378 protein-coding genes, 4 tRNA genes, 31 pseudogenes and 2 riboswitches (1 of these 415 only partly in view) are annotated in these 459,510 nt (G+C 66.5%); of the genes and pseudogenes, 185 read left to right on the top strand and 228 right to left on the bottom strand.

The genetic code is table 11. From position 1 onward, the window contains the following. Positions 1-538: 538 nt before the first annotated feature. Positions 539-1,513 carry an MBL fold metallo-hydrolase gene (locus ROV95_RS00005; RefSeq protein ID WP_312542043.1) on the top strand — a complete coding sequence of 325 codons (975 nt, stop codon included), beginning with the start codon at positions 539-541 and terminating at the stop codon, positions 1,511-1,513. 98 nt (positions 1,514-1,611) lie between these two features. Here ROV95_RS00005 and yihA read toward each other — a convergent pair whose 3' ends face one another. Beyond that, positions 1,612-2,214 (bottom strand): ribosome biogenesis GTP-binding protein YihA/YsxC, encoded by a 603-nt coding sequence (gene yihA / locus ROV95_RS00010; protein WP_005411022.1) that lies wholly within the window; start codon positions 2,212-2,214, stop codon positions 1,612-1,614. A 156-nt stretch (positions 2,215-2,370) separates the two neighbouring features. Here yihA and ROV95_RS00015 point away from each other — a divergent pair, with 156 nt between their 5' ends. The 4 genes from ROV95_RS00015 (at position 2,371) to ROV95_RS00030 (ending at position 5,656) form a co-directional block, all read left to right on the top strand. Further along, the gene (locus tag ROV95_RS00015; RefSeq protein ID WP_019660638.1) at positions 2,371-3,171 is read left to right on the top strand and encodes a c-type cytochrome; all 801 of its coding nucleotides are present in this window, start codon (positions 2,371-2,373) and stop codon (positions 3,169-3,171) included. Between the two features lie 105 nt (positions 3,172-3,276). After that, the gene (locus ROV95_RS00020) at positions 3,277-3,927 is read left to right on the top strand and encodes a thiol:disulfide interchange protein DsbA/DsbL (RefSeq protein WP_019660639.1); all 651 of its coding nucleotides are present in this window, start codon (positions 3,277-3,279) and stop codon (positions 3,925-3,927) included. Between the two features lie 107 nt (positions 3,928-4,034). Beyond that, positions 4,035-4,865, top strand: a complete 831-nt coding sequence (locus ROV95_RS00025; RefSeq protein ID WP_134735977.1) for a thiol:disulfide interchange protein DsbA/DsbL — start codon at positions 4,035-4,037, stop codon at positions 4,863-4,865. Between the two features lie 53 nt (positions 4,866-4,918). Beyond that, positions 4,919-5,656, top strand: a complete 738-nt coding sequence (locus ROV95_RS00030) for an endonuclease/exonuclease/phosphatase family protein (RefSeq protein ID WP_005411026.1) — start codon at positions 4,919-4,921, stop codon at positions 5,654-5,656. 48 nt (positions 5,657-5,704) lie between these two features. Here the strand turns inward: ROV95_RS00030 and ROV95_RS00035 are convergent, their stop codons facing one another. Beyond that, on the bottom strand, positions 5,705-6,580 hold the full coding sequence (locus ROV95_RS00035; protein WP_312542052.1) for an EamA family transporter: 876 nt from the start codon (positions 6,578-6,580) through the stop codon (positions 5,705-5,707). Positions 6,581-6,652: 72 nt separating this feature from the next. On the opposite strand from ROV95_RS00035, the gene ROV95_RS00040 reads away from it, so the two are divergent. From ROV95_RS00040 to fhuE, 3 genes are all read left to right on the top strand, one after another. Continuing rightward, on the top strand, positions 6,653-7,135 hold the full coding sequence (locus ROV95_RS00040; protein WP_312543771.1) for an Lrp/AsnC family transcriptional regulator: 483 nt from the start codon (positions 6,653-6,655) through the stop codon (positions 7,133-7,135). Between the two features lie 77 nt (positions 7,136-7,212). Beyond that, a complete protein-coding gene (locus tag ROV95_RS00045; RefSeq protein WP_312542054.1) occupies positions 7,213-7,764 on the top strand; it encodes a M23 family metallopeptidase in 552 nt (183 codons plus the stop codon). A 185-nt stretch (positions 7,765-7,949) separates the two neighbouring features. Further along, positions 7,950-10,115: a ferric-rhodotorulic acid/ferric-coprogen receptor FhuE gene (fhuE, locus tag ROV95_RS00050; protein ID WP_312542057.1), complete on the top strand. Its 2,166-nt coding sequence runs from the start codon at positions 7,950-7,952 to the stop codon at positions 10,113-10,115. A 132-nt stretch (positions 10,116-10,247) separates the two neighbouring features. On the opposite strand, the pseudogene ROV95_RS00055 reads toward fhuE, so the two are convergent. Beyond that, positions 10,248-13,108 (bottom strand): annotated as a pseudogene (locus ROV95_RS00055) (TonB-dependent receptor). Positions 13,109-13,503: 395 nt separating this feature from the next. Here ROV95_RS00055 and ROV95_RS00060 point away from each other — a divergent pair. Continuing rightward, positions 13,504-13,812 (top strand): hypothetical protein, encoded by a 309-nt coding sequence (locus ROV95_RS00060; protein WP_312542060.1) that lies wholly within the window; start codon positions 13,504-13,506, stop codon positions 13,810-13,812. 9 nt (positions 13,813-13,821) lie between these two features. Here the strand turns inward: ROV95_RS00060 and ROV95_RS00065 are convergent, their stop codons facing one another. Next, a complete protein-coding gene (locus ROV95_RS00065) occupies positions 13,822-14,229 on the bottom strand; it encodes a biopolymer transporter ExbD (protein ID WP_021204654.1) in 408 nt (135 codons plus the stop codon). A gap of 151 nt (positions 14,230-14,380) precedes the next feature. On the opposite strand from ROV95_RS00065, the gene ROV95_RS00070 reads away from it, so the two are divergent. Further along, positions 14,381-16,366 carry a transglycosylase SLT domain-containing protein gene (locus tag ROV95_RS00070; RefSeq protein WP_134731644.1) on the top strand — a complete coding sequence of 662 codons (1,986 nt, stop codon included), beginning with the start codon at positions 14,381-14,383 and terminating at the stop codon, positions 16,364-16,366. Positions 16,367-16,492: 126 nt separating this feature from the next. After that, entirely contained in the window at positions 16,493-17,713 is a 1,221-nt protein-coding gene (locus tag ROV95_RS00075) for a multifunctional CCA addition/repair protein (RefSeq protein ID WP_197618467.1), read from the top strand. A gap of 342 nt (positions 17,714-18,055) precedes the next feature. Here the strand turns inward: ROV95_RS00075 and ROV95_RS00080 are convergent, their stop codons facing one another. The 3 genes from ROV95_RS00080 to ROV95_RS00090 are packed head-to-tail and all read right to left on the bottom strand — an operon-like array spanning position 18,056 to position 19,915. Next, entirely contained in the window at positions 18,056-18,490 is a 435-nt protein-coding gene (locus ROV95_RS00080) for an SseB family protein (protein ID WP_005411035.1), read from the bottom strand. 49 nt (positions 18,491-18,539) lie between these two features. Continuing rightward, positions 18,540-18,875 (bottom strand): hypothetical protein, encoded by a 336-nt coding sequence (locus ROV95_RS00085; RefSeq protein ID WP_049481531.1) that lies wholly within the window; start codon positions 18,873-18,875, stop codon positions 18,540-18,542. Then, positions 18,872-19,915 carry a S41 family peptidase gene (locus tag ROV95_RS00090; protein WP_010480930.1) on the bottom strand — a complete coding sequence of 348 codons (1,044 nt, stop codon included), beginning with the start codon at positions 19,913-19,915 and terminating at the stop codon, positions 18,872-18,874. The genes ROV95_RS00085 and ROV95_RS00090 overlap by 4 nt, the downstream gene beginning before the upstream one ends. A gap of 411 nt (positions 19,916-20,326) precedes the next feature. Between ROV95_RS00090 and ROV95_RS00095 the strand changes: the two genes are divergently transcribed. Then, positions 20,327-20,761: a hypothetical protein gene (locus tag ROV95_RS00095; RefSeq protein ID WP_312542072.1), complete on the top strand. Its 435-nt coding sequence runs from the start codon at positions 20,327-20,329 to the stop codon at positions 20,759-20,761. 88 nt (positions 20,762-20,849) lie between these two features. Here the strand turns inward: ROV95_RS00095 and ROV95_RS00100 are convergent, their stop codons facing one another. The 6 genes from ROV95_RS00100 to ROV95_RS00125 all read right to left on the bottom strand — a co-directional run bounded on the left by ROV95_RS00100 (position 20,850) and on the right by ROV95_RS00125 (position 29,750). Further along, positions 20,850-23,876 carry an autotransporter outer membrane beta-barrel domain-containing protein gene (locus ROV95_RS00100; RefSeq protein WP_312542074.1) on the bottom strand — a complete coding sequence of 1,009 codons (3,027 nt, stop codon included), beginning with the start codon at positions 23,874-23,876 and terminating at the stop codon, positions 20,850-20,852. Positions 23,877-24,102: 226 nt separating this feature from the next. After that, positions 24,103-25,170 (bottom strand): heparan-alpha-glucosaminide N-acetyltransferase domain-containing protein, encoded by a 1,068-nt coding sequence (locus tag ROV95_RS00105; protein WP_312542076.1) that lies wholly within the window; start codon positions 25,168-25,170, stop codon positions 24,103-24,105. Further along, the gene (gene nagA, locus ROV95_RS00110) at positions 25,170-26,318 is read right to left on the bottom strand and encodes an N-acetylglucosamine-6-phosphate deacetylase (protein ID WP_312542078.1); all 1,149 of its coding nucleotides are present in this window, start codon (positions 26,316-26,318) and stop codon (positions 25,170-25,172) included. Before nagA (ROV95_RS00110) ends, ROV95_RS00105 begins: the two co-directional genes overlap by 1 nt. Continuing rightward, positions 26,318-27,346 carry an SIS domain-containing protein gene (locus tag ROV95_RS00115; protein ID WP_155030131.1) on the bottom strand — a complete coding sequence of 343 codons (1,029 nt, stop codon included), beginning with the start codon at positions 27,344-27,346 and terminating at the stop codon, positions 26,318-26,320. The genes nagA (ROV95_RS00110) and ROV95_RS00115 overlap by 1 nt, the downstream gene beginning before the upstream one ends. 7 nt (positions 27,347-27,353) lie before the next feature. Next, a complete protein-coding gene (locus tag ROV95_RS00120; protein ID WP_006391719.1) occupies positions 27,354-28,421 on the bottom strand; it encodes a LacI family DNA-binding transcriptional regulator in 1,068 nt (355 codons plus the stop codon). Between the two features lie 39 nt (positions 28,422-28,460). Then, complete coding sequence (locus tag ROV95_RS00125; RefSeq protein ID WP_108762900.1) at positions 28,461-29,750, bottom strand: sugar MFS transporter; 1,290 nt, start codon at positions 29,748-29,750, stop codon at positions 28,461-28,463. A gap of 376 nt (positions 29,751-30,126) precedes the next feature. On the opposite strand from ROV95_RS00125, the gene ROV95_RS00130 reads away from it, so the two are divergent. The 3 genes from ROV95_RS00130 (at position 30,127) to ROV95_RS00140 (ending at position 36,448) form a co-directional block, all read left to right on the top strand. Further along, positions 30,127-31,143, top strand: a complete 1,017-nt coding sequence (locus ROV95_RS00130) for a glucokinase family protein (protein ID WP_111098690.1) — start codon at positions 30,127-30,129, stop codon at positions 31,141-31,143. A gap of 143 nt (positions 31,144-31,286) precedes the next feature. Further along, positions 31,287-33,986 carry a TonB-dependent receptor gene (locus ROV95_RS00135; protein WP_312542090.1) on the top strand — a complete coding sequence of 900 codons (2,700 nt, stop codon included), beginning with the start codon at positions 31,287-31,289 and terminating at the stop codon, positions 33,984-33,986. A gap of 110 nt (positions 33,987-34,096) precedes the next feature. Further along, positions 34,097-36,448 carry a family 20 glycosylhydrolase gene (locus ROV95_RS00140; RefSeq protein WP_312542092.1) on the top strand — a complete coding sequence of 784 codons (2,352 nt, stop codon included), beginning with the start codon at positions 34,097-34,099 and terminating at the stop codon, positions 36,446-36,448. A 125-nt stretch (positions 36,449-36,573) separates the two neighbouring features. Here the strand turns inward: ROV95_RS00140 and ROV95_RS00145 are convergent, their stop codons facing one another. Then, positions 36,574-36,966, bottom strand: a complete 393-nt coding sequence (locus ROV95_RS00145) for a VanZ family protein (RefSeq protein ID WP_312542095.1) — start codon at positions 36,964-36,966, stop codon at positions 36,574-36,576. After that, positions 36,963-38,147 (bottom strand): SAM-dependent methyltransferase, encoded by a 1,185-nt coding sequence (locus ROV95_RS00150; RefSeq protein WP_058981625.1) that lies wholly within the window; start codon positions 38,145-38,147, stop codon positions 36,963-36,965. The genes ROV95_RS00145 and ROV95_RS00150 overlap by 4 nt, the downstream gene beginning before the upstream one ends. A 58-nt stretch (positions 38,148-38,205) precedes the next feature. On the opposite strand from ROV95_RS00150, the gene ROV95_RS00155 reads away from it, so the two are divergent. Continuing rightward, positions 38,206-38,943 carry a pteridine reductase gene (locus ROV95_RS00155; protein WP_019660663.1) on the top strand — a complete coding sequence of 246 codons (738 nt, stop codon included), beginning with the start codon at positions 38,206-38,208 and terminating at the stop codon, positions 38,941-38,943. Positions 38,944-38,998: 55 nt separating this feature from the next. Here the strand turns inward: ROV95_RS00155 and folK are convergent, their stop codons facing one another. Further along, positions 38,999-39,484, bottom strand: coding sequence for a 2-amino-4-hydroxy-6-hydroxymethyldihydropteridine diphosphokinase (gene folK / locus ROV95_RS00160; RefSeq protein WP_012481279.1), 486 nt, complete (start codon positions 39,482-39,484; stop codon positions 38,999-39,001). Positions 39,485-39,573: 89 nt separating this feature from the next. Between folK and ROV95_RS00165 the strand changes: the two genes are divergently transcribed. Then, positions 39,574-40,317: a 20S proteasome subunit A/B gene (locus ROV95_RS00165; protein WP_058981588.1), complete on the top strand. Its 744-nt coding sequence runs from the start codon at positions 39,574-39,576 to the stop codon at positions 40,315-40,317. A gap of 75 nt (positions 40,318-40,392) precedes the next feature. On the opposite strand, the gene ROV95_RS00170 is transcribed toward ROV95_RS00165, so the two are convergent. The 4 genes from ROV95_RS00170 to ROV95_RS00185 form a co-directional block, all read right to left on the bottom strand. Then, the gene (locus ROV95_RS00170; RefSeq protein ID WP_019660666.1) at positions 40,393-41,904 is read right to left on the bottom strand and encodes an ATP-binding protein; all 1,512 of its coding nucleotides are present in this window, start codon (positions 41,902-41,904) and stop codon (positions 40,393-40,395) included. A 4-nt stretch (positions 41,905-41,908) separates the two neighbouring features. Continuing rightward, positions 41,909-42,349, bottom strand: a complete 441-nt coding sequence (locus ROV95_RS00175; protein WP_005411057.1) for a response regulator — start codon at positions 42,347-42,349, stop codon at positions 41,909-41,911. Then, positions 42,346-44,163 carry an ATP-binding protein gene (locus tag ROV95_RS00180; protein WP_019660667.1) on the bottom strand — a complete coding sequence of 606 codons (1,818 nt, stop codon included), beginning with the start codon at positions 44,161-44,163 and terminating at the stop codon, positions 42,346-42,348. Before ROV95_RS00180 ends, ROV95_RS00175 begins: the two co-directional genes overlap by 4 nt. 236 nt (positions 44,164-44,399) lie before the next feature. Then, the gene (locus tag ROV95_RS00185; RefSeq protein WP_019660668.1) at positions 44,400-44,783 is read right to left on the bottom strand and encodes a BON domain-containing protein; all 384 of its coding nucleotides are present in this window, start codon (positions 44,781-44,783) and stop codon (positions 44,400-44,402) included. Between the two features lie 169 nt (positions 44,784-44,952). Here ROV95_RS00185 and ROV95_RS00190 point away from each other — a divergent pair, with 169 nt between their 5' ends. Both ROV95_RS00190 and ROV95_RS00195 read left to right on the top strand, forming a co-directional pair. Further along, positions 44,953-45,996 carry an oxidoreductase gene (locus tag ROV95_RS00190; protein ID WP_312542108.1) on the top strand — a complete coding sequence of 348 codons (1,044 nt, stop codon included), beginning with the start codon at positions 44,953-44,955 and terminating at the stop codon, positions 45,994-45,996. A 180-nt stretch (positions 45,997-46,176) separates the two neighbouring features. After that, positions 46,177-47,537 (top strand): IS3 family transposase gene (locus ROV95_RS00195; protein ID WP_312542110.1). Its coding sequence is split into 2 segments (ribosomal slippage): positions 46,177-46,644 and positions 46,647-47,537, totalling 1,359 coding nucleotides; the frame shifts between segments, so codons are not numbered across the junction. Between the two features lie 250 nt (positions 47,538-47,787). On the opposite strand, the gene gnd is transcribed toward ROV95_RS00195, so the two are convergent. The 7 genes from gnd to ROV95_RS00230 all read right to left on the bottom strand — a co-directional run bounded on the left by gnd (position 47,788) and on the right by ROV95_RS00230 (position 55,175). After that, positions 47,788-48,693, bottom strand: a complete 906-nt coding sequence (gene gnd / locus ROV95_RS00200) for a phosphogluconate dehydrogenase (NAD(+)-dependent, decarboxylating) (protein ID WP_111098686.1) — start codon at positions 48,691-48,693, stop codon at positions 47,788-47,790. A gap of 10 nt (positions 48,694-48,703) precedes the next feature. Continuing rightward, on the bottom strand, positions 48,704-49,942 hold the full coding sequence (locus ROV95_RS00205; protein ID WP_312543773.1) for a hypothetical protein: 1,239 nt from the start codon (positions 49,940-49,942) through the stop codon (positions 48,704-48,706). 17 nt (positions 49,943-49,959) lie between these two features. Then, positions 49,960-50,553 carry a DUF2242 domain-containing protein gene (locus tag ROV95_RS00210; protein ID WP_019660672.1) on the bottom strand — a complete coding sequence of 198 codons (594 nt, stop codon included), beginning with the start codon at positions 50,551-50,553 and terminating at the stop codon, positions 49,960-49,962. A 161-nt stretch (positions 50,554-50,714) separates the two neighbouring features. Further along, positions 50,715-52,892 (bottom strand): carboxy terminal-processing peptidase, encoded by a 2,178-nt coding sequence (locus tag ROV95_RS00215; RefSeq protein ID WP_019660673.1) that lies wholly within the window; start codon positions 52,890-52,892, stop codon positions 50,715-50,717. 278 nt (positions 52,893-53,170) lie between these two features. Then, positions 53,171-54,181: a lipoyl synthase gene (gene lipA, locus ROV95_RS00220; protein ID WP_019660674.1), complete on the bottom strand. Its 1,011-nt coding sequence runs from the start codon at positions 54,179-54,181 to the stop codon at positions 53,171-53,173. Between the two features lie 17 nt (positions 54,182-54,198). Further along, positions 54,199-54,909 carry a lipoyl(octanoyl) transferase LipB gene (gene lipB / locus ROV95_RS00225; RefSeq protein ID WP_019660675.1) on the bottom strand — a complete coding sequence of 237 codons (711 nt, stop codon included), beginning with the start codon at positions 54,907-54,909 and terminating at the stop codon, positions 54,199-54,201. Then, entirely contained in the window at positions 54,897-55,175 is a 279-nt protein-coding gene (locus ROV95_RS00230; RefSeq protein WP_005411067.1) for a YbeD family protein, read from the bottom strand. Before ROV95_RS00230 ends, lipB begins: the two co-directional genes overlap by 13 nt. 263 nt (positions 55,176-55,438) lie before the next feature. Here ROV95_RS00230 and ROV95_RS00235 point away from each other — a divergent pair, with 263 nt between their 5' ends. Beyond that, positions 55,439-56,512 carry a lipid A deacylase LpxR family protein gene (locus ROV95_RS00235; RefSeq protein WP_021203734.1) on the top strand — a complete coding sequence of 358 codons (1,074 nt, stop codon included), beginning with the start codon at positions 55,439-55,441 and terminating at the stop codon, positions 56,510-56,512. 238 nt (positions 56,513-56,750) lie between these two features. Here the strand turns inward: ROV95_RS00235 and ROV95_RS00240 are convergent, their stop codons facing one another. The 9 genes from ROV95_RS00240 to ROV95_RS00280 form a co-directional block, all read right to left on the bottom strand. Continuing rightward, a complete protein-coding gene (locus ROV95_RS00240; protein ID WP_312542115.1) occupies positions 56,751-57,968 on the bottom strand; it encodes a D-alanyl-D-alanine carboxypeptidase family protein in 1,218 nt (405 codons plus the stop codon). 100 nt (positions 57,969-58,068) lie between these two features. Continuing rightward, on the bottom strand, positions 58,069-59,340 hold the full coding sequence (locus ROV95_RS00245) for a septal ring lytic transglycosylase RlpA family protein (RefSeq protein ID WP_019660679.1): 1,272 nt from the start codon (positions 59,338-59,340) through the stop codon (positions 58,069-58,071). Further along, the gene (gene mltB / locus ROV95_RS00250; RefSeq protein WP_312542118.1) at positions 59,337-60,482 is read right to left on the bottom strand and encodes a lytic murein transglycosylase B; all 1,146 of its coding nucleotides are present in this window, start codon (positions 60,480-60,482) and stop codon (positions 59,337-59,339) included. The genes ROV95_RS00245 and mltB overlap by 4 nt, the downstream gene beginning before the upstream one ends. Positions 60,483-61,421: 939 nt before the next feature. Further along, the gene (gene rodA, locus ROV95_RS00255; protein WP_312542121.1) at positions 61,422-62,516 is read right to left on the bottom strand and encodes a rod shape-determining protein RodA; all 1,095 of its coding nucleotides are present in this window, start codon (positions 62,514-62,516) and stop codon (positions 61,422-61,424) included. 148 nt (positions 62,517-62,664) lie between these two features. After that, a complete protein-coding gene (gene rodA, locus ROV95_RS00260) occupies positions 62,665-63,777 on the bottom strand; it encodes a rod shape-determining protein RodA (protein WP_019660682.1) in 1,113 nt (370 codons plus the stop codon). Beyond that, positions 63,774-65,846: a penicillin-binding protein 2 gene (mrdA, locus tag ROV95_RS00265; protein ID WP_155030138.1), complete on the bottom strand. Its 2,073-nt coding sequence runs from the start codon at positions 65,844-65,846 to the stop codon at positions 63,774-63,776. The genes rodA (ROV95_RS00260) and mrdA overlap by 4 nt, the downstream gene beginning before the upstream one ends. 3 nt (positions 65,847-65,849) lie before the next feature. Further along, complete coding sequence (gene mreD, locus ROV95_RS00270) at positions 65,850-66,335, bottom strand: rod shape-determining protein MreD (RefSeq protein ID WP_019660684.1); 486 nt, start codon at positions 66,333-66,335, stop codon at positions 65,850-65,852. After that, a complete protein-coding gene (mreC, locus tag ROV95_RS00275) occupies positions 66,332-67,345 on the bottom strand; it encodes a rod shape-determining protein MreC (RefSeq protein ID WP_312542127.1) in 1,014 nt (337 codons plus the stop codon). Before mreC ends, mreD begins: the two co-directional genes overlap by 4 nt. Positions 67,346-67,466: 121 nt before the next feature. Further along, a complete protein-coding gene (locus ROV95_RS00280) occupies positions 67,467-68,513 on the bottom strand; it encodes a rod shape-determining protein (RefSeq protein WP_005419402.1) in 1,047 nt (348 codons plus the stop codon). A 283-nt stretch (positions 68,514-68,796) separates the two neighbouring features. Between ROV95_RS00280 and ROV95_RS00285 the strand changes: the two genes are divergently transcribed. Continuing rightward, positions 68,797-69,735 (top strand): carbohydrate kinase family protein, encoded by a 939-nt coding sequence (locus ROV95_RS00285; protein ID WP_019660686.1) that lies wholly within the window; start codon positions 68,797-68,799, stop codon positions 69,733-69,735. A gap of 219 nt (positions 69,736-69,954) precedes the next feature. Here the strand turns inward: ROV95_RS00285 and ROV95_RS00290 are convergent, their stop codons facing one another. The 4 genes from ROV95_RS00290 to ubiE all read right to left on the bottom strand — a co-directional run bounded on the left by ROV95_RS00290 (position 69,955) and on the right by ubiE (position 74,307). Then, positions 69,955-70,575, bottom strand: coding sequence for an HAD family hydrolase (locus ROV95_RS00290; RefSeq protein WP_134730128.1), 621 nt, complete (start codon positions 70,573-70,575; stop codon positions 69,955-69,957). Next, positions 70,575-71,306, bottom strand: coding sequence for a hypothetical protein (locus ROV95_RS00295; protein ID WP_164119388.1), 732 nt, complete (start codon positions 71,304-71,306; stop codon positions 70,575-70,577). The genes ROV95_RS00290 and ROV95_RS00295 overlap by 1 nt, the downstream gene beginning before the upstream one ends. Before the next feature lie 127 nt (positions 71,307-71,433). Continuing rightward, the gene (locus ROV95_RS00300) at positions 71,434-73,362 is read right to left on the bottom strand and encodes a M1 family metallopeptidase (RefSeq protein WP_111098682.1); all 1,929 of its coding nucleotides are present in this window, start codon (positions 73,360-73,362) and stop codon (positions 71,434-71,436) included. 183 nt (positions 73,363-73,545) lie between these two features. Further along, positions 73,546-74,307, bottom strand: coding sequence for a bifunctional demethylmenaquinone methyltransferase/2-methoxy-6-polyprenyl-1,4-benzoquinol methylase UbiE (ubiE, locus tag ROV95_RS00305; protein ID WP_312542137.1), 762 nt, complete (start codon positions 74,305-74,307; stop codon positions 73,546-73,548). Positions 74,308-74,387: 80 nt separating this feature from the next. Here ubiE and ROV95_RS00310 point away from each other — a divergent pair, with 80 nt between their 5' ends. The 4 genes from ROV95_RS00310 (at position 74,388) to ROV95_RS00325 (ending at position 76,200) form a co-directional block, all read left to right on the top strand. Further along, a complete protein-coding gene (locus ROV95_RS00310) occupies positions 74,388-74,840 on the top strand; it encodes a nucleoside deaminase (RefSeq protein ID WP_005419409.1) in 453 nt (150 codons plus the stop codon). Positions 74,841-75,038: 198 nt separating this feature from the next. Then, positions 75,039-75,299, top strand: coding sequence for a hypothetical protein (locus tag ROV95_RS00315; protein WP_021203905.1), 261 nt, complete (start codon positions 75,039-75,041; stop codon positions 75,297-75,299). Positions 75,300-75,374: 75 nt separating this feature from the next. Beyond that, the gene (locus ROV95_RS00320; protein WP_021203904.1) at positions 75,375-75,710 is read left to right on the top strand and encodes a hypothetical protein; all 336 of its coding nucleotides are present in this window, start codon (positions 75,375-75,377) and stop codon (positions 75,708-75,710) included. A gap of 67 nt (positions 75,711-75,777) precedes the next feature. After that, positions 75,778-76,200 (top strand): low affinity iron permease family protein, encoded by a 423-nt coding sequence (locus ROV95_RS00325; RefSeq protein ID WP_032961193.1) that lies wholly within the window; start codon positions 75,778-75,780, stop codon positions 76,198-76,200. 83 nt (positions 76,201-76,283) lie between these two features. Here ROV95_RS00325 and smeF read toward each other — a convergent pair whose 3' ends face one another. The 3 genes from smeF to smeD all read right to left on the bottom strand — a co-directional run bounded on the left by smeF (position 76,284) and on the right by smeD (position 82,139). Then, positions 76,284-77,669 carry a multidrug efflux RND transporter outer membrane subunit SmeF gene (gene smeF, locus ROV95_RS00330; protein WP_312542142.1) on the bottom strand — a complete coding sequence of 462 codons (1,386 nt, stop codon included), beginning with the start codon at positions 77,667-77,669 and terminating at the stop codon, positions 76,284-76,286. 150 nt (positions 77,670-77,819) lie between these two features. Continuing rightward, a complete protein-coding gene (gene smeE / locus ROV95_RS00335) occupies positions 77,820-80,942 on the bottom strand; it encodes a multidrug efflux RND transporter permease subunit SmeE (protein ID WP_312542144.1) in 3,123 nt (1,040 codons plus the stop codon). A 12-nt stretch (positions 80,943-80,954) separates the two neighbouring features. Beyond that, positions 80,955-82,139 (bottom strand): multidrug efflux RND transporter periplasmic adaptor subunit SmeD, encoded by a 1,185-nt coding sequence (gene smeD, locus ROV95_RS00340; protein ID WP_312542145.1) that lies wholly within the window; start codon positions 82,137-82,139, stop codon positions 80,955-80,957. 207 nt (positions 82,140-82,346) lie between these two features. Here smeD and smeT point away from each other — a divergent pair, with 207 nt between their 5' ends. Together smeT and ROV95_RS00350 are read left to right on the top strand one after the other, a co-directional pair. Next, complete coding sequence (gene smeT, locus ROV95_RS00345; protein WP_312542147.1) at positions 82,347-83,006, top strand: efflux transporter SmeDEF transcriptional repressor SmeT; 660 nt, start codon at positions 82,347-82,349, stop codon at positions 83,004-83,006. A gap of 46 nt (positions 83,007-83,052) precedes the next feature. After that, a complete protein-coding gene (locus tag ROV95_RS00350; protein WP_164144577.1) occupies positions 83,053-84,045 on the top strand; it encodes a Gfo/Idh/MocA family oxidoreductase in 993 nt (330 codons plus the stop codon). Between the two features lie 96 nt (positions 84,046-84,141). On the opposite strand, the gene hslU is transcribed toward ROV95_RS00350, so the two are convergent. From hslU to ROV95_RS00390, 8 genes are all read right to left on the bottom strand, one after another. Beyond that, positions 84,142-85,515, bottom strand: coding sequence for an ATP-dependent protease ATPase subunit HslU (gene hslU, locus ROV95_RS00355; protein WP_026347094.1), 1,374 nt, complete (start codon positions 85,513-85,515; stop codon positions 84,142-84,144). A gap of 106 nt (positions 85,516-85,621) precedes the next feature. Continuing rightward, positions 85,622-86,173: an ATP-dependent protease subunit HslV gene (gene hslV, locus ROV95_RS00360; protein ID WP_005411093.1), complete on the bottom strand. Its 552-nt coding sequence runs from the start codon at positions 86,171-86,173 to the stop codon at positions 85,622-85,624. An 85-nt stretch (positions 86,174-86,258) separates the two neighbouring features. After that, the gene (gene xerC / locus ROV95_RS00365) at positions 86,259-87,155 is read right to left on the bottom strand and encodes a tyrosine recombinase XerC (RefSeq protein ID WP_312542156.1); all 897 of its coding nucleotides are present in this window, start codon (positions 87,153-87,155) and stop codon (positions 86,259-86,261) included. A 16-nt stretch (positions 87,156-87,171) separates the two neighbouring features. After that, positions 87,172-87,846, bottom strand: coding sequence for a DUF484 family protein (locus ROV95_RS00370; RefSeq protein WP_019660702.1), 675 nt, complete (start codon positions 87,844-87,846; stop codon positions 87,172-87,174). Beyond that, positions 87,843-88,694, bottom strand: coding sequence for a diaminopimelate epimerase (gene dapF / locus ROV95_RS00375; protein ID WP_312542159.1), 852 nt, complete (start codon positions 88,692-88,694; stop codon positions 87,843-87,845). The genes ROV95_RS00370 and dapF overlap by 4 nt, the downstream gene beginning before the upstream one ends. Continuing rightward, the gene (locus ROV95_RS00380) at positions 88,687-88,959 is read right to left on the bottom strand and encodes a lipoprotein (protein WP_207049363.1); all 273 of its coding nucleotides are present in this window, start codon (positions 88,957-88,959) and stop codon (positions 88,687-88,689) included. The genes dapF and ROV95_RS00380 overlap by 8 nt, the downstream gene beginning before the upstream one ends. A gap of 127 nt (positions 88,960-89,086) precedes the next feature. Continuing rightward, positions 89,087-89,509, bottom strand: a complete 423-nt coding sequence (locus ROV95_RS00385) for a YbaN family protein (protein ID WP_021203896.1) — start codon at positions 89,507-89,509, stop codon at positions 89,087-89,089. Positions 89,510-89,563: 54 nt separating this feature from the next. Further along, a complete protein-coding gene (locus ROV95_RS00390; RefSeq protein ID WP_171952609.1) occupies positions 89,564-91,675 on the bottom strand; it encodes a S9 family peptidase in 2,112 nt (703 codons plus the stop codon). Between the two features lie 205 nt (positions 91,676-91,880). On the opposite strand from ROV95_RS00390, the gene ROV95_RS00395 reads away from it, so the two are divergent. Next, positions 91,881-93,068 carry a pyridoxal phosphate-dependent aminotransferase gene (locus ROV95_RS00395; RefSeq protein WP_312542166.1) on the top strand — a complete coding sequence of 396 codons (1,188 nt, stop codon included), beginning with the start codon at positions 91,881-91,883 and terminating at the stop codon, positions 93,066-93,068. A 110-nt stretch (positions 93,069-93,178) separates the two neighbouring features. On the opposite strand, the gene ROV95_RS00400 is transcribed toward ROV95_RS00395, so the two are convergent. Together ROV95_RS00400 and ROV95_RS00405 are read right to left on the bottom strand one after the other, a co-directional pair. Further along, positions 93,179-95,275, bottom strand: coding sequence for a prolyl oligopeptidase family serine peptidase (locus ROV95_RS00400; RefSeq protein WP_021203894.1), 2,097 nt, complete (start codon positions 95,273-95,275; stop codon positions 93,179-93,181). A gap of 69 nt (positions 95,276-95,344) precedes the next feature. After that, positions 95,345-95,671, bottom strand: a complete 327-nt coding sequence (locus tag ROV95_RS00405) for a hypothetical protein (RefSeq protein WP_021203893.1) — start codon at positions 95,669-95,671, stop codon at positions 95,345-95,347. 128 nt (positions 95,672-95,799) lie between these two features. Here ROV95_RS00405 and ROV95_RS00410 point away from each other — a divergent pair, with 128 nt between their 5' ends. After that, positions 95,800-96,402 (top strand): lipocalin family protein, encoded by a 603-nt coding sequence (locus ROV95_RS00410; protein ID WP_019660709.1) that lies wholly within the window; start codon positions 95,800-95,802, stop codon positions 96,400-96,402. 104 nt (positions 96,403-96,506) lie between these two features. Here ROV95_RS00410 and ROV95_RS00415 read toward each other — a convergent pair whose 3' ends face one another. The 3 genes from ROV95_RS00415 to ROV95_RS00425 all read right to left on the bottom strand — a co-directional run bounded on the left by ROV95_RS00415 (position 96,507) and on the right by ROV95_RS00425 (position 99,296). Then, the gene (locus ROV95_RS00415; protein WP_019660710.1) at positions 96,507-97,196 is read right to left on the bottom strand and encodes a methionine ABC transporter permease; all 690 of its coding nucleotides are present in this window, start codon (positions 97,194-97,196) and stop codon (positions 96,507-96,509) included. Then, positions 97,193-98,200, bottom strand: coding sequence for a methionine ABC transporter ATP-binding protein (locus tag ROV95_RS00420; RefSeq protein ID WP_021203891.1), 1,008 nt, complete (start codon positions 98,198-98,200; stop codon positions 97,193-97,195). The genes ROV95_RS00415 and ROV95_RS00420 overlap by 4 nt, the downstream gene beginning before the upstream one ends. Before the next feature lie 199 nt (positions 98,201-98,399). Further along, positions 98,400-99,296 (bottom strand): DMT family transporter, encoded by an 897-nt coding sequence (locus ROV95_RS00425; RefSeq protein ID WP_019660712.1) that lies wholly within the window; start codon positions 99,294-99,296, stop codon positions 98,400-98,402. Between the two features lie 153 nt (positions 99,297-99,449). On the opposite strand from ROV95_RS00425, the gene ROV95_RS00430 reads away from it, so the two are divergent. The 3 genes from ROV95_RS00430 (at position 99,450) to ROV95_RS00440 (ending at position 101,399) form a co-directional block, all read left to right on the top strand. After that, entirely contained in the window at positions 99,450-99,932 is a 483-nt protein-coding gene (locus ROV95_RS00430; protein WP_049411069.1) for a YajQ family cyclic di-GMP-binding protein, read from the top strand. Positions 99,933-100,032: 100 nt separating this feature from the next. Further along, positions 100,033-100,599 (top strand): DUF1415 domain-containing protein, encoded by a 567-nt coding sequence (locus ROV95_RS00435; RefSeq protein WP_026347096.1) that lies wholly within the window; start codon positions 100,033-100,035, stop codon positions 100,597-100,599. Beyond that, positions 100,596-101,399 carry an SDR family oxidoreductase gene (locus tag ROV95_RS00440; RefSeq protein WP_019660715.1) on the top strand — a complete coding sequence of 268 codons (804 nt, stop codon included), beginning with the start codon at positions 100,596-100,598 and terminating at the stop codon, positions 101,397-101,399. The genes ROV95_RS00435 and ROV95_RS00440 overlap by 4 nt, the downstream gene beginning before the upstream one ends. Positions 101,400-101,502: 103 nt before the next feature. Here ROV95_RS00440 and ROV95_RS00445 read toward each other — a convergent pair whose 3' ends face one another. Continuing rightward, complete coding sequence (locus tag ROV95_RS00445; protein WP_312542172.1) at positions 101,503-103,533, bottom strand: M3 family metallopeptidase; 2,031 nt, start codon at positions 103,531-103,533, stop codon at positions 101,503-101,505. A 165-nt stretch (positions 103,534-103,698) separates the two neighbouring features. Between ROV95_RS00445 and ROV95_RS00450 the strand changes: the two genes are divergently transcribed. After that, a complete protein-coding gene (locus ROV95_RS00450; RefSeq protein ID WP_005419475.1) occupies positions 103,699-104,103 on the top strand; it encodes a hypothetical protein in 405 nt (134 codons plus the stop codon). A 47-nt stretch (positions 104,104-104,150) separates the two neighbouring features. Here ROV95_RS00450 and ROV95_RS00455 read toward each other — a convergent pair whose 3' ends face one another. Beyond that, positions 104,151-105,263, bottom strand: a complete 1,113-nt coding sequence (locus ROV95_RS00455) for a PLP-dependent cysteine synthase family protein (RefSeq protein ID WP_019660717.1) — start codon at positions 105,261-105,263, stop codon at positions 104,151-104,153. 125 nt (positions 105,264-105,388) lie between these two features. On the opposite strand from ROV95_RS00455, the gene gloA reads away from it, so the two are divergent. Both gloA and ROV95_RS00465 read left to right on the top strand, forming a co-directional pair. Continuing rightward, a complete protein-coding gene (gene gloA / locus ROV95_RS00460) occupies positions 105,389-105,907 on the top strand; it encodes a lactoylglutathione lyase (RefSeq protein ID WP_312542174.1) in 519 nt (172 codons plus the stop codon). Between the two features lie 124 nt (positions 105,908-106,031). Further along, a complete protein-coding gene (locus tag ROV95_RS00465; protein WP_019660719.1) occupies positions 106,032-106,460 on the top strand; it encodes a VOC family protein in 429 nt (142 codons plus the stop codon). A 67-nt stretch (positions 106,461-106,527) separates the two neighbouring features. On the opposite strand, the gene ROV95_RS00470 is transcribed toward ROV95_RS00465, so the two are convergent. After that, complete coding sequence (locus ROV95_RS00470) at positions 106,528-106,959, bottom strand: CBS domain-containing protein (protein WP_134735353.1); 432 nt, start codon at positions 106,957-106,959, stop codon at positions 106,528-106,530. Between the two features lie 445 nt (positions 106,960-107,404). Beyond that, positions 107,405-109,243: a glutamine--fructose-6-phosphate transaminase (isomerizing) gene (glmS, locus tag ROV95_RS00475; RefSeq protein ID WP_312542176.1), complete on the bottom strand. Its 1,839-nt coding sequence runs from the start codon at positions 109,241-109,243 to the stop codon at positions 107,405-107,407. Positions 109,244-109,446: 203 nt separating this feature from the next. Here glmS and ROV95_RS00480 point away from each other — a divergent pair, with 203 nt between their 5' ends. The 7 genes from ROV95_RS00480 to ROV95_RS00510 all read left to right on the top strand — a co-directional run bounded on the left by ROV95_RS00480 (position 109,447) and on the right by ROV95_RS00510 (position 117,236). Further along, entirely contained in the window at positions 109,447-110,724 is a 1,278-nt protein-coding gene (locus ROV95_RS00480) for an efflux RND transporter periplasmic adaptor subunit (RefSeq protein WP_312542178.1), read from the top strand. A gap of 35 nt (positions 110,725-110,759) precedes the next feature. Beyond that, on the top strand, positions 110,760-111,485 hold the full coding sequence (locus ROV95_RS00485) for an ABC transporter ATP-binding protein (RefSeq protein WP_014648484.1): 726 nt from the start codon (positions 110,760-110,762) through the stop codon (positions 111,483-111,485). 10 nt (positions 111,486-111,495) lie between these two features. Continuing rightward, a complete protein-coding gene (locus ROV95_RS00490) occupies positions 111,496-112,794 on the top strand; it encodes an ABC transporter permease (RefSeq protein WP_312542180.1) in 1,299 nt (432 codons plus the stop codon). Between the two features lie 20 nt (positions 112,795-112,814). Beyond that, positions 112,815-114,032 carry an FtsX-like permease family protein gene (locus ROV95_RS00495; RefSeq protein WP_019660723.1) on the top strand — a complete coding sequence of 406 codons (1,218 nt, stop codon included), beginning with the start codon at positions 112,815-112,817 and terminating at the stop codon, positions 114,030-114,032. Between the two features lie 16 nt (positions 114,033-114,048). Continuing rightward, positions 114,049-114,417 carry a PDZ domain-containing protein gene (locus ROV95_RS00500; protein ID WP_031270494.1) on the top strand — a complete coding sequence of 123 codons (369 nt, stop codon included), beginning with the start codon at positions 114,049-114,051 and terminating at the stop codon, positions 114,415-114,417. Positions 114,418-114,540: 123 nt separating this feature from the next. Next, the gene (locus tag ROV95_RS00505; protein WP_312542184.1) at positions 114,541-115,887 is read left to right on the top strand and encodes a sigma-54 dependent transcriptional regulator; all 1,347 of its coding nucleotides are present in this window, start codon (positions 114,541-114,543) and stop codon (positions 115,885-115,887) included. Continuing rightward, positions 115,884-117,236 (top strand): HAMP domain-containing sensor histidine kinase, encoded by a 1,353-nt coding sequence (locus tag ROV95_RS00510; protein ID WP_019660726.1) that lies wholly within the window; start codon positions 115,884-115,886, stop codon positions 117,234-117,236. Before ROV95_RS00505 ends, ROV95_RS00510 begins: the two co-directional genes overlap by 4 nt. A gap of 68 nt (positions 117,237-117,304) precedes the next feature. On the opposite strand, the gene ROV95_RS00515 is transcribed toward ROV95_RS00510, so the two are convergent. Continuing rightward, positions 117,305-117,838, bottom strand: a complete 534-nt coding sequence (locus ROV95_RS00515; protein WP_312542189.1) for a GNAT family N-acetyltransferase — start codon at positions 117,836-117,838, stop codon at positions 117,305-117,307. Continuing rightward, the gene (gene glmU, locus ROV95_RS00520; protein WP_312542191.1) at positions 117,807-119,174 is read right to left on the bottom strand and encodes a bifunctional UDP-N-acetylglucosamine diphosphorylase/glucosamine-1-phosphate N-acetyltransferase GlmU; all 1,368 of its coding nucleotides are present in this window, start codon (positions 119,172-119,174) and stop codon (positions 117,807-117,809) included. The genes ROV95_RS00515 and glmU overlap by 32 nt, the downstream gene beginning before the upstream one ends. A gap of 83 nt (positions 119,175-119,257) precedes the next feature. Between glmU and ROV95_RS00525 the strand changes: the two genes are divergently transcribed. Continuing rightward, the gene (locus ROV95_RS00525) at positions 119,258-119,641 is read left to right on the top strand and encodes a GtrA family protein (protein WP_021203877.1); all 384 of its coding nucleotides are present in this window, start codon (positions 119,258-119,260) and stop codon (positions 119,639-119,641) included. 246 nt (positions 119,642-119,887) lie between these two features. Here ROV95_RS00525 and ROV95_RS00530 read toward each other — a convergent pair whose 3' ends face one another. From ROV95_RS00530 to ROV95_RS00570, 9 genes are all read right to left on the bottom strand, one after another. Continuing rightward, complete coding sequence (locus tag ROV95_RS00530; protein WP_005419509.1) at positions 119,888-120,310, bottom strand: F0F1 ATP synthase subunit epsilon; 423 nt, start codon at positions 120,308-120,310, stop codon at positions 119,888-119,890. 113 nt (positions 120,311-120,423) lie between these two features. After that, positions 120,424-121,830: a F0F1 ATP synthase subunit beta gene (atpD, locus tag ROV95_RS00535; protein ID WP_005419510.1), complete on the bottom strand. Its 1,407-nt coding sequence runs from the start codon at positions 121,828-121,830 to the stop codon at positions 120,424-120,426. Positions 121,831-121,867: 37 nt separating this feature from the next. Beyond that, entirely contained in the window at positions 121,868-122,731 is an 864-nt protein-coding gene (gene atpG / locus ROV95_RS00540; RefSeq protein WP_005411129.1) for a F0F1 ATP synthase subunit gamma, read from the bottom strand. A 97-nt stretch (positions 122,732-122,828) separates the two neighbouring features. Beyond that, the gene (gene atpA, locus ROV95_RS00545; RefSeq protein WP_005419511.1) at positions 122,829-124,376 is read right to left on the bottom strand and encodes a F0F1 ATP synthase subunit alpha; all 1,548 of its coding nucleotides are present in this window, start codon (positions 124,374-124,376) and stop codon (positions 122,829-122,831) included. A 44-nt stretch (positions 124,377-124,420) separates the two neighbouring features. Next, on the bottom strand, positions 124,421-124,948 hold the full coding sequence (locus ROV95_RS00550) for a F0F1 ATP synthase subunit delta (protein ID WP_019660730.1): 528 nt from the start codon (positions 124,946-124,948) through the stop codon (positions 124,421-124,423). A gap of 2 nt (positions 124,949-124,950) precedes the next feature. Then, positions 124,951-125,421, bottom strand: a complete 471-nt coding sequence (locus tag ROV95_RS00555; RefSeq protein ID WP_005419512.1) for a F0F1 ATP synthase subunit B — start codon at positions 125,419-125,421, stop codon at positions 124,951-124,953. Between the two features lie 106 nt (positions 125,422-125,527). Next, a complete protein-coding gene (atpE, locus tag ROV95_RS00560; RefSeq protein ID WP_005411133.1) occupies positions 125,528-125,833 on the bottom strand; it encodes a F0F1 ATP synthase subunit C in 306 nt (101 codons plus the stop codon). A 73-nt stretch (positions 125,834-125,906) separates the two neighbouring features. Then, the gene (atpB, locus tag ROV95_RS00565) at positions 125,907-126,707 is read right to left on the bottom strand and encodes a F0F1 ATP synthase subunit A (protein ID WP_312542195.1); all 801 of its coding nucleotides are present in this window, start codon (positions 126,705-126,707) and stop codon (positions 125,907-125,909) included. Positions 126,708-126,738: 31 nt separating this feature from the next. Continuing rightward, complete coding sequence (locus tag ROV95_RS00570; protein WP_014648497.1) at positions 126,739-127,104, bottom strand: hypothetical protein; 366 nt, start codon at positions 127,102-127,104, stop codon at positions 126,739-126,741. Positions 127,105-127,564: 460 nt separating this feature from the next. Here ROV95_RS00570 and ROV95_RS00575 point away from each other — a divergent pair, with 460 nt between their 5' ends. After that, positions 127,565-128,383 carry a hypothetical protein gene (locus ROV95_RS00575; protein ID WP_019660733.1) on the top strand — a complete coding sequence of 273 codons (819 nt, stop codon included), beginning with the start codon at positions 127,565-127,567 and terminating at the stop codon, positions 128,381-128,383. A 455-nt stretch (positions 128,384-128,838) separates the two neighbouring features. Here ROV95_RS00575 and lpdA read toward each other — a convergent pair whose 3' ends face one another. From lpdA to ROV95_RS00590, 3 genes are all read right to left on the bottom strand, one after another. Further along, the gene (gene lpdA / locus ROV95_RS00580) at positions 128,839-130,647 is read right to left on the bottom strand and encodes a dihydrolipoyl dehydrogenase (protein WP_019660734.1); all 1,809 of its coding nucleotides are present in this window, start codon (positions 130,645-130,647) and stop codon (positions 128,839-128,841) included. Between the two features lie 107 nt (positions 130,648-130,754). Beyond that, positions 130,755-132,464, bottom strand: a complete 1,710-nt coding sequence (aceF, locus tag ROV95_RS00585) for a dihydrolipoyllysine-residue acetyltransferase (RefSeq protein ID WP_111102934.1) — start codon at positions 132,462-132,464, stop codon at positions 130,755-130,757. Positions 132,465-132,631: 167 nt separating this feature from the next. Next, entirely contained in the window at positions 132,632-133,147 is a 516-nt protein-coding gene (locus tag ROV95_RS00590) for a DNA-deoxyinosine glycosylase (protein ID WP_058978691.1), read from the bottom strand. A gap of 186 nt (positions 133,148-133,333) precedes the next feature. Between ROV95_RS00590 and ROV95_RS00595 the strand changes: the two genes are divergently transcribed. From ROV95_RS00595 to glpK, 3 genes are all read left to right on the top strand, one after another. After that, complete coding sequence (locus ROV95_RS00595; RefSeq protein WP_019660737.1) at positions 133,334-133,969, top strand: OmpW family outer membrane protein; 636 nt, start codon at positions 133,334-133,336, stop codon at positions 133,967-133,969. Positions 133,970-134,159: 190 nt separating this feature from the next. After that, entirely contained in the window at positions 134,160-135,647 is a 1,488-nt protein-coding gene (gene glpD, locus ROV95_RS00600) for a glycerol-3-phosphate dehydrogenase (protein ID WP_312542206.1), read from the top strand. 103 nt (positions 135,648-135,750) lie between these two features. Further along, positions 135,751-137,250, top strand: a complete 1,500-nt coding sequence (glpK, locus tag ROV95_RS00605; protein ID WP_312542208.1) for a glycerol kinase GlpK — start codon at positions 135,751-135,753, stop codon at positions 137,248-137,250. A gap of 106 nt (positions 137,251-137,356) precedes the next feature. On the opposite strand, the gene ROV95_RS00610 is transcribed toward glpK, so the two are convergent. Both ROV95_RS00610 and ROV95_RS00615 read right to left on the bottom strand, forming a co-directional pair. After that, positions 137,357-138,151, bottom strand: coding sequence for a MetQ/NlpA family ABC transporter substrate-binding protein (locus tag ROV95_RS00610; protein ID WP_312542210.1), 795 nt, complete (start codon positions 138,149-138,151; stop codon positions 137,357-137,359). Positions 138,152-138,177: 26 nt separating this feature from the next. After that, the gene (locus ROV95_RS00615) at positions 138,178-139,149 is read right to left on the bottom strand and encodes a YafY family protein (protein ID WP_019660741.1); all 972 of its coding nucleotides are present in this window, start codon (positions 139,147-139,149) and stop codon (positions 138,178-138,180) included. An 80-nt stretch (positions 139,150-139,229) separates the two neighbouring features. Here ROV95_RS00615 and ROV95_RS00620 point away from each other — a divergent pair, with 80 nt between their 5' ends. Both ROV95_RS00620 and ROV95_RS00625 read left to right on the top strand, forming a co-directional pair. Further along, entirely contained in the window at positions 139,230-139,832 is a 603-nt protein-coding gene (locus tag ROV95_RS00620) for a hypothetical protein (RefSeq protein ID WP_069139700.1), read from the top strand. 107 nt (positions 139,833-139,939) lie between these two features. Further along, positions 139,940-140,716, top strand: a complete 777-nt coding sequence (locus ROV95_RS00625) for a DUF481 domain-containing protein (RefSeq protein WP_019660743.1) — start codon at positions 139,940-139,942, stop codon at positions 140,714-140,716. Positions 140,717-140,833: 117 nt separating this feature from the next. On the opposite strand, the gene hemC is transcribed toward ROV95_RS00625, so the two are convergent. The 6 genes from hemC to mdoH form a co-directional block, all read right to left on the bottom strand. Beyond that, positions 140,834-141,745, bottom strand: a complete 912-nt coding sequence (gene hemC, locus ROV95_RS00630) for a hydroxymethylbilane synthase (RefSeq protein WP_019660744.1) — start codon at positions 141,743-141,745, stop codon at positions 140,834-140,836. Between the two features lie 445 nt (positions 141,746-142,190). Next, positions 142,191-143,551 (bottom strand): IS3 family transposase gene (locus ROV95_RS00635; protein WP_312542217.1). Its coding sequence is split into 2 segments (ribosomal slippage): positions 142,191-143,104 and positions 143,104-143,551, totalling 1,362 coding nucleotides; the frame shifts between segments, so codons are not numbered across the junction. A gap of 180 nt (positions 143,552-143,731) precedes the next feature. Continuing rightward, the gene (locus ROV95_RS00640) at positions 143,732-144,463 is read right to left on the bottom strand and encodes a LytTR family DNA-binding domain-containing protein (RefSeq protein WP_019660745.1); all 732 of its coding nucleotides are present in this window, start codon (positions 144,461-144,463) and stop codon (positions 143,732-143,734) included. 10 nt (positions 144,464-144,473) lie between these two features. Next, positions 144,474-145,517 carry a sensor histidine kinase gene (locus ROV95_RS00645; protein ID WP_312542220.1) on the bottom strand — a complete coding sequence of 348 codons (1,044 nt, stop codon included), beginning with the start codon at positions 145,515-145,517 and terminating at the stop codon, positions 144,474-144,476. A gap of 3 nt (positions 145,518-145,520) precedes the next feature. Next, complete coding sequence (locus ROV95_RS00650) at positions 145,521-146,180, bottom strand: alpha/beta hydrolase (protein ID WP_019660747.1); 660 nt, start codon at positions 146,178-146,180, stop codon at positions 145,521-145,523. Positions 146,181-146,230: 50 nt separating this feature from the next. After that, complete coding sequence (gene mdoH, locus ROV95_RS00655; RefSeq protein ID WP_019660748.1) at positions 146,231-148,156, bottom strand: glucans biosynthesis glucosyltransferase MdoH; 1,926 nt, start codon at positions 148,154-148,156, stop codon at positions 146,231-146,233. A gap of 494 nt (positions 148,157-148,650) precedes the next feature. On the opposite strand from mdoH, the gene ROV95_RS00660 reads away from it, so the two are divergent. Beyond that, positions 148,651-150,693, top strand: coding sequence for a TonB-dependent receptor (locus tag ROV95_RS00660; RefSeq protein ID WP_312542224.1), 2,043 nt, complete (start codon positions 148,651-148,653; stop codon positions 150,691-150,693). A 57-nt stretch (positions 150,694-150,750) separates the two neighbouring features. Here ROV95_RS00660 and ROV95_RS00665 read toward each other — a convergent pair whose 3' ends face one another. Continuing rightward, complete coding sequence (locus tag ROV95_RS00665; RefSeq protein WP_021204097.1) at positions 150,751-150,921, bottom strand: hypothetical protein; 171 nt, start codon at positions 150,919-150,921, stop codon at positions 150,751-150,753. Positions 150,922-151,135: 214 nt separating this feature from the next. Here ROV95_RS00665 and ROV95_RS00670 point away from each other — a divergent pair, with 214 nt between their 5' ends. Beyond that, positions 151,136-151,522, top strand: coding sequence for a DUF2628 domain-containing protein (locus tag ROV95_RS00670; RefSeq protein WP_019660750.1), 387 nt, complete (start codon positions 151,136-151,138; stop codon positions 151,520-151,522). A 78-nt stretch (positions 151,523-151,600) separates the two neighbouring features. On the opposite strand, the gene ROV95_RS00675 is transcribed toward ROV95_RS00670, so the two are convergent. From ROV95_RS00675 to ROV95_RS00685, 3 genes are all read right to left on the bottom strand, one after another. Next, a complete protein-coding gene (locus ROV95_RS00675) occupies positions 151,601-154,132 on the bottom strand; it encodes a methyl-accepting chemotaxis protein (protein ID WP_312542229.1) in 2,532 nt (843 codons plus the stop codon). A gap of 213 nt (positions 154,133-154,345) precedes the next feature. Further along, positions 154,346-155,239, bottom strand: coding sequence for an NAD(P)-dependent oxidoreductase (locus ROV95_RS00680; protein ID WP_019660752.1), 894 nt, complete (start codon positions 155,237-155,239; stop codon positions 154,346-154,348). A gap of 98 nt (positions 155,240-155,337) precedes the next feature. Next, positions 155,338-156,249 (bottom strand): S41 family peptidase, encoded by a 912-nt coding sequence (locus ROV95_RS00685; RefSeq protein WP_021204099.1) that lies wholly within the window; start codon positions 156,247-156,249, stop codon positions 155,338-155,340. A gap of 52 nt (positions 156,250-156,301) precedes the next feature. Here ROV95_RS00685 and ROV95_RS00690 point away from each other — a divergent pair, with 52 nt between their 5' ends. Continuing rightward, positions 156,302-156,766 carry a MarR family transcriptional regulator gene (locus ROV95_RS00690; RefSeq protein WP_019660754.1) on the top strand — a complete coding sequence of 155 codons (465 nt, stop codon included), beginning with the start codon at positions 156,302-156,304 and terminating at the stop codon, positions 156,764-156,766. 196 nt (positions 156,767-156,962) lie between these two features. Further along, entirely contained in the window at positions 156,963-157,271 is a 309-nt protein-coding gene (locus ROV95_RS00695) for a KGG domain-containing protein (protein WP_288041336.1), read from the top strand. 258 nt (positions 157,272-157,529) lie between these two features. On the opposite strand, the gene ROV95_RS00700 is transcribed toward ROV95_RS00695, so the two are convergent. Both ROV95_RS00700 and ROV95_RS00705 read right to left on the bottom strand, forming a co-directional pair. Continuing rightward, complete coding sequence (locus ROV95_RS00700; protein WP_019660756.1) at positions 157,530-157,880, bottom strand: VOC family protein; 351 nt, start codon at positions 157,878-157,880, stop codon at positions 157,530-157,532. Between the two features lie 104 nt (positions 157,881-157,984). Next, positions 157,985-158,185, bottom strand: a complete 201-nt coding sequence (locus tag ROV95_RS00705) for a hypothetical protein (RefSeq protein ID WP_031270690.1) — start codon at positions 158,183-158,185, stop codon at positions 157,985-157,987. A 189-nt stretch (positions 158,186-158,374) separates the two neighbouring features. Here ROV95_RS00705 and ROV95_RS00710 point away from each other — a divergent pair, with 189 nt between their 5' ends. Then, positions 158,375-161,767 (top strand): autotransporter serine protease, encoded by a 3,393-nt coding sequence (locus tag ROV95_RS00710; RefSeq protein ID WP_312542248.1) that lies wholly within the window; start codon positions 158,375-158,377, stop codon positions 161,765-161,767. Positions 161,768-161,831: 64 nt separating this feature from the next. Here ROV95_RS00710 and cml read toward each other — a convergent pair whose 3' ends face one another. Next, positions 161,832-163,019 (bottom strand): CmlA/FloR family chloramphenicol efflux MFS transporter, encoded by a 1,188-nt coding sequence (cml, locus tag ROV95_RS00715; RefSeq protein ID WP_312542250.1) that lies wholly within the window; start codon positions 163,017-163,019, stop codon positions 161,832-161,834. 252 nt (positions 163,020-163,271) lie between these two features. Then, entirely contained in the window at positions 163,272-163,724 is a 453-nt protein-coding gene (locus tag ROV95_RS00720) for a PA2169 family four-helix-bundle protein (protein ID WP_005419568.1), read from the bottom strand. 472 nt (positions 163,725-164,196) lie between these two features. Here ROV95_RS00720 and ROV95_RS00725 point away from each other — a divergent pair, with 472 nt between their 5' ends. Next, a complete protein-coding gene (locus tag ROV95_RS00725) occupies positions 164,197-164,838 on the top strand; it encodes a glutathione S-transferase family protein (RefSeq protein ID WP_312542252.1) in 642 nt (213 codons plus the stop codon). A gap of 23 nt (positions 164,839-164,861) precedes the next feature. On the opposite strand, the gene ROV95_RS00730 is transcribed toward ROV95_RS00725, so the two are convergent. Next, positions 164,862-165,269: a hypothetical protein gene (locus ROV95_RS00730; RefSeq protein WP_312542254.1), complete on the bottom strand. Its 408-nt coding sequence runs from the start codon at positions 165,267-165,269 to the stop codon at positions 164,862-164,864. A 49-nt stretch (positions 165,270-165,318) separates the two neighbouring features. Continuing rightward, positions 165,319-165,738, bottom strand: a complete 420-nt coding sequence (locus ROV95_RS00735) for an H-NS histone family protein (RefSeq protein WP_019660762.1) — start codon at positions 165,736-165,738, stop codon at positions 165,319-165,321. Between the two features lie 118 nt (positions 165,739-165,856). Here ROV95_RS00735 and ROV95_RS00740 point away from each other — a divergent pair, with 118 nt between their 5' ends. Beyond that, complete coding sequence (locus ROV95_RS00740; RefSeq protein WP_019660763.1) at positions 165,857-166,249, top strand: DoxX family protein; 393 nt, start codon at positions 165,857-165,859, stop codon at positions 166,247-166,249. An 18-nt stretch (positions 166,250-166,267) separates the two neighbouring features. On the opposite strand, the gene ROV95_RS00745 is transcribed toward ROV95_RS00740, so the two are convergent. Beyond that, entirely contained in the window at positions 166,268-168,043 is a 1,776-nt protein-coding gene (locus tag ROV95_RS00745) for a serine hydrolase domain-containing protein (RefSeq protein WP_312542256.1), read from the bottom strand. A 684-nt stretch (positions 168,044-168,727) separates the two neighbouring features. On the opposite strand from ROV95_RS00745, the gene ROV95_RS00750 reads away from it, so the two are divergent. Beyond that, complete coding sequence (locus ROV95_RS00750; RefSeq protein ID WP_019660765.1) at positions 168,728-169,255, top strand: hypothetical protein; 528 nt, start codon at positions 168,728-168,730, stop codon at positions 169,253-169,255. After that, entirely contained in the window at positions 169,252-169,764 is a 513-nt protein-coding gene (locus ROV95_RS00755; protein WP_155030172.1) for a hypothetical protein, read from the top strand. The genes ROV95_RS00750 and ROV95_RS00755 overlap by 4 nt, the downstream gene beginning before the upstream one ends. 108 nt (positions 169,765-169,872) lie before the next feature. Here ROV95_RS00755 and ROV95_RS00760 read toward each other — a convergent pair. From ROV95_RS00760 to dtd, 4 genes are all read right to left on the bottom strand, one after another. Then, positions 169,873-169,948, bottom strand: a tRNA-Ile gene (locus ROV95_RS00760). A gap of 124 nt (positions 169,949-170,072) precedes the next feature. After that, on the bottom strand, positions 170,073-171,446 hold the full coding sequence (yjjJ, locus tag ROV95_RS00765) for a type II toxin-antitoxin system HipA family toxin YjjJ (RefSeq protein ID WP_242542585.1): 1,374 nt from the start codon (positions 171,444-171,446) through the stop codon (positions 170,073-170,075). Between the two features lie 284 nt (positions 171,447-171,730). Further along, positions 171,731-173,584: an RNA polymerase sigma factor RpoD gene (gene rpoD / locus ROV95_RS00770; RefSeq protein WP_019660768.1), complete on the bottom strand. Its 1,854-nt coding sequence runs from the start codon at positions 173,582-173,584 to the stop codon at positions 171,731-171,733. Positions 173,585-173,675: 91 nt separating this feature from the next. After that, positions 173,676-174,116: a D-aminoacyl-tRNA deacylase gene (gene dtd / locus ROV95_RS00775; RefSeq protein WP_312542265.1), complete on the bottom strand. Its 441-nt coding sequence runs from the start codon at positions 174,114-174,116 to the stop codon at positions 173,676-173,678. 60 nt (positions 174,117-174,176) lie between these two features. Here dtd and ROV95_RS00780 point away from each other — a divergent pair, with 60 nt between their 5' ends. The 4 genes from ROV95_RS00780 (at position 174,177) to ROV95_RS00795 (ending at position 178,410) form a co-directional block, all read left to right on the top strand. Continuing rightward, a complete protein-coding gene (locus ROV95_RS00780; protein ID WP_312542266.1) occupies positions 174,177-175,097 on the top strand; it encodes a lauroyl acyltransferase in 921 nt (306 codons plus the stop codon). A gap of 65 nt (positions 175,098-175,162) precedes the next feature. After that, complete coding sequence (gene ribA / locus ROV95_RS00785; protein WP_019660771.1) at positions 175,163-176,299, top strand: GTP cyclohydrolase II RibA; 1,137 nt, start codon at positions 175,163-175,165, stop codon at positions 176,297-176,299. Between the two features lie 75 nt (positions 176,300-176,374). Then, the gene (locus ROV95_RS00790) at positions 176,375-176,875 is read left to right on the top strand and encodes a PH domain-containing protein (RefSeq protein ID WP_021203244.1); all 501 of its coding nucleotides are present in this window, start codon (positions 176,375-176,377) and stop codon (positions 176,873-176,875) included. After that, positions 176,872-178,410 carry a PH domain-containing protein gene (locus tag ROV95_RS00795; RefSeq protein ID WP_155030187.1) on the top strand — a complete coding sequence of 513 codons (1,539 nt, stop codon included), beginning with the start codon at positions 176,872-176,874 and terminating at the stop codon, positions 178,408-178,410. The genes ROV95_RS00790 and ROV95_RS00795 overlap by 4 nt, the downstream gene beginning before the upstream one ends. A gap of 130 nt (positions 178,411-178,540) precedes the next feature. Here the strand turns inward: ROV95_RS00795 and ROV95_RS00800 are convergent, their stop codons facing one another. Further along, on the bottom strand, positions 178,541-179,599 hold the full coding sequence (locus tag ROV95_RS00800) for a CDP-glycerol glycerophosphotransferase family protein (RefSeq protein WP_134730038.1): 1,059 nt from the start codon (positions 179,597-179,599) through the stop codon (positions 178,541-178,543). Between ROV95_RS00800 and ROV95_RS00805 the strand changes: the two genes are divergently transcribed. Then, positions 179,598-180,404 carry a glycosyltransferase family 2 protein gene (locus ROV95_RS00805; protein ID WP_021203241.1) on the top strand — a complete coding sequence of 269 codons (807 nt, stop codon included), beginning with the start codon at positions 179,598-179,600 and terminating at the stop codon, positions 180,402-180,404. The genes ROV95_RS00800 and ROV95_RS00805 overlap by 2 nt on opposite strands. A gap of 30 nt (positions 180,405-180,434) precedes the next feature. On the opposite strand, the gene ROV95_RS00810 is transcribed toward ROV95_RS00805, so the two are convergent. From ROV95_RS00810 to def, 5 genes are all read right to left on the bottom strand, one after another. Next, on the bottom strand, positions 180,435-181,691 hold the full coding sequence (locus ROV95_RS00810; protein WP_312543779.1) for an O-antigen ligase: 1,257 nt from the start codon (positions 181,689-181,691) through the stop codon (positions 180,435-180,437). A gap of 152 nt (positions 181,692-181,843) precedes the next feature. After that, positions 181,844-183,553 carry a glycosyltransferase family 39 protein gene (locus ROV95_RS00815; protein WP_312542278.1) on the bottom strand — a complete coding sequence of 570 codons (1,710 nt, stop codon included), beginning with the start codon at positions 183,551-183,553 and terminating at the stop codon, positions 181,844-181,846. A 23-nt stretch (positions 183,554-183,576) separates the two neighbouring features. Then, complete coding sequence (gene rsmB, locus ROV95_RS00820; protein WP_312542281.1) at positions 183,577-184,908, bottom strand: 16S rRNA (cytosine(967)-C(5))-methyltransferase RsmB; 1,332 nt, start codon at positions 184,906-184,908, stop codon at positions 183,577-183,579. 3 nt (positions 184,909-184,911) lie between these two features. Then, positions 184,912-185,835, bottom strand: a complete 924-nt coding sequence (gene fmt, locus ROV95_RS00825; protein ID WP_312542283.1) for a methionyl-tRNA formyltransferase — start codon at positions 185,833-185,835, stop codon at positions 184,912-184,914. A 120-nt stretch (positions 185,836-185,955) separates the two neighbouring features. Beyond that, entirely contained in the window at positions 185,956-186,468 is a 513-nt protein-coding gene (def, locus tag ROV95_RS00830) for a peptide deformylase (protein WP_312542285.1), read from the bottom strand. A 126-nt stretch (positions 186,469-186,594) separates the two neighbouring features. Between def and ROV95_RS00835 the strand changes: the two genes are divergently transcribed. From ROV95_RS00835 to ROV95_RS00875, 9 genes are all read left to right on the top strand, one after another. Beyond that, positions 186,595-187,728 carry a LysM peptidoglycan-binding domain-containing protein gene (locus ROV95_RS00835; protein ID WP_058978742.1) on the top strand — a complete coding sequence of 378 codons (1,134 nt, stop codon included), beginning with the start codon at positions 186,595-186,597 and terminating at the stop codon, positions 187,726-187,728. A gap of 166 nt (positions 187,729-187,894) precedes the next feature. After that, the gene (gene dprA / locus ROV95_RS00840; RefSeq protein ID WP_134735064.1) at positions 187,895-189,022 is read left to right on the top strand and encodes a DNA-processing protein DprA; all 1,128 of its coding nucleotides are present in this window, start codon (positions 187,895-187,897) and stop codon (positions 189,020-189,022) included. Between the two features lie 43 nt (positions 189,023-189,065). Continuing rightward, positions 189,066-189,539, top strand: coding sequence for a DUF494 family protein (locus tag ROV95_RS00845; protein ID WP_005411195.1), 474 nt, complete (start codon positions 189,066-189,068; stop codon positions 189,537-189,539). Positions 189,540-189,578: 39 nt separating this feature from the next. Continuing rightward, positions 189,579-190,331 (top strand): pilin, encoded by a 753-nt coding sequence (locus ROV95_RS00850; protein ID WP_021203235.1) that lies wholly within the window; start codon positions 189,579-189,581, stop codon positions 190,329-190,331. Between the two features lie 49 nt (positions 190,332-190,380). Continuing rightward, the gene (locus ROV95_RS00855) at positions 190,381-191,313 is read left to right on the top strand and encodes an RDD family protein (protein WP_312542288.1); all 933 of its coding nucleotides are present in this window, start codon (positions 190,381-190,383) and stop codon (positions 191,311-191,313) included. A gap of 192 nt (positions 191,314-191,505) precedes the next feature. After that, entirely contained in the window at positions 191,506-193,989 is a 2,484-nt protein-coding gene (locus ROV95_RS00860) for a DNA topoisomerase I (RefSeq protein ID WP_312542290.1), read from the top strand. A 97-nt stretch (positions 193,990-194,086) separates the two neighbouring features. Continuing rightward, entirely contained in the window at positions 194,087-194,677 is a 591-nt protein-coding gene (locus tag ROV95_RS00865) for a Sua5/YciO/YrdC/YwlC family protein (RefSeq protein ID WP_019660786.1), read from the top strand. Positions 194,678-194,720: 43 nt separating this feature from the next. Continuing rightward, entirely contained in the window at positions 194,721-195,398 is a 678-nt protein-coding gene (locus tag ROV95_RS00870; protein ID WP_312542294.1) for a DUF4124 domain-containing protein, read from the top strand. A gap of 35 nt (positions 195,399-195,433) precedes the next feature. Continuing rightward, a complete protein-coding gene (locus ROV95_RS00875) occupies positions 195,434-196,180 on the top strand; it encodes a hypothetical protein (protein ID WP_058978746.1) in 747 nt (248 codons plus the stop codon). Between the two features lie 94 nt (positions 196,181-196,274). On the opposite strand, the gene ROV95_RS00880 is transcribed toward ROV95_RS00875, so the two are convergent. Then, positions 196,275-197,051, bottom strand: a complete 777-nt coding sequence (locus ROV95_RS00880; protein WP_019660789.1) for an SDR family oxidoreductase — start codon at positions 197,049-197,051, stop codon at positions 196,275-196,277. A gap of 111 nt (positions 197,052-197,162) precedes the next feature. On the opposite strand from ROV95_RS00880, the gene ROV95_RS00885 reads away from it, so the two are divergent. Further along, positions 197,163-197,375 carry a hypothetical protein gene (locus tag ROV95_RS00885; protein WP_058978748.1) on the top strand — a complete coding sequence of 71 codons (213 nt, stop codon included), beginning with the start codon at positions 197,163-197,165 and terminating at the stop codon, positions 197,373-197,375. A gap of 96 nt (positions 197,376-197,471) precedes the next feature. Here ROV95_RS00885 and sppA read toward each other — a convergent pair whose 3' ends face one another. From sppA to ROV95_RS00905, 4 genes are all read right to left on the bottom strand, one after another. Further along, on the bottom strand, positions 197,472-199,394 hold the full coding sequence (gene sppA / locus ROV95_RS00890) for a signal peptide peptidase SppA (RefSeq protein WP_312542299.1): 1,923 nt from the start codon (positions 199,392-199,394) through the stop codon (positions 197,472-197,474). Positions 199,395-199,509: 115 nt separating this feature from the next. Beyond that, positions 199,510-200,874 (bottom strand): MATE family efflux transporter, encoded by a 1,365-nt coding sequence (locus tag ROV95_RS00895; RefSeq protein ID WP_155030195.1) that lies wholly within the window; start codon positions 200,872-200,874, stop codon positions 199,510-199,512. Between the two features lie 206 nt (positions 200,875-201,080). Beyond that, positions 201,081-201,656, bottom strand: a complete 576-nt coding sequence (locus ROV95_RS00900; RefSeq protein ID WP_019660793.1) for a DUF3106 domain-containing protein — start codon at positions 201,654-201,656, stop codon at positions 201,081-201,083. Then, positions 201,649-202,653 (bottom strand): hypothetical protein, encoded by a 1,005-nt coding sequence (locus ROV95_RS00905; protein WP_312542301.1) that lies wholly within the window; start codon positions 202,651-202,653, stop codon positions 201,649-201,651. Before ROV95_RS00905 ends, ROV95_RS00900 begins: the two co-directional genes overlap by 8 nt. A 412-nt stretch (positions 202,654-203,065) precedes the next feature. Between ROV95_RS00905 and ROV95_RS00910 the strand changes: the two genes are divergently transcribed. Further along, positions 203,066-205,243, top strand: a complete 2,178-nt coding sequence (locus ROV95_RS00910; protein ID WP_312542303.1) for a primosomal protein N' — start codon at positions 203,066-203,068, stop codon at positions 205,241-205,243. Between the two features lie 82 nt (positions 205,244-205,325). Here ROV95_RS00910 and ROV95_RS00915 read toward each other — a convergent pair whose 3' ends face one another. Further along, positions 205,326-205,946: a glutathione S-transferase gene (locus ROV95_RS00915; protein WP_312542305.1), complete on the bottom strand. Its 621-nt coding sequence runs from the start codon at positions 205,944-205,946 to the stop codon at positions 205,326-205,328. Between the two features lie 112 nt (positions 205,947-206,058). Further along, a complete protein-coding gene (locus tag ROV95_RS00920) occupies positions 206,059-206,838 on the bottom strand; it encodes an NYN domain-containing protein (protein ID WP_010481148.1) in 780 nt (259 codons plus the stop codon). Between the two features lie 123 nt (positions 206,839-206,961). Here ROV95_RS00920 and ROV95_RS00925 point away from each other — a divergent pair, with 123 nt between their 5' ends. Next, positions 206,962-208,242: an NAD(P)/FAD-dependent oxidoreductase gene (locus ROV95_RS00925; RefSeq protein WP_312542307.1), complete on the top strand. Its 1,281-nt coding sequence runs from the start codon at positions 206,962-206,964 to the stop codon at positions 208,240-208,242. Positions 208,243-208,324: 82 nt separating this feature from the next. Here ROV95_RS00925 and ROV95_RS00930 read toward each other — a convergent pair whose 3' ends face one another. Both ROV95_RS00930 and ROV95_RS00935 read right to left on the bottom strand, forming a co-directional pair. After that, entirely contained in the window at positions 208,325-208,756 is a 432-nt protein-coding gene (locus ROV95_RS00930; protein WP_312542308.1) for a nuclear transport factor 2 family protein, read from the bottom strand. A gap of 141 nt (positions 208,757-208,897) precedes the next feature. Further along, positions 208,898-209,173, bottom strand: coding sequence for a GIY-YIG nuclease family protein (locus tag ROV95_RS00935; RefSeq protein ID WP_012481382.1), 276 nt, complete (start codon positions 209,171-209,173; stop codon positions 208,898-208,900). 40 nt (positions 209,174-209,213) lie between these two features. Then, positions 209,214-209,303: riboswitch (glycine riboswitch) on the top strand. A gap of 13 nt (positions 209,304-209,316) precedes the next feature. Continuing rightward, positions 209,317-209,420: riboswitch (glycine riboswitch) on the top strand. Positions 209,421-209,504: 84 nt separating this feature from the next. On the opposite strand from ROV95_RS00935, the gene ROV95_RS00940 reads away from it, so the two are divergent. Then, entirely contained in the window at positions 209,505-210,122 is a 618-nt protein-coding gene (locus ROV95_RS00940) for a trimeric intracellular cation channel family protein (RefSeq protein ID WP_019338935.1), read from the top strand. A gap of 182 nt (positions 210,123-210,304) precedes the next feature. On the opposite strand, the gene ROV95_RS00945 is transcribed toward ROV95_RS00940, so the two are convergent. The 7 genes from ROV95_RS00945 to ROV95_RS00975 form a co-directional block, all read right to left on the bottom strand. Beyond that, positions 210,305-211,378, bottom strand: coding sequence for a 3-deoxy-7-phosphoheptulonate synthase (locus tag ROV95_RS00945; protein WP_312542310.1), 1,074 nt, complete (start codon positions 211,376-211,378; stop codon positions 210,305-210,307). 269 nt (positions 211,379-211,647) lie between these two features. Then, a complete protein-coding gene (locus tag ROV95_RS00950; protein WP_111097643.1) occupies positions 211,648-211,905 on the bottom strand; it encodes a hypothetical protein in 258 nt (85 codons plus the stop codon). A gap of 105 nt (positions 211,906-212,010) precedes the next feature. Further along, a complete protein-coding gene (locus ROV95_RS00955) occupies positions 212,011-212,349 on the bottom strand; it encodes a DUF6616 family protein (protein ID WP_312542317.1) in 339 nt (112 codons plus the stop codon). Between the two features lie 47 nt (positions 212,350-212,396). Beyond that, positions 212,397-213,137 (bottom strand): DNA alkylation repair protein, encoded by a 741-nt coding sequence (locus ROV95_RS00960; RefSeq protein ID WP_312542319.1) that lies wholly within the window; start codon positions 213,135-213,137, stop codon positions 212,397-212,399. Then, positions 213,134-213,634, bottom strand: a complete 501-nt coding sequence (locus tag ROV95_RS00965; RefSeq protein ID WP_312542323.1) for a MarR family transcriptional regulator — start codon at positions 213,632-213,634, stop codon at positions 213,134-213,136. Before ROV95_RS00965 ends, ROV95_RS00960 begins: the two co-directional genes overlap by 4 nt. 199 nt (positions 213,635-213,833) lie before the next feature. Then, positions 213,834-215,483 carry a chaperonin GroEL gene (gene groL / locus ROV95_RS00970; protein WP_065198986.1) on the bottom strand — a complete coding sequence of 550 codons (1,650 nt, stop codon included), beginning with the start codon at positions 215,481-215,483 and terminating at the stop codon, positions 213,834-213,836. Positions 215,484-215,567: 84 nt separating this feature from the next. Beyond that, positions 215,568-215,855: a co-chaperone GroES gene (locus tag ROV95_RS00975; RefSeq protein ID WP_005411227.1), complete on the bottom strand. Its 288-nt coding sequence runs from the start codon at positions 215,853-215,855 to the stop codon at positions 215,568-215,570. 312 nt (positions 215,856-216,167) lie between these two features. On the opposite strand from ROV95_RS00975, the gene ROV95_RS00980 reads away from it, so the two are divergent. The 5 genes from ROV95_RS00980 (at position 216,168) to ROV95_RS01000 (ending at position 224,527) form a co-directional block, all read left to right on the top strand. After that, positions 216,168-217,958, top strand: coding sequence for an endonuclease (locus ROV95_RS00980; RefSeq protein WP_312542329.1), 1,791 nt, complete (start codon positions 216,168-216,170; stop codon positions 217,956-217,958). Between the two features lie 68 nt (positions 217,959-218,026). Beyond that, complete coding sequence (gene cutA, locus ROV95_RS00985) at positions 218,027-218,365, top strand: divalent-cation tolerance protein CutA (protein WP_019660807.1); 339 nt, start codon at positions 218,027-218,029, stop codon at positions 218,363-218,365. Further along, positions 218,362-220,746 carry a protein-disulfide reductase DsbD gene (locus ROV95_RS00990; protein WP_021203212.1) on the top strand — a complete coding sequence of 795 codons (2,385 nt, stop codon included), beginning with the start codon at positions 218,362-218,364 and terminating at the stop codon, positions 220,744-220,746. Before cutA ends, ROV95_RS00990 begins: the two co-directional genes overlap by 4 nt. Further along, positions 220,743-221,306: a TlpA disulfide reductase family protein gene (locus ROV95_RS00995; protein WP_312542332.1), complete on the top strand. Its 564-nt coding sequence runs from the start codon at positions 220,743-220,745 to the stop codon at positions 221,304-221,306. Before ROV95_RS00990 ends, ROV95_RS00995 begins: the two co-directional genes overlap by 4 nt. 698 nt (positions 221,307-222,004) lie before the next feature. Then, positions 222,005-224,527 (top strand): sulfite reductase flavoprotein subunit alpha, encoded by a 2,523-nt coding sequence (locus tag ROV95_RS01000; RefSeq protein WP_312542334.1) that lies wholly within the window; start codon positions 222,005-222,007, stop codon positions 224,525-224,527. 76 nt (positions 224,528-224,603) lie between these two features. On the opposite strand, the gene ROV95_RS01005 is transcribed toward ROV95_RS01000, so the two are convergent. Beyond that, a complete protein-coding gene (locus ROV95_RS01005) occupies positions 224,604-227,141 on the bottom strand; it encodes a methyl-accepting chemotaxis protein (protein WP_312542336.1) in 2,538 nt (845 codons plus the stop codon). Between the two features lie 203 nt (positions 227,142-227,344). Between ROV95_RS01005 and ROV95_RS01010 the strand changes: the two genes are divergently transcribed. Then, entirely contained in the window at positions 227,345-228,184 is an 840-nt protein-coding gene (locus ROV95_RS01010; RefSeq protein WP_312542338.1) for an arylamine N-acetyltransferase, read from the top strand. A 65-nt stretch (positions 228,185-228,249) separates the two neighbouring features. Here the strand turns inward: ROV95_RS01010 and ROV95_RS01015 are convergent, their stop codons facing one another. Next, positions 228,250-228,621: a VOC family protein gene (locus tag ROV95_RS01015; RefSeq protein ID WP_312542340.1), complete on the bottom strand. Its 372-nt coding sequence runs from the start codon at positions 228,619-228,621 to the stop codon at positions 228,250-228,252. 81 nt (positions 228,622-228,702) lie between these two features. Here ROV95_RS01015 and ROV95_RS01020 point away from each other — a divergent pair, with 81 nt between their 5' ends. After that, positions 228,703-229,419: a transporter substrate-binding domain-containing protein gene (locus ROV95_RS01020; protein WP_312542342.1), complete on the top strand. Its 717-nt coding sequence runs from the start codon at positions 228,703-228,705 to the stop codon at positions 229,417-229,419. A gap of 34 nt (positions 229,420-229,453) precedes the next feature. Here ROV95_RS01020 and ROV95_RS01025 read toward each other — a convergent pair whose 3' ends face one another. After that, positions 229,454-230,353, bottom strand: a complete 900-nt coding sequence (locus tag ROV95_RS01025) for a LysR substrate-binding domain-containing protein (protein ID WP_312542344.1) — start codon at positions 230,351-230,353, stop codon at positions 229,454-229,456. A 98-nt stretch (positions 230,354-230,451) separates the two neighbouring features. On the opposite strand from ROV95_RS01025, the gene ROV95_RS01030 reads away from it, so the two are divergent. Next, positions 230,452-230,595 carry a hypothetical protein gene (locus tag ROV95_RS01030; RefSeq protein WP_019660816.1) on the top strand — a complete coding sequence of 48 codons (144 nt, stop codon included), beginning with the start codon at positions 230,452-230,454 and terminating at the stop codon, positions 230,593-230,595. Between the two features lie 7 nt (positions 230,596-230,602). Here ROV95_RS01030 and ROV95_RS01035 read toward each other — a convergent pair whose 3' ends face one another. After that, positions 230,603-231,169 carry a GIY-YIG nuclease family protein gene (locus tag ROV95_RS01035; protein ID WP_021203266.1) on the bottom strand — a complete coding sequence of 189 codons (567 nt, stop codon included), beginning with the start codon at positions 231,167-231,169 and terminating at the stop codon, positions 230,603-230,605. A gap of 129 nt (positions 231,170-231,298) precedes the next feature. On the opposite strand from ROV95_RS01035, the gene ROV95_RS01040 reads away from it, so the two are divergent. Beyond that, positions 231,299-232,081 (top strand): D-alanyl-D-alanine carboxypeptidase family protein, encoded by a 783-nt coding sequence (locus tag ROV95_RS01040; protein ID WP_155030471.1) that lies wholly within the window; start codon positions 231,299-231,301, stop codon positions 232,079-232,081. Positions 232,082-232,094: 13 nt separating this feature from the next. On the opposite strand, the gene ROV95_RS01045 is transcribed toward ROV95_RS01040, so the two are convergent. Continuing rightward, a complete protein-coding gene (locus ROV95_RS01045) occupies positions 232,095-232,688 on the bottom strand; it encodes a TetR/AcrR family transcriptional regulator (protein WP_021203264.1) in 594 nt (197 codons plus the stop codon). A 16-nt stretch (positions 232,689-232,704) separates the two neighbouring features. Continuing rightward, on the bottom strand, positions 232,705-233,301 hold the full coding sequence (locus ROV95_RS01050) for an NAD(P)H-dependent oxidoreductase (RefSeq protein ID WP_312542351.1): 597 nt from the start codon (positions 233,299-233,301) through the stop codon (positions 232,705-232,707). A 125-nt stretch (positions 233,302-233,426) separates the two neighbouring features. On the opposite strand from ROV95_RS01050, the gene ROV95_RS01055 reads away from it, so the two are divergent. Continuing rightward, positions 233,427-233,960: a hypothetical protein gene (locus ROV95_RS01055; RefSeq protein WP_206621893.1), complete on the top strand. Its 534-nt coding sequence runs from the start codon at positions 233,427-233,429 to the stop codon at positions 233,958-233,960. Between the two features lie 32 nt (positions 233,961-233,992). On the opposite strand, the gene ROV95_RS01060 is transcribed toward ROV95_RS01055, so the two are convergent. Then, complete coding sequence (locus tag ROV95_RS01060) at positions 233,993-234,820, bottom strand: isocitrate lyase/phosphoenolpyruvate mutase family protein (RefSeq protein ID WP_312542356.1); 828 nt, start codon at positions 234,818-234,820, stop codon at positions 233,993-233,995. Positions 234,821-234,986: 166 nt separating this feature from the next. On the opposite strand from ROV95_RS01060, the gene ROV95_RS01065 reads away from it, so the two are divergent. The 4 genes from ROV95_RS01065 (at position 234,987) to accC (ending at position 238,393) form a co-directional block, all read left to right on the top strand. Then, positions 234,987-235,715: a DOPA 4,5-dioxygenase family protein gene (locus ROV95_RS01065; protein WP_164144688.1), complete on the top strand. Its 729-nt coding sequence runs from the start codon at positions 234,987-234,989 to the stop codon at positions 235,713-235,715. A gap of 318 nt (positions 235,716-236,033) precedes the next feature. Further along, a complete protein-coding gene (gene aroQ, locus ROV95_RS01070; RefSeq protein WP_019660823.1) occupies positions 236,034-236,477 on the top strand; it encodes a type II 3-dehydroquinate dehydratase in 444 nt (147 codons plus the stop codon). 58 nt (positions 236,478-236,535) lie between these two features. Further along, positions 236,536-237,015, top strand: coding sequence for an acetyl-CoA carboxylase biotin carboxyl carrier protein (gene accB, locus ROV95_RS01075; protein ID WP_019660824.1), 480 nt, complete (start codon positions 236,536-236,538; stop codon positions 237,013-237,015). A 10-nt stretch (positions 237,016-237,025) separates the two neighbouring features. Continuing rightward, positions 237,026-238,393: an acetyl-CoA carboxylase biotin carboxylase subunit gene (accC, locus tag ROV95_RS01080; protein ID WP_019660825.1), complete on the top strand. Its 1,368-nt coding sequence runs from the start codon at positions 237,026-237,028 to the stop codon at positions 238,391-238,393. Positions 238,394-238,490: 97 nt separating this feature from the next. Here the strand turns inward: accC and ROV95_RS01085 are convergent, their stop codons facing one another. Beyond that, a complete protein-coding gene (locus ROV95_RS01085) occupies positions 238,491-238,865 on the bottom strand; it encodes a hypothetical protein (protein WP_010481078.1) in 375 nt (124 codons plus the stop codon). Further along, positions 238,862-239,827: a hypothetical protein gene (locus ROV95_RS01090; protein WP_312543782.1), complete on the bottom strand. Its 966-nt coding sequence runs from the start codon at positions 239,825-239,827 to the stop codon at positions 238,862-238,864. Before ROV95_RS01090 ends, ROV95_RS01085 begins: the two co-directional genes overlap by 4 nt. Before the next feature lie 163 nt (positions 239,828-239,990). Between ROV95_RS01090 and prmA the strand changes: the two genes are divergently transcribed. From prmA to fis, 3 genes are all read left to right on the top strand, one after another. Continuing rightward, entirely contained in the window at positions 239,991-240,911 is a 921-nt protein-coding gene (prmA, locus tag ROV95_RS01095; protein WP_026347109.1) for a 50S ribosomal protein L11 methyltransferase, read from the top strand. Between the two features lie 42 nt (positions 240,912-240,953). After that, positions 240,954-241,724, top strand: coding sequence for a DUF3426 domain-containing protein (locus ROV95_RS01100; RefSeq protein WP_019660828.1), 771 nt, complete (start codon positions 240,954-240,956; stop codon positions 241,722-241,724). Between the two features lie 114 nt (positions 241,725-241,838). Then, a complete protein-coding gene (gene fis, locus ROV95_RS01105) occupies positions 241,839-242,114 on the top strand; it encodes a DNA-binding transcriptional regulator Fis (protein ID WP_005419706.1) in 276 nt (91 codons plus the stop codon). A 146-nt stretch (positions 242,115-242,260) separates the two neighbouring features. On the opposite strand, the gene ROV95_RS01110 is transcribed toward fis, so the two are convergent. From ROV95_RS01110 to ROV95_RS01135, 6 genes are read right to left on the bottom strand one after another with little or no spacing between them, the layout of a single operon-like run. Beyond that, a complete protein-coding gene (locus ROV95_RS01110) occupies positions 242,261-243,256 on the bottom strand; it encodes a phosphatidate cytidylyltransferase (RefSeq protein WP_312542368.1) in 996 nt (331 codons plus the stop codon). Next, positions 243,253-243,882, bottom strand: a complete 630-nt coding sequence (locus ROV95_RS01115) for a lysophospholipid acyltransferase family protein (protein ID WP_021203255.1) — start codon at positions 243,880-243,882, stop codon at positions 243,253-243,255. Before ROV95_RS01115 ends, ROV95_RS01110 begins: the two co-directional genes overlap by 4 nt. 13 nt (positions 243,883-243,895) lie before the next feature. Next, positions 243,896-244,333: a hypothetical protein gene (locus ROV95_RS01120; protein WP_021203254.1), complete on the bottom strand. Its 438-nt coding sequence runs from the start codon at positions 244,331-244,333 to the stop codon at positions 243,896-243,898. Beyond that, a complete protein-coding gene (locus ROV95_RS01125; RefSeq protein WP_312543786.1) occupies positions 244,330-245,634 on the bottom strand; it encodes a phosphatase PAP2/dual specificity phosphatase family protein in 1,305 nt (434 codons plus the stop codon). Before ROV95_RS01125 ends, ROV95_RS01120 begins: the two co-directional genes overlap by 4 nt. Positions 245,635-245,657: 23 nt before the next feature. Further along, complete coding sequence (locus ROV95_RS01130) at positions 245,658-247,409, bottom strand: bifunctional alpha/beta hydrolase/class I SAM-dependent methyltransferase (protein WP_312542371.1); 1,752 nt, start codon at positions 247,407-247,409, stop codon at positions 245,658-245,660. Between the two features lie 34 nt (positions 247,410-247,443). Continuing rightward, the gene (locus ROV95_RS01135) at positions 247,444-248,061 is read right to left on the bottom strand and encodes a CDP-alcohol phosphatidyltransferase family protein (protein ID WP_207049533.1); all 618 of its coding nucleotides are present in this window, start codon (positions 248,059-248,061) and stop codon (positions 247,444-247,446) included. A gap of 224 nt (positions 248,062-248,285) precedes the next feature. On the opposite strand from ROV95_RS01135, the gene purH reads away from it, so the two are divergent. Continuing rightward, positions 248,286-249,869, top strand: coding sequence for a bifunctional phosphoribosylaminoimidazolecarboxamide formyltransferase/IMP cyclohydrolase (gene purH, locus ROV95_RS01140; protein ID WP_312542376.1), 1,584 nt, complete (start codon positions 248,286-248,288; stop codon positions 249,867-249,869). A 61-nt stretch (positions 249,870-249,930) separates the two neighbouring features. Then, the gene (purD, locus tag ROV95_RS01145; protein ID WP_312542378.1) at positions 249,931-251,214 is read left to right on the top strand and encodes a phosphoribosylamine--glycine ligase; all 1,284 of its coding nucleotides are present in this window, start codon (positions 249,931-249,933) and stop codon (positions 251,212-251,214) included. 135 nt (positions 251,215-251,349) lie between these two features. Here purD and rpoH read toward each other — a convergent pair whose 3' ends face one another. The 6 genes from rpoH to rhlB all read right to left on the bottom strand — a co-directional run bounded on the left by rpoH (position 251,350) and on the right by rhlB (position 257,569). Next, positions 251,350-252,225 carry an RNA polymerase sigma factor RpoH gene (gene rpoH, locus ROV95_RS01150; protein WP_005411269.1) on the bottom strand — a complete coding sequence of 292 codons (876 nt, stop codon included), beginning with the start codon at positions 252,223-252,225 and terminating at the stop codon, positions 251,350-251,352. A 278-nt stretch (positions 252,226-252,503) separates the two neighbouring features. Beyond that, positions 252,504-253,217, bottom strand: coding sequence for a uracil-DNA glycosylase (gene ung, locus ROV95_RS01155; RefSeq protein ID WP_312542380.1), 714 nt, complete (start codon positions 253,215-253,217; stop codon positions 252,504-252,506). Next, positions 253,214-254,056 carry a response regulator gene (locus tag ROV95_RS01160; RefSeq protein ID WP_019660837.1) on the bottom strand — a complete coding sequence of 281 codons (843 nt, stop codon included), beginning with the start codon at positions 254,054-254,056 and terminating at the stop codon, positions 253,214-253,216. Before ROV95_RS01160 ends, ung begins: the two co-directional genes overlap by 4 nt. Positions 254,057-254,063: 7 nt before the next feature. Next, on the bottom strand, positions 254,064-255,011 hold the full coding sequence (gene ftsX, locus ROV95_RS01165) for a permease-like cell division protein FtsX (protein ID WP_019660838.1): 948 nt from the start codon (positions 255,009-255,011) through the stop codon (positions 254,064-254,066). A 2-nt stretch (positions 255,012-255,013) separates the two neighbouring features. Then, the gene (gene ftsE, locus ROV95_RS01170) at positions 255,014-255,700 is read right to left on the bottom strand and encodes a cell division ATP-binding protein FtsE (RefSeq protein ID WP_032129538.1); all 687 of its coding nucleotides are present in this window, start codon (positions 255,698-255,700) and stop codon (positions 255,014-255,016) included. Between the two features lie 144 nt (positions 255,701-255,844). Next, the gene (gene rhlB / locus ROV95_RS01175; protein WP_019660839.1) at positions 255,845-257,569 is read right to left on the bottom strand and encodes an ATP-dependent RNA helicase RhlB; all 1,725 of its coding nucleotides are present in this window, start codon (positions 257,567-257,569) and stop codon (positions 255,845-255,847) included. Between the two features lie 509 nt (positions 257,570-258,078). Here rhlB and trxA point away from each other — a divergent pair. The 3 genes from trxA (at position 258,079) to ROV95_RS01190 (ending at position 262,167) form a co-directional block, all read left to right on the top strand. Further along, entirely contained in the window at positions 258,079-258,408 is a 330-nt protein-coding gene (gene trxA / locus ROV95_RS01180; protein ID WP_005411275.1) for a thioredoxin, read from the top strand. Positions 258,409-258,636: 228 nt separating this feature from the next. Continuing rightward, positions 258,637-260,388: a transcription termination factor Rho gene (rho, locus tag ROV95_RS01185; RefSeq protein ID WP_019660840.1), complete on the top strand. Its 1,752-nt coding sequence runs from the start codon at positions 258,637-258,639 to the stop codon at positions 260,386-260,388. A 204-nt stretch (positions 260,389-260,592) separates the two neighbouring features. After that, the gene (locus ROV95_RS01190) at positions 260,593-262,167 is read left to right on the top strand and encodes a sensor domain-containing diguanylate cyclase (protein WP_134730114.1); all 1,575 of its coding nucleotides are present in this window, start codon (positions 260,593-260,595) and stop codon (positions 262,165-262,167) included. 34 nt (positions 262,168-262,201) lie between these two features. Here ROV95_RS01190 and ROV95_RS01195 read toward each other — a convergent pair whose 3' ends face one another. The 8 genes and pseudogenes from ROV95_RS01195 to ROV95_RS01230 all read right to left on the bottom strand — a co-directional run bounded on the left by ROV95_RS01195 (position 262,202) and on the right by ROV95_RS01230 (position 271,761). After that, entirely contained in the window at positions 262,202-263,092 is an 891-nt protein-coding gene (locus ROV95_RS01195) for an energy transducer TonB (protein ID WP_134730138.1), read from the bottom strand. Between the two features lie 61 nt (positions 263,093-263,153). Then, positions 263,154-264,884, bottom strand: a complete 1,731-nt coding sequence (aceK, locus tag ROV95_RS01200; protein ID WP_312542388.1) for a bifunctional isocitrate dehydrogenase kinase/phosphatase — start codon at positions 264,882-264,884, stop codon at positions 263,154-263,156. A gap of 163 nt (positions 264,885-265,047) precedes the next feature. Then, positions 265,048-265,269 (bottom strand): annotated as a pseudogene (locus tag ROV95_RS01205) (hypothetical protein); the annotation flags it as partial. A gap of 152 nt (positions 265,270-265,421) precedes the next feature. Next, entirely contained in the window at positions 265,422-267,644 is a 2,223-nt protein-coding gene (locus ROV95_RS01210; RefSeq protein WP_312542391.1) for an NADP-dependent isocitrate dehydrogenase, read from the bottom strand. Between the two features lie 359 nt (positions 267,645-268,003). Further along, the gene (locus tag ROV95_RS01215; RefSeq protein ID WP_061478184.1) at positions 268,004-268,516 is read right to left on the bottom strand and encodes a hypothetical protein; all 513 of its coding nucleotides are present in this window, start codon (positions 268,514-268,516) and stop codon (positions 268,004-268,006) included. Between the two features lie 43 nt (positions 268,517-268,559). Next, positions 268,560-268,853, bottom strand: coding sequence for a LysM peptidoglycan-binding domain-containing protein (locus tag ROV95_RS01220; protein ID WP_005419771.1), 294 nt, complete (start codon positions 268,851-268,853; stop codon positions 268,560-268,562). A 214-nt stretch (positions 268,854-269,067) separates the two neighbouring features. Then, positions 269,068-269,886, bottom strand: a complete 819-nt coding sequence (queF, locus tag ROV95_RS01225) for an NADPH-dependent 7-cyano-7-deazaguanine reductase QueF (RefSeq protein WP_019660849.1) — start codon at positions 269,884-269,886, stop codon at positions 269,068-269,070. Between the two features lie 555 nt (positions 269,887-270,441). Then, positions 270,442-271,761: a M20 family metallopeptidase gene (locus ROV95_RS01230; RefSeq protein ID WP_164145377.1), complete on the bottom strand. Its 1,320-nt coding sequence runs from the start codon at positions 271,759-271,761 to the stop codon at positions 270,442-270,444. Between the two features lie 185 nt (positions 271,762-271,946). On the opposite strand from ROV95_RS01230, the gene ROV95_RS01235 reads away from it, so the two are divergent. The 10 genes from ROV95_RS01235 (at position 271,947) to ROV95_RS01280 (ending at position 288,574) form a co-directional block, all read left to right on the top strand. Then, positions 271,947-273,191, top strand: coding sequence for an efflux RND transporter periplasmic adaptor subunit (locus ROV95_RS01235; RefSeq protein WP_019661485.1), 1,245 nt, complete (start codon positions 271,947-271,949; stop codon positions 273,189-273,191). Between the two features lie 74 nt (positions 273,192-273,265). Then, the gene (locus ROV95_RS01240; protein WP_019661486.1) at positions 273,266-276,499 is read left to right on the top strand and encodes an efflux RND transporter permease subunit; all 3,234 of its coding nucleotides are present in this window, start codon (positions 273,266-273,268) and stop codon (positions 276,497-276,499) included. A 31-nt stretch (positions 276,500-276,530) separates the two neighbouring features. Then, the gene (locus ROV95_RS01245) at positions 276,531-279,653 is read left to right on the top strand and encodes an efflux RND transporter permease subunit (RefSeq protein ID WP_019661487.1); all 3,123 of its coding nucleotides are present in this window, start codon (positions 276,531-276,533) and stop codon (positions 279,651-279,653) included. Between the two features lie 326 nt (positions 279,654-279,979). Then, entirely contained in the window at positions 279,980-282,037 is a 2,058-nt protein-coding gene (locus tag ROV95_RS01250) for a TonB-dependent receptor (protein WP_019661488.1), read from the top strand. A gap of 182 nt (positions 282,038-282,219) precedes the next feature. Next, complete coding sequence (gene yccS, locus ROV95_RS01255; RefSeq protein WP_021202133.1) at positions 282,220-284,397, top strand: YccS family putative transporter; 2,178 nt, start codon at positions 282,220-282,222, stop codon at positions 284,395-284,397. Between the two features lie 141 nt (positions 284,398-284,538). After that, entirely contained in the window at positions 284,539-285,333 is a 795-nt protein-coding gene (locus tag ROV95_RS01260) for an SDR family oxidoreductase (RefSeq protein ID WP_111098931.1), read from the top strand. Positions 285,334-285,432: 99 nt separating this feature from the next. Beyond that, positions 285,433-287,322 (top strand): MFS transporter, encoded by a 1,890-nt coding sequence (locus ROV95_RS01265; RefSeq protein ID WP_019661491.1) that lies wholly within the window; start codon positions 285,433-285,435, stop codon positions 287,320-287,322. Positions 287,323-287,504: 182 nt separating this feature from the next. Further along, positions 287,505-287,792 carry a CD225/dispanin family protein gene (locus tag ROV95_RS01270; RefSeq protein ID WP_005419784.1) on the top strand — a complete coding sequence of 96 codons (288 nt, stop codon included), beginning with the start codon at positions 287,505-287,507 and terminating at the stop codon, positions 287,790-287,792. A 34-nt stretch (positions 287,793-287,826) separates the two neighbouring features. After that, positions 287,827-288,105, top strand: a complete 279-nt coding sequence (locus ROV95_RS01275) for a CD225/dispanin family protein (RefSeq protein ID WP_005419785.1) — start codon at positions 287,827-287,829, stop codon at positions 288,103-288,105. Positions 288,106-288,148: 43 nt separating this feature from the next. Next, positions 288,149-288,574, top strand: a complete 426-nt coding sequence (locus ROV95_RS01280; protein ID WP_312542411.1) for a DUF2752 domain-containing protein — start codon at positions 288,149-288,151, stop codon at positions 288,572-288,574. A gap of 668 nt (positions 288,575-289,242) precedes the next feature. Here ROV95_RS01280 and ampE read toward each other — a convergent pair. From ampE to ROV95_RS01305, 5 genes and pseudogenes are all read right to left on the bottom strand, one after another. Continuing rightward, positions 289,243-290,130, bottom strand: coding sequence for a regulatory signaling modulator protein AmpE (ampE, locus tag ROV95_RS01285; protein ID WP_227845010.1), 888 nt, complete (start codon positions 290,128-290,130; stop codon positions 289,243-289,245). Positions 290,131-290,277: 147 nt separating this feature from the next. Then, positions 290,278-291,182 (bottom strand): annotated as a pseudogene (gene nudC / locus ROV95_RS01290) (NAD(+) diphosphatase). 160 nt (positions 291,183-291,342) lie between these two features. Next, a pseudogene (erpA, locus tag ROV95_RS01295) lies at positions 291,343-291,734 on the bottom strand (iron-sulfur cluster insertion protein ErpA). 31 nt (positions 291,735-291,765) lie between these two features. Further along, entirely contained in the window at positions 291,766-292,230 is a 465-nt protein-coding gene (locus tag ROV95_RS01300; protein WP_312542416.1) for a polymer-forming cytoskeletal protein, read from the bottom strand. A gap of 4 nt (positions 292,231-292,234) precedes the next feature. Beyond that, positions 292,235-292,977 (bottom strand): annotated as a pseudogene (locus tag ROV95_RS01305) (DUF6776 family protein). Positions 292,978-293,156: 179 nt separating this feature from the next. Between ROV95_RS01305 and ROV95_RS01310 the strand changes: the two are divergent. The 3 genes and pseudogenes from ROV95_RS01310 (at position 293,157) to ROV95_RS01320 (ending at position 297,936) form a co-directional block, all read left to right on the top strand. After that, positions 293,157-293,771: pseudogene (locus ROV95_RS01310) on the top strand (DUF4126 domain-containing protein). A gap of 46 nt (positions 293,772-293,817) precedes the next feature. Then, entirely contained in the window at positions 293,818-295,707 is a 1,890-nt protein-coding gene (locus ROV95_RS01315; protein WP_312542418.1) for an EAL domain-containing protein, read from the top strand. Position 295,708: 1 nt separating this feature from the next. Next, a pseudogene (locus ROV95_RS01320) lies at positions 295,709-297,936 on the top strand (ATP-binding protein). Between the two features lies 1 nt (position 297,937). Here ROV95_RS01320 and bfr read toward each other — a convergent pair. From bfr to ROV95_RS01335, 3 genes and pseudogenes are all read right to left on the bottom strand, one after another. Further along, positions 297,938-298,408 carry a bacterioferritin gene (gene bfr / locus ROV95_RS01325; protein ID WP_005414691.1) on the bottom strand — a complete coding sequence of 157 codons (471 nt, stop codon included), beginning with the start codon at positions 298,406-298,408 and terminating at the stop codon, positions 297,938-297,940. Positions 298,409-298,549: 141 nt separating this feature from the next. Beyond that, positions 298,550-298,759, bottom strand: a complete 210-nt coding sequence (locus ROV95_RS01330) for a bacterioferritin-associated ferredoxin (RefSeq protein WP_019661500.1) — start codon at positions 298,757-298,759, stop codon at positions 298,550-298,552. A gap of 108 nt (positions 298,760-298,867) precedes the next feature. Then, positions 298,868-299,490 (bottom strand): annotated as a pseudogene (locus ROV95_RS01335) (RNA pyrophosphohydrolase). 121 nt (positions 299,491-299,611) lie between these two features. On the opposite strand from ROV95_RS01335, the gene ROV95_RS01340 reads away from it, so the two are divergent. Together ROV95_RS01340 and ROV95_RS01345 are read left to right on the top strand one after the other, a co-directional pair. Beyond that, a tRNA-Met gene (locus ROV95_RS01340) sits at positions 299,612-299,688 on the top strand. Positions 299,689-299,743: 55 nt separating this feature from the next. Then, positions 299,744-299,818, top strand: a tRNA-Gln gene (locus tag ROV95_RS01345). Positions 299,819-300,099: 281 nt separating this feature from the next. Here ROV95_RS01345 and rpsI read toward each other — a convergent pair. Next, a pseudogene (gene rpsI / locus ROV95_RS01350) lies at positions 300,100-300,491 on the bottom strand (30S ribosomal protein S9). A 2-nt stretch (positions 300,492-300,493) separates the two neighbouring features. Then, positions 300,494-300,921 (bottom strand): annotated as a pseudogene (rplM, locus tag ROV95_RS01355) (50S ribosomal protein L13). 196 nt (positions 300,922-301,117) lie between these two features. Here rplM and coq7 point away from each other — a divergent pair. After that, positions 301,118-301,760, top strand: a pseudogene (gene coq7, locus ROV95_RS01360) (2-polyprenyl-3-methyl-6-methoxy-1,4-benzoquinone monooxygenase). Between the two features lie 79 nt (positions 301,761-301,839). Here the strand turns inward: coq7 and sugE are convergent. Together sugE and speD are read right to left on the bottom strand one after the other, a co-directional pair. Next, positions 301,840-302,160: a quaternary ammonium compound efflux SMR transporter SugE gene (gene sugE, locus ROV95_RS01365; RefSeq protein WP_005419816.1), complete on the bottom strand. Its 321-nt coding sequence runs from the start codon at positions 302,158-302,160 to the stop codon at positions 301,840-301,842. A 166-nt stretch (positions 302,161-302,326) separates the two neighbouring features. Then, positions 302,327-303,121: an adenosylmethionine decarboxylase gene (gene speD, locus ROV95_RS01370; protein ID WP_019661504.1), complete on the bottom strand. Its 795-nt coding sequence runs from the start codon at positions 303,119-303,121 to the stop codon at positions 302,327-302,329. Positions 303,122-303,270: 149 nt separating this feature from the next. Between speD and crp the strand changes: the two genes are divergently transcribed. Together crp and ROV95_RS01380 are read left to right on the top strand one after the other, a co-directional pair. Continuing rightward, the gene (crp, locus tag ROV95_RS01375; protein WP_010482649.1) at positions 303,271-303,960 is read left to right on the top strand and encodes a cAMP-activated global transcriptional regulator CRP; all 690 of its coding nucleotides are present in this window, start codon (positions 303,271-303,273) and stop codon (positions 303,958-303,960) included. Between the two features lie 61 nt (positions 303,961-304,021). After that, positions 304,022-304,782, top strand: a pseudogene (locus tag ROV95_RS01380) (sulfite exporter TauE/SafE family protein). A 115-nt stretch (positions 304,783-304,897) separates the two neighbouring features. Here ROV95_RS01380 and ROV95_RS01385 read toward each other — a convergent pair. The 10 genes from ROV95_RS01385 to ROV95_RS01430 form a co-directional block, all read right to left on the bottom strand. Then, positions 304,898-305,614: a haloacid dehalogenase-like hydrolase gene (locus tag ROV95_RS01385; RefSeq protein ID WP_019661506.1), complete on the bottom strand. Its 717-nt coding sequence runs from the start codon at positions 305,612-305,614 to the stop codon at positions 304,898-304,900. Further along, a complete protein-coding gene (gene trpC, locus ROV95_RS01390; RefSeq protein ID WP_019661507.1) occupies positions 305,611-306,405 on the bottom strand; it encodes an indole-3-glycerol phosphate synthase TrpC in 795 nt (264 codons plus the stop codon). The genes ROV95_RS01385 and trpC overlap by 4 nt, the downstream gene beginning before the upstream one ends. Before the next feature lie 75 nt (positions 306,406-306,480). Then, positions 306,481-307,512, bottom strand: coding sequence for an anthranilate phosphoribosyltransferase (gene trpD / locus ROV95_RS01395; RefSeq protein ID WP_111113252.1), 1,032 nt, complete (start codon positions 307,510-307,512; stop codon positions 306,481-306,483). Positions 307,513-307,528: 16 nt separating this feature from the next. Next, positions 307,529-308,116, bottom strand: a complete 588-nt coding sequence (locus ROV95_RS01400) for an aminodeoxychorismate/anthranilate synthase component II (RefSeq protein ID WP_312542428.1) — start codon at positions 308,114-308,116, stop codon at positions 307,529-307,531. Positions 308,117-308,118: 2 nt separating this feature from the next. Further along, positions 308,119-308,898 (bottom strand): SIMPL domain-containing protein, encoded by a 780-nt coding sequence (locus ROV95_RS01405; protein WP_021202668.1) that lies wholly within the window; start codon positions 308,896-308,898, stop codon positions 308,119-308,121. 67 nt (positions 308,899-308,965) lie between these two features. Further along, entirely contained in the window at positions 308,966-310,441 is a 1,476-nt protein-coding gene (gene trpE / locus ROV95_RS01410) for an anthranilate synthase component I (RefSeq protein WP_014648670.1), read from the bottom strand. Positions 310,442-310,750: 309 nt separating this feature from the next. Continuing rightward, positions 310,751-311,680 (bottom strand): lipid kinase YegS, encoded by a 930-nt coding sequence (gene yegS / locus ROV95_RS01415; protein ID WP_312542435.1) that lies wholly within the window; start codon positions 311,678-311,680, stop codon positions 310,751-310,753. A 224-nt stretch (positions 311,681-311,904) separates the two neighbouring features. Beyond that, entirely contained in the window at positions 311,905-312,387 is a 483-nt protein-coding gene (locus ROV95_RS01420) for a GNAT family N-acetyltransferase (protein ID WP_026347198.1), read from the bottom strand. Between the two features lie 12 nt (positions 312,388-312,399). Next, positions 312,400-313,077 carry a ribulose-phosphate 3-epimerase gene (rpe, locus tag ROV95_RS01425; protein WP_019661514.1) on the bottom strand — a complete coding sequence of 226 codons (678 nt, stop codon included), beginning with the start codon at positions 313,075-313,077 and terminating at the stop codon, positions 312,400-312,402. Between the two features lie 57 nt (positions 313,078-313,134). After that, positions 313,135-313,464, bottom strand: a complete 330-nt coding sequence (locus ROV95_RS01430; protein WP_312543788.1) for a DnaJ domain-containing protein — start codon at positions 313,462-313,464, stop codon at positions 313,135-313,137. A gap of 141 nt (positions 313,465-313,605) precedes the next feature. Here ROV95_RS01430 and ROV95_RS01435 point away from each other — a divergent pair, with 141 nt between their 5' ends. From ROV95_RS01435 to ROV95_RS01470, 8 genes are all read left to right on the top strand, one after another. Beyond that, entirely contained in the window at positions 313,606-314,532 is a 927-nt protein-coding gene (locus tag ROV95_RS01435) for a phosphoribosylaminoimidazolesuccinocarboxamide synthase (RefSeq protein ID WP_312542438.1), read from the top strand. A 201-nt stretch (positions 314,533-314,733) separates the two neighbouring features. Next, positions 314,734-315,219 carry an Mpo1-like protein gene (locus tag ROV95_RS01440; RefSeq protein ID WP_010482667.1) on the top strand — a complete coding sequence of 162 codons (486 nt, stop codon included), beginning with the start codon at positions 314,734-314,736 and terminating at the stop codon, positions 315,217-315,219. A 333-nt stretch (positions 315,220-315,552) separates the two neighbouring features. After that, positions 315,553-318,381: a monovalent cation/H+ antiporter subunit A gene (locus tag ROV95_RS01445; RefSeq protein ID WP_312542439.1), complete on the top strand. Its 2,829-nt coding sequence runs from the start codon at positions 315,553-315,555 to the stop codon at positions 318,379-318,381. Further along, entirely contained in the window at positions 318,381-318,773 is a 393-nt protein-coding gene (locus ROV95_RS01450) for a Na+/H+ antiporter subunit C (protein ID WP_005419863.1), read from the top strand. Before ROV95_RS01445 ends, ROV95_RS01450 begins: the two co-directional genes overlap by 1 nt. After that, entirely contained in the window at positions 318,770-320,305 is a 1,536-nt protein-coding gene (locus ROV95_RS01455; protein ID WP_021202663.1) for a monovalent cation/H+ antiporter subunit D, read from the top strand. Before ROV95_RS01450 ends, ROV95_RS01455 begins: the two co-directional genes overlap by 4 nt. Continuing rightward, entirely contained in the window at positions 320,302-320,808 is a 507-nt protein-coding gene (locus tag ROV95_RS01460; RefSeq protein ID WP_164144962.1) for a Na+/H+ antiporter subunit E, read from the top strand. Before ROV95_RS01455 ends, ROV95_RS01460 begins: the two co-directional genes overlap by 4 nt. After that, positions 320,805-321,089: a K+/H+ antiporter subunit F gene (locus tag ROV95_RS01465; RefSeq protein WP_005411334.1), complete on the top strand. Its 285-nt coding sequence runs from the start codon at positions 320,805-320,807 to the stop codon at positions 321,087-321,089. The genes ROV95_RS01460 and ROV95_RS01465 overlap by 4 nt, the downstream gene beginning before the upstream one ends. Then, entirely contained in the window at positions 321,086-321,475 is a 390-nt protein-coding gene (locus ROV95_RS01470; protein WP_012481450.1) for a Na+/H+ antiporter subunit G, read from the top strand. Before ROV95_RS01465 ends, ROV95_RS01470 begins: the two co-directional genes overlap by 4 nt. Before the next feature lie 83 nt (positions 321,476-321,558). On the opposite strand, the gene ROV95_RS01475 is transcribed toward ROV95_RS01470, so the two are convergent. Together ROV95_RS01475 and ROV95_RS01480 are read right to left on the bottom strand one after the other, a co-directional pair. Beyond that, positions 321,559-322,524, bottom strand: a complete 966-nt coding sequence (locus ROV95_RS01475) for a sodium:calcium antiporter (protein WP_058978894.1) — start codon at positions 322,522-322,524, stop codon at positions 321,559-321,561. Between the two features lie 73 nt (positions 322,525-322,597). Next, on the bottom strand, positions 322,598-323,254 hold the full coding sequence (locus ROV95_RS01480) for a hypothetical protein (protein ID WP_312542445.1): 657 nt from the start codon (positions 323,252-323,254) through the stop codon (positions 322,598-322,600). A 125-nt stretch (positions 323,255-323,379) separates the two neighbouring features. On the opposite strand from ROV95_RS01480, the gene ROV95_RS01485 reads away from it, so the two are divergent. Then, positions 323,380-323,919, top strand: a complete 540-nt coding sequence (locus tag ROV95_RS01485) for a hypothetical protein (RefSeq protein WP_312542447.1) — start codon at positions 323,380-323,382, stop codon at positions 323,917-323,919. 48 nt (positions 323,920-323,967) lie between these two features. Here the strand turns inward: ROV95_RS01485 and hmgA are convergent, their stop codons facing one another. Together hmgA and hppD are read right to left on the bottom strand one after the other, a co-directional pair. Next, positions 323,968-325,275, bottom strand: a complete 1,308-nt coding sequence (gene hmgA / locus ROV95_RS01490; protein ID WP_312542450.1) for a homogentisate 1,2-dioxygenase — start codon at positions 325,273-325,275, stop codon at positions 323,968-323,970. 85 nt (positions 325,276-325,360) lie between these two features. After that, positions 325,361-326,473 (bottom strand): 4-hydroxyphenylpyruvate dioxygenase, encoded by a 1,113-nt coding sequence (gene hppD / locus ROV95_RS01495; protein WP_021202657.1) that lies wholly within the window; start codon positions 326,471-326,473, stop codon positions 325,361-325,363. 129 nt (positions 326,474-326,602) lie between these two features. On the opposite strand from hppD, the gene ROV95_RS01500 reads away from it, so the two are divergent. After that, positions 326,603-327,094, top strand: coding sequence for a MarR family winged helix-turn-helix transcriptional regulator (locus ROV95_RS01500; protein ID WP_026347199.1), 492 nt, complete (start codon positions 326,603-326,605; stop codon positions 327,092-327,094). Positions 327,095-327,175: 81 nt separating this feature from the next. Here the strand turns inward: ROV95_RS01500 and ROV95_RS01505 are convergent, their stop codons facing one another. The 4 genes from ROV95_RS01505 to ROV95_RS01520 all read right to left on the bottom strand — a co-directional run bounded on the left by ROV95_RS01505 (position 327,176) and on the right by ROV95_RS01520 (position 331,753). Beyond that, positions 327,176-328,315: a hypothetical protein gene (locus ROV95_RS01505; protein WP_312542452.1), complete on the bottom strand. Its 1,140-nt coding sequence runs from the start codon at positions 328,313-328,315 to the stop codon at positions 327,176-327,178. 256 nt (positions 328,316-328,571) lie between these two features. After that, positions 328,572-329,177 (bottom strand): thioredoxin family protein, encoded by a 606-nt coding sequence (locus tag ROV95_RS01510; protein ID WP_312542454.1) that lies wholly within the window; start codon positions 329,175-329,177, stop codon positions 328,572-328,574. A gap of 19 nt (positions 329,178-329,196) precedes the next feature. Continuing rightward, positions 329,197-330,696 carry an oligopeptide:H+ symporter gene (locus tag ROV95_RS01515; protein ID WP_312542456.1) on the bottom strand — a complete coding sequence of 500 codons (1,500 nt, stop codon included), beginning with the start codon at positions 330,694-330,696 and terminating at the stop codon, positions 329,197-329,199. Positions 330,697-330,877: 181 nt separating this feature from the next. After that, positions 330,878-331,753, bottom strand: coding sequence for a tryptophan 2,3-dioxygenase family protein (locus tag ROV95_RS01520; protein WP_312542458.1), 876 nt, complete (start codon positions 331,751-331,753; stop codon positions 330,878-330,880). Positions 331,754-332,088: 335 nt separating this feature from the next. Between ROV95_RS01520 and pdhA the strand changes: the two genes are divergently transcribed. From pdhA to ROV95_RS01540, 4 genes are read left to right on the top strand one after another with little or no spacing between them, the layout of a single operon-like run. Further along, on the top strand, positions 332,089-333,171 hold the full coding sequence (gene pdhA / locus ROV95_RS01525; RefSeq protein WP_021202655.1) for a pyruvate dehydrogenase (acetyl-transferring) E1 component subunit alpha: 1,083 nt from the start codon (positions 332,089-332,091) through the stop codon (positions 333,169-333,171). After that, complete coding sequence (locus ROV95_RS01530; RefSeq protein WP_005414714.1) at positions 333,164-334,231, top strand: alpha-ketoacid dehydrogenase subunit beta; 1,068 nt, start codon at positions 333,164-333,166, stop codon at positions 334,229-334,231. The genes pdhA and ROV95_RS01530 overlap by 8 nt, the downstream gene beginning before the upstream one ends. Position 334,232: 1 nt before the next feature. Next, entirely contained in the window at positions 334,233-334,586 is a 354-nt protein-coding gene (locus ROV95_RS01535) for an SH3 domain-containing protein (protein WP_005411349.1), read from the top strand. Continuing rightward, on the top strand, positions 334,583-335,977 hold the full coding sequence (locus ROV95_RS01540) for a dihydrolipoamide acetyltransferase family protein (RefSeq protein ID WP_312542461.1): 1,395 nt from the start codon (positions 334,583-334,585) through the stop codon (positions 335,975-335,977). The genes ROV95_RS01535 and ROV95_RS01540 overlap by 4 nt, the downstream gene beginning before the upstream one ends. A 135-nt stretch (positions 335,978-336,112) precedes the next feature. Here ROV95_RS01540 and ROV95_RS01545 read toward each other — a convergent pair whose 3' ends face one another. From ROV95_RS01545 to ROV95_RS01555, 3 genes are all read right to left on the bottom strand, one after another. Next, positions 336,113-336,499, bottom strand: coding sequence for a VOC family protein (locus tag ROV95_RS01545; RefSeq protein ID WP_312542464.1), 387 nt, complete (start codon positions 336,497-336,499; stop codon positions 336,113-336,115). A gap of 210 nt (positions 336,500-336,709) precedes the next feature. After that, positions 336,710-337,417, bottom strand: coding sequence for a YafY family protein (locus ROV95_RS01550; RefSeq protein ID WP_312542466.1), 708 nt, complete (start codon positions 337,415-337,417; stop codon positions 336,710-336,712). After that, positions 337,417-338,052, bottom strand: coding sequence for an NAD-dependent dehydratase (locus ROV95_RS01555; protein ID WP_312542468.1), 636 nt, complete (start codon positions 338,050-338,052; stop codon positions 337,417-337,419). The genes ROV95_RS01550 and ROV95_RS01555 overlap by 1 nt, the downstream gene beginning before the upstream one ends. A 105-nt stretch (positions 338,053-338,157) precedes the next feature. On the opposite strand from ROV95_RS01555, the gene ROV95_RS01560 reads away from it, so the two are divergent. Continuing rightward, positions 338,158-339,696 carry a GGDEF domain-containing protein gene (locus ROV95_RS01560; protein WP_005419936.1) on the top strand — a complete coding sequence of 513 codons (1,539 nt, stop codon included), beginning with the start codon at positions 338,158-338,160 and terminating at the stop codon, positions 339,694-339,696. A gap of 95 nt (positions 339,697-339,791) precedes the next feature. On the opposite strand, the gene ROV95_RS01565 is transcribed toward ROV95_RS01560, so the two are convergent. Beyond that, a complete protein-coding gene (locus ROV95_RS01565; protein WP_312542469.1) occupies positions 339,792-340,718 on the bottom strand; it encodes a DUF808 domain-containing protein in 927 nt (308 codons plus the stop codon). Between the two features lie 234 nt (positions 340,719-340,952). On the opposite strand from ROV95_RS01565, the pseudogene ROV95_RS01570 reads away from it, so the two are divergent. Then, a pseudogene (locus ROV95_RS01570) lies at positions 340,953-342,608 on the top strand (AarF/UbiB family protein); the annotation flags it as partial. Between the two features lie 244 nt (positions 342,609-342,852). Further along, positions 342,853-344,958 (top strand): phosphoglycerol transferase I, encoded by a 2,106-nt coding sequence (locus tag ROV95_RS01575; protein ID WP_312542470.1) that lies wholly within the window; start codon positions 342,853-342,855, stop codon positions 344,956-344,958. Between the two features lie 530 nt (positions 344,959-345,488). On the opposite strand, the gene ROV95_RS01580 is transcribed toward ROV95_RS01575, so the two are convergent. Continuing rightward, positions 345,489-347,918 (bottom strand): DUF3772 domain-containing protein, encoded by a 2,430-nt coding sequence (locus ROV95_RS01580; protein ID WP_312542472.1) that lies wholly within the window; start codon positions 347,916-347,918, stop codon positions 345,489-345,491. An 87-nt stretch (positions 347,919-348,005) separates the two neighbouring features. Beyond that, positions 348,006-348,254 (bottom strand): hypothetical protein, encoded by a 249-nt coding sequence (locus ROV95_RS01585; protein WP_021201923.1) that lies wholly within the window; start codon positions 348,252-348,254, stop codon positions 348,006-348,008. 182 nt (positions 348,255-348,436) lie between these two features. On the opposite strand from ROV95_RS01585, the gene ROV95_RS01590 reads away from it, so the two are divergent. The 7 genes from ROV95_RS01590 to ROV95_RS01620 all read left to right on the top strand — a co-directional run bounded on the left by ROV95_RS01590 (position 348,437) and on the right by ROV95_RS01620 (position 357,596). Further along, the gene (locus ROV95_RS01590; RefSeq protein ID WP_134735157.1) at positions 348,437-348,931 is read left to right on the top strand and encodes a lipocalin family protein; all 495 of its coding nucleotides are present in this window, start codon (positions 348,437-348,439) and stop codon (positions 348,929-348,931) included. A gap of 12 nt (positions 348,932-348,943) precedes the next feature. Then, positions 348,944-350,152 carry an FAD-dependent oxidoreductase gene (locus ROV95_RS01595; RefSeq protein WP_312542475.1) on the top strand — a complete coding sequence of 403 codons (1,209 nt, stop codon included), beginning with the start codon at positions 348,944-348,946 and terminating at the stop codon, positions 350,150-350,152. Between the two features lie 126 nt (positions 350,153-350,278). Next, a complete protein-coding gene (locus ROV95_RS01600; protein ID WP_005411364.1) occupies positions 350,279-350,761 on the top strand; it encodes a hypothetical protein in 483 nt (160 codons plus the stop codon). Between the two features lie 590 nt (positions 350,762-351,351). Then, positions 351,352-352,407: a WYL domain-containing protein gene (locus ROV95_RS01605; protein WP_107432606.1), complete on the top strand. Its 1,056-nt coding sequence runs from the start codon at positions 351,352-351,354 to the stop codon at positions 352,405-352,407. A 48-nt stretch (positions 352,408-352,455) separates the two neighbouring features. Next, positions 352,456-353,871 (top strand): hypothetical protein, encoded by a 1,416-nt coding sequence (locus ROV95_RS01610; protein WP_312542478.1) that lies wholly within the window; start codon positions 352,456-352,458, stop codon positions 353,869-353,871. Positions 353,872-353,879: 8 nt separating this feature from the next. After that, positions 353,880-357,083 (top strand): hypothetical protein, encoded by a 3,204-nt coding sequence (locus ROV95_RS01615; RefSeq protein ID WP_312542481.1) that lies wholly within the window; start codon positions 353,880-353,882, stop codon positions 357,081-357,083. 144 nt (positions 357,084-357,227) lie between these two features. Continuing rightward, positions 357,228-357,596, top strand: coding sequence for a hypothetical protein (locus ROV95_RS01620; RefSeq protein WP_312542483.1), 369 nt, complete (start codon positions 357,228-357,230; stop codon positions 357,594-357,596). A gap of 141 nt (positions 357,597-357,737) precedes the next feature. On the opposite strand, the gene ROV95_RS01625 is transcribed toward ROV95_RS01620, so the two are convergent. Next, the gene (locus ROV95_RS01625) at positions 357,738-358,172 is read right to left on the bottom strand and encodes a PepSY domain-containing protein (protein WP_312542485.1); all 435 of its coding nucleotides are present in this window, start codon (positions 358,170-358,172) and stop codon (positions 357,738-357,740) included. A gap of 151 nt (positions 358,173-358,323) precedes the next feature. Here ROV95_RS01625 and ROV95_RS01630 point away from each other — a divergent pair, with 151 nt between their 5' ends. Genes ROV95_RS01630 through ROV95_RS01640 form a run of 3 tightly spaced genes read left to right on the top strand, consistent with a single transcriptional unit; the run spans position 358,324 to position 360,589 of the window. Beyond that, the gene (locus ROV95_RS01630) at positions 358,324-358,614 is read left to right on the top strand and encodes a PepSY domain-containing protein (RefSeq protein WP_010482069.1); all 291 of its coding nucleotides are present in this window, start codon (positions 358,324-358,326) and stop codon (positions 358,612-358,614) included. Then, entirely contained in the window at positions 358,614-359,273 is a 660-nt protein-coding gene (locus ROV95_RS01635) for a response regulator transcription factor (RefSeq protein ID WP_312542487.1), read from the top strand. Before ROV95_RS01630 ends, ROV95_RS01635 begins: the two co-directional genes overlap by 1 nt. Next, on the top strand, positions 359,270-360,589 hold the full coding sequence (locus ROV95_RS01640) for a HAMP domain-containing sensor histidine kinase (protein ID WP_312542489.1): 1,320 nt from the start codon (positions 359,270-359,272) through the stop codon (positions 360,587-360,589). The genes ROV95_RS01635 and ROV95_RS01640 overlap by 4 nt, the downstream gene beginning before the upstream one ends. A gap of 142 nt (positions 360,590-360,731) precedes the next feature. Here ROV95_RS01640 and ROV95_RS01645 read toward each other — a convergent pair whose 3' ends face one another. Continuing rightward, complete coding sequence (locus ROV95_RS01645; RefSeq protein ID WP_021201930.1) at positions 360,732-361,052, bottom strand: DUF6122 family protein; 321 nt, start codon at positions 361,050-361,052, stop codon at positions 360,732-360,734. Between the two features lie 37 nt (positions 361,053-361,089). Then, a complete protein-coding gene (speA, locus tag ROV95_RS01650; RefSeq protein WP_111098667.1) occupies positions 361,090-362,979 on the bottom strand; it encodes an arginine decarboxylase in 1,890 nt (629 codons plus the stop codon). 191 nt (positions 362,980-363,170) lie between these two features. Here speA and speE point away from each other — a divergent pair, with 191 nt between their 5' ends. Then, positions 363,171-364,025, top strand: coding sequence for a polyamine aminopropyltransferase (gene speE, locus ROV95_RS01655; protein ID WP_235650934.1), 855 nt, complete (start codon positions 363,171-363,173; stop codon positions 364,023-364,025). A 124-nt stretch (positions 364,026-364,149) separates the two neighbouring features. Here speE and ROV95_RS01660 read toward each other — a convergent pair whose 3' ends face one another. Beyond that, positions 364,150-365,055 carry an aspartyl/asparaginyl beta-hydroxylase domain-containing protein gene (locus ROV95_RS01660; protein ID WP_312543789.1) on the bottom strand — a complete coding sequence of 302 codons (906 nt, stop codon included), beginning with the start codon at positions 365,053-365,055 and terminating at the stop codon, positions 364,150-364,152. Between the two features lie 436 nt (positions 365,056-365,491). Here ROV95_RS01660 and ROV95_RS01665 point away from each other — a divergent pair, with 436 nt between their 5' ends. The 3 genes from ROV95_RS01665 (at position 365,492) to ROV95_RS01675 (ending at position 367,820) form a co-directional block, all read left to right on the top strand. Continuing rightward, positions 365,492-366,151, top strand: coding sequence for an RIO1 family regulatory kinase/ATPase (locus tag ROV95_RS01665; RefSeq protein ID WP_312542496.1), 660 nt, complete (start codon positions 365,492-365,494; stop codon positions 366,149-366,151). A gap of 117 nt (positions 366,152-366,268) precedes the next feature. Next, entirely contained in the window at positions 366,269-366,916 is a 648-nt protein-coding gene (locus tag ROV95_RS01670) for a hypothetical protein (RefSeq protein ID WP_312542498.1), read from the top strand. Positions 366,917-367,010: 94 nt separating this feature from the next. Next, on the top strand, positions 367,011-367,820 hold the full coding sequence (locus ROV95_RS01675) for a trypsin-like serine protease (RefSeq protein ID WP_312542501.1): 810 nt from the start codon (positions 367,011-367,013) through the stop codon (positions 367,818-367,820). Between the two features lie 216 nt (positions 367,821-368,036). Here ROV95_RS01675 and ROV95_RS01680 read toward each other — a convergent pair whose 3' ends face one another. Continuing rightward, positions 368,037-368,375, bottom strand: a complete 339-nt coding sequence (locus ROV95_RS01680; protein WP_005411374.1) for a P-II family nitrogen regulator — start codon at positions 368,373-368,375, stop codon at positions 368,037-368,039. Positions 368,376-368,530: 155 nt separating this feature from the next. On the opposite strand from ROV95_RS01680, the gene ROV95_RS01685 reads away from it, so the two are divergent. From ROV95_RS01685 to ROV95_RS01695, 3 genes are all read left to right on the top strand, one after another. Then, on the top strand, positions 368,531-368,782 hold the full coding sequence (locus tag ROV95_RS01685; RefSeq protein WP_005411375.1) for an accessory factor UbiK family protein: 252 nt from the start codon (positions 368,531-368,533) through the stop codon (positions 368,780-368,782). Between the two features lie 125 nt (positions 368,783-368,907). Continuing rightward, positions 368,908-369,342, top strand: coding sequence for an NAD(+)--rifampin ADP-ribosyltransferase (gene arr, locus ROV95_RS01690; protein ID WP_065178851.1), 435 nt, complete (start codon positions 368,908-368,910; stop codon positions 369,340-369,342). 263 nt (positions 369,343-369,605) lie between these two features. Continuing rightward, positions 369,606-370,976, top strand: a complete 1,371-nt coding sequence (locus tag ROV95_RS01695) for a hypothetical protein (RefSeq protein WP_312542504.1) — start codon at positions 369,606-369,608, stop codon at positions 370,974-370,976. Between the two features lie 331 nt (positions 370,977-371,307). Here ROV95_RS01695 and ROV95_RS01700 read toward each other — a convergent pair whose 3' ends face one another. From ROV95_RS01700 to ROV95_RS01710, 3 genes are all read right to left on the bottom strand, one after another. Beyond that, positions 371,308-372,093 carry a hypothetical protein gene (locus tag ROV95_RS01700; RefSeq protein ID WP_312542507.1) on the bottom strand — a complete coding sequence of 262 codons (786 nt, stop codon included), beginning with the start codon at positions 372,091-372,093 and terminating at the stop codon, positions 371,308-371,310. Between the two features lie 749 nt (positions 372,094-372,842). Further along, positions 372,843-373,208, bottom strand: a complete 366-nt coding sequence (locus ROV95_RS01705) for a hypothetical protein (RefSeq protein WP_312542510.1) — start codon at positions 373,206-373,208, stop codon at positions 372,843-372,845. 54 nt (positions 373,209-373,262) lie between these two features. Further along, entirely contained in the window at positions 373,263-373,865 is a 603-nt protein-coding gene (locus ROV95_RS01710; protein WP_312542513.1) for a DUF998 domain-containing protein, read from the bottom strand. A 643-nt stretch (positions 373,866-374,508) separates the two neighbouring features. Between ROV95_RS01710 and ROV95_RS01715 the strand changes: the two genes are divergently transcribed. Together ROV95_RS01715 and ROV95_RS01720 are read left to right on the top strand one after the other, a co-directional pair. Further along, positions 374,509-374,865 (top strand): hypothetical protein, encoded by a 357-nt coding sequence (locus tag ROV95_RS01715; protein ID WP_154331316.1) that lies wholly within the window; start codon positions 374,509-374,511, stop codon positions 374,863-374,865. Between the two features lie 45 nt (positions 374,866-374,910). Continuing rightward, positions 374,911-375,399 carry a cold-shock protein gene (locus tag ROV95_RS01720; protein WP_312542517.1) on the top strand — a complete coding sequence of 163 codons (489 nt, stop codon included), beginning with the start codon at positions 374,911-374,913 and terminating at the stop codon, positions 375,397-375,399. Positions 375,400-375,459: 60 nt separating this feature from the next. Here the strand turns inward: ROV95_RS01720 and ROV95_RS01725 are convergent, their stop codons facing one another. Then, positions 375,460-376,365: an Abi family protein gene (locus ROV95_RS01725; RefSeq protein ID WP_312542519.1), complete on the bottom strand. Its 906-nt coding sequence runs from the start codon at positions 376,363-376,365 to the stop codon at positions 375,460-375,462. A gap of 446 nt (positions 376,366-376,811) precedes the next feature. Here ROV95_RS01725 and ROV95_RS01730 point away from each other — a divergent pair, with 446 nt between their 5' ends. Next, on the top strand, positions 376,812-378,311 hold the full coding sequence (locus ROV95_RS01730) for a YifB family Mg chelatase-like AAA ATPase (RefSeq protein ID WP_312542521.1): 1,500 nt from the start codon (positions 376,812-376,814) through the stop codon (positions 378,309-378,311). A 163-nt stretch (positions 378,312-378,474) separates the two neighbouring features. After that, positions 378,475-379,140, top strand: coding sequence for an Abi family protein (locus ROV95_RS01735; RefSeq protein ID WP_312542523.1), 666 nt, complete (start codon positions 378,475-378,477; stop codon positions 379,138-379,140). A gap of 70 nt (positions 379,141-379,210) precedes the next feature. On the opposite strand, the gene ROV95_RS01740 is transcribed toward ROV95_RS01735, so the two are convergent. From ROV95_RS01740 to yidA, 3 genes are all read right to left on the bottom strand, one after another. Next, on the bottom strand, positions 379,211-379,597 hold the full coding sequence (locus ROV95_RS01740) for a hypothetical protein (protein ID WP_312542526.1): 387 nt from the start codon (positions 379,595-379,597) through the stop codon (positions 379,211-379,213). 105 nt (positions 379,598-379,702) lie between these two features. Then, entirely contained in the window at positions 379,703-382,021 is a 2,319-nt protein-coding gene (locus ROV95_RS01745; RefSeq protein ID WP_312542528.1) for a TonB-dependent receptor, read from the bottom strand. 378 nt (positions 382,022-382,399) lie between these two features. Beyond that, positions 382,400-383,233, bottom strand: coding sequence for a sugar-phosphatase (gene yidA / locus ROV95_RS01750; protein WP_312542529.1), 834 nt, complete (start codon positions 383,231-383,233; stop codon positions 382,400-382,402). A 149-nt stretch (positions 383,234-383,382) separates the two neighbouring features. On the opposite strand from yidA, the gene ROV95_RS01755 reads away from it, so the two are divergent. After that, positions 383,383-384,045, top strand: coding sequence for an exopolysaccharide biosynthesis protein (locus ROV95_RS01755; protein ID WP_312542531.1), 663 nt, complete (start codon positions 383,383-383,385; stop codon positions 384,043-384,045). 131 nt (positions 384,046-384,176) lie between these two features. On the opposite strand, the gene ROV95_RS01760 is transcribed toward ROV95_RS01755, so the two are convergent. Both ROV95_RS01760 and ROV95_RS01765 read right to left on the bottom strand, forming a co-directional pair. Continuing rightward, a complete protein-coding gene (locus ROV95_RS01760) occupies positions 384,177-385,487 on the bottom strand; it encodes a sorbosone dehydrogenase family protein (protein WP_188249700.1) in 1,311 nt (436 codons plus the stop codon). Beyond that, complete coding sequence (locus ROV95_RS01765) at positions 385,480-385,920, bottom strand: DUF2231 domain-containing protein (RefSeq protein ID WP_021201954.1); 441 nt, start codon at positions 385,918-385,920, stop codon at positions 385,480-385,482. Before ROV95_RS01765 ends, ROV95_RS01760 begins: the two co-directional genes overlap by 8 nt. A 309-nt stretch (positions 385,921-386,229) precedes the next feature. On the opposite strand from ROV95_RS01765, the gene ROV95_RS01770 reads away from it, so the two are divergent. After that, positions 386,230-387,996, top strand: coding sequence for a S8 family serine peptidase (locus ROV95_RS01770; protein WP_049441989.1), 1,767 nt, complete (start codon positions 386,230-386,232; stop codon positions 387,994-387,996). Continuing rightward, on the top strand, positions 387,996-388,574 hold the full coding sequence (locus ROV95_RS01775; RefSeq protein ID WP_197576016.1) for a DNA breaking-rejoining protein: 579 nt from the start codon (positions 387,996-387,998) through the stop codon (positions 388,572-388,574). The genes ROV95_RS01770 and ROV95_RS01775 overlap by 1 nt, the downstream gene beginning before the upstream one ends. A 144-nt stretch (positions 388,575-388,718) precedes the next feature. Here ROV95_RS01775 and ROV95_RS01780 read toward each other — a convergent pair whose 3' ends face one another. The 5 genes from ROV95_RS01780 to cyoA form a co-directional block, all read right to left on the bottom strand. Beyond that, positions 388,719-389,390, bottom strand: a complete 672-nt coding sequence (locus ROV95_RS01780) for an SCO family protein (RefSeq protein WP_312543790.1) — start codon at positions 389,388-389,390, stop codon at positions 388,719-388,721. A gap of 143 nt (positions 389,391-389,533) precedes the next feature. Then, positions 389,534-389,866: a cytochrome o ubiquinol oxidase subunit IV gene (gene cyoD / locus ROV95_RS01785; RefSeq protein ID WP_227844535.1), complete on the bottom strand. Its 333-nt coding sequence runs from the start codon at positions 389,864-389,866 to the stop codon at positions 389,534-389,536. A 1-nt stretch (position 389,867) separates the two neighbouring features. Next, positions 389,868-390,503, bottom strand: a complete 636-nt coding sequence (cyoC, locus tag ROV95_RS01790) for a cytochrome o ubiquinol oxidase subunit III (RefSeq protein ID WP_005414759.1) — start codon at positions 390,501-390,503, stop codon at positions 389,868-389,870. Next, complete coding sequence (gene cyoB / locus ROV95_RS01795; RefSeq protein ID WP_308305699.1) at positions 390,500-392,476, bottom strand: cytochrome o ubiquinol oxidase subunit I; 1,977 nt, start codon at positions 392,474-392,476, stop codon at positions 390,500-390,502. The genes cyoC and cyoB overlap by 4 nt, the downstream gene beginning before the upstream one ends. Before the next feature lie 5 nt (positions 392,477-392,481). Further along, positions 392,482-393,387, bottom strand: coding sequence for a ubiquinol oxidase subunit II (cyoA, locus tag ROV95_RS01800; protein ID WP_312542554.1), 906 nt, complete (start codon positions 393,385-393,387; stop codon positions 392,482-392,484). A gap of 183 nt (positions 393,388-393,570) precedes the next feature. Between cyoA and ROV95_RS01805 the strand changes: the two genes are divergently transcribed. The 4 genes from ROV95_RS01805 (at position 393,571) to ROV95_RS01820 (ending at position 397,455) form a co-directional block, all read left to right on the top strand. Next, positions 393,571-394,986: a PLP-dependent aminotransferase family protein gene (locus ROV95_RS01805; RefSeq protein WP_312542556.1), complete on the top strand. Its 1,416-nt coding sequence runs from the start codon at positions 393,571-393,573 to the stop codon at positions 394,984-394,986. Between the two features lie 67 nt (positions 394,987-395,053). Then, entirely contained in the window at positions 395,054-395,332 is a 279-nt protein-coding gene (locus ROV95_RS01810) for a hypothetical protein (RefSeq protein WP_005414763.1), read from the top strand. Then, positions 395,332-395,931 (top strand): DUF6436 domain-containing protein, encoded by a 600-nt coding sequence (locus tag ROV95_RS01815; protein WP_312542558.1) that lies wholly within the window; start codon positions 395,332-395,334, stop codon positions 395,929-395,931. The genes ROV95_RS01810 and ROV95_RS01815 overlap by 1 nt, the downstream gene beginning before the upstream one ends. A 9-nt stretch (positions 395,932-395,940) precedes the next feature. Beyond that, positions 395,941-397,455: a PLP-dependent aminotransferase family protein gene (locus tag ROV95_RS01820; protein WP_312542560.1), complete on the top strand. Its 1,515-nt coding sequence runs from the start codon at positions 395,941-395,943 to the stop codon at positions 397,453-397,455. 128 nt (positions 397,456-397,583) lie between these two features. Here the strand turns inward: ROV95_RS01820 and ROV95_RS01825 are convergent, their stop codons facing one another. After that, positions 397,584-398,885: an aminotransferase class V-fold PLP-dependent enzyme gene (locus ROV95_RS01825; protein ID WP_312542562.1), complete on the bottom strand. Its 1,302-nt coding sequence runs from the start codon at positions 398,883-398,885 to the stop codon at positions 397,584-397,586. After that, entirely contained in the window at positions 398,885-401,287 is a 2,403-nt protein-coding gene (locus ROV95_RS01830) for a TonB-dependent receptor (RefSeq protein WP_312542564.1), read from the bottom strand. The genes ROV95_RS01825 and ROV95_RS01830 overlap by 1 nt, the downstream gene beginning before the upstream one ends. Positions 401,288-401,488: 201 nt before the next feature. On the opposite strand from ROV95_RS01830, the gene ROV95_RS01835 reads away from it, so the two are divergent. Genes ROV95_RS01835 through ROV95_RS01845 form a run of 3 tightly spaced genes read left to right on the top strand, consistent with a single transcriptional unit; the run spans position 401,489 to position 404,135 of the window. Beyond that, complete coding sequence (locus ROV95_RS01835; protein WP_021201967.1) at positions 401,489-402,316, top strand: AraC family transcriptional regulator; 828 nt, start codon at positions 401,489-401,491, stop codon at positions 402,314-402,316. Between the two features lie 13 nt (positions 402,317-402,329). Then, positions 402,330-403,409, top strand: a complete 1,080-nt coding sequence (locus ROV95_RS01840; RefSeq protein WP_312542566.1) for an alpha/beta fold hydrolase — start codon at positions 402,330-402,332, stop codon at positions 403,407-403,409. Between the two features lie 54 nt (positions 403,410-403,463). Further along, a complete protein-coding gene (locus ROV95_RS01845; protein ID WP_312542569.1) occupies positions 403,464-404,135 on the top strand; it encodes a VOC family protein in 672 nt (223 codons plus the stop codon). Position 404,136: 1 nt separating this feature from the next. Here ROV95_RS01845 and ROV95_RS01850 read toward each other — a convergent pair whose 3' ends face one another. The 4 genes from ROV95_RS01850 to ROV95_RS01865 all read right to left on the bottom strand — a co-directional run bounded on the left by ROV95_RS01850 (position 404,137) and on the right by ROV95_RS01865 (position 408,690). Next, entirely contained in the window at positions 404,137-405,549 is a 1,413-nt protein-coding gene (locus ROV95_RS01850) for a TPM domain-containing protein (RefSeq protein ID WP_312542571.1), read from the bottom strand. Positions 405,550-405,690: 141 nt separating this feature from the next. Then, positions 405,691-407,415: a peptidoglycan-binding protein gene (locus tag ROV95_RS01855; RefSeq protein WP_111104538.1), complete on the bottom strand. Its 1,725-nt coding sequence runs from the start codon at positions 407,413-407,415 to the stop codon at positions 405,691-405,693. Between the two features lie 122 nt (positions 407,416-407,537). Continuing rightward, positions 407,538-408,113 carry a hypothetical protein gene (locus tag ROV95_RS01860; protein WP_229301578.1) on the bottom strand — a complete coding sequence of 192 codons (576 nt, stop codon included), beginning with the start codon at positions 408,111-408,113 and terminating at the stop codon, positions 407,538-407,540. Positions 408,114-408,165: 52 nt separating this feature from the next. Then, positions 408,166-408,690 (bottom strand): hypothetical protein, encoded by a 525-nt coding sequence (locus ROV95_RS01865; protein WP_019661618.1) that lies wholly within the window; start codon positions 408,688-408,690, stop codon positions 408,166-408,168. Positions 408,691-408,896: 206 nt separating this feature from the next. Between ROV95_RS01865 and ROV95_RS01870 the strand changes: the two genes are divergently transcribed. Beyond that, positions 408,897-409,523 (top strand): YiiX/YebB-like N1pC/P60 family cysteine hydrolase, encoded by a 627-nt coding sequence (locus tag ROV95_RS01870; RefSeq protein ID WP_019661619.1) that lies wholly within the window; start codon positions 408,897-408,899, stop codon positions 409,521-409,523. 55 nt (positions 409,524-409,578) lie between these two features. On the opposite strand, the gene ROV95_RS01875 is transcribed toward ROV95_RS01870, so the two are convergent. From ROV95_RS01875 to ubiA, 3 genes are all read right to left on the bottom strand, one after another. After that, positions 409,579-409,743 (bottom strand): hypothetical protein, encoded by a 165-nt coding sequence (locus ROV95_RS01875; protein ID WP_005414774.1) that lies wholly within the window; start codon positions 409,741-409,743, stop codon positions 409,579-409,581. 274 nt (positions 409,744-410,017) lie between these two features. Then, positions 410,018-411,442 (bottom strand): TIGR00366 family protein, encoded by a 1,425-nt coding sequence (locus ROV95_RS01880; RefSeq protein ID WP_312542583.1) that lies wholly within the window; start codon positions 411,440-411,442, stop codon positions 410,018-410,020. Positions 411,443-411,618: 176 nt separating this feature from the next. Beyond that, positions 411,619-412,512, bottom strand: a complete 894-nt coding sequence (ubiA, locus tag ROV95_RS01885; RefSeq protein ID WP_019336794.1) for a 4-hydroxybenzoate octaprenyltransferase — start codon at positions 412,510-412,512, stop codon at positions 411,619-411,621. Positions 412,513-412,661: 149 nt separating this feature from the next. On the opposite strand from ubiA, the gene ROV95_RS01890 reads away from it, so the two are divergent. Next, positions 412,662-412,738 (top strand) — tRNA-Arg (locus ROV95_RS01890). 1,319 nt (positions 412,739-414,057) lie between these two features. On the opposite strand, the gene ROV95_RS01895 is transcribed toward ROV95_RS01890, so the two are convergent. The 9 genes and pseudogenes from ROV95_RS01895 to ROV95_RS01935 form a co-directional block, all read right to left on the bottom strand. Next, entirely contained in the window at positions 414,058-414,525 is a 468-nt protein-coding gene (locus tag ROV95_RS01895; RefSeq protein WP_312542586.1) for a hypothetical protein, read from the bottom strand. 466 nt (positions 414,526-414,991) lie between these two features. Next, positions 414,992-415,798, bottom strand: a pseudogene (locus tag ROV95_RS01900) (RHS repeat-associated core domain-containing protein); the annotation flags it as partial. An 832-nt stretch (positions 415,799-416,630) separates the two neighbouring features. Continuing rightward, positions 416,631-417,178: pseudogene (locus tag ROV95_RS01905) on the bottom strand (RHS repeat-associated core domain-containing protein); the annotation flags it as partial. Positions 417,179-418,075: 897 nt separating this feature from the next. Next, a pseudogene (locus ROV95_RS01910) lies at positions 418,076-418,759 on the bottom strand (RHS repeat-associated core domain-containing protein); the annotation flags it as partial. Between the two features lie 44 nt (positions 418,760-418,803). Then, the gene (locus tag ROV95_RS01915; RefSeq protein ID WP_134972838.1) at positions 418,804-419,073 is read right to left on the bottom strand and encodes a hypothetical protein; all 270 of its coding nucleotides are present in this window, start codon (positions 419,071-419,073) and stop codon (positions 418,804-418,806) included. A 4-nt stretch (positions 419,074-419,077) separates the two neighbouring features. Next, a complete protein-coding gene (locus ROV95_RS01920) occupies positions 419,078-423,763 on the bottom strand; it encodes an RHS repeat-associated core domain-containing protein (protein WP_312542590.1) in 4,686 nt (1,561 codons plus the stop codon). A 319-nt stretch (positions 423,764-424,082) separates the two neighbouring features. Continuing rightward, positions 424,083-425,438 carry a Gfo/Idh/MocA family oxidoreductase gene (locus ROV95_RS01925; protein WP_206621093.1) on the bottom strand — a complete coding sequence of 452 codons (1,356 nt, stop codon included), beginning with the start codon at positions 425,436-425,438 and terminating at the stop codon, positions 424,083-424,085. An 80-nt stretch (positions 425,439-425,518) separates the two neighbouring features. Continuing rightward, positions 425,519-428,490: pseudogene (locus tag ROV95_RS01930) on the bottom strand (TonB-dependent receptor). 131 nt (positions 428,491-428,621) lie between these two features. Next, positions 428,622-431,990: pseudogene (locus tag ROV95_RS01935) on the bottom strand (TIM-barrel domain-containing protein). 322 nt (positions 431,991-432,312) lie between these two features. On the opposite strand from ROV95_RS01935, the gene ROV95_RS01940 reads away from it, so the two are divergent. From ROV95_RS01940 to ROV95_RS01965, 6 genes and pseudogenes are all read left to right on the top strand, one after another. Beyond that, positions 432,313-433,467, top strand: a complete 1,155-nt coding sequence (locus ROV95_RS01940) for an SIS domain-containing protein (protein WP_155030281.1) — start codon at positions 432,313-432,315, stop codon at positions 433,465-433,467. Next, complete coding sequence (locus tag ROV95_RS01945; RefSeq protein WP_312542598.1) at positions 433,460-434,410, top strand: ROK family protein; 951 nt, start codon at positions 433,460-433,462, stop codon at positions 434,408-434,410. Before ROV95_RS01940 ends, ROV95_RS01945 begins: the two co-directional genes overlap by 8 nt. 16 nt (positions 434,411-434,426) lie before the next feature. After that, positions 434,427-435,759, top strand: a pseudogene (locus ROV95_RS01950) (D-tagatose-bisphosphate aldolase, class II, non-catalytic subunit). Between the two features lie 33 nt (positions 435,760-435,792). Next, positions 435,793-436,566, top strand: a pseudogene (locus ROV95_RS01955) (DeoR family transcriptional regulator). Then, positions 436,563-437,677, top strand: a pseudogene (nagA, locus tag ROV95_RS01960) (N-acetylglucosamine-6-phosphate deacetylase). Before ROV95_RS01955 ends, nagA (ROV95_RS01960) begins: the two co-directional pseudogenes overlap by 4 nt. Positions 437,678-437,869: 192 nt before the next feature. Beyond that, positions 437,870-439,648 (top strand): annotated as a pseudogene (locus ROV95_RS01965) (MFS transporter). A 51-nt stretch (positions 439,649-439,699) separates the two neighbouring features. Here ROV95_RS01965 and ROV95_RS01970 read toward each other — a convergent pair. The 5 genes and pseudogenes from ROV95_RS01970 to ROV95_RS01990 form a co-directional block, all read right to left on the bottom strand. Then, entirely contained in the window at positions 439,700-440,173 is a 474-nt protein-coding gene (locus ROV95_RS01970) for a hypothetical protein (RefSeq protein ID WP_312542601.1), read from the bottom strand. Continuing rightward, positions 440,170-440,720: pseudogene (locus tag ROV95_RS01975) on the bottom strand (HdeD family acid-resistance protein). The gene ROV95_RS01970 and the pseudogene ROV95_RS01975 overlap by 4 nt, the downstream one beginning before the upstream one ends. Before the next feature lie 58 nt (positions 440,721-440,778). Beyond that, positions 440,779-441,476 (bottom strand): annotated as a pseudogene (locus ROV95_RS01980) (ComF family protein). Positions 441,477-441,572: 96 nt separating this feature from the next. Next, positions 441,573-442,901, bottom strand: a pseudogene (locus tag ROV95_RS01985) (chloride channel protein). A gap of 142 nt (positions 442,902-443,043) precedes the next feature. Next, positions 443,044-443,361: a hypothetical protein gene (locus ROV95_RS01990; RefSeq protein WP_111098629.1), complete on the bottom strand. Its 318-nt coding sequence runs from the start codon at positions 443,359-443,361 to the stop codon at positions 443,044-443,046. Positions 443,362-443,658: 297 nt separating this feature from the next. On the opposite strand from ROV95_RS01990, the gene bioB reads away from it, so the two are divergent. The 5 genes and pseudogenes from bioB to bioC all read left to right on the top strand — a co-directional run bounded on the left by bioB (position 443,659) and on the right by bioC (position 448,496). Continuing rightward, complete coding sequence (gene bioB, locus ROV95_RS01995) at positions 443,659-444,702, top strand: biotin synthase BioB (protein WP_312542605.1); 1,044 nt, start codon at positions 443,659-443,661, stop codon at positions 444,700-444,702. A gap of 64 nt (positions 444,703-444,766) precedes the next feature. Further along, positions 444,767-445,975, top strand: a pseudogene (bioF, locus tag ROV95_RS02000) (8-amino-7-oxononanoate synthase); the annotation flags it as partial. A 36-nt stretch (positions 445,976-446,011) separates the two neighbouring features. Beyond that, a complete protein-coding gene (gene bioH / locus ROV95_RS02005) occupies positions 446,012-446,791 on the top strand; it encodes a pimeloyl-ACP methyl ester esterase BioH (protein ID WP_019661643.1) in 780 nt (259 codons plus the stop codon). Positions 446,792-446,820: 29 nt separating this feature from the next. Continuing rightward, entirely contained in the window at positions 446,821-447,600 is a 780-nt protein-coding gene (locus ROV95_RS02010) for an SDR family oxidoreductase (RefSeq protein WP_312542606.1), read from the top strand. An 11-nt stretch (positions 447,601-447,611) separates the two neighbouring features. Then, a complete protein-coding gene (bioC, locus tag ROV95_RS02015; RefSeq protein WP_312542608.1) occupies positions 447,612-448,496 on the top strand; it encodes a malonyl-ACP O-methyltransferase BioC in 885 nt (294 codons plus the stop codon). Positions 448,497-448,610: 114 nt separating this feature from the next. On the opposite strand, the gene ROV95_RS02020 is transcribed toward bioC, so the two are convergent. Then, entirely contained in the window at positions 448,611-449,255 is a 645-nt protein-coding gene (locus ROV95_RS02020; protein WP_026347214.1) for a YdcF family protein, read from the bottom strand. After that, positions 449,240-450,202, bottom strand: a complete 963-nt coding sequence (locus ROV95_RS02025) for a pyridoxal-phosphate dependent enzyme (protein WP_058979056.1) — start codon at positions 450,200-450,202, stop codon at positions 449,240-449,242. Before ROV95_RS02025 ends, ROV95_RS02020 begins: the two co-directional genes overlap by 16 nt. 159 nt (positions 450,203-450,361) lie before the next feature. On the opposite strand from ROV95_RS02025, the gene ROV95_RS02030 reads away from it, so the two are divergent. From ROV95_RS02030 to ROV95_RS02065, 8 genes and pseudogenes are all read left to right on the top strand, one after another. Further along, a complete protein-coding gene (locus ROV95_RS02030; RefSeq protein WP_019661648.1) occupies positions 450,362-450,841 on the top strand; it encodes a hypothetical protein in 480 nt (159 codons plus the stop codon). A gap of 543 nt (positions 450,842-451,384) precedes the next feature. Next, positions 451,385-453,272: pseudogene (mnmG, locus tag ROV95_RS02035) on the top strand (tRNA uridine-5-carboxymethylaminomethyl(34) synthesis enzyme MnmG). A 168-nt stretch (positions 453,273-453,440) separates the two neighbouring features. Beyond that, positions 453,441-453,969: pseudogene (locus tag ROV95_RS02040) on the top strand (gamma carbonic anhydrase family protein). 122 nt (positions 453,970-454,091) lie between these two features. Then, a pseudogene (locus ROV95_RS02045) lies at positions 454,092-454,779 on the top strand (RDD family protein). Next, a pseudogene (locus tag ROV95_RS02050) lies at positions 454,776-455,769 on the top strand (stage II sporulation protein M). Before ROV95_RS02045 ends, ROV95_RS02050 begins: the two co-directional pseudogenes overlap by 4 nt. Beyond that, positions 455,759-457,382: pseudogene (locus ROV95_RS02055) on the top strand (DUF4129 domain-containing protein). The pseudogenes ROV95_RS02050 and ROV95_RS02055 overlap by 11 nt, the downstream one beginning before the upstream one ends. Further along, the gene (locus ROV95_RS02060) at positions 457,379-458,563 is read left to right on the top strand and encodes a DUF4350 domain-containing protein (protein ID WP_312542614.1); all 1,185 of its coding nucleotides are present in this window, start codon (positions 457,379-457,381) and stop codon (positions 458,561-458,563) included. The pseudogene ROV95_RS02055 and the gene ROV95_RS02060 overlap by 4 nt, the downstream one beginning before the upstream one ends. Then, on the top strand, positions 458,560-459,510 hold the 5' portion of the coding sequence (locus tag ROV95_RS02065; RefSeq protein WP_014648782.1) for a MoxR family ATPase. The gene runs 36 nt beyond the window's last position; 951 of the gene's 987 nt are visible here — the first part of the coding sequence; it begins with the start codon at positions 458,560-458,562; the stop codon falls past the right edge of the window. The genes ROV95_RS02060 and ROV95_RS02065 overlap by 4 nt, the downstream gene beginning before the upstream one ends.

Here is a 459,510-nt window from a genome sequence, read left to right on the forward strand (position 1 = left end):
GGGTGGGCAGGACACGCCGTAAACCCATCCATGGGGGCTCGATGGCGCCATCCATGGCGCCAACGGTCCTGCCCACCCACACCGCCCCACCTCTGACAGATCTTCGCGACTGTTGGTAGGTGTCGACCTTGGTCGACACATCTGTCAGATATCGAAATCGATCTGGAGTCAGATCCGTTTTCCTCCGGAAAACGGATCTGACCCAAAGAGAATTTCCAACAGATCGCGGAAAACTGTCGAAGGCGGGGTGGGTCCGGTTGCGGGAGTGTCCGCGGCATGGATGCCGCGGCCAAGCCCCCAGGGATGGGTTTACGGCGTCTCCCGCAACCGGACCCACCCCGCCATCCCACGGATAGCCCGCTGTTGCTGTTGCTGTTGCTGTTGCTGTTGCTTCGGCTGCGGCCGTTGCCTCTGCGGGTGCAGGGCGCAGCCCTGCAGCCCCCCCCTGAGCATTCCACGCAGTGGTTTGAGCGCCGCGCACACGCCAGCCACGGCACGCTAGGCCAACAGAACCGCCCGTCATCCACCGAGACCCCTCATGACCCTGCGCCACCTTCCCCTTCGCTCCGCCCTGCTGCTGGCCCTCTCCTCCCTGCCGCTGGCCGCGCTGGCCGAAGCCACCTCGCCCGCCCCCACCCGACAGGTACCGGGCGTCTACCACCAGCGCGTCGGCGCCTTGCAGGTCACCGCCCTGTTCGACGGCGTGGTCGCGCTGGGTCGGCAGGAAGTGGTGGACGTGCCGCCGACGCTGGTCAGCCGCCTGCTGGAAGGCCGTTACGTGCCGGAAGACAAGAAGGGCCTGCAGACCGCGATCAATGCGTTCCTGATCCGCCAGGGCAACCACCTGACCCTGGTCGACACCGGCACCGCGCAGTGCTTCGGCCCCGGCCTGGGCCAGGTGCTGGGCAATCTGCGCGCCTCCGGCGTGGACCCGGCCGAGGTGGATGAGGTGCTGTTGACGCACGCCCATTCGGACCATCTGTGCGGCGTACTCGACGCGCAGGGTACGCCGGCCTACCCCAATGCCACGGTGTGGCTGTCCAGGGCCGATGCCGATTACTGGCTCAACCCGGCCAGCGAGGCCACCGCGCCGAAGGGTGTGCGCTTCGCCTTCCCGCTGGCGCGCAATGCGGTAGCCCCGTACCAGGCCAGCGGCCACCTGCGCACCTTCAACCCCGGCGATGCCCTGCCCGGCGGCGCGGTGGCGATGGACACCCATGGCCACACCCCCGGCCATGTCTCCTACCGGTTCGACAGCCAGGGCCAGTCGCTGCTGGTATGGGGTGATGTGCTGCACTTCCATGCGGTGCAGTTCGCGCACCCGGAAGCGGCATTCGAGGCCGATTCGGACCGCAATGCGGCCATCGCCAGCCGGCGGGCGCTGTTGCAGCAGGCCACCGCCAATGGTTGGTGGGTGGCCGGTGCGCACCTGCCGTTCCCCGGCCTGGGCCATGTGCGTGGCGAGGGCAAGGCCTATGCGTGGGTGCCGGCGGAGTATTCGCCGTTGAAATGACCCGTGTAGAGCCGAGCCCATGCTCGGCTACCGCGCTCAGCGTGCCGGGATTCCACAGCCGAGCGTAGGCTCGGCTCTACAGGAAGGCAGGGGATGCCTTACTCCAGCCCCAGCCAGCCGCCGATCACGCCGCGGGCTTCGTCCACGCCGGTACGGTCTTCGCCGGAGAACACCTGCACGCTGACGCTGTCACCGTAGGCCGATTGCAGCTCCTTGCGCACCTTCTGCAGGGACTGCATCTGCTGGCTGCGGCTGAGCTTGTCGGCCTTGGTCAGCAACGCGTGCGCCGGCAGGCCGCGCTGCACGGCGTAGGACAGCATCTGCCGGTCGTAGTCCTTCAGCGGATGGCGGATGTCCATCACCACCACCAGCCCCTTCAGGGCTTCGCGGGTGCGGAAGTACTTGTCGATGAAGGCCTGCCAGTGCGCCTGCAGGTCCAGCGGCACCTTGGCGTAGCCGTAACCTGGCAGGTCGACCAGATGCGCTTCCGGGGTGACCTGGAAGAACACCAGCTGCTGGGTGCGGCCAGGGGTCTTGGAGACACGGGCCAGCGCGTTCTGGCGGGTCAGCGCGTTGAGCGCACTGGACTTGCCGGCGTTGGAGCGGCCGGCGAAGGCCACTTCGGCGCCTTCGTCGGGCGGCAGCTGCCGCACGTTGTGGGCCGAAAGGTGGTAACGGGCGCGTTCGATGAGCAATGACATGTGCCTAGGATCGCATGTTGCGGCGCCGCGCGCCCGTGCCGGCGGCCGCTGCGGCCATTTTGCTGCACTGCTGCGTTGACCGTGTGCTGAAACGGCGTTGATAATCCGGGCGATGCCGGCGGCCGCCGCCCGGCCCGGTCCATACGGAGCTTCAGCATGCGCCACGCTCGCGTTCTTGCCGTATCCGCCCTTGCCACTGCTGTAGTCGTTGCCGCTGCTGCGTTCGCGCAGACCACGTTGACCCCGCTGCCCGACAACGGGCCGATCAATACCGCCTCGCTGGAGGTGGATTTCAGCAAGACCCACTGGGGCGATGCCAAGGCCGGCCAGGCCAAGGCCTCGGCCTGCGCGGCCTGTCATGGCGTCGACGGCAATTCCACGGTGGAGATGTATCCGTCCATTGCCGGCCAGAGCGAACGCTACGTGGCCCAGCAGATGGCGCTGATCGCCAATGGCCAGCGCAGTTCCGGCGCAGCAGTGGCGATGGTGCCGTTCGTGCAGAACCTCACCCCGCAGGACATGCGTGATATCGGCGCCTACTTCGCCACGCAGAAAGCCAACGCCGGCATCGCCGATGACACGGCGGTCACCGAGGGCCCCTACAAGGGCATGAAGTTCTACGAGATCGGCCAGCAGCTGTACCGCGGCGGCGATGCCAAGCGCGGCCTGCCGGCCTGCATGGCCTGCCATGGCCCCAGCGGTGCCGGCAATCCCGGCCCGGCCTATCCGCATCTCGGTGGCCAGCACGCCAGCTATGTCGCGCGCCGCCTGCAGGAGTACCAGGCCGGCCAGACCAACGAGACCGACAAGGCACACTTCCAGATCATGGCCACGGTCGCGCAGAAGCTGAGCGAGCAGGAGGTGCAGGCGCTGTCGAGCTACCTGCAGGGCCTGCACAACAAGGCCGACGACGTGGCCGCTGCAGCTACGCCGACGCAACCGGCTGCCGCCCCCTGACCACCACTGGTCGGCCTGGGCCGCCACGTCGGCCCACGGCTGCGGTATGTTCCTTCACGCCGGCGGCTGCGCCGGCGTTGCTTTTTTCAACGGAGATGCGTGTCGATGAGGTTGATTTCCCGCCTGCTGTTGTCCGTGCTGGTACTGCTGCCGCTGGCAGCCTGCGCCGCCACCCCCGCCAATGCCCCGCTGGTCGAGGGCAAAGACTACGAGCGCATCGCGCAGCCGGGCCCGTTCCAGCCGTTGGCCGGCAAGATCGAGGTGGTCGAGGTCTTCGGCTACACCTGCCCGCATTGCGCCCACTTTGAACCGCAACTGGAAGCCTGGGCGGCCAAGCTGCCGGCCGACGTGCGCTTCACCCCGGTACCGGCCGCCTTCGGTGGCGCCTGGGATGCATGGGCCCTGGCCTACTACGCCGCCGACGAAGTCGGCGTGGCCAAGCGCAGCCACGCGGCGGTCTTCAAGGCCCTGCACCAGGATGGCTCGCTGCCGATGCAGAACGTTTCGGCCGATGAGCTTGCCACCTTCTACAAGGCCTACGGGGTGACCCCGGACCGTTATCTGCAGGCCCTGCGCGGCGATGCCGTACAGAAGAAGGTCGATGCCGCCCGTGCGTTCGCCCAGCGCACCAGGATCCCGGGTACCCCGGCGCTGATCATCAATGGCCAGTATCTGGTGCGCGGCAACAGCTTCGACGACCAGCTGCGCATCGCCTCGGCCCTGATCGCCCAGGCCCGCGCCGCCCGCGGCCGCTGAACCAACACACACCATCGACACGGCGCTGTCGCCGCCGCATGTCATCATTTCCCCCTGGCTGGCGCCTGGCGCCGGCCCCCACCTTTCCAGATGCTGGAGACGTTCCCATGAAGATCCGTTACGCCCTCGCCCTCGCAGCGCTGCTGCCGATCCTGGCGGCCTGCAAGGCCGACGACGGCAGCACCAACACCACCGCGGCGCCGGCCGAACCGGCTGCAGCTCCGGCGGCCACCGAGCCGGCCGCTCCGGCCGCGGGCAGCGAAGGCACCGCTCCGGCGGCCGCCGAAGGCGAAAAGGCCCCGGCCGAAGCCGCCCCCGCCGCGGCGCCGGCCCCGACCACCGCCGCGCTGACCGGCCCGGCCCCGGTGGAAGGCGCCGATTACCAGGTGATCCCGAACGGCCAGCCGTTCCAGCCGGCTGCCGGCAAGATCGAAGTGACCGAGATCTTCGGCTACGTCTGCCCGGCCTGCGCCGCGTTCCAGCCGCTGGTCGGCCCGTGGAAGGCCGGCCTGCCCAGCGACGTGAACTTCGTCTACGTGCCGGCCATGTTCGGCGGCACCTGGGATGACTACGCCCGTGCCTTCTACGCCGCGCAGACCCTGGGCGTGCAGGAAAAGACCCACGAAGCGCTGTACGCCGCCATCCACTCGCAGAAGACCCTGAAGGGCGAGCGCGGCCGTGACTCGGTGGAAGACATCGCCAAGTTCTACGCCGCCTACGGCGTCGATCCGAAGCAGTTCGCCGCCACCATGGGCAGCTTCGCGGTGAATGCCAAGACCAACTCGGCCAAGCAGTTCGCCCAGCGCAGCCAGATCAGCGGCACCCCGTCGATCATCGTCAACGGCAAGTACCTGGTGAAGGGCAAGAGCTTCCCGGACATGCTGCGCATTGCCGACCACCTGATCGCCCGCGAACGCGGTGCGGCCCAGGCTCACTGATCCAAAGGACGTTGTTCCCGGCCGTGAATTCCCCCCGCACACGGACCCTGCGTTTGCTGACGGCCAACATCCAGGCCGGCTCAAGTACCCGCCGCTACAGCGACTATGTGACCCGCAGCTGGTCACATGCGCTGCCGGCGGGTCGCAAGCGCAGCAGCCTGGACGCGATCGCCACGCTGGCGCGCGACCATGACATCGTCGGCCTGCAGGAGGCCGACCCGGGCAGCCTGCGTTCGGGCTTCACCAACCAGACCCACTACCTGGCCCAACGCGCCGGCTTCAACTACTGGAGTCACCAGCCGAACCGGCGCATGGGCGGGGTCGCATCCAGCGCCAATGGCCTGCTGAGCAAGCTGGAACCGGTTGAAGTGCAGGATCACGCCCTGCCCGGCCGCATCGGCGGGCGCGGCGTGCTGCTGGCCAAGTTCGGCGACGGCGCCGATGGCCTGGCGGTGGCAGTGGCGCATCTGTCGCTGGGCGCGGGCTCGCGGATGTCGCAGCTGGGCTTCATCGCCGAGCTGTTGTCCGACCACCCCAACGCGGTGTTGATGGGTGACTTCAACTGCCTGGCCGAACGCCCGGAAATGCAGGTGCTGTACCAGAAGACCCGGCTGCAGCCCCCGGGCTGCATCGTGCCCACCTTCCCCAGCTGGCGCCCGGACCGCGCCATCGACCACATCCTGGTCAGCAGCGGCCTGCAGACCCGCACCGTGGAAGCCGTACCGGCCGCGTTCTCCGATCACCTCGCCCTGGCGATGCAGATCGACGTCCCGGCCGACGCCCTGCGCTGACTCGCCGTTACGGTAGGTGCGGACCGTTGGTCCGCACGCTCTCTGCCGCTACCCGGCCTGCACCACCGGCACCTTGAACCGCCGCGCGGTCATCGTGCTGCCCACCGAGGCCAACACCGTGCAGCCGATCGCCAGCCACTGCAGCCCGTGCAGGTGCTCGTGCAGCAGCAGCATCGCCCACAGCGCGGCCACCGCCGGCTCCATGCTGATCAGGATGCCAAAGGTCTCCTTCGGCAGGCGCTTGAGCGCCATCATTTCCAGCGACATCGGGATCGCGCTGGACACCAGCGCCACCAGCAGCCCGGCTGCCAGGATCTTCGGGTCGAGCAGCGCGGCACCGGCATGCACCACGCCCACCGGCACCACCACCAGCGAAGCCGCCAGCAGCCCCAGCGACACCGAATGCCCGGCGTGCAGGTGGCCGGCACGCTTGCCGAACACGATGTACAGGCCCCAGCACGCCGCAGCACCCATCGCATACAGCACGCCGGCCGGATCCAGCCCCGGGCCGCCGCCGATCGGCAGCAGCAACAGCAGCCCCACGGCCGCGCAGCCCACCCAGAGGAAATCGATGGGCCGACGTGATGACAGCATCGCCACCGTCAGCGGCCCGGTGAACTCGATGGCCACCGCGATGCCGAAGGGAATCGTGCGCAGGGCCATGTAGAACAGCAGGTTCATCAGCCCCAGGGTGAGCCCGTAGCGCAGGAGGGTGATCGCGTCCGCGCGGCCGGTCTTCCAGCGCCACGGCCGCCAGAACAGCAGCAGCAACAGCGCCGAGAAGCCCACGCGCAGCGCGCTGGTGCCCTGGGCGCCGATCAGCGGGAACAGGTGTTTTGCGTAGGAAGTGCCAATGGCCAGCGAGGTGACCGAGCCGAGCACCGCCAGCGCCGGCAACATCGGCGCAAATCGTGAGGTCTGCATGGGCAAAGTCTATTGCGCCCGCGCCGAGCACTTGGCTCAATTGACAGCCTGTTCGTGCAACTTCTGCTCGCCATGGCCATCGCCCCCGTGCTCGACAGCTTCGACCGCGCCATCCTCGACCTGCTGCAGCGGGACAACACCCTGCCGCAGCGCGAGATCGCCGAGACCGTGCACCTGTCCACCCCGGCCGTGCAACGCCGCATCAAACGCCTGCAGGACAGCGGTGTGATCTCGGCCAACGTGGCGGTAGTCGCCGCAGCCAAGGTCGGGCGACCGCTGACCATCATCGTCGAAGTGCGCGTGGTCAGCGAGCAACGTGATCACGTGGCGCCGTTCAAGCGCCGCGTGCAGGACGACCCGGCGGTGCAGCAGTGCTACTCGATCACCGGCGACGGCGATTTCCTGCTGCTGGTGTCGGCCGCGTCGATGGAGGAGTACGAGGCGATCACCGAGCGGTTGTTCGGCGGCGATGACAACATCGAGCGCTTCCGCACCTCGGTGGCACTGGGAACGTTGAAGCGCAGTTTCAAAGTGCCGCTGGCCCCGGTTCTGTAGCGCTGAGCCATGCTCGACTGCGCTTTGACCGCAAAGCAACAGCCGCCGAGCATGGCTCGGCGCTACAGTCGGAGACCATGAACACACCTCCCTCCCCCGCCCGTCGCCTGCGCCGCTGGCTGCTGCGCGGCCTGTGGCTGGTCATCGCGATCGTTGCTGCGATGGCGCTGTGGAACAGCCCATGGGCCGCTGCACCGAAACTGCTGTGGACACTCTCGCGGATGCCTCCGGCCACCGAGCTTCCGGTGCCGGTGGAAGGCGTGCGGCCCCGCCAGATCGCCGATACCTTCGGCGCGCCGCGCGGCCGTGACCGCTCCCACGCCGGCATCGACATCTTCGCCAGGCGCGGCACCCCGGTGCGCAGTGCCACCGCCGGCGTCGTCGTGGATGTCAGCGAGCGCGGCCTCGGTGGCCGCCAGGTCTGGGTGATCGGGCCCGGGCGTGAACGTTACTACTACGCCCATCTGGACGACTGGGCCGAGGGCCTGGCGCGCGGCCAGGTGGTCCAGGCCGGCGACCTGCTCGGGCATGTAGGCGACAGCGGCAATGCCCAGGGCACGCCGCCCCACCTGCACTGGGGCATCTACGGCGCCGATGGCGCGCGCGATCCGCTGCCGCTGCTGCGCTGAACCCAATGCGCTGCGTCGCGGCCCGCGTGAGTGCCTACCTCGTTCATGATTTGTAAATAGGAATAGTTCGTATTACCATTTCTTACGTTTCCGGTGGTGCCAGGACGGCCTGCCCGCCCGTTTCCCCCCCGTAGCGCCTCGCCTTCTGGATGCCGGCCGAGCGCGCGTGCTCGTCCAGGACCCCCATGACCTGTTCCGCCTTCCGTATCCCGCAGCCGCAGCGGCTGTCCGTTGCCGTACTCGTTGCACTCTGCGCCCTGGCCCCGGCCCCGGCCGCCTTCGCCGACACCGCCGCCGACCCGACCACATTGGACAAGGTGGTGGTCAAGGGCGAACGCGCCGAAGGCTATTCGGTGCGCCGCACCTCGGCCGGTACCCGCTTCGACCTGGCACCGCGCGAGATCCCGCAGTCGCTCAGCATCATCAGCCACCAGCGCATCGAAGATCAGAACCTGGACGACATCATCGACGTGCTGGCCAACACCACCGGCGTGACCAGTACCCAGTCCGACAGCGAGCGCACCGAGTTCTACGCACGTGGGTTCTACATCGACGCCTACCAGTTCGATGGCCTGCCCACGCAGATGGTGCAGAACTGGAGCTACGGTGATTCCGGCCTGGACCTTGCACTGTACGACCGCGTGGAAGTGGTGCGTGGCGCCACCGGCCTGCTCAGTGGTGCCGGCAATCCGTCCGCGTCGGTGAACCTGATCCGCAAGCATGCCGACAGTGCCGAGCTGGCCGGCAGCGTGTCGGTGAACGTCGGCAGCTGGGGCCGCACCCGCACCACCGTGGACGTAGGCAGCGCGCTCAACGCCAGTGGCACGGTGCGCGGCCGCGTAATCGGCAGCTACCTGGACACCGATGGCCAGATGGACCGCTACAACCAGCGCAAGACGCTGGGCTATGCCGTCATCGACGCCGACCTGACTCCGGACACCCAGTTGAGCGTGGGCTACGACTACCAGCAGAAACGCGCCAACGGCGCGACCTGGGGCGGTTTCCCGATGCTGTATTCGGATGGCTCGCGCACCGGCTACGACGAATCGTTCAACGCCAGCCCGGACTGGACCTACTGGGACACCACCAGCAAGCGCGCCTTCGCCACCCTGCAGCACGCCTTCAGCAATGGTTGGAAGTTCAAGGTTGGCGCCACGCACGATGAGACCAAGGCCGACGACAAACTGTTCTACCCGGCCTACAACGACTGGACCACGGGCGAATCGAACTTCGACAGGACCACCGGCGCGGGCATCTCGCCATCCGCAGGCTTCTACAACACTGAGCGCAAGGTCACCGGCGTTGATGGCTACATTGACGGCCCGTTCCAGCTGTTCGGCCGCGAGCACCAGCTGATGGCCGGCCTCAGCTACAACAGGCGCGAGTACGCCAACTACGGCGACTACCAGGTCGGTGGCCCGGGCCAGACCTGGGATCCGTTCGCCAGCTATCTGAACTGGACGGGCAAGATCGGTGAGCCGAACTGGAACCCGCTGGCCCTGGCCAGCGAGGGCACCATCACGCAGAAGGCCGGTTACGCGGCCGCGCGCCTGTCGCTGGCCGATCCGCTGAAGCTGATCATTGGCGCACGCTACACTGACTGGAAGAGCGAGGGTGAAGGCGCCGACCGCGCGCACAAGGTGACCACGCCGTACGCTGGCCTGGTCTTCGACATCAACGGGACGTACTCGACCTACGCCAGCTACACCGAAATTTTCCAGCCGCAGACGCTGAAGGACCGCAATGGCGGCTACCTCGATCCGGTCGATGGCAAGAGCTACGAAGTTGGCGTCAAGGGCGCGTGGTTCGACAACCGCCTGAACGCCTCGCTGGCCGTGTTCCGCATCGAACAGGACAACGTCGGCCAGGCGACCGGTGAGCCGGTGCTGGGCAGCCAGAACGAGTTCGCCTATCGCGCTGCACGCGGCACCGTCAGCCGCGGCTTCGAGTTCGAGGTGAACGGCGAACTCGCCCCGGGCTGGAATGCGACCTTCGGTGCGTCGCGCTACGTGGCCAAGGACATCAACGACGCCGACATCAACACCAACCTGCCGCAGACCGCACTGAAGCTGTTCACCAGCTACACCCCGCAGTCGCTGCAGGCACTGACCGTCGGTGGCGGTGCCAACTGGCAGAACCGCATCTACTACCCGGTGCCGGCCTACGGCCGCATCGAGCAGAGCGGCTACGCACTGGTCAGCGCCTTCGTGCGCTACCGCATCTCGTCGGAGTTCAGCGTGCAGGCCAACCTCAACAACCTGCTGGACAAGAAGTACCTGTCGCAGATCAACGGCTACGGTGCCTACGGCGATGGCCGCAACGGCTCGCTGACGTTCACCTGGGCGTTCTGATCAGACGCGGGGTACGACCGCGCCGCACCTGTAGAGCCGAGCCCATGCTCGGCTCAGAGAATCAGCCGAGCGCGGGCTCGGCGCTACATCCGCAAGGCAGCGCCGGAACTGTCCGGCGCTGCCACCCTCACATCAGAAGCGCAGGTCCGCGCGCAGGTACCAGTAACGGCCTCGCGGGATGTCGTAGGTCGAGGCGTCGTAGCCGTTCAACGAGCACGACAGGCAGATCGGCGGATCCTTGTCGAACACGTTGTTCAGGCCGGCGGTCAGCTGCAACCCCTTCATCCAGTCGATCTTGTAGCCCACCTGCATGTCGTGGAAGGTGGTGGCCGACAGCGTGTTGGTACCCGCAGCCTGGTTGCTGCACACCGGGAAGGCCGCGGCATCGCCACAGTTCTCGGTCAGCTCGGAGATGTGCCGCACCGTCCAGTTGGCGCTCCAGCGGTCCAGCGTCCAGCCGATGCTGGCGTTGCTGGTCCATTCGGGAATCGAACTGTCAGCCACTTCCACGCCGGGCTTCTGCGGCTGCTTCTGCCCGGCCGCGCCGGTGGCCTCGTAGCGGCCGACAAAGGTGTTCTTCCAGCCCAGCTTGAACTGGCCGATGGACGTCTGCGGCAGCGTCCAGAACAGATCCACGTCCCAGCCGTCGGTCTTGATTGACCCCAGGTTGGTCAGGCGGTTGTTGAAGCTGCTGACCGCACCGGTGCTTGCACGGGTAATGCCGTCACAGTAGATCGGGTCCAGCGTCTCCACGCACAGGTCCAGCTGGGTCTGCGCGTTGATTGCCTGGATCGCACCGTCGATGGCATGGCGGTAGAAGGTCACCTCCACATCGAAGCGCTCCGACCACGAGGCATTGTTGCCGAACCACGGGCTCCACACGAAGCCGGCACTGAAGCTGCGTGAACGTTCCGGGTCCAGCTCGCGGTTGCCGCCGGTGGTCACCGAGATCTGCGAGTTGGCCTGCTGGAAGCCGGCCGGCACGCCCAGCGCGGCACAGTTGGCGGCGCTGCCACGCGGCGGCGTGCCGCCCAGGCCCACCGAGCACGGATCGAACAGCTGCAGGTCGGCACGCGCCGCCGAGCCGTACAGTTCACCGATCGACGGCGCGCGGAAGCCCTCGGCGTAGGTGGTGCGCAGCACGAAATCATCGGTCACCTGCCAGCGCAGGCCGTACTTGGGCGTGAACTCGCCACCGAAGGTGGAGTAGTCCGAATAACGGCCGGCCAGGCTCAGGTCCAGCTTCTTGCCGAACGAGGAATCGGCGAAGATCGGCACGCTCAACTCCAGGTAAGCCTCGTTGACATCGTAGGAACCGGAGGTCGGCTGCGACGGCACGCCGTTGTAGTGACCAATCACCGTCAGCGGATCGGGCTGATAGGAGCCCTTGTACTTGCGGTACTCGAAACCGGTGGCGAAGGAGACCGGACCTGCCGGCAGCGAGAACAGCTCGCTGGACAGGTTGGCGGTGAACAGGCTCAGCTCGTTCTGACTGCGGTCGCGCACCACCGGCTGGATCCACTTCAGCATGTCCGGGGTGATCGAACCGACGCCACCAAAGATGTTCAGCGGCACGCAGCCTGGCGTGGCCGCGCACACCGCCGGATCGCCCAGCGCCATGTTCACCTTGTAGATGTCATAGCTGCCGTAGTTGGTCTGTTCGGCCTTGTTCTTGCTGTACATGCCGTTGACGTCCCAGTACCAGCTGCGGTCGGCGGCATGGAAGTCACCGACCAGGCCGGTGGCGAAGTAGGTGGTGTCCACTTTCTGCTTGAACACGCGCGCACCGCCCTCCACCGGGCGACGACCGATCAGGCTCATGTTGTCGCCGGAGACGAGATCGAAGCCGAACGGGTTGTACGGGTTGAGTCCGGACACGGTGATGTTGTCGGCCAGCGGATTGCCGGTGGCGCCATCGGGGCCGAAGAACAGCGGCTCGGGGCCGGCCTGGTTGGTCGACTCGCGACGGTTGCCCAGTGCCTTGACGTACCACTGCACGTTGTCGGTGATGTCGAAGCGGAACTGGCCGAACAGGCCTTTGCGCTCCGACGGTGTCAGCACCATGTTGTATTCGGCGAAGTTGAAGCGGTCGGCGGTAGCGAAGCAGTGGTAGTCATCCGTGCGGCTGCAGCCGGCACTGCCGTCGTAGCGCGGATTGCTCACGCCGGAATTGGGCACGATGTTCTGCACCGCACCGGTGTTCGGGTCGGTGAACATGAAACGGCCCTGCGGAATGCCGCCGCTGCCGAAGGCCAGACCGGTGCCGGGAATCGGGAAGCGCGACTGTTCGCGGTCCTTGGCAAACACCGGATCCTGCTTGGTCCAGCTGGCGCCCAGGAACAGGCTGAAGCGGTCGCCGCTCTTGCCCCAAGCCAGGTCCACGCCCTTCTGGGTGCCGTCGCCCTTGCTGTACTCGCCGTAGTTCAGCGTCACCTGGCCACCATCGAAATCGCGGCGGGTGATGATGTTGACCACGCCTGCAATGGCATCGGAGCCGTACAGTGACGACGCGCCATCTTCCAGCACCTCGATGCGCTCGACGATGGCCAACGGAATGGTATTGAGATCGGTGGCCGAGCCGACGCCGGAGGCGGACGACTCATTGACCCAGCGGATGCCATCGACCAGCACCAGCACGCGCTTGGCCCCCAGGTGGCGCAGGTCGCCCGGCCCGAGCCGGCACCCACGCCACTGCCATCGGGCGGGAAACCGAAGTTGCCGGACGAGTTGAACTTGGCGTTGAGCGCCGAACCGGAACCGGTGAGCTGCTGCAGCACTTCGCCGATCGAGGTCAGGCCGGTGCGTTCGATGTCACCGCGCGTCAATGTCTGGATCGGCACCTGGCCTTCGACTTCAGCGCGCTTGATGCGGGTGCCGGTCACTTCCACCGCATCGAGGTTGGTGGTGGATTGTGCAGCGGCACCCAGCGGTGCCAGGGCCATCACGCACAGCGCGACGGCAACCGCCAACGGGCGGTGGTGCAGGTAATTCATTCGCTCTCTCTCCAAAGGAATGTCGGGACATGAACTGCCGCGCTCCCCCCTGCATGGCGGCAGCGTCTCCTTTGTAAACAAGTGGTAAAAGGCCCGGCGTGACGGTCGACACTCTTTCACGTGGAATTGACGCAATTACAGGCGCTTTGCGTCAGATAGCTGCAGTTATGACCTTGCGATGGTGTTCACGGCACGCGGCCTTGATGCCGGCCGCGACATCGCGCGCCGGGAGTTGCCGCATTTATCGAACAGGTCTTTGCCGAACCGTTTCAGAAGTAGTCTGAAATTGCTTGATTCAGAAGGCCCCGCTGATCGGTCCGGTGCAGACTCGAACCTCCAGCCAATCGCAGGAGGATCGATCATGAAACCAGCAAAGTGGCGCGCCGGGCGTTACGATGGTGATGACGCTGCTTCTTTTCCTGGCAGGCGAATCGAGAGCGGGCGGCGTGATCGAGTGCAACGACTACCCCTCTCCCAGCAATGCGGCCTTGGCCTCGGGAGAGGGACTGACGGTTGTGGTGAATTTCGAGAGAGCCGAGTTGACTGCTTTCGACGTTGAACATGACCCTGAGAGCGGAAAGTGGCGAGCAAATCCGACCCCGGTTCCAGCGCAGATTGAAATGGCTTTTCTGCGGATCCTGGATGCGACGCTGTCAGCGGGGCAAGCGCCGCTCATGCAGCAATCACCGCATGAGCGGCAGTGAGACAACGCTCTATCGCACGAAGGCAATCCGCTCCATACCGGTCGCCTCGGCCGCGGCCAGAATCCTCGCCATGCCTTCGTACTCGGCCGCCGGATCGGTGGCGATGCGCAGCTCCGGCAGGTTGCCGGCATGTTCGCCCACCTGTGCCTGCAGGCGCGCCTGAAGCTCGCTGATCGTCATGGGCTGGCCATTCCAGCTGAGCTGGTTGGCAGCATCCAGGCGCAGCTCGATAGGCGGCGGCGGTTCGGGGCGATCGATCGTGCGATCGGTGGCCTGTGGTAACTGCACGGCAATCGGCCGGGCCACGATCGGCGCGGTCACGATGAAGATGATCAACAGCACCAGCATCACATCCACCAGTGGCGTGACATTGATGTCCGCCAGCGGACCGCTTCTTCCTGCGCTACTGAACGCCATGTGCCGCTCCCTGCAGCCGGGCCGTTCGCCCAAGGCCGACGTTACGACGCCTCCCGTCCCCTGCGGCAGTGGCCTGCGCGGGGTCATTCAGCTGTCGTTGCCGACGCTCGGCGTGCACGCAATGCGAAACTGAATTCAGCCATCGCCCGCTATGCTGGTCGCCATGACCCGACGCACTTCAACTGCCCTGTCCCTGCTGCCCTTGGCCACCACGCTGCTGATCGGCTGCGCCAACGCCCAGTCCCTCGACGCCCAGAACGCGCAGCTGAAGGCCGCGATCGCAGCCGCCGAACGCGGCCAGTTCGATCCCGGCCAGGCCGCTGCACTCAGCCGCCATCCGGCTTACGGATGGCTGGAGTACGCCAACCTGCGCCGTAACATCGACACCGTCGATACCGCGCAGGCACAGGCCTTCCTCAAGCGCTATGACGGCCAGGCCGTGGCCAACACGTTCCGCAGCGTGTGGCTGCCCTCGGTCGCACGCCGCCAGGACTGGCCCACCCTGCTCGCCAACTGGGTGCCCACCGACAACGCCGGCCTGCGCTGTGCGCAACTGACCGCGCGTCAGGTGACGGGCAAGGTCGATCCGCAGTGGATCAGCGAGGCGCAGGACCTGTGGCGCAAGAACGGCAAGTCGCTGCCGGACGGCTGTGATGCCGTTTTCGCCGTGCTGCAGGCGCAAGGTGGCCTGAGCGACGCCCTGCGCTGGGAACGGATCGATGCCGCCGCCGACGCGCAGCAGCCCGCCGTGATGCGCAGCGCTGCGCGTGGCCTGCCTGCCACCGACCTGGCGCTGGCGAACAATTACGCTGCCTTTGTCGACAAGCCCAATGCCAGCGCGTTGAACTGGCCGCGCAACGAACGCAGCCGGCGCATCGCCACCGATGGCCTGGCCAAGCTGGCCAAGGCCGACCCGGCCGCCACCGAACAGCAGCTGCCGCAGTACGCCCAGGCGCTGGGCCTGAGTGCCGCGCAGCAGGGCCAGGTGCTATACCAGATCGCACTGTGGACGGTGGCGTCCTACCTGCCCGATTCGGCGCGCCGCCTCAACGCGGTGCCGGAATCGGCGTATGACGAACGCCTGCACGAATGGCGCGTGCGCGAAGCGATGTCGCGCGGCGACTGGCCGGCGGCGCTGACCGCCATCCGCAAGATGGGCAGCAAGCAGCGCAGCGACCCGCGCTGGCGCTACTTCGAAGGCCGGATGCTGGAGAAGACCGGCCAGGCCCAGCAGGCGCAGCCGCTGTTCCGCGAAGCCGCACGCGCACCGACCTTCCACGGTTTCCTGGCCGCCGACAAGCTGCAGCAGGGCTACACGCTGTGCCCGTGGAAGCCGAATGACAGCGCGCAGGCACAGGCAGCGGTCGCGCGCGACCCGGCCATCCAGCGCGCGATGGCGCTGTACCAGATCGACCGCGCCAGCTGGGCCGTGGCCGAATGGAACAGCGCGCTGTCGCGCTTCGATGACACCCAGCGCCGCCTGGCGGTACGTGTCGCGCAGGACAACGGCTGGTTCGACCGCGCCGTGTTCGCGCTCGGCAAGCAGCCGCAGGAACAGCGCCTGTACGACCTGCGTTTCCCGCTGCACCACGACGCCACCATCCGCCGCGAGTCGGCACGCAATGCCATCGACCCGGCCTGGGTGGCTGCGGAGATCCGAGCCGAAAGCACCTTCACTCCGCGTGCGCGCTCGCCTGCCAACGCCATGGGCCTGATGCAGGTGCTGCCGGCCACCGGTGCCAGCGTGGCCAAGTCCATCGGCCTGACCGGCTACGGCGGCGCCGACAGCCTGTACGACCCGGACACCAACATCGCGATCGGCACCGCCTATCTGCGCCAGCTGATGAACAAGTACGATGGCCTGCCGTACGTGACCATCGCCGCCTACAACGCGGGGCCGACGCCGACAGCACGCTGGCAGAGCCAACGCCCGGGCTTCGATCCGGATCTGTGGATCGAGACCATCAGCTACAAGGAAACCCGCGAGTACGTGGCCCGCGTGCTGGCCTTCAGCGTGATCTACGACTGGCGCCTCAATGGTGATGCGCTGCCGCTGAGCGACCGCCTGATGGGCCGCCTGGTGGACAAGCGCAAGCGCTTCAGCTGCGCGGCCGACGCCGAGCAGGGCGGCGATTGATCGCACAGCGGTCGTGCCGGCGGCTGGCCTCGATCGGAATATGCACCGCCTGGGTGCTGCTTCGGGCTGGCGCGGCCTGCCGTGATGCCTCTGTATTGGTAGTGCCGGCCGTGCGATCATTCCCCCATGAAGATCTATCTTGTCGGCGGCGCCGTACGCGACCGCCTGCTGCAGCGCCCTGCCGGCGACCGCGACTGGGTGGTGGTCGGCGCCACGCCCGCGCAGATGGAAGCACAGGGCTACACCGCCGTCGGCCGTGATTTCCCGGTGTTCCTGCATCCGAAGACCGGTGAGGAATACGCGCTGGCGCGCACCGAGCGCAAATCCGGCCGCGGCTATCGCGGCTTCGTGGTCGATGCCGATCCGGCGGTGACGCTGGAAGAAGACCTGCAGCGCCGCGACTTCACCATCAACGCGATTGCCTGTGACGAAGATACCGGCACGCTGGTGGATCCCTATGGCGGTGTGCGTGACCTGGAACAGCGCGTGCTGCGCCATGTCGGGCCGGCCTTCGTTGAGGATCCGCTGCGCGTGCTGCGCGCGGCGCGCTTCATGGCCCGTTTTGCACCACTGGGCTTCAGCGTCGCCGAAGAGACCATGGCACTGATGCGCGAGGTCGCCGCCAGCGGTGAACTGGACGCGCTGGTGCCGGAACGCGTCTGGCAGGAACTGCGCAAGGCGCTGGTCAGTGAACGGCCCTCCGCCTTCCTGCGCACGCTGCACGATGCGCAGGCACTGGGCCCAATCCTGCCCGAACTGGAAGCACTGTACGGCGTACCGCAGCGTGCCGAATTCCACCCGGAAGTCGACACCGGCATCCACCAGGAAATGGTCAGCGACATGGCCGCGAAGCTCGCCCCCGGCGATGACCTGGTCGGCTTCGCGGCCCTCACCCACGATCTCGGCAAGGGCCTGACCCCGCCGGAGGAATGGCCGCGCCACATCATGCACGAGCAGCGCGGCATCAAGCCGTTGAAGGCACTGTGTGCGCGGTTGAAGATTCCCACCGAACACCAGCAGCTGGCCGAAGCGGTGTGCCGCGAGCACTTGAACGTGCACCGCATCGACGAACTGCGCGATGCCACCGTGCTGGAACTGCTGGGCCGCTGTGATGCGCTGCGCCGGCCGGAACGCGTGGCCCGCATCGCACTGTGCTGCGAGGCCGACAAGCGCGGCCGGCTCGGCTTCGAGGACGCCGACTACCCGCAGGGCGAAACACTCAAGCGCCTGCACCAGGCGGCGCTGTCAGTGCAGGCACGGGATCTGGATACGACACACCTGAAGGGGCCGGCCATCGGCGAAGCGCTGGCCAAGGCGCGGGTGAAAGCCATCGCCGCCGCCCGCTGAAGCACCTGGTGATGCCGGCTGCTGGCCGGCACCGATCGCCCGTCTATCGACGACGCTTACGCGAGAAGTGGTCGACAGCATGAGCACCCAACAAGATGGGTTGCATCAAGAGGAACAGCCATCCACCCAGCCGGAGTGTCTCCACCGGATTGAACCGGGTGATGAACGCAGCTACCAGTGCCAAACCCGCAACAAGGCCGACCTCATAGACCCACAGCGATCGGTTAGAACGCCTGCCCACGATGCTCCTCTCCATTGAACAGGACGCACTTGCAAGCCATCGCCGCCGTCCGGCACCACGGGTAGTGCCGGACGCTGGCCGGCAACCAGACACTCGCGGGATCAGTGCGCCATCCCACGGGTGATCGCCGCAGCCCGCTGCTTCAGCTGCGCCACCGCATCGGGAATCATCTCCATGCCCACGTCCAGGCCCGGGTTCAGCACCAGGCCGACGCCGTCGCCGATACCGGCCAGCAGCGCGTGCACCGCGATCGGCATGGCATGCGCAAACTGCGGCAGCTGCTCGTGCCACAGGCCCGCGCGCTCGGGGGCGGTGAACACCGCGAACATCGGCTCGCCGCTCTCGCTGGTCAGCACCAGCGGCGAGATGCTCTCGTCCCAGGCGCCATCTTCACCGATGGCCTTGTCCAGCAGCACGAACGCCGTCGAGGTCAGCAGGCCGTCGAGGAACTGCGACGCGGTCAGCGTGCCGTCCTGTGCCTGCAACAGGCGCACCTCGAGGTCGTTGAGGGGTTCGAACGGGGTGTCGTGGTCCATGGTCGGTTCCGGTACGTGATTGCAGGGCAGACTTTAGCAGGCCCGCTCCTCAACCGAGGAATCCATGCCGCCACAGCCAGCCCAACGCCGCCAGACCGGCCACCACCACCAGCATCAGCGGCAGGCCGAAGCGATGCCGCCACGGGATCGGCACCCCACCCAGCTGCTGGTCCATGGTGTCGGTGTCCAGCACCCAGCCGTGCCCGCACCGGGTGCAGGCCAGCTCATAACGGCGATGGTAGGTGAGGCCGAACAGCAGGTCGATGCGCGCCATTTTGTAGCGCAGCTGCGGGGCGAATTCGGTTTCCGTCTGGCAGCGCAGGCAGTGGTGGGCTTCGGTGGGGCCGACGATCAGCACCCGTTCCTGTTGGCCGATCAGGATCATGACCGGGTGCCCTGGCAGGCGGGCTGGGCCAGCAGCCAGGCTTGGGCGGCGGCCACGGTGGCGGCGTCACCCTCGACGCGCTGGTCGGGCTCGATCTTCAAGCCGTCGCCACGATCATTGCGGTCCCGCATCACGCTGGTGGTCAGCAGCAGGCGGCTGCCATCGGCGAGCGTGTGCACGACATTGCCAGTGGAGACACCCGCAGTGGGCTGACCGAAACTCCGCGTCTGCGGACGACCACGCCACGCCAGCGCCGAGGCCTCGCCCGAACTGCCGGTGCGCGGTCCGAACAGCACTGCCACCGGCGCGCCGGGCTGCCGCAGCACATACCCGGACTGGCCGAAGTCCAGCACCGACTTGCCTGCACGCTGCACGGCGGTCGCGGTCAACGTCCAGCGCTCCGGCCCCTGTGCGGTTTCGAACGCCCCCACATCTTCGTTGTTCACCACCGAGGTGCGCAGCAGCGGTGCCATGCCCAGCAGCATCGGCCACATGTTGCCACCGCTGTTGTCACGCAGGTCGACGATCCAGCCACAGCGCATGCCGTCGTCCTTGCTACGGATGACCTGCTGCCACCGCGCGGCGCGCTGGATGTTCTGGCGGAACGCTTCCTGTGGCGTCGCGCCGGGCGTGGAGGCATATCCCTCGATGACCAGCCAGCCGATGCGCGCATCCACCGCATCGGCGGCCTTGGCCCTTTCCACGGCGGCGGCGCCGACCTGCTGCGCGCGCGCAAGGGATTCGCTCTGGCGCTGGGTCGTCGTCCATACGCCATGATTGCCCGTGCTGACCGCAATGGCTTCGCGCAGTAACGCCAGCCGCTTCACGGGGTCGCCCTGCACCGATTGCAGTCGTGTGCGGGTTCCAGGCCAGTCCACCCGGTCGCGATACAGCGCCTGCCGTTCAAGCAGGTTGAGGATCTCGGCCTCCGCCTCCGGTGAGGGCACTTCGATTGCCTTGGGCGTATCGGCCATGGCGTTGGCAGCCACCAGCGCGATCACCAGCGCACCAATGCGACGCACTCCCTTGCGAACCTGCATGTGACGTTTCCTTGTCGTTGAGGCAGGCGCACAGCATAGCCCGCAGGTGATGGCTTTCGCCATGCGCGAACTGTCGTATCTGGCCCCGCCGCGGGTTGCAGCAAGACAGCGTGCACGCGATCAGTAAATTGCAACTTTGCCCATGTCATTGCCATGTAGAACGCGAGAAGGTTGCCTCCGTCGGCGCCTCCTGCGCTGGCCGGGATTGGCGTCCTGAATCAAACATCAAAGAGAACGGGTTGCCGTCGTTGCGGCAATCACGACAATGCACCGGCTCGCCTATGGCGGGCGGTGCGTGGGGATCCACGTGATCCGTCGGCTTTTTTTCTCTTTGATTTTGACCGGCACGCCAACCCGCACCGCCCGCCACCTTGCATGCCGCAGGTGGCCTTGCTCCGTGAGGTTGCCGCCATGAACAAACCCTTCCCCACCTATCCACGCCTGCAGGCACTGCTCGGCGCCGCGTTGCCCGGCCTGCAGCTCTCCAATGCCGTAGCCGAGGCATTGGAAGATGCGCTCGCCGAAGCCAACGAACAGGCGCCGCCGTCGGCGTTCTTCGCCCGGTTGCGCGGCATCGCACACAGCCACGGAGCCGACGGCCAGGCGTGGCGCGAGCGGCAACTCAGCGAGGCACGCGGTCGGGAACTGGCCGAGGCGACGCGCTGCCTTGCCGCATTGTCCGCCTGCGGCGGCGTGTTGCTGGCTGCACAGTCGGCGCGCGAGACGGACGATGCGCAGGCGCAGTGTCCGCCGCAGGTGGAGGAAGGGTTGCTGCATGCGGTGGTGGTGTTGGCCGATCATGCCGGGGCGCTGGTGGAACCGGATGCGTGCGCACCGCTGCTATAGAGCTGCGCCTATGCCCGGCTGCGCAGAGGTCATGGCGTGGGTGGGATTCGTGGCGACCAAGGTCGGCACCTACCCAAGGTTGCGGTTGTCACCAGTCCGCGCGCAGGCCGATGTTGCCTTCGATGATGCGGCGCTTCTCATTGCGGTCACCGCCCAGCTCGCGCGTGTAGTCGGCCACCGCGTACGCGCTGATGGTGCGGTTGAAGCGCCCTACCACGCCGACACCGGCTTCGAGCGCGCGTGAGCGCTGCGAATTGATGATCGTGTCGTCGTCGAAGCGGATGCGGTCCTCGCCGGAACGACCATGCCAGTAATTCAGCTTGAAATACGGCTGCCAGCCGTTGTCGGCCAGCTGGTAGTCGCCGGCCAGACGCAGGCCGATGCGGCCGGTCCAGGCGTTGTCGTTGTCGAAGCGCACGCTCGATACCTCATCGCGGCGGTCGTCCAGCGAGGTGCGCTGCCAGATCACCTGTACCTGTGGCTCCAACCACCACGCCGACTGCCCAAACCGCAGCAGCGGCTTGCCCGCCTCCACCGACACGCTGGTGCCATCGCCCTTAATGCCGAAGCCGAGCCCACGCGAGGAACGCACGCGGCCGTCGTAGCGGCTCTGCATCGCCACAGCATCGATGTAGCCGCCACTGCTGCCGGTGAAGGTCCAGTACAGGCCCACGTGCTTGTCGTCCAGGCGGTTCTGGCCCACCTGCACGTTCTCCCAGCCCAGTGCCAGACCCGTGGTCTTGCCCTGCGCGCGGGTGCGGCCGACGAACACGCCGATCTGGTTGCGGTGGTTGTCGGAGGCCGCAGCCCACACGTCGAGGCCGGCCTGCAGGCCCATCACATCGCCATCGAAGCCGGGCTGCACATCCCCCTTCCAGTGGATCTCGCTGCTCTGCCCCACCAACCGGCCCCAGGCGGTGCGGAATGCGCCCTGGTTGTACAGCAGGCGCTGCTCGCCCTGGCGCTCGTGGAAGGTACCCAGGCTGGCCAGCGAGGTCTCGCGCAGCAGCGGCGGCACCACGGCATAGGTGGCAGTCTCCACGCGGTACAGCGGCACCACTGCGCCCTCGGCGGGGCGTGCACCCGGCGTCGGCGGGGCACCGGTTCCGGGCAGCGCACCGCCGGCCACCGGCACGTCCGGCACGGCCGGATCGCTGGGCGGCGCCACCGGCGCCGGTTCCGGTGGCGGCGGTGGCGGCGCGGTCTCGCCCGCGGTCAGATCCGGATCGGTGGCGCCTTCGGGCGGCGGCGGCGGTGCCGGGGTGATCGGCGGCGGTGGTGCCACCGGCGGCGTCAATGGTGGTGGTACGGCAGTACCGCCGCCATTGGGTGCCGGCGTCGGGCCGGTCACCAGCGTCGAGCGCAGGTACCAGTTCTCGCTGGTGCCAGCGCTGACACCGCCCTTGAACAGGAAGTACTCGTAGGCACCGGCGGCGACCGGTGCGAACAGCGAGAACGCGCCCGGCGCGGTGCGGCCGCCATTCAAGGCCTGCACCACCAGGATGCCATCGGCCAGCGTGGCGGCGCCGCTGCCGCCGGCATTGAGCACGCCGATGCCGGTGGTCCCGGTGGCAGTACCGCCGTCGATCACCAGACGGTCGCTGGTGGAGTTGTCCGCGCCCAGCACGGTACGCAGGTACAGGCCACCACCGTCTCCGCGGTAGTTGCCACGCACGGTGAACACGTCGCCCGCGCCGGTACCGGTCAGGTCGATGCGCCCGGCATTGACCATCTCGACCAGTGCACCACTTTTGAATGGGCGGATGGCATGCCCCCCACTGCCCGCATACACGGCACTGGTGTCATCCACGGTGAGCGTGCCGGTGCCGGTTGCGCTGTCGCCCAGCACCAGGTCGCCATCGAAGCTCAGCTCGGTGCTGTTGGTCAGGCTGATCGTCTCCCAGTTCTGGAAGCGGCCCACGCCCGTGGTCTTGACGTTGCTGAGGTTGAGCTGGTCGATGCCACTGCCGCCGTCGAACAGCGGCACCGCACCGAGGTTGCCCTGGTTGAGGTTGCTGAGGTTGGCCACGTCGTTGTCCGGGCCCATGTCGATCGCGCCGTAGACGATGCCGCCGCCATTCCAGTTGAAGGTGTCATCGCCGGTACTGAGCAGTACCTGCCCGCGCACGGTGCCGTCGGTAATGGTCACGCTGTCGTTGCCGCCGCTGACGCTTATGTTGCCGCCGATGTAGGCGGTACCCGAGATGATGATGGTATCGGTGTCGAAACCGGTCACCACATTGCCATCCACGGTGCCGCCGGACTGGTCCCACAGGTTCTTGTCCAGCTTCATGTTGACGCGGCCGATGCGGCCACCGGTCATCCACGCCTGGTCGCCATCCTCGAACGCGCCGATGATGCGGCCACCGCTCATGCGGAAGGTATCGATGTTGTCGCCCTGCTGCAGCGCGCCGACCGTGCCGCCACTCATGACGAAATCATCGCGGCCACTGCCCTGCGCTACCAGGCCGGTGACGGTGCCGCCGGTGACGGTCATCTGGTCATCGCCGTTGCCCTGGTCGACGCTGTCGATGGTGCCATTGCCCAGCAGCAGCACATCGTTGCCATCCCCTTGCAGGACGCCGCCGCTGATGCTGCCGGCCTGCATGTCCAGGCGGTCGTTGCCCGCACCGAACTGCACACCCGTGCGGCCGCTGATCGTACCGCGGTTGACCAGCACGCTGTCGCCCGCACCGACGAACTGCAGGGCGGTGTTGTTGCCGGTGCTGATGCTGCCCGCATTTTCGACACGGCTGCCGCCACCGAGCTGGACCGCCACACCGCCCACCGAACTGATCGTGCCCAGGTTGGACAACAGGTGCCCACCGGCACCAACAAGCGAAATCGCGCTGCTGCCACCGCTCTGCTGCAGTTGTGCCGTGTTGGCGATATTGATGGTGATGCCGGCCGCGCCATTGGCCGTGATGGGAACAGTCTGCGGGTTCGGCGCATTGGCATCGCAGGTGACCGTCTGGCCGGCGACGGGGGCGGCGCTGCCACAGCCGGCCCAGGCGACGCTGGCACTCAACAGCATGACGGACGGGACAGCCAGGGCCTGCAGCACGGAAACGGTGAGGCGGCGCGGACGGAAAGCGCGCGGAACGGCACGGGACATACAGCACTCCTGGACAAGGGATCAGGAACTGCGGATATGCGGTACTGCGCAGGCAGTCTGCCGTGTGGTGAACGGTTTCGATAGGTGAAATTGCGTGGCGGCCATCACAGTTCAGTTGCGAACTTGATCGGCCATCACGCCACCTCCACGTGGCTGAAATTATTCATCTTTGCAGCGGTCACAGGCCGCGCGGAGAGCATCCACGCATGGCGTGGATGAGGTGCCATCAGATCTTCAGATAGATCTTCCGCCGGTCCAGCCACCATGCCACGCCCCACCACAGCGCGACAAACACCAGCGCCTGCAGCATGGACGCCAGCTCCAGCGCCTGCGGCATTGCGGTGGCCAGCTGCTGCCAGACCCACTCCCAAACCCCGGTATCCATCAGCACCACCGACATCACCGATGCGCCCAGATACGCCGTGATCGCATTGACGCCGAAGCGCCGGCCCAGCGCCGGCCAGCCCTTCTGGTCGATCAACAGGTGGCCCAGCCACAGCGCCAGCGCGGCAAGGCCGCCGGTCCACAGCACGTAGCTGGGCGTCCACAGCTGTTTGTTCAACGGCAGCACCACCGCCAGCAGCAGGCCCAATACCGCAGTCGCCACACCCAGCCCAGCCAGCGCCGCGGCACGTCCGCTGCGCAGCAGGCCTCCGGCCAACAGCCCGAGCACGGTACTGGCCAGCGCGCCCAGCGTGCTCAGCAATCCTTCCGGGTCATGGCCCAGCCCGGCATCGGCGTGCCATTGATAGATCCACGGCGCGAACAACGCGGTATCCAGGCGGCTGGCCGGGTTGGTCCATGGCGCCAGGTCACCGATGCCCAGCAGCAACACGGTGTACCCCACCAGCAGCGCGATCAGAGCGCCCACCTGCACGCGCGGCCGCGCGTAGACCGCCAGCACGCCCACCAACGCCGCACACACCGCGATGCGTTGCAGCACGCCCCAGATGCGGAAGTGGTGTGTATCCAGCGCCCACCAGATCAGCAGATGCAGCAGCGCACCGGCCACCAGGATGCGCAGCGCACGCTCCAGCACACCGCGCGCCAGTGCAGGACGCGCAGCGGCATCCAGCGCGCGCGGTGCCACGCTGAAGGCCATCGACACGCCCACCAGGAACAGGAAGAACGGAAACACCAGATCGGTGGGCGTGCAGCCATGCCATTCCGAATGACGCAGCGGCGCGAACACTGCACTCCAGTCGCCTGGATTGTTGACCAGCAGCATCGCCGCCACGGTGATGCCGCGCAGGGCATCGATCGAGCCCAGCCGGCGTGGCGGCGTACTGTTCATCAGGCGGCCTCGTACTGTCCGGCAATCCAGGTGCCACGTACCTGCAGGGCGTCATCCAGCAGCACCAGGTCGGCCTGGTAGCCCTCGGCGATGTGGCCCAGGCGATCATCGACGTTGAGGAACTGCGCCGGGTAGGTCGAGGCCATGCGCGCGGCTTCGGCCAGCGGCTGGCCGAGCAGCTGCACGGTGTTGCGCACCGCCGTGGCCATGTCCAGCGCCGAGCCCGCCAGCGAACCGGCGGCATTGCGCACCACGCCGTCGATGGCGGTGATGGTTTCGCCGTACAGCACGTAGCTGGGATCGTCGGCACCGACCGGCGGCATCGCATCGGTCACCAGCAGCAGGCGACCGCGCGGCTTGGCCGCCAGCGCCACCCGCAGGCTGGCCGGATGCACATGCACGCCATCGACGATGATGCCGATCCAGCTGTCGCGGTCTTCCAGCGCAGCGCCCACCGCGCCCGGCTCGCGGCCCTGCAGCGGCGACATCGCGTTGTACAGATGGGTGAAGCCACGCACCCCAGCATCCAGGCCGGCGCGGATCTCCTCGTAGGTGCCTGCAGTGTGGCCAGCGGCAACGATCACGCCACGCTCGACCAGCGCGCGGATCGTCTCCAGCGGCACGCGTTCCGGCGCCAGCGTCAGCAGGGTCACGCCGTTGTCGAGCGATGCCGCCAGCGCGATCTCGTCTTCATCCGGCACGCGGAACTTGCTGGCATCGTGGGTGCCCTTGCGCGCCGGCGCGATGTACGGGCCTTCCAGGTGGATGCCGATCACGCCGGGCACGCCCTGAGCGATTGCTTCGCGCATCGCAGCGATTGCTTCGCGCATCACGTCCACATCGTCGCTGATCAGCGTCGGCAGCATCGCGGTGGTGCCGAAGCGCCGGTGCGCACGCGCGATGGTGCGCAGCGAGGCGACATCGGGCGTGTTGTTGAACAGCGCGCCGCCGCCGCCATTGACCTGCACATCGATGAAGCCGGGCAGCAGCCAGCCGCCGTCCAGATCGATCTGCTCGGCCGCCTGGCCCAGCTGCGGTGCAGCGTCAGGCAGCAGCGCGCTGATGCGACCGTCCTCGATCACCACCGCCAGATCGTCGCGGAACTCCTCGCCAGCCAGGATGCGGGCGTTGCGCAGGACCGTGGCCATCACACCGTCTCCGTAACCTTGTTCAGATGCGGCGGCAGATCCGGGTTGAAACCACGGCGCAGCGCCAGCGCGTTGATCGCGCGATAGAAGCTCTGCACGGTCAACAACGGTGCGCACAACGGATGCGGCGCTGCAGCCACCGGCAGGTTGCCGCCGGCCCCGGCCAGCCACACCTGCGCGCCCCGGGCAGAAAATTCCTCGACCACCGCGCGGGTGCCGGCGCCGGTTTCATCGGGCTGCGCGAAGGCCAGCACGGGGAATCCACGGTCAACCAGCGCCATCGGGCCGTGCTTGACCTCGGCCGAGCTGTAGGCTTCGGCATGCAGGCTGCAGGTTTCCTTGAACTTCAGCGCCGCTTCCTGGGCCGCGCCCAGGCCCAGGCCACGGCCGAGCACGAACAGGTTGGTGGCCTCGACCAGGCCTTCGGTCACCGCGCTCCAGTCGCACTGCCACGCCTCACGCAGCGCGTCGGGCAGCAGGTCCAGCGCCGCACGCAGGCTGCTGTCCTGCTTCCAGTACGCGGCCAGCTGCAGCAGCGCGGCCAGCGACGCCAGGTAGCTCTTGGTCGCCGCCACGCTCTTTTCGGCACCCGCGTGCAGCGGAATGACCGTGTCGGCCAGCTGCGCCAGCGGTGAATCCTCGACGTTGACCAGCGCGATCACGCGCGCACCGGCCGCCTTGGCGGCCTCGGCGTTGCGCAGCAGGTCCGGGCTCTTGCCCGACTGCGAGATGACGATGAACAGTGCGCCGCGCAGCTGCAATGGTGCGGCGTAGACCGACCCCACCGATGGCGAGGCCGACGCGACCACCAGGCCCAGCTGGGTTTCCAGCAGATACTTGCCATAGGTGGCGGCGTGGTCGGAGCTGCCGCGTGCACAGGTGACCACGAACGGCGGCGGTGCAGCACGCAGGCTGGCGGCCAGGGTTTCCAGGGTGGCGTGGTTGCGCGAGAACTGGCGCGCGACCACGTCGGCCGCTTCAGCGGCCTCGGCGAACATCAGGGTGGACGTGGGGTCTGACAGCGACATGGCAGGCTCAGGCAGGATCGGAAGGAAGGGGGCGTGCGCCGGCGGGGCGCATCGGCGCGGTCGAACCACGCACTACCAGCTGCGGCACGAAGCCCTGGTTGTGCAGCGGCGCCGGCGCGTCGTCGTAGGCATCGCTGCGCAGCTGCGCGATCAGCAGGCGCGCGGCGTGGCGGGCGATGTCTTCGGTGGCCTGCTTGGCGGTGGTCAGCGGCGGCCACGACTGGCGCGAGAACGGGCTGTCCTCGAAGCCGGCAATGGACAGGTCGTAGGGCACGTTCATGCCGGCCGACTTGGCGGCGGCCAGCACGCCGGCAGCGATTTCGTCGTTGGAACCGAAGATGGCGGTGGGCGGCTCGCGCAGCGCCAGCAGGCGGCGCGCGCCGCGGAAACCATCGTCGAAGGTGTAGTCGCCCTGCACCACCAGATGCTTGTCCACGGTCATGCCGTAGTCCTTCAGCGCGGCTTCGTAACCGGCATAGCGTTCGCCCGAGGAGCGGTGAGAGATGCCGCCCCAGAGGAAGCCGATGCGCTGGTGGCCCAGCTGGATCAGGTGCTCGGTGATTTCGTAGGCCGCCTCGCGGTCGTCGACGAACACGCAGGCACCGTCGGCGGGGTCTTCGGTGGCGGCGATGATCCGCACCAGCTTGATGCCGCGCGCAGTCAGCGCCTGGATCAGGTCGCGGCGCTCGGACATCGGCGCGGTCAGCACCAGCCCGGCCAGCCGCGAACGCTGCACCCAGTCGGCCAGCTCATCGGCCAATAGCGGCGAGCTGGAATCGCAGGGGTGGATCTGGAGGCCGAAACCGGTCTCGCGGCAGGCCGCCAGCACACCGTTCTGCACGCCGATGATGTGGTACGGGTTGGGGTTGTCATACACCAGCCCGATCACGAAGGTGGTGCCGCTGCGCAGGTTGCGCGCGGACGGATCGGGCTCGTAGTCCAGCTCGGCGATGGCACGCAGCACCCGCGCCCGGGTGGCCTGCATCACCGAGGGCTCGTTGTTGATCACCCGCGACACCGTCTTCAGCGAGACCTTGGCCTTCTCGGCAACGTCCTTGATGGTCGCTCTGCGCATCGGTTTTTCCTGGGGTTGGCTGCCGTCCATCATCGCCGATCAGCCCCGGTCCTGCGGCAGGCCCACGCGGTGGCCCACCACCGAATAGAACAGGATGTACAGGTAGCAGGGCACCATCAGCAGCACGAAGGTGAGCTGGAAATCGATGTGCTGCTTCAGCAGGGCGAACAGCTGCGGAATGATCGCGCCACCGGCAATACCCATCACCAGCAGGGCCGAACCGGTTTCGGTGAAGCGCCCCAGGCCGCGGATGGCCAGCGGGAAGATGGCCGGCCACATCATCGCGTTGGCAAAGCCCAGCAGGGCCACGAAGGCCACCGACACATAGCCGTGCGTTGCCCACGCGCCCAGGCAGAACACCACGCCCAGCACCGCCGACAGGGTCAGGTAGCGCGACTGCGACACCACCCGCGGAATGACCAGCAGGCCGACCACGTAACCGACCAGCATCGCGCCCAGGGTGAAGGCGGTGAACATCTTGGTCTCGTCCAGCGGCAGGTTGAAGCCATGGCCGTAGGTGCCGATGGCATCACCGGCCATCACTTCCACGCCCACGTACACGAACAGGCACAGCACGCCCAGCCACAGGTGCGGGAACTGGAAGATGCTGCGGCGCTCGACCGCACCGGCCGCCACCGGCGTGGCGTTGGCTTCGGACGATTTGATTTCCGGCAGCGGCGAGAACAGGATCGCCACCGCCAGCACCACCAGCAGCGCCGCCATGGCCAGGTACGGGGCGTGGATCTTGGCGGCGAACTGGTTCAGCAGCACGGCCTTGGTCGCGGCATCGGCCGCCTGCACCTGCACGTCCAGATCGCCAATGCCATGCAGCACCACCGTGCCGATCAGGATCGGCGCCAGGATGCCGGCGATCTTGTTGCAGATGCCCATCAGCGCGATGCGACGCGCTGCGGTCTCGATCGGGCCGAGGATGGAGATGTAGGGATTGATCGCCGTCTGCAGCAGGGCCAGCCCGCTGCCGATCACGAACAGCCCGCCCAGCGCGCCGGGGTACCAGCGCTGCGTCGCGAATTCACCGAAGAGTGCCGCGCCGCCGGCCATCACCAGCAGGCTCAGGCTCAGACCCTTCTTCATGCCGGTGCGGCGCAGGATCCACGACGAGGGCAGCGCCAGGAAGAAGTAGGACAGGTAGAACACCATCAGCACCAGGAAGGCGCCGACCTCGCTGAGCTCGAAGGCGAGCTTGACGAAGGTGATCAACGGGCCGTTGAGCCAGGTGAAGAAGCCGATCAGGAAGAACAACACGCCGACGATGGCGATGGAGGTGGCCACGTTCGGGCGCGCGCTTGCAGCGGGGACGGCGGACATCAGGAGGGCTCCTGCGGCGACGGCCGCAGAACGCGGCGTCGGAGAGTGGCTGGGAACAACGTTGTCACATTCTTTCGATGGACAGCTGCGGTTTGTCAACTTCCACGCGCAGCCCTGTGAACCTCGTGCTGCACTGCGCAACCTGATCGCAACGCATCGTGCTGAATGCGCCGGAGGCCTTGGCCCATGTGCGGCAACGGTTCCAACGTGAAACCCGCACTCACGCCATGTAAACGTTTACTGCATGTCGCATTCGTTGCGATGCAGCAACGAAAGTGTCACGAACTCGTTGACATCGTTGTCAGCGGGGTTACAGACTCCGCCCCAATCGCCGCCCCCGATCCCGGGGCCGGCCCCACCTGCAGCAGGAGCCCGCGTGACCGCCAGCCACCCCGCCCCGGCCCATGTCCTGTCCCGAGTCGCGCCCTCGTTCCTGGCCGCCGACGTCGGTGGCACCCATGTGCGCGTGGCCCGGGTCCAGGCCAGCGGTGACGCCGCCCACCCGGTGCAGGTGTTGGAGTACCGCAAGTACCGCAATGCCGACCATGCCGGCCTCAGCGCGATCCTGTCCGACTTCCTCGGCGAAGGCCCGCGGCCCACGCACTGCGTGGTCGCCAGCGCCGGCTACGCCCGCGAGGACGGCACCGTGATCACCGCCAACCTGCCGTGGCCGCTGTCGGCGCGCCAGGTGGAAGCCGACGTCGGCCTGCAGCGGGTCTACATCGTCAACGACTTCGAAGCAGTGGCCTACGCCGCCGCGCAGGTGGACGCCAGTGGCGTGCTGCACCTGTGCGGGCCGGAAAGCGCCGCACGCGGTCCGACCCTGGTGGTCGGCCCCGGTACCGGTCTGGGCGCCGCGCTGTGGATCCCCACCGCGCACGGCCCGGTTGTTCTGCCCACCGAGGCCGGCCAGCCGACCCTGGCGGCCAGCACCGAACTGGAAATGGCCATCGTCCGCCACATGCAGCGCGACCGCGCGCACGTGTCGATCGAGCATGCGATCTCCGGCCCCGGCCTGATGAACCTGTACCGAGCCGTGTGTGCACTGCAGGGGCAGGCGCCGACCCTGGCAAGCCCCGACGCAGTCACCGCCGCCGCCATGGCCGATACCGATGCGCATGCGCGCCAGGCGCTGGACGTGTTCTGTGGCCTGCTCGGCAGCACCATCGGCGACATGGCGCTGTTCTACGGCGCCCACGGTGGCGTCTACCTGGCCGGCGGCATCCTGCCGCAGATCCGCGAATACCTGCACGCCAGCACCTTCGTCGAACGCTACCTGCAGAAGGGGCCGATGGGCGAAGCGCTGGCACGCATTCCGGTGAAGGTCGTCGAACACGGCCAGCTGGGCGTGGTCGGCGCTGCCAGCTGGTACCTGCAGCAATCGGCCGCCTGACACCGCAACAGGCTTCAACGCAATCGCAGCACGCAGTACGTGGCACGCCAACGCACGGGACTTCGCCGCCGCCCCGCGCATGTCATCGCAACCGTAACCGAACACCGCCGCCGGCACCCAATCGAGTGATGAGGAGAGACATCATGAACACCCGCAAGACCCTGCTTTCGGCCGCCATCGTCAGCTGCATCGCCTTCAGTGCGCACGCGCAGCAGGCGGCCCCGACCGCCACCGATCTGGACACCGTGACCGTTACCGGCATCCGTGGCTCGATGGAAAAGTCGCTGGACACCAAGCGCGAAGCCAATGCGCGCGTGGAAGTGGTCACTGCCGAAGACGTGGGCAAGCTGCCCGCGCATAACGTGGCCGACACCCTGCAGCGCCTGCCGGGCGTGAACATCAGCTCGTCCAGCGCCGATGAAGGCGGTTTCGACGAAGCCGACCGTGTCAGCCTGCGCGGCACCAGCCCGAGCCTGACCCAGACCCTGATCAACGGCCACAGCGTCGGCTCGGCCGACTGGTTCGTGCTCAGCCAAGGTAGCAATGTCGGCCGCAGCGTCAGCTACACCCTGCTGCCGTCGGAACTGGTGCGCTCGGTGGGGGTGAACAAGTCCTCGCAGGCCAAGCTGCAGGACGGCGGCACCACCGGCACCGTCAACATCCTCACCCGCAAGCCGCTGGAATTTTCCAAGCAGATCACCGCTGAAGCCTCGATCGGCGCGGTGCGCTCGGACCAGGCCAAGTCGACCGACCCGCAGCTGTCGGGCCTGTTCAACTACAAGAACGACGACGGCACCTTCGGCGTGATGGTGCAGGGGTTCAGCCAGAAGCGTGAACTGCGTCGTGAAGCGCAGGAAATCCCGTCGGGCTTCTTCAAGATCGACCCGAACGGCACCGTAGCCAAGTCCAACCCGGACCTGGCCGGTGTCTATGCGCCCGCCCTGCTCGGCTCGACCCTGTTCGAGCAGACCCGCGAGCGCAAGGGTGGCCTGATCTCACTGCAGTTCAAGCCGGCCGACAATCTGACGCTGGGCCTGGAAGGCTTCAGTTCCAAGATGGAAGCCAACAACTACAACCGCAACTTCATGTTGTGGGGTAGCAAGATCATGGGCGACGACAAGGACGACGCCGGCGTGATCACCCGCCCGGGCCAGGCCCCGCTGCCAGGCTATGTGGTCAAGGATGGCGTGCTGACCAACGCCAACTTCGCAGGCGTCGCCGGTACGCCGTACGCGGTGTACGACATGATCTACCGCGAGGCCACCGCCAAGAGCAACTACATCACCCTCGATGCCGACTGGCAGATCAACGACAGCCTCAACGCCAAGTTCCAGGCCGGCAGCACCAAGGGCACCGGCACCACGCCGCGCCAGTTCATCGCGGAAGTGACCGTGGCTGACGGCGGCGGCGCCAACTGGACCACCCACGGCAACGGTTCGCCGGTGGACTGGAACGTCGGCGGCGACATCAGCCCGAACGGCGTGACCAGCTTCGGCACCTGGGGCAACCAGGAAGTCACTGCCGAAGACAAGGAAAAGTGGTTCACGGCGGACTTCAATCAGTACTTCAACGATGGCGGCGTGCTGAACTCGCTCGACTTCGGCGTGCGCTATGCCGACCACAAGCGCGAGGCGCTGTCGCCGGAAGGGGCAACGCCGGGCGCGATCTGGGACGCACTGAAGGGCGCCCCCACCGGCAGCTTCCCGGGTGGCTTCGCCGGCGGCATCGGCGGCAATTTCCCGCGCAACATCTGGTACTACACCCCCGGTGCGCTGAAGGACGCAGTGCTCAACAACTCCACCTGGCTGGCCGGCAATGACGGCCCGACCGGTCGCCACAACTATGGCGCCGAGTGGAAGGTGGCCGAAAAGAACTTCGCCGGCTATGTCCAGGCCAACTTCAGCGGCGACCGTTGGAGCGGCAACGTCGGCCTGCGCTACGTCAACATCAAGCAGGACATCGACACCTACCAGGCGGTCAGCGATATCGCCAACGCCGACGTCAGCAGCCTGTTCGGCAAATGGAAGGCGCTGTCGTTCGAAAACAAGCACGACCGCATCCTGCCCAGCGCGAACCTGAAGTTCGATCTGGCCGATGACCTGGTGTTCCGCTTCGCCGCGTCGCAGACCCAGACCCTGCCGGACTTCTCGGCACTGGGCGCATCGTCCTGGGGTTCGGACCTGACCAAGGTCGGCGGTGGCGGCAATCCGAAGCTGAAGCCGGTGCTGTCGACCAACTTCGACGCCAACCTGGAGTGGTACTTCATGCCGCGCGGCCTGGTGTCGCTGGGCGCGTACTCGATGAACCTGAAGGACTACGTGGCCTTCGGCACCCAGACCCAGATGCTGTACAGCGAGCTGAGCAACCAGCTGGAGGCCTACCAGGTCGCCGTGCCGGTCAACGCCGACGGCAAGGTCTACGGCATGGAGTTCGCCTACGAACAGCCGCTGGGTGAGAACTTCGGCCTGAACGCCAACTACACCTACGCCGACGGCAGCACCTCCCACACCTGGGAAGACGGCAGCAACAACCTGCTGGGTACCTCGAAGAACACCTACAACGTGGGTGCCTACTTCGAGAATGATACCTTCGGTGCGCGCGTCAGCTACACCTACCGGTCCTCGTTCCTGATCGGTCTGAAGGGCGCGAGCCCGTACTACCAGGATGATTTCGGCACACTGTCGCTGTCGCTCAGCTACAAGGCGACCGACTGGATGAGCGTGAGCTTCGATGCGCTGAACCTCAACAACCCGACCCTGAAGTACTACCAGAGCGCCTCGATCCCGAGCGCGTTCTATGAGAACGGTCGCCAGTACTACCTCAACTTCCGCTTCAAGTACTGATCCAGCGGCGGCAACATCGCCGAGTCGTGCACGCACGCCGGGCCTGGTCATTCCGGGCCCGGCGTTTTTCATGTATAGCGTTCATCGCACCGTTCCAAGGAGTCGTTCCGATGGTCAAGCCTTCCCGCGCCCGGATGCGCAGCGCGCTGCTGGGCAGCCTGATTGCCCTGCTGCCGGCACTGCCGGCGCTGGCCGCCGATCCCACGCCGGCCGCCGAAGCACCCGGCCCGCAGCTACGCACCGGCAGCCTGATGCTGATTCCCGCGCCAGCCACCGTGCAGCGCGGCCAGGGCAGCGGCATCACCGTACGCGCCGATACCGCGCTGCACGCCGAAGGCGAAGCCGCGCAGCGCGTCGCCACCCAGTTCACCGACCTGCTGGCGCGCAGTGGCGGTCCGCGCCTTACGCCGGCCAAGGGCAAGACGGCAGCCGCCCCGGGCGGCATCCGCTTCCAGATCGTGCCCACCTTCCGTGACAGCGGCGAGAGCTACACGCTGGAAAGCACCGCGCAGGGCGTGGTGATCCAGGCCGGCAACGAAACCGGCCTGTTCTACGGCGCAACCACGCTTGCCCAGCTGGCCACGGGCGGAAGCAACGGCGTGCTTCCCGCAGTGCAGATCCAGGACGCGCCGCGCTTCAGCTGGCGCGGTTTCATGCTCGACTCGGCACGGCATTTCCAGAGCCTGGACGAGATCAAGCGCGTGCTCGATGCGATGGCCGCGCACAAGCTCAATACCTTCCACTGGCACCTGACCGATGACCAGGGCTGGCGCATGGAGATCAAGCGCTACCCCAAGCTGACCGAGGTGGGAAGCTGCCGCCTGCCGGCGGGTGATGGCGGCGTCGATCCGGCCAATGGCCAGGAGCATCCGTACTGCGGCTTCTACACGCAGGAGCAGATCCGCGAAGTGATCGCCTATGCCGCCAAGCTGCATATCCAGGTGATTCCGGAAATCGATGTACCGGGCCACGCGACGGCTGCGATTGCCGCGTATCCGGAGCTGGGCACCATCGATACGCCGCTGAAGCCGATCAGCGAATGGGGCGTGTTCCCGAACCTGTTCAACGTGGAAGACAGCACCGTCACCTTCCTCGAGAACGTGCTGGAAGAAGTGATCGAACTGTTCCCTGCGAAGTACGTGCACGTGGGCGGCGACGAGGCAGTCAAGGACCAGTGGGAAGCCTCGAAGCAGGTGCAGCAGCGCATGCGTGCACTGGGCATCAAGGATGAAATGGCCATGCAGAGCCACATCATCAAGCGACTGGAGACCTTCCTGGAGAAGCACGACCGGCGCCTGATCGGGTGGGACGAAATCCTCGAAGGCGGCCTGCCACCGCAGGCCACGGTGATGTCGTGGCAGGGCACCGAAGGTGGCCTGGCCGCGGCCAGTGCTGGTCATGACGTGGTCATGTCGCCGGTGGGCTACCTCTATCTGGATTACCTGCAGACGGCCTCGCCGAACGAACCGCCGGGCCGCCCGGCCCAGGTCAACCTCGGCAAGCTGTACAACTACGAGCCGGTGCCGGCCGAGCTGGCGGCCGACAAGCGCCAGCACATTCTCGGTCTGCAGGCCAACATGTTCACCGAGCACACGCGCACCTACGCACGCCTGCAGCACAACCTGTTCCCGCGCCTGGCGGCAGTGGCCGAGACCGGCTGGAGCACGACGGAACATCGCGACTTCCGCGATTTCCTCGCGCGCCTGCCCGCGCAGCTGCAGCGCTACCGCGCTTGGGGCCTTGCCTACGCGCAGACCCCGTTCGAAGTGGGCGTGGACTACACCAACAACCGCGCCGCCAACACGGTGACCGTGTCGCTGGCCAATCCGCTGGGCTATGAAGTGCGCTACAGCACCGATGGCCAGCCGGTGACGGCGCAGTCGCCGCTGTACCAGCAGCCGCTGACCGCGCAGCTGCCCGCTACCGTGCAGGCCGCCGCGTTCTACCAGGGCCAGATGCTGGCGGCGAAGCCGACGATCGCGGCGTTCAGCGCACAATCGCTGCTCAGCCGCCGCAGCGATGAGCTGCTCAGCTGCGTGGGCAAGAAGGGGCTGGTGCTGCGCCTGGAGGACGATGGCCCGCGCGAAGGAAACCGCGCGGTGTTCAACGTGGATATCTTCCAGCCCTGCTGGCGCTGGCCGCAGGCGCAGCTGGACGGCGTCGGCAGCGTGGAAGTCCGTGCCGGGCGCATCCCCTATTACTTCCAGCTGGCCCACGACGAGCCGAAGCGTCGCTTCGAAAAAGCGAGGCGCGCGCATGGCGAGATGCAGGTGCGTCGCGGAGATTGCAGCGGCAAGGTGCTGGCCGAAGTACCGCTGCCGGCCACGCCCGATGCCGATGGCTTCGTGACGCTGCGTGCGGCGCTGCCGAAGGGCACCGCTGGCAACGGCGATCTGTGCATCAACTTCACCGGCGACACGCGCCCGGCGATGTGGGTGCTGGATGAGGTCACGCTCAGGTAGGTGCCAACCTTGGTTGGCGCTTTGCGGCCGGATCCACGCATGGCGTGGATCTACTGTAGAGCCGAGCCCATGCTCGGCTTTCCGGTTGAAAGGCAGCCGAGCATGGGCTCGGCTCTACAGGAACCTCACCCTCGCCAGCGCAGCAGCAGGTCGCGCAGCGGGGTCAGGGCCGTGACCATGCCGACCAGCACGCCCACCGTGTTGGCGATGGCGTCCATCGGGTCGGCCATGCGGTTGCTGGTCAGTGCGCCCTGGGCGAACTCGATGCCGATGCCCATCAACACCAGGGCCACGCCCACCCACAGCAGCGGCCTGCCGCGGCGGAACAGCTGCACGGCGCTGCCGGCCAGGATGAAGTAGGCGACGAAGTGCTCGCCCTTGTCGCTGTTTTCCGGCAACGGAATCGGCGGTGGCGGGATCAGGCAGACCACAATCACCAGCAGCACGGCCAGACCCCACAGCCCGGCCCACAACCGCGGCCGCCGCAGCGGCTTGATCGCCGGCAACACCTCGCTCACAGGCGCCAGCTCAGGTCACCCAGTTCGAAGGCCGGTTCGAAATCGACGCCACGCTGCAGGCCGATGGCCTGGAAGCGCTCGCCCATCTCGGTCGGCAGGGTCAGCTTCTTCACCTGGTCGCGCAACTGGATGCGGCCGACCTCGTCGGTGCGTTCCTCGGCCAGCAGCAGCACCTGGTCCAGGCCATTACCGAGCAGGAAGCTGGCCTGGCTGCAGTAGCCGGCCAGCTCGAAACCGCCGTGCATGCCGGCCTCGGCCATCGCGGTGAAATCCACCGACGCGGTGATGTCCTGCAGGCCCGGCCAGCGGTGCACGTCGTTGTGCACGTGATGGCGGTAGAACGCACGCACGGTGCCCTCGTCGCGGTCGTGCTGGTAGAACTCGCTGCGACTGTAGCCGTAGTCGACGAACAGCATCGCACCACGCTGCATGCCACCAGCCACCGCCTGCAGCCAGTACGGCAGCTGCGGCAACACTTCGGAACGGTAGCCCTCGGCGAAAGGCTTTTCCAGGTAGCGCTCGATATGGCGCACCGCACCGTTGAGCAGGATATCGGCCGGCTGCGCACCACGGATGAAGTTGCCTTCGGCATCCAGCTCGACGGTTTCCTCATAGACCTCGCCATCGCGGATCAGGAAGCGCGGGGTCGGCAGCGCGTCGATCACCTCGTTGGCGAACACCACGCCTTCCCAGTCCTCGTCGAACGGGCGGTCGACCCAGTCCACGCGCGCGGCCAGCTCGGCCGGCAGGTTCTGCTGCAGACGCTGCTGCTGGCGCTCGCGCAGATCGGCACTGGGTTCGAGGATGGCGTAGCGCGACGGCAGCGCATCCAGCTCGGCCAGGCGCAGCAGCACTGCCTCGGCGAAGGCGCCGGTGCCGCCGCCCAGCTCCAGCATCCGCGCCTGCGCGCCGAGCTGGGCGAACACCGGTGCAAGCGCATTGGCCACGCTGCCGGCAAACAGGCTGCCGAGCTCCGGCGCGGTGGTGAAGTCACCGCTGCCACCGAACTTGCTGGCGCCGGCGCTGTAATAGCCCCAGCCCGGGGTGTACAGGCACAGCTCCATGAAGCGCGAGAAGGGCATGGCCCCGCCCTGGGCAAGGATCTCGGCGCGCAGGGCGGCCGCTAGCTGGTCGCTGTGGGCCAGGGCATCGGCTTCGGGCAGGGGGAAGGTGGGCTGCATGGCGTGTTCGAATGCGGTGACAATGTGCACAGGATAGCTGAGCCTTGGAGGACCCTCGATGAGCGATACCCACCCCGTGGTCCTGATCACCGGCAGCGCGCGCCGGATCGGCGCGGCCATCGCCCGCCAGTTCCACGCCTGTGGCTGGTCGGTGGTACTGCATGCCAACACCTCCAGCGCCGAACTGCAGCAGGCCGCGTTCGATTTCGACAATGTGCGGCCGGGCAGCGTGCTGGCCCTGCAGGCCGACCTGCGTGACGCCGACGCCCTGCCCGACCTGGTGGAACAGGCCGTTACCCACTTCGGCCGCCTGGACGCGCTGGTCAACAACGCCTCCAACTTCTTCCCCACCCCGCTCGGCCAGGTCACCGCCGAGGCGATGGACGCACTGTATGCAGTCAATGCACGTGCGCCGCTGCTGCTGTCACAAGCGGCGGCGCCCTACCTGCGCCGCCAGCAGGGCTGCATCGTCAACCTGACCGACCTGCACGGCACCGATCCGATGCGCGACCACATCGCCTACACCATGGCCAAGGCCGCGCTGGAGATGGCCACCCGCGCACTGGCACTGGAGCTGGCGCCGAAGGTGCGGGTCAACGCGGTGGCGCCGGGTGCGATCCTCTGGCCGGAACAGGGCAAGGACGATTTCGCCCGCGAGGCGCTGCTGGCGCGCACGCCGCTGGCGCGGATCGGCACGGTCGAGGAGATCGCCGAAGCGGTCTACTGGCTGGTGGCCGAAGCCAGCTTCGTCACCGGCCACACCCTGCGCGTGGATGGTGGGCGCACCGTCAGCTGAGAGGTTGCCGGCCAGCGGCACTACAGGTAGTGCCGGCCGCTGGCCGGCAACCCCATCATTCCAGGTCCACCACCTCGAACGCCTCGCCAAACTGCGCGTGCGCCCGCCACAGCGTGGCCAGGTCCTGCCCGCTGACCGGGTCGATGAAGCCCGGCGCGATGTCCGCCAGCGGCTTCAGCACGAAGGCATGCTTCAGTTCCGGGCGCGGAATGCGCAGGTGGCCGGGGCCTTCCACCACCAGGTCGCCGTAGAACACCACGTCGATGTCCAGGGTCCGGTCGGAGAAGCGCGGCCCGCTGCGATCGCGGCCGTGCGCGTCTTCCAGCGCATGCAGCCAGTCGTCCAGTTCCTGCAGCGGCAGATCGGTCTCGATCGCCACCGCATTGTTGAGGAAGGCCGGGCCATCGAAGCCGACCGCGGCAGTACGGTAGGCCGGCGAGACCTGCAGCGCGCCGAAGCGCTCGCGCAGGGCCGTCACCGCGGCGTGGAGGTAGCGGCGGGGCTGGACGTTGCTGCCCAGGCTCAGGAGCACGGTGGTCATGCGGTTCAGGTGGCAGCGATGGGGGCGTGGACATGCCGTCGTCACGGCGGCCTGCCTACAATCCGGGACGCACATGATAGGGCACCGACATGACCTATTGCGTTGGAATCGAGGTGGACGAGGGCCTGGTCTTCGCTGCCGACACCCGGACCAATGCCTCGCTGGACGATGTGCGCGTGCATCGCAAGCTGCACGTGTTCGAATATCCCGGCCAGGCAGCCTACGTGCTGATGGCGGCTGGCAACCTGGCCACCACCCAGCTGCTGGTGTCGCGCCTGGGCCGCGACGCCGCAGAGCGGCGCGTGCCCAACCTGCGCGACATGACCCACCTGTTCGAAGCCGCCGCGTATGTGGGTCAGCTGCTGGTGGACAGCCAGGTGCACAGCAGCCATAGCGAACACGGCCATGACGGGGTCAACACCCAGGCCACGCTGATCTTCGGCGGCCAGATCGCCGGCGAGCGGCCCGGGCTGTACATGATCTACCCGCTCGGCAACGCCATTGCCGCCTCGCCGGAGACGCCCTACCTGCAGATCGGTGAATCCAAGTACGGCAAGCCGATCCTGGATCGCATCCTCAGCCCGGCCACGCGGCTGGAGGACGCCGCGCGCACGGCCATCGTCTCGCTGGACTCCACCATCCGGTCCAACCTGTCGGTGGGCCTGCCGATCGACCTGGCGCTGCTGCGCGACGGTGAACTGCGTATCGGTCGGCAACTGCGGCTGGGCGCGGATTCAGCGCTGTATGCCGATATCCACCAGAACTGGTCACGGCGCCTGGAACAGGCGGTGGACGCCCTGCCGCGGTTCCCCTGGGAAACCGACGAACGGTAGTGCCGGCCGCTGGCCGGCGACCGCGTTGATACCAGCACACAGGGACGCCGGCCAGCGGCCGGCGCTACCGGGGCATCAGCCCAGCGCTTCTGCCACGGCGCGGAATACCTGCTGCATCTGCAGCGGCTTGTGCAGTACATGCACCTCCACTCCGGCCGGGAAGGCGTCGGCCGAGACCGGCACCGCAGGGTCTTCCAGCACCAGCGCCGGGCCGCGGTAACCGAGCGCAGCCATCTCGCCCAGCAGCTGGCTGGCCGGCAGCAGCTTGGAGCCGGCATCGGCAATCACCAGCGCCGGCATTGCCTCCTGCTGCATCCAGCGCAGCGCCGCCGGGCCATCGGAGGCCAACTGCAGCTGGTAGCCCTGGCTGGACAGCGCGTTGCCGAGCAGCGACAGGCGCGTGGCTTCCCCATCGACCACCAGGATCGACTGGCCGCTGCCCAAGGCCACCAGCTGTTCGATCGGCTCGCTGCCGTCGATGATCTCGTGCATCGGCAGGCGCAGTTCGAAGCAGGTGCCCTGTCCCGGCTGGCTGCTGACATGGATGCTGCCACCAGCGCCCTCAACAATGCGCTTGCAGGAGATCAGGCCCAGGCCAGTGCCATCTGCCTTGGTGGTGAAGAATGGATTGAACAGGTGCGACAGCGTGTCCGCATCCATGCCAATGCCTTCATCGGCAACGCAGATACGCATCCAGTCCACGCCATCGCGCTGGCCGGCATGGCTGGCGGTCAGGCTCAGTCGGCCGCCGTTGGGCATCGCCTGGATCGCATTGAGTGCCAGGTTCAGCATGACCTGCTGCAGTTCGGTGTAGTTCGCATCCACTACCAGGCCTTCGTCCTGCACCTGCAGTTCCAGGCGCACGGCATCGGGCACGTTGCTGCGCAACAGCAGGGCCACCGCATCGAACAGGCCCTTGATCTCGATACGCTCGCTCGGCTTGCGCGAACCGCGCACGAACGACAGCATCGATTCGGCCATCTCGTGGCCGCGGCGGCCACACTCGGCGATGACGTCGGCCAGGTGGTGCAACTGCGGATCGTCGGTACGGGCCTTCAACAGGTCCGGCATGATCAGCAGCGGCTGCAGGATGTTGCGCAGGTCATGGCTGAGGCCGGCGGCGAGCAGCGACAGGCTTTCCAGGCGCTGCGCGCGCATCAGTTCGGTCTCCACCCGTGCGCGCTCTACGGCGCTGCGGGCATCGCGGATCGCACGCGCCACCGCCGACGGCAGGCGCGCCGGCTGGTGCTTGATGATGTAATCGTTGGCGCCTTTCTGCAGCGCCGCCACCGCGTTCTCCTCACCCATGGTGCCGGAGACGAAGATGAAAGGGACTTCCGGCGCCGTCTCGCGCACGATGCGCAGCGCATCATCACCGGAAAACCCCGGCATGCTCAGGTCGGACAGCACGATGTCCGGCTGGAACGCGGCCAGTGCCTGGCGCAGCTCCGCCTCGCTCTCGACGCGCTCGAAACGAGCGTCCAGGCCCGCATCGAGCATCTGTTCGGACATCAGCTCGGCATCTTCCGGTGAGTCCTCCACCAGCAGGATGCGCAGCGCCCCCAGGGCAGGACCGGTCAGGGGCATGGGCTCACTCGAGTTCCGGTGCCTGGTTGATCAACGCCCAGAACTTGCCCAGGGTCTGCACCGCACCGAAGAACTGGTCCACGTCCACCGGCTTGACCACGTAGGCATTGACCCCCATGTCCCAGCTGCGGGCCAAATCACTTTCCTCGCGCGAGGACGACAGGATCACCACCGGCAGGCGCTTGAGTTCTTCGTGCTCGCGGATCTGCCGCAGCACTTCCAGGCCGTCCATGCGCGGCATCTTGATGTCCAGCAGCAGCACCGCCGGCAGGCCTTCCTCGCGGTTGGCGAAGGCGCCGCGGCGCAGCAGGTAGTCCATCACTTCCACGCCATCCTCGACGTGCACGATGGGATTGGCCAGACGCGCCTCTTCCAGGGCGTCGATCGCCATTTCGGCATCGGCGGGGCTGTCTTCGGCGAGAAGAATGGTGCGCAGAGTCGTCATGCAGAGGGACCTTGTTTGTCCGCGTCGGTCGCGGGGGGCAGGTAGAAGTGGAAGGTGGCGCCGACGTCCGGTTCGGCCTCGGCCCAGATACGGCCGCCATGGCGGGTGAGCACGCGACGGACGCTGGCCAGGCCGATACCGGTTCCGGGGTAGTCGCTGGCCTTGTGCAGGCGCTGGAACACACCGAACAGCTTTCCGGCATAGGCCATGTCAAAGCCTGCACCATTGTCGCTGACCGTGAACTGATGGCCGCCGTCGGGCTGGGGCTGGTAATCCACGCGGATCTTCGCCGGTTCGCGGTTGCCCGAGTACTTCACCGCGTTGCCAAGCAGGTTCAGCCAGACCTGGCGGATCATGTTCTCGTCACCCACCACGATCGGCAGCGGCGCGATGTTCCACTCCACCTGGTGCACGTGGCCGCTGGCCTCAGCCTCGGCCTGCAGATTGGAATCGAGCATGGCGCGGGTATCGGCCACCAGCGACTGCATGTCCACCGCCTGGTGCCGCATTGCCGCCCGGCCCAGCCGCGAATAGACCAGCAGGTCGTCGATCAGCGCAGCCATGCGCCGCGCCGAACTGGAGATCACTTCCAGGTAATGGCGGCTCTTGTCATCGGCCGCATCGCCGAGATGGCGCGACAGCTTGTCGGAGAATCCAGCCACGTGGCGCAGCGGCGCCCGCAGATCGTGCGAGACCGAGTAACTGAAGGCTTCCAGTTCCCTGTTGACCTCGGACACCTGTGCAACCTTGCCTTCCAGCTGGCGGTTCAGTTCCTCCACACGCAGCTGCACCGCACGCTGCACGGTGACGTCGCTGACCGTGAGCAACACCACTTCGTCATCGGTGTCCGGCAGCGGCATGCGCCGCGCGTTGAGCAGCATGTAGCGCACCAAGCCATCGGCGGTGCGCTGTTCATGCTCGAAGTCCCAGAGTTCCCGGCCGCGCAGCAGCACATCGGACAGTCGCTGGCGCATCACCGGGTCTTGCCACGCACCGTTGCCGACGTTATCCAGCACCAGGCCCTCGGCGCGCTCATCCTGCAGACCATACAGCTCGGCGAAAGCAGGATTGTGCAGCTGCACGCGCAGATCGCGGTCGAGCAGCACGATCGGCTCGCGCACCGTCTGCAGCACCGACGCTGCACGCGCGGCCGAACGCAATGACTGCCGCTCGGCGTGCAGGCGGCGGCCGATCTGCCGCTGCAGCAGCCACAGCACTAGGCCGAGCAACGCCAGCTGGACTACCAGCGAACTCCACGACACCAACTCGGTCTGCTTGCGCTGGCGGGCGGCCTGCTCGGCGCGCTGTGCCAGCAGCTTCTGCTCGCTGGCCTGCAGTTCCTCCACCAGCCCGCGGATCGGATAACGCGTGCTCAGGTCCTGCACCAGCTCGCGCTGGTCACTGTTGGGCTCTGACTTTGCCAGTTCGCGGGCAAGCGCCATGCGCCCTTCCAGCATCGACTCGATGCGGCCGATGCGGATCAGCTGCTCAGGATTGTCGCGGGTCATCCGGCCCAGTTCAGCCAGGCGACCGGGAAGTTCATTGGCTTTGGCCATGCGCTCGCGCAGGCCAGGCGCGTCCACGCCCTTGGACAGGGTCAGCGCGGCCGATTCGACATCGCGTACATCGGCCTGCAGCTGCTGCAAGGCCACGCCGACAGCCTGGGTATGATTGACCCAGGCCATCGCATCTTCGCTGTCCTGCTGCAGGTGGCGCAGTGTCAACCACGGCACCACGATGATCGCTGCGGCGGCCAGCGCCAGGGCGGGCATCCGCCAGCGGTCCCAGATGTCATCACTGAAAACCAGCGCCATAGTTCCTCATCAACACGGCCGCAAAGCATGGGCCGTACCCGGCCCCAGTGCGGCGGAACCGGCAATATAGCGCAGGCGGGTCAAAACTCTGGAGTTTCCAGCGCCGCTGGCTGAACGGCTGGTACTTCGGCGCTGTACGGCCGAGCCCACGGTCGGCTGGAACCCAACGGCAGCCGAGCACGGCTCGGCGTCACGCGGGAGTGGGCGCCCCATACCGGGGCGCCCACTCCGCCAGGTCAGCGCTTGGCAGCAGTGCTGACCTTCAGTGCAGCGGCATCGACGCGGGTCACGCCCTTGATGCCCTTGGCAGTGGCAACCGCCTTGTCCTTCTCGGCCTGGGAGGCCACCGCGCCGCTCAGGCTGACAACGCCGTTCACGGTTTCCACCTTGATCTCCGTGCCCGGAACGTTGCTGCTGGCCAGCAGGTCGGCCTTCACCTTGGTGGTGATCCAGGTATCGGTCACAGGCTCATTGGAGTCATGGCGATCAGCATGCGTGGCCGGATGGCTGCTGGTCGGCGGGCTCTTGGCAGCGGGATCCTTGGCAAATGCAGCCGAGGAGGACAGCGCCAGGCCCAGCGTCAAGGCAGAAGCAATCAGTGTGCGGGAGGTATTGCTCATCGTGTCGTACTCCTTCGGGATGTGCTGCCAGTCTGGACAAGCCGCCGTAGAGCAGGCGTGGCGCTGCGGTCATGCCGCCGTGAATCGGACTGTTTCCTGGGGCAACGGTTCAGTTTGGCCTGCCACCACCCGTCGTATACCCTGCCCTTCCCACAGCCGGAGCTCTGCCATGCGCCCCGACCTGCAACTGGCCCTGATCGGCTACGGCCTCGCCGGCCGCGTCTTCCATGCGCCGCTGATCCAGCACACACCCGGGTTGGCGCTGCACAGCATCGTCAGTTCGCAGCGCGACACATTGCTGCGTGCGTTCAGCGACGTGCACGTGCGTGCGATGCCGCAGGACGTGTTCGACGATCCGGCCGTGGACGCGGTGGTGATTGCCACACCGAACGCGCAGCACGGGCCGCTTGCAATCGCGGCGCTGGCCGCGGGCAAGCACGTGCTGGTCGACAAGCCGTTTGCGCTGGATGTCGCTGAAGCCGAAGCGGTACTGGCTGCGGCACGCAGCGCCGGCCGCATCGCCACCGTGTTCCAGAACCGGCGCTTCGATGCGGATTTCCTCACCCTGCAGGCGCTGCTGGCCGAAGGCGCACTGGGCGACGTGGCCGAGTGCCATGCGCATTTCGACCGTTACCGGCCGCAGGTGCGCGATCGCTGGCGCGAGCAGGACGGGCCCGGTAGTGGCCTGTGGTACGACCTGGGTCCGCATCTGCTGGACCAGATGCTGGTGCTGTTCGGCTGGCCCGAGGCGATCGATGCGGATCTTGCCGTGCTGCGCCAAAGCGGCAGCGGCATCGATTACTTCCACGCCGTGCTGCACTACCCGCGGCATCGCGCGATCCTCCATTCCGGTTCATTGGTCGCGGCACAGACCCCGCACTTCAGCGTGCATGGCAGCAAGGCAAGCTGGATCAAGCACGGCCTGGACGTGCAGGAGGCGCAGCTGCGCCGCGGTGTAGCACCCGGTGCGCCAGGCTGGGGTATCGATCCGCGGCATGGTGAGCTGGTGCGCTGCGATGCCGAAGACAACGTGCAGCGCACGACGGTGGACAACCTGCCTGGCGACTACCGGCGGCTGTATGCGCAGTTCGCCGCGGCGATGCACGGCGACGGAGAAGCCACGGTCAGCCCGGTGCAGGCATTGCAGTTGATGCGGCTGCTGCAGGCCGGCATGGACAGTGCGCGCGAAGGGCGGCGAATCGCGTTGGGGTGATCGGCAGGGCTGCGCCCTGCACCCGCAGAAGCGGTAGTGCCGGCCGCTGGCCGGCAACCTCAACAGCAAAAGCCGGCTATCCGTGGGATGGCGGGGTGGGTCGGGTTGCGGGGGACGCCGTAAACCCTTCCCTGAAGTGACCCCCGGGAGTTGGACGCCAGATCCAACCCCGAGGGATACATGAACAGATACGACGCTCGTTTCAAACTGCAGGTCGCCAAAGAGGCCTGCAAGACCTCCACATCAGTCAAAGCCGTTGCTCGTCGCCACAGCCTGGAGGCCTCCACGGTCAGGCGCTGGGTGGCGACCTATCGGCTGCATGGTTGGCGCGGATTTCATCGCCAGGCCCGGTTCTATGACCTCCCGTTCAAGTTGGCTGTCCTGGAAAAAATGAGCCAGGACGGCATGTCCGGGCGGGAGGCCACCACCTACTTCCAGATCGGTGATGCCGGCGCGGTGGGGCGATGGCGGCGCCTGTATGCTCAAGGCGGTGCCCAAGCGTTGGCACCGCCTCCGCCGCTGCCCCGAAAGCCGATGAAAAAGACCCGTTCGTCCAAGCCACCTGAGGAAATGAGCCGCGATGAGCTGCTCAAGGAAGTCGCCTATCTGCGTGCGGAGACCGACTACCTAAAAAAACTCGATGCCTTGATCCGGGAAGAGCAGGCGGCGCAAGACGCAAAGCGCAAGCCATCCAAGGATTGAGGCAGGTTCATACGCTGTCGCTTCTGCTCGAAGCGGCGGAGCTGTCACGCAGTACGTTCTATTACCAGAACCATGTCCTGGCCCATCCGGATCAGGACGAGGCAGCCCTGTGCGAGCGCATCCGTGCAATCTACGATCAAAGCCAAGGGCGCTATGGCTATCGCACGGTGACGCTGGAATTGGCCAATCAGGGTCATCGGACCAATCACAAGCGGGTACAGCGCCTGATGGGGGAGATGGGCCTGAAATCACGGGTACGGGTGAAGCGCTACCGGTCCTTCAAGGGGGCCGCCAATGTTGTGGTTGGCAATGACCTCAATCGCCAATTCCACGCCGAGCGCCCCAACCAGAAGTGGGTGACCGACGTGACCGAGTTCAAGGTACAAGGCATGAAGCTGTATCTGTCGCCGATCATGGACCTCTACAACGGCGAAATCGTGGCTTATCAGATCAAGCGCCAGCCCGTGTTCGATCTGGTAGGTCAGATGCTGGAGGAGGCCATCAAGAAGCTTTCGCCGGATGAGCGACCGATGATCCACTCCGACCAGGGCTGGCAGTACCAGCATGAAAACTACCGGCACATACTGGAGAAGCACTCTTTGAAACAAAGCATGTCCCGGCGTGGCAACTGCCTGGACAATGCAGCGATGGAGAGCTTCTTTGGGACGCTGAAGTCGGAGTTCTTTTACCTGAACAGCTTTGACAGCATCGAGAGTCTGGAGGCGGGGCTGGTGGAATACATCCAGTACTACAACCAAGAGCGAATCAAATTGAAATTGAAGGGCCTGAGCCCGGTACAGTACCGGGAGCAGGCCCAACAGGCCCAATCGGCCGCCTGACCCCTGTCCAAGTCTCGGGGGTCACTTCATCCTGGGGGCTTGGCCGCGGCATCCATGCCGCAGACACCCCCGCAACCGCCCCCACCTGGCCTTCGGCACTTTCCCGCGATCTGCCAGTAGATCCACGCCATGCGTGGATGACGTGCAAACAATCGGAAAATGCTTTTGCAGAGTCGAGCCATGCTCGACTGCCCCTGGCGCCATGGGGGTCAGCGCCCTTTCCTGCGGAAAGGGGTCCGACCCCGATTGCTTACGACTTCTTGATGGCGTGCCCACCGAACTCGTTGCGCATCGCCGACAGCAGGCGGTCGGTGAACGAGTTGGATTCGCGCGAACGCAGGCGTTCCAGCAGCGACAAGGTGATCACCGGGGCCGGCACGTCCAGCGCGATGGCTTCGGCGACGGTCCAGCGGCCTTCACCGGAATCCTCCACATACGGCGCGATGCCATCCAGCGACGGATTGCGCTTGAGTGCTTCGGTACTCAGGTCCAGCAGCCACGAACGCACCACGCTGCCGTGCCGCCAGACTTCGGCCACCTGGGCAAGGTCCAGCTCCATCTCCTGCTTGCGCTCCATCAGCGCGAAGCCTTCGGCGTAAGCCTGCATCATTCCGTACTCGATACCGTTGTGCACCATCTTGGTGAAGTGGCCAGCGCCGGATGGGCCGACACGCGCCCAGCCGCGGTCCTCGGCCGGTGCCAGCGTACGCAGCAGCGGCGCGATCTGCTCCACCACCGGCGCTTCGCCACCGACCATCAGGCTGTAGCCTTCCTGCAGGCCCCACACGCCTCCGCTGGTGCCGCAGTCGACGTAGCCCAGGCCGTCCTCGGCCAGCGCCTTGGCGCGGCGGATCGAGTCCTGGTAGTTGGAGTTGCCGCCGTCGATGACGATGTCACCCTCGGCCAGGTGCGGGGTCAGCTGGCCCAGCGTCTGGTCGACGGTTTCGCCGGCCGGTACCATCAGCCACACCACGCGCGGCACCGGCAGCGCGGCCACCGCGGCGGCCAGCGAATCAACCACCTCCAGGCCGGCCTCGGCGGCGCGCTGGCGGGCGCCTTCGCCCGGGTCGTAGCCGACCACGCGGTGGCCGCCGCGATGCAGGCGCTGGGCCATGTTGGCGCCCATGCGGCCGAGGCCGATCATTGCAATATCCATTGTTTCACCTTCAGTTGGGGTCTAGGGTCAGGCTGCCTGGCCTGCCGGTAGCCGCGCAGTGGCGCAGCTGCGCCTCGCGCCAACGCCGGTAGAGCGTGGTATGCAGATTGTGCACCGCCAGGTCGATCAAAAAGGGGGTTCGCGGGTTGCGGTCAAGCAGGCGGGCGATGTGGTAGCCGATGGGACGTATACCGCGCGGATGCACATAGATCACGAACTGCTGGTAGAACGGATCGTCCAGCAGGCGGTCCATGCGTGCCAGCGTGGCGTGGTAGCGCGGCGCAAGCGCCGCGCGCACCTCAGGGTCGCGCTCGAACAGCAGGCGTTCGAAGTAGCGCTGGCCGGTGCGCGGGATGTCCTGCGCGAGTTTCCATAGTTCGACGTTGCGCTGGTCGTACCAGGCCAGGCCGCCATGCGTGGCCAGCGCCCGCGCAGCGTCCTCGCCCACCTCGACCACCACGAAGTTCTCGGCCTGGTTGCTCAGGTCGTCCAGCGTGGCCTTGTCGTATGCATGCTCGATGAAACCAGGCACACCGACGAACGCCTGGCGCCCCATCGCCGAGGTACGCACTGCCTTGCCATCGGCGAAGAAATCGCCGGCATGCGCGCCAAGCAGGATGCTGTCGGTCCCATGCAGGGCGAGAAAGGTGCCGATCGACAGATCATCCGCAGAGAACTCGGTATCGAAGGCAGCATCGCCATACAGCTCGCGCTGGGTGGCCAGCTGCGCGACCTGGCGGCCGACACCGCATTCGGCACGCACGGCACCGTTGTAGAACGCCTGCAGCGCCTTGCTGTTGCCCGCGCTGGGAACGAAACCGCGGCCAAGACTGTGCGTACGCTGCCAGCCTTGAGCGCGCGGGCCCTGCAGGCCGAAACCGATCCAGCCCATCTGCAGGCCGGAGAAGCGGAAGCGGGTGTTGGCCTGCAAGGCCGAGGCGGCGCGTTGCGTGGCCGCCCCCAGCTGGAACGCATAGGCGCAGATCGTGGCCGGATCGTCCAGCAACTGCTGCAGCAGCGCCTGGCGTGCAGCAGCGGACATGTGCGCCGGCCAGCGCACGTGCAGATCGCCTGCTGCCTGCGCCTCGGCCAGCGACGCACGGGTGCACACCGCGCCACCATGCACCTGCGGCTCCTTCAGCGCGGCCTCGTCGAAGCGCCAGCCCAGCCGCAGCAGCAGCCCCTGGGCGCAGTCGCCGGCTGTGGCCGCCACGCCCATCACAGGCGCGAGCAACAGGGCCGCGCCCATCAGCCAGCCGTGCACGTTCACCCTTGGTCCGTGCGGACCGGCGCGGGCTCAGGAACTGCTGCGGGTGGTGGCGGCGGTGGCGTGCCCGCAGCCTGTGGCAGGTACTGCTGCAGGCGCTGGAAGAAACGGCGATAGAAATCGGCGTCGGTAACCGTGCTGCTCGCCACTTTCACCAGCGAATCGTCATTGCTGCCGAACGGCAGTGATACCGAGCCCAGTGCACCGACGCCGACACTGGCGGACGTCGGGCTCTTCTTCAACGCATAACGGTCCTGCACGGCGCTTACGAACACCAACGCCTGATCGCCCCGGGGCGCACAGGAGATGCGCAGCACCAGCTGCTCATGGTCGTCTTCGCGCGGCTGGAAGTTCTTGTTGCCTTCCACCTGTGCGTCATCGGCACGGGCGATGGCGTACCCCTGGCTGAGCAGGGTGCGCCGCGCCGCTTCACAGGCATCGCCGGGGCGGCCATCGACGGTACGCGAGAACGTGTCGCCGGAATCGAAGGATTCGCGCAGCAGCGTGCTGTCGGCGGCACGGCCACCACAGGCCGACAGGATCAGGGCGCTGCCAAGCGCCACAACAGCACTGGAAACGAGGGAGGACCGCATGGGTGCTCCTGCGAGGACGGTACCGGCAAGGGTAGCCCCGTTGCTGTGTGCGGCAGGTCGAAAGCACCCGCGTCAGGCGGCCCCGTTTGCAGCCGGTTCATGCACGAAAAAAGCAGAAGGCCGGCAATGCCGGCCCTCGGGTATCACATACCGTGTCCGGCTCAGTCCGCCCAGCGACCGGCGCCGGTCGACTGCGGCAGCACCTGTGCCGACAGCGGGCGGTCGTTGGCCAGCAGGTTCACCGCATCGGCCAGGATGGACGCCGACTCGCGCAGCAGCGGGTCCGGGCGCTTCTCGGCCGCCTTCTCGCGCGCGGCGTCCTTGACGATGTCGCGCTCGTTGCCCGTCAGGCCGTCATCGCTGCTGTCATCGGCCAGCGGGTCCAGGGCCAGGCCCAGCTCCTTGCGCTGCAGCTGGCGTTCCTTGCGCTGGGCATCCTGGCGCTCACGCTCGGCGCGGCGCGTGGCCTCGTTGAGCGAGATGTACTTCTTGGCCGCCTCGGTGCGGAACTGTTCCACGTCCTCGTTCCACCACTGGAACTCCTTGTCGGTGGCGATGCGTGCGTCGTGGCGGGTTTCCAGCTTCGGCAGCAGCGGCGCGAAGTTGCCGTACTGGGTGTGCGGCACGGCGGCGATGCGGGTCCACGGCAGGGCGTTGTCGTAGGTGCTCTCGCCGAACTCGGTGGCGTCGACACTGGCCGGGAAGGCCAGGTCGGGCACCACGCCCTTGTGCTGGGTGCTGCTGCCGCTGATGCGGAAGAACTGGGCGATGGTCAGCTTGACCTGGCCAAAGCGCTGGGTCTCGCCGCTCGGCCAACGGTCGAGGTCGACGATGTTCTGAACGGTGCCCTTGCCGAAGCTGGTTTCACCGATCACCAGGCCACGACCGTAGTCCTGGATGGCACCAGCAAAAATTTCCGAGGCCGAGGCCGAACCGCGGTTGATCAGCACCGCCAGCGGGCCATCCCATGCCACGCCCTGGTTGCGGTCGCTGTTGACGGTGACGCGGCCACCAGACTCGCGCACCTGCACCACCGGGCCCTGCTCGATGAACAGGCCGGTCAGTTCGATGGCTTCATCCAGCGAACCGCCGCCGTTGTTGCGCAGGTCCAGCACCACGCCGTCCAGCTTGTCGTTCTTGAAGCCGGCCAGCAGCTTGGCCACGTCGCGGGTGGCCGAGGCGTAGTCGGCCGCATTGCGGCGACGGCCTTCGAAGTCCTGGTAGAAGGTCGGCAGCTTGATCACGCCGATCCTGCGTGCCGGCTCGCCATTGGCGGCCGGGATGGTCATGGTCTCTCCCTTCGCGGCCTGTTCGGCCAGGCGCACCTTCTGGCGGGTCAGCACCAGGGTGTGGTGCTTGCCGTCGGCACCCTCGGCGGCCGGAATGAATTCCAGCTTCACCTGGGTATCCTTGGCACCGCGGATCTTGGCCACGACGTCGTCGATGCGCCAGCCGATCACGTCCTCGACCAGGCCGGACTTGCCCTGGCCGACGCCGACGATGCGGTCACCCGGCTTCAGCGTGCCATCCACTGCAGCCGGGCCACCGGCGATGATCTCGCGGATCACCACCATGTCGTCCTGCCGCTGCAGCTGCGCACCGATGCCTTCCAGCGAAAGCGACATCGCCTGGTTGAAGTTCTCGGCGGTGCGCGGGGTGAAGTAGTCGGTGTGCGGATCGACAGCGCTGGTGTAGGCGTTCATGAAGAACTGGAAGACATCCTCGCCCTTCAGCTCGTTGACCGACTTTTCAAGCGTGGCATAGCGCTTGTCCAGCGTCTTGCGGATGTCATCGGGCTTCTTGCCGGCCAGCTTAAGGCGCAGCCAGTCATTCTTCACCGACTTGCGCCACAGCTCATCCAGCTCGGCGCTGCTGGCGGCCCACGGCACCTTCTTGCGGTCGTACTCGAAGCGCTCGTCGGTGGTGAAGTCCGGTTCCTGCTTGAGCAGCTTGCGCGCGTAGGCCACGCGCTCGCCGACGCGCTGCTTGTAGACCGCAAAGACCTGGAATGCCGGCTCCAGCTCGCCGCCGCGAATGGCCGAGGAAATGTTGGCTTCGAACGGCGCAAAGCGCGCCACGTCGGCCTGCGTGAAGTACTGCTTGCCGCCGTCAAGCGTCTCCAGGTAGCGCTTGAACACGTCCTTGGACGTGGCCTCGTCCAGCGCGCGCGGGCGGTAGGCGTAGCGGCTGTCGGACAGCAGGCCGTACACCAGCTTGGAGGTGGTCACCTGATCGGCGGTTACCGCAGCGGGCAATGCCGGCGAGTCGGCCTTGGCCGCCAGCGCCAGCGGCGCCACCAGCGCCAGGGCCATCAGGAATGCGGGGGCTTTGAATTTCATTGACGTGCTCGAAGGCGCCTTGCCAAGGGGGAGACTGCGGGGTGTTAAGACACCACGACAGTGCCGAAAGTTGCCGGGTTTGTCACCCGGCCGCGCTCGGTGGAAAACCAGCCTAGCCGGGCCGGTGTAGCAAATTGTGAATGCATGTAGAGCCGAGCCCATGCTCGGCTGGCCGGCAGCAAGCAGCCGAGCATGGGCTCGGCTCTACGGCAGGCAGAGGTGTGCGGACCAAGGGTCCGCACCCACAGGAGAAGTAGCTCCCACCCACCGGCAGGGTGTCAGGAAATGCCGGCGCCCTTGGCCTGGACGTCGGCGTGGTACGACGAGCGCACCATCGGGCCGGAGGCCACGTGGCTGAATCCCAGCTCGTAGCCGTAGTCCTCCAGCGCCTTGTAGTCCTCGGGAGTCCAGTACTTCAGTACCGGGTGGTGATGCGCGGTCGGCTGCAGGTACTGGCCGATGGTGATCATGTCCACATCGTGCGCGCGCAGGTCGCGCATGGTGGCCTTGATCTGTTCGAAGTCTTCGCCCAGACCCAGCATGATGCCGCTCTTGGTCGGCACGCCCGGGTGCTGCGCCTTGAAGTTCTTCAGCAGGTTCAGCGACCACTGGTAGTCCGCACCCGGGCGCACATTGCGGTACAGGTCCGGTACGGTTTCGATGTTGTGGTTGAACACATCCGGCGGGTTCTGCGCCAGGATCTCCAGCGCGCGCTCCATGCGGCCCTTGCCACGGAAGTCCGGCGTCAGCACTTCGATGCGGGTACCCGGCGACTTTTCGCGGATGGCGGTGATGCAGTCGACGAAGTGCTGGGCACCGCCGTCACGCAGGTCATCGCGGTCGACGCTGGTCACCACCACGTACTTCAGGCCCATGTCGGCCACGGTCTGGCCGAGGCTGGCCGGTTCGTTGGCATCCGGCGGCTTCGGGCGGCCATGGGCCACGTCGCAGAACGAGCAGCGGCGGGTGCAGACCTCGCCGAGGATCATGAAGGTGGCGGTGCCATGGCCGAAGCATTCGTGGATGTTCGGGCAGCTGGCTTCCTCGCATACGGTCACCAGGCGGTTTTCGCGCAGCTTGGCCTTCAGGTTCTGCACGGCATTTCCCGAGGGAATGCGCACGCGGATCCATGACGGCTTGCGCAGCACCGGCGCGTCGGCGAACTGCACCGGCGAGCGGTTGATCTTGTCACCGCCCAGCTGCTTGACCCCGGCCTGCAACGGCGCGGCGGATGGGGAGTCGCCCTGCACGATCTGCAGGGGAATGGAACGGGCGGTGGTTTCAGTCATGGCAGTTCCGGGAGCGGTCAGGCGGCCGCAGAAAGATCGGGCAGTTCGTGCGTGGGCTGGAGCAGCAGGCCGAACTGGCGGGCCAGGTGCTCCAGCAGTACCGGCTTGACGGCCTCCATGCCGGAGGGCCCGCCCAAGTCTACTACCGAGGTCACCTGCAACCCCTGATAGCCACAGGGATTGATGCGGTGGAAGGGTTCCAGGTCCATGGCCACGTTGAAGGCCAGCCCATGGAAGGTGCAGCCGCGCCGCACACGGATGCCGAGCGCAGCGATCTTGGCACCACCGACGTAGACGCCCGGGGCGCCCTCGCGGCGTTCGGCACCGATGTTCCACTCGGCCAGCGTATCGATGAGGGCCTGCTCGATGCGGCACACGTAGTCGCGGACCCCGATCCCCAGCCGCGGCAGGCGCAGCAGCGGATAGACCACGATCTGGCCGGGACCGTGGTAGGTCACCTGGCCACCTCGGTCCACGTGCAGCACCGGGATCTCACCCGGTGCCAGCACGTGCTCGTCCTTGCCGGCCTGGCCCAGGGTGAACACCGGGTCGTGCTCGACCACCCACAGCTCGTCGGCATCGTTGTCGCTGCGCTGGTCGGTGAAGCGCTGCATGGCGCGCCATACCGGCTCGTAGGCTTGGCGGCCGAGGTCACGGACCACCGCCGGACGCGGCGCACGGTGTTCCGGGGCGGCTTCGGCCGGGCAGCTGTCGGCTACAGCGTCCACTTCACTTCCGGGTGGTCGCGCAGCGCCTGGTGCGCCAGGTCGTACTGCTCGCGGCTTTCGGCCTTGAACACGATGCGGACGGAGACGTACTTGCCGTTGGAGGAGTGCTTCCAGCTGATGCGTTCGTTGACCACATCGATGCCGGCAGCCAGCAGCAGGCGGGGGAGCTCATGTTCCAGGCCGCGGTTGGCCGGGCCCATGGCGCTGAGCTCGAACTGGCCGGGGAACTGGAAGCCGTGGTCGGGGTTGTCGGACTTGATTTCCATGGAGCCATTATCGGGCCGCAGGGCAACAAACCCAAGAGTATTCATCAACGTCAAACGGCGCACTGGTGAGTCGCTGCGTTGCAGCTGAACAGACGTTCAGCATTGGTCATTGCCCCAAAGCCCGCTACAGGAGGGTTCAGGATTGTCCTCACGAGACAATGTCGTTTTCGGAACAGACAAGTGATTCGAACGCGCTCGTTCCGTCACGTCCCCGCGAGTACCGTGTCGCGGCATACAACGACAGACAGAACAAAGCCCTCCCAATGAGTCCCCCTTCCCACCGCCGCCTTGCGGCCCTCGGCCTGTACGGCCTGCTGGCTGCTGCCCTCCCGCTTGCCGCCCAGGCGGCCGAACAATGTGGCCCGGACGCGATGCGCGACCATCCGCCGCAGGTCAATTTCCGCGTCGACAACGACCTGTTCGGCGGCCGCCACCAGGATCAGGGCTATACCAACGGTGCGCTGTTGACCCTGGTCTCCCCCAATCTGGTCGATTACACCGACGACCCCTGCCTGCCGCGCATGGCGCGCTGGGTGAACCGGTACCTGGAAGGGCTGCATCCGGGCAGGTTCGAACAGCAGAACATGATCTTCAGCATCGGCCAGGGGATTTTCACCCCAACCGATTTCAGCCGCAGGGACCTGATCGAGGACGACCGCCCTTACGCCGGCGTGCTGATCGCAAACTTCGGTTTCAATGCGCGCAGCGGCGACCGCCTGCAGACCACCCAGCTGACACTGGGCGTGGTCGGCCCGTGGGCGCAGGGCAAGCAGGTGCAGAATGCCGTGCATGAAGTGTTGGGCGACGAGAAATTCAAGGGTTGGGACAACCAGCTGCACAACGAACCACTGTTCATGCTGACCCATGAGCGCATGCGCCGCTGGCCGGGCGATGCCAGCGTCAATGCCGACGGTTGGGGTTGGGACGCGATCAGCCACTACGGCGGGTCGATCGGCAACCTGGAAACCAAGGCCAATTTGGGCGGTGAAGTGCGCTTCGGCTGGAAGCTGCCGGATGACTTCGGCAGCACGCCGTTGCGCCCGGCAGGTGAGAACACGGCGCCGACCCGCGGCGGCCGCCCAAGCGGGTGGTCCTGGCACCTGTTCGCGACCTCCGACGCTGCCTGGGTGATCCGCGACATCACGCTGGATGGCAACACCTTCCGCAACAGCCACAGCGTGGACAAGCGCCATGTGGTGGCCTACGGCGGGTACGGCGTGGCGGTGATGTACGGCCGCTGGAAGTTCGCTGCCGCGCGGTACCACAGCACGCGCGAATTCAACGGCCAGCGCCAATCGCCGGTGTTCGGCAGCTTCACCATCAGCCGCTCGCTGTAGGCGAGGGGCTGAGGGTGAAGCGGGTAGGTGCCGACCGTTGGTCGGCACACCGGTTACTGCATCGCTCGCTGCAAGTGAGGCGCTGCCGGTAGTGCCGGCCGCTGGCCGGCTCTCGCATTTCCGGATTGATTCATGGGGAGCCGGCCAGCGGCCGGCACTCCCCCCATCCGCATCCGACATCCCGGAACGAAAAGGCCGGCATACGCCGGCCTTTTCATTCACCACGCCGGGGCGTGGATCATTCCGATTCCCACCACATCCAGAAGCTGTCCCACAGGCGCTTGAAGAAGCCGGCCTGTTCGACGGCAGCCACGGCAACCAGCGGCGCTTCGGCGACGACCTTGCCGTCCAGCGTGACCTTCACGGTGCCGATCTGCTGGCCGGCAGTGAACGGTGCCTCCAGGGTCTTGGGCACGTCGATGCTCGGCTTCAGGTCGTTGTAGCGGCCGCGCGGCACGCTGACCAGCATCGGCTGCGCCACGCCCAGCTGCACCTTGTCGGCCGTGCCCTTCCAGACCTTGTGCTCGGCCACAGGCTTGCCCGGCTCGTACAGGCGGTGGGTCTCGAAGAAGCGGAAACCCCAGTTCAGCAGGGCCAGGCTGTCATCAGCGCGCTGCTTTTCCGACGCACCACCCAATACCACGGCGATCAGGCGCTGGTCGCCGCGCTGCGCCGAACTCATCAGGCAGTAACCGGCTTCGGAGGTGTGGCCGGTCTTGATGCCGTCGACGCTGCCATCTCGCCACAGCAGCAGGTTGCGGTTCGGCTGCTTGATGTTGCCGACCTGGAATTCCTTGATCTTGTTGTACGCGTAGGTTTCCGGGTAATCACGCACCATCGCGCGGCCCAGCAGTGCCAGGTCATAGGCGGTGCTGTGGTGGCCTTCGGCGGTCAGGCCGTGGGCGTTGACGAAGTGCGAGTTCTTCATGCCGATCTTGGCGGCGTAGCTGTTCATCAGCGACGCGAAGGCTTCTTCGCTGCCGGCCACATGCTCGGCCAGGGCGATCGCGGCGTCATTGCCGGACTGGATCACCATGCCCTTTTCCATGTCTTCCAGGCGTGCGGTCTGATTGACCGGGAAGCCGCTGTAGCTGCCATCGGTGCCGGCGCCGCCTTCGCGCCATGCGTGCTCGCTCATCATCACCTGGTCATCCGCACGGACCTTGCCGTTCTTGACCTCGGCGGCAACCACGTAGGACGTCATCACCTTGGTGATGCTGGCCGGGGCCAGCTGCTCGTGGATGTTTTCGCCAGCCAGCACCTGGCCGGTGGCGTAGTCCATCAGCACCCAGGCCTTGGATACGCTCGGCACCGGCGCCGGGGGGGTGGCAACGGTGGCCGGGGCAGCGGCGGCGGCAGGCGCAGGCGTGGCCGGGGTCGGCAGCGGCGTCTGGGCGGAAGCCAGGCCCACCACCAGGGTGGCGGCCAGGGCGGTGGCGGCGGAACGGAAATTCATTGGACAGCAGGCTCCAGGGGACGGCCAGGAATGGAGGGTGGAACGAAGCGGCCATTGTAAGGCCGGGCGAGCCTGGGCCGGCAGCACCAGCCCAGGCGGGTCAATCCTTGACGATCTGCGGCGAACCCAGGCCCAGACCGGCGATGCGGCCGACAAGTTCCGCGGCACTGGCATGGTCGCTGGCGGGAACGCGCAGCCGGAACAGGGTGCGGCCACCGGCGGCGATGTCGCTGATGGTCGCGCCGACAATGCCGGCCGCGTTGAGCTGGCCCATCGCGCGGTTGGCATTGTCGCGGCTGGAGAAGCTGGCGACCTGCACCATCACCGCGCCGACCACCTGCTGCGACAGGCTTGGGGCTGCTGCGGTGGCGGGCACCGTACGCACTGCGGCCGGCGCGACCGTGCGCGGCGCGGCGCTGGCGACTGCAACCGGCGCCATTGTGGGGCTGCGCACCGGCGGTGCGCTCGGCGGCAGGCTGCTGACCGCCACGTCCGGCACCGCGCTGGCCACGCCCTGTGTGGTGGCCGGCTGGCCACGCGCAGGCGTGGCGTCGGCCGGAAGGCGCTTGACCAGGCGATCAATGTCGCTGTCGGCGGTGGCACGCGCAGCCGTTACCGGGCGCGTACTGGCCGCCGCGACAGCCGTTTCGGCGGCACGGCGCTCGCGGCGCGACGGCTTCTGCGCCAGCAGGTTGCCCTCGCCCGGCTGCAACGCGCGCACCTCCACATTGCCGGTACCGCGCTGGGTGATGCCCAGCCGCACTGCGGCGGCATAACTGAGGTCGACCACACGGCCATCATGGAACGGGCCACGGTCGTTGACGCGCACGATCACCGACTCGCCGTTGTCCAGGTTGGTCACACGGGCGAAGCTGGGCAGCGGCAGCGTCTTGTGCGCGGCGGTGAACTGGTACATGTCGTAGACCTCGCGGTTGGAGGTCAGGCGGCCGTGGAACTTGGCGCCGTAGTACGACGCGGTACCGCGCTCGACATAGTTGCGGGTGTCGTCGAGCACCTTGTACGACTTGCCCAGCACCACGTACGGCGACTTGTTGCCGATGGCCGAACGCTCTTCGGCGGTCACTTCCGGCTCGGGAATGCAGGCGACGTTGGGAATGTAGTCCGGGGTGCTGTCGCGCACGCCGGGCTTGTACAGCCCCCCGGCGGTGTAGTTGCCGCGCGTGTTCGGGTCTTCCTTGGCCGCGGCATAGGGCGAGCCCTCCGGGCAATGCGCCGGGCGCGAGCCCCGACCCTGCACCACCGTGCCGCTGGGCTTGCCACCGTGGCCGGCCGTGGCCGGCTTCTTCGGCGCACTGCTGCAGGCAGCCAGCGCGAGGACGATCAAGCTCGGGACCAGCCATCTGATGTTCATGCCGGGGGCAGCTCCTGTCCGGCGATGGCCTGCGACAACTGGAACACGGCCATCGCGTACATCTTCGAGAGGTTGTAGCGGGTGATCGCGTAGTAGTTCTGGAAGCCCAGCCAGTACTGCTTGCCGGTGCTGCCCTCAAGCGTGATCGGCGTTGCGGTGGCGCCCGGCTGCACCGCAGCGCTGGGCTGGTAGCCGCGCTGGGCCAGGTCGGCCAGCGACCAGGTCGGCATCCATTCGGTCGGGTTGAACTCCTCGCGACCCGGCGCCAGCGTGGCCGGTACGGCCACCTGGCCACCACGGACCCAGCCGCCCTTCTTCACGAAGTAATTGGCGATGGACGAGAACACATCGTCGTAGCTGGTGAACAGGTCGCGACGGCCATCGCCATTACCGTCCACGGCGTAATCGAGATAGCTGGACGGCATGAACTGGCCCATGCCCATCGCACCGGCATAGCTGCCCTTGAGCGTGGTGATGTCCAGCTTTTCCTCACGGCCCAGCTCGAACAGCTTGGCCAGCTCATCGCGGAAGAACAGCTCGCGGCGCACTTCGCGTTCCAGCTTGGCCGGGTCGCCACTGCGCGGGTAGTAGAACGCCAGCGTGTACAGCGCATCGAGCACGCGGTGGTTGCCGGCATTTTTCCCGTAACTGGTCTCCACGCCGATGATCGCCACGATCACCTCGGCCGGCACGCCGGTGCGCTGCTGCACGCGATCCAGTTCGGCACGATGCTGGGCCAGGAACGCGCGGCCGCCATCGATGCGTGCCTTGCTGATGAACATCGGCCGGTATTCGTTCCACGGTTTGACCCGTTCGGCCGGACGCGACATGGCGGCGATGATCGGCTGGCGCACCTGCGCCTGGTCGAGCACGCTGCTGATCTGCTCCGGCCTCAGGCCATAGCGCTTGGCGGTATCGGCAATGAAGCGGGCCCGTGCAACCTCGAACGGCACCGGGGTGAGATCGACCGGCGGTGCGGTGGCGGCAGCGGCTTCAGGCGCGGCCTCGGCCGGACCATGGGCCTTGGCGGACGGCTGGCGCGGCGTGCTGCTGGCCTGCGGCGAAGACGGTGGGGACTTCGGCTGGGTCGCGCAGTCGACCAGGCCGAGGGTGAGCATGCAGGCCAGAGTGCGTCGAATCATCGTCGCAGGTTAGCAGGTCATGGATGAATTAAAACCCCTAACACCATGAATCACAACGATTTGCGCCCGTTCAGCGGGAAATGTGAAGACGTCGTGATCGGGCTTCCCCATTCAGATAGAGGTGGCCGGTTGCGTCCCCATCCCCGCAGACGCAACCGGCGACCGGATCCGGTCGATACCTGCGCGGCTGCCGCTCCCCAGTGGCAGTGCCCCGCGCTCCCTGTATCCGTTGGATCAGTACTGCTCCCGCCCGACGCCCCCTCGCGCTGCATCGATTGACGGCGCGCCGTGCCGAACGGGCCGCCATTGTGCAGGCCGATTACGACAAGTCTATTGATCAAGATCAACGCGGCGTAAAAGTGTGAACCAGATAACGTTTTTTGCGGACTTTGGTCAGCGAGTGTGCTGTCCTGCATCGTTGTGAGAACGCTTCCACAGCGAGCGTTGCGCAGAGTCAGGAAGTTTCCAGCCAACGGCGCAGCCCCTCGTGGGTGGTGTCTGGGGTGGTCGCGGAAAGCAGAAGCCGCGGGTGGGCCGGTCAGGTTGGGTACGCGGGGGACGCCGTGAATCCGTCCCTGGAGGCTTGGCAGCCGCTTCCATGCGGCTGACACCCCCGCGTACCCAACCCGACCGGCCTCTGACAGATTTCGGAGGTCTGCCACCCACGGAGAAGAAAAAGAAGATCAAAAGATCGCGACGCTGCGCTTGCTCGTGACCCGAGCATGGATCGGCTCTACACAAGGCAATGAAGCGACCCGCCAGGCCGACCTGTCCGTGGCCGGGTAGATGGGCTGCGCAGGGGCGTGAGCCGCATGGATGCGGCGACCGAGCTTACATGGATGTACTTGCAGCGTCCCCTGCGCGGCCCATCTACCCGGCCCCACCCATGAACTGCTTTGCGCGGTCATCCACAAGGGGCTGCGCCGTTGGCTGGAAACCCTATCCCCCGTGCACGGGTCGGTGCCCGCGCACCGCCATCACCAGCCCGATACCCGCCAGCAGCGACACCGCCGAGGTACCGCCATAACTGATCAACGGCATCGGAATGCCCACCACCGGCAGCAGGCCGGAAATCATCCCGCCGTTCACCAGTACGTACACGAAGAACGCCAAGCCCAGGCTGCCGGCCAGCAACCGTGCGTGCGTATCGCGGGCGTGCACCGCGATCCACAGGCAGCGGCCGACCACGAACAGGTACAGCGCGAACAGCGTCGCCACGCCGATCCAGCCGAACTCTTCGGCCAGTACCGAAAACGCGAAGTCGGTGGTGTATTCGGGCAGGAAATCCAGCGTGGCCTGGGTGCCCTGCCCCCAGCCACGACCCTGCCAGCCACCGGAACCAATCGCGATGCGTGACTGCAGGATGTTCCAGCCGGTGCCGAGCGGGTCTGCCGCCGGATCGAGGAAGGTCAGCACGCGATCCTTCTGGTACTGACGCAACAGACCGAACCATGCCAGGGGTGCGGCCACCGCAAGCCCTGTTGCCCCGGTCGCCACCCATCCCCAGTGCAGGCCCGCCAGCAACAAGGCGAACACGCCGCTGGCGGTGACCAGCGTTGCGGTACCGAGGTTGGGCTGCATCAGGATCAGTACTGCAGGCATGCCGATCAGCACCGCAGCCGTCAGTACCGTGCGTGGCGACGGCGGCAGCGGTTGGCGATGCAGGTACCAAGCCATCATCAGCGGCAGGCTGAGCTTGAGCAGTTCGGACGGTTGCAGGTAGAACACGCCGAGGTTGAGCCAGCGCTGCCCGTATTTGCCGGTGCCGACCACGTAGACCGCCATCAGCGGCAGCATCGACAACGCATACAACGCTGGTGTCCACGCCCGCAGGCGCAGCAGCGAAACACGCGACAGCAGCCACATCGCCACCAGGCCACCGGCAAAGCGCGCCGCCTGCCCGGCCACGGGGCCGGACACGCTGTGCAGCACCGCCAGGCCGACGCCCATCAGGATCAACAACGCAACCAGCAACGGCAGATCGATCGTGCGCACCGCCTCACGGCAGCCGCCAAGCAGTCGTTTCCATTCCACACGGCCACGGTAGCAATGCGTGCTTGCGTGAAGCTGTCAGCGCGGCGCCGCATTTGTAGAGTCGAGCCATGCTCGACTACCTTTCGTACAGCAGAAGCAGCCGAGCATGGCTCGGCTCTACAAGAATCAGGAGCAGGAAGCGCGGCGGCTAGCCGTAGCCGCCGTGCACCGGGTTGTGGCTGCGCACCGCCATCACCAGGCCGAAGCCGGCCAGCAGTGACACCGCCGAGGTACCGCCGTAACTGATCAGCGGCATCGGCACGCCCACCACCGGCAGCAGGCCGGAAATCATCCCGCCGTTGACCAGTACGTAGACGAAGAACGCCAGTCCGGTGGCCCCGGCAAGCAGGCGCGAATAGGAATCGCGCGATTGGCTGGCAATCCACAGGCAACGCCCGATCACCAGCAGGTACAGCGCCAGCACGGTGGCCACGCCGATCCAGCCGAATTCCTCGCTCAGCACCGAGAACGCGAAGTCGGTGGTCTGCTCGGGAATGAAGTTCAGGTGCGACTGCGAGCCCTCGCCCCAGCCCTTGCCATCGAAGCCCCCGGAACCGATCGCGATCTTCGACTGGATGATGTTCCAGCCGGCGCCAAGCGCGTCCATTTCCGGGTCCAGGAACATCATGATGCGGTCCTTCTGGTACGGCCGCAGCAGCCAGAACCAGGCCACCGGCGCGACCGCGGCCACGCCGCCTACGCCCAGCCCGACCCACCACCACGGCAGGCCTGCCAGCAGCAGCACGAACACGCCACTGGCGGCGATCAGCACACCGGTGCCGAAGTCCGGCTGCAGCATCACCAGGCCGGTCGGTACGCCGATGATGACCAAGGCCACGAGCACGGTATTGAAGCGCGGTGGCAGCGGCATCCTGTGCAGGTACCAGGCCACCATCATCGGCAGGCTCACCTTCAGCAGCTCGGCCGGCTGCAGGTAGAAGAACTTCAGGTCCAGCCACTGCCGGCCATACTTGCCGGTGCCGAGCACGAACACCGCCAGCAACGGAATCATCGAGATTGCATAGATCATCGGCGTGGCCGAGCGGATGCGCAGGATAGGCACGCGCGAGATGCCCCACAGCGCCGCCATGCCCACCGCGAAGCGCGCGCCCTGGGCCATCACCAGGCTGTCGCCTCCGGCACTCTTCAGGGTCGCCAGGCCGATCACCATCAGCGCGCCGAGGGCCAGGCACAGCACCCAGTCCAGCGTACTGAAGAAGCGGCGCAGCATGTCGCCGGCCCAACGCAGGAACACTCTCATCGTGCGGGCTCCGCAGGGGTCGGCCGTGGCGTGGCCGGCAACGCGGCGGCCTGCGCATCCGGCTGCGGCGCGGGTGCAGGCGCCGGTGCAGGCACGCCGATCAGCACCGGATGTTCTCCCACCTGTGCAGCGGCAAGGTCGCCGGCCTGGCGCGCGCTCGCGTCTTCGTTGTCGAACGCGGTGGCGCCGATGGCAGTGGTGCCGCGCTCGCTGTCCAGCGGCTGCATGCCTTCGGGCATCTTGCCCAGCAGGTAGGCATCGAACACCTTGCGGGCGATCGGCGCCGCGGCTGAACCACCGTAGCCACCGCCTTCCACCGCCACCGCAATCGCGATCACCGGGTTTTCGACCGGCGCGAAGCCAACGAACAGCGCGCGGTGGCGCAGGTGCATCGGCAGGCTCTTCGGGTTCACTGCAGCAGTGCCCTTGCGGCTGATGACCTGTGCGGTACCGGTCTTGCCGGCCATCACATACGGCGCACCCACCGCCACGCGCCAGCCGCTGCCGCCGGGCCGCATGGTCGCCATCATGCCCTCGCGCACGGCCTGCACGTTGTTGGGGTTGGGGCTGATCGGCTTGCTTTCGCCGGCCGGCATTGCCGTCCAGTCGCTGTCGAATCCTTCGCGCTGCTGGATCACCAGGTGCGGGGTGCGCAGCTGGCCGTCGGCCAGCGCGCTGACGCCGCGCGCCAGCTGCAGCGGGGTGACCTTCCAGTCGCCCTGGCCGATGCTGATGTTGACCGTGTCGCCCGGGAACCAGGCTTCCTTGCGGGTCTTCCGCTTGTAGGCCGGCGACGGCAGGATGCCGCCGATTTCGCCGGTGAGGTCGATGCCGGTCGGCTGGCCGAAGCCGTAGTACTCCATGTAATGGTCGAAGCGCTCGATGCCCAGGTCCAGCGCCAGCTTGTAGTAATAGGTATTGACCGATTCGGCGATCGACTTGCGCAGGTCGGTCCAGCCGTGGCCGCCGCGATGCGCATCACCCCAGCCACGTGAAGTGCCGGGCAGGTAGAACATGCCGGTGGACAGCACCTTGTCTTCCGGGCGGCGCACGCCCGAATCCAGGCCGGCCAGGCCGATCAGGGGTTTCAGCGTGGAACCGGGGGCGACGCCACCGAGCACCAGGCGGTTGAACTGCGGCCGCGACGGGTTTTCGTTCAATGCCTTGAAGTCGGCATGGGAAATGCCGTTGACGAACAGGTTGGGGTCGTAGGACGGCAGGCTGACCATCGCCAGCACTTCGCCGGTACGCGGGTCCATCGCCACCGCCGAGCCTTCCTGGTCGCCGAAGGCAGCCACCATCGCGCGCTGCAGGTCGGCGTCGATCGACAGCCGCAGGTCCGCACCGGACTGCGCGGCCACCCGGCCGATGGTGCGGATCGCGCGGCCCTGCACGTTGGTCTCGACCTGTTCATAGCCGACCCGGCCACGCAGCTGCTGCTCGTAATAGCGCTCCAGGCCGGATTTGCCGATGTGGGTCAGCGCGGCATTACCTTCGCCGAGGATTTCCAGATCCTTGTCATCGACGCGACCGACGTAGCCGATGATGTGCGCGAACAGATCGCCATACGGGTAGCGCCGGGTCAGGTAGGGTTCCAGCTCGACCCCCGGGAAACGCCAGCGGTCGACGGCAAAGCGCGCCATCTCCTCGTCGCTCATGCGCAGCTTCAGCGTGACCGGCAGGAACTTGCGGCGCGCCTTGCGCGACTTGTTGAACGCTTCCAGCTCTTCCGGGCTGATGTTGATGATCTTCGCCAGCCCTTCCAGGGTGGCGTCCATGTCCTTGACCTTGTCCGGGGTCACGTCCAGGCGGAACGCCGGCACGTTCTCGGCCAGCAGGCGGCCATTGCGGTCGTAGATCATGCCGCGCCCGGGCACCACCGGCCGCGGCTTGATGCGGTTGGCTTCCGAGCGCGTGGCATAGACGTCGTGGTCCAGCACCTGCAGCTTGAAGTACCAGCCGCCCAGCCCCAGCAGGCAGACCAGCACGCCCAGGAAACCGAGCGCCGCGCGACGGCGGAACTGCTCGGCTTCGGCGTGTGGATTCTTGACCTGGCGGCGCGGAATCATGGCTCAGCGCCCGCGCTTGCCGAAGCGCACCGCGTCCAGCAGCACGAACACCAGCGGCCACAGGCCCATGCCCAGCAGCGGGGCCCACCAGTACGACCACGGCAGGGTCGGTTCGCCCACCAGGATGTGCACCAGTGCGCTGACGATGCGGTCGTTGAACAGCAGGCCGCCGATGGCCAGCATCTGCTGCGACATCGGGAAGAAGCGGATGCGCGCGCGGAAGCGCTGCAGGATGAAAGCCAGCATCACCAGCCGCAGTGCCTGCTCGCCGAGGACGCCGCCGTACAGCAGGTCGGCGATGACGCCGCTGGCGAAGGCGATGCCCAGGCCGACGCGCTCGGGCGCTTCGATGACCCAGTACGCCAGCACCAGCGCCAGCCAGTACGGGCGCAGCGGCTGCAGCAGCGCCGGCAACGGCAGCAGGCCCAGCAGCAGCGCCACCACCAGGCTGGCCGGCAGCACCCATGGCTTGTCGCGCAGGCGGCTCATCGCTGCGCCTCCGGCGTGGTCGGTTGCCGGCCAGCGGCCGGCACTACCGGGGCGCTGACCGGAGCTGGCGTCGTTGCCGCTGGCGCGGTTCCCACGGGCACGGTGGCGCCGGTGGCCGGGCCACCCGGGGCGGTTTCTTCCAGCTGCAGGCGCAGCTCCGGCGGAATGCGGATCGCCGCGCCCGGGCGCAGCAGCAGCACGTCGCGGCCGCGGTCGAGCTGCGCCGCCGGCTTCAGTTCGCCTACCAGGAACGCATGGGTGTCGTCCGGTCGCAGGCCGGTAATGGTGCCGACCGGGAAGCCGGCCGGGAAACGACCGCCAAGACCGGAGGTGACGATCTCATCGCCCACTTCCACCCCGGCGCTGAGCGGAATATCGCGCAGTTCCAGCGTGTCGCCGCGGCCATAGACGATCAGGCGAACGCCGTTGCGGGCCACGGTAACCGGCACGGCATGGTCAGGGTCGGTCAGCAGCAGCACGGTAGAGGTGCCGCCGGTGACGCTGATCACCTGGCCCATCAGGCCGCCGGCGTCGATCACCGCCTGGCCGACATGCACGCCCTCGCGGCTGCCGGCATCGAGTACCAGGCGCTGTTTGACCGGGTCCAGGTCGATGTCCAGGATCGGCGCCAGCTGCACGTCCAGGCCACTGCGCTCGGCCACGTTCAGCAGTTCGCGCAGCTGGGCATTGTCCAGTGCGGCGGTCTGCAGGCGGGTCAGGCGCGCGTTGGCCAGCAGCAGCTGGTTGCGCAGTTCGCGGTTCTCGGCGACCAGCTGGCTGTGGCTGGCGGCAGAATCCTTGACCTGGTTGCCGAGCTTGCCGGGCAGGCCGGCCAGTGCCCAGACCGGCTGCACCAGGCTGTTGGCCTGCTCGCGCAGGCGCGCCAGCCAGCCGGCCTGGTCATCGAGCACGATCAGCGTGATGGCCAACGCGAGATAGGCCAGCAACCGCAGGGGGCTGGCGGCATCACCGGATCGGGAGGCGACGGGAGGACCGGCGTAGGGCGGCACGGCAACGATTCAACTGGCAGAAGGCGGAAGGGAAACACGCGGGCGCCCCGCCGGTGCCGGCCCGCCATCACGGCGGGCCGCACCCCGGAAGGGCGCGGCGGGCAGGAACGGCCGGGACGGCTTATTCCGGCGCAAAGAACTCGTTGCCGTGCATGTCCACCAGCTCCAGCGCACGACCGCCGCCGCGGGCCACGCAGGTCAGCGGATCGTCGGCCACCTGCACGTGCAGGCCGGTTTCCTCGGAGATCAGGCGGTCCAGGTCGCGCAGCAGGGCGCCGCCACCGGTCAGCACGATGCCGCGCTCGGCGACGTCGGCGCACAGTTCCGGCGGGGTCTGCTCCAGCGCCAGCTTCACCGCGCTGACGATGCCCGACAGCGGTTCGTGCAGGGCCTCGAGCACCTCGTTGGAGCTGATCTTGATCATCTTCGGCACGCCCTCGGCGAGGTTGCGGCCGGAGATTTCCATCTCGATCACTTCCGCCTGCGGGTAGGCGCAGCCCAGCTCGACCTTGATGCGCTCGGCGGTGGCTTCACCGATCAGCATGCCGTGGTTGCGGCGCACGTAGTTGGTGATGGACTCGTCGAAGCGGTCGCCGCCGATGCGGACCGAGGCCGAATAGACGATGCCGTTGAGCGAGATCACCGCCACTTCGGTGGTGCCGCCGCCGATGTCGATGACCATCGAGCCACGGGCTTCGGTGACCGGCATGCCGGCGCCGATCGCGGCGGCCATCGGCTCTTCGATCAGGAACACGTCACGGGCACCGGCTTCCTCGGCCGATTCCTTGATCGCGCGGCGCTCGACCTGGGTCGAACCGGCCGGCACGCAGACCAGCACGCGCGGGCTCGGGCGCAGCACGCGCGACTTGTGCACCTTCTTGATGAAGTGCTTGAGCATCGCCTCGGTGTAGGTGAAGTCGGCGATGACGCCGTCCTTCATCGGGCGGATGGTGGTGATGTGGCCCGGGGTACGGCCCAGCATCTGCTTGGCTTCGGCGCCCACGGCTGCCACCGAGCGGGTGCCACCGATGGCACGGTCCTGGCGCACGGCCACGACCGATGGCTCGTTCAGTACGATCCCCTGCCCGCGCACGTAGATGAGGGTGTTGGCCGTGCCCAGGTCGATGGACAGGTCGTTGGAGAACATGCCACGGAGTTTCTTGAACATCTGAGGAAGGAGTCCTGAGGGGTGTCGTGCCCGCCGCGGGATGGCGAAAAAATGGGCAGAAATCGAGGCCGACAAGCCTAGCAACCCGCCTGCCGCCGAGCAAGGAAAAAACTAGCTGAACCCGCGTCTTCACAGGCTTTCGGCCTGATCAGGTCTCACCCGGTTCTGGCCCTGAGCGGCACCAGCGGGTAACCTTTGCGCCGTCGGGCGCCCAAGGGCGCCGTTTGCTTGCCCGCTGAACCGGGCCGGCCCACCCCAAAATTCACCGCATAGGCTTACATCGATGTCCGCTCTGATCTGTGGTTCTCTTGCCTTCGACACCATCATGGTGTTCCCGGACCAGTTCAAGAATCACATCCTGCCGGACAAGGTGCACATCCTGAACGTGTCGTTCCTGGTCCCACGCATGCGCCGCGAGTTCGGCGGCTGCGCCGGCAACATCGCCTACAACCTGCACCTGCTGGGTGGCCAGCCGATCCCGATGGGCACGGTGGGATCGGACTTCGGCCCGTACCGCGAGTACTTCGAAGGCCTGGGCATCGACCTGTCGCGCGTGCGCGTGATCGATGAGCTGTTCACCCCGCAGGCGTTCATCACCACCGATCACGACAACAACCAGATCACCGCCTTCCACCCGGGCGCGATGATGCGTTCCTACGAGAACCACGTGCGTGGCGTGCCGGGCGTGACCCTGGGCCTGGTCGGCCCGGACGGCCGCGAAGGCATGATCCAGAACGCGCAGGAATTCCACGAGGACGGCATCCCGTTCATCTTCGACCCGGGCCAGGCCATGCCGCTGTTCAACGGCCCGGAGCTGCGCGCGTTCATCGATCAGGCCGACTACGTGGTGGTCAACGACTACGAGTCGAACCTGCTGCAGGAGCGCACCGGCTGGGACGAAAAGGAGATCGTCAGCCGGGTCAAGGCCTACATCACCACCCGTGGCCCGAAGGGTGCGGTCATCCACACCCCGGAAAAGAGCTACGACATCCCGCCGGCGCACGAGCGCCGCGTGGTCGACCCGACCGGCTGTGGCGACGCCTTCCGCGCCGGCCTGATCTACGGCATCCAGAAGGGCTACGACTGGCTGACCATCGGCCGCATGGGCAACCTGATGGGCGCGCTGAAGGTCGAACACCCGGGCACGCAGAACCAGCGCTTCACTTTCGATGAGTTCAACGAGCAGTTCAAGCAGCAATTTGGCTACGCGCTTAGCGCGTAACCAAATTGCTCGCGCATTCCACCTTATCCCCGCGCCTTCGGCGCGCCCCTTGAACAACAAGGGGGCTTTCCACCCGATGCGCTGCTGGGAATGCTGTTGGTAGGTGTCGACCTTGGTCGACACACTGTTTGATTCCTGTAGAGCCGAGCCATGCTCGGCTTGCGCGCGCCAGCGCGATCTGACCGGACAGCAGCCGAGCGTGGGCTCGGCTCTACATCATCAGGCGCCCTGCCAGGCAGCCAACAAGGCGCGGCAATCGGCGAAATGCCAGTCGGCACGGCCCGGCCACGGATTTTCCGGCAGATTGACCAGCACGGTGTGCGTGCCTGCGGCACGGCCGCACTCCAGGTCGTAGGCGTGGTCACCGACCATCACTGCCTCCGCAGCCCCGATCCCCCAACGCCGCAGATGCTGCTGCAGGCCATCCGGTGAGGGTTTGGGCACCGCTTCATCGCGGCCGATGATGTCGGCATCGTCGAACAACGCCCCGACCCCGATCGCGTCCAAAGTCAGCTTCGCCAGCGCATGATCATTGCGGGTCAGGATGCCGAGCCGGCAGCCTGCCGCCGACAACGCGCGCAGCAGCTTCAGCGCACCCGGTGCCGGCAGTGCGTCCTCGGCCAGCGCGCGCTCATGATCCAGCAGCCACGCGCGCTTGGCCTGCGCCGGTGCGTCCGGCAAGGCCGCAATATGGTCAAGGATGTCTTCCTCGGCCGCGATCTCCAGCGCGCGGCGGATCGCGGCGAAATCATGCACGGCGACGGTCAGCGTGCCATCCATGTCGAACACCCAGTGCCGGATCGCGGACAACGCGTGCACGGCGCTGCCCGCCGCAACGATCACTGCCACCACTGCGGCATGCGGCTGGCGTCGACGCCACCGGTTTCGAACACAGCGGTGCGGGTGCCACCGGCCTTGACCGGGAACTCGATGCTGATCGATTTGCCCTTGCGCGCCAGCTTCCACAGCGCCTTCTGGTCGGTGATGAACAGGGCAATGGCTTCATCGGTCTTCGGACGCCACGCCGCCATGGAAATCGGCTTGCCGTCGTCCACGGTTACTTTCACCGTGCACTGCGGGCAACGGAAATCGCCGGCCTGCAGCACCAGATACGCATGCCGCTTCCACTCCGGATGATCGCGGAACACCAGCTGCACCGGCTTGGCGCCGCTGCCATCCACGTCCACCCGTTCCTTGCTGTAGATCTGCGCCGAAACCTGGTTGCCCTTGCTGCCCACCGGGATCTGGTTGTACTGCCACAGCGCCTGCATGCGGCGCAGGTCGCGCGCGGCATCGCCCTTGGCCTTGACCTCGTCGAAGCCTGCGGCGATGCGCTCGGCGGCCGCGGTGTCCTTGTACTGGTCCAGCAGCGAGGCGCCGTGCAGGCGCGCGCGCTCCCAGTCCTGCGCGGCCACGGCCATGTCGTACTGCTTGGCCACGTCTTCGGCCTTGGCCTCCTTCTGCGCCTGCACGGCGGCTGCGGCGGCTTCCTGCGCCTTGCGTTCTTCCTCGGGGTTGCTGCAGGCGGCCAGCGCCAGCGTGCAGGCGGTGAGCAGGATCAGTCGTTTCATGGCGGAGGTCCTTTGCGAGTGCATCCCGATTCTATCGGCAGCGAAAAGCGGATACACCAACGGCGGGTTTCCCCGCCGTTGGTGGTGAAGCAGTGACCGGTTGCCGGCCAGCGGCCGGCACTACCGCTTACTTGGCTTCAGCCTTGGCCAGCATGTCCTGGACCGAGGCGGTGGTGATCGGGTGGTAGCCCGGCTTGGCCTTTTCGAAGGCCTGCTTGGCCAGCTCCAGCCCCTTCGGGGTCTTCACCAGTTCGGCGTAGATCGGCAGGATCAGCTTGCGACGGCCGACGCGCTCGATGAATGCCGCCGCGCCTTCATTGGCCTGCTCGTAGCCGCTGCGGATCGCCAGCGGGTACCAGCGCATGGCGATTTCGCCATTCGGGGTGCCGGTGAAGTGGAAGGCCTTGTCCAGCGTGGCCAGCTTGTCCAGCGGCTGGGTCGCGCCCAGGCCGTCGATGAAGCGCACCCATTCCTGGGTGCTCCAGTCGGCGATGACCTGGCTGCTGGGCACGGTGCCGGCGCTGGCAAAGGCGATGCGTGCGGTATCGACGCTGCTGAAGTTGCGCGACTGCGCCTTGGCCGCGAACGCCGGGATACCCGGCTCGTCCAGCCATGCCTTCAGTTCGGCCTCGGTCACTGCCGACGGATTCTTCGGCAGCAGGTTCTTCTTCATGTAGTCGACGAACTGGTCGGTGTTCGCGCTCTGGAAAGCATGGTCATCGAACCAGCCGCGCAGGAACGGATCGAAGGTCTCGCGGCCGAAGCGCTGCTCCAGGAACTCCAGGAACCATGCACCCTTGACGTAGGCGACCTGGCTGAGCGCTTCGTCGGGGTCGCGCTCGTTCAGCGGCGGCAGCGCCAGCGCCTGGTCGGCCGGGCTCATGTCCTTCACTTCGGCCAGCAGGTCGGTCTGGTCGATCTGCTTCTCCATCTCGGCCATCTCCTTGCCGTACAGGGCTTCGGTGATGCGGCCCTGGACGTAGGTAGTGAAGCCTTCATTGAGCCAGATGTCCTTCCAGCTGGCGTTGGTCACCAGGTTGCCCGACCAGCTGTGCGCCAGTTCATGGGCGACCAGCGAGACCAGCGACTTGTCGCCGACGATCACGGTCGGGGTGGCGAAGGTCAGGCGCGGGTTCTCCATGCCGCCGAACGGGAACGACGGCGGCAGCACCAGCATGTCGTAGCGGCCCCAGCGGTATTCGCCGTACAGCTTCTCGGCGGCACCGATCATCTTCTCGGTGTCCTCGAATTCCTTGGCGGCCTTGTTGACCATGGTCGGCTCGGCCCAGACGCCGGAGCGGCCGGAGATCGGCTCGAACACCAGGTCGCCGGCCGCGATGGCCAGCAGGTAGGACGGAATCGGCTGCGGCATCTTGAAGGTGTAGTCACCGTCACGCGCGGCCTTCGGATCGTTGTCGGCGCTCATCAGCACCATCACGTCCGGGCGCGAGACCACGTGCGCGCTGTAGGTGAAACGCACGCTCGGGGTGTCCTGCAGCGGCACCCACGAACGGGCGTGGATGGCCTGCGACTGGCTGAACATGAAGGGCAGCTTCTTGCCCTCGGTCATCGACGGCGCCAGCCACTGCAGGCCCGAGGCGGTCGGTGCGGTGTGGTAGGTCACTTCCACCTTGGCCGGCTGCTCCGCAGCCTCGATGGTCAGCTTGCTGCCGAACACCTTGTCGGCCGGGGCCAGTTCGAACTTCAGCGGGCTGCGCGCGCCGTCGGCGGCAACGGCCTCGACCTTGGACACGGTCAGCTCGCGGGTGTCGAGCACCAGTTGCCTGGCGTCCTTCTGTTTCCATTCCAGGGTGTAGGTGGCGGTACCGCCGATCTGCTTCTGGTCGAAGTCCAGCTTCAGATCCAGCGCGATGTCCTTGATGACGACCTTGTCCGGCTCGGCGTACGAGCTTTCGTCGTGGCTGCGGTTCTCGGCGTTCACGGGGGCGGCAGGGGCCTTTGCGGCAGTCGGGGCGGCGGCGGGCGCGGCCGCCTCCTGGGAGCAGCCGGCGGCCAGGGCCACGGCCAGCGGAAGGAGCATCAGCGGATTACGCATGAATCGGGACCGTTACGGGGATCAAACCCCAATGGTAACTCCCTCCGGCCGCGCAGGCGTTGCGCGGTGCGGGGTAATGGCGGCCCACAGCACCGGTAGTGCCGGCCGCTGGCCGGCATCCGCACGGACGATGACCGGGCACGGGGATGCCGGCCAGCGGCCGGCACTACCCGGACACCGGGCTTACAGCTTGTAGCCGGAGTGGATCGAGACGATGCCGCCGGTCAGGTTCTTGTAGTGGCAGCGCTCGAAGCCGGCCTGCGCCATCATCGCCTTCAGTTCGTCCTGCGGCGGGTGCTTGCGGATGCTCTCGGCCAGGTACTGGTAGCTGTCCGAGTCATTGGCGAACAGCTTGCCCAGCTTCGGCAGGATCTTGAACGAGTGGAAGTCGTAGATCGGCTTGAACCAGTCCGCGGTGACTTCGGAGAACTCCAGCACGCGGGCCTGGCCGCCCACCTTCAGCACGCGGTGCATCTCGCGCAGGCCAGCGTCCTTGTCGGTCACGTTGCGCAGGCCGAAGGCGATGGTGACCAGGTCGAAGCTGTTGTCCGGGAACGGCAGGGCCTCGGCGTTGCACTGCACGTAGTCCAGGCCCAGCACCAGGCCGCGGTTGGTCAGGCGGTCACGGCCGACCGACAGCATGCCGGCGTTGATGTCGCCCAGCACCACCGAGCCCTCGGCGCCGACGCGCTCCTTCAGCAGGGCGGCGATGTCGCCGGTGCCGCCCGCCAGATCGAGCACGCGGTCGCCCGGCTTCACCTGCGCGGTGGCCACGTAGTAGCGCTTCCACGCCCGGTGCACGCCCAGGCTCATCAGGTCGTTCATCAGGTCGTAGTTGCGCGCGACCGAGGTGAACACCTGGCCGACCAGCTTCTGCTTGTCCTTGGCGGCGACGTCGCGGAACCCGAAATGGGTGGTACCGGCTTTGTAGGGGGATTCGCTCATGGCCCCGATTATCGCACCGCCGGGGGCCAGCGGCACCCCCTGCCCGTATCATGGCGGGCCACGACTTACCGGAGCCCCGCATGATCACCACGCCCGACTACCAGGCCCTGCTGCAGACCGCCATCGCCGAAGCCCGCCAGGGCCTGGCCGAGGGCGGCGTGCCGATCGGCGCGGCCCTGTACCACAACGACGGCCGCCTGCTTGGCTGCGGCCACAACCGCCGCGTGCAGGAAGGCGACCCGTCGGTGCACGGCGAGACCGATGCGTTCCGCAAGGCCGGCCGCCAGCGCCGTTACCAGGACACGATCATGGTCACCACCCTGGCACCGTGCTGGTACTGCTCTGGCCTGGTGCGCCAGTTCAACATCGGCACCGTGGTGGTGGGCGAATCGCGCACCTTCCAGGGCGGCATCGACTGGTTGCGGGAAAACGGCGTCAACGTGATCGACCTCGACAACCAGGAATGCGTCGACCTGCTCGGCGATTTCATCAGCCGCCATCCGGACATCTGGAACGAAGACATCGGTGAATGAGCCACACACCGTCATCCGTTGAACCCGTTTGATGAACGCTTCAGTGCCGCCACCTCTTAGTGCGGACAGCGTTTGCGGCCATTGCCGTGACCGCGCGCACAGTCAGCTGGACTGCGTGCACACACTGCGGTAACACCCCACCCGGCTGACACGCCTAGGGTGGGGTTACCGGGGCTCGTTTCCCCGGCGGAGCCAGCCATGTGCGCGCACGCCGTACGACCTACGCCCGACCCGATCCTCGAATCCATCCGCGAACGCCTGCAGCAGCACTTCGCGCTGCACCGGCGCAGTGCGTCGTTCTGGAGTGCCTACCAGGGCCTGCAGCTGGAACTGGTGCGCGGCCAGCCACGCGATCACGAGCGACTGTGCAACGCGATGGCCACCATGGCCGAGCAGATGGGGGCGGTCGAGCACGCGCAACTGATCAGCAATCGCCACACCGGCTCCACATCCCGCTGACGCGGCATGCACCGGCAGATACGCCACACTCCGATGAACCCCCACTCCCTTTCCACTCAACCGAACTGGATTGTCATGCACGCTGAAGTCCCCACCATTCCTCCGGTCATCAACGTAGACGCCGAGCTTGACCACTGGCGCCGCCAGCATGCCGAGGGCGCACTGCCGCACAACTCGTTCGGCTCCTACGTGCCGTGGATCAAGTTCGCCTGTGATTCGCTGATCACCCAGCCGCGCGCCAGCGAGGCCGAACGTGACGAAATGTTCCAGACCCAGTACGCCCTGCAGATCATGCCGCGGCTGAGCGAAGCACAGGCCCGCGAGTTCGTCGACCTCTGCTGGCAGCACGTCTATCAGAGCAGCCCGGTGCGCAGCCTGCAGGCGCCACGACTGCAACGCATGCGCGCCTGACGGCCGCTGCACGGCGCCTCCACGCGCCACTGCCGATCATCCTCGTCACCTGAGTGGGACGACGACGATGAAAGCACGAAACCTGTTCAATACGATCGCCAAGAAGGCCGCGGCCGCCACGGGCTCGCCGTGGACCTTCCTGGCTGCAGTGGCGATCGTGGTGATCTGGGGCATCAGTGGCCCGGTGTTCGGCTTCAACGACACCTGGCAGCTGGTGATCAACACCGGCACCACCATCATCACCTTCCTGATGGTGTTCCTGATCCAGCACACGCAGAACGCGGACACCGCCGCGATGCAGATCAAGCTGGACGAGCTGATCCGGGCAACCGCCGAGGCCAACAACGAGCTGCTCGATCTGGAAGAACTGGACGAGGCACGCCTGGAAGAGATCCGCGCCGAGTACGAGCAGATGGCGCGCGAAGCCGGCGATGCGCTCGCGCGGGTGCGCGCCTGCCATGCAGCGCGGCGCGACGATGAAGCGGTGTAGCAGGTCCTGAAATGACAATGCCGGCCAGCGGCCGGCACTACCATCGATCATCAAGGTAGAGCCGGCCGCTGGCCGGCTGTCCTTCAGCTGCGCTCGTGCCAGCCACCGCCAAGCACCTTGTACAGCGTGATGCGGTTGGCCTGCTGCGCCAGCTGCGCCTGCAGCTGGGTCTGTTGTGCGTTGTAGGCGGTACGTCGCGCATCCAGCAGGGTCACGAAGCTGTCCAGGCCCGCGTCGTAGCGCGCCTGCGACAGGCGGTTGGCCTGTTCGGCCGCTTCCACCAGGCGCTGCTGTGAACTCACCTGCTCGTCCAGGCTGACATTCAACGCCAGCGCATCGGCGGTTTCGCGGAAGCCCACCTGGATCGACTTCTCGTACTGCGCCAGAGCGATATCACGATCGACGTTGGCGATGGCCAGGTTGGCGCGCAGCTTGCCGCCCTGGAAGATCGGCAGCGTGATCTTCGGCAGGAAGCTCCACACGCGCGTACCGCTGTCGAACAGGTTGGACAGTTCGCTCGAACCACTGCCGACGCTGCCGGTCAGCGAGATGCTCGGGAAGAACGCCGCGCGTGCCGCACCGATATTGGCGTTGGCCGCCAGCAGCTGGTGTTCGGCGGCCATGATGTCCGGGCGCTGCAGCAGCACGTCGCTGGGCAGGCCGGCCGGCGGCGGTGCCAATGCAAGCAGCTGCGGCTCGATGCTGTCCGGCAGCAGCGCCGGATCCAGCTGGCCACCGGCCAGCAGCGCCAGCGCGTTACGGTCCTGGGCCAGCTGGCCACGCAGGCGTGCTGCGTCCGTACGCGCGGTCTCGACCAGCGTGCGGGTCTGGGTCAGTTCCAGTGCCGAACTGCCGCCACGCTCGTGGCGGGCCTCGGCCAGGCGCAACGAATCTTCGTAGGTCTTCAGCGTGGCCTCGGCGATCTTCAGCTGCTGCGCATCGGCACCATACGTCAGCCACGCAGTTGCGGTCTCGGCAATCAGGCTCAGCTGCGCGTTGCGGCGGTTGGCGGCCACCGCGAAGTACTGTTGCAGTGCCGCTTCACTGAGGTTGCGCACGCGGCCGAACAGGTCCAGCTCGAACTCGGCCACGCCAACGCCGGCGGTGAACTGCTCGCTGACACCGGCATCGGTACCGCGACGGTCCATCTGGCCGGTGACGGCCACGCCAGGCACGCGATCAGCGCGCTGCACGCGGTACTGGCCGCGCGCGCGTTCAACGTTGAGCACGGCCACGCGCAGGTCGCGATTGTTCTGCAGCGACTGCTCGATCACCTGCTGCAGGCGCGCATCGGTGAAGAAGTCGCGCCAGCCGACGGCGGCGGCATCGGCCACCTCGCCCTGCGCGGCCTCGGCCGGCCACTGCGCCGGGATCGCCGGGGCGACAGCGGTGTTCTTCGGCACCAGGGTGGAGCAACCTGCCAGCGCGAGCGCGGCGGCCAGGGATACAGCAAGAGAAGAGAATTTCATGGCGACACCTTGGGGGTCACGGTGGTAGCGGGGGGGGGGGGGGGGGGGGGGGGGGGGGGGGGGGGGGGCGCCCGCCGGGGGGGGGGGGGGCGCCCGGGGGGGGGGGGGGGGGGGGGGGGGACAGGGGGTGGGGGGGGCTACCGGATTTCATCACTCGGCGGTCTTGCGCTTGAACACGCGCTGCACCACCACGAAGAACAGCGGCACGAAGAACACGCCGAGCACGGTGCCGACGATCATGCCGCCGAGCACGCCGGTGCCGATCGCCTGCTTGGCACCGGAGCCGGCGCCGGTGGAGATCGCCAGCGGTACCACGCCCATGCCGAAGGCGAGCGAGGTCATCACGATCGGGCGCAGGCGGTCGCGCACGGCGTGCATGATCGACTCGATCAGGCTGGCGCCCTTTTCCAGGTTTTCCTTGGCGAACTCGACGATCAGGATCGCGTTCTTGCTGGTCAGGCCCACCGTGGTCAGCATCGCCACCTGGAAATAGATGTCGCGCTCCAGGCCCTTGAAGGTGTTGGCCAGCACCGCGCCGAGAATACCCAGCGGGGCCGCCAGCAGCACCGCGGTCGGTACGCTCCAGCTTTCATACATCGCGGCCAGGCACAGGAACACGATCATCAGCGACAGCGTGTACAGCAGTGGCGTCTGCGAGCCGGCCTGGCGTTCCTGGTAGGACATCGCCGTCCACTCAATGCCGAAGCCCGCCGGAAGCTGCTTGGCCAGCTGCTCGATCTCGGCCATGGCATCGCCGGAGGCGACACCCGGGGCCGGTTCGCCCTGGATCTCCATCGCCGACACGCCGTTGTAGCGCTCCAGGCGCGGCGAACCGTAATCCCAGTGCTTGGTGGCGAATGCACTGAACGGCACCATCTCGCCCTTGTCGTTCTTCACGGACCAGAGGTCGAAGTCCTCCGGGACCATGCGGAACGGCTGGTCGGCCTGCACGAACACGCGCTTGACGCGGCCACGATCGACGAAGTCATCGATGTACGAGCTGCCCCACGCAGCGGCCAGCGTGCCGTTGATCTGGTCGATCGACAGCCCCAGCGAGGTCGCCTTGGCCGCGTCGATGTCGATGCGGAACTGCGGCGTGTCCTCCTGGCCGTTCGGGCGCACGTTGGCCAGCTTCTTGCTGCCGGCGGCCAGGCCGAGCAGCTGGTTGCGTGCGGCCACCAGTGCCTCGTGGCCCTGGCCGCTGTTGTCCTTCAGGAAGAAGGTATAGCCCGAGGCAGTACCCAGTTCCGGAATGGCCGGCGGCGGGAAGGCAAAGATGAAGGCATCCTTGATCTGGCCCAGGGCCGCCATCGCACGACCGGTGATCGGCATCACGCCATTGTCGGCGTCACGCTCGCTCCAGTCCTTCAGCTTGACGAACGCCATGCCGGCGTTCTGGCCCATGCCGGCGAAGCTGAAGCCCTGCACGGAGAACACCGAATCCACCGCATCCTTCTCGTTCTGCAGGAAGTGGTTCTCCAATGCCGCGATCGATTCCAGCGTGCGCTCCTGCGTGGCGCCGACCGGGGCCTGCACCAGCGCCATCAGCACGCCCTGGTCTTCGTTGGGCAGGAACGAGCTGGGCAGGCGCACGAACAGCACGCCCATCAGCACGAACAGCGCCGCCACGATGCCCATGAAGCGCCACGGACGATGGATGATGCCGCGCACACCACGCTGGTAACTTTCGCTGGTGCGGTCGAAGCCACGATTGAAACCGTTGAAGAAGCGACCGGCCAGGCCGCGGTGGGCAACATGATGCTCGCCCTTCTTCAGCGGCTTGAGCATGGTCGCGCACAGTGCCGGCGTCAGCACGATCGCCACCAGCACCGACAACGCCATTGCAGAGACAATCGTGGCCGAGAACTGCCGGTAGATCACGCCGGTGGATCCGCTCATGAAGGCCATCGGCACGAACACCGCCGACAGCACCAGGCCGATACCCACCAGCGCACCGGTGATCTGGCCCATCGACTTGCGGGTCGCTTCAAGCGGCGACAGTCCTTCCTCGGACATGATGCGCTCGACGTTCTCCACCACCACGATGGCATCGTCCACCAGCAGACCGATCGCCAGCACCATCGCGAACATGGTCAGCATGTTCACCGAGAAGCCCAGCATCGCCAGCACGCCGAAGGTACCCAACAGCACCACCGGCACGGCGATGGTCGGGATCAGGGTGGCGCGGAAGTTCTGCAGGAACAGGTACATCACCACGAACACCAGCACGATCGCTTCGAGCAGGGTCTGCACCACGCCCTTGATCGACACGCGCACGAACGGGGTGGTGTCGTACGGGATCTCGGCCTTCAGCCCGGCCGGGAAGAAGCTCTTCATGTCTTCCAGCGCAGCGTGCACGCCGGCCGCAGTATCCAGCGCGTTGGCGCCGGTGGCCAGGGTGACCGCCAGGCCGCTGGCCGGCTGGCCGTTGTAGCGGGTGACGAAGTCGTAGGACTCGGCACCCAGTTCGACGCGGGCGACATCACCCAGGCGCAGCTCGGCACCGTCCTGCGCGCCGCGCACGATGATGTTGCGGAACTGTTCCGGGGTCTGCAGGCGCGACTGTGCGTTGATGGTGGCGTTGAGCTGCTGGCCCTTCACCGACGGCGCACCGCCGAGCTGGCCGATCGCGACCTGGGCATTCTGTGCCTTGATCGCCGCAGTCACTTCCGCGACGGACAGGCCATAGGTATGCAGCTTGTTCGGGTCCAGCCAGATGCGCATGGCGTACTTGCCACCGAATACCTGGATGTTGCCCACGCCTGGCACGCGGCTCAGGCGATCGACGACATTGGAACCGACGTAGTCGGCGATGTCGTTGGCGTCCATGCTGCCGTTCTCGGACACGAACGCGATGACGTTCAGGAAGCCCGAGCTGGACTTGGCCACGTTGATGCCCTGCCGCTGCACTTCCTGCGGCAGCAGCGGCATGGCCAGCTGCAGCTTGTTCTGCACCTGCACCTGGGCGATGTCCGGGTTGGTGCCGCTCTCGAAGGTCAGGGTGATGGTGGCCTGGCCGTTGGACGAGCTGTTGGAGGAGAAGTAGATCAGGCCATCGAGGCCCTTCATGTTCTGCTCGATGATCTGCGTCACCGAGTCCTCGACCACCTTGGCCGATGCCCCCGGGTAGGTGGCGCTGATTTCCACCGCCGGCGGTGCGACGTTGGGGTACATCGAGACCGGCAGCTTGAACAGGGCCAGGCCGCCGGCGAGCATGATGATGATGGCGATCACCCACGCAAAGATGGGTCGATCGATGAAAAAGCGTGCCATGGAGTTCTCCGCTTACTTCGCGTCGCCGGCCGGGGCGGCAGGCTGGGCGGCTGCCGCCGGCTTGGCCGGAGCAGCGCCCTTCTCGGTGGCCTTGACCGGCATGCCGGGGCCGATCTTCTGCAGGCCTTCGACGATGACCTTGTCACCGGCCTTCAGGCCGTCCTCGACCAGCCACTTGTCGCCGACCGTGCGGCTGACCTTGACCGGGCGCGCTTCGACCTTGTTGTCCTTGCCGACCACCATCGCCGTGGTGTCGCCCTTCGGATCGCGGGCGATGCCCTGCATCGGCACCAGCACCGCATCGCTGCGCACGCCGCCGCCGATCACCGCACGCACGTACATGCCCGGCATCAGCAGGCCGTCCGGGTTGTCCACCTTCACGCGCAAGCCGAAGCTGCCGGTGGTCGGATCGACGCTGACTTCGGAGAACTCCAGCGTGCCCTTGTGCTCGAAGGTGCTGCCGTCTTCCATCAGGATGCTGACCGGCAGGGTCTGGTTGTCCTGCAGGCGGCCGGCAGCCAGTTCGCGGCGCAGCTGCAGCAGTTCGGCGGAGGACTGGGTCAGGTCGACATAGATCGGATCCAGCTGCTGCACGGTCGCCAGTGCATTGGCCTGGCCGGCGCTGACCAGCGCACCTTGGGTAACGCTGGACTTGCCGATGCGGCCGCTGATCGGCGCGGTGATGCGGGCATAGCCGAGGGTGACGTTGGCCGCGTCCAGCGAGGCCCTGGCGGCACCGACATCGGCCTCGGCCTGCTTCTGCGCGGCGACGGCGTTTTCCAGGTCCTGCTGGCTGACCGCGTCGACCTTGGCCAGCTCGGTGATGCGCTTGGCGCTCAGGCGCGCGGCGTTGGCCGTGGCTTCGGCGCGGGCCAGCTGGGCGCGGGCGCTGTTGGCCTGGGCGCGGTAGCTGGCGTCCTCGATCTGGTACAGCGGCTCGCCGGCCTTGACCATGCCGCCTTCGGTGAACAGGCGCTTGGCAACGATGCCGTTGACCTGCGGGCGCACTTCGGCGACCAGGAAGGCGTTGGTACGGCCCGGCAGTTCGCGGGTCAGGCCCACGGTTTCGGACTTCAGCGTGACCACGGTGACGTCACCCGGGCCTTGCTCGGGGGCCTGGGGTTGGCCGCCGCAGGCAGCCACGGCTGCGGCGATGGCCAGCGACAGTGCAAAGGGTCGGATTCGGCTCAGCAACATGACGGAAAGGCTCTTAGGGGAAGGAATCTCAAATCGCGCTGATACAGGCCGAAAGCGCCAGCAGGCAACGCGCACCAGCGGGGAGTGGGAGCCGGACCGGCCTGCCACGCACACGACGGGAATGATGGGAGCGAAATATACATACATGCTTGTTTGTTTGTAAACCGGTACAATTCAGCCACGTTTCACCCGCACTCGTACCTACCCATGGCCCGCAAGACCAAAGAGGACACCCAGGCAACCCGGGAAGGCATCCTTGACGCCGCCGAAGCCTGCTTCCATGAACACGGCGTGGCCCGTACCACGCTGGAGATGATCGGCGCCCGCGCCGGCTATACCCGCGGCGCGGTGTACTGGCACTTCAAGAACAAGAGCGAGGTGCTGGCCGCGATCGTCGAGCGGGTGCACCTGCCCTTCATGCAGGAACTGGAGCGCACCTCCACCGACCAGCGCGACACCCCGGTGCACGACCTGCGCGCGGTGATGATCCACTCGTTCATCGAGCTGTCCGAGGACGAACGCCTGCGCAAGACCATGGAGATCATGCTGCGCAGCGATGCGTCGGCCGACACCAGGGTCCTGACCGAAATGCAGCAGGCCGGCTTCCGCGATGCGCTGGACCGGATGGAGCGCGCCCTGCGCCGCGTCAAGGACCTGGGCCAGCTGCGCGAGGGCGCCGACCCGAAGATCGCCGCACGCATGCTGCACGCCACCGTGCTGGGCGTGCTGCACGGCGCGATGGTCGAACCGGAACTGATGGACCTCAAGCGCGATGGCATGCTCGCGCTGGACATGACCCTGGCCGCCTACGTGAAGGATGGTGTGTTCGTTCCCGGCACCGTCCCCGAGCCGCTGCCCGAGGCGTGAACGAGGCTGCTCCCATCACTGCGGCACCCCCTGCAAGGGCAGATCGATGATCCTGGACAACGTGGTGTGGGGCTTCATCGGGTGTGGCAGCGTCACCGAGAAGAAGAGCGGGCCGGCCCTGGCCAACACGCCAGGCTCACGGGTAGTGGCGGTCATGCGCCGCAATGCCGCATTGGCCGAAGACTATGCACGCCGCCACGCGATTCCGCGCTGGTACGCGGACGCCGATGCACTCATCGCCGATCCGGAGGTGAACGCGGTCTACGTTGCAACACCGCCCTCCACGCACATGCACTACGCATTGCAGGCGATTGCTGCAGGCAAGCCGGTCTACATCGAAAAGCCGATGGCCATGAACCACGACGAGTGCCAGCGCATCATCGCGGCCAGCGCCCGCAGCGGCGTGCCCGTGTTCGTGGCCTACTACCGCCGTGCCCTGCCCCGCTTCGCACAGGTGAAGCAGCTGCTGGACAGCGGCGCGATCGGTACGCCGCGCAGCGTGCGCGCCACCCTGCATCGGCCACATTCGGCGGCTGCCGCATCGCCGGACTTCTGGCGAACCAACTCCGCCATCGCCGGCGGCGGGCTGTTCGTCGACCTGGGCTCACACACGCTGGACCTGCTCGACCATCTGCTGGGGCCCCTGAGCGACGTGCGCGGCCTGGCCAGTTCGTTGACCGGCGCCTACGCCGCCGAAGACAGCGTCTCGATGTGCTTCCGCACCGGGGTGGGGGCGCACGGCATCGCGCAATGGAGCTTCTGCGCGTTCCGCCGACAGGACGAGGTCGAGATCACCGGCGACCTGGGGCAGCTGCGCTTTGCCACCTTCGAGGACGTTCCGGTGGTGCTGGAGACCGAAGCGGGCGTGCAGGCATTCGATATCCCGAACCCGCCATCGGTCCAGCAGCCGTTGATCGCCTCCGTCGTGGACGAACTGCGCGGCCACGGGCACTCGCCCTCGAACGGCATCAGCGCCGCCCGCACCAGTGCAGTGATCGACCAGGTACTGCAGGCCTACCGCGCCCGGCAATCGCGCTGAGCGCTAACGCAAAAGGCCGCCCTGCGGCGGCCTTTTCTGTTGCAGCGGATGGAGTCAGGGCCCTCGCCACGGCGAAGGATCCGACCTCGATGCGCATTACAGGATGTAGCGGCTCAGGTCCGGGTCCTGCACCAGCTCGCCCAGGTGTGCATCGACATAAGCACTGTCGATGGCCAGGGTTTCGCCGTCGCGGTCCGGTGCCTCGTAGCTGAGCGAATCCAGCAGGCGCTCCAGCACCGTATGCAGGCGGCGCGCGCCGATGTTTTCCTGGCGCTCGTTCACCTGGAACGCGATCTCGGCCAGGCGCTCGATGGCATCGGCAGTGAAACTGACCTTGACGCCTTCGGTGGCCAGCAGTGCTTCGTACTGCTTGGTCAGCGCCGCCTTCGGTTCGGTCAGGATGCGCACGAAGTCGCCCTTGCTCAACGCGCCCAGCTCAACGCGGATCGGGAAACGGCCCTGCAGCTCCGGAATCAGGTCGCTGGGCTTGGCCAAGTGGAACGCGCCCGACGCGATGAACAGGATGTGGTCGGTCTTGATCGTGCCGTACTTGGTGGACACGTTGGAGCCTTCCACCAGCGGCAGCAGGTCGCGCTGCACGCCTTCGCGGGAGACATCGCCACCGCCCACGTTGTCGCCGCGCTTGGCAACCTTGTCGATCTCGTCGATGAAGACGATGCCGTGCTGCTCGCAGGCCTCGATTGCCGCAGTGCGGATATCGTCCTCGTTGACCAGCTTGCCGGCCTCTTCCTCGATCAGCAGCGGACGCGCGGCCTTGATGGTCAGCGTGCGCTTGTGCGCCTTCGCGCCGCCACCCAGGTTGGCGAACATCGACTTCAGCTGCTGGCCCATTTCCTCCATGCCCGGCGGGGTCATGATGTCCATGCTGACATTGGCCGCCAGGTCGAGCTCGATCTCACGCTCGTCCAGCTCACCGTTGCGCAGCATCTTGCGGAACTTGATGCGGGTCTCGTTGTCCTGCGCCGACGGTTCGTTGCGGGCGACTTCAGGATCGAAACCGATGCCGCCGCTACGACGCGGCAGCAGCGCATCGAGGATGCGGTCTTCGGCGCGTTCTTCGGCCTGGGTACGCACGCGCACCTTGGCCTGTTCGCGATAGAGCTTGACCGCGGTGTCGGCCAGGTCGCGGATGATCTGCTCGACGTCCTTGCCGACGTAGCCCACTTCGGTGAAGCGCGTGGCTTCGACCTTCACGAACGGCGCGTTGGCCAACGTAGCCAGGCGGCGCGCGATCTCGGTCTTGCCGACGCCGGTCGGGCCGATCATCAGGATGTTCTTGGGCATCACTTCATTGCGAAGCTCCGGCGCCAGCTGCATGCGGCGCCAGCGGTTGCGCAGGGCGATGGCCACGGCACGCTTGGCGTCGTGCTGGCCCACGATATGCCGGTCCAGTTCCTGCACGATCTCGCGCGGGGTCATGGTGGCGGAGGAAACTTCGATCTTCGACATGGATGTGCTCACGAATTCGTTGTCTACGATGCCGGAACCGAACGGCCCCGGACGGTAGCGCCGGGCCATGCCCGGCGAATCTGGAATGTCTGTGACGGGTTCCCCGTCACAGCTCCTCGACCACCACGTTGCGGTTGGTGTAGATGCAGATGTCGCCGGCGATGCCGATCGCTTCACTGGCAATCGTGCGCGCATCCAGTTCGGTATGTGCCATCAGCGCGCGCGCGGCCGAAAGTGCATACGAGCCACCGGAGCCGATGGCGATGATGCCGTCCTCCGGTTCGATCACATCGCCGGTGCCGCTGATGATCAGCGAGGTTTCCTTGTCAGCCACGGCCAACAGGGCTTCAAGCTTTCCGAGGCGGCGCTCGGTGCGCCAATCCTTGGCCAGCTCGACCGCAGCGCGCTGCAGCTGGCCGTGCTTTTCCAGCTTGGCCTCGAACAGCTCGAACAGGGTGAAGGCATCGGCGGCGGCACCGGCGAAACCGGCCAGCACCTGGCCGTCGCGGCCAAGGCGGCGCACCTTGCGTGCATTGCCCTTCATCACGGTGTGGCCCAGCGTGACCTGGCCGTCGCCGGCAATGGCCACGTGCTCGCCGCGACGGACGCAGACGATGGTGGTGGCGTGGAAAACGTTGGGGTTCTGACTGGGGTCCATGATGCCTCCGGGGTGACAGAACCAGAGGTGGGGACTGCGCTGCGCCCTTCAAGCCACCCGCGACCGGCCACCGCAGGGGCAACGTTCAGCTTTCTCCGCTGCCCTCGCTGCTGCGTCGGCGCTTCGCGCGCGGGTGCGCGGCGTCGTAGACCTTGGCCAGGTGCTGGAAATCGAGGTGGGTGTAGATCTGCGTGGTAGCGATGTCGGCGTGGCCGAGCAGTTCCTGCACGCCGCGCAGGTCACCGGACGACTCCAGGATGTGGCTGGCAAAACTGTGCCGCAGCATGTGCGGGTGCACCTGCTTGAACAGGCCCTGGCGCTGCGCCAGCTGGCGGATGCGGATCTGTACCGCACGCGGGCTGATCGGCCCGTTGCGGCCGGGGAATACCGGCGAAGACGGGCCGCCACCACTTTCCGCGCGCCACGCCTGCAGCGCTTCGCGTGCGGGCCTGCCGAACGGCACCCGGCGCTGGCGGTTGCCCTTGCCCAGCACGTTGACCAGGCCGCTGGCGAAATCCAGGTCGCGCCAGGTCAGTGCGCAGACTTCGCTCAGGCGCAGGCCCGAGGAGTAGAACAGCTCCAGCAGCGCGCGATCACGTCGGCCGAGTTCACCTTCCGGTTCACGCTCGACCAGCTGTACGGCTTCGTCGGCATCGAGCACCTGCGGCAACCGGCGCGGTGCGCGCGGTGCCTTCAGCGTCGCTGCAGGGCTGACCTCGATGCGGCCGTGCTTGAGCAGCCAGGCATAGAAGCTGCGGCAGGCCGACAGGCGGCGCTGCAGGCTCTTGGCCGACAGGCCGCGGCGATGCTCGTCGGCCACGAACTGGCGCAACGCATCGGCATCGAGTGCCTCCACGGCTACGCCACGCGGCTCGGCCCACGCCGACAGTGCGTCCAGGTCGCGGCGGTAGGCGTCGAGTGTGTGCGCCGACATCCGCCGCTCCACCTGCAGATGCTGCAGGAACGCCTGTACCGCGCTCATCGCCGTCGTGCCCTGCTCAGCTCGGGAAGCGCTTCAGGCCAGTGGCCAGGGCGTCGCCCATCATGCGCAGGAACAACGTGCCCATGCCCGGGTAGAAACGGTTCGGATCATGGCTGCCGACCGCGATCAGGCCAACCCCCGGCAGCGGCAGCAGCGCGGTGGTCTGCACCTCCTCGCTGCGCGCGCCGTACAGCACGGCGTTCTTCTCCGGCTGCAGGCGGCCGCAGATCGGCTCGCCGTCCTTCAGGCAATCGCGGAACGGGCCCAGTTGCGGATCATCGGCGGCGATCACCTGCAGCCAGTCGGCCTGTTCCAGCCCGGCCACCGGCGCATGCACCACCAGCCGCACCAGGTCGCCGGCGAAGTCTTCCTGCAACGAAGCGGCCATCGCACGCAGAGTGTCGGCCGCATTGTCCTGCTTCATCAGTGCCAGGGTCAGCTGATGCGTGCGCACCGCCAGCCGCTCGTTGACCTGGGCGGTCGCGCCCAGGTCGGCCAACCGTCGCGCCAGCTCGCGGTTCTTCTCGCGCAGCACTTCCAGCTGGTAGCTGGCCAGCGATGCGGTCGGGCCGTCATCGCGCGGCACCACCAGGGTCAGGGCCAGGTCCGGGAACTGCTTGAGGAAGCCGGGATGACGCCGCAACCAGGCAGCGACTTCGTGGGCCCCGAGCTTGTCGACGGTTTCGCTCATGCCATCCACTCCCCTTCGAAGACGAATGCGGTCGGGCCGGCCATCACCACAGGCTGGCCATCGCCCGGCCACTGGATGCGCAGGTCACCACCGGGCAGGCTGATGCGGGCATCGCGCTGCAGGCGGCCGCGCTGCATCAGGGTCACCGCAGCGGCGCAGGCGCCACTGCCACAGGCCAGGGTTTCGCCGACGCCGCGCTCGAACACGCGCAGGCGGGCGTGCGCCGGGCCCATCACCTGGGCGAAGCCCACGTTCACCGAGCGCGGGAACGAGGCATGCTGCCGCAGCAGCGCACCGACGCGCTCGACCGGCGCAGCATCGATCAGGCCGACTTCGATCACCGCATGCGGGTTGCCCATCGACACTGCGGCGAAGCGCACGCTTTCGCCCTGCAGCGGCAGCAGGTATTCCTCGCGCGGATGGGCGAAGCCCATCAGCGGCACGTTGGCCGGCTCGAAGGCAGGCACGCCCATGGTTACGGCGAACTGTCCGTCACCGAGCACCTTCACTTCATGGCTGGCCAGCGGGCTGTCGATGACGAACGCATCGCCCTGCGCACTCCCTTGGCGCACCAGCCAGGCCGCGATGCAGCGTGCGCCATTGCCGCACTGCTCGGAATTGGAACCGTCGGCATTCCAGATGCGGTACGAGGCCACCGAGCCTTCCACACGCGGCGCTTCGATGGTCAGGATCTGGTCGCAGCCGACGCCGGTGTGGCGGTCGGCAAGGCGCGCGGCCAGTTCGGGCGTAGGCGGCGCGGTGCCGTCACGCAGGTCGATCACTACAAAATCATTGCCCGCGCCGTGCATCTTGCTGAAGCGCAGCGCCGTGGAACTGGCCTTACTCATCCCCGCTGCCCGCCTTCTTCGCTGGCGCGGTTGCCGGCTGAGTGGTCGTTGCAGCCGGGTCGACGGTCGTGGCGGGGGCAACGGCGCCCTGGGCCTCCGCCGGGGTCGCCTCGGTGGCGGGCTCGGCAGCGGGTTCGACGGTTTCTTCCACCGGCACCGGCTTCTGCGGCAGTACCAGCGGGCCCTTGTTGCCGCAGGCGGCGAGGAGCAGCAGCGAGGCCGCTGCCAGCGGAATCAGGATGGCGTTTCGATGGGGGATCTTCATGCCCCGAGTATAGCCATTGGCGGCTGAGCGGTTGGTGCAGGGCGGCACGCCACGCATCCGCCGGGCATGGCCCGGCGCTACCGTAACCGGGCGCCGCAGGTAGCGCCGGGCCATGCCCGGCGGGCAATCATTGCTTTGGCGGCAGCGGCCGCGTCCACAGCCAGATCGCCACCACGGTCATGCTGCCGATCGAGAACCACTTCACCCAGGCAATCGGTACGCACCACAGCATGATGGCGGCGCATACCGCCATGGTGATCGTGGCCATCCACTTGCCGTAGCGGCTGACCGCCCCGTGTGCCTGCCAGTTGGCGATGGCCGGGCCGAAGCGTGGATGCTGCAGCAGCCAGTTGTGCAGGCGCTCGGAGCCACGCGAGGCGGCCCAGGCCGAAATCAGGATGAATACGGTGGTCGGCAGGCCCGGCACGAAGATGCCGACGATGCCGGTGCCGAGGCTGACATAGGCCAGCAGCCACCACGCCCAGCGGAAACGCACCACGCGCGGAGGCGTGGCGGCATCGCGAGGGGCGGAAGGATCTGGCGCGCTCATGGCCGCAAGGATACCGGTTCAGGGTGCCAGGCAGCGCCCGGCACCCTGTCGCGATCACGGCTGGGCGATGCCCAGCTGCTGCAGCACGAACGCGTACGACTCGGACAGCTCGCGGTAGCGCTGGAAGCGCCCCGACTTGCCGCCGTGGCCGGCTTCCATGTTGGTGCGGAACAGGATCGGGTAGTGGCCGGTGTTGTCGTCACGCAGCTTGGCCACCCACTTGGCCGGCTCCCAGTACTGCACCTGCGAATCCCACAGGCCGGTACCCACGAACAGCGCCGGGTACGCCTGCCGCTTCACGTTGTCGTAGGGCGAGTAGGACAGCATGTAGTCGTAATACTGCTTCTGTTCCGGGTTGCCCCACTCGTCGTACTCATTGGTGGTCAGCGGAATGGTCGGGTCGAGCATGGTGGTGACCACGTCGACGAACGGGACCTGCGCCACCATCACCCGGTAATCCTGCGGGGCCTGGTTGGCCACCGCGCCCATCAGCAGGCCACCGGCGCTGCCACCGGACGCAGCGACGCGATCCTTCGCCGCCCAGCCCTGTGCGACCAGGCCGCGGGTGACGTCGATGAAGTCGTTGAAGGTGTTCTGCTTGTGCAGCAGCTTGCCGTTCTCGTACCAGTCGCGGCCCATTTCCTGGCCGCCGCGGATGTGGGCGATGGCATAGACCACGCCGCGGTCGAGCAGGCTCACCGCGGTCTGGTTGAAGTACGGATCCATCGACATGCCATAGCTGCCATAGGCGTACTGGAACAGCGCGCCCTTGCCGTCCTTCTGGTAGCCCTTGCGGTAGACCAGCGACACCGGCACCTTCACGCCATCACGTGCGGTGATCCAGACGCGGTCGGTTTCGTACTTCGACGCGTCATAGCCGATCACCGGCTGCACCTTCAGCTGGCGGCGTTCGCCGGTGGCGGTGTTCAGCTCGAACACCGTGGTCGGGGTGGTCATCGAGGTGTATACGTAGCGCAGCCAGGGCGTATCGGCCTCGGTGTTGTCGCCCAGGCCCATCGAGTACGCTGGCTCATCAGCCTTCACGTAGTCGCTGCGGCCATCCTTGAACAGCAGGCGGATGCGTTCCAGGCCCTCGGAGCGTTCGGCGATGGCGGTGTAGCCATCGAACAGTTCGAAGCCTTCGATGAACACCGCATCGTCGTGCGCGATCCAGTCCTTCCATTGCGCACGCGAAGTGGCATCGGTCGGCGCAGTGACCAGCTTGAAGTTCTTCGCGCCGTCGTTGGTGCGGATCACCCAGCGGCCGTCGTAGTGGTCGGCATCGTACTCGACGTCACGCTGGCGAGGGGCCAGCACGGTGAACGTGGTCGGGTCGCCGGCCGGTGCGTAGCGCTCTTCCGAGGACACGGTGCTGTGCACGCCGATGGTGATGAAGCGATCATCGCGGGTGCGGCCGATGCCCATGTAGAAGCTGTCGTCCTTCTCTTCGTAGACGACGGTGTCGGCGCTGGCTGGAGTGCCCAGCACGTGCTTCTTCACGCGCACGGTCAGCAGCGTTTCCGGATCGTTCTCGACATACAGCACGGTGCGGTTGTCGTCGGCCCAGACCAGGTCGCCGGAGCTGCCGGTGATCACATCGGGCAGCACCTTGCCGGTGGCCAGATCCTTGAAGCGGATCGTGTACTGGCGGCGGCCCACATCATCCTCGGCCCAGGCCAGCAGCTGGTTGTCCTGGCTCACTTCCATCGAGCCGACGCTGAAATAGCCCTTGCCGGCGGCCATGGCGTTGACGTCCAGCAGGATCTCCTCGGCGGCCTCCATGCTGCCCTTGCGGCGCGCGTGGATCGGATAGTCCTGGCCGGTCTCGAAGCGGCTGTAGTACCAATAGCCGCGCTCACGCGCCGGCACGCTGGAATCATCCTGCTTGATGCGGCCGACGATCTCCTTGTACAGGGTGTCTTCGAGCGGCTTGAGCGGCGCCAGCACCTGGTCCGCGTAGGCATTCTCGGCCTGCAGGTAGGCCAGCATGTCCTTGTTCTCGCGCTTGTCGTCGCGCAGCCAGTAATAGTCATCGTTGCGGGTCGCGCCGAACGGCGCCTTGACCACATGCGGATGCTTGGCGGCATCCGGCGGAACAGGCGGAGTGGCGGCGGTGGCAGTAGTGGTCATCAGGCTGGCGAGCAACAGGCAGAGAGTGGATTTCATGTAGTGGGGTTCCTTGAACTGCAATGCAATGGCGTCCTTGTGCCCGAGTCTGGGTTGCAGGAGGGCTGCGGGCAACCCTGCGGATCGTCATGGGGAGTGCCGGCCGCTGGCCAGCAACCTCACGAACCCGGAGACGGTCGGAATGCCGGCCGGCGGCCGGCACTACCACAACGCATGACCCAGACGCGCGGCGTACCATGGGCACATGAGCACCCTGCCCCACACGCCGGGCTACAGCCGGCGCAGCCATGAAATCGCTCCATTCCACGTGATGTCCCTGCTGGCCCGCGCACAGGCGCTGGAGCAGGCCGGCCACGATGTGATCCACCTGGAAATCGGCGAACCGGACTTCACCACCGCCGAACCTGTCGTGCGCGCCGGCCAGGCCGCATTGGCCGCCGGTCATACCCGCTACACCGCCGCACGTGGCCTGCCGGCTCTGCGTGAGGCCATCAGCGGCTTCTATCGCAGCCATTACGGGCTGGATATCGACCCTGAACGCATCCTGGTCACACCGGGTGGGTCCGGTGCGCTGCTGCTGGCCAGCAGCCTGCTGGTCGATCCCGGCCGCCACTGGCTGCTGGCGGACCCCGGCTATCCGTGCAACCGCCACTTCCTGCGCCTGGTGGAAGGCGGTGCGCAACTGGTACCGGTCGGGCCGGAGACCGCCTACCAGCTGACCCCGTCACTGGTGGAACGGCACTGGAATGCCGACAGCGTCGGCGCGCTGGTCGCCTCACCGGCCAACCCGACCGGCACCGTGCTTTCCGCCGACGATCTGGCCGCACTGTCGCAGGCCCTGCACGCGCGGGGCGGCCACCTGGTGGTGGACGAGATCTACCACGGCCTCACCTATGGCCTGGATGCGCCCAGCGTGCTGCAGGTGGATGACAGCGCGTTCGTGCTGAACAGCTTCTCCAAGTATTTCGGCATGACCGGCTGGCGGCTGGGCTGGCTGGTGGCACCGCCGGCCGCGGTACCGGACCTGGAGAAGCTGGCGCAGAACCTGTACATCAGCGCCTCGAGCATCGCCCAGCATGCCGCCCTCGCCTGTTTCAGCGAGGAATCGATGGCGATCTTCGAACAGCGCCGCGAAGCGTTCCGCCAGCGTCGCGACTTCCTGCTGCCCGCACTGCGTGAGCTGGGCTTCCGTATCGAGGTCGAGCCGCAGGGCGCGTTCTACCTGTACGCAGACGTCAGCGCGTTCACCGACGATGCGCAGGCGTTCTGCGCCCACTTCCTGGAAACCGAGCATGTGGCATTCACGCCCGGGCTGGATTTCGGCTTCCATCGTGCCAACCAGCACGTGCGCCTGGCCTATACCCAGGAAGTGCCGCGATTGCAGGAGGCGGTGGAGCGGATCGCGCGTGGGTTGAAGAGCTGGGGCACCTGATCGCCCTGCGCGAACAGCATCCACGCATGGCGTGGATCTACTGGCTCCACGCCACGTGGATACGCGGACCCAACGAAAAACGCCGCCCGAAGGCGGCGTTTTTCATTCCGTCACTTACCGCCGAGGCGTTCCCACAGGAAGCTGTAGGCCAGCGCCGACATGTGTGCGGCCTGCGCGTTGTTGGCTGCACCGCCGTGGCCACCTTCGATGTTCTCGTAGTAGGTCACGTCCTTGCCGGCGTCGATCATCTTCGCCGCCATCTTGCGGGCATGGCCCGGATGCACGCGGTCATCGCGGGTGGAGGTGGTGAACAGCACCGGCGGGTACTTCTTCTTCGCATCGAACAGGTGGTACGGCGAGAAGGTCTTGATGAACTCCCAGTCGCTGGTATCCGGGTTGCCGTACTCGGCCATCCACGATGCGCCTGCCAGCAGGTGGTTGTAGCGCTTCATGTCCAGCAGCGGCACCTGCACCACCACCGCACCGAACAGCTCCGGGTACTGGGTCAGCATGTTGCCGGTCAGCAGGCCACCATTGCTGCCGCCCTGCACGCCCAGGTGCCTGGCGCTGGTGATCTTGCGCTTGACCAGATCGCGCGCCACCGCGGCCATGTCTTCATAGGCCTTGTGGCGGTTCTGCTTCAGTGCCGCCTGGTGCCAGCGCGGCCCATACTCGCCACCGCCACGGATGTTGGCGACCACGTACACGCCGCCCTTTTCCAGCCAGGCGCGGCCCATGCCACCGGAATAGCTCGGGGTCAGCGAGATCTCGAAGCCACCGTAGCCGTACAGCAGGGTCGGATTGGAACCGTCCAGCTTCATCGCCCGATCGTGCACAACGAAGTACGGCACGCGGGTGCCATCCTTGCTGGTGGCGAAGTGCTGCTCGATCACCTTGCCCTTGGCATCGAAGAAGGCCGGCATGGTCTTCAGCGTTTCCGGGGCCTGGCCGATCTCGGCCAGCGCCAGCGTGGTCGGGGTCAGATAGTCGGTGGCCGTCAGCCACACCGCGTCGCTGTCATTGCTGTCGACCGCAGCCACGCCCAGCGTGCCGAAAGCCGGTGCACCAACGAAGCGGCTGGTCTGCCAGCCATTGGCGCCCGGCGTCAGCACCGACAGGCGGTTCTTGACGTCGTCCAGCACGTTCAGCACCAGATGGTTCCTGGTCCAGGTGGCGCTGGCCAGCGAGGTGGTCGCGGTCGGGGTGAACAGCACGTCGAACTCGCGCTTGCCGGCCAGGAAGTCATCCAGCTTGGTGGCCAGCAACGAACCGGACGCATAGGTCTTGCCCCCGACAGTCCACGGATCACGCAGCTCCAGGGTCAGCCATTGCTTGTGCAGGCCCTTCTCGGCCGAATTCGGCGCGTCGATCTTGGTCAGCGTGCCATCGTCACCGCGCAGGTAGATCTCGTTGTTGTAGAAGGCGAGCGTGCGGCTGACCAGGTTGCGTTCGAAGCCCGGAGTGTCATCGTGCGTCGCCGCGATGTACATGTCTTCCGGCTTGCCTTCGTACACCGTCGTGGCCGAGGCCATCGGAGTGCCACGCTTCCACAGCTTGGCCACGCGCGGGTAGCCGGAGGTGGTCATCGAGCCGGCACCGAAGTCGGTGTAGACGAACACGGTATCGCGGTCGATCCAGTTGAGGCCGCCCTTCGACTCCGGACGGAAGAAGCCATCCTTGATCCAGGTCTTGTTGGCCAGGTCGAATTCGCGGGTGACGTCGGCATCGGCGCCGCCGCGCGACAACGCGATCAGGCAACGGCTGTAGTCCGGGCGCAGGCAATCGGCGCCGTGCCAGACCCAGTTCTCACCCTCGGCCTTGTTCAGTGCATCCAGGTCGAGCACGGTTTCCCACTGCGGCGAGGCCTTGCGGTATTCGGCCAGGGTGGTGCGTCGCCACAGGCCACGCTCGTGCTGCTGGTCCTTCCAGAAGTTGTAGTAGTAGTCGCCGATCTTCTGCACGGCGGGAATCTTGGCATCGGAGTCGAGCACCTCGCGGATGCTGGCTTCCATCTGCTTGAATGCCGGGGTCTGCGCAAGGCGCGCCTCGGACTTGGCGTTCTGTTCCTTGACCCAGGCCAGCGGCTTGTCGCCGGTTACGTCTTCGAGCCAGGCGTAACGGTCGGTGTCTTCAGCGGCCACGGCGGTCCCCACCGAGGCAGCGGTCATCATGCCAGCCAACAGGCAGGCGGAAGCGAATCGTGACATTGCAGCTCCAGGCAGTCATAAGCCTTGGAACGCTAGCATGGATCACCGCTGTCGCCCCCGTGTCGAAGGTCAGGCCGCGGCGGTGGCGCCGCGACGGCGGCGGGCCGCACCGCCACCGCGTCGGTCCGCCTGTCCACCGGTGTGACGCGCCCGCCGCAGCCACGACAGGCGAGGCAACGGGAAGCGCAGCAGCGCCCACCAGGCCACCAGCGGCATGCCCACCAGCCACATCGGCAACCAGCCCAGCCACGCGCTGCTACCACGCGCGGCCGGCCAGACCAGGACCAGTGCCACACCGGCCAGGGCCAACTGCCGCACGCTGCGCAGCAGGCGCGGGTCGGCACGTTCAAGGCTGACGCGTTCAGCTGCAGGGCGACGGACGGAACGTGCGTTCATGGGGCTTCTCCGGTAGACAGTGCAACACAGCTTGGTCAATGCCCTTCTCAAAGGCTGCGACACCATTGACGGATCGCGCACGCTCAGTCGACCATGCTCACGCAAAGCCCTCCTGAGCCCGCTCCCGCATGACTTCGATCCGCCCGCTCTGCGCCATGCTCTTGGCCCTGTCCCTGGCGGGCCCCGCCGTGGCCGCCAGCGAGCCGCCATCGCCCCGTGCCAGCGCCCCACGCGTCGCCGACCCGGATGCGCCGATCGACCTGAAGCGCTTCATGGGTACCTGGTACGTGATTGGCCGCGTGCCGAACTTCGTCGAGCGCGGCCATGTGGCCAGCGTCAACGAGTACGAACTGCGCGACGCGCACAAGGTCGGCATCACCTACCGCTATCGTGATGGCTTCGGCGAACCCCTGCAGGAGATCCGCGCACGCGCCAGTGTCGACCCGGACAGCGGCAATCACGGCTGGCGCACCTGGTTCTATCGCGTGGTGCCCACCCATTCACGGGTGCTGGAAGTAGCACCGGATTATTCCTGGGCACTGATCGGCTACCCGGGCCGCGAGATGGCCTGGATCTTCTCGCGCACACCGGACATGGACAAGGGCCTCTACAAGGAACTGGCCGAGCGCCTGCGTGACGAATACGGGGTGAACACCGACAAGCTCAAGCGTGTGCCACAGCGCCCGGAGCAGGTCGGCAAGCTGGGTTACGAAGTACCCAACGTGCGTTGAGAGAGCGCCGGGCGCAGATGTAGTGCCGGCCGCTGGCCGGCAGCTCCGGCACACCTGGAGCAGCGCATCGTTGCCGGCCAGCGGCCGGCACTATCTGAGGCGGGCTACTTGCGGGTGTAGTGCGCGACCAGGCGGTCGCCGAGCATCTGCAGCAGCTGCACCAGGATCAGCAGCACCACCACGGTAACCAGGGCCACGTCGGTGCGGTTGCGCTGGTAGCCTTCGCGCAGCGCCAGGTCGCCCAGGCCGCCGGAACCGATCGCGCCGCCCATGGCAGTGAAGCCAACCAGAGCAACGGTAGTGACCGTGGCGGCGGCAATCAGGCCCGGCCGCGCCTCGGGAAGCAGCACCCGGGTGACCAGTTGCCAGGTGGTGGCACCCATCGACTGCGCGGCCTCGACCACGCCGCGGTCCACTTCGCGCAGCGCGGTTTCCACCAGGCGCGCGTAGAACGGCGCCGCACCGATGACCAGCGCCGGCAACGTGCCGAGCACGCCGATCGACTGGCCCATCAACCACAGCGACACCGGGATCAACACCACCATCAGGATGATGAAGGGTACCGAACGCAGCAGGTTCACCACGATCGCCAGCGCGCCATAGACCAGTGGCCGGCGTTTCATCTGCGGCGCGCCGAACACGTACAGCAGCACGCCCATCGGCAGGCCGATGGCCAGGGTAAGCGGCAGCGAGCCGGCCATCATCAGCAGCGTCTCGAGGGTGGCCTTGCCGATATCCACCCACTTGTCCGCATCCAGGTGGCGGAAGAAGCCGCCGGCAGTAGCGATGATCATCGACGCAGTTCCTCAACGTGCACGCCGGCGGCCACGAATGCGGCCTGCGCGGCGGACTGGTCACCGCCCACCAGGGCGACGACCAGCTGGCCATACGGGGTGTCCTTGATCCGGTCGATACGGCCGGACAGGATGTTGTAGTCGACCCCGGTCTGCCGCGCCACGCTGCCGAGCAGGGGTTCATAGGTGTCGCCACCGAGGAACGTCAGCCGCACGATGCGGCCACCGACGGCATCGAAATCGCGATGCAGCGCACCTTCGTCCATGTGCTCCGATTCGCTGACGAAACGGCGCGTGGTCGGATGCTGTGGATGCAGGAACACCCGGGTGACCGGCCCGGTCTCGACCATCTGGCCGGCGTCGAGCACGGCGACGCGGTCGCAGACGCGGCGGATCACGTCCATCTCGTGGGTGATCAGCACGATGGTCAGGCCCAGCTCGCGATTGATCTTCGACAGCAGCGACAGCACCGATGCCGTGGTCTGCGGATCGAGCGCACTGGTGGCCTCGTCGCACAACAGGATCTGCGGACGCGTTGCAAGTGCGCGGGCAATGCCGACGCGCTGCTTCTGGCCACCGGACAGCTGCGCCGGATACTTCTGCGCATGCGCTTCCAGGCCAACGGTCTGCAGCAGCTCGACCACGCGTGCGTCGATCTCCGCCTTCGGCGTGCCGGCCAGCTCCAGCGGGAAGGCGACGTTGCCGGCCACCGTGCGCGAAGACAGCAGGTTGAAGTGCTGGAAGATCATGCCGATGCGCCGGCGCAGCGCGCGCAGGCCGTCCGCGTCCAGTGCGGTGACATCCTCGCCACCGATCAGCAGACGCCCACCACTGGGTTCTTCCAGGCGGTTGATCATGCGGATCAGCGTCGACTTGCCGGCGCCGGAATGGCCGATGATGCCGAATACCTCACCGGCCTCGATGGTCAGGTCCAGCGGCTGCAGCGCGCTCACTGCGCGGCCGGCAACGGCATAGGATTTGTGCAGGCGCTGGAACTCGATCACGGGCGTGGCTCACCGGCTGGGTGACGGAAGGGGGCGTGCAGCCTACCAGCGCAGGCGGTCGCGCGCCCGCGCCATGGGCCAGAATGTTATTCCTTTTGGTTCTAAGCCGCTGCCCACGGTAGCGCCGGCCGCTGGCCGGCACCTGCAGCGGTCCCTCCGGCGCGAGGGGTTGCCGGCCGCCGGCCGGCCCTACCCCGGCTCAGGGGTGGTCCAACGGCTTCGGCGGCTCCTGCCGGTTCACCCGCTCGCGATGCAGCAGGTACAGGCCGGACGCAACGATGATCGCCGCCCCCACCCAGGTATAGCCATCGGGCAGCTGGCCCCAGAACGCCAGGTCCCAGCCGATCACCCAGACCAGCCCGCTGTACTCCAGCGGCGCGATCATCGAGGCCTCGCCCAGCTGGAAGGCCCTGGTCAGGGCGATCTGGCCCAGCGCTCCGGCCAGGCCCATGCCGCCGATCAGCGGCGCATGTGCCAGTTGCAGTGGCACCCAGCCGGGTAGGGCCAGCAGGCCGGCACCGATGGCCATGATCACCAGGAACCAGACCACCATCGACTGCGAGGTATCGGTGCGGGTCAGCAGGCTGACCGTGATCGCGGCTACGGCATAGGCGGTGGCCGCGGCCAGCACCATCAGCCCAGGCACCGAAATGAAGCCGTCCACGCCCGGCCGCAGCACGACCAGCACGCCGACCAGGCCGATGCCGATGGCTACCCAGCGCCGCGGCCCGACCCGTTCGCCCAGCAGCGGCACCGACAGCGCAGCGATCAGCAGCGGGGCGACGAAATAGATGGTGTAGGCAGTGGACAGCGGCAGGTCGCGCAGGGCGAACACGAAGCAGCCGATCATCGCCATGCCCAGCGCACCACGCAGCAGGTGCAGCCCCCAGCGGCGCGGCACCAGTGAACGCGGCCCGGCGCTGGCCAGCACCCAGACCAGCACGAACGGCAACGAGGCCGCGCCGCGCAGGAAGGTCACTTCCAGGGTGGGGTAGCTGGCCGACAGCTGCTTCATGCCGGCGTCCATCAGCGAGAAGCAGGCGACCGCAGCGACCATCCAGGCCACTGCGCGCGAAGGGGAGCGTTGCACGTTCATGGCCCATTATCGCCCGGTCGTCGCTTTCTGTAGAGCCGAGCCCACGCTCGGCTGCTCTTCACAAAGCAGCCGAACGTGGGCTCGGCGCTACAAAGGGCGGGCATAGGGCCCTCGCGATAGAATGGCTGCCACTGAATCCTGCGGAGCATCGCCATGCCTTCCTTCGACGTCGTGTCCGAAGTCGACACCCACGAACTGACCAACGCCATCGACCAGGCCAACCGCGAACTGGCCACCCGCTTCGATTTCAAGGGCGTGGATGCCAAGTTCGAGCGCGATGGCGATGTGATCAACCAGTTCGCGCCGACCGAGTTCCAGCTCAAGCAGATGAACGACATCCTGCGTGCACGCCTGGCCGCGCGCGGCATCGATGTGCTCAGCCTCGAATTCGGCGACATCGAGACCAACCTGGCCCAGGCCCGGCAGAAAATCACCGTCAAGCAGGGCATCGAGCAGAAGGTCGCCAAGAAGATCGCCGCTGCGCTGAAGGAGGCCAAGCTGAAGGTTGAAAGCCAGATCAATGGCGACAAGCTGCGCGTGCAGGGCAAGAAGCGCGATGACCTGCAGGACGCCATCGCCGTGCTCAAGGCCGGCAAGTTCGAGCTGCCGCTGCAGTTCAACAATTTCCGCGATTGATCTGGCCGCCGGGCATGGCCCGGCGCCGGCACCTGCGGTACGACGGCGCGTTGCAAGCGACGCGCCTACAATGTCCGCCCCGCCAGCCGACGTGCCCGCCATGACCGACGCCCAACTGCCCACCGAGGACCCGATCGCCGCCACCCGCCTGTGGCTGGAACGCATCGTCATCGGCCTGAACCTGTGCCCGTTCGCCAAGGCGGTGTATGTGAAGGACCAGGTCCGCATCGTGCTCAGCGATGCGACCACGACGGAAGCCCTGGTTGAGCAGCTGGCCGAGGAACTGGTCCTGCTGCGCGATACGCCGGCCGAGCAGATCGATACCACGCTGATCGTGCATCCGCAGGTGCTGACCGATTTCCTCGACTACAACGACTTCCTCGACAACGCCGATGCGGCGATCGAGGCGCTGGACCTGCAGGGCATCCTGCAGGTGGCCAGCTTCCATCCGGACTACCAGTTCGAAGGCGTGGCGCCGGGCGATGCCAGCAACTATACCAACCGTGCGCCCTTCCCCACCCTGCACCTGCTGCGCGAAGACAGCGTGGCGCGCGCGGTGGACGCGTTCCCTGATCCGGACGTGATCGTCGAGCGCAACATCCAGACCTTGGACCGTATCGGCGTGGACGGCTGGCATCGCCGCCTGCGTGGCGAAGACCTGTCGTGAGCACGGTGCCGCCGATTGCCGCTTGGCCGGCCGCGCCGCTGTCGGGCAAGGTGGTGCTGGTCACCGGCGGCGCCAACGGCATCGGCCGTGGCATCGCCCAGTGCGTGCTCGGTGCAGGTGGCCGCGTGTTGATCGGCGACCTGGACGTGGAAGCCGGCCAGGCCTGCCTGCGCGAGTGGCAACGCGGTGAGGACGCCGCATTCCAGCACCTGGACATTACCGACGAAGCCAGTGTGCGCGACTTCATTGCCACGGCCCTGCAGCGTTTTGGTCGCATCGACGGGCTGGTCAACAACGCGGGCATCGCCGGTGCGCACGGCTCGCGGCTGCAGGACATGGACTGGGATGAATGGCAGCGCCGCCTGTCGTCGCTGCACGGCGCTTTCCTGTGCAGCAAGCACGCGTTGCCGGCGCTGACAGCCAGCGCCGCCGGCGCCATCATCAACATCGCCTCGACCCGCGCCTGGCAATCCGAAGCGCACAGCGAGGCCTATGCGGCGGCCAAGGGTGGCCTGGTGGCCTTCACCCATGCGCTGGCGATCAGCGCCGGCCCGGCGGTGCGGGTGAACAGCATCAGCCCGGGCTGGATCGGCACCAGCGAGTGGCAGGCACCCTCACGGCGACACGAGCCGGAGTACTCGGCCATCGACCACGCACAGCATCCGGTCGGCCGGGTCGGCCACCCCGAGGACATCGGCGCGCTCGCGGTATACCTGCTGTCGTCGCTGTCCGGCTTCAGCACCGGCCAGGATTTCATCGTCGACGGCGGCATGACCCGGAAGATGATCTACGCCGAATGACCCGCCACCGGTAGTGCCGGCCGCTGGCCGGCATTCCGGTAGATCCACGCCATGCGTGGATGGCGGTGAAGTGCCAACCAAGGTTGGCACCCACCACCATGGATTACGCCATGCCCGAGTGGCGAAGCAGCGCATCGATCTGCGGAGCACGGCCGCGGAAGGCCTTGAAGTTGTCCGCCGCCGGGCGGCTGCCACCGCGCGACAGGATCTCATCACGGAAGCGTGCACCGGTTTCAGCCAGTGCCTGCGGCGCCTCCTCGAACGCGGCATAGGCGTCGGCGCTGAGTACCTCGGCCCACTTGTAGCTGTAGTAACCCGCGGCGTAACCGCCCGCAAAGATGTGGCTGAACTGGTGCGGGAAGCGGTTCCAGGCCGGCGGGTGGTTCACCGCCACTTCCGCGCGCACGCGGTCCAACAGTGCCAGCACGCTGTCCTGCGCTGGTTCGAACTGGCTGTGCAGCAGCATGTCGAACAGGCCGAACTCCAGCTGGCGGACGGTGGCCATGCCGCTGTGGAAGTTGCGCGCGGCCAGCATGCGCTCGTACAGCGCGCGCGGCAGCGGCTCGCCGCTGTCCACGTGCGCGGTCATCGCCTGCAGGTGGTCCCATTCCCAGCAGAAGTTCTCCATGAACTGGCTGGGCAGCTCAACCGCATCCCATTCCACGCCGTTGATGCCGGCCACGCCCAGTTCGCCGATGCGGGTCAGCAGCTGGTGCAGTCCGTGGCCCATCTCATGGAACAGCGTGGTCACTTCGTTGTGGCTGAAGGTGGCCGGTTTGCCGTTGGCACCCCGGCCGAAGTTGCACACCAGGTAGACCAGCGGCGTCTGCACGCTGCCGTCGGCGCGCACGCGACGGTTGCGGCAATCATCCATCCACGCCCCGCCTCGCTTGCCCTCGCGTGCGTACAGGTCCAGGTAGAACTGGCCGACCAGCGCGCCCTGCGCATCGACCAGGCGGAAGAAGCGCACGTCTTCGTGCCAGACCGGCGCGCTGTCCTCCTGCACATGCAGGCCATACAGCTGCTCGATCACCGAGAACAGGCCGTCCAGCACCTTCGGCTCGGTGAAATACTGCTTCACCTCCTGCTCGGAATAGCTGTAACGCGCCTGCTTCAGGCGATCGGCGGCGAACGCCAGGTCCCAGGCCTGCAGCTGCTCGATACCCAGTTGCTCGCGCGCGAACTGCTCCAGCTCGGCACGGTCCTTGGCCGCGAACGGTTTGGCGCGCGAGGCCAGGTCACGCAGGAAACCGAGCACTTCGGCCGGGTCCTGCGCCATCTTGGTCGCCACCGAGTAATGGCCGTACGAATCGAAGCCGAGCAACGCAGCCAGTTCGGCGCGCAGGGCCAGGATGCGGTCGATGTTGCCGCTGTTGTCCAGTGCGTCATCGCCGAATTCGGACGCACGCTGGGCGCTGGCGCGGTACAGGATCTCGCGCAGGTCGCGGTCCTCGCCCCAGGTCTGCACTGGCAGGTAGCACGGCATCTGCAGGGTCAGTTTCCAGCCAGCCTTGCCGTCCTTTCGTGCTGCGGCATGCGCGGTGGCCTTCACGTCTTCCGGCAGGCCCTTCAGCCGCGCTTCGTCTTCGATGATCAGCGACCAGGCATCGGTAGCGTCGAGCACGTTCTGCGAGAATTTCGCCGACAGCGCCGACAGTTCTTCCTTGATCGCAGCAAAACGCTGCTGGGCCTCGGGCGCCAGCTCGGCGCCGCCCAGGCGGAAGTCGCGCAGGGTGTTGTCCAGCACCTTGCGCTGGGCTTCATCGAAATGCGCCGCCTCCGGGCTGGCGGCCAGCGCCTGGTACTGCCGATACAGCGCCAGGTTCTGCCCCAGCGCACTGGCGAAGCGGGTCACCCGCGGCAGGTTGCTGTTGTAGGCCTCGCGCAGTTCCGGGGTGTTGACCACGCCCTGCAGGTGGCCGACCAGGCCCCAGGCGCGCCACAGTCGCTCGGTCGCGTCGTCCAACGGGGTGACGAAGGTCTCCCAACGCACCGGCTGCACCTGCTCGGCCGCGCTGACGGCGGCTTCGGCCTCGGCCAGCAGCACATCCAGCGCCGGCGCGACGTGCTCGGGGCGGATCGCCTCGAAGCGCGGCAGGCCGGAAAAATCGAGCAGGGGGTTGGCAACGGTCACGGCAGATCTCCAGGATACGGGCCCGGCACCCGGGCAGCCCTCCAGATATGGCGCTGCCGGGCGCGGCTGACAAGGGGGCACGGCATTCACATCGGCCTTACGCGCGCCCCCCGAAGCTCTGGATGCGGGGGAGTCCGCAGCGGCACGTACCGAACGAGGCCCCACATGGAAGGTCTGGCTGCAGTTGCATCCGCCTCACCGGCGCGGTCGCTGGCACTGTCTGCCAGCGCGGCCGAACTGGCCTGGATCGCCGCGCTGTGCGATGCCGGCGACGACGCCCCGCGCCACCTGCAGCAGTTGCAGGCGGTGCTGCAGCAGGGCGGCACGTTCAATGAAAGCCAGGAGTGGTACCCGTTCGAAGTGGTCGAGCGCGGCGCCAGCCAGCTGCAGCTGGGCCATGAGCGCGAGTTCGTGATCTGCGTGCTGCTGTGGTTGCAGGCATTGGCCCAGGGCCGCGCCAGCATCCTGGATCCCACCCTGCACCTGGATGACCGCGCGATGGACATCGAGGCCTTGCCCGATGCACTGCGCGACGCGGTGCTCGACGCCTTCACCGCAGCGGGTTACTGAGACACCGTCGCGGACGCCGACATGGCCCGGCGACAACGTCGGCCGTCCTACAACGCTTCCAGGCTGCACCACGGCAATTCGGGCAGTCCCTGCCCGGCCACCGCAGCGGCCAGCTGTGCGTCGGCGCCGTCGACATCAATGCCCTGGCGCGCGTACCACGCCGGATCGTAGTAGCTCTGCGCATAACGCTCGCCGCTGTCGCACAGGATGCTGACGATGCTGCCCTGGTGGCCCGCCTCGCGCATCCACTGCGCCGCCTGGAGCACGCCGATGAAGTTGGTGCCGGTGGAGCCACCGACGCGTCGGCCGAGCTGGCGGCTGACATGGCGCATCGCAGCCAGGCTCAGCGCGTCGGGTACCTTGACCATCGCATCGACGCTGGTCGGGATGAAGCTCGGCTCCACCCTTGGCCGGCCGATGCCTTCCACGCGCGAACCACCACTGCAGGTCAGGTCGCGCCAGTCCTGTTCACCGGCCACGGCGGCCCGGTAGCCGTCGAAGAACACCGACACTTCCGGGTCCGCGCACAGGATGCGGGTGTCGTGGCGGCGGTAGCTGACATAGCGGCCCAGGGTGGCGGCGGTGCCGCCGGTGCCGGGGCTGCACACGATCCATTCCGGAACCGGGCTGGGCTCTTCGGCCATCTGCTTGAAGATGGACTCGGCGATGTTGTTGTTGGCACGCCAGTCGGTCGCGCGCTCAGCGTAGGTGAACTGGTCCATGAAGTGGCCACCGGTTTCACGGGCCAGCTTTTCCGAATCACAGTTGAGGTCGCAGGCGCGTTCGACCAGGTGGCAGCGGCCGCCTTGGAACTCGATCGCGGCGATCTTTTCAGGCGAGGTGGTGGCCGGGATCACTGCAATGAACGGCAGGCCGAGCAGGCGCGCGAAATAGGCTTCGGACACCGCCGTCGAGCCGCTGGACGCTTCGATCACCGGTCGCCCTTCGCGCAGCCAGCCATTGGCCAGCGCATACAGGAACAGCGAGCGCGCCAGCCGGTGCTTGAGGCTGCCGGTGGGATGGCTCGACTCATCCTTCAGGTACACATCGATGCCCTCGAACCCGGGCAGCGCCAGCGGGATCAGGTGGGTATCGGCGGAGCGGTTGAAATCGGCTTCAATCTTGCGGATGGCGGCGGCCACCCATTCACGCTGCGACATGGCGGGCAATCGTTGTCAGGACGGAACAGTGCGATCCGGCCATTGTACGTCGCGGTACCGTCAGGTGCTGGCCGGTAGAATGCCCCCATCCGGCCGGCAACGGCCCTGTCTGAAGGACCTCCCCCATGACCATTCCCGCCCTGCGCGATGTCCCCGGCGTCGCCGCCCAGGCCCCGGCCGAAACCACCGGCTTCGTGTTCAACCACACCATGCTGCGTGTGAAGGACATCACCGCCTCGCTGGACTTCTACACCCGCGTGCTCGGCTACCAGCTGATCGACAAGCGCGACTTCCCGGAGGCCCAGTTCAGCCTGTACTTCCTGGCCTACCTCCCGGCCGGCGTGGTGGTACCGGAAGACGACAGCCAGCGCCGCGTGTGGATGGCCGGCCTGCCGGGCGTGCTGGAACTGACCCACAACCACGGCACCGAAACCCAGGACCGCGCGGTCTACCACGACGGCAACAGCGACCCGCGCGGCTTCGGCCACATCTGCGTGTCGGTGCCGGACATCGAGGCGGCCTGCCAGCGCTTCGAGGACCTCGGGGTAACCTTCCAGAAGCGGCTGACCGACGGTCGCATGAAGAACCTGGCCTTCATCAAGGACCCGGACGGCTACTGGGTCGAGATCATCGCCAACGTCTGACCCGGAAAGGGGCACAATTCCGGTAGCGCCGGGCCATGCCCGGCGGCCTTGAGCAGGCCGCGCTGCGCGCTCGCCGGGCACGGCCCGGCGCTACCGACTCCGTCCCCTTTTTGAAGAGGTTCGTATGGAAACGATGGAACTGCACCGTGGCCGCCTGATCGACCACATCCAGCTGGTGGTGCGCGACCTGGCCGCCAGCCGCCGCTTCTACCAGGCAGTGTTCGATACGATCGGCATCCCACTCGGCGGCGAAGGGCCGGACTTCTTCTGGGCCGACGAGCTGTTCATTTCCAGCGCCAGCAGCCGTGCCGCCGCCGGCCAGCTGACCGGCCGCCATCATCTAGCCTTCCAGGCCCGCGACAGCGCCACGGTCGATGCCTTCCACACCGCTGCCATCGCCGCCGGTGGCACAGACAACGGCGCACCGGGCGAGCGCCCCTACCACCCGGGCTACTACGGCGCCTTCGTGCTCGACCCCGATGGCAACAACATCGAAGTGGTCTACCACGGCCCGGCGAACTACAGTGCCGACTCGGTGAAGGTGACGTTCTGACTTCACCGACGCCGTGAACGAAGAAGCCGGGCAATGCCCGGCTTCTCTGTTTCCAGCGCTGCAGCCCTCAGTGGGCGGCCATGTAGATGTCCTGCAGCACGGCCTTTTCCAGTTCCAGCTCGCCCAGCAGGTTCTTCACGATATCGCCCAGGCTGAGGATGCCGACCAGCTGGTTGCCGTCGGTCACCATCAGGTGACGGCGACGCGAGTATGTCATCAGCGACATGGCCTGCTTCAGCGTGGCGTCCGGCGTAATGCCCTCCAGGCCCGTGGACGGCAGGCTGGAAATCACCCGGCGGCCGGCCTGCGGGCCATCGTCGGCCAGGGTGCGCACGATGTCCTTCTCGGAGATGATGCCGACCGGGGCATCGTCCTTCATCACCACCAGCGCAGCGATCCTGTTCGCGCTCATCTTGTGGGCGGCGGCACCGATGGTGTCTTCGGCATCGATGGTGATGACAGCTTCTTTCTTGGATTGCAGGAGTTCGCGGACGTTCATTCTTGTTTCCTGGTGCAGGTCACTGAAGTCAAAAAAGTGTGCTCTTCCGATACGCCCCCTCCCCGGGAACAGACCTTTCAGCGCACGTCTGGCGCACCCGTCTGCCGCATGGGAGGCATCGGCAGACGACGTGCTGCAACGCGAACGAGGTGGGGGTTCAACCGCTCAACCCGGACCTCGGTCAAATCGATTCTACGACTGCGACCATCGGTCACTACCGGCATCGATAGGACAGTTCGTCGTGGGAACCAGCTGACGATCCAGAGAATGGCACCGCGGCTGAAACCGCCGCTGAATACAAGCGCAGTTGCGCATTAAAGATTGATTGCCCGCTGCCGACAGCGGACAGAACACCCGGCGGCAATCCCACTTCGCACTGTCCGGCCAAACGAAAGGGCCCACGCGGGGCCCCTTCGCTTGCAGCATCCAACCGGAGCGATGGGTATTACTCCACCGTCACGCTCTTGGCCAGGTTGCGCGGCTTGTCCACGTCGGTGCCGCGTGCCAGCGCAGTGTGGTAGGCCAGCAGCTGCACCGGGATGGTGTGCACGATCGGGCTGAGCACGCCGGCGTGGCGCGGGGTGCGAATCACGTGCACGCCTTCGGACGCGTTGAAGTTGCTGTCCTGGTCGGCGAACACGAACAGCTCGCCGCCACGCGCGCGCACTTCCTGCATGTTCGACTTCACCTTTTCCAGCAGGCTGTCGTTGGGGGCGATCACCACCACCGGCATGTCCTCGTCCACCAGCGCCAGCGGACCATGCTTCAGCTCACCTGCCGGGTAGGCCTCGGCGTGGATGTAGGAAATCTCCTTGAGCTTGAGCGCGCCCTCCAGCGCGATCGGGTAATGCAGGCCACGGCCCAGGAACAACGCGCTGCTCTTGCGTGCGAACCGCTCGGCCCAGGCAGCGATCTGCGGCTCCATGTTCAGTGCGTGCTGCACGCTGCCCGGCAGGAAGCGCAGCTGCTCCAGATAATCCGCTTCCTGTGCGGCGTCGATGCGGCCATGCAGCTTGCCCAGCACCACGGTCAGCTGGAACAGCGCGGCCAGCTGGGTGGTGAAGGCCTTGGTCGAGGCCACGCCGATCTCGGCGCCGGCGCGGGTATAGCAGACCAGTTCGCTGGCGCGCGGGATCGCGCTTTCCGGCACGTTGCAGATCGACAGCGTGTGCTTGTGGCCAAGCGCCTTGGCGTACTTCAGTGCCTCCATCGTATCCAGCGTTTCGCCGGACTGGGAAATGGTCACGACCAGATGCTTCGGGTTCGCATAAGCGGCGCGGTAGCGGTACTCGCTGGCAATCTCCACGCTGCACGGCAGGCCGGCGATGGCCTCGATCCAGTAGCGCGCGGTCAGGCCTGCGTAGTAGCTGGTGCCGCAGGCAATGATCTGCACGCCCTCGATGCCCGACAGCACCGCCTCGGCGTTCTTGCCGAACAGCTCGGCCGGGAAGCCACCGGCGTCGATCGCCGCTTCGATGGTGTCGCCCAGCGCACGCGGCTGTTCGTGGATTTCCTTCTGCATGAAGTGGCGGTACGGACCCAGCTCCAGCGAGGCCAGCGACACATCGGACAGATGCACGTCGCGCTCGACCGGCTGGTCATGCTCGTCGAAGATGCGCACGCCATCGCGACGGATCTCGGCGGTGTCGCCCTCTTCCAGGAAGATCACCTTGCGGGTGGCCGAGATCACCGCCGAGACGTCGGAGGCGACGAAATTCTCGCCCTCGCCCAGGCCGATCAGCAGCGGGCAGCCCATGCGCGCGCAGACGAAGCGCTCCGGCTCGGCGCGGCTGACCACGGCCAGCGCATAGGCACCGGTCAGCTCTTTCACCGTGTGCTGCAGCGCCACCAGCAGGTCATCGCCGTCCTTCAGGTGGTGGTGGATGAGGTGGGCGATGACTTCGGTATCGGTCTGCGACTCGAAGGTGTAGCCCAGCGCACGCAGCTTCTCGCGCTGCTCCTCATGGTTCTCGATGATGCCGTTGTGCACCAGCGCCACGCCATGGCTGATATGCGGATGCGCGTTGGCCTCGGTGACACCACCGTGGGTGGCCCAGCGGGTGTGGCCGATGCCCAGCACCGCATTGAAGCCCTCTGCCTCGGCCGCGGTGGCCATTTCCGACACACGACCGGTACGACGCACGCGGCGTACATCGCGGCGCTCACCCTGGTCGACTACCGCAATACCCGAGGAATCGTAACCACGGTATTCAAGACGCTTCAGCCCCTCGATCAGTACCGGCACCACGTCGCGATCAGCGATCGCACCCACGATTCCACACATGTCACGCGTTTCCTTGAAGACGATCGGCGCATTCTAGCCCGCGCGTCCGGCGTCGCCCTCCTGTCCGCTTAATGAAAGTGTCCGGAAAGGTGTCCGCGGACACCCGGACACTTCGCCTCCTCATCCAACCTGTTGAACCAAAAGGAAATAAAGTTGGCACGCAACCTGCTTGGTACTGGTTACCACCGTCAGGCACGCATCCGATGATCCGCGACACCTCCGCACAGGACCAGATCGTTTCCACCGCCCCGGCCGGCACCTCCCGCGCGGCCTGGCACCGCTATCGCTGGCCGGCGCTGGGTGCCATCGCGCTGCTGGCCGGCATCGGCTGGGCGGTACATGCCTGGTCCAATGCCAGCCGCTCCTTCGACAGCAGCCGCGTGCGCATCGCCGAAGTGAAGCGCGGCGACCTGGTGCGCGACATCGCCGCCGACGGCCGCGTGATCGCCGCCAACAGCCCGATCCTGTATGCCATCTCGGCCGGTACCGTGGACCTGAAGGTGGTCGCCGGTGACGTGGTCAAGAAGGGCCAGGAGCTGGCGATCATCGACAGCCCGGAACTGCGCAGCAAGCTGGCCCAGGAACAGGCAACGCTGGCCGGGCTGGAAGCCGAGGCCAGCCGCGCCGCGCTGGACGCGACCCTGGCCCGCGCCAAGTCCCGCAAGGAAACCGACCAGGCCACCATCGAGCGTCAGGCCGCCGACCGTGACCTGCAGCGCTACCAGCGCGGTTACGACGGCGGCGCGGTACCGCAGATCGACCTGGCCAAGGCCAAGGATTCGCTGAAGAAAGCCGACATCGCCCTGGCCAACGCCACCACCGATGCGCGCCTGCAGAGCCAGGGCGCCGACCTGGATGCCCGCAACAAGCGCCTGCTGGCCGACCGCCAGAAAGCGGTGGTGGCCGAAGTGCAGCGCCAGGTCGATGCGCTGACGCTGCGCGCGCCCTTCGATGGCCAGATTGGCCAGGTGCAGGCCGTGCAGTCCACCAACCTGGCCGCCAACGCGCCGGTGCTGGGCGTAGTCGACCTGTCCAAGTTCGAGGTCGAGATCAAGGTGCCGGAGAGCTTCGCCCGCGACCTGGCGATCGGCATGCCGGCCCAGCTGACCGGTGGCAACGGCCAGCCGTTCCCGGGCGAGATCAGCGCAGTATCGCCGGAAGTGGTCAACGGCGAGGTCAACGCCCGCGTGCGCTTTGCCAGCGCGCAGCCGGAAGGCCTGCGCCAGAGCCAGCGGATGTCGGTGCGCGTGCTGCTCGATACCCGCAAGGACGTGCTGAAGGTCGAGCGCGGCCCGTTCGTCGAACAGGGCAACGGCATGGCCTACGTGATGGATGGCCGCACCGCCGTGCGCCGTCCGGTGGAACTGGGCGTCAGCAGCCTGGGCGAAGTGGAAATCAAGTCCGGTGTGCAGCCAGGCGACCGCATCGTGGTCTCCGGCAGCGACCTGTTCAAGGACGCCGAACGCGTCTCCGTCAACTGACACCTGATACCTGAATCCTGGAGAGAGGACACCCCATGTACATGCTCGAAATGCGTTCGGTCGCCAAGGTCTTCCGTACCGAACAGGTGGAGACCCACGCTCTGCGCTCGCTGGAACTGCAGGTCAAGGAAGGCGAGTTCGTCGCCGTCACCGGCCCGTCCGGTTCCGGCAAGACCACGTTCCTCAACATCGCCGGCCTGCTGGAAACCTTCACCAGCGGTACCTACCTGCTGGACGGCCAGGATGTGAGCACGCTGGGCGACGACGCACGCAGCCGCCTGCGCAACCAGAAGATCGGCTTCATCTTCCAGGGCTTCAACCTGATTCCCGATCTGAATCTGTTCGACAACGTCGACGTACCGTTGCGCTATCGGAAGATGAGCGCCAACGAGCGCCGCGAGCGCATCGAGAAGGCGCTGACCCAGGTCGGCCTGGGTTCGCGCATGAAGCACTACCCGAATGAGCTGTCCGGCGGCCAGCAGCAGCGCGCGGCCATCGCACGCGCCCTGGCCGGCAGCCCGCGCCTGCTGCTGGCCGACGAACCGACCGGCAACCTGGATACGCAGATGGCGCGCGGCGTGATGGAACTGCTGGAGGAGATCAACGCCGCCGGCACCACCATCGTGATGGTCACCCATGATCCGGAACTGGCCGCGCGTGCGCAGCGCAACGTGCACATCGTCGATGGCCAGGTCACCGACCTGGTGCGCGAACCGGTGCTGGCCACCCCGCCGCGCCACATCGTCGCCGTCAACGAGTGAGGGGCCGGCCATGTTCGCCTACTACGCCCGACTGGCGGTGCGCAGCTTCCGCCGCAACAAGGTCCTGACCGCGCTGATGGTGGTGGCCATCGCCCTCGGCATCGGTGCCTCGATGACCACCCTGACCGTGTTCCATGTGCTGTCCGGTGACCCGATTCCCGGCAAGAGCGACCGGCTGTTCTACGTGCAGCTCGATGCCGCGACCGGCGCCTATGTCGCCGGGGAGGAACCGGAAACCCAGCTGACCCGCTTCGACGGTGAAGCGCTGCTGCGCGAAGCCAAGGGCGAGCGCCAGGCGCTGATGAGCGGCGGCGGCGGCACCATCGAACCGGACAACAGCACCCTCAAGCCCTTCAGCATCGACACCCGCTGGACCTCGGCCGATTTCTTCCCGATGTTCGAGGTGCCGATGCAGTACGGCCGCCCCTGGACGCGCGAGGACGATGAAGGCCGCGCACGCGTGGTGGTCATCTCCAAGGCGCTCAACGACAAGCTGTACCAGGGCGCCAACAGCGTGGGCCGCGACCTGCGCATGGAAGGCCAGAGTTACCGCATCGTCGGCGTGATGAAGGAATGGAGCCCGGAGCCGCACTTCTACGACCTGACCACCGGCAGCTACGGCAAGAACGAAGACCTGCTGCTGCCGATCTCCACCTCGTTCGACCTGAAGCTGGGCAGCAACGGCAACATGAACTGCTTCGGCGAGAATCCCGATGGCAACAGCTACTCGCTCAACGCACCCTGCGCGTGGCTGCAGTACTGGGTGGAGATGGACCCGGCCAAGGCCGCCGACTACCGCCGCTACCTGGAGAACTATTCGAGCCAGCAGCGCCAGGCCGGCCGCTTCAAGCACCCGCCGAACGTGCGCCTGCGCACCGTGATGGAATGGCTGGACTTCAACGGCGCGGTGCCCAGCGACGTGCGCCTGCAGCTGTGGCTGGCACTGGGTTTCCTGGGTGTCTGCCTGGTCAACACGGTGGGCCTGCTGCTGGCCAAGTTCCTGCGCCGCAGTGGAGAGATCGGCGTGCGCCGCGCACTCGGTGCCAGCCGTGGCCAGATCTTCCTGCAGTGCCTGGTGGAAGCCGGCGCGGTCGGCGTGGTCGGGGGCGTGCTGGGCATCGGCCTGGCCCTGCTCGGCCTGTTCGCGGTGCGCCAGCAATCGGTGGAGTACGCAAAGCTGGCCCACTTGGACGGCAACATGCTGCTGCTCGCGCTGGGCCTGACCCTGTTCGCCAGCCTTGCCGCCGGTTTCCTGCCTGCCTGGCGCGCCATGCAGGTCACTCCGGCCATCCAGCTCAAGTCGCAGTAAGCAATCGAACGAGGACTCCCATGGACATCCGCCCCATCCTCAGCACGCTGCGCCGGCACAAGACTGCCGCTGCCCTGATCGTGCTGGAAGTCGCACTGACCTGCGCCATCGTCTGCAACGCGCTGTTCCTGGTCAGCCAGCGCGTGGAGAAGATCAGCATGCCCAGCGGCATCGCCGAGAACGAACTGGTGATGCTCCGCGTCAGCGGCATCGGCAAGCAGACCGATGCCATGGCCCGCACCCGTGAGGACCTGGCGTCATTGCGTGCGCTTCCCGGCGTCAGCAACGTCACCATCATCAACCAGGTGCCTTTCCGCAACGGCTCGTCCAGCAGCAGCATCTCGCGGGAGATCGACCAGGAACGGCCGACCACCAACGCTTCGATGTACACCCTGTCCGAGAACGGGCTGGCCACGATGGGCATCAACCTGATCGCCGGCCGCGATTTCCTGCCCGGCGAGTACCAGAACTTCGAAGACGCCAGCAAGGGGGGCGCCAAGGAAAACGCCATCCCGGTCATCCTCACCCAGGCCACCGCCGCCAAGATGGAACCCAACGGCAGCGCGCTGGGCAAGACCTACTACATGGGCAAGCAGCCGCTGCACGTGGTCGGCATCGTCGACACGCTGAGCACGCCCAACGGCTGGAATGACAACTGGACGAACTCCATGCTGCTGCCCATGCGGCGCACCTTCGACGAGGGTGGCACCTATGTGCTGCGCACTTCGCCGGAACGCCGCCAGGAGGTGCTTGATGCGGGGGCTGCTGTACTGGAGCGCAACGACCCCAACCGGCTGATGCGCGACAAGCTGACCTATGAAGACCAGCGCAAGGACTTCTTCAAGAACGACCGCGCGATGGTTGGCCTGCTGATCACCGTCAGCGTCTCGCTGCTGGTGGTCACCGCACTGGGCATCATCGGCCTGGCCAGCTTCTGGGTGCAGCAGCGCAGCAAGCAGATCGGCATTCGCCGCGCACTCGGTGCCACCCGCGGGCAGATCCTGCGCTACTTCCAGACCGAGAACTTCCTGCTGGCCTCGCTGGGCATCGTGCTGGGCATGCTGGCGGCCTACGCGATCAATCTGGCACTGATGAACCTGTACGAGCTGCCACGCATGCCCCTGTACTACCTGCCGCTGGGCGCGCTGCTGCTGTGGGTGCTGGGCCAGGTCGCGGTGTTCGGGCCGGCCCGGCGCGCGGCAGCGGTCCCGCCCGCAGTTGCCACGCGGGGCGCGTGAGATGCGTGCCTGCCGGATGCTGTTGATGGCACTGCTGCCACTGCCGGCGCTGGCCGGCGGTGGCAGCTCGCAGACGCTGGAATGGCGCCAGGATGATGCCCGCTTGGCGCTGCGCTCGACCGAGGGCCAGGTACGGGTGGAAGCCGCGCGTCCGGAAGCCCGCTTCGGCGTGCGCAGCGGCGACCGCATCCTGCGCCTGGACGATACGGCTGTGCGGCGCATCGAGCATCTTGCCGATGCGCTGCGGCATTCCAGTGCCCCGACTGCGTACCTGTTGCTGCGCCGCGACAAACGCGAGCTCACCGTCCCGGTGGACGCCACCTCGTGGCGGCTGGCGCTGGTCGCTCCGCCACCGCCGCCACCGCCGCCACCAGCGCGGCGCTGAAACCAGCCCGCCCTCGTCGCCGCGGCTTTGGCTATGCTTGATGGGTGGCGCCGGGCTCTCCCGGCGTATGGATACGAACACGGCTCCATCGGCGCCGCCCATCCCTTTCTGCAGAACTGCTTGATGCCTTCGATCCTGATCATCGACGACAACGCCAGCGTGGGCACCGCGCTGGACGTGCTGTTCTCCCTGCATGACATCGACACCCTGCAGGCGCAGAGCCCGGCCGAAGGGCTGGCCCTGCTCGAGTCGCAGCCGGTTGATCTGGTGATCCAGGACATGAATTTCAGCGAGGACACCACCTCCGGCGAGGAGGGCGAAGCGCTGTTCGCACAGATCCGCGCGCGCCACCCGGACCTGCCGGTGATCCTGCTCACCGCCTGGACCCACCTGAGCAGCGCGGTGGACCTGGTCAAGGCCGGTGCCGCCGACTACCTGGCCAAGCCCTGGGACGACCGCAAGCTGCTGACCACGGTGAACAACCTGCTCGAGCTGTCCGAGGCACGCCGCGAGCTGGACCGGCGGCGCGCGCGTGAGCTGCGGCAGCGCAACGCGCTGGAAGAGAAGTACAAGCTGTGTGGCGCGGTCTTTGCAGATCCGGCCAGCGAGCGCGTCATCGCGCTCGCCTGCCAGGTCGCGCGCTCCGAACTGCCGGTGCTGATCACCGGTCCCAACGGCGCTGGCAAGGAGAAGATCGCGCAGATCATCCAGGCCAACTCGCTGGTGGCCAAGGGCCCGTTCATCACGGTCAACTGCGGCGCCCTGCCCTCGGAACTGATCGAGGCCGAACTGTTCGGTGCCGAGGCCGGCGCATATACCGGCGCCAACAAGGCACGCGAGGGCAAGTTCGAAGCCGCCGACGGCGGAACGCTGTTCCTGGATGAGATCGGCAACCTGTCGCTGGGCGGCCAGATGAAGCTCCTGCGTGTGCTGGAAACAGGGCGCTTCGAGCGTCTTGGCTCCAATCGCGAGCGCCAGGTCAAAGTCCGCGTGGTCAGTGCGACCAATGCCGACCTGCCGGCGATGATCCGCGACGGCACCTTCCGCGAAGACCTGTACTACCGCCTCAATACGGTGGAACTGGTACTGCCACCATTGGCCGAACGCCCGGGCGACATCGTGCCGCTGGCCGAGCGCTTCCTGACCGCCGGCAAGCCGCTGTCCAGCGCCGCCACCGCGGCCCTGCAACGGCATCCCTGGCCCGGCAACGTGCGCGAACTGCGCAACGTGATCCAGCGCGCCGAGCTGCTGGCGACCGGCAACCGCATCGAAGTGGCCGACCTGAACCTGCCGCGTGCCGCACCAGCTTCGCGACCGGCACACAGTGCCGGCAATGATCCTGACCGTGCGCGCATCGAGGATGTGCTCGCGCGCAACCACGGCGTCATCGCCCAGGCCGCCGCCGAACTCGGCCTGAGCCGCCAGGCGCTGTACCGGCGCATGGACCGGCACGGCATCCCACGCGAATGAAGCGGCGTTCGTTCACCTTCCGCCTGTTCCTGCGCCTGCTGCCGGTGCTGGCGCTGGCCGCCGCGTTGCCGTGGCTGCTGGCGTACTGGATGGACCATGGCTGGGTTGTGACCACCGTGTCGGCACTGATCCTGCTGTCGCTGATGTGGTGGACGCTGCGCCGTGCCACCGCCCCCGTGCGGTCACTGATGCGGGCCCTGGCGGGCACCACCAGCAGCTATCGCGACGGCGAATACAACTTCGGCGTGCACTGGCCCGGCAATGACGAGCTCGGCGACCTGGTGCAGGCACACCGCGAACTGGGTGATGTACTGCGTGCACAGCGGCAGGGCCTGGTGCAACGCGAGCTGCTGCTGGACACAATGGTGCAGAACACGCCGGTGGCGATGCTGCTGATCGCCTCCGGCGGCGATGGCATCGCCCGCGTGGTGTTCTCCAACTTGGCCGCGCGCAAGTTGCTGCATGGCGGCTGGAAGCTGGAAGGACAGCGCCTGGAGGACGTGCTGGAACAGGTGCCGGTGGAACTGCGCGATGCCATCGCCCGCGGCGGCGACAGCCTGTTCGCGGTGCATGCGGAAGGCGAAGACAGCGACGAGGATGACGAACAGGTCTATCACCTCTCACGTCGTTCTTTCCACCTCAATGGCCGTCCGCACGACCTGTTGCTGGTACGCCTGCTCACCGCCGAGCTGCGCCGCCAGGAAGTGCAGACGTGGAAGAAGGTGATCCGGGTGATCAGCCATGAGCTGAACAACTCGCTGGCACCGATCGCTTCGCTGGCACACTCCGGCGGCGTGCTGGTGCAGCGCGAGCGCTTCGATCGGCTGCCGGAGATCTTCACCACCATCGAAGACCGGGCGCGCCATCTGGAAGGTTTCATTCGCGGCTATGCGCGTTTTGCCAAGCTGCCGCAGCCGCAGTTGCAGACCGTGCACTGGGCCCCCTTCCTGTCCAGCCTGCGCCAGCAGATTCCGTTCACCATGGAGCGCGAGCCGGACGAGGAACTGAGCAGCCGCATCGACATCGCGCAGTTCGGGCAGGCGTTGTTGAACCTGTTGAAGAACGCGCATGAGGCCGGCGCCGAAGCCGATCCGCCCAATGATGACGTGCAGGTGCAGCTGACGCGGTTGCCGCAATGGCTGCGCCTGGATGTGCTGGACCGTGGCAAGGGCATGAACGAGCAGGTGCTGCAGAACGCGCTGATGCCGTTCTATTCGACCAAGCGCAACGGTACCGGGTTGGGACTGGCACTGACCCGCGAGATCGTGGAGGCGCACGGTGGGCGGGTGTCGCTGCAGAACCGCGGTGATGGCGGGCTGTGCGTGTCGATCCTGTTGCCGGTGGGGTGAGTTGCCGACTTGGCTCGGTCTGCCAGTAGATCCACGCCATGCGTGGATGTACCGACCAGGGTCGGCACCTACCAGACCCGCCGCATCGCCACCCGCAGGTGCATCGGAAACCCGAGCGCAGCCTCTTCCGCCATCACCGACTGCAGCCCGGCATCCCACTCCGCCTCCGGCACTTCAACGAATCCTTCGCTGGCATAGAAAGGCGCATTCCACGGTACGTCGATCAACGTTGTCAGCACCGCTGAGGCGTAGCCGTCGGCCCTGGCCTGTGCCAACGCATGGCGCAACAACGCGCGGCCATGGCCTTGCCGCCCGTGTGCAGGATCCACATCCATCTGCAGCACATGGAACTCACCTGCCAATTCTCCCGCCAGCACGTAGCCGGCAATGCCGCCGCCGGCCGCATCCACCACCCACAACTGCCCGCGCTCAAGGCCGTACTGCAGTGTCGCCAGGTCCAGGCCGTGGCCGGTGAACACCCGATAGGCTTCGTGGTCCTTGAGCAGTTCGCCAGCGCGCTGTTCAATGCCCGGCAGCAGGCCGAGCTCGTCGGCGTGCGGAATGCGTGCCTCAGGCCTTCTTGAGCGGGCGCTTCCAGCCATCGATGGTTTCCTGCCGTGCACGTGCCAGTGTCAACTTGCCATCAGGCGCGTTGCGGGTAATGACCGAGCCGGCGGCGATGGTCGCGCCTTCGCCGATCAGTACCGGCGCGACCAGCGAACTGTTGGAGCCAATGAATGCGTTGTCGCCGATGGTGGTGGTCGACTTGTTTACGCCGTCATAGTTGCAGGTGATGGTTCCTGCACCGATGTTGACCTTGCTGCCGATCACCGCGTCGCCCAGATAGGTGAGGTGGTTGGCCTTGCTGCCCACACCGAGGGTGACCTTCTTGGTCTCGACGAAGTTGCCGACGTGCACGCCATCGGCCAGCACGGTGCCCGGGCGCAGCCGTGCGAACGGGCCAATCTGCGCAGCGCCTTCGGTGACCACGCCGTCCAGATCACAGTGCGCACGCACTTCGGTGCCTGGCCCCAGGTTGACGTCCTTCAGCCTGTTGAACGGGCCTACGGTGACGCCGTCACCGAGCACGATGTTGCCTTCAAGGACAACGTCGACATCGATCAGCACATCGCTGCCCACGGTGACGGTGCCACGGATATCCAGGCGTGCCGGGTCGCGCACGCGCGCGCCCTGTGCGCACAGTGCACGCACCGCACGGCGCTGCCAAGCGCGTTCCAGCTGCGACAGCTGCCACGGATCATTCGCGCCCTCAGCCTCCTGTGCATCGGCGACCAGGGCCATCTCGGCCGGGGTGTACTCATGCGCGGCGAACGCGAACACATCGGTAAGGTAGTACTCGCCCTGCGCATTGCTGTTGGACAGCTGCGACAGCCAGCGGCGCAGCGCGGTCGACTCGGCGGCGATGATGCCGGTATTGATCGTGCGCACGCGCAGCTGGTCGTCAGTGGCGTCCTTCTGCTCGACGATGGAGCCGACCTTGCCCTCCGCATCGCGCAGCACGCGGCCGTAACCGGTCGGGTCATCGAGCTCGGCCACCAGCACCGCCAGGCGCCCCGGCTCCGACAGCAGGTGGCGCAGGGTCTGCGCACGGATCAGCGGCACATCGCCGTACAGCACCAGCACCTGCGCCGCATCGGGCACCTGCGGCATCGCCTGCGCCACGGCGTGGCCGGTGCCGAGCTGCTGCGCCTGTTCGGCCCACTGCAGGTCGGGCTGGTCGGCGAAATACTGCCGCACCGCCTCGCCACCATGGCCATGGACCACGTGGATCGCCGTAGGCTGCAACTCGCGGGCCACATCGATCACATGCGCCAGCATCGGCTGGCCGGCGATCGGCTGCAGCACTTTCGGCAGCACCGACTTCATGCGCTTGCCCGCGCCAGCGGCGAGGATGATGACGTGCAGGGGGTGGGTCATGGAAAAGGCGGTCCGTGGTTCGTTGCAGATGATTCTAGAGCGTGGGCCGTTAACATGGGCACCCCGCCTCCTTCACCACGCTGATGGGCCTCGTCCGCCAGGGAAGCACCTATCTCGTCATCGGGCTCGTGCAGCTGCTGGTCGATTGGCTGGTGTTCGTGGCCGCCAGCGCGCTGGGCATGCCGGTCGCGCCGGCCAATATCACCGGCCGCTTGGCCGGCATGCTGCTGGGCTTCTGGCTCAACGGCCGCTACACCTTTGCCGAGGCCGGCACCCGCAAGCTGGGATGGAAGCGCTTTGCACGCTTCTTCGGGCTGTGGCTGCTGCTGACCGCAGCGAGCACGCTGCTGGTCAGCCTGGTCGACCAGGCGCTGGGCCTGCAGTACACGTGGCTGGCCAAGCCGCTGGTGGAAGGCGGGCTGGCCTGCGTGTCGTTCCTGTTGATGCGCTACGTGGTGTATCGCTGAGACGGGGCGGGATCCGGGATGCCGGATCGGGATCGGGATCGGGATCGGGATCGGCATCGGCATCGGCATCGGCATCGGCATCGGTAGAGTCGACTGTCAGTCGACTGCTCTTCCATCAGGCCGCGAAAATCCCGCGCTGCGCGCGGTAGTCGATTAACAGTCGACTCTACCCAGTCGGCGCTGCCCCGCCAGCACAAACAAAAACGCCGGCACAGGGCCGGCGTTCTCGTGGGTGCAGCGCGAACCTCAGTGCTTGAGATTCTTGCGCAGGCGTTCCAGTGCCTGCAGCTGGACGACGGCCTCGGCCAGCTTCTGCTGGGCTTCAGCTACTTCCATCGCTTCGCCGCGGTTGGCCAGGATGCGTTCGGCTTCTTCCTTGGCCTTGCGAACCGAGGCTTCGTCGATGTCCTGCGCGCGGATCGCGGTGTCGGCCAGCACGGTCACCACCTGCGGCTGCACTTCCAGGATGCCGCCGGAAATGGCGAAATCCAGCTGCTCGCCATTCGGCGTGGTCACCACCACCTTGCCCGGCTTCAGGCGGGTGATCAGCGGCGCGTGCTTGGGCGCGATGCCCAGTTCGCCCAGCTCACCGGTGGCCACGACCAGGGTCGCTTCGCCACGGAAGATTTCCTGCTCGGCGCTGACGATGTCGCAACGGATCGTGCTCATGCAAATCTCTTCGCTGTTCGCGGCGGCGCAATGCCACCGTGGGGGTCCACCGGCGCAGGCGGTTGCCCGGCGCCGGCGTCAGGTCGGGCAGGATCGCTCCCGCCCGTCCCGGATCAGGCCTTCTCGGCCATCTTCTTGGCCTTCTCGACCGCTTCTTCGATGCCGCCGACCATGTAGAACGCCTGCTCCGGCAGGTGGTCGTACTCGCCATCGACGATGGCCTTGAAGCCACGGATGGTGTCCTTCAGCGGCACGTACTTGCCCGGCGAACCGGTGAACACTTCGGCCACGTGGAACGGCTGGCTGAAGAAGCGCTCGATCTTACGGGCGCGCGACACGGCCTGCTTGTCCTCTTCGGACAGTTCGTCCATGCCCAGGATCGCGATGATGTCCTTCAGTTCCTTGTACTTCTGCAGGGTCTGCTGGACGCGCTGGGCGGTGTCGTAGTGCTCGTGGCCGATGACCAGCGGGTCCATCTGGCGGCTGGTGGAGTCCAGCGGATCGACGGCCGGGTAGATACCCAGCGAGGCGATCGAACGCGACAGGGTGACGGTCGAGTCCAGGTGGGCGAAGGTGGTCGCCGGCGACGGGTCGGTCAGGTCGTCCGCGGGAACGTAGACGGCCTGGATCGAGGTGATCGAGCCGTTCTTGGTCGAGGTGATGCGCTCCTGCAGGACGCCCATTTCCTCGGCCAGGGTCGGCTGGTAACCCACCGCGGACGGCATACGGCCCAGCAGTGCCGACACTTCGGTACCGGCCAGGGTGTAGCGGTAGATGTTGTCGACGAACAGTAGGACGTCCTTGCCCTTGCCGTTTTCGTCCTTCTCGTCGCGGAAGTACTCGGCCATGGTCAGGCCGGTCAGCGCGACGCGCAGACGGTTGCCCGGCGGCTCGTTCATCTGGCCGTACACCATCGCCACCTTGTCCAGGACGTTGGAGTCCTTCATTTCGTGGTAGAAGTCGTTGCCCTCACGGGTACGCTCACCCACGCCGGCGAACACGGACAGGCCGCTGTGCGCCTTGGCGATGTTGTTGATCAGCTCCATCATGTTGACGGTCTTGCCGACGCCGGCGCCGCCGAACAGGCCGACCTTGCCGCCCTTGGCGAACGGGCACATCAGGTCGATGACCTTGATGCCGGTTTCCAGCAGCTCGGTGGCCGGGGACTGGTCTTCATACGACGGCGCAGCGCGGTGGATTTCCCAGTTGTCGCTGGCAGCGACCGGGCCGGCTTCGTCGATCGGACGGCCCAGCACGTCCATGATGCGGCCCAAGGTGCCGGCGCCGACCGGCACCGAGATGCCACGGCCGGTGTTGACGGCAACCAGGTTGCGCTTCAGGCCGTCGGTGGAACCGAGGGCGATGGTACGCACCACGCCGTCACCCAGCTGCTGCTGGACTTCGAGGGTGATCTCGGTGTTTTCCACCTTCAGTGCGTCGTACACCTTCGGCACCGATTCACGCGGGAATTCGACGTCGACGACCGCGCCGATGATCTGAACGATCTTGCCCTGACTCATTGCTGCATCCTCTAATGTGTGCTTTGAACGAACGCGGTCAGACTGCTGCCGCGCCGCCGACGATTTCGGAGATTTCCTGGGTGATCGCTGCCTGGCGCGCCTTGTTGTAGACGAGCTGCAGGGTGCCGATCAGCTTGTTGGCGTTGTCGCTCGCCGCCTTCATCGCAACCATGCGTGCGGCATGCTCGGAGGCGACGTTTTCCAGCAGTGCCTGGTACACCAGCGACTCGATGTAACGCGTCATCACGTGCTCCAGCACGGTCGCGGCATCGGGTTCGTACAGGTAATCCCAGTCGTGGTGAGCGACCTGCTTCTCAGCCGGCGGCAGCGGCAGCAGCTGATCGAAGCTGGCCTTCTGCACCATGGTGTTCACGAAGCGGTTGTACACCAGGTACACGCGGTCGATCTTGCCTTCGGTGAAGGCGTCGAGCATGACCTTGATCACACCGATCAGCGATTCCAGCTTCGGCACGTCGCCGATGTGGGTCACGCTGCCGACCATGTTGACCTTCACGCGGCGGAAGAAGGTCGAAGCCTTCTGGCCGATGGTCACCAGGTCCACTTCGGCACCCTTGTCCTGCCATGCCTTGGCTTCGCCCAGCATCTTGCGGAACAGGTTGTTGTTCAGGCCGCCGGCCAGGCCGCGATCGGAGGAGATCACGATGAAACCGACCCGCTTGACCTGCTCGCGCTCGACCAGGAACGGATGCTGGTAGTCGGTGCTGGCCTGGGCCAGATGACCGATCACCTGCTTCATCGCCTGCGCGTACGGACGCGAGGTCTTCATCCGATCCTGCGCCTTGCGGATCTTGGAGGCCGAGACCATTTCCAGGGCGCGCGTCACCTTGCGGGTGTTCTGCACGCTCTTGATCTTGGTTTTGATTTCGCGTCCGCTTGCCATCTCTTGTTTCCCGTGGCGCGGGGCTGATGCCCCGCGTTGTTCAACCGTTTGTCATCTGGTCCAGCGGAGCCGGAGGCTCCGCTGTACAGGACCGCGATTACCAGCTGCCGGTGGTCTTGAACTCGGCGATGCCCTTCTTGAAGGCACCTTCGATGTCGTTGTCCCAACCGCCGGTGGCGTTGACCTTGCTGATCAGCTCGCCCTGGGTATTGGCGAAGTGGGCGTGCAGGCCTTCTTCGAACGCCAGCAGCTTGTTGACCGGCACGTCATCGAGGTAGCCCTCGTTGACGGCGTAGATCGACAGCGCCTGGTTGGCGATCGACATCGGCGCGTACTGCTTCTGCTTCATCAGCTCGGTGACGCGCTGGCCACGCTCCAGCTGCTTGCGGGTCGCTTCGTCCAGGTCCGAGGCGAACTGCGCGAACGCAGCCAGCTCACGGTACTGGGCCAGCGAGATACGGATACCGCCCGACAGCTTCTTGATGATCTTGGTCTGGGCCGAGCCACCGACGCGCGACACCGAGATACCGGCGTTCACGGCCGGGCGGATGCCGGCGTTGAACAGGTCGGTTTCCAGGAAGATCTGGCCGTCGGTGATCGAGATCACGTTGGTCGGAACGAAGGCGGACACGTCGCCTGCCTGGGTTTCGATGATCGGCAGCGCGGTCAGCGAGCCGGTCTTGCCGGTGACCTTGCCTTCGGTGAACTTCTCGACGTATTCCTCGGACACGCGGGCAGCGCGTTCCAGCAGGCGCGAGTGCAGGTAGAACACGTCACCCGGGTAGGCTTCGCGGCCCGGCGGGCGCTTCAGCAGCAGGGAGATCTGGCGGTAGGCGACGGCCTGCTTGGACAGATCGTCGTACACGATCAGCGCGTCTTCACCGCGGTCCATGAAGTACTCACCCATGGTGCAGCCCGAGTAGGCGCTGATGTACTGCATGGCAGCCGATTCGGAAGCGGTCGCGGCCACCACGATGGTGTGGGCCAGCGCGCCGTTCTCTTCCAGCTTGCGCACGATGTTGGCGATGGTCGACGCCTTCTGGCCGATCGCAACGTACACGCACTTGATGCCGGTGCCCTTCTGGTTGATCACCGCATCGATCGCCATGGCGGTCTTGCCGGTCTGGCGGTCACCGATGATCAGCTCGCGCTGGCCACGGCCGATCGGGATCATCGAGTCGACCGACTTGTAACCGGTCTGCACCGGCTGGTCGACCGACTTGCGCCAGATCACGCCCGGAGCAACGCGCTCCACCGGAGCGGTCAGGTCGGTGCCCAGCGGGCCCTTGCCGTCGATCGGCTCGCCCAGCGCGTTCACGACGCGGCCCAGCAGTTCCGGACCGACCGGCACTTCCAGGATGCGACCGGTGGTCTTGGCGACGTCGCCTTCGCGCAGGTGCTCGTAGTCACCCAGGACCACGGCGCCGACCGAGTCGCGCTCCAGGTTCAGGGCCAGTGCGAAGGTGTTGTTCGGCAGTTCGATCATTTCGCCCTGCATCACGTCGGCCAGACCGAAGATGCGCACGATGCCGTCGGACACGCTGGTCACGGTGCCTTCGTTGCGCGATTCCGCGGCCAGCTTGACCTTCTCGATGCGGTTCTTGATCAGTTCGCTGATTTCGGAGGGGTTGAGCGTGGTTGCCATCGTCAAGTCCTAGTGCCGGCAGCGGGGCCGGACGTTAAATGAATTCAGTTAGCGAGCGCGGTCTGCAGACGGGCCAGCTTGCCCTTCAGCGAACCATCGATGACCACGTCGCCGGCGTCGATCACGGCGCCGCCGATCAGCGAGGCATCGACCGCGGTGGTCACGTCGACCTCGCGGTTGAAGCGCTTGCGCAGCGCGACCTTGATCGCATCCAGCTCAGCGGCCGACAGTTCGGCGGCCGAGGTGACGGTGGCCTTGACCACGTGCTCGGCTTCGGCGCGCAGGGCGTCGAACATGCCGGCGATTTCCGGCAGCAGCGGCAGACGGTGCGACTCGGCCAGGACGGCCAGGAAGCGCGAGTAGGTCTCGCCGTGCGACACCGGCGCCAGCAGGGCGACGGCGTCGTCACGACCCAGCTCCGGGTTGGCGAGCAGGGCCGCCACGCGCGGGTCGGCGGCGACGTGGGCGGAGAACGCCAGGGCGTCCGACCACGGCGCGAACGCGCCTTCGTCGCGCGCGGTCGCGAACGCGGCGCGGGCGTACGGGCGGGCAAGCGTGAGGGCCTGGCTCATCCTTAGATCTCCGAGGCCAGCTCGTCGAGCAGCGCCTTGTGGGCGTTGGCGTCGATTTCGCGCTTGAGCAGCTTTTCGGCACCGGTCACGGCCAGCGCGGACACCTGCTTGCGCAGATCTTCACGGGCACGGTTGGCGGCGGCGTCGATTTCAGCCTGGGCCAGTTCCTTCTGACGGGTGGCTTCGGTGATCGCTTCGTTACGGGCAGCATCAACGATCTGGTTGGCACGCGCGTGGGCCTGATCGATGATCTCGTTGGCCTTGGTGCGGGCTTCCTTCAGCGCTTCGTTGACCTTCTCCTGCGCCTGGGCCAGATCTTTCTGGCTGCGGTCGGCAGCAGCGAGGCCCTCAGCAATCTTCTGCTGGCGCTCCTCGATCGCGTTCATCAGCGGCGGCCAGATCTTGGTCGCGATGATCCAGATCAGACCAGCGAAGGCCAGCGCCTGCGCAAGAAGGGTGAAATTGATATTCATGGTTAGCTCGATCGCTGGTTTCGGGGTGGACGCGCCGCCGTAGCGGCACATCCGGCCTTCATCCGAAACCGGGTGCATCAGCACCCGGTCGTCTCAAACCGCTGTATCAGCCGGCCAGAGCCTTGGTGACGGCGCCAGCGAAGGCAGCCGACAGCGGGTTGGCGAAGGCCAGCAGCAGGCCAACGGCGACCGAGATGATGAACGCGGCGTCGATCAGGCCGGCGGTGATGAACATGCGGACCTGCAGGACCGGGATCAGTTCCGGCTGGCGGGCGGCCGACTCCAGGAACTTACCAGCCATGATGGCCAGACCCAGACCGGCGCCCAGCGCGGCCAGGCCGATCATGATGCCGACGGCAAGGGCGGTGGAGCTCTGAATCTGCGCGAAGTTGGTCAGGACGGCGAAGTACATGGTTATCTCCAGGAACTTAAGTTGCTAAGGGTGATGAAACGGATGAAGGTTGAAACGCGTTGAAGCTTGAAACTCAGTGAGCGTCTTCCGACAGGCTCAGGTACACGATCGACAGCATCATGAAGATGAAGGCCTGCAGCGGGATCACCAGCAGGTGGAACAGCATCCAGCCGAGGCCGAACACACCACCGGCAATGGCACCGAAGAAACCGGCACCACCCAGCACCCAGATCAGCAGGAACACGATTTCGCCGCCGAACATGTTGCCGAACAGTCGCATCGCCAGCGAGATCGGCTTGCTCAGCCACTCGACGATGTTGAGGATCAGGTTGAACGGCATCATCCACTTGCCGAACGGCGCCGTCAGGAATTCCTTGATGAAGCCGCCCAGGCCCTTGGACTTGAGCGCGAAGAACAGCATCAGGAAGAACACGCTGATGGCCATGCCCAGGGTGGCGTTGACGTCAGCGGTCGGGACCGGCTTCCAGTAGTGCACGCCCGCCCATTCCAGCGGCTTGGCGATGAAATCGGCCGGGATCATCTTCAGCAGATTCATCAGCAGAATCCAGAAGAAGATCGTGATGGCGATCGGCGTGACCAGCTTGCTCTTGCCGTGGTAGGTGTCCTTGGCCTGGCGGTCGACGAGCTCCAGGCAGATCTCGACGAAGGCCTGCCACTTGCCCGGCACGCCGGCGGTGGCCTTGCGGGTCCCCAGCCAGAACGCGACCACGATCACCAGGCCCATCAGGACGGCGGTGAGGAAGGTATCGACGTGGATATGCCAGAACATACCCTCACCCTTGCCGACCGGCGCGGTCAGGTTGTGCAGGTGATGCTGGATGTAGCTGGTAGGGGTTAGAGCCTCGCCCGCCATGTGTCCGGAACCTTCAGTTAATTGAATTCTGTCAACGCCTGGCCATGGCCAGGACCTGGAACATCAAGCCGACGGCGATACCGGCCAACAGCGCCAACGCAGGCAGCTTGAAGACCAGGAACCCCACCAGCAGGACGCCGAAAACCACGACCCACTTGGCCACGATCGCAATGATCAGGCGAGCCATCGCCGATCCTGCGGCCACCGCACCTCCGCCCAGCGCCATCCGTGCTGCAACCCAGCCACCGGCCGAAATGGCCACACCAGACGCCAGCGCGCCGAGGGCATATTTCGGACCCACCAGCAGGAAGGCCAGGGCCAGGACAGCGACCGCGGCCAGCGGGTAGACCGCGGCGCGCAGCATCAGTCGCCGACCCGCGTCAACGGAGTTCAGCACAGGACGTCCCGCGTGGTTGCATGTGGAGGGTTGAGGCGGCTACAGCAGGGGGGGGGCCTCATCGAGCCGCCAGATTATAGCAATGGGACAATTTGCGAGACAACCGCTGCCTGTTCATCCCGGGAAGGCGCAAGTTGCGGTAACGGTTACATTTTTGCGTACCACCGGGGGGACAATGACGTCCGCACGATGTTGCACCGCAGTATTGAACTTTGGTCGCAGTCGACGGAACTTTCACCGGATGCGCCGGTCCGATTACTCGACCTGCCTGCAGCATCCTCGTCGGCTCCACCCCGCAGGTCCCACGATGGCCCCGAAGCCCGTCTCCGGGGCCATCTTTTTGCATCGTCGTGACAGCGCTGAACCGTGCACACGCCGTGGACCATACGTTCACGGATGGTGGACGGGCCTGTCCCGCACAGTGGTCTTCACTCTGATGAACCACTGCAAGGACTCTTCGATGCGCCCCGTACCCACCCTGCTCGCCCTCTCCCTGCTCGCTGCCGGCGCCTCGTTCGCCAATGCCGCCCACGCCGCCGAAGGCGACGACCGTTTTGCCCTGCGCCTGGGTGCGATGAACATCGACTCGGACAACACGCTCCGCGGCAACACCAACGTGGCCGGCCAGGACATCGGTTTCTCCGAGGACTTCAAGCTGGGTGGCAAGGAGTGGGAACCGCGCATTGACGGCATGTTCCGCATCAGCAACCGCCAGCGCCTGCTGTTCAACTACTTCAAGTACGACAAGGACCGCCGCGAGACCCTCGGCCAGGACATCTCCTTCGGTGACGTCAGCGTGCCGTCCGGCAGCTTCGTCAAGGGCGAACTGAAGTACCAGGTGGCCAGCCTGGTCTATGACTACTCGGTGGTGGACACCGACACCTTCGACCTCGGCCTGCAGCTGGGTGCCGAGTACGCCAAGGTCAGCACCAAGGCCTACGCCGATCTGGGCACTGTCTATGAAGGCCAGTTCCTCAACGAGAAAACCGACGGCGTGGCGCCGGTGGTCGGTGCACGCTTGAGCTTCACCCCATCCGAGAAGTGGATGATCACCCTGCAGGGCCAGTACCTCAACACGCGCTGGGGCAGCTTCGATGACTACAAGGGCGACCTGAGCCGCGCCAACGCCATCGTCGACTACCGCTTCACCAGGAACTTCGGCGTGTTCGCCGGCTACGACTGGTTCAAGCTTGATGCGGACAAGAAGGGCAGCGATGGCACCATCGGCCTGAAGCAGGAATTCAAGGGCCCGGTGGCCGGTATCAGCTTCGTGTTCTGACACCCGCCCCTTCCACGGCACTCTCTCTCCTGGCGCGGCCTCCGGAACATCGGGGCCGCGCTTTTTTGTGCTGTTTTTTCCTGCGTGCAGGAGCAAGAGCAGCTGGGTCGAGCGCTTGAGGGAGCGGGGGCTGGGTGCGAATGTCCCCCGGCGCCGGCCTGCGGCCGACGCCTCCTCCTTTACTTCGCACACAGCCCCCGCTCCCTCCGCGTGTCAGGCATCCCGGCGGCCTGAGCACCGGCTCTCGACTATCCGCAAGCCGAGCCGCTGTGCGGGTGGCAGGCGTTTGGACAAAGTAAAGGAGGAGGCGACCGCCGCAGGCGGGTGACGGGAACATTTGCCCAAATGCCTGCCACCCGCGCGGCAGCCCGAACGCTCGCAATGAGAGTGATCGAGGCTCAACAAAAAAACCCCGGCAAACGCCGGGGCTTTTCATTTGGAACGGCGCGGGCGCCTTACTTCTTCTTCGGCATGTACAGATCGGTGATCGTGCCGTCGTAGATTTCCGACGCCATCGCCACCGACTCGCTCAGCGTCGGGTGGGCGTGGATGGTGTGGCCGATGTCTTCGGCTTCCGCACCCATCTCGATGGCCAGGCCGATCTCGGCCAGCAGGTCACCGGCATGCACGCCAACGATCGCACCACCGATGATGCGGTGGGTCTCTTCGTCGAAGATCAGCTTGGTGAAGCCCTCGGTACGGCCGATGCCGATCGCGCGGCCACTGGCAGCCCACGGGAACTTGGCCACGCCGACCTTCAGGCCCTTGGCCTTGGCTTCGGTCTCGGTCACGCCGACCCAGGCGATTTCCGGGTTGGTGTAGGCCACCGACGGAATCACACGGGCCACCCACTCCTTCTTGTGGCCGGCAGCCACTTCGGCGGCCAGCTTGCCTTCGTGCGTGGCCTTGTGGGCCAGCATCGGGTTGCCGACGATGTCGCCGATGGCAAAGATGTGCGGCACGTTGGTGCGCATCTGGCGATCCACCGGGATGAAGCCACGCTCGGTGACCTGCACGCCGGCCTTCTCGGCATCGATCTTCTTGCCGTTCGGCGAACGCCCGACGGCCACCAGCACACGGTCGAAGGTGCCCTGCGCCAGCGCAGGCGCCTGGCCTTCCTCGGCAGCTTCAAAGGTCACGGTGATGCCCTTGGCATCGGCGGTGACGCCCGAGGCCTTGGTCTTCAGGTGGACTTCGATGCCCTGCTTCTTCAGGCGATCGGCCAGCGGCTTGACCAGGTCCTTGTCGGCGCCCGGCATCAGCTGGTCCATGAACTCGACCACAGTGACCTTGCTGCCCAGCGCGCTGTACACGGTGGCCATTTCCAGGCCGATGATGCCGCCGCCGACGACCAGCAGCGAGCCCGGCACTTCGGCCAGCTCCAGCGCATCGGTGGAGTCCATCACGCGCGCGTCGTCCCACGGGAAGTTCGGCAGCTTCACCGCCTGCGAACCGGCAGCGATGATGCACTTCTGGAAGCGCAGCAGCTGGGTGCTGCCGTCAGCGGCGGTGATCTCCATCTCGTTGGCCGAGATGAACCTGCCGACGCCCTGCACGTTGCGGACCTTGCGCTGCTTGGCCATGCCGGCCAGGCCCTTGGTCAGCTGGTTGACGACCTTTTCCTTGTACTGGCGCAGCTTGTCCAGGGTGATGGTCGGCTTGCCGAACTCGACGCCGAAATCACCGGCATGGGCCACTTCGTCGATTACCGCGGCGGCGTGCAGCAGCGCCTTGGACGGAATGCAACCGACGTTGAGGCAGACGCCGCCGAGGCTGGCGTAGCGCTCGACCAGCACCGTATCCAGGCCGACGTCGGCGGCGCGGAAGGCGGCGGTGTAGCCGCCCGGGCCGGAGCCCAGCACGACCATTTCGCATTCGATGTCGGCCGGCTTGCCGCTGGACAGCGCCGGCTTCGGCGCAGCCGGTTCAGCCGGGGCGCGGTGCGATGGGGTCACCGGCGGCTTGCTGGCCGGAGCGGCCGCAGCCGGAGTCGGCGCAGCGGCCTTGGCCGGGGCTTCGGCGGCGCCTTCAGCGTCCAGCACCACGACCACGGCGCCTTCGGACAGGGTGTCGCCCAGCTTGACCTTGATTTCCTTGACCACGCCGGCAGCCGAGGACGGCACTTCCAGGGTGGCCTTGTCCGATTCCAGGGTCACCAGACCCTGATCCTTCTTCACCGTGTCGCCGACGGCGACCAACACTTCGATCACCGGCACATCGCTGTAATCGCCGATGTCGGGAACCTTGACTTCAATCGTGGCCATGGTGGGTTTTCCTCGTGCCCGACCGGCATGGCCGGTGGGCTGTCACTGCATCTGTTCACGCGGCCGCGCCAGGGGCTGCGGCCGCACGGTGGGGGCGAAGCGGTGCTTTACAGCAGCACGCGGCGCATGTCGGCCAGTACCTGCGACAGGTACGTGGTGAAGCGTGCGGCCAGGGCGCCGTCGATGACGCGGTGGTCGTAGCTCAGCGACAGCGGCAGCATCAGCTTCGGTGCGAATTCCTTGCCGTTCCAGACCGGCTGGATGGACGACTTGGAGACACCGAGGATGGCCACTTCCGGTGCATTGACGATCGGGGTGAACGCGGTGCCACCGATGCCGCCCAGCGAGCTGATCGAGAAGCAGCCGCCGCTCATGTCGGCCGGGCCGAGCTTGCCGTCGCGCGCCTTCTTGGCCAGTTCGCCGGTTTCCTGCGCGATCTGCACCACGCCCTTCTTGTCCACGTCGCGGATCACCGGCACGACCAGGCCGTTCGGCGTGTCGGCGGCGAAGCCGATGTGGAAGTACTTCTTCAGGGTCAGGTTTTCGCCGCTGGCATCGAGCGAGGCGTTGAATTCCGGGAACTTCTTCAGCGCCGCGGCGCTGGCCTTGATCAGGAAAGCAAGCATGGTCAGCTTGATGCCGGCCTTCTCGTTCTCCTTGTTCAGCGCCACGCGCAGCGCTTCCAGGTCGGTGATGTCGGCCTGGTCGAACTGGGTGACGTGCGGGATCATCGCCCAGTTGCGGGCCAGGTTCGCGCCGGAGATCTTCTTGATGCGCGACAGCGGCTGGACTTCGGTCTCGCCGAACTTGCTGAAGTCGACCTTCGGCCAGGGCAGCAGGTTCAGGCCACCACCGGCAGCGACGGCAGCACCGCCGGCAGCCGGCACGCCACCGCTGAGCGCGGCCTTGACGAACTTCTGCACGTCAGCCTTGGTGATGCGGCCGCCCTTCTCGGTGCCGTTGATCTGCAGCAGGTCCACGCCCAGTTCGCGGGCGAACACACGCACCGCCGGGGTGGCATACGGCACCTTGGCCGGCAGCACGCCATCAGCGTTGAACTGCACCGGCGGGCTGGACGGGGTACCGGCCGAGGCGATCTCGCGGGCCGCCAGCTTGTCCGGCTGCGCCGGAACGGCGACCGGCTCGACCTTGGTGGCTGTCTCAGCGGCTGCAGGCGCGGCGGCAGCGGCGGCCTTGGTCGGTGCCGGCGCGGCAGCGCCCTCGGCCTCGATGATCGCAACCACATCGCCCTGCGACAGGTTGTCGCCGACCTTGACCTTGATCTCCTTGACCACACCGGCCACCGAGGACGGCACTTCCATGGTGGCCTTGTCGCTTTCCAGCGTGACCAGGCCCTGGTCCTTCTTGACCGTGTCGCCAACGGCGACCAGGACTTCGATGACCGGAATGCCGGCGTAGTCGCCGATGTCCGGCACCAGCGCTTCAACGGCACCACCGCTGGCAGCCGGGGCAGCTGCGGCCGGGGCCGGCGCGCTCTGGGTAGCGGCAGCCGGGGCAGCGGCCTTGGCCGGCGCCGGCGCGGCAGCCGCCGGCTTGGCGGCTTCCGCTTCGCCTTCAGCCACTTCGATCAGGGCCACGACCTTGCCTTCGGACAGGCTGTCGCCCACCTTGACCTTCAGCTCCTTGACCACGCCAGCCACCGAGGACGGCACTTCCATGGTCGCCTTGTCGCTTTCCAGCGTCACCAGCCCCTGGTCCTTCTTGACCGTGTCGCCGACGGCGACAAGCACCTCGATTACCGGGATATCGCTGTAGTCACCGATATCGGGGACAAGTGCTTCCTTGATTTCGGCCATGGGGATAACTCCGGCAATCTGGTGTAGGGAAACGTCTATTGTGCGGCCAGCGGGGTCCAGCGCCAACCGTTACAGGTGTTTTCAGTACGCACGCAGCCGGGACACGCTGTTGCCCATGGGTTGCGCCTGCCACCAGTCGGTAGCGTATTGTCCCTACGATGTCCGCTTCATGTCGCCAGTGCGTCTGCCACCGGCTGCCAGGCCTGGCGCAGGCGCGGCAGCGACCAGGCCGCATTGGCCGGGCTGGTCGACGGCAGTACCACCCGTTTCGGCGGGGCCTCCAACCGTGGCAGCACCCAACGCTGGAATGCCTGCGCTGACGCGGCGCCATTGCAGCCGACCAGCTTCAGCTCGGGCAACGCGGCGATCAGTTCCGGCAGTGCATTGGGCACTTCCGTGCCACGCACGATGTCCGCATCCAGACTGCCCCGGCGCTCACAACGGCCGATCACATCCCACAGGCCGATGCCTGCGGCGTTCAACGCCTGCAGCCGCGCTGCATAGGGCAGATCCGCACTGAAGCCACAGATATCGGCCATCAACGGCCAGAAACGGTTGCGCGGATGCGCGTAGTAGCGCTGCTCCTGCAGCGACGCCACGCCTGGCATCGAGCCCAGCAGCAGCACGCGGCACTGCACGTTCACCTGCGCTTGCAGGCCAATGCACAACGTTGCTTCGCTCACATCTTCTCCAACTGCATGAATGTCAGCGAGGGCCGAAAACCCCATGAATGCAGGCATTCCGCACCCGTCGCTGAACAAGGAAAACTATTTTTTAACGTGCGTCGGATTCGATTCATGTTGGGGCGACTACGGTGTGCTCGCCCCGCAACCGGGGGCCCAAAACAAGAAACATTAGGAGATACCCCCATGCGCTCCATCCGTATCCTGAGTCTCGCCCTGCTGACCTCCGCCGCCTTTGCACCGGCCGCTTTCGCCCAGGACAGCAGCAGCACCGACACTGCCTCGGGCAAGCATTTTGCCGTGGTTGGCGGCATCTCGCTGCTGGAACCGAAGAACGACCCGATCACCGGCGTGAAGAAGACCGATGGCGGCCCGGCGCCGACCGTCAGCTTCAGCTACTACATCAACGATAACTGGGCCGTTGAACTGTGGGGCGCTGCCGACAAGTTCGAAAACAAGTTCAAGGGCCCGAACAACGCCCGCCTGGGCTCGGTCGAGCAGCAGCCGGTCGCGCTGAGCGGCCAGTACCACTTCGGCCAGGCTGACAACGTGTTCCGCCCGTTCGTGGGCGTGGGCTACTACCAGTCGAGCTTCAGCAACGAGAAGCTGGGCAACGGCGCTGACACCGACATCCGCTTCAAGGATGCCAAGGGCGTGATCGGTACCGTCGGCGTGGACATGAACATCAACTCCACCTGGTTCGCCCGTGCCGACGCCCGCTACATGCGCGCCCGCCCGGACGTGAAGGTTGGCGGCGAAAAGATCGGCGAAGCCAAGATGGATCCGTGGACCGTCGGCTTCGGCATCGGCGCCCGCTTCTGATCCAGGCTGCACCTGCTTCACTGATGTAACGCGACGGGCCCTTCGGGGCCCGTCGTCGTTTCCGTCACCCGCGTTCTGTAGAGTCGAGCCCATGCTCGACTGCCTTTTTGTAGAGTCGAGCCCATGCTCGACTATCGGGAAAGCAGCCGAGCATGGGCTCGGCTCTAGACAAACAGGGTGCGAAGGCGCGATGGAGGAAGTCGACCTGCTGGTGATCGGTGGCGGCATCAACGGCGCCGGCATCGCCCGTGATGCCAGCGGACGCGGACTGCGCGTCCTGCTGTGCGAACAGCATGACCTGGCCGCGCATACCTCCAGTGCCAGCAGCAAACTGGTCCACGGCGGCCTTCGCTACCTCGAACAGGGCGAATTCGGCCTGGTGCGCAAAGCGCTGGGTGAGCGTGAGACGGTACGCCGGCAAGCCCCTCACCTGGTCCATCCTCTGCGTTTCGTCCTGCCCTGGGAACCGCACCTGCGCCCGCGCTGGATGCTGCGCGCGGGACTGTGGCTGTACGACCATCTGGGCCGGCGCAGCCCTGCGTTTCCCGCATCGCACGCACTGGACCTGCAACGCGATCCGCTGGGTCGCTGGCTCTCCCCCTCGCTGCGCATCGGCTTCAGCTACGCCGATGCGCAGGTCGATGACGCGCGGCTGGTGCTGCTCAACGCCCTGGATGCCGCGCAGCGCGGCGCACAGGTGCGGGTCCGCAGCCGCTGCATCGACCTGCGCCCCGTTCACGGCCGATGGCAGGCCGTTCTGGAATCCGCCGATGGCCAGCCGCACCCGGTGACTGCGCGCGCCGTTGCCAATGCGGCTGGTCCGTGGGCCGGCGGCCTGCTGGAACAGATGCAGGGGCGCGGCGATGGCCCCGCGCTGCGCCTGGTGCAGGGCAGCCACATCGTGCTGCGCCGCCCCTGGCCCAGCGACAGCGCCTGCCTGCTGCAGCAGCCCGATGGGCGCGTGGTGTTCCTTCTGCCCTTCGCCCACGACCACCTGCTGGTCGGCACCACCGACACCGACTATCGCGGTGACCCGGCGCGCTGCAGCGTGCTCCCTGCGGAGGTGACGTACCTGTGTGATGCGGCCAATCGCTACCTGCGTGATCCCATCGCAGCGGAGGAGGTGGCCTGGCGGTTCGCTGGCGTACGCCCGTTGCTGGCCGATCCCGATCCGCGTGCGGCACGACTCAGCCGTGATTACCGCCTGCAGTTGCAGTCCCACCCGGCACCGCCGCTGCACGTGCTGGGAGGCAAGCTCACCACCTACCGGGTGCTGGCCGAGGAAGCGCTGGAGCTGCTGCGGCCGGCGCTGCCGCAGATGGGCCCGGCGTGGACGGCAGGCGGAGACCCGCTGCCTGGCAGCGACTGGGGCGACGCCACGCAGGCGTGCTCGCGCCTGCAGTTGCTGGCACCGTGGTTGCCCGAGGAAATCGCACGCCGCTGGGCCGACGCCTACGGCAGCCGCAGCGCGGAGCTGCTGCATGGCCTGCAGGGTGTGAACGATCTTGGCGAAGACTTTGGCGGCGGCCTGCACGCGCGGGAAGTCGCTTTCCTGCGTGAGCGCGAATGGGCCTCGAATGCCGAGGACGTGCTGTGGCGGCGGAGCAAGCTGGGGTTGCGGCTGGACGCGGCGCAGGTGGCACGGCTGCAGGCGTGGATGGAGCAAGCCAGCGTGTAGAGCCGGGCCATGCTCGGTTGCATCCGCACAACGCAGCCGAGCATGGCCCGGCTCTGCAGAAAGCTGAGGTACCTTACCCCGACCGCTCTACCGGAGACGCTGCATGACGCCCCGCTACGTGCTGGCCATCGACCAGGGCACCACCAGTTCGCGCGCGATCCTGTTCGACCGTGCCGGCGACATCGTCGGCAGTGCACAGCGCGAATTCGCACAGATCTTCCCCCAGCCCGGCTGGGTCGAGCATGACCCGCGCGAGATCCTTACCAGCGTCTACGCCACGCTGACCGAACTGCTCAGCCGCGAACAGATCGATCCGCGCCATATCGCTGCGCTGGGCATCACCAACCAGCGCGAAACCACCGTGGTCTGGGACCGCGCCAGCGGCCAGCCCATCCACAACGCGATCGTCTGGCAATCGCGGCAGAGCCACGCCATCTGCGAGCGGCTGAAGTCCGACGGGCATGAAGCGCTGGTCCGCGAGCGGACCGGCCTGCTGATCGACGCCTATTTCTCCGCGACCAAGGTGCGCTGGATCCTCGACCACGTGGAAGGTGCGCAGCAGCGCGCCGAGCGTGGCGAGCTCCTGTTCGGCACCATCGACAGCTGGCTGGTGTGGAACCTCAGCGGTGGCCAGGCGCACGTGACCGATTACAGCAATGCCGCGCGCACCCTGCTGTTCAACATCCACACGCTGGACTGGGATGAAGACCTGCTGGCGCTGCTGGACATCCCGCGCGCGATGCTGCCGCAGGTGCGCGACTCCAGCGCGGTGTACGCACACACCCGGCCGCAGTTCTTCTTCGACCACCCGATCCCGATCGCCGGCATCGCCGGTGACCAGCAGGCGGCGCTGTTCGGCCAGGCCTGGTTCCAGCCGGGCATGGTCAAGAACACCTACGGCACCGGCTGCTTCATGCTGATGCACACCGGCACGCAGGCGGTACGCTCGCGCAACGGCCTGCTGACCACCATCGCCTGGGGCCTGGACGGGCGCGTGGAGTATGCGCTGGAGGGGTCGATCTTCATCGCCGGCTCGGTGGTGCAGTGGCTGCGCGACGGGCTGCGCATGATCGAACGCGCCAGCGACAGCCAGGCGCTGGCCGCACAGGTACCCGACAGTGGCGGCGCCTACCTGGTGCCGGCGTTTGTCGGCCTCGGCGCGCCCTATTGGCGCAGCGATGTGCGCGGCGCGATGTTCGGCCTGACCCGCGGTACCCGCAAGGCGCATTTCGTGCGCGCCGCGCTGGAAGCGATGGCCTACCAGACCCGCGACGTGCTCGATGCAATGCAATCCGATGCCGGTATCGCGCTGACCGAACTGCGCGCCGATGGCGGTGCGATCGGCAACGACTTCCTGGCCAGCTTCCAGGCAGACATCCTCGGTGTGCCGCTGCTGCGGCCGCGGTTGACCGAAACCACCGCGCTCGGTGCGGCCTATCTGGCCGGCCTGGCCGTCGGGTTCTGGTCCAGCCGCGAACAGATCACCGCGCAATGGGGCCTGGACCGGCGCTTCGAGCCACAGATGGAGGTGTCCCGGCGCGAGAAGCTGTATGCAGGATGGCAGCAGGCGGTTGCCGCCACCCTCGCCTTCCACGTCGATTGAGGGTGGTGCCGGCCGCTGGCCGGCACCCCCATGATCTTTGGCGGCGTTTGCAGATTGCCGGCCAGCGGCCGGCACCACCGCATGGCCACAACGCCCGTAGCGCCGGTCAGAACGCCGGCAGCACCGCGCCCTTGTACTTGGTTTCGATGAAGGCCTTCACCTGCGGACTGGTCAGGGCCTGGGCCAGTTTCTGCACACGGGCGTCGTCCTTGTTGTCCGGGCGCGCGACCAGGAAGTTCACGTAAGGCGAATCCTTGCTCTCGATCGCCAGAGCGTCCTTGGTCGGTTTGAGGCCGGCATCCAGCGCGTAGTTGGTGTTGATCAGTGCCAGGTCCACCTGGTCCAGCACGCGCGGCAGCATCGCCGAGTCGAGTTCGCGGAACTTCAGGTTCTTCGGGTTGGCGGTGATGTCACGCAGGGTCGACAGCGCGTTGGCCGGATCCTTCAGCTCGATCACGCCGGCCTTGTGCAGCAGGATCAGCGCACGGCTGTTGTTGCTCGGGTCGTTCGGGATCACCACGTCGGCACCGTCGCGCAGCTCGGCCAGCGACTTGACCTTGCGCGAATAGGCACCGAACGGCTCGATGTGCACGCCGATCACCTTCACCAGATCGGTCTTGCGATCGCGGTTGTAGGCATCCAGGTACGGCTCGGTCTGGAAGTAGTTGGCGTCCACCTGCTTCTGCACCAGCTGGTCGTTGGGCTGCACGTAGTCGTTGAACACGCGCACGTCCAGGTCCACGCCTTCCTGCTTGAGGATCGGCTTGACCACTTCAAGGATCTCGGCATGCGGCACGGCCGTGGCGGCCACCACCAGCTTCTGCGAGGGCTCGCCGGACGTGCCGCAGGCGGTCAGGGCCAGCGCAGCGGCGAGCAGGGGCAGCAACAGGGTCTTCTTCATGGGCGGAAGGGTTCTCGGGGGGAGTGTCAGGATTTTTCGTAGTTGCTCAGGGCCAGCTCGAGCAGCGCCTTGGCCTGCTCGCGCAGCATCACCGGCTCGATGATCTCGGCATCCGAACCATAGTGCAGCACGTCCATCAGCAGCTCGCGCGAGACGCTGTACGGCACCTTCAGTTCGTAGCGGCCATCGGCCAGGAAGCGGCCCTGCTGCTTGGAATGCCAGTGCTCGTCGGCCACCCAGCGCGCGGCCTTGGCGCTGAACAGGATGGTCGCCCAGCCCTTCGGCGCACCAGAAAAAATGCCATAGCTGGCGCCGAGCTGCTCGTCCAGCTCGCTGTCGGCGACATCGCGGGCGGTGCTGTCGATCACCCGTGCCTTGTGGATGCGGTCCACGGCGAAACTGCGCAGCGCCTCGCGGTCATGGTCCCAGGCATCCAGGTACCAGTTGTCGCGATAATGGGTCAGGCGCTGCGGCGAGACGGTACGCTTGGTCGGCTCGTCGGTGGAACGGGCACGGTACTCGAACGCCAGCTGGCGGCGCTCCAGCACGGCCGATGCGACGCTGCGGAAGCTGCCTTCGTCAAACTTGCGGCCACGGTGCGGAATCACCCGCACGCGGTCCACCGGCCAGCTGGACACGCCCGCCTGGGCCGCCAGCAGGCTCTCGATGCGCTGCTGCAGCGGCGCCAGCACCGACGACAGCACGCCACCGCCGGTGCGCGCCAGCAGGTGTTGCGAAGCCAGCAGGGCATGCAGCTCCTCCGAGCTGAGCCATAGGCCAGGCAGTTCGAAGCGGTCGCTCTCGTCGGCCTGGTAACGGAAGCCTGCCTCGCCGTCGCCCTCGATCGGTGCCATCAGCGCATCGCGCAGGAAGGCCAGGTCGCGGTAGACGGTGGCACGGGAACAACCGAGCTTGTCCTGCAGGGTCGCCACCGTCACCGGATAGCGCGCGGACTTGAGCAGACGATGCAGGGCGGTGATGCGTTCGTATCGGTCCATACCCCCGATTATGTCCGAGTCGCGGGTCTTGTGTGGGACGTTTGGGCTATCGTGGTCGCCCCCACCCCATGGAATGCCCGATGCGCCGGTTGCCTGCCCTGTCCCTGCTGGCCTGCCTGCTGCTGGCCGCCTGCGATCGCGCGCCGGCGCCCGCGGGCACCGAGGCCCCGGTACCCGCCGCCGATCCGGCACAGGCGGTGCTGGGCGCCAGCCAGCGTTTCGCCGCCCTGCGCAGCTTCCACGCCGAACTGGAAGTGCTGGGCGCGCCGCAGCGGGTACGCAGCGCCATGGACTTCGTTGCACCCGACCGTTTCCGGGTGGAGACCCCGGCCGGGCCGCAGACCATCATCGGCGACACCCTGTTCCTGCAGGCCGACGGTGCGATCCGCCAGGTGCCGGCCCCGCCCGGCCTGCTCGAGCAGTGGCGCAACCCGCTGCCGGCCGACGCCCTGCCCGCCGACCTGAAGGCCGAAGATCTCGGCAGCCAGGCGCTGGACGGGGTCGAGACCCGTCACTACCGGCTGCGCGGAAACCAGCCCGGCGAACGCCTGGAGTACTGGGTGGATGCCCAGGGCCTGCCACGCCAGATCGTGCGCAGCGGCAGCAGCAATGGCCGCAGTTTCCAGCTGCGGCTGCGCTATTCGCGCTTCAACGACCCGGCGTTGCGCGTCGATCTGCCCTGAATGGGCGGTCGCGGCAACGTCTGCTGAAGCGGGCGTTTGGATCGATTCGGACCGCCATCACGCTTCCAGTATCATCACCGGCTGTCAACCGCTTCGGAGTAGTCCCGATGTTCCTGCGCGTGTCCCTGCTGATCCCCCTGCTGCTGTGCGCGCCGCTCGCGTACGCACAGGATGCCTCCGAACTGGCGGCGATGTCCTCGCCGTGGAGCGGCAGTGGCGGCGAGCTCGGCTTCGCTTCGGCACGCGGCAACAGCAGCACCGAGAGCTTCAACGGCCGCCTGCGCCTTCGCTACACCGACGGCGACTGGGTTCACAGCATGGACCTGGCCGGCCTGCGCTCCAGCTCCAAGGTGACCGAGACCCGCGATGACGGCACCACCACCCGCCGCAACAACACCACGGCCAATCGCTACACCGGCAGTGCCGGCAGCGCGCTGCAGCTGGGCGAGCACCGCCAGCTGACCGCCACGGTGCGTACCGAGCGCGATGACTTCGCCACCTACGACCGCCAGAGCTCGTTCGGCCTGGGTTACGGCACCCGCCTGTGGAACACCGAGCGCTTCTCGTTCGACGCGCAGATCGGTCCCGGTGTGCGCCGCACCCACAGCACCGAGGACGACCGCACCCGCACCGGCATGATCGGCCGTGGCCTGTTCGACATGAAGTACTCGCTGACCGACAACACCGATCTGGTGAACACGCTGCTGGTCGAGTCCGGTTCGTACAACACCTTCGGCCAGAACGACTTCGGTGTCTCGGTGAGCATGAACGAGCACCTGGCGCTGAAGGCCGGTTGGCAGGCGCGTTACAACAGCGACGTCGCTGTCGACAAGCGCAAGACCGATACGCTGACCACGATGAACGTGGTCTACAAGTTCAAATAAGCAGAACGGGCGCCGAGGGCGCCCGTTCTGCTTTCGGCAGTACCGGCCGCTGGCCGGCAACTGCATTCAATCGGGGCAAGAGGTTGCCGGCCAGCGGCCGGCACTACCTGCGATGGTTCAGACGTTCAGCAGTTCGCCGGCGCCATCGTCCAGCAGCATGTTCGCCACGCGCTGGCCCAGCGCTTCCGGGGCATTGGCCGGGCCCACCGCCTCGGCACGCACCGCACGGCCATCGCTGGCGCTGCCAACCAGCCCCTGCAGGTGCAGGTCGTCGCCCTGCCACTGCGCGATGGCCGCCACCGGCACATGGCAGCTGCCATGCAGCGCACGGTTCATTGCCCGCTCGGCTTCCACGCAGGCACGGGTAGCCGCGTCATCAAGCTGGCCGAACAGCGCCCTCAGGTGCGCATTGCCGCCATCGCACTCCACCGCCACCGCGCCCTGCGCCGGGGCCGGCAACCACTGCGGCGGTTGCAGGCGCGCGACGATGCGCTCACCCAGGCCCAGGCGCTCCAGGCCGGCCACGGCCAGCACGATGGCGTCGTAGCCGCCGTTGTCGAGCTTGGCCAGGCGGGTGTTGACGTTACCGCGCAGGTCGAGCAGCTCCAGGTCCGGGCGCAGCGCGCGCAGCTGGGCCTGGCGGCGCAGCGACGAGGTACCGACCCGCGCGCCGATCGGCAGCGCGTCCAGCGAGGCGTACAGGTTGGAGACGAAGCCATCGGCCGGATCGTGTCGGGGCAGGATTGCCGGCAGCGCGAACGGCTCGTCCAGTTCCATCGGCACGTCCTTCAAAGAATGCACGGCGCAGTCGGCCTCACCGCGCAGCATGGCCAGCTCCAGTTCCTTCAGGAACAGGCCCTTGCCACCGATCGCGGCCAGCGAGCGGTCGAGCACCTCGTCACCGCGGGTGCTCATCGGCACCAGTTCCACATGCAGGCCGGGATGGGCCTGGCGCAGGCGGTCAGCGACGTGTTCGCTCTGCCAGAGGGCGAGCGGGCTCTTGCGGGTGGCGATGCGGACGGTTTCCATCCGGTCATTATCGCGCCTTCGGCGCGGATACGGCCAACGGCGGAGCCCCTCGTGGCTGGCTGGGGGTATGGTTGAAGCAACAGCCGTGCTGGGCCGGGCGGGATGGACTGCGCAGGGGCCGCTGCAAGTACGTCCATGTAAGCTCGGTCGCCGCATCCATGCGGCTCACGCCCCTGCGCAGCCCACCCCGCCCGGCCTCTGACAGTTTCCGTGTGCGCCAGCCACGGAAGATCAAAGAAAAGCAGAGCAACAGCGGGTCGCTTCGCTCTAAGTCGAGCATGGCTCGACTCTACATTTCTCTACCCCTCCGATAACAACAATACCTTTGCCGTCCGACGCTGAAATCTGTCGAAGGCGGAACGGTGTGGGCATGCAGGGGTGTGAGCCGCATGGATGCGGCGACCAAGCCCCCATGGTGAAGTGACCCCCGAGACTTGGACAGGGGTCAGGCGGCCGATTGGGCCTGTTGGGTCTGCTCCCGGTACTGTACCGGGCTCAGGCCCTTCAATTTCAATTTTATTCGCTCTTGGTTGTAGTACTGGATGTATTCCACCAGCCCCGCCTCCAGACTCTCGATGCTGTCAAAGCTGTTCAGGTAAAAGAACTCCGACTTCAGCGTCCCAAAGAAGCTCTCCATCGCTGCATTGTCCAGGCAGTTGCCACGCCGGGACATGCTTTGTTTCAAAGAGTGCTTCTCCAGTATGTGCCGGTAGTTTTCATGCTGGTACTGCCAGCCCTGGTCGGAGTGGATCATCGGTCGCTCATCCGGCGAAAGCTTCTTGATGGCCTCCTCCAGCATCTGACCTACCAGATCGAACACGGGCTGGCGCTTGATCTGATAAGCCACGATTTCGCCGTTGTAGAGGTCCATGATCGGCGACAGATACAGCTTCATGCCTTGTACCTTGAACTCGGTCACGTCGGTCACCCACTTCTGGTTGGGGCGCTCGGCGTGGAATTGGCGATTGAGGTCATTGCCAACCACAACATTGGCGGCCCCCTTGAAGGACCGGTAGCGCTTCACCCGTACCCGTGATTTCAGGCCCATCTCCCCCATCAGGCGCTGTACCCGCTTGTGATTGGTCCGATGACCCTGATTGGCCAATTCCAGCGTCACCGTGCGATAGCCATAGCGCCCTTGGCTTTGATCGTAGATTGCACGGATGCGCTCGCACAGGGCTGCCTCGTCCTGATCCGGATGGGCCAGGACATGGTTCTGGTAATAGAACGTACTGCGTGACAGCTCCGCCGCTTCGAGCAGAAGCGACAGCGTATGAACCTGCCTCAATCCTTGGATGGCTTGCGCTTTGCGTCTTGCGCCGCCTGCTCTTCCCGGATCAAGGCATCGAGTTTTTTTAGGTAGTCGGTCTCCGCACGCAGATAGGCGACTTCCTTGAGCAGCTCATCGCGGCTCATTTCCTCAGGTGGCTTGGACGAACGGGTCTTTTTCATCGGCTTTCGGGGCAGCGGCGGAGGCGGTGCCAACGCTTGGGCACCGCCTTGAGCATACAGGCGCCGCCATCGCCCCACCGCGCCGGCATCACCGATCTGGAAGTAGGTGGTGGCCTCCCGCCCGGACATGCCGTCTTGGCTCATTTTTTTCAGGACAGCCAGCTTGAACGGGAGGTCATAGAACCGGGCCTGGCGATGAAATCCGCGCCAACCATGCAGCCGATAGGTCGCCACCCAGCGCCTGACCGTGGAGGCCTCCAGGCTGTGGCGACGAGCAACGGCTTTGACTGATGTGGAGGTCTTGCAGGCCTCTTTGGCGACCTGCAGTTTGAAACGAGCGTCATATCTGTTCATGTATCCCTCGGGGTTGGATCTGGCGTCCAACTCCCGGGGGTCACTTCATGGATGGGTTCACGGCGTCCCCTGCATGTCCACACCGTTCCGCCACACCCGCCGCAATACAGAGCCGACCAAGTTGCTGTTGCTGTTGCTGTTGACCTGAAAGCAGTCGCGGCCGCAGGCCGCGCGGACCACTCACAGATGCCGCAGTTCCTGCTTCAGCGTCGCCACGCAGCGGCGGCTGACTTCCAGCGGTTGCTTGCCATGGCGCAGCATCGCCTGCACCTGGCCGCCCGTGCCACGACGCAGCTCCACCAGCTCATGGCGTGCCACCAGGCAGTTGCGATGGATGCGGATGAAGCGGCTGGCGAACTCCTCTTCCAGCGACTTCAGTGACTCTTCGATCAAGTCTTCTCCACGTGCGTGGTGCACCACCACGTACTTCTCTTCGGCCTGCAGGTAGTGGATGTCGTCCAGCGGGATCAGCCGAAGGCTGCCACGCAGGCGTGCGCACAGCATGCTCCGTGCCTGTTGCCCACGATGGTCCTGCGGCTGGCCATCACGGCCGGCCAGGAACGTGCGTGCGCGTGCAATCGCCGCCGCCAGGCGTTCGGCGCGCACTGGTTTCATCAGATAGTCGATCGCCGCAGCCTCGAACGCCGACAGCGCATGCGCATCGTAGGCGGTGCAGAACACCACCGCCGGCCGGGGTTCGAAGCTGGCCAGATGACGGGCCGCTTCCAGGCCATCCAGCCCGGGCATGGCGATATCCAGAAGGACCAGGTCCGGCTGCAGCTCCGCGCACGCGTGCAGGGCCTGCTCGCCGTTACCGGCCTCGGCCACCACGACCACGCCGTCCTGCGCGGACAACAGGCTGCGCAGGCGCTCGCGCGCCAGCGGTTCGTCATCGGCGATGACTACCCTCACGATCGCTCCCTCACTGGATCGGCACTGTCACCTGGCAGGCATAGTAGCCCTCGCTCCAGCCAGCCGTCATCCGCGCGGCGCTGCCGAAACGCCAGGCCAGCCGATGGCCGATGCTGTGCTGGGCATGGCCGGCACCGCGCGCCAGGGCCAGTCCGGGCGCCTGCGGGTCGGGCGCCGGGTTGCGCACGCGGATCTGCAGCTCGTTGCCCTCGCGCACCAGCTGCAGCTCGATGGTGCCGCCCTCGGGCAGCCGCGAGATGCCATGCAGCACGGCGTTCTCCACCAGCGGCTGCAGTACCAGGCGAGGCAGGGGAAGATTCCAGGGCAGCGGCTCATCGCGCTGCCAGCGCACCTGCAGACGCTCGCCCAGGCGCAGTGATTCAATCGACAGGTAGCGCTCGGCCAGCTCGCATTCGTCACGCAGGGTGGAATCGCCCTCGCCCGCCCCCAGCGCCGCACGGAACAGATCGGACAGGTCCAGCACCGCACGCTCGGCCACCGCCGGATCGCGATGCAGCAGGCTGGCGATCAGGTTCATGCTGTTGAACAGGAAATGGGGGCGGATCCGCGCCTGCAGCGCATCGGCCTGTGCGCGTGCGTTGGCCTGCACCTGCGCGGCCCAGCGGTCACTCACGTAGAAATAGCGCAGGGCCAGCGCGGTGATCAGCGCGGTGGTGGCCGCGCTGCCCAGCGTGAAGCGCCAGAAGCTGATGCCGCGGGCGAAGTTGTCGCCCAGCACCGCGTACAGCGCATGCACGATGCCGGCGCAGATCACCGCGATCAGTGTCGCCAGTGCGATGGCCGCCACAGCCCCCAGCACCTGCGGCAGCCTCGACAGCGCCTGCCGCAGCAGGCACAGGCTGGCGGTCACCGCCAGCGCAAGCCACAACGCGAAGCCGCTGGCCGACAGCAGTTCGCCGAAGGTCCAGTGACGGCTACCGTCGGGCGCCAGCGCCAGTACCACCACCACCAGCTCGGCCAGGCCGAGCATCGCCACCAGCCGCGGCAGGCGGCACAGTTCCGGCATCCACGGCGGGGCGCTGGCCGGTGACATGGCTCAGGCAGCGCCCAGGCGTTCCTGCAACCAGTCACCCAGCGCCTGGATTTCTTCGGCGCAGACCTGGTGGGCCATCGGATAGCTGTGCCACTCCACCTCCAGGCCCATCGCCTGCAGGGCCTGCGCGCTGTGTACGGCCACCGCCTGCGGGATCACCGGGTCGCTGCTGCCATGGGCCATGAACACCGGCACCTGCACCGCACCGTCAGCGCGCTTGGCGCTCTCGGCCTCGGGCAGGTAGGTGGACAGTGCAATCAGGCCGGCCAGTGGCGCCGTGCGTGACAGTGCGGCGGTCAGGATGATCGCGCCACCCTGCGAGAAACCGGCCAGGAAGATCTTCTCCGGAGCGATGCCGCGCTCGATCTCACGCGCGATCAGCGCATCCAGCTGCAGTACCGAGTCCTGCACGCCGGCCATGTCGGCGCGCGAGCGGAAATCCATGCCGACGATGTCGTACCAGCCGCGCATCGGCACGCCGTTGTTGATCGTGATCGGCCGCACCGGCGCATGCGGGAACACGAAGCGCAGCGCTGGCCAGTGCGGACGCACCAGCTCCGGCACGATCGGCGCGAAGTCGTGACCGTCGGCGCCAAGGCCGTGCAGCCAGATCACCGACCACTGCGGCGAGGCGCCGGTTTCCTGTTCCACCGTTTGCAGCATGATGTGGCTCCTTCAAGTTCGAGCCGCATTATGCCGCTGCCGCAGGGCGATCAGTACAGCGGCGGTTGTTCGGCCGCTTCCCGGCGCAGCTGTGCAGCGCGTACCAGCACCGGCGGCGGGATGTTCTCTTCGGGGATATCGAGCAGGCCAAGCCGATGCAGGAAGGTACCCGGCCCGCGCGATGACGTCAGCGCCACCACCGGGACCGCCAGCACCATGCCGATCACCACCGGCGCCATCCACGCGGCCAGCGACGGCGATACGGCCCAGGCCAGCACGCCCATGAAGGCACCGAATACGCCGAGGCCGCCATAGCCGCGGATCAGCGCCAGCCACGAGATACCACCGTCGTCACGCTGCTGCGCGTCCCAGCCGGAATCGCGCCCGGACAGCACTTCGGCGACGCCGCGCGACTGCACGTACATCACCACCGGCGCCATCAGGGCGGCCAGTACGGTTTCCACCAGCATCGAAACGAACGCGCGGATCGCGCCACCACAGCCACGACGGTCGACCGGCTCCAGAAGCATTGCCAGGTACCCCAGCACCTTGGGCAGCAGCAGCACGGCCATGGTGGCAGCGAACAGGCGAACCACCTGTTCTTCGTCCTGTGCGCGCCAGTAAACGCTGGGCGACAGGTGCAGCAGGGCGTTGAAATCAATGCCTTCCTGGAACAATGGAATGGCGATGCCGATCAGCATCAGCATCGCCCACATCGGCGCGGTGAAGTAATGGCCGATGCCGATCAGCATGTGCGTGCGGCTGATCCAGTGCAGGCCACGGCTGCCGACCACCTTGCCGTGTTGCAGGTTGCCCTGGCACCAGCGGCGGTCGCGCACCAGCAGGTCAGTCAGTGTCGGAGGGCCTTCCTCGTAGCTGCCACCCAGGTAGGGCACCATGTGCGCGGCCCAGCCACCACGCCGCATCAGCGCCGCTTCGACGAAGTCATGGCTGAGCACATGGCCGCCGAACGGCTTGCGTCCTGGTAGCGCTGGCAGGCCGGCGTGGTCTGCGAAGGCGCGGGTGCGGATGATGGCATTGTGGCCCCAATAGTTGCTCTCGGCGCCATGCCACCAGGCCACGCCACGCGCAATCACCGGCCCGTACACGCGGCCACCGAACTGCTGCATGCGCGCGAACAGGGTACGGCCACCGATCACCGACGGCAGGGTCTGGATCAGGCCGACGTCGGCGTTGTGTTCCATGCCGGCCACCAGGCGCACGATGCTGTCGCCGGTCATCAGGCTGTCGGCGTCCAGGATCAGCATCTGCGGGTAGGCGCCGCCGAAGCGGCGCACCCAGTCGGCGATGTTGCCGGCCTTGCGCCCGCTGTTGTCGCCACGGCGGCGGTAGAACAGCCGCACCCGGCCATCAGGTACACGCTCGCGCAGTTCGGCAAACACCTGTTCCTCGGCACCGGCGATGTCCTCGCGGCGGGTGTCGCTGAGCACGAAGAAGTCGAAGCGGTCGAGCTGGCCGGTGGCCGCCACCGACTCGTAGATCGCCTGCAGGCCCGCCAGCAGGCGGCGCGGGTCTTCGTTGTAGGTTGGCATCAGCAGCGCGGTGCGGCTGTGTACCGTAGGCAGCGGCTTGTCCGGATCGATGCCCAGCCGGTAACCCCGGTCGAACACCGCCGTCAGGAAGCCGGCCACGGCACTGGCGAACGACAGCGCAATCCAGGCGAACAGGCCGACGAACAGCACCAGCAGGCAGGCCTCAAGCACGCTGATGCCGTTGGCCGACAGCACCCGCCACATCATCCGGGTAGCGATGGCGGTCATCGCCAGCGTGCCGCCGAAGATGTAGAACCGGCGCAGGCCGATCAGCCGCGGCGAGGTGCGGTGGCGTCGAACCTTCAGATGGCCCTCGCGCAGGGTCTGCTCGGGCATCTGCAACGGCGATTCCACCGGCAGCAGCGCCCAGCCGGCATCAAGCCGGGGCGTATCCGCTTCCGCATGGATGGTCTGCACCCCCATTGCCGCCTACTCCGCGCGGTCGGCACGGCCGGCCATCCCGACCGGGCTGCATGCACCAAGGTTCCCGGCGCGCTTTCCCGGCGCCCGCACTTGTCCTGGCTGCGTCGGCCTCACGCCGCGCAGTCGCTGTCTGTCACTACCGGAACCCACACGATCTCCAACAGGGCGGAATCGAAAATGCGGCCCAGTCTAGGGCGCCGGATGTAAGCCGGGTGCGAAGGCCTACGCCGGGATTTATCCCCATTCAGCAAACAGCAGGCGAGTCTGGCAGCCAGGTATCGGATGTCACCTCGTCGCCTCCTGTGCTGGATCGTAACAAATGCGAACGGTTATCATTTCATGAACCAGGCAGGTTGCCGTCGTCCGCACGGTCAAAACCCACCCAGCTGCGCCGGTTCCAGCCCCGGCGCCGTATGACCCATGGAAGGGAGCTGCCCGCTGTCTGCGTGCGCCTGCTGCCTCCATCGGGTCTCCCTCCTCCGATGGAAGCCATCATGCCCCTGTCCCGTTCCCGTCCCGCGCGCCCGCCGCGCACCCGCTTGGCCAGCGCCCTGGCCGCCGCCTGCCTGCTTGGCCTGCCCGGCATGGCTGCCGCAGAGGCCAGCGCCGATGCCTCCACCACGAATCTGGATACCGTGGTGGTTACCGCCTCGGGCAACCAGCAATGGATCAAGGATGCCCCGGCCAGCATCAGCGTAATCAGCCGCGAGGACATCGAACGTCAGCCGGTGCACGACCTGGCCACCCTGCTCAGCCGTGTGCCGGGCGTGACCGGTGGCCTCAGCGCGGTCGGCGAGCAGTCCAAGATCAAGCTGCGCGGCATGCCGTCGAACTACACGCTGGTGCTGGTGGACGGCAAGCGCATGGGCAGCTCGGCGTCGACCAACTACCGCCCCGACCTCGGCCGTCAGGATCTGAACTGGATCTCGCCGGAGCAGATCGAACGCATCGAAGTGGTGCGCGGGCCGATGTCGTCGCTGTATGGCTCCGATGCCATGGGCGGGGTGATCAACATCATCACCAAGCGCATCGGTGATGACTGGAGCGGCAGCGCCACCCACAGCTACACCCGCCCCGCTGACGGCAAGCGCGGCGATACCCAGCAGATCGGCGCAACGTTCTCCGGCCCGCTCGGCGAGCGCTTTGGCCTGCGCATCGGCGCCAACAGCATGCGCCGCGATTCGGACCGCTCCAACGGCGGTGTCTACGGCAATGCCTATGCGGGCGAGAAGGACCGCAATGTCGACGCGCTGCTGCAGTGGAACCTGAGCGACGCACAGGCGCTGTCGCTGGAAGCCGGCCATGGCGTGCAGCAGGCCTTCATCGATGCGTCGCTGGAAAAGCAGGATGAAAGCGCGTGGGGTGCCAGTGAGCTCAAGCGCAGCTCGCTGGCGCTCAACCACGATGGCAAGTGGAGCTTCGGCAATTCGAAGATCAGTGCGTACTGGACCGAGTACAGGAACAACATCGGTGCTACCGGCCGTTCCGAAGCAACAGATACGATCATCGAGGGCAACCTGACCACGCCGTTCACCCTCGGCGTTGAACACCAGTTTGCCGTGGGCGGCCAGTGGAAGCGCCAGGAACTGACCAACACCGATACCATCGGCCGCGCGCCGATCGACTATGCCGGCAATGCCGTCAGCGGTTCCGATCTGGAAGTGGATACCTGGGCCCTGTTCGTAGAAGACGAACTGAAGCTGCACCGCACCCTGGCACTGACCCTGGGCGCGCGCCTGGACCACCATGAGAAGTTCGGTGGCCACGTCAGCCCGCGCGCCTACCTGGTCTGGCATCCGGCCGAGCAATGGACCATCCGCGGTGGCGTTTCCAAGGGCTTCCGCGCGCCCAGCCTGACCGAGAACTCGCCCAGCGCCGCCACCCAGTCCGGGGGCCGTGGCTGCACCTCGCTGATCCCGCTGGGCTATACCCGCGGCGGCTGCTACATGGCCGGAAACCCGGACCTGGACCCGGAAACCAGCACCAACCGCGAGATCGGCATCAGCTTTGGCAACGACCTGGTCGATGCCGGCCTGACCTACTTCCACACCGACTTCAGGAACAAGATCGAGTACGCACCGCTGGGCAGGTTCAACGGCATCTGGTGGACACGGATGAGCAACGTGCAGCGCGCACGCACCAGCGGCATGGAAGGCAACCTCAATTTCCGCTTCGGCGAGCACTGGCGCTGGCGCACCTCGGCAACCTGGATGAAGGAAGCCAGGAACCTGACTACCGGCCGCAACCTGATCGATACGCCGGAATTTTCCGGCTATTCGTCGCTGGACTGGACGCCCAACACGGTGTTATCCAGCAGCCTGTCGGCGCAGTACACCGGCAGGCAGACCGGCACGGCGACGACCTTCCTCAAGGCCTACACGCTGTATGACCTGACCGCAGCGCTTAACGTCAACGAGGTGCTGACCCTGCGCGGTGGCATCAGCAACCTGGCCGACAAGACGCTGTATGCCGAAGGCTCCACCGACTACTTCGTCGCTGGGCGCAGCTACTTCCTCAGCATGACCGCACGGTTCTGAGCCGCGCGCGCGCCGTGATCGCGCTGGCGTGATGCCCGCGCGATCAACGGTGGCGGATTACTCGCTTTCCAGCGCGGCCGGCGCCGCGTCCCGCGTGGCGGCCGTGCGCGCACGGTCCATCGCCACCGCCAGTTGCTGGCGCGCGAGCAGTTGTTGTGCCTGCACCACTTCAGGTGTCGGCAGGAGCACCGGCCCCGGTGCGTTTTCCGGTGTAGCAGCTGTGGTCATGCAACCTCCATGGACATCCCGCCGCCGCCGGGGTCAACCGCGGCGGCAGCGGAACTGCGCACCCTAACCTAAAAACAAGGCGGGCGGGTGACGGTGCGGCGCCGGGCCGCAGCCGTCGGAACAAGGCAGGCGTCACATTTTTGACGGCAGCGCTTGGATCCTGAATAGGACTTGTCCTATCATGAAAACGTTTTCTCACAGGGATGTTTCCCCAATGAATACCACTGACCTGTCCCAGTTCAGCCCGAAGTGGCAGTTCCGCTTCAACTTCTTCCGCCAGCACGGCGCCCCCAAGAACCCCGGCTTCAAGCAGGCCTGGAAGGCGCTGTCCTTTGGTGACCGCCTGAAGATCAACCTGAACTTCTTCGCGCTGTTCTTCGGCGCCATCTACCTGCTGATCCTTGGCATGTGGCGCAAGGCACTGGTGGTGATCGGCATCAACATCGTACTGGCCATCATCACCATGTTCCTTCCCGACGTTGTCGGGCGCATGCTGTTCATCGCCATGAACCTGCTGGTCGCCTCCAGCACCAACTACAGCTACTACCTGGAGAAGGTGGAAGGGCGCACCAGCTGGAACCCGTTTGAAGGCATGTTCTGAGCCATCAGACCTGCGCAGGGATGCGCGGCAAGGATGCAAGCGACGCCCGGCCCCCGCCGGGCGTCTTCGTTTTCTGGCTCAGGCCGCGCGGCGTGCCGTGGCCATCGGCCCGGCCTGCAGGCGGAAGCGCGACACCGCCACCGCCAGCTGCTCGGCCTGCTCCTCCATCGCGCGGGCTGCTGCACTGGCTTCCTCCACCAGTGCAGCATTCTGCTGGGTGGTTTCGTCCATCTGCACCACGGTCTGGTTGACCTGCTCGATGCCGGCTGACTGTTCGCGCGAGGCGGCCGAGATCTCGGCCATGATCTCATTCACGCGGCCGACCTGACCGACGATGTCCTGCATGGTGCGTCCGGCACCGTGCACCAGCTGCGCACCGGCTCCGACCTGTGCCACCGAAGCGTCGATCAGCTCCTTGATCTCCTTGGCGGCACCCGCTGAGCGCTGCGCCAGCGCTCGGACTTCGCTGGCGACCACGGCGAAGCCACGGCCCTGCTCGCCGGCGCGCGCGGCTTCCACCGCCGCGTTCAATGCCAGGATGTTGGTCTGGAACGCAATGCCATCGATCACCGAGATGATCTCGGCGATGCGCTGCGACGAGGCTTCGATCTGCTGCATCGTCTGCACCACCTGGCTGACCACCTCGCCCCCTTCGCTGGCCACGCCCGCTGCGGAACCGGCCAGCATGTTGGCCTGCAGCGCGTGGTCGGCGTTCTGGCGCACGGTGGAGGTCAGTTCCTCCATCGACGCGGCGGTTTCTTCCAGGTTGGCGGCCTGCTGTTCGGTGCGGCGCGACAGGTCGCTGTTGCCGGCCGCGATCTCGCCAGCGGCCAGGCGGATGCTGGCCGCCGACTGCTGGATCTGTCCGACGATCTGAGTCAGCTGCTGCACGGTGCTGTTGGCATCGTCGCGCATCACCGCGAACACCCCGTGGAACTCACCCTGCATGCGCGCAGTGAGGTCGCCGGCGGCGATCGCGCGCAGCAGCGTAGACAGTGCAGCCAGGTTGTGGTCGCTGACCTGCATCATTGTGTTCAAGGTCTCCACCATGCGGCGGAAATCATGCTCGAAGCGCAGCGCATCACCGCGCACGGCGAAATCACCGGCAGCGGCGGCGGCGGCCAGCTGCTGGATCTGCTCGTTGATCGCAGCCAGGTTGCCCTTGGTGGTTGCCATCGCGGCGGTGAATGCCGCCTTCTCGCCCGGCAGCGCTTCCATGTCCACGCTGAGGTCGCCCACGGCGTAGCGCTGCATCACCTCGACCAGGCGCTGGGTGACCGCATTGCTGGAGGCCACCAGCTGGTTGCTGTCGGCCACCATGCGGCCGTACTCGCCCGGGAACGCCGCAGCATCCATGCGGTAGCTGAGTTCCCCGGCATCGTGGCGGCGCGCCATTTCGGCCTGCGCAGCCATCACTGACTGCAACTGCCCACGCATGCCCTGCATCGCGTCCAGCAGGCGCCCCACTTCGTCGTTGCTGCGCGCCGGCAGCGTGCTGTCCAGCTTGCCGGCGGCGACATCACCGGCCACGCGCACCGCTTCGGCCAACGGGCGGATCGCCAGGCGGCGCAGCAGTACATGGACACCGGCGCTGAGGCTCAGCGCGGCGATCACGCCGACCAGCAGGGTCAGCCACAGCAGCTGGCGTGCCTCAGCCATGATCACCGCGTGCGGCATCACCACGCCCAGGGCAAAACGCTGCGGCGCATCGCCGACCCGCAGCGGTACATACACCCGCACGTTGCCGGCCGCATCCGGAGTGAAGGCCTCGAACGGACGGTCGGCGGCAATGTCGGCCAGCATGCTGCGGGTCTGCGCGTCGCTGCGCGGCTTGCCGATCTCGGCGGCATTGGCCGAGGCCAGCACCACACCCTTCGGCGACAGCAGTTCGACACGACCGGCCCCCATCGGCTTCAGCGTGGCCAGGTGCTTCTGCAACGCCGCCAGCGAGAAGTCCACGGTGAACACGCCCAGGAATCTGCCGTTCTCGATGATCGGCGTGCTCAGGGTGCTCATGAGCACCTTCTGGCCGGCGATGTCATAGGCGTAGGGTTCGCTGACCTTGGGCAGCTTGTCGCGGCTGGGCCCCATGTACCAGTCGCCCGATCCGCTGGCGGTCTCGGTGTAATCGGTCATCACCGACTGCTGCGGCTTGCCGTCCTGCCAGGCCCAGTAGCTCATGTAACGGCCGGTGGCATCGTGTGCTTCGGTATTGACGAACTCCGCATCCTTGCCGTCGAAGGCATCGGCCTCCCACATGGTGCTCTTGCCGAGCCATTGCGGATGAGCACGCAGCTGTTCGCCGAGCACCGCCGCCAGGCTGGCGCGGTCGGGCACGTCGCCACGGGCACGCTGGGCCAGCACGCTTTCAACCATGGCATCGTTGCTGGCAAAGGCGGTGCCCAGGTCAGCCGCCACCTGGCGCGCCTCGGCGTTGGCCTCGCTGGTCATGGTCTGGCGCGAGGCGCTGATCAGACTGGCGCTGGCCTGCCGGTAGATCAGGAACGCGGTCAGGCCGAAGCACAGCAGCGCGATCACAGCGGTGCCCAGCATCAGCTTGTGGGCGATGCTGCCCGGGCGGTGGGCAGTGGCGGAGCGGGAAGAAGGCATGGGAGGGTCCGCAAGGCAATTCAGGACGACCGGCGTCACGAGGACACCGCGCAGGCGCGCGATCCGTCGCGCAGGCCACCGGCCGCCGGGCCGCGCCCGGTGCACGAGGCACACCGGGTTTAGCGGCCGGCCGCCATCGAGATTGAGGCCAGCGGCCTGCACATTCCTGAACCTGCTCAGGGTGGGCTCAGTGCCCCGCCCCCTGCGACCATCTCATTCGGCGACCCGATCCTTGATCCACTCCGCCCTTGGCAGCACCTCAATGCTGCCGGCGGCGTACTGCTGCAGCACGTCGTCCGGGCCGAAGCGCGGCTGCCAGCCCAGCACGCTGCGCAGGCGGGCACTGTCGTAGACGCGATCGATGCTCAACGGCAGCGGCCAGCCCCGTCGTTCGAACTCGGCCAGCAGCTGTGGCGCGCGGCGTGCCAGCACGCTGCGCGGGTGGGTGGCCAGCTCCAGGCAATCCTCACGCCGGAACGGCGTCGGAGCGCACGCGATGTAACGCGCGAAAGCGGCGCCTTCGTCCAGCAGCAGTGCAGCATGCGCGCTGGCTACATCACGTGCGTCGATACCGCGGTGCAGGCGGAACATCGCCATGCGCTCGGGCGGCTCGGGGAAGCAGCGGGCCATGCGCAGCACGCGCACGCTGAAGGCCGGCGCCGCAGCGGCTTCGGCCAGTGCTTCGGCCTGCAGCTTGGTGCGGTGGTAGATCGTGCGCGGCAACGGCTCGGTGTCTTCATCGATCCAACGGCAGCCACCGGCGACCACGGCGTGGCCGTACAGCGCGGTTGTACTGGTCAGCACGAATCGCCGCGCCCCGGCTTCGCGTGCGGCCTGCAGCAGGTGCGCGGTCGCCTCCACGTTGATCTGGTGGAACACCCCGTCCGGCACCAGGCCGACATGGGGTGCGTGCAGGGCGGCGGTATGGATCACGGCGTCAACGCCCTGCACCGCCCGTGCGACAGCCTGGTGATCGGTGACATCGGCAATGATGCGGGTGGTGGCGAATGGGCTGCGATCCAGCCCCACCACTTCGTGGGAGGCCGCCAATGCACCGAAGATCGCGCGCCCGATCCGCCCGGAACTGCCGGTCAGCAGAATCTTCATTGAGTCCATTCACTCGAAGCGCCCGGGAACTACCGGGATGCTTCGATTCTAGGCACGCTGCATGTCGTCTGCGATAGGGCGCAATTGCAATTGTGCGTTCATTCCCGCGAGGCCGATCGGGCCAGCAGCTGCCGCGCGACGAACAGCGGATCGTCACCGCCTGCCGCGTCGGGCGTGACACCGGTGCGTTCCCAGTTGGTTCCGGTATGTAGATTGATCGGCTGCCGATCGGGAATGCTGATCTGATAGCCATCCGGCAGCAGCACAGGATCATCGACCATGTGTGCAGCGCCGCCGCTGCGCGTGCCGACAATGCGTGCACGGCCCAGCGCCTGCAGCGAGTAGGCGACGAACTCGGCAGCCGACGCGGTGCGGCGATCGATCAGCACGACCAGCGGCTTCAGGTAAGTGGGCAGGCTTGCCGGCGGCAGTGGTACCGGCGTGCGCCGCCCGCGCTGGTCCAACTGCTGCACCGCGTCGATCTTCGCGTCCAACAGCGTGCGCACCAGCAGGTCGGCACTGCCGTCATCCCCGCCGCCGTTCTGGCGCAGATCCAGCACCAGGCCATCGGTGTCGGCCAGCAGCTCGAGGGCGGCGGCGAGTTTCGGCCGGGCCAGATCCAGCGGATAGAATGTACTCAGCCGCAGGTAACCGATGTTGCCCTCCAGCACCCGTACCTCGCGCACGCCAGCGCCATTGCTGCGCGCATCCGCGCGCCATGCCATCAGCCAGTCGTCCTGGCCGGCCGTTGCGTCCACGCGCTCTACATGGAAGTGGCCATCGAACGTGTCCAGGTCCTGGTTCAGGCGTGCGCTGAAAGCCTTCGGATCCGAGCAGCTGTCCACATAGCGCTGCTGGGTGGACCAGCCGCGCACGGCTTCGGCAATGCGTGCGCCTTCGGCCGCATCCAGGTACTGCGCCTCTATCGCCGTGGCCGCTGCCTGCAGCACGGCGTCCTGCGCCGGGCAGGCGGCCGCCAGCAACGCGCCAAGCATCCACGAAACCGTCATGATCGCCTCCGTCGCCTTGATGATATATAAGTGCTTATATATCATTGTTATCATGGATCTCCAACGTGCAACTCTGGGAACGCTGCTACGTGCCCTGCTCGACCAGCTCGACCCGGCGGTCGAGCAGGCCTACCGGGATCTGCAACTGGACTACCGGCCGCGCTACACCCCGGTGCTGCGCACGCTGATGGTGCAGGGCCCCTGCCGCATCAAGGATCTGGCACTGGCCTGCGGGCTCAGCCACTCCGCGCTCAGCCAGACGGTTTCAGCGATGGTGCGCGACGGCTGGCTGCACGCTGCGGTGGGCGAGGACAGCCGCGAACGCATCCTGCAGTTGAGCCCGCACGCCCTGCAGGCATTGCCGGCGCTGCAGGCGCAGTGGCAGGCTACGGCGCTAGCGGCCCGCAGTCTCGACGCCGATCTTGGACAGTCGTTGGAACAGGTGCTGCGTGAGGCATTGAAGGTGCTGGAGCAACGACCGTTCGCGCAACGCCTGCGCGACGCCCGCCTGCGCTGATGCAGTGCGTCGGCGACACCCCGCGTGTTCGCCGGTGGTGGTGGTCCTGGCATTCGCCTGAATGGCGGACTCATCAACCACGTGCGCATGCCGGGTGAAGACCACGGCGGGGATGGCGACCTCGGCTTAGCACGCACTGGCCAAGCATTGGCGCTGTCGCCGACCACGGCGCCGCCCATGCAGAAGGATACTTCCCATGACTGAGCAGAATCACCGCTCCAACCGGGGCTTCGCCTCGATGGACCAGGCCAAGCAGCGCGCGATCGCTGCCAAAGGCGGACGTGCGGCGCATGCCTCCGGCAATGCGCATGAGTTCAGCCGCGATGAGGCACGTGCGGCAGGCCGCAAGGGCGGCGAGGCGATCAGCCGTGATCGGCAGCACATGGCCGCGATCGGGCGCGAGGGTGGGCACGCGCGCCACGCCAACGCGCGCCAGCAGCAGCAGCAGCAGCAGCAGCAGCAGATCGAGCATGGTGGAGAGGCTCCGCACCGCCAGCAGAAGTGATCATCACGCGGCCAGGCCGTTTCCCGTCGGCGGTGCCATCCTGCAGCCACAAGCTGGGCCAGGTACCGGCCGATGCCATCGCCCAGCCGACGCCGACGGCCGTGCCACTGCGGTACCACGTAAGCATCCGCGGCGCGGCGTGCATTGCGCCCGGTTGCGCGATGAGCGCACGCGCGTGTCCTGCCAGCCCCTGTGATGTCGATTGCCACGCAGGGTCGGCCTGTCACGGGGTAGCAGGCGGCGTTGGAACCGTCCTGCTCAGGTGTGCACGAGGATGTTCAACAGCCGCCCGAATGGATCGCGGACAAAGAAGCGGCGCACGCCCCAGGGTTCATCGACCGGCCCATACTCCAGCGCGATGCCGGCCTTACGCATGCGCTCCAGCACCTGCTGCAGGTCGTCCACCTCGATCGACAGGTCCGGCACCGCAGTGCCGGAACCGCCTTCACTGGCAAAGCTGACCTGCGCCAGCGCACTGCCCTGCCCGCCATGGGTGACGATCCAGCCATGGTCCATCACCACGGGCATGCCAAGCAGCTCGCCATAGAAGGCAGCGGCCCGTTCCGGCTCAGCCGTGGCGATATTGGCGACGACGCGTTTGACGGCCATGGCATGCTTCCGTTGGACAGGGCCCATCCAGACTGCCCGACCTTCCACGGAAACAGAAGAGCCCCGTCAGTGACGGGGCTCCCACACGGCTCAATCGGCGCGACTCACACGCCCATGCACAGATCGACCACGCAGGTATTGTACGCCTGCTGGCATTCCCCAGCGTCGGCCCCACTGGCCAGGCACATCTGGTAGGCCCGCCAGCAGGGCGCGTCGCAAGGCTCGACAGGGCCCGCCACCGCCACCGAACCGGTACACGCCAGCGCGAACAGCGCCGCCACGATCACTTTCCTGACAGTACGCATCACCATCACTCCCTGATAAGCCTGGTGAGCCCAGGCCGGCTCACGGTAGCGGGGGAGCCGCGAGGCAACGTGAACACCGGCGTCACGCCACCTTAACGCGTTCATAAAAATTCCTTCACACTACTGGGGGTGATTGGCGCGCTGCGGGGTTAACGGCGTTGTTGTCCGTCAACCAAGGAATGTTGTCCGATGAATCACCCCCAGCACGGCTGTTCGTCCCACTCCCGCTTCCCGCTGCACAGCCGCCTGGCGTTGGCCGTGGCCAGTTCGCTGTTGCTGGCTGCAGCGCTTCCCGCCATGGCCAGCGAGTCACTCGACGCTTGGCAGCAGCAGCGCCAACTGCAGGCGGCATGGGCGCAGCCCACGTCGATGGCGAGCGCGTCGGCCGGCGCCAACGCAGCGGCCGCAACACCCACGGCAGCAGCCAGCAGCACGTCGCTCCTCGGTAACGCAGGTGATCCGGCCAGTTGGCACACGGAGGAATTCAACGCCGACTGGGGCCTGGCGGCGACCCACGCCGACGACGCCTATGCGCGTGGCCTGACGGGCACCGGCATCCGCCTTGGCGTGTTCGACAGTGGCACCGGCCTGGACCATCCGGAATTCGCTGGCAAGAACCATCGCAGCATCCACATCGCCGACGTGCTCGCCGATGGCACGCGCTGCACCAACACTGCACAGCTCACTGGCCCCGGCGCCTGCTTCTCAAGTGACGGCGACGACGTGCAGGTCAGCTACGTCGGGTTCAACGCAAACGTCCCGCAGAACATCCGCGATCTGATCCTGGCGGGGCCCTATGTACAGCCCGGTATCGGCTACGAAGTGCACGGCACCCATGTTGCCGGCACCATCGCTGCCAACCGTGATGGCAACGGCATGCATGGCGTGGCCTTCGGCGCCGATCTCAGTGTGGCCCGCCTGTTCTTCAACAGCGCCAGCGAATGGCAGCGTACGGCGACCGGGTATTCCGTAGTCTCGCTGGGCAGCGTCGGGCCGGATTCGTCCGCCGTGGTCGACATGTATGCGCAGATGAATGCCCAGGGCGTGCGCGCGGTCAACCACAGCTGGGGCCTGAGCAAGGAACCCGATGCGGTGCTGATGGACCGGATCTACAACGATCCCGATTATCGCGACTACCTTGCCACTTATGCAGACGGATCACGCGCCAAGGGAATGATCCAGGTCTGGGCGGCAGGCAATTCGCCGGCGCGCGGTGCTGCGGCTCCTGTATCGGCCAGCCCGATCGCCGGCATGTACGCCACCCTGCCGCGTGCCTTCGCCGACATCGAAAAATACTGGCTCAGCGTCGTCAACGTTGGACAGGATTTCACCCTCAGCCTGACCTCCAACAAGTGCGGGCTCAGCGCCAACTGGTGCCTGGCGGCCCCGGGTTCCAACATCAACTCCACGGTCTACGGCGATGACTCCGCCGTTGCGGCGTCGTTGGGCGTTGATGCCAACGGCAACCTGTCGCTCGACGTCACCCAGCGCGTGCCAACCTACAGCTACGGGCTGCTCAGCGGCACGTCGATGGCTGCACCGCACGTCACCGGTGCGCTGGGCCTGTTGTTCGAACGCTTCCCCTATCTGGACAGCGCGCAGGTCCGCGACGTGCTGCTGACCACCGCGCGTGATCTTGGCGCACCCGGCATCGACGAGATCTACGGCTGGGGACTGATGGACCTGCGCAAGGCCATCGAAGGCTACGGCTCGCTGCGCGTGGACACCAACGTGGTGATGAACCAGAAGGCCGGTGGCCTGAAGGTGTGGGAAGGCGATGCCTGGGATGACTGGACCAATGACATCGGCGGCCCCGGCAAGCTGACCAAGTCCGGCATCGGCTGGTTGCGCCTGAGCGGTGACAACAGCTTCAACGGCGCGGTACTGAAGGACGGTACGCTGGAACTGAACGGCGCCAACGCGCTTACCGCGGCGGTCGAAGTGCAGGGCGGCCAGTTCCTGCTCAACGGCAGCCTGTTCTCCACCGCACTGACCACTACCGGTGGCGTGAGTACGGTCAGCGCCAGCGCCGTGCTGAAGGACAGCAACCTGAGCGTCAACGGCGGCGTGGTGTCCTTCAACGGCACGCAGACCGGCGGCACCACCACGGTCGGTGCCAACGGCCTGCTGAAGGGTGTCGGTACGCTCGGCACCACCCAAGTCGACGGCATCATCGCGCCCGGCAATTCAATCGGCACGCTGACCATCAACGGCAACTACGTGCAGGGCGCAACCGGCGTCTATGCCGCCGAACTTGCTCCAGGCGGGCGCAGTGACCAGTTGCACGTGACCGGCACCGCCACCCTGGGCGGTACCCTGCTCGCGCTGCCGGAGCCGGGCACCTATTACCTCGGCGAGCAGTTCAATTTCATCCGCGCCGACGGCGGTCTCAACGGGCAGTTCGCGAAGACCGACTTCAGCGCGTTCTCGCCGTTCCTGCAGTTCAGCCTGGCGTACGGTGCCAACGGAGCACGCATCGACGTGGCCCGTGGTGCATCGCTGGCCAGTGCGGCCACTACGCCCAACCAGCATGCGGTTGCGGCGGCGGCCGATGGCCTGGCGATCAACCAGGGCCTGCCCAAGCCGCTGACACAGCTGTTCCCGCAGCAGGTCGGTGCCGTACTCGATGGCCTCAGCGGCGAGCTGCACGCAGCCACCTCGCTGGCGCTGGTGGAAGGCAGCCGTCATGTCCGTGACGCTGCGTTGTCACGCCGTGCCGGCGCAACCGCACCGGGATCCGATACGGGTGACGCCACCGGTGCCTGGGTGCAGGCACTGGGCGGCAACAGCAGGCTGGATGGCAACAGCAACACCGCGCGCACCGATGCCAACAGCAATGGCCTGCTGGTGGGCATCGACCGCGAGTTCGATGGCTGGCAGGTCGGCGTGCTGGCCGGTACCGGCCGCACCGACGTGAAGCAGCTGGAGCGCCGTGCCAAGTCGAAGATCGACAACACGCACGTCGGCGCCTATGCCAGCCACGCCTGGGGCGGCTTCGGCCTGCGCGGTGGCGTGGCATGGAGCAAGCACAAGGTGAAGAGCACGCGCGATGTCGGCTTCGCCGGCTTCAGTGACAGCCTGAGCGCGCGCTACAACGCGCATGCGCGCCAAGCGTTCATCGAAGCGGGCTATCGCTTCGGCAACGCGGAAGGCGGGTTGGAGCCCTACCTGCAGGTGGCTCGCGTGGAAGTGGACCTCAAGCAGATCAACGAGCGCGGTGGCGCGGCGGCGCTGCACGGCAAGGTGGACGACACCGGCACCACCACCGCTACCGCAGGGCTGCGCTTCGACAAGGGCCTGAAGGCATCATTCCAGCAGGACAGCTGGCTGCATCTGCGCGGTGGTCTGGGCTATCGCCGCGCCTTCGGAGACCGCAGCCAGGTGGCCAACCTGGCCTTTGCCAACAGCAGCACGCCCTTTGCAGTCGAAGGCGCACCGATTGCCGAGAACGCTGTCGTGGCCGAGCTGGGCCTGTCGGCGTGGCTGACGCCGCGGCAGCAGCTGGAGCTGGGCTACAGCGGCCAGTTCGGCAGTGAAAGCCGCGACCATGGGGCCAGTGCTCGCTGGTCCATCCGCTTCTAAACACGTGTTCTCTTGACGGGTTGGGGCGGCCTTGCGGCCGCCCCTTTTTTGCCCCCCCCCAGCGCTATGCGCGACGGCGCAGGGCGGCGGCACCTGCCAGGCTGGCAAGTGGCAGCAGCAACCCATAGGCCACCAGCGGCCACACGGTATCGCCGGGTAGCACAAGGATCACCAGCGTGCCGATGCCTGCCACGATAAGGCTCTGCACTGCGTAGTACAGGGCCACCGCCGCACCCGACGCATCGGCGAAATCACGCAGCGCACCGTTGGCAGCCACTGAAACCACCATCACCAGCCCCACCGCGATGCCCCACATGGGCAGCACCACGCCGATCAACGAGGGACGCCACGCGGCGGCCGACGCCATCAGCAGCGCCCCGGCCACCATCACCCACAGGCCGCGCAGGAAGGTACCGCGCACGTTCCAGCGCCTAATGCACGCGTTCGCCATCCGCGCCGTGACGATCATCACAAGTGCCACCGTCGCGAAGGCCAGGCTGAACGACAGCGGCGAGTACTGCATGCGCCCGACCAGCAACCGGGGCGCGACTGAGAAGAACACGAAGAATGTGCCCATGCCCGCGCTGAAGCCCAGCGTGTAGACCCAGAACGCGCCGCTGCCGAGGATGCGTCGTGCCGCCGGTCGCGCCCCGTCATGGCACTGCGGGCGGGTTTCGTGCCAATGCCGCACCGCGCGCAGGCCGGCGATCGTGCCCAGTACACCGAGCAGAACGAAGATCGCGCGCCAGCCGACGGCACCAGCCAGCAGTGCGCCCAGAACAGGCCCCAGCGCCGGCACGAAGGCCAGCATCGAAGCGAACAACCCATACAGCGAGGCGCCTTCGGGTGTATCGGCATAGACGTCACGGACCGTGGCGAAGGTCGCCACCAATGCCGCCGACGCTCCCACCGCCTGTACGGTTCGCCAGGCCAGAAAAGCGGCGCCGCTGCCGGACAAGGCCAGCGCAAACGACGAAAGCGCGAACAGCAACGCCCCCAGCAACAGGACCGGGCGTCGCCCGATGCGGTCGGACAATGGGCCAAACAGCAACTGGCCCAGCCCGAGCGCCAGCAGGTAACTGCTCAACGTGAGCTGCACCAGCGTCGGGGATGTCTGCAGTGCCTGCGGCATCACCGGCACCACAGGAAGATAGATATCCATGGCCAGCGAGGCCAGGAGGTCGAACGGCGCCATCAGCACAATGGCCGACGGCAACGGGTGGGCCCAACGCGGGGCCTTTCGATGGAACATGGGGAGTCTCCGCCCGGAGTGATCCGGCGGCGATCCATCCACTTCGCGTGCATCGCAGGGATGATCACCGCAACAACGTCTGCATCGTTGTTGCGGCTCAGCGAACTGTCTGCGGACCGTTCCCGTTGCTCATGGTGTTGATCGTTGGCGGTGCGGAACCGGTGCAAGTGTAGCAGCGACCGGTTCAGGGTGGCCGGGGCAGCGGTGCCGCCCCGGCCGCGGCGACCCTGGGGAGTGGGCCGCCGCTGATCGTCAGGCCGCCTTCATCGCATGCTTGCGCGCGCGCATCACGTTGTGGCACTCCTGCACTTCGGGCAACAGCTGAGTGACTTCCTGGCGCACCGCCGGCGGCAGTTCATTGTCCTTCAGCACATCCTTGAACGCGCCCAGCAGGCGATCCTCGGACTCTTCCAGCTCGGCCACGTAGCCATAGTTGGTATCTCCGAACGCGGCGCGGACCTTGCCGTAGAACTGCTGCATCGAACCCACGACGGTGCCATGCTCGGCCGGCTTGCCGCCGCTGGCAGCCACCGAACCGCTCAGCGCCGCGACGATGCGGCCCTTGACGCCGGCGATACGGGTGAACAAGGCCGACAGCTCGGCATCCTTCACCTTGGTTGCGGCCTCTTCGTAGAACGACTTGCCGTCGCGGGCGATCTCGATCAGGTCGTTGAGGCGGTGTTCGATGGTGGACTGGGTGCTCATGGCCTTGCTCCTGTATCTTCGTTTCAGGGGGAGAAAAGCAGCCTCGACTGCGCTGCCTGCGGATCCACTGTGGACATGCTCGTGTGGTTCGCGGGTGAGCAGCGATTGATATGCACATCACTTCACCCAACCCGCACTGACTGCTTCACGCCACAGTGGCGCGTGGCTCACATCGAGCGGTGCTGGCCAGCCTCACCAGGGAACGAACAGGATGATCAGCACGATCACCACGACCGCGGCGAGCGCTCCCATCAGTACGTTTCTCTGGCGCCAACTGGGCTTCGGTTTTCCGGGGGTATTCATGCCTGCTACCTGTCTCTGCGGATGACCCCGGCAGACTGATGGATCGGCGGCGGTACGTGCGTGCAGGACGCGTGCAGGTGACGTGCAGGGCGCCGCCATCGATGTCGATTTCCGGGACGCCCGCTCGTCAGATCATCAAAGCCCTTCCCTCACCACGCGGACTGCTGCCATGACCGCCATCCTCACCGCCTTCGCCACCTCTCCCGACCGCGGCCAGGGCCTGGCCCGTGACATGCGCGTTCGCTGGGCGCTGGAAGAGCTGGACGTGCCCTATGACGTGCAGCTGCTCAGCTTTGCCGAGCTGAAGCACCCCGCGCACCTGGCACGCAATCCGTTCGGGCAGATTCCCACCTGGCAGGAGGGCCACCAGGTCCTGTTTGAATCCGGCGCGATCGTCCTGCACCTGGCCGAACAACATTCCGGCCTGCTCCCGGTTGATCCGGATGCCCGCATGCGCGCGGTCATGTGGCTGTTTGCCGCACTGAACACGGTAGAGCCGCCGATCGTCGAGCGCTCCATGGCCTGGGTGCTGGAGCGCGAGCAGCCGTGGTACGCACAGCGGCTGCCGATGCTGGATGAGCGGGTTCGGGCGCGATTGGCGCAACTGTCAACATGGCTGGCCAACGCGCCGTGGCTGGACGGCGATTTCAGCGTGGGCGACCTGATGATGGTTTCGGTGCTGCTGCGTCTGAAGAGCAGCGGGCTGCTTGACGAGTATCCGCTGCTGGTGGCCTATGTGGCACGGGCAACGCAGCGTCCCGCCTATCAGCGCGCGTTTGCTGCGCAGCTGGCGGTATTCCAGAACGGGTAGTTCCGCGCCATGCGTGGAAATACTCAGCGCAAGCTGCGCCGGCAGGCGGCCTGCACCAGCATCAGCTGCGCCACCAGGATCAGCATCGCGCAGCCGGACAGCAGCCACGGATCGATGTACCACTGCGCGTTGAAACTGAAATCACCGGCGGAAATGCGCTTCCAGCCGTTGAAGTGCTGCATCGCTGCGACCACGAACGCGAAGCCACCGGCTGTGTACGACAACCAGGGCACGATGAGGCTCACCGGGCGCGCGAACAGCGTGAGCAGGCCGAGCACGCCGATGACCGTGCGCTGCACGCGGCAGTACGGGCAGACATAGGCCATCCCGCTCCATTCCACCGCCCAGGCCAGCAGGCTGACCAGCACGGCCGCGCCTGCCGCGGCGTGCAGGACTTTCGGCGTGATCATCATGCCACTCTCGTGTGCCATCCCGTGCTCCTTGGTTGAAAGACCTAGGCAGGGTAGCAGTGCTGCAGCCTCATCCCTTCTTGATGACGGTCCGCTTGCCGATGGTGCTGGTCTTGCCAGCGGTCGGCCTGGCCAAGCCAGGAATCAGGAAATCGGTGACCTTGTGGCCCATCGACACCTTGGACGCCAACCAGCGCGGCATGCGCCCGCGACCGGTCCAGGTCAGGCGCTTGTATTCCGGGTCGCGATACTTGGGCGCGACTTTGCCGGATTTACGGCGGGCGGGTTTGCGGGCGGGCGCAGGTGTTTCCGAGGCTTGGCCGCCAAAGAGTTCTTCGATGGTGTATCCGGCTTCGGCGGCGGCGGCCTTCAGCATCCGGCGCACCGCACTGGCCGGACGGCGGCTGGAAATCAGCTGTTTCCGCCGTTCAGCGGCAACCACCAGGGCACCCAGCTCGCGAAGGCTGAGCGATTCAATATCGATCGTCATGCGGGAAAGGTCTACTGCAGCGCGGCAGCTGTCAAGGCGCCCTGCCCGGCGCGTAGACACGGGCTTCACCGCCGGTGGGCTCCGATCGCCTGCGTCGGCCATCTCCGAGGACCTCGACGTGAGCACTTCATCGCATTCGCTCGCCTACCTGCTTGCACGCATCCTGCTGATGGCCCTGTTCCTGGTCTCCGGGCTGGGCAAGCTCGGTGATCTCAGTGGTACCCAGGGCTACATGGAGGCAATGGGAGTTCCCGGCATCCTGCTCTGGCCGACCATCGCTTTCGAAATCGGCAGCGGCCTGTGCATCCTGCTCGGCTTCCAGACCCGGCTGGTGGCGGTCGTACTGGCAGGTTTCAGCCTGGTCACCGCTTTCATCTTCCACCACAACTTCGCCGATCAGACCCAGCAGATCATGTTCCTGAAGAACCTGGGCCTGGCCGGTGGCTTCCTGCTGCTGGCCTGCACCGGAGCCGGGCGCTACAGCATTGATGGGCGTGGGCGGCGCGGATAAGCAGGCGGCATGCCGCCATCACCCCTGGCCCACGGGCGGGACGCGCTGCAGACGCAGGTTTCGCCATGTCGGCTGGGAGCTGCGGAAATCCACCGCTTCGCCATCGCTGGTGAACAACAAGCCTGGCTCCACTTCGGTGACCAGGCGGATGCCATCGATGTACAGCCAGCCCTGTCGCTGCTCCAGCACAACGGACATCGACGGTTTTCCCCACTGGTCGATGCGATAGCGCCCCAGCCAGGGTTGCCAATGGGGCGCCTGCGGCCCGGTGGGCCCATCGATGGGATCGTTCTGGTCCAGGCCGTCCTCGCCGTTGCTGCATTCCAGGTGCGCCGGCAGCATGTCCGTCGCCGCATGGTAGCGGTACGTCGCAACTTCTCCATCGGTGTCCACGGTGAACAGTTGGTCGCCGTCGATGGCCGCAAAACGGCCGCCCACAGCTTGCGCCCCACGATGCAGTTGCAGTTCACCGCTTCCGGCAACCACGATCTTCGCCTTGCCGCTGCGCCCGATCCAGCTTCCCGCCATCCGCTGCACCTGGTCCTGGTTCAACCTGATCGGCGCCAGGGAAGACAGGGGCACACGCGGCTGACGAGGCCCGAAACGCGCCGACAACAGCTGATCGAGCAGACGCTCGCCAATGCCGTACCCCGCAGACGTCGCGCGATTGAACATCGCGGCAAATCCAGCGTTTGCCTGCCTGCAGTAGGTGAACACGCACCCGAACCCGAAGCCCCCGCCGCGGTGGTGCAGCAGCCTCACCGATGTACTGCCGTAGAGGCGTTCGCTGCGCATGACACCGAGCCCGTAGTCACCGCCCAGGCCGAAACCATGCATCTCGTCCCAAAGGTGAGGCTCGAGCAGTTGCTGCGCACCGGATCGACCGCCACCGAGCAGGAAGCCAAGATACTTCGCCATGTCGGCGGCACTGGTCCAGACGCCTCCCGACACCACCAGCGGCGTCACCGGCGGTACCTGCGCATGGCCTTCCTGGGTTCCCAGTGCCCGCCCCTTGCTTGCCAGGTAGATCGAGGCATCGGCCGTACTGTCGTGCATTCCCAGCGGCTCGAAGATCCGGCGCTGCAGCCAGGCCGGATAGCTGATGCCCGCAACCTGCTCAATGACATGACCGGCAAGGTCGAAGCCCAGGTTGGAGTAGCGATAGCGCGTACCCACTGGAAAGCGCAGCCATGTCTGCGAGATGCTGCGGACGTGCGCATCAAATCCCGGCGACGCCGGTCCGTAGTTGTTGCCCAGTGGCGCCTCGTGCGTGAATCCCGCGCGATTGGCAAGCAGCAGGCGCAGGCTGATGCGCTCCTGTGGAGCATGCTCGAAGCGGCTGCGCACCGTGAACGACGGCAGATAGCGGGTAATGGGCACGTCCAGATCAAGGATGCCGTCCTGCACGGCCAACAGCACCGCCACCGCAGCGAAATTCTTCGAGGTGGACTGGATGCTGAACATCGTGCTGGCGTCTACGGCCGCGCTGCCCTGGCCTGATACGTGACCGAAGCCTTCAGTCCAGCGCACCTGTCCGCCTTCGACCAGGCAGACGGCGGCGGCACCGATGCCGCTGCCGTCCATGGCCGAGCGGATCACGCCGCGTTCCGCGTCGATCAGGCTCCCGGTGGTGACGGTTGGCTGCGCCACCGCAGCAACGCCGGTGGGCATGAGCGTGGCCGCCGGAACGGCAGCAGCGTTGGCCAGGAAGGCGCGACGACTGAGCGTACCAGGCATCAGATCACTCCACTTCGGGATGCCGCCATCTTCCCGCCAGCAGAAATGGCGGGGCATGTGTCATTCGGCACAGAGTGCGGTGATCGACAGTGCTGCACCTTCGCCGGCTGCGCAGGCCTCAGCCCGGAGAGAGCGGCAAGCGGATTCCCTGCGCCGCAACAAAGGCGCGGCACTCGCTCCAATAGGCCTGTGGCGGTGCCCGGAGCTCTGGTCGTGACCAGTAGTCGGTGATGTGCAACGGGTCGACCGGCACCGGGTCCGAAGCGCGTGACGGACCAGAACGTAAACAAGGACTGAATACGAACCAAGGCGGACCGGGGGAGGCTGCACCACTTTTCCGTTCTCTGCGGGCGATGCAGATGTGCACAAGACGATCGAGTCCATCTCTGGGGACTTGCATGCACTCCGTTTCAGTTGCGCGAGCAGCTCCAACGTTGTTGCGTCGCCTACCCGACCCAGTGTTAATCGCAAGGAAACTGCACCACCCTCATGGAATACAGAAGTTCATCGCAGAAATTCGCTGCAGCACTCGTCGTTGCCGTACTCGCCACGGGAGCGGTGGCGGCCCTTCTCCTCCTTCGCCCCACGCCACAGTCTTCGCAAACGGCACCGAATGTTGAACAGGCGGGCGGGCAGCGCAAGGATCCTTCTGCGCCGACACCCTCGGCTGCGTCACCCGCGTTACGGCCTGCCAACAGCACGAGCATGCTGTTTCCTGGTGTTCCGCAGAATCGCGATGGAATGGAACCCAAGGACGATGATCCATTTGATGGGCGTAGCCGCGAGGAGCAACGCTGGCTGGATGAACACGGCTATCCGAATACCGCGCAGTGGGCTTCCTATTCCAGCGCGCCCGATGCGTTGCTGGAACAAGCCGCCCACGGCGGCGACAAGCTTGCGCGCACCATGCTGGACTCGCGAAAGCTGCCCGATCGAACCGCCTTGGACCGGATGATGTCGTCCGCAGTGGACGGCAACTACTTTGCACTGCAACTGCTTGCGACTCATTTCGCATCCACCGGTCGAGCGGGAAACATCAACGCATACGCGGTTTCGCGCGTCCTGGAGATGCGCGCAGACCCTTCCGCCGCGCTTGGCAGGGAAATCATGTTCTCTGCACCGCTCACTATCGAAGAGCGGATGCAGGGGGAGGCCGAAGCGCTTCGTCTGAATGCCACATTCAACCAGCTCTACCAGGAACGAACCGGCGTCCCGTTCGTTCCCGATTACCGCCCGTTCCCCGTTGACAACTCGCAAGGATGGCAATGAAACCTGCAAGTAAATTCGTGCTGGCCACCGCTGCTTTCACCGTTACCGGTGTTGCTCTGGCCTGCACCGTTCTTCCAATGCTCCCGTTCTCGATATCGGTCGACCTGAAGGATATCGCGGCGGCCAAGCAAGCCGGTGCTTCATCCGCAGATGCGCCCAACCGGGCATTCCTGAAGAAGCTGGATGAGACCGCTGAAAGGACGTTCGGTGCGGATGCATGGCGCAACACGTCCTTCGTCGGCAACGTCATGTACAAAACAAAAATCATGATGATGACCGGCTCAAGCATGATCACCGTCAGCAAGCCGTGCGGGAAGTCGGCAGAAGAGTCAGGCGGCACCGAGGACAGCTTCGCCTCGACGCCCCCGTCTGGCGGTGGTGGTGGTGGCAGCACTGGCGGTGGTGGCGGGATCGGCGGCTGGTTCCCCGGTGGTGGCGGGTGCTTCGGCAACTGTCAGCCGCCGCCGCCCGGTCGCGTTGGTCCTATCGAGAATCTGCCACGATCCTGAGGGCACCACAATGAAAGGGCATCGCCGCAAGGTGCTGCCCTTGACGCCCCTGACGCACCAGCCAGACGCCATCGGGGCGTCGTCTCTGGACTTCGCTGGACGTCAATGTGGTGGGCCCACCAGGATTCGAACCTGGAACCAAGGGATTATGAGTCCCCTGCTCTAACCGTTGAGCTATAGGCCCGGCGCAGCGCCACAGTGTAGTGGAGCCTGCGCTCAACCGGCTACCCGCCGGCGCCAAGACACACTGAAAAACCCTCAGCCATCGCTACGCAACGCCGCGCGCCCAGGCTTGCGCAACAGCTGGCTCACCCAAACCGCGCGCCCATCTCCCGCACCCGCTCGGCGTTCGCCCCCGCCAATGACCGCATTGCTGGCGACTGGATCCGCCCGTCAACAGCCACGCACTGCCAGAATGCTTCAGCCACCGGTGCCGCCCAGCGCAGATGCTGCAGATCACCACTGCCCAGCGGTGCGACCGGCGACAGCGGCTCGTCCGCGCGCAACACGCCCAGCTTTGACGGCGCCAGCGACATCGGCAGCATGTCGTAGACCGGCGCCAACGGCAGCGGGCCGCGATCAACGAAGTGGAAGGCGATGTTGCCGTGGTGCATGTCGCTGTTGCCGATCAGCCGCCCGAACGCGTGGCGCCGGCCCATCGCCTGCACGGTGTCGGCCGTCAGCCAGCCTTGATCACGCAGTTCGGCGCCTGCAACCGGCCACGCTGGGGTGACCTCGCCGGTGAACGCGGACGATAGCGACAGCAGCGAGACCAGGCCTCGCCGCCCCAGCAGATCGGGCGTGCGGTCGAAGCGCTCGATTTCCAGGAAGGTGTGCGTGGGCGACTGCAGCAGTTCACTGGACGCCGCGGCTTGTCCGGACTGGCGCAGGGCCTCAAGCGCCAGATGTTCGCAGACCAGCAGATCGCTCCAGCGCTGGGCGGCGGCGCCTTCATCGGGCTGCGCGAACTTGACCAGCACCGAGCGGCGCCTGCCGTGGACCTCCACGGTGGCGGTGAACTTGGGTTGCTCGCCACCCGGCGAGAAGCCCACATCCTCTCCGTCCAGCGCAGCACGCGCACGCTCGCGATACTGTGCAAGACGATCGTCGGCCGCAACCCGATCGATCGGCGCCTGCAACGTCTCCATCGCCGCCTCCACAGCAGCCATACCGAGCAGCAGATCGCCCGCTTCAGTCCCGCCAGCGGTTACCAGGGACATCAACACATCGTCCGGTTGCCAGCCCTTGAGGTCCTTCGGCAGGCCGAGCGCCTGCCCACGGCCATGGGCGAAGCTGCGACCAAGAAATCCCTGCGGTCGCAGGTCATCCAGGTACCACGGTAAGTCAGGAAAGAAGGCAGCAACGTCACCTTCGGGCGCGCGTCGCAGGTTCGGGCAGTCAGGCCCGGCGTCGACATGGAAGCCGCCTCCTACCAGCGCAATTACCCGCCCCAGCTCCTCCAGCGTCGCATCTTCACGCAGCCGGTACAGCGGCCATTCGCTGCCTGCCCGGGTGGGCCGCCGCAGCGCATAGGCGGTTGCCCGCGTTCTGCCCATCCGCACCACCTGCGGGCCACTGGCGGCCACCAGCCGGCTGAGCGCCATCCGGTCCACCCCCAGACGCTCGGCCAGCGCCGCGGCTGGTAGCGGCTGGCCGGGGGCCAGCTGAGCGATCAGATCCAATACCTGTGGGCGTTGAGCGCGTGGCATGTGCATTACGTAATACGAAACTTGTTACGTAATTATCATCAAAAAAAACGGGACTGCAAGCACGATCTTGCATCTATGAGCCTGAAAATAATGGACATATTCACGAAGCGCCAGCTTCGATGCGGATTTTTGTTACATTATTTGTTACGTAATTATATGGCCCTGCCAAGCACTGGCGGGGCGTTACAGGGATGTGGTGGCAAAGAAAAACCCCGCCGAAGCGGGGTTTCTCTCAACACATCAGCCATCGCCGGATATCAATCGATATCCAGGAAGCTGCGCAACTGCTCCGAGCGGCTCGGGTGACGCAGCTTGCGCAGGGCCTTCGCTTCGATCTGGCGGATGCGCTCGCGGGTCACGTCGAACTGCTTGCCGACCTCTTCCAGCGTGTGGTCGGTGTTCATGTCGATGCCGAAGCGCATGCGCAGCACCTTGGCTTCCCTCGGGGTGAGGCCGGCCAGCACGTCGCGCACGGTTTCAGACAAGTTGATGTTGGTGGTGTTCTCGATCGGGGACTCCACGTTGGTGTCCTCGATGAAGTCGCCCAGATGGGAATCCTCGTCGTCACCGATCGGGGTTTCCATCGAGATCGGCTCCTTGGCGATCTTCATCACCTTGCGGATCTTGTCTTCCGGCATGTCCATTTCCTTGGCCAGCTCCTCCGGCGTGGCCTCGCGGCCGTACTGCTGGAGCATCTGGCGGGAAATGCGGTTCAACTTGTTGATCGTCTCGATCATGTGCACCGGGATACGGATGGTGCGCGCCTGGTCGGCGATCGAGCGGGTGATCGCCTGGCGGATCCACCAGGTGGCGTAGGTCGAGAACTTGTAGCCGCGGCGGTATTCGAACTTGTCCACCGCCTTCATCAGGCCGATGTTGCCTTCCTGGATCAGGTCCAGGAACTGCAGGCCGCGGTTGGTGTACTTCTTGGCAATCGAGATCACCAGGCGCAGGTTGGCCTCGACCATTTCCTTCTTGGCCTTGCGCGCCTTGGCTTCACCGTAGGCCATGGCACGGCTGATTTCCTTCAGCTCTTCCAGGTCCAGCTGGGTCAGCTTCTCGATGTCGATCGTCGCCTGCTGTTCGGCAATGATCTGGTCCTTCACTTCGCGCAGGGCCGACGACCACTTCTGCTTGCGCTTCAGTGCGTCTTCCACCCATTCCAGGTTGGTCTGGTTGCCTTCCCAGGAACGGATGAAGTCCTTGCGCGGCATGCGCGCGGTGACGGTGGCCAGGTTCAGCACACGGCGCTCATGCGACTTGATGTCGGCCATGGTGTCGCGCAGCTGCTTGGTCAGCACGTCGGTCAGCGGCAGCGGCAGCTTCAGGGTGACGAACACCGCCGACATCTCTTCGCGCAGGCGCGGCAGGTTCTTCTTGTCGCCCTTGGTCGCGGCCTTCTTGAACGCATTGAAGGCATCGCTCAGCGCCTGCATGCGCGCGGCGACTTCCTCCGGGTCCGGACCGGTCGGTGCGGCTTCTTCCTCGCCACCCTCGACATCATCGTCCTCGTCCTCGTCGCCTTCGGCGTCGGCATCGCTGCTGTCATCGGCAGCGACCGCCGGCGGCGCCGGCTCTTCGTCGACCAGATCATTGAACCCGACGATCACTTCGGCCAGGCGCTTCTTGCCTTCCTTGTGGGCTTCGTAGTCGTTCAGCAGCGACTCGACCGACACCGGGAACTGGCCGAGCGCGGCCTGGACCTGGGAGAGGCCTTCCTCGATGCGCTTGGCAATGGCGATTTCGCCTTCGCGGGTCAGCAGCTCGACGGTGCCCATTTCGCGCATGTACATGCGCACCGGGTCGGTGGTACGGCCACCTTCGGTGTCGAGCGCGCTCAGCGCGGCGGCAGCTTCTTCGGCCGCGGTGTCATCGACTTCGCGGTTGCCGGTGTTGCCGTCGTTGAGAAGCAGGGTTTCCACATCCGGCGCAACTTCATGGACATCGATGCCCATGCCGTTGATCATGCCGATGATGTCTTCGATCTGTTCCGGGTCGACCATGTCGTCCGGCAGATGGTCATTGACTTCGGCGTAGGTCAGGTAGCCCTGTTCCAGGCCCTTGCTGATCAGTTGCTTGATTTCGGATTGGGCAGGACGTTCGTTGGCCATGTAGTGCTCGCGCCACCGGCTGGGTAGGAAATAGGGAACGTAGCATTATACCAGCCCGGGGCCCCGCCTGCCGGGCGGTGGTCCCGCAGGCTCAGGGCCGGAGAAGGAAGGTCACAGGACCGTCATTGACCAGGCTGACGACCATATGGGCACCAAACCGGCCTGTTTCCACCCCTGGCGCGTGATTTTCACGGCAGATCTCGACAAATTGATTGAACCCGCGTTCAGCCTCCTCCGGCGCTGCGGCGCTGGTGAAGCTCGGCCGCATGCCCGAACGGGTGTCAGCGGCCAGGGTGAACTGGCTGACCAGCAACAGGCCGCCGTCGGTGTCACGCAGCGACCGGTTCATTTTCCCGGCCTCGTCGGCGAACACCCGGTAGCCCAGCAGGCGCTCGGCCATCCGTCGCAGCTGGGCCTCGGTATCGCCCGGCTCCATGCCCACCAGCGCCAGCAGGCCTGGTCCGATCTGGCCCACGGTTTCATCATCTACATGGACAGCAGCCTGGCTGACACGCTGGATCAGGACGAGCATCTGGGCTTCCAATGAACAGGGCCGGCCACGATAGCAGTGCCCTTGGCTAAACTGGCGCCAATGAATCCGCAACGCAAAGCCCGGCTGGTCCACCGCGCCACCACCCTGTTCGCCCGCCTGCCCTGGCCGCTGCTGCGGGCGTTCGCGCGCACCCTGGCGTGGGCCTGGATCCGTCTCAATGCCCGTGAGAGCCGTGTCACCCGGCGCAACCTCGAACTGGCCTACCCCGACCTGGACAGTGCCGCGCGGGACCGCCTGCACCGCGAACTGCTGCGCTCAACCGCCCTGCAGGCCATCGAGACCCTGCGCCTGTGGAGCCAGGCGCCGGCCGACAATCTGCGCCTGCACCTGCAGCAGCGCCATGGCGAAGCGCTGTACGACGCCGCTCTGGCCAGCGGCAAGGGCGTGATCGTGGCCGCCCCGCACTTCGGCAACTGGGAGCTGCTGAACCAGTGGCTGGCCTCGCGCGGGCACATCGCCATCGTCTACAAGCCGCCGGAGGACGAGGCCAGCGACGCCTTCCTGCAGCTGGTGCGCGGCGGCCAGAACGTGCAGCAGGTGCGCGCCGAGGGCCCGGCCGTACGCCAGCTGTTCAAGGTGCTCAAGGACGGCGGTGCCACCGGCATCCTGCCCGACCAGCAGCCCAAGGCCGGCGACGGCGTGTTCGTGCCGTTCTTCGGCGTGCAGGCACTGACCATGACCCTGGTCAACCGACTGGCCGAGCGCACCGGCGCCACCGTGCTGTACGGCTGGTGCGAGCGCATCGGGCCGGACATGCAATTCGCCCTGCACATCGAACCGACCGACCCGGCCGTGGCCGACCCGGACCCGCAGGTGGCCGCCACCGCGCTCAACGCCGGCATCGAGCGCATCGCCCGCCGCGACCCGGCGCAGTACCAGTGGACCTACAAGCGCTATACGTTGCGGCCGCCGGGCAGCGGCGAGGAAGACCCGTACGCAACTGAGGAACACCCCCACTGACGGCCGCCTGCGACCACTGGCCGCACCACGTTGAATACGACGCCGTCGCCCCCATAGAGACTGCGATGTCCGCCTCCCCAGGTCCTGCCATGCCTGCTGCTTCTTCCCTGTTCGGCGATCCGGCCGCGATCCGCTGTGAGCGCGCGGTGGCCGAACTGCGCGCCGGTCGCCCGGTGCTGCTCCACGATGGCCACGGCCAGCGCCTGGCGGTGATCGCGCTGGACAGCGCCACGGCCAGCAGCTTCGCTGCCTTCGCCAATGCCGCCCGCGAGCGGCATTACCTGTTCCTGACCGCCACCCGCGCCCGCGTGCTCGGCGTGGAGGCCCCGCAAGGCGCACGCCTGCCGCTGGCCGGCGTTGCCTTCGATGCCCTCCCCTCGCTGGGCTACCTGCGCGAGCCGGGCCCGATGCCCGACGGCTGGACGGCGGGCGATGCCTTCGATGCCGGCGCGGTGGAGCTGGCCCGCCTGGGCCTGTTGCTGCCGGCGATGGTGGCGGTACGCCTGGACGTTGATGACCGCACCTTCGAGGGCGCCGCCGAGGTGGCCCTGTGCGACCTGGCCGAAGGCGCAGCACATGCGGCCCACGACTACGAACTGGTGGCGCGTTCGCCGGTGCCGCTGCGCGATGTCGGCATGACCACCTTCGCGGTGTTCCGCGGCGGCGTGGCCCAGCGCGACCAGGTCGCGATCATCGTCGGCGAACCGGACCTGTCGGCGGTGGTGCCGGTGCGCGTGCACTCTTCATGCCTGACCGGCGACCTGTTCGGTTCGCTCAAGTGCGACTGTGGTGACCAGCTGCGGCGCGGCCTGCGCAAGCTGAAGGAGCTGGGCGGCGGCGTGTTGCTGTACCTGGACCAGGAAGGCCGTGGCACCGGCATCGCAGCCAAGATGCGTGCCTACGGCTACCAGCACGACGGCCTGGACACCATCGACGCCGATGCGCAGCTCGGCTTCGGCGCCGACGAGCGCCGCTACGGCAGTGCGGTGGCCATGCTGCACGGCCTTGGCATTTCGCGCGTGGCGCTGCTCAGCAACAACCCGACCAAGGCACAGCGCCTGCGCAATGCCGGCATCGAGGTACTGGACTGCATTCCGGTCACCGGCGAGATCACCGCCGAGAACGAGCACTACCTGCGCACCAAGGCCGATCGCGCAGGACATCTGCTGGACGTGGATGCGCTGATCCAGGCTGCCCAGTAACGCAGCCGACCTGCTACCGTCTGCGCGGTGCGGCTACCGCCGCCACCGCTCGCCCTGCCACCTGACGGAGCCCGCGTGACCGACATCTCCCTGACCGCTCCGCCCGCCGACGCGTGGCAGTCGCTGCCGCGCCGCGCCGCGCGGCTGGCGGCATTGGAAGGCGCTTTCGGCGGCCTGTTTGTGCCAGGCCTGCCGCTGGCGGCTGCATGGTGGTTCTTCGATCTACCCGGCGGCGCGTGGGTCGCCGCCCTCGGGCTGCTGGCAGGGGCTGCATGTGGCGCATGGCTCAGCCACCGCCGCCTGGTCCGCACCCGTTGGCGGCTGGACGCACAGGGCCTGGGGCTGCGGCGAGACCTGATGTGGCAGCTGGAAACCCGTATTCCCATTTCGCGCGTACAACACCTGGACCTGCGCAGGGGCCCGCTGGAACGCCGTGCAGGACTTGCCACGCTGATCGTGCATACCGCCGGCACCCGCATGAGCGCGGTGACCGTGAGCGGCCTGGATGAAACCGACGCCGAGCGCCTGCGCGACACCCTTTCGCACCAGCTCGACCAGGACGCTGACGCCCTGTGAGCCTGCCACCGCCTCTGCCTGCAGCACTGCGCGCCGGTGGCGAGGACCACCGCCTGCACCCGTGGTCATGGCTGTTCGTGCTGCTGATGCAGCTGCGCCACTACTTCCTGCCGCTGGTCGCACTGCTGGTATTCGGTCAGCGCGGCGACCACGATCCGATGTGGGCGCAGTTGATCCCACTGTCGGCGATCGCCGCGCTGGTCCTGGTCTCGGTGCTGCAGTACCTCAGCTACCGTTACCGCATCGGCAGCGATGCGATCACCGTGCGCAGCGGTCTGCTTGCGCGCAACCGGCGCGAGATTCCGTTCGCCCGCATCCACAACGTGGAAGTGCGGCAGAATCCGCTGCACCGGCTGTTCGGCGTGGCCGAGCTGCGCCTGGAGTCGGCCGGCGGCGTGCGCCCGGAAGCGGAAATGCGAGTGCTGAAGCTGGACCAGGCGCTGGCGCTGGAACGTCTCGTGCGCCAGCGCGGGCAGGCACCGCAGGCCGCCGACGCTGTCCCCGCGCCTGCGGTCACCGTGGCCGACACCGAACACGTCCTGCTGCGCCTGTCCAGCTGGGACGTGATGCGCATGGGCCTGCTCTCCAATCGGGGCTGGGCACTGGCGGTTGCCGCCTTCGGCGTGCTGTTCCAGACCGTGCCGCGGCCGGTGATGGACGAAGCCATCCAACGTGGAGGCCGCGAGGCTTTCGGTTACGCCAGCCACCTGCACCCCGGCGTAGCAGGCGCTTTCCTGCTGCTGGCCGCCGCACTGCTGCTGGGCTGGCTGGCGCTGCGTGCGCTGTCGGTGGTGCTGACCCTGCTGCGCTATCACGGCTTCACCCTCAGCGAGCAGGATCGCCGCCTGACCGTCTCGGCCGGCCTGCTCAGCCGCACCCGCAGCAGTGTCGCGCGTCGCCGCATCCAGGCCTGGACGCTGCGCGAAACCACCCTGCATCGGTGGTTCGGCCTGCGCCAGCTGCGCATCGACAGCGCTGCCGGTGGCCCTGCGCGCGATGAGGACCGCGCCCTGCGCGAGCTGGCACCACTGGCCCAGGCGACGCGCTGCGAGCAGCTGGTGCAGCACCTGTTGCCTCAGCTGCAGTGGCCGCCGACGCAATGGCACTCCATTCCGCAGCGTGGCTGGTGGCGGCTGTGTCTGGGAACGCTGCTGCTGGTACCCCTGTTGGCCGCAGCCGCGTACTGGCGCTGGGGGCCATGGGGCCTGCTGGTGCTGGCGTGGCTGCCGGTGGCGCTGCTGGTCGCTCATCGGCAGATGGCACGCATGGCCTGGCACCTGGACGAGCACTACGTGGCAGTGCGTGGCGGTTGGTGGAAGCGCTGGTGGCGCTGGGCCGAACTGGACAAGGTGCAGGGCCTGCGCCTGCTGCGCTCGCCGCTGGACAAGCTGTTGGGCACCAGCAGCCTGCAGCTGGATACTGCCGGCGCGCATGGCGATGTGGCATTGACCCTGCACCATCTGCCGCAGGCACAGGCGCAGCAGGTGATGGATCAGCTGGCTGCGGCGCTGGCGCGGCGCAAGCTGCGCTGGTAGGTAGTGCCGGCCGCTGGCTGGCAACCGCAGACATCCCCGAGCTTGCCGGCCAGCGGCCGGCACTACCGCGAGCGGGGGCGCGCATCCACGCATGGCATGGATCTACTCTAGAGCCGAGCCAATGCTCGGCTTACCGCTGCGACGGGCCCCAATAGCCCAGGTCCCTGCGGATCTGCAGATCACGCATCCAGCTGCCGAACGGCTTGCGCCGCAGCGCGCCCATTTCACCAGACAGGAAATCCTCGGTCGCCGTGATCACGCGCTCACTGGACAAGCCATCGCGGTACGGGTGGATGGCGTCGGCATAGCGCACGATCTCCGCCTGCAGCGCCGCGTCCGGGTGCAGCGCACGCGTCAGCATCGCCTGCAGCTGCGCAGGATCATTGAAGTCGATCATGTGTGGCTTGGGCACGCGGTTGCGGAAGGTCACCACCGGCTTGTGCTGCACGATGAACTCCGAAACGATCGACGAGGTATCCGACACCAGCACGTCGGCGGCGCGCTGCGCGGCCATCACCTGCTCCGGCTCGATGAAGCGGGCATTGGCACCGGCCAGCGCGCGGTAGCGTTCGAACAGGTCCTGCGGGCACTTCGGGTGCAGGGTGAGAAGCCAGTAATGGTCACCGGCGGCGATATCGGCGGCGATCTGCGGGTGCAGGTGCGGCGCTGCGCTCAGGCGCTCGGTGAAGGTCGAACCGAACAGGATCACCGGGCGTCCTCCAGCGGCGGCGCGCAGCGCGGCGCTCTCGCCACCATCGTCGCGGAACAGCGGATCCAGCTTCGGCCAGCCCGTCTCGGCCACCGCGAAGTGGCCCTGCAGGGCCGCGATCTCACGAAACGGCGCGGTGGTGGCCGGCCCCTGCGTGCAGTACAGGTCGAACATGCCGCGCACCCGGAAGTGGCCGCGCGCGCTGTCCCGCTTCTCCACGTTGAAGCCATGGAACAGCTGCACCTTGGCGCCCGAAAGGAACGTCGGCACCCAGTTGGCCGCGCTGAACACCGCCCGCGGACGCAGGGCCAGGGCCTGCTTCAGGCCCACGTTGGGCACCCCCGGCAGGCTGCTGCCGGCCGCGCCGTCCTCGAACCAGGCCGCCACCTCCTGCCCGGATGCGTGCAAGGCCTGCGCCAACGGGGCGAGAATAGGCAGCGCATAGCGCTCCGTCGCAAACAACAGGTACCCGGCCATCATGTCCTCCACGACCGCTCCCATCGAACGGCCTCGCATCTCGGCGTGCATTATCGCGTTCAACGAGGCCGGGCGCATCGGCGACTGCCTGGCCTCGCTGGCGTTCTGCGATGAGATCGTGGTGGTGGACTCGTACTCCACCGATGCCACCGTCGCCATCGCCGAAGCTGCCGGCGCCCGTGTTCTGCAGCGCCGGTTCGACGGTTTCCGCAGCCAGAAGGCATTCTGCGTCGAGCAGGCCCGCCACGACTGGGTACTGTGCCTGGATGCCGACGAACGGATCAGTCCGGAACTGCGCGCGGCCATCGAACAGGCCCGCGACAGTGGCTTCAGCGGCCATGCCGGCTACCGTTTCGCCCGCCTGTCGGAGTATTTCGGCAGGTTCCTGCGCCATGGCAACGCCTACCCGGACCGAGTGTTGCGCCTGTTCGACCGCCGCCAGGGCGGCTGGCGCGGCAAGCGAGAGATCCACGAGGCTGCCAGCGTCGACGGCAGCGTCGGTACCCTGCGCGGCGACCTGGTCCACTATCCCTACCGCTCATTGCAGCAGCAGCTGGCCAAGACCGAGAAATACGCGCGGATGATGGCCGAGCACGAGTTCGCACGCGGCAAGCGGGCCACGCTGGGCAAGCTGGTGCTGGCGCCGGCCTGGCGGTTCTGGCGCGGCTTCCTGTTCCGTGGCGGCTTCCGCGACGGCTGGCATGGACTGGTCTATGCCTACGTACGCGCCAACTACGTGCGGCAGAAAACCATCATGCTGTGGATGCTGGGCAACGGCCAGGCCGTGGCTGACCCGCCGAACCCCTGATCGCCCGGCCCTGTCCGGGGCGCCGCTGGATCACGCCCCGGTGATTGCCCGGTGGCGCGCGCCCTCGACGATCGACAGGCCGGTCAGCAGGCCGACCAGGGTCACGTAGAAACTGGCTGTCATCTGGTGCGCGAACATCGACTGGGTCAGGCCGCACAGTGCGTAGGTGATCACCAGCATGATGCCGGCTGCGGCCGGCCCCCGGAAGGTCGACCGTCCGCTGCGGCGATGCAGGCGCACGAACAACCAGAGCGGGATGCCATACACCGCCAGCAACAGCAGCAGGCCCGGTACGCCCTGGGTCGCTGCCCATTCGGCAACATCGTTGTGCGCATGCCCCAGGTGGCAACGCAACTCTTCCGGGTTCTCACGGCAGACCGGCACGCGCAGCATCGCGCTGTCGAAATGACCGATGCCAACACCCACCAGCGGGTGGTCGAGGAAGGTCTCCCAGGCCACCTGCAGGCGTTCCACGCGGGCACCGGCGGAAGAATCACTGTCGCCCAACTCCATCCGCTGCACGTCACTGTGCAGCTCGCTCAGGCGGACCTGGTGGCGCAGTTCCGGTACCGACAGCAGCAGGGTCGCACCGATCGCCAGCATGCCTGCCAGCACCGACAGGCGCGCCGCGCCGGTGCGCCAGCGCAGGCTCAACGTCAGCACCACCAGCAGCGCCAGCAAGGCGGCGAACACACCGCGGCTGCCGGTCAGCACGATGGTGCCGCAGCCGGCCGCCATGCCGAGGATCACCAGCGACCAGCGCCGCGACGGGCGACAGAACACCAGCAGCACCATCAAAACCATCACGATGTCGGCCAGCACGATGGCGTTGGTGAACAACTCTGCGCGCGGGGCGCCACCCAGCACCTGCCACAGTGACATCGAGAAGGCGGCGAGCAGGCCGGTCAATGATCCGTACCAGAGCCACCGCACGTCGGGACGCAGCGCGCAGACCCACAGCGCGATCCACGGGATCACCACGAACCGCGACCGGTTGTCGACGTCACGCAGGCCCTGCTCGAACAACACTACCGACATTAGGCCGAGCGCCAGCACCGCCAGCATCAGCCAGGCCAGCAATTTCACCGGCTGGCCGGCCATCCCGCGCGCGCGCCACAGCAGCTCCGGCGCCAGCAGCGTGCTCAGCAGTAGCAGCAGGCCATACGGCAACAGGTTGATGGGCAAGGTCAGCACCAGTGCCGGCAGGCAGAACAGGCCCAGTTGGGCCAGCCCATGCGCCACCCGCTGACGTCCGCCGGCGGGAACGCCCAGCGGATCGCCGGCCATGAGGTTCAGGTTGTCCGGTGAAGCTGGCACGTCGGGAAGTATCGCTGCAATCGGCTGGAAAGAACGGGAAGGGGCGGTGCAGGCCATCCCGGCCTGCTGTTTTACTGCCTTTGGCCCCGCTTGGACAGACTGGACAAGCAGGAAGGGGGAGACTAGTCATGTTCCTGCAGACGCCGTTCACGTTCCCGCTCCGCTGCGGTGCCCACGCAGGGCACCTTCACCGCCGCCGCCGGCACCAGCCACCAGCGCCGCCGGTTGGCTACGCCGGCCAGTTCAGAGCGGCTGCGGTCGACGCACGACAGCATTGCGTACTCGTGGACCAGCAACCAACGGCGTTCGGGCGCAAGCCGCTGCCAGCGCGTGGCCGCAATCAGCTGCTCGTCCCAGTCCGACTCGAAACCGAAGGTCGCTGCGGGGCGGTCGGCCAACAGCAGATGCTGCTCCTTCCAGGCCACCAGCCCAAGCTCGGCATCCGGGCCCAGCCGTGTACCAACCGTGCGCATCAGGCCGCGGGCGGAACTGGAATCGTTCAGCAGCGGGTAGCCGACCAGGCTGTACAGCACCCAGACCATCGCCAGGGTCGACACCAGCGCCAGATGCCGGCGACGACCGCAGGCCAGCAGGCTCAATGCGCCCCACACGCCCATCGCCAGGATCGTCCAGGCCAGCGCGTCGACGGCGCCGGGCGCCAGTCCGCGGCTGTGGGTCAGGCGCAGCTCGAAGGCCGGGTCGCCCAGCACCGCCATCGCGCCAGCCAGGACCAGGCCCAGTGACAGCAGGCCGGTGAACACTCCCACCACGGCCTGCACATCGCGCCGCTTCAGCAGCCCCGGCAGCAACGGCGCCAGCGCCAGGCAGAACATCGGCAGCGCCGGCAGGATGTAGACATCGCGCTTGCCGTCGGGGATCGAGAAGAACAGCACCACCATCAACCACCAGGACAGCGGCAGCAGATAGCGCGGATCGCGCCGGCGCAGCCGCCGCAACCAAGCCGGAAGCGCCCACGGCAGCAGCAGGAACGCGGGGATCCACATCGACGGCATGATCGCCAGGAAGTACCACCAGGGCTGGTGGTGGTCCCACGAGTGCGTATAGCGACGCGCCGTCTGCTGGAACAGGATGTCGTCCATGTACGCGCGGTACTCGTCCGAACCGGTGGCAAAACCGGCCAGCAGCATCGGCGCCAGCCACAACGACACCGCCAGCAGGAAGGCCAGCGGCGCCAGCCAGAAGCGGGCATCGCGCGCGTGCAGTGCCACCCGTGGCCATTGCAGTACCGCAGCGGTCACCGCCGGCACGATCATCAGCAGCGCCAGCATGCCCACGCCCTTGGTGATCACGCCGATGCCAGCGAAGAACCAGCCCAGCCACCACCAGCGCCAGCCTGGTCCCAGCAACAGGTGGCGCAGCAGGCCGTAGTTGGCCAGGGTGATGAACAGCAGCAGCAGTGGATCGATCTGCGCCTTCTTCGCCTGGAAGGTGAACTGCAGCGCGAACAGCAGCGCCCAGCCGGCGTAAAGCCCCACCCGCCGTGTCCACAGCCGCCGCCCGAGGTCGACCACGCACCACAGCGTACCCAGTGCCGCCAGCAGCGACGGCAGCAGGAAGGCCACGCGCCACTGCCCGACCAGGCCGTACAGCGTAGCCTGCCACCACATCAGCATCGGCGGCTTGTCCGAATACAACTCGGTACCGCGGTGCGGGAACAGCCAGTGGCCGCTGTCGACCATCTGCTTGGCCACCAGCGCAAAGCGCGGCTCGTCCGATGGCCACGGATCACGAAGGCCCAGCCCGGCCCCCAGCAGCAGCAGGGCCATCGCCACGAACAACCACGTCTCGCGCGACGCGCGGGAATTCAGCATGGGACTCGGAACGTCAGCGGGGGTCAGGCTGTTTTTAGCAGACGCGCGTAAAAGAATCCGTCAGCATCGCTGTCACCCGGCAGTCGCTGGCGCGCGATTCCCTCGCAGTCCAGGCCGAATCGGTCATCCAGCGGCTCTGCCACCGCGTCCGGGTGCCATTTCAGGAACGCCCGCACCTGGTCGATGTTCTCCGCACGCAGGATCGAGCAGGTGGCATACAGCAGCACGCCGCCCGGACGCAGCATCGACCAGCAGGCCTCCAGCAGGCGGGCCTGCACACCGACCAGCGCATCGATATCCTCGGCACGTCGGTGGAACATCACATCCGGCTGCCGCCGGATCACGCCGGTAGCCGAGCACGGGGCATCGAGCAGGATCGCGTCGAACGGCACGCCATCCCACCAGGCACCCGGATCACTGGCATCGGCAGCCAGGGTCTGCGCATGCTCGCCCACGCCAGTGCGAACGTAGGTGTCACGTGCACGGGCCAGGCGGCGCACGTCGATATCCAGCGCCAGCAGGCGCAGGCCGGGGTCGCGCTCCAGCAGGTGCGCCGACTTGCCACCGGGGGCCGCACAGGCGTCCAGAACGCGGGCACCGGCCGCCGGGGCCAGCGCGTCGGCCGCACACTGCGCCGACAGGTCCTGCACCGAGATGGCGCCTTCGGCGAAGCCGGGCAGCTGATTCACGGCAACCGGCGAGGCCAGGCGCAACGCGTCGGCGCTGAGCGGACTGGCTTGCGCGGTAATGCCAGCTTCGGCCAGCGTCGCCAGTGCCTTGTCGCGGCCGCCCTGCTGGCGGTTGGCGCGCAACCACAACGGCGCCGGCTGCAGGCTGGCGGCAAAGATCGCCTCGGCCTGGGCCGGCCAGTCGCGCTCGACGGCATCGGCCAGCCACGCCGGGAAGGCATCGCGCGCAGGCTGTTCCGGGAAACCTTCGCGCTGCGCGCGGCGCAGGATCGCATTGACCAGGCCCGCCTGGCGCTCACGACCCAGGGCACGCGCGGCATCGACCGTGGCCGACAGCGCCGCGTGCGCCGGCAGCTCGAGCACGTCCAGCTGGGCGAACCCGACCATCAGCAGCGTGCGCAGGTCTGCATCACGCGCCGACAGCGGCTTCTGCATCCACGACTGCAGCGCCGCGTCATAGGTGCTGCGACGACGCAGGACGGCGAAGCACAGCGCTTCCAGCAGCGCGCGGTCGCGGCTGTCGGCCAGCTTCGGCAGCGCCCAGGCCAGTTCGGCCTTCAGCGACCGGCCACGGGTGAACACCTGTGCCAGCACGCGTGCGGCCAGCATGCGCGTGGCCGCTCCCGGCGCCGCCTTGGCGACGGAGAAATCGTTCTGCTTCGACACCGCTTATGCTCCCACGCGCAGATCGCGGCGGGCGTTGAGGTAGTCGGCCGCAGTAATCGCCTTGCCACCTTCCCGCTGCAGTACACGCAGGCGCAGTGCGCCCTGGGCACAGGCGATGTCGATGCCATCACGGCCGGCGGCCAGCACCGTGCCCGGCGCCTGGCCGTGGTCTGCCTCCAGTGCCACCGCGCCATGGATGCGCACGCGTTCGCCGGCCAGCGTTGCCTCGGCGATCGGCCACGGATTGAACGCGCGCACGGTACGCGCCAGCGCGCCGGCGTCCTGCGCCCAGTCCAGCCTGGCTTCGGCCTTGTCCAGCTTGTGCGCATACGTCACGCCCTGTTCCGGCTGCGGCCGCGCGATCGGCTTGATGCCCGCGCGCAGCAGGCCCAGGCCATCGGACAGCACCTGTGCGCCCAGCTCGGCCAGCTTGTCATGCAGCTGGCCACCGGTATCGGTGGCCGCGATCGGCAGTTCCTGGTGCAGCAGCACCGGGCCGGTGTCCAGGCCGGCCTCCATCTGCATCAGGCAGACGCCGGTCTTGGCGTCGCCGGCCTGGATCGCGCGCTGGATCGGCGCGGCACCGCGCCAGCGCGGCAGCAGCGAGGCATGCACGTTCCAGCAGCCGTGGGTCGGAATGGCCAGCACCGCCTTGGGCAGGATCAGGCCATAGGCCACTACCACCATCAGATCCGGCTGCAGGTCGCGCAGCTGCTGCTGGGCGGCCGCGTCCTTCAGCGACTCCGGCTGGTAGACCGGAATGCCACGGGCCACGGCTTCCAGCTTGACCGGCGACGGCGCCAGGCCACGGCCACGGCCGGCCGGACGATCAGGCTGGGTGTAGACGGCCACGACCTCATGATGGCGCGCAGCCGCGCGCAGCGATGACACCGCGAATTCCGGCGTACCGGCAAAGACAATCCTCATGGCTACCCCACTTGCAGGATGGATTCGTGCAGGAAAGAAAACGGCGCCGTCGGCCGGCGCCGTACAGCCCGCGCGTGCCGCGCAGGCGCGGGCCACCCGAAGGGTGGCCCGGATTGGCGATCACGCCACGTGCTTGCGCTGCTTGGCCAGCTTCTTGCGCACCATCTCGCGCTTGAGCGGCGACAGATAGTCGATGAACAGCTTGCCGTCCAGGTGATCCATCTCATGCTGGATGCAGGTGGCCAGCAATTCGCCGGCTTCCATCTGCTGTTCCTGGCCGTTGCGGTCCAGGTATTTCACGGTGATGGTATCGGCACGGGTGACGTCAGCGAAGATGCCCGGAACCGACAGGCAGCCTTCCTGGTACACCCGGCCCCCGTCCTTGGCGACGATCTCCGGGTTGATGAACACATGCGGTTCATTCTTTTCTTCGCTGACGTCGATGACCATGAAGCGCTTGTGCACGTCCACCTGGGTGGCGGCCAGGCCGATGCCCGGGGCGTCGTACATGGTCTGGAACATGTTGTCGATCAGTTCCTGGAAGGCCGGCGTGGTGACTTCGGCGGCTTCGATCAACGCAGCCTTGGTACGCAGGCGCGGATCGGGGAACTCGAGAATGGGGAGAAGGGCCATGGCTGTTTCCGGATAGGGGGCCGGCACGCCGGCATACGTCGCAGATTCTAGCTCCAACGCTTGCCTTGCGCCCCGGTTTCTGGACTATAGTGCGCGAACCTGTTGGGGAATCAGGGCTTCACACCTATGTTGCTTCGTTTTCGTACGGTCGTCGCCGCGGCGATGCTGACCGTGGCTGCCTATGCTACCGCCGTGGAAGTGAATGGCGGGCACCCGGACACCTATGTGGTCCGAAAAGGGGATACGTTGTGGGATATCGCCGCACGTTTCCTGCAGAAGCCGTGGCTGTGGCCGGAGATCTGGCAGGCCAATCCGCAGATCGCCAATCCGCACCTGATCTATCCCGGTGACGTGCTCAGCCTGGCCTATCTGGACCGGGTGACCGTCGCTGCCAAGCCCGGCCCGCGCCAGGAAGCCCCGATCGATGCCATTCCGCTGGCCCAGGTCGAGCCGTTCCTGAAGCAGCTGAGCGTGGTCGACAGCATCGAGCAACTGCCCTACGTGGCCGGCCTGGAGGAAGAACGCCTGCGCGTCACCAGCGGCAGCGCGGTGTACGTACGCCTGGCCGACGCCCAGCTGGGCCAGCGCTGGGCCGTGGTCCGCCCGACCGTGCGCTATGCCCAGCCCAAGCCGACCGAGGACCTGACCGCCAACGGCGACGTCACCCCGGGCAGCGGCAACCTGTGGCGGGCCTACAACGCCCCCAACCACCGCCGCGGCGTGCTCGGCTATGAGCTGGCCCAGGTCGCCACCGGCACCATCACCCATGTCGCCGGCGGCAAGGTCGAGGCGTCCACCCTGGTGCTGGACAAGAACGAGGGCGGCCGCGAGGTACGTGCGGGCGACCGCCTGGTCCCCGTCGAGGCCAGGCCCTACGACCTGCAGTTCATCCCCCATGTCCCGGCCGCCGGTGTCGAGGGCGTCGACGTGCGCGTGCTGGCCGTTGCCGACATGTTCACCGCTGGTGGGCCGCGCGACGTGATCGCGATCTCCGCAGGCCGCGCGCAGGGCGTGGACAACGGCACCGTGTTCTCGCTGTGGCGCCCGGGCCGCCACGTGGCGCACCGCATGAAGTACCCGAACTCCTCGCGCATGGATGATTCGCTCAGCACCGGCGCCGGCCGCGTCTCGCTGCCGGACGAATACGCCGCACACGCCATGGTGTTCCGTACCTTCGACAACGTCAGCTACGCACTGGTGATGCAGGGCGTGAAGCCGGTGCGCGTGGGATACAACGCACTGCACCCGGATGCGCGGTAGAGTCGACTGTTAGTCGACTGCTCTTCACCGCCCCCCGAAAGCGCCCGCGCTGCGCGCGGTAGTCGACTGACAGTCGACTCTACAGGGGCGGTCTCCGGCAAAGTCTGACAGCCACATGCGAAGGCGCCCTAGGGCGCCTTTGTTGCATGCGCTCGATAGTGGGGGGATGACCAACCAAGCTGACGAGGCGCTGCTGCGCCTGTTGATGGCAGGCGGCGCGCTGGCACCACGGCGGGCCCTGCTGCAGGCCGCAGGCAGGGCGGAAATCGCGATCGCGCAGGGTGCCGCGAACTGGCGCGCGCACGGTTGCACGCCAGAGCAGTGCGCCGCACTGGACCGCCCCGACGCCCGGGCCTTGGCCGTGGCACGGCGCTGGCTGGAAGACGACAACCAGCACCTGCTGGCCTTCACCGATCCGACCTTCCCCCCGCCCCTGCTGGATGTCCCCAATCCCCCCCTTGCGCTGTTCATCGCCGGCGACCCCAGCCGGGCCTGGCGCCCATCGGTTGCGCTGGTCGGCAGCCGCTCGCCAACGCCGGGCGGACGCGCGCTGGCAGCCCGGTTTGCCGGCTGCTTCGTCGACGCCGGGCTGGCGGTGACCAGCGGCCTGGCGGCGGGCATCGATGCCGCCGCCCACCAGGCCACGCTGGACGCGGGGGGCTGCACCGTGGCGGTGATCGGCACCGGACCGGACCGCGCCTATCCGGACAGCCACGCCCGGCTGCAGGCGCGCATCGCCGCCGAAGGCGTGGTGCTCAGCGAGTACCTGCCCGGCACGCCCGCACGCCCCGGCCACTTTCCTGCCCGCAACCGGCTGGTAGCCGGGCTGGCCCTGGCCACGGTGGTGGTCGAGGCCGCCCAACGCTCGGGTGCCCTGATCACCGCACGCCTGGCCGCCGAGGCCGGCCGCGAGGTCTGCGCCCTGCCCGGCTCGGTGCTCAATCCGCGCGCTGCGGGCTGCCACAGGCTGATCCGCGAGGGTGCCGCACTGGTCGAGCGCCCGGAGGAGGTCCTCGAACTGCTGGCCCCCGCCCTCCGCCAGCAGCTGCCGGGCTTGCAATCACGGCTGGCCACCCCCACTGAACAGGCACCGCCCGCACGCCTGCCGGCGCACTGGGCCGACGACCCTGACTACCAGTGCTTGTGGCGGGCGCTGGAGCACAACCCAAGCAGTATGGATTCACTGATCACACGCTGTGGATTGACGGCGCCCCAGGTGTCCTCCATGCTGCTGGCCATGGAACTGGCGGGAATCGTGGTGTGCGTACACGGCCGCTACTGTCGAACTCCCTAGTTTCTTCACCTCCACAGCGTCGCGCGACGCAGGCCGAGGGGCAATGAAAGAGAGCATCCTGGATGTACTGCTGTACCTGTTTGAACACTATTTCAGCGAAGATGCGGACCTGATCCGTGACCGCGATTCGCTCCAGAACGGCCTGATCCAGGCCGGTTTCAGCCCAACCGAGATCAACAAGGCGTTCGACTGGCTCGATGCCCTGGCCGCGCAGCGGCCGAGCGTGGCCCAGGCTCGGGTCGATGGCCCCGTGCGCGTGTACCACGGCCCCGAGCTGGACAAGCTGGACGTGGAATGCCGCGGGTTCCTGCTGTACCTGGAACAGCACGGCATCCTCGATGCCGACCAGCGCGAGCTGGTGCTGGACCGGGCAATGGCCCTGGACCAGGACGAACTGGACCTGGACGACCTGAAGTGGGTTGTGCTGATGGTGCTGTTCAACCAGCCCGGCTCCGAGGCGGCGTATGCCTGGATGGAGACGCAGATGTTCATGGACGAGCCAGAACCCCTGCACTGACCGTACACTTGGGGGCATAGCGCATTCAGGAGCGTCCCCGTGAGCGAGTGGTTCCATGCAGAAGGCAACCGGCAGCAAGGCCCGCTGCCGGCGGAACAGTTGGTCGAGTTGTTCCGCAACAACCAGATCTCCCTGGACACCCTGGTCTGGCGCGACGGCCTGCCGCAATGGCAGCCGTTGCGCACCGTGGTCGACGAGCTCGGCCTGATCGTGCCGGCGCTGGACGCCGCTGCACCGCCCGTGGAACCCGAACCGGAGCCGGCAGCACCGCCTCCGCCGCAGCCACCGGTGCTGCCACCGTCCACGCCCTACGCCACCAGCGCAGCGGCCAGCGCCCTGCCGACGCCGAAGAAGAAGCTGTCCGGCTGCGCCCTGACCGCCATCATCGGCGGCGGCCTGCTGCTGGTGCTGGTACCGATCGTGGCCATCCTGGCCGCCATCGCGCTGCCCGCCTACAACGACTACACCCTTCGCGCCAAGGTCGCCGGCGCAGTGACCGCACTGCAGCCGCTGAAGGACCAGGTGCAGCATTTCGCCGATGACGAAGGCCGCTGCCCGGGTGGCAACGACGCCGGCTTCCCGGCCCCGGGTGATTTCGCCCATGCAGGGCTGTCAGCGGTGAACATCGGTCGCTTCAACAACGGCCACTGCGGCATCGAAGCCACCCTGGCGCTGCCCGGCAAGAGCCTCGATGGCGATCTGCTGTGGCTGGAATACGATCGCGACAGCGGCCGCTGGGAATGCAGCGGCGAGAGCAACGACAAGTACCTGCCGCCGTCGTGCCGCGGCTGAACCGCGCGCACGCCAGCACCTCCAAGGATGATTCAACAGGGAACATGCAATGACTGAGTGGTACTACGCCGAAGGACAGCAACGCCAGGGCCCGCTGCCGGTCCAGGAGATCCGCCAGCGCTTCCAGCGCGGCCAGCTCAACCTGGACACCCTGGTCTGGCGGGAGGGCATGGCCCAGTGGGCTGCGCTGCGGCAGATGGTCGACGAGCTCGGCCTGCAGACGCTGGCCGATGCCAGCGCTGCCAGCAGCAGCGGCGGGTTCGACCTGCGCAGCGACTACGCCGCCATCGACAGCGGCACCGCACCGCTGCCCGGCACCGGCGCGCTCAGCAGCTCGCCTTACAGCGCTCCAGCGGCCACCAGCAGCGGTGGCCACGCGCAGCCGGTGGTTGGCGGTGAAGTGGTCTACGCAGGCTTCTGGAAGCGTGTGGCGGCCTACATGATCGATTACTTCGTGCTGGTCGTCCCCGGCAGCATCATCGGTGCCATTCTTGGTGCGATACTCGGCGCCAGCATGGGCGCGGTGGGCAGCGGCGAATCGGCCATCGAGATCGTTGCCCAGCTGGCCAGTGCCCTGATCAACCTCGGCATCGGCATGGCCTACTACACCTGGTTCCATGCCTCGCAGGGCGGCGCCACGCTGGGCAAGATGGCAGTCGGTATCAAGGTGGTGCACGGCAACGGCGAACGCCTGACCAAGGCCCGCGCATTTGGTCGCTACTGGGCCATGCTGCTGAGCAGCTTCACGCTCGGCATCGGTTTCCTGATGGCCGCCTTCACCGAACGCAAGCAGGGCCTGCACGACATGGTCTGCGACACCCTCGTGGTCGACCGCTGGGCCTACACCGACCAGCCGCAGCTGCAGCGCCGGGAGCTGGGCACGGTAACCGTACTGGTGCTCGTGCTGACCGGCCTGCTGTCTCTGGTCGGCCTGGCCCTGCTGGTGTTCGCGGTAGGCTTCATCGCCAAGATGGCCTCGTGAACGGCCATCCTCACGCCTGGCTGCTTGACACGGGCCGGCCGGGCGTGATTCCTCTAATAAGGTGAAACCTGAACGCCCGGCACATTACCGGGCGTTCAGTTTATGGATTTGCCCGTGGCCGCTTCACTAATGCGGCCGTTTGCTCCACCCTAGCGGCCCCTTCTCCCGGTCCGCCCACAGACCTCTCCCGACATGCCCAAGCACCTGCTCATCGTCGAATCGCCAGCCAAGGCCAAGACGATCAACAAATACCTCGGCAAGGACTACACCGTCCTGGCCTCGTATGGGCATGTGCGTGACCTGATCCCGAAGGAAGGCGCGGTCGACCCGGACAACGGGTTCGCCATGCACTACGACGTGATCGACAAGAACGAAAAGCATGTCGATGCGATCGCCAAGGCCGCCAAGGGTGCCGACGACATCCTGCTGGCAACCGACCCGGATCGCGAAGGTGAAGCGATCAGCTGGCACATCGCCGAGATCCTGAAGGAACGCGGGCTGGTCAAGGACAAGCCGATGCAGCGCGTGGTGTTCACCGAGATCACCCCGCGCGCCATCAAGGAAGCGATCAGCCAGCCGCGCGCGATCGCCAGCGACCTGGTCGATGCCCAGCAGGCGCGCCGCGCGCTGGACTACCTGGTCGGCTTCAACCTGTCGCCGGTGCTGTGGCGCAAGGTCCAGCGCGGCCTGTCCGCAGGCCGCGTGCAGAGCCCGGCGCTGCGCATGATCGTCGAGCGCGAGGAAGAGATCGAAGCCTTCGTCGCCCGCGAATACTGGTCGATCGCGGCCGAATGCGCGCACCCGTCGCAGCACTTCAACGCCAAGCTGGTCAAGCTGGACGGGCAGAAGTTCGAGCAGTTCACCATCACCGACGGTGACACCGCCGAAGCCGCCCGCCTGCGTATCCAGCAGGCCGCGCAGGGCTCGTTGCATGTCACCGACGTGGCCAGCAAGGAGCGCAAGCGCCGTCCCGCGCCACCGTTCACCACCTCCACCCTGCAGCAGGAAGCCTCGCGCAAGCTCGGCTTCACTACCCGCAAGACCATGCAGGTTGCGCAGAAGCTGTATGAGGGCGTGGCCATCGGCGACGAAGGCACCGTCGGCCTGATTTCGTACATGCGTACCGACTCGGTGAACCTGTCGCAGGACGCGCTGGCGGAAATCCGCGACGTGATCGCCCGCGACTACGGCATCGCCTCGCTGCCGGACCAGCCCAACACCTACCAGACCAAGTCGAAGAACGCCCAGGAAGCGCACGAAGCGGTGCGCCCGACCTCGGTCCTGCGCACCCCGGCCCAGGTCGCACGCTTCCTCACCGACGACGAGCGCCGCCTGTACGAACTGATCTGGAAGCGCGCCGTCGCCTGCCAGATGATCCCGGCCACGCTCAATACCGTCAGCGTCGACCTGTCGGCCGGCAGCGAGCACGTGTTCCGTGCCAGCGGCACCACGGTGGTGATGCCCGGCTTCCTGGCCGTGTACGAGGAAGGCAAGGACAGCAAGAGCGCCGAGGACGAGGACGAAGGCCGCAAGCTGCCGGCGATGAAGCCGGGCGACCGCGTGCCGCTGGAACGCATCCAGGCCGAACAGCATTTCACCCAGCCGCCGCCGCGCTACACCGAAGCGGCGCTGGTGAAGGCGCTGGAAGAGTACGGCATCGGTCGTCCCTCGACCTACGCCTCGATCATCCAGACCCTGCTGTTCCGCAAGTACGTGGAAATGGAAGGCCGCAGCTTCCGCCCGTCCGACGTCGGCCGCGCGGTGTCCAAGTTCCTGTCCAGCCACTTCACCCAGTACGTGGACTACGACTTCACGGCCAAGCTCGAAGACGAGCTTGATGCCGTTTCGCGTGGCGAAGAAGAGTGGATTCCGCTGATGGCTCGCTTCTGGGAGCCGTTCAAGGAACTGGTGGAAGACAAGAAGGAATCGGTCGACCGCGCCGAGGCCAGTGGCGCGCGCGAGCTTGGCACCGATCCGAAGACAGGCAAGCCGGTCAGCGTGCGTCTGGGCCGCTTCGGGCCGTATGCCGCCATCGGCAGCACCGCCGAGGACGCCGAGGAGAAGCCGAAGTTCGCCTCGCTGCGCCCTGGCCAGTCGATGCACACCATCTCCTTGGAAGACGCGCTGGAGCTGTTCCTGATGCCGCGCGCGCTGGGTGAGGACAAGGGCGAGCCGGTCAGCGTCGGGATTGGCCGCTTCGGGCCGTTCGCCAAGCGTGGCAGCACCTACGCCTCGCTGAAGAAGGAAGACGACCCGTACACCATCGACCTGGCCCGTGCCGTGTTCCTGATCGAAGAGAAGGAAGAGATCGCGCGCAACCGGATCATCAAGGAATTCGAGGGCAGCGACATCCAGGTGCTGAACGGCCGCTTCGGCCCGTATATCAGCGACGGCAAGATGAACGGCAAGATCCCCAAGGACCGCGAGCCGGCATCGCTGACCCTGGCCGAAGTGCAGCAGCTGATGGAAGAAACCGGCAAGCCGGTGCGCAAGGGCTTCGGCGCCAAGAAGGCGGCAGCGAAAAAGGCACCGGCCAAGAAGGCGGCAGTGAAGAAGGAAGCGGCGCCGAAGAAGGCTGCTGCCAAGAAGGCGCCGGCAAAGAAGGCGGTGAAGAAGGCCGCCGCAAAGAAGGCCCCGGCGAGGAAAGCCGTCAAGAAGGCCGCTGCGAAGAAGTAGATCCACGCCATGCGTGGATGAGGGGCAAGGTGTGCGGACCAACGGTCCGCACCTACCGTCCGCGCCGACCACCCCTTCTGCACGCAGCAGGGGGATAATGGAGGCCCACGCCGGGCCGGTCGCCGCCATGAAAGAACTCACCCTGGACTCTGCTGTCGCCACGCTCCGCGCCGGCGGCGTGATCGCCTACCCGACCGAAGCGGTCTGGGGCCTGGGCTGTGATCCCTCGCAGGAAGCGGCAGTGCACATGGTGCTGCGGCTGAAGCAGCGACCGATCGAGAAAGGCATGATCCTGGTCGCGGCCGAGCTGGCGCAGCTGGAAGGCTGGGTGCGCCTGCAGGCGCTGCCCGACGCCCGCCAGCGCGCGGTACTGGCCAGCTGGCCCGGCGCCAACACCTGGATCCTGCCCGCTGGCCCGCGCGCGCAGCCCTGGGTCACCGGCGAACACAGCGGCATTGCGGTGCGCATCAGCGCGCACCCGCTGGTGGCCGAACTCTGCCGCGCCTGGGGCGGCCCGCTGGTCTCCACCAGCGCCAATCTGGCCGGCGAACCACCGGCGCGCAGCCGCGAAGAGCTGGATCCGCGCCTGCTGCGCCTGCTCGACGGCATCCTTGACGGACAGACCGGTGGCCTGGCCCAACCCACCCCCATACGCGACGCGCTCAGCGGCAACGTGCTGCGCTCCTGAGCCACCGATTGCACTGCCGCGGACAATCACGCACGCTGCCGCCATGAGCCTGCTGCGCGCCACCTTCAGCCTGTGCCTGCTGCTGCCGTGGACGGCGTCCGCAGCCGAAGACGTGCGGGTGTACCGCTGCGTTTCCAGCAACGGGGCCGTGGCCCTGCAGGACACGCCCTGCAACAGCGGCCGCCAGCAGGTTCGCGACCTGCAGCGCCCGCGCGATCCCGCTCCACGGGTGGTGCGCAGTGATGCCCCGCCTGCGCCGCCCGGCGAAACCCCGGTCATCCGCGAGCGCGAAGTCCGCCACGTCTACATCCAGCCGCCGCAGCCGATGTACGAATGCGTGAGCGATGATGGCCGACGCTATACCAGCGACAACAACGAAGGCAATCCGCGCTGGGTGCCGTTGTGGACCAGTGTCTGGCTGCCACACGCCCATCACGGCCCGGCCTACCCCGGACCGCGCCCGGCCACCGGCACGCCGATCGGCGAAGGCGCGGGTTATCGTCCCCCCTCGATCGGCGTGGGCGTGCAGGTTCCGGCCGGCAGCGTGCTGGTCCGCGACAGCTGCCATGCGTTGCCGCCGCAGGAAGTCTGTGCGCGACTGCGTGATCGCCGCTGGGAACTGGATCGCCGGTACAACAGTGCGCTGCAGAGTGAACGCACAGCCATCAGCAACGAACAGCGCGGCATCGATGCGCGCCTGTCGCGCGATTGCGAACGCTGACCGCAGCAAGCCGCCGCAGCCTGTACGCTGTACGCATGAACCGAGTGATCTGGCTGCTCCTGGTGCTGCTGCCTGGAAGCGCATTGGCCGAAGAGGGCGTGATCTACCGCTGTACCTCCAGCAGCAGTGACATCCCTACCCTGCAGCGCACGCCGTGTCCCACTGGCAGCAAGCAGCAGGTGCTGCGCATACCCGGCAAGGGCAACGCGCAGCCGGCCGCCGCTGCCCCTGTGGTCGCTGAACCTGCCCCCACCCCGGTGGAAACACCCGCGCCGCTGCCGGCCAACCCGGGTGTTGCGCCTGCGGCCCCAGCGAAGGCACGACGCGCGGACGAAGGACGCACGATCATGGAAGCAGGCATGGTCGAACACGAAGGAGACGACCAGATCCTTGACAGCGCGACGCTGCGTCGCGATGCCGAGGCCCGTGCTGCTGGAAGTGACGGTTCACCGAAGCCGCCGCTTCCTCCTATCTTCCAGTGCACCGACAGCCAGGGCGGCGGCTACCTGTACGAGTACGAGGCTGCGCCAGGTCGCTGCGAGCTGATGACAGTACAGGGCCTTGGCGGAGTGACGCCGGTGAATGCCGCCAGCTGTGAAGTGGTGCGCGATCAGTGCGAAGCGCTTCCCGAAGCGCAGCGCTGCGGTGCCTGGCAGCAGCGCTTCCGCGATGCCCGCGGCCGGGAGCGCTTCGCCGCGCCCGAGAACCGCGACAGCGCGCGCAAGGACCGCGAGCGGTTGCAGGGTGTGCTGGAGGCCAGCAACTGCCCGGTGCCGGGGTGACCGCCATCCGGTAGTGCCGGCCGCTGGCCGGCAACTGCAATCAACTGAATATCCTGTGGTTGCCGGCCAGCGGCCGGCACTACCCTTCCGAAGATCAGAACCCGTAGCGCAGGAAGCCGCCGTCCACCGCGATGCACTCGCCGGTAACGTAGCTGGCTGCCGGCAGGCACAGGAAGCCCACGGCCGCAGCCACTTCCTCCGGCTCGCCGATACGACGCATCGGCGTGCGATTGATGACTTCTTCGTAGTAGTCCGGGTCCGACAACGGGCCGGACGTGCGCCGGGTACGGATGTACCACGGTGCCACTGCGTTGACGCGGATGCCATCTTCGGCCCACTCGACGGCCAGGTTGCGGGTCATCTGGTGCATCGCCGCCTTGGTCATGCCGTAGACCACGCCACTGCGCACATGGGTCAGGCCGGACACGCTGCCGACGTTGACGATGGACGACGACGCGTGGCGTGCCAGCAGCGGATGTGCGTAGCGCGACAGCTCGAACGCCGAGAACAGGTTGGTCTCGAAGATCTTGCGCCACTCGTCTTCGGAGTACTCGGTGGCCGCCTTGGTGACGTTGCCGCCGGCGTTGTTTACCAGGATATGCAGGCCATCGCTGTGGTCCTCCACCCAGTCCAGGATCTGGCGGCGGTCTTCGTCGTCGGAAACATCGGCGGCCAGCGCATGCACCTGCATCTGCGGATACACATCCAGCAACTCGTCGCGCGCGGTCTCCAGCATATCGATATCGCGGCCGACGATCATCAGGTCGGCACCGAACCCGGCCAGTTCATGCGCGATGGCCAGGCCGATGCCGGCACTGGCGCCGGTGATCAGGGCAGTCTGGCCGTCCAGCCGCCACCGTTGCTGGGTCATGAGTCCTCCGGGGCCGCGCCCGCTGTGTTTCGATGCAACAAGGATACGCGCTCACGGCCGCCCCCTGCCGAGGATGCGACACTGCCCGCACGCCCATCACGGAGTGCCGCCATGCGCATCCTGGTCCTGTCCACGTCCCTGCTGGCCACCGTGCTGCTGTCCGCCTGCCAGCGCCCGCCAACGCCGAACCCGGAGAAGCCACCGGTGCCCAAGGCGATGGCGCGCGCGATGCAGGAGCCGCTGGACCGCGCCAAGGGCGCGCAGAAATCCGTCGATGACGCCGCTGCGGGCGAGCGCAAGGCCGAGGCCGACGCGACGCAGTGACCTGTGGGGTCAGAACCCTTTGCGGGCAAAGGGATCCGACCCCATGAACGAAACGCCCGGCCTGAGCCGGGCGTTTTCATTCGATAGCGTTGCCGGTCAGAACCCGCAGAAGCAGTACGCCAGCGCCTTCACCGGTGCGCCGTTGCCCTTTTCGCGGGCCGCGTTCTCGACGAAGCGCAACTGAGTGTCCACTTCCGGCATCGTGCGTGCCAGCATCATCCGCGCCATGCCCGAATCGGACAGCATCCAGGCACCGGCACGACTGCCAGCGAAACCGCTGACGAACTGCGCGAACGGCGTGGCTGCCTTCTCGATGTAGCGCACGCGATAGGCATCGGACTTGCCCAGCTTGGCGCGGCTGGCCGCATCGGCCACCGCATCCTTCAGGCCACCGAAGGCATCGACCAGGCCGCGTTCCTTGGCCTGTGCACCGCTCCACACGCGGCCGCGGGCCACCTCGTCGACGGCCTCGACCGGCTTCTTGCGCGCGTCGGCGACGCGACCGGTGAAGTCGGCGTAGCCTTTGTTGATCACCGACTGGATGACCTGGCCCACGGCCGGATCCATCGGCCGGGTGACATCGAACGCACCGGCGAAGCGGGTGGTGCCGACGCCATCGGTGTGCACGCCGATCTTGTCCAGCGCGCGGCTGAAGTTCGGCACCATGCCGAAGATGCCGATCGAACCGGTGATCGTCGACGGATCGGCGTAGATGCGATCGGCGTTCATGCTGATCCAGTAGCCACCGGAGGCGGCCAGGTCGCCCATCGATACCACCACCGGCTTGCCGGCGGCCTGCAGGGCGACCACTTCACGGCGGATCTGCTCGGAAGCGAACACTTCTCCGCCCGGCGAATCCACGCGCAGCACGACCGCCTTGACATCGTCGTCGTCGCGCGCGGCACGCAGCAGCGCCGACGTCGATTCGCCACCGATGCGGCCGGCCGGCAGGTCACCGCCGCTGATCTCGCCGGACGCCACCACCACTGCCACCTGCGGACGGTTGTCGACCGGGTTGCGGCGCGCATCAAGCTGGCCCAGGTAGGTGCCGAAGTCGACGTTGCGGAAGCCACCGTCGGCATCTTCGTCGGCCACGCCGCGCTCGATCATCAGGTCCTCGAACTCCTCGCGGGTCTTCAGCGCGGTCACCAGCTTCTGCTGCAGGGCGAACTTGGCCAGATCACCACCAGCAGCAGCGATGCCTTCCGGCAGCGTATCGATGCCGGCAGCCAGCTGTGCCGGATCCAGGCGACGGGCCTTGGCGATGTCGCCCAGGTAGCGCTGCCATACGTCGTTCATCCAGAACAGGTCGGCTTCCTTGGAGGCCGGCGACGCCGCGTCGAGCACGTACGGCTCGGCTGCGGACTTGTACTCACCCACCTTGAACAGGTGCACGTCCACGCCCAGCTTGTCCTGCAGGCCGGTGCGGAAGTACTGGCGGTAGCGGCCCAGGCCCTCAAGCACCACCGAACCCATCGGGTCCAGGTAGACCTCGTCGGCCTGTGCGGCCAGCAGGTACTGCGACTGGCCCATGCTCTCGCTGTAGGCCACCAGCTGCTTGCCGGAGGCACGCAGGTCCTGCAGTGCCGCAGCCACTTCACGCAGCGAGGCGAAGCCCGAGGGCTGCAGCTTGTCCAGCTCCAGCACCACGCGCTCGATCTTCTTGTCTTCCTTGGCCGACTCGATCACCCGCAGCAGGTCGCGCAGCTGGATCTCTTCGGCACCGTTGTCGCCCACCGCCTTGGCCAGTGCGCGGCTGACCGGATCGGCGCTGAACTGCTCGACCAGCCGGCCTTCCGGCGCGATCACCAGGGTGGTGCGGTCCTGCAGCGACTTGCTGGCACCGGCGCCCATGCCTGCGGCGATGACGAACATCACCAGCAGCAGGAACAGCAGGCCGAAGAACACCAGGTTGAGGATCAACCGGCGGGTGAAGTTCATGACGTCCCACAGCCCGATGAAGAAACTGGCGACGGGGTTGCGACGCGCCGGGGGCAGCGGGGGCACGGGGTGATTCATGGAACGCTCCGGATGGCTTCTTGCCGTGGTGCCAGCATAGCCGGTGCCGCGTGATGCGGCATCGGACACAAGTCAGGGGATCGCCCGCCACGGGTGGCCGGGGCGGGGCGGAAGTTCAGGACAGCATCGACTGGCCGATGCGCAGGCTGCTGCGCCGCAGGCGCCAGCCCATCAGGATGGCAGCGGCGGTGAGGCCCACGATCAGGCCGATCCACATACCCTGCGGGCCCATGCCCAGCCCCAGGCCGAGCCCGGCGCCCAGCGGCATGCCCAGGCCCCAGTACGCGAACATGGCGATGAACATCGGCACACGGGTGTCCTTCAGGCCGCGCAGCGCGCCGGCCGACAGCACCTGGATGCCATCCGGGAACTGGAAGGTGGCCGCGTACAGCAGCAGCGTCGAGGCCAGGCCGGCCACCGCCAGGTCGTTGGTGTAGACACCGACGATGGCATCGTGGCCGAACAGCAGTACCGCCGCCGACAATGTCTGCGTACCCATGATGATCGCGTAGCCGGCCCAGGCCGCGCGCCGCACGCCGAAGCCATCGCCGCGGCCGACCGCATGGCCGACACGCACGGTAGTGGCCTCGGCCACGCCCATCGGAATCATGAAGCACAGCTGGGCGACGTTGATCGCGATCTGGTGCGCAGCCGCTTCATTGGCACCGAGGCGGCCGATCAGCAGCGCGGTGACGATGAACAGGCCGCCTTCCATCAGCACGGTGATGCCGATCGGCAGGCCGGTGCGCAGCAGGTCCCAGATCGCCTTCCAGCGCGGCCCTTCGAAGTGCGAGAACAGCTGCAGATGGGCAAAGCGCCTGGTCCGCCACAGATACAGGGCGAATGCGGTTGCCTGCAGCCACATCATCACCGCCGAGGCGATCCCCAGGCCTTCGGCGCCCAGTTCCGGGAAACCGAGCTTGCCATTGGCCAGCACATAGCCCAGCGGCGCCAGCACCAGCAGGCCACCGAAGCCAAGCAGCATGGTGGGCAGTGTCCAGTGCATGCCTTCGCTGAGGTAGCGCATGCAGAAGTACAGGGTCAGCGCCGGGCCGCCCCAGCGCACCGCATGCAGGAACGCAGTCGCCCCCGGCACGATGTCCGGTGCGATGCCGAAGGCCGGCAGCAGCGGCGGCACCACCGTAAGGAAGGTGAACATGATCAGGCCCAGGCCCAACGCCAGCCACAGCGCCTGTCGGAACAGCGGGCCGATCTCGCGCTCGCGGCCAGCGCCGTGCAGCTGCGACACCGAGGCGGTGAGCGAGATCAGGGTGCCGATCGGGATCAGCATCGGCAGCCACAGCAGGGCGGTACCGATGGTCACCGCAGCCAGCGTCGCGGTGGCGTGGTGACCGGCAATCACGTTGTCGACGAAGGAGATCAGACCGGTGGACACATGGCCCAGCACAAGCGGCAGGGCGAGCAGACCGGTAGCGCCGACTTCCTTGCTGAAGCGCGGCGTGGAGGTTGCAGTAGACATAAGGTGCTTGACGCGAACTACGGTTGCGCGCGAAGGGCACAGGCACCGGGTTGCGGCCGGTCATCTTACGCGCCCGGCGCGCGCATTCCCATGACATGGGGTGAATGCTGGGTTCCGGCTGCCCCAAGCAAAAAGGGGACGGAGGGGATTAAGTCGTATCTGGCCAGTCAGTGCCGAATGCGACTTAATCCCCTCCGTCCCCTTTTTTACTGGCCCGCTTGGCGCTTGAGCCAGCTGTCGCGTTCGGCGGCCGGCACCGCAAGGAAGGCGCTGCGCACGGCGTCGCGCTCCTGCGGCGGCGTACGCTGCGCGACCAGGGCCAGCTGGGCCAGCTGCGCCGGGCTGAGCTGACGCAGCACGGCCAGCGCGGTCTCGCGCTGCTCCGGAGGCACGAAGCCGAACAAGCCATGCAGCTTTGGGAATTCCAGGCCCAGTTGCGGGCCCAGCCGCCACCCGTCGCGGAACGCCTGGTCCTGATCGCCGAACTGCTGTCGCAGACGCTGCTGCTGGTCTGCGGGCAGCGCATTGAATCGCGCAGCGGCCTGGCGGATGCGCTCGCGCTCTCCTTCCGGCAACGCGCGCCAGGCGGCGTAGTCGGCACGGCGCTGGCGCTGCTGCTGCGGATCGAGCTGGGCAAAGCCAGCCGGTGCCGCGGTCGAAGCCGGCGGCACGGCCGGGGTGGCCGGCGATGGCGGCGGCAATGGCACGTTCAACGATTGCGGCGCCGCAGACAGGGACAGCGGCAAGGCCAGCAACAGGCTGGCGAACACGGACTTATTCATCGGCGGCGGCGGTTTCCAGCGTGGCACTGGCCGGCTCCGGTCGGCTCGGCTTGGCTTGCGATTCGTCCACCGGCAGCGGACCGCCCGCGGCGGTCCATGCGTACAGGTCAGCATCGGCAACCAGCGGGTAGTCGCGATCGGCCAGCATCGCTGCGTCGTCATTGGCTTGGGCCTGCGTTGCATCCGGCGTGGCGTCGACCTTGCTCGGTGGCAGGGCTTCCACCGTCACCGGACCGGCCTCGCCCACGACGCCTTCCGGCAGCGGCGCATCGTTGCCGAAGGAACGTCCCTGCAGGTGGCGCCAACCCAGCGCAGCGGCCAGCAGCACCGCCACGGTTACCAGCAGGATCAGCGGACCACGCCAGCGCGGCTTGGCGCCCGTACGACGGCGCTTGCCATGGGCGGCCGCGCGCTCGTCCCGCTGCGGTGCTCGCCAGCTGGAGGTCGGCGCTTCATTGTGGGCGGCGGGTGCCGCCGGCTGCTGAAGCTGCTGCAGGCGCCTGGCCGGCAGTTCACGGATACGCGCCTGTACCTGTTCGGCCAACTGGCGCCAGGCCGCGGCATCGGGCTGGCCCTGGGCATCGCGCGGGCAGGCATCGGCCAGCAGGTGCTGGTAGCCGGCCTCGTCCTGGTCGAGCACGCGCGTGGCGATGCTCTCGTCCAGGCTGCCGCCTACCCGCAGCAGCAGCGCCAGGCGCGGCAGCGGCGACATCGCAGCCAGCGCGGCCAACGGTGGCGCCCATTGGCCACCCACCGGCTCGCGCAGGGCCTGGCGCTGGCCCAGCAGGGTCCAGAAGCGGGTCGGCCACTGCGCCATCGGCAGGTCGCTGGCAACGGCCGCGAACGCGCGCATCACTGCCACCAGGGTCTGTTCGGCGCGCGCGGCATCGCCGCACTGCAGCTCAGCCACCACCAGGGCGCGGCGCTCGACGCCACGCAGGAACGCCGACAGCGCGCCGGCCGCGGTCGAGGAAACAGGGGCGGGCACAGCCGTCATCGGTCACTCCAAAGGTCTGGGGGAATGATAGCGGCAGGCAATCGACGCCCGTAGGACTTGCGCCCACGGATACTTCGTGCTGCAGGTTGTGCACAGCACCACGCTCCCGGCGCGGGAAACTGCGGCAAGCAGCTGAATTCACTCTGTTTCAGCAATGTTTCACACTTAAACTGTTGATTTTGAATAGTTTTTAAGTGTGGCTATTTTTTGACCAACCCAAGCGTGAGCTCGTCGCCATCGGCCTCCTGCGTTCCCGTCGACCGGTAACGCACAACGTTATCCACAGAACATGTGGATAAGCCTGAATCTCCAATGGACACCGATATTTAGGTGACATTTATGATTCAACGGGCGCCGCTCCGCCGTCTCCCACCCCGCCATTCGCGCGCGCATGGCCCGGTACACTGGCCCGATGCCTTCACCGATTCCGACCCTGCAGGTCGCCCTGCCCGTCCCCCTGCCCCGTCTGTTCGACTACCTGTCGCCGGAGGGCGATGGCCCCACGGTTGCGGTCGGCTGCCGCCTGAAGGTGCCGTTCGGCAACCGCGAGCTGGTCGGGGTGGTGGTGGGGCACGGCCAGACCGACGACGGCCAGGGACTGCGCCAGGCGTTGGCCTGGTGCGACCCGCAGCCGCTGCTGCAGGGGGAGCTGTGGCAGAGCCTGCAATGGCTGGCGCGTTACACCCACGCACCGCTGGGCGAGGTACTGAGCACCGCCCTGCCAGGACCGCTGCGTCATGGCGAAGCCCTGCCCGACACCCACCACTGGGGCTGGCAGTTGACCCCCGAAGGCCATGCCCAGCGCGGGAAGCTGCGCGCCGGCAGCCGCCCGCGGCAGTTGGCCGAACTGCTGGCCGGGGCCGTGGTGGATGAGGATGTACTGGGCGAACGCATGGAGGACTGGCGCACCGCCGCGCGCAGCCTGGCCAAGCGTGCGCTGGCCGAGCGCGTGGCGATGACGGTGGCACCGCAGCATGCGCAGCCGCTGCCCGGCCCCACCCTCAACCCGGACCAGGCCGAAGCGGTGGCCGCCATCAACGCCGCCGAAGGCTTCCAGCCCTTCCTGCTGGATGGCGTGACCGGCAGCGGCAAGACCGAGGTGTACCTGCAGGCCATCATCCACTGCCTGGCGCAGGGCAGGCAGGCGCTGGTGCTGGTGCCGGAAATCGGCCTGACCCCGCAGACCCTGGCACGCTTCCGCGGCCGCCTTGGCATCGCCGTGCACGCATTGCATTCGGGGTTGAACGACAACGAGCGCGCGCGCGTCTGGGCTGCGGCTTCGCGCGGCGAGGCACGGGTCATCGTCGGCACCCGCTCGGCGGTGTTCACGCCATTGCCGCAGGCCGGGCTGCTGATCATCGACGAGGAACACGACGGCAGCTACAAGCAGCAGGACGGCATCCGCTATCACGCGCGCGATTTCGCTCTGGTGCGCGCCAAGGCGCTCGGCATTCCGGTGCTGCTCGGCAGTGCCACCCCTTCGCTGGAAACGCTGCATAACGCCTACGCCGGGCGCTACACCCACCTGCGCCTGAAGCAGCGTGCCGGTGATGCGCGGCCACCGCGCGTGCGCATCCTCGATGTGCGCAAGCGGCCGCTCCACGATGGCCTCTCGGCTGATGTGCTGGCCGGCATCGGCGAGCACCTGCAGCGCGGCCAACAGGTGCTGGTGTTCAAGAACCGGCGTGGCTACGCGCCGGTACTGCTGTGCCACGACTGCGGCTGGACCGCACCGTGCAACCGCTGCGATGCACCGATGACCGTGCATGGCGGCGGCCGCCGCCTGCAGTGCCATCACTGCGGCGCGCGACAACCGGCACCACTGGCATGCCCGGCCTGCGGCAGCCTGGCGCTGCAACCGCAGGGCATCGGCACCGAACGCCTGGAAGAGCATCTCACCGCGGCCTTCGCCGACTTCCCTGTGGTGCGCATCGACCGCGGCACCACGTCACGTCGCGATGCACTGGAACAGCAGCTGGCGAGACTGGGCGACCAGCCCGGTATCCTGGTCGGCACGCAGATACTGGCCAAGGGCCACGACCTGCCGAAGCTGACCCTGGTGGTGGTGGTGGGCATCGACGAAGGCCTGTTCTCCGCTGACTTCCGCGCCAGCGAGAAACTCGCGCAACAGCTGATCCAGGTGGCCGGTCGCGCCGGGCGCGCACGTGACCCCGGCGAGGTCTGGCTGCAGACCCATCACCCCGGGCATCCGTTGCTGGAAACCCTGGTCAGCGGTGGTTACCACCCGTTCGCACAGGCGGAGTTGAACCAGCGGCAAGCCGCAGGATTCCCGCCATTCGCGCACCTGGCGCTGATTCGCGCCGAAGCGCAGCAGGTGGAGCATGCCAATGCGTTCCTGCTCGCCGCACGACAGTTGCTGGGCGAGCAGGACGTGGTCGAGGCCTACGGGCCGATGCCAGCACCGATGCCACGCCGCGCTGGCTACCAGCGTACGCAGCTGCTGCTGTCTGCCATGCAGCGGCCGCCACTGCATGGCGTGCTTTCGCAGCTGGTGCCACAGCTGTACGCGCTGCCGGAAGCACGCAAGGTGCGCTGGTCGCTGGATGTGGATCCAACGGACCTGTATTGATCCCGTAGAGCACTGCCGAGCATGGCTCGGCACTACCGTAGAGCCGAGCCATGCTCGGCTGCGTTTCAGCACCGGGCAGTGCTTACGTCAGCGGCGACATCACGCCGCGCTGGTAGGCCGGCCGCTCGCGCAGGCGGGCGTACCACTCGGCCAGGTGCGGCAGTTCCGGCCGCTGGATCGGCAGCTCGTACCAGGCGTAGATCAGCGAGCCCAGCGGAATGTCACCCATCGCGAACTTGTCGCCCGACAGCCACGGCTGTTTGGCCAGCGTGGCATCGGCCATCGCCAGGTAATCGCCGGCGCGCACGATCGCGGCATTGATCCGCGATTCGTCCCGGTCGGCCGGGGCGGTGCGCATGATGCCCCAGATCAGGTCGCTGTACAGCGGCGCCATCCGCGAGGTGCTCCAGTCCATCCACTTCTCGGCCTGGGCACGCTCCATCGGGTCTTCGGCGTACAGCGTGCCCAATGCGTAGCGTGCGCTCAGATAGCGCACGATGGCGTTCGATTCCCACAGCGGCAGGCCATGGTCTTCGATCACCGGTACCAGGCCATTGGGATTCATCGCCTGGTACTCCGGTGTCTGCGTGCCGCCGTGGCTGCCACCGACTTCGATGGATTCATACGGCAGGCCGATCTCCTCGGCGCACCACAGCACCTTGCGGACGTTACTGGAATTGCGGCGGCCCCAGATCTTCAACATGCGGGTTTCCTTTGCTGGCAATGCGAGCGGCAACGATACGCCTGATCGATACAGGTGTGTGCGTGCCGGATGCGGGACCTGGCATCCGGGCATTGCCGGCCAGCGGCCGGCACTACCGGTTCTTCTTCGGCAGCGCGCGCACGTAGGACGACTTGCCGTCCTTCTTCAGTTCGAACAGGCCGATCGCCGCCAACAGGTCACTCAACTTCCCGTAACCATAGTTGCGCGGATCGAACGAGGCCTGGTTGCCGATCTGGCTGCCAACCGGCCCCAGATGCGACCAGCCGTCCTCGCCCTCGGCCGAGGACACCGCGCGGCGCAGCATCTTCACCAGCCGGGTATCGCTGCGCATTTCCGCACCGCTCTTGCGTGGCCGGGCATCGTCGTTGGCCACAGGCTCGTTCGATGCCTGTTCGCTGGAAGCCTGTTCGGTATCCGGCACGCTGGCATGGGTCTGGCCCAGTGCTTCCAGGTAGGTGAATTTCGAGCACGCGTTGACGAACGGCTCGGGCGTTTTCTTCTCGCCGAAGCCGTACACCTTCACGCCATCGGTCAGCAGGCGCATCACCATCGGAGTGAAATCGGCATCGCTGGAGACGATGGCGAAGCCATCAAGGTTGCGTGCGTAGAGCAGGTCCATGGCATCGATCACCATCGCCATGTCCGAGGCATTCTTGCCCTTGCTGTAGGCAAACTGCTGGATCGGGCGGATCGCATATTCGTGCAGCACCGCTTCCCAGCCCTTCAACCGCGGGCTCTTCCAGTTGCCATAGGCGCGGCGCACGTTGGCCACGCCGTAGCGGGCGACTTCAGCCAGGACCTCGTCGATCTTCGAGGCCGGCGCATTGTCGGCGTCGATCAACAGGGCGATGCGCTTTTCCGGTTCGCTCATGGGCTCCTCACGGGCCGTTGCCTGAACCCGAGTATCGCCGATCCGGGCAGGCGCTGACGTGACAGGTGGCCGCCGTGCGAAGATGCCAGGCGCTTCCCCCGATGCCCCCACTGGAGTGAGTCGATGAGTCGCGAGCGCGTTCCCCACCTGGTCGTTGTCGGCGGCGGTTTTGCCGGTCTCTGGGCCGCCCGTGCCCTGGCCCGCGAGCGCATACGCATCACCCTGGTCGACCGCCGCAACCATCACCTGTTCCAGCCGCTGCTGTACCAGGTGGCCACCGCCGGCCTGTCCGCACCGGATATCGCCGCACCGCTGCGCCACATCCTTGGCCACCAGCGCAATGTGGAAGTCCGCCTCGGCGAAGTGGTGGCCATCGACAAGCAGGCGCGGCAGATCCGCATGGCCGATGGCAGCACGCTGGACTACGACAGCCTGCTGCTGGCCACCGGTGCCACCCACGCCTACTTCGGCAACGACCAATGGGCCGATGATGCGCCCGGCCTGAAGACGCTGGACGATGCCATCGCGCTGCGCCGCAAGCTGCTGCTGGCGTTCGAGCGTGCCGAGGCCGAACCGGACCCGGCAAAGAAGGCGGCGTGGCTGAGTTTCGCCGTCGTCGGTGGTGGTCCCACCGGCGTCGAACTGGCCGGCACGCTGGCCGAGATCGCGCGCCACACGCTGCGCAACGAGTTCCGCCACATTGATCCGGCCAGTGCGAAAGTGCGGCTGATCGAGGCCGGGCCGCGCGTGCTGTCCTCGTTCCCGGAAGTGCTTTCGCTGAAGGCGCGTCGGCAGCTGGAGAAGCTGGGCGTGGAAGTGCTGACCGGTACCCCGGTGAGCGACATCGACAGCCAGGGCTTCACGCTCGGTGACCAGTTCGTGCCAGCACGCACCGTGGTCTGGGCCGCCGGCGTGGCCGCTTCACCGCTGGCGCGCACGCTGGACGTGCCGCTGGACCGCGCGGGCCGCGTGCCGGTGCAACCGGACCTGACCCTGCCCGATCACCCGGAGCTGTTCGTGGCCGGCGACCTGGCCGCACTGAGCCAGGCCGACGGCAAGCCGGTACCCGGCGTGGCACCCGCTGCCAAGCAGATGGGCAAGTACGTGGCCGAGGTGATCCGCGCGCGCCTGCACGGCACGCCCGAACCCGGCCCGTTCAAGTACGCGGACTACGGCAACCTGGCCACCATCGGCCGCATGGCCGCGATCGTGCACCTGGGCCGGCTGCAGCTGTCGGGCGTGCTGGCGTGGTGGTTCTGGCTGGCCGCGCACGTGTTCTTCCTGATCGGCTTCCGCAACCGCATCGTGGTGCTGCTGAACTGGGCCGTGGCGTACTGGAGCTACCAGCGCAGCGCGCGCATCATCTTCGGTGATGACCAGGACGACCGGCGACCGAAGCGCTAGGGCCGCACGCATGCTCCTGTAGCGCCGAGCCATGCTCGGCTGCACTTCGCGCGGTTTGCAGAAGCCGAGCATGGGCTCGGCTCTACGGCGCCTTCGGTTTCGGGTACCACAGTGCGTTGACGATTACCCAGCGCTGGTCGAAGCGCCCCATGTGGAAGTAGTCGACGAACCACGGGGTTTCCAGCCGCACCGAGGCCGCGTTGCCGGTCACGTCCAGCACCCTGCAGCGGTGGTCCCATTGATCCTTCGGGGTCTTCAACGCGCCCTGCTTCGTCAGCGAGACCAGTTCTTCCTTCGACATACGGCGCAGGCCCAGGCGTTCGTCGGGCGTATCGCCGAGGACCGCGCGCTTGGCCAGGTCCGGATGCAGGGAGCGGGCGACGCGCTGCGGGTCGGCCTCCAGCTGGCCGTCGACGTAATCGTTGCAGGTGGCTTCGATGGCCGCGAGGGTGGCCGGGTCGGCGGCGGGGCTCGTTGCTGCGGAAAGAGCGAACAGCAGGGCGATCGTGGACATCCGGGTCTCCAGCGCTGAGGGCTGGGCGATCATGGCATGTGCAAGCCGCATCCACGCATGGCGTGGATCTACTGTAGAGCCGGGCCCATGCTCGGCTTGACCATCAGGCAGCAGCAACAACAGCCGAGCGTGGGCTCGGCCCTACAGAAGCGCGGGATCCGGCGCCTGCAGCCAGGCCAGCTTGCGTTCGCGCGGCTGCTGCTTGAGCTGCCATTCGGCCCGTGACGCGGCGGCCCGGTCCGGGTACTCGCGCACGGCCAGCACGCGCAGCGGTGGCCGCGCCCGGGTGTAGCGCGCGCCCTTGCCGGCCTGGTGGGCAGCGAAACGCGCGTCCACGTCGGTGCTGATGCCGGCGTAATAGCTGCCATCCCGGCATTCGAGCAGGTACAGGAACCAGGGGCGGAGGGACGGGGCCATGCCCGGATTATGCCGTGCTGCACTGCAGCGGATATACTGGCGGCCGAATGCAGGAGAGAGGCGCCGCGCTGGCGCCCGCCGAAGGCGCAGGCTCCCATGATCGCTCAGGCCGGTGGGCTGGAATCCCACCAACCATGCATTCGACTCGCCGAGCTGGAGAGAGGTCACCGGGCACGCCCGGGACGATCCGCCGAAGGGGCACGCGGCCAACGCCGCTGAACTCTCAGGCAAAAGGACAGCGGGAGCGGCACCGGTCATCGTCATCCCGTCATTGCGCAGGCAGTGGCGGTAGTCGCGCATGGCCGGCCCCACCGCGCCCGGAGCCTGTCCCATGCTGCTGTCCGTCATCTACCTGATCGCCATTTCCGCCGAAGCCATGACCGGCGCACTGTCCGCCGGCCGCCGCCGCATGGACCTGTTCGGCGTGGTCATGATCGCCTGCGTCACTGCCCTCGGTGGTGGTTCACTGCGCGACATCCTTCTTGGCCACTATCCGCTGGGCTGGGTCAAACATCCCGAGTACCTCGGCTTCACCGTGTGCGCGGCACTGATCGCCACCTGGGTCGCACGCTGGATGCACCACTTCCGCCGCACCTTTCTGGTGCTCGACGGGCTGGGCCTGATCGCCTTCACCCTGATCGGCTGTTCGATCGCGCGTGAGGCCGGCCATGCGATGCCGATCGTGCTGATCGCCGGCATGCTGACCGGTGCCTTCGGCGGCGTGCTGCGCGACATCCTCTGCAACGAGGTGCCGCTGATCTTCCAGAAGGAGCTGTACGCGATCATCGCGCTGCTGACCGGCGCGGCGTATCTGTTGCTGCTGCACTGGGGCGTGGCCGACGCCACCGCGATCCTGTGCTGCCTCGGCGGCGGCTTCGCGCTGCGCCTGCTGGCGATCCACTACCGCTGGGAAATGCCGAAGTTCGTCTATCACGACGAAGTGCATTGAGGTTCGCGCGGCGCAATCCGCACCACCCCGGCGATGTACCTGGCGCTGTCGCTCATGCGCAGCGCCAGGCGCATCGCCGGTGCAGATGGGCCGGTCTCCAACTCCGACCGGCCCTGATCGCGGCCGCACCCCCGCAGGCGCTGGCCGCCATCCACACACGTGCCGCCATCAGGCGGCTTCATTCACGCTGCTTCGGACACCTTCACTTCACGACGGGCACGCACGGCCGCAGCCAGTCGCTCCAGCACCGTCACGGTGGTGTCCCAGTCGATGCAGCCATCGGTGATGCTCTGGCCGTAGACCAGCGGCTGGCCTTCCACCAGTTCCTGGCGGCCACCGACCAGATGGCTCTCGATCATCACGCCCACGATGCGCTGTTCGCCGTCTTCCAGCTGAACAGCAATGTCCTCGATCACCTTCGGCTGGTTCTCCGGGTTCTTCAGGCTGTTGGCATGGCTGGCATCGATCATCAGGCGCGCCGGCAGCTTGGCCTTGGCCAGCGCCTGGCAGGCGTCGGCAACACTGGCTGCGTCGTAGTTCGGCTGCTTGCCCCCACGCAGGATCACATGGCAATCGGGGTTGCCGGTGGTCGACACGATGGCAGTGCCGCCCTGCTTGGTGACCGACAGGAAGTGGTGCGGATTGGACGCAGCACCTACGGCGTCAGCGGCAATCTTCACGTTGCCATCGGTGCCGTTCTTGAAGCCGACCGGGCACGACAGCCCCGACGCAAGTTCGCGATGCACCTGGCTTTCGGTGGTGCGTGCGCCGATCGCGCCCCATGCCACCAGGTCGGCGATGTACTGCGGCGAGATCACATCGAGGAACTCGACACCGGCCGGCAGGCCCAGCTTGTTGATGTCGCGCAGCAGGCCACGGGCGATGCGCAGGCCCTTGTCGATCCTGAAGCTGCCGTCCAGGTCCGGGTCGTTGATCAGCCCCTTCCAGCCCACCGTGGTGCGTGGCTTCTCGAAGTACACGCGCATGACGATTTCCAGCTCGCCAGCCAGCGCATCGCGCAGCGGCTTCAGGCGCTGGGCGTACTCGATGGCGGCGTTCGGGTCGTGGATCGAGCACGGGCCCACCACCACCGCCAGGCGGTCATCGCGGCCGTGCAGGATCTGGTGCAGGGCCGCGCGCGAGGCGCTGACGGTGTCGGAAGCTTCATCGTCACAGGGCAGCATCGCCAGCAGCTGGGCAGGCGGTGTCAGCGGTTCGATGGTACGGATGCGCAGGTCGTCGGTGTGCGGGGGCATTGCAGGAGATCTCCGGAACGTTGGGGGTCCCCAGCGTGGCGGCATGAAAAAAGCCGCCAGGTTCGCTGGCGGCTTTCGGGAATGCGTCTGAAGCTTTCTTCAGGGTGAGCGCAGTCCTTCCTCCGCCAGTGGCTTCGGAAAGTAATACCAGTAAAAACGGGTAGCGGCTGCGTTCATGGGATCTATTGATAGCACAGCTTTTGCGCAGTGCAAAATGTTTCATCCGCAACTGGGACGCTGCCCACGCGGTGGTCGCCGTGCAACGTCGCTCATCTGCCATGCACTTCCACGTCCAGCAGCAGGCCTTCGTGGATATCGGCCCAGCGCTCCAGCACCCGATCCAGCTCCTGCCGGGCCTCGTCCAGCTGCTCGGGGTTGAGCAGGGAGCGTGCGGTGTAGAGGTCGGAGACCAATCGACGCAGGGCCGATTCCGGGATGGCCACCGACGGGTTCTCCTGCCCTGGCAACTGCAATGCCGGGCACTCGCCAAGCGGACCGAACAGCGTGACCTCGAGCTTGCTCTGCATGATCAACGTCCCTGCGGATGGACATGGGCAACGCACTGTTTACCGTGTATCGGTGACAGGCGCATGTGCCGCCCATGCCGGGGATCGCAGGCCGCCGCCGTACCACTACAGCGCGGCCAGGTCGGCCAGATGCTGGCCCATGCTGTCCACCTCACCGATGGCATGGGTGGTGGTGAAGTAATCATGCCAGCCGGTGGCGGCGATCCCGGCCACCAGCGTGTCGGCCGCTTCGCGGCTGGCGCAGTGCCAGACCGCATAGAACTGCTCGCCGCTGCCATGCGGCACGTCGGTAGCGATGCGGCCCATGGCCAGCGGCCTGATGCTTTCGGGGTCGAAACGCTGCATGCCCTCGCCGATGCAGGCGAAGAAGGCGGTGCGTTGTCCGGGCGAGAGCGCCGTCCAGGCGGGGGTGGCGGTGTAGAGCTCGATGAAGGTGTGGGGCATTGCGGTTCTTCCTTGAGGTTCATGGGATTGCCGGCCAGCGGCCGCCATTACCGCAGTGATCGCATGGCGCGTTTGCGGATGTAGGCGTTGGCATCGCTGTGGTGCTCGCGTTGCCAACGTGCGCACAGCCCACGCAGCCATTGCGGCTGCGTCTTGCCGGCATCGTTGAGCCAATTGCCGACGGAGTCCTGCACATAGCGCTCGGGGTCGTCGGCCAGCGCGTCCAGCAACGGCACTGCGTGTTGGGGCTGCTGCTTGAACAGCGCGATATGCGTAGCCCAGACGCCCCGGGGACGCAGCGCCTCGCAGGCGAAACGGCGCAGGTACGGCGATACTTCCTGCGTCCACGGTTGCAGGTACCCAAGCGCCTGCAGCGGTGCAGCAACGATGTCCGCGCGCAGTGCCAGCCAGGCCCATTCGCGCACGCCGAAGTGCGGGTCATCGGCCAGCGTTCGTATCGCCTGCAGCTTCCCTGCCAGGGGCGTGCCGGCGTCACTGCCGATCAGGTAGCAGGCCCAGCCACGCACCGTATCGGAGGCGTGGCCCCGCCACTGCGCGGGATCGCCCTGTCCGCTGTCGCGCAGCAGGCGGGCGGCCAATGCCATGCGCTGGGTGATGCCCTTGCCTGCGGCGTCGCGCATGCGTTGCAGTGCGTCCGGTTCGAGCACAGGTGCCACGACGTGCAGCAGTTCGGCGAAATCCACCGCCAGGCACTCGGCCAGGTGGGTGGCGGCGACGCGGCCGGTGCTGAGCGCACGCAGGCGTTCGGCCGCAATGGGCGCGCTCATGCAGCGGATACCCGCCCGGCATCGGTGTGCTGCCAGACCTTGTGCAGCAACCGTGAAAGCTGCTGCTGTTCGTCGGCCTCCAACCCGTTGAACAGGCCCCCGATCCACTGCGTGTGCTGCTCGAACAGCGCCTCGGCGAGGCGTGCCCCCTGTGCGGTCAACACGATCCGCAGGCGGCGGCCATCTTCGGCATCGCTGTGGCGCTGCAGCAGGCCTTCGCGCTGCAGGCCGTCGAGCAGGCCACTGATGGTGGCGCGGGTCACGCCGGCACGCTCGGCCAGCTCATGCGGCGGCAGCGAGCCACCGGCCCCGTGCAGCAGGAACAACACGATGAAGCGGCCTTCGCTGAGGCCATGCGGTGCCAGCCGTGCGGCGCAGTCGTGGTCGATGGCGGCAGACAGTGACAGCAGTTGGAAGCACAGGCGCAGCTGGGCCAGGTTTACCTCGCCGCGGCGCGCAGCTTCCTTGAGCAGAGCGGTGTGTTTTGCTTCCAGCATGCCGGCCACCATGTGATTAGGCGCCTAATCATAATCGATTTTCGCCCATGGAACCACGCTGTGCGGAGCATGCGGGGCCGGGTCCGGCCAAGCCCGCGCATCGCCCAAAAAGAAAAACCCCGCCTTGCGGCAGGGTTCTTCTCTACAACGGGAAGGTATGCCGACCCAGGGCCGGCATCCCAATGCCAGGGGCGAGGACTTAGAAGTCCATGCCGCCCATGCCACCCATGCCGCCCATGCCACCGGCGCCGCCCATGGCCGGCTCGTCCTTCTTCGGAGCCTCGGCCACCATGGCTTCGGTGGTGATCATCAGGCCAGCGATCGAGGCGGCGTTCTGCAGCGCCGAACGGGTCACCTTGGTCGGGTCCAGGATGCCGAACTGCAGCATGTCGCCGAACTCGCCGGTGGCCGCGTTGTAGCCGAAGCTGCCGGTGCCTTCCTTGACCTTGTTGATGATGACCGACGGCTCGTCACCGGCGTTGGCAACGATCTCGCGCAGCGGGGCTTCCATCGCACGCAGGGCAATCTGGATGCCGTGGTTCTGGTCTTCGTTGGCGCCCTTCAGGCCGGCCAGCGCGGTGATCGCACGAACCAGGGCCACGCCGCCGCCCGGAACCACGCCTTCTTCAACGGCTGCACGGGTGGCGTGCAGGGCGTCGTCGACGCGATCCTTCTTTTCCTTCATTTCGATTTCGGTCGACGCGCCGACCTTGATCACGGCAACGCCGCCGGCCAGCTTGGCCACGCGTTCCTGCAGCTTCTCGCGGTCGTAATCCGACGAGGTGTCCTGGATCTGGGTCTTGATCTGGGCCACACGGGCTTCAACGTTGGCCTTGTCGCCGACGCCGTCGATGATGGTGGTGTTCTCCTTGGAAACCTGCACCTTCTTGGCGCGGCCCAGGTCCTTGATGGTGGCCTTCTCCAGCGACAGGCCAACTTCTTCGGAGATCACGGTACCGCCGGTCAGCACGGCCATGTCTTCCAGCATCGCCTTGCGACGGTCGCCGAAGCCCGGAGCCTTGACGGCCACGACCTTGACGATGCCACGGATGGTGTTGACCACCAGGGTGGCCAGCGCTTCGCCTTCGACTTCCTCGGCCACGATCAGCAGCGGCTTGCCGGCCTTGGCGACGCCTTCCAGCACCGGCAGCAGGTCACGGACGTTGGAGATCTTCTTGTCGTGCAGCAGGATGAACGGGTCATCCAGGTCAGCGGTCTGCGACTGCTGGTTGTTGATGAAGTACGGCGACAGGTAGCCGCGGTCGAACTGCATGCCCTTGACCACGTCCAACTCGTTGTCCAGGCCCGAGCCTTCTTCAACGGTGATGACGCCTTCCTTGCCGACTTCCTTCATCGCGTCAGCGATGATCTGGCCGATCGACTCGTCCGAGTTGGCCGAGATGGTACCGACCTGGGCGATCGCCTTGTCGTCGGCGGTCGGCTTGGAGATGTTCTTCAGCTCGGCGACGGCGGCCGAAACGGCCTTGTCGATACCGCGCTTGAGGTCCATCGGGTTCATGCCGGCGGCCACGGCCTTGGCGCCTTCGCGGATCAGGGCCTGGGCCAGCACGGTGGCGGTGGTGGTGCCGTCGCCGGCATCGTCGTTGGTGCGCGAAGCAACTTCCTTCACCATCTGCGCGCCCATGTTCTCGAACTTGTCAGCCAGTTCGATTTCCTTGGCGACGGAGACGCCGTCCTTGGTGATGGTCGGGGCGCCGAAGCTCTTTTCCAGCACGACGTTGCGGCCCTTCGGGCCCAGGGTGGCCTTGACGGCATTGGCGAGAACGTTGACGCCGCGCACCATGCGCGAACGGGCATCTTCACCGAAACGGATATCCTTGGCAGCCATGTGCAGTTACCTCATCTGGTAGCGCCGGGCCATGCCCGGCGGCTGGGTGTTGGAATCAGGGGATAGAACAGGTCGCGCCGGGGCTCAGCCGATGACGGCGAGCACGTCGTCTTCGCGCAGGACCTTGTATTCGACGCCTTCGCTCTTGTACGAGCTGCCGGCGTACTGGCCATAGATGACCTTGTCGCCGACCTTCAGCGACGGCGCGCGCACGTTGCCGTTGTCCAGCGGCTTGCCCGGGCCGACGGCCACGACCTCACCCTTGGTGGACTTTTCCTTGGCCGAGTCGGGGATGACGATGCCACCGGCGGAGATTTCGTCGGCTTCGATCGGCTTGACCACAACGCGGTCGTGCAGCGGCTTGATGCTCATAGGAGACCTCTTAAGTGATTGATTGGTCTAAAAAAGTCCGGCGATGTTAGCACTCGCCCCAGGCGAGTGCCAGAACCGCACGTGAAGAAACCCGACAACGTCGGGAGCAGGGCAGAGATGGAGCCCCGCCGCCCCCTTTCAAGGGCGGAATGAAAAAAATTTTTCCGCCCGCGCGCCTCGGCCAGGGCGTCGGTCCAGATCAATTTCGGTGACAAGCGTCGCACTGTCAGACATCTGACGTTCATTTACGACAAAGTGTCACTGGATCGGCCTTAGGCTCGGTCCGGCATTCCCAATCACAAGGAGGAGTCGATGCGATTGCTGTCCCCGCTTGCCGCTGCCTGCCTGCTGGCGCTGGCCGCTGCGCCGGCCCAGGCCGAGGTCTTCATCAACGAACTGCACTACGACGACAGCACCGCCGCCGGTGACGTCGGCGAAGCGATCGAGGTCGTAGCCACTGCCGGTGAGGACCTGTCCGGCTACCGCCTGTACCTCTACAACGGCAGCAATCCGTCCGCCGCCACCGTCTATGCCAACAACCCGGTCCCGGCCGGCACCGCCGCCGGCTGCGGCAGCGCCACCATCGCCGTGGTCAGTTACCCGACCAACGGGATCCAGAACGGCCCGACCGACGGCATCGCCCTGGTCGATGCCAGTGGCAAAGTGGTCCAGTTCCTCAGCTATGAGGGCGCCATCACCGCCTCCGGTGGCCCTGCCGCCGGCATGACCAGCCAGAACATCCCGGTAGCCGAGACCAACAGCAGCGCGCCGGGCACCTCGTTGCAGCTGACCGGCAGCGGCAGCCAGTACACCCACTTCACCTGGGCCGAATCGGCCGGCCAGACCTTCGGCAGCTGCAACAAGGGCCAGACCTTCAGCGGCGGTGGCACGCCAGGCCCGAACACGCCGCCGTCGGTGTCCACCACCACCCCGGCGCAGGGCAGCAGCACCTTCCCGGCTGCGGCCGATCTGGAAGTGGTGTTCAGCGAAACCGTGAACCTGGCCAGCGGCGCGTTCGCGCTGAGCTGCGGCACTTCCGGCAGCGTGCCGCTGACCTTTCCGGCCAGCGGCCGCAGCGTGAAGCTGTCCACCAATACCGCGCTGGTGGCCGGTGAAGCCTGCCGCTTCGACATCCGCGCCGCGCGCATCACCGACCTGCAGGGCGCGCACCCGGCCGCCGACAGCCGCATCGCCTTCACCGTGGCCAGCACCGGCGGCAATCCGGACCCGGGCAACCCGGGCGTGCCGGCCGGCTACTACTCCAGGGTCAACACCAGCAGCCCCAGCCAGCTGCGCTGCTCGCTGCACGCCACCATCAAGGGACATACCGCCTACCCGTACAGCGGCTCGGGCACCAGCACCTGGACCATCCTGGAAATCGCCGACGAGGATCCGAACAACCCGAACCGCATCCTCGATGCCTACCGCAACCGCAGCTACGCCAAGGTCAGTGATCGTGCGGGCACCGGCAGCGGCCTGACCTACAACCGCGAGCACACCTGGCCGAACTCGCTGGGCTTTGCCAGCACCACCGGCGACAAGGGCCTGCCCTACGCGCCGTACACCGATACCCACATGCTGTACCTGACCGACGCGCAGTGGAACGCCGACCGCGGCAACAAGCCGTTCGGCAAGTGCGATGCCAGCTGCGGTGAGCGTGCCACCGAAGCCAACAATGGGCAGGGCGGCGGCAGTGGTGGCTATCCGGGCAACTCCAACTGGGTGCGCACGCCGGACGGCAACACCGGCACCTTCGAGGTGTGGGGCAAGCGCAAGGGCGACATGGCGCGCGCGGTGATGTACATGGCGATCCGCTACGAAGGCGGCAAGGATGCGGCCACCGGCCAGTCCGAACCGGATCTGGAGCTGACCGACGACCGCAGCAAAATCGTCAAGACCAGCAGCTCGCCAGCCTACATGGGCCTGCTGTCGGCGCTGATCGACTGGCACCTGTCCGATCCGCCGGATGATGCCGAGCGTGCCCGCAATGACGTGGTCTACAGCTTCCAGGGCAATCGCAACCCGTTCATCGACCACCCCGAGTGGGCGACCCCGGCCCTGTTCACCTCGGCCAAGCCAGCCACCTGCCAGCTGGCCAACTGACCGCGCAACGCTGCGGTCCACTGCCGCCGCCGGGCCCCGACCCGGCGGCGGCCCTATACTCGACGGTCATGTCGACCGTCGATCCCGTCCTGCTGCTGTTGACCACCTGCCCGGACCGGGCCAGTGCCGAGCGCATCGCGCACGCGCTGGTAGGCGAGCGCCTGGCGGCGTGCGTGACCCGCCTCGACGGCGCACAGTCGACCTACCGCTGGCAGGGCGAGGTGACCACCGACGCGGAGCTGCAGCTGCTGGTGAAAACCACCTCGAGCCGCGTCGATGACGCAATCGCCCGGATCGTCGAACTGCATCCGTATGAACTCCCGGAGTGCATCGCGGTCGAAACCCGGGCCGGCCTGCCGGCGTATCTGGATTGGATCCGGGCACAGACCCGGGAGGACACTGATTGAAGACTCTGTTTGCGCGTGGCGCTGCCTTGTGCGCCCTGTTGTGCCTTTCGCTGCCCGCCTTCGCCCTGGATGAGAAAGACCTGCTGCCGGTGGACCAGGCGTTCGCATTGACCGCCACTGCCCCCGAACGTGGCCAGGTGCAGCTGCAGTTCAAGATCGCGCCAGGCTATTACCTGTATCGCCACCGTACCAGCGTCAAAGCCGACCCGGCCTTCAATGCCGGCGCGCTGCAGATGCCCAAGGGCGACAAGCACCACGACGATTTCTTCGGCGAGGTCGAGACCTATCGCGAGCGCCTGCTGGCCACCCTGCCCGGCACGCCGACCGACGCTGCCGGCACCATCAGCCTGGAAGTGCGTTATCAGGGCTGCGCCGATGCCGGTGTCTGCTACCCGCCGCAGAAGCGCGTGGTGCAGGTCACCCTGCCGGGCGCCGGTGCGGCGGCGGCGGTGCCTGCCGCGCGTGCCGGTGCGGCCAGCCCGTTCAACAACCCGCTGGCCGGTGCCGGCAACAGCGGTGGCCTGCGCCTGCCGGGCGCGGCCAACAACAGCCAGGCCCTGCCGCTGCCGTCGGAACAGGCGTTCGGCTTCGATGCCATCGCCAGCGACGGCAACACCCTGCTGCTGCGCTTCAGCCCAGCGCCCGGCTATTACCTGTATCGCGACCGCACCTCGCTGAAGCTGGAAGGCAGCGCCGGCGTGCTGGCCGGCAAGCCGCGCTGGCCAGCCGCGCAATCGCATCGCGACGAGCACTTCGGCGATGTCTCGGTCTACTTCAACCAGGTGGAAGTGCCGCTGCCGCTGCGCCGCGCTGTCACTGATGCCGTCGACAGCACCCTGGTGGTGACCTTCCAGGGCTGCCAGACCGATGGCATCTGCTACCCGCCGATGACCCGCCGGGTGAAGCTGTCGATTCCGGCCGGCAAGGTCAGCGCCAGCGCCGACCAGGCGCCAGCGCGCAATGACGTGATCAACCCGCTGCCTGCTGCCAACGGTGCACCGCGCGAAGCCGCCAACGGCGCCCCGCTGCGCCTGCTGCCAACCGTGCCCAACACGGATGCAGCGGCACCGGCCGCCGCAGGTGGCGCCACCGCCAGCAGTGAATTCGCCACCGATGCACAGGGCGACAATGCGCTGCGCACGCGTCCGCCGGTGACGACGCCGAATCCGGACCGTTCGTTCGTCTGGGTCCTGCTGCTGGCGCTGGCCGGTGGCCTGGTACTGAACCTGATGCCCTGCGTGCTGCCGATCCTCTCGCTGAAGGTGCTGAGCCTGGCGCAGAGCGGCGAAAGCGCGCAGCGCGCACGCAGCCACGCGCTGTGGTACACGCTGGGCGTGCTGGTCGCGTTCGCCGTGATCGGCGCGTTGATGGTCGGCCTGCGCGCGATCGGCAATGCCGTCGGCATCGGCTTCCAGCTGCAGCACCCGGGTGTGGTGGCGGCGCTGGCCTACATCATGTTCGCGGTAGGCCTGAGCCTGTCCGGCGTGTTCACCCTGGGCGGCGGCATCGGCAATCTGGGCCAGTCGCTGGCCAGCCGCAGCGGCCCGGCCGGTGACTTCTTCACCGGTGCGCTGGCCTGCGTGGTCGGCAGTGCCTGCGTCGGCCCGTTCATGGGTGGCGCGATCGCCTACGCGTTCATTGCCCCGCCGCTGAAGGCGATGACCGTGTTCCTGTTCCTCGGCCTGGGCCTGGCGCTGCCGTTCCTGCTGATCGGCTTCGTGCCGGCGCTCGCACGCCGCCTGCCCAAGCCGGGCCCGTGGATGGAAACGCTCAAGCACGTGCTGGCCTTCCCGATGTATGCCACCGCGCTGTGGCTCCTGTGGGTGCTGGGCAAGCAGCGTGGCGTGGATGGCATGGCGCTGGTGCTGGGTGGCCTGCTGCTGCTGGCGTTCGGCCTGTGGCTGTTCGAGCGCAACCGCTGGACCGGCTCGCGTGCGGTGACACTGCTGGGCGTACTGCTGGCGATCGGCGCGCTGGTGCCGGCCTGGGGTGTGACCCAGCTCGCACCGCCGGCGCGGGCCGCACAGGCCGCCAGCGACAACGTGGTCGAGTATTCACCGCAGTTGCTGGACCGCCTGCGCGCCGACAACCGCGTGGTGTTCGTCAACATGACCGCCGACTGGTGCGTAAGCTGCAAGGCCAACGAGCGCGCCGTGCTGTCGCGGCCGGAATTCAAGGAACTGCTCAAGCGCACCAACGCGGTGTACATGCGCGGCGACTACACCAATGTCGACCCGCAGATCACCACGTTCCTGGAAGAGCACAAGGCCGTCGGCGTGCCACTGTACGTGGTGTACGGCCCCGGCGCGCCGCCGACCGTGCTGCCGACCCTGCTGACCCAGGCGGTGGTGGAGGAAGCGCTGCTGCGCACCGCACGATGAAGTGGCAACGGCCAGCGCTGCTGTGGACAGCGGTGCTGGCCGCCGGCCTTGGCCTGTGGGCCGGCCATCGATTGACACCGGCGCCGGTGGCGCCTGAGGCCGTGCCGGGAGCGCCTGCTGTGGCGGCTGCCGCACCCACCCTGCAGGTCGGCGACAGCCTGCCCACACTGTCGCTGCCGGATCTTGAAGGCCGGCCGCTGGACCTGCGCCAGCACGCTGGCGGTCGCCCGCTGTTGATCAATGTCTGGGCCAGCTGGTGCGCGCCCTGCGTTGAAGAAATGCCCGAACTGGCGCGTTTCGCACATATCCAGGGCGAGCACGGTGTGCAGGTGCTGGGACTGGCGCTGGATACGCCGGAGGACGTGCGCCGTTTCCTGCAGCGGGTACCGGTGGATTACCCGATCGTGATCGAGACCCCGGGGCCGCGCGATGCCAGCGTGCAGCTGGGCAATACACAGGGCCTGCTGCCCTACAGCGTGCTGTTCGATGCACAGGGGCGGCTGGTGAAAGCGAAGCTGGGGCCGTTCGCCCACGGCGAGATCGACAGCTGGGTGAAGTGAGGGGGGGTTTTGCAGGGCTTGCAGCCCTGCACCCGGCTCAATGCAACGCCAACAGCCAAAGCGGGCGTTCCGCGGGTTGGCGGGGCGATGTCGGAGTGCGGGGACGCTGCAAGTACGTCCCTGTAAGCTTGGCAGCCGCATCCATGCGGCTGACACCCCGCACTCCGACACCTCCCCACCTCTGACAGATCTTCGCGGCTGTTGGTAGGTGTCGACCTTGGTCGACACATCTGTCAGATATCGATATTCAGAATGGAATCAGACCGCGTGCCGACCAACGGTCGGCACCCACCAAAGCAGAACGTCGTTCCGACAGATCGCGGAAATCTGTCGAAGGCGGGGTGGGTCCGGTTGAGGGGGCGTGAGCCGCATGGGCCTGAGGCATGCCTCGGGCGGGTTGGGCAGGACGCCCAACCCCGGTCTTGCCGTGTGCGCAGGACTGCGCACACGAGCAAGCGGCGACCGAGCTTACATGGACGTACTTGCAGCGTCCCCCTCAACCGGACCCACCCCGCCAACCCACGGAAAGCCAGCTTTTGACGTTGACGTTGCTCCGGCTTGTAGCGGGTGCAGGGCTGCAAAGCCCTGCAACAAAACCCTCCTTGACCGTAGCCCGTCCGCCACGGAGAATTCCGCGATTAATTCTCATTTGCTGTTGCGCAGGATGCGGGCGGCAGCCTTCGGGGCCCCCTCCTTCGATGTTCAAGAACGTCCTGTTCCAACTGCACTGGCTGCTGGGCATCACCGCCGGCGCCGTACTGGCCGTGATGGGCCTCAGCGGCGCCGTGCTGTCCTTCGAGGATGAGCTGCTGCGAGCGGCCAACCCCGGCTTCGCCGAGATCGCTGAACACCATGCTGATGGCCAGCTTCCGCTCGAACTCAGCGAACTGGCAACGCTGCTGCAGGCCGGCGGTGATCGCCCCCTGCAGCGCCTGCGCGTGGATGCCACCGGCCAGCGACCGTCGGTGGCGCGCTTTGCTGGCGGCAAGGAACACTGGGTGTACTTCGACCCCTACAGCGGTGAGCGCTTCAGCGCCCTGCGCGGGCAGGCGCTCTTTGACTTCGTCGAGGACCTGCATCGGCATCTTGCCGCCGGTGAGCGCGGCAAATGGATCACCGGCAGCTGCGCCATCGCCCTGGTGTTCTTCACCTTGTCCGGGCTCTACCTGCGCTGGCCACGACGCTGGGGGCACTGGCGCAGCTGGCTGGCAGTGGAGTGGAAGCGCAGTGGACGCGGCTTCCTGTGGAGCCTGCACTCCGTGGCCGGCACCTGGGTGCTGTTGATCTACCTGATGAGTGCGCTGACCGGCCTGTGGTGGTCCTTCGACTGGTACCGCAGCGCCGCCAACACCCTGCTGGGCGTCGCACCGGCCGCCCAACACAAGGTCGCCGCCGACGCCGCCCTGGACCTGGAGCGCATCGAAGCCACGCTGTATGCGCTGCCCGGCGTGCGCACCGGCTACATCGACCTGCGTCTGCCGGAGAAACCGGGGCAGGTACTGAATGTGCGTGTGATGGCCGGTGACCCGTCGCAGCGCGGTGGGCGGCATGACCGCGCGCACGATCTGCTGCAGCTGGATCCGGCCAGCGGGGCCATCCTAGATTCACGCCCCTACGCGCGCCAGGGCACCGGAGGACAGCTGGCCACCAGCGTGTTCGCATTGCACTCGGGCAGTTACTTCGGCATGCCCGGGCGGGTGGTGGTGATGCTCAGCAGCCTGGGCATGAGCCTGTTCTTCATCACTGGCTGGCTGCTGTACCTGGACCGGCGCCGCAGCCAGCGCGCTGCGCGCGGGCTGCGCAAGTCGCTGCCAGCAACACCTGCAGATGGCGATGGCACGCCGTGGCTGGTGGTGCATGCCAGCCAGAGCGGACTGGGCGAACAACTCGCATGGCGCGCTGCCGCGCAGCTGCAAGCATCCGGCCATGCAGTGCAGGTTCTGCCGCTGGCCCGCGTCGATGCCGCGCGGCTGGCACGCACCGCACAGGCATTGTTCGTGCTGAGCACCTTTGGTGATGGCGAACCTCCGGATGCGGCGCGGGGCGCTGCGCGACGGCTGCTGGCACAAGCGCCGGATCTGTCGGGCCTGCAGTTCGGCCTGCTCGCCCTGGGTGACCGCCAGTACTCGCATTACTGCGGCTTTGGCCGCCAATTCGATGGCTGGCTGCTGGGCAACGGGGCACGTGCGCTGTTCGAGCGCATCGATGTCGATGCCGCTGCGATACCGGCGCTGCGCCAGTGGCAGCAACATCTCGGCGCGCTGACCGGCATCGCCACCGATGACAGCGTGTTGCCGACCGCGACGCAGATGCACGAGTGGCGCCTGCTCGGCCGTGACCGCCTCAATCCAGGCAGCGTGGGCGGCGCCATCTGGCACATCCGTCTTGCGCCACCGGCCGATGTGCAGTGGCAGGCGGGCGACATCCTGCACATCGCGCCCCGCCACAACGCGCGGCACGCCGTTGCGGTGCTGAAGGCACATGGGCTGGATCCCCAGCAGCCGCTGCTGATTGACGGCCAGCCGCGCACGCTGTTGGCGCTGGCCAGCGAGCGCGAGCTGCCCGATGCCGATGCTGCGCTGGCGGTGCAGGATGCCTGCCTCTGGCTGGCAGGGCTGCCACTGCTGCCGGGGCGCGAGTACTCCATCGCATCCTGTACGGATGACGGTGCGGTCGAACTGGTGGTACGGCTGGTCCATGACGAAACCGGACGCACCGGCCTGGGTTCGGGCTGGCTGTCGCTGCATGCGCCTGTCGGTGCCAGCATCGTGGCCCGTGTGCACCGCAACCCCGGTTTCCATCGCGTTGGCGGTGCGCCAATGGTGCTGATCGGCAATGGCACCGGCATCGCGGGCCTGCGCAGCCTGCTGCGCGAAGCCGCGCATGCAGGTGAGCACGGGCACTGGCTGCTGTTCGGCGAACGCCAGCGCGCGAACGACTTCCTGTTCGCCGATGAGATCGAAGCGTGGCAGGGCGATGGCCATCTCGCGCGGGTGGACCTGGCGTTCTCGCGCGATGGTAAGGGCGGCTATGTGCAGGATCGCCTGCGTGCAGCAGCCGATGCCCTGCGCGACTGGATGCAGCGCGGTGCGGTCATCCACGTCTGCGGTTCGCTGCTGGGCATGGCCGAAGGTGTGGACCAGGTGCTGCGCGAAGCACTGGGTGATGAAGCAGTGGAAACGCTGCTGGAGACCGGGCGCTACCGTCGCGACGTGTATTGAGCCACAAGGGTAGTACCGGCCGCCGGCCGGCATGATCAGAGCGTGCCGGCCAGCGGCCGGCACTACCGGAGCAGGATCAGGCCGCAGCGCGCGCCTGTGGCATCGACTGCAACTGGAACGCGCCCACCGCTTCGGCCAGCGCGTGTACCTGCGCCTGCATCTGCGCGGTGGAGGCACCAGCCTCTTCCACCAGGCTGGCGTTGCGCTGGGTGCTGGCTTCCATCTGCACGATGGTCTGATTCACCTGCGCGATGCCGGCATGCTGGTCCTCCGATGCACTGCGGATACCGGCCAGCAGCTCGGCCAGCTGCTGCACGCTGCCAACGATCTCGCCCATCGTGATGCCCGCCTGCTCGGCCTGCTGGTTGCCCTGGCCAACACGCGCCACCGAATCCTCGATCAGTCCTTTGATCTGCTTGGCCGCTTCGGCACTGCGCTGGGCCAGCAGGCGCACTTCCGCAGCCACCACGGCGAAGCTGCGGCCCTGCTCACCTGCGCGCGCGGCTTCCACTGCGGCATTCAGCGCGAGGATGTTGGTCTGGAAAGCGATGCCATCGATCAGCTGGGTGATGTCGCCGATCCGCCGCGAGGCCTCGCTGATGCCATGCATGGTTGCGACCACCTGGCCGACGGCCTCGCCACCGCGCTGGGCCACTGCGGCCGCCCCCTGCACCAGGGCATCGGCGCGGCCCGCGGCATCGGCATTGCGGCCAACGGTGTCGGTCAACTCGTGCATCGACGCTGCCGTCTCTTCCAGGTTGGCCGCCTGCTGTTCGGTACGCTGCGACAGATCATGGTGACCGGCAACGATCTCACCCACACCGGTGTCGAGGCTGGACGTCGCCTGCTGGATGCGGGTGACGATGCGGCCCAGTTGCGCGACCGTGGCGTTGGCATCGTCGCGCATGCGTGCGAACACGCCCTGCAGCTCACCTTCCATGCGCACGCTGAGGTCACCACGGGCCAGCGCCGCCAGAAGCGCCTGCAGATCGCCGAGGTTGGTCTCGAAGGTCGCCAGCAGGCGGTTGATGCTGGTCGACAACGTGCGCACGAAGCCCTGTTTTCCCTCCAGCGCGATGCGGCCGTGCAGGTCGCCATGTGCGGCGGCGTCGACCAGTGCTGCCACTTCGGTTTCCAGCAGCGTTTCCAGCGCGCGGCTGCGCCACTCCACTGCCACGCCGAGGAAATGCCCTTCGTCGGTGATGGCATTGGCGATCAGCTGGTAGCGCACGCCGGCATGGCCGATCTCGCGCTCCTCGCGCTGGCGTACGCCGGCCAGGCTGGCCAACGCCGGATGCAGGCGTACCGCGTCGCTGCCCACCAGCGCTTCGTTCGTCAGTTCAAGCAGCTGCAGCAATGCCGGGTTGGCGTAGGCGACCTGCCCTTCCGCATCGATCACCATCAGGCCGGTCTGCGCGCTGTCCAATGCCTGGCGCACGCGGGTGTTGCCGCGCGCCACCGCGCGCTCGGTCTCGATGCGTGCGCGCAGGCGCTGCTGCATGTCGACCAGGCGCTGGGCCAGCTGGCCGATTTCATCGTTGACGTTGTAGACGCGCAGGCTGGTGTCGAGGCGGTCGTCGGCGATGTCGCTGGCGAAACGCAGGGTGTCCTGGATCGGCTGGCGCACCGCACGCAGCACCAGCACCAGGCTGGTGATCAGCACGCCGGCCACCAGCAGCAGGGTCAGTGCGAACAGCACGCTCATGGTGCGCGCTCCGGCCTGCTGGCGTGCCTGCGCCCTGGCCAGCGCTGCCACCTGCGCCCGCTGGAATGCGGCCAGTGCAGGCGCTACGTCCGCAGCGGCACCCAGCAGCGACTGCGCTTCCACATCCAGGCCGACACGGGCAGCGGCATACCCCAGCAATGCGGCCTGATACGCCTCCATCCCGGTGCGCAGGGTGTCCTGCACATCCGCAGGCAGGCCCGCCAGCGCGAGGTCGAACGGCAGCTTCTCCTCGCTGGCGCGGTCGGCGTGGGTGGAATCACCGTCGAGCAGCAGCAGTGCCTCCTGCCTTCGCATCTTCTGCAGGGACAGCGCCAGCGCGGGCCGTTGCTGCACATCCACCTGCGCCTGCAGAGTGTCGGCGGCCTGCTGCAGCTGCGCAGCGAGGCCGGCATCACCACGGCCCATCTCGTCGACCCGTTCGAACAGGGCGGCCACACCCTGCGAGAACGCGTCGGCGGCTTCGGTCAGCGCCTGCAGAGCCTTGCGCCGGCCAGCATCCATCGGCATCGCGCGCAGCGCCTGCAGATCGGTCTGCAACGCCTTCTGCGTGGCCAACAGCTGCGCGCGGTCGGCATCATCGAAACTGCGTGCATACTGGGCCTGCAGGCGACGCGCTTCGGCCACCCGCGTGGACAGGCTGGCAGCCAGATCGCTGCCGCGCTGGTAGCTGGCCTGGCTGCGCGCAGCCAGTGCGTTGGCATGGCCAGTCCAGGCGTAGACAGCAGCGATCGCCACCAGGCCCAGGCCGCAGATCCACAGTGTGGCCTTGAGCTTGTTGGCCACGCTGAGCCGATGTGGCTGCAGCCAGCGCAGCAGCCCAGGGGACGCCGAGTGCAACGCAGCAAGGCGCGTGCGCAGGGACCGGAGGTGGGGGACAACGGCCGACATGACAGACTCCAGGCGGAAAGACGCATCTGTATCGGCCTGACTCAGGACAACTTTAGGGCGCTCCTGGTCCACTCCCACCGATTGCTGGCGGACGCGGCCTTTGTACCCGGCACAGGCGACAGGGGGATGACACCCGCGCAATGCTTGACCTCAACCCCGGTTGGGGGAGCACAGTAGATCTCCCTCCCCCGCCCGGCGCGCGCATGACGACGCTCGATGTCCCCCGCTACCTGCAACGCCTGCAGCTGGATGCACCGCCACCGCTGACGCTGGCGGGCCTGACCCTGCTGCAGCAGCGCCACAACGCACTGCTGCCGTTCGAAACCCTCAGCTGCCTGCTGCGCGATGCAGTACCGATCGACCTGGACAGCGTGCAGCGCAAGCTGCTCGACGACCGTCGTGGCGGCTACTGCTTCGAACTCAATGGCGGCCTGCTGGCACTGCTGCAGGCGCTGGGCTTCGATGCACAGCCGTTGAGCGCGCGCGTGCTGCTGGCCGCCCAGGACGGCGAACTGACCGCACGCACCCACCTGCTGCTGCGCGTGCAGGTGGACGGCGATGACTGGCTGGTGGATGCCGGTTTCGGCAGCCTGACCCCGACCGTGCCGCTGCGCCTGCACGATCCGCAGCCACAGGCCACGCCGCACGAGCGCTACCTGCTGCGCCGACTGCCTGGCAACGGTGATTTCGTGCTGTCGGCCGAGTCCCACGATGGCTGGCGGGCGATGTATCGGTTCGACCTGCAGGCGCCGGCACCAATCGACAACGTGGTGGGCAACTGGTACGTGTGCACCCATCCCGATTCCAGCTTCCCCGGCCAGCTGCGCGCATCGCTGACCGGGCCGGACTGGCGCCGCACGATCGGCAGCGGCAACTACACCGAGTACCGCCCCGGCCAGGTACCGGACAAGCGTCCGCTGCACGATGTGGGCGACGTGCGCGAGGTACTGCAGCAACGCTTCGGCATGCAGTTGCCCGAAGACCCGCGGCTTGACCCGGCGATCAATGACTGGCTGCAGCGCTCACGCGCCGCGACCTTGTAGGGCCGAGCCCATGCTCGGCTGAGCTGGAGCGGCTGGGCCAGCAGCAGCCGAGCATGGGCTCGGCTCTACAGAGCTGCGCGCGCCTGCAGCGCAATGCGGTTGCCTTCGCTGTCGCGGATCTCGGCCACGCGCCAGTCACCCGCGTCGGCCGGGCCGAAGCGCAGCTCAGCTCCCGATTGCAGTGCACGGTCGAGGCTCGCATCCAGGTCATCGACGCCGATGTAGATGCGGGCGCCCTGCTCGGAGGGCCGGTAGTCCGCGCCGTGCACCAGCGCAATGCTGGCACCGGCGGCCTCATCGGAAAACGGCAGGTAGGCCATCCGGCAGTCGTGCAGCACCATGGGTTCGTCCACCGCCACCTGCAGCCACCGCTGGTAGAACGTGATGGCCCGGCCCAGATCACTGACCGGTATTTCGACGTGCAGGATGGGGTTCATGCCCGCAGCATAACCGGACACTGGTACCCCCTTGCAGGGCAGCAATGGCATGCTGGGAGCGCCCTCAGCGCGGAGTCCTGCATGTCCCTGTCCGACCATCGACGTACCCTGGCACCGCACGGCCTCCTGCGCGTGGCGATCAACCTGGGCAACCCTGTGCTGGCACAGGGCGATGCGCGCTCACCGCGCGGTCCATCACTGGAACTGGCGACCGCGTTGGCGCAACGGATGGGCGTGCAGGCCCGCTTCACCTGCCACGACGCCGCAGCCCCGGTGGTTGCCGCGGCCGCCGAAGATGCCTGGGATCTGGCCTTCCTGGCGATCGATCCGGCGCGTGCCGACCGCATCGCCTTCAGTGCTCCGTACGTGGAGATCGAAGGCACCTATCTGGTGCGCGAGGACAGTCCCGCGCAGCAGGTGACCGACCTCGACCGCGAGGGGCTGCGCATCGCGGTGGGCCGCGGTGCAGCCTACGACCTGTTTCTCAGCCGTGAACTGCGCCACGCCATGATCGAGCGGGCCGAGACGTCGGCCGCTGCCATCACCCTGTTCGATCTGCAGCGCCTGGATGCCGCTGCCGGCGTGCGCCAGCCGCTGGCCGCCTGGGCGCAGGCGCATCCCGGCCACCGCGTGCTGGCCGACCGTTTCACCGTGATCCAGCAGGCGGTCGCGGCGCCGGCCTCGCGCCCGGCCGATGCATTGCAGGCGCTGTTCGAGGAAGTGGAGGCGATCAAGGCAGGCTCGTTGCTGGGCGAAGCCTTCGCCCGTGCCGGGCAGGCGGTTACGTTGGTACGGTGACTGCGGGACACACGCAGTCGAGCATGGCTCGACGCTATAAATGCGCGTCTGCCATGTGTCGCACATGCTCAGCAGCCTGCGCGTGCAACCAGTCGCGGAAGGCGAGGAAGCCGCGATGGCTGGCCGAGCGCTGCGGGTACACCAACCAATGCGGCCACGCCGTCTTCAGGCGCTGGCTGGACAGTGCGACCAGCTGGCCGGAGTCGAGCAGCAGCCTCGCCCGCGTCACTCGGCCGAGGGCCACGCCCACGCCGTCCAGAGCGGCGCGATGGTGCGCCTCCGAATCATCCAGCACCGCCACGAACCGCGCCGGCGCACTCCGCCCACTCAATGCAAACCACGCGCCCCAGGCGCCGTCCGGATCACCCAGCAGCGGCCACTGGTTCAGCGGCACGCGCTCGATCCCTCCCATGCGTTCGATCAGCGCCGGGCTGGCCATCGGCAGCAGCCATTCATCGAACAACGGTTCCACCACCAGGCCCGGCCATTGCCCGCTGCCCAGACGCAGCGCGGCGTCGAACTGGCGCTGCCGCTCGAAATCGACCAGGCGCTCGCTCGACTGCAGGTTGATCTCGATCTGTGGGTGCTCAGCCACGAAATGACCCAGGCGCGGTACAAGCCACGCCGACGCCATCGACGGCACCGCGCTGATCGTCAGCACGTGCTCGGCACGCGCCGCATAGGGCTGGAAGGCTTCGTTGATCGCATCCAGGTGCGGCCCCACATGGTCGAGCAGGCGCTGTCCCTCCAGGGTGAGCGAGACACCCCGCGGCTGGCGGATCAGCAGCGGCTGCCCGAGCCGCTCTTCCAGTTGCCGCATCTGATGGCTGAGCGCGCTGACGGTCAGGTTCATCGACGCTGCCGCACGCGACAGGTTGCCCAGCCGGGCGGCAGCCACGAAGCCCTGCAGGGCATGGAGCGGAGCACGGGACATCAGGCTTGAAATCCTCTCACGTCACGCTTGCGGAAATGTCGCTTCTTGCCGCTTCATGCTGCCCGTATCGTGCAATCCACTCAAGTGGAGGCGCGCTCATGAACATCTTCGGCGGTTTGTTGTTCCTGCACGGCCACGTGGCCAGCGCCGAGCTGGCACGCCAGCTGGCCGGCCCGTCCACACCGGCTCCGCCGCGCGCGCCGCAACCGGCCACGCCGGTTCAGCGGCCGCGAACCCGTTGAACGCTCTTCAACCTGCATACCAGCGTTGGACGTGTTCAGGCAGCCACGGCATTGGATCGATATCCAATGCCCGACAACCGTCGAGGGTGTCCCGCAGCACACCCTCGCCGGGGCCGCCCGGCATCCGCAGGCCTTCCTCTTCCGGAAGCTGCACCGCCGCCCAGTCGTGCAGCCGGTCCATGCGCACGCGCAGCGCAGCCCGCAGCCATGCCTTCAGCGGGAAACAGCGATAGCCCTGTTCGCCCAACGCATCAACCGCGAGCAACAACGCCTGGTTGGCACCACGTACCCACTCGGTGTGGCCTCCGGCCTTGTCCTGGACCGTCATCGGCGCCGGTGCGCGGTGCGCCTTGAACGGCGAACGCAGCTGCAGCTCCAGATCTCGCGCATCGCGCTCGCTTTCCGCTTCCACCAGTGCACCTGCGTCGAGGTCGAAGAACTCGAACCAGCGCCGGTGCAATGCGCTGATGCGTCCGAGCGGATCACGTGAAAAGCCGATCTTCGCGTAGTCTTCCCACGCACAGGGGAAGACATAGGCAAAGACACGACCGTCGATGCGGATATCCGATTGCATGTGCGCAGGCTGCCTCGTCAACAGCCCGGGCGCAACCGGGCGTTACCGTGTGCACTGCGGCGCTTGGGCAGTGCGGCTTCATGCCGCTGCGGACTATCCTTGCTGGCTGTCGCTGTCATCACCGCCGCCATGCCCTCTGCTGCACCTGCCCCCCTACCGGCCTCGTCCATCACTCTGGAAGCGGCCACCTTTGCGGTGATTCACCAGTACAACGCGGACATCGCCAGGCAACCGGCTTCGCTGACCAAGCTGATGACCGCCTATGCGGCTTACGAATGTGTGGAAGAGCGCGGGCGTTCGTGGGACGACGAAGTCCCCATCGCCGCCGACGACGTGCATGCGGTCGCCGACGATGAAACGCGCATGGGCCTGGTGCCCGGCGAGACAATCTCCCTGGCGCGCCTGCTGGAAGGGTTGATGGTGGTTTCCGGCAATGACGCTGCATTGGCGATCGCGCGCCACCTGGACGGATCGCAGGCGGCATTCCTGGAACGCATGAACCGGCACGCACGCCAGCTCGGGCTGGGCAGCACCTGTTTTGCCAGCGTGTCGGGCATCACCACACCGCACCATGCCTCCAGCGCGCGCGACATGGCGGTACTCGCCGCCTGCCTGCTGAATGACCATCCGCAGATCCTGGCGATCACCGCGCAGCGCGCGTTCGCCCATGGCAGCTTCAACCGCAGCAACCAGAACGCCCTGCTCGGCGAAGACGGCGTGGACGGCTTGAAGACCGGCTACACCCAGGCCGCAGGCTTCTGCCTGGCCGCCACCGCGTGCCGGCCAGTACCCGGGCGGGACCAGCCGGTACGGCTGATCACCGTGGTGCTGGGCTCTGCAAGCCGCGACGCGCGCGACGCACTGGTGCGCGACCGGCTGGCCGCGGGATTCGCCGCTCTGGCCGGCGGCTGACCGCTCGTGCGGCTCAGCGCCGCTTGACCGTCGCCACGATCAGCCGCTGCAGCTCGGCCACGGCACCGGCCTTGTCCAACGCGCCGGCAACAACACCCTCTGAAAGGGCTTCAGCCGCACCGAGGATGGCCCAGCGCCCCGCCAGCGACACCGTGCCGCCGGTTGCGAACGGGCCCAGCCAGACCTGGCAGTTGTCGATGAAATCCTGCTGGTAGCGCCGTCGCACCTCATACAGTTCCGGCGCCCCCACCAGCGCGGCGAGGATGCCTTGCACTTCGCTGCCCTGGCTGAGGACGCAGTCGATGTAGCCGGAGGCGATGGCCGCCGCCCGATCGACCAGTTGCGCCCGGGCGCGGCCGATGCGCTCGTGGAAGACCACGGTCTGGCGTCCGTCATAGTCGTCGTAGAGCGCCGCCAGCAAGCCGTTGCGGGTCACGAAGTGATCGTAAGCCACAGGCTTGGTCACGCCCGCCGCCTCGGCCAGCCGCCCCAGCGTCAACGCTCCGGTACCTTCTCCGCGAACCAGTGCCCAGGCCACATCCAGCAACTGGCGGGTGCGTTGCTCCCGGGTCATTCGGCGGCGCGTGGGGGTGGCGTTGGCGGGCATCGGCGGAGCACGGCGATCAGCGCATCGGAACACCGATTTTACGGCCGATCGCCAGCGCGGTCTGCAGATGCGCTTCAGCGGCACCGGTATGGGCGTCCAACAGCAGGTCGGACGACAGCACGCGTGCGCCGCAATAGTCGAAGATGCCCATGTCGATCTGCGTCCTCATTGCCGCGTCGTAGCCACGACGTTCGACCATGGCTGCGTCGGCGCCGCCCAGCGCCACCAGATGCACATTCAGGCGCTGCAGCTTCTTCACCAGCCTGCCCTGCGCGTCCTGCGCGTAGGCCCAGTCGTTGGTGAACACACGGTCGATCCAGCCTTTCAGCAGCGCCGGGAACGACCACCAGTACAACGGGAACACCAGCACCAGCGTATCGGTGGCATCCAGCCTCGCGTGCTCGGCAGCGACATCGGCGGGTACCGCGCCGGTGCTGCGGAACAACGCTTGGTCCTGCGGGTTGAAGCGCGGATCGAAGCCTTCGGCCATCAGGTCGGCATAGGCCACGGTGTTGCCGGTGTCGGCCGCGGCAATGGCATCACCGATGCGACGCGCCATCGCGTGGGTCAGTGAACCGGGCTCAGGGTGGGCGATGACAATGAGGCTGTGCATGGGGATCTCCAGACATCAATACCTACCAATGGTAAGTATCGATTCCGGGGAAACCAGCGCCACCGATGGGACGCTGTTTTCGCGTCCAACGTATAGTGCGGCGATGCCCTGTGGGACACCCGGACATGGATCGACGCCTGCCCCTGACGATACTGACACTGCTGCTGTCGCTGTTGCTGCCATCCGCCTTCGCGGGTGAGCTCAGTCCCAGTGACGCGAAGGCCCTGCGCGATGATGTGCGCGCCCTGATGACTGCCTACGCCCGCGGCGATGCGGACTTCCTCATCGAGCGTACGCATCCCAGCCTCAAGCGGCTGGCCGGCGGCGATGAGGCCTTCCAGGCGATCACCCGCGATGCGCTGAAGAAGCAGCACAGCGGCGGCGTGGTGGTCATCAGCGAAGACGTCGGTGTGCCGACCCGGACCTATGCGGCCGGGGAGGAAGAAGTCTGCTTCGTGCCACGCCAATCTCTGGTACGGGTGCGTGAAACCCCGATGCGCAGCACCACGTTCATGGTGGCCGTGCGCCGCGTTGGCGGTTCCGGGTGGACGTATCTGGACGGCACGGGGCTGCAGGACAATCCACGCCTGCTTCGCCAACTGCTGCCAGCGCTGGAACCCGGCGTGATCCTGCCCAAGCGTGAGATCGAGGCGTTGTAGTCGCCGGCCCTTCCCGCCATGCAGGGCGCGGGCTACTGGAACAACGCGTTCAAGGCAGACCCGGACGCCGCCTGCTGCAGGCCATCGAAGCGTCCGTCCTGCACGATCGGCTGGGTCGCCCGCATCAACCCAGCCCACGCGGCACGCGCCAGCGCACCGCCCAGGCTGACCCGGCGAACGCCAAGTGCGGCGATGTCCTGCAGGCTCAGTGCTGTGGGTCCAGCGACCAGCAGGTTCACCGGCTTCGAGCCCGCGGCGGCGACCACCGCGCTGATCTGCTCGCGCGTACTGATGCCCGGTGCGTACAGCACGTCGGCACCGGCCTCGGCATAGGCGCGCAGGCGCCGCAGGGTGTCCTGCAGATCCGGTACGCCAACGAAGAAATTCTCGGCCCGCGCGACCAGCAGCACATCGCCCCCCGCGCGGTCGATGGCCGCACGTGCTGCACACAGTCGCTCGACCGCCTGCCCGATCGGCCGCAGCGGCGCATCGGCCACGCCGCTGGCGTCTTCGATCGACAGCGCCGCGATACCGGTGTCGATGGCCGCCGCCACCGCCTCGCCCACTGCCTGTGGCGTGGCGCCGAAGCCATCACCGAAATCGGCGTTCAACGGCAGCGGTGTCGCGGCCGCCATCAGCCGCAGATGTTCCAGTGTGGCCTGCAGCGAAACCGCCCCATCCGGCCGCCCTTCACTCCAGGCGCAGCCGGCACTGGTCGTGGCCAGTGCCTGGAAGCCCTGCCGCTGCAGGTAGCGGGCGCTGCCCACGTCCCACGGATTGGGCAGCACGAAGCAACCCTGCGCGTGCAGCTGGCGGAAAAACGCGCGCTTTTGCTGTGTGTCGGCATCGGGCGAGATCATGGAAGGGCTCCGGGGCGGCAGACCTGCACCCTAGCCCGCCCAGCGGCCACGCTCAACGACAACGGGGCGCACCTGCATGAGGTGATGCCGCCTGCTTATTGGACGCTGTGGATGCGGGTGCCCGAGCGTGCTTGCCTGCCCACACGATGCCGCCACGGAGCCCTTCATGCACCCGGACCCGCAGACCCTCACCGATGCCGGCGACGATGACACCCACTGGGCCGACCTGCTCTCGCCCGCACGCCGACGCCTGATCGCTTCGGCGGGTCTGGCCGCTGGCGGCCTGGCCAGTGCCTCGACCGCCGCCGCAGCACCGCGCGGCAACGACGCGGTGAACACCACCGAGCCTGGCCGCCCCGGCTTCCGGGCCATCGTGCCGCCAGCACCGGAAGGGCGCAGCCCCTGGGGCCAGGCCACGGCCAGCGAGCCTACCCCGCGCCCGGCCAGCGTGCGTCCCGGCGAGGCCACCCTGCCCGTGACCCCACGCGCCTACACCGACATCAAGAGCTATCACGCTCACATCTACTTCGATGAGGACAGCTTCGAAAAGGCCGCGCTGCTACGGCGCTGGGCCGCCGAGCGGTTCCCGGTGGAGCTGGGCAACTGGAACCTTGAGCCGCGTGGGCCGCATGTCACGCCCTCGTTCTATTTCGGCTTTACCAACGACCTGCTCCCCGTGCTGGTGCCCTGGCTGCAGCTCAACAGCCTGGGCCTGACCATCCTGATCCATCCCAACACCGGGGACGGCCGCGCCGATCATCTGTATTACGCGTTGTGGGTGAACCGCGCGCAGCCGGTCAATGCCTACAACTGGCCGGCGCCGAAGCCCGGGCAGCCGGAACCGCTGGAAGAGGTATTCCCGAACGTGGTGCCGACGGTGCCGCTGGAGACCTGACCCGCCCTTCCGGTGGGTGCGTGGCTTGCTGCATATGGAACTTCCTTCATCCACGCATGGCGTGGATCTACTGACCGGCAGCCCGTCGCCCGCGCTTGGCGCGGATCCCCCGGCGTGGCCCTTGCCGCCATCGTCGGCCTACGTGCATCCATCCCCCGCCCGCAAGGCATTCAGCGCGCCTTGATCCGCCGCCCCGCATAGGGCCGCAAGCGCTTCCGCAGATTTCAAACGGTCGATTGAAACGCTGCAAACTTCGCCGAACTGGACAGCATCCGCCGGTTCCGCCAGACTGCCGCCCTTTCCCGTCTTCCGGATCCCATGGCGAAGCTGCTGGTCCTGCACGGCCCCAACCTCAACCTGCTCGGCACCCGCGAGCCGGAGGTCTACGGCCACACCACGCTGGCCGACATCGACCAGGCCCTGGTTGCCCAGGCCTCGGCCGCCGGGCACGCCGTAGAGAGCCTGCAGTCCAACGCCGAGCATGTACTGGTGGACCGCGTGCAGGCCGCACGCAACGACGGCACTGCCTTCATCCTGATCAACCCCGCCGCGTTCACCCACACCTCAGTGGCCTTGCGCGATGCGCTGGCGGCGGTGGCGGTGCCGTTCATCGAAATCCACCTGTCCAACCCGCATACCCGCGAACCGTTCCGCCAGCACAGCTACTTCAGCGACAAGGCGATGGGCGTGGTGTGCGGCTTCGGTGCCGACAGCTACCGCTACGCGATGGACGCGGCGCTGCTGCGGGTATCCGCCACCTGATTGTCGACCCGGGCGCCCACGGCGCTCTCCTCACCTAGAAGAAACCAAAGAGGCCCTCATGGATCTGCGCAAAATCAAGAAGCTGATCGACCTGCTGGAAGAGTCGAACCTGGCTGAGATCGAAATCAAGGAAGGCGAAGAGTCGGTGCGCCTGTCGCGCGCGCCGGTGGCCGGCTACGCCGCCCCGGTCGCCGCCCCGGTGTATGCCGCTCCGGCCGCTCCGGCGGCGCAGGCGATGCCGATGCAGTCGCCGACCGAAGCCTCCACCGGCGGCACCGCCAAGCCGGGCCCGGCACTGCCGGAAGGCCACGTGCTGCGCTCGCCGATGGTCGGCACCTTCTACGCCTCGTCCGCCCCGGACAAGCCGGCCTTCGTTACCGTTGGCCAGCAGGTCAAGGAAGGCGAGACCCTGGCCATCATCGAAGCGATGAAGATGTTCAACCCGATCGAAGCCGACACGTCCGGCACCATCGTCGCCATCCTCGGCGAGAACGGCCAGCCGGTCGAATTCGACCAGCCGCTGTTCGTGATCGGCTGAGGGGCACGCCATGCTCGACAAAGTCGTCATCGCCAACCGAGGGGAGATCGCGCTGCGCATCCTGCGCGCGTGCCACACCCTCGGCATTCGCACGGTGGCCGTGCACTCCACGGTCGACCGCAACCTCAAGCACGTGGCCATGGCCGACGAGTCGGTCTGCATCGGTCCGGCGCCGTCGCCGCAGAGCTACCTCAACATCCCGGCCCTGATCGCCGCCGCTGAAGTCACCGACGCCCAGGCCATTCACCCGGGCTACGGCTTCCTTTCGGAGAACGCCGACTTCGCCGAACGCGTGGAGGAGTCCGGCTTCATCTTCATCGGCCCCAAGGCCGACACCATCCGCATGATGGGTGACAAGGTCGAGGCCATCCGCGCGATGAAGGCCGCCGGCGTGCCGTGCGTGCCCGGTTCGGGCGGCCCGCTGGGTGAGGACATCGTCGCCAACACCAAGATCGCCCGCGAGATCGGTTACCCGGTCATCATCAAGGCGGCCGGCGGTGGCGGTGGTCGCGGCATGCGCGTGGTGCACGCCGAAGCCTCGCTGAAGACCTCGATCGAAACCACCAAGAGCGAGGCCAAGGCCGCGTTCGGCAATGGCGAGGTCTACATGGAGAAGTTCCTGGAGAATCCGCGCCACGTGGAAATCCAGGTGCTGGCCGACGGCCAGGGAAACGCCATCCACCTGGGCGAGCGTGACTGCTCGATGCAGCGCCGTCACCAGAAGGTGGTGGAAGAAGCGCCGGCACCGGGCATCACCGCCGAGCAGCGCGAGCAGATCGGCAAGGTGTGCGTGGAAGCCTGCATCCGCATCGGCTACCGCGGCGCCGGCACATTCGAGTTCCTGTACGAGGACGGCCGCTTCTACTTCATCGAGATGAACACCCGCATCCAGGTGGAGCATCCGGTCACCGAAATGGTCACCGGCATCGACCTGGTGGCCGAGCAGCTGAAGATCGCCGCCGGCCAGAAGCTGTCGATCAAGCAGAGTGACGTGGTGCTGACCGGCCATGCCATCGAATGCCGTATCAACGCCGAGGATGCAGAAACCTTCGTGCCGAGCCCGGGCACCATCACCGGCTTCCATCCGCCGGGCGGTCCCGGCGTGCGCGTGGACACCCACATCTACAGTGGCTACCGCGTGCCGTCGAACTACGACTCGATGATCGGCAAGCTGATCGTGCACGGCCCGGACCGCGAAACCGCCATTGCCCGCATGCGCGTGGCACTGAGCGAAATGGTGGTCGATGGCATCAAGACCAACGTCGCGCTGCAGCAGCGGATCATGCGCGACAAGGGCTTCCAGGCCGGTGGCCAGAACATCCACTACCTGGAAAAGCGCCTGGCCGAACGCAAGAACAAGCCGATCGCGCTGACCTGATCGGCGCCGCGTGCTGGACATGAAAAGGGCGGGGATATCCCCGCCCTTTTCCGTTTGCTGCAGCGCCGAGCCCATGCCCGGCGCTAAAGCAGGCGCATCAGCGCTTGTCGGCAGCTTCGGCCGGGATCTGCGAGTTCGCCAGCGGACGCACGCCGTTGGGCGAGGTCGGGTCGACGATCACCATGGTCTCGGTCGAACCGTCCGGCCACACCACCTGGAAGGTGCTGCCCGCCGGCAGCGACGCAAACGGCATGCCGCTCTGCGCCCGATAGACCGCGGCCACCTGGCTGGCACCGGCACGGCGCACGTCTTCCTGCGCCTTCACAGTAGTCAGTTCCACCTTCGACAGATGCCGGTAGCGATCTTCATAGGTATCGATCATCAACAGGCCAACGGCGCCGGCCGAGTAGGCCACGAACAGGGCCACCCAGAACCAGAACTTGGCCCCGTGCAGGAATCGGCGGTAGTTCATTGCTCGTTCCTCTTTCCAACCAATCGCTTGATCCATTCCTTCATCTTCCCAGCGCCCTGCCGCGATACCGCAGCGTCATACACGAAATCCCGGAAATCCTGCGTACCATCCTGCGAACAGATCCCTCCGTTCGCACAAAAACTGTTGACCAGCACACTGTCTGCCCCACACGGTAGACCGAGTTCGCAGGCCGCGAGCCGCCATGCGAGTTCACTCAGCTGCTCGCCCGCCACCAGCCCGCTGAGCGCGCGGTCACCCGAGGCACGCACGCCCATCCCCGGAGCGATGGCCATGAAGGCCTCCGGGTCGCGCGAGGTGCGCACCCGTTCAACCAGGTCACGGCGGTACTCGGGGCTGTCCTGCAGCGGTTCGCCCTCGGCGAACAGCGCAGCCTCGGCAGCCAGGTTGCCCTGTGCAGCCGCCTTGCGCCGTTCGGACAGCACCAGGGCCGTGCCCAGCTTGTCGCCCGGCACGAACCCGCCGCAACGCTGCGCGACGCGTTCGCGCGCCTGCACCATCGCCGGTGCGGCAGTCAGGCCCAATCCGGCCAGCACGTTGTTGTCCAGGCGGTAGCCACCCGGATCGACCGCATACTGCGCGCAATAGTCGTAGACACGGCTGAGCATCCAGCGCGCCTCGTGATTGCCTTCGTCCGCCTGCGCACGCAAACGCTGCGCATAGGCGTAGAGGTCGGTGGCCTCTTCGAGATCAGCGCGGATATCCAGGGGCAGCCCGGACGGCAATGCACCGCCACGCTCGAAGGGTGCCAGCCGGCGCGCGAGCGCCTCCGGCATCACCGGCAGCGGTGCCGCACTGTCAGTGGCCGCCCCCCCAACCGCCAGATCCGTCGAGGCTACCGAAGAAGCCGGAGCATGGCCGCTGGCCCGATAACCGGCCACGCCCAGCACGGCCACGGCCGGCAGCACGAGCAACCAGGTTTTCAGGGTAGGAGCGAAGGCCATCGGCGGCGGCGGGCGATACGGCACACAGGAAAGCACGAAGTTTAGCAAGGCCCGACGGGCCTGTCTGAACGGGCTTCGTTCATCCAGGCACAGCATCTCAGGCAATACGGAGACGCTCCGATGGTCTAGCATGGCCCCCTTTCCTGCGATTGCCCCCACCACCATGCCGTTCCTGGAACTGACCCTGCGCTGCACCGAAGCCACCCAGCCCCGCTATGAAAATGCGCTGGAGGACGTGGGTGCACTGGCCGTGACCCTGCTCGATGCCGAGGCCGATACCAGCAACGAACAGGCCATTCTCGAACCAGGCGTGGGCGAGACCCCGCTGTGGGACACCCTGGTGCTGAGCGCGCTGTTCCCCGCCGACAGCAACGCGCTGTTGCTGCTGGCCGCACTGGAATCCTTCGATCCAGAACTGGACTGGAGCAGCGGCAGCTTCCGCGCGGTCGAGGATGAAGACTGGGAACGCGCCTGGCTGGACCAGTTCCAGCCGATGGATTTCGGCAGCCGTACCTGGATCGTGCCGTGGAATCACGAACTGCCCGACGCCGCACAGGCCGCCGACGCCGCCGTGGTACGGCTGGACCCGGGCCTGGCGTTCGGTTCGGGTACCCACCCGACCACCGCACTGTGCCTGCGCTGGCTGGACCAGTTGGCCGTGGATGGCCTGCTGCAGGGCCAGCGCGTGCTCGACTTCGGTTGCGGCTCGGGCATCCTTGCACTGGCCGCGCTGAAGCTGGGCGCCGCTGAAGCCATCGGCGTGGACAACGATCCGCAGGCGCTGGTCGCCACCGCCGACAATGCCGAGCGCAACGGCGAACAGGCCCGCATGCACGTGTACCTGCCGCAGGACGAACCGGCCGCGACCTATCCGATCGTGGTCGCCAACATCCTCGCCTCGGCGCTGGATGCGCTGGCCGAACTGCTGGCCGCACGCGTCGCCGCCGGCGGCCGCATCGCCCTGTCCGGCATCCTGCATGGCCAGGAAGGCGAACTGCTGCAGCGCTACGCGGCCTGGTTCGATGATCTGCAGGCCACCCAGGACGGCGACTGGATGCGCATCACTGGCGTGCGCCGCGCCTGATCGTGGTTGAATGACCGCTGGATCCGAGCCCGCGCCCTGAGCATGTCCGAGCCGAACCCACCCCGCCGCCCCCTGGCCACCTTCCTGCGCAAGACCCCGGAAGGTGAGGTTGCGCCTGCGTCCGATCCGCGCATGCAGGATCAAACCGGGCAGACAACGCCTGTGGAGCAGGTGCAGGCCGAGCCCAGCAATCTGGCGCAACCACCGGCCACACAAATGCGACACGACGATGACGCTGTCATCGTTGCTGAAGCTGCAGCCATCGAACCGGCGCTGGCCGCGGTGCAGGCAACGGCGGTCACCAGCGATGCCCCCAGCTTCCTCGGCAGCGCACGCCAGCGCACGCTGCCAGCCCCCCGCTGGCACTGGCTGCTGGTCGCCGGGCTGGCGTTGTTGCTGGTCCTGCAGAGTGTGCTGGCCGACCGTGCGCGGCTGGCTGCCGACGCCGGCAACCGCGTATGGCTGGGTGCACTGTGTGGCGTGCTGCGCTGCAGCCTGCCCGCCTGGCACGAGCCCGCTGCGTTCACCATGACCAGCCGCGAGATCCGCCCCTTGCCAGGCCAGGCCGGCGTGCTGCAGGTGCAGGCCAGCATCCGCAATGATGCGCGCTGGGCACAGGCGTGGCCGGACCTGCGGCTGTCATTGTCCGATGCCGATGGCCGGGTGATCGGCAGCGGCGTGTTCACGCCCGCGCAATACCTGGGTGAGAACCCCGGCGCAGCCCTGCTGGAACCGGGCCAGAGCGCGCGCGTCGCGTTCCGGGTACAGGAGCCCGCTGCGTCCACCGTCGCATTCACCTTCGACTTTCTCTGACCGGGGGCAGGCAACCAGCCGTGGCAGGCTGGGCACGCTCGCGCTAGACTGGCCGCCACCACCTCGTCCGGCCGCGCGCTCCGCGCGCACGGGCCAACCGAATCGGGAACCCCCTTGAACGCTGTCCTTTCTCGTCCTGACAACAGTCGTGGCGCTCCCCGGCCACCGCTGCGTGAACACGTCGCCCAGTCCGTGCGCCGCTACCTGCGTGACCTTGATGGCTGCGATGCGGACGATGTCTACGAGATCGTGCTGCGCGAGATGGAGATCCCGCTGTTCGTGGAAGTGCTCAACCACTGCGAAGGCAACCAGAGCCGCGCCGCGGCGATGCTGGGCATCCACCGTGCCACCCTGCGCAAGAAGCTGAAGGAATACGGCATCAGCGCGTAAACGCGCGCAGGTAGTGCCGGCCGCTGGCGGCAACCCCATGAACGATGGCAGGATGTTGCAGTTGCCGGCCAGCGGCCGGCACTACCGGTAGATCCACATGCCCGGCCGGTAGATCCACGCCATGCGTGGATGGAAGCCCGGCAGAATCAACCGCCGCCGCCCGCCTTCCAGTAATACCGCACCACGTGGAAGAACACCGGCGCGGCGAAGCACACCGAATCCAGCCGGTCGAGCATGCCACCATGGCCCTCGATCATGTGGCCCCAGTCCTTGATGCCACGATCACGCTTGATCGCCGACATCACCAGGCCGCCCCAGAACCCCATCAGGTTGATCAGCAGCGACAGGCCGAACGCCTGCAGCGGCGTGAACGGGGTGATCCACCACAGCGCTGCGCCCAGCGCGCTGGCACTCAGCCCGCCACCGACGAAGCCCTCCACCGTCTTCGATGGCGACAGCTTCGGCGCAATCAGATGCTTGCCCAGCAGCTTGCCCCAGATGTACTGCAGCACGTCCGAGGACTGCACCACGATCACCAGGAAAGCGAACAGCAATACGTTGCGCGCCGGATCGTAGCCCGGCACGTGCAGGTTCAGCAGCAGCGGCACGTGCGAGATGCAGAACACGCAGATCATCAGGCCCCACTGCACCTTCGCGGTCCGCTCCAGGTAGTGCGTGGTGTCACCGCCGATGGTCGACAGGATCGGCAGGAACAGGAACGCATAGACCGGAATCAGCAGCGTGTACATGCCGTACCAGTCGATCCACACCAGGTAGTACTGCCACGGCAGGACGATGTAGAACGCGGCCAGCAGCGCGTAGTAGTCGCCCGAGCGGGTCGGCGCCAGCGTGATGAACTCGCGCAACGCGAACAGCGAGATGATCGCGAACAGCACGATCACCCCGGCACGTCCGAAGAACAGCGCCAGCCCGACCACGATCGCCATCACCCACCAGGCGCGGATGCGTGACACCAGGTTGGCGATGACTGCACTGGGCTGGCCGCGCTGGCGCCAGCGCAGGGTCTCGGCCACCAGCGTGGCCAGCACCAGCACCGCCCCCACACCGGCAAACAGCAGGCCGGTCTGCTGGCCGACACTCTGCGTTGCCAGATCGCCAGATACATCCAGCACGAAACTCATGCACGACCTCCATTCGGCGCCAGGTCCAGCAGCGCCTGTCGGCTGCGGGCCAGGAAGGCGGCCTTGTCCTCGTCAGCCTGCAGCCGCAGCGGCGTACCGAAGGTGGCCGTGCACAGCAGCGGCAGCGGCAGGAACCGGCCCTTGGGCATCACCCGCTTCAGGTTGTCGATCCACACCGGCACGAACTCCAGTTCCGGTCGTTGCCGTGCCAGGTGGTAGATGCCGCTCTTGAACGGCAGCAGCGGCTCATCGCCCACATTGCGCGTGCCTTCCGGAAACAGGATCAGCGAGCAGTCTTCGTCCACGGCCTCGCGCAGTACCTGCAGCGGATCCTGCTGACGATGCCCGGCCTCGCGCTCGACCAGCACACCGTTGAACACCGCGTCGATCAGGTAGCGACGCAGGCCGTCGCGCTGCCAATATTCGGCCGCGGCCACCGGGCGCACCTGCCGTCGCAATGCCGGTGGCATCGACGACCAGATCAGCACGAAGTCACCATGGCTGGCATGGTTGCCGTAGTACACGCGACGCTCGCTGGACGGCGCACAGCCGATCCACAGCGCGCGGGCGCCGGTCACCACATGGATCGCGCCACTGCAGGCGCGGGCAATCAGTTCGGCAAGCATCGGTCCCTCCCGTTCACGTCTGCGGCCACAACACGGCCACCACCAGCAGTACGAACTGCACTGCGGTCAGCAGGTACTGGCGCAGCAGCAGGCGGCGCATGCCGGCCCAACGCGCATCCCAGCCGCGCAGTTGTGCAGCGGGCGAGGCACGGCGCAGGCCACTGTCGTGCAGCAGCTGATCGGTGCGGCGCGCGGCGGCTTCGTCGTGCAGGCCCTCATCGCGCAGCAGCTGCAGCAGGTCGGCATCCAGCCCCACACGCCACGCGTGGTAGGCCTGTGCGATGCCCGCGGCAACACTGAGCAGCAACAGCCCGGCAGCGATCATCGCCAGCCCCGTCTCGATGCCGAGCAGCAGCAACGCCACCAGCAACAGGCCCAGCGACAGGCATGCCGGCCAACGCCCCTGCCGCAGCAGCAGCTGCATGGTCGCCAGATCGGGAACGGTGCTCATGCGCGCGCTCCTGCTGCAGCGGTGATGGCATGCAGATGCGCCGCGCCCAGCACGATGCCGGGGCGTGCCACACGCACGATCGCGACCGCAGCGTCAGCATCGGCCGCACGACCGCTGCGCAGCAGCCAGGTGGCCACGCTGGCCGCACTGCGCGAATAGCCCAGCGCACAGCACACCAGCAACGGTCCGTGCGCATGGAGCCGCTCGATGGCCTTGACTGCCTCGCGCAGCTGCTCCGGCGTGGGCACTACCAGGTCCAGCATCGGCACACTGGCGTACGCCGCGCCTGGCGCGCGGCAGGACAGCTCGGCACAGGCATCCACCACGCCCGACAGTGGCGGCGGCAACGCGCCGTCGGGAATGCGCCCCAGCCACACGCCGTCCATCACCGGCACCGGCTGCGGCACACGCCGCGTCCATAGCCGCGAATTGATCCAGGCTGCACCCAGGTACGGCGCCAGCAGCCAGCGCGCGGCCACGGTCAGGCGACCATCGGCGCGTTTCTGGAACACCGCCGTACCCAGCCCGGCATAGGCCAGCGCCACCAGCAGCAGCGACACCACCGGCCACAGCAGCCAAAGCGCCGTGCCCCCCAGCACCACCACCGGCACCAGCAGCACCCCCGCGCCCAGCAGATAGAACGAGGCCAGACGCCAGCGCTTTGGATCACGCGCCGTGCGCCAGGCCCGCAGCGGCGGCGTACCCTGCTCCGGCCACAGCCAGACGCACAGCCAGCCGGCCAGCAGGCCGGTCGGGATATCGATGAAATGATGCTGGAACGTGGTCAGCACCGAAACACCGATCAGCAGTGCCCACACATGCAGCACCCAACGCCACACGCCGTGCAGGTACTGCGCGAACTTCACCCACAGCACGATCAGCAGCACGATGTGCAGCGATGGCGCCTGGTTGAACGGCTTGTCGAAGCCCAGCAGCACATCGAACAGCCAACCGAACACGCCGCCGATCTCCGGCCGCTCGAAGCTGAAGCGCAGTGGCCACAGCAGGAAACAGGTCACCGCGATCAGCTGTGCACTGAGCAGCCGCAGCGCGTGCCGGTCCAGTTCGAGGCGCTGACGGCACAGGAAGAACGAGACCGCATAGAACAGGTCGATCGACCAGTACGGCACGATCGTCCACGGCACGAACGGGATGCGCGTCTCCCAGGCGAACGCCATCACCGGCAGCGTAGCGTGGCGGCCGGCCATCCAGTTGGCGAAGCCGTAGCTGGCAAAGAAGAACGGACCCAGCAGCGCCAGCCACAGCAGCGCGCGCCGCCAAGGGCGCCCTTCCACGGCCAACGGGGTTGCAGCCAGCATCGCCATCACGCGGTCCGGCGCGCCAGCGACACGGTGAAGATGCCGAAGTCGTCGATACGCTGCGTCACCTTCTCGAACCCGGCCAGGCGCACCAGCTCATCCATCTCCTGCTGGGTGCGGCGACGCATCACCCATGCTGCACCACCACGGTGGCTGGTCAACGCGCGGGCGATGAACTCCAACTGCGGGTGCCAGGGCTGGCCGGTGTAGGCCAGATAGCCGCCCACTGGCACTGCCGCAGCGATGCCCTGCAGCGATCGCAGCACCGCATCGTTGTCGGGGAACAGCTCGTACAGGCCGGACACCACCGCCAGCGTCGGCGCCGGGTCCACCGTGGCCAGCTGTGCCGGGTCGAACGCATCGCCCTGCTCGAAGCGCGCAATGTCGGCTGCACCGAGGCGCTCGATCAACGCCTGGCCCTGGGTCACGTTCAAGTCGCTGAAATCACGCAACACGATGCGGTCGGCGCGCTGTTCGCCCTGGCCCAGCGCTTCCAGCACATAGCGGCCATGGCCGGCGGCCACGTCCAGCACGCGCACCGGCGTGCCCTGCCCGCGCAGGCGCTGGGCGGCATCGCGCAGCAGTTCCTGCAGGTGCTGGCCACGGATGCGGATGCCGCGCCAGCCGATTGCGTCCAGGTAATTGCGGTCGACCATGCGGCCCAGCGGGCCCTTGCCGCGCGCTTCGTTGCGATAGATGTAGTCGAGCGTGCTGCCGGAATCGAAACCGGTCTGCAGGCCCAGCGCAATGCCTTCGGACAGCGTGCCACCGAAGCGCAGGCCGCCGCGCACCACGCGCCAGCGCAGGTCGGCCAGGCTGTTGCGTTCGGGTGGCCACGCCAGTATCTCTGATTCCTCGAAGGTCGGTCCATGACGGTGCGCGTCACGCCGCGGCAGTTCGCGCAGCGGCTCGGCAAAACGCGTCTGGATGAAGCTGCGGATGCGCGCCAGTGCTGGTGCCCGATCGCGCTCGCCCAGCGTGTCGTGGAAGAAGCCCGGCAGATGCACCCGCTCCTTGATCGGGCTGGACAGGCGTTCATAGAAGCGATCCTGCGGGCCACGGTGCACCACGAAGTCCGAACCGGACACCAGCAGCTGCACCGGCACGCTGATGGCCTGCGCATCGGCGACGATGCGGTCAGCCGCTTCGTACAGGCCCAGCAGCACGCGCACCGAGATCGGCCGGGTGATCAGCGGATCGGTACGGTAGCTTTCCACCCGCGCCGGATCATGGGTCAGCCACTGCGGCTTGACATAGCTGTTGACGAAGAAGTTGCCGCGCAGCTTCTGCATCAAGGCCAGGCCCGGGCGCGCGAACGGCACGTACAGCTTCACCTTGAACGCCGGCGAAGCCATCACCAGCGCACGCAGGCGCGGCGCGTAATCGTGCACCCAGGTCGCGGCGACCACCGCGCCCACGCTCTGCGCGATCACCACGATATTTTCCACCGCGATGCCGTGCTCGGCACCGATGTGGGCAATGAAGCTATCGAGGTCGCGCACCAGCGCCGGGAAGCCCGGTGCATCGCCACGTGCGCCCGGCGAACGGCCATTGCCGCGCGCATCCCAGGCGAAGAAGGCGGTGTCGGGCAGGTCCAGCTCATCGACCAGGTGGGTGACCCGGCCGGAGTGCTCGTGGCCGCGGTGCAGCAGCACGATGGCCTTGGTGGCCGGGGTTGCGGTGGTGCCCGCCCAGTACCGGTAGAACAGCGGTACCTGGTCGAAGCTGTGGAATTCCCGTTCCTGCGCCTGACGCATGCAATCTCCTGATTGTCTTTTTGTATCTGCTTGATTAATTCGGCGAAACCGCCGCTTCCCGCAGTCCGCGACGGACGCGGTTGATCATCGTCAGCACGCACAACACTGCCATGGCTGCAGCCACGCCGCTGGCCGTCAGTGCACCGCCCCAGCCGAAGGCCAGCAGCAAGCCCAGCGCACCGATCACGAAGGCGCGGTCGCTCTTGCCCATCGGGCCGTCATAGCGGCGGCTGGCACCGACCATCAGCCCCAGCACGCCGGCGTACTCGCTCAGCGCCGCCGTCCAGGCCAGCAGCCACAGCGCCTCCGGGCGCACGCCGGGTACGCTGAGCAGGCTCAGGTACAGCGCCGCATCGGCGATCACATCGCACAATTCGTTCAGATAGGCGCCCAGCCGCGATTGCTGGCCGAATTCGCGCGCCAGCATGCCGTCCACCGCGTTGAGCGCCATGCGCAGCAGCATCCACAACGGCAGCAGCAGGTACAGCAGAGGCTGGGCAGGCGCGCAGCACCACACGGCCGCGGCCACCAGCAGTGAGACCACGGCAGCGGCCACGGTCACCGTATTGGCAGTGATCCCCATGCGGAACAGACCGCGTACGGCCGGACGCAACAGGTCCTGGAAACGTCCTTTCAATGCGTAGATCGACATGATCCGTACCCGCTGATCCTTGGCAGTGCGGGGCACAGCCTACCCCATCGTTGGCAGATTCCAACAACCCTGCTCCGGTCCGCAGCCCAGCCCCCGGATCGGGCCGGATCGATGTGCCCGACCCGCCTTTACGTCAACTGCCACGGCAAATCTGCCCCTGCGGCGCCCGCCACCGGCCCCCACCGCCTACAATACCGGCCCCGCTCCGCTGCCGATTCCGTCCCATGACTGCTGATCTGTTGCCCGTCCGCCGGGCCCTCCTCTCCGTTTCCGACAAGACCGGTCTGGTCGAGCTGGCCACTGCGCTGGCGGCACGCGGCGTGGAGCTGCTGTCCACCGGCGGCACCGCCAAGGCGATCCGCGAGGCGGGCCTGGCCGTGAAGGACGTGGCCGAGGTCACCGGTTTCCCGGAAATGATGGACGGTCGGGTCAAGACCCTGCACCCGATGGTGCACGGCGGCCTGCTGGGCCGCTCCGGCCTGGATGACGCGGTGATGGCCGAGCACGGCATCGGCGCCATCGACCTGCTGGTGCTGAACCTGTACCCGTTCGAATCGGTCACCGCCAAGGCCGACTGCACCCTGGCCGACGCGGTCGAGAACATCGACATCGGCGGCCCGGCCATGCTGCGTTCGGCGGCCAAGAACTTCGCCCGCGTGGCAGTGGCCACCGATCCGTCGCAGTACGCCGAACTGCTGGCCTCGCTGGAGGCCAACAACGGCCAGCTGACGGCTGCCACCCGCTTCGCGTTCTCGGTGGCCGCGTTCAACCGCGTCGCCCAGTACGATGCGGCGATCAGCAACTACCTGTCGGCGGTCACCGCCACCGACGCCGCCGTGCCGGTGCGTGCCGAGTACCCGGCACAGATGAACTCGACCTTCGTGAAGGTGATGGACCTGCGCTACGGCGAGAACCCGCACCAGAGCGGCGCGTTCTACCGCGACCTGTACCCGGTGCCGGGCACGCTGGCCACGTTCCAGCAGCTGCAGGGCAAGGAACTGAGCTACAACAACCTGGCCGATGCTGACGCGGCGTGGGAATGCGTGCGCCAGTTCGATGCGCCGGCCTGCGTCATCGTCAAGCACGCCAACCCGTGCGGCGTGGCCGTCGGCGCCGGCAACGGCGATGCCTACGAGCTGGCCTACGCCACCGACCCGACCAGCGCCTTCGGCGGCATCATCGCCTTCAACACGCCGCTGGACGCCGCCACCGCCAAGGTGATCCTGGACCGCCAGTTCGTGGAAGTGCTGATTGCCCCGGACTACGAGCCGGCCGCGCTGGAATACGCGCAGAAGAAGGCCAACGTACGCGTGCTGCGCATCCCGCATGGCGACGGCCTGAACAACTTCGACAGCAAGCGCGTCGGCTCGGGCCTGCTGCTGCAGTCGTCGGACAACCGCGGCATGACCCGCGACGAGCTGAAGGTGGTCAGCAAGCTGGCGCCGACCGACAAGCAGTTCAGCGACCTGCTGTTTGCCTGGAAGGTGGCCAAGTTCGTCAAGTCCAACGCGATCGTCTATGCCAAGGACAACCGCACCATCGGTGTCGGCGCCGGCCAGATGAGCCGCGTGTACTCGGCCCGCATCGCCGGCATCAAGGCCGCCGACGCGAACCTGGTGGTCGAGGGTTCGGTGATGGCCTCCGATGCGTTCTTCCCGTTCCGCGACGGCATCGATGCCGCCGCTGCCGCCGGCATCAAGGCGGTCATCCAGCCGGGCGGTTCGATGCGCGATGCCGAAGTGATCGCCGCCGCCGACGAACATGGCCTGGCCATGGTGTTCACCGGCGTGCGCCACTTCCGCCACTGATCCGCATCACCAAGCCGGGCCCTGCCCGGCTTTTCTTTTCCGTATCCGAGAACCCTGTCCCATGAAGATCCTCGTCATCGGCTCCGGCGGCCGCGAACACGCCCTGGCATGGAAGCTGGCCCAGTCCTCCCGTGTCACCGACGTGATCGTGGCGCCCGGCAACGCCGGTACCGCCAGCGAAGACAAGTGCCGCAACGTGGCGGTGAAGGTGACCGACATCGAGGGCCTGCTGGCGCTGGCCCAGGCTGAAGGCGTGGCGCTGACCGTGGTTGGCCCGGAAGTACCGCTGGTGGCCGGCGTGGTCGACCACTTCCGCGCCGCCGGCCTGCGCATCTTCGGGCCGACCGCAGCCGCCGCGCAGCTGGAAGGCAGCAAGGCCTACGCCAAGGACTTCCTGGCCCGCCACAACATCCCCACCGCGTTCTACGCCGTGCACACCGACGTGGACGCCGCGCTGGCCTACATCCGCGAGAAGGGCGCCCCCATCGTGGTCAAGGCCGATGGCCTGGCCGCCGGCAAGGGTGTGATCGTTGCGATGACCCAGGCCGAAGCCGAGGACGCCGTGCGTGACATGCTCTCGGGCAACGCCTTCGGCGATGCCGGCGCGCGCGTGGTCATCGAGGAGTTCCTCGACGGCGAGGAAGCCAGCTTCATTTCGATGGTCGATGGCGTGCATGCGCTGCCGATGGCCACCTCGCAGGACCACAAGCGCGTCGGCGACGGCGACACCGGCCCCAACACGGGCGGCATGGGCGCGTACTCGCCGGCGCCGGTGGTCACCCCGGAAGTACACGCCCGCGTGATGCGTGAGGTGGTGAATCCCACCGTGCAGGGCATGATCGCCGACGGCATCCCGTTCACCGGCTTCCTCTACGCCGGCCTGATGATCGATGCCAGCGGCGCACCGAAGGTGATCGAATTCAACGTGCGCTTCGGCGATCCGGAAACCCAGCCGGTGATGCTGCGCCTGCAGTCGGATCTGGTGGACCTGGTGGAAGCGGCGATTGATGGCCGCCTGGACCAGATCGAGGCACAGTGGGATGCGCGCCCGTCGCTGGGCGTGGTGCTGGCGGCGAAGCCCTACCCGGAAGCGCCGATCACCGGTGACGTGATTTCCGGCCTGGACGACGTGCCGGACGCTGCCAAGGTGTTCCATGCCGGTACCGCATTGGATGCGCAGGGCCAGGTGGTCAGCGCCGGCGGCCGCGTGCTGTGCGTGGCCGCACTGGGCGACAGCGTGCGCGACGCGCAGGCCAATGCCTATGCCGGCGTAGCCAAGGTGAGCTGGGCCAACGAATTCCACCGCAACGACATTGGTTGGCGCGCGATCGCACGCGAAGAGTGACGACCGCGCCGCAGCCACGCATGGCGTGGCTCTACTGACATTGGGTAGATCCACGCCATGCATGGATGAGAACGCCACCGAAAAGAAAAGGCCCGGCAGTGCCGGGCCTTTTCATTGCTTCAACGCCTCCCCGCCTTACGCGGTGAACAGCGCCTTCATCTTCTTCAGGGCATTCGCCTCGACCTGGCGGATGCGTTCGGCCGACACGCCGTACTCGTCTGCCAGTTCCTGCAGCGTCACCTTGCTGTCGGCATCCAGCCAACGGCGGCGGATGATGTCACGCGAACGCGCATCCAGTTCGGCCAGGCCTTCGCGCAGCAGCTGCATCTGGTTGTCTTCGCTGTCCTCGCGCTCGTAGGCCATCGACGGGTCTTCGTCATCGGCAACCAGGAACGCAGCCGGCGACGGCGGGGCGTGCTCGTTGTCCTCGTCGGTCGGCGCATCGAAACCGATATCGCGGCCGGACAGGCGCGACTCCATTTCCATGACCTCGCGCTCGGACACGTTCAGGTCCTTGGCCACCGCGCTCACTTCCGCCGCGTTCATCCAGCCCAGGCGCGTCTTCGACTTGCGCAGGTTGAAGAACAGCTTGCGCTGCGCCTTGGTGGTGGCGACCTTCACGATGCGCCAGTTCTTCAGGATGAACTCGTGCATTTCGGCACGGATCCAGTGCACGGCGAAGGAGACCAGGCGCACGCCCATGTCCGGGTCGAAGCGCTTGACCGCCTTCATCAGGCCGATGTTGCCTTCCTGGATCAGGTCGCCCAGGGCGAGGCCGTAGCCGTTGTAGCCGCGGGCCACGTGCACCACGAAGCGCAGGTGCGAATGCACCAGCTCGCGGGCGGCGTCCAGATCATTGCCGTCGCGGAAGCGACGGGCCAGGTCCTGTTCGTCATCGACCGACAGCACCGGGATCTGGTGCACGGCACCGATGTAGGCGTCCAGCGAACCGAGCGCACTGGGAATCGGGAGATTGTTTGCCACAAGGGCAGTAGAGGTGTTCTGGCTCATAGGCACCCATCTTAGCAGTCCGGGATTTGGACTGCTAAAGGAGGAAAAAGTTCCAGCATCCTATTGATGCAACACTGGTCCCAAACAGAGCCCTACCGTAGCGCGATTTGATGACAGTGGCGAGCGCGCTTTTCGGGATTCACAATCCCTTGGAATTCAAGCAATTACCCACTGAAAACCTGCTGATTCCGGTCAAGCGGAGCTGAACGCGCCGTTCCGGAGGCCCATTCAGGACGGGGAACGTTGTCCGGCGTTCAGGCCCGGCCACTCGCCGGCGCTCAGAGCGCCGAGCGCGGCGGCAGCGACCAGTCGATCGGGGCCTGGCCGCGGCGCTGCAGGTACTCGTTGGCCATGGAGAAATGGCGGCAGCCGAGGAAGCCACGATGGGCCGACAGCGGCGACGGATGCGGGGCCTTCAGCACGCGATGGCGGCGGATGTCGATGACCTTGCCCTTCTGCTGCGCGTAGGCGCCCCAGAGCATGAACACCAGGCCTTCGCGCTCGCGGTTGAGCACGTCCACCACATGATCGGTGAAGCCTTCCCAGCCACGGCCCTGGTGCGCGCCGGCCTTGCCCTCCTCCACCGTCAGCACGGCATTGAGCAGCAGCACGCCCCGTTGCGCCCACGGGATCAGGCAGCCGTGGTCCGGGCGCGGGATACCGAGATCGCTCTCGATCTCCTTGTAGATGTTCAGCAGCGACGGCGGCACCGGCACGCCGGGCGGTACCGAGAAACTCAGGCCGTGGGCCTGGCCGCGCCCGTGGTACGGGTCCTGGCCGAGGATCACCACCTTCACCTGCTCGAACGGCGTGGCGTCAAACGCTGCGAAGATCTGCGGCCCGGGCGGGAACACCGCCGCACCGCTGGCCTTGCGCTGGCGCAGGAAGGCCGACAGCTCGCGCATCTGCGGCTGCAACAGGTACTCACCGACGTGCTGCTTCCAGCTCGGTTCCAGCTGGATCGTCGGGGTGTCGGTTACTTCATCGATCATCGCAACAAAGGTCCATCATTCAATCGAGCCAGGCGCAGCTGGAACAGCACCTTGGTGACCAGCAGCCGCTCTTCGATCGGCTTGAGCACCAGGTCGTTGGCACCGGACTGCAGCAGCCCGGTCTGGTTGTGGGGGTTGCCGTCGCCGGTCATCACCAGCACGGGCAGGCGGCGCTTGCCGTAGCCGAAGTCCACGCGCACGCGCTGCACCACGTCGCGGCCGCTCAGCTCGCCCTTCAGGGTGACGTCGGTCAGCACCAGGTCGATGCGGTGGCGGCTGCGGCCCAGCGACTCGGCGGTGAGCAGGGTGAATGCCTCTTCGGCGCTGACCACGTGCAGTACGTTCAGCTGCTGCCGCTCAAGCATGCGCTTGGTGGCCTCGGCCACCACGCGGCTGTCCTCGATGTAGAGGATGGTGGCGCCGGGGATGGTCTGCGGCTGCACATAGCCACGGATGAAGGTCGCCAGTGCTTCATGGCCCAGGGATTTGTCGAAATAGTCGGTGACGTACTCGGTGAAGCGGCGCTGCTCCAGGTGCTGCTGGGCGTCGCCGGAAACCACGATCACCGGCACATAGGCCTGTCCGGCCGCTTCGCGGACCATGCGCGCCAGCGCCAGGCCGTCGCCATCACGCAGGGTCAGCGAGGTCGTCACCAGGTCCACCGGGCCCTGCGCCAGCGCCTGCTGCGCGTCTTCGATGCTGTCGCAGCCAATCACCTCCACGCCCGGCAGGTCGCGCTGCAGGACGTCGGCGATCAGCTTGCGGACCAGCTTCGAGCCATCGACCACCATCACCCGCGTCGCGGGCCCTTCAAGGTGCTTCAGCGCTTGCGGTTGCATGCCGGTCTCAGGTATCGGTCGGGCGGGTCTGGCGGAGGAAGTGGCCGGTCACCAGCCAGGCACCCAGCCAGCCCAGCAGCAGCGTGCCGAGCAGGACCAGGCCACCATGCAGCAGGTCCAGGCCATGCAGCACGAACGGGCTGCCGTAGCTGCGCGAGAGTTCGGCCAGCGGCACGCGCAGCGCGGCACCGGCGGCGCCGATCAGGGCCAGTGCAACCGCGCCTGCGCCCAGGCCATACCACGCACCCAGATACAGGAAGGGGCGGCGGATGAAGCCATCGCTGGCGCCAAGCAGCTGCAGCACGCCGATCTCTTCGCGGCGCGCCTGGATGTCCAGGCGCACCGTGTTGCCGACCACCAGCGCGGCACCCGCGCCGAGCAGCACCGACAGCACCTGCACCAGCCGCGCGCCGAACGCCAGCCAGGCATCCAGGCGCTGGCGCCACAGCGCATCGTGCTGCACCAGGTCGGCCTCGGGCAGGCTTTCCAGCGCGCGCGCCAGGCGTGCGTCGTCCTTGCCCTGGCCGGGGGTGATCACCAGCAGCGAGGGCAGCGGATTGTCGTTGAGCGCATCGATCGCCTCACCGAGGCCGGCATCGCGCAGTTCCTGCAGGCCCTGCTCGGGCGTGCGCACGTTCACTTCGGCCACGTCGTCGCGGTCGCGCAGCTGGCCAGCCAGGCGCAGCGCGCCGGGGCCATCGACGTTGCCCTTGAGGAACACGTTGATGTCGCGTGATTGCTGCACGCTGCCGGCGAACTGCTTGAGGTTGTCCAGCGCGATCGACAGGCCCAGTGGCAGGGCCAACGCCAGCGCCATGACCATCACCGTCAGCAGGGTCGCCCACGGCTTGCGGCAGGCACGGCCCAAGCTGAACACCACGCTGTGCACGTGGTGCTGGAACCAGACGCCCACGCGCGAGGGGGCGGCGGCTTCGCTGTTTTCGTTCTTCGCCATGGTTACTCCGCCAGGTCCTGCGGCGAGATGTCATCCACCAGCCGGCCGTGGTCAAGGATCAGCACGCGCTTGCGCATGCGGCGCAGCAGCGGCAGGTCGTGACTGACCACCAGCACGCTGGTGCCGCGCGCGGGCAGCTCGGCGAACAGAGCCATGATCTCCGCTGCCAGGGTGGGGTCGAGATTGCCGGTCGGCTCATCGGCCACCAGCAGCTTGGGCTCGCCGACGATCGCGCGGGCGATGCCGACGCGCTGCTGTTCGCCGGCCGACAGCTGCGAGGGCAGCGCCTTCTCGCGATGGCCCAGCCCCATCCGCTCGAGTACCGAGCGCACGCGCTTGTTGATGTCACTACGGCGGGTACCGCGCAGGATCAGCGGCAGTGCAACGTTCTCGGCGATGGAGCGGTCCATCAGCAGGCGGTGGTCCTGGTAGACCGCCCCCACCGCGCGTCGGTGGCGCGGCACGTCGCCGCCGCGCACCTTCAGCAGGTTGCGCTCGTCGAACACCACCGCGCCGCGGCTGGGCCGCTCGTCGAGGTGGATCAACTTGAGCAGCGTACTTTTACCCGCACCGGAATGGCCGGTGACGAACAGCATCTCGCCCGGCGCGACCTCGAAGCTGACATCGGTCAGCGCCTCGTGGCCACCGGCGTACTGTTTGCTGACATTGTCGAAGCGCAGGACACTCATGCCCCGATTATGCAGGACCGGCGCGACGTCGTGGAGACGGTGGGTGCCACCGGCCCCGCCTGGTGGGTGCCGACCGTTGGTCGGCACACCTTTCAAAGCCACCCGACCAACGGTCGGGTGCTACCCGCTGATCGGCAGCGCCGATCAGCTGCCCGACAGCATCCGGCGGATCTTGCGGCCGATGCGGGTCAGGAACGAGTCACCGGTATCGGCGGCGGTACGCACCGGCTTGGCCACCACCTGCACCGGGGTCACCGGGCTGGCGCCGTTGCCGGCGTTGGCCTGTACACCCTCGGTACCTTCGACCGGACGGCCGTGGCGACGACGACGGCGCTTGCGCGGCTTGTGCTCACCGTCCACCGTGGCTGCCGGTGCGCCTTCGGCACGCGGCGGGCGCGGCGGACGCGGGGCCTGGGCGGCGGCGCCTTCGGCACCGGCAACCGCGGCGGCAGCGCCCTGCTCGCCTTCCACGCGCGGCTTGCGCGGGCCACGCGCACGGCGTTCGCCGCTGCGTTCACCGTCGCGACTACCGCGGCCACCACCACTGCCTGAGCGGCCGCCGCTGCGGCCACCGCCCCGACGCTCTTCCTCGGCGGCGCGGGCTTCGCGCGCTTCGCGGAAGATCTGGCCGACGCTTTCGTTGTCCTCGCCTTCCTCGCCTGCCGCCGGCGCCGGGCGTTCCGGGCGCGGCAGCGGGGTCAGCAGTTCCTTGGTGACCGGTTCGGACGGAATCTTCTGCTCGATATAGGCCTCGATGTCCGGCAGGCCCATGGCGTAGCGTTCGCAGGCGAAGCTGATCGCATCACCCTCCTCACCCAGGCGCGCGGTACGGCCGATGCGGTGCACGTAGTCTTCGGCGTCGAACGGCAGATCGTAGTTGTAGACGTACTTGATGCCGTCGATGTGCAGGCCGCGCGCGGCCACGTCGGTGGCCACCAGGATTTCCAGCTGGCCCTTCTGGAAGCGGTTGAGCAGGCTCTCGCGCTTCTTCTGCGGCACATCGCCGGACAGCACGCCGACACGGTAGCCGGCCTTTTCCAGCGAACGGGCGACGCGTTCGACGAACACCTTGGTGTTGACGAAGACCATGGTGCGCGCGCCTTCGCTGCGCGACAGCAGGCCCAGCAGCAGCGGAATCTTTTCGTCGTCGGCCGGGAAGTAGATGCGCTGGCGCACGCGCGCGGCGGTGATGGTCTCGGCTTCGACCACCAGCTTCTGCGGTTCGTTCATGTGCTCGTAGGCCAGCTCCAGCACGCGATGGCTGAGGGTGGCACTGAACAGCAGGGTCTGGCGGGTGGTGCGCTCGGGCATGCGGCGCAGCAGGAAGCGGATGTCCTTGATGAAGCCCAGGTCGAACATGCGGTCGGCTTCGTCCAGCACGCAGATCTCGCAGGCGTGCAGCGACACCACCTTGTGCTGCTTCACATAGTCGATCAGGCGGCCCGGGGTGGCGATGATCACGTCCACGCCCTGCTGCAGCAGTTCGCGCTGCTTGTCGTAATCCACGCCGCCGTAGACCAGGGCGAAGCGCAGGCCCAGGTCGGAACCGAACTTCACCGCATCCTTGTGGATCTGGATGGCCAGTTCGCGGGTCGGGGCGAGGATCAGCGCGCGCGGATCTTCCGGCTTGCGGTCGGCCAGGGCCGGACGCGTCAGCAGGCGGTTCACGACAGCGACCAGGAAGGCCAGGGTCTTGCCGGTGCCGGTCTGGGCCTGGCCGGCAACATCACCACCGGGCAGCGCGACCGGCAGGGTCAGCGCCTGGATCGGGGTGCAACGGGTGAATCCGGCTCCTTCAAGGCCGGCCTGCAGGGCCGGATGCAGCTCGAAGGAGGAGAAGGTCAAATCGGTCAGCGGTTTGTCGCTCATGAGTCCGTCTTGGTATGGCCGCCGGCCCGTGGGGCGGCTGGCACTTCAGCGTCTGGGGGCACCGTCGCAAACTGCGGCCCCTGCGGCGGGTTGGCAGGCTGGGACCACCCGGTCCGCGCGCCGCACAATGCCCCAGTTTAGCGCACTCGGGCAGGCAAACCGGAATGCGGCGTCTCATGGCATCCAGAGACGCTACCTTCACCCAGCCACACCGGACTTGAACGGCCTGCCCGGGTTCGCTGGTGTCGCCCACTGCCAGCCCCATGTACAGGAAGACAGTGAAATCCGCCACATACCGGCCATCGAAGCGATCACGATACGCTGGGTTCCAACCGGCGCCTGTCCCTGCCCTGCGATAGGGGTACACTGCCGGCCGTGAGCGTCCAGGCATCCCGCCGAACGCACCGCGGCAGTGCGCCGCGAGGCAACGACGAGGGTCGCGCCACCGGGCATGGCCCAGTTCACCCACCTCCGGCATGGCCGGGTGCAATCCAAGACGAGAAACCAAGATGAGCGACAAGGTTGTACATGTCGGCGATGCCGACTTTGATAGCGCAGTGCTGAATTCCAAGGAACCGGTGCTGGTCGATTTCTGGGCCGAGTGGTGTGGCCCGTGCAAGATGATCGCCCCGGCGCTGGACGAACTGGCCGATGCCTACCAGGGCCGCGCCAAGATCGCCAAGGTCAACGTTGACCACAACCGTGCGCTGGCCGCCAAATACCACGTGCGTTCGATTCCGTACCTGGTCGTGTTCAAGGACGGCGAGAAGGTCGGCGAGCAGATCGGTGCGGTGGGCAAGGCCCAGCTGGCCGGCCTGCTGGACAAGGCCCTGGCCTGATCCTGCGGTTCTCCGGCAGCCGCCGAACGCGGCTGCCGGCGGCGCCCCTGCGCCCATGATGAATGCTGTTCCCGGCGACCCTTGCATGGCGCCGCAGGCCGATGATAGTGTCGGCATATCCGGCCGCGTTCGCGTGCCGCACCCTCTGGACGCAGTTTCTTCCAGACCCATTCCCAACGTTCGCCGCCCCAGCCGGGCGCTCGCACCTTCAAGCGAGGAATAACGCTCTTGTCCGATAACACTTCCGAAACCGGCAGCGCCGATGCGCCCGCCGAAAAGCGTGTGCGCAAGCCCCGCGTGAGCAAGGCCGCCGCCCCGGCAGCCGCCGAAACCAGCGCCGCTCCGGCGCAGCCGACGCTGCCGTTGGCCTCCGCGCCCGAAGCTCCCGCGCCGGCGCCGGCCGCAGCACCTGCACCGAGCGCGCCCGCCGCCGAGGCCCCTGCCAGCAGTGGCGGTGGCGAAGGCAGCGAAGGCCGCGAATCCGGCCAGCCGCGCCAGCAGCACAACCATCAGGGGGGCGGCCAGAACCAGGGCCAGAACCCATACAACCAGAATGGCCAGCAGGGCCAGGGGCAGGGCAACCGCCGCGACCGCTTCCGCAACCGCCGCGACCGTGACCGCAACAACCGCTTCCGCGACGAGGGCATGCCCAACGACGGCGGCGAGCAGCAGCCGTTCGTGCCGCGCCCGCACGCCAACGTGCCCGAGGGCTTCCCGGTCTATTCGCTGAGCGACCTCAAGCGCATGCCGGCACAGAAGCTGCTGGAAATCGCCGAGCAGCTGCAGATCTCCGAAGGCGTGGCCCGCGCCCGCAAGCAGGATGTGATCTTCGCCCTGCTGAAGGTGCTGACCCGCCACGGCGATGGCGTTGCCGCCGACGGTGTGCTGGAAATCCTGCCGGATGGCTTTGGCTTCCTGCGCGCGGCTGAAGCCAGCTACCTGGCCGGCCCGGACGACACCTACATCTCGCCCAGCCAGATCCGCCGCTTCAACCTGCGCACCGGCGACCACATCTCCGGCCGCATCCGCTTCCCGAAGGACGGCGAGCGCTACTTCGCGCTGAACATCGTCGACACCATCAACGGCGAGCCGATCGAAGCGTCGAAGAACAAGGTGCTGTTCGAGAACCTGACCGCGCTGTTCCCGCGCCGCCGCTTCACCCTGGAGCGTGGCAACGGTTCGTCGGAAGACATCACCGGCCGCATCCTCGACCTGATGGCGCCGCAGGGCAAGGGCCAGCGCTCGCTCATCGTGTCGCAGCCGAAGGCCGGCAAGACGATGATGATGCAGCAGGTCGCCACCGCCATCACCACCAACCACCCGGACGTGCACCTGATCGTGCTGCTGATCGACGAGCGCCCGGAAGAAGTGACCGAAATGCAGCGCACCGTGCGCGGCGAGGTCATCAGCTCGACCTTCGACGAGCCGGCCGCGCGCCACGTGCAGGTGGCCGAAATGGTCATCGAGCGCGCCAAGCGCCTGGTCGAGCACAAGAAGGACGTGGTGATCCTGCTCGACTCGATCACCCGCCTAGCCCGCGCCTACAACAACGTGGTGCCGAGCTCGGGCAAGGTGCTGACCGGTGGTGTGGACGCCAACGCCCTGCACCGCCCGAAGCGCTTCTTCGGTGCCGCGCGCAACGTGGAAGAAGGCGGCAGCCTGACCATCATCGCCACCGCGCTGGTGGACACCGGTTCGAAGATGGACGAGGTGATCTACGAAGAGTTCAAGGGCACCGGCAACAGCGAAGTGCACCTGAGCCGTCGTATTGCTGAAAAGCGCGTGTTCCCGGCCATCGACATCAACCGTTCCGGCACCCGCCGCGAAGACCTGCTGATCGAGCCGGAACTGCTGCAGAAGATCTGGATCCTGCGCAAGCTGCTGCATCCGATGGACGAAATGGCCGCGATGGAATTCCTGCTGGACAAGATGAAGAACACCAAGTCCAACGACGAGTTCTTCGGTTCGATGAAGCGCTGATCCGGCGTTGCATCGGAAGAAGCCTGCCGCTCGCTGCGGCAGGTTTTTTTTTGCCTGCAGGGCGACCTGTTTCACTTTGCCGCCTCCGACTTTTGGCGATAATTCGCCCCATACCCTGCCCCCCGAGGGCCTGGCCACCGATTCCCGCTGTCGCCCCTTCCGGAGAACCGGTCGGGTCCAGCCTCCTGCCGGATCCGTCGACGCATGCGAACGCTGTCTCCCCGCCTCAACCTGGGCAAGCTGATCCTCGCCCTGGCCCTGCTCAGCGCCATCATTGCCCTGGCCAATACCCTGCTGGCCAGCTACCGGGTGCAGCGCGACCAGCTGGTCGGCAATACCCTGGAAGCCAACCGCGTCTATGCCACCAAGCTGGCCGAGACCACCCAGAACTTCCTGCTGGCCGCGCAGCAGGAGTTGGCCTACGCCGCCACCCGGCTGGGCCAGAGCAATCTCGATCCGGCACAGGCGCAGGACGAAGCCAGCCGCCTGCAGTTGCAGACCAACAGCTTCAATTCCTCGCTGGTGGTCGATGCCGATGGCCTGGTGATCGCCACCTCGCCACAGACCCTGCAGTTGCAGGGCGAGATCCTGCACAGCGTCGGCAACAACGCGGCACTGGCCGCGCGCCAGCCGATGATCAGTGACCCGTACCAGTCGGCCACCGGCAAGCTGCTGGTCTCGCTGTCGCACCCGATCTTCGACCGCCAGGGTCGCTATCGCGGCTACGTCAGCGGCACCCTGTACCTGCGCCAGCGCAGCGCACTGCACACGCTGCTGGGCAAGCACTACTACCGCGACGGCTCCTACCTGTACGTGGTGGACCGCAATGGCCGCCTGCTGTACCACGCCGATGGCAAGCGGGTCGGCGACTACGTGGTCGGCAACCCGGCGGTGAAGGCAGTCGTGCGCGGTGAACGCGGTGCGCAGCAGGTCCGCAACAACCTGGGCGTGTCGATGCTGGCCGGCTATGCGCCGGTACCGGCCACCGGCTGGGGCATCGTCGCCCAGCGGCCGACCGAGGCCACGCTGCAGCCATTGTCGCGGTTGATGACCGCGGTGATCTGGAACGCGATCCCGCTCGGCCTGCTGTCACTGCTGGTCACCTGGTGGTTCGCCCGCCGCATCTCGCTGCCACTGTGGCAGCTCGCACGCAACGTGCAGGGCGGCGAAGACACTGGCAATGCGATCAGCCACGTCAGCGGCATCCGCGCGTGGTACTTCGAGGTCGCCCAACTCAAGCAGGCAGTGCTGCACAGCTTCAATGCCCTGCAGGACCGTATCGGTACGCTCAACCGTGCCAGCCGTACCGACCCGCTGACCGGCCTGCTCAACCGCCGCGGCCTGCAGCAGGCGCTGGACGCGCTGCAGGTGCAGGGCATCCCGTTCGCGATCCTGGCGCTGGACATCGACCGCTTCAAGTCGATCAACGACAGCCATGGCCACGACGTCGGCGACGCCGCCATCGTCCACATCGCCGACCAGATGCGCCGCTATTCGCGCGACAGCGACATCCTCTGCCGCGCCGGCGGCGAGGAATTCCTGCTGCTGCTGCCGGGCATCAGTACCGACTCGGCCCGCCAGGCCGGTGAACGCCTGCGCCAGCATATCGCCGATCACCCATTCGAACCGGTCGGCACCATCACCGTGTCGCTGGGCGTGGCTCACTTCCCCAGCTTCCATGTCGACGCCGAGCAGGCATTGCGGCTGGCCGACAAGGCGCTGTACATGGCCAAGGAACAGGGCCGCAACCGGGTGGTGGTCTACCCGTACGCCGACTGACGCGGAGCCGGGCTGCCCGGCTCCGCAGCGGGTCTCAGCTCTGTTGCAGCGGGGTCAGCAGGCGCAGGCCGCGCTTGGCGCCGTCCACCATGTAGACGCCGCCTTCCGGCAGCAGATCGCTGCCGGCCTGCTCGACCGGGTCAGCCTCGTGCCACGGCACGCTCTGCCGCGGCCCCGGAATGAAGGCGCGCCAGCGGCCATAGCGTTCCGCCTCTGCATTGGGATCATGGTTCAGGGCGAAGTTCACCGGGATGCGAACCGTCCAGCTGTCCCGGGTGCTGTCCTCGCCGGTGGTCGGCGGCTTGAAGGTCCAGGTACGGGCGGTGCTGACGCTGGCTCTGGCCAGGATGTCGCGCATCTTGGCCAGGGTCCGCTCGGACGCGACCACAGCCATGTTCACCTGCTCGGCGGCCACGTCGGCCACTGTTCCGTCGCGCGCCACCTTGACCAGCAGCAGCACCTCACCCTGGCCACCGTTTCGGTAGGCCGCCTCCGGGTAGCGCGGCGGTGTCATGTGCAGCGGGGTCACCGAATCAGTGGCCTTCGGATCGTACTCGCTGAAGTCGACACTGGTCATGCTGATTTCATAACCGCCATCGGCCGCAGCCTTGCCGCGCAGGCGAACGCGCAAAGGGGCCCGCGTGGCCACCGCCTGGCCAGCGCGCAGCGTGGGCTCGAAGCGCCAGCCCCCGATGGTGCCTTCGACGAAGGAGGCGATGCCCGGGGCGACCATGGCTTTCTGGTCCAGCACCAGCGAGCTGACAGCGCCCTCCGGCGTGACCTCGATATGACCGGACAGCACCATGCTCATTTCCGCAGTCGCACGTACAGCACGTGCGGTCTGCGCAGTGGCGTCACCTGCAAGCAGGGGGGCGCCGGCACCGACGGCCAGCGCGAGGGCGAGAAACAGTGGGGAACGCATCATTGCCGGATCCTTGGTGATGAACAGCGAGCGTACCTCAGTCCCAATACCCATGACAGCCGGCTCAGGCCAGCCGGTGTGCACCCGCATAGGGCGGCGTATCCGGATAGTCCCCTCGTGCGAAGCGTTCCTGCAGGCCCTGCCACCAGCCCGGGTCGAACAGGTGCCGGTAGTGCTCGCGCACCGCTGCCAGCTCTGCAGCGGGCAGGCCCATGAACGGGCCGAAGCGCTCGGGAAACACGTCGCGCGGACCAACATGGAACCACGGCTCGTCGGACATCGCTTCCTCCGGTGTACGCGGCTGCGGCCAGGCGCGGAACACGCAGTCGCTGACCAGGCACAGCTCGTCGTAGTCGTAGAATACGGCCCGCCCATGCCGTGATACGCCGAAATTCTTCGGCAGCATGTCACCGGGGAAGATGTTGTTGCGCGCCATGTCGGTGATCGCCTGCGCATAGTCGAGCACCGCCGCCCGCACCGCCTCCGCGCCCTGCTCGCGCAGGTACAGATTCAAGGGACGAAAACGACGCTGCACATAGCACAGTGCGACTTCGACCTCATCGCCATCGATGCGTACGCTCTGCGCGCACTGCTGCAGCAGTTCATCCAGCAGGGCCGGCGCGAAGCGCTCGCGCGGGAAGCGCAGATGACGATACGGCTGTGCATCGAGCAGGCGGCCGACACGATCGAGGTTGAACACCAGCGCGTACTTCTCTTCCACCTGCTGTCGCGACATCGCCTTGGGCCACGCGAAGCGGTCGCGGATCAGCTTGAACACCAGCGGGTAACTGGGCAGGGTAAACACCGCCATGACCATGCCCGGCGTGCCTTCGGCGGGGACCAGCCGCTCCTGCGGGTGCTCGCTGAAGTGGCGGAAGAAGGTGCGGTAGCGCTCGGTCTTGCCCTGCTTGGCGCGCCCCAGCACCGTGTAGATCTCATCGATGGGCTTGCCCGGCAGCAGGCTGCGCAGGAACACCACGGCATCGCCCACCGTGCCCAGGTCGGCCTGGAAGTAGCTGCGCGACACGCCAAACAGATGGGCGACATCACGGCGCCGGGTGAGCACCGCATCGGCTCGCAGCCCGCGCTCATCGTTGACCAGCGCGATCACGCAGGGCGAGAAGCGATGCTCACCGAACACGCGGCCAACCAGGTAGGCGCGGCGCTCGCGGTAGAACACCGTGTCGAGCAGTTCAATGCTGCGCACCGGCGTGTCCCCCCAATGGGCGAGGTCGTCCTGCAGGCGCACGGCAATGGCCGCCGCGCAACGCAACTGGTGCGCGTAGGGAATGTCGAAGCGGTAGTCGGCCAGCACGCGTTGCAGGGCCTCCACCGGCCGCGTCGGCGAGACCGCGTAGGTATGCCGCGCGACGGGATGGGTGATCGCATCGGACGGCTCGACGTCGAAAGCGATGAATTCCAGCGCCGGGTCCACGCCGCGGGTAGCGAACAGGCGCCGCGACAGCGTGTTGTAGAAGGTCTTGTACAGCTCGGCGTCGATCAGGCCCTGCAGTAACGCGCTGTAGCCGGCGTGCACCTGCAGCCACAGCGCGCGCTCGCCGATCGCGTCACCGGCGAGGCGGCGCAACGCATCCATCTGCTCGGCGATGCACAGATCGTAGAGGGCGATGCGCTCGACTGCATCCTGTCGCGCACCGGCCCAGTCGCGCTGCTCGAAACGCTGCCGCGCACGAGCGGTGATCGCCGCAAAGCGGGCGTGGTACTGCTCGAAGCCAGCGTGGATGGCGCCAGCGATGCGCGACGCCAGCTCGGCATCGATATCAGGCTTGGACATGCGTAGCTAACCCGGGGAGGACCGGCTTCACCATACGCTGGCGTGTGCGATGCCGTCGAGCGCGAAGGTAGTGCCGGCCGCTGGCCGGCAGCACCTGGACCGGCGTTGGATCCATGCGGATGCCGGCCAGCGGCCGGCACTACCGTCTCAGATCGCACTTCTTCGCCACCGGGCGCATGATGTGGTACGCCTTGCCCAGCGAGATCAGGATGTCCTCGATGCCGTCGTTGAGGTTCAGCGACGCGGCGGTCTTCATCTTGGCGCGGATCACTTCGGTGTTGCCAGCGGCCGCCACTTCCATGTCCATGCCGGCACCGGCCTCGCCCAGCAGCATGCCGCTTTCGTAGTCGACCAGCACCACGGCCTGCGCGCCGTCGATACCCATCAGTGCGTTCAACGCGACGACCGACGGATGTCACGGTTTTATCGCGCGGGATCAGATCCCTTTGCAGGGCAAAGGGATCTGACCTCCAAAAGCCCAAAAAAGAAACCCGCGCCGAAGCGCGGGTTCCGGGGTCACGACCGAACGGCGACGGATCAGCCGCGCAGCTGCTCCAGCGCGGCATTGAAGGTCGCGCTCGGGCGCATCGCCTTGCTGGCCTTGGCCACGTCCGGACGGTAGTAGCCGCCGATGTCCACGGCCTTGCCCTGCACCGCGACCAGCTCTTCGACGATCTTCTGCTCGTTGTCGGTCAGCGCCTTGGCCAGCGGGGCGAAGCGCGCCTTCAGGGCGGCGTCTTCGTCCTGCGCGGCCAGGGCCTGGGCCCAGTACAGCGCGATGTAGAAGTGGCTGCCACGGTTGTCGATGCCACCCAGCTTGCGCGACGGCGACTTGTCGTTGTCCAGGAACTGGCCGTTGGCTTCGTCCAGCGCCTTGGCCAGCACACGGGCAGCGGCGTTGTCGTAGCGGTTGCCCAGGTGTTCCAGCGACGCGGCCAGGGCCAGGAATTCACCCAGCGAATCCCAGCGCAGGTAGTCTTCCTCGACGAACTGCTGCACGTGCTTCGGAGCCGAACCACCGGCACCGGTCTCGAACAGGCCGCCACCGGCCATCAGCGGCACGATCGACAGCATCTTGGCGCTGGTGCCCAGCTCCATGATCGGGAACAGGTCGGTCAGGTAGTCACGCAGCACGTTGCCGGTCACCGAGATGGTGTCCTCGCCCTTGCGGATGCGGTCCAGCGAGAACGCGGTGGCTTCCACCGGCGGCAGGATGCGGATGTCGAGACCGGCAGTATCGTGGTCCTTGAGGTACTGCTCGACCTTGGCGATGACCTGCGCGTCGTGGGCACGGGCGGCATCCAGCCAGAACACGGCCGGGGTGCTGCTCAGGCGGGCGCGCTCGACGGCCAGCTTCACCCAGTCCTGGATCGGCGCGTCCTTGGTCTGGCACATGCGCCAGATGTCACCGGCTTCGACGGCATGCTCGAACACCACGGTGCCAGCATCGTCGGTGACCTTGACCACGCCATCGGCGGCGATCTGGAAGGTCTTGTCGTGCGAGCCGTACTCCTCGGCCTTCTGCGCCATCAGGCCGACGTTCGGCACCGAACCCATGGTGGCCGGATCGAAGGCACCGTGCGCCTTGCAGTCGTCGATGACGGCCTGGTACACGCCGGCGTAGCAGCGGTCCGGAATGACGGCCTTGGTGTCCTGCAGCTTGCCTTCGGCATTCCACATCTTGCCGGAGTCGCGGATCATCGCCGGCATCGAGGCGTCGACGATCACGTCGCTCGGCACGTGCAGGTTGGTGATGCCCTTGTCCGAGTTGACCATGGCCACGCCCGGGCGCTGTGCGTACTCGGCAGCCAGGTCGGCTTCGATCGCAGCACGGGTGGCTTCCGGCAGCGACGGCAGGCGCGCAGCCAGGTCACCGATGCCGTTGTTGGCATCGAAACCGGCCTGCTTCAGCACGTCGGCGTGCTTGGCCAGCACGTCCTTGTAGAACTCGTTCACCGCCACGCCGAACATGATCGGGTCGGAGACCTTCATCATGGTCGCCTTCAGGTGCAGCGAGAACAGCACGCCCTGGGCCTTGGCATCGGCAATCTGCTCGCCGATGAACGCGGCCAGTGCCTTGCGGCTCATCACGGCGGCATCGACGATCTCGCCGGCCTTGACCGCGGTCTTTTCCTTCAGCACAGCGGTGCCGCCGTCATTGCCGTGGAAGGTGATCTTCAGCGAACCGGCATTGGCCAGGGTGGCCGACTTCTCGCTGCCGTAGAAATCACCGGCGGCCATATGCGCGACATGCGACTTCGAATCCGGCGCCCAGGCGCCCATGCGGTGTGGGTGCTTGCGCGCGTAGTTCTTCACCGACAGCGGTGCACGGCGGTCGGAGTTGCCTTCGCGCAGCACCGGGTTCACCGCGCTGCCCTTGACCTTGTCGTAGCGCGCCTTGTAGTCGCGCTGCTGGTCGTCGGCCGGGGTTTCCGGGTAATCCGGCAGCGGATAGCCCTGGTCCTGCAGTTCCTTGATGGCCGCCTTCAGCTGCGGCACCGAGGCGGAAATGTTCGGCAGCTTGATGATGTTGGCGTCCGGGGTGGTCGCCAGCTGGCCCAGCTCGGCCAGGTCGTCGCTGACCTTCTGCGCGTCACTGAGCAGTTCCGGGAACTGCGACAGGATGCGGCCGGACAGCGAGATGTCACGGGTTTCCACCACGATGCCGGCCGTACCGGTGTAGGCGTCAACGATCGGCAGCAGCGACTGGGTGGCCAGGAACGGGGCTTCGTCGGTCAGCGTGTAGAGAATCTTGGACATGGGGGACTTGGACTCTGTAGCAGTGCTCAGGGGAAGGCCGGCGCCAGCGCCGGGCCACGTGCAACCGTGTCGCGCGCGGGGCCGGGCCCCACGCTTTCCCCCGTCGCCGTCAGGGTGGGCGCGCGGCAGGGGAAACCCCTGCATTGTCGCGTTTTCAGCCGCGCGGGGCAAAGCCACGCCATACGCGACGGTACTGCATGCCGGCAACGCTGTGATCCATCCACGCCTGGATGAAGCTCGCCCACAGCATCAGTGGATCCACGCCATGCGTGGATGAAGCCGACCATCGCCCAATAAAAAAGGACGCAGCCTCGCGGCTGCGTCCATCGTGAGCCCTGCCGGGAGAGAGTCGGCAGGACTTACTTGACCTCGAACTCCTGCGGCGTTCCGGCCGCCTTGCCATCGACGGTGACTTCGGCGCGGTACTTGCCGGCCGGCCAGCCCTTTGCATTCTTGAAGGTGACGTTGGTGGTTTCCGCACCGCTGGTGTTCAGCGTGGCATTCTGTTCGCCGGCCACCTGGCCGTCCTGGTAGGTCAGCTTCGCGCCAACGTTGACATTGTTTGCCGCACCGTCGGTCTTGACCGAGACGATGATGTCGTCCTTCGGTGCGAACAGAGCCGTCGTCGCAACCGACTTGTCGGCGGCGGCGGTCTTTCCGACCGTGACCGACGAGACGCTGACAGCAGCGGCTTCGGCCATCGGCGGCGGCGCGCCGGTCATCGGGGCCGGTGCTGCCGGTTCGGCCGGAGCGGTCGCTGCCGGAGCGGCATTGTTGTCGGTCGACTCTTCTTTCTTCTTGCAACCGACCAGGGCGACGCTGCCCAGCAGGGCGGCGATCAGGGCGGTCTGGAGCGGGGTGGTCTTGATCATTCGGGGTTCCTCCCAGGGATTGTCGGACGGCGTTCTGGCCGGCTTACTTCGGCGGCAGTTTCAGGGTCTGGCCCGGGAAGATCTTGTCCGGGTCATCAAGCACATCGCGGTTGGCTTCGAAGATCTTCTTCCAGGCATTGGCGTCGCCCAGATGCTGCTTGGCGATCTTCGACAGCGAGTCACCCTTCTGCACGGTGTAGGTGCCGCCGCTGACAACGTCTGCGGTGCTGTCCACCGAAGCGCTGACGCCGGAGAAGTCCGCCTTCGGCACCTGCTCGGCGGTACTGTCGACACTGCCACTGACGCCGGAGAAATCGGCTTTCTTCTCGGTACTCATCCACAACTCCCGTCTGCATGACTACGTGATTGGCACGGTGCCATGGCGGTTGTTAAATGGGGATGGTGCAGATGTGAAGCCGGCCCCGGGGGCGGCTGAACAATCGGGGGAATGGACACCCGGTAGTGCCGGCCGCTGGCCGGCTGTGCCACGGGATCCGGCCTTGGCCGATTGCCGGCCAGCGGCCGGCACTACCGGTAACCGCCTGCGGCGGTTACTGCCGCAGCTCGCGGTAGGTCGCGGCCGGGGCGACGATGCCCGGGCTGGCACGCCAGGGGTTGATGTCCAGGCCACCACGGCGGGTGTAGCGGGCCTCAACCTCCAGCCAGTGCGGCTGGCAGCGCGCGGACACCTCGCTGAAGATCCGCTCAACACACTGCTCGTGGAACTCGGCATGCTCGCGGTAGCTGACCAAGTAGCGCAGCAGGCCGGCGCGGTCGATCTTCGGCCCACGGTAACGCAGGCTGACCGTGGCCCAGTCCGGCTGGCCGGTGACCGGGCAGTTGGACTTCAGCAGCGCCGAGACCAGAGTCTCCTCCACCACCTCGCCCGCATCGGCGGCGAGGAAGTCCGCCTGCGGCGGGCCGTAGCAGTCGATCTCCACGTCCAGCCCGTCGATGGATTCGCCAAGCGGCGTCTCTTGCAGCTCCGGCAGGCCGAACTCCACCTGGACCGGCGCACCGGCGCAGGCCGACAGATCCGCCACGATGCGCGCGCGCAGCGCCTCGGCGCTGTCGATGCGGGTGCTGTTGAGGGAGTTCAGGTACAGCTTGAACGACTTCGATTCGATCAACCGCGGCGAGGTGCACGGCACCTGGACGGTGGCGACGGCGACCTGCGGCTTGCCACGCGGGTCGAGCCAGCTCAGCTCGAAGGCGTGCCAGCGGTCGTGGCCGACGAACGGCAGCGCGCCGTCATCGAGACCGATCTCGGCGCGGGCGCCGCTGCGGGGGATGGGAAACAGCAGGCCGGGATCGTACTGCGACGGGTAACTGACCTCGCGACCGAGGCTGGAATCCTGTGGGGTGTTCATGGGGGGCATTGTATCGCGCGGACGGCGGGCCTTCGGCCGGGCCGGCCAACGGCGGAGCCCCTCCGTGGTGGTTGTATTGGGATGATCGCGAAAGGCGGTCTATCGGCTTGGCCGGGGTGGGCAGGCGGGTCGGGGGACGCCGTAAACCCGTCCATGGGGGATTGGCCGCGGCATCCATGCCGCAGACACCCCCGCCCCGCCTGCCCACCCGGCCCCTGACAGTTCCTTGCACGCGGCCACCACCACGGGAAAGATCAGAAAATCAAGATCAAAAGCCGATTCTTCAGACGTTCACGACGCCTGCCGTGTCGACCAAGGTCGACACCCACCAGAAGCAGAGTGTCGTTCCGACAGCCCGCGGGAAACTGTCGAAGGCGGGGCGGGTCCGGTGGCAGGGGCGTGAGCCGCATGGATGCGGCGACCGAGCTTACATGGACGTACTTGCAGCGTCCCCTGCCACCGGACCCACCCCGCCATCCCTCAGGAAACCAGCTTTTGCCGTTGACGTGGCTTTGGTCTCGGCGGGTGCAGGGCTGCAAGCCCTGCCGGAAACCCTCACCCCGCCGGAGTGCCGGTACCGTGCAGGTAATCCAGGCTCACCTGCAGCAACGCGCGCAATCCCACATCCAGCGCCTTCTCATCCAGCAGGAACTTCGGCGAATGATTGGCCGGCGCCGTCGCCGGGTCGATGCCCACGCTGGTGGAACCGACGAAGAAGAACATGCCAGGCACTTCCTTCGCGTACAGCGAGAAATCCTCCGCGCCCATCTGAAGCGGTGGCTCGTACACGTTGTCCTTGCCCACCACCGCCTGCAGGCTCGGCAGCATCTTCGCGGTCAGCGCCGGGTCGTTCACCGTGGCCGGGTTGCCCTCCGATTCGTAGATGTCGGTCACCGCCTTGGCACCGTGCGCGGCGGCCGTGTGCTCGGCCACGTTGCGCAGGTCGGCGAAGATCTGCTGGCGCATCCCTTCGTCGAAGGTGCGGATGGTGCCGACCATCTCCACTTCATCGGGAATGATGTTGTAGCGGATGCCGCCGTTGATTGCGCCGAAGGTCAGCACCGCCGGTTGCTTGGACAGGTTGGCACGGCGGCTGACGATGGTCTGCGCGGTGCCGACCAGATCGGCGGTGGCGACGATCGGGTCAACACCGTTCCACGGTGCCGAGCCATGCGTCTGGCGCCCGATCACTTTGATGCCGAAACGGTCCGAGGCGGCCATCAACGGGCCACCGCGCACCGCGATCTGGCCGGCCTGCACGCTGGAGAACACATGCAGGCCAAACACCGCCTCCGGCTTGAAATCGGCGAACAGCCCTTCCTTCAGCATGAGTGCGGCACCGCCCTCTTCCGGCGGCGGCGCGCCCTCCTCGGCCGGCTGGAAGATCAGCATCACCTGGCCCGGCAGGTCCTTCTTCATCGACACCAGTGCTTCGGCCACGCCGAGCAGCGTCGCGGTGTGCGCGTCGTGGCCACAGGCATGCATCACGCCCACGGTCTGCCCGCGGTACTGGTCAGTGGCCTTGGAAGCGAACGGCAGGCCGGTCTGCTCGGTCACCGGCAGCGCGTCCATGTCCGCGCGCAATGCGATCTTCGGGCCCGGCTTGCCGCCTTCGATGATCGCCACCACGCCGTGGTGGGCGATGCCGGTCTTCGGCTTCAGGCCCATCGCCCGCAGGCGCTTGGCGACTTCGGCCGAGGTACGCACTTCGCGGTTGGACAGCTCCGGGTGCTGGTGGAAATCACGACGCCACTCGATCACCTTGGACTGCAGCCGCTGCGCGGCGGCGGTCACTTCCGGGCGCTGCCCGTCCTGGGCGTGGGCAAGGGCCGGCAGGGCCAGCAGCAGGGCGGACAGCAGCAGCGAACGGCGCATCACAATCTCCACGGCAGGGGGTTCCAGCTGAATGTAGGGCAACACTGCCGCCACGGGAACCTCCGGCGCGGCATCCGGTCTTAGCGCCCGTCCCATCCGTCATGCAGGAAACGTGATGTGGCACAGGTATGCTTTGCGCATTGCCCCCGGGTCGCGCCCGGTCCAGCCCTTTTGGAGTCCTCGTAATGTCACGTGTTTGGAAGATCGTGCTGCTGGTCGTGGCAGTGCTGGTGCTGGCCGTGGTCGGCCTGCGGGTCATCGGCGGCGGCAAGGACGAGGCTGGAAAACCGGCTGCGGGCGCACGCCAGGGCGGCGAAGACCCGGATGCGGGCCCGGTGCCGGTGACCGTGGTCGATGCCACCCGCCAGGACGTACCGGTGTACGCCAGCGCGCTGGGCACGGTGACCGCAATGAATACCGTTACGGTCAGCCCGCAGGTCGGCGGCCAGCTGATGAGCCTGAATTTCCGCGAAGGCCAGGAAGTGAAGCAGGGTGATGTGCTGGCGGTGATCGATCCGCGCACTGCCCAGGCCAGCTATGACCAGGCCGCGGCAGCCAAGCGCCAGAACGAAGCCCTGCTGGCCACCGCGCGCTCCAACTACCAGCGCTCCAACGCGCCGGAATACCGCCAGTACGTCGCCAAGACCGATCTGGATACACAGCGAAACCAAGTGGCACAGTACGAAAGCGCAGTCGCTGCGAACGAGGCCAGCATGCGCTCGGCGCAGGTGCAGCTGCAGTACACCCGGGTCACTGCGCCGATCTCCGGCATCGCCGGCATCCGTGCGGTCGATGCGGGCAACGTGGTCAACGCCGGCACCGCGCTGGTCACGCTGACCCAGATCCATCCGATCCACGTGCTGTTCAACCTGCCCGAGCGCCAGCTGGGTGATGTGCGCCAGGCACAGGCCGCCGGCACGGTGCCGGTGGCCGCGCTGGACCGCGCCGACTCGCATGTTCTGTCCGGCGACGGCAAGCTGGACGTGGTCGACAACCTGATCAGTGCGGACAGCGGCACGTTCAAGGCACGTGCGGTCTTCGACAACACCGACAATGGCCTGTGGCCGGGCCAGTTCGTCAACGTGCGCATGCAGCTGCGCACGATCGCCGGTGGCGTGGTCATCCCGACCCAGGCGGTGCTGCGTGGCCCAGATGGCGAATACGTCTATGTCGTGCAGGGCGACAACACGGTGAAGATGCAGACCGTGCGCAGCGGCGTGGAAGTGGGCGACAGCCAGGTGCAGATTGCCGAAGGCCTGAAGGGCGGCGAGCGGGTGGTCAGTGAAGGCCAGTTCCGCCTGAAGCCGGGCAGCAAGGTCACCGCACTGAAGCCGGGCCAGACCCCGGCCGCACCGACCGAGGCCGAGCTGAAGGCGGCCGAGCAGAAGAACGGTGGCGGCGGTGGCCGTCGCGGTGGTGGCCCGCGCTGAGCGCAGGCGACTGTTCTCCCTCGCGCCGGCATGCTCGTCGGCGCCGACATTGAAGTGCCAGCAAGGATCAGTCCGTGGGCTTTTCGACGATCTTCATCCGCCGCCCGATCGCCACCTCGCTGTTGATGGCGGGCCTGTTGCTGCTGGGCATCCTCGGCTACCGCAAGCTGCCGGTGTCGGCGCTGCCGGAAATCGATGCGCCCAGCCTGGTGGTCACCACCCAGTACCCCGGCGCCAACGCCACCACCATGGCCTCGCTGGTCACCACGCCGCTGGAGCGCCAGTTCGGGCAGATCTCCGGGCTGGAGCTGATGACCTCCGACTCGTCGGCCGGGTTGTCCACGATCATCCTGCAGTTCTCGATGGACCGGAACATCGACATCGCCGCGCAGGACGTACAGGCGGCGATACGCCAGGCCACCCTGCCCTCGTCGCTGCCCTACCAGCCGGTCTACAACCGGGTGAACCCGGCTGACGCGGCCATCGTTACCTTGAAACTGACGTCTGACACGCGTCCGCTGCGCGATGTCAACAACTACGCCGACTCCATCCTGGCCCAGCGCCTGTCACAGGTGCAGGGCGTCGGCCTGGTCTCGATTGCCGGCAACGTGCGCCCGGCCGTGCGCATCCAGGTCAATCCGGCGCAGCTGTCGAACATGGGCCTGACCCTGGAACAGCTGCGCAGCGCGCTCACCCAAGCCAACGTCAATGCGCCCAAGGGCTCGTTGAACGGCAAGACCCAGTCCTACAGCATCGGCACCAACGACCAGCTGGCCAGCGCCGCCGAGTACCGCGACACCATCATCAGCTACAAGAACGGCCGCCCGGTGCGGCTGTCGGACGTGGCCGAGGTGGTCGATGGCGTGGAGAACGACCAGCTCGCCGCCTGGGCCGATGGCAAGCCGGCGGTGCTGCTGGAAGTGCGGCGCCAGCCCGGTGCCAACATCGTGCAGACGGTCGAGCGCATCCGCGCGATCCTGCCGCAGCTGCAGGGCGTGCTGCCAGCCGACGTGCACCTGGAGATCTTCAACGACCGTACCGAGACCATCCGCGCCTCGGTGCACGAAGTGCAGTTCACCCTGATCCTCACCATCGGCCTGGTGGTGGCGGTGATCTTCGTGTTCCTGCGCCGGTTGTGGGCCACGATCATTCCCTCGGTGGCGGTACCGCTCTCGCTGGCCGGCACTTTCGCGGTGATGGCCTTTGCCGGCATGTCGCTGGACAACCTCTCGCTGATGGCGCTGGTGGTGGCCACCGGTTTCGTGGTCGACGATGCGATCGTGATGATCGAGAACATCGTGCGGTATATCGAACAGGGCAAGAGCGGCAAGGAAGCGGCCGAGATCGGTGCACGCCAGATCGGCTTCACCGTGCTGTCGCTGACCATCTCGCTGGTGGCGGTGTTCCTGCCGCTGCTGCTGATGCCCGGTGTGACCGGCCGCCTGTTCCATGAGTTCGCCTGGGTGCTGAGCATCGCGGTGGTGCTGTCGATGCTGATCTCGCTGACGCTCACCCCGATGATGTGTGCCTACCTGCTCAAGCCCGATGCCCTGCCCGAGGGCGAGGACGCGCATGAGCGCGCGGCGGCGGCCGGCAAGCAGAACCTGTGGACGCGCACCGTCGGCCTGTACGAGCACAGCCTGGACTGGGTGCTGGGCCACCAGCGCCTGACCCTGGCCGTGGCCGGCGGCGCACTGGTGCTGACCGTGCTGCTGTACGTGCTGATCCCCAAGGGCCTGCTGCCCGAACAGGACACCGGCCTGATCACCGGCGTGGTGCAGGCCGACCAGAACATCGCCTTCCCGCAGATGGAGCAGCGCACCAGGCAGGTGGCCGAAGCGCTGCGCCAGGATCCGGACGTGACCGGCGTGTCGGCCTTCATCGGCGCCGGCAGCATGAACCCCACGCTCAACCAGGGCCAGCTGTCGATCGTGCTGAAGGAACGCGGCGAGCGCGATGGCCTGGAGGAGATCCTGCCGCGCCTGCAGAAGGCAGTGGCCGGCATTCCGGGGGTGGCGCTGTACCTGAAGCCGGTGCAGGACGTAACCCTGGATACCCGTGTGGCCGCCACCGAGTACCAGTACTCGCTGTCGGACGTGGATTCGGCGACGGTGGCGACCCAGGCCACGCGCCTGACCGAAGCGCTGCGCAAGCGCCCGGAACTGGCCGACGTCGACAACAACCTGTCCAGCCAGGGCCGCGCCCTGGAGCTGAACATCGACCGCGACAAGGCCAGCGTGCTGGGCGTGCCGATGCAGACCATCGACGACACGCTCTACGATGCGTTCGGCCAGCGCCAGATCTCGACCATCTTCACCGAGCTCAACCAGTATCGCGTGGTGCTGGAAGTGGCACCGGAGTTCCGCACCAGCACCGCGCTGATGGAACAGCTGGCGGTCGCCTCCAACGGCGCCGGCGCATTGACCGGCACCAATGCCACCAGCTTCGGCCAGGTCACCTCCTCCAACTCGTCCACCGCCACCGGCATCGGCGCGCAGAACACCGGCATCACGGTCGGCGCCGGCAACATCATTCCGCTGTCGGCGCTGGCCGAAGGCAAGGTGAGCAGCGCACCGCTGGTGGTCAGCCACCAGCAGCAGCTGCCGGCGGTGACGGTGTCGTTCAACGTGGCGCCGGGCTATTCGCTGTCCGAAGCGGTGCGAGCGATCCAGGAGACCAAGGACAGCCTGGACATGCCGGCACATCTGCATGCCGAATTCATCGGCAAGGCAGCCGAGTTCACCGGCAGCCAGACCGATGTGGTGTGGCTGCTGCTGGCCTCGCTGGTGGTGATCTACATCGTGCTGGGCGTGCTCTACGAGAGCTACATCCACCCGATCACGATCATCTCCACCCTGCCGCCGGCCGGTGTCGGCGCGCTGCTGGCGCTGATGCTGTGCGGGCTGAGCCTGTCGGTGGATGGCATCGTCGGCATCGTGCTGCTGATCGGCATCGTCAAGAAGAACGGCATCATGATGGTCGACTTCGCGATCGAGGCGCGCCGCGCCGGTGCCAACGCGCATGACGCGATCCGTCGCGCCTGCCTGCTGCGCTTCCGCCCGATCATGATGACCACCGCCGCAGCCATGCTCGGCGCACTGCCGCTGGCGCTGGGCACCGGCATCGGTTCGGAGCTGCGCCGCCCGCTGGGTATCGCCATCGTCGGCGGCCTGCTGCTGTCGCAGCTGGTCACGCTGTACACCACGCCGGTGATCTACCTGTACATGGAGCGCTTCTCCGAGTGGCTGGCGCGCCGCCGCGAACAGCGCGCGCTGCGCAATGGTTCGCTGCAGGAGCCGCAGGCATGATCCACGCCCCGCTGCTGCGGGAGGCCGCACGATGAACCTGTCCGGCCCTTTCATCCGCCGCCCGATCGGCACCGCGCTGCTGGCCATCGGCTTGTTCATGGTCGGCCTGATCTGCTACCTGCGCCTGGGCGTGTCGGCGCTGCCGAACATCGAGATCCCCGTGATCTTCGTGCACGCCAGCCAGTCCGGCGCCGATGCGGCAACCATGGCGTCCACGGTCACCGCACCGCTGGAACGCCACCTCGGCCAGCTGCCGGGCATCGACCGCATGCGCTCGTCGAGCTCGGAAGGCAGCTCGCTGGTGTTCATGATCTTCCAGAGCGGCCACGACATCGATTCGGCCGCGCTGGACGTGCAGACCGCGATCAACTCGGCGCAGGCCGACCTGCCCTCGGGCATGGGCTCGCCGATGTACCAGAAGGCAAACCCGAACGACGACCCGGTCATCGCCATTGCGCTGACCTCGCAGACGCAGTCGGCCGACGAGCTCTACAACGTCGCCGATTCGCTGCTGGCACAGCGCATCCGCCAGATCAGCGGCGTGGCCTCGGTGGATATCGCCGGTGCCTCGACGCCGGCCGTGCGCGTGGACGTCAACCTGCGCCTGATGAACGCGCTGGGCCTGACTGCCGATGATCTGCGCAACGCCGTACGCGCAGCCAATGTCACCTCGCCCACCGGCTTCCTCAGCGATGGAAATACCACCACCGCGATCATCGCCAACGATTCGGTCGCGCGTGCAGCCGACTTCGCCGACCTGGTGGTGAAGACCCAGGGCGATGGCCGGGTGATCCGCCTGAAGGACATCGCCAACGTCTATGACGGCCAGCAGGATGCCTACCAGGCCGCCTGGTTCGACCACAAGCCGGCGGTGGTGATGTACGTGTTCACCCGCGCCGGGGCCAACATCGTGGAGACCGTGGACCGGGTCAAGGCGCAGATTCCCGCGCTGCGCGACTACCTGCAGCCCGGCACCACGATGACGCCGTACTTCGACCGTACGCCGACCATCCGCTCGTCGCTGCATGAAGTGCAGATTACCCTGCTGATCAGCCTGGCGATGGTGGTGCTGACCATGGCGCTGTTCCTGCGCCGGCTGGCGCCGACGCTGATCGCCGCCGTAACCGTGCCGCTGTCGCTGGCCGGTGCGGCGCTGGTGATGTACGTGATGGGCTTCACCCTGAACAACCTGAGCCTGCTGGCGCTGGTGATCGCGATCGGCTTCGTGGTGGACGATGCGATCGTGGTGATCGAGAACATCATGCGCCATCTCGACGAGGGCATGCCGCGCATGCAGGCGGCACTGACCGGCGCGCGCGAGATCGGCTTCACCATCGTCTCGATCACTGCCTCGCTGGTGGCGGTGTTCATTCCGCTGCTGTTCGCCAGCGGCATGATGGGCGCGTTCTTCCGCGAGTTCACCGTCACCCTGGTGGCGGCCATTGTGGTCTCGATGATCGTCTCGCTGACGCTGACCCCGGCGCTGTGCAGCCGCTTCCTCAGTGCGCACGACCACAGTGCGCCGCCGTCGCGTTTCGGCCGCTGGCTCGATGCCGGCCACGAGCGGATGCTGCGCATCTACACCGTGTTCCTCGACTTCTCGCTGCGCCACGCGCTGCTGCTGTCGTTGACGCCGTTGCTGCTGATCGCCGCCACCATCTTCCTGTTCGGTGCAGTGAAGAAGGGTGCGTTCCCGCCGCAGGACACCGGCCTGATCTGGGGCCGGGCCAATTCCAGCGCCACTGTTTCCTTCGAGGACATGGTCAGCCGCCAGCGTCGCATCACCGACATGCTGATGGCCGACCCGGCAGTGAAGACCGTGGGCGTTCGCCTGGGCAGCGGCCGCCAGGGGTCGAGTGCGCAGTTCAACATCGAGCTGAAATCGCGCAGGGAAGGCCGTCGCGAAACCACCGCGCACGCCCTGGCGCGGCTGAGCGCCAAGGCCGACCGCTACCCCGACCTGCAACTGCGCCTGCGCGCTATCCAGGATCTGCCCAGCAATGACGGCGGCGGCTCAAGCCAGGGCGCGCAGTACCGCATCTCGCTGCAGGGCAACGACCTGGCATCACTGCAGGAGTGGCTGCCGAAGCTGCAGGCGGAGCTGAAGAAGAACCCGAAGCTGCGCGACGTCGGCACCGACGTGGACAATGCCGGCCTGCGCCAGAACATCCAGATCGACCGCGCAAAGGCCGCGCGCCTGGGCATCACGGTGGGCGCCATCGACGGCGCGCTGTACGGTGCGTTCGGCCAGCGCCAGATCTCCACCATCTATTCGGACATCAACCAGTACAGCGTGGTGGTCAATGCCCTGCCCTCGCAGACCGCCACCCCGGCGGCGCTGGATGAGGTTTACGTGCGTGCGCGCAACGGCGACATGGTGCCGATCACCGCGGTGGCCACCCAGGTGCCCGGCCTGGCACCGTCGCAGATCACCCATGAAAACCAGTACACGACGATGGACCTCAGCTACAACCTTGCTCCGAACGTGAGCATGGGCGAAGCCAAGGCGATCATCGACGCCACCGTAGCCGGCATGCGCATGCCCGGTGACATCCGCCTGGCCGACGACGCGGGCTTCGGCTTCAATTCAGATCCCAGCGACATGCTGATCCTGGTGTTTGCCGCGATCCTGACCGTCTACCTGGTGCTGGGCATGCTCTACGAGAGCCTGATCCACCCGGTCACCATCCTGTCCACGCTGCCGGCGGCGGGCGTCGGTGCGCTGCTGGCGTTGTTCGGCACCAACACCGAACTGTCGGTGATCTCGATGATCGCGCTGGTGCTGCTGATCGGCATCGTCAAGAAGAACGCGATCATGATGATCGACTTCGCGCTGGTGGCGCAGCGCGAGCATGGGCTGGCGCCGCGCGAGGCGGCACGCGAGGCCAGCATCGTGCGCTTCCGTCCGATCATGATGACCACGATGGTGGCGATCCTGGCAGCGGTTCCGCTGGCGATCGGCCTGGGCGAAGGGTCCGAACTGCGTCGTCCGCTGGGTATCGCGATGATCGGCGGCCTGCTGTTCTCGCAGAGCCTGACCCTGCTCAGCACGCCGGCGCTGTACGTGATCTTCTCGTGCCTGGCCGAACGCTGGCGGGCCCGTCGCGCGCGCAGGCGCGAAGCGAAGCTGCTCAAGCGCGCGCAGCGGGCGTAGAGCGGCCCATCCACGCATGGCGTGGATCTACGGGGGTAGAGCCGGCCACTGGCCGGCTTTCTCCGTACGGCGAATCTGCCGGCCAGCGGCCGGCACTACCGTGGATGCGAATGGTGGGTACGGACCGTGGGCGCGGACCGTTGGTCCGCACGCCTCCAGGTTTGACGTGCCGTAACGAAAAGAGAACAATTCTCATCCAGCCACGGTCCTGCGCCCCGTTGCGGCGCCCCGCTGCCTTCCCCGGCCAGCCTGCGTGATCCCAGCCACTGCCCCTTCCCCCACCCGTGGGCGGATGGCCTGTGGCCGTCCGTCGAGGACCACCATCGATGCTGCCTTCCCGTCTCCCCCGCCTGGCCCTGCTGGCCTCCGCCCTGTCCGCCGCCTGCGCTGCCCATGCCGAAGCGCCGGCCGTCAGCCGCAAAGCCACCGATCTGGATGCGGTGAATGTCACCGCCGAACGCACCCATACCGACGCCGGCGCACTGGGCGACCGCGCCCTGCGCGACACTCCGTTTGCGATCACCGCTGTTGGCCGCGAGCAGATCGAGCAGCGCCAGGTGGTCTCGCTGGGCGAAGCCTTCCTGCTCGACCCTTCGGTCACCACCCAGGTCAGCGCCTACGCCAGCGGCTGGAGCTCACCCATCCGCAATCGCGGTATCGAACTGAATTTTGACAGCTATCGCGTCAATGGCCTGCAGGTCTCTTCCTGGGGTACCGAATGGCCGCTGGAAGTGATGGAACAGGTCGATCTGCTGAAAGGCCCGGGCGGCTTCCTGTACGGGTTCGGTGCACCCGGCGGCATCGTCAACTACATCACCAAGAAGCCGACGGACACGCCCACCTTCTCCGCCCAGCTGGGTTGGCGTGAACAGGGCATCGTCAGCGGCGGCATCGACGTTGGCGGACGTTTCGGCAACGAGCAGATGTTCGGCTACCGTTTCAACGCCTTCCAGGAAAAAGGCGAGACCTTCAATGGTGGGCACGTCGATCGCAAGGTTGGCGCACTCTCGCTGGATGCCCGTCTGAGCGATGTACTGACCTGGACCTTCGACGGCGTATTCCAGTCACGCGATCTGCGCGAAGAATCGCCGCAGTACTACTTCCGTGGCCTGACATCGCTGCCGCGACCGATTGCCGGGGATACCCACAACAGCGTGCCCGGCACCTACTACGACACCCGATCCAGCCTGCTGTCGACCGGCTTGAACTGGCAGATCAACAGCGACTGGAAAGCCAGCCTGAGTTACGGCGTCACCACCTCGTGGAACGACGTCAACAAGATCTTCGCCTACATCGACAATCCCAACGGCGACTATGACGTCAACGTCTACGAACTGGGCGGCAAGAGCGAGTGGAAGCTGGCCCAGGCGATGCTGCAGGGCAGCTTCCGCACTGGCCCGCTGCAGCATCAGGTGGTGGCGGGCATCAGCCACCAGACCGGGCTGGGCTGGGACCGCCCCTACGAATGGAACCTGATCGGCCGCGGCAACCTGTACCAGCGCCACGCCATCCGCCACGATGCCGTCGGTTCACGAGTGATGACCCGTGGCGACGAAGCCGTGCAGCAAGCGGTGTTCGCAAGCGATACCGTCGATCTCGGCAGTGGCTGGTCGGTATTGGCAGGCTGGCGTTACAACGACTACGAGACCAGGGGCCGCTACCACACCTACCCGGTCACACCGACCTACGCGGTGATGCTCAAGCCCCGCGAGGCCGTCACCCTCTACGCCAGCTACATCGAATCGCTGGAAGCGGGCAGCCGCGTGGGCAACAGCTACGTCAACGCCGGCGACGTGCTCGACCCGACCATCAGCAAGCAGTACGAGATCGGCGCGAAGGTCGAGGGGGCACGCTGGAATGCGAACCTGGCGGCGTTCCGGCTGGAGCGTGGCGCCAACATCGATGAGCTCACGCCTGCCGGCAAGCGCCTGGTGCAGGACGGCATCACGCTGTACGAAGGCATCGAAGCCAGTGCCGACCTGCACCTCAACGATGCCCTGACGGTCGGCGGTGGCGTCACCTGGCTGGACCCGACCTACGACAGGCTGTCGCCGGCCAGCGCCGCACAGGAAGGCAACCGTACCGCCGGTGCCGCGCGCTGGAGCGGCGTCATGCATGCCACCTACCAGCTGCCGTGGGTGGACGGCCTGGAAACGTATGCGGCCGTGCGCTACTACGGCGATGTCTGGTACGACGCCGACAACACCCTGAAGCTGCCCGACTACACGCTGGTGAATGCCGGCGTCGGCTACCGGCTGCTTGCCTCGGGCCACCCGGTGACCCTGCGTGCCAGCGTCGAGAACCTGGCCAACCGGAAGTACTGGTCCAACGCTGGCGCCGGCCTGCCGCGTACGTTCGCGGTGAGCGTTCGGTTCGACATGTAACCCCGGCAACCTCGTAGTGCCGCCCGCCGGCCGGCTCCTCGCACCTTCGTCCGGGCGCATGAAGAGCCGGGCAACGGCCGGCACTACCGCGTATCGAGCGGAAAATCATCCACGCGTGGCGTGGATCTACCATTTCACGCGTGGCCCGCAATAATGGTGGAAGACCCTTCCACCGAGCCTGCATGTCCGCCCGCCAATCCCGCCTCAGCCGCCTGTGGGCCCACGAGAAGGCCAGCTATGGCCTGCGGGTGTTCATCGCCCTGGCCGCAGCGCTTGCCGTGTGCTGGCAGCTGGACGCGCTCACCGCCCTGCCCGGCGTGTTTCTCGGCATCATCGCCAGCGCCATCGCCGAGACCGACGACAACTGGTGGGGCCGCACCAAGGCGGTACTGCTGTCGCTGCTGTGTTTCTGCCTTGCCGCAGCATCGGTGATCTGGCTGTTCCCGTGGCCGTGGATCTTCATTGGCGCGCTGGCGCTGTCCACCTTCGGCCTGACCCTGCTCGGTGCGCTCGGCGAGCGCTATGCGTCGATCGCCCAGGCGACGGTGACGCTGGCGATCTACACCATGATCGGCCTGGAGCAGCATGGCGCCGGCGACCTGCACAGCGCGCTGGACGCGGTCAGCCACCTGCTGGCCGGTGCGGTCTGGTATGGCCTGCTGTCGATCCTGTGGACCGCGCTGTTCGCCAACCGTCCGGTGCGCGAACGCGTTGCGCGGCTGTATCAGGAACTGGGCCGCTACCTGCAGCTGAAGGCCGCGCTGTTCGAGCCGGTGAGGGAAGCAGACCTGCAACGTCGCCAACTCGACCTGGCCGAACAGAACCGGCGTGTGGTCGGTGCGTTGAACGAGGCCAAGACCGCGATCCTGGCCCGCTTCGGCCGTTCCGGGCGGCCGGGCGTGAACTCCGGCCTGTACCTGCGTCTCTATTACATGGCCCAGGATTTCCACGAGCGCGCCAGTTCCTCGCACTACCCCTATGGCGCGCTGGTCGACGCCTTCTTCCACAGCGATGTGCTGTACCGCTGCCAGCGCCTGCTCGACCTGCAGGGCCAGGCCTGCGCGCGCCTGGGCGAAGCGATCCGCCTGCGCCGTCCGTTCGTGTACGGCGAAAGCAACCAGCAGGCCGGACGCGATCTGGCCGATGCGCTGGCCTACCTGCGTGACCAGCAGCGCCCGCAGTGGCAGCGCCTGCTTGGTTCTCTGGACCTGCTGGTGCACAACCTGCGCAGCATCGAGCGCCGCCTGCTGGACGCCGAGCGCTCCGAGGCCAGTCTGGACAACGTCGACACCCGCCTGCGCGACAGCAACCCGCACACGTTGCGCGAGATGGGCGTGCGCATCCGCCAGCAGCTCACGCCCGGCTCGGTGCTATTCCGCCATGGCCTGCGCATGGCGCTGGCGCTGATCGCCGGCTTTGCCGCGATACGCCTGTTCAATGCACAGAACGGCTCGTGGGTGCTGCTGACCATCGTGTTCGTGTGCCGCCCCAACTTCGGTGCCACCCGCCAGCGCCTGGCGCAACGCATCGTCGGCACCGTGGCCGGCCTGGTACTGACCTGGGCGCTGTTGCAGCTGTTCCCACAGCTGCACGTGCAGCTGCTGATCGCACTGCTGTCGGCGCTGCTGTTCTTCTTCACCCGTACCGATCGCTACCTGGTGGCATCGGCGGCGATCACGGTGATGGCGCTGACCTGCTTCAACCTTATCGGCGACGGCTTCGTGCTGATCGTGCCGCGCATGGTCGATACGCTGCTGGGCTGCGCGATCGCCGCCGTCGCCGCATTCCTGATCCTGCCCGACTGGCAGGGCCGGCAGCTGCATCTCGTCCTGGCACGCGTGCTGGACACTGCGGCTCGCTACCTGGATTCGGTGCTGGGCCAGTACCGCAGCGGCATGCGCGATGACCTGGCCTACCGCATCGCCCGCCGCGACATGCACAACGCCGACGCCGCGCTGTCCACCGCATTGTCGAACATGCTGCGCGAACCCGGCCATGTGCGCCGCAATCTGGATGCCGGCTTCCGCTTCCTGGCGCTGTCCAACACGCTGCTGGGGCATCTGTCGGCGCTGGGTGCGCACCGCGACCAGGTGGACAGCTATGCTGGCGATCCACTGGCGCTGGCCGCGGGCGATCGCGTGCGCAAGGCACTTCAGCAGCTGGCGACGGCGCTGACCGCGCGGCAACCCGTTGCGGAAGATGACAACGACTCAGACCGCGCGGTGGCCGCCGAGCTGGAGCAGATCGACGAGGCGATGCCGCCGAAACTGCAGCTGATCCGTACCCAGATGGCGCTGGTGCTGCGGATGCTGCCGAAGGTGCGTGCAGCGGCCAATGAGGCAGTGACCAACCTGACCTGATTCCTTGTCGCTGGTCGGACATCCCATCCGCGCGTGGCGTGGATCTACTGCACCGTGTGCAACCGTGTGTTGCGCCTTGCGATGCATCCCGATCACTTTCCCGCGCGGATACTGGGTGATCCCCTGGTACTGGAATCCCCCATGAAGATCGAACTCGCCGGCCGCACCGCGCTGGTCACCGCCTCCACCGCCGGCATCGGCCTGGCGATCGCCCAGGGTCTTGCCGCGGCGGGTGCGCGGGTCATTCTCAACGGCCGCAGCACCGACAGTGTCGAACGCGCCCGCCAGCGCCTGCTCGCTACCGTTCCGGGTGCCGAGGTGATCGGCGTGGCCGCCGATCTCTCCGATGCGGCCGGCGTCGATACGCTGCTGGCCGGCCTGCCCAAGGTCGACATCCTGGTCAACAACGCCGGCGTCTTCGGCCCCGAGGACTTCTTCGAGACCGAAGATGCCACCTGGGAGCGTTACTGGCAGACCAACGTGATGTCCGGTGTGCGCCTGTCGCGGGCACTGCTGCCGGCGATGGTCGATGCCGGCTGGGGTCGCGTGCTGTTCATCTCCTCCGAATCGGCACGCAACATTCCCGCCGACATGATCCACTACGGGGTCAGCAAGACCGCGCAGCTGTCGCTGTCGCGCGGCCTGGCCAAGCGCGTGGCCGGCAGTGGCGTCACCGTCAACGCGGTGCTGCCCGGCCCGACCCTGTCCGATGGCTTCGCGGCGATGTTCGAGGATGAACGCCAGCGCAGCGGCAAGCCGCTGGAGCAGATCGGCCGCGAGTTCGTGATGGCACACAGGCCATCCTCGGTGATCCAGCGCACTGCCACGGTCGAGGAAGTGGCCAACATGGTGGTGTACCTGGCCTCGCCGCAGGCTTCCGCCACCTCCGGCGCGGCGCTGCGCGTGGACGGCGGCGTGGTCGACGATATCGTCTGAGGGTGCTGGCAGGTGTGCGGACCAACGGGTCCGCACCCACAGGTCCGTACCCACAGCAGATGGGCAGGAATGCTAGGCTGCGCCGGTCAAGGAGGCTCCATGTCCGGTCACAACCAGTTCGCCCTGCTGCGCCAGCGCCGTTTCCTGCCGTTCTTCGTGGTCCAGGCACTCGGCGCGTTCAACGACAACGTGTACCGGCAGGCGATCATCAGCATGTTGCTGTTCATGGCCGTGCCGGAGGAGGAGCTGGGGCTGTACGCCACGCTGGCACCGGCCATCTTCATCCTGCCCTACTTCCTGTTCTCGGCACTGGCCGGGCAGATCGCCGACAAACTTGAGAAATCGCGACTGATCGTGATCACCACCACCATGGAGATCGTGATCATGTCGCTGGCGGCCGCCGGCTTCCTCACCCAGAGCCTGCCGGTGCTGCTGGTGGCCCTGTTCTGCACCGGCATGCAGTCGACCCTGTTCGGCCCCGTCAAGTACTCGGTGCTGCCGTCGGTGCTCAAGCCCGAGGAACTGACCGGCGGCAACGGCCTGGTCGAGATGGGCACCTCGATGTCGATCCTGTCCGGCATGATCGTCGGCGGCCTGGTGTTCACCGTGGCCGGCAGCCACGGCACCGTGGTGGCGGCCTGCGCGATCATCGCGCTGGCGATCTGCGGCAACATCGCCGCGCGCCTGATTCCCAAGGTCGATGCCGGCGACCCGAACCTGAAGATCAACTGGAACCCGCTGCCGGAATCACTGGCGGTGCTGCGCATGGCGCGCCAGCAGAAAGCCGTGCGCAATTCGATCCTGGGCGTGTCCTGGTTCTGGTTCGTCGGCACCGTGCTGACCTCGCAGCTACCGGCCTATGCGGTGACCAACCTGGGCGGTGAGCCAACCCTGTACATCTTTGCGCTGGCCCTGTTCTCGGTTGGCACCGGCATCGGCTCGCTGCTGTGCGAGAAGCTGTCGGCGCGCACGGTGGAAATCGGCCTGGTGCCGCTGGGCGCGTTCGGCATGACCGCGTTCCTGCTCGACCTGTACTTCGCCCGCAGCGGCGAGGCGACCGTGCAGGGGCTGGCCATCGGGCCGTTCCTGCAGCAGCCGGGCAGTAGCCGCATCGTCATCGACCTGGTCGGCATCGGCCTGTTCACCGGCATCTTCGTGGTGCCGCTGTTCGCGCTGATCCAGAGCCGCACGCCGAAGGCGCAGATGTCGCGCGTGTTCGCGGCGCTGAACATCCAGAATTCCGGCTTCATCGTCGCTGCGGCCCTGCTGTCGCTGGCCGCGCACACGCTGCTGCACTGGACCATCCCGCAGCAGTTCCTGGCGCTGGCCATCGCCAACGCGCTGGTGGCGATCTACATCTTCACCATCGTTCCCGAATTCCTGATGCGCTTCCTCAGCTGGCTGATGGTGCGCACGCTGTACCGGCTGCGCCCGCACGGCATCGAGGCCAACGTGCCCGACGAAGGCGCCGCGCTGCTGGTCTGCAACCATGTCAGCTACATGGACGCGCTGATCCTGTCGGCGACGATTCCACGCCCGGTGCGCTTCGTCATGTACTACCGGATCTTCAACATCCCGGTGATGCGCTGGATCTTCCGCACCGCCAAGGCGATCCCGATCGCCGGCGCGCGCGAAGACCCGGCGCTGATGCAGCGCGCGTTCGACGAGATTGACGCCGCGTTGGCCGAAGGTGAGCTGGTCTGCATCTTCCCGGAAGGTGCGCTGACCAGGGATGGTGCGATGGCCCCGTTCAAGTCGGGCGTTGAGAAGATCCTCCAACGGCGGCCGGTGCCGGTGGTGCCGATGGCCCTGCGCGGCATGTGGTCGAGCATGTGGAGCCGGCGCGACAGCCGCCTGGGCCGCATGCGGGTGCCGCGCCGTTTCCGTGCCACCGTCGAAGTGGTCGCGGCGCCGGCCGTGGATGGCCACAGCACCAGCGCCCCGGTGCTGGAGGCCCAGGTGCGGGCACTGCGCGGCGATCACGCCTGACGGAACCGGCCCGCCAGGCGGGCCCGGCGACCTCCCCCACATACGTCACCGTCCAGTGGCGTACGCGACATGTCGTGACTGTAAACGCATACATGCAACGTCGGTTGCGGTAGATTACGCACCCACAGGGGGGAGGTCCGGCCGAAACATCACGGCTGGCCACCAAGGAATGGAGTCTTGCTTTGAATCAACCACCACCGCTCAGCCGTCCGGTCTACATCCCCAACCATCTGGTCTGGGCGATCCTGACGACGCTGTTCTGCTGCCTCCCGTTGGGCGTGGTGTCGATCGTGTACGCCTCCCAGGTCGATGGCCGCCGCGCGGCCGGCGACCTGCCGGGGGCCTACAGTGCGTCGCGCAAGGCGGGCTGGTGGGCGGTGGCTTCGGCCGTGGCCCTGCCGGTCCTGTTGCTGTTGTGGTTCGGGCTGTTCGGCGGCTTGGCCGTGCTGGGCGCTCTTTCCGACCAATGATTCACCACCACCACCCATCAAGGAGCTTGAACCCATGAATACCGCCACTCCGCAGGTCCCGAACAATCTGGTCTGGGCCATCCTGAGCACCCTGTTCTGCTGCCTGCCGGCCGGCATCGTGTCGATCGTCTACGCCGCCCAGGTCAACGGCAAGCTGGCCGCTGGCGACATCGCCGGTGCCCAGGAATCCTCGGCCAAGGCCAAGAAGTGGGCCATCTGGTCGGCCATTGCCGCCGTCGTGGTCGGCGTGCTGTACGGCATCCTGATCGTCGCTCTCGGCGGCATGGGTGCGATGAGCAACAGCGGCTACTGATCCGCGTGGACGGATCCGGCGCCTGCGCCGGATCCGTTGCTGCATGTCCGCACTGCCCACCCGATCCCGACTGGCCCGCTGGGCACCACTGCTGGCCGCCACCGGCCTGGCCGCCGGTGCCGCACTGGTGCTGCGCAACGTCAATCCGTATGTCGCCGGCAATCCCTTGCCGAGCTGCCCGCTGTACGCGCTGACGGGCCTGTACTGCCCGGGATGTGGCAGCACGCGCTGCCTGTATTCGCTGGTCCACTTCGACCTGCCCGGCGCGATGGCGATGAACCCGCTGCTGGTCATCAGCCTGCCGTTCCTGTTGCTGATGCTGCTGAACATCGCCGGCATCCGCCCACGCGTGCTCGACCCGCTGATGCGGGTGCTGGCCAATCCCGTGTTCTGGCTTTGGGTGCTGCCCGGGTATGCGCTGCTGCGCAACCTGCCGTGGGCACCGTTCACTGCACTGGCACCGGTCTAGGTTTCCAGCCAACCGCGCAGCCCCTCGTGGTGGGCGGCGTTTGAAGGCAGAAGCCTTGGGGTTGGCCGGGCGGGATGGGTTTGCGGGGGACGCCGTGAATCCGTCCGTGGAGGCTTGGCCGCGGCTTGCTCGTGTGCGCTGTCCTGCGCGCACGGCAAGACCAGGGTTGGGCGTCCTGCCCAACCCGCCCGAGGCATGCCTCGGCCCCATGCCGCGGACACCCCCGCAAACCCATCCCGCCCGGCCACGGACAGTTTCCGTGCGCGTCCGCCACGGAAAAGAAAAAGAAGATCAGAAGCGAAAGCGGACCGCTTCGCTCCGCATCCACGCATGGCGTGGATCTACCGTGTCGACCAAGGTCGACACCCACCGGCAGTCGCAGTTGACCCACCGTCACCGGGAACTGTCGGGGGTGGGGCGGTGTGGGGCTGCAGGACCGTTGGCGCCATGGATGGCGCCATCGAGCCCCCAGGGGTGAGGGCGCTTTGCTTGCGAAGCACTGCTTCGCAAGCGCCCGAACGCACAGCCGCCAGCGGCTGGGCCGGTTTGGGGGTTTACGGCGTGTCCTGCAGCCCCACACCGCCCCGCCCAACCCTCAGCAACCCAGAGCCGCTTTGGCTTTGGCTTTGGCCTCTGCAGGTGCAGGGCTGCAAGCCCTGCCAGAACACCTACGTCACCCAGCCTGCAATCACCAGCAGGGCGAGGATCGCCAGCCACAGCAGCAGCATCCGCCACACCAGGCTCATCGCATCACGCAGGTCCGGCAGCCGCTGCCACACCGGCAACAGCCCGGCCTCGGTGTAATCGTGCGCATCTTCGCGCAGCTCGGCGTTGACGCTGGCCCGCGCCACCGCGCCCAGGAACCCGATGGTGCCGGCCAGCCGCTCGCCATGCGCCTGGCGCCACGCCTTCCACGCCGTATCGAAGTTGCCCACCAGCGCCATCGAAAACGCCATCAGCTGCGCCACCGGCCACTCGATCCAGCCCAGCAGGCGCTGCGCCAGCGCCAGCGGCTCCACCGGCACGCGGGCACGCATCGGGCTTTCCGCCATCAGCGCCAGCAGCCGGTACCCCAGCGCACCGGCCGGGCCCAGCAGCAGGAACCAGAACAGCACCGCGAACCAGCGCCGCAGCGCGTTGAGCACGGTGGCCTCGACCAGCGACGGCACGTCTTCGCGCAGGCTGCCACCGGCCGCCTGCAGGTTGCGCACGGCGGCCTGACGCGTTGCGGCGTCGTCCGCATCGATGATCGCTTCGATATCACGATCCAGATCACGCGGCCCCCAGCACCAGGCCAGCACCGCCACGCCCAGCATCAGCGACGGCAGCCCGAACAGCACCCCGCGCAGCAGCCATGCCAGCAGCGCCATCAGCAGCAGCGGCGGCAGCAGTGCCAATGCAACACCGGCCGGTGCCTGCCACGCCTTTCCGCCATGCGCGTCCAGCCAGCCCAGCCAGCGCCGGAAGCCGTCGAAACGGCGCAGCGAGGCGGCAGCGGCCGGGGCAACATGGCCCAGGGCCAGTGCCACCAGCACGGCGGCCAGAGTGGTGAACATGGCAGGTCTCCCTACGAAACGGAACGCTCGGCGCCGTTACCTTACCTGTCGCAGCGGCGCCCCCTCAGCGGTGAACCGGACTGTAACCCGGGCCGTGTTCAGGTGGCGGCAATACAGCAGCCACAACCGGCCCGGCCGCAGCCCGGTTCAGCCCTGCTGCTCGCGGTACCAGTGTTCGATCAGGCCGCGCGAAATCGAGATCGGCGGCGACAGGCGGATGCCCTGGCCATCGTCGTCCAAATCGCGTGCCAATGCTGCGCCAACCTCATCGGCAGTGAACCAGCGCGCGTCTTCCAGTTCGCCATCCACAGTCGGCAGGTCATCCTGCGCCTGTGCACGGAAACCGATCATCAGCGCGCCGGGGAAAGGCCACGGCTGCGAACCGAGGTACTGGCAGGCGGTCACCCGCACCTTGCTCTCCTCGTGCACTTCACGCACCACGGTCTGCTCGAACGTCTCGCCGGGTTCGACGAAGCCAGCCAGCACCGAGTAACGACGCGGGGCCCAGTTCGACTGCCGGCCCAGCAGCAGCCGGCCCTGGTTCTCCACGGCGACGATCACGGCGGGATCGACACGCGGGTAGTGCTCGGTGGAACACTGCGCGCAACGGCCGACGAAGCCGCCGCGGGCAAACGCCACGGCGCCGCCGCACACACCGCAGAAGCGGGTGCGCGAGTGCCAGTAGGACATGCCGCGGGCATAGCTGAAGGCGGTCGCATCGGCCATCGACCACAGCAGAGCGGCCTGGCGCAGGTCGAGGCGACGTGGTGCGGTGACGGTGACGCTGGCGGCTTCAACCGAGAACCACGCTTGTTCCCCGCGCAGGCCGAGGAAGATCGCGGAGCCGGGACCACCCCGACGTCGGCGCCGGTCAGCGCCAGCGGCTGGTCGTCATCGCCGGTGAAGGCGCTGCCGTCCTGATCGAGCACGAGAATGCGCGCGCCCGGCCACAGGCGCGCCAGTGCATCGGCATCGTCGCGCAGGGCATCGGCGCGCTCCAGCGGTTCGCCAACGAAGGCAAAACCGGAAAGCGGCGAAGAAGTATTGGGCATCCGGCAAGCGTGCCGCCAATCGATGCGGGTGGCAAGGTCGGCGCTGTGCGCAATCTGCTGTTGTGGGCTGGAGGGCACAGAGCATCCACGCATGGCGTGGATCTACGGATCCGCTCTGACAGGTGCCAACCTTGGTTGGCACATCCTGGCCACAGGGCTCTTACATGCTGAAGCTGCTGCCGCAGCCGCAGGTGGTCTTCGCGTTCGGGTTGCGGATCACGAACTGCGCACCGGTCAGGCTCTCGGTGTAATCCACCTCTGCGCCCATCAGGTACTGCAGGCTCATCGGATCGACCAGCAGGGTCACCCCGCTGGTCTGTACCGCCAGGTCATCCTCGGCACGGTTCTCGTCGAACTCGAACCCGTACTGGAAGCCCGAACAGCCGCCGCCCTCGATGTAAACACGCAGGGCCAGGTCGGGGTTGCCCTCTTCCTGGATCAGGGATTTGACCTTGGCGCCGCCGACTCGGTGAAGTTCAGCGGGCGCTCCAGCGACTGGTAATCGGGCGCGGCAACCGGAGTGGCGCCGGGCAGGGAGACTAGCGTGCTCATGATGCCAGCATGGGGGTGCCGGGGATGGCTTTCAAGCCATCGCCTCGGCCAGCTTGCGGCGTGCAGCAGTGTCGCCCTTGCCGCCATTGGCCTCATCGCCTTCCGGCGCCGGCAGGGCCGCCACCGGGGCGCTGGCATGGATCAGGCGGCCGTTCAGCTGGGCGCCCGCATTCATCTCCACCACCTGGTAATGGACGTTGCCATTGACCCGTGCGCTCGGGGTCAACTCGACCTTCTCGGTGGCGTGTACATCGCCGTCCAGGCGACCGCTGATGACCACCACCTGGGCCCGGATTTCGCCCTCGATCACGCCGTGCTCGGCGACCGTCAGGGTCGCGCCACTGGCGCCTTCGGCGGCGATCACCTTGCCATGGATGCGGCCTTCCACGTACAGGCCACCACTGAATTCCACATCACCGCGGATCACCACCTGGTTGCCGATCAGGGCATCCACCACCAGCTGGCCTTCACGGTTGGATTTGCTGCTTCCGAACATCTGCCTACTCCCCTTTGGCGGCCGGCGCACCGGCCTGTTTCCAGTCGAATACCTGGGTGGTACCCCCGTACCACTCCCCAATGTCACCCGCACGCGTTGCGGGGTGAAGTCAGCCGGCAGCATCACGCTGCCGGTGAGCTGCTGGAAGTACCGGAACGAGTAATCCTGTCCCGGTACCTTGCTGCGCTGGTGCAGATCATCCCAGCTGATCGTGGCCAGCTTGCCGTTCCTGACGCCTTCCACGGTGAAGCGCATCTGCCCCTGGCTGATGGCGCCGCGGTTGAGGTTCTGGGTCAGCACGGCGGTGTATTGCCACGTGCCGGCCGCTTCCGGGCTGAACTCGATCGAATGGGTGTTCAGGCCCTTGCGCTGGCTGGTCGAACCCACCAGGCGCTCATAGAAGGCAACGTCGGCACGCAGGCCGGCGATTTCCTCATCGCGCTCGGCCAGCGAGGACTGCACCTCGGTGTTGGCAGCGCGGCTGATGCGGTCGGAGGCTTCCAGCGTGGCCTGCTTCTGGCGCAGTTCGGTCAGCTGCGCCTGCAGCGTCTCGGCACGCTTCTCGGCGGCCTGCAGGCGCTGGCCCCGGGCATCGCGCGGGGTGGCCATCCAGCAGCCACCGAGCACGGCCAGCACCAGGCTGAGCAGCCAGATGCCGCCGATCACCAGCAGGCGGCGACGGTCGGCAGGCGGTTGCGGCGCGCCGGGCAGGCGGACCTGCACGCGCATGGGAGGACGGTTGGTCATGGGTGGTTTCCGGGGTATCGCAAGGGCGACACCGGTACGGCCCCTGTGGCAAACGACGGGCTAGTGTATGACAGGACGGGTGGGTTTCCTGCGCAGCAGCGAGCCACGGTCTGTGGCGTTCAGGCATGCCATCGTCGATAGTGTGGTTCCCTGCACAGTTCCGTCGCCGGAGCATCGCCATGACCGAAGCCCACCTGTTCGTGATCGGCATCCTGCTGGCCTGGCTGGCCGGCATCCGCGTCTACCTCACCGTGTTCGGTGTCGGCCTGGCCGGCCTGCTCGGCTGGGTCGACCTGCCACCGGCCCTGCAGGCTACTGAATCGTGGTGGGTGCTGGGCACTTCGGCGGCGCTGGCGGTGACCGAATTCTTCGCCGACAAGATTCCCGGCGTGGACTCGGCGTGGGACCTGGTGCAGACCCTGGCACGTGTACCCGCAGGTGCCTTCCTTGCCGCAGCCACGCTGTCGCCGGATGGGCAGCTGGGTACCGGCGCACTTGCTGCCGGTGCCGGTGTCGCGCTGGCCAGCCATGGACTGAAAGCCGGCACCCGTGCCCTGCTCAATACCTCGCCCGAGCCTGCCAGCAACTGGGTGGCCTCCGCCGCCGAGGACACCGTGGTGGTCGGGGGCCTGGCCCTGCCCCTGCACACCCGTGGATCGCGCTGATCGTGGTGCTGGCCTGCAGCCTGGCGCGCGCTGCTGGTGTGGCTGGTCTGGCGCACCTTGTGGAAGGGCGTGCGCTGGCTGGCACGCAGTGCGTCGCCGGACGGTCCGCGCCAGCCGGGTACCGGTTGAACCTCGGGCTTGTCGCATAATGGACGCGAACACCAGGAGAGCACCGATGGCCGCAAACGAATCCCCCGCGGGCGCCCGCCCGGGACGCGCTGAATCCCCTCCGGCCGATCATTGGCAACGCTGGGCCGCGGAGCCGGCGAGCGCGGTCGCCGCAGTACCCGCAGTGGTTCCGCCGCTGGCCAGCTCCGACATGCCCGCATCGATCGGCAGCGCGCCACCGCCTCTGCCGGGCCCGGCCTTCCTGGCCGAGGCTGGCAACAACGACCAGGCGCCGTTGGCCTCCGATTCGCCCTACCGCGTTCTGATCGTCGAGGACGACCGCGCCCAGGCCCTGTTCGCGCAGAGCGTGCTGCACGGCGCCGGCATGCAGGCGATCGTGCACAGCGACGCCGATGGCGCGCTGCAGGCGATCAAGGAACACCGTCCCGACCTGATCCTGATGGATCTGCACCTGCCCGGACTGGATGGCATGCGGCTGACCGCACTGATTCGCCAGCAGCCCGGCCTGCAGCTGCTGCCGATCGTGTTCCTCAGCGGCGATCCGGATCCAGAGCGCCAGTTCGAAGTGCTCGACAGCGGCGCCGACGATTACCTGAGCAAGCCGATCCGCCCGCGCCACCTGATCGCCGCCGTGGCCAACCGCATCCGCCGCGCACGTGCGCAGGCCGCGACCCTGCCCGGTGCCAGCGGCGTACCGGCCACCAGCAATCCGGAAACCGGCCTGCCGACGCGCCATCACGTACTGCAGCAGCTCAACACCGCACTCGCCCACCGCGACCGGGGCGGTGTGTTCTTCATCGAAGTGGCCAGCGCGCTGGGGCTGCGCGAACGCTATGGTTATGCCGCCTTCGAGCGCCTGATGGTACAGGCCGGGCAGCGCGCCTGCCGCCGAGGCCGCCATCCACACCTGCTGGCACGCCTGAACGACAACAGTTTCCTGCTGCTGGCCCGCAACGCCGACGAAGATGCCCTGGAAGGCATCGCCGCTTCCCTGCGCGAGCAGCTGTCGGCGCGTGCCTTCGTGATCCGCGACGACGAATCGGTGCACCTGCGCGGCGTGGTGGGTTATGCGCCGCTGTCGCCGGGCTTCGACGATGCCAACGCTGCACTGGAAGCGATCGAGCGCACCACCCTGCAGGCACGCCTGCTCAGCGCCGGTGTGGCGGGCCATGTGCACCGCCAGGCCGTCACCGAACAGGAGCACCTGGCACTGCTGGAAGGCCAGCTGGAGCTGGCCTATCAGCCGATCGTCGCCGTCGCCGGTGGCAACACCGCGCAGTACCAGCTGCTGCTGCGCCTGCGCCAGGCCGATGGCACGGTGCTGGCGGCCGGCCAGGTTATTCCGGCCGCCGAAGCGGCAGGCCGTATCGCCGACCTCGACCAGCAGGTGATGGACCACGCGCTGGGCCTGCTGGATCTCTACCGGCACGCCACGCCGCCGCTGAACCTGTTCGTCTCGCAGTCGCTGCGCACCCTGCAGCGCGACGCCTTCGCCGACTGGCTGCTGGAATCGCTGCAGCAGCGTGACCTGCCGGGCAGTGCGCTGGTGATCGACGTGCGCCTGCCCGACGCACTGATCCACACCGTGCCGCTGCAACAGTTCTGCCAGCGCATGGCCGGCCCCGGGGTGCGCTTCTGCCTGAGCCAGTTCGAGCCCAGCGGCGAAGCCGACGCCCTGCTGACCCAGCTGCCGCTGTCGTTCGTGCGCATGGCCGCGCGCTTCTCCAGCAGCCATGCCAACCCGGCCACGCGCGAGGAACTGCGCAAGGCGATCGAACAGGCACATGCGGCCGGGCTGCAGATCATCGGGCAGCAGATCGAGGACCCACAGGCCGCCGCGGCGATGTGGGTCGGCGGCGTCGACTCCATCCAGGGCAACATGGTGCAGTCGGCCGGCAGCGACCTGAACTTCGACTTCCACAACGCGGTGCTCTGACGTGCCGCTGTGGGGCGTGCTGCTGGTTGCCCTTGCCGCGGCCGCCGTGGCGCTGCTGTTGGGCCTGCGCCTGCGCGCACGCAGCCGTGCACTGGCCCGGCTGCAACGCGCACACGATGCGCTCGCCGCCGAACGCGACCAGCTGCGCCGTACCACCGAACGCCAGGGCCAGCTGGAACAGCAGCTGCTGCAGGCCAAGCAGGCCGCCGAAGCAGCGGTGCTGGCCAAGGGCGAGTTCCTGGCCACCATGAGCCACGAGATCCGCACCCCGCTCAACGGCATCCTGCCGATGCTGGAGCTGATCGCGCACGGGCCGCTGGGCGAGGACCAGCGGCAGATGCTGGCCACCGCTTCGGCCAGTTCACAGCAGCTGCGCATCGTCGATGACATCCTCGACTACTCACGGCTGGAAGCACAGGCGCTGGAACTGGAAATCACCAGCTTCAACCTGCGCGATCTGCTGGATGGCGTGGTGCAGCTGATGCAGCGCGCCGCCGACGCCAAGGGCCTGTCCCTGACCCTGCAGCTTGACCCGTCGGTGCGCCTGCCGGTGCGCGGCGACCCGGTACGCCTGCGCCAGGTGCTGAGCAATCTTCTGGCCAATGCCATCAAGTTCACCGCACGCGGCCAGGTACAGCTGCGCGTGCAGCGGCTGGGCGAAGGCGCGGCCCAGCACCAGCTGCGCTTCGAGATCATCGACACCGGCATCGGCATCGATGAGGCACTGCAGGCACGCCTGTTCCAGTCCTTCAGCCAGGCCGATGCCTCGACCACGCGCATCTACGGCGGCACCGGCCTGGGCCTGGCCATCTGCAGGCGCATCATCGACCTGATGCACGGGCAGATCGGCGTGCAGTCCACGCCCGGCCAGGGTGCTACGTTCTGGTTCGAGATTCCGCTGCTGAAGGTGCCCGGCGACCTGCCGGCGATGGCCCGCGCGCCGACAGCGCTGCTGCTGTTCAGTGCCGATGCAATGCTGCAGAAACGCATCGAGCGCATCGCCCCCACCATGGGCTGCAGGTGCAGATGCTGAGCCAGCTGGACGCCGTGGTCGAACAGCTGCGCACCGCGCCGCAACCCGGGCAACCGGCACCGGCGTGGCTGCTGGTCGATGCACGCGCGCGGCGCAGCGGCGAGGCGATGCTGCAGCAGGCACTGGCCGAGCGCGGTGACGACGACGCACTGCAGGTGCTCTGGCTGCAGGATGACGCACCAGCGCAACGACCGCGCCAGCGCCAGCTGCCCACGCACTTCGACGATGCCGCACTGCATGCACTCCTGGCCGCACCTGTCACGCCTACCCGTCCTGCCGCCCTGCTTTCCAGTGCCGGAGATGGGGTACCCGCGCCGGTGCTGCCGCCACTGCACCTGCGCGTGCTGCTGGTGGAAGACAATACGGTCAACCGGATGGTGGCCGAGCAGCTGCTGCGCGTATTCCAGTGCGAGGTGCGCAACGCCGTCGATGGCGAGCAGGCATTGGCCGCTCTTCGCGAAGGCGGCGTGGACATCGTGCTGATGGATTGCCAGATGCCGGTGCTGGACGGCTACGCCGCCACGCGCCACTGGCGTGCGGAAGAAGCGGAAATCGGGCGAGCGCGCCTGCCGATCATCGCGATGACCGCCAATGCCATGGCCGGCGACCGCGAGCGCTGCCTGCAGGCTGGCATGGACGATTACCTGTCCAAGCCGATCGCCCGCGCCACGCTGCATGCGCTGTTGAAGCGCTGGGGTGGCGGTAAAGCCGCATCACCTGCACGGCCTTCTGCAGAGCCGAGCATGGCTCGGCTGACGGCCAACAGCAGCGGGGCTCCATCAGCCGAGCATGGCTCGGCTCTGCAGGACGATGACAGCCGAGTGGGCTCCAAGCCACAACCGGTACTCGACCGCGATGTGCTGGACGAACTGCACGCGGTGATCGGCGACGCCGCCATCCAGATCGTGTCGGTCTTTCTTGACGATGCGCCAGCGATGGTGCAGCAGCTGCAGCAGGCCGCGCAGAGCGGCGACGAGCCCCGCCTGCAGGCGGTCGCGCACAGCCTGAAATCGTCGAGTGCGAACGTGGGAGCCCTGTCGCTGTCGGCGGTCGCGCAGCGCATCGAACGCGAGGCCCGTGGTGGCAGCCTGCAGCGCCCCGCGGTGGCGGTCGCGCTGCTGGTTGCCGAATTCGCCCGGGCACGTGTGGCGCTGACGGGCTACCTGGCGCAGCATCGTGCCGGCCAGGACAGCTGACTCACTCTTCCAGCTTGCTCAGCAGGTACTTGGGCTCGCCGATGCGCTCGATCAGGTCGAGCTGGGTTTCCAGCCAGTCGATGTGTTCTTCTTCCGAATCGAGAATCTTCACGAACAGCTGGCGGCTGACATAGTCGCCGACCGAATCGGCATAGGCGACGGCCTCGCGCAGGGTGACCACGCCGTCGCGCTCCAGCGACAGGTCGCACTGCAGGATCTCGGTCGGGTTCTCGCCGATGCGCAGCTTGCCCAGCGCCTGGAAGTTCGGCAGGCCTTCGAGGAACAGGATGCGGTCGGCGAGCATGTCGGCATGCTTCATCTCGTCGATCGATTCCTTGTACTCGTGCTCGGCCAGTTCCTTGATGCCCCAGTTCTTCAGCATCTTGGCGTGCAGGAAGTACTGGTTGATCGCGGTCAACTCGTTGTAGAGGACCTTGTTGAGGAATTCGATGACCTTGGTGTCGCCCTTCATGGGATGCTCCTGCACGCTGAAAACGCAGGCACTTTAACGCCTTGCCTGCGGCCGTGAAGGAACGCGAATCGTGCGCATTGGCCTGTGCGGCCGCGCGTGAAGGATGCGAAAGCGCGGCGTCAATGCGCCGCGAAGAAACGATCAGGCAACCTGGGCCAGGCCCAATACCGGCAGCGGCAGATCGTGGGTCGCACGCGCCTTGGCCAAGAGGTCCGCGGCCATGTCCAGGCAGGAACCGCAGGTCGCACCACAGCCGGTCCGCATGGTCAGTTCGGCCACCGTGCTGACACCATGGCTGGCGGCTTCGCGGATCTGGTGGTCGGTGACTCCGTTGCAGATGCAGACGTACACAGGCGGGAACCGGGCTGACAGGCCAGGAGCGGCCTGATGGCTATTCCAATGGAAACGAGAATGGTTGTCAATCAGAGACCTGAACCATTCTCGATACCGTTCAGCCCGTCAGCTGGCTGGGCCATCACCCGTGGCCTTCTTCGGCCAGTAGCCGCGCGTCCGCGGGCGCGCTTGCGCGGGCGGTCGTGGCCGGCCGTGTGGCCGGGCATCCAAGCCTCGGCGGCGCTCTTGGGCATGGCGGTTACGCCCTGTCCGGCGACCCCGCGCGCCAAAGGCGCCAGATGACGCAGTGCGCGCGCATAGACGCCGCGCTTGAACACCACCACATGCTCCACCGGGTACCAGAAATCGACCCAGCGCCAATGATCGAACTCGGGCGAGTCAGTGTGGTCCAGCTTCACATGGGATTCGTCGCCGGTCAGGCGCAGCAGGAACCAGACCTGCTTCTGGCCGATGCAGACCTGCCGCTCGTTGCGGCGGATGGCCCGCGCCGGCAGCTTGTAGCGCAGCCAACCGGGCGTGGCCCCGAGCACTTCCACATGCTCAGGCAGCAGGCCGGTTTCTTCCTGCAGTTCACGATACATGGCCTCGACGGGCGTCTCATCGGTGTTCATGCCCCCTTGCGGGAACTGCCAACCATCCCGGCGCACGCGTCGTGCCCAGAACACCTGGCCGTCCTGCCGCATCAGCACAATGCCGACGTTCGGTCGATAGCCGTCCGGATCGATCACGATGCGGACTCCTAAGAAAATCTACTGCCCGGGACTATCCCACGCCCTCTGTCGGCCCACAAGCACGGCACAAAAGTGTTGACAGGGACGGTACACATCCGCAGAATAGCGGGCTCACCAAGGCTATGTAGCTCAGCCGGTTAGAGCACAGCACTCATAATGCTGGGGTCGGTGGTTCGAGTCCACCCATAGCCACCACACTGAAAATGAAGTTGTTTTTCAGCGTGATAAGTGAGAAAATCGTTGTACGTTTTGCCCCGTCGCCAAGCGGTAAGGCACCTGACTCTGACTCAGGCATTCGGTGGTTCGAATCCATCCGGGGCAGCCAAATTAAAAGCAAAAGGCCAGATCGAAAGATCTGGCCTTTTGCTTTTAATTTGGTCACGCATTCCACCTTATCCCCGCGCCTGTCGGCGCACCCCCTTGAACAACAAGGGGCTCTTCTCCAGAGAGAGGCCCGGGGTCGGACATGCAAAAAGACGGGTAGTGCCGGCCGCTGGCCGGCAACCACGAAATGCCTGACTCCAAAACGACAAAAGCCCGGCCGAAGCCGGGCTTTTGCTTTTCCATCCAGCGGGCCCCCGAAGGAGCCCAACTAGGCGCAGCAGATCAGCGCTTGGAGAACTGGGTGGCGCGGCGGGCCTTGTGCAGACCGACCTTCTTACGCTCGACTTCGCGGGCGTCGCGGGTCATGAAGCCAGCCTTGCGCAGCTCGGACTTCAGGCTTTCGTCGTACTCGACCAGCGCACGGGCGATACCCAGACGGATCGCACCGGCTGGCCGGTGGTGCCGCCGCCAGCGGCGGTGACCAGGATGTCGAAGCTTTCGGTGTTCTTGGTCAGCTCGAGCGGCTGGCGCACGATCATGCGCGCGGTCTCACGACCGAAGAACTCGTCCAGCGGACGACCATTGACGGTGATGTTGCCCGAACCCTTGCGCAGGAACACGCGAGCGGTGGAGGACTTGCGGCGGCCAGTGCCGTAGTTTTGAGTGATAGCCATGATTAGATATCCAGAACCTGCGGCTGCTGTGCGGCGTGCGGATGCTCAGTGCCGGCGTAGACCTTGAGCTTGCGGTACATCTGGCGACCCAGCGGGCCCTTCGGCAGCATGCCCTTGACGGCGATCTCGATCACGCGCTCCGGGTGGCGCTCCAGCGCCTGGGCCAGGACTCGGTCTTCAGGTTGCCGATGTAACCGGTGAAACGGTGATACATCTTGTCCTGCAGCTTCTTGCCGGTGACGGCAATCTTTTCTGCATTGATGACGACCAGGTAGTCGCCGGTATCAACGTGCGGGGTGTAGACCGGCTTGTGCTTGCCACGCAGACGGCGGGCCAGCTCGGTGGCGAGACGGCCCAGGGTCTTGCCCTCGGCGTCGACGAGGTACCAGTCGCGCTGGACGGTCTCGTTCTTGGCAGTGAAAGTGCTCATGAAGAACTCTAGGTTAGGTCGGGCTCATTGCGGCGAAAGGCTCGCCGGAACTCTGCCACGCGTTGTGAAAAGGTGAAGCGCAAGAGGCGGGATTGTACTGGCCTTGCCAGCCACTTGCAAGTGGACCGTCAGGCCGGGTTGGCACGGACGCAGGGCCGGGCGAGAATCGGGGACTTCCGCCCCACCGCGTACTGCCATGACCGTGCTCCGCCAGACCACCCCGCTGGACCACCTGCTGACCGAGGCGCAGCGCGCCCTGGATACGGTGTTCGGCAACCCACCGGCGGCCCGCCCCTACCCGGCTGCGGAGACCGACGAGCCCGGCATGGGCAGCGCCGAGCGCCGCCATGCCGCCGGCCTGTGCGGATCAACCACGTCGGCGAAGTCTGTGCGCAGGGCCTGTATTTCGGCCAGGCCGCCGTGGCCCGCGACCCGGCCACGCGTGAACACCTGCTGGAAGCGGCCCAGGAAGAGACCGACCATCTGGCCTGGTGTGCCACCCGGCTGGCCGAACTGGACAGCCGTCCCAGCCTGTTCAACCCGCTGTGGTACGCCGGCAGCTATACCATCGGTACGCTGGCCGGGCTGCGCGGTGACGGCTGGAACCTCGGCTTCGTGGTCGAGACCGAGCGCCGGTGGAGGCCCACCTGGACGAGCATCTGGTCGACCTGCCGCCCGGCGACCTGCGCAGCCGCGCGGTCATCCAGGTGATGAAGGAGGACGAGGCCCGCCATGCCGAGCACGCCGAGCAGGCCGGCGCACGCCGTCTTCCGTTCCCGATTCCGGGCGCGATGGCACTGGCCTCCAGGGTGATGAAGACCATCGCCTACCGCATTTGAAGGGTCGCCCGCACCAACGGTGCGGCTACCAGAGGTGCGGGGGCCGACGGTGGGGCCCGACCGTTGGTCGGGCCATCAATCAGTTGGGCGAGACCAGCTTCAGGCCGATCACGCCGGCTACGATCAGGCCCACGCAGGCCAGGCGGGCCGGCGACGCACTGTCGTTGAACAGATAGATGCCCAGCACCGCCACGCCCATGGCACCGATGCCGGTCCAGATCGCATAGGCCGTGCCGACCGGGATGCTCTTCATCGCCTGGCTCATCAGGTACAGGCTGATCAGGGCGGACACCACCGTGGCAACGGTGGGCAGGGGTTTGCTGAAGCCTTCGGAGTACTTCATTCCGAGGGCGAAACCGATCTCGAACAGGCCGGCCAGCAGCAGGTAGATCCAGGGCATGGGTGGGGGCTCCTTACCTTTTGGGGAAAAAACGAAACGGCCCGGTGTTTTCACACCGGGCCGTGGGTCGGTACATCACCATGGAGCCAATCGCGCGTGCGACGCCAGTTCCACGGGGCGGGTCGTCCCGCCGGGTGGCGATGCCTGCGGGCATCGCACATGGGGCTTACTCGGACAGGTTCCGGCCGTGGAACAACTCTTCGATCTCGCGCTTGAGCAGCGCCTCGATCTTCATGCGCTCCTTGAACGACAGGTTCCTGGCCTTTTCCTCGAACAGGTACTGGTCCAGGTCGAAGTCCTTCAGGTGCATCTTCGTGTGGAAGATGTTTTCCTGGTAGACGTTGACGTCGAACATCTCGTAACGCGACTTGATGTTCTTGGCCAGGAAGTTCTGGATCGAGTTGATCTTGTGGTCGATGAAGTGCTTCTTGCCCTTCACATCACGGGTGAAGCCACGGACGCGGTAGTCCATGATCACGATGTCCGATTCCAGGCTCTCGATCAGGTAGTTCAGGGCCTTCAGCGGGGAAATGACGCCACAGGTGGCCACGTCGATGTCCGCGCGGAACGTCGCGATACCTTCCTGCGGATGGGTCTCCGGGTAGGTATGGACCGTGATGTGGCTCTTGTCCATGTGCGCGACCACGGCGTCGGAGATCAGCTCCTTGCCGGCCAGCTTCTTGTCGATCACCGGTTCTTCGGAGATCAGGATGGTCACCGAGGCACCCTGCGGGTCGTAGTCCTGGCGGGCCACGTTCAGGATGTTGGCGCCGATGATCTCGGCGACATCGGTCAAGATCTGAGTCAGCCTGTCGGCGTTGTACTCTTCATCGATGTATTCAATGTAACGCTGACGCTCCTCTTCGGTGCGCGCGTAACACACGTCATAGATGTTGAAGCTCAGCGCCTTGGTGAGGTTGTTGAAACCCTGCAGCCTCAGGCGAGGCAACGGCTTGACCACGGCGGTCGATTCCTGTGTAAGAAGGGAAAGGGGGAATTATGGGGCAAACTGCCCCCGGGGGGAACGTGAAGAGCGCTCACATCTGGCACACTGTTTGCCCTTAACAATTGCGCTGGTTAAGCTCCGCTATCGACCCCGTGAATCCGTTCATGCGCAGAGGGAGCGCTCCTATCGTGTCAACCGTGCGCCTAGCTAGCAGTCCACTGGCCCTGGATATCGCCACAATCGATCGTTTCCTGGCGCACAGCCACAGGCGGCGATACCCCACCCGTACCGACGTCTTCCGGCCCGGGGACCCGGCGGGAACCCTGTATTACGTCATCAGCGGCTCGGTTTCGATCATGGCCGAGGAAGATGACGATCGCGAGCTGGTGCTGGGCTACTTTGGTGCCGGCGAATTCGTCGGCGAGATGGGCCTGTTCGTCGAATCGGACCGCCGCGAGGTGATCCTGCGGACCCGTACCGCCTGCGAGCTGGCCGAAATCAGCTACGAGCGCCTGCATCAGCTGTTCCTCGGCCCGCTGTCGGCCGATGCCCCGCGCCTGCTGTATGCTCTGGGCCAGCAGATTTCCAAGCGCCTGCTCGACACCAGCCGCAAGGCCAGCCGCCTGGCATTCCTGGACGTGACCGACCGGATCGTGCGCACCCTGCACGACCTGGCGCAGGAGCCGGAGGCGATGAGCCATCCGCAAGGCAGCCAGCTGCGTGTATCGCGCCAGGAGCTGGCGCGCCTGGTCGGCTGCTCGCGCGAGATGGCCGGCCGCGTGCTGAAGAAACTGCAGACCGACGGCCTGCTGCATGCCCGCGGCAAGACCGTGGTGCTGTACGGCACCCGTTGACCGTTGAGCACCCGGTGGGTGCGGACCTTGGTCCGCACTCCCGGCGCGCTAGGCTCGGTGCATGGAGCTGAGCAGCGAATTCTGGTGGTTCATCCTCATCGGCCTGGGCGCACAGCTGGTCGACGGCGCGCTGGGCATGGCGTTCGGCCTGGTGTCCTCGTCGGTGATGCTGAGCATGGGCCTGCCGCCGGCGCAGGTCAGCGCCAGCATCCACACCGCTGAAGTGTTCACCACGGGCGCCTCGGGGGTGTCGCACCTCGCAGCCGGAAATGTCGATAAGCGCCTGTTCCTGCGCCTGGCCCTGCCCGGCGCAGTGGGCGGCGCCCTGGGCGCGTACGTGCTCACGCAGCTCCCGGGCGAGATCATCCGGCCACTGATCTACCTGTACCTGCTGGTGCTGGCGATCATCATCCTGGCCCGCGCCGCTGGGCGCTGGATGCCCAAGGGCGAGATCCGCCGGGTGCCGGTGCTGGGCTTCTTCGCCGGCCTGCTCGACGCCAGCGGCGGCGGTGGCTGGGGGCCCATCGCCACGTCCACTCTGCTCGCCCGCGGCGGCCGGCGCGCACCACCATCGGAACAGTCAACGCAGCCGAGTTCGTGGTCACGTTGACGGTGTCAGCGACCTTCCTGTTGTCGATGGGCGTGCAGCACCTGCAGATCGTCGCCGGCCTGCTGATCGGCGGCATGATGGCCGCGCCGGTGGCGGCGATCCTGGTCAAGCGGGTGAAGGAGCGCTGGGTGCTGGTGGCCGTGGGCGTGCTGGTGCTGGGCATCAGCCTGTTCCAGATCGGCCACGCGGTGTACGGGCATCTGGGCCGCTGAGCGCTTGCCGGGCATGGCCCCGCTACCCGCGCCTTTTCGGTAGCGCCGGGCCATGCCCGGCGGATCATTCACCGTGAGATGGGGTCAGAGCCCCTTCGGGGATCTGACCCTTGGATCAGGCCTTGTCGCCACCACGGTCCACGCAGCCCCAGTTGAGGATGCGGGTGCCGGCGGGCAGCACGCGGCGGAAGAACGCCACCCGGCCCGGCTTCGGGTTCACCACCACCGGTGCCTTGGCCGCCAGCAGCAGCGGCAGGTCGGCGGTGCTGTCGGAGTAGGCGATATCAATATCGCCGTAGCCGCGCTCGCGCAGCATGCGCATTTTCTCTTCGTTGTGGCAGTGACGGGTTGGACCGACGCCGCCCAGCCGTGGGCCGACCTCGGTACCGATCACCGGCACATCCTGATGGGCCACGAAGGCCAGGATCGCGCGTGCAAGCTCCGGCGGCGCACCTGTGGCAACCACCACGCGGTCGCCCTTGGCCCGGTGCGCGGCGAACACCTCCAGCGCCTGCGGCAGCAGCTTGGCGCGCATCTGCGCCTCGTTGCGCAGCACATAGGCGTCGATCACCTTGTTGAAATCGCGCGCACGGTGCAGGCCGAAACTGCCGATCCACACGTAGACCGAAATGCCGGCACGACGGGTCGGCAGCAGCGCCACCATCGGCCCGGCGATCGGCGTGACCAGCAGCGCCGCCAGCATGCGCAACGGGTTGCGCTTGATCAGCGAGGCGAACAGATGGGTGCCCGAATCGCCGTCGTAGAGGGTGTGGTCGAAGTCGAAGACCACCAGCGGCGCATCCTCGCGCGGCGTCGGATAGTGCGTTTTCATGCCGCGAAGAATAGCTGACGCAGGCCCTCGCCCGGCTCTTCCACGCGCATGAAGGCCTCGCCCACCAGGAACGCGTGGATGCCGGCATCACGCATCAGCGCCACGTCCTGCGGCCCCAGGATGCCACTCTCGGTGACCAGCAGGCGGTCGCGCGGCACGGCCTGCTGCATGTCCAGCGTGGTCTGCAGCGACACCTCGAAGGTGCGCAGGTTGCGGTTGTTGATGCCGATCATCGGTGCCGGCACCTGCAGCGCACGCTCCAGTTCGTCGATGTCGTGCACTTCCACCAGCACGTCCATGCCCAGCGACAGCGCCAGTTCGGACAAGGTGGCCAGCTGGGTGTCGTCCAGCGCGGCCACGATCAGCAGGATGCAGTCGGCGCCCAGCACGCGCGCTTCGTACACCTGGTAGGCGTCGATCACGAAGTCCTTGCGCAGCACCGGCAGCGTGCAGGCCTCGCGGGCCTGCTGCAGGTAGGCGTCGGCACCCTGGAAGAAGTCCACGTCGGTCAGCACCGACAGGCAGCTGGCACCGCCGAATTCGTAGCTGACGGCGATGTCGGCCGGGCGGAAGTCCGGGCGGATCACACCCTTGGACGGGCTGGCCTTCTTCACCTCGGCGATCACCGCCGGGTCGCCATTGGCCACCGCCGCCTGCAGCGCGCGCACGAAGCCGCGTACCGGCGGGGCGCTGGCCGCGGCGGCCTGAAGCTCCTCGAGCGGGCGCTGGGCGCGGCGCTGGGCCACTTCTTCGGCCTTGCGGGCCAGGATCGTCTGCAGGATGTCGCTCATCGTCTTCGGGTCGGTGCGGGGGCGGTGAGGACGGCCATTATCGGGCCATCGACGGGGTCAGGCTGAACCGCGCGCTCAGGCAACCAGCGCGCGGGTGGTTTCCACATACTGCTGCAGGCGCTGGCGGGCGCTGCCATTGGCGATGGCGGCACGGGCACGGGCCAGGCCATCGCCGATATCGCTGGCCACGCCGGCAACGTACAGGGCGGCACCGGCATTGAGCGCCACGATGTCCAGCGCCGGGCCCGGCTCGTTGTCCAGCACCGCGCGCAGCATCTGGATGGACTGTTCCGGGCCGTCCACGCGCAGGTTGCGGCTGGCCGACATGGCGATGCCGAAGTCTTCCGGGTGGATCTCGTACTCGCGGACCTTGCCGTCGCGCAGCTCGCCCACCAGGGTGCCCGCCCCCAGCGAGATCTCGTCCATGTTGTCGCGGCCCCAGACCACCATCGCGCGCTCGGTGCCCAGTTCGCGCAGCACGCGGGCCTGGATGCCCACCAGATCGGGATGGAACACGCCCATCAGCACAGACGGCGCGCTGGCCGGATTGGTCAGCGGGCCGAGGATGTTGAAGATGGTGCGCACGCCCATCTCGCGGCGTACCGGCGCGACCACCTTCATCGACGGATGATGGATCGGCGCAAACATGAAGCCGATGCCGGTCCGCTCGATGGCCGCGGCCACCTGATCCGGCTGCAGTTCGATCACCGCGCCCAGCGCTTCCAGCGCATCGGCACTGCCGGACTTGGACGACACGCTGCGATTGCCATGCTTGGCCACGCGCGCGCCGGCGGCGGCCGCGACGAACATCGAGCAGGTGGAGATGTTGAAGGTGTGCGAGCCATCGCCACCGGTACCGACGATATCAACCAGGTTGGAGGTATCGGCCACCGGCACTGGCCGGGCGAATTCACGCATCACGGTGGCCGCCGCGGCGATTTCGTCCACGGTCTCCTTCTTCACGCGCAGGCCGGTGAGGATCGCGGCGGTCATCATCGGAGACACATCGCCGCGCATGATCTGCCGCATCAGGTCGACCATTTCGTCGAAGAAGATTTCGCGGTGCTCGATGGTGCGATGCAGGGCTTCCTGGGGGGAGAAGCTCATGGGTATGCTCCTTGGATCAGGCCGCCGGGCGCTGGAGGAAATTGCGCAGCAGCGCGTGGCCGTGTTCGGTGAGGATGGATTCGGGATGGAACTGGACGCCTTCCACCGGGAACTGGCGGTGGCGCAGGCCCATGATCTCTTCGATCGAGCCGTCCTCGTTCTCGGTCCAGGCGGTCACTTCCAGCACATCGGGCAGGCTGTTCTTGTCCACCACCAGCGAGTGGTAGCGGGTGGCCTGGTAGCGGTCCGGCAGGCCGGCGAACACGCCCTTGCCCTCATGGCGGATCGGCGAGGTCTTGCCGTGCATGATGTTGCCGGCGCGGATGACGGTGCCGCCGTAGACCTGGCCGATGCCCTGGTGGCCCAGGCACACGCCGAGGATCGGCGTGGTCGGGCCCAGGCGTTCGATCAGCTCCAGCGAAACGCCCGCTTCGTTGGGGGTGCACGGGCCGGGCGAAATGACGATGCGCTCGGGCTTCTGCGCGGCGATCTCGTCCACGCTCATCACATCGTTGCGCACCACCTTCACTTCGGCGCCCAGCGTCTGCAGGTACTGCACGAGGTTGTAGGTGAAGCTGTCGTAGTTGTCGATCATCCACAACATGGTCAGGTTCCGTCGCTTATCAGGAAAATGGCGTACACGTTTTCGGTGTAGGTGATGGGGCCGGCTTCAATGGATTCGGGCTCAGCGGGCGCGGGCGCGGAGGCGGGCGCGTAGCTGCCGGTCACCGAGATCCTGTCGAGGTCCCCGCCGTCCTCGCCCTGCTGGGGCCATTGCCCGGCCCGGATGCCGTAGGCGAAGTCCGGCGCCACATCGGAGATGCTGTACAGACCACGCACTCTTGTTCCATAGGCCTTGGCCAGGCCCTGCGCGGACTCGCGGGTCTGGGCCGCTGCCTCGCCCTTGAGTTCGCGGCGCAGCGCCACTTCGCCCGAATAGGTCGGCGCCAGGCTGCTCACCTGTACGTTCTCGTTGGCCTTCAACGCCCCCAGAACATCCTGCATCGCCTTCACGCTGGCGAAGCTGGCACGCAGCTGGCGCGATACGCGGGTACCGATGAAGACCTGCCGGTTCTGCTCATAGCGCGTGGCCGGGCCGATCCGCAGGTTGTCCGCACGCACGCTGCCGTCCACCGCCTTGTGCTGCTTGAACAGTGCCAGCACGCGGGCAACGTTGTCCTGCACGCGGCGGCGCGCGGCGTCGGCGTCCATGTCGGTCTCTTCGATGTTCAACTGCAGGCCGAACCGGTCCGGCATCACCGTGCGGCTGCCCTGCCCCTTCACCAGCAGGTGCGGCTGCGAGGGAATCGTGTTGGCCTGCGCCCACGCAGACGGGGCCATCGTGGCCAGCAGTGACGACCACAGCAATGCGCTCAGCAGCTTCATGCGGTACTCCTTGTCTTGAATGGGAACAGCGGAAGGTGCCGCGGCGCAGGCCACGGCACGGGGAGGATCACAGGCCCTTGGCGGCCTGGGCGACGGCGCGGAACAGCGCGCGGCCCTTGTTCATCGTCTCATCCCATTCCTTGTCCGGGTCCGAGTCGTAGACGATGCCGGCGCCGGCCTGCACGTACAGGCGGCCGTCCTTGATCACCGCGGTGCGGATCGCGATCGCGGTATCGGCATCGCCGTGCCAGCCGATGTAGCCGATGCTGCCGGCGTAGACATTGCGCTTGATCGGTTCCAGCTCGCGGATCACTTCCAGCGCGCGGATCTTCGGCGCGCCGCTGACCGTGCCGGCCGGGAAGGTGGCACGCAGCACGTCGGCATAGCTCAGGCCCGGCTGCAGCTGCCCGGTCACTTCGCTGACGATGTGCATCACGTGGCTGTAGCGTTCGATCACGAACTGCTCGCCCACCTCCACGGTACCTGCCTTCGAGACGCGGCCGGCATCGTTGCGGCCCAGGTCGATCAGCATCAGGTGCTCGGCGCGTTCCTTCGGATCGGCCAGCAGCTCGGCTTCCAGCGCCAGGTCCAGCTCGGGCGTGGCGCCACGCGGGCGGGTGCCGGCGATCGGGCGCACGGTGACTTCGCCGTCCTGAAGGCGTACCAGGATTTCCGGCGATGAACCGACCACCTGCAGGTCGCCGACATCCAGGAAGTACATGTACGGCGACGGGTTCAGCGCACGCAGTGCGCGGTACACATCCACCGGGCGCGCCTTGAACGGCACGCTCAGGCGCTGGCTGAGCACCACCTGGAAGATGTCACCGGCGCGGATGTATTCCTTGCTGCGCTGGACCGCATCGACGAAGCCTTCGCGGGTGAAGCCGGAGACGAAGTCGGACTCGTCCAGCACGTCGCTGTTGAGCGGTGCGGGATAACCGGCGCCGGGCGCGCGCAGCTTGGCAGTCAGCGCATCCAGGCGTGCCTGGGCCTGCTCGAAGGCGCCCTCGACCCGTGGGTCGGCGTGCACGATCAGGTACAGCCGGCCCTTGAGGTTGTCGAACACGGCCAGCTCGTTGGAGTCCAGCAGCAGGATGTCCGGCGTGCCCAGCTCATCGCGGCCGGCCGGCGGGGCCAGGCGTGGTTCGATGTAGCCGATGCATTCGAAGCCGAACCAGCCGACCAGGCCACCGGTGAAGCCCGGCAGGCCTTCCAGCTTCGGCACCGAGTGGGCGCTGCGCAGCGCCTCGACTTCGGCGAACGGGTCGGCCACCTCGCGGGTGTCCACCACCTGGCCGTCTTCGCGCACAGTCAGCGTGTGGCCATGGAAGGCGTACACGCGACGCGCCGGCAGGCCGATGATCGAGTAACGACCAAAGCGCTCGCCGCCTTCGACGGATTCAAACAGGTAGGTATTGGGGCCGTCGGCGAGCTTCAGATAGACCGAAAGCGGCGTGTCCAGGTCGGACAGCACTTCACGGACGACGGGAATATGGGTGTGGCCTTCAGCGGCCTGCTGCTGAAACTGAGCGTGCGAGTTCAAGACGACTTTCCTTCCGGGACACAGCGTTATGGGGGCGGACGACGGCAACGGGCCACCATCGCCACCAACGGCGTGCGGAAGAAAGGGTATGCGGGGTCGTCAGGCTGGACACCCCCTGACTGTATCGCAGCCGGGGCGGGAGGGGAACCCTGGGAAACTGAACCACGGGAAAGCACAGGGCTCATGGCGGGGACCGGTGGGGGACCGGCGCGGGAACCGGTGGAGTCGACTGTTAGTCGACTGCTCTTCGTCCCGACGGTAAAACCGGCGCTACACGCGTAAGTCGACTAACAGTCGACTCTACCCCGCCTACCCCGCCAGCAACGGGCATCCGGTCGGCAGGTGCATCCGCACCCTGCCCGGCACGCACGCGATGCGGAACTGGCGGGCCTGGACTGGTTCGCCGTCCAGGTTGAGGGTCAGCGCCTTCGGTGCGTCGATCTGCAGCCACGGCAGCCGCGCACGCGTGGCCAGCTGTTCCAGCGCCGCCTGGGTGCCCGACTTCAGCATCTGGCCGAGCGTGGCGGTGACCTCACCCTCCAGTTCCGGAAGCACGGTGACATCCAGCAGCCCATCGTCGATCACGGCCTGCGGGCACAACTGCTGGCCACCGCCGGCCTGCCGGCCATTGCCGATGCCCAGGGCGATGAAGTCGCCTTCCCACGCGAAATCCGGGCCGGACAGGCGCGCGGTGATCGGCTCGATGCGGCCCAGCTTGGCGATGCCGGTGATCACATAGGCCAGCCCGCCCAGCATCTTCTTCAGGCCGGCATCGGTCTCCACCGTCACCTGCGTGCCGAAGCCACCGCTGGCGAGATTGGCGCACCACCATTGCGTGCCATCGGCGTCCACGCGCAACAGGTCAATGGCGTGCGGCGTCGCCTGCCCGATCAAGGCGAAGGCCTCCTTCGGCTCAGTGGGAATGCCGGCAGCAGTCGCGAAATCGTTGGCGGTCCCCATCGGAATCAGCGCCAGCGAGGGCAGCGCATCTGCCGGCTCCTCACGATGTGCCAGTGTCTCGGCCACCGCACTGAGCGTGCCATCGCCACCGGCGGCCACGATCACGTCCACGCCATGATCGATCGCCTCGGCCACGTAGCGTTCGGCGTCACCGTCTTCCCAGGTCACCCGCACTTCCAGCTGCACGCCCTGTCCGCGCCAATGGCCGACGGCGTCGCGCAACTCATCGTTGCCGGCGGATTTGCCGTTGAGGATCAGGCGCCAGCGCGGGGTGGTCATGCAGAGCTTCCAGGGATGCGGTGGCACAGGCTAGCAATGCGCTGTTTGCCCGCGGTGAATGTCACGCAGATGTCATTCAGCTGCTGGAGAATGGAAGGCCATAGCAGGGACGACGGATGGAGGCAGGATCAGCCTCCCACGCATGCAGCGAGGCCACGCCAGTGATTGGCGTGGCCTTTTTTTTGCCGGCCGTAGATCCACGCCACGCGTGGATGCATTTCACGTCAACCGTTGGCGAAATCGTGCAGCGCCTGGCCCTGCAGCCGGTACACGGTCCACTCGTCCTGCGGCTTTGCGCCGGCGGCGGTGTAGAACTCGATGGCCGGGGTGTTCCAGTCCAGCACCGACCATTCGAAACGACCGCAGCCTTCGGCCACGGCCTGGCGCGCGATGTACTTCAGCAGTGCCTTGCCGGCGCCGCCGCCGCGCTTCTCCGGGCTGATGTAGAGGTCTTCCAGGTAGATGCCCTTGCGGCCCAGCCAGGTGGAGTAGTTGTAGAAATACACCGCATAGCCGATGGCCTCACCGTCGGCTTCGCAGATCAACGCGCGGGCAGTCGCATCGGCACCGAACAGGCTTTCGGCAATACCGATCTCATCGGTCTGCACCGAATGCTCGGCCTTCTCGTAGATGGCCAGTTCGCGGATGAAGCGCAGGATCAGGCCAGCGTCGGCCACGGTGGCCGGGCGGATGTTCAACACGGCCACCGTACCCATGGCTCAGCCCCTTGCCGCAGCAACGTTCGCGCGCATCTGCGCGATCACGTCCTGGTAGCTGGTCCTGGCGTTGAAGATGGCCGAACCGGCAACGAAGGTGTCAGCGCCGGCGGCGGCGATCTCACCGATGTTGTCGGCTTTCACGCCACCGTCGATCTCCAGGCGGATGTCCTTGCCGCTGGCATCGATCATCTTGCGCACCACCTTCAGCTTGTCCAGCGCCGAGGGGATGAAGGCCTGGCCGCCGAAGCCCGGGTTGACCGACATCAGCAGCACCAGGTCCAGGTCATCCAGCACCCAGTCGAGGATGTCCACCGGGGTGGCCGGATTGAGCACGATGCCCGGCTTGCAGCCCAGCGAGCGGATCAGCTGGATCGTGCGGTGCACATGGCGGCTCGCCTCCGGATGGAAGCTGATGTAGGTGGCACCGGCCTCGGCGAAGTCCGGGATGATGCGGTCCACCGGCTCGACCATCAGGTGCACGTCGATCGGCGCGGTCACGCCGTGCTTGCGCAGCGCCTGGCAGACCATCGGGCCGATGGTCAGGTTCGGCACGTAGTGGTTGTCCATCACGTCGAAGTGGACCCAGTCCGCGCCGGCGGCGAGGACGTTGTCGACTTCCTCGCCGAGACGGGCGAAGTTGGCAGAGAGAATGGACGGGGCGATGAGGCAGTTGGACATGGCCGGGGCCTTCGGAACGGGGAAAGGATTCTCCCGCCCGCAGGCGGGACTGTCGGATCAGCGCTTGCGCAGGGCCTTGATGCGGTCGTAGGCGGCATTGATCCGCCGCGACTTCTGCTCGGCCTGCTGCTGCAGCTCGGGGGCGGCGCCGCCAAGCTTGTCGGGGTGGTACTGCGAGATCAGCTTTCGGTAGGCGCGCTCGATCTCGGCATCGGTGGCCTCGGAGGTCAGCCCCAGCTCCCGGTACGGGTTCTCCTTGTTCAGGCGGAACCAGTCCGAATCAAAGGCATGGCCGATCAACAGGCCGACTACCGCGCCGAACAGCGGATTGGGCCGGAACAGCAGGGCCCCGGCGATGAAACCGAGCAGTTTTCCGTACCAGCGCATGGCGCCCCAGGGTCGACCGGCGAAATGGATGCTCATTTTACGTCACAGCGGGCCCGGACCGCTTTACACTAGGCCGCCCGCTGGTCAGCGGGCCCGCCGGGTCCGCTGGGCAGCCGTATCGACAACGCCCCAGGAGTGCCCGTGCCAACCACGCTGTTGCAATCCGATCTCCCCGGCCTGCCCTTGCGCCATCGCGGCAAGGTGCGTGATGTGTTCGATATCCCGCGCGAGCGGCTGCCTGCAGGGGCCCCGCCGGGCGACTACCTGCTGATGGTGGCCACCGATCGCCTGTCGGCGTTCGACGTGGTCCTGCCCGACCCGATCCCGGGCAAGGGCGAGATGCTCTGCCAGGTCTCCAACTTCTGGTTCGCCAAGACCGCGCACCTGATGCCCAACCACCTGACCGGCATCGACGTGGCCAGCGTGCTGCCCGAAGGCGTGGACCCGGCCCTGTATGCCAAGCGCGCGGTGGTCACCCGCAAGCTGAAGCCGGTGCCGGTGGAAGCGATCGCCCGCGGCTACCTGATCGGCAGCGGCTGGAAGGATTACCAGCGCACCGGCAAGGTCAGCGGCATCGATCTGCCCGACGGCCTGCGCCAGGCCGAGCAGCTGCCCGAGCCGATCTTCACCCCCTCGACCAAGGCCGCCGTCGGCGACCACGACGAGAACATCGATTTCGACGCGATGGTGAAGCAGGTCGGTGCGGACCTGGCCGAGCGCGTGCGCGACGCCACCCTGCGCATCTACAAGTTCGCCGCCGATTACGCCCGCGAACGCGGCATCCTCCTCGCCGATACCAAGTTCGAGTTCGGTACCGACGCCGATGGCCGCCTGTACATCATGGACGAGATGCTGACGCCGGATTCCTCGCGTTACTGGCCGGCCGACGAGTACGAAGTGGGTACCAGCCCGCCGAGCTACGACAAGCAGTTCGTGCGCGATTACCTGGAGACGCTGGACTGGGGCAAGACCGCCCCGGGCCCGACCATCCCGGCCGAGATCATCGAGCGCACCCGCGCCAAGTACGCCGAGGCGCTGCAGCGCCTGGCCGGGATCAGCGTCGACTGATCCGCCTGCGCCCCCGGCCGGACAGGCGGGGGCACTCTGAAGGGGTAGTGCCGGCCGCTGGCCGGCTACCTCGGCGAATCCGCAGCCAGGCATGGCCTGGCTCTGGTAGTGCCGGCCGCTGGCCGGCAACCTCATGAACTCGGCTATGCTCTGGAGTGCCGGCCAGCGGCCCACTACCGTTGTCCGAGGAAGCAACGCAGCATGCAGACATCCACCGAGCTTGCGCGGCCGATCGACCGCTATTTCGCCAGCTACTCCGACGACCATCGCAATGTGATCAACCAGCGCATCCACGTGGTGGCGGTTCCGGCGATCCTGTGGTCGGTGGTGGCCCTGCTGTGGTGCCTGCCGCCGCTGATCACCTGGTTCCAGTACGGCATCTGGTCGGCGTTCGCGATGTTCAGCGCCTGGTGCTTCTACAACAAGCTGTCGCGCCCGCTGGGCATCGGCATGCTCATCCAGTTCTTCGTGTTCGGCTGCCTGTGCCGCCTGCTGGAAGCCGAAATCGGCCTGCAGGCCCTGCGCTGGCTGGCGGTGGGCGTGTTCGTGGTGGCCTGGATCGCGCAGTTCATCGGCCACACGTTCGAGGGCCGCAAGCCCAGCTTCCTGACCGACCTGACCTACCTGCTGATCGGCCCGGCCTGGGTGATGGCCAAGTTCTACCGCAAGCTCGACTGGCGCTACTGACCTGCCCAGGGCCGACGGCGCACCTCGTTTCCTGAACGGGCAGATCCCGTCACCCGCACTCCACGACGGCCCTGCCAGCCTGCGCCGGTGATCCGCTCCCCACTTCCCGCCCGTCGACGGCAGCCCCTGTGCGACAGGGCCTGCGGTCTCCCTGCGTGGGCGTAGGGCGTCCCCCGAGGGCAAGCGAGGAGAACACGCAGGAACGCGATGTTGCGTCGCAGAAAATATGAATCAGCGGACGTTACATGCAATTGATCGCTGTTCGATGGGTTTCAGCGACATTTCGCAGCCTGTTATTCTCCCTGACCTGCTCGTGAATCATGGATTCCCTGCATGCTCCCCAGCCTGCCCCTGCTGCTGGCCCTGCCGTTCCTGATGGCAGCGGCTGTTGCGGCCTTCCCCCGTAGTTCGCGCTCGACTGCTGCCTGGCTGGCGGCGCTGGCGCCGTTGGGCGGGCTGGCCATCCTCGGCTGGCTGACCCCGGCGGTGCTCGATGGCCAGGTGGTTCGCACCCTGGTGCCCTGGCTTCCACAGATCGGGCTGGACTTCACCCTGCGCCTGGACGGGCTGGCGTGGATGTTCGCCGGGCTGGTACTGGGCATCGGCGCGCTGGTGGTGCTGTACGCGCGCTACTACCTGAGCCAGCAGGACAACGCGCACCGCTTCTACTGCTACCTGCTGCTGTTCATGGGCGCCATGCTGGGCATGGTGCTGTCGGGCAACCTGCTGTTGCTGATGATCTTCTGGGAAATGACCAGCATCAGTTCGTTCCTGCTGATCGGCTTCTGGTCGCACCGCCAGGACGCCCGCGAAGGCGCACGCATGGCGCTGGTGATCACCGGTGGCGGTGGCCTGGCCCTGCTCGGTGGCGTGCTGCTGATCGGCCGCATCGTCGGCAGCTTCGACCTGGACGTGGTGCTGGCCGCTGGCGAGCAGATCCGCGCCAGCGCGCTGTACCCCTACGCCCTGTTCCTGGTACTGGCCGGCATCTTCACCAAGAGCGCGCAGTTCCCGTTCCACTTCTGGCTGCCGCACGCGATGGCGGCGCCGACCCCGGTCTCGGCGTACCTGCACTCGGCCACCATGGTAAAGGCCGGCGTGTTCCTGCTGGCGCGGCTGCATCCGGCACTGGCCGGCAGCGACCTGTTCTTCTACACGGTCAGCGGCATCGGCGCACTGACCCTGCTGATCGGCGCCTGGAATGCGATCTTCCAGCATGACCTGAAGGGCCTGCTGGCGTACTCGACCATTTCCCACCTGGGCCTGATCACCCTGCTGTTCGGCCTGTCCACGCCGATGGCGGTGGTGGCCGGCGTGTTCCACATCCTCAACCACGCCACCTTCAAGGCCTCGCTGTTCATGGCCGCCGGCATCATCGACCATGAGACCGGCACCCGTGACATGCGCAAGCTCGGAGGCCTGCGTAAGCTGATGCCGTTCACCAGCGCGCTGGCGATCATCGCCTCGCTGGCAATGGCTGGCATCCCCCTGCTCAATGGCTTCCTGTCCAAGGAAATGCTGTTCGCCGAGGCGATCACGGCCGGCGGCCCGGGCATCATGCGCACGGCGGTGTCGATCGCCGCGTTGCTGGCTGGCGTATTCGGCGTGGCGTACAGCCTGCGCTTCGTGCACGACACCTTCTTCGGCCCCGGCCTGCAGGACCTGGACCGCGTGCCGCATGAACCGCCGCGCTGGATGAAGGTGCCGGTGGAACTGCTGGTGGTGATCTGCGTGGCAGTAGGCATCGCCCCGGCACTGACCGTGGCGCCGGTGCTGCATGCCGCTGCGGCGTCGATCCTCGGCAGTGCCATGCCCGAGTACAGCCTGGCGGTATGGCACGGCTTCAACCTGCCGCTGGCGATGAGCGCGATCGGCGTGATCGGCGGCGTGGCGCTGTACTTCGGCCTGCGCAAGCTGATCAACCTGCACGCCGTGACCAACGTCAGCACTGGCCGCAATGTGTTCCATGCGCAGCTGGACGCGATCTCCGCGCTGGCCATGCGCCTGACCAACGGCATCGCCAATGGCAGCCTGCAGCGCATGCTGCTGGGCCTGGTGCTGGTGGCCATCACCGTGGCCGCCGCGCCCTACATCGCCAACCCGGCCTCGCCGAACTGGACCGCGCCGCAGCCGGTTCCCTTGCTGGGCTGGGCGCTGTGGCTGGTGATGATGGCCTGCGCCGTTGCCACCCTGCGCATCTACAAGCAGCGCCTGCTGGCAGTGCTGCTGGTCGGCGGCGTCGGCCTGATGGTGGCGCTGACCTTCGTGTTCCTGTCCGCACCCGACCTGGCCCTGACCCAGCTGCTGGTGGAGATGGTCACCCTGGTGCTGATGCTGCTGGGCATGAACTACCTGCCGGCGCAGTCCGGGCCGGAACGTCCGCGCTGGCGCAAGCGCCGCGATGCGGTGATCGCGATCATCGCCGGCGCCGGCCTGGGTGCGCTGGCCTATTCGGCGATGACCCTGCCGCCGAACACCATGGCCGGCGAACTGCTCGCCCGTGCCCTGCCCGAGGCCTATGGCCAGAACGTGGTCAACGTGATCCTGGTCGACTTCCGCGGCTTCGATACCTTCGGCGAGATCACCGTGTTCGGCATCGCCGCGCTGGTGGTGCATGCCCTGCTGCGGCGCACGCGGATGGCACCGGAGCAGATCATGCCCGGCCCTCCGATCAAGCTGCCGGTTCCAGCCGACCTGGCCCAGATCATGTTCCCGCTGACCCTGACCGTATCGATCTTCCTGTTCCTGCGCGGCCACAACGCGCCGGGCGGTGGCTTCATCGCCGGCCTGGTGCTGGCGGTGCCGCTGCTGATTCAGTACGTGATCCAGGGCACCGCATCGGTGGAATCGCGCTTCGGCTTCGATTACATCCGCTGCATCGGCATGGGCCTGCTGATCGCCCTGCTCAGCGGCAGTGCCTCGATGCTGTTCGGCGTGCCGTTCCTCACCAGCGGCCACCTCGATCTGCACCTGCCGCTGATCGGCGACGTGCCGCTGGCCAGTGCGATCGGTTTCGACATCGGCGTCTACCTGGTGGTGTTCGGCGGCGCGATGCTGATGCTGTCGATGATGGGCACGATCAAGCCGTCGCGTACCCGCACCGCCCGCAAGGGCGAGATCGACCTGCAACGCCGTTCGGCCCGCACCGGGGAGATGCACTGATGGAACTGGCCCTGGCCACCGCGATCGGCGTGCTGACCGCCATCGGCATCTACCTGCTGCTGCGTGCGCGCAGCTTCGATGTGATCCTCGGCATGACCTTCCTGTCCTACGCCACCAACCTGCTGATCTTCGCCGGTGGCCGCGTGGTGCTGGGCAAGGCGCCGGTGCTGCAGGAGGGCGTGGACAGCCACCTCGGCAACTACACCGATCCGCTGCCACAGGCGCTGGTGCTGACCGCGATCGTGATCGCCTTCGCGATGACCGCAGTGAGCATCGTGCTGGCCATGCGCAGCCGCAGCGACAACCACAGCGACCATGTGGACGCCCACGAGCCCGACGATGACCTGCAGGATGAGCGCGTGCCGCCGCGCCAGGGCGAGGACCGCGCATGAACCACCTGGTGATCCTGCCGATCCTGATTCCCCTGCTGGGCGCTGCGCTGTCGCTGTTCGTCGAACATCGCCGCTACGGCCCCAGGGTGCAGCGCGCCGTCGCGTGGACCGCGCTGTCGGCGCTGGCGCTGGCGGTGGGCCTGCTGTTCGCGTCGACCGCGGGCGGTGACATCAATGTCTACCTGCTGGGCGACTGGCCGTCGCGGCTGGGCATCGCGCTGGTGGCCGACCGGCTGTCGGCGTGGATGCTGCTGACCACCCTGCTGCTGGCCATTCCCTGCCTGCTGCACGCCTGCTCGGGTTGGGACCGCCGCGCACCGCACTTCCATGCGCTGTTCCAGTTCCAGCTGGTCGGCCTCAACGGTGCATTCCTGACCGGCGACATCTTCAACCTGTTCGTGTTCTTCGAGGTGATGCTGATCGCCTCCTACGGCCTGCTGCTCAGTGGTGGCCGCGGCCTGCGCATGCGCATCGGCCTGCACTACGTGGTGTTCAACGTCACCGCCTCGACCCTGTTCCTGATCGCGCTGGGCCTGCTGTACGCCACGCTGGGTTCGCTGAACATGGCCGAGCTGTCGCAGCGCATCGCGCAGGTGCCGCCGGCACAGCTGACCCTGGTGAAGGCGACGATGGGCCTGTTGCTGCTGGTGTTCTGCGCCAAGGCCGCGCTGATGCCGCTGTACCTGTGGCTGCCGGAAGCCTATTCGCGTGCGCCAGCAGCGGTGGCTGCGCTGTTCGCGATCATGACCAAGGTCGGCCTGTACTCGGTGCTGCGCATCCAGATGCTGTGGTTCGGCGATGACGCAGGCGCGATGGCCGGCTATGGCCGCGACTGGCTGCTGTGGGCCGGCGTGGCGACGCTGGTGCTCGGTGGCCTGGGTGCACTGGCCGCGACCCGCCTGCGCGTCCTGATCTCGTACCTGGTTATCGTGTCGGCGGCCACGCTGTTCATCGCCTTCTCGGTGGGCACGCCGCAGGTACTCTCAGCGGGCCTGTACTACCTGCCGCACAGCAGCTTCGTCGCCGCCGCGCTGTTCCTGATCGCCGACCTGATCCGCCGTCGTCGCGGCGGTGCCAGCGACCGAAAGGAAGTGGTGGCACCGATGCCGGGCAAGGAAACCCCAGCGGTGCTGTTCCTGATCGGGGCAGTGTCGGTGGCCGGCCTGCCGCCACTGTCCGGCTTCCTGGCCAAGGCCGCGCTGCTGGCCGGCATGCCGGCGCAGTACACCGGGCCGGTCTGGACCGCCGTGCTGGTCAGCAGCCTGCTGGTGATCATGGGCCTGACCCGCGGCGGCATCCGCCTGTTCTGGCGCGTGCCGCCGGTCGATCCAGAAGCACCGAAGCCGCGCAAGGCTCCCCTGCGCCGGGTAGAGCTCTACGCCGCCTGCCTGCTGCTGGCCTACGGCATCGGCATGACCTTGGCCGCTGCACCGTTGATGCGCTACACCGACGCCACCGCCGCACAGCTGCTGCACCCCAGCGAGTACGTGCAGCAGCTGCGCGCGACCACGCCGGAGATCCGCCAGCCATGACTGCCCAGCGCTCCCTGTTCCGTCGCCTGATCCCCTCGCCGATGCTCAGCATCATGGTGGTGGCGTTCTGGCTGCTGATGTCCGACAGCTTCACCCTCGGCCAGATCGTGCTGGGGCTGGTGCTGGGCGTGGTGGTGCCGCTGTTCGCCGCGCGCCTGGACCGCGAGTTCGCGCGCATCGGCACCCTGCGGCCGCTGCCCAGACTGGTGTGCGTGACCCTGTGGGACATCCTGATGTCCAACATCCGCGTCGCCCTGCAGGTGCTGGGCCCGGAAAAGAACATCCACCCGGGCTTCATCTGGCTGCCGCTGGACATCGCCAACATCCACGGCATCGCCGCGCTGACCAGCATGATCACCCTGACCCCGGGCACGGTCTCGGCCGCGCTCAGCGACGACCGCAAGTTCCTGCTGGTGCATGTGCTGCACCTGGAGGATCCACAGGACCTGATCGATACGATCAAGCGCCGTTACGAGGCGCCGTTGATGGAGATCTTCCCATGACCGGTTTTGAAGTCATCCAGACCACCCTGGTGGTGTGCATGCACGTGGTCGGCCTGGCCATGCTGCTGGCCACCTGGCGCCTGCTGCGCGGGCCGACCGTGCCCGACCGCATCCTCGCACTGGACACCCTGTCGGTGACCGCGATCGCCGAGCTGATGCTGTTCGGCATGTACCTCAATTCACCGATCTACTTCGAGGCGGCGTTGATCATCGCCATGCTCGGCTTCGGCAGCACCGTGGTGCTGAGCAAGTTCGTGCTGCGCCGGGACATCGTCGAATGATCACTGCCATCCAGATCGGCCTGTCGATCCTGCTGCTGTTCGGCTGCTTCTTCATCCTGGTGGGCGCACTGGGCCTGGTGAAGCTGTCGACCTTCTTCAAGCGCCTGCACGCGCCGACCAAGGCCAGCACGCTGGGCGTGGGCTGCGTGCTGGTGTGCTCGGTCTGCTACCACATCTTCCTCGGCCAGGACCCGCAGCCGCGCGAGCTGCTGATCACCGTGTTCCTGTTCATCACCGCACCGATCAGCGCGCACATGATGGCCAAGGCCGCGCTGTCGCTGCTGATGGAGACCCGCCCCACCCTGCCGGGCAACGAACGTGCCGCCGAGGAGCAGCTGCCACCGCCGGAACCGGTGCGGGAAGAAGAAACCACGCAGAACCGGTAGAACCGGCCGCTGGCCGGCAATGTGACGCCCGGTAGGTGCCGACCGCTGGTCGGCACGAACAGCAGCCGAGCATGGGCTCGGCTCTACAGCGCCGGTGCGCCGACCAGCAGCAGTTCCAGCACGAACCAGCCGACAAACGCGACCAGCAGGATCACACCTTCGCCGCGGCTGATCTTCAGGTCGCCACGCAGCATCGGGTACAGCACCAGCGCGAACGCCAGCAGCGCCGGCAGTTCCAGGCGCACGAACGAGGCCGGCAGCGCCAGCGGCTGCAGCACGGCCATCGCACCGATCACCAGGAGCAGGTTGACCACGCTGGAACCCAGCACGTGGCCCAGCACCATGTCGCCATGCCCGCGACGCGCGGCGGCGATGGCGGTGGCCACCTCCGGCAGTGCGGTACCGATCGCCACCGGCAGCAGGCCGACCAGCAGCGGCGTCCAGCCCAAGGCGACGCCAAAGTCGGCGGCGGCGCCCACCACCAGGCGCGCGCCCCAGTACAGCGCCAACGCGGCAATCAGCACGCGCAGCACGTTCAACGGCAGGCTGGTGCGGCTCAGTGCGGACTCGGCGATGGCCACCTGCACCTCCGCGCTCTCGCTGCGACCACGGCGCAGCAGCAGCACCTGCACCACGATGAAGCCGGCCAGCAGTATGCCGCCCTCCCAACGTGCCAGGCCGCCATCAAGCCCGAACAGGATCAGCAGCACACCTGCCGCCAGCAGCGACCACCACAGCACCGTCTGCAGGCGCGCGCGCAGCAGCAGGGGCGCAGCCATGGCCGCCACGGCCAGGGTCAAGCCCAGGTTGACGATGCTGCTGCCCACCGCGTTGCCCAGTGCCAGCTCCGGTTGGCCCATCGCCAGCGCGCGCGCGTTGACTGCCAGTTCCGGCAAGGAGGTGGTCACCCCGAGCAGCAACAGCCCGGCAGTGAATGGGCTGGCCCCGAAACGCTGGGCCAGGCCGGACACGGCCTTGACGATGGAGTCCCCGCCCAGCGCCAGCAGCAGCAGGCCGAGCAGGAACCAGGCAATGGCAATGGCGATCATCGAGCACTCCCCCAGCAATGGTGGCGCGATTCTACGCGTGGCCCGAGCGCATGGCTGGGCGGTGGATCAAGGATCAGCCACAGCCTTCGGCGTAATCGACCTGTGGGGTCTTGCCGACGCGCCAGGCACTGACCCGACCATCAGCGCCGAGCGCGAAGTCGATGACCGCACCACCCTCCTGCGCCGGGCGCACGCGCAGGTGCTGGGCCTTCTCGTCGTACTTGTCAGGGCCGACATCGGCCCGCTCCGGGTACAGCACCTGCAGCTCACCCAGGGTCATGCCGACCTTACCGCCGCCTGGTGCGGTGATGGCGGCGCTGCGCACGTCGTAGCGCACCAGCTTGCGGCCTTCGATCATCAGGCGCGGCTCTTCGGCATCCTGCGGGCGCAGGAAGTAGCAGCCGTCGTTGCTGTCGTCAGCCGGCAGCGGCTTGCCGCTGGCGTCGGTGCCCAGCCCCTGCAACGGGCTCCCGAAGCCGCTGCGGACCTCGGCGATGCCGCCGCCCAGCGCCGCCCCGGCAAAGCCATCCAGGCGCGCCGGACTGTCCTCGCGAAGGTCGTTTGCGGGGCGGGTTGCCAGATCAGGATCGGCCGACTGCGCAGGCCCGGTCGCCGAGGCGGTTTCCGCCGGAGTGTCGCTGCCGCTGCCGGCCGCCCCCTGCTTGTCGGGGCCGCCACTGCAGGCGGCGAGCGAAAGGAGCAACAGACCAGCAATCGGGAGGTGCTTCATCGGTGCGGTTCCCTGGCACGAAGATGGCTGCACGCTAACCCATCCCGTGTGCAGGCGCTGCATTGTCATCGCGGTTTCATCACCCTCGTTCAGGCTCGGCGAGCACCGACTTGGCCGTCCCTTCCATGCAACCGCGCAAGACCGATCTCGCCCGAACCGCGCTGCAGGCCCACCGCGCGCCGCTGGACATGCGCCAGCGCCGGCTGCTGATCCTGTGCGACGGCCAGCGCACCGTTGCCGACCTGACCGGTCTGCTCGGCCAGGAAGCACCGGCGATGGTGATCCAGCTGGTGCAGGCGGGCTATCTGGCGACCGGCACGGCAACGGCGGCGGCACTCCCTCACGCCGCTGCCGAACCGGCCAATGCGGCGCTGGTGAAGGTGCCAACGAACGCCAGCGCCACGCCGGTCGAACGTCGCCGTTCGCTGGTGGCAGCGCGCATCTACCTGCTGGGTATCCTGGAAATGCAGCGGCATCCGCAGGCAGCGGCGCTGTTCCGCGATCTGCAGCAGGCGCGTGCGGAGGATGAGGTGCTGCAGCGGCTGCAGTCGGCGATGCAGCTGCTGCCCGCGCTGACTTCGGATGGCTATTGCCAGCGCGTGCGCCAGCGCCTGCTGGAGGCGTTGCCGCTGGAGCATTGCGACGCCTTCGCCGAGGTGGCGTAAGCGCAGGTTCCGGCGCATCGTGCCGACCAACGGTCGGCACCCACCACGCTAGCGGGACGACCGGAAATTGTTGCGCAGGCCGTTCCAGCACTGCTGGTAGTCGCCCTGGCGGTGGCCGGCGGCCAGTGCCTGTGCGGTCGGGCGGATCACCGCGCGGGTCTCGAACATGAAGGCCATCGTGTCCTTGATGACATCGGCCTTGGAAAGGTCGGCATTGGACGCCTTGTCGAAGGTCGGTGCATCCGGGCCGTGGCCGCTCATGCAGTTGTGCAGCGATGCGCCACCCGGCACGAAGCCTTCGGCCTTGGCGTCGTAGGCGCCATGCACCAGGCCCATGAACTCGCTGGCGATGTTGCGGTGGAACCACGGCGGGCGGAACGTGTTCTGCGCCACCAGCCAGCGCGGCGGGAAGATCGCGAAGTCCATGTTGCTGGTCCCCGGCGTGTCGCTGGGCGAATGCAGCACCAGGAAGATCGACGGGTCCGGGTGGTCGTAGCTGATCGAACCGATGGTGTTGAAGCGGCGCAGGTCGTAGCGGTACGGCGCGTAATTGCCATGCCAGGCCACCACGTCCAGCGGCGAATGGTCGATCGGCGCACGCCACAGGCGGCCCTCGAACTTGGAGATCAGCTCGAAATCACCATCGACATCCTCGAACGCCGCGTGCGGGGTCTCGAAGTCGCGCGGGTTGGCCAGGCCGTTGGAACCGATCGGACCGAGGTCCGGTAGTTTCAGCAGCGCACCGTAGTTTTCGCAGATGTAGCCGCGACTCGGGCCATCGGGCAGCTCGACGCGGAAGCGCACGCCGCGCGGGATCACCGCGATCTGCTGCGGCTCGATCTCGATCACGCCCAGCTCGGTCAGCAGGCGCAGCGCGCCCAGCTGCGGCACGACCAGCATCTCGCCGTCGGCGTTGTAGAAGTAGCGGCCGACCATGTCGCGGTTGGCAGCGTATAGGTGGATGCCCACGCCGGCATGCGCATCGGGCGAGCCGTTGCCACCCATCGTGTACAGGCCTTCGACAAAATCCGTCGGCAGTTCCGGCAGCGGCAGCGGGCTCCAGCGCAGCTGGTTTGGCGAGGCCGGCTGAGCGCCGAAATCACACTGCAGCTGCGACTGCGCGAACGGGGTGAACTCGCCATGGGTCACCGCCGGGCGGATCCGGTACAGCCAGCTGCGGCGGTTGCTGCCACGCGGCGCGGTGAACGCGGTGCCGGTCAACTGTTCGGCGTACAGGCCGTGGGCCACCTTCTGCGGTGAGTTCTGTCCGACCGGCAGCGCGCCGGCGACTGCCTCGGTGGCGAATTCGTTGCCGAAGCCGGACTGGTAGCCGCGGGCGGTGATGGCGGGGGACATGGGAACTCCAGAGATTGCCGGCCAGCGGCCGGCACTACCATTCGGACAGACAATGTCGACCGGAAGCCGACATTGCCTGCAGACCTTACAGCACGCCGCGGCGGATCTGGTCGCGCTCGATGCTCTCGAACAGCGCGGTGAAGTTGCCTTCGCCGAAGCCTTCGTTGCCCTTGCGCTGGATGATCTCGAAGAAGATCGGGCCGATGCAGTTCTGGGTGAAGATCTGCAGCAGCTTGCGCTGGTGGGTTTCCGGATCGGCATCGATCAGGATCTTGTTCTTGGCCAGGCGCGGCACGTCTTCACCGTGGTTCGGCACGCGCTGGTCGATCACCTCGAAGTAGGTCTCCGGCGTATCCAGGAAGTCCACGCCCTGCGCGCGCATTGCTTCGACGGTCTCGTAGATGTTCTCGGTGAAGCAGGCGATGTGCTGGATGCCCTCGCCCTTGTACGCGTCCAGGTACTCGTTGATCTGGCTCTTCGGGTCCGAAGATTCGTTCAGCGGAATGCGCACGATGCCATCGGGCGCGGTCATCGCCTTGGACACCAGGCCGGTCTTCAGGCCCTTGATGTCGAAGTAGCGGATCTCGCGGAAGTTGAACAGGCGCTCGTAGTAGTCCGACCACTGCTGCATGTTGCCGAAGTACAGGTTGTGGGTCAGGTGGTCGATGAAGGTCAGGCCGAAGCCGACCGGGTGCAGGTCGGCCCCTGCGATCGGCTCGTAGTCGCCGTCGTAGATGCTGCCGGCCGCGCCGTAGCGGTCGACCAGGTACAGCATGCAATCGCCGATGCCCTTGATGACCGGGGCGCTGACCGCCTTGCTGTCCGCCTTGAAGGCGATGGCTTCGGCACCGTTGCCCAGCGCGGTCTGGTAGACCTCCTGGCCCGGCTTCTTGAAGCGGATGGCGAAGCCGCAGGCGCACGGACCGTGCTTCTCGGCGAAGTCGGCGGCGAACGAATCGGGGTCTTCATTGACCAGGAAGTTGACGTCGCCCTGGCGATAGACGGTAATCGGACGCTGCTTGTGCTTGAGCACCGCGCTGAAGCCCATCTTCCGGAAGTACTCGTGCAGCTCCTGGCCACGGCCGGCAGGGGCGGCGAATTCGACGAACTCGAAGCCGTCGATGCCCATCGGGTTCTCGAAGGTGGTGACCTGCATGCCGGGGTTGGGGTGCGAGGCGGTCGGGACTGCGGTATTCATGGCGTGGCTCCGAATCGGTACCGCATCGGTACAAACCAGGTGCGGGCAGGTAGGGACCCGGCGAGAATGCAGGGTCTGGACCCACCCCTTATAGTTACACTTGAAACCACCAGCAAGGTGCACCGCAACATGAGCCCCGATCCCGCCTCGACCCGCCTGCGTGCCTCGCACGTCCTGCTCGACCTGGAACAGTTCCTGCCGTACCGGCTGAGCGTGCTGTCCAACCGGGTCAGCGGCAACATCGCCAAGCTATACGGTGATCGTTACGGTCTGGCGATTCCCGAGTGGCGGGTCATCACCATCCTGGCGCTGTACCCGGGCTCCTCGGCCAGCGAGGTCTCCGACCGCACGGCGATGGACAAGGTGGCGGTCAGCCGCGCCGTGGCCCGCCTGCTGGAGCGCGGCTTCATCAAGCGCGAGACCCACGGCGATGACCGCCGCCGCTCGGTGCTGGCGCTGTCCGCGGCCGGTTTCGAGGTGTACGAGACCATCGCGCCGATGGTGATCGAGATCACCCGCAAGCTGATGTCGGTGCTGAGCGAGGAGGAGGAACAGCTGCTGGAAAAGCTGATCCTGCGCCTGGCCGGTGACGGCCTGGAGCGGATGGGCGAAGGCGTCTGAAAGAAAAAGGGGACGGAGGGGAGTAAGTCGTAATGAGTACAGGTGTGCCTGAAACGACTTAATCCCCTCCGTCCCCTTTTTTCAGCTCAGGTGCTTGCGCCGCGCGTGGATCCACGGCACCGCCAGCGCCGCGATGGCACCACCGGCGAAGCCAAGTGATGCAGCAACCGTGGCCGCCTCGACCGCACCGGGCAGCGCCAGCGCCGCCGCCACCAGCAGCAGCGACGGCAGGCCGACGAAGGTGCCCAGGAAGAAATGCCAACGCGGTGACCAGGTGTTGAGCTGCAGCAGGCTGACCGGTTGCCAGGCTTCGGATGCGGCCTCTTCGGCGATCTTCGCCACGGCCTTGCCCAGATCCACTTCCGGCAGCGCGCGCCCCTGCCGTGCGGTTGCCAACAGCTCGGCCACGGCCTCCACAGGCGGGAAACTGGACGGCCACGCGACCGGCGCCGGCACGCCATACGCGGTCAGCAGCGGCACGCTCAGCCACGGCGCCACCAGCGGGCGCATGCGACGGCGACCATGCACGCACCAGATCTGCGACTGGCCGTGCGCGGTGACGCTGTACAGCGCCAGTTCGTTGGCCGGCGGGTAGCCGAGCATGGTCACCCGTGCCGCCAGGCTGTCCTGGCCCATCGCGCGCAGGAAACCGGGGCGGCTACGCCCCTCCTGCATCCACGCCAGGCCGAGTGCACCCACCAGATAGGCCTCGGCCACGTCCTTGCTGCCGGCGGTGGCGCGTTCGTCGCTAGCCAGGTACCAGGCCAGCGATTTCGGTTCGGCGACATCGTCCAGGCCCCAGCGGCTGTCGTCACCCAGCACATGGCGCACCGGCAGGCGCGCCGGCGCGGTTTCGCCACGTTCGCCGGGTTGCAGGAACGGCAGCACGCCTTGGATGAAGGTGGACAGTTCAATCGCGCGCACGCCATGGCCCTGCCACTCCGGTGGCAGCAGCCCGGCCAGCTGGCCATCGGCGGCCAGTGCATCGAGCCGCGATTTCTGCTCGACCAGTTTCTGCACCGCACCCTTCAGCACCACGTTATCGGGCAGCGCGATCTGCGGCAGGCGATGGCGCAGCGGTGCCAGGTCGACGGTGGCCTCGCCGGTACCGGCGTCATCCAGCAGCGCCTCCTGCGGCGGCAGGGTCACGCCCTCGCCTGCTCCACCCTCGGCCAGCTCACTGGCGGGTCCGGGCAATCGTTCGGCGTGGTCGCTGTGCATGGGCGTTCCGGAAGGTTGCATCGACGGGATGTCGACTGAGGTCCTTGCCGGTAACGGCGAGCGCGTTGCGATATTGAGATGCCGATTCCGGGAATGTGACCGCAACCACAGTAGATCCACGCCATGCGTGGATGCACTTCTGTGCCGACCAACGGTCGGCACCCACCGGGGATGGCGGTCAGCGGTCGGCATCCGCCGGGGTAGGCGGCCGCGGTCGGCATCCACCAGAGCATGACGGCCAGCGGCCGGCACTCCCCTATTCCGGTTTGTCGGGTGCCCACTGCTTGAGGAACCCGCTCACCCGCGCAGGCTGGAACGCCCCGCCCCTGCGCAGCTCAGCGGTCGCCTGCGACACCAGCAGGCCACCATCGGCGTCCAGCACCAGCAGATGCGGATAGTCGCGTTCCATCACCGGGAACTGGGCAAGGAACGCGGTGTTGGGCTGCTCGTCGCTGGCGTTGACCTTCACCCACACGTAGTGGGCATCGCGGAAGCGACGCAGGTCGCCGTTGCCTTCCACCACATCGTCCAGCGCCCGGCAGCGCTCACAGGCGGCGTTGCCGATCTCCAGCAGGATGCGCTTCTTGCCCCGCTGGGCTTCCACCTTGGCGGTGGCCAGGTCATCGGCGGGGTTGCGGGCCGGGTCGAACTGCGCACCGAGCCCGGCGATGGCGGCGATGTCCGCCGCCACCGGGGTGTTGCCCGAGGCCACCGGTTCGCTGGGGTCAGCGACCGGTGGCTCGGTGGGTCGGGTATCCAGGGGCTGCGTGGGCTCGGCGGTCGCAGGTGGTTGCGGTTGGGAACAGGCGCCGATCAGCGCCGCACAGACCACCACTACCGCAGTACCGAGCTTGCTACGCATGCCTTCTACCCTCTCATCATCATTTGACGCCGTGCATCAGCTTGTTGATCAGCGGGGCGATCAGGAACAGCACCACGCCGGAGCCGATCAGGGCCCAGAACCCGAAGGTATACCCCTTCAGGGCCGACTCGACCGTCATGCCGTCTTCACCACTGACCACGCCAGCGAAGATGCCCGACAGGTTGTTGCCGATGCCGGTGGACAGGAACCAGCCGCCCATGCCGAAGCCGACCAGGCGCACCGGGGCCAGCTTGGTCACCATCGACAGGCCGATCGGCGACAGGCACAGCTCACCCACCGACTGGATGACGTAGACCATGAACAGGGTCCAGAACGGGATCTTGCCGTCCACCACCATCTGCGACAGGGCGAACATCAGCAGCGCGAAGGCGGCGCCGTTGAACAGCAGGCCCAGGCCGAACTTGCGCGGGATGGACGGATTGGCGCGGCCCATGGCGACCCAGATCCAGGCGATCACCGGGGCAAGGGTGATGATCGCCACCGAGTTGACCGACTGGAACCACGCGGTCGGGAAGGTCCAGCTGCCGAACTGGCGGTTGACGATGTTCTCGGCCAGGAAGGTGAACGAGCTGCCGGCCTGCTCGAAGAACATCCAGAACATCACGTTGAAGGCGAAGATGATCAGCATGGCGATCACGCGGTCGCGCTGCACCTTGCCTTCGCGGATGCCCTCGACCAGCAGCAGTACGGCCAGCGCGGTGAACATCGCACCCAGGATCCAGGCCAGCGCGGTGGCGCCGGTGGCCAGCAGGAAGTACGCGACCGGGATGGCAACCACGGCACCGGCCAGCACCATGATGATGCGGCCGAAACCTTCAGCGCCGGCCGGCGGTGCGCCGATGCCCTTCAGGCCGGCACGACCGATGTAGAACCACACCAGCGAGATCAGCATGCCTACGCCCGAGGCGATGAACACGACCTTGTAGGACGGCATCGCATCGGTACCGAACACCTTGCGGGCCAGGTACTCGGTCAGCACCGGGGCGATCATCGCGCCGATGTTGATGCCCATGTAGAAGATGGTGAAGCCCGAATCGCGGCGCTCGTCCTTCAGCCCGTACAGCTTGCCGACCATGGTCGAGATGTTGGGCTTGAACAGGCCGTTGCCGACGATGATCGTGGCCAGGCCGAGCTTGAAGATGTGCTCCTGCGGCAGCGAGATCATGAACAGGCCGGCGGCCATGATGATCGCGCCGGTCAGGATCGAGCGCTGGTAGCCCAGTACCCGGTCGGCCACGTAGCCACCGAAGATCGCCGCGGCGTACACCAGGGCCAGGTAGGCGCCATAGATGCGGCTGGCGTCGCCTTCACCGGCAGCGCTGCCGTTGTAGAACTGGGCGACGATGTACAGCACCAAGGCCCAGCGGATGCCGTAGAACGCAAAGCGTTCCCAGAACTCGGTCATGAACAGCATCCACAACGGGCGCGGGTGGCCCAGCGTGGTTTTGAAGTCCGGCAGCGCCGGCTCTGGGGTGTTCGCAGTGGCGTTTACGCTCATGCGGATTTCCTGGTTCGGTGGATGACGAGCACGTCCGCTGTGCAGTTGAAGCAACGCGCGAGGATCACCGACTTCTGGCGTTCACGTCAAATACACGCCGTTTGAGGCAGGTGGCAGCCTGCTCCCTGAACTTGCATCTGAAACGATCCAGCCGCCGGCTGGGATCCAAGCTGAATGGGGATCAACCCAGCGCTGTCGGGGGCGCGGCCTGCAGGCTGGTGCGCACCTGGAACAGCTCGGGGAAGAAGGTCAGCTCCAGTGCCTTGGCCAGGAAGCCCACGCCGGACGAGCCACCGGTGCCGCGCTTGAAGCCGATCACCCGCATCACCGTGCGCATGTGGCGGAAGCGCCACAGCTGGAAGGCGGTCTCCAGGTCCACCAGGTCCTCGCACAGCGCGTACTCGCGCCAGTAGCGGTCGGTGTCCTGGTAGATGCGTTCGAAGACCGGCTGCAATGCGTCGTCAGCCACGTGCGGCTGGGTCCAGTCATGGGCCTCGTAGACCGCCGGCACGGCATGGCCGAAGCGGGCCAGGTACTTCAGGAACTCCTCGTACAGGCTGGGCGCCTCCAGCACGCTGCGCAGCTGCGCCTGCCCGGCCGCATCGTGCTCGAACACCTGCAGCATCTGCGCGTTCTTGTTGCCCAGCAGGAACTCGATGTAGCGGTACTGCAGCGACTGGAAGCCCGACGACGGGCCCAGCACGTCGCGGAAGCCCATGTACTCGGACGGGGTCAGCGTTTCCAGCACCGACCACTGCTCGGTCAGCTGGCGCAGCACCTGCTTGCTGCGCGCCAGCACCTTGCGGCACTGCCAGACTTCATCGCGCTGCAGGAAGCCGATTGCGGCACGCAGCTCATGGCCCAGCAGCTTCAGCCACAGCTCCGAGGTCTGGTGCTGGATGATGAAGAGCATCTCGTCATGGTGCGGTGGGCTGGACAGCGGCTGCTGCGCGCTGAGCAACTGGTCCAGCCGCAGGTAGCCGCCGTAGGTGAGGCGTCCCTGCAGGTCGGTGTGGATGCCGGCTTCGAGATCGCGTTGGTTGTTGTCGACGGACATGGGCGGGACCAGATCGGGGGCGGCAAGGGTAGCGCGTTGCCGCCGCGCTGGCAGCCGCCGGGTCCATACCGGAGCGTGCGGTTGGCCGTGGAGCATCGGCCGATCCCGGGCCTGCGCGTGGAACCGTCCAGGCCGTTGTACTGGCGGTCAGCCAGAGGCGTATTCTGATGCTTTGCAGCAACGACTGAATACGTTGTTGTTATTGGCCCCCCACCCGCCGGCAGGGGTAAAACGGGGAATCCCCGTGTTGCGGCGCAGGAAGGCTATTCCGTACGCGTTCCTTAACATGGCGATTCATATCATTTGTAACTTCTCTGTCGAAGGTGCAGTACGCAATGACGGTTGCCGCTGAATTCAAGATCGAATACCTGCAGTACCTGGACACGGACGGCACGCTCGTCCGTGACGACCTGCCCGCGTCGCTGCGCGACCCCAAGGTCCTGGTACCGCTGTTCAAGCAGATGCTGTTCGTACGCACGTTCGACAGCAAATCCATCGCGCTGCAGCGCACCGGCAAGCTGGGCACCTATGCCGCCTGCCTGGGCCATGAAGCCGCGCACGTGGGTATCGGCGCGGCGATGCAGAAGGACGACGTGTTCGCGCCTTCGTACCGCGAGTATGGCGCGATGTTCATGCGTGGCGTGCGCCCGCACGACGTGCTGATGTACTGGGGCGGCGACGAACGCGGCAACGATTACGGCGGCAACGCGGCCAAGGACTTCCCGTTCTGCGTGCCGATCTCCACCCAGTGCCTGCATGCCGCAGGCGCGGCGCTGAAGTTCAAGCTCAACAAGGAACCGCAGATCGCGGTGGCGGTGTGCGGCGACGGCGGCAGCTCCAAGACCGACTTCTACGCAGCACTGAATTCGGCCGGCGCCTACAAGCTCCCGCTGATCCTGTGCATCGTCAACAACGGCTGGGCCATCTCGGTTCCGCGTTCGGCCCAGACCGGTGCCGAAACACTGGCGCAGAAGGGCCTGGCCGGCGGCCTGCACTGCCTGCAGGTGGATGGCAATGACCTGATCGCGGTGCTGGCGGCCATGGAGCAGGCGCGCGAACGTGCGCTGGCCGGCGACGGCGGCACCGTGCTGGAACTGATGACCTACCGCCTGTCCGACCACACCACCGCCGACGACGCGCGCCGCTACCGCGACGACGCCGAAGTGAAGGATGCCTGGCAGCGCGAGCCGATGCTGCGCCTGCGCAAGTACCTGATCAACGCCGGTGTGTGGAGCGAGGACGAGGAAAGCGCCTGGGTCGCCGAGTGCGGCACGCGCGTGGACGAGGAAGTGAACCTGTACCTCAACACGCCGGTGCAGCCGGTCGAGGCGATGTTCGACTTCCTGTATGCCGATCCGCCGCCGGACCTGCTGGCCCAGCGTGCCCAGGCGATCGCCCTGGAGAAGCGCCATGGATGAGATCAAGAACGGCGCGCCCGGCGCGCACACCAACGCCGCCGACAGCGCTGCGGTCGCGCGCGGAGAAGAGAGCATGACCACCACCCCGATCACCCTCATCGAAGCCATCACCCAGGCGCTGGCCTGGGAGCTGGAACACGACCCGTCGGTGCTGGTGCTGGGCGAGGACGTGGGCGTCAACGGCGGCGTGTTCCGCGCCACTGCCGGTCTGCAGCAGCGCTTCGGCTCGGACCGCATCCTCGACACCCCGCTGGATGAAACCACCATCGCCGGCCTGACGATTGGTCTTGCCGCGCAGGGCATGAAGCCGGTGGCAGAAGCCCAGTTCGATGGCTTCATGTACCCGATGGTCGACCATATCGTCTGCCACGCCGCACGCCTGCGTTACCGTACCCGTGGCCGCCTGCACTGCCCGATGGTGCTGCGCGTGCCGTGGGGCGGTGGCATCCGCGCGCCGGAACACCACAGCGAAGCCAACGAGGCGATCTTCACCAACGTGCCGGGCCTGCGCGTGGTGCTGCCGTCGTCGCCGCAGCGTGCGTACGGCCTCCTGCTGGCCGCGATCCGCGAGCCGGATCCGGTGATCTACATGGAGCCCAAGCGCATCTACCGCCAGTACAAGGAAGTGGTCGTCAACGACGGCGAAGCCTTGCCGCTGGACGTCTGCTTCGTGCTGCGCGACGGCACCGACGTGACCCTGGTGACCTGGGGCGCGCAGGTGAAGGAAGCGCTGGAAGCGGCCGACAAGCTGGCCGGCGAAGGCATCAGTGCCGAAGTCATCGACGTGGCCACGCTGCGTCCGCTGGACTTCGCCACCATCGCCGAATCGGTGGCCAAGACCGGCCGCTGCGTGATCGTGCAGGAGGCCCCGAAAACCGCGGGCTTCGGCGCCGAGATCGCCGCGCGCCTGGCCGAGGAATCGATCTACGACCTGCTGGCCCCGGTCGAGCGCGTTACTGGCTACGACACCCACATTCCGCTGTTCCGCCTGGAAATGAAGTACCTGCCGAGCGTTGAGCGGATCGTGGCTGCGGCCAAGCGCGCGGTGGCGGCCGGCTGACATGCGGGCCCGCCTTCTGGGGGCTTACCGCAGCCAGTATCCCAACCCGCTCCGGTTCCACACCGGCCAGATCGTCGAAGTAGGTGTGCGTGACGAGGAATGGCCGGCGTTTGCCTGGGTACGCACCAACGATGGGCGCGCTGGCTGGGCGCCCATCGCCTGGTTGCAGCTGCTGGACGAGGGTCGCGCCGAAGCGCTGTGCGACTACGACGCCCGCGAGCTGGATGTGGAAAGCGGCGAGATGGTGAAGCTTCATCACGAACACGGTGGGTGGTGGTGGTCCGAGCGCGCCAATGGCGCGACGGGCTGGCTGCCGGCCCGCGAACTGGAACTGCTGGAAGAGAACTGCAAATGAGCCAGACCAAGAACTTCAACCTGCCCGACCTGGGCGAAGGCCTGCCGGACGCGACCATCGTCGAGTGGTTCGTCAAGGAAGGCGATGTGATCAAACTGGACGAGCCGCTGGTGTCGATGGAGACCGCCAAGGCCGTGGTGGAAGTGCCCTCGCCGTTCTCCGGCAAGGTGCTGAAGCTGTCCGGCGGCGCCGGCGACATCATCCCGACCGGCTCGGTGCTGGCCAGCTTCGAACTGGACCCGAACCTGCCGCAGCGCGCCGATGGCCAGGACACCGGCCACAGCCATGGCCACGCCGCACCGGCCGCGCCGGCTGCCGCACCGACCCCGCCGCCGCTGCCGGCTGCGGCCGCACCGGTGGTCGCGGAAGAAGCCAAGCCCGCCGCGACCGAGCGTGACGATGCCGGTACCGTGGTTGGCGCCATGCAGAGCTCCAATGCCGTGCATGCCGAACAGGCGCTGGCCGTTGGTGGCGTCAAGGCCGTCCCGGCCGTGCGTGCGATGGCGCGCAAGCTGGGCGTGGACCTGAGCCGCGTGCCTGCCACCGGCACCGATGGCGCGGTGACCATGGCCGACGTCAAGCAGGCCGCCGCCAACGGCACCGCCAAGCTCGGCGCTGCTCCGGCGCCGGTTGCCGCCGCGTATGCCGCGCCGGCCCCGGCGCAGGTGTCTGCCCAGGTGCAGAGCGAAGCCCGCACCCCGCTGTCTGCCGCCGGCAAGCCGATGCGCACCCAGCCGCCGGGCGTGGTCGCCAAGGGCCAGCCGGAACCGCTGAAGGGCGTGCGCCGCAACATGGCCCGCGTGATGGCCGACGCGCACAGCAAGGTCGTGCCGACCACGCTGAACGACGACGCCGACATCCACGCCTGGCTGCCGGGCAACGACGTCACCGCCCGCCTGGTTCGCGCCATCGTCGTTGCCGCACAGAAGGTGCCGGCCATGAACGCCTGGTTCGACGGTGAAGCGCTGACCCGCACCCTGCACGCCCAGGTGGACATCGGCATCGCCGTGGACACCGACGACGGCCTGTTCGTGCCGGCCCTGCGCAATGCCGACATGCTCGATGCACGCGGCATCCGCGAAGGCGTCAATCGCCTGCGCGAGCAGGTGGAATCGCGTTCGATCGCCGCCTCGGAACTGAGCGGCTACACCATCTCGCTGTCCAACTTCGGCATGTTCGCCGGCCGCTACGCGACCCCGGTCGTGGTGCCGCCGTGCGTGGCCATCGTCGGTGCCGGCCGTGCCCGCCACCAGATGACCCCGGTGATGGGCGGCGTGGAAGCGCACAAGGTGATCCCGCTGTCGGTCACCTTCGACCACCGCGCAGCCACCGGCGGTGAAGCCGCCCGCTTCCTGCGCGCGATGATGGACGACCTGGCACTGGCCAGCTGATCGGCCACCTGACCGGTAGGTGCCAACCGTTGGTTGGCACATGAACTGGAAAAACGCCGGGCAGAGCCCGGCGTTTTTGTGCCTGCTCCGTCGCGCTCCATCCACGCATGGCGTGGATCTACACAATGCGGGCGATCAATCGCGCGCGACCAAGCCCTCGGCACGGCTGTAGACCCGCAGGCGGTGGCCATCAGGATCTGCCCCGACAAAGGTATGGCCGAACTCCAGCGTCACCGGCGCCTGCAGGATCTCCACACCAAGAGCGCGCCACACATCGTGCATCTGCTGCACGGCGTCGGGGTTGGCCACCACCATTGCCAGTTCGGCGGCGCCTGCCTGCGCGGACACCGGCGGTTGCACGTCGTCGCGCTGCCACAGGCCCAGTGCGGCGCCATCGCCGAGCAGGAACAGGGCGAAGCCGGGCGACTGCTCGACCGGCGGCTTGCCGAGGATGCCGCTGTAGAAAGTGGCGCTGGTGGCGACGTCGCGCACGTACTGCAGCAGGGTGCTGGGCGTGAACATGGGGAAGCTCCGTTGTTGGGAGCGCTCATGGTGGTACTGGCCTGCTGACAGATTCTGTCAGCATATTCGACTGTCGGTAGAGTCGTCTGTCGGTAGAGTCGACTGTTAGTCGACTGCTCTTCCTTCAACGCGCTTGAAACCCCGCGCTGCGCGCGATAGTCGACTAACAGTCGACTCTACCCCGCCGCCCGCTCCCCGCTGTTGCTGTGGCTACGAACGGTCCAACCAGTCCGGCGCGATGCCCTGCGCCTTCTGCCAGCGCCGCAGCAGCGTGGCGCGTGGCACGAGGTAGTGATCCTCCAGTGCGCGCACCTGGCGGATGCGGTCCAGCCGGAAATGGCGGAAATCCTCGCGGCTCTCACACCACGCCGCCAGCATCGGCACTTCTTCGAAGTAGCCCAGCGCGAACGGCCAGACGGTGCGCTCGGTACGCTGGCCCTGCGCATCCTGGTAGCCGAACTGCAGGCGTTGTTGCGCGCTCACCGCTTCGCGCACAGCCTGCAGGCGTGCAGCAGGTACCTTGGCCGCAGCGCGCGAAGGGCCAACGCGCAGGCCGCTATCTCGCAAGGCTTCCCGGCGTGCTGCGGGCAGCACATGCGCGATACGCGCCAAAGCATCACGCGCGGCCTCAGCCAGCGCCGGCTCGGTGCGGGCCGCAACCCAGCGCAGGCCAAGCACCAGTGCATCGTTCTCGGCGGGCGGCAGGGTCATCGGCGGCAGGGTATCGCTCGGCGCCAGCTGGTAGCCGACGCCGGCCTCACCACGCAGGTCGGCGCCTTGCTCGCGCAGGGTCTCGATATCGCGATACAGCGTGCGCAGGCTGATGCCCAGCGCTTCGGCCAGCACCTGCCCGGCCACCGGCCGCCGATGGCGGCGCAGCAGCTGTTGAAGCTGGGTCAGACGCAGCGCACGCGACATCAGCCGGCCAGCGCGCTCGATGCCACCACGTGTTCACCCGGTTGCGGGGCGAGTGCGGCCTCGACCAGTGCCTTGGCAATTTCGCTGGCCGGATTGATCCGCCACGCCCGTGGCAGTACTGGCCCCAGTGCGCCGAGTACCGTCAATGCGAAACGCTCGCCGCGACGAACCTCGTTGCGCTCGCCACCGATCAGTCCTGGGCGGACCAGGGTCAACGAATTGAAGCCCAGCGCACGCAGATCACGCTCCAGCTCGCCCTTCACCCGGCTGTAGAAGATCGACGACTGTGGGTTGGCGCCGGCTGCGGAATTCAGCACATAGGTCTGCGCCCCCTGTGCTTTTGCCAGGCGTGCGAACGCCAGCGGGTAGTCATGATCGATGCGATGGAAGGCCTCGCGGCTGCCGGCCTGGGCCATGGTGCTGCCCAGCGCGCAGATGATCGCGTCCACGCGCGCCCATTCGGGCGAAGTAGGCAACGCGTCGAATGCCAGTACCGGGTTCTCCAGCTTCCCGTGAGTCAACGCCAGCGGGCGGCGGGTCGGGGCAACCACGGCGCTGCAGCGCGGGTCGTCCAGCAGCCTGCGCAGGGTCAGCCCGCCGACCAGGCCGGTCGCCCCCAGCAACATCACGCGCATCACCACCTCCACTGCGGCATCCTGTCGCCCATCCTAGCCGTTCAAGCCCTCGGCGGCCGCGCCGATATGCTGGAACCAGTCCCTGCCAGCCCCAGGATTCGCTCCATGACGGACCAGCCCGACCACCGCCCTGCCCCCGGTACCGCCCTTGGGCCGCCGGCACGCGTGCGCGCGGTGGTGGACGATGGGCGGGGTGACCGCGTAGTGCTGCAGGGCGGCGGTGGCGTGGCGCTGCAGCAGCTGTTCGCAGGCGCCGATGCGCCGGAACCGCTGCTGGCGGCGTTCGCCAACGGCATGGCCACCCTGCCCGGCGAACTGGGCGACATGGGCGACCGCCTGCAGTCCGCACAGGCCAGCGCCGATTGGCCGCGCTATGGGCGCGCGATGCGGCAGCTGATCGACAAGTACATCCGCACCATCGAGCAGCATTCGCCGGACGGGCAGCCGGAAAGCCTGCGCCTGTCCGAGCAGCTGCGGCTGCTGCTGGGCGGTGCGGTGGTGGCCCTGCTGCAGCACGACCCGGACCTGCGCGAGCAAGCGCAGGCGCTGGCCCTGCGCCTGCGCCAATGGCAGCCGGGCACGGCCCTGGAACCAATCGAACAGGGCGTGCGCGAACTTGGCCACCAGGTCGGCGTGCGTGCCGAAAGCTGGCAGGAGCAGCAGGCGCTGCTGCTGGAGCTGTTCGCGCTGCTGCTGGAGAACGTCAGCGAGTTGCTGGATGACCGCAGCTGGCTGCAGGGCCAGATCGCGGCGGTACGCCAGTTGCTGGACGGTCCGTTGGAAGCGGAAGCGGTTGAGCGCACCCGGGCCGAACTGCGCGAAGTGATCTACAAGCAGGGGCTGCTGCGCCAGGGCATCGACGATTCGAAGGCGGCGATGCGCGGGTTGATGGGCGAGTTCATCGAGCGCATGGATGGCATGGCCACCAGCACCGGCGAATACCACGACCGCATCGGCAGCTACGCGTTGCAGCTGCGCGAGGCGCGCAGCATCGCCGATCTCAACCAGCTGCTGCAGGAGGTGATGCGCGATACAGGCAAAGTGCAGCAGCAGGCCGCACAGGCCCGCGATCACCTGGCCAATGCGCGGCAGGAAGTGGAGCGCGCAGAGCAGCGCATTGCCGAGCTGGAGCAGGAACTGCGCGCCGCTGGTGACCTGGCACGCATCGATCCACTGACCCAGGCGCTGAACCGCCGTGGCCTGGACGAACTGCTGGAGCGCGAGCTGGCCCGCGCCGCACGCAACAACTCACCCCTGGGCGTGGCCGTGATCGACCTGGATGATTTCCACCAGACCAACGACGCGCATGGGCATGCCGGTGGCGATGCGTTGCTGCAGCACCTGGTGGCCGTGTGCAAGCTGCTGCTGCGAGCCACCGACGGCATCGCACGGCTGGGCGGCGACGAGTTCGTGCTCGTGCTGCCGGAAACCCAGGGCGCCGACAGCATGGCCACCGTGCAGCGCCTGCAGCGTTCGCTGGCCCATCGCGTGCTGACCGTGCAGGACCAGCGCGTGCCGGTGCATTTCAGCGCCGGGCTGGCGCAGTGGCAGCCCGGTGACGATACCGAAACCCTGCTGCGGCGCGCCGATGACGCGCTGTATGCGGCCAAGCGGCAGGGCAAGAATCGGGTGCAGGCGGGCTGATGATCCAGCGTGCAGACGCTGTAGCGCCCGAGCCCATGCTCGGGCGGCGGCGCTCAGCGCCGTAGAGCAGCCGAGCGTGGGCTCGGCTCTACAGATCATTTCCCGCGCAGCTTCTGCAACCCGGTCACCGCCGCCAGCACGATGGCGCCGGCGATGATGCCGACCACCATGTTGGCCGCAGCACTGATCAGCCAGCCCCACTGCCCTTCGCCGCCCAGCGCCTGCACCGCGTGGTGCAGCGCCGGCACGTTGTGCACCAGGATGCCGCCGCCGACCAGGAACATGGCGATGGTGCCGGCCACCGACAGGAACTTCATCAGCCACGGCGCCGACGCCACCAGGCCTCGACCGAAGGCGGCAATGGCACCGCCCTTGCGCGAAAGGTACAGCCCGACGTCATCGAGCTTGACGATGCCCGCCACCAGTCCGTAGACGAACACGGTCATCGCCAGTGCGACCACGCTCAGCGTGAGGATCTGGTTGGTGAACGACGCAGTGGCGACCACGCCCAGGGTGAGCACGATGATCTCGGCCGAAAGGATGAAGTCGGTGCGGATCGCGCCCTTCACCTTGTCCTTCTCCCACGCGACCATGTCCACCTGCGTATCGGCCAGCGCCTTGCGCCGTTCGGCCTGATGCTCGGCGTCGTCCTCAGCTGAGTGCAGGAAGCGGTGCGCCAGCTTCTCCACGCCTTCAAAACAGAGGAAGGCACCACCGATCATCATCAGCGGCACGATCAGCGGCACGTTCCAGCCGCGGCTGCGCAGCCAGGCCTCCAGGGCGCTGATCGCCAGTGCTGCCGGTACCAGGATCACCTTGTTGACCAGCGAGCCCTTGGCCACCGCCCACACCACCGGCAATTCACGGTTGGCGTTGACTCCGGTCACCTGCTGCGCGTTCAGCGCCAGGTCGTCGCCCAGCACACCAGCGGTTTTCTTCGCCGCGACCTTGGTCAGGACCGAGACATCGTCGAGGAGGGTGGCGATATCGTCGAGCAGGGCGAACAGGCTGGCACCGGCCATGGGGCATCCAGGTAAGGGAATGGGCGGATTCTGACCGATCCGGTGTGGACTGCGGAAGACGTCGGGTTCACTGCGTGACCACCGCCCCCCGGCGACACTGCGACTCCCGAGTGCCGGCGGCTGCCCGGCAACCGCGCAGTTCCGGACATTGCCGGCCCGTGGCCGGCGCTACCTGTCTTCGTCGCATGGGAGTTCCGCTTGAGCAATCCGCCCACCGCCAATGGCAATCCTCCGCTGGTCAAAGGCATGAACCGGCGCAGCCAGATCCTGCGCCTGCTGATGCGCTATCGCCATTCAGGGGTGTTCTCGGGCATGAACCTGGATGCCGCAGGCAATCCAGCCGACGTTCCCGCGGACGGCAACCCGGAACAGTTCGTCAGCGATCTGGAAGCTCTGGGGCCAACCTTCGTCAAGCTGGGCCAGATGCTGTCCACGCGCCCGGACATGGTGCCGGTAGAGTTCGCCACGGCGCTGGAGCGCATGCAGGAAAAGGTAGCGCCGATTCCCGTCGAGCGCATCCACGCCATCATCGAGCAGGAGCTGGGCGTAGGGGTGAACAAGCTGTTTGCCGCGTTCGACCCCGAGCCGCTGGGCTGCGCATCGATCGCGCAGGTGCATCGGGCCGTGCTGCACGACGGACGCCAGGTGGCGGTGAAGGTGCAGAAGCCTGAAGTGGCCGCACAACTTCGCTCGGACCTGGAGGCGCTGCGCAGCTTCGCGCTGGCCGCCGACCACCTGACCCAGGTGGGCCGCCGCGTGCGTCTGCGCGACTGGCTCAACGAATTCGCCAAGACCCTGATGCAGGAGCTGGACTACCACGCCGAGGCCGAGAACCTGGCCCGTTTCGGCCGACACCTGAAGCCGTTCCGCCGCCTGTGGATTCCGCAGCCGCTGTGGGACTACAGCAGCCAGCGCGTGCTGACCATGGAACTGGCCACCGGCGTGCGCGTGGATGCGATTCCCGATGTGCGCCGTACCGAACAATCGATGGACCCGCTGGCGGCGGCGCTGATCCGCGGCTACCTGGACCAGATCTTCGTGCACGGCGAGATCCACGCCGACCCGCACCCCGGCAACCTGCGGGTGATGCCCGATGGACGGCTGGCGATCTTCGACCTGGGCATGGTTGCGCACATGCCGCCGCGCCTGCGCGAGCGCTTGCTGAAGATCCTGTTCGCAGCGGTCGATGGCCGTGGCGAGGAAGTGGCTGACGACCTGATCAGCATCAGCACGCGGCTGGAGGCGTTCGACGAGGAACGTTATCTGCGCGAGACCGGCCAGTTGATCGCGCGTTACGCCGCCAGCGGCACGTTCTCCGAAGGCCGCGTGGTGCTGGACATGGTGCGCATCGCCACCGCCTGCGGACTGCGCACGCCGCCGGAACTGAGCCTGCTGGGCAAGGCACTGCTCAACCTGGAAACCGTATGCCGCTTGCTGGCACCCGAACTGGATACCCGCCGCATCGTCGAGCGCCAGCTGCAGCATGTGATGCGTGCGCGCCTGAAAAAATCACTGTCCGCAGCCAACATCGCCAGCGAGGCGATGGAGCTGCAGCAGCTGCTGCGTGATGGGCCGCGCAAGCTGTCGGACATCATGGCGCTGCTGGCCGAGAACCGCCTGCAGATGAAGGTCACCGGCCTGGAAGAATCGCGGCTGATGGAGAACCTGCAGAAGATCGCCAACCGCGTGGCGGCCGGCATCATCAGCGCGGCATTGATCATGGCCGCCGCGATGATGATGAAGATCGACACCGGCTGGCACCTGTTCGGCTATCCGCTCATCGCCCTGATTCTGTTGTTCATCGGCGTAGTGCTCGGCCTTGGCATCGTAACCAGTGCATTGCTGTTCGACCGTCGTGCGCGGGCACGCGAAGAACGCGGGCATCGCTAGCGCATCGACAAAAACACCCGTATTCATGCAGTTTTTAATGCAATCCAGCTACCCCTTTCACGCTCGTTTTACCTTCTGAGCGCGATTGCGCGCGCGTCATTTCAACAAACATTTCAGTCAGGTTCGTGCATGCACTATCGGGTCATCGGCCTGTCACATGCATGTGCTTGCGGCAGCGCCGGTCGGATGGACACGCGTCGGTACGACGTCCATCACCACCACCCCGTCACTGCCGAAGCTGCCTATGCTCTGGATACTGCTGCTGTCGTTGTTGCTGCTGTGCTGGTTGTTCCTCGCGTCCGACAAGTGGGTGTGGTGGAAAGCCGGCGCGTTCTCGCTGCTGCTGCTCATGCTCAGCGCGTGGTGGCTGATCGACAAGCTGTCCGGTGATGGGCTCAACGCTGCCACCCTTTATCACCTCGGCGCCGACATGGAAGGCGCCGGTGTCTCCGACTTCAAGGGCTACATCGCCGGCTTCATCGTGCTGGCGCTGGTCTCGCTGCTGCCGCTGTTCGCCACGCGGGTGAAGCGCTGGCGCCGGCCCGGCCACGGTGGCGCGCTGTTCGCGGGCTTCGCGGCCGTGTGGGTGGCCACGATCATGATCAGCCCGCTGGCCCGCGACGGCCAACGCCTGTACCAGCAGCTGCGCCCGGTCGACTTCGCCCGCATCGCCCCCGAATACCAGGTGCCGACGCAGCCGCTGCAGCACCCACGCAACATCGTCTGGATCTACGGCGAGAGCCTGGAGCGCACCTACCTGGACGAGAACGTGTTCCCAGGCCTGATGCCCAATCTCAACCGCCTGGCCACGAAGTCACTGGACGTGCGCGGCCTTGCCTCGGCCGAAGGCAGCGGCTGGACCATCGCCGGCCTGGTGTCGTCGATGTGCGGCGTGCCGCTGACCACCTCGCAGGGCGATGAAAACAGCATGGACCGGATGGGCAGCTTCCTGCCCAAGGCAGTGTGCCTGGGCGACTACCTGAAGCAGCAGGGCTATACCAACCATTACCTGGGCGGAGCCAACGGCCAGTTCGCCGGCAAGGGCCAGTTCCTGGCCAGCCACGGTTTTGACGAAGTGCATGACCTCGCCTGGTTCAAGCAGCAGAAAAAGATCGGTCGCATCCACTACTCGGCCTGGGGCGTGCACGACGACGTGCTGCTGGATACCGCCTACCAGCGCTTCGAACAGCTCTCGCGCGCCGGCTCGCCGTTCATGCTCACCACGCTCACCATGGACACCCACCACCCGGCGGGCCACCTGCCGGTGTCGTGCAAGGGCGAGCGCTACCAGAGCCGGTACGGCAACATCAACATGCTCAACGCGCTCAAATGCAGTGACCGGCTGATCTCGCAGCTGGTCGAACGCATCCAGGCCAGCCCGTACGGCAAGGACACGCTGATCGTGATCGCCTCCGACCACCTGGCGATGCCCAACGATCTGACCCATATCCTGACCCGGCAGAAGCGCGAGAACCTGCTGCTGTTCCTGGGCGATGGCATTGCGCCGCAGCAGCTCAGCGCCGACGCCGGCACCACGCTGGATTCGGGTGCGACTCTGCTCAGCCTGCTGGACCCGAACCTGAAGACGATGGGCTTCGGCCGTTCACTGATCGACCCGCAACGCGCGCCCAGCGCCAGTGTGGCCGCGCGACGCGACCAGGGTCGCGACTACCCGCAGTATCTGGCGTTCGCCCGTTCGCTGTGGCTGGGTGAACCTACGCGTGAACTGAAGATCGACGGCGACGACCAGGTGGTGGTCGGCCTGCAGCACGTGCAACCGCCGGTGCTGCTGGAGTACGACAAGGACTGGGGGCTGAAGTCCGTCTATCTGGAAAACACCTCGCGCCAGTTCGATGATGCCAACCCGGACAACACTCTCGCCTACGTCGACCGCTGCACCGCGTTCGAGGATGGATCGGCCGACGGCGACTGGTGCGCCCTGCTCGTCAACCGCGACAATGGCATCAAGCTGTACCGCGACAATGATCTGCGCGGTGGCATCGCGGTGGATGCACCGCTGGATGCGCTCCAGGGCCCGCGCCCGAGCGTGCGCCAGGCACACATGATCACCCAGAAGGGCCGCCGCACCCGTGCCGGCCAGTACATGCTGCAGCTGGTGGCGAGCACGCGCCCGGATCGCGGCTTCTGGATCGAAGCAGTGTCGTCGCAGCGCAAGGTGGTGCTGGCCCAGCAGTGGGTGCAGCCCGATGCCGACGGCAAGATCAACGTGACGTTCGGGCTGGACCACGAAGTGGATGATCTGGAGATCCGCGCGTGGTTGAACCATGCCGAGAAGCTGGCGGTGGATACGTTCGCACTGGTGCCGTCGCGCAGCCGACCGCGAGGGTAGGGTTCTTTGCAGGGCTGCGCCCTGCACCCGCTACAAACCGGGGCAACGGCAACAGCAACAGCGTGCATTCCGTGGGATGGCGGGGCGGTGTCGGAGTGCGGGGATGCCGTAAATCCGTCCATGGAGGCTTGGCAGCCGCATCCATGCGGCTGACACCCCGCACTCCGACACCGCCCCACCTCTGACAGATTCCTGCGGCTGTCGGTAGGTGTCAACCTTGGTCGACACAATCTGTCAGATATCGAAAATCAAGATGGGGTCAGATCCGTTTTCCTCCGGAAAGCGGATCTGACCCCAAGAGCATTTCCGACAGATCGCGGAAAACTGTCGAAGGCGGGGTGGGTCCGGTTGCGGGGGTGTCAGCCGCATGGATGCGGCTGCCAAGCCTCCAGGGACGGATTCACGGCGTCCCCCGCAACCGGACCCACCCCGCCATCCCTCAGGAAACCAGCCTTTGCTGTTGCTGTTGAAGTTGCCGGCCAGCGGCCGGCACTACCGCGGGTGCAGGGCGCAGCCCTGCAGAACACCCCCTACTCCTGCGGATCGCGGGTGATGTGGATGTCGGTCGGGGTCGACAGCGGAATGTTCCGCTCGGCCAGGATCTGCAGCAGGCTGAAGTACAGATCGCTGCGGGTGGCATAGACCTGACGCGGGCTGGCCACGTACGCGAAACTGTTGATGGTGATCTGGCCACCGCCAATGCTGTCGATGTAGACCGTCGGTGCCGGCTGCTGCAACACGTTGGTGTGCGCGGTATACGCATCCAGCAGCGCCTGGCGCAGGCTGCCGACGTCGGTACTGGGCGGCACCGCGAACTGGATCTGGATGCGGCCCTGGTTGTTGCCCATCGTCATGTTGCGCACGGTCTTGGTGACCAGCTCGGAGTTGGGCACGATCAACGTCGACTTGTCGCCCACCTGGATCTCGGTCGATCGCAGGCTGATGCGGCGGATGTCGCCCTCCTGGTCACCCAGCTTCACCCAGTCGCCGATCTTCACCGGCCGCTCGGCCAGCAGGATCAGGCCGGAGACGAAGTTCTGGGTGATCACCTGCAGGCCGAAACCGATACCCACCGACAGCGCGCTGACCAGCAACGCCAGCTTGCTCAGCTGCAGTCCCATCGCGCTCAGGGCCCAGATCACCGCGATGATGATGCCGACGTAACGGGCTACCGTACTGACCGAATTGCGTGCGCCCAGGTCCAGTTCGGTCTTGGGCAGATAGGTGTCGGTCAGCCAGCGCTGTACCAGCTGGGTAACGGCCAGGCCAGCCAGCAGCACCAGCACCGCCAGCACGATGCGCACCGGCTCCAGCTTGGTTCCGCCAATGTCGAATCCAGAGGTGAACAGCGAGGAGAAGCGCTCCACCACCGCGCCGATGTTGCCGAACGGTGCCACCAGCGCCAGCAGCGCGATCAGTACGACGATGGTGCGCAACGCCGCCGACAGCAGCACGCCCGCCTGTTCCAGCCGCGATACGCTCAGGCCGGTGCTGAGCAGGATGGTCTGGCCGACCTTGCTGTCGGCGTTTAGCATCCAGGTGCTCAGGTCATCGACGAACTTGAACAGCAGGGTCGCCGCCAGCACCACGATGCTGCCGCCAATCAGCTGCTGGTTCACGAACTTGGCGAAATTCAGGTAGCCCATCAACGTCGCGGCGATGGCGGCCACCACCGCGACGTTGCCCGCTACGCGTGCCAGTACCAGCCAGCTGCTGCGACGCACCGGCGTTGCCGCACCCACGCCATCGGCCTGTGCCTCCAGCTTGGCCTCGGCTTCGGCGGTCTGCCGCCGATGCAGGCGCGCCAGGGTCACCAGCATGGCCATGATCAGGCCGAGGTAGGTCAGGGCAATCAGGCCGTCCAACGCCACCGTGGTGACGTCGCTGGTGCGCGTAGCCTGGTCGAGGGCCACCAGCACCGTGCTCAGCCAGGCCAGCGCCGCCGCGCCCCAGGCGTATTTGCGCAGCTTCAGCGCGGCGGTGTCGTCCAGGTTCAACAGCCGCCATGACGGGCGCTTGGGCACCAGCAGGCAGGCGCTGAGCGCGGCAATGAAAGCGGCGCGGAACGTGGCCGTCTCCAGGCCGTCGGCCACCACCTGCAGGCGCGGCGCGATGGCATCGATCGCATCCAGCGCCGCCATCAGTACCACCACGGCATAACCGGGCAGCAGCGTGCCCACCAGCAGCAGCCACATCGCCAGTCCGGATCGACGCAGGCGACCGTCCGGCGCGCGCTCGGACGCGGCGAACTGCCGCCCCAGCCTACGCAGCCACAACCGCAGCGGGAACATCATCACCAGCGCGGCCAGCAGGCCCAGCAACGGCGTACCCCAGCCATTGGTGCGGATGCCGGCGACCAGCGCGTCACGCCCCTGCTCGGCCAACGGCGCAACGCGCGCGATATCGATCGGCAGGCGCTCGGCCACCTTGCTCCACAACGCAGGCGACAGCGGCGAGGCGACCTTCTGGCCCAGTTCTTCCGTACGTTGTGCGGTGCGCTGCTGCTCGATGTCCGCCGCCAGCTGCTGTGCACGCACGGCACTGGCCTTGGCCTGCGCCACCGATGCGGCCAGCCCATCGCGCTGCTTGTTGAGGGTGCGCCGTTGCGCCGCCAGTTCGGGCGGCTCGGTGGCGCCCTCGGCAGGCGTGCCCAACTGCGCCAGCCGTTCGTCGAGGCGGTCCAGCTGCGGCTGCAGCGACTTCTCCAGCGCCTCGGCGTCACGCCGGGCCTTCGAAGCATCCTCGGACAGCATGGCCAGTGTTTCGATGGCCGCGGCATCACCACGCTTGCGGTCGACTTCCTTCAGCTTTGCATCGATATCCGCCAGCTGCTGCTTCGGCGTGGGGTCCTCATCCTGTGCCAGCACCGGTGCGGACAGCAGGAAGGCAGTGCACAGCAGCAGGGCCAGCCAGGGCCCCCGTGCACGGATCGATCGCAGGAAAGAAGACACGCCAGACATACCAGTTCGCGCGGACCACCGCGCCTGCGCGCGACTATACGGCACAGGCGGTCAACAGCGGATGGGCGGCCCCGTCAGCGTCGCGCGTCAGTACTTCAGGCGCAACTCTTCCACCGTCGGCTGTTGCAGGGCATACCAGTCCTGGAACTCTTCCTCGGTAATCTCATCGGGCGCATACACCGCCACCGGGTACCAGTCGTGGTCGGTCGGCAGCGGCTGGCGCGGGCCGGCACGCAGGCTGTAGCTCACGCCCTCGTAGTCGACCAGGTCATCGACCTGCGGCCACTGTTCGCGCGCGAACGCGGATTCACTCTTCAACAGGATCACCTGGTACATCGGCACCTCCACCTCGGTTGGATCAGGAAAACACGGCGCTGGCGGCAGGATACCGCCAGGCCGGTGGCAACAGGCACGTCGCAGCGGCGACGGAACGTTCTGGACACAGCCATCGCCCCGGCTTCACCCGCCCATGGCGAGCCCATCGGCATCGTGGAGACCCACCCCTGCCACCACTGCCGATGACCGACCACCCGCCGCTGAAGACCGTCCCCGACCTCAAGCTGCCCCGTTACCTGGGCACCTGGTACGAGATCGCCCGTCTGCCGATGCGCCACGAGCCGGAAGGCTGCACCGACGTGTCGGCGCACTACACCCTGCTCGACAACGGCAACGTCGGCGTCACCAACCGCTGCCGCATGGACGGCGAGATCGAAGAGGCAACCGGCGAGGCCTGCGCCGTCGACAACGACAGCGCGCGCCTGGAAGTCAGCTTCCTGCCCAAGGGCCTGCGCTGGCTGCCGTTTGCCAAGGGCGACTACTGGGTGATCCAGATCGCCCCGGACTACAGCGTTTCGCTGGTGGGCAGCCCGGATCGCAAGTACCTGTGGCTGCTGGCACGCGAGCCGCAGCTGGACGCCACCGTGCAGGAACATTATCTGGCCGCAGCGCGCCTGCAGGGCTTCGATCTGTCCGAACTGATCCAGACCCCGCATACCGGCCACCCGACCGCCTGAGCAGCACACTTCATGGACCTGAAAAGTGGCTACCCGTGGTGGGCCATACGCAACGGACTGATCCAGGCGTTCCCGCCGCTGGAAAAGGACCTGCGCTGCGACGTGCTGGTGGTCGGTGGCGGCATCACCGGTTCACTCATCGCCGACGAGCTGTCCCGGCATGGCCATGACGTGGCCTTGATCGAGCAGCGCGACATCGGCTGGGGCAGCACGGCCGCGAGCACCGCGCTGCTGCAGTACGAGATCGACACCCACCTGCTGGAGCTGGCCCAGCGCTATGGCAACGATGCGGCCGCCCTGGCCTACCGTGCCTGTGCCGATGCGATCCCGGCATTGGGCGAAGTGGCACGTGGGCTGAAGGACGTGGATTTCCGGCAGATGGACAGCCTCTATCTGGCCAGCCGGCGGCGCGACGTGCCGCGCTTGATGGCCGAAGGTGCTGCGCGCCGCGGCATTGGACTGGACGCCCGCTGGCTGGACCGCGAAGCCCTTCGCGAACGCTTCGACGTGGACGCCGGTGGCGCCCTGCTGACCCGCCAGGCGGCCCGGGTTGACCCCTACTGCCTTACCTACGGCCTGCTCAAACGGGTGCGCCGGCGCGGTGGCCATGTGCACGACCGCACGGTGCTGCACACGCTCAAGCCCGGCACGCAGGGCGTAACCGCAATGACCGAGGCCGGCGCCACGGTCCGCGCCCGCCATGTGGTCCTGGCGATGGGCTACGCCAGCCAGCGCTGGCTCGAGCAGCGGGTCGCACGCAACCGCAGCAGCTATGCCTTCATCACTGATCCCATCGATGCGGGCGCGCTCGGCCGGCTGCGCAACACCATGGTGTGGGAGAGCGCACGCCCGTACCTGTACCTGCGCGCCACCGGCGACCGCCGCCTGCTGGTGGGCGGGCTGGATGACGCCATCGACATTCCGGCTCGCCGCGACCGGCGCGTGCAGCACAAGGCCGACAAGCTGATGGATCAGCTGCTGCACTGGTTCCCGCGTCTGGATCCGGTACCGGCGTTCTCCTGGGCCGGCACCTTCGCTGAAACCGCCGACGGCCTGCCGTTCTTTGGCCCGCACGACCAGTGGGGGCCGCGGGTGCATTTCGCCATGGCCTACGGCGGCAACGGCATCACCTATTCGATGATCGGCGCGCAGCTGCTGCGGGCCCGGATCGAGCGGCGCAGGCATGCGCTGGAGGGATTGTTCGGATTCGGGCGGTTGTGACCTGCGGCCAGGCACGGCCTGGCTCTACCCCAATCCGGTGCCGACAGGCATCATTCAAGCAACCCCTGCTAGCGTCGGCCTGTACCGCCGCGTGTTGCGTGGCCACCTGTCCGCTGGAGCGCCGTCATGATCCGCCCCCTGACCCTGCTGCTGTGCCTGGCCCTGCCGGGAACCGTGCTGGCCCAGTCCGCCGCTGGCGCCACTGCGCCGCAGGCCGCTGGCCTGGACCTGACGCTGCCGCAGGCGCCAATGCGCTACCTCAACGACCCGGCCCTGCAGCAGGACCCGCCCGGCACCTATTACGGTGACAAGAGCGGCCCGCGCGTGCACGACGACGCGAAGATCGCCGACGTCACCGACGACAAGGTCAAGGTGTCCGGCAGCTTCACCACCGGTATCGGCTATTCGAAGAACGGTGGCAACAGCCACTACAACGCGGCCACGCTGAACCTGAGCAAGAACTACACCACCGATGAGGGCAAGACCCACGGGGTCAACGTCAACATCCACGTGAGCGAAGGCAAGGGTCCGGGGTTCTTCGGCCCGTATGGCGGCTACTACGGCCGTGGCCCGGGCTATTGGGATTACCCGCCGCCGTTTGGCTGGTAAGCCCCGACCCATCGATTAGGACATCCCTCGGCTGGTAGGTGTCGACCTTGGTCGACACGCTCTGGGTTGCACGCAATCCAGGCCGTCATCACCCGCGCCTGTGAATCTAAATGCGCAGTGAGCGATAAGGGCAACGCAGACCACCACCGCCATTAATTTGACGGTGATGGATTTACTGTGAGTTGTATTGCAAATCTGCGCGGCTCAGGTCATCGTCACCATCAGGGGCTCGCCAGAAGCTGGGCGAGGTTGGACGAAGTACCGTACAAGGAAGCACGGCTCAATGAGTATTGGACTCGGCATCGCGAGGTCGCACGTCACGCGCTGGTTGTTGCGTCAGCGGCAGAAGAGCCGTTCGCGTAAGAAGCATTGTCGCTTTTCGACCGGCACCGCCCCCCTCGATTTCCAGTTTGGCCGACCGCCGTCTGCGGCGTCTTTGCTGACACGATCAATACAAGCCTTCGAATGGCGGGCGATTTCCCCGCCGAAGCAGCCCGGCGTCGCACTGGCTTCTGTGGCGTGCGACAGGTTGTGTCGCATTCATCGATCAAGCTCAAGGCAACGGCGTCGCTGAACGTCGCACTATCGCCATGAGCGTCGATCAGAAAATGAGCTCCCGCAAGAAGAAAGACCCAACACGACGCAACGTCGTGCTGCTACGTCTGATTCCCCGTTACCCCGCAAGCATCTCGACGGTGCAGCTGCGTGATGCGCTGCTTCAGGAGGATCCTGACTTCGATATCAGCCCACGCTCATTGCAGCGCGACCTGGAAGGAATGCTCAATGGCCGTTTCAACCTCATGTGTTCGAAGGACCACGAGGACGCAGCCATCAGGCGGAAAAGGCCCTATCGGTGGTCATACGAGCCGCATGCGCGGGCAGGAGCTCCAGTAATGAGCTCGGCTGAAGCACTGGCCCTTTGCCTGTCTGAGAATCACCTGCGGCACCTTCTTCCCCCTGATGTCATGGCCCTGCTCGGGCCGCACTTCTCGGATGCACACTCTCGTATCAATGGCCAGATATCGGGTGGTCACGGTCGCTGGGCCCAGCGAGTACGCAGCATACCCAATGGCAAGGCGCTGCTGCCCGCGGTGGTGGATGGAACCGTCTGGAACACGGTAGCCGAGGCACTGCTGCATCAACGCCAGCTACAAGTAGACTATCTCAGTCGCACAAAAGGCGAGAGCAAACGCATGACCCTTCATCCCAAGGGTCTCGTTTCGCGCGGACCAGCAAGCTATCTGATAGCAAGCGTGTCCGGCTACCAGGATGTTCGCCACTTTGCACTGCATCGCATCGCTCAGGCGTCGCTTCTGGATATTCGCTCCGATGATGATGGGTTCGAGATGGACCACTATCTGCCTGGTGCAGCGTTCACACCGCGGCAAGGCTCGGGAAACATCGAACTGATTGCCGACATCCATCCTCAGCTTGCTTGGACGCTCCGGGAAACACCACTGTGTGAAGACCAGCATCTTGAAGCGCTGGAGGCTACGGACTGGGTCCGTCTCCACGCGCACCTGCCAGACGACCAGGAGAATTTCTGGTGGCTGTACAGCCTGGGGGACAACATCCGGGTCCTTCAGCCCAGTGGGCTTCGCGAAGCCATTCTTGACCGCAACCAACGCGTCATTTCCCTTTACTGATCATTGCGCGATCCCGCACAGAGCATGCTGATTACCGAGAGAAATTCCATGGAAGATCAAACCAGAAAAGCAATCCCGGCCGCTGTCAGCGTCTGTCCAATCTGGACGGGAGCCGCTGCCGAGAAGGTCGGCCAGATGATCCACCAGATCGATCAGAGCACCACGCTCATGCAACGAATTGCTTCGACTGCCCAGAATAAAGCGATCAAAGGCGGATTTGCGGCCGAAGCGTGGCATGCCGAAACGTTCAATCTTGATGCGATCCTGAAAGACAAGGATGTCCGTGCGTTCACCGACACGTTCAGCAACAGCCCACTACCACGCAATCACACGACCCACGATATCGTTGTGATGAAAGGGGATGAGCAGCTGCTGGGTGCCCAGCTCAAGTACTTCAAAGATGCTGATGCAACCCAGAAAGCCTTCCGCTCAAGCAAGGACGGCATTCATCGTTACCAGGACAGCGATCTGTTCTTAGGGCCGTCCGACCAGATAGAGGATATCCGTCAGTCTGCCCAGCGTGACGTGTTGAAGAACCAGCAGAAGCGTCCCGCCGTGTCCGAGGCTGCGGCCAAGGTCCGCGACAAAACTGCAGGCAGTATGGAGGTCGATGGAGCCACCTCAACTCCACTCAGCAAACGCGATGCCGAACAGCTTGGCACCGGTAGCGCAGAGGGGAAAGCTGCTCACAAACAGATGCAGGATGGCTACCTGAACAAGGCGACGCTGCAGCAGAGCATGCGTGCCGCTGGCTCCGCCGCACTGGTTACCACGGTGATCGCCGGCAGCATCAACACCTTCCAGCATCTGCAGCACGTCCGCGATGGAAAGATCACTACCGAACAAGCCGTACACCGGATCCTGCAGAACACCGTCATCGCCGCCGGCGATGCGGCGCTCAAAGCCGGCACGGCGACCGCAAGCGTTGCACTGGCCACCCGCGCCATGCCGGCCCTTTTTGCAGGTGCTGGCTTCACCAGCGTCCTTGCCCGCGGTGGTGTCGCCGGCGCGGCCGTGTGCGCCGTCGACTTGGTCCAGTGCCTGGTGATGGTCGGGGTTGGTCGCATGACGTTTGCAGAGCTGGAGACACGGACCGGCACCAACATCCTGCAGACCAGCGCGGGCGTCCTGGGCTCCTCCATCGGCGCAACGCTGGGCACGCTGGGCGGGCCACCGGGTGCCCTTGTCGGCGGCATCATTGGCGGCATCATTGCCTCGATGGCAATGACTATCGCCGTGGACAACCACGTCGAAAAAGCGTTCCGGTTGACGCTGGAAGGAACCCGCGAAGTCGTTGAGAACGGGTTGTCAATGCAGCAATCCCTTGAGCTGCTGCAGGAATCCCAACTGTTCTATGCCGATTTCCACAAGGGCCTGGTGCTCTCTGAAAAGCACTTTGCAGGGCAGATAACGACCCTGCAAGCCCAAAGTCGTCAACTTCGCGAGAAACTCAACCGTCTGTAAGGCCAGCCATGAACAGCATCATCGAAGACACATCCATGGATGTTTTCCATTCGTCGCTCGACGCGGACGAACAGCGAGCAGTCGCAGATCTTGTTGAACGTCACCGCGGTAATGCGGCCATGACCCAGCGATTGGCGCTGGATGCGTCCCGACTGCTGACCAGCAGCCAGGACCGGCTGCAGAAGCAGGCTGGGGCCGGCTTCTGCAAACGTCTGCTCGGCGCCATCAGCGGCTCGACCCGCAACAATGCGCTTGCCAACCAACATGACACGCTGAAGACCCAGAAGATTGCCTGGCACTATCTCCAACAGCTTCAGCAGCAGAACCTGATCAACGCTCAGGCCATCGCCGTCATCCGCAACAATCTCGGGACGATGAATGAGTTCATCATCGAAACCCGCTGTTTCCTCGACGAGGCAATCGACAGGATTGGCAACCGGCTTCGCCCTCTTGAAAACAATGTCCGGCTCAACAAGTGGTCGCTGAGCATCGAGGCAAACAAGCGGCGCTATCGCTCACTCCCGCGCTCGCTTCTTGTCGTACAGCTCGCTTATGACTTCATGCTCAAGCATCAGGATATTGAACTGACGCTGGAGGACATCAATCACCTAGTGGTGACGCTTGAGAATCTTGGCGTCAACTGTGATGACGAGGCTCGCCTGCTTGACTTCATCATCGACCTCATCGACCAGATGGATGTAACTGGCATCGATCTTTACCGACGCAACATCCAAATCGTCACCGAAGACATTGAGATCGAGTCCGCGTTCATCCAGTCCAATGTTTCCGGCATCGGATTCAATGCGCTCTACTATCTGTCCGACCAGCACAGCAGGATCATGGCGCTGATCAGCGACGATGAGCTGTGCAATTCAGATGCCGCGCGTGAGAAAATCATCTCCCGCATCTTTGGTGACGAGTTCGACGGCCTGGCAACGACGTACACCTTGCGTGACTTGGTCGCGGAGATCGTGGGCGGGGGCCTGCTGGCCATCGCCATTTACCGCGACATAAATGGGCTTGACGTCCAGGCCGACGTATTTCCGCCCGCTGAAGAGCAGCAAGAGCAGATCTCGCTGGTTTCCCGGCTACCGGACATCAAGCAGCACAGCTTCCTTGATGCAGCCGAAGACGCCGACCAGCGGCGCACCTACATCGAGTTGCTGTCGCTCTGTCTGCCGGATGCTTCGGAGTGCGGACCACTCGGCCGCGACTTCATCAACCACCTGGCCGCCAGGGCTGATACGCCTACGGCAGTGTCGGGCTTCCTCTCGAGGGACACCCGCGGCCACATGCAGGCTGAACACCTGCAAGAACTGCGCGTGCTGCTGACCGATGACAATCGCGTGTACTGCTGGCTGCTGGATGCATTCTTCCTGCTCTCCATTGAAGGACGAAAAATCGAGAGTCCGCAGGTTATGCGCATCCTCGGAGCGCTCAAACCAGCACAGTTCAAGGAGCAGCTTGCAGCCATCCAGTCGGTACTCGCGGATGAGGATCACGAACGTGTGCTGCAGGCAGGCGCGCGGCTGTCGCGGCTGACTGCTGGCTGGTCCAACGTTCTGCGCTATCGTGAATTCAGCCTCGTTGACACCTTCACTGATGCCAGGCGAGAGCTCCACGCAGCAAGCCTGGCGGCCATCAACCTCTCCGGTGACCTGAGCAAGGCCGGCATGAAGGCCATCGATTACAGCTACTTCCTTGGCGCCTCTCCCTTTGATGAGGGAATTTTCAGCAAATTCACCAACGCGGTGGGATCTACGGCCTTCTCGGTGGGTCGAAAGTCCTGTGCCAGTAGGCTGAACCAGATGCGTGGCAAGGTGGTTGATCTGCTCGCCACCCACGCCGGTGCCTTGTCTTCAGCCAATGCGCTGGTAAGTCGGTTCGGACTACCCAGATTCGACTTCGAGAACGATTCCGGATACGCGGACTTTGATCTCGACAACTCTGCAGAAAATGAGCAGTGGAGCGATCAGTTCGAGCACTATCAGCGGCGTTTGGAGAAAACACTGGCTAGCTTCTCGAGCGCCTGCGACGATGCCGACTGCCAGCTGGGACTGTTCGCAGAAGGAGACTTCTCCACACCTGTACTCGAACGGCGCTTGCGTGAACGGGAGCTTGCACTCCAGAAGCAGCGCGAGAAGAACCTGGCCAGCCGTTCGGCTACGGTGGAGAAGGACGGTCAGGTGCTGCTTGTCAGCATCGATTGGGAAGATATCACCTCCCCACCCTGCGACCCGGAGCAGATCCGGGATATGAAGACCAACGGTGACCGCTGGCTGGTTGCCACGCAAGAAGGCCGCTACTACCTCAGTGGTGACCGCGTGCAGTGGGAGGAGGTCCACCCCTTTGGCGTGGAAACCACTTCGACCAAGAACATCCTCGTGGTCAGCGGCACCTGGATTCTCACCGGGTACAGCGAAGGCTTTGCATACTCGTCCGACGGCCGTCACTGGAATCGAACGTCGTATCCCATCAACGAAGGGGATTATTCCTGTTCGCCTACAGATGACATCGTACAGTTCGAAGGCATCTGGATCTGGCGATTCCTCCGCGACCGTAGTTACAAGTACACCAAGAAGGGGTTGGTGTTCGATTCAGAGGAGACCGGCAGCTATCGCGAGACGGTGCTGTTTGCCACTCAGTCGTTGGACAGCCCTTGGTCCCGTTGGGAAGGCACACCCAACTTGCCAGAGGGTATGGAGGTTGACGCCCTGCGTGCACTTCCGGGCCATCATTCATTGCTGATCTTCTGCACCTACAATTGGATCTACGGCAATGACAAGAAGAAGACTGAACTCGAGCCCGCTGTAAAGTACTTCGTGCCCGGCAAAGGATGGCGCAATTGCACGTGGGAGGGACGGATGAACCAGGGTTCCGGTGTATTGGTCACGCGGATGGCCGATCATCTGCTGTGCTTTGGATCCAACGAGTTGTTCCGTGCTACCAAAGCCTACGAATGGAGCCGGGACAAGGACAGTATTTCCGTGCGAGACGCCTTCCACCTGGAGAACATGAGCGTCTTCTGGCACACAAGCCACAGCAAGCTCCTGCTCAGCCAGGATGGCCGGACGTTCGCGGATCTGACCCTTGAAGACGGCTGTTGGAACCACCTGTGCGCCAACGACCAGGGACTTCTGAGCGTGTACTCACCCAATTCGCATGAGACCTGGCTGCGTACTGGACGCTGGCGCGTCCAGCCGCAGCACTGACCGACCATAAGACAAGACGCTGGCCTTCCGGCCAGCGTCAACGTCCGGACCACGTATGGGTTCCGAACGAGCGACAGGATGTGTCGCAGCGACCCAGCAAGCTTGGTTTGTCGCTGCAATCCCGCAGCTTGGTAAGGAAACTACGTGGAAGAACTATCGCCGCTGTTGATCGCCTTCAATCTGCTCATCCTGCTGCCGTTGGAAGTGTATGCCCTTATCCGGGGTATCAATGTCCAGCGCTACAATCTCGGTATAGCAAAGGGCCGCCGCTACGCCGATGGATTCTGGTGGCGTCAGGCCACCGCTCTGGCCAGATCGCGCGCAGCCAAGGGGGGCAACTTCCTTGCTACGGTCATTCTAGCGTCGATGGGCCTGGCGATCTCACTGTTCTCGGAAGCCTGGCTGGACACTGCCATCTGCAGCTACGTGCTCATCAATGCACTTGTAGCAGCGAACTTCTTTGCGGCTCAACTGCCAATCATCGAGGCTGAACGCAGGGAGGCCGGTGACTGAAAAGGCTTGGGCCGGATATCCCTTTACCGCCGACCAAGATTGGCATCTTCCAACGCACGCCATCCGGCCGGTAGGTGTCGACCTTGGTCGACACGCTCTGCTTTCCGTGCCGACCAAGGTCGGCACCTACCGGCGCGCGAATCAATCCAGCCAGCCATCGCGCTCGCTGTGCAGGATGCGGCCGTCATAACCGCTCAGGCGCACGTCCACCTTCTGGTTGCGTGCATTGCGGGCCTCCAGCGACCAGGTCGCACCATCGCGTTCCAGCGAATGGATCTCGCGCAGGCCATGCGCCTGTGCCCGTGCCAGCACCTGCTCGGTGGTCAGCAGCGCGCGGCCGCTGTGCTCGTCGAAGATCTCGCCGGTCTTCGGGTCCACATAGACCCCGCTGAAGCGGCCATCGGCGCGGCTCACGTCGGCCTCCCACAGGCCGTCATCGCGCTCGATCTCGTGGATCTGGGTGTAGCCGGCCTTGCGCAGGGTCTGTTCAACCTGGGCCATGCCCAGCGGCGCGGCCTGTACGGCCGGCGCGACGGTCAGCAGGGCAACAGTGGCGAGGGTGAGCGACTTCAACATGGGGGTTCTCCTGTTCGTGTTCGTGGCCGGACCATCCCGGCAACGCCACAATGCACCCCGTGGTTAACAGCGCCTTAGCCGGCACTGTTAGCCAGCTGTTAGTCACCCCCGGCACACTCACGCCTGTTCCTACAGCCCTCCCTGCGCCCCGATGCTCTCCACCCTGCCCCTGCTGCTGGCCCTGGCCAACGCCCCGACCGCCGCCGCGCCCGTCCAGGACCCGGCGCAGCAGGTCGCGCGCCGTGCCGTGCAGCAGGGCCGCTACGTGCCATTGGAAAGCGTGGTGCGCGATGCACTCAAGCGCTTTCCGGGGCAGCTGCTGGAAGTGGAGCTGGACGATGGTGTCTACGAAGTGGAGATCCTGCGCGGCGACGGCGTGGTGGTGGAGCTGGACTATGATGCGCGCAGCGGAAAGCTGCTGAAGACGGAGCTCGACGACTGATGCGCATCCTGCTGGCCGAAGACGATGCCGCACTGGCACAGCGCCTGGTGCCCCTGCTGGAACAGGCCGGCTATGTGGTGGAGTTGGTTGCCGATGGTCGCCAGGCCGAGGAGATCGGCCAGATCGAAGACCTGCAGGCCGCCATCGTCGACCTCGGCCTGCCCGGGCTTGACGGATTGAGCGTGATCGAGCGCTGGCGCGGCAATGGCCGCAGCTTTCCGGTGCTGGTGCTGACCGCACGCGGGCGCTGGCACGACAAGCTGGCCGGCTTCGATGCCGGTGCCGACGACTACCTGACCAAACCGTTCCAGGCCGACGAACTGGTGCTGCGCCTGCGCGCCCTGATCCGCCGCAGCCATGGCCATGCCAGCCCACGCCTGCACTGCGGGCCGCTGCAGCTGGACGTCAACGCCGGCCGCTTCGAACTGGACGGACAGCCGCTGGCGCTGAGCCCGCAGGAGTTCCGCCTGCTGAGTTACTTCATCCACCACAGCGGCCAGGTGATCGGCCGTGATCGCCTGGGCGAGCAGGTGTTCGAAGGCGGCCACGACCCGGACTCCAACGCGCTGGATGTGCTGCTCGGGCGCGTGCGCCGCAAGCTCGACACCGAACTGATCCAGACCGTGCGCGGCCAGGGCTGGCGGCTGGCGGCGCCGTGACGCGGCAGCCCTCGCTGCGGCGGCGGCTGCTGCTGGCCGGCGGCGTCGGCCTGCTGCTGGTCTCGCTGCTGGCCAGTGCACTGCTGGGTGAACTGTTCAAGCGCAGCGCGCGTGATCGGCTGGACCACGAACTGCAGCAGGACATGCTGACGCTGGTCGCGCAGATGGAAGTTGCTTCCGACGGCCAGCTGCAGCTGCGCCAGGAACCCAACGACGCGCGTTTCCAGCGCGTGTTCTCCGGTGCCTACTGGCAGATAGCCGGTGCCGATGGCCGCGTTCTGCTGCAGTCGCGCTCGCTGTGGGATGAAACCCTGCCAACCACGACCACAGGTGCGGCCACCCGCAATCTGGCCGGCCCCCTGCAGCAATCGCTGCGCGCACGCGTGCAGCAGGTGCGCCTGCCGCGCGCCAGCGAACCGTTCGTGGCGGTGGTTGCCACCGATCGCAGTGCGCTGGATGCGGATGTTGCCGCGTTCCGCAAGCGCAGCGCCATCGCCCTGGGCGTACTGGTTGCGGCGTGGCTGGCGGTGCTGACCAGCCAGGTGCACTTCGGCTTGCGCCCGCTGCATCGCCTCGGTGCGCAGCTGGAACGGGTACGTCGCGGCGATGCGCAGCGCATCGACACGCAGGGGCTGGGCGCGGAAGTCGCACCGTTGGGTGAAGAACTCAACGCGCTGCTGGACCACCAGCAACGCATGGTCGCGCGTGCGCGCACCAGTGCACAGGATCTGGCGCATGCATTGAAAACCCCATTGAGCGTGCTGGCCACCGAGGCTGACGGCGACGGCGCGGACTGGCGGACCACCGTGCGCGAGCAGAGCGCCCGCATGCAGGCCAGTGTTGACCGTTACCTGGCGGCAGGGTTGGCCGCAGACCATCGCCAGCGCAGCGACGTTGCGACTGTCGCGCAGGCGCTATGCCGGTTGATGGCACGCGTGCATGGCGAACGCGGCATTGCGTTCACGGCCGCAGGTATCGATCCAGCGTTGCAGTTCGCCGGTGCCAGTGCGGATCTGGAGGAGATGCTGGGCAACCTGCTGGACAATGCCGGGCGTTGGGCGCGACAGCAGGTAGACATCACCGCAGACATCAGCGACGGACAGCTACGCATCGAAGTACGCGACGACGGCCCGGGCTTGGCCGCAGAGTCACTGTCACAGGTCACCCAGCGCGGTGTGCGGCTGGATGAGCGCGAGGGCAGCAGCGGGCTGGGCCTGGCAATCGTGGGCGATATCGCCGCCAGTTATGGCGGGCGCGTGGCGCTGGAGAATGTACAGCCGGGCCTGCGCGCGATGTTGTGGTTGCCGGTGGGGTGACTCGTTAACACGGGAACGCCAAGCGGGTAGAGTCGACTGTTAGTCGACTTTCGCGCGCAGCGCGAGATTTCCCAGCACCGCAACCAAGAGCAGTCGACTAACAGTCGACTCTACAGCCTTCGCCGGGCATTTCAGTTCCCCATCAACGGTGATGCATCCACCAGCAATCAATCGCGTCCAGCACGATGTGGATGATCAGACCGATACCGAACAACCGAGTTTTCTTCGGCACGCACAGCCCCGCGTAGACGGCGATGGCCGGGGCCGTATGCAGCGGGTGGAAACCGATGCTGCAGCGGTTCGGTGCGTAGATCGGATCGGCCAGCAGGTGGTCTAGATCGATGATCCAGCCCAGCAGCATCAGCAACCACGCCGAGGCGAAGCGCTTGCGCCAGAACAGCCATGCCAGCAGGGCTGGCACGGCGGCATGCAGGAACAGGTGGAAGGTCGCGCGCGCGCTCATCGGCAACGGTGGCACCGGGCGGGCCTGGCGCCGTCCATCACACCAGCGGTTCGTCGGACAGGTAGGTATAACCGGTCAGGCCGGCTTCCAGCGCGTCCGACAGTTCCTGCGCGCGTTCCGGCGACAGCTGGGCCTCAGCCACGCGCTGCGCATAGGCCGCACGCAGTTCGTCCAGGCGGTAACCCACGTAGTCCAGCATCACGTCGGTGGTGTCGCCGCGGCGCTGCTGGGTAATGGCATAGCCATCGGCATCGGCCAGCACTTCCACCGCGTCGGTATCGCCGAACAGGTTGTGGATGTCGCCCAGGATTTCCTGGTAGGCGCCGACCATGAAGAAGCCGATGCGGTAGCTCTCGCCCGGCTTCATCTTGTGCAGCGGCAGCGAGCTGTCCAGGCTCTCGTTCTCGACATAGGTTTCCACCATGCCGTCCGAGTCGCAGGTCATGTCAGCGATGATGCCGCGGCGGTCCGGGGTCTCGTCCAGGCGCTCGATCGGCACGATCGGGAACACCTGGTCGATCGCCCACACGTCGGGGATCGATTCGAACACGCTGAAGTTGACGAAGTACTTGTCGACCAGGCGCTCGTTCAGTTCGTCCAGCACCGGGCGATGGCTCTTCTCGTCATAGCTCAGGCGCGCACGCACGCCGTGGGCGATGGCGTAGAACAGATCGTCGATGCGCGCACGCTGCGGCAGGTCGATCTGGCCCAGCGCGTAACTGGCCAGGCCTTCGGCATGGAAATGCTGCGCTTCCTGGAACAGCTCCACCGCCGGGCGCACGTCCAGCTCGTCGTGGATCTCGCGCAGATGGCGGATCGCCGCCGGCTCGTCGTCGTGCTGGTCCGGCACGCGGCCTTCCTGCGCTTCTTCCACTTCCGACACGTTGGCGATCAGTACCGCGTGGTGTGCGGTCATCGCGCGGCCGCACTCGGTCACGATGCGCGGCGGGGTCAGGCCGAACTCTTCGCAGGCATTGGCCAGCGGCTGCACGATGTTGCTGGCGTAGGAATGCAGGCCGTAGTTGATCGAGCAGAAGCTGCGCGAACGGGTGCCTTCATAATCCACGCCCAGGCCACCGCCCACATCGACGTGGGTGATCTTCGCGCCCAGGCGCGACAGCTCCACGAAGTAGCGGGTGGCTTCGCGCATGCCGTTGGCGATGTCGCGCACGTTGGAGATCTGCGAGCCCATGTGGAAGTGCAGCAGGTTCAGGCAGTCGGCGTACTCGGTGTCACGCAGCGACTTCCACAGGTCCAGCAACTGGCGCGGTGACAGGCCGAACTTGGCCTTGTCGCCACCGCTGTTCTGCCACTTGCCGGCGCCCAGCGAGGCCAGGCGCATGCGCACGCCCAGGCCCGGCTTCACGTCCAGCGCCTTGGACTCTTCCAGCACCAGCTTCAGCTCGGACGGCTTCTCGATGACGATGAAGGTCTGCAGGCCCAGCTTGCGGCCGATCAGGGCCAGGCGGATGTACTCGCGGTCCTTGTAGCCGTTGCAGACGATCAGCCCGCCCGGGCGCGACAGCGCCAGCACGGCCATCAGCTCGGGCTTGCTGCCCGCTTCCAGGCCGAAGCCCTCGCCGTGGTGGCTGGCCAGGGTGCCGGCCACGCCGCGGGTCTGGTTGACCTTGATCGGGTACACGGCGGTATAGCCGCCGCTGTACTCCCAGTCCTGCTGGGCCTGGGCGAAGGCCGCCTGCAGCTTGCCCAGGCGCTGGCCGAGGATGTCCGGGAAGCGCACCAGCAGCGGCAGCTTGGCACCGGCCGCGCGCGCCGCGTCCACCACCTTGGGCAGCGATACCACCGGGCCGTCCGCCCCGGTCGGTCTCACCACCATGTGCCCGGCCTGATCCACGTCGAAGTAACCGTCCGCCCAATGCGGGATCGAGTAGGTCTTGCGGGCTTGGTCGAGGGACCAATCGGTCATTTCAGTCGGCCTTGTTGGCAATAAAAGGGGGGGCATGATAACGCCTATGTGCCCACAGGTTCGTTATCATGCGCGCCCGCGCCCGTGACAGGTTCCAACCTGAACGGGCCGATCCGTCCGGATGTGGCATCTGTGCCACGCGGCCCCGCCCGCCAGCCCGGCTCCACCCCTCCGAACAGGACTGTTTTCCAATGACTGACAGCAACAACTGGTACATCGAACACTTCGAGCGCACCGGCTCGGCCATCGGCTACCGCATCACCGGCAAGCTGGACGAGGTGCAGTCGCCGTTCCAGAAGATCGAGATCTTCCAGACCACCGACTGGGGCAACCTGATGACCATCGACGGGGCCATCATGCTGACCAGCAAGGACAACTTCTTCTACCACGAGATGATCAGCCACCCGGTGCTGTTCACCCACGCCGCGCCCAAGCGCGTGGTGATCATCGGTGGCGGCGACTGCGGCACCCTGCGCGAAGTGCTCAAGCACACCGGCGTGGAGAGCGTGACCCAGTGCGATATCGACGAGCAGGTCACCGTGATGGCGCGCAAGCACTTCCCGGAACTGTGCGATTCCAACGATGACGCCCGCGCCGAGCTGCTGTTCGACGACGGCGTGGCCTACATGGCCAACTGCCCGGCCGGCAGCGTGGACGTGGTGATCGTCGATTCGACCGACCCGGTCGGCCCGGGTGAAGGCCTGTTCAACAAGGCCTTCTACGAGAGCTGCTTCAAGGCCCTGAAGGACGACGGCATCCTGGTGCAGCAGTCCGAGTCGCCGCTGATGCAGCTGGAACTGATCAACGAAATGCGCGCCGAGATGGGCAAGGCCGGCTTCGGTTCGTTCAAGACCCTGCCGTTCCCGCAGCCGTGCTACCCCACCGGCTGGTGGAGCGTAACCATGGCGCGCAAGGGCGACAGCAGCTTCGACTTCCGCCAGGCCGACTCGGCCGCCAAGACCTTCAACACCCTGTACTACACCGCCGCGCTGCACACCGGCGTGCTGGTGACCCCGCCGTTCGTGCAGGCTGCATTGAAGGGTTGATCCAAACAGAAACCCGCGCTGGCGACAGCGCGGGTTTTCTGCTTTCTGTAGAGCCGAGCCCACGCTCGGCTGCTGTTCGGACAGGTTGCGATAAATCAAGCCGAGCATAGGCTCGGCTCTACAGTCACAGCGCCCAGATACCGGCGATCACCGCCACCACCAGGCCCCACTTGATCAGCTGATACGCCACCACGCTGCGCTCGCGCAGTGCCTTGGCCTTCAGGCGCACCTTGTAGACGCTGCCAAATGCCTTGTTGACGCCACCGGTCGGGTCACCCGGCAGGTTCGGCGATGCACCACCGGCCAGCAGCGTGGCCGCCACCGCGCGGTTGAACAGCCCCGGCAGGCCGAAGCGCAGCGGGCGGGCGATGTCGCAGAACAGGATCACGCGGTCATCGGGCGTCTCGTTGTGCGCGTGGTGGATGTAGGTCTCGTCGAACATCATCCACTCGCCATCGCGCCAGCTCTTCTTGATGCCGTCCACTTCGATGTAGCAGCCGTCGTTGTTCGGCGTGGCCAGGCCCAGGTGCAGGCGCAGCGAACCGGCGAACGGATCGCGGTGCGGACGCAGTTCGCTGCCCGACGGCAGCTGCGCGAACATCGCCGCGCGCACGTCCGGCAGCGACTCCAGCAACGCCGTGGTCTTCGGGCACATCGCCTTCGCCGACGGGTGCGACGGGCCATACCACTTCAGGTAGAAGCGCTTCCAGCCACGGCGGAAGAACGAATTGAAGCCGGCATCGTTGAACTTGCTGGAGGCCGCGATCTTCTGTGCATCGCGCAGCGCCAGCGCCTCGTCGCGGATCATCTGCCAGTTCTGGCGCAGCGGCTCCAGCTGCGGGAACTCCTTGGCCGGGTCCAGGAACGGCGTGGTCGGCACCTTCGAGAACATGTACATGACCACGTTGATCGGGGCCATGAAACTGGAGTGGTCCAGCAGCTGGCGCGACCAGCGCGCGCGAACCTTGCCACGGAAGTGGATGTACAGCACGCAGGCGACGAACAGCGCTGCAATGACGATTTTGATGATCAAAACACTTTCCTCCAGCCGCAGCCGGAACGGGAAACAGGGCGATGCACGGCCAAGCGGCCAGCACCGGTGGGGACCGCGGCAGGGAACGGGGACGTGCCAGGAAGGGGCGGCCGCCGATGTCGCGAATTAACAGCTTATGGTCGGCAGGCCGTGCGTCGGGGTCAAGTTGCCCGTGCGCCGTGTTCATCCGGTTGCGAAGGAGGCGCAGGGCTGGGCGCGCAAGCTGTTGATGCTAAAGGCCAGCTGGAATAAGTGAGACAGAATTGTCCGATTCTGCGCGACGAACTGTTCCAGCCACGACCCCGACATTTCTCCGACAAATCGTGGAATAGCGAACTGGCGAGTACTAAAATTAACGAAAACTTAGTAACTCCCTGTAACACCGGTTCGCTTGACGCATTGCGCCACCCACCGGGTCGTCCGAGACCCCGACATGCATCTTCCTGCCCTGCCATCCTCCTCCTGCGGCGATGACGCCGCCTCCCCGCTGCTGCTCAAGCGCGGCGAGCGTTTCCTGGCCCCGGATGTCTACCGCACCTGCCTGGACGGGCGCGAGGCGGTCATCAAGGACTATTCCCGCTACCGCGGCACCCCCGTTTCGCTGATCGCGCGGCTGATGGTGCGCCGTGAAGCACGCATGCTGCAGCGCCTGGGCGGCTGGAAGCATGCCCCCGCACTGCTCGGCACCCTGGGTGGCCTGGCACTGGGCATGGAGTTCATCCCCGGCCAGACCCTGAGCACCGCGCAGGCCGTCGGCAATGACGTGTTCGAGCAGCTGCAGCACGCGCTCAGCCGCCTGCACGCCGCCGGCATCACCCACAACGACCTGCACGGCACCAACGTGGTGGTCAGCGGTGGCGTGCCGGTGCTGCTGGACTTCACCTCGGCCTGGCGCGCGCCTCGCTGGCTGCGCCGCAATCCACTGAGCCGGCAGATGCGCCGCAGCGACATGAAGAACCTGCTGAAGATCCGCCAGCGCGTGACCGGCCAGGCGCCGAGTGCCGCGCAGGCCGCACTGGTGGCCGACCCGGGCTGGGTCGCCGCCGTGCGCCAGGGCTGGAAGCGGTTCTACAAGTGGGCGAAGCGCCGGTAAGCGCTGTTCGCCCTGCATTGCTTGCGCGACTGCTGTTTGCCCCTGCATTTGCCCCGGGCCACACGCCCGATGTGCTCTGCGATACTCGTCGGCACGCCACTCGCAAGGACGCTGGGGATGCCGACACCTGAACACACCCACCTGCTGACTGCAGCCGCAAGATCCATACTGCGCCCCTTGGGCTGCGTGCAGAAAGGCCGTTCGCGCACTTGGCTTGACGACCAGGGCTGGTGGGTCGGGGTGGTCGAATTCCAGCCTTCGGCATGGGACAGGGGCAGCTATCTCAATGTCGGCGCCTGCTGGCTCTGGGAAGAAAAGGACTACCTGTCCTTCGATGAGGGCGGCCGCGTCGCCGGATTCCAACCCTTCACCGAGACCGCCGAGTTTGCCTCGGCCGCACAGACACTGACCGAGCAGGCCGCAGCCGAGGTAATGGCCCTGCGTGACCGCTTTCCCACCCCGGGGCACGTGCGTACATTGATGAGTCATCACCCCAAACCGGGCATCCGCGAACACATCCATGCGGGCATCACTGCCGGGCTGGCGGGCGCTTACGACGAGGGTCGCAGGCACTTGGCACTGGCCGCTACGGAGACCCACCCAGCGCCATGGGTCGATGTGCTGAAGCAACGCTGTGCCGAACTCACGCCGCTGCTGCAACCTGATGGCGGCTTCGAGGCAGAGATCGACGCCATCGTGACGCGCACCCGCCGCGCGCTCGGTCTGCCGGAGTGGCGGTCGTCACCCCTCATTCCGCCCGGTTGATCACACCGGGAGGGCACTTCGTCGCACACGGGTATTCGCGCCTCCCGATCCCGGCTAGGGTCATCGCCTTCCACGCACAGGACTGCACCGAACCATGCGCCGCTGGCTCCTTCTCGCCTGGGCTACCCTGCCCTTCTCCGCCGACGCCATTGTCATCCGCAGCGATGTGGATGACAGCGCCTACCGCGTACCGGCATCCGCGTTCCCGGCCTTGGCCGACCTGCCCGGGGAGGGCCACGGCGTCCTGATCGCGCCGCGCTGGGTGGTGACCGCCGCACACGCCGCGCCCATGGAAGGCATGGACACCGAGGTGCAGATTAGCGGTCGCCCGTACCGTGTCGAGCGCGTGTTCGTGCATCCCGGTTACCGGCGCATGCCCGAAGCGCTTGGCCAGGCAGCGCTGGCGTCAGGGAACCCAGGCCCCATCCACGCCTTCCTCGCCGCCTCCGATGACATCGCCCTGATTCAGCTGGCCGCACCGGTCAGCGACGTTGCGCCGGTTCGCCTCTATCGCGGGCAGGCCGAAGCGGGAAAGATCGCTACTCTGGTCGGCAAGGGGGCCACGGGCACCGGCATGACCGGGCTGGCGCCGGGTGGGCCGCACCGCGGCGAACTGCGCCGCGCCGAAAACGCAGTGACAGGTGGCAATAGTCGTTACCTCTGGTATCGATTCGACGGGCCCGACGGCGGCCTGCCACTGGAGGGCGTGCTCGGCAGTGGTGACAGCGGCGGCCCATTGATGATCCACGGCGCTCATGGCTGGGAGCTGATCGGCCTGGGCTCGTGGATCACCGCAGTGCCGGAGCATGCGCTTGAAGCCGGCTACTACGGGCAGGTGGTGCACAACGTGCGCATCTCGCGCTATGCCGACTGGATCGACACCATCATACGCACCGCGCCGTAGAGTCGAGTCTGCTCGACTCAAGCAACCCGCCGGCCAAGCGACAGAGCCGTATAGCCTGGTGGCATTGAATGCCTGACGGGGTACAGCCGACTGCTAGTCGACTGCTCTTCCCGTCCGTGACCGAAATGCCCGCGCTGTGCGCGATAGTCGACTAACAGTCGACTCTACCCAGAAGTGTTCCCGGGACCAGTCGCGTTCGCGCATCCTGCGTTGCACTTACAACGCGTCCGCGTCCAGTTCACCGGTACGGATACGCACCACGCTGCCCAGGTCGTACACGAACACCTTGCCGTCCCCGATCTTGCCGGTGCCGGCAGCCTTCACGATGGCCTCAACCACCGCCTCCACCTGGTCATCGGTCACCGCCACTTCCAGCTTCACCTTCGGCAGGAAATCGACCACATACTCCGCGCCACGGTAAAGCTCGGTATGGCCCTTCTGGCGACCAAAGCCCTTCACTTCCGTCACCGTGATGCCGGTGACCCCACGCTCGGCCAGCGCTTCGCGCACGTCGTCGAGCTTGAACGGCTTGATCACCGCCATGACCATCTTCATCGTCTATCTCCTGTCTTCCGGCGTGGAGGATAGCGCCTGAACGCGGCCCGTGCGAAGCCGCTGCGGCCTGTCCGGGCAGTGGGTGCCGGCAGTATGCTTGTGCCCGACTGGCCTGCCCGCGCCGGATGCACGGGCCCACCCCCACGGAGCACCCCATGATCGACCTGAACCAAATCGATGACCTCGCCCGTCGCCTCAGCGACCTGGTGCCGCCGGGCCTGCGCGAATCGCGCGAGGAACTGCAGGCCACCTTCAAGAGCGCGCTGCAGGCCGGCCTGGCCAAGCTGGACCTGGTCACCCGCGAGGAGTTCGAAGTACAGCGCGCCGTGCTGCTGAAGACCCGCGAAAAGCTGGATGCGCTGGAAACGGCCGTGCGCGAGCTGGAAGGGCGCGGCGCCGCAGAATGAAAAAAGGAGGCGCACCGCGCCCCCGTTTACAGATTATTTCCCGGATGGGGCCTTGCAGCAAGGCCCACCGGGCGCCCTAGACTCGCCGGCCTGTCGATCCGGCAGGACATGCAGGGGCAGTGCCGATGGCGCAGGACACCGAATGGACACCCGTTTCGCATGACACCTGCGACCAGGTCGCCGGGCCGTTCTACCACGGCACCCGCGCTGACCTGGCGGTGGGCGAGTTGCTGAGCGCAGGCTTCCGCTCCAACTATCGCGACAGCGTGGTGATGAACCACATCTACTTCACCACCATTGCCAAGGGCGCCGGGCTGGCTGCGGAGATGGCCCGGGGTGAAGGGCGGCCGCGCGTGTATGTGGTGGAGCCGACCGGGCCGTTTGAAGACGACCCGAACGTGACCAACAAGAAGTTTCCCGGGAACCCGACGCGGTCGTATCGCAGCGCGCAGCCGTTGCGGGTGGTGGGGGAGATTGTGGAGTGGGAGCTGTATGACGCGGAGTTCGTCCGGCAGTTGAAGGCGTTTGTTGCTTCGGGGAGTGGGGAGATCATCAATTGATGGCGTGAAAACGTCTGCTTTCGGTCAATAGCGGCCCTTGGCTTGCTATGAGTATGCGCCAACAGTCGACTTCCGGATGGTCCTTGCGCATCGCCGCGGAATGGCCATTATCACAATGATGATTGACTTCGCCGGCTCCGGCCGGGCTATTCGGCGCTGCCAAGCCAAGGCCGCAATGTGATATTTTCGGAGTCCGTGCCGCGTTTCCCACGACCTGGCCGACGCAACTTGGCGGCAGCTCCTTCCTCCTGAGTGGCTTACACATGCGACCGATTAGCCGCGCACGCTTCGAGGCCCTGGCTGCCTACTGCCGCATCGGGCCGGCGATGCATCTGGTAGACGAGTACGCTTGGTACGAATCGGGCGATGGCCGGCTGCTCGGCTTGGTGCTGCGTGAGCTTGTCGACGGCGAGTACCAGGGCGCCTTTCTGGCACGCGATTTGGTCGAGCGCTTTCGCTGGATTCACGGGACGAATTTCTTCGATAACCCCGAGGCTGCTGCAGCCGCGTTGCTCGAGCAGGCGCCGGGGCTGCTGGCCCGCCTTGACGAAGAGCGGTGTCAGGGCGACGAACCGCGCCGCGCCGTGGACTTCTTCGCCCCGCGCGTGCCCGAGGTGCGCGCTGACCCGAGCTTCGTGAATCTGCGAGACCTCGAAGGCTACAGCCCGGCGCGCGATCTCATCAGCGCGATGATGCGCTGGCACGATGACATCGATGGTAACTACGTCGAGCAGTTCCAGTCCGCCGCCTTCGATGCTCGGCTGATGGAACTGTACGTGTTCGCGCTGTTGGTCGAGAACGGCTTTGTCGTTCGCCATGAGGGCACAGCCCCGGATTACTTAGCCAATGACGGCAACGGCGAACTCGCCATCGAGGTGACCACGGTCAACCCCACGCTGGATGCACAAGGGCAGCGCGTGCCCCCTCCGCCGGTCGATACAGACGAGGAGATCGCGGCGTACCTTAAGCAGTGGATGCCGATCAAGTTCGGCGGTCCGCTCACGGCGAAGCTGCGCAAGCGCTATTGGACCTTGCCGCACGTCGCTGGTAAGCCCCTGCTATTTGCGATCCAGGACTTTCACGCACCGCAGTCGATGGTCCGTGCCCGCTCGGGCTTGGGCATCTACCTCTATGGCTACGACCACGACTGGCACTACGACGCAGAAGGTCGCTTAGTTATTGAACCGCGCCGCGTCACCGAGCACCGATGGGGCGAGAAGATCATTCCGAGCGGCTTCTTTGACCAACCCGAGGCTGAGAATGTTAGCGCCGTGCTATTCAACAACAGCGCGACCTTGTCCAAGTTCAACCGCATGGGCTTCGTGGCAGGCTTCGGATCGCATCGCGTACAGATGATCCGAGAAGGCTTCGCCTTGAATCCGGACCCCAATGCCGCCGCGCCAACTTCGTTCGCGCACCAGGTCGACAAGGACTATTGGGAAACGTGGTCGGAAGGTTTGGATATCTTCCACAACCCGCGTGCACTTTATCCGCTCGATCCTCGCCACTTTCCCACGGCGGCACACCACACTTTGCAGTCCGACGGGCAGGTCAGCACGCTGCGGCTGACCGATGACTTTCATCCACTAGCATCGATCACCCACATTCTGGTCCCGGACGACACGGCGCACTGAGGGATTCAATTTTCCCAAGAAGAGCACATCGCCTAGTTGACCGAGAATCCTTATGGAGTCGCATAATGTGCGTGCTACGGAGGCAGATCCCGCGCGATGCGCCATTCTGCTTCTCACGCGCAGGCGTTCTTGACCTAGGCAAGGACCGAACGAAATGGAGACGAGGAGCTGGGGACCGAATCAGCTTGCCGATATCCCGCCCCGAACTGAGGACAGTTGAGCTGGCGTCCACTTTGAGTCGCAAGGCACCGTTGGGCCAGCAGCCTACGTTCAGAACTGTCGAACTAAGCCGAGCCGCGAAGCAGCTTCGGCTTGGACTAATTGATAGCCGTCACTTCACGTGAGTAGCTACAAAATTACGAATGGCTGCGTACGAGCCGGGGGCTGACTGTGTGATCTCCCTGTTCAACCCAAGATTGAATGATTGCACGCCACCACCGGTGGACATCGTGATTGAAGCGCTATCAATTCTAATTAGAAGCATCCAGATAGAGTCCGGAGCTGTCGGGTCCAGCGGGTAGTGGGAAAAACAAGTCGCGTGAGAAATGTTGACGTTGAGGCAGCCAAAGCCCGCTCCAACCCTGTTTGAGAAAGCTTTTAAAGCTTTGCCAGAAGTTAGGTCTAGCGTAATGGATGTGCTTATACCTGGCTTTTCAAAGGTGGAGTAAAGATCAGCTAAGTACTTGTTGATAAATATAGATGGCGGATAGTCAGACAAGCAAAGAAAATAGCGTGCCGAAGACGTCTTGGCATGGGGCTGGTTCAGTTGCGCTTGAGGCTCAGGAACCAAGGCGATCAACCGGATTAGATCAGCCACAGCTTCTGCAGAGTTGGCCGAAGCGCGAGTATCTTGCCCGCTGGCTGTCCGGCGGTAGGATTTGAAGAACTTTCCTTCAACATAGTTTCTGTAGCGCCAACCATAGTTCGCTAGACGGGCTGTTCCCAATTTTGAGCCGCCATAGTCCAGAAAAATATCGCAATCTCTATTGACTGCCCCTGCGGGTAGCGGAACTGCCTGCGTCCCATAGCTATTCTCCAGTTGCATTCTTTGGATTGGATCGAGAATATTCTTGGCATGCAGCGCGTTCAGAAGGGAGAACGAAAAACTTCCGACCACGTTTGCTTCCCTTCGAACGCGCTGGAAGCCGAAGCCAGCAACTGACTCCGGAAGCATTGAGAAAGCACTTTCAATTAGCAAAAGATTCCCCTTTTACAGCCTATTTCCAGATAGACAGAGCCACGATTACTTTTACAGTGCATTGTGAGCTCCCCCTTGGCTCCCGCTCAATATTAGGCCGACTGAGTCCGGCTAACAACCAAGCGAATAGCCCCCCGGGCCAAGTTCAACGACCGCAGCACGCAGATGTGCAGATGTCCGCTTTGGGTGGATAGCGGACTCTAGCATTTTTGGTCGCGCTGCCTCGCGCCGTCACGTCTGCTTTCGGCCAGAAGTGGACGTTGGTTGTCAGCCACCACGTGCCGGTCAAGAGATGAGAAGGAATCTCCTCTAGCGCACACTGCGGTGCATCCACTTCCCAATACACGAAGCAACAACCGCACCCCTCAAAGTTTTCGGGGCAGGTAGCCATGTTGTCTCGCCAGCGGTCCAACCATTGTTCGACAAGCTCCCACTCGGCATTGAACTTAGCCTCGGATCCGGCGTCGTCACCTTCACCTAGCAGGGCAGTTATGACAGCTCGCGGCATCGGAGGAGAATGTCTGCTTTGGGTCGAAAGCGGAGAATAGCACCGGACTAACGCCTACGCAGTGCTGATGTCTGCTTCCGGCCAGAAACAGACGCTCGCAATACTTCAACCACGCCCAATCACGAAGCGGTTTGGCCCTGAAATAACTTCTGAGCCAGCCTCACTTGAGCATCTCCAACAGATCCCTGTCCTCATGCCGCTGCTCCCACGTGGAGAGAAAGCAGAAGCTCGCGCCGCTTTGCATGGCAGCCTTCTGGAACCCCGCCAGTTCCTCCTTCGTAACCGGGTACTCAACCGGATCAAAGTGGAGAATCCCCCACGGCTTGACGAAAGAGAACCCGGGCATGAGTTCCGAGAAGATCGCCTTGAGCAGGGGCCGGATATTCGAAAAGTCCTTGATAGGACCCGCGCGATTGCCAAGGGCATGACACTGGCGACGGATGGTCCTGTCTCCACCGACCAAGCGCGCAATAAAATGGTCCTGGCGCACTTGGACGTAGATCAGCTGGCGGCGAAAAATTCTCATCTTGCTCTCAACTCCGCACGCTCAATCATCGCCCAAGTGCAACATACCCTTCCATCAATGCGCAGGCTCCGCCTTCAGCGCGCTTGAATCCCTTCGCAGTAGGTACCACGCAACCAGGAACGGCCACAGCGAGTTGATCGATGAAAACACGCGCTGGGTCAGCCCTCTGAACCCCTCCGGATCCGCCCCCACCAGGTTCAACCAGAGATAGACGATGCCCGCGATGCTCACCGCAGCGGTCACGGCGTACGCCCTTCGGTTGGCAGACCACGCGCTCAGTTCGATGTGCGACATCGCCGGTGCAATGATGTTTGCGATACCGATGGTGTAGAAGCCGTGCATCGGATGGCCCATGGGCCAGAGCCCGTTGGTCAGCATGGAAATGCCAAAGACCAACCAGCAGATTGCGCCTACGGCAATCCGGCGGCCGGACTCCCGCCATACCCCGATGGAGAACGCCACGAAGCCCATACCGGAGCCGATAGCCGCGATCCTGCCGCAGATGCTTGCAAGCGTTGGCGCCTGCAGCAACTCGCTGGCGTGCTGTGCAAGTGGGTTGTAGCCCGGCGCGAACACGGCGGCAACGATGGTCCAGAACAGGAACCACGGAAGCGGGATCAGACCCGCGCAGAGAAGCAGTCGGCTGCGGCGTGACACGTACAGTGGTCCTTGTTTGGCCTGCGCCAGTGGGTGGAATCCAGTCGAACGCCGCAGAACCTTCCTGCTGCGGGCAGGACGGCGTTGAGTAACTACAGCAGTAGTCAGATTGCGCGTGGCACTCGGTGGGTTCAATAGGCAGGAAGTCATTTAAACCATCCAGCGGGTGTCGCAGCGGTTCGGTTGCATGAGCGATCACGCGTGCCCGATGGGCGAGTGCTGTCGCATTTGCCGCGCCTTGCATCCCTGACGGAAGGTTCTGACGACTCCGTTCCAGAAGTGCCATTCCGCCTAGCACGCCAAGGCTCTCGCCGCTTCCGGTGCTATGCGATAATGCCAAAAGCGTCTCGGGTTTTGGCGGCATTGCCCCTACCCGTTGGCATTCCGCACAACAGCAGGTAATCGTTACTGCGCCACCGTGCATCGGTGGCCGGGACTCGAAAACCCGTTGTTGTGATGAAGTTTGCGCTTGCCAGCCGGCATCACCTTGCGTGGTGCCGGCTGGCAATCCGTCTGCCGGCTATGGCGGGCGGGGCGTGGGGGCCTCGTGCCCACCGGCGATCATCACACACCGGTTTTCGAGCCACGCTCTGCCCGCCACCTTTATCGGTGGCGGCTTCTGCCTGCATGCACGGAGCCTGCCATGACCACGCCGCACTCCCCTCCCCCGCGCCCGATCCAGCAAGCGCCCTCGGCCGCTGCGGCCCTGGCCCCCAACAGCCTCATCGCCATCCTGCACGCCATCGGCGCGGGCGCTGCGGCCGACGGCCAGCCCTGGCCCGAGCGGCACCACCTGCGCAGCCGGCAGATGGCGTTGTCCGACGCCGACTGCGCCCTCACCGGCCAGCGCATCGTGCAAGAGATCCTGCTGGCGGCCGAGCGCACGCGCCAGAACGGTGAGCCGGAGCAGTACGTCGGCGACCGGGTGATGGAGGGGCTGGTGATGGCCGATCTGGCACTCACCGCCTTCATCCACGAGCGGATGCGACCCAAGGACTGAGCGCGCTTATGGCGCGGACCTTTCTGCCTGTGTGCGGGGTGACGAATGAAGATGCACGGCCTGGCCGCTGCGGCGGTGTGCATCGCGGTGATCGGCGCGATGTGGGTGGAGTGGCCCGGGCCCGCGGGCGATCAGGTGTGGGCCTACCAGAAGCTGCAGCCGGCCGATTACCGCCTGCTGCACAGTGATGCACTCGGCTTCGTGACCGCGAAGGCACTCGAGGGCTTTGAACTGCACACGCGCCATGCCGGGGCGACATCCTTCGAGATCCAATGCAAGGGCGTGCTGGTGATGGAGGTGGAGAACGCGCCCTCGCGCGTGCTGATCCGCATGCCCGCCGATGCACGCTGGCGGGCGCCGGACATCGAACGTCTGCGCATCAGCTTCGAGCGTTGGCTGGATCTGCACCAGAGCCAGGGGCGATTGCTGGTGGAAAGTGCGGGGCCTTCGTGGGTTGAGGCTCGGTTTGGGCGCTTCAATGGGTTGGTGCTTGATGAGCAGCGGTGTCTGTTTGGGGTGCTGGGCCGCCATTGACCGCCCCCCCAATCGGCCCATTCGCAACAAATGTCTGGAGAAAGCAGCGCCTCCTGGGACTTACCCGCGCCAAAGGCGATGGTCCTGCCATCCAGTCGCAGCCCCGATGCTTCTCGTTCGGACTTCGGTCGTCAGGCCAGCCGAGAGATGGGTATCGACACGTTCACGCCAATCCCTGAAATCAGCGGTCGTCGCTTCCAAAAGTCTGCGAAGCAGGAGCAACAGAAAGAAGCAACGATTCGGTGCGTATGGCGCCTCGCGCTCAGACCATCCTGCCGACCGTGGGCGAACTGCCGAAACACCGAGCTCCTTGTTCCATAACCTACTGTGGTGTGCAACGACGTTTCGCGCCACGCTGGTGACATGCAGCCAGTTTGCGAAGACTGGCGCGGCCAGCAGCATCTCCCCCGCAACAGCCTTCTGTTCTCTGGAGTGCAGCGCTTTGTAGAAGCGAGAAAGCGAGCCGAGCGACATGACTTCTGTCGCCATCCAGATCGGTACTCTGGGGAATGCGGGTGAGGCGTACTTGTCCTTGTAGTGCCGAATAAACGCCTCCTTGGAGCGCGTCACTTCACTTTCGACGCCGCCGAGCCAATCCGCATACTCTTGCCCGGTGAATGCCAGATTGCGCGGCTCCAAATGTCCGAAGGCGCCATAGGCATGGGCAAAGTGGTACGTGAGCACGGTCCGCGTTGCGACCTCGATATGGCCAACGGCCTCCATTACCAGGTCTCGAAGGGCCCTATCGAATTCATAGAGACTGACCGCTTCTTCGAATGTCGCTTGAGCTCGGAAGCTGTCGCTACCGGGCACACGCTGTGTGTAGAGATAGCCCATGAGGCGGTAGTAGCCAACACACTGCAGATAGCGTTTGGCATTGGCGGCGTCGCCGATGGCCAGCCCGCGCTGCTGGAGGAGATCCAACTGCTCCTGAATCGACAGGGGTGGTTTGCGGTAGTGAGTCATCCTGACTCCAATCAGCGGGCAAAAAAAACCCGCCAATTTGAGCATGTCGCGAACTGGCGCGTCAGAGGCTTGGCGGGTGTGTTGGGTGAATTTTAGCGCCCCTTTTGCTTACTTTCAAGTAAATGTCTGTAGTTCCGGTGAAATGTAAATGCCTGTACGAAAAGCACTTCATAGGGAATTTTCTTGGAATTCCGCAGTCTCCCGGGCGCAGATCCAGTGAGGTGAAAGGCCGGCCCGGGCGAGCGGCAACGGCCTATTCCCCGGCGTTGTTCCACGTCATACCGGTTGAGTTCCGACACTCGATCGCGAACACAGGCCGCTACGAAGCGCGCAGGCGCACTCCAACGGTCTGCAGGAATCCCCCTAGGCGTCTCACCCGCAATGCCCGATGGCGCCATGCCGAACGCCTGCCGCACCATCAAGCATCCCTCCGCAGGAAACCACACATGAGCCTGGCGCTGGTCCACAGCCGTGCCCGCGCCGGGGTCGATGCCCCACTGGTGCGGGTGGAAGTGCATCTCTCTGGCGGCCTGCCTGTCACCCAGATCGTTGGCCTAGCCGAGACCAGCGTGCGCGAATCCCGCGAGCGCGTCCGTGCCGCCCTGCTCTGCGCACGCTTCGACTTTCCGCAGCGGCGCATCACGTTGAACCTGGCGCCTGCCGACCTGCCCAAGGAAGGCGGCCGTTACGACCTCGCCATCGCGCTGGGCATTCTGGCGGCCAGTGGCCAGGTCGATCCGCAGTCGCTGCTGCAGTACGAGTTCCTGGGCGAGCTGGGCCTGAACGGCGAACTGCGGCCGGTGGCCGGTGCACTACCGGCTGCGATCGCGGCCGCTGAAGCCGGGCGCATCCTGGTGGTGCCGCCGGGCAATGCCGCCGAGGCGGCGCTGGCCGAGCACGCGGACGTGCGTGTGGCGCGGACGCTACTGGAATGCTGCGCCGGGCTGGGCAATCCGCGCCTGCTGCCACCCGTAGAGCGCGTGGACACGACGCCGTTGCCGCTGCCGGATCTGGCCGACGTGCGCGGGCAGGCGCACGCACGGCGCGCGTTGGAAGTGGCCGCTGCCGGTGGGCACCATCTGTTGTTGATCGGTAGTCCTGGCTGCGGCAAGACTCTGTTGGCCTCGCGCCTGCCCAGCCTGTTGCCGGATACCGAAGAGACTGAGGCGCTGCAGCTTGCCGCGATTGCGTCGGTGAGTGGCGAAGGGCTGGACCCAAGACGATGGCGGCAGCGGCCCTTTCGGGCGCCACATCACAGCGCCAGTGCGGCGGCGCTGGTGGGTGGGGGCAACCCGCCCTGCCCTGGTGAAATATCACTGGCCCACCATGGAGTCCTCTTCCTTGATGAGCTCCCAGAATGGAACCGCAGCGCGCTGGAAACCCTGCGCGAGCCACTGGAGTCCGGCCACATCCGCATCGCCCGCGCGGCGCGCAGCGTGCAGTACCCCGCGCGGTTCCAACTGGTGGCTGCGATGAATCCCTGCCCGTGCGGCTGGGCCGGTGACCGCAGCAACCGTTGCCTGTGCAGCGACGAGCGGATCAACCGCTACCGTGCGCGGGTGTCCGGTCCGTTGCTGGACCGCATCGATCTGCACATCGGCGTAACGCGAATGGACGCGGTGGAGCTGCGGGAGAGCACGCCACTGGGTGAGCCCAGTGCTGCGGTACGTGCACGGGTGGAAGCCGCCCATGCCCGGCAGCAGGCACGTGGCGGGCTCAATGCACATCTGCCGCCGGCGGCGCTGCGGGCGTGCACGAAGCTGAGCGAGGCCGATCAGGATCTACTTGAGCAGGCGATCGAACGTCTGCAGCTTTCCGCACGGGCGATGCACCGGATTCTGCGCGTGGCGCGCACGATTGCGGATCTGGCGGGTTGCGAGGGTATCCAGACCGCGCATCTGGCTGAGGCGATTGGCTACCGGCAGTTGGATCGGGGAAATGCATGAGCCTGATTGCCGGGAGCCCTCGTCCGCACGGGAGCAGCAACAATCAAAAAAATACCCCGGCCGCGTGCCCAGAAGGACAGAGACGGTACCGGGGTGTACCTGACCACCGTACCCCACACGGCGGCACACTGCAATCGGCATCAGTGGAGGCGTCCAGGCAGCGATGAGCCATGACAGATTCGAAGAAGCCCTTTCCCTGGAGCGCTTTGGCCGCTACCTGGATTGGGCGGGGGGCGACCGTAGCCGAGCCATCGCCCTGTATGGATGCAATACCCACTTGTCTGAAAGCCTCTACGCACCACTGCAGACGTTGGAAGTGGCACTGCGAAACCGCATCCACACCGTTCTGACCCAGGCCAAGGGCGAGGCGTGGTACGGCCGAGGCGCTGGCGCCCTGAAGGTTGCTCATCAACTCGAGCAGGTCGCCAAAGCCGTCAACGAATTGGTCAGATCGGGAAAGACGGTAACAGCAGGCGGTGTGGTCGCCAGTCTCACCTTCAGTTTCTGGACAACAATGTTCAACAAGGACTACGAGGCCCTTTGGCAGCAGATCCTTCACCGGATTGCGGACCCCAGTGCGCCCAGGGGACTGAAGAGGAGGAGCTTTTCGGGACCGCTGACTCGCATACGCGTGCTACGCAACCGCATCGCCCATCACGAACCGATCCTCGCCTGCAACCTGCGCGGGCACCACGATGAGATTCTGACGCTGATCGAATGGCTATCGCCGCCCGCCGCGACATGGTGTCGTGAAAACAACCGCTTTCCCCAGGCATACCCGGAAGACGGAATCACCTTGGTATGTTCGCCCGAGTCGAATAGACGCTGACTGCGCGTGTCCTCCTGCGGCCGGGTGCGAAGAGCGGTCGACTAACAGTCGACCCCACCAAGGGCAGGCATCAGGCTGCCGAATGCAACCGTCCCCGCTTCGCCAGCAGCGCCACCCGACGGCTGACCAGCGCGTGCAGCTCCGCCAGCTCCGACGCCCGGCCAGCCGTCATGTTCCCGCCAAACAGCACCCGCGACAACGCCGCCTTGTCGCTGTCGTCCGGGTGCTGCCAACGGTCGCGATACACCTTCTGGCACACCAGCCACGCTTGAGGCAGCCCGCCACCGGGTAGCGGGCGGACCATGCGTTCGTAGACCTGCCAGAACTGGTATTCGGCCCGCAGGTCGAATGCGAGCGCCACGGACAGCGCTTGCCGGGGCCGTACTGGGCCTCGGATGCCGAACAACCGGGTTGGCGGGGTCTGCTGTGCCATGCCAACAGAATGACCCAGCAACATTGTGGGAACCTTGCGTCGCCGCCAGAAAATCCCTGTTGATTGCCCAAGGGGGGCCAGGTGGGTTTGGGGGGCCGCCAAGTGCATCCACGCATGGCGTGGATCTACCTAGAACGCCATCGAGGTGCTGAACATCAGCTGCCGTGGCGCGCTGCGCTGCAGGGTCTGGTAATCCCCCGAGAACGACGAGCCGGCGATGGTGGCGGTACCGATGTTGTGGCGGTTGAACAGGTTGCTCACGTCCAGCCGCAGCTCCAGGCCGGGCACGGCGCTGTCTGCACCGAAGCGGTAGGCGGCATAGGTGTTGACCTGCCAGAAGGTCGGCACGCGGATGTCGTTCTCGTAGGTGAAAGGCTGGCGCAGGTACGAGGTGCTGGTTGCACCAAAGCGCCAGTCACCGAAGTGCGCGGACAGGTCGCTGACCAGCGAGATCTGCGGGTAGCCCGGCTGGGCATTGCCCTTGATCGGGTACACCGTGTCGCCCACCACGAAATCACTGTCGTAGTACGAACGGGCTACGGCCACGCCCAGATAGAACTGCAGGTGGTTGGTCAGGTCGGCGGTGATGCCGAGGTCGGCACCGATCACATGCATCTTCGGCATCAGCCGAACCGTGTTGATCTGCGCGAACTGGGTACCGATGGCGGCCGACAGCAGGCGGTTGCGGATGTCGTTGTAGAACACGTCGCCGGTGATCGTCAGCCGATCGAAGCGATGCGACGCGCCTACGGTGAGGTTCCAGTTCTTCTCCGGGCGCAGCGTGCCGGCCACGCGGTCGAACTCTTCCTGGTCGGTGATGGTCCATGCCGAGGCGGTGTAGCCGATGTTGCCGCGCTGGGCCACGCGGTAGCCGTTCATGGTATTGGCCAGGTCGATGAAGGCATCGGTGGATTCGGTCGGGCTCCAGAACAGCGAGACATGCGGCAGGAAGTTGCTCTTCGCGCGCAGCGTGCCGTTCACCGGCCGGTCCTTGGCATCACCCAGGCCACCACCGCGGGTGCGGAAGTCCACGGCCTTGAAGCCGACACCCAGCTTCAGCGTGTCGTTCAGCACGATGTCGTCCTGCAGGTAGAACTGGCGCGAGCGGGTCACCCAGCTCGATGCGTTGTCGGTCTTGAACGCGGGGCCGTACACGTCGAACGGGCCGGTGGCCTTCAGCGGCGGGCCCTCGCCCAGCAGTGGCTGCTGGTACCACTCGGTCTTGGCCGCGGCCTTGCTCTTCTCCTGCCAGAAACCGGCAGTGAAGGTGTGCGCGCCGGTCTCGAACTGCAGGTTGACCATGCCGCCCAGGCGGTTGAGGCGCGGCGTCTGTACCTGTTCGGAGAACGGTGCGCCGTTGGGCGACGGTACGGTCGGGTCGGTCAGCGTGGCCTGGGTGTGGCTGTTGGCGTTGTACAGCTGCACGTTGCCACTCAGCGCCGGGGTGATCTGGAAGCGATGGTTGATCGATGACACGCGGTCGCGGGTGGTCTGGCCGGTGTCGTACGGAATCAGTTCGGACAGCTCACCGCAGGTGCAGGCGCCGCAGGATTTGTCCGCGTTTTCCGGCGAGGCCACGTACCACGCCCACGCATAATCGGGATAGAAGATGTCGGCCTTCCAGCCCAGCTTGCGGATCATGTCGAAGGAGATGTTGTTGTAGCCCCAGACCTTGGCCTTGCTGTCGGACAGGAACACGGTGAAATCGCCCCAGGCGACGTCCTGCTGCAGCTTCAGGTCGCCGCGCAGGAAGTTCTGCGTGCCCTCGCCCTGGTACTTGTCGGCGGACACGCGCTGCAGGTCGACCAGCACTTTCGGGCCCTGCTCGCCGAGCTGGCCGCTCTGCCCGGATACGGTGGTGACCAACGTGCTGTTGCTGCCCACGCCCTGCTTCACGCGCAGGCTGGGCGTGTCCTGCAGCTCGCGCAGGCGGTATTCCAGGCTGCCGCCGTTGACGCTGCTGGAGAACACGCTGACCGGTGCGCCGCCAGGGCTGACCGTGATCGCGCCGATACCATCGGGCACGCCCACGTTCACCACGCTAGTGCCGGTGAGCGAGAGGAAGCCGTTGTCGTTCAGCGGCACGCCCTCGAAGGTGATGCCCATTTCGTTCATGCGGAAGCCGCGCACGAACAGGCTGGTGGCGGAGATATCCAGGCCCAGCCCGTCGGTGGCGGTGTAGCTGGCGCCCGGTACCTGCTTCAGCATGGCCAGGCCGTTGTTGCCGGTGACCATCGCGTCGAGGTCTTCGGCCTTGATGATGTAGCGGTTGGGGCCGATCACCTGGGTCGGTGCCACGGCCGCACCGCGCGGTGTGGCGATGACCTGCAGGGCGTTGAGCGTAGTGGGCGTGTCGTGCGCGGCATCGTGCGTTTCTGCGGCGTACGCAGGTGCGGTGATGGCCGCGATGATGGCCAGGGCGAGGCGTGTCGTGGGTGGGATGTTCATGGGCAGATCCAGGGTGCAGGGAGAGAGCGGCGCAGGCGCACGCCCAGCGCGTTGCAGCACCGGTGTCGGCGCCCTGGCTGGCGATGCGGTTGCGTTGGGGGTGACGGCGCAGTGCGCGCCGGTCAGTGGCAGAGGAAGACGATCATCTGCCGTGGGATTCGGTGGGGTGATTTCGACGTGCGGAATTCTTGCATCGCACTGCCGCATCCGCCATTGCACCGTGGTACAGCGCCAATGGCGGTGGGGATGGGTGGGTTATACGTGGGTATAGCCCCGGCGTGGTGGGGGCCGACCTTGGTCGGCGCTCGTGTGCCAAGCAAGGTTGGCACCCACCGGGGCGGATGAGGTTGGCACCTACCAGAGCATAGGGACGCGCGGTTACTGCAGGACGAAACGCTCAATGGCGCGCGCCACGCCTTCGTCAGCATTGCTGCTGGTTTCAAACCGCGCCACCGCCTTCACAGCATCAATGGCATTGCCCATCGCCACGCTGGTACCGGCGTACTGCAGCATGGTCAGGTCGTTCTCCTGGTCGCCGATGGCCATCACGTGGGCACGGTCGATGCCCAGGTGCTCGGCCAGCTTCTGCAGGCTCGGGCCCTTGCCGGCGCGGTGGTCGAACACTTCCAGGAAGAACGGCGCGCTCTTCAGCACCGCGAAGCGCTCGGTCAGTTCGCTGGGCAGGCGCGCGATGGCGGCATCCAGCACGTCGGGCGCGTCGATCATCATCAGCTTGATGAAGGACATCGACGGGTCCATGTCTTCCACGCGGCGGTAGGACAGCGGCATCCGCGAAAGATGCGAGTCGGCCACGGTGTAATAGCTGATGTCCTGGTTGGGCGTGTACATGCGCTGGCTGTCCAGCGCCTGGAAGTGCACGCCCACTTCGCGGGCCACCTGCTCGCAGAACAGGAAGTCGTCGAAGCTGAGCGGATACTCGACCACGGTTTCGCGCGTGCCGATGCGCTGCACCAGGCCGCCATTGCAGGCGATGCAGTAGTCGTCGTCGCCGGTGATGCCCAGCTCGTGCAGGAACGGTGCCAGGCCGGGAACCGGGCGGCCACTGGTCAGCACGATGTGCACCCCCAGCGCGCGCGCCTGCGCGATGGCCTGCTTGGCCCGGGCGGTGAGCGTGTGGCTGGGGTCCAGCAGGGTGCCATCCATGTCGATGGCGACCAGTTCGATGGTCGATTGCCTGCGGCCCATGTCCATTGCGTTCAACTCGTGCGGGGCACGCCAGTTTACCCCCTCATGCCCGGTTCACCTCTTTGCCCACGTTGGCCGGGATACTGCGGGAGCCTGTGCGTCCCCCACCGCAGGACGGCCCGCTGACCGCCCTTCCCTGGAGAACCTTGCGACGCATGACCTACCGTGCCCCCGAAACCAATGACAGCGCGCCCCTGGCCCAGCAGATCGAGCAGATGATCGAGGAGCTGCCCGGCGACCAGGTGCGCGTCGGCACCCTGCTCAGCGCGCTGGGCGATGAGGGCCTGCTGCTGATCGTGATCCTGCTCTCGGCCATCTTCATCATCCCGGTGTCGATTCCAGGGCTGAGCACCGTCTTTGGCGCCTCGATCCTGCTGATCGGCCTGAGCCGTGTGCGCGACCGCCCGCTGTGGGTGCCGCAGAAGCTGGCGCGCCGCGAGATCGCCACCGACAAGCTGAAGGCCAACCTGGGCCGTGCGCTGAAGTGGGTGCACCGCATGGAGCGGCTGTCGCGGCCGATGCGGCTGGCGGTGATGGTGCGCTCGAAGAAGATGATGCGCCTCAACAACCTGATGCTGGTGTTTGCGACCCTGCTGCTGATGGCGCCGGCCGGGCCGATTCCTTTCAGCAACACGCTGCCGGCACTGGCGCTGATGTCGTTTGCGATTGGCTTCATCCAGCGCGATGGCGCGGCGGTGGCGGCCGGTTATGGTTTCGTAGTGGCAACGGTGGTGTATTTCGGCGTGCTGCTGGGCGGCGTGGGATTTGCCGCCGAGTCGGTGTTCAGCGGGTTCCGCAGCAGTACTGCGGAACTGTAGAGCCGAGCCCACGCTCGGCTGCTGTTCGCTCGGTGCACGGAAACCCGCGCGCTGCGCGCGTAAGCCGAGCATGGGCTCGGCTCTACAAAGGCCGGATCCACAGCAGTCGAGCGTGGCTCGACGCTACACAGCTACTTGGCTGAGACCCGCCACACCACGTCGCCCACGTCGTCGGCGACCAGCAGCGCGCCCTCTGCATCCATGGCCATCCCCACCGGTGCACCCATCAGGGTCTTCTCGTCCTTCGAGGTGAAGCCGCTGACCACGGTCTGCGGCCGCCCGGTCGGCTTGCCATCCTTGAATGGTACGTACACCACTTCGTAGCCGCTCAGCGGTGAACGGTCCCAGCTGCCGTGTTCGCCGATGAAGGCACCGCCGTGGTACTGCGCCGGCAGTGCCTGGCCGGTGTAGAACAGCAACCCCAGCGGCGCCACGTGCGAGCCGATCGCGTAGTCCGGTGTGATCGCCTTGGCCACCAGGTCCGGCCGCTGCGGCTGCACGCGTTCGTCCACGTGCTGGCCGTAGTAGCTGTAGGGCCAGCCGTAGAAGCCATCCTCCTTCACCGAAGTAAGGTAATCCGGCACCAGATCGGCACCGATCTCATCGCGTTCGTTCGCAACAGCCCACAGCTTCCCGGTGCTCGGCTCCCAGTCCAGCCCGGTCGGATTGCGGATGCCCGAGGCGTAGATGCGGCTGCCGCGGGTGGCCACGTCCACTTCCAGCACCACCGCACGGCGGTATTCGACGGCCAGGCCGTTCTCGGTGATGTTGCTGTTGGAGCCCACGCCCACATACAGCTTGCGGCCATCACGGCTGGCCAGCAGTTCCTTGGTCCAGTGGTGGTTGATGGTGCTGGGCAGGTCGGTGAACTCGCGGCCCTTGTCCGACATGCGGGTTTCGCCGGGCACGTAGTGGTACTGCATGATGTTGCCGGTGTTGGCCACGTACAGCGTGTCGCCGATCAGCTGGATGCCGAACGGCGAATGCAGGCCCTCGATGTAGACATGCTGGGTCCACGTGTTCGTTCCCGGCGCGCGGCGCAGCAGGGTGACCCGGTTCCCGCCCTTGCCGGCCTTGCCCGAGCGCGCTTTGACCTTGCCGGCAATCCACTGCTTGGGCGTGGTGACCGGTTCTTCGCCGGGGCCGTTGCCTTCCACCACCAGTACATCGCCATTGGGCAGGGTCAGCAGGCGCCGCGGATGCTGCAGGTTGGCGGCGATGCGCTCGATCTTCAGGCCCTCGGCCACCGTGGGGGTCTGTCCATCAGCCCAGCCGACGCCCTTGGGCACCTGCATCGGCGGCATCAGGAAGTTGGCCGGCTTGGGCAGCGGCGGCTGCGGGCCCGACTGGTCGGCGGGATGGTATTCAGCCTTGCCGGCGCAGGCCGACAGCATCACGGCCAGCGCCAGGGCGCCCATGGTGGGCAGGATGTGCTTAGCCATGACGGCCTCCCTGCAGCACCGGCGGCTGCAGTGACAGCAGGATCAGGCCCAGGGCAATCAGGGCCACGGTCAGCGCCGACAGGATCGTGCCCGGCACCGCAACGGCGTACGCATCGCGGCTGTGCACGAAGGCGTTCCAGATGGCCAGCACCACCGCGACCAGGTTGAGCAAGAAGTCGATGCGGTCGATGCGGGTGGCCGTGCCGTTGCGGCGCCAGACCGCGAACAGGTTGATCAGGCGCGGCACGATGGCGATCAGCAGGCCGAAGGTGATCAGCCAGGCGGCTGCCTTGCCCCACATCACCTCGGCGCTGTTGAGGTAGATCGCGTCGAAGATCAGTGCGCCGACGAAGAAACCGAAGGGTATCGGGTTCAACAGGCTGAACAGTGTGGTGCCGAGGCCGCGATGAGCCTGGGCGAGCGGATTGACCATCATCGTGCTCCGTGCGGAAGGGTGCACGGGCTGTAGTAGCACAGCGCGATGTGAGGGCGCGCGATGACACATGGTAGATCCACGCCATGCGTGGATATGCGGGCCAACCAAGGTTGGCGTCCACCAGATGCGGGGCTCGGCAGTCGTCATTACCCCGCGGCATAAGCGTTTGTGACGCAATCGGCACATCTGCAGATTGGGTGTGTGAAGAGGTAGGGGGTTCTTCGTTGTGTCGCGTTTGGCTCGTTGCGATGGGGCAGATCCGCCCCGCCGTCCTGCCATGCCGATTCACAACAGAAGGATTCGTGTATGAAGCGACACACGCAACGCTCCGCGCCACCGCGCTCTGCGCGCCTGGCCCTCGCCACTGCCCTGGTGCTGGGCAGCCTGGCCGTCACCGCCCAGGCCCAACAGGCCGATCCACTGGCGGGGATACAGTGGCACCTGCTCAACACCGGGCAGACTGTCCCGGCTGACACACTGCCGGTGGCCGGCAACGACCTGAACGTGGATGGCCTGTTCCGCAATGGCATCCGTGGCCAGGGCGTCACCATCGCCATCGTCGATGACGGCCTGCAGATCGCGCACCCGGACCTGGCCGCCAACGTGGCGGCGGTGGCCGGCAAGAACTTCACCAATGGCTCGAACAACCCCACCCCGACCAACCCGGATGTCGACAACCACGGCACCATGGTCGGCGGCATTGCGGGCGCGGTGGGCGCCAACAACCTGGGCGTGCGCGGTGTGGCGCCGGCGGCGACGCTGAAGGGCTTCAACCCGATTTCGCGCTCGGCCCTGGGCAACCAGCAGAGCAACATCGAGTACGCCTGGTGGGACGGCGCGGAGTCGGCCGACGTGCAGGTGTTCAACAACAGCTGGGGCGCCGGCCCGGGCAATCCGAACCTGCCGTTGGCGTACAGCGAAAACACGATTCGTTCGTACGAGCAGGCGCTGTCGGGTACGCGCGGTGGCCGCGGCGGCATCTACGTGAAGTCGGCCGGCAACAACTTCAACAATGCCTCGATCAGCCAGACCCAGGATGTCTGCACCACCGACACCAAGAACCGCAACACCGGCTGCGTGCCGGCTGGCCGCGACCCGCGCAACAACCTGTTCAACGTCATCACCGTAGGCGCGGTGCGCGCCGATGGCGTGCGCTCGTCGTATTCGTCCACCGGCTCGGCGCTGTGGGTGTCGGCCTTTGGCGGCGAGTACGGCCTGCAGGCGCAGTATGCGCCCGGCCTGGTGGCACGCGCCTACGACCCGGCCATCGTCACCACCGACGTGACCGGGTGCGCGCAGGGCAGCAACAAGAACACCAACCGCCAGAACACCCTGGACAGCAACCTGTCGGCCATCGACAGCACCTGCAACTACACCGCCAAGATGAACGGCACCTCGGCGTCGGCGCCGATGGTCTCGGGCGTGGCGGCGCTGGTGCTGGAAGCCAATCCGAACCTGTCCTATCGCGATGTGAAGTACATCCTGGCTACCACCGCCACCCGCAACCACCCGAACCAGCCGGCGGTGACGCTGGCCGACGGCCGCACGCTGGTGCCGGGCTGGACGGTGAATGCTGCCGGCCGTGCCTACAGCAACTGGTATGGCTTCGGCGTGGTCAACGCTGCACGCGCGGTGCAGGTGGCCGAGAACTTCCAGTCGCTCGGTGCGCTGGTCGACAGCGGCTGGCGCAACACCACGCGTACCGTGGCCATCGGCAACACCTCGGCCGCCGCCGCACGCCTGACCTTCCAGCTGGCCAACGGCGCGCGCAACATCGAAAGCGTGCAGCTGGGCTTCCGGGTCAACCACCGCAACACGCGCCAGCTGCAGTTCGTGCTGGTGTCGCCCAGCGGCACGCGCAGCGTGGTGCAGCCGGCGTTCACCGCGATCGGTTCGGGCACGGGTGGCGCGCAGAGCAACTTCACCAGCTGGGACCTGCTGTCCAGCAATGCCTTCCTGGATGAGAACGCCACGGGCACCTGGACGCTGGAAGTGACCGACATGGGGCAGGCCGCGACCGCTGCATCGCGTGGCAACCTCGAATTCTTCAAGATCCGCGTTCTGGGGCACTGATGATGAAGACGACCATTCTGTTGAGCACGCTCACCTTCGCGGTGATGACCTCCCCTGCCTGGGCACAGAGCTCGGGGCAGACCCCTCCGGCCAGGACCCTGTCGACCGTGGATGCGCAGGAACTGAAGGCATCCGCTACCGGCCGCACATTCGACGTGGGCGGCACGCGTTTCCAGCTGTCGCCCTCGGCAACGGTAAAGCAGGCCAGCGGCGGCCAGTTCACGATCACCCCGCAGGCAGCGGCGACCACCAGCGCGCGTACCAAGCGTTCGCTGGATGGCGCCACCGCCGCGCCTGCTGATGCCGGTGCCGGCAAGTTCGCGGCGGCGGTGTCCCGTGACGGCGCGCCGGTGGTGGCGACCTCGCGGGTCAAGGTGTTCTTCACCGATGCAGCCTCGGCCCAGCGCGCAGCCGCCGCCACTGGCGGTACCGTGGTGAAGGTCTCCAAGGCTTCAGGCCAGGCCATCGTGGAGTACCCGTCGGTGAACGCGGCGCTGGATGCGACCACCAGGCTGCTGTCCATCGCCGGTATCCGCGCGACCGAGCCGGACGTGGTGCAGTGGGAAGAGACCAAGTAAGGCGTTGAGTGGTGCCCCTGGCCGGTTGGCTCTCCTGGCCGGCCGGGGGATTGGTGTCAGGGTGTGCCGACCAACGGTCGGCACCCACCGGACTCATGCATCACGTGTCGACCAAGGTCGGCACCCACCGCGGTAGAGGTGGCGTCAGCGGGCGGCGAACGCGTCGCTGTGCTTGCGGCTGCAGCTGGCCAGTGCGTCGTTACCTGCCGCTGGATGGGCCGGTTCCAGCAGCAGGCGCTGCACGTCGGAGAACAGCTTGTCCACCGGCATGCCGTACGGCGCGAACAGGCGCAGGCGGCCCTGGCGGTCGAACACGTAGCCGCCCGCGATGTGGCTCATGGTGTAGGTCTCCGGCACCTGGCCGGGTTCCTTCTCGTAGAACGCCTTGAAGTCGCTGGCCATCGCGGCCAACTGCGCTTCGTTGCCAACCAGTGCGATCGCCTTGGGGTCGAAGGCTTCCACATAGGTGCGCGTCACCTCCGGCGTATCACGCGCCGGGTCGACGCTGACGAACACCACCTGCAGCTGGTCGGCATCCTTGCCCATCAGGTGCTTGACCTGACTCAGCTCGACCATGGTGGTCGGGCACACATCCGGGCAGCTGGTGAAACCGAAGAACAGATAGGTCACCTGCCCCTGCAGGTCCTTCGGGCCACGCACGGTGCCGTGGCTGTCGGGCATCGACCACTGCTGGCCAAGTTCTTCGCAGGCGATGTCCTTGGAGTAGAAGTCCATGCGCGACTGCGCACTGCAGCCAGCCAGCAGGCCGATGGCCAGGCCTGCCAGCAGCGGCAGGCGGAAACGGGGAGAGAACAACGAACGGACAACAGCAGCAGGACGCTTCACGGGTACCACCAACGCAGATGCGGGCGGGGTCTCGGTCAGGCCTGCCCTTGGGGGAAAAGAGGGCTGAGGTGCCGGGGTGATCGCGCGATCCGTGCCGATCACCCCGGCCACGGTCAGTTGATCATCATGTGGTAGTGCATGCTCCAGATGATCCACACCGACAACGCGACGATGATGAACAGGATCACCAGGGTGAACACGAAGCTGGCCAGGTTCCAGCCACCTTCGGACTTGCGGTCCATGTGCAGGAAATAGACCAGCTGCACCAGGATCTGCGCCACCGCGAAGCCGACCAGCAGGAACAGCGTGAGCGGACGCGACAGCACCGGGTTCATCACCAGCGCGAACGGCACCACGGTCAGCAGCGCGCACAGCACGAAGCCGATCAGGTAGGACTTGGCGGAGCCGTGCGCATTGCCGGCGCGCGAGGTTTCGACGTGGGCCATGTCAGAAGGCTCCGATCAGATAGACGAAGGTGAAGACGCAGATCCACACCAGGTCCAGGAAGTGCCAGAACAGGCTCAGGCACGACACACGGGTGATGTTGGTCGGGGTCAGGCCACGGCGGTAGACCTGGTGCATGACCACCGCCATCCAGATCAGGCCGCTGGCCACGTGCAGGCCGTGGGTGGCGACCAGCGCGAAGAACGCCGACAGGTAGGCACTGGTGCTGGGGCCCGCGCCTTCGTGGATCAGGTGCGAAAACTCGTAGATCTCCATGCCGATGAACGAGGCACCGAGCACGAAGGTCACGCCCAGCCAGCGCAGCACCGCCGAGGTGTCGTGGCGATGCATCGCCAGTACGGCCTGGCCGTAGGTGATGCTGGAGACCAGCAGCAGGAAGGTCTCGGCCATCACGAACGGCAGCGAGAACAGCTCCTTGCCGGTGGGGCCGCCGGCGTAGGCGGTGCTGAGCACCGCGTACGAGGCGAACAGCGAACCGAACAGCACCAGGTCGGACATGAGGTAGACCCACATGCCGAACACCTTCATGCCGCCCTGTTCGTGGCCGTGGTCGTGCTCGTGGTGGTCCTCGTGCGCCTGCGTGTCGCTGGCCAGCTCGGGGCGGGTCAACAGGTTCATGCGCGTACCTCCTTCAACTTGGCCAGGCTGGCCGCTTCGGTGCGCGCCACCTCTTCGGAACTGACGTAGTAGTCCACGTCCTCGTCGTAGGACCGCACGATCAGGGTCACGATCATCGCGATGAAGCTGGCCGCGGCCATCCACCAGATGTGCCAGACCAGGGCGAAGCACAGCACCAGGATCCAGATGTTGAGGATCAGCGGCACGCCGGTGTTCTTCGGCATGTGGATCGGTGCGTACTTCTTCGGCGGCGGCGGCAGGCCGCGCTTCTTCGCTTCGTGGAAGGCGTCCAGCTCATCGGCCTTGGGCACCACGGCGAAGTTGTAGAACGGCGGCGGCGACGGCGTGGCCCATTCCAGCGTGCGTGCGTTCCACGGGTCGCCGGTCAGGTCCAGGTTGCGCTTGCGGTCGCGCACGCTCACGTAGATCTGCACCAGCATCAGGATGATGCCCGCGAACACGAACAGCGCGCCGATGAAGGCGGCGATCAGGTACGGCGTCCACGCCGGGTTGTCGTACTGGTTCATGCGGCGGGTCATGCCCATGAAGCCGAGCATGTACAGTGGCATGAAGGCCAGGTAGAAGCCGATCACCCAGCAGGCGAACGACCACTTGCCCAGGCGCTCGTTGAGGGTGAAGCCGAACACCTTCGGGAACCAGTAGGCGAAGCCGGCCAGGTAGCCGAACAGCGCGCCGCCGATGATGGTGTTGTGGAAGTGCGCGACCAGGAACAGGCTGTTGTGCAGCAGGAAATCCGCGCCCGGAATGGCCAGCAGCACGCCGGTCATGCCACCGATGGTGAAGGTGACCAGGAAGGCGATGGTCCACAGCATCGGCACGCTGAACTCGACGCGGCCGCCGTACATGGTGAACAGCCAGGTGAAGATCTTCACGCCGGTGGGGATGGCGATGATCATCGTCATGATGCCGAAGAAGGCATTGACGCTGGCACCGGAGCCCATGGTGAAGAAGTGGTGCAGCCAGACGATGAACGACAGGATGCCGATCGCCAGCGTGGCACCGACCATCGACTTGTAGCCGAACAGCTTCTTGCGCGCGAACGTGGCGGTCACTTCGGAGAAGATGCCGAACGCCGGCAGCACCAGGATGTACACCTCCGGATGGCCCCAGGCCCACACCAGGTTCACGTACATCATCGGGTTGCCACCCAATGTGTTGGTGTAGAAGTTGAAGTCCAGGTAGCGGTCCAGGGTGAGCGCACCCAGCGCCACGGTCAGGATCGGGAAGGCGGCGATGATGATCACGCTGGTGACCAGCACGGTCCAGGTGAACACCGGCATCTTCATCAGGGTCATGCCCGGCGCACGCATGCGCAGGATGGTGATGAACAGGTTGACGCCGGTCAGCAAGGTGCCGACACCGGACGCCTGCAATGCCCAGATGTAGTAGTCGACACCCACGCCTGGACTGAACTCGATGCCCGACAGCGGCGGATAGGCGACCCAGCCGGTCATGGCGAATTCGCCAACGCCCAGCGAGATCATCATCAACGCTGCGCCGACTACGAAGATCCAGAAGCTGAAGGCGTTGAGGAACGGGAACGCCATGTCGCGCGCACCGATCTGCAGCGGCACGATGATATTCATCAGGCCGACCACGAACGGGGTGGCCACGAAGAAGATCATGATCACGCCGTGCGCGGTGAAGATCTGGTCGTAGTGCTCGGGCGGCAGGAAGCCGTCACTGCCTGGCCCGGCCGCGGCCAGCTGTGCGCGCATCATCAGCGCATCGGCAAAGCCACGCACCAGCATGACCAGCGCCACCACCACGTACATGATGCCGATCTTCTTGTGGTCCACGGTGGTGAACCAGTCACGCCACAACGGGCCCCACAGCTTGAAGTACGTCACCGCGCCAAGCAGCGCGAGGCCACCCAGCACCATGGCCACCAATGTGACCACGACGATCGGCTCGTGCAGCGGCACGGCCTCCCACGTCAATTTACCCAACATGTTCGTTACTCCTGGGAAACCTGGGCACCGCCGGCAGCGCCCGCCGGGGTAGCCGCAGCGGTGTTCTCACCGACGCCGATGAACTGGTCGATGACCTTCTTGAACAGCAGCGGTTCAACACTGGAGAAGTGCTGCACCGGTGCGTTCTTCGACGGCGCGGCCAGCGCCTTGAACTGCGTGAAGCTGAGCGCGTCCGGCGCGCTGCGCACTTCGGCCACCCAGCGCTCGAAGTCTTCGTTGCTGCTGGCAGTGGCGATGAACTTCATGTTCGAGAAGCCATGCCCGCTGTAGTTGCCGGACATGCCACGGAACTGGCCGGGTTCGTTGGCGATCAGGTGCAGCTGCGTGCGCATGCCGGCCATCGCGTAGATCTGCCCACCCAGCTGCGGGATGAAGAAGGTATTCATCGTCGAGTTGGAGGTGATGTTGAATGCCAGCGGACGATTGGCCGGGAAGTTGAGCTGGTTGACCGTGGCGATGCCCAGGTCCGGGTACACGAACACCCACTTCCAGTCGGTGGCGATCACGTCCACGTGCAGCGGTTCGCCAGCCACGTCCAGCGGCTTGTAGGGGTCCAGCTCGTGGGTGGACTTCCACACGATCACCGCCAGCACCGCGATGATGATCAGCGGCACGCCCCAGACCACGATCTCCACCTTGGTGGAGTGCGACCAGTCCGGCGTGTATTTCGCTTGGGTGTTGCCGGCGCGGTAGCGCCACGCGAACACGAAGGTCAGCACGATGGCCGGTATCACCACGATCAGCATCAGGCCGATGCAGATCAGGATCAGGTCGCGCTGGGCGAGCCCGACCATGCCCTTCGAATCCAGCAGCACCCAGTCACAGCCCGACAGGCCGACGCAGGCCAGGGCGACCAGCGCCAGGCGGATGCGGTTCCAGCAGATATTCATTGGAGGTCAACCCTGTTGAAGAAGCGCGCTTGACCGGCTCGCCTGCGCGCAGCGCCCGGGCGTGGAGCGGCTACACTGTGGGTATGAGGCCGCCTACAAGCAGGCGAGCCACTCCAATCAAGCCCATACAAGATACAGCATTGTATGGACTTGTGCATCTGCACGTATGGAAAAATCTGACCGATGACGCCACCTGCTGCCGGCCGCCGCCTGAAACACCCCAATCGCACCTGGGTCCGCCCCTTCCGCGAGGGCGCCGGCCCGCTGTACCTGCAGATTGCCCAGCAGGTGCGCGAGGCGGTGGATGACGGCGTGCTGCGCCCGGGCGACCGCCTGCCGCCGCAGCGCGACCTGGCCCAGCAGGTGGGCGTGGACCTGACCACGGTCACCCGTGCCTTTGCCGAGCTGCGCCAGGCCGGCCTGCTCGATGCGCAGGGCGCCGGCGGCACCTTCATTGCGCTGTCGGCCGGCAACCGCAGCACCTCGGTGGACCTGAGCATGAACATCCCGCCGCTGCTGGGCAGCGCGCCGTTCGCACAGGGCATGGAGGCCGGTTTCCAGCACGTGGGCCAGCAGCTGGGCCAGGGCGAACTGATGAGCTACCACGTCGGCGCCGGCACCCGCGAGGACCGCGCCGCCGCTGTGCAGTGGCTGGCGCCGATGCTGGGGACAGTCGGTGCCGACCAGGTGGTGATCTGCCCCGGCGCGCAGACCGCGCTGTGCGCGCTGATCCTGGCCCGTACCCAGCCAGGCGAGCTGATCGCCGCCGAACAGCTGACCTACCCGGGCCTGCTGGCCGCCGCGCGCGTGCTGCAGCGGGGCGTGGTGCCGGTGGCAATGGACGCCGAAGGCATGCTGCCCGACGCCTTGGAAGAAGCCTGCCAGCTGCGCCGGCCGCGCCTGCTATACCTGGTGCCGACCATCCAGAATCCGACCACGGCGACGATGTCGGCGCAGCGTCGGCAGGCCCTGCTGGCGGTTGCCAAGCGCCACGATCTGACCGTGATCGAAGACGATCCCTACTGGTTGCTGGCTGGTGACGCCGCGCCGCCGTTGGCCGCCCACCGCGACGCCGGCTGCCCGGTCTACTACATCTCCACCCTGTCCAAGTGCCTGGCCCCGGGCCTGCGCACCGCTTACCTGGTGGTGCCGGCCGGCGAGCCGATGGAGCCAGTGCTGGACGCCCTGCGCGCGATCGCACTGATGCCGACCCAGTCGATGGTGGCGGTGGCCTCGCAGTGGATCCGCAGTGGCCAGGCCCAGGACATGGTGCAGCGCTTCCAGCAGGAGCTGCGCGAGCGCCAGGCCATTGCCGCCCGGTATCTGCCCACCCGCGCCCAGGCCCATCCGGCCGGCCTGCATGTGTGGCTGCCGCTGCCGCCACGGCTTGACCAGTACCGGCTGATCCAGGCCGCGCAGGAACAGGGCCTGGGCATCGCCAGCTCGGATGCCTTCAGCGTGGAAGAGCCGCCGCCGGGCAACGCAATCCGCCTGTCGCTGGGCGGCGCGGTCGACCAGGGCGCTTTGGCCGGGGCGCTGGCCAAGCTGAACGAGATCCTGTCCGAAGTTCCCGAGGCCCGGCACAACGCCATTGTCTGAACCGAACGTTGAACCGAACGCATGGCGCCCAATCCATACAAAATGATATTTTGTATGCAATGTATGGATGAAGGGACGTGCATCGATGCGCGCCGAGAAACTGAAGTTCCACCTGGTGATGGCCGGTTGCGGTGGCTTTGTGGTGCTGATGCTGGCCGCGCTGGCCTGGGTCTGCCTGCAGCCACAGACCGTGGACGTACAGGCCGCCGAACGCCACGCCATCGAGCAGTGCGTGCAGCGCAGCGAGGATCCGTCGCGTAGCGAGATCCAGCGCCGCGCGCAGGCCGATTCCTGCCGCGAGATGCGCAAGCAGTACGTGCACAAGTTCGGCCGGGAAGACTCCTGATGGGCGCAGCCGCGCCGCGCCGCCGCTGGCTGCTGCCGACGATGATCGCCCTCGCCTGCCTGTTCATGGCCGGCGTGGCGGCTGCACTGTGGCAGTACTTCGGTTACAGCGCGCAGTCCACGTTCACCGAACAGGCCATCGTCTTCGACGACTCGCAGCTGCGCCTGCCGGCCGATCTGGCCGGAGATACCGGCCGCATCCGCGTGGTGCATTTCTGGGACCCGGCCTGCGGCGTGTGCAACCGCGAGACCGGTGCGCACCTGAGCTACCTGATCAGCATGTACCGCCGTGCCGGCATCGACTTCTACGCGATCCGCCGCCCTGGCACGCAGGGCGCGCTGCCCGAGCCGCTGCGCAACAAGGTGATCAACCTGCCGACCGTCGACGGCATCGAGCTCATCCCGGCCAGCCCTGCCGTGGCGATCTGGGACCGGCACGGCCATCTGGCGTATGCCGGCCCGTACAGCATCGGCATGGTCTGCAACTCGGCCAACAGCTTCGTCGAACCGCTGCTGGACAGACTGGTGCGCGGCGAAACCGTGCGCCCCAAGGGACTGCTTGCCGTGGGCTGCTACTGCCCCTGGCAGGCCAAGCGCTGAGGACGCGCAATGACATCACTGGCTCTGGGTGGCGCGACCGCCGTAAACAACAACGGCGGTCACCTGTCCGAACCGACCGATGGTTATGGACAGGCTCCCGCCGTTGGAAGCAACGATACGCCCCGACATGCTCCGTACATGCCGCGACCGGATGTCGCAGCGCGCGAGTGGGTGCAGGACGTGCTCGCGCACAGCGGTCCGATCTACCTGCGCATCGTCAATTCGCTGGAACGCACGGTGCGCCGTGGCGGCCTCGCACCCGGACAGCGCCTGCCCTCGCAGCGCGCGTTGGCACAGCAGCTGGGCATCGACCTGACCACGGTCACCCGCGCCTTCGATGAAGCACGCAAGCGTGGCCTGATCGAAGCACGCGGACCACAGGGCAGCTTCATCGCACCGCCCAAGGCCGGCTTCGACCAGGTGGTGGACCTGAGCATGAACGTGCCGCCGGTGCCCGATGCCGATGCGCTGGCCGAGACACTGCGCCGCGGTGCCGCCGCCGTGCTTGCACGCAGCAACGCGCCGAACCTGATGACGTATCACCTGGGTGGCGGCAACCCCACTGATCGCTATGCTGCGGCGCGTTGGCTGCAGCCGATGCTGGGCGCCGTGGATGACGACTGCCTGCTGCTGACCGAAGGCGCGCAGGTGGCATTGGCCGCGATCCTGGTCAGCCAGGGCCGCGATGGCGATACGATCCTGTGCGATGCGCTGGTCTATCCGGGCCTGTTGCAGGCCGCAGCGGCGCTGGGGCGTCGGCTGATGCCGGTGGACAGCGACGAACACGGCATGTGCCCTGAAGCGCTGCTGCGGCAGGCGCGCGAAAGCGGCGCGCGCCTGGTCTATCTCAATCCCACCTGCCAGAACCCGACCGCGCTGACCCTGCCGCTGCAGCGGCGCGAGGCGCTGGCGCGTGTACTGGAGAGCGAAGGCCTGCTGGCGATCGAGGATGATCCGTACTGGCACCTTGCCGAAGATGCACCGATACCCCTGGCAACGCTGGCACCGCGCCATGTGTTCTATGTGGCGACGCTGTCGAAGGTGATCAGCCCTGGCCTGCGCACCGCGTTCGTGCAGTGCCCGAGCGCTGCGCACGCCGAGGCGATGACGGCTGCGTTGCGGGCGACGCGGCTGATGGGCCATCCGCTGGTCTCGGCATTGGCCAGCCAACTGCTGCTGGATGGTTCGGCGCAGTCACTGCTGGCCCAGGTACGCGCCGAGGCACGCGAGCGCATGCGCATGGCACGTTACCTGCTCGCGCCGTCGCTGCTGCAGCGCGCGGAGGGCCTGCATGCCTGGTGCCGGATACCGGCACCCTGGACCGACGCCACGCTGGTGCGTACCGCACAGCTGCAGGGGCTGGCGATTGCGCCGTCATCGGCGTTCTGTCCGCCGGGGGTCTCGCTCCAGTACGGCGTGCGGTTGTCGCTGGGGCTGGCGGCGGACCGACGGCAGCTGGAGAGTGCGTTGCGGCGGATTGACCGGTTGTTGTTGTCCGATGCGTTGCCGGCGATCGAGCGGTAGGCGTGGAATGGGATGTGCCGACCAACGGTCGGCACCCACCCGATCGGTAGTGCCGGCCGCTGGCCGGCAGCTGCTCGTGGGCGACGATCATGAGGTTGCCGGCCAGCGGCCGGCACTACCGTTCATGATCAGGCCAGGGCAGAGAGCGCCGTCACCAACGCATCCATCTGCTCGGGCCGGGTGAACACCGACGGCGTCACCCGCACGCAGGCGCCGGAGTCCAACCCGTCACGATGCGTGGTGAACACGCGATGCTCGTCCAACAGGCGCTTCTGCAGCGCGATGTTGTCAGCCACGCTGGTGCGCCCGCGCAGGCGGAAACTGGCCAATGCACTCGCCAACGCCGGGTCCGGTGAAGACAGCACTTCGATGTGCGCCATCTGCCGCGCCGGCACCGTCCAGCGCTCGCGCAGGTAGCGCAGGCGCGCCTGCTTGTTGGCCGCGCCGATACGCTGGTGCAGCGCGATCGCTTCTGGCAGCGCCAGGTAAGCGGCGAAGTTGACCGTGCCGGTGTGCACACGGCTGCCCACGCGGCCATCGTCGGTCTCGCCCATGTACGGGTCGAGGTCCGCAACGCGGCCCTTGCGCACATACATCGCGCCGACGCCGACCGGCGCACCGATCCACTTGTGCAGGTTGATGCCGACGAAGTCGGCCTTGAGCTGCGGCACCGCGTAGTCGATCTGGCCGAACCCATGCGCCGCATCGACGATCACGTCGATATCGCGTGCGCGTGCGCGCTCGGCGATTTCGGCCACCGGCAGCACCAGCCCATGGCGATGGCTGACCTGGGTCAGCAGCACCAGCTTCAGGCGTGGCAGCCGCGCGAACGCGGCCTCGTAGGCCTGCAGGATCTGCACATGGTCGGGCACCACCGGCAGCGCGATGCGCTCGACCTGCACGCCACGGCGCTGCTGCAGCCAACGCATCGCGCCGATCATGCTGTCGTAGTCGATGTCGGCGTACAGCACCCGGTCGCCGGGCCGCAGGCGGTTGTAGCCACCGATCAGCGCCAGCATCGCCTCGGTGGCGCCACGGGTCAGTGCGATCTCATCCGCGCCCACGCCCAGCAGTTCGGCCACCTGCCGCTGTACTGCCAGGTACTGCGCCGGGAATTCACGGCGGCCGTACCAGGCGTTGCCACGGTTCACTTCAGCGGTGTGGCGCTGGTAACTGGCCAGCGTCTCAAGCCCCATCGCGCCCCAGTAGCCGTTCTCCAGATGGTTCACTTCGTCGGTGATGTCGAAGTGACTGGCCACGGCGGTCCAGTAGTTTTCATCGCGGGCCAGCACGTCCGGCGCCACGGTCGTTGCGGGAATCTGCATGGGTGCAGCGTAACGCGCGGCAGCCGTGGCGGGCAGTGAAGACAGTGCAGCTGCAGCCGGCAGCAAGGTACCTGCACGCAGAAGGGAACGGCGGGCCGGGTCCATCAGAAGCTCAGCCGGTACTGCGCGTACAGATTGGCACCGTCGGTGTCGTACGGCGCGTTGCGCGAGTAGACCAGGCCGCGACTGGCCTGGAACGTGGCTTCGTCCGGATAGCGGTCGAACACGTTGTCGGCACCCACGCGCAGGCTGTGATGTTCGTTGATGCGATAGCCGACAGCCAGGTCGAGGAAGCTCATCGCGCCGAAGCGCTGGTAGATATCGCCCACTGCATTGCCGCTGGAATCGGTCCAGGCGCCGTAGTAGCGCATGCGTGCCATCAGCGACCAGGCGCCGATGTCCCAGCTGCCGGTCAGGCTGCCCTTGTGCTCGGGCAGGCGGTCTTCGAACAGCACGCGCTGGGTCTCATTGGTTGCCACCGAGGTGCTGCCATTGTCCACGCGGGTGCGGTTGTAGTTGTAGGCCAGGGTCAACGTCATGCGACCGGCGCCGAGATCACGCAGGTAGTTGCCGACCACATCCACGCCGGTGGTGGTGGTATCGAAGTCGTTGGTGAAATAGTTCACCGAGGTATAGCCCAGCGGATTGGGCGTACCGGCCGGAATGGCGAAACTGGCCGACTGGCTGAAGCGGTCGCTGAGCTTGATCTGGTAGACATCCACCGAACCGGACAGGCCCAGGTCGGTGCGCCAGGTCAGGCCCAGCGAGGCGGTACGCGATTCTTCCGGCTTCAACGGCCTGGCACCGAGCAGCTGCGCCAGCGGATCGTTCGGCGACAGGCGGCCGCTGGTGAAGATCTGCAGCGTGCGCGTGTCCAGGCCCTGGGTGGTACTGGTGGTGTTGAGCTGCGCCGGCGTCGGCGCACGGAAGCCGGTGGACACGGTACCGCGCAGGGCTACATCCGGCGTGATCGCGAAGCGCGCCGACAGCTTGCCGTCCAGCGTGCTGCCGAAGCTGGAGAAGTCCTCGTAGCGGCTGGCCGCACCGATGCTCCAGCGCTCGCCCAGCGGCACTTCCATATCCACATAGGCGGCCTTGCTGCGCTGGCTCCACTGCCCGGCCTGGCTGGCCGAGAAACCGGGCGCACCATTGGAATTGGCCTCCAGGCCTGCAGCCGCGCCCGGACCCACCGCGTACGACGCCGGGTCACCGGCGCGCACCTGGTAGGTCTCCTGGCGGAACTCGCCACCGAAGGCGACGTTGATCGGCCTGGTCAGCGCGGCCACGTCCCACTCATAGTTGAAGTCGGCGTTGGCGTTCTTCTCGGTCTGGGTCAGGCGGCCGAGATCGAACGCGGTCGGGCTGGCGGGACCCAGCGAGGCATTGATCGAATTCTTCAGGCTGTAGTCGATGGCGTTGCGGCCATACGAGGCGCTCACGTCCCAGCGCAGCTTGGGTGTGATCTCGCCGCGCAGGCCGCCGACCAGCTGCAGATCGCTCTGGTCGTTGCCGTACTGCGGGCTGAAGCCCACCGGGTACAGCGAACGCAGGTTCCAGCCCGGGAAGATCGACGTGGTGCGGTAGGCACCGGTGGTGGTGTCCGGGTTGCGCCAGTTGAAATCGCTGACGCCATCACTGTGGCTGTAAAGACCGAACGCATACAGCTCCAGCGTCTCGCTGGCGTTGGCCTTCACGTTGAAGCCAACGCGGCGGCTTTCCAGGTCCGGCTGGCCCCAGCGCTGCACCGGGTTGGGCACGTCCAGCTCCGGATGGGCCGCCTGGAAGGCGATGGCATCGGGGCGCTGGCGGGTGCGCGAGGTGGCGTCGGAGTTGGACGACTCAGCGAACAGCACCAGGCTGCCATAGTCGCCCAGCGACCAGCCGGTGCGCGCACTGAAGTCGCGCGAGGCACCGTCCCCCTGCGCGTACCGCGAATAGCCGGCGGTGATCTCGGTGCCCGGACCATCCTCGAGGATGATGTTGATGACACCGGCGATGGCGTCCGAGCCGTACTGCGCCGATGCGCCGTCGCGCAGCACTTCGATGCGCTTGATCGCGCTGGTCGGAATCTGTGCAAGGTCGGCCGCCTGTGCACCACGGTTGCCGAGCAGCGCGCTGCGGTGGAAGCGACGCCCGTTGACCAGCACCAGGGTCTGGTCCGGCGACAGGCCACGCAGCGTAGCCGGACGCACGAACACCTGGCCGTCCGCCATCGGCAGGCGCTGCACCACGAACGACGGCACCAGATGCGCCAGCACGTCCTTCAGGTCGGTGGATTCAACAGACCTGATGTCTTCCTTGGTGAACACGTCCACCGGCGCCAGCGTTTCGAACTGGGTTCGGTTGGACGCGCGGGTACCGGTGACCAGCATCGCGTCGAGCTGGGTGGGTACGGCGCGGCTGCCGCCTGCGGCATCGACCGCATCGGCCTCCGCTGCGATCGCGCCTCCTGCGCTGGCCATGGAAAGGGCGAGGAGGATGGAACGCGAAAGCTTCGAACGATGCACGGCAGGGCTCCGGGAGGACGCGACAGGGCCAGCACCTGCAGGGATATCCCAGGCCTGGACAAGGCGCGCAGTCTCGGCGCGATCTGTGAAGGAGGCATGACGCCAGTGCGACAGCTTGAGTCCGCGCAGGCGCAAGAACTGCTAAACGCCGCGCCTGCCGATCCGCTACTGTGTCCAGCATCGGATTCATGGAACGACAGGATGAGTGCGGCAGGCAAGGCGGTGTGGTACATCGAAACTCATGCGGAGCAGCCGCTGGCCTTGGCCGATATCGCCGCTGCGGTGGGACTGTCGCCATTCCATCTGTCGCGCCTGTTCCAGGCCCGCACCGGCACGTCGGTGGTCCGTTACCTGCGTGGGCGCCGCTTGACAACGGCCGCGCAGCGGCTGGCCAACGGCGCATGCGACATCCTGCAGGTGGCGATTGGCGCGGGCTACACCACTCATGCCGCGTTTACCCGTGCCTTCAGCGAACAGTTCGGGCAGACACCGGAACGGGTACGCGAACAGGGCACCGATGGGCTGGCGCTGGTGCAGGCGATCCGCGTGGACGAGGCGCCGGCTGCCTGCGCTGAGGCGCCACAGCTGCTCGACACCCCGGCCTTCCAGCTGGCCGGCATCGGCATGCGCCATACCCGCAACAGCGGCGGTGCCATTCCCGGGCAGTGGGCCCAGCTCAACCGGGAATGGCCGGCGCCGGCCCCGGTCAGTTTTGGGGTGTGCTGCAACAACGACGACGACGGCGGCTTCGACTATATCGCCGCGCTGCCGATTGGTTCACTTGGCCCTGTACCCGCGCACTGGCAGCGCGTGGATGTGCCCGCACGACGCTACTTGGTGGCCTGGCACGGCGGGCACATCTCGGCCATCCGCTCGACCTGGTTCTGGTTGCTGGATCACTACCTGCCCAGCGCCGGCCTCAGCCTGGCCGACGCGCCGGACCTGGAGCGCTACGATGCCCGGTTCAACGAGCACACTGGCAACGGCGGCGTGGAGATCTGGCTGCCGGTAGACGAAGGTCCCTGCTGACATGGAGCTGAAGATGCGCGTGAACATCACAATTGTCGGGCTGCTGCTGATGGCAGCGGCGCTCTCCGCCCACGCAGGCGACACCTGGAAAGCCGGCGAGCGCCATGGCACCACGACGGTGGCCAGTGCCGCCGTGCGCGATGCGCAGCACCGCAACACCCTGCGCTACACGGTGTGGTATCCGGCACCGGCCGATAGCAGCGAAGTCGAGGTGACCATCGGGCCGCCTGGCACGCCCCTGTTCGATGTTGGTCGCTCGGCGATGGATGCGCCGCCCGCAGGCGCTCGCCTGCCGACACTGCTGCTGTCGCATGGCAACGGCGGCAGCGCGCGCATGATGGGCTGGCTGGGCACCGCGCTGGCACGGAAAGGTTATCTGGTGATCGCAGTCGATCATCCCGGCAACAATGGTGCCGACCAGATGACCCTCCATGGCAGCATGTTGACCTGGCTGCGCGCGGATGATCTGCGCGCGGCACTGGCGGCCGTGCAGGCCGATCCAGTGCTGGGCCCGCACGTCGATCCTGAACGCCTGGGTGTTGCCGGTTTCTCGGCCGGTGGCTACACCGCGCTGTTGGCGGCTGGGGCGCAACCGGACCTGCAGCGACTGCTGGCGTTCTGCACGGCGCATCCGGATGACGGCGTCTGCCGGCCTCAACAGGAAGCGGCAACGCACACGATGGAGGCGCGTGTTGCCGCTGCGGCGTCGGCCGAGCTGTCGCCGTGGATGTCCCACGCCAACGACGCACGCGCCATTCCCGGCGTGCGCGCGGTGTTCCTGCTGGCACCGGCGATCATCCAGGCCTTCGCGCCCGAGCAGCTGTCCTCGTTGCGGCTGCCCGTGTCGATTGTGCTTGGCGAGGCTGACACGGTTGCGCCGCCACAGACCAATGGCGCGGCCGCGCGTGCAGTGATTGCGGGCGCTGCACTGCAGCTGCTGCCAGGTGTCGGCCATTACGATTTCCTCGCCGCATGCACCCCGACCGGGCAGCAGCGGCTGCAGGACCTCTGCAGCACGTCAGTGCCAAAGGCAAAGACCCACGCGCAGACAGTGGACGCAGCAGTGCGGTTCTTCGACCATTCACTGCGCTAGTGGCCGCCGGGCGTGGCCCGGCGCTACAGTGGGCGCGTCCACGGAGAATCGATCATGCGCCTGCTGCACCTCACCCTGCCGGTATCCGACGTCGCTTCCGTGGCCGCGTATTTCCATGATGTGCTGCAGCAGCGCGTGGTCAGCAACCATGTGCACATCGGCTGGAGCACCATCGAACTGCAGCCGGCGGGTGATTACCCCGTCGGTGGCGTGCACCTGGCCTTCAACGTACCGGACAACCGCTTCGGCGAGGCGATGGCCTGGTTGCGCGAACGGGCCCCGCTGCAACGTAATCCTGAGGGCCTGGATTACTTTGCGCTGGAGAGCAGCTGGCAGTCGCAGTCGGTGTACTTCACCGGTCCTGATGGCCTGATCCTCGAGTTGATCGGCCGGCGCCGTCTGCCAGTCAGCACGCGCGCAGGCGCCTTCCATGGCAGCGAGCTGACCTGCCTGAGCGAGGTTGGCCTACCCAGCCACGATGTCGATGCGGTGCGCGAACAGTCCAGCCAGCGCTTCGGCCTGCAGCCGATCAGCCCGCCGTCGCCGCAGTTCGCGCCGATGGGCGACGACGAAGGCCTGCTGATCGTGGTTGCTGCGGACCGGCGCTGGTTCCCCGAGCAGAAAGACCTGCCCCGTGCCCAGGGCGTGCAGCTGCAGGTGGGTGATGTGAACGGTAGCGGCGAACTGCGCGATGCCGCGCTGGGCTGGCGGGTGTGGGCGGCCTGAGCTACCAGCTGCCCGAAGCGCCGCCGCCGCCGCTGCGACCACCACCACCGGACCAGCCGCCGGAACTGCTCGAGGACGAACTTGACGACGAGGTGCTGGACGAGGAACGGTAGCCTTGGGACGACCTTCGTCCGCTGCGTGCTTTTTCGCCGGGCAGCAGGGTGAACAGCCAGATGAAGTACAGGAACAGCGTGCCTACGCTGGACACGATCATCGCCAACACGCGTGCGTTCTCGTCGCTGGCCCGGTCGATGGCCAGCAGCGCGCCCAGCGCATAGGCGCCGGTCAACAGCACCAGTACCACCAGCCGCACGGCGAAGCTGTTGCGGTTCCTGCGCCAGCGCGCGCGGCCGGCCTGCACCAGGAAGAACACCAGCATGGCGGCAAGGGCGACCGCCAGGTTCAGCAACGTGTGCAGGGCAAGGCTGGGCGGCAACTGGCCACGGACCAGCATCACCGCGAAGAAACCGATACTGACGGCCAACATGCCGCACAGCACGATGCGCACACCACGGCTGCGACGCCAGCACCATCCCAGCAGCGCCGCCACCGGTACAGCAGGTAACAGCACGAAGAACAGCGCAGGCAGCACATGCCGCGGCAGCAGCAGCGTCGCCGAAACCAACCCAGCGGCCATCACTGCCGTTACCAGCAGCGGTCTACCCCAGGCAGGCAATGTCGGCCAATTCGGCCTGGGCATTGCCGCATTGGCTGCCAATGCCTTGCGCCGCCGCTCACGGCGTTTAAAGCTGAACTCGGCCTCGGTCCTGGTGGCCAGCAGGCGCGGCGGTGATCGCCACAGACCGGCCAGGAACCCCACCAGCAACGTCAGGGCAACGACCGAATCCCCTGTGCGCCAATCCGCTGGCAACAGGTTGCGTGCGGATGAATCTTCCTGGGGCGGCAGCGGCTCGCCATCGATCAACGCCACCAGCACCTTGCTGCCGTCCAGCAGGCCCTGGTCCAGGTCTCCCTCACGCAGGCGCGGCACGATCGCCTTGTCGATGATGCGCGCGGCATAGGCATCGGGAATGGTGCCTTCCAGGCCATAGCCGGTCTGGATGCGTACGCGCCTGTCCTGCACTGCCACCAGCAGCAACACCCCGTCATCGACACCGGCGCGGCCCAGCTGCCACTGTTCGAAGACGCGCTGTGCATAGGCTTCGATGCCGTCATCGCCAACACTGGGCACCACCAGCACCTGCAGTTGCGCGCCTTTGCGTGCCTGCAGCTGCAATGCCTGCTCGCGCAGCGTGGCGCGGGTGCTGGCGGACAGCGCGTTGGCGGTGTCCACCACCGGATCATCCAGTGCCGGGATCGAGGCCGCCGCCAGCACTGGCAGCGGCAACAGGCAGAGCAGCAGTGCCAGCCCTACCCGCTGCCATGCGTTGCGCCACCGCAGCATCCGGCTCATGTGGACGCCATGCTTTGCAATGGCGGCGTGCTGTGCATCATGCGAAACGGCATCCGTGTATGTCCTTGCCCCATGAACGGAAAAGCCGGCCGGATTACCCCGGCCGGCCTCCTTTACCACACACCTCTTCACACGCAGCGGTCAACGGCCCATGGCCACGCGCTGCTGCTCGTCCTGCACGTGTTGCTGCGAAGGCTCATGCTTGGCCAGCATTGCAGCGCTGGTCTCCTGCAGGCTCGGTGCCGTCTGGGTCATGTCCACCGCAGTACGAAAGCCGGGAACGGTGCCGATGACGAAGGCCTTGCCATCCTGCACGGTGACGCCCTGCAGCTTCTCCGGTGAATCGATGCCGGCGGCCTTGGCCTGGGCGGTCACATGCGCGCTCATCTCGTTGCAGATCATGCCCGGCATGTGGCCACGGATCGCATTGTGCAGCGGCGTATCCGGATGCGCCTTGTCGCCCAGTTGCGGCCCCTTCGGCGCCGCCTCGGCGTGGCTGCGGCCTTCGGCCAGCTTGCCCAGCGTCGCCGGACCCGCCACGCCATCGGCGGTGAGCCCGTGCTGCTTCTGGTAGGCGATCAGTGCGTCCCTGGTATTGGCACCGAACTTGCCATCCTCGCTCAGCGGATTGCCTTGGCCGTCGCGCACGCCCAGGCGGTTGAGTTCCTTCTGCAGCGCAGTCACTTCCTCGCCCTTGGCCCCCTGGCGCAGCACACCGTTGTGGTCGGCGTCATGCGAATGGCCACCCTTGCCGGTTTCCTTCAGCTTGCCGTGGTCCCAGAAGTCCTGCGGGCTGAGCAGCTTGCCGTGCGGATCCTTCAACTGGTAATGCACGTGCTGGGCATACTGCCCCGCACCGCCCGGGCCACGCCCGCCCATGGTGCCGATCGGCTCGCCCGCCTTGATCGGCTGGCCTTCCTTCACCTGGGTCGAGTGCAGGTGCAGGATCTCGTGCGAGTTGCCCTGTGCATCCCTGATCTTCACCGTGCCGTAGTCGCCACCGACGAACGTCACCGTTCCGGAGATCGGCGCGTGGACGGTCGGGTGCTGCAGATTACGGCCGTGCTGGCCGCCGACATAGTTGAAGTCGGTGCCACCGTGCGGCTTGTGCGCGCGGTGTTCGCCGAACTCACCGGTAACGTGCGGCTTGACCCCGTTCTGCGGGGGCAGCATCACCTGCATCGTCTGCTCGAAGGTGCGGGTCTGGCCTTCGGCATGCGCCGCTGCCGGCTTGGCCTGCGCGTGGGTGGCCGCAGCTGCGGCGGGGGCCGCGTGGCTGCCATGGGACTGGCCGTGGGTCAGGCCCAGGCGCTGCTCCACGAACCGCTCGTACTTGTCCACGTACGGCATCACCTTCTTTTCAGACAGGGTGAGGCCGCCGTAATCGCGGGTCGGGCCGTCGTGGTGGTACTTGTAGATGTACTCCTCACCCTGGCCGCGCTTGTGCGCCAGCGTGCGGTTATCGATGTAATGGTCAACCAGTGCGTCGGACTGTGCGCCGACGTCGAAGCGGTTGCGGCTGTTGAGGTGGTAGTGGTTGCCGGTCTTGTCGATGAACTGGCCCAGGCCCGAGGCCGAGGTGGTGCCAGCGGCGGCATCGGGGTTGAAGCCCGATTCAACGCGGGCGATGGCCAGCACGTGCGCGGTTTCGCGCGGGGTCAGGCCCTTCTCGCGCGCCGACTCGATGATCGTGTCGATCACCCGTGACTGTACTTCCGGGGTCGCATCGCCCCACCGGCGGGAATTGCCATGCAGGCGGCCGTCGCTCTGGTCGATCGGCTCCCGGTAGTGGCTCCACGGTTTGATGCGGTCACTGCTGTAGGCCGCCCCGCGGGGCTGGACCATGTCCTGGTAGATGTCTGCCATGTCTGTGCTATCCATTCTATGAAAAAGGGGATTTCCTTAAGGGGTACTGCTCCTGGTACTTCTGGTACTGCGGTACTGCGGTGCTGCGTTCACAGCGCGCGTGCGACGTCCTGCCGCTGCGCTCAGTCTTCGATGTAGTTCACCTCCGGGTGCTTGATGCCGAGCGAGTCGATCAACGTCTCGTACTCGTCGTTGTTGGGCTCCTGCTCCTCGCCTTCCGCGCCGCGCAGCGGGGGTGTGCTGTGGGTCAACTGGCGGCCACTGGCGTCGTACAGGTAGTACCACTCGCAGAAGCTGCAGCCGAACGGCAGTTCACCGTACTGCACGACGAAGTACGGCGTACCGCTGCGGTCCTGCACGCAGGCCAGGCCAACGGCGGTATAGCCGTCCATCTCCTTGGGCGCAGCAATGGCCTGGCGTGCGCCGTCCTTTTCGATTTCCAGCGTGGTCAGCCGGGAAGCGTCCGTGTCTTGGGTGGGCTGGGCCGCCAGGTGCAGGCGGGTGCCTTGGCAATCGATATGCATGCCGGTCTCGTCGCGCGTAAGAGAGGTGGGAAGGTCCGCAACGGCAGCCGCTGGTGCGGCCGGCGACGCTGCCGGGTCAGTAGAAGCGGGGGCCGCCGCCGGTGCAGCCGCCTCAGGGCCGCTGCAGGCAGCAAGCATCAGGGCCAGCACGGGGGCAACGGGAGACAGACGCATGCGGTGCTCCTTGGGTGAATCACACGACCGCCCGCAGGCGGTCGCTTAGGGGTCAGATCGATTCGTCCTCACGCTTGACCAGTTGCCAGCACGGCTTCTGGGCAAAGGTGTAGATCTGCTGGTCGCTGGTATCGGGGGTGCGCATCTGCACCTGTACCTGGCCGTCGGGCAGGCGGGTGACCTGCATCTCGCGGCCCTGGCGTTGCAGCGTGGCCGGGTCCGGCATCACCGGCCATTCGACCTTGGCAAGCGGCACCTTCTCCTCCACCTTGCGTGGCTCCGGCTCGGCGTCGCCATCGATGTGGCTGTCCAGCAGCGGATCGGCAGTGGACGTTTCCTGCAGCGCGATCTCGTTGCCGAAATGCTTGAGGAAGTCGTCGAAGACCGGATGGGGGCAGCTGGCAGACGCGTCTGCCGGGGCCGCGGCAACCGGCGTGGCCGGCGTCGTGGCGGCGGCCGTGCTGCTCGGAGCCGGTGCGGCGGCGTCAGTGATGGCAGCCTGGGGCGCAGGCTTGCAGCCCGACAGCGCAAGCCCCAGGGCAAGCGCAAGCAGGGCAACGGGGCGGAGCTGGTTCAAGGGATCCTCCTGATTCCGGGCGGTCGCGCGCGGTTCCGGCGCGGTAGGGAGGCAAGGATAGCCATGCCTCTGTCGATTCAGTTTCAACATCCGCTGTCAGGAATATCCCGACATGCTGAATTGAGACTCATATCACACTTGGGCTGAAATCAACGTCATCGCAGCAGCCGTTAGACTACGCCGCACACGCTTCGACCCTGGCCCCCATGCGCGCATTCCTGCTTGCCCTCTCCCTGCTGGCGCCAACGCTGTGGCCTGGTGTTGTGGCCGCACTGGAGGTCCGGGAAGGCGACCTGCTGTTCGTCACCGCCGGCCGCAGCGGCCTCAGCGCGGCCATCGACGATGCCACCGGCAAGCAGCACGGCCCCAGCTTCGACCACGTGGCCCTTGTCGCCTTGGCGTCGCAGGGGTGGGAGGTACTGCATGCCGACGAGAAGGGATCGCGCCGGCAATCCCTGGTCGAGTTCCGCCAGGACGCCCGCGCCAGGCAGCGGCAGATCGTGGTCTATCGCCTGCAGGCACCGCAGCAGGCCGCCATCAAGGATGCGATCGCGACCGCACGCACGATGCTGGGCAAACCGTACAACACGTCATACGTGTTGAACGAGGACAGCTACTACTGCTCGGACTTCATCGAGCGCGCATTCCGTGCGCACCATGTGTTCGCGTTGCAGCCGATGAACTTCCGCAACCCGCAGACCGGGCAGATCGCCCGGCACTGGGTGGATCTGTACCGCGGCATGGGCATGGACGTGCCGCAGGACCAGCCCGGCACCAATCCCAATGACATGTCGGCGGCGCCGGTGCTGCAGCGTATCGGCGTGCTGGAATAAGCGAAGCCCCGCACAGGGCGGGGCTTCGCGGGTTGCCCAGGCTGGGGCATCGAAGTCACTCTTCCTCGTCCTGCCCACCCTGCTGCTGGTTGCGCTGGTTGCGCTGCTGCTGTTCCTGCTGCTGTTGCTGCTGCTGGTCGCGGCCGCGCCCCTGCTGCTGATCCTGCTGGTTCTGCTGGCCCTGCTGCTTCTGGTTCGGGTTCTGGTTCTGCTGTGCCATGTCCGATCTCCAAAGCCACGCGCGGAATGCGGTGGACGGGACCATCGTCTGCAGCGATTGGTTAATCACACGTGGGTGGCCGGCTACATTCGTGTGTACGCCTGTGAATGAACGCGCGGAACCTCTTGCGGCACAAGCGCCTGAAGGATTCATGCAGGTTCGGCATGTGCTCATGCCGTCATCGGCGTTGCACGCATTCATGGCGCTCGCAGCCGGAGACACGCGCTGAACGAGGCTGGCTTTCCCGGCTCACACAGGGAAGCCAACGCTGCATTCATGGCATCACCGGCGGCACGTACGCCAGCGTCATCCCCAGCAGCCACAGCAGGCCCAGCACCAGCGGGATATGCACCAGCAGCTGGATGAAGGTGAAGCCCACGATGTCGCGTGCCTTCAGGCCCAGCACGCCCAGCAGCGGCAGCATCCAGAACGGGTTGATCAGGTTCGGCAGCGCTTCGGCCGCGTTGTAGACCTGCACGGCCCAGCCCAGGTGCGCCTTCAGTTCGTTGGCGGCCTGCATCACGTAGGGCGCCTCGATGATCCACTTGCCGCCACCAGACGGCACGAAGAAGCCCAGCACCGCCGAATAGACGCCCATCACCAGCGCGAACGAATCGGTGCTGGCCACGTGCACGAACAGGCTCGACAGCCGGTGCGCCAAGGTCTGCCCGTCACCGCCGGCGGCGTGGGTGAGGATCATCGCGATACCGCCGTACAGCGGGAACTGGATCAGTACGCCGGTGGTGCTCGGCACCGCCTTGGCCACCGCGTTGAGGAAGCTGCGCGGGCGCCAGTGCAGCAGCAGGCCCAGCGAAATGAACAGGAAGTTGTAGGTGTTGAGGTTGGCGATGGCGGTGACCACCGGCTTGTTGGCGAACTCGTTGAACAGCCATCCGAACGCCAGCAACGAGAGCAGCACGGTCAGCAGCGGGCTGTACTCCAGCCATTCGCCCGGGCGCGTGCGCCGCTGCAGCGGCTCCGGCTCGGCCTGCGCGGCGCCGGGGAAGTCTTCGGCGGTGCGAGCGCTGCCTGCGGCCGGTGCGGTCAACCAGGCGATCAGCAGCGAGACCAGAATCAGAACCGCAGTCAGCGCGATCGACTGCCACAGGAAAATGGTTTCGGTAAACGGCAGGACGCCGGTAATCTCCACCAGGCCCGGCGGCATGCTGGCCGGGTTGGCCTGCAGCTGTGCGGCCGACGAACTCAGCCCCATCGCCCACACCGCCCCCAGGCCGAGGTAGGCCGAGGCGCCGGCGGCGCGATAGTCCATGCGCAGTTCGGTGCGGCGTGCCAGCGCGCGCACCAGCAGGCCACCGAACACCAGTGAAAAGCCCCAGCTGAGCAGCGAGGCCAGCATGCTGACCAGGCCCACGTACACCACCGCACCACGCCCGGTGCGCGGCACCCGGGCCAGGAAGTCGATGAAGCGCGCGACCACCGGCGCGGTGGCCACGGCGTAGCCACCGATGACCACGAAGGCCATCTGCATGGTGAAGGGAATCAGGCTCCAGAAGCCGTCACCGAAGGCGCCGGCGGTGGCCTGCGGGGTCGAGCCGAAGCCCATCGCGGCCAGCGCGACGATGACCACGCCCAGCACCGCGAACACATACGCGTCGGGGAACCACTTTTCCGCCCAGGCGGCCGAGCGCAGCGCTGCGCGCGCCATCCAGCCATCCTGTACTGCTGCCTTCGAGGCCATCGCCTACCCTCCCAGGTTCGATGCTTCGATTCTGGGCGGTGGGGTGCAGGCTGTCAGCCACCTATTGGTCGTAGGTGGCGGAAGGCCCGGCGCTGTGCGCCGCCGCCCGAGCATGGGCTCGGGCGCTACGGAAGCACTGTCAGCTGTAGAGCCGAGCCCACGCTCGGCTGCGCTTCTCAACGCAGCGCCAGGTCCACGGCGATGCCGGCAAACAGCGCGGCACCCACCCAGTTGTTGTGCAGGAACGCCTTGAAGCACGGACCGCGTTCGCGGTTGCGGCAGATCCAGAACTCGTACACCACCAGCACCGTGGCCACGGCCACACCGGCCAGGTAGTACCCACCCAGCCCGCCACGCACGCCAACCAGCGCCATGGTGGCCAGGAACAGCGCGTAGAGCACGCCCTGGATGACCAGATCGAGATCACCGAACAGAATCGCGGTGGAGTGCGAGCCCATCTTCAGGTCGTCCTCGCGGTCGACCATGGCGTACCAGGTGTCGTAGGCGGTGGACCACAGGATGTTGCCGGCATACAGCAGCCAGCCCAGCATCGGCACCTCGCCCTGCACGGCGGCGAACGCCATCGGGATGCCCCAGCCGAAGGACATTCCCAGGTAGACCTGTGGCAGATGGGTGTAGCGCTTCAGGTAGGGGTAGCTGGCGGCCAGGAACACGCCGATGAAGCTCAGGCCGATGGTCAGCCCGTTCATCGTCAGCACCAGGCCAAATGCCACCAGCATCAGCACCGCAAACAGCGCCAGCGCGGCACGGCCACTGATCGCACCGGTGGCCAGCGGGCGCGCCTTGGTGCGCTCCACGTGCGGGTCGAGCCAGCGGTCGGCGTAGTCGTTGATGACGCAACCGGCCGAGCGGGTCAGCCACACGCCGGCGGTGAACACGAACAGGGTCCACAGCGGCGGCAGGCCGCCGGCAGCCAGCCATAACGCCCACCACGTGGGCCACAGCAGCAGCAACGTGCCGATCGGGCGATCAGCGCGCATCAGACTCCAGTAATGCCGCCAACGCGGCGTCGCCGGCGACTGCGGCGAAGTGAGGGGGGTATCAGCCATGGCGATAGGATACTCCTGCGCCTCCGGCAGGGCTTTGCCCGTGGGGGGAGATTTGTTCGGCGAAACTGGATAGAATGCCCGTCCCGCACCGCCTCAGGGCGCTGCGATGCCCGCCCCGGAACTGGCCGACGGCGCGGCGGTTCTACAACGCGCCCGTAGCTCAGCCGGATAGAGTAGTGGCTTCCGAAGCCATTGGTCGGGGGTTCGAATCCCTCCGGGCGCGCCATCTTCCCCTGTGTTGCCTGCACGCTGCCAGCCCGCGGTGGACGTTGCCGGTGCCTGGAACTGCGCGGTCCGCCGCATCACCAGCTAATTGCACTTGCCCGTCAATCCGGCTCTGGAACGAAGGGCAACGAGCGATGCTCGCAGCCCTGAAGATCGCGCACGACGATCGACAGCGTCTGCCCTTCGCGCACCGCACCGGCCATGAGGCCCCTCGCCTTGATACAGAAAGTTGCCCACCTTGTCGGGTGCCACTACCAGGCGAGCAGCGGACGGTTCGACTTCTTCCAGGACCGCATTGAAGAGACGCCAGCCCCTCTCATCCGCACCCCGAATCTCTGTCGTTGCCGCGCGCGTGCAGGAGACGGTCCACACTTGCGAGTGGCAACTGTAGCTGCCGTGCTTCTTCGAGCTAATCTGAAACCGGCCGAGCGTCATATCCTTCACAGCGGCAGCACCGAGGTACGTGATCGGGGCGTGCGGAGAACGTACAGCACCTGCCGAGTGCGATGCGCACGCGGCCAAGCCTGCGGTCAGGAAGGGAGTGATCAGCAGGATCATGGACTGGCACTCGGGGTATCACTGCCCTGTGCAGGCGCTGCAGCCACGTTCTTACTCGAAACACCCGGCCTGCGCGCATAGCTGCGATTGGGATCCAGCGTGGCACGGACGATCTGGCTTCGCGCGTGCCTGATCGCGCCGGGCAACCAGCAGCACCAGCACCACCACACAGATCATTCCCAGCCGCGCCCATTCACCCGCGACACTGGCTCCGATCAGCGGCAATGCCGACACCAGGATGATGACCTGTGTGTACAGAAGATAGAGCAGTACGTGCCCAACCGCGGATCTGAACGAAGCTCGACGCGACACCCTCGGCAGGACATCTTCGCTTGACGCTTTCGAGCAAATCGCAGCGGAAAGCGCTGCCCGCTAGTGCCACAAACTGGGCAGATGGAGGTCATCAGGCGCATCGGTAGAACCTCTTTTCAGAAAATTCCATCAGCAGGTTCCATCTGCGGCGTCGAACCTACGCACCACATCATCAAACCTCGGGTCCTGGCACATCATTTCCAGTGGTGTCCGATCAAGCTCATTTCCCGCGTGTGGGTCTGCATCGCACCAGAGGAGTTAGGCCGTTGCCGCGACGCTGCCATGTGCCACCGCGCTTGCCAGCGGCACAAGCCCCTTCTCTTTGGCCAATGCTACAAGCCGCTCAACCACTGCAATCCATGCCCCCGCCCGCAGGCACACCAACAGAGCACTCGCAAATGAAATTCCCACTTTCCTATTCCCACCTCAGACCCACTCACATAAGAATCTTCAAAGCGCTCCTGAGCACCCTCCGAAGACTTTGGCAGGCCTCTTATTCAGGCTCACAGCAACCACTCGATGCACTTGCTCCCCACAACTTCCCATTACCCCGTACAAGATGAGAATCCCATTGTCATTTATGTAGCCGACAAAACTCCCGCCTCCTGCACCCGAGGCAGCTCTGACGAGATAAACAGCCCCCCCCTCTGCCGGCACTAACCCATTCAACTGTAGTGGCGCGAATTTATCAGCAGCATCCGATGCTTGCATGATGCTCAAGTTCTGATCGAGCATCCACTGAGCAATCAACTTTTCGCTCTGCGGATTCAAGGTGGCCAAGCGGTCACTCTGAAGTATCGTCGAGTTCCCAGGAATGATCTCATCTGATGAAACATCCACCCAATCTGAGTTCCATTCAGTGTGTTTGATCTGGCTAGTACCGCAGCCTCCCAGCAATGGAAGAAGCAGCGCAGCCACGCGTAGACTCACCATCATTTGCACCTCAACCGCTTCTTGATAGCGTCCCGAACCCTATCGTCTGGAACGCCAAGATGCTCTGCCATAATGTTTCCCTCCCACCCCGGAACGGGCTTGGCAGAACGAGATGGCGCCTGCGACACCACATCGTACATATCAAAACGACCATCGTACTTGAATTCATCAAATGCCCTGCTTCGTGCGCAGCCGTCCACTCAGTGTTTCCTGCATACCATTTACCGACACTGCCTCCAGTTACGGTCGCCCCCCTCCCCAGCGGAACCTCAACACGGTTTAACCGACCTTTCTCCGGCTGGCTAACAGTCACTATAAATCCGGGCGCAGACCAGGTCGATTCAATTGCATTTATCATTTTTCTCAAAGTCTCAGGAGTAGCTCCCTCACCACTGAAGCGAATAGGGATGTCGATATGAACTCCACCGTCCACGCAAGTGCAATTGGCCAGCAGTCCGAGCGGATCAACCGCCTGCACTGGATCAGCTGATACATAGGAGAAGGTAGATACCCCCCCGTCGAATCCCATCGGATCACTCTGCGAATAGCGCCCCGCTGCCGGGTCATACTCCCGCTGATAGTTGTAGAACAACCCACTCGCATCCGTGGCCTGCTGGCCCGGGAATCGTAGCGCCAGCTCGAACGCCCCACCATCCCCATCCGGATCAGCGTTCGGAATCTGGTTGCCGAACACCTCGCTCTTGTTGTTCCACTCCCAGATCGCCGCATCGCGCATCGGATCGATCACCACGCGCGGCGTACTCAGATGATCCGGCTGCACGTAGGCCAGGTGCGGAACACCGGTACTCGGCACATTGATCAGCGCCACCGGATAGTTGTCCAACCAGATGGCCTGCAACTGCGCCTGGCCCGTGGCCGAGTAGTTGCCCAGCCATTGCCCCGCCTCGTCATACAGGGTGATCTGAGCCGCACCACCGGCAGGGGTCCGCAGCACGCGCTCGCCGCGATGGTTGTAGGCGTAGCTCTCCAGTACAGCATCGCCCTGCTTCACCGCGTTCATGCGGTTGGCATCGTTGTAGGTGAACGTCTTGCTGCCGATGCTGGTGGTGTTGCCCGCTGCATCATGGTTGCGCGCTTCGCCATCCACGGCGGCAAGGCGATGGCTGGTTGCGGGATAGGTGTAGCTGGCAGTGCCCGCCGAAGTGGTCAGCGAAGCACGATTACCGGTGGCGTCATACGCGTAGGTTTCGATCGGCGTGCCAGTCGCGCCGTCCTGGGTCTGGGTCAGGCGGCCCAGCGTGTCGCAATCGCAATTGGCCCACGGGACAGAGCATCGCGCAATGGCTTCAGACCAACGGAAGAGGATCAGCGCATAATCCAGATCACGATCAGGGGAATCAGCGATATGAGATACACAAGGAACGAGAACCAGAACACCAAGAGGAACAACTTGCGCACTCCTGATGCGCCGTTATGAACCCGCTTCCATCCGCAGATCGGATACTTGGTTAAGAAATGATCTCGCTCCAGGATCGCAGGTCTGCCAAGGGTGTCCCACAGTTCAGGGGAATTTCTCCTTAACTCCCAAACCAGAAAAATTCGCGAAACGAAAGCTATCAACAACGTTGCGATAGCGAGCATGCAAAGGGCTTCAAAAACTGATTCTAATGACATTCGCAGTCGCTCCAGGTAACTCCATTCCCCATGAATCTGCTTCGCCCAATCAGGTAGCTCGCCGAGGCATCCCAACCCCCCTGCCCCCCAATTCCAAATGAAGATACATCGCCAATCCTCAGGGTTGACAGAGAGCCCCCCCCACCGGCCGCTGCTCCCAACGAAAGAATGGAAGAAGCTCCGAGCAATTCGCTTGGATCGACATACATCAGGTTGCCTCCAGTGAGAGTGACATTAGAGACGGTGACGGAGATGGGAGATCCAGTGCCGACGCCAACCCCAGCAAAGCCGAGTTCGACGGACGCCTGACGGCCATTGAGACATTCGGACGTAAGGGTCAGTCTTGCACCACCCACACCACCTACAATCCCTACGCCAGTGCCCGCAAACGTCATGGTTCCAGTCCATGTCGCCAATCCGAGCGGGTCCGCTTTAGCCTGTGGAGTGAGATCCGCGTAACTGAAGGTTGAGATTCCCCCATCCAACCCAATTGGATCACTCTGCGAATACCGCCCCACCGCCGGGTCGTACTCGCGCTGGTAGTTGTAGAACAACCCACTCGCTTCCGTCGCCTGCTGGCCCGGGAAACGCAGTGCCAGCTCGAACGCCACACCATCTCCATCCGGATCAGCGCTCGGAATCTGGTTGCCGAACACTTCGCTCCTGTTGCTCCACTCCCAGATAGCGACATCGCGCACCGGGTCGATCACCACGCGCGGTGTGCCCAGGTGATCCGGCTGCAAGTAGCCAGTTCCGGCACGCCGGTAGCCGGCATGTCGATCAACGCCACCGGGTAATTGTCCAGCCAGATGGCCTGCTGCCGCGCCTGGCCCGTGGCCGAGTAGTTGCCCAGCCACTGCCCTGCTTCGTCATACAGGGTGATCTGCGCAGCGCCACCGGCCGGCGTGCGCAGCACGCGCTCACCGCGGTGGTTGTAAACGTAGTTTTCCAGTACAGCATTGCCCTGCTTTACCGCGTTCATGCGGTTGGCATCCACATACATACGGCAAAACGGGAAACAGCTGAAAATCACTATTTACACATTTCTCTCGCTCTAGCGAGAACGGCCGCACTTGCTCGTCCGACCTCGAGCCTCCGTACCAAGGCGGAACATTCAGGGGCATTTCCAGTCTTCGCTCCATAGATCACGAGTTCACCAGCTCTATCTAATCCGTCCAAGTAGAGCACTGCACATTCACCAGCGACTGTACTAATGCGCATCGCACGAACACGCTCGGCGCTCGTGCCTGGCCCCACTTCACCCTCGCACATCCCACCGTAGTACAAACTACTCAGATCCGCATAAATGGGCTTCAGCTGCAGCTCTCCTAAACGGCCACCTTTGCATCCACCGAGAGCGAATGCACAGCCGAATGCGAGAAAAATACATCGCACCAGTATATTGTTGGTACTTAGATAACGTTCACGAGAGACCCATTCTTGACCATTATTTTCCATTACCCTCTCCCAGAATGGCAGATGGAATAATACCACCCTTTGGTATGAAGTAATACTTTGCACCCTCCATTAAATATGCATCCTGGAAAACACGACCAGGAAGGATTGATCTATTCTTTATTGCGTCGATTGAAATCAACGAATCAGCCACGGCAGTTGCGCAGTTGCGTGATTTTACGTTGTAATCCTTGCAGTCGTGCGACCTCATGACGCTCTCCATAAGTGCTTCCTGTGCAGCGGATGTTTCGAACTCCACAATTTCCACGTTTCTATTTTTCAACTGGAACTGAATATATTCACCAACCGACGAACCATAAGCATGCGATGTTCCGTAGCTATATAGGCCCGACTCTGTTGCAAGAGCAATGTGACCGAACGGATTGTCACCAAACAGCGGGATACCACCTTGCTCGGAAGCGGACAGAATCGCCAGACTCTTCCGCAGCCCCAGCGCATCAATGGCCAGCGTTGGCACACCGTTTACATAAGCGTACGCGGATATACCCCCATCCAGCCCAATCGGATCACTCTGCGAATACCGTCCCGCAGCCGGGTCGTATTCCCGCTGATAGTTGTAGAACAACCCACTCGCATCCGTGGCCTGCTGGCCCGGGAAGCGCAGCGCCAGCTCGAACGCCACTCCATCACCATCCGGGTCGGTACTCGGAATCTGGTTGCCGAATACCTCGCTCTTGTTGCTCCACTCCCAGATTGCAACATTCCGCACCGGATCAATCACCACGCGCGGTGTGCCCAGGTGATCCGGCTGCACGTAGGCCAGTTCCGGCACGCCGGTGGCCGGCATGTTGATCAACGCCACCGGGTAGTTGTCCAGCCAGATGGCCTGCTGTTGCGCCTGGCCCGTGGCCGAGTAATTGCCCAGCCACTGCCCTGCTTCGTCATACAGGGTGATCTGAGCCGCGCCACTGGCCGGGGTACGCAGCACGCGCTCACCGCGATGGTTGTAACCGTAGCTTTCCAGCACGGCATCACCTTGCTTCACCGCGTTCATGCGATGGGCGTCGTTGTAGATGAACGTCTTGCTGCCTATGCTGGTGGTGTTGCCCACCACGTCATGGTTGCGCGCTTCGCCGTCCACGGCGGTCAACCGGTGGCTGGTTGCGGGTTCATTCATGCTGAACAAAGCGGCTTCCAGCCTGCTGGAATTCCTTACAACCGCGCCTTCCTTCCGCCTCGGCGAAGCGGACTTTTCTTCTTGCCAATCAGCATCGAAGCAACAATAAACATGGCGCCGCCGATGACCCACACCACCCCAATTATTTTATTGTAATGCGCCTGCCCCACCAGTCGAATAATCGACATATATAGATCACAGTTCACTCGACAAGGCCCAGTCCCAACCAATGCGCCGCCAATTACAGCCAGGCCAAATGCTATCGTAACAAGCCCCACCAGAATTCCAAATGCTCGCAAAATCATTTACTTACCTCCGCGACCGCCAGTTTATTATGGAGTCTCGAACCAGATCAATCAGATCAAGAGGATCCGCCTCGGGATTAGATAGTAGAGGATGCGAGGGATTAGAATAATATGGAGTTAGGCACTGACATCCTCTTGAATGGACCTGCGCAACGGTTGGATTCGATGGAAAGCCCCCCCTCAGGACGTCACCACTTGTGCACTGATTTTGATCATTTCTACAGACCTCAGCCGCACAATACTGAGTATAGTCATGCTCACTTATGAGGCTCGCAGCATTCTCCAACGACCCCACTTCCTCGGGCGAAAGTCCGCGCGAGTAAATTGGATTCGTATGTGAGTTTGACTCGATTGCCTGACGTTGGGCACGCGCAGCAACTCTCCTTTGAGCGGAGTTACCGCCACCCTGTCGCGCAAGACTTGGCGGCCTTCCGCCTTTCAGGCCCATGGAGTCCTCGTTGGACAGTGGATCACCATCGACATAAGAGTACAGTGAGTACCCACCCCTGAGCCCAATCGGATCACTCTGCGAATACCGCCCCACAGCCGGGTCGTATTCCCGCTGATAGTTGTAGAACAGCCCGCTCGCATCCGTCGCCTGCTGGCCTGGGAAGCGCAGTGCCAGCTCGAATGCCACACCATCGCCATCTAGATCGGCACTTGGGATCTGGTTGCCGAACACTTCGCTCTTGTTGCTCCACTCCCAGATCGCCACATCACGCACCGGATCGATCACCACGCGCGGCGTACCCAGATGATCCGGCTGCAAGTAGGCCAGCTCCGGCACGCCGGTAGCCGGCACATTGATCAGCGCCACCGGATAATTGTCCAGCCAGATGGCCTGCTGCTGCGCCTGGCCCGTGGCCGAGTAGTTGCCCAGCCATTGCCCCGTCTCGTCATACAGGGTGATCTGAGCAGCGCCACCAGCCGGAGTACGCAGCACGCGCTCGCCCCGGTGGTTGTAACCGTAGCTTTCCAGCACCGCATTGCCCTGCTTCACCGCGTTCATGCGGTTGGCATCGTTGTAGATGAACGTCTTGCCGCCGATGCTGCTGGTGTTACCCACCGCGTCATGGTTGCGCGCTTCGCCATCCACGGCGGTCAGCCGGTGGCTGGTTGCGGGATAGGTGTAGCTGGCGGTGCCTGCCGAGGTGGTCAGCGCGGTCCGATTGCCGGTGGCGTCGTAGGCATAGGTTTCGATCGGCGTGCCGGTCGCGCCGTCCTGAGTCTGGGTCAGGCGACCCAGCGTGTCGTAGGCGTACTTGGCCAGCACCGTCGAGCCCGTGCCGTTCTTCAGCTCGGTGACCGAGCCGACCGGATCATAGCCGTAGCCCAGCGACAGGCCGCCCGCGGCCGGGTCGTGCACCGCTTGCGGGCGATAGTCCAGGTCCAGCGGACGCTGCAGCTGGCGGCCATTGCCATAGGTCCAGCCGGTCACCGGGCCGAAGGCCACATAGGCCACGTTGTTCACCACGATCTGGCGCGCCTGGCCGGGGCGGGTCAGGCCGATCTGGCTGATGCGGCCCTGGGTATCGCGCACGTAGTCGGCCACGCTACCGTCGGGGTAGGTCAACGTGGCCAGCCGTCCCGACTTGCTGTAGGCGTAGCGAAGCGTGCTGGCGACACCGTTGACGGTCTGCACTTTACGGGTGACCTGGCCGAAGCGGTCGTGGCAGTACTGGGTGCTGCCATTGGCATGCAGCACCTGCCCCAGGCGGCCCTTGGCGAAGCGCTCGTCGGCGGCACAGGCGGCCGGCGCCACGTCATAGCTGTAGCCCACGTCCAGATTGGGGTCCGGGTAGGCGATGCCGATCAGGCGGTTGAGTGCATCGTAGTGATAGGTGGCGGTGACGCCGCGTGCATCGGTGGCCGTCTTGCGATTGCCGGCGGCATCCACGGTGAAGCTGCTGGCACCGCTGTCCGGGCTGACCTGCCCGGTCAGATCACCGAAACCGTTATAGGCATAGGTCGTATGCAGGCCCTTCGGGTCGGTGACTTGGGTGACCTGATCCAGCGCGTTGTACTGGCTGCGGATCTCCGCCGCCACGCCGCCGACGTCCTGCAGAGTCTGCGCCAGGCGGTTCAGCGGGTCGTACTGCTGGCTGGTCACGCGCTGCAGGGCGTCGGTGATCGTCTGCGGGTTGCCGTTGGCATCGTAGGCAAAGCCGGTGGCGTGGTTGCCCGCATCCTTCAGCGCGGTCAGCTGGCCAAGCGTGTTGAACGTCCGCGCCAGGGTACGGCGCAGGGTGCCGCCTGCATCCAGCGTGTCTTCCTTGAGGCGGTTGCCGGCGTTGTCCAGCGCATAGTGAATGGTGTTGCCCGCACTGTCCGCGATGTCCGTCAGCCGCTGGGCGGCGTCATAGACATAGGTAACGCTGCTGCCGTCAGGCTCGGTGATCTGTTGCACCTGGCCGGTCGGCAAGTAGCTGATCTGGGTCACCCGGTCCTCGGCTGTGGTGGCACCGCGCACGGTGACCGAGGTCGGCCAGCCGCGGGGATGGTAGGTGTAATCAGTCACCACGCCGTTGGCATCCTTGACCGACACCGGCCGCCCGAACGCGTCGTAGGCCAAGGTCTCGACCGTCTGGCCCAGCGCATCGGTCACGCTGCGCAGGTCGCCCTTGCGATAACTGCAGGCACCACTGGTCGCGCATCCCGCGTCGTCCGCGGTGTAGTAGGCATAGGTGGAGACATCCGCCACATCACTGCGTGGGCCATCCACGCTACGCAGCAGTCCCACCAGCGGGCACTCCGGCCCTTCGGCCTCACAGTAGGTCTGCGTGGTGATGCGGGTATCACCGGTCACCATGTCGCGCACGGTGATGGTGGTTGGCTGGAGGCGCGCATTGCGTGCGATGCGGATCTCACGGTTACCGACGGTCTGCTGCACCAGCCGATTGCTGTCCATGGCCACGCGCGTCTCGCTGACGCGCTGGTCCGGAGTACCGGCCGCTTCGGTGGTGGTGGTCACACTGACAGCACCTGCGACAGCGTCGCTGGCCTCCGCATAGGCGTAGTTGGTAACAACGCCACGGCGATCGGTCACCGACTGAAGCCGACGCCGGAAATCGGTGCCCTCAGGCAGATAGGTGCGACTGATGCTGCCGTTGCTCTCGGTGATGCCGTTGACCTTGCGCGGAAGGCCACTGGTGCCACTGGCGGTCAATGCGTACGTACTCTGCTTGCCCAGTGCGTCGGTGACGATGGTGGTGCCTGCCGGGGTGTACTCCAGGCGCACGCCATCAATGCCCACGTCGGCTTGGCTGCAATCGGCGGAATGGCGGCTGCAGGTGACCCGCCCCTTGGCGTCGTAGCCGTACCAGCTGTAGCGCCGGGTGTCTTCGGCGGTCACGCCGGTCAGGTAGCCCGGGAAGCGGGCGTCCTCATAGTGGTACGTACGGCTGGCACCGTCTGCATAGGTCGCGGTGATCAGTTCCCCGGCCGGGGAGTAGGCGTAGCTCACCACAGGCTGGCCGGCGATCACCAGGGCCGAGATCAGTGAATCGTCGCCCGGCGCGAGGTACTGGACGTCCACCCGTCGGCCGGTTGAATGGGTGATGCTGAGCAGGCGGCCGCGGCTGTCGTGTGCATAGGTCAGCGAAGTACCGTCTTCAAAATCGCGGCGCTGCATCAAGCCATCAGCATCAAAATAAATGCGCTCTCCGGCACGTGAAAGTTGCCAGTTGGTGCCCTGCTGGACCGCACGATCGCCGCTTCCGTCCATGGCTTCGTAGCTTGCCCCCACTTTCTGGAATGCGGTCTGCCCGCCATCGGCGCCGATCAGCCCAACTTTCAGTTCGGAGCTGGGAGGGAAGGTGGAATCGTCTACGCCTGCGGTAAGCCGCAGATTGTGGGAATGGGTCCAGCCCGTACCCAACGCGCCGCCCGCCGTGCTTGTCAGGGAGTGATAGTGGCGTTGGAAGCTCATCCATCCAAGGCTGAAATCCGGCTCAGGCTGGGATTTATCGCCAGTGGTCGGATCACACGGGTTACCAACAGGACACTGCTGCGGCGGCAGCGGCCCGCTTGTGTAGGAGAGCATGGGCGACATGTGCGGCTCGTCCTGCTGGACCAGGGAGCACATCTGCAGGGCCTCATTCCACGTCAGGGACGGTCGATTCGGACAAAGCGCCGTTCTGGCCCGGCGCACACGCTCCCACCCCACTATCGACGAGCATTCTTGAGTGCTCTGATGATAGAAGTTCAAGGTGTAATGGAAATCCTTCTCCTCGTTGGTGACGCTGCCATCGTCGCCCCTGCCAAGTCCAAGGAGCTCCACCCAAGGATCCTCCGTGAGTGAAGTCGCCGGGCACTGCGGGTCGCTGACGCGGGTAGCGAGGATCAGGCTACGAATCTGATCTTCGGATGAGTACTCCTGCCCTGAGTGGATGTAGACCCAGTCGGTAGTAACGATCTTCTCGGGTCTCACCCGGTAATCGTAGATGACCTTCTTTCCAAGGACGCGTTGGCGTTTGACATGCCAATCGAAGGGTTTGTCCTTTTCGTACTGGGAAAAGAGCGACTTGATGTCCTTCTGCACCGCCGCTTCGGTAGCTCGCGGCTGGCCCATCGACAGGTAGCTCTCCCATTTCTTCTGCACCTCCTGCGCCTGCGCAGCCCCGGGAACCAAGCTCGCCAGCGCAATCATCGCCAGTGCGACACACGAAATGGACTTCAATCGTTCCAACATCCCTGTTCTCCTTCCTGGACGAACACAGCACCGGCGGGAACGAGAACGTGGGGCGGTTGCCTCACCACGTCATGCTTCGGATCGTCCCTGGTCCGGAATGCGGTCTGACCGCATGGGGGACGTTATCTCCGATGTCGTTTACACATTCAAGTCAGAAACTGTGGAGTGGGTCGGATTTCAGAGTTTTCTGATGCAGGGGGGGGGAGCGTGTCGGAAATTCAGCCGAGCGTGGGCTCGGCTCTACAAGGCGAATGCCTCCAGAAACAGAAACACCGGGCAGTGCCCGGCGTCTCCGTCACAGCGTGGAAGGGTGTAAACCTCAATACTTACCGTCGAACGCGAAGATCGGCTTGCGCGTCTTCCACGCACCAGCAGTAAAGTCCGGGAACTCCAGCGTCTGGAAACCGTTGGCGATCGACTGCTCGCTCAACGGGGTGATCGCACTCCAGGTCACCGCGTCGTAGATGTCGATCGGCATCGGTGCCTTGGCTTTGAGCGCTTCAACAAATGCATGGATGACGAACCAGTCCATGCCGCCGTGGCCGGCGCTGGCGGCGGTGTCGGCATTCTGCTTCCACAGCGGGTGCTCGTACTCGTCCTGGTACTTCTTGAACTCCTCCCACTGGTGCGGCGGGCTGCGGCCTTCGATGTGGATCGAATGGTTCACATCCATCCACAGGCCCTTGGTGCCCTGCACGCGGAAGCCCATCGAGTACGGGCGCGGCAGCGAGGTGTCGTGCTGCAGCAGAATGGTCTCGCCGTTCTCGCACGCCAGCGTGGTGGTGACGATATCGCCGAGCTTGAACTTCACCTGGGTGCTGGGGTGGGTGGTGCCGCCACTCTTGGCCACGGTGTATTCGTGCAGGCCGCGTGCCTTGGTCGCGAAGGCGTTGATGTGGGTGAAGCGGTTGCCACGGTTGATGCCGGTGTACATCGCACAGGGGCCGATGCCGTGGCTGGGGTACAGCTCACCATTGCGTTCCACCGAATGCTCGGTGCGCCAGCGAGCTTCGCTCCAGCCCTTCGGACCGAACTCCACGCCGCTGTCGTAGGGCTGGTTGGGGTCGCCGGAATTGAACTTCACGCCGCGCAGGTCGTGCTGGTAGCCGGCCTGCAGGTGCACCAGTTCGCCGAACAGGCCCTGGCGCACCATCTGCAACGCCGCCATCACGTCGCGGCGGTAGCAGACGTTCTCCAGCAGCATGTACGGGGTGCCGGTGCTCAGCTGGGTCTTCAGCACGTCCCAGTGGTCCTGCAGCGTGATGCCGGCCACCACTTCACAGCCCACGGCCACGCCGGCCTGCATGGCGGCAATCGCCATCGGTGCGTGGTACTCCCACGGCGTGGCGATGATCACGCCATCGATGCCCTTCTGTTCCAGCAGGCGCTTCCACGCGTTGGTGTCACGATCCTGGCCATAGGTCTTCGGCGCGGGCTTGCCGGCCTTCGCCACCATCTCTGTGGCACGGCCCAGCATGATCGGCTCGATGTCGCACAGGGCAACCACTTCGACGTCGTCGCGACGTACCAGCTCCTTCAGCAGCACCAGCCCGCGCATGCCGGTACCGATCATTGCCAGACGCACCTTGCGCCCGCGTGCCCATGCCGGGGTCTGCGGCAGCAGGCTGCTGGCGGCGACAGCGGCACTGGCCGCGATGAATTCCCTACGCTTCATGGCAGACATCTCTCCTCTTGGCAGCGGGGCGCGCCCCCCCCGCCCCCCCCCCCCCCCCACGCCAGGTCACGCAAACGGAATTACTTGAATCGGTAGCCGATGGTCACACTGTAACCACGACCGAAGATGGTGGCGTAGTCACTGGAGTCACCCAGGAAGCTGTTCGGATCGTAGAACGGCAGGCGGTTGAACAGGTTCTTGACAGTGAAGCTCAGGTTCCACGCATCGTCCGGGCGCCAGGTGACGCTCATGTTGGCGGTCCACCACGACGGTGCACCATCGCACTTGCTCTTCTGCAGGGCCAGGTAGCCGCCGGTGCAGGTTTCCTTGTTGTTGCTCTCTTCGTCGATCTGGTCGGTGGCCCACTTGGTGCCGCCCACGTAGTTGACGAACATGCTGGTGGTCACTTGCTTGTAGGTCCAGTCTGCATTGAGCGTGGCACGCAGGCGCGGGTTGTTGTAGTAGCCCACCACGTCGCCGTAGTACCAGCCGTTCTCCGCGTCCATGTAGAAGCGGTTGCGGTTGGCGATGGTGGCGGCCAGGCCGATGTTCAGGTTGCCCCAGTCGCCCAGCGAAAAGCGGCTGCGCGCGTCGATGTCGAAGCCGTCGATCAGCGTCTTGCGCGGTTCTTGTACTGGCCGACCACGCTGGCCACGTTGCCGGCGGAGTAGCCCGGCAGGGTGGCCGGGCAGCTCACGCCGCTGGCCGGGTCGGCGCACATCGCCGCCAACTGGGCAAGATTGGCACGGTCGCTGTCGGTGATCGGCGAGCGCGACATCGAGATGATGTCTTCCATGCGGCGGTAGTCCGGCGCGACGATTTCATTGTCACGGTAGATGAACCAGTAGTCGGCCGACACCGACAGCCAGGTTGCTGGCTCGTATACGAGGCCGAGGGTGGCGATCTTGGCCTTTTCCGGCTTCAGGTCCTTGTTCGGCTGGGTCATGCGCGCCACGGTGTGGCTGCAGTCGACGTTCAGCAGGTTCTTGCCGAGGTCGACGTCACCCGGCCGCTGCGACTTCAGCAGCAGGTTGGCGATGGCGTTGGTCTCGTTGCAGCGCAGCTCGTCACGGAAGCCACCGAGCTGTGCGAACACGCCGCCGTTGCCGGACTCGGCCAGGCTCGGTGCGCGGAAGCCGGTGGAATAGGTGCCGCGCAGCATCAGCTGGTCGAAGGCCTGGTACTTGAAGCCGATCTTCGGCGCCACGTTGGCACTGAAGTTCGGGTACTTGTCCACGCGCACCGCCGCATCCAGTTCCAGCTTGTCGGTGATCGGCGCCACGGTCTCGGCGAACAGCGCGTAGGTGTTGCGCTTGCCGTCGAACCACGAGCCGCCCTGCTGGGTGATCAGACCGTTGGCCGCATCGGCATTGCCCGGGGTGTAGAAGGTCTCACGGCTGGCGTTGAAGCCGAACGCGGCGCGCATCTCGCCCGCCGGCAGCTGGAACAGCGGTCCTTCGATCTTGCCGTCCAGGGTATGCAGGCGGGTCCACGACTGGATGTCGAAGGTCGGGAACGCTTCACGGATCAACGCGGCGTTGGCTTCGCTGATCTCGCCGAACTTGTACGCCGGGTGGTCGGAGATGATCACCCGACCGGTACCAGGATCGATCGTGTACGGCCCGAACGCCTTCTCGAAGCCCTTGGTGTTGACGTTGATCGTCTGGTAGGTGGTGGAGTGGGTACCGGCGCTGGCGAAGGCGGTCTCCCAGTTCCAGTCACCGCGGTTGCCACGCGCACCGGCCAGCACGCGGTAGCTCTTGTCGGTATTGCGCTGGCCGAAATAGTTCGGGCCGGCATCCTGCAGCAGGTAGTTCAGGCCGACCACCCCGCCCATCATCGCCTTCAACTGCGGACTGGCATGGTTGTATTCGTTGTTGGGGCCCAGGAAATGGGTACAGGAACTGGTTGACGGTGTTGCCGGTATTGCGCGAGAACCAGCTGGTCGGGTTGCCGGTGGTGGTGCCGTAGGTGCGCGGCGTGCCACCGTTGGCGCGCAGGTCGATGTCGGTGTAGGTCGCCTCGGCGAAGATCTCGGTGTTGTCACCGACCAGGAAGGTGCCGTTGAGGTAGGCGGTGTTGCGCTCGGACTTGGCGCCGGCATCGATCTCGTTGTTCATCCAGGTTTCCCAGACGCAACGCGGACCGGCCGCTTCACTGGTCAGCACGTTCCTGCAGCCCGGCGCGGCTTCCTGCACGCGGCGGCCAGTGACCGGATCGAAGGCGAAGTAGGTGCCCGGGTTGAACTCGCCCGGCTTGCTGCCCACGCCCAGGCGCAGGTTGTTGAGGTAGTTCGGATTGTTGACGTAGTACTGGTCGGGCCGCTTGTCGTAGAAATCGCTCAGCGGAATCGCGTCGCGACGGTACATGTTGACCGCGCCATAGATGTTGAAGCGGTTCTCGGCCAGGTCACCGAAGCCGGCGGTGATGCTGGCCTGCCGCTCACCGTAGGAATCGATGCGCGAGGAGGTGTCGTTGGTGAAGCTGATCTCGGCACCCTGGAAGTTGCGCTTGGTGATCACGTTGATCACGCCGGCCACCGCGTCGGTACCGTATACGGCCGACGCGCCGTCGGTCAGCACTTCCATGCGCTCGATGGCCGCGGCCGGAATCGCATCGATGTTGACGAACTGGGTCTGGAAGCCCGGGGCACCGTAGTACGACAGGCGGCGACCATTCAGCAGCACCAGGGTGCCCTGCGCGCCCAAGCCACGCAGGTTGGCCTGCGAAGCACCGTCGGAACCGGTGAACAGCGAACGCGCGTCCTGCTGCGCCGGGCGGGCGGCCGGCAGGTTGTCGAGCACCTGCAGCAGCGTGCGCGCACCCATGTTCTGGATGTCCTGCTTGCTGATCACCTGCACCGGCGAGGCGGTTTCCACGTCGGTGCGGCGGATGTTGGAACCGGTGACCTCGATGCGGGCCAGGTCGGTGGCCTTGTCCTTTATCTCCTGGGCTAAGGCAGGAACGGCGACCGACAGCAGCACGCCGGCGATGGCCAGCGACAGCGGAGCGATCGAACGACAGGGGGGCGGTGGTGGCGGGCGGGCAACATCGGGGTTCTCTCCTGGCAGGGGTGCAGCGCAATAAGTGAGCGCGTGGGCGTTCGGCGGGCAAAACGCTCCCGGGCCACGGCCACGAGGGCCGTAGTCGGAATGGGCGGGGAGGAGCGGTGTTACGAGGGGGTCATGGGGCGACGATGCTGGCGGAGTCGCCCTCCTGGCCGATCAGTACGGCATTGGCCCAGTTGGCGCAGACCTGGGCGGGTTGACTGCCCTGCGCACCCAGCGTGCGCAGGCTCAGGGTGGAAAGGCCTCGGATGTCCAGCTCCGGCTTGACCACGCCGGGTGCCTTCACCAGGCCGCTGTCATACAACAGGCGGTTGTCACCCCAGACCTGGAACTGCAGGCCACCGGCGCTGCGGCAGGCGTCGTCGATGCCGAGGTCGGCGCGCAGCAGGTGCCAGCCGCCCTGCAGGCGCAGGTCGATGCGGCTGTTGGCGCCGACGCCCAGGCCCCGGCGGAACTGCAGGCCGTTCATGCGCATGCCGGCGTCGCCACGGAAGGACTGGTCGGTGCGCACCTGGCTGGCCAGCGCGGCCGGCACCGGCAGCTCGGAGAGATAGCGCTGCCGGGCCGGTCGCTCCGGTTCCTGGTGTTCGTTCGAGATGTGGAAGGTGGACAGTGCGATCGGGCCGACGTCGCGCGGCTGCAGCGCATCGAAGGCGCGGGCACTGCCCTGTGCGGCGGTAACCATCGGATCGGTGCTGCTGGCGCCATCGCCTTCCGGGTTCTGCACGCTCAGCACGCGGAAGCGCAGCAGGCGGCCGGCATGGGCCGGGAACGCGATGCGCTGCACGCCTTCCTTCAGCTGCAGGCGGCCACGTGCGATCGGCTCACCCCATTCGCCATTGCTGTCGCCCAGGTACACCTCGTAGTCGCGTACCTGGCCGTGCTTCCAGTTCTTGTCGTTGCGCGGCGCGATGTCGATGCCATCGATCATCCTGCGCTCGCCGAACCCGATCACCCACTCATGCGCACCGGTGCGGCACGGCCTGCGCACACTGCGGAACCAGGTGGCCGGGTCATCATCGAAGGCATTTTCCAGCGCATGGCCGGGCTCTTCGGCCGGGCGATTGACCACCAGCAGGCTGTCGGCCGGCAGTTCGGCCGAGTACCGGCGCAGCCGGATAGGCATCGTCGGCGGCCGCAGCGGCCACCTCGAAGTCCAGCTGCAGCTGAAGCGGCTGGCGGATGTCCTGGGTAGCGGTACGCACGTGCAGCGTGCCACGGCGCTCCTTGGCATCGAAGTACCAGCCTTCAGCCGCACCGTTGAACGCCGCCGCATCGGCCAGCGCCGGCAACGCGCGGCCAGCGGCCTGCACCGCGCGCGGCGCCTGGCGGCTGAGCACGCGCAGGCCATAACGACGCTGCGCCAGCTGGCCGTTGTACTGGCCCTGCACCGCATCGATCTGCACCTGCACCGGGCCACTGCCCTGTGCCGGCGCCTGCACGCGGATTACCTGCGTGCTCGACTCACCCTGCTGGTAGCGGCGCGTGTTGCCATCGTCTTCGTACAGCGTGTACTGCGACTCGCCCTGCGGATACAGATCGAAGATCACTTCATCGAGCGGCTTTTCGCCATCGAACAGCATCGACGGGTACATCGGCAGGATCGCACCGGCACGCACGAACACCGGCAGCGTGGCCAGGTCCACCTGGCGGTCGAGCTGGCGGCCGTCGGCGCCGGCCTGCACGCGGCGGCCATCCCAGTAGTCGATCCAGCCGCCGGCCGGCAGGTGGATGTCGCGGCGCCAGCCACGGCTGGCGGCGGCTGGCTGCGGTACACCGGCGCCACCAGCAGATCGCGGCCAAGCAGGAACTGGTACTTGTAGGTTTCATCCTGCGCGTGCGGGTCGCGCGGGTTGTCCCACATCAGGCCACGCACCGGTGGTGCGCCGGTCTGCGCGGCCTCGTGCACCAGGCCGTACATACATGTACGGGGTCAGGCGCATCTTCAACTTCAGGTAATCGCGGTTGATGCTGCGGTAGGGCTCGTCGTACCACCACGGATGCTTGCGTGCGTTCGACGACCAGCCGCTCATGCCCATCAGTACCGGCGTGAACGCCTTCCACTGCAGGTCGCGGGTGAAGGTCTCGGCGCTGCCGCCGAAGACGCGCATCGACGTCGCCGCTGGCATAGGCCATGCCGGACAGGCCGGAACCGACCAGGGTCGGCACGTGCCAGCGGATGTAGTCCCAGCTGCTGCTCTGGTCGCCGGTCCAGGCCACGGCATAGCGCTGGATGCCGGCCCAGCCCATCACCGTCCACAGGAACGGGCGCGAATCGGAATTGTCGAGGATGCCGTTGAACGCCTGGCGGTTGGCGTCCATCGCGAACTGGTAGCCCTTGCCGGTCCAGGCCACGTCCAGCTTCTGCACGCGGCTGCCGGCCTTGCCCACTTCCCAGGCGATCTTGTCGACGCCGTTCTCGGTCCACAGTCCGGTGCGGAAACCGTAGCCGGCCAGCCCCTTCACGGTTTCCGGCAACTGCTTGTAACCGCAGCCGTAGCCGTCGTTGGGCAGGATCCAGCCACCGGGCATGTCGTGGGCGCGGTACTGCTTGGCCACGCTGTCGATCACATCGGGGGTGGTGCCGGTCGGGCCGTCGCTCCAGCCTTCGCACGGTGCCGGGCTTCCTGCTGTTGTCGCCATCGTTGTAGCAATCGGCGTCGCCGTAGGACAGCGCCCAGCGCGCGACCATGTTCGGGCGGCCAGTCAGCTGGGTGTAGCGCTCGATCAGTTTCGGCAGGTCGGCGCCGACGAAGTAATAGGCATCGAAGCGGTCTTCGCGATGCAGCAGCGTGGACTGGTCGGCCTCGCGCAGATCGTAGCTGCCATCGCTCCAGGTGTTGCGCAGCATGCCCCAGCCACGGCTGCTCAGCAGCATCGGTGCAGGGCTGGGGCGGTCGCCCTCTTCCCAGCCGCCGGAATAGGACACCTCCAGCTCGCGGCCCTTGAACTGGTAGCGGCCGTTCTGCTGGCCGCCACCGAAGTAGCCCTCATCGGCCTGCGAGGACAGCACCTGCACGCTCTGCGTGGCATCCAGGTCCAGCGGCTGCAGTTCCTGCCACAGCGCGGTGGGCTGGCCGTTGTCCAGCCGTTCCAGGCGCATGCGCAGCGGCTGCCGCTGTACATGCATGCAGCACCGGGACTCGGTCCGCACGCGGATTTCCTGCGCGTCTTCTTCCAGCTTCGCCTGCACGTTGGCCTTGGGCTGCGGCGTACGTACGATCGGCGCGGCCTTGTCGCCGGCGCCGGTCAGCGTGCCGTTGCGGCCGGCCTGCACGCGGATGATGTCGGTGGCCGGCAGTTCGATGCGGATGCGCGCGCCCTTGTCGGTCTGCAGGTCCCAGCCCTGCACGCCGTCGCGGCTGGCGCTGGCGGCAACCGAACGCAGGTTGCCGACCGGCTCGGCCCGGGCCGGCATGGACGCCAGCATCAATGCCGGCAACAGGGCCAGCATCAGCGGCGAGCGACGAACGCAGTTTTCCACGCGGACTCCCAACCCGTTCACCGGGCGTTTCGAAAGCGGTTGGGCCGACTCTAGGGCAGCGATTCGAAAGATGTCAACAAATTGAAAGGAAAAAGGAAGATACATTCCATTGAAACGAAAGTTGTTGTGTCGCAACACTTTGTGTAATCGATTGCAGCTGCCTGTTAAGCATTGTGCGATACGGCATTCAGCCCGTTCTTTCGTTTTCCCGAGTGCTCGGCAGCGGGAAAAGTCATCGCGTCATTTTCTTTCTTTTTACTTTCGATGTTTGACATTTCGAAAGAAAACGCAGATGGTGCGCTGGCCCAACTGGAACCTCCGAATGGACGTCACCCTGCTTTCCGATGTGTCCGCCTGGCAGCGCCTTGGCGGAGCCGATACCGCTACCGAAATCGCCCAGCAGCCCGCGCTGTGGGAAGCCCTCGCCCAGGATCTGTCGCGTGCCCGCGACCGCCTGCAGGCCTTCCTCGGCGGCAGCCTCAACGATCCCAACCAGCGCGTGCTGTTCACCGGCGCCGGCAGTTCGGGCTTCATCGCCGAAATGGTGGCCGACGCGATCAATGCGCAGTGGCCGGCCGAGGTGCGCGTGGTGCACACCACCAGCCTGCTGACCCATCCGGCGCTGTACCTGCAGCGCGACCGCCCGACCCTGCTGGTGTCGTTCGGCCGCAGCGGTTCCAGCCCGGAAAGCGTGGCCGCGGTGGAGCGCGTGCGCAGCGACGTGGATGACGCGCGCTTCCTCGACATCACCTGCAACGCCGATGGCGAACTCGCCCGTCGTGGTGCCGGCCGTGCCGATACCTGCACGCTGCTGATGCCGTCGGCCAGCTGCGATCGCGCCTTCGCCATGACCAGCAGCCTGACCTGCATGCTGCTGGCTGCGCTGACCGTGTTCGATCGTTCGCCGTGGGATGCGCGCGTGGCGCGCCTGAAGCAGATCGCCGCGCTGGCCCGCGAAGGCCAGGCGCAGTGGGATGCACCGGTGGCGGCGCTGGCGCAGCGCCCGTTCAACCGCATCATCTACCTCGGCAGCGGCCCGCTGGAAGCGCTGGCGCGCGAGTGCGCGCTGAAGGTGCTGGAGCTGACCGCCGGCCGCGTGCTGGCGTTGGCCAACACGCCATTGGGGTTCCGCCATGGCCCGAAGTCGACGCTGGACGGCAACACCCTGGTGGTGGTGCTGCGCAGCGTGCAGCCGCTGGCGCGCCGCTACGAACAGGACCTGCTGGAAGAGCTGCGCCGCGACGGCGTGGCCGGCCAGGTGCTGGCGATCGGCCCGCATTCGGACATCGGCGCCGATGACGAATACACCCTCACCGTGCCGGCACTGGATGATCCGTGGCTGGCGCCAGTGTGGCTGGGCTTCGCGCAGTTGTTCGCGCTGCAGCGCTCGGCGGCGCTGGGCCTGACCCCGGACAACCCGTTCCCGGACGGCACCGTCAACCGCGTCGTCAAGGGCGTCACCATCCACCATGGCTGAGCTGATCGCCCACGCCTGCTATGGCATCGACATCGGCGGCACCAAGATCGAGCTGGTGGCGTGCGATGCGGCGATGCGGGTCACCTGGCGCCGCCGCGTGGCCACCCCACAGGGTGACTACGACGGCTTCCTGCAGGCGGTGGTGGCGCTGGTCGCCGAGGCGGACGCTGCCCTCGGCCGCAGCGATGCGGCCATCGGCATCGCCCTGCCCGGCGTGCGCGACCGCCGCAGCGGCCGCCAGCTCAGCGCGAACGTGCCTGCACTGACCGGCCAATGCGTGGCGCAGGATCTGCAGGCACGCCTGCAGCGCCCGCTGCACTTCGGCAACGATCTGCAGTGCTTTGCCCTGTCTGAAGCGCACGGCGGCGCGGCTGACGGCTACCCCAGCATGTTCGGCGCCATTCTCGGCACTGGTGCCGGTGGTGGCTTCTGCCTGCAGGGCCGCCTGCTGACCGGTTTCAACGGGCTGGCCGGCGAATGGGGCCACTGGAGCGTGCCCGGTCATCTGCTGCAGCGCCACGGCCTGCCGCTGATCGACTGCGCCTGCGGCCTGCAGGGGCTGCGTGGAGCGTTATGTGTCCGGCAGTGGCGTGGCGATGATCGAGCGCCACCTTGGTGGCAGCGCCGCCGACGCCAGCGCCGTGATCGCCAGCGCCGTGATGCCCGCCGCGCCGGTGATGCCCGCGCGCGCAAGGCGCTGGACATCCATCGTGACCTGCTCGGCCACAGCCTGGCCGCGCTGGTGCTGGCACTGGACCCGCACGTGATCGTGCTCGGCGGCGGACTCTCGCAGTACGCGCCGCTGTACCAGCAGCTGCCGGCCGCCATCGCCACCCATCTGTTCAATGGCGTGCAGGTCCCGCCGATCGTGCCGCCACGGTTCGGCGATGCCGGTGGCGCACGTGGTGCCGCCCTGCTCGCCTGCCAACCCTCGTTTTCCTGATGTCCGGAGCCTGACCATGTCCCCGTTGCAGACCCTGCTTGCTTCCCACCGCGCCGGTGCCAATGTCGGCCTGTACAGCGTCTGCTGCAGCAACGAGCAGGTGCTGCGCGCGGCCATGCACGTGGCGCTGGCGCACGGTACCGTGCTGCTGATCGAGGCCACCTCCAACCAGGTCGACCAGTTCGGCGGCTACACCGGCATGACCCCGCCGCAGTACCGCGACTACGTGGGCACGCTGGCCGATGAAGAAGGCTTCCCGCGCGAGCGGCTGATGCTGGGCGGCGACCACCTCGGCCCGAATGCCTGGCAGAAGCGCCCGGCGGCCGAAGCGATGACCCACGCACGCGTGCTGATCGAAGCCTACGTCGCCGCCGGTTTCCACAAGATCCACCTCGATTGCAGCATGTCCTGCGCCGATGACCCGGTGCCGCTGCCCGATGCCGTCGTTGCCGCACGCTCGGCCGAGCTGGCCGAGATCGCCGAGCGCACCGCCGCCGAACACGGCCTGCCGCCGCCGGTCTACGTGATCGGTACCGAGGTGCCGATTCCCGGGGTGAAGCCTCGCTGGCCGAGGGCCTGCAGGTGACCACGCCCGCTGCTGCCGCGCAGACCCTGGCGATTCATCAGCAGGCGTTCGATACGCCGCAGCTGCGCGATGCGTGGCAGCGCGTGATCGCCATGGTGGTGCAACCGGGCGTGGACTTCGACCACAGCAGTGTGCACGAGTACGACCCAGCCGCCGCCAGCACGCTGGCCGACTTCCTCGAACAGCAGCCGCGCATCGTGTTCGAAGCGCATTCCACCGACTACCAGCGCGAAAGTGGCCTGCACGCCTTGGTGCGCGACCACTTCGCCATCCTCAAGGTCGGCCCGGCGGCGACCTTCGCCTACCGCGAAGCGCTGTTCGCGCTGGCCGCGATCGAGGCCGAACTGCTGCCGGCCGCACAGCTCGCGCGCTGCCGCAGGTGCTGGATGAAGTGATGGTGGCGCAGCCGAAGTACTGGCAGTCCTACTACCAGGGCGATGAGGCAGCGCTGCGCCTGCTGCGCAGCTATTCCTTCAGCGACCGCTGCCGCTACTACTGGGGCGAGCCCGCGCTGGTGCAGGCGGTGCAGACCCTGTTCGCCAACCTGGAACAGCACGCGCCGCCACTGGTACTGCTCAGCCAGTACCTGCCGGAGCAGTACCGCGCCGTGCGTGAGGGCACGCTGGCCAACACGCCCACCGCGCTGGTGCAGCACCGCATCGGCCTGTGCCTGGGCGAGTACGCCCGTGCCTGCAGCGCCAACCAGGCCGGAACCCGCACGCATCACGCAGACGCGGCTGCCGCCGTTGCTGCGAACGGCTAATCTCTACCTTTCCCCGCGACACCGAGAATGGCCATGCGCAACACCCGCTCCCGCCGGCAACAGATCCTGCAGCTGCTGATCGAGCACGGCTCGGTGCAGGTGGCCGATCTGGTCGAGCGCTTCGGCGTGTCGGCGGTGACCATCCGTGCCGACCTGACCCACTTCGAATCGCAAGGCCTGGCCAATCGTACTCACGGCGGCGCCACGCTGGTGCGCACGCCGCCACAGGAACAGGACATCCACGAAAAGGACGCACTGAACCTGCCGCTGAAGGAATCGATCGGCGCGTGTGCCGCGCGCCTGGTGCGGCCCGGTGACAACATCATCGACTCGACTCGACCACGATGACCCCTGGCCCGTCACTTGCGCACCCAGCGCGACGTGACGGTGATGACCAATGGGTTGAACATCGCCTGGGAACTGGCCAACGCGCCCGGCATCAACGTGCTGCTGACCGGTGGACTGCTGCGCCAGCAGTCGTTGTCGCTGCAGGGCAGCCAGGCCGAAGCCAGCCTCAACTCCTACAGCTTCGACACCCTGTTCCTGGGCGTGGACGGCCTGGACCTGCAGTTCGGCCTGACCACCCACGATGAAGCCGAAGCCCGCCTCAACCACCGCATGGTCGAGCGCGCGCGCCGCATCGTGGTGCTGACCGACGCCTCCAAGTTCGGCCGCGTCAGCCTGCACCGCATCGCACTTCTCGATCAGATCCACGCCATCATCACCGACGCCGGCATCGACGACGCAACCCGTGAAGGGCTGCAGCGGTTGGGCATCGAGGTGATCATCGCCGAGCCCACTGCATGACCGACACCCGCACCCTGCATGGCCGCATCCTCACGCCGCTGGGTTGGCGGCGTGGCCACGTCCACTTCGATTCGCACATCCGCCAGCTGCAGGTGGACGACCACAGCGGCGCTGACGACCTGCAGCTGCCGGTGATCCTGCCCGGCTTCATCGACCTGCACGTGCATGGTGCGGCCGGCGTCGACCTGATGCAGGGCGGCGACGTGGCCCGCACCATCGCCCGCACCCACCTGCGCTTCGGTACCACCACGCTGCTGGCAACCACAATGACCGCCGGCCTGGATGAGATCGAGCACGCGCTGCACGGCGTCGCTGCGGCGATGGCGGCGCCCGATGCCGACGCCGCCAGCATCGCCGGCGTGCATCTGGAAGGACCGTTCATCAGCCCGCAGCGGCTGGGCGCACAGCCCAATCGTACGATCGAGGCGACGGTGGCACTGGTGCAGCAGCTGCACGCGCTGGCGCCGATCCGGGTGATGACACTGGCGCCGGAAATCGGCGAGCACACCGCGCTGATTCCCGCGCTTTCGGCAATGGGCATCCGTGTGCAGCTTGGCCACAGCGCTGGCACTTACGAAGAGGGTGTTGCTGCGCTGCAGGCCGGGGCTTCCGGCTTCACCCATCTGTTCAACGGCATGACCGGCGTCGACCACTACCGGCCTGGCATCGCCGCGGCGGCGCTGGCACATGCGCAGTACGCCGAGATCATTCCCGACCTGCAGCACATCCATCCCGGCGTGATCCGCCTGGCCGCGCGCGATTTCCGCGCCTGTACGCGGTGACCGACGCGACTGCCGCCACCGGCATGCCCGATGGCGAGTACGCGCTGGGCGAGCAGCGCGTGCACAAGTGCGGCGGCTGCGTGCGCCTGGCGACGGGTTCGCTGGCCGGCAGCGCACTGACCATGGACCAGGCGCTGCGCAACCTGGTGCGCGTCGGCCTGGAGCTGGCCGATGCCTCGCAACGTGTTTCCACCTTCCCGGCCGACTATCTGGGCCTGGGCGATCGCGGCCGCATTGCGCCCGACGCCCGCGCCGACCTGGTGGTACTGGACGCCGAACTGCGCCTGCAGCAGGTGGTCATTGGTGGGCGCGTGGTCGATCTGACCTGACGCAAGCGATGCGGCCCGGATGCCGCGCGGGCTCCCTGCAGAGCCGAGCCATGCTCGGCTCACCGCGCGAAGCGCGGCATGGGGAACCTCGATATCGGAACGGAAAGCAGCCGAGCATGGCTCGGCTCTACAGAATGCACTCTGCGACGAACCGCCGCCGGGCCTGGCCCGGCGCTACCACAGGAACTGCCGATGACTGCAAGCACCGCCCCGCGCTGGCCCGTACGCTACCTGCTCTTCATCGGCGGCTTGGGGGCCTGCTGTACGGCATCGACATGGCATCATCGCCGGTGCCCTGCCCTATCTTGAAGCGACCGCCAGTCACGCCTGGCAGCTCAGCAGCCAGCAGCTCGGCTTCGTGGTGGCGGCGGTACTGCTGGGCAGCGTGCTGTCCTCGCTGTTCGCCGGCATGGTCGCCGACCTGATCGGTCGCCGCGGTGCGATGCTGCTGGCCGGCCTGCTGTTCACCGCCTCGATTCCGATCATGGCGCTGGCCTCGGGCTACACGCCGCTGCTGCTCGGGCGGCTGCTGCAGGGCATCAGTGGCGGCCTGATCGGCGTGGTGATTCCGCTGTACCTGGCCGAAGTGCTCAGCCCCGAGCGGCGTGGACGCGGTGCGGCGATGTTCCAGCTGCTGCTGACCATCGGCCTGGTGCTGGCCGCGCTGATCGGCCTGTACCACGCCCATGCGGTGGATGCCGCCGCCGAGGCCGTGCGCTCGCTGCCGCTGGCGCAGCAGGCGCAGGAACTGTTCACGGTGAAGGACCACGCCTGGCGCACCATCTTCTGGAGTTGTCTGGCGCCAGGCCTGCTGTTCTGTGCCGGCATCTTCTTGCTGTCCGAATCGCCGCGCTGGCTGGTGCGCCGCGGCCGCGTCGCTGAAGCCCGGCGCAGCCTTGAGCGCGTCCTCCCCGCCGCAGAGGTTGAGCCCACGCTGGCCCAGATCCAGGCGCCGGAATCGAGCAGCAGCGACGGCAAGCGCGACCCACTGCTCAGCCGCCGCTACGTGGTGCCGTTCGTGCTGGCCTGCGTGGTGCTGGCCTGCACCCAGGCCACCGGCATCAACTCGGTGCTGGCCTACGCGGTCAACATCCTCAACCAGGCCGGCCTGTCCGGTTCGGTGGCCAACGGCCGACGTGGCAATCAAGCTGCTCAACGCGGTGATGACCGTGGTCGCGCTGCTGCTGGTCGACCGCAAGGGCCGCAAGTTCCTGCTGATGCTGGGCAGTGGCGGCATCTGCGTGGCCCTGCTGGCCGCGGCCACGCTGTTCTTCCAGGCTGAACGCGGCCGTACCGACGTGCAGCCGCAACTGCAGGCGGCGGTCAGCGGCGACGGCCTGCAGCTGGTGCTGGATGATGCGCAGTGGCAGCGCTTCGGCGCTGGCATCGACAGCGAAGGCCGGCCGCTGCAACTGACCGTGTCGTATGCCTGCCTACGGCGACTTCACCAATGTGCGCGCCCTGCGCAGCGACAACCTGATTGATCGCGAACTGCGCATCGAGCGCACCGGCACCGTGCAGCCGGACAGCGTGATCGGTGCGTTCTTCCGCAAACTCCACCTGAATCCATTTGCCGACCCGGCCAGCGCCAGCCAGGCGCCATTGCGCATCGAGCAGGCCCGCATTGGCCCGGTGCCGCCACCGGCACACGGCTGGGCCGTGGCCACCTGCATCCTGGTGTTCGTCGCGTTCTTCGCCGTCGGCCCCGGCGTGTGCGTGTGGCTGGCACTGTCGGAGCTGATGCCGAACCGCATCCGTTCCAATGGCATGAGCATCGCGCTGCTGATCAACCAGTTCGTGTCCACCACCATCGCCGCCATCTTCCTGCCCACGGTGGGCCACTACGGCTACGCCAGCATGTTCGTGTTCTGGGCGGCGTGCACCTTTCTGTTCTTCCTGGTGGCCGCGTTCTGGCTGCCGGAGACCAAGGGCAAGTCGCTGGAAGAGATCGAGGCACGGTTCGCCCGGTAGCGGTCGACCTTGGTCGACCTCCCCGCGCGCCGCGGGTTCATGGCGCGTCCGTCAGTCGCCAGTGATGTGCTTCGCCAGCTCCTGCGCCTCGGCAACGCTGGGCAGCCCGCTCAGCATCATCGATTCGCCGAACGGCCCCTGCACCGTCGCCACCATCAGCACACGGCCATCAGCTCGCGCTGATCCAGTGCTGCCGTGTCCCACCAGTGCTGCCGTGTCATCGTGGATGCGCTGGTGCGCTTCGGGCCGGTAGCGGATCTGCAGGCCGGGCTGCTTGGCATCGTCCAGTACGTAGCGCACATCAGCAATGTCCGCACTGCCGGCAATCGGCGGCTCGCGCAGGGCCAGGGTTTCGCCTTGCCATTGCGCCGGCCTGCCTTTGCCGGAGGCGTCCACCGCGCTCAGACGCACATCCACGCCGGGGCGTGGCGCATGATCCTTGCCTGCCAAGGCACCGGGTGTGCCAGGCCTGCATCCGGTCAGGGCCAACGCCACGCCCAGCAACAGGGAAAGCGCAGCCCTCACTTCAGCTTCCGCAGCTTGAATGCCACCAGTACCTGCAGCAGCCCATACAGCAGGCTGCCGATGCCGATCCACAGCGTGGTCACCGCCACGCCTGCGTACGGGTTGGCCGCAAACAGCAGGCCCAACACCACCGCAAGCACACCACTGAGTATCAGCAACCACTCGCCCTGGATCTGTTTGCGCACGCGGATCGCGAACACGATGCGATAGATGCCCGCCACCAGCAGCCACGCTGCGAGGAACAACACCAGCCGCTGGCGGTGGCCAGCGGGTTGATCACCGCCAGGATGCCGAAGCCCAGCGAGGCGATGGCATACAGCGCCAGCCACCCACGCGAGGCACCACTGCCGCCGCTGATCAGTGCGAACAGGCTGATGACACCTTCAACGATGGCCATCACGCCCAGTGTCCACGCCAGTGCCATCGCTGCGGACAAGGGCCAGCCGATGGCAACGATGCCAAAACCCAGTGCGACAAGCCCGTACAGCAGCAGGATCCACCAGCTGCGGCCAACCGCCGACAGCAAGGGAGACAAGGGGGAATTCATGACCACTCCTTCGATCCGGAACCGGCCTCATCCTAGCCCCTGTGGATGAAGAGGGCGATCACGGCGCCCGCGCGCAGACCCACACGCGCACCTCCGCAGCGCCCACCAGGCGCAGCGTCTCGGCAACCTCCATCACCGTGCTGCCGGTGGTCATCACATCATCGACCACGGTCAGCCGCGTTGGCACCAAGCCACGCACATCGAACGCATCGAACAGATTTTCCCTGCGCTGTTCGGCCGTGCGCTCGGACTGCGGCGCGGTGTGGCGCCGCCGGTACAGCCCCTGCCAGACCGGCATCGGCAGCAGCCGGCACAGCTCGCCCGCCTGGTTGTAGCCGCGCTGGCGCAGCCGGCGATTGTGCAGCGGCGGCCCGGCACCAGCGGTGGACACCACCACGGCGGCGGTGCGCGCTGCATCAGCTGCGCGAGCAGGCGTCCGGCTGCGAGATCCTGATGGAACTTGTAGCGGACCAGCAACTGGTCGACCGGTGGCAGGTACAGCAGGCTGGCGTGGGTAGCCGTCTGTGGCGGTGGCTCCTCGCGGCAGCTGCCACAGACGATCAACGCGGTGTCGGGCAACGGCAACGCGCAGCGCAGGCAGGCACGGCCTGCCCAGGGCAGATCGGCCAGGCAAGCGCAGCACAGATCAAGATCATCGTGGCCCGGGTCGCCGCAGACCAGGCAGCGGAGCGGTAGCAGCACACCAAGCAGTGCGCGCGAGACACGGGTTGCCGAACGCAGGAGATAAGTACGCATCACCCAATACTTGATGGCGCACGCCGCGTGCGGCCATCGGCGAAGCACCGATTGCAGTGTCGGAACTGCCCTCAACTGCGACGGGGCCGCCGCCCGTCAGGAAAGGCGTTCACCCTGTCCGGTCGCCGGTGGCGTAGCGGCGGGCCCGATCAACAACTCCGCCAGCCCGCGATAGATCGGCACCCTGCACACCCGGACACGCCACGCGCGATCAGCACCGTGGCCAGTATCGGCAGCAGCAGGTCGCCGCTGTCGGTCAGTTCCAGCGAGATCACCGCCGACGTCAGCGGGGCCTGGGTAACGCCGGTCAGGTAAGCACACATGCCCAGCAGCACGAACGCGCGCGGATCCACGCCCGGCATCAGCACTGCCAGGTTGTGGCCGAGTCCAGCGCCGACCGCCAACGCCGGCGAGAACAGGCCGCCGGGAATGCCCGCCACGTACGAGGCCAGATTGGCCAGCAGCTTCATCAACCCGAACTCGTGGCCGACCAGCGCCTGCCCCTGCACCAGACTGCGCGCTCTCGTAGCCGGTGCCGAACGCGCCTTCACCGAAGACCAGGGCGAGCAGTACCACCGCCATGCCGCAGCCTGCGGCCAACAGCACCGGATGCCGCTGCCGCAGTTGCCCGAGCCAACGCGGGCGGCCCGCACTGGCCAGCACCGCACGCGCGAACAGGCCACCCAGCAGGCCCGCGACTACGCCGCACAGCAGGATTGCCAGCCAGCCCTGGCCGAGCGGCAGGCGTGCGCTCACATGGCCGAAAATAGGTGTAGTTGCCCAGCAGGCCCAGCGACACCACGCCACCGACGATCACCGCGGTCAGCAGGGTGCCTGAGAAACGATGCTCGAAGCGGCCGCTGAGCTCCTCGATGGCGAAGACGATACCGGCCAGCGGCGTGTTGAAGGCCGCCGCGATACCCGCCGCACCACCGGCCAGCAGGAAGTGCGAGAGCTCGCGGGGATCCTTGAAACCGAACCAGCGGCCGAACAGATACATCAGGCTTGCGCCTACGTGCACGGTGGGCCCCTCGCGCCCGACCGATGCGCCCCCAGCAGCGACAGCGAGGTCAGCAGCAGCTTGCCGGCCGAAACCGCTGGGGAAAGGTTGGTTTTCCGGAACGGCTCATCGGCCTTGTCCAGCGCAGCGATGACCTGCGGAATGCCGCTGCCCCGCGTGGGCTTCAGCACGCCGGAAGTGAGCCACGCCAGCAGCGCGAAGATGCCGGGCGTGAGCAGCAGGGCCCACCATGGCGAGTGTGACGTGATGCGCTGGAACAGATGGAAGGCCGCATCGCTGGCCTTGGCGAACAGGATGGCCACCAGCGCCACGGCGGCGCCGCCCCAGAGCGCGGCGCGGCGGCGCCAGGCTTCGCTGAGAACCAGCGCGGTGATGCGGCCGCGGAGGCGATGGAGATCGGTCATGAGTCAAAGTCTGCGCGCCAGCGCTTTGGTTAGACAGCGGCCACTGTGGCCGAAGGCCTTGCAGGATGCGGTGAAATGCACGTATGCCGCCAGAAGAGCGTCCTGAACTCGGGCAGATGCAGCGATCTGCGAGATCTGATGCTCAGATCACCAAACGATGGAGAATGTGGGTCAGCGTCAGCTGAGAACAGCCTTGGTTCGGCAACACACCATCCTCTCCCGGCGTGCCCATCTCGAATCCTTCCTCAACGTCCTCGTAGTACAGCAACCCGTCGGGCAGCTGTGCGACCGCCCAGACCCACTCAATCATGCCCAGCCTGTGCAACCGAACCGCATGGAATGGCACGCGCAGGGATTCGAAGGTGGCTCGTTGGACAGGTGAGCAATCCTGCAACTGCCGTGCGACCAGGGTTTCCAGTTCTTCCCGGGTGATCGGCTGCCAGTTGTCCGGATTGTCCATTGCAGCGCTGCCCGATTGAACGTGTGTGCTTGAGGTTACGTCCAACGCGCTGCGCGGGTCGATCCTGACGATGTTCGGGCCAAGCTCACCGCGCAGGCTGCCCCCGCTCCCGGCCCGAGGACGGGGTTCGCCGCGGCAGCAGCGATGCCCGCAATCGATGCAGCGCCATGGGCATCGCTTGTATGGGATTCCATTCCAGTCACGGCCAAGTAAACCAAAACATCAAACTAAAAGTTGACAGCCCGTGCCCCCCAACCACACTGCCGCCCTCGCTCCATTCGTACCCAAGGCCCCGCCATGGCTGCTGCCATCCGCCACGACTGGCATCACGACGAACTGCAGGCGCTGTTCGATCTGCCGTTTCCCGAGCTGCTGTTCCGCGCCGCCGCGGTGCACCGCGAGCACTTCGATCCGGCGCAGGTGCAGGTGTCCACGCTGTTGTCGGTGAAGACCGGAGGCTGCCCGGAAGACTGCGCGTACTGCCCGCAGGCGCAGCGCTACAGCACCGGGGTGAATGCGCAGAAGCTGATGGAGACCGATGCGGTGCTGGCCAAGGCGCGCCAGGCCAAGGCCGCCGGTGCGTCGCGCTTCTGCATGGGTGCCGCATGGCGTTCACCGAAGGATCGCGACATTCCGAAGGTGGCGGCGATGATCGCCGGGGTGAAGGCACTGGGCCTGGAGACCTGCGCCACGCTGGGCATGCTCAGCGGCGAGCAGGCACGTGCGCTGAAGGATGCGGGCCTGGACTACTACAACCACAACCTCGATACCGCACCGGACTACTACGATTCGATCATCCACACCCGCCAGTACCAGGACCGCCTGGACACGCTTGAGCACGTGCGCGATGCCGGCCTGAAGACCTGCTGCGGCGGCATCGTCGGCATGGGCGAGACGCGCGCACAGCGCGTCGGCCTGCTGCTGGCACTGGCCACACTGCCGGCGCACCCTGATTCGGTGCCGATCAACAGGCTGGTGCAGGTGGCGGGCACGCCGCTGCATGGCAGTGCAGAGCTGGACCCGTTCGAGTTCGTGCGCATGATCGCGGTGGCGCGCATCGCCATGCCGCGCTCGATGGTGCGGCTGTCGGCGGGTCGCGAGGCGATGAGTGACGAACTGCAGGCGCTGTGTTTCCTGGCCGGCGCCAACTCCATCTTCTACGGCGACAAGCTGCTTACTACCGGCAACCCGGAAAGCGAGCGCGATCTGGCGCTGTTCGCACGGCTGGGGCTACAGCCGATGGCGGTGCAGGTGGATGCCGAAGGCCACGACCACGGCGGTACCGTGCACGCCGATATCAGTGGCGATGCACCCGGCTGCGGCTGCGCTCACGCGGCCTGAGACGGGCCGCAAGCAGGCGCGGCAACGCGCTACCCTAGCCGCTCCGTCGACGCATTCAGCCACCATGGCCCGCCCCGACCTGACCGCCCGCCTCCACGCCCAGCGCGCTCTGCGCGATGCCCAAGGCCGTCGCCGCCCGCGACGCATGGTCACCCGACGTGATGGCGTGCGCCTGGAAGTGGACGGCCAGTGGCTGACCGGCTTCTGCAGCAACGACTACCTGGGCCTGGCCCAGCAGTTCAGCGTGGTCAACGCGCTGCAGGACGCCGCCGCACGCGAAGGCGCTGGCGCCGGTGCCTCGCACCTGGTCTGCGGCCATCATGCCCTGCATGAGGCGCTGGAACGCGAGGTGGCCGAGTGGCTGGGCTATCCGCGTGCGCTGCTGTTCGGCAGTGGCTTCGCCGCCAATCTGGCGGTGCAGCAGGCACTGCTGAGCGAAGAGAACGATGTCTGCGTACAGGACAAGCTCAACCACGCCAGCCTCCTTGATGCCACCCGGCTGGCCGGTGCGCGCCTGCGCCGCTACCCGCACCTGGATGCGGAAGGCGCGATGCGCCAGCTCAAGCACGCGCCCGATGGCGCGGCCATGCTGGCCACCGATGGTGTCTTCAGCATGGATGGCGACATCGCACCGCTGCGTGCATTGTCGCTTGTGGCACGCCTGCAGCAGGCGCTGTTCTTCTATGTGGATGATGCGCACGGTGTCGGCGTGGTCGGTGATGGCCGTGGTGCCGTGGCCGCCGCCGGGCTGGGCGTGGACGACGTACCGCTGCAGCTGGTCACACTGGGCAAGGCACTGGGCGGTTCCGGTGCGCTGGTGCTGGGCCGCGACGACCTGATCGAGCATCTGGCCGAAACCGCGCGCCCGTACATCTACACCACCGCGGTGCCACCGGCGATGGCCGCTGCTGCGCTTGAAGCAGTGCGCCTGGCGCGCCGCGACCACTGGCGTCGCACAAAGCTGACCGACCTGATCGCGCTGTTCCGCACTGAAGCGCGTCGCCATGGCCTGGACCTGATGGCTTCGGAAACACCGATCCAGCCGCTGCTGTTCGGCGATGACCGCACCGCCGTGGCGATGTCCACGGCGCTGGAACAGGCCGGCTGGCTGGTCGGTGCAATCCGCCCGCCGACGGTGCCGGAAGGCAAGGCACGCCTGCGCGTGACACTGTCCGCGCTGCATACGCCGGAACAGGTGCGTGGCCTGGTGGAGGCCATCGCCAGCGCGCGCGATCGCGTGACCCTGGCCGTGCGTGAAGCCGCGCCACCGCCGCCCGCCCGCTTTTGCCTGAGTTCCGTGTCATTGCCCATGCATATTGACGTCACCGGCCGTGGGCCGGACCTGGTACTGATCCACGGCTGGGCCCTGCAGGGCGGTGTATTCGCGCCGCTGGTGCAGCGCCTGGCAGACCAGTTCACCCTGCACCTGGTCGACCTGCCCGGCCATGGCCACAGCCGCGACGACACCACGCCGCTGCGCCTGCCGTTCGTGGTCAGTGCCATTGCCGCGGCCACACCCCCGGCGGTGTGGTGCGGCTGGTCGCTGGGCGGTCTGTTCGCGCTGCACGCTGCCGCGACGCTGCCGAAGGTGCGCGGGCTGGCGATGATCGCGGCCACGCCACGCTTCGTGCGTGGCGAAGACTGGCCGCATGCAGTGGAACCGGCGGTGTTCGAGCAGTTCGGGCGCGAGCTGGCCACCGACTTCGGCGGCACCCTGGAACGCTTCCTCGCGCTGGACGTGATGGGCTCGGCACACGCCCGCGAGGAGCTGCGCATCCTGCGGCAGCGCCTGGTCGAGCGCGGTGCGCCCACCGAACGCGCCCTGCTGGAAGGCCTGCGCCTGCTCGAAAGCACCGATCTGCGCGGCGCGCTGCCGACGCTGGGCAAGCCCAGCCTGTGGATCGCCGGCCAGCGAGACCGGTTGGTGTCTCCGGTGGCGATGCAGGCCGCCGCGGCGCTGGCCCCGGGCGCGCAGGCGCTGACGATCGCCCATGGTGGACATGCGCCTTTCCTCGGCCATGCCGATGAGGTGGCCGCCGCCCTGCAACACTTCGTTGCCGGCCTGTCACCGGCCGATGGCGGACAATGAGCCCCCTCCGAATTCCGCAGGATTGACGCATGGATCTGGGTATCAACGGCCGCTGGGCACTGGTCTGCGGCGCAAGCAAGGGGCTGGGCCTGGGCTGCGCGCGTGCGCTGGTGCGCGAGGGCGTCAACGTGGTGATCGTGGCTCGTGGCGAGGAGGCACTGCAGGTTGCCGCCGCAGGGCTGAGCGCCCTGCCCGGTGCCGGTGAGGTGCGCGCCGTCGCCGCCGACGTCACCACCGAGGCCGGCCGCACTGCGGCGCTGGCCGCCTGCCCGCAGGTGGACATCCTGGTCAACAATGCCGGTGGTCCGCCGCCCGGTGATTTCCGCAATTTCGAACGCGACGACTGGATTGCCGCGCTGGACGCCAACATGCTGGCGCCGATCGCGCTGATCCGCGCCACCGTCGACGCGATGATCGAGCGCGGCTTCGGCCGCATCGTCAACATCACCTCGTCGGCGGTGAAAGCCCCGATCGACATCCTGGCGTTGTCCAACGGCGCGCGCAGTGGCCTGACCGGTTTCGTCGCCGGCCTGTCGCGCCGCACCGTGGCCCACAACGTCACCATCAACAACCTGCTGCCCGGCCAGTTCGACACCGACCGCCTGCGCGCCAACTTCGCCCACAGCGCGGGCAAGGACGGCGACGCCGGCAAAGTCGCTGAACGCCGGCGCCAGCAGATTCCCGCCGGCCGCTTCGGCACGCCGGACGAATTCGGCGCCGCCTGCGCCTTCCTGTGCAGTGCACAGGCCGGTTACCTCACCGGGCAGAATCTGCTGATCGACGGCGGCGCCTACCCCGGTACGTTCTAAGAGAGTTCGCAATGCCGTCCCACTTCGATGCCCGCCATGTCCGTCGCGCGTTCGCGCGTGCCGCCACCAGTTACGACGCTGCCGCCGCCCTGCAGCGCGAGGTGCAGTCGCGGCTGATCGAATCGCTGGACTACCTTGAGGCACGCAAGCCCGAGGTGGTGCTGGACATCGGCGCCGGCACCGGCCATGCAAGTGCGTTGATGAAGAAGCGCTGGCCGAAGGCGCAGGTGATCGCGCTGGACGTGGCGCTGCCGATGCTGGACCAGGCCAAGCGCCAGGCCGGCTGGTGGAAGCCGTTCCAGCGCCTGTGCGGCGACGCCGCTGCGCTGCTGCCGGCCGACAACAGCGTGGACGTGATCTTCAGCAACCTGTGCCTGCAGTGGGTGGACGACCTGCCGGCGGTGTTCGCCGGGTTCCGCCGTGTGCTCAAGCCCGGTGGCCTTCTGGTGTGCTCCACCTTCGGCCCGGAAACGCTGATCGAACTCAACGAAGCCTTCGCCGCCGCCGATGACCGCCCGCACGTCAGCCGCTTTGCACAGATCGCCCAGTTCGGTGATGCGCTGATGATGGCCGGCTTCCGTGACCCGGTGCTGGACCGCGATCTGTTCACCCTGACCTACGACGACCTGCCCTCGTTGATGCGCGAACTGCGCGCGATGGGCGCGACCAATGCGCGGGTGGACCGCCGCCATACGCTGACCGGGCGTGGCCGTTTCGCTGCGGCGGCAGCGGCGTATGAACCGATGCGGCGCGCCGACGGCAAGCTGCCCAGCAGCTGGGAAGTGATCTATGCCCACGCCTGGGCACCGGACCCGGGCGCGCCGATCCGCGAAGGCGGGCATGACGTCGCCTCGGTGCCGGTGTCGGCGATTCCGATCCGACGCAAGCAGACCTGATCGTCTGGTAGTGCTGGCCGCTGGCCGGCAACCTCACGATTCCATGGTGGGCATCTGCCGGCCAGCGGCCGGCACTACCCAATGCGACACCGCGCCCAACGCAGGCTTTCGCCCTCAGGTATTGGCCGGCGAGCTCAGCGGCGGGCGCACCAGGTCGCGGTGGAAGAAGTAGATTTCCTGCACCAGGAAGCGCCAGCTGGTGTGGAAGCTGCGGAAGCGCGTGCTGGGCGTGGACGAGGCCAGCGCATCGATGCCCAGCGCCTTGCTCAGGCGCAGCGCGCGCGCCATGTGCAGCGGGTCGCTGACGATGATCACCCGGTGCAGGTCGCGCTGGTCCATCAGTCGCTTGGCTTCCACCAGGTTCTGCACGGTGTTGCGTGACGCGGTCTCGATCAGGATCGCATCGTCCGGCACGCCATGCTTCAGCGCATAGCGCCGCGCCACCTGCGATTCGGAGAAGCGCGCACCGGTGCCGCCATAGCCACCGGTGAAGATCAGCAGCGGCGCGTACTGGGCCTCGTACAGGTCTAGTCCATGCCGGATACGTTCTTCGAACACCGGCGATGGCTTGGCGTCATAGGCGGCCGCACCCAGCACGATGATGGCATCGGCCTTGGCGGCCTGGTCGCGCTCGCCGACCCAGACGATCCAGGCGGTCACGCCCAGCAGCCAGATCACCAGCAGGACAAACAGCCGCCACAGCCAGCCCAGCAGGCCGGTGCGGGGCCGGTGCCGGTCGCGGCTCATGGCGCGCCCCAGCGCAGCGCAGGCAGGTCGACATTGCCACCAGACAGCACCAGGCCCACGCGCAGGCCGGCGAAGCGCTGTGGCTGTGCCAGCACGGCAGCGAGCACGGTGGCCGACGACGGCTCGACCACCTGCTTGAGCACCTCCCACAGCAGGCGCATCGCCGCCATCGTCGCCGTGTCATCAACCACGATCACCTCGGCACCTGCCGCGCGCAGCAGTTCGAAATTCGGCGCGCCGATCAGGGTACGCAGTCCATCGCAGATCGTGTCCGGGGCGAACGCGCCCTGGCGCTCGCCAGCGGCCAGCGAGCGCGCGGTATCGTCGGCTCCGGCTGGCTCGGCCAGCACCAGGCGGGTCTGCGGGCTGGCGTGCTGCAGGGCCAGCGCGGTGCCGCTGGCCAGGCCACCGCCGCCGACCGGCACGACCAGCACGTCGAACGGGCCGTCGCTGTGCAGCAGCTCCAGCGCGGCGGTGCCCTGCCCCGCCATCACCGCCGGGTCGGTGTATGGATGGACGAGAGTCGCGCCGGTATCGGCCTGCACTTTGGCGCAGGCGGCCTCACGATCGGCGGTGGTCGGCGGGCAGCGCCAGAGGGTGGCGCCATGGCGCGCGATGTTGGCCAGCTTGGCCGCCACCGCGCCTTCCGGCACCACCACGTGGCAGGGAATGCCACGCGTGCGCGCGGCCAGCGCCAAGGCGGCGCCATGATTGCCGGAGGAGTGCGTGACCACGCCGGCACTGGCGCGATCGGCCTCCAGCGACCACACCGCGTTGCAGGCACCACGGAACTTGAATGCGCCGCCGCGCTGCAGGTGCTCGGCCTTGAACGCGAGTTGCGCGCCGGCCAGCGCATCAAGCATGCGCGAGCGCAGTACCGGGGTCACGCTGGCATGCGGGGCAATCCTCGCCGCAGCAAGCAGGACGTCATCGGCGCGGGGCAACAGTGAATCGCTCATGACGCAAGATTAACGTATGGCTTCGCGCTGGCGACCGGGGCGCAGGTCATGCCAGCATGCAGGCCTACGCCTCCATTCATCCTGGCCGGCGGAATTAAGGGCCGATTCAACGCTGGCGCCCGAAGCTGACTGCACACCCGTCCTCTGGGGGGACCCACCATGAAAATGCGCCTGATGCTTGCCGGTGGCCTGCTGCTGGCCCTGACCGGCTGCACCACCTACGACTATGTCGGCGGCGGCCGCAGCGGCAGCTACTACCACGGTGCGCCGTCGGTGGAGTACCGCTACCCGGCCGGCTATCCCTACAACTACGGCCCCTACTACGGTGGCTATGGCGGCTACTACGGCGGCTACGGCAATCCGTATTACTCGCGCCCGATCTACCGCCCGCCGCACAACCATCGCCCGCCGCCGCGCCCGGGCAATGGTGGCGAGCACCGTCCGCCGCCGCCGTCGCGACCGTCGTACAACGGTGGTTCGCCGTGGCGGAACATGGACTCGATGCGCCGCCCGCCGCAGTCGAACGCACAGCCGCCGGCGCCCCAGGCCCGTCCGGCACCGGCACCGAGTGCGCCGAGGATGAACGGTTCCCCCTGGCGCAACATGGATCGTGCGACGCAGCGCACAGTTGAGCGCTGAACCGTCTTGCATTTCACACGGTCCAAGCCGCACTCTACGCGGACAGTGACGGCCCACGTCACAAAGTGACAAAAACGACACGGGCCGCCGCAAAAAGCTCTACGTCGATATCCGACAGGAACATCTGGATCCCCCTGTTCCGGCCCTGTCGGATGTCGGCACCTCTGAAGGCAGACGGCCCCGCAATGCGGGGCCGTTTGTTTTGTCAGGTCGCCAACCGGCGAAAGCCCAGCTTCAGTAGATCCACGCCATGCGTGGATGGCGCCTTCCCGACAGCCGCAAAAAAAGGGCCGGACAGTCCCCCGACTGCCGGCCCTCTGCTCCCCCATCGTGCGCCTGTACCGGCCCCTGTTCCAATTCCGGTCACGGGCCCTGCGGCGCCAGCCACGATGGGTGCTATTGGGTTATCTGCAAAAATCCTGCCAACTTTAGGGCCGATTTCGCCGCCGACTGGCCGGCGCCGGCGTCCGGACCCCGAATGGCGCTAAAATCGCCACCCCGGCGCCGCCCCCGGCCGCGCCTGCCCCAAGCTGAACAGCCCCCATGAACCCGTCCTTCCATCGTTACGACGTCATCGTCATCGGCGGTGGCCACGCTGGCACTGAAGCCGCGCTGGCCGCAGCCCGCACGGCGTGCGCACCCTGCTGCTGACCCACAACATCGAAACCGTGGGTGCGATGAGCTGCAACCCGGCCATCGGCGGCATCGGCAAGGGCCACCTGGTCAAGGAAATCGACGCGCTCGGCGGTGCGATGGCGCATGCCGCCGACCGCGCCGGCATCCAGTGGCGCACCCTCAACGCCTCCAAGGGCCCGGCCGTGCGCGCCACCCGCTGCCAGGCCGACCGCAACCTGTACCGCATGGCGATCCGCGCCATCGTCGAAGGCCAGGCCAACCTGACCGTGTTCCAGGCGGCCGTCGATGACCTGGTCATCGAAGGCGACGCCGTGCGCGGGGTCATCACCCAGACCGGCCTGCGCTTCGATGCCGAGGCCGTGGTGCTGACCGCCGGCACCTTCCTGGCCGGCAAGATCCATGTCGGCCCGACCCAGTACGCCGCCGGCCGCATGGGCGACCCGCCGGCCACCACGCTGGCCGCGCGGCTGCGCGAGCGCCCGTTCCAGGTGGACCGCCTGAAGACCGGCACGCCGCCGCGCATCGACGGCCGCTCGCTGGACTACAGCGTGATGGATGAGCAGCCCGGCGACTCGCCGCGCCCGGTGATGTCCTTCCTGGGTTCGGTGGACGAGCATCCGCAGCAGGTCAGCTGCTGGATCACCCACACCACCGAACAGACCCACCAGATCATCCGCGACGCGCTGCACCGCTCGCCGCTGTACAGCGGCCAGATCGAAGGCATCGGCCCGCGCTACTGCCCGTCCATCGAGGACAAGGTGGTGCGCTTTGCCGAGAAGGCCAGCCACCAGATCTTCGTCGAACCCGAAGGCCTGGGCATCGTCGAGATCTACCCCAACGGCATCTCCACCTCGCTGCCGTTCGACGTGCAGCTGGAGATGGTGCGCAGCATCCGCGGTTTCGGCAACGCGCATATCACCCGCCCGGGCTACGCGATCGAGTACGACTTCTTTGATCCACGCGGGTTGAAGGCTTCGCTGGAAACCAAGCTGGTCAACGGCGGCCGTTCTTCGCCGGCCAGATCAACGGCACCACCGGCTATGAAGAAGCCGCCGCGCAAGGCCTGTTGGCCGGCCTCAACGCTGCACGCCAGGTGCGCGGACTGGACGGCTGGTGCCCGCGCCGCGACGAGGCGTACCTGGGCGTGCTGGTGGATGACCTGATCACTCACGGTACCAACGAGCCCTACCGCATGTTCACCAGCCGCGCCGAGTACCGCCTGCAGCTGCGCGAGGACAATGCCGACCAGCGCCTGACGCCGGCCGGCCGCGAGATGGGCCTGGTGGATGACCGCCGCTGGAACGCGTTCGAGACCAAGCAGGCCGCTGTTGCTGCCGAACGCGCACGCTTGGGCGCGCTGTGGGCAACCCCGGCCAATGCGCTGGGCCGCGAAGTGCAGGACACGCTGGGTGTGGCGGTCAGCCGCGAGACCAGCGTGCTGGACCTGATCAAGCGCCCCGAGCTGGACTACGCGCAGCTTATGCAGGTGCCGTCGCTGGGCCCGGCGGTGGCCGACGCCAAGGTGGCCGAGCAGGTGGAGATCGGCGTGAAGTACGCCGCTACTACCCGCCAGCGCGAGGAGATCGAGCGCCAGCAGCGGCATGAAGCCACGCCAATCGCCGAAGCCTTCGATTACGCGGCGGTGCGCGGGCTGTCGGCCGAAGCGCTGCAGAAGCTGGAGCGCGTGCGCCCGCAGACCATCGGCCAGGCGCAGCGCATTCCGGGCATGACCCCCGCGGCAATCTCGCTGCTGCTGGTGCACCTGGAGCGTGCACGCCGCGGCCGCGTGGCGTAACGCGGGATCGGTGGATGCCATCCACCAATGCGGCGCGCGATCCGTTCTGGCAGGTGTCGACCTTGGTCGACACGGATGCATGAGGCATTCCGGCAGTTGCGGGTGGCGGGGTCGCCATTGGCCGAGCGGGTATCATCGTCGCGGACGCCCTGATTTCCGTAGACATCGATGAACCCGCTGCGCCCCTTCCGCGACAAGATGCCCGTCCTCGGCGAGCGTGTACATCGACCCGTCGTGCACGATCATCGGTGACGTGGAGCTGGGCGAGGACGTCTCGGTGTGGCCGGGCACGATCATCCGCGGTGACGTCAACCACGTGCGCATCGGCGCACGCACCAACGTGCAGGACGGCACCATCATCCACGTCAGCCATCACAGCCCCTACAACAAGGCCGGCTACCCGACCCTGATCGGCGAAGGCGTGACCGTCGGCCACGGCTGCATCATCCACGCCTGCACCATCGGTGATTACAGCCTGATCGGCATGGGTGCCTGCATCCTCGACGGCGCGCGGGTCGAGCGCCATGGCTTCGTCGGCGCCGGTGCCGTGGTCGGCCCGGGCAAGGTGGTCGGCGAAGGCGAGCTGTGGGTGGGCAACCCGGCCCGCCCGGCACGCACGCTGAGCGACAAGGAAATCGAGGCGCTGCATTACTCGGCCGACCACTACGTGCGGCTGAAGGACGAATACCTGGGCTGAGCGGCCAACGCCGCCATGCGGCTCTGCTAAAGTCTGGGCCGACCAGGACCTGTCGAGACCCCCATGCCTGTGGCTGCCTGCCGGAGAGGACTCCGGCGCCCACAACGAAGGCCATCACGCTGATGGCCGCACCGATGCTCGATACCTACCGCGAGGTGGTAACGCCGGAGGGTGTGCCGCTGCAGTTGCCTGCAGCCGGCCCGGTACCGAGGGCGATGGCCTGGCTGGTCGATCTCGGCGTGCGCATCGCGGCACTGGTGCTGATGTCGATCCCGCTGGCACTGCTGGACCAGTTCGGTTCCGGCCTCTACCTGGTGCTGATGTTCCTGGTCTACTGGGCCTACCCGATCGTCTGCGAAGCAGTGGGGACGCACCCTGGGCAAGCGTGCGCTGGGGCTGCGTGTGCTGTCCCGCGATGGCGCGCCGGCAGGCTGGATGGCGGCGATCACCCGCAACCTGCTGCGCACGGTGGACATGCTGCCCTTCGGCTATGCGCTGGGCCTGATCAGCAGCCTGTTCGATCCGCATGGCCGCCGTCTGGGCGACCTGGTGGCAGGCACTGTGGTGGTGCATGCACCCGCGCTGTACCTGCCACCGCCGCCGACCATCGGCAGCGTGCTGGCCCCGCCGCAGCCCCTGCGACCAGAGGAACAGGCCGCGCTGATGGCCTTCGCCGAGCGCGCGCCACGCTTGTCGGCGGCGCGCCAGCAGGAGCTGGCCGGTATTGCCGAGCCACTGACCGGCACCCACGGCCAGGTCGGCGTGTTGCGCCTGTATGCGATGGCCAACTGGCTGCTGGGGCGGCGATGAAACAGGAGCAGTTCGTCGCCCGCTACCAGCAGGAATGGCAGGATCTGGAGCAGTGGCTGCTGCTGCGTGCCGGCGCCTCACGCCGCACGCGCCGCAAGGCCAGCGGCCTGGCACTGGACGACACTACCTTCCCGCAGCGCTACCGGCGGCTGTGCCAGCAGCTGGCGCTGGCCCGCGAGCGCGGCTACAGCCCGCAGCTGGTGCAACGCCTGCAACAGCTGATGCAGCAGGGCAGCGTGCTGTGCTGTACCGCACGCCGCCAACGCGCTGGCGGCGTGCCCTGGAGTTCCTGGTGGCCGATTTTCCGCTGCTGGTGCGCAGCCAGGCGCGCAGCATGTGGGCGGCGCTGGCGATGTTCGCGCTGCCGGCGGTGGCCTGCTTCGTGCTGGTGCAGGTCTATCCGGACCTGATCCACATGCTGATGGACAACCGCCAGATCGCCGAGATGGAGCGCATGTACGATCCCGCCGCCGAGCGCCTGGGGCGTGACAGCGGCACCGACTGGATGATGTTCGGCCACTACATCCTGAACAACATCAGCATCGCCCTGCGCGCCTTCGCCAGCGGGCTGCTGGCCGGGCTGGGCACGCTGCTGGTGCTGCTGTTCAACGGCGTGATCATCGGTTCAGTGGCAGGCCACCTGCAGCACATCGGCCATGGCAACCCGTTCTGGCGCTTCGTGGTCGGCCACGGTGCCTTCGAGCTGACTGCGATCGTGATCGCCGGCGGCGCCGGCCTGCAGCGGGCATGAAGCTGCTGGCGCCGGGCCGGCGCAGCCGCCTGGATGCACTGGTCGACGGCGGCCGCATCGGCGCGCGGCTGTGCCTCGGCGTCGCCTTCATGCTGTTGGTGGCCGCCTTCATCGAAGCCTTCTGGTCATCGATCGCCGAAGTACCTGCATGGGGCAAGTTCAGCGTGGCCGGTGTGTTGTGGGCCGGCGTGCTGCTGTGGCTGTGGCGCGGCGGACGTGGAGCTGGCCATGCGCATTGACCACCTGGACGTGGCGCTGCGTGCCCGCAGTGGCTGGGAAGCGATGGAGCTGGGCACCGCGCTGTCCCGCCGTCACGCGCGCGCGCTGTGGGGCAGCTGGCTGCTGGCCAGTGCACCGCTGTTCGTGGTCTTCAACGCGCTGGGCTGGTGGCTGGATGCCTTCGGCTGGGCCTGGCTGGCGATGTGGTGGTGCAAACCGCTGTTCGAACGTGCGCCGCTGTATGTGCTGTCGCGCGGCATCTTCGGTGAACCAGTCGGCACGCCTGGCCGCGCTGCGTGCGCAACGTCACTGGGGCAACAGCGGCTTCTGGGGCTACCTGGGCTGGCGCCGCTTCAGCGTGCTGCGCAGCCTGTGCCTGCCGGTGAACCTGCTGGAAGGCAACACACCAGACCAGCGCGGCCCACGCCGCCGTGCGGTGGCCGCCGGGGCTGCAGGCGCGGCACTGGTGCTGACCGTGAGCTGCATGGCCTTCGAAGTGGTACTGGTATCCGGCGCGATCGGCGCGGTGTTCATGTTCATGCCACTGGAGCTGATGTCCGAATCATGGCGCGCCGCATGGGACATGATCGGCCAGGACACACCCGCATGGGCACGGCTGGGCTTCAACCTGGCGTGCTGGCTGGCCTCGGTGCTGATCGGCCCGTTCTTCGTCGGTGCGGGCTTTGGCCTGTACTTGAACCGGCGCACGCAGATGGAAGCCTGGGATGTGGAGATCGCCCTGCGCCGCCTGCGCGAGCGGCTGCTGCCGGCGGCATCGACGCTGGCCCTGCTGCTGTGCCTGGCACTGCCGCTGGTCCCCGCACCGGTGCATGCGCAGGACACAGACGCCGAGCCCGAACGAACCATGGGCAAGCCCAACGACCGTGGCATCGACGCCGAGGAAAGCGACGGAGCACCGACCATCGACCCGGCCAACACCCCGGCAACGATCTTCGGCGGTACGCCGGTGGACACCGCCGGTTTCCGTCAGGCAGTGAACCGCGCCTATGAAGACCCGCTGCAGCGCCCGACCCGCCAGGTCACCCGCTGGAAGCCGATCGAACAGGCCGAGGAAGAGAAGAAGGAAGACAAGCAGCTGCAGCGTGACACCAACAGCAACGGTGAACGCAAAGCACGCAAGGACGGCATCGCCTGGCTGGCACGGCTGGCCGAATGGGGCCTGTGGGGGCTGCTCGGCGTCCTGCTGCTGGTGCTGCTGCTGACCGCACGGCTGTGGCTGCCGTGGCTGCGGGGCAGCGGCCGACGCAAGGCCGAGGCCGCCGCCGCCGGTGGTGGAGGAACAGGTGGAGTTGCCGGTGGTGCTGCCGCCGGACGTGGCCACCCAGCCGGCCTGCTCTGGGACCAGGGCCGGCCGCGGCAGGCGCTGGCCCTTCTGTACCGCGCCAGCGTGCGCACGGTGGGCGAGCGCAGCGGTATCGCGCTTCCACCCGGTGCCACCGAAGCGCAATGCCTGCGCGCGTCGCGGCGCATGCCCGAGGCCAGCGACCGTGACCTGTTCGCGCGCATCGTGCGCATGTGGCAGTACGCCGCCTACGGTGGCCGCCTGCCCAGCCGCGCCGATTTCGATGCGATGGCCGATGCCCTGCGCCAGCAGTACGGGTGGCAGGCATGAGTCCGCGCCTGTTCTGGTCGCTGCTGCTCGGTGCATTGGTGCTGCTCGGCGTACCGCTGGCGATCCTCTACCTGCGCACGCACGAGCGGGTAACCGAGACCATCCGGCTGCCGCCACGGGGCGAGGCGGCCTACAACCCGCTGTACGTGCTCGGCCAGGCCCTGCGCGCTGATGGCATCGCCGTGCACTCGCGGCCGCGGCTGGACCTGGACCTGCAGATGGCGCTGGGTCCGCACGACACGGTGGTGGTGCTGCAGGACAGCAGCGAACTGCCGGCGCCCGTTGCCAGCGCGCTGCTGGACTGGGTCGACCGTGGCGGCCACCTGCTTGTACGTACACCGCCGCCGGTCGAGGACGATGCCGGCAGCACGCAGGGCCCCCTGCTGGACCGGCTGGGCGTGGACAGCCTGTTCCAGCGCAGCGATTGCCAGCCGTTCCATGTCGACGACGATCCTGGCCACGTTGAATTCTGTGCTGGCCGCCGCTTCACCCTGGGTTTTGCCGCCAATGCGCAGGCCGAACGCCGCTGGGGCGGTGACCGTGACCTGGTGTTCGCGCGCCTGCGCCATGGCCAGGGCAAAGTGAGCGTGCTGGCGGACATGGAGTTCCTGCGCGGTGATATCGACTCGCCTGCCGCGCGCCTGGCCGCGGCTGCCGGCGGTGCCAGCGATGGCCTGCACGACAAGGCTCACCGCGACCTGACCCGCTATCTGCTCGATCCGAACTACGGCAAGGGTGCGGTCTGGCTGATCTATGCCAGCCGTCCACCGTCGCTGTGGTCGCGCATGTTCTACCAGGGCTGGCCGCTGTGGGCGCCGCTGCTGGCCCTGCTGGGCTGGTTGTGGGCCCGCTCGCAACGCTTCGGCAGCCTGCTGCCGTCACCGGTACTGGAACGCCGTTCGCTGCTGGAACACGTGCACGCCAGTGGTGAATTGCTGCTGCGTTTCGGCCACGGTACGCGCCTGTACGAGGCCGTTCTCGCCCTGTTCCTGCACCGCCTGCGCCTGCGCGCACCGGTGGCTGCCGCACTGGATGGTGCGCCACGCGAACAGGCCATCGCCGAACTGCTGAAGTGGCCGCAAGGCCGTGTTGCCGCCGCACTGACGCCACCTCTGCCGCACGATTCCTCCGCCCTGCGCGAGCGTATCCGCTTGCTGCTCCAGATGAGATCCCTGCTATGACCGAAGTCCCCGAGCTGCCGGCGGCCGCCAACGCCCGCCTGATCGAACGCGTCGATGCCATCCGCACCGCCGTTGGACACGCCTTCATCGGCCAGGCCGATGTACTGGACCAGATCCTGGTGGCGCTGCTGGCCGGTGGCCACGTGCTGATCGAGGGCGTGCCCGGGCTGGGCAAGACCCTGCTGGTGCGTGCACTGGCACAGGCCCTGGAGCTGGACTACGGGCGCGTGCAGTTCACCCCCGACCTGATGCCCAGCGACGTCAGTGGCCACGCGGTGTACGACCCGAAGAGCGAGAGCTTCAAGATCCGCCGCGGCCCGGTGTTCACCAACCTGCTGCTGGCCGACGAGATCAACCGTGCCCCGGCCAAGACCCAGTCGGCCCTGCTGGAAGTAATGCAGGAAGGCCAGGTGACCATTGAGGGCAAGGCCTTCACCCTGGCGCCGCCCTTCATGGCGCTGGCCACGCAGAACCCGCTGGAGCAGGAAGGCACCTACCCGCTGCCGGAAGCACAGCTGGACCGCTTCCTGCTGAAGGTGCTGATCGACTACCCCCAGCTGGAGGACGAGAAGCGCATGGTGACCGCGATCACCAGCGGCCGCGCTGCCAGCGATTTCGACCTGAGCCAGGTGCCGCGTGTGCTCGGTGCCGGCGAGCTGCTGGAACTGCAGCGTGCCACTGCGGCGATCACCGTCGATGACGAGGTGATCGACTACGCGGTGCGCATCGTCGCCGCCACCCGGCAGTGGCCTGGCATCGCCGTCGGCGCCGGTCCGCGCGGCAGCATCGCGCTGGTGCGTGCCTCGCGCGCACAGGCGGTGCTGGCCGGCCGCGACTTCGTCACGCCGGACGACGTGCGCGACATCGCCCGCCCGGCGCTGCGGCACCGCATCGCGCTGGCCCCGGAACTGCAGATTGAAGGCCAGGACGCCGACGATGTGCTGGGT

The sequence above is a fragment of the Stenotrophomonas maltophilia group sp. msm1 genome, from assembly GCF_032025805.1.
Taxonomy (GTDB): domain Bacteria; phylum Pseudomonadota; class Gammaproteobacteria; order Xanthomonadales; family Xanthomonadaceae; genus Stenotrophomonas; species Stenotrophomonas hibiscicola.

Excerpts from the sequence above, each read along its gene's own strand:
- ROV95_RS00005 (WP_312542043.1), top strand. The coding sequence starts at position 539 with ATGACCCTGCGCCACCTTCCCCTTCGCTCCGCCCTGCTGCTGGCCCTC.
- yihA (WP_005411022.1), bottom strand. The coding sequence starts at position 2,214 with ATGTCATTGCTCATCGAACGCGCCCGTTACCACCTTTCGGCCCACAAC.
- ROV95_RS00015 (WP_019660638.1), top strand. The coding sequence starts at position 2,371 with ATGCGCCACGCTCGCGTTCTTGCCGTATCCGCCCTTGCCACTGCTGTA.
- ROV95_RS00020 (WP_019660639.1), top strand. The coding sequence starts at position 3,277 with ATGAGGTTGATTTCCCGCCTGCTGTTGTCCGTGCTGGTACTGCTGCCG.
- ROV95_RS00025 (WP_134735977.1), top strand. The coding sequence starts at position 4,035 with ATGAAGATCCGTTACGCCCTCGCCCTCGCAGCGCTGCTGCCGATCCTG.
- ROV95_RS00035 (WP_312542052.1), bottom strand. The coding sequence starts at position 6,580 with ATGCAGACCTCACGATTTGCGCCGATGTTGCCGGCGCTGGCGGTGCTC.
- ROV95_RS00040 (WP_312543771.1), top strand. The coding sequence starts at position 6,653 with ATGGCCATCGCCCCCGTGCTCGACAGCTTCGACCGCGCCATCCTCGAC.
- ROV95_RS00045 (WP_312542054.1), top strand. The coding sequence starts at position 7,213 with ATGAACACACCTCCCTCCCCCGCCCGTCGCCTGCGCCGCTGGCTGCTG.
- fhuE (WP_312542057.1), top strand. The coding sequence starts at position 7,950 with ATGACCTGTTCCGCCTTCCGTATCCCGCAGCCGCAGCGGCTGTCCGTT.
- ROV95_RS00060 (WP_312542060.1), top strand. The coding sequence starts at position 13,504 with ATGGTGATGACGCTGCTTCTTTTCCTGGCAGGCGAATCGAGAGCGGGC.
- ROV95_RS00065 (WP_021204654.1), bottom strand. The coding sequence starts at position 14,229 with ATGGCGTTCAGTAGCGCAGGAAGAAGCGGTCCGCTGGCGGACATCAAT.
- ROV95_RS00070 (WP_134731644.1), top strand. The coding sequence starts at position 14,381 with ATGCTGGTCGCCATGACCCGACGCACTTCAACTGCCCTGTCCCTGCTG.
- ROV95_RS00075 (WP_197618467.1), top strand. The coding sequence starts at position 16,493 with ATGAAGATCTATCTTGTCGGCGGCGCCGTACGCGACCGCCTGCTGCAG.
- ROV95_RS00080 (WP_005411035.1), bottom strand. The coding sequence starts at position 18,490 with ATGGACCACGACACCCCGTTCGAACCCCTCAACGACCTCGAGGTGCGC.
- ROV95_RS00085 (WP_049481531.1), bottom strand. The coding sequence starts at position 18,875 with ATGATCCTGATCGGCCAACAGGAACGGGTGCTGATCGTCGGCCCCACC.
- ROV95_RS00090 (WP_010480930.1), bottom strand. The coding sequence starts at position 19,915 with ATGCAGGTTCGCAAGGGAGTGCGTCGCATTGGTGCGCTGGTGATCGCG.
- ROV95_RS00095 (WP_312542072.1), top strand. The coding sequence starts at position 20,327 with ATGAACAAACCCTTCCCCACCTATCCACGCCTGCAGGCACTGCTCGGC.
- ROV95_RS00100 (WP_312542074.1), bottom strand. The coding sequence starts at position 23,876 with ATGTCCCGTGCCGTTCCGCGCGCTTTCCGTCCGCGCCGCCTCACCGTT.
- ROV95_RS00105 (WP_312542076.1), bottom strand. The coding sequence starts at position 25,170 with ATGAACAGTACGCCGCCACGCCGGCTGGGCTCGATCGATGCCCTGCGC.
- nagA (WP_312542078.1), bottom strand. The coding sequence starts at position 26,318 with ATGGCCACGGTCCTGCGCAACGCCCGCATCCTGGCTGGCGAGGAGTTC.
- ROV95_RS00115 (WP_155030131.1), bottom strand. The coding sequence starts at position 27,346 with ATGTCGCTGTCAGACCCCACGTCCACCCTGATGTTCGCCGAGGCCGCT.
- ROV95_RS00120 (WP_006391719.1), bottom strand. The coding sequence starts at position 28,421 with ATGCGCAGAGCGACCATCAAGGACGTTGCCGAGAAGGCCAAGGTCTCG.
- ROV95_RS00125 (WP_108762900.1), bottom strand. The coding sequence starts at position 29,750 with ATGTCCGCCGTCCCCGCTGCAAGCGCGCGCCCGAACGTGGCCACCTCC.
- ROV95_RS00135 (WP_312542090.1), top strand. The coding sequence starts at position 31,287 with ATGAACACCCGCAAGACCCTGCTTTCGGCCGCCATCGTCAGCTGCATC.
- ROV95_RS00140 (WP_312542092.1), top strand. The coding sequence starts at position 34,097 with ATGGTCAAGCCTTCCCGCGCCCGGATGCGCAGCGCGCTGCTGGGCAGC.
- ROV95_RS00150 (WP_058981625.1), bottom strand. The coding sequence starts at position 38,147 with ATGCAGCCCACCTTCCCCCTGCCCGAAGCCGATGCCCTGGCCCACAGC.
- ROV95_RS00155 (WP_019660663.1), top strand. The coding sequence starts at position 38,206 with ATGAGCGATACCCACCCCGTGGTCCTGATCACCGGCAGCGCGCGCCGG.
- folK (WP_012481279.1), bottom strand. The coding sequence starts at position 39,484 with ATGACCACCGTGCTCCTGAGCCTGGGCAGCAACGTCCAGCCCCGCCGC.
- ROV95_RS00165 (WP_058981588.1), top strand. The coding sequence starts at position 39,574 with ATGACCTATTGCGTTGGAATCGAGGTGGACGAGGGCCTGGTCTTCGCT.
- ROV95_RS00170 (WP_019660666.1), bottom strand. The coding sequence starts at position 41,904 with ATGCCCCTGACCGGTCCTGCCCTGGGGGCGCTGCGCATCCTGCTGGTG.
- ROV95_RS00175 (WP_005411057.1), bottom strand. The coding sequence starts at position 42,349 with ATGACGACTCTGCGCACCATTCTTCTCGCCGAAGACAGCCCCGCCGAT.
- ROV95_RS00180 (WP_019660667.1), bottom strand. The coding sequence starts at position 44,163 with ATGGCGCTGGTTTTCAGTGATGACATCTGGGACCGCTGGCGGATGCCC.
- ROV95_RS00185 (WP_019660668.1), bottom strand. The coding sequence starts at position 44,783 with ATGAGCAATACCTCCCGCACACTGATTGCTTCTGCCTTGACGCTGGGC.
- ROV95_RS00190 (WP_312542108.1), top strand. The coding sequence starts at position 44,953 with ATGCGCCCCGACCTGCAACTGGCCCTGATCGGCTACGGCCTCGCCGGC.
- gnd (WP_111098686.1), bottom strand. The coding sequence starts at position 48,693 with ATGGATATTGCAATGATCGGCCTCGGCCGCATGGGCGCCAACATGGCC.
- ROV95_RS00205 (WP_312543773.1), bottom strand. The coding sequence starts at position 49,942 with ATGGGCGCGGCCCTGTTGCTCGCGCCTGTGATGGGCGTGGCGGCCACA.
- ROV95_RS00210 (WP_019660672.1), bottom strand. The coding sequence starts at position 50,553 with ATGCGGTCCTCCCTCGTTTCCAGTGCTGTTGTGGCGCTTGGCAGCGCC.
- ROV95_RS00215 (WP_019660673.1), bottom strand. The coding sequence starts at position 52,892 with ATGAAATTCAAAGCCCCCGCATTCCTGATGGCCCTGGCGCTGGTGGCG.
- lipA (WP_019660674.1), bottom strand. The coding sequence starts at position 54,181 with ATGACTGAAACCACCGCCCGTTCCATTCCCCTGCAGATCGTGCAGGGC.
- ROV95_RS00230 (WP_005411067.1), bottom strand. The coding sequence starts at position 55,175 with ATGGAAATCAAGTCCGACAACCCCGACCACGGCTTCCAGTTCCCCGGC.
- ROV95_RS00235 (WP_021203734.1), top strand. The coding sequence starts at position 55,439 with ATGAGTCCCCCTTCCCACCGCCGCCTTGCGGCCCTCGGCCTGTACGGC.
- ROV95_RS00240 (WP_312542115.1), bottom strand. The coding sequence starts at position 57,968 with ATGAATTTCCGTTCCGCCGCCACCGCCCTGGCCGCCACCCTGGTGGTG.
- ROV95_RS00245 (WP_019660679.1), bottom strand. The coding sequence starts at position 59,340 with ATGAACATCAGATGGCTGGTCCCGAGCTTGATCGTCCTCGCGCTGGCT.
- mltB (WP_312542118.1), bottom strand. The coding sequence starts at position 60,482 with ATGATTCGACGCACTCTGGCCTGCATGCTCACCCTCGGCCTGGTCGAC.
- rodA (WP_019660682.1), bottom strand. The coding sequence starts at position 63,777 with ATGAGAGTGTTCCTGCGTTGGGCCGGCGACATGCTGCGCCGCTTCTTC.
- mrdA (WP_155030138.1), bottom strand. The coding sequence starts at position 65,846 with ATGATTCCGCGCCGCCAGGTCAAGAATCCACACGCCGAAGCCGAGCAG.
- mreD (WP_019660684.1), bottom strand. The coding sequence starts at position 66,335 with ATGAGCCGCCTGCGCGACAAGCCATGGGTGCTGCCGGCCAGCCTGGTG.
- ROV95_RS00280 (WP_005419402.1), bottom strand. The coding sequence starts at position 68,513 with ATGTTCAAGAAACTCCGTGGCATGTTCTCCAACGACCTGTCCATCGAC.
- ROV95_RS00285 (WP_019660686.1), top strand. The coding sequence starts at position 68,797 with ATGTCCGCTCTGATCTGTGGTTCTCTTGCCTTCGACACCATCATGGTG.
- ROV95_RS00295 (WP_164119388.1), bottom strand. The coding sequence starts at position 71,306 with ATGAAACGACTGATCCTGCTCACCGCCTGCACGCTGGCGCTGGCCGCC.
- ROV95_RS00300 (WP_111098682.1), bottom strand. The coding sequence starts at position 73,362 with ATGCGTAATCCGCTGATGCTCCTTCCGCTGGCCGTGGCCCTGGCCGCC.
- ubiE (WP_312542137.1), bottom strand. The coding sequence starts at position 74,307 with ATGAGCGAATCCCCCTACAAAGCCGGTACCACCCATTTCGGGTTCCGC.
- ROV95_RS00310 (WP_005419409.1), top strand. The coding sequence starts at position 74,388 with ATGATCACCACGCCCGACTACCAGGCCCTGCTGCAGACCGCCATCGCC.
- ROV95_RS00315 (WP_021203905.1), top strand. The coding sequence starts at position 75,039 with ATGTGCGCGCACGCCGTACGACCTACGCCCGACCCGATCCTCGAATCC.
- ROV95_RS00320 (WP_021203904.1), top strand. The coding sequence starts at position 75,375 with ATGCACGCTGAAGTCCCCACCATTCCTCCGGTCATCAACGTAGACGCC.
- ROV95_RS00325 (WP_032961193.1), top strand. The coding sequence starts at position 75,778 with ATGAAAGCACGAAACCTGTTCAATACGATCGCCAAGAAGGCCGCGGCC.
- smeF (WP_312542142.1), bottom strand. The coding sequence starts at position 77,669 with ATGAAATTCTCTTCTCTTGCTGTATCCCTGGCCGCCGCGCTCGCGCTG.
- smeE (WP_312542144.1), bottom strand. The coding sequence starts at position 80,942 with ATGGCACGCTTTTTCATCGATCGACCCATCTTTGCGTGGGTGATCGCC.
- smeD (WP_312542145.1), bottom strand. The coding sequence starts at position 82,139 with ATGTTGCTGAGCCGAATCCGACCCTTTGCACTGTCGCTGGCCATCGCC.
- smeT (WP_312542147.1), top strand. The coding sequence starts at position 82,347 with ATGGCCCGCAAGACCAAAGAGGACACCCAGGCAACCCGGGAAGGCATC.
- ROV95_RS00350 (WP_164144577.1), top strand. The coding sequence starts at position 83,053 with ATGATCCTGGACAACGTGGTGTGGGGCTTCATCGGGTGTGGCAGCGTC.
- hslU (WP_026347094.1), bottom strand. The coding sequence starts at position 85,515 with ATGTCGAAGATCGAAGTTTCCTCCGCCACCATGACCCCGCGCGAGATC.
- hslV (WP_005411093.1), bottom strand. The coding sequence starts at position 86,173 with ATGGACCCCAGTCAGAACCCCAACGTTTTCCACGCCACCACCATCGTC.
- xerC (WP_312542156.1), bottom strand. The coding sequence starts at position 87,155 with ATGAGCGCGGTACAGGCGTTCCTGCAGCATCTGCAGGTGGAGCGGCGG.
- ROV95_RS00370 (WP_019660702.1), bottom strand. The coding sequence starts at position 87,846 with ATGAGCGAAACCGTCGACAAGCTCGGGGCCCACGAAGTCGCTGCCTGG.
- dapF (WP_312542159.1), bottom strand. The coding sequence starts at position 88,694 with ATGAGTAAGGCCAGTTCCACGGCGCTGCGCTTCAGCAAGATGCACGGC.
- ROV95_RS00380 (WP_207049363.1), bottom strand. The coding sequence starts at position 88,959 with ATGAAGATCCCCCATCGAAACGCCATCCTGATTCCGCTGGCAGCGGCC.
- ROV95_RS00385 (WP_021203896.1), bottom strand. The coding sequence starts at position 89,509 with ATGAGCGCGCCAGATCCTTCCGCCCCTCGCGATGCCGCCACGCCTCCG.
- ROV95_RS00390 (WP_171952609.1), bottom strand. The coding sequence starts at position 91,675 with ATGAAATCCACTCTCTGCCTGTTGCTCGCCAGCCTGATGACCACTACT.
- ROV95_RS00395 (WP_312542166.1), top strand. The coding sequence starts at position 91,881 with ATGAGCACCCTGCCCCACACGCCGGGCTACAGCCGGCGCAGCCATGAA.
- ROV95_RS00400 (WP_021203894.1), bottom strand. The coding sequence starts at position 95,275 with ATGTCACGATTCGCTTCCGCCTGCCTGTTGGCTGGCATGATGACCGCT.
- ROV95_RS00405 (WP_021203893.1), bottom strand. The coding sequence starts at position 95,671 with ATGAACGCACGTTCCGTCCGTCGCCCTGCAGCTGAACGCGTCAGCCTT.
- ROV95_RS00410 (WP_019660709.1), top strand. The coding sequence starts at position 95,800 with ATGACTTCGATCCGCCCGCTCTGCGCCATGCTCTTGGCCCTGTCCCTG.
- ROV95_RS00415 (WP_019660710.1), bottom strand. The coding sequence starts at position 97,196 with ATGATCATCGCTACTGCCGGCGGCTTCTTCCGCCACCTGGATGCGGAC.
- ROV95_RS00425 (WP_019660712.1), bottom strand. The coding sequence starts at position 99,296 with ATGAACGTGCAACGCTCCCCTTCGCGCGCAGTGGCCTGGATGGTCGCT.
- ROV95_RS00430 (WP_049411069.1), top strand. The coding sequence starts at position 99,450 with ATGCCTTCCTTCGACGTCGTGTCCGAAGTCGACACCCACGAACTGACC.
- ROV95_RS00435 (WP_026347096.1), top strand. The coding sequence starts at position 100,033 with ATGACCGACGCCCAACTGCCCACCGAGGACCCGATCGCCGCCACCCGC.
- ROV95_RS00450 (WP_005419475.1), top strand. The coding sequence starts at position 103,699 with ATGGAAGGTCTGGCTGCAGTTGCATCCGCCTCACCGGCGCGGTCGCTG.
- ROV95_RS00455 (WP_019660717.1), bottom strand. The coding sequence starts at position 105,263 with ATGTCGCAGCGTGAATGGGTGGCCGCCGCCATCCGCAAGATTGAAGCC.
- gloA (WP_312542174.1), top strand. The coding sequence starts at position 105,389 with ATGACCATTCCCGCCCTGCGCGATGTCCCCGGCGTCGCCGCCCAGGCC.
- ROV95_RS00465 (WP_019660719.1), top strand. The coding sequence starts at position 106,032 with ATGGAAACGATGGAACTGCACCGTGGCCGCCTGATCGACCACATCCAG.
- ROV95_RS00470 (WP_134735353.1), bottom strand. The coding sequence starts at position 106,959 with ATGAACGTCCGCGAACTCCTGCAATCCAAGAAAGAAGCTGTCATCACC.
- glmS (WP_312542176.1), bottom strand. The coding sequence starts at position 109,243 with ATGTGTGGAATCGTGGGTGCGATCGCTGATCGCGACGTGGTGCCGGTA.
- ROV95_RS00480 (WP_312542178.1), top strand. The coding sequence starts at position 109,447 with ATGATCCGCGACACCTCCGCACAGGACCAGATCGTTTCCACCGCCCCG.
- ROV95_RS00485 (WP_014648484.1), top strand. The coding sequence starts at position 110,760 with ATGTACATGCTCGAAATGCGTTCGGTCGCCAAGGTCTTCCGTACCGAA.
- ROV95_RS00490 (WP_312542180.1), top strand. The coding sequence starts at position 111,496 with ATGTTCGCCTACTACGCCCGACTGGCGGTGCGCAGCTTCCGCCGCAAC.
- ROV95_RS00495 (WP_019660723.1), top strand. The coding sequence starts at position 112,815 with ATGGACATCCGCCCCATCCTCAGCACGCTGCGCCGGCACAAGACTGCC.
- ROV95_RS00500 (WP_031270494.1), top strand. The coding sequence starts at position 114,049 with ATGCTGTTGATGGCACTGCTGCCACTGCCGGCGCTGGCCGGCGGTGGC.
- ROV95_RS00505 (WP_312542184.1), top strand. The coding sequence starts at position 114,541 with ATGCCTTCGATCCTGATCATCGACGACAACGCCAGCGTGGGCACCGCG.
- ROV95_RS00510 (WP_019660726.1), top strand. The coding sequence starts at position 115,884 with ATGAAGCGGCGTTCGTTCACCTTCCGCCTGTTCCTGCGCCTGCTGCCG.
- ROV95_RS00515 (WP_312542189.1), bottom strand. The coding sequence starts at position 117,838 with ATGGCTGGAAGCGCCCGCTCAAGAAGGCCTGAGGCACGCATTCCGCAC.
- glmU (WP_312542191.1), bottom strand. The coding sequence starts at position 119,174 with ATGACCCACCCCCTGCACGTCATCATCCTCGCCGCTGGCGCGGGCAAG.
- ROV95_RS00525 (WP_021203877.1), top strand. The coding sequence starts at position 119,258 with ATGGGCCTCGTCCGCCAGGGAAGCACCTATCTCGTCATCGGGCTCGTG.
- ROV95_RS00530 (WP_005419509.1), bottom strand. The coding sequence starts at position 120,310 with ATGAGCACGATCCGTTGCGACATCGTCAGCGCCGAGCAGGAAATCTTC.
- atpD (WP_005419510.1), bottom strand. The coding sequence starts at position 121,830 with ATGAGTCAGGGCAAGATCGTTCAGATCATCGGCGCGGTCGTCGACGTC.
- atpG (WP_005411129.1), bottom strand. The coding sequence starts at position 122,731 with ATGGCAAGCGGACGCGAAATCAAAACCAAGATCAAGAGCGTGCAGAAC.
- atpA (WP_005419511.1), bottom strand. The coding sequence starts at position 124,376 with ATGGCAACCACGCTCAACCCCTCCGAAATCAGCGAACTGATCAAGAAC.
- ROV95_RS00550 (WP_019660730.1), bottom strand. The coding sequence starts at position 124,948 with ATGAGCCAGGCCCTCACGCTTGCCCGCCCGTACGCCCGCGCCGCGTTC.
- ROV95_RS00555 (WP_005419512.1), bottom strand. The coding sequence starts at position 125,421 with ATGAATATCAATTTCACCCTTCTTGCGCAGGCGCTGGCCTTCGCTGGT.
- atpE (WP_005411133.1), bottom strand. The coding sequence starts at position 125,833 with ATGTACTTCGCCGTCCTGACCAACTTCGCGCAGATTCAGAGCTCCACC.
- atpB (WP_312542195.1), bottom strand. The coding sequence starts at position 126,707 with ATGGCGGGCGAGGCTCTAACCCCTACCAGCTACATCCAGCATCACCTG.
- ROV95_RS00575 (WP_019660733.1), top strand. The coding sequence starts at position 127,565 with ATGCGCCCCGTACCCACCCTGCTCGCCCTCTCCCTGCTCGCTGCCGGC.
- lpdA (WP_019660734.1), bottom strand. The coding sequence starts at position 130,647 with ATGGCCACGATTGAAGTCAAGGTTCCCGACATCGGCGATTACAGCGAT.
- aceF (WP_111102934.1), bottom strand. The coding sequence starts at position 132,464 with ATGGCCGAAATCAAGGAAGCACTTGTCCCCGATATCGGTGACTACAGC.
- ROV95_RS00595 (WP_019660737.1), top strand. The coding sequence starts at position 133,334 with ATGCGCTCCATCCGTATCCTGAGTCTCGCCCTGCTGACCTCCGCCGCC.
- glpD (WP_312542206.1), top strand. The coding sequence starts at position 134,160 with ATGGAGGAAGTCGACCTGCTGGTGATCGGTGGCGGCATCAACGGCGCC.
- glpK (WP_312542208.1), top strand. The coding sequence starts at position 135,751 with ATGACGCCCCGCTACGTGCTGGCCATCGACCAGGGCACCACCAGTTCG.
- ROV95_RS00610 (WP_312542210.1), bottom strand. The coding sequence starts at position 138,151 with ATGAAGAAGACCCTGTTGCTGCCCCTGCTCGCCGCTGCGCTGGCCCTG.
- ROV95_RS00615 (WP_019660741.1), bottom strand. The coding sequence starts at position 139,149 with ATGGACCGATACGAACGCATCACCGCCCTGCATCGTCTGCTCAAGTCC.
- ROV95_RS00620 (WP_069139700.1), top strand. The coding sequence starts at position 139,230 with ATGCGCCGGTTGCCTGCCCTGTCCCTGCTGGCCTGCCTGCTGCTGGCC.
- ROV95_RS00625 (WP_019660743.1), top strand. The coding sequence starts at position 139,940 with ATGTTCCTGCGCGTGTCCCTGCTGATCCCCCTGCTGCTGTGCGCGCCG.
- hemC (WP_019660744.1), bottom strand. The coding sequence starts at position 141,745 with ATGGAAACCGTCCGCATCGCCACCCGCAAGAGCCCGCTCGCCCTCTGG.
- ROV95_RS00645 (WP_312542220.1), bottom strand. The coding sequence starts at position 145,517 with ATGTCACCGGCCAGCGCCCCGCCGTGGATGCCGGAACTGTGCCGCCTG.
- ROV95_RS00650 (WP_019660747.1), bottom strand. The coding sequence starts at position 146,180 with ATGCTGCAAACGGTGGAACAGGAAACCGGCGCCTCGCCGCAGTGGTCG.
- mdoH (WP_019660748.1), bottom strand. The coding sequence starts at position 148,156 with ATGGGGGTGCAGACCATCCATGCGGAAGCGGATACGCCCCGGCTTGAT.
- ROV95_RS00660 (WP_312542224.1), top strand. The coding sequence starts at position 148,651 with ATGCCCCTGTCCCGTTCCCGTCCCGCGCGCCCGCCGCGCACCCGCTTG.
- ROV95_RS00665 (WP_021204097.1), bottom strand. The coding sequence starts at position 150,921 with ATGACCACAGCTGCTACACCGGAAAACGCACCGGGGCCGGTGCTCCTG.
- ROV95_RS00670 (WP_019660750.1), top strand. The coding sequence starts at position 151,136 with ATGAATACCACTGACCTGTCCCAGTTCAGCCCGAAGTGGCAGTTCCGC.
- ROV95_RS00675 (WP_312542229.1), bottom strand. The coding sequence starts at position 154,132 with ATGCCTTCTTCCCGCTCCGCCACTGCCCACCGCCCGGGCAGCATCGCC.
- ROV95_RS00680 (WP_019660752.1), bottom strand. The coding sequence starts at position 155,239 with ATGAAGATTCTGCTGACCGGCAGTTCCGGGCGGATCGGGCGCGCGATC.
- ROV95_RS00685 (WP_021204099.1), bottom strand. The coding sequence starts at position 156,249 with ATGACGGTTTCGTGGATGCTTGGCGCGTTGCTGGCGGCCGCCTGCCCG.
- ROV95_RS00690 (WP_019660754.1), top strand. The coding sequence starts at position 156,302 with ATGGATCTCCAACGTGCAACTCTGGGAACGCTGCTACGTGCCCTGCTC.
- ROV95_RS00695 (WP_288041336.1), top strand. The coding sequence starts at position 156,963 with ATGACTGAGCAGAATCACCGCTCCAACCGGGGCTTCGCCTCGATGGAC.
- ROV95_RS00700 (WP_019660756.1), bottom strand. The coding sequence starts at position 157,880 with ATGGCCGTCAAACGCGTCGTCGCCAATATCGCCACGGCTGAGCCGGAA.
- ROV95_RS00705 (WP_031270690.1), bottom strand. The coding sequence starts at position 158,185 with ATGCGTACTGTCAGGAAAGTGATCGTGGCGGCGCTGTTCGCGCTGGCG.
- ROV95_RS00710 (WP_312542248.1), top strand. The coding sequence starts at position 158,375 with ATGAATCACCCCCAGCACGGCTGTTCGTCCCACTCCCGCTTCCCGCTG.
- cml (WP_312542250.1), bottom strand. The coding sequence starts at position 163,019 with ATGTTCCATCGAAAGGCCCCGCGTTGGGCCCACCCGTTGCCGTCGGCC.
- ROV95_RS00720 (WP_005419568.1), bottom strand. The coding sequence starts at position 163,724 with ATGAGCACCCAGTCCACCATCGAACACCGCCTCAACGACCTGATCGAG.
- ROV95_RS00725 (WP_312542252.1), top strand. The coding sequence starts at position 164,197 with ATGACCGCCATCCTCACCGCCTTCGCCACCTCTCCCGACCGCGGCCAG.
- ROV95_RS00730 (WP_312542254.1), bottom strand. The coding sequence starts at position 165,269 with ATGGCACACGAGAGTGGCATGATGATCACGCCGAAAGTCCTGCACGCC.
- ROV95_RS00735 (WP_019660762.1), bottom strand. The coding sequence starts at position 165,738 with ATGACGATCGATATTGAATCGCTCAGCCTTCGCGAGCTGGGTGCCCTG.
- ROV95_RS00745 (WP_312542256.1), bottom strand. The coding sequence starts at position 168,043 with ATGCCCCGCCATTTCTGCTGGCGGGAAGATGGCGGCATCCCGAAGTGG.
- ROV95_RS00750 (WP_019660765.1), top strand. The coding sequence starts at position 168,728 with ATGGAACCCAAGGACGATGATCCATTTGATGGGCGTAGCCGCGAGGAG.
- ROV95_RS00755 (WP_155030172.1), top strand. The coding sequence starts at position 169,252 with ATGAAACCTGCAAGTAAATTCGTGCTGGCCACCGCTGCTTTCACCGTT.
- rpoD (WP_019660768.1), bottom strand. The coding sequence starts at position 173,584 with ATGGCCAACGAACGTCCTGCCCAATCCGAAATCAAGCAACTGATCAGC.
- dtd (WP_312542265.1), bottom strand. The coding sequence starts at position 174,116 with ATGCTCGTCCTGATCCAGCGTGTCAGCCAGGCTGCTGTCCATGTAGAT.
- ROV95_RS00780 (WP_312542266.1), top strand. The coding sequence starts at position 174,177 with ATGAATCCGCAACGCAAAGCCCGGCTGGTCCACCGCGCCACCACCCTG.
- ribA (WP_019660771.1), top strand. The coding sequence starts at position 175,163 with ATGTCCGCCTCCCCAGGTCCTGCCATGCCTGCTGCTTCTTCCCTGTTC.
- ROV95_RS00805 (WP_021203241.1), top strand. The coding sequence starts at position 179,598 with ATGTCCTCCACGACCGCTCCCATCGAACGGCCTCGCATCTCGGCGTGC.
- ROV95_RS00800 (WP_134730038.1), bottom strand. The coding sequence starts at position 179,599 with ATGATGGCCGGGTACCTGTTGTTTGCGACGGAGCGCTATGCGCTGCCT.
- ROV95_RS00810 (WP_312543779.1), bottom strand. The coding sequence starts at position 181,691 with ATGGCCGGCGATCCGCTGGGCGTTCCCGCCGGCGGACGTCAGCGGGTG.
- ROV95_RS00815 (WP_312542278.1), bottom strand. The coding sequence starts at position 183,553 with ATGCTGAATTCCCGCGCGTCGCGCGAGACGTGGTTGTTCGTGGCGATG.
- fmt (WP_312542283.1), bottom strand. The coding sequence starts at position 185,835 with ATGAGGATTGTCTTTGCCGGTACGCCGGAATTCGCGGTGTCATCGCTG.
- def (WP_312542285.1), bottom strand. The coding sequence starts at position 186,468 with ATGGCCCTTCTCCCCATTCTCGAGTTCCCCGATCCGCGCCTGCGTACC.
- ROV95_RS00835 (WP_058978742.1), top strand. The coding sequence starts at position 186,595 with ATGTTGCTTCGTTTTCGTACGGTCGTCGCCGCGGCGATGCTGACCGTG.
- dprA (WP_134735064.1), top strand. The coding sequence starts at position 187,895 with ATGACCAACCAAGCTGACGAGGCGCTGCTGCGCCTGTTGATGGCAGGC.
- ROV95_RS00845 (WP_005411195.1), top strand. The coding sequence starts at position 189,066 with ATGAAAGAGAGCATCCTGGATGTACTGCTGTACCTGTTTGAACACTAT.
- ROV95_RS00855 (WP_312542288.1), top strand. The coding sequence starts at position 190,381 with ATGACTGAGTGGTACTACGCCGAAGGACAGCAACGCCAGGGCCCGCTG.
- ROV95_RS00860 (WP_312542290.1), top strand. The coding sequence starts at position 191,506 with ATGCCCAAGCACCTGCTCATCGTCGAATCGCCAGCCAAGGCCAAGACG.
- ROV95_RS00865 (WP_019660786.1), top strand. The coding sequence starts at position 194,087 with ATGGAGGCCCACGCCGGGCCGGTCGCCGCCATGAAAGAACTCACCCTG.
- ROV95_RS00870 (WP_312542294.1), top strand. The coding sequence starts at position 194,721 with ATGAGCCTGCTGCGCGCCACCTTCAGCCTGTGCCTGCTGCTGCCGTGG.
- ROV95_RS00875 (WP_058978746.1), top strand. The coding sequence starts at position 195,434 with ATGAACCGAGTGATCTGGCTGCTCCTGGTGCTGCTGCCTGGAAGCGCA.
- ROV95_RS00880 (WP_019660789.1), bottom strand. The coding sequence starts at position 197,051 with ATGACCCAGCAACGGTGGCGGCTGGACGGCCAGACTGCCCTGATCACC.
- ROV95_RS00885 (WP_058978748.1), top strand. The coding sequence starts at position 197,163 with ATGCGCATCCTGGTCCTGTCCACGTCCCTGCTGGCCACCGTGCTGCTG.
- sppA (WP_312542299.1), bottom strand. The coding sequence starts at position 199,394 with ATGAATCACCCCGTGCCCCCGCTGCCCCCGGCGCGTCGCAACCCCGTC.
- ROV95_RS00895 (WP_155030195.1), bottom strand. The coding sequence starts at position 200,874 with ATGTCTACTGCAACCTCCACGCCGCGCTTCAGCAAGGAAGTCGGCGCT.
- ROV95_RS00900 (WP_019660793.1), bottom strand. The coding sequence starts at position 201,656 with ATGAATAAGTCCGTGTTCGCCAGCCTGTTGCTGGCCTTGCCGCTGTCC.
- ROV95_RS00905 (WP_312542301.1), bottom strand. The coding sequence starts at position 202,653 with ATGACGGCTGTGCCCGCCCCTGTTTCCTCGACCGCGGCCGGCGCGCTG.
- ROV95_RS00910 (WP_312542303.1), top strand. The coding sequence starts at position 203,066 with ATGCCTTCACCGATTCCGACCCTGCAGGTCGCCCTGCCCGTCCCCCTG.
- ROV95_RS00915 (WP_312542305.1), bottom strand. The coding sequence starts at position 205,946 with ATGTTGAAGATCTGGGGCCGCCGCAATTCCAGTAACGTCCGCAAGGTG.
- ROV95_RS00920 (WP_010481148.1), bottom strand. The coding sequence starts at position 206,838 with ATGAGCGAACCGGAAAAGCGCATCGCCCTGTTGATCGACGCCGACAAT.
- ROV95_RS00925 (WP_312542307.1), top strand. The coding sequence starts at position 206,962 with ATGAGTCGCGAGCGCGTTCCCCACCTGGTCGTTGTCGGCGGCGGTTTT.
- ROV95_RS00930 (WP_312542308.1), bottom strand. The coding sequence starts at position 208,756 with ATGTCCACGATCGCCCTGCTGTTCGCTCTTTCCGCAGCAACGAGCCCC.
- ROV95_RS00935 (WP_012481382.1), bottom strand. The coding sequence starts at position 209,173 with ATGGCCCCGTCCCTCCGCCCCTGGTTCCTGTACCTGCTCGAATGCCGG.
- ROV95_RS00940 (WP_019338935.1), top strand. The coding sequence starts at position 209,505 with ATGCTGCTGTCCGTCATCTACCTGATCGCCATTTCCGCCGAAGCCATG.
- ROV95_RS00945 (WP_312542310.1), bottom strand. The coding sequence starts at position 211,378 with ATGCCCCCGCACACCGACGACCTGCGCATCCGTACCATCGAACCGCTG.
- ROV95_RS00950 (WP_111097643.1), bottom strand. The coding sequence starts at position 211,905 with ATGCAGAGCAAGCTCGAGGTCACGCTGTTCGGTCCGCTTGGCGAGTGC.
- ROV95_RS00955 (WP_312542317.1), bottom strand. The coding sequence starts at position 212,349 with ATGCCCCACACCTTCATCGAGCTCTACACCGCCACCCCCGCCTGGACG.
- ROV95_RS00960 (WP_312542319.1), bottom strand. The coding sequence starts at position 213,137 with ATGAGCGCGCCCATTGCGGCCGAACGCCTGCGTGCGCTCAGCACCGGC.
- ROV95_RS00965 (WP_312542323.1), bottom strand. The coding sequence starts at position 213,634 with ATGCTGGAAGCAAAACACACCGCTCTGCTCAAGGAAGCTGCGCGCCGC.
- groL (WP_065198986.1), bottom strand. The coding sequence starts at position 215,483 with ATGGCTGCCAAGGATATCCGTTTCGGTGAAGATGCCCGTTCGCGCATG.
- ROV95_RS00975 (WP_005411227.1), bottom strand. The coding sequence starts at position 215,855 with ATGAGCATCAAGCCGCTGCACGACCGCGTTGTGGTCAAGCCGATCGAA.
- ROV95_RS00980 (WP_312542329.1), top strand. The coding sequence starts at position 216,168 with ATGCGATTGCTGTCCCCGCTTGCCGCTGCCTGCCTGCTGGCGCTGGCC.
- cutA (WP_019660807.1), top strand. The coding sequence starts at position 218,027 with ATGTCGACCGTCGATCCCGTCCTGCTGCTGTTGACCACCTGCCCGGAC.
- ROV95_RS00995 (WP_312542332.1), top strand. The coding sequence starts at position 220,743 with ATGAAGTGGCAACGGCCAGCGCTGCTGTGGACAGCGGTGCTGGCCGCC.
- ROV95_RS01000 (WP_312542334.1), top strand. The coding sequence starts at position 222,005 with ATGTTCAAGAACGTCCTGTTCCAACTGCACTGGCTGCTGGGCATCACC.
- ROV95_RS01005 (WP_312542336.1), bottom strand. The coding sequence starts at position 227,141 with ATGTCGGCCGTTGTCCCCCACCTCCGGTCCCTGCGCACGCGCCTTGCT.
- ROV95_RS01010 (WP_312542338.1), top strand. The coding sequence starts at position 227,345 with ATGACGACGCTCGATGTCCCCCGCTACCTGCAACGCCTGCAGCTGGAT.
- ROV95_RS01015 (WP_312542340.1), bottom strand. The coding sequence starts at position 228,621 with ATGAACCCCATCCTGCACGTCGAAATACCGGTCAGTGATCTGGGCCGG.
- ROV95_RS01020 (WP_312542342.1), top strand. The coding sequence starts at position 228,703 with ATGTCCCTGTCCGACCATCGACGTACCCTGGCACCGCACGGCCTCCTG.
- ROV95_RS01025 (WP_312542344.1), bottom strand. The coding sequence starts at position 230,353 with ATGTCCCGTGCTCCGCTCCATGCCCTGCAGGGCTTCGTGGCTGCCGCC.
- ROV95_RS01030 (WP_019660816.1), top strand. The coding sequence starts at position 230,452 with ATGAACATCTTCGGCGGTTTGTTGTTCCTGCACGGCCACGTGGCCAGC.
- ROV95_RS01035 (WP_021203266.1), bottom strand. The coding sequence starts at position 231,169 with ATGCAATCGGATATCCGCATCGACGGTCGTGTCTTTGCCTATGTCTTC.
- ROV95_RS01040 (WP_155030471.1), top strand. The coding sequence starts at position 231,299 with ATGCCCTCTGCTGCACCTGCCCCCCTACCGGCCTCGTCCATCACTCTG.
- ROV95_RS01045 (WP_021203264.1), bottom strand. The coding sequence starts at position 232,688 with ATGCCCGCCAACGCCACCCCCACGCGCCGCCGAATGACCCGGGAGCAA.
- ROV95_RS01050 (WP_312542351.1), bottom strand. The coding sequence starts at position 233,301 with ATGCACAGCCTCATTGTCATCGCCCACCCTGAGCCCGGTTCACTGACC.
- ROV95_RS01055 (WP_206621893.1), top strand. The coding sequence starts at position 233,427 with ATGGATCGACGCCTGCCCCTGACGATACTGACACTGCTGCTGTCGCTG.
- ROV95_RS01060 (WP_312542356.1), bottom strand. The coding sequence starts at position 234,820 with ATGATCTCGCCCGATGCCGACACACAGCAAAAGCGCGCGTTTTTCCGC.
- ROV95_RS01065 (WP_164144688.1), top strand. The coding sequence starts at position 234,987 with ATGCACCCGGACCCGCAGACCCTCACCGATGCCGGCGACGATGACACC.
- aroQ (WP_019660823.1), top strand. The coding sequence starts at position 236,034 with ATGGCGAAGCTGCTGGTCCTGCACGGCCCCAACCTCAACCTGCTCGGC.
- accB (WP_019660824.1), top strand. The coding sequence starts at position 236,536 with ATGGATCTGCGCAAAATCAAGAAGCTGATCGACCTGCTGGAAGAGTCG.
- accC (WP_019660825.1), top strand. The coding sequence starts at position 237,026 with ATGCTCGACAAAGTCGTCATCGCCAACCGAGGGGAGATCGCGCTGCGC.
- ROV95_RS01085 (WP_010481078.1), bottom strand. The coding sequence starts at position 238,865 with ATGAACTACCGCCGATTCCTGCACGGGGCCAAGTTCTGGTTCTGGGTG.
- ROV95_RS01090 (WP_312543782.1), bottom strand. The coding sequence starts at position 239,827 with ATGGCCTTCGCTCCTACCCTGAAAACCTGGTTGCTCGTGCTGCCGGCC.
- prmA (WP_026347109.1), top strand. The coding sequence starts at position 239,991 with ATGCCGTTCCTGGAACTGACCCTGCGCTGCACCGAAGCCACCCAGCCC.
- ROV95_RS01100 (WP_019660828.1), top strand. The coding sequence starts at position 240,954 with ATGTCCGAGCCGAACCCACCCCGCCGCCCCCTGGCCACCTTCCTGCGC.
- ROV95_RS01110 (WP_312542368.1), bottom strand. The coding sequence starts at position 243,256 with ATGAGTTTCGTGCTGGATGTATCTGGCGATCTGGCAACGCAGAGTGTC.
- ROV95_RS01115 (WP_021203255.1), bottom strand. The coding sequence starts at position 243,882 with ATGCTTGCCGAACTGATTGCCCGCGCCTGCAGTGGCGCGATCCATGTG.
- ROV95_RS01120 (WP_021203254.1), bottom strand. The coding sequence starts at position 244,333 with ATGAGCACCGTTCCCGATCTGGCGACCATGCAGCTGCTGCTGCGGCAG.
- ROV95_RS01130 (WP_312542371.1), bottom strand. The coding sequence starts at position 247,409 with ATGCGTCAGGCGCAGGAACGGGAATTCCACAGCTTCGACCAGGTACCG.
- ROV95_RS01135 (WP_207049533.1), bottom strand. The coding sequence starts at position 248,061 with ATGTCGATCTACGCATTGAAAGGACGTTTCCAGGACCTGTTGCGTCCG.
- purH (WP_312542376.1), top strand. The coding sequence starts at position 248,286 with ATGACTGCTGATCTGTTGCCCGTCCGCCGGGCCCTCCTCTCCGTTTCC.
- purD (WP_312542378.1), top strand. The coding sequence starts at position 249,931 with ATGAAGATCCTCGTCATCGGCTCCGGCGGCCGCGAACACGCCCTGGCA.
- rpoH (WP_005411269.1), bottom strand. The coding sequence starts at position 252,225 with ATGAGCCAGAACACCTCTACTGCCCTTGTGGCAAACAATCTCCCGATT.
- ung (WP_312542380.1), bottom strand. The coding sequence starts at position 253,217 with ATGATCGATGAAGTAACCGACACCCCGACGATCCAGCTGGAACCGAGC.
- ROV95_RS01160 (WP_019660837.1), bottom strand. The coding sequence starts at position 254,056 with ATGCAACCGCAAGCGCTGAAGCACCTTGAAGGGCCCGCGACGCGGGTG.
- ftsX (WP_019660838.1), bottom strand. The coding sequence starts at position 255,011 with ATGGCGAAGAACGAAAACAGCGAAGCCGCCGCCCCCTCGCGCGTGGGC.
- ftsE (WP_032129538.1), bottom strand. The coding sequence starts at position 255,700 with ATGAGTGTCCTGCGCTTCGACAATGTCAGCAAACAGTACGCCGGTGGC.
- rhlB (WP_019660839.1), bottom strand. The coding sequence starts at position 257,569 with ATGAGCGACAAACCGCTGACCGATTTGACCTTCTCCTCCTTCGAGCTG.
- trxA (WP_005411275.1), top strand. The coding sequence starts at position 258,079 with ATGAGCGACAAGGTTGTACATGTCGGCGATGCCGACTTTGATAGCGCA.
- ROV95_RS01190 (WP_134730114.1), top strand. The coding sequence starts at position 260,593 with ATGCGAACGCTGTCTCCCCGCCTCAACCTGGGCAAGCTGATCCTCGCC.
- ROV95_RS01195 (WP_134730138.1), bottom strand. The coding sequence starts at position 263,092 with ATGATGCGTTCCCCACTGTTTCTCGCCCTCGCGCTGGCCGTCGGTGCC.
- aceK (WP_312542388.1), bottom strand. The coding sequence starts at position 264,884 with ATGTCCAAGCCTGATATCGATGCCGAGCTGGCGTCGCGCATCGCTGGC.
- ROV95_RS01210 (WP_312542391.1), bottom strand. The coding sequence starts at position 267,644 with ATGTCCAAGATTCTCTACACGCTGACCGACGAAGCCCCGTTCCTGGCC.
- ROV95_RS01215 (WP_061478184.1), bottom strand. The coding sequence starts at position 268,516 with ATGATCAAGACCACCCCGCTCCAGACCGCCCTGATCGCCGCCCTGCTG.
- ROV95_RS01220 (WP_005419771.1), bottom strand. The coding sequence starts at position 268,853 with ATGAGTACCGAGAAGAAAGCCGATTTCTCCGGCGTCAGTGGCAGTGTC.
- queF (WP_019660849.1), bottom strand. The coding sequence starts at position 269,886 with ATGAACACCCCACAGGATTCCAGCCTCGGTCGCGAGGTCAGTTACCCG.
- ROV95_RS01230 (WP_164145377.1), bottom strand. The coding sequence starts at position 271,761 with ATGCGCCGTTCGCTGCTGCTGTCCGCCCTGCTGCTGGCCCTGCCGGCC.
- ROV95_RS01235 (WP_019661485.1), top strand. The coding sequence starts at position 271,947 with ATGTCACGTGTTTGGAAGATCGTGCTGCTGGTCGTGGCAGTGCTGGTG.
- ROV95_RS01245 (WP_019661487.1), top strand. The coding sequence starts at position 276,531 with ATGAACCTGTCCGGCCCTTTCATCCGCCGCCCGATCGGCACCGCGCTG.
- ROV95_RS01250 (WP_019661488.1), top strand. The coding sequence starts at position 279,980 with ATGCTGCCTTCCCGTCTCCCCCGCCTGGCCCTGCTGGCCTCCGCCCTG.
- yccS (WP_021202133.1), top strand. The coding sequence starts at position 282,220 with ATGTCCGCCCGCCAATCCCGCCTCAGCCGCCTGTGGGCCCACGAGAAG.
- ROV95_RS01260 (WP_111098931.1), top strand. The coding sequence starts at position 284,539 with ATGAAGATCGAACTCGCCGGCCGCACCGCGCTGGTCACCGCCTCCACC.
- ROV95_RS01265 (WP_019661491.1), top strand. The coding sequence starts at position 285,433 with ATGTCCGGTCACAACCAGTTCGCCCTGCTGCGCCAGCGCCGTTTCCTG.
- ROV95_RS01275 (WP_005419785.1), top strand. The coding sequence starts at position 287,827 with ATGAATACCGCCACTCCGCAGGTCCCGAACAATCTGGTCTGGGCCATC.
- ROV95_RS01280 (WP_312542411.1), top strand. The coding sequence starts at position 288,149 with ATGTCCGCACTGCCCACCCGATCCCGACTGGCCCGCTGGGCACCACTG.
- ampE (WP_227845010.1), bottom strand. The coding sequence starts at position 290,130 with ATGTTCACCACTCTGGCCGCCGTGCTGGTGGCACTGGCCCTGGGCCAT.
- ROV95_RS01300 (WP_312542416.1), bottom strand. The coding sequence starts at position 292,230 with ATGTTCGGAAGCAGCAAATCCAACCGTGAAGGCCAGCTGGTGGTGGAT.
- ROV95_RS01315 (WP_312542418.1), top strand. The coding sequence starts at position 293,818 with ATGGCCGCAAACGAATCCCCCGCGGGCGCCCGCCCGGGACGCGCTGAA.
- bfr (WP_005414691.1), bottom strand. The coding sequence starts at position 298,408 with ATGAAGGGCGACACCAAGGTCATCGAATTCCTCAACAAGGTCCTCTAC.
- sugE (WP_005419816.1), bottom strand. The coding sequence starts at position 302,160 with ATGCCCTGGATCTACCTGCTGCTGGCCGGCCTGTTCGAGATCGGTTTC.
- crp (WP_010482649.1), top strand. The coding sequence starts at position 303,271 with ATGCGCAGAGGGAGCGCTCCTATCGTGTCAACCGTGCGCCTAGCTAGC.
- ROV95_RS01385 (WP_019661506.1), bottom strand. The coding sequence starts at position 305,614 with ATGAAAACGCACTATCCGACGCCGCGCGAGGATGCGCCGCTGGTGGTC.
- trpC (WP_019661507.1), bottom strand. The coding sequence starts at position 306,405 with ATGAGCGACATCCTGCAGACGATCCTGGCCCGCAAGGCCGAAGAAGTG.
- trpD (WP_111113252.1), bottom strand. The coding sequence starts at position 307,512 with ATGAGCTTCTCCCCCCAGGAAGCCCTGCATCGCACCATCGAGCACCGC.
- ROV95_RS01400 (WP_312542428.1), bottom strand. The coding sequence starts at position 308,116 with ATGTTGTGGATGATCGACAACTACGACAGCTTCACCTACAACCTCGTG.
- ROV95_RS01405 (WP_021202668.1), bottom strand. The coding sequence starts at position 308,898 with ATGAAGCTGCTGAGCGCATTGCTGTGGTCGTCACTGCTGGCCACGATG.
- yegS (WP_312542435.1), bottom strand. The coding sequence starts at position 311,680 with ATGACCACCCCGCGCTGGCGCCTGATCCTCAACGGCAAATCCGCCGGC.
- rpe (WP_019661514.1), bottom strand. The coding sequence starts at position 313,077 with ATGTCCAACTGCCTCATCGCCCCGTCCATTCTCTCTGCCAACTTCGCC.
- ROV95_RS01430 (WP_312543788.1), bottom strand. The coding sequence starts at position 313,464 with ATGCGCTGGTACGGAAAACTGCTCGGTTTCATCGCCGGGGCCCTGCTG.
- ROV95_RS01440 (WP_010482667.1), top strand. The coding sequence starts at position 314,734 with ATGCAGACATCCACCGAGCTTGCGCGGCCGATCGACCGCTATTTCGCC.
- ROV95_RS01445 (WP_312542439.1), top strand. The coding sequence starts at position 315,553 with ATGCTCCCCAGCCTGCCCCTGCTGCTGGCCCTGCCGTTCCTGATGGCA.
- ROV95_RS01450 (WP_005419863.1), top strand. The coding sequence starts at position 318,381 with ATGGAACTGGCCCTGGCCACCGCGATCGGCGTGCTGACCGCCATCGGC.
- ROV95_RS01455 (WP_021202663.1), top strand. The coding sequence starts at position 318,770 with ATGAACCACCTGGTGATCCTGCCGATCCTGATTCCCCTGCTGGGCGCT.
- ROV95_RS01460 (WP_164144962.1), top strand. The coding sequence starts at position 320,302 with ATGACTGCCCAGCGCTCCCTGTTCCGTCGCCTGATCCCCTCGCCGATG.
- ROV95_RS01465 (WP_005411334.1), top strand. The coding sequence starts at position 320,805 with ATGACCGGTTTTGAAGTCATCCAGACCACCCTGGTGGTGTGCATGCAC.
- ROV95_RS01470 (WP_012481450.1), top strand. The coding sequence starts at position 321,086 with ATGATCACTGCCATCCAGATCGGCCTGTCGATCCTGCTGCTGTTCGGC.
- ROV95_RS01475 (WP_058978894.1), bottom strand. The coding sequence starts at position 322,524 with ATGATCGCCATTGCCATTGCCTGGTTCCTGCTCGGCCTGCTGCTGCTG.
- ROV95_RS01480 (WP_312542445.1), bottom strand. The coding sequence starts at position 323,254 with ATGAAGCACCTCCCGATTGCTGGTCTGTTGCTCCTTTCGCTCGCCGCC.
- ROV95_RS01485 (WP_312542447.1), top strand. The coding sequence starts at position 323,380 with ATGCAACCGCGCAAGACCGATCTCGCCCGAACCGCGCTGCAGGCCCAC.
- hmgA (WP_312542450.1), bottom strand. The coding sequence starts at position 325,275 with ATGTCCCCCGCCATCACCGCCCGCGGCTACCAGTCCGGCTTCGGCAAC.
- hppD (WP_021202657.1), bottom strand. The coding sequence starts at position 326,473 with ATGAATACCGCAGTCCCGACCGCCTCGCACCCCAACCCCGGCATGCAG.
- ROV95_RS01500 (WP_026347199.1), top strand. The coding sequence starts at position 326,603 with ATGAGCCCCGATCCCGCCTCGACCCGCCTGCGTGCCTCGCACGTCCTG.
- ROV95_RS01505 (WP_312542452.1), bottom strand. The coding sequence starts at position 328,315 with ATGCACAGCGACCACGCCGAACGATTGCCCGGACCCGCCAGTGAGCTG.
- ROV95_RS01510 (WP_312542454.1), bottom strand. The coding sequence starts at position 329,177 with ATGCGTAGCAAGCTCGGTACTGCGGTAGTGGTGGTCTGTGCGGCGCTG.
- ROV95_RS01515 (WP_312542456.1), bottom strand. The coding sequence starts at position 330,696 with ATGAGCGTAAACGCCACTGCGAACACCCCAGAGCCGGCGCTGCCGGAC.
- ROV95_RS01520 (WP_312542458.1), bottom strand. The coding sequence starts at position 331,753 with ATGTCCGTCGACAACAACCAACGCGATCTCGAAGCCGGCATCCACACC.
- pdhA (WP_021202655.1), top strand. The coding sequence starts at position 332,089 with ATGACGGTTGCCGCTGAATTCAAGATCGAATACCTGCAGTACCTGGAC.
- ROV95_RS01530 (WP_005414714.1), top strand. The coding sequence starts at position 333,164 with ATGGATGAGATCAAGAACGGCGCGCCCGGCGCGCACACCAACGCCGCC.
- ROV95_RS01535 (WP_005411349.1), top strand. The coding sequence starts at position 334,233 with ATGCGGGCCCGCCTTCTGGGGGCTTACCGCAGCCAGTATCCCAACCCG.
- ROV95_RS01540 (WP_312542461.1), top strand. The coding sequence starts at position 334,583 with ATGAGCCAGACCAAGAACTTCAACCTGCCCGACCTGGGCGAAGGCCTG.
- ROV95_RS01545 (WP_312542464.1), bottom strand. The coding sequence starts at position 336,499 with ATGTTCACGCCCAGCACCCTGCTGCAGTACGTGCGCGACGTCGCCACC.
- ROV95_RS01550 (WP_312542466.1), bottom strand. The coding sequence starts at position 337,417 with ATGTCGCGTGCGCTGCGTCTGACCCAGCTTCAACAGCTGCTGCGCCGC.
- ROV95_RS01555 (WP_312542468.1), bottom strand. The coding sequence starts at position 338,052 with ATGCGCGTGATGTTGCTGGGGGCGACCGGCCTGGTCGGCGGGCTGACC.
- ROV95_RS01560 (WP_005419936.1), top strand. The coding sequence starts at position 338,158 with ATGACGGACCAGCCCGACCACCGCCCTGCCCCCGGTACCGCCCTTGGG.
- ROV95_RS01565 (WP_312542469.1), bottom strand. The coding sequence starts at position 340,718 with ATGGCCGGTGCCAGCCTGTTCGCCCTGCTCGACGATATCGCCACCCTC.
- ROV95_RS01575 (WP_312542470.1), top strand. The coding sequence starts at position 342,853 with ATGCTCTGGATACTGCTGCTGTCGTTGTTGCTGCTGTGCTGGTTGTTC.
- ROV95_RS01580 (WP_312542472.1), bottom strand. The coding sequence starts at position 347,918 with ATGTCTGGCGTGTCTTCTTTCCTGCGATCGATCCGTGCACGGGGGCCC.
- ROV95_RS01585 (WP_021201923.1), bottom strand. The coding sequence starts at position 348,254 with ATGTACCAGGTGATCCTGTTGAAGAGTGAATCCGCGTTCGCGCGCGAA.
- ROV95_RS01590 (WP_134735157.1), top strand. The coding sequence starts at position 348,437 with ATGACCGACCACCCGCCGCTGAAGACCGTCCCCGACCTCAAGCTGCCC.
- ROV95_RS01595 (WP_312542475.1), top strand. The coding sequence starts at position 348,944 with ATGGACCTGAAAAGTGGCTACCCGTGGTGGGCCATACGCAACGGACTG.
- ROV95_RS01600 (WP_005411364.1), top strand. The coding sequence starts at position 350,279 with ATGATCCGCCCCCTGACCCTGCTGCTGTGCCTGGCCCTGCCGGGAACC.
- ROV95_RS01605 (WP_107432606.1), top strand. The coding sequence starts at position 351,352 with ATGAGCGTCGATCAGAAAATGAGCTCCCGCAAGAAGAAAGACCCAACA.
- ROV95_RS01610 (WP_312542478.1), top strand. The coding sequence starts at position 352,456 with ATGGAAGATCAAACCAGAAAAGCAATCCCGGCCGCTGTCAGCGTCTGT.
- ROV95_RS01615 (WP_312542481.1), top strand. The coding sequence starts at position 353,880 with ATGAACAGCATCATCGAAGACACATCCATGGATGTTTTCCATTCGTCG.
- ROV95_RS01625 (WP_312542485.1), bottom strand. The coding sequence starts at position 358,172 with ATGTTGAAGTCGCTCACCCTCGCCACTGTTGCCCTGCTGACCGTCGCG.
- ROV95_RS01630 (WP_010482069.1), top strand. The coding sequence starts at position 358,324 with ATGCTCTCCACCCTGCCCCTGCTGCTGGCCCTGGCCAACGCCCCGACC.
- ROV95_RS01635 (WP_312542487.1), top strand. The coding sequence starts at position 358,614 with ATGCGCATCCTGCTGGCCGAAGACGATGCCGCACTGGCACAGCGCCTG.
- ROV95_RS01645 (WP_021201930.1), bottom strand. The coding sequence starts at position 361,052 with ATGAGCGCGCGCGCGACCTTCCACCTGTTCCTGCATGCCGCCGTGCCA.
- speA (WP_111098667.1), bottom strand. The coding sequence starts at position 362,979 with ATGACCGATTGGTCCCTCGACCAAGCCCGCAAGACCTACTCGATCCCG.
- speE (WP_235650934.1), top strand. The coding sequence starts at position 363,171 with ATGACTGACAGCAACAACTGGTACATCGAACACTTCGAGCGCACCGGC.
- ROV95_RS01665 (WP_312542496.1), top strand. The coding sequence starts at position 365,492 with ATGCATCTTCCTGCCCTGCCATCCTCCTCCTGCGGCGATGACGCCGCC.
- ROV95_RS01670 (WP_312542498.1), top strand. The coding sequence starts at position 366,269 with ATGCCGACACCTGAACACACCCACCTGCTGACTGCAGCCGCAAGATCC.
- ROV95_RS01675 (WP_312542501.1), top strand. The coding sequence starts at position 367,011 with ATGCGCCGCTGGCTCCTTCTCGCCTGGGCTACCCTGCCCTTCTCCGCC.
- ROV95_RS01680 (WP_005411374.1), bottom strand. The coding sequence starts at position 368,375 with ATGAAGATGGTCATGGCGGTGATCAAGCCGTTCAAGCTCGACGACGTG.
- ROV95_RS01685 (WP_005411375.1), top strand. The coding sequence starts at position 368,531 with ATGATCGACCTGAACCAAATCGATGACCTCGCCCGTCGCCTCAGCGAC.
- arr (WP_065178851.1), top strand. The coding sequence starts at position 368,908 with ATGGCGCAGGACACCGAATGGACACCCGTTTCGCATGACACCTGCGAC.
- ROV95_RS01695 (WP_312542504.1), top strand. The coding sequence starts at position 369,606 with ATGCGACCGATTAGCCGCGCACGCTTCGAGGCCCTGGCTGCCTACTGC.
- ROV95_RS01705 (WP_312542510.1), bottom strand. The coding sequence starts at position 373,208 with ATGAGAATTTTTCGCCGCCAGCTGATCTACGTCCAAGTGCGCCAGGAC.
- ROV95_RS01715 (WP_154331316.1), top strand. The coding sequence starts at position 374,509 with ATGACCACGCCGCACTCCCCTCCCCCGCGCCCGATCCAGCAAGCGCCC.
- ROV95_RS01720 (WP_312542517.1), top strand. The coding sequence starts at position 374,911 with ATGAAGATGCACGGCCTGGCCGCTGCGGCGGTGTGCATCGCGGTGATC.
- ROV95_RS01725 (WP_312542519.1), bottom strand. The coding sequence starts at position 376,365 with ATGACTCACTACCGCAAACCACCCCTGTCGATTCAGGAGCAGTTGGAT.
- ROV95_RS01730 (WP_312542521.1), top strand. The coding sequence starts at position 376,812 with ATGAGCCTGGCGCTGGTCCACAGCCGTGCCCGCGCCGGGGTCGATGCC.
- ROV95_RS01735 (WP_312542523.1), top strand. The coding sequence starts at position 378,475 with ATGAGCCATGACAGATTCGAAGAAGCCCTTTCCCTGGAGCGCTTTGGC.
- ROV95_RS01740 (WP_312542526.1), bottom strand. The coding sequence starts at position 379,597 with ATGTTGCTGGGTCATTCTGTTGGCATGGCACAGCAGACCCCGCCAACC.
- ROV95_RS01745 (WP_312542528.1), bottom strand. The coding sequence starts at position 382,021 with ATGAACATCCCACCCACGACACGCCTCGCCCTGGCCATCATCGCGGCC.
- yidA (WP_312542529.1), bottom strand. The coding sequence starts at position 383,233 with ATGGACATGGGCCGCAGGCAATCGACCATCGAACTGGTCGCCATCGAC.
- ROV95_RS01755 (WP_312542531.1), top strand. The coding sequence starts at position 383,383 with ATGACCTACCGTGCCCCCGAAACCAATGACAGCGCGCCCCTGGCCCAG.
- ROV95_RS01760 (WP_188249700.1), bottom strand. The coding sequence starts at position 385,487 with ATGGCTAAGCACATCCTGCCCACCATGGGCGCCCTGGCGCTGGCCGTG.
- ROV95_RS01765 (WP_021201954.1), bottom strand. The coding sequence starts at position 385,920 with ATGGTCAATCCGCTCGCCCAGGCTCATCGCGGCCTCGGCACCACACTG.
- ROV95_RS01770 (WP_049441989.1), top strand. The coding sequence starts at position 386,230 with ATGAAGCGACACACGCAACGCTCCGCGCCACCGCGCTCTGCGCGCCTG.
- ROV95_RS01775 (WP_197576016.1), top strand. The coding sequence starts at position 387,996 with ATGATGAAGACGACCATTCTGTTGAGCACGCTCACCTTCGCGGTGATG.
- cyoD (WP_227844535.1), bottom strand. The coding sequence starts at position 389,866 with ATGGCCCACGTCGAAACCTCGCGCGCCGGCAATGCGCACGGCTCCGCC.
- cyoC (WP_005414759.1), bottom strand. The coding sequence starts at position 390,503 with ATGAACCTGTTGACCCGCCCCGAGCTGGCCAGCGACACGCAGGCGCAC.
- cyoB (WP_308305699.1), bottom strand. The coding sequence starts at position 392,476 with ATGTTGGGTAAATTGACGTGGGAGGCCGTGCCGCTGCACGAGCCGATC.
- cyoA (WP_312542554.1), bottom strand. The coding sequence starts at position 393,387 with ATGAATATCTGCTGGAACCGCATCCGCCTGGCGCTGGTCGCCCTGGCC.
- ROV95_RS01805 (WP_312542556.1), top strand. The coding sequence starts at position 393,571 with ATGACGCCACCTGCTGCCGGCCGCCGCCTGAAACACCCCAATCGCACC.
- ROV95_RS01810 (WP_005414763.1), top strand. The coding sequence starts at position 395,054 with ATGAAGGGACGTGCATCGATGCGCGCCGAGAAACTGAAGTTCCACCTG.
- ROV95_RS01815 (WP_312542558.1), top strand. The coding sequence starts at position 395,332 with ATGGGCGCAGCCGCGCCGCGCCGCCGCTGGCTGCTGCCGACGATGATC.
- ROV95_RS01820 (WP_312542560.1), top strand. The coding sequence starts at position 395,941 with ATGACATCACTGGCTCTGGGTGGCGCGACCGCCGTAAACAACAACGGC.
- ROV95_RS01825 (WP_312542562.1), bottom strand. The coding sequence starts at position 398,885 with ATGGACCCGGCCCGCCGTTCCCTTCTGCGTGCAGGTACCTTGCTGCCG.
- ROV95_RS01835 (WP_021201967.1), top strand. The coding sequence starts at position 401,489 with ATGAGTGCGGCAGGCAAGGCGGTGTGGTACATCGAAACTCATGCGGAG.
- ROV95_RS01840 (WP_312542566.1), top strand. The coding sequence starts at position 402,330 with ATGCGCGTGAACATCACAATTGTCGGGCTGCTGCTGATGGCAGCGGCG.
- ROV95_RS01845 (WP_312542569.1), top strand. The coding sequence starts at position 403,464 with ATGCGCCTGCTGCACCTCACCCTGCCGGTATCCGACGTCGCTTCCGTG.
- ROV95_RS01850 (WP_312542571.1), bottom strand. The coding sequence starts at position 405,549 with ATGAGCCGGATGCTGCGGTGGCGCAACGCATGGCAGCGGGTAGGGCTG.
- ROV95_RS01855 (WP_111104538.1), bottom strand. The coding sequence starts at position 407,415 with ATGGCAGACATCTACCAGGACATGGTCCAGCCCCGCGGGGCGGCCTAC.
- ROV95_RS01860 (WP_229301578.1), bottom strand. The coding sequence starts at position 408,113 with ATGCGTCTGTCTCCCGTTGCCCCCGTGCTGGCCCTGATGCTTGCTGCC.
- ROV95_RS01870 (WP_019661619.1), top strand. The coding sequence starts at position 408,897 with ATGCGCGCATTCCTGCTTGCCCTCTCCCTGCTGGCGCCAACGCTGTGG.
- ROV95_RS01875 (WP_005414774.1), bottom strand. The coding sequence starts at position 409,743 with ATGGCACAGCAGAACCAGAACCCGAACCAGAAGCAGCAGGGCCAGCAG.
- ROV95_RS01880 (WP_312542583.1), bottom strand. The coding sequence starts at position 411,442 with ATGGCCTCGAAGGCAGCAGTACAGGATGGCTGGATGGCGCGCGCAGCG.
- ubiA (WP_019336794.1), bottom strand. The coding sequence starts at position 412,512 with ATGGCTGATACCCCCCTCACTTCGCCGCAGTCGCCGGCGACGCCGCGT.
- ROV95_RS01915 (WP_134972838.1), bottom strand. The coding sequence starts at position 419,073 with ATGATTTTGCGAGCATTTGGAATTCTGGTGGGGCTTGTTACGATAGCA.
- ROV95_RS01920 (WP_312542590.1), bottom strand. The coding sequence starts at position 423,763 with ATGTTGGAACGATTGAAGTCCATTTCGTGTGTCGCACTGGCGATGATT.
- ROV95_RS01925 (WP_206621093.1), bottom strand. The coding sequence starts at position 425,438 with ATGAAGCGTAGGGAATTCATCGCGGCCAGTGCCGCTGTCGCCGCCAGC.
- ROV95_RS01940 (WP_155030281.1), top strand. The coding sequence starts at position 432,313 with ATGGACGTCACCCTGCTTTCCGATGTGTCCGCCTGGCAGCGCCTTGGC.
- ROV95_RS01945 (WP_312542598.1), top strand. The coding sequence starts at position 433,460 with ATGGCTGAGCTGATCGCCCACGCCTGCTATGGCATCGACATCGGCGGC.
- ROV95_RS01990 (WP_111098629.1), bottom strand. The coding sequence starts at position 443,361 with ATGGACAATCCGGACAACTGGCAGCCGATCACCCGGGAAGAACTGGAA.
- bioB (WP_312542605.1), top strand. The coding sequence starts at position 443,659 with ATGGCTGCTGCCATCCGCCACGACTGGCATCACGACGAACTGCAGGCG.
- bioH (WP_019661643.1), top strand. The coding sequence starts at position 446,012 with ATGCATATTGACGTCACCGGCCGTGGGCCGGACCTGGTACTGATCCAC.
- ROV95_RS02010 (WP_312542606.1), top strand. The coding sequence starts at position 446,821 with ATGGATCTGGGTATCAACGGCCGCTGGGCACTGGTCTGCGGCGCAAGC.
- bioC (WP_312542608.1), top strand. The coding sequence starts at position 447,612 with ATGCCGTCCCACTTCGATGCCCGCCATGTCCGTCGCGCGTTCGCGCGT.
- ROV95_RS02025 (WP_058979056.1), bottom strand. The coding sequence starts at position 450,202 with ATGAGCGATTCACTGTTGCCCCGCGCCGATGACGTCCTGCTTGCTGCG.
- ROV95_RS02030 (WP_019661648.1), top strand. The coding sequence starts at position 450,362 with ATGAAAATGCGCCTGATGCTTGCCGGTGGCCTGCTGCTGGCCCTGACC.
- ROV95_RS02060 (WP_312542614.1), top strand. The coding sequence starts at position 457,379 with ATGAGTCCGCGCCTGTTCTGGTCGCTGCTGCTCGGTGCATTGGTGCTG.